The sequence below is a fragment of the Halomonas sp. DP1Y21-3 genome, assembly GCF_019801245.1.
Classification (GTDB): domain Bacteria; phylum Pseudomonadota; class Gammaproteobacteria; order Pseudomonadales; family Halomonadaceae; genus Halomonas; species Halomonas litopenaei.
The window spans coordinates 57,672-513,426 of sequence record NZ_JAHVJM010000001.1; the positions used below are offsets into that span (position 1 = coordinate 57,672).

The 455,755-nt window shown below is 63.8% G+C and carries 399 protein-coding genes, 8 tRNA genes, 3 pseudogenes and 2 riboswitches (2 of these 412 only partly in view); of the genes and pseudogenes, 163 read left to right on the forward strand and 247 right to left on the reverse strand.

Going from position 1 to position 455,755, the window contains the following annotated elements; all coding sequences use genetic code 11:
- On the reverse strand, positions 1–150 hold the start of the coding sequence (locus tag KUV74_RS00120) for a plastocyanin/azurin family copper-binding protein (protein ID WP_222515333.1). The gene continues 339 nt to the left of window position 1, outside the view; 150 of the gene's 489 nt are visible here — the first part of the coding sequence; its start codon is at positions 148–150; its stop codon lies beyond the left edge, outside the window.
- Between the two features lie 98 nt (positions 151–248).
- Positions 249–1,148, reverse strand: coding sequence for a LysR family transcriptional regulator (locus KUV74_RS00125; protein ID WP_045994126.1), 900 nt, complete (start codon positions 1,146–1,148; stop codon positions 249–251).
- A 150-nt stretch (positions 1,149–1,298) separates the two neighbouring features.
- Between KUV74_RS00125 and KUV74_RS00130 the strand changes: the two genes are divergently transcribed.
- From KUV74_RS00130 to KUV74_RS00150, 5 genes are all read left to right on the forward strand, one after another.
- Entirely contained in the window at positions 1,299–2,432 is a 1,134-nt protein-coding gene (locus tag KUV74_RS00130; RefSeq protein WP_108131724.1) for a 4-oxalomesaconate tautomerase, read from the forward strand.
- Between the two features lie 127 nt (positions 2,433–2,559).
- Positions 2,560–3,687, forward strand: coding sequence for a Bug family tripartite tricarboxylate transporter substrate binding protein (locus KUV74_RS00135; protein WP_222515334.1), 1,128 nt, complete (start codon positions 2,560–2,562; stop codon positions 3,685–3,687).
- Positions 3,688–3,788: 101 nt separating this feature from the next.
- Positions 3,789–5,747 carry a tripartite tricarboxylate transporter permease gene (locus tag KUV74_RS00140; protein ID WP_222515335.1) on the forward strand — a complete coding sequence of 653 codons (1,959 nt, stop codon included), beginning with the start codon at positions 3,789–3,791 and terminating at the stop codon, positions 5,745–5,747.
- 455 nt (positions 5,748–6,202) lie between these two features.
- Positions 6,203–6,469: a DUF4160 domain-containing protein gene (locus tag KUV74_RS00145; protein WP_108449899.1), complete on the forward strand. Its 267-nt coding sequence runs from the start codon at positions 6,203–6,205 to the stop codon at positions 6,467–6,469.
- A gap of 10 nt (positions 6,470–6,479) precedes the next feature.
- On the forward strand, positions 6,480–6,761 hold the full coding sequence (locus tag KUV74_RS00150) for a DUF2442 domain-containing protein (protein ID WP_222515336.1): 282 nt from the start codon (positions 6,480–6,482) through the stop codon (positions 6,759–6,761).
- 158 nt (positions 6,762–6,919) lie between these two features.
- Here KUV74_RS00150 and KUV74_RS00155 read toward each other — a convergent pair whose 3' ends face one another.
- The 4 genes from KUV74_RS00155 to KUV74_RS00170 form a co-directional block, all read right to left on the reverse strand.
- Positions 6,920–7,615: a FadR/GntR family transcriptional regulator gene (locus tag KUV74_RS00155; protein WP_108131721.1), complete on the reverse strand. Its 696-nt coding sequence runs from the start codon at positions 7,613–7,615 to the stop codon at positions 6,920–6,922.
- A 167-nt stretch (positions 7,616–7,782) separates the two neighbouring features.
- Positions 7,783–9,300, reverse strand: coding sequence for a tripartite tricarboxylate transporter permease (locus KUV74_RS00160; protein ID WP_231498536.1), 1,518 nt, complete (start codon positions 9,298–9,300; stop codon positions 7,783–7,785).
- Positions 9,300–9,770, reverse strand: coding sequence for a tripartite tricarboxylate transporter TctB family protein (locus tag KUV74_RS00165; RefSeq protein ID WP_222515337.1), 471 nt, complete (start codon positions 9,768–9,770; stop codon positions 9,300–9,302). Before KUV74_RS00165 ends, KUV74_RS00160 begins: the two co-directional genes overlap by 1 nt.
- A 168-nt stretch (positions 9,771–9,938) precedes the next feature.
- Positions 9,939–10,904: a Bug family tripartite tricarboxylate transporter substrate binding protein gene (locus tag KUV74_RS00170; RefSeq protein WP_222515338.1), complete on the reverse strand. Its 966-nt coding sequence runs from the start codon at positions 10,902–10,904 to the stop codon at positions 9,939–9,941.
- A 454-nt stretch (positions 10,905–11,358) separates the two neighbouring features.
- On the opposite strand from KUV74_RS00170, the gene KUV74_RS00175 reads away from it, so the two are divergent.
- Both KUV74_RS00175 and KUV74_RS00180 read left to right on the forward strand, forming a co-directional pair.
- The gene (locus KUV74_RS00175; protein WP_222515339.1) at positions 11,359–12,135 is read left to right on the forward strand and encodes an SDR family NAD(P)-dependent oxidoreductase; all 777 of its coding nucleotides are present in this window, start codon (positions 11,359–11,361) and stop codon (positions 12,133–12,135) included.
- A gap of 223 nt (positions 12,136–12,358) precedes the next feature.
- The gene (locus KUV74_RS00180) at positions 12,359–13,939 is read left to right on the forward strand and encodes an aldehyde dehydrogenase (NADP(+)) (protein WP_222515340.1); all 1,581 of its coding nucleotides are present in this window, start codon (positions 12,359–12,361) and stop codon (positions 13,937–13,939) included.
- A gap of 411 nt (positions 13,940–14,350) precedes the next feature.
- On the opposite strand, the gene KUV74_RS00185 is transcribed toward KUV74_RS00180, so the two are convergent.
- Positions 14,351–15,121, reverse strand: a complete 771-nt coding sequence (locus KUV74_RS00185; RefSeq protein ID WP_222515341.1) for a hypothetical protein — start codon at positions 15,119–15,121, stop codon at positions 14,351–14,353.
- Between the two features lie 15 nt (positions 15,122–15,136).
- Positions 15,137–15,856, reverse strand: a complete 720-nt coding sequence (locus KUV74_RS00190; protein ID WP_409996580.1) for a HupE/UreJ family protein — start codon at positions 15,854–15,856, stop codon at positions 15,137–15,139.
- Between the two features lie 53 nt (positions 15,857–15,909).
- Between KUV74_RS00190 and KUV74_RS00195 the strand changes: the two genes are divergently transcribed.
- Complete coding sequence (locus KUV74_RS00195; protein ID WP_222515343.1) at positions 15,910–16,401, forward strand: hypothetical protein; 492 nt, start codon at positions 15,910–15,912, stop codon at positions 16,399–16,401.
- 42 nt (positions 16,402–16,443) lie between these two features.
- Complete coding sequence (locus tag KUV74_RS00200; protein ID WP_222515344.1) at positions 16,444–16,719, forward strand: metal-sensing transcriptional repressor; 276 nt, start codon at positions 16,444–16,446, stop codon at positions 16,717–16,719.
- Positions 16,720–16,744: 25 nt separating this feature from the next.
- On the opposite strand, the gene dmeF is transcribed toward KUV74_RS00200, so the two are convergent.
- On the reverse strand, positions 16,745–17,668 hold the full coding sequence (gene dmeF, locus KUV74_RS00205; RefSeq protein WP_222515345.1) for a CDF family Co(II)/Ni(II) efflux transporter DmeF: 924 nt from the start codon (positions 17,666–17,668) through the stop codon (positions 16,745–16,747).
- A 200-nt stretch (positions 17,669–17,868) separates the two neighbouring features.
- On the opposite strand from dmeF, the gene KUV74_RS00210 reads away from it, so the two are divergent.
- Positions 17,869–19,242: an MFS transporter gene (locus KUV74_RS00210; RefSeq protein WP_222515346.1), complete on the forward strand. Its 1,374-nt coding sequence runs from the start codon at positions 17,869–17,871 to the stop codon at positions 19,240–19,242.
- An 81-nt stretch (positions 19,243–19,323) separates the two neighbouring features.
- Here the strand turns inward: KUV74_RS00210 and KUV74_RS00215 are convergent, their stop codons facing one another.
- The 4 genes from KUV74_RS00215 to KUV74_RS00230 all read right to left on the reverse strand — a co-directional run bounded on the left by KUV74_RS00215 (position 19,324) and on the right by KUV74_RS00230 (position 23,493).
- Positions 19,324–20,853, reverse strand: a complete 1,530-nt coding sequence (locus KUV74_RS00215) for a tripartite tricarboxylate transporter permease (RefSeq protein WP_108449895.1) — start codon at positions 20,851–20,853, stop codon at positions 19,324–19,326.
- A gap of 62 nt (positions 20,854–20,915) precedes the next feature.
- Positions 20,916–21,449: a tripartite tricarboxylate transporter TctB family protein gene (locus tag KUV74_RS00220; protein ID WP_222515347.1), complete on the reverse strand. Its 534-nt coding sequence runs from the start codon at positions 21,447–21,449 to the stop codon at positions 20,916–20,918.
- Positions 21,450–21,651: 202 nt separating this feature from the next.
- Complete coding sequence (locus tag KUV74_RS00225) at positions 21,652–22,671, reverse strand: Bug family tripartite tricarboxylate transporter substrate binding protein (protein WP_222515348.1); 1,020 nt, start codon at positions 22,669–22,671, stop codon at positions 21,652–21,654.
- Positions 22,672–22,746: 75 nt separating this feature from the next.
- Positions 22,747–23,493, reverse strand: a complete 747-nt coding sequence (locus tag KUV74_RS00230; RefSeq protein WP_045994114.1) for a ribonuclease activity regulator RraA — start codon at positions 23,491–23,493, stop codon at positions 22,747–22,749.
- Positions 23,494–23,886: 393 nt separating this feature from the next.
- On the opposite strand from KUV74_RS00230, the gene KUV74_RS00235 reads away from it, so the two are divergent.
- A complete protein-coding gene (locus KUV74_RS00235; protein WP_222515349.1) occupies positions 23,887–24,651 on the forward strand; it encodes an SDR family NAD(P)-dependent oxidoreductase in 765 nt (254 codons plus the stop codon).
- Positions 24,652–24,916: 265 nt separating this feature from the next.
- Here the strand turns inward: KUV74_RS00235 and KUV74_RS00240 are convergent, their stop codons facing one another.
- The 5 genes from KUV74_RS00240 to KUV74_RS00260 all read right to left on the reverse strand — a co-directional run bounded on the left by KUV74_RS00240 (position 24,917) and on the right by KUV74_RS00260 (position 30,261).
- Entirely contained in the window at positions 24,917–26,197 is a 1,281-nt protein-coding gene (locus KUV74_RS00240) for a TRAP transporter large permease (protein ID WP_108131714.1), read from the reverse strand.
- The gene (locus KUV74_RS00245; RefSeq protein ID WP_222515350.1) at positions 26,194–26,805 is read right to left on the reverse strand and encodes a TRAP transporter small permease; all 612 of its coding nucleotides are present in this window, start codon (positions 26,803–26,805) and stop codon (positions 26,194–26,196) included. Before KUV74_RS00245 ends, KUV74_RS00240 begins: the two co-directional genes overlap by 4 nt.
- Positions 26,806–26,823: 18 nt before the next feature.
- Positions 26,824–27,798, reverse strand: a complete 975-nt coding sequence (locus tag KUV74_RS00250; protein WP_231498535.1) for a sialic acid TRAP transporter substrate-binding protein SiaP — start codon at positions 27,796–27,798, stop codon at positions 26,824–26,826.
- Positions 27,799–27,871: 73 nt separating this feature from the next.
- Positions 27,872–29,563, reverse strand: a complete 1,692-nt coding sequence (locus tag KUV74_RS00255; RefSeq protein WP_222515351.1) for a GMC family oxidoreductase — start codon at positions 29,561–29,563, stop codon at positions 27,872–27,874.
- On the reverse strand, positions 29,560–30,261 hold the full coding sequence (locus tag KUV74_RS00260) for an FCD domain-containing protein (protein ID WP_108131711.1): 702 nt from the start codon (positions 30,259–30,261) through the stop codon (positions 29,560–29,562). The genes KUV74_RS00255 and KUV74_RS00260 overlap by 4 nt, the downstream gene beginning before the upstream one ends.
- A 291-nt stretch (positions 30,262–30,552) precedes the next feature.
- Between KUV74_RS00260 and KUV74_RS00265 the strand changes: the two genes are divergently transcribed.
- The 9 genes from KUV74_RS00265 (at position 30,553) to KUV74_RS00305 (ending at position 40,700) form a co-directional block, all read left to right on the forward strand.
- Positions 30,553–32,022: an aldehyde dehydrogenase family protein gene (locus KUV74_RS00265; protein ID WP_197037068.1), complete on the forward strand. Its 1,470-nt coding sequence runs from the start codon at positions 30,553–30,555 to the stop codon at positions 32,020–32,022.
- Positions 32,023–32,100: 78 nt separating this feature from the next.
- A complete protein-coding gene (locus KUV74_RS00270; protein ID WP_124802272.1) occupies positions 32,101–33,114 on the forward strand; it encodes an ABC transporter substrate-binding protein in 1,014 nt (337 codons plus the stop codon).
- Positions 33,115–33,161: 47 nt separating this feature from the next.
- A complete protein-coding gene (locus KUV74_RS00275) occupies positions 33,162–34,748 on the forward strand; it encodes a sugar ABC transporter ATP-binding protein (protein WP_222515352.1) in 1,587 nt (528 codons plus the stop codon).
- Positions 34,745–35,758: an ABC transporter permease gene (locus KUV74_RS00280; RefSeq protein ID WP_197037066.1), complete on the forward strand. Its 1,014-nt coding sequence runs from the start codon at positions 34,745–34,747 to the stop codon at positions 35,756–35,758. The genes KUV74_RS00275 and KUV74_RS00280 overlap by 4 nt, the downstream gene beginning before the upstream one ends.
- A gap of 1 nt (position 35,759) precedes the next feature.
- A complete protein-coding gene (locus KUV74_RS00285; protein WP_045995138.1) occupies positions 35,760–36,740 on the forward strand; it encodes an ABC transporter permease in 981 nt (326 codons plus the stop codon).
- 7 nt (positions 36,741–36,747) lie between these two features.
- Positions 36,748–37,890 carry a mandelate racemase/muconate lactonizing enzyme family protein gene (locus tag KUV74_RS00290; RefSeq protein WP_222515353.1) on the forward strand — a complete coding sequence of 381 codons (1,143 nt, stop codon included), beginning with the start codon at positions 36,748–36,750 and terminating at the stop codon, positions 37,888–37,890.
- A gap of 42 nt (positions 37,891–37,932) precedes the next feature.
- On the forward strand, positions 37,933–38,952 hold the full coding sequence (locus KUV74_RS00295) for a zinc-dependent alcohol dehydrogenase (RefSeq protein ID WP_045995140.1): 1,020 nt from the start codon (positions 37,933–37,935) through the stop codon (positions 38,950–38,952).
- Positions 38,949–39,725 carry an SDR family NAD(P)-dependent oxidoreductase gene (locus KUV74_RS00300; RefSeq protein ID WP_222515354.1) on the forward strand — a complete coding sequence of 259 codons (777 nt, stop codon included), beginning with the start codon at positions 38,949–38,951 and terminating at the stop codon, positions 39,723–39,725. The genes KUV74_RS00295 and KUV74_RS00300 overlap by 4 nt, the downstream gene beginning before the upstream one ends.
- 12 nt (positions 39,726–39,737) lie before the next feature.
- Positions 39,738–40,700: a C-terminal binding protein gene (locus tag KUV74_RS00305; protein WP_108449887.1), complete on the forward strand. Its 963-nt coding sequence runs from the start codon at positions 39,738–39,740 to the stop codon at positions 40,698–40,700.
- Positions 40,701–40,948: 248 nt separating this feature from the next.
- Here KUV74_RS00305 and KUV74_RS00310 read toward each other — a convergent pair whose 3' ends face one another.
- The 6 genes from KUV74_RS00310 to KUV74_RS00335 form a co-directional block, all read right to left on the reverse strand.
- Positions 40,949–41,566 carry a helix-turn-helix domain-containing protein gene (locus KUV74_RS00310; protein ID WP_222515355.1) on the reverse strand — a complete coding sequence of 206 codons (618 nt, stop codon included), beginning with the start codon at positions 41,564–41,566 and terminating at the stop codon, positions 40,949–40,951.
- 202 nt (positions 41,567–41,768) lie between these two features.
- On the reverse strand, positions 41,769–42,200 hold the full coding sequence (locus KUV74_RS00315) for a nuclear transport factor 2 family protein (RefSeq protein ID WP_124802286.1): 432 nt from the start codon (positions 42,198–42,200) through the stop codon (positions 41,769–41,771).
- 112 nt (positions 42,201–42,312) lie between these two features.
- Entirely contained in the window at positions 42,313–43,689 is a 1,377-nt protein-coding gene (locus KUV74_RS00320) for an NAD(P)/FAD-dependent oxidoreductase (protein WP_108131703.1), read from the reverse strand.
- Positions 43,690–43,737: 48 nt separating this feature from the next.
- Entirely contained in the window at positions 43,738–45,411 is a 1,674-nt protein-coding gene (locus KUV74_RS00325; RefSeq protein ID WP_052704185.1) for a BCCT family transporter, read from the reverse strand.
- Between the two features lie 410 nt (positions 45,412–45,821).
- On the reverse strand, positions 45,822–48,014 hold the full coding sequence (locus tag KUV74_RS00330) for an OsmC domain/YcaO domain-containing protein (protein WP_222515356.1): 2,193 nt from the start codon (positions 48,012–48,014) through the stop codon (positions 45,822–45,824).
- A 140-nt stretch (positions 48,015–48,154) separates the two neighbouring features.
- Positions 48,155–48,901 carry a hypothetical protein gene (locus tag KUV74_RS00335; protein WP_222515357.1) on the reverse strand — a complete coding sequence of 249 codons (747 nt, stop codon included), beginning with the start codon at positions 48,899–48,901 and terminating at the stop codon, positions 48,155–48,157.
- An 87-nt stretch (positions 48,902–48,988) separates the two neighbouring features.
- Between KUV74_RS00335 and kdgR the strand changes: the two genes are divergently transcribed.
- Positions 48,989–49,774 (forward strand): DNA-binding transcriptional regulator KdgR, encoded by a 786-nt coding sequence (gene kdgR, locus KUV74_RS00340; RefSeq protein WP_108449877.1) that lies wholly within the window; start codon positions 48,989–48,991, stop codon positions 49,772–49,774.
- 124 nt (positions 49,775–49,898) lie between these two features.
- Here kdgR and KUV74_RS00345 read toward each other — a convergent pair whose 3' ends face one another.
- Positions 49,899–50,027, reverse strand: a complete 129-nt coding sequence (locus tag KUV74_RS00345) for a putative transporter small subunit (RefSeq protein ID WP_213228344.1) — start codon at positions 50,025–50,027, stop codon at positions 49,899–49,901.
- A gap of 54 nt (positions 50,028–50,081) precedes the next feature.
- A complete protein-coding gene (locus KUV74_RS00350) occupies positions 50,082–51,731 on the reverse strand; it encodes a sodium:solute symporter family protein (RefSeq protein ID WP_409996581.1) in 1,650 nt (549 codons plus the stop codon).
- A 1,116-nt stretch (positions 51,732–52,847) separates the two neighbouring features.
- Between KUV74_RS00350 and KUV74_RS00355 the strand changes: the two genes are divergently transcribed.
- Positions 52,848–53,504 (forward strand): response regulator transcription factor, encoded by a 657-nt coding sequence (locus tag KUV74_RS00355; RefSeq protein ID WP_222515359.1) that lies wholly within the window; start codon positions 52,848–52,850, stop codon positions 53,502–53,504.
- On the forward strand, positions 53,501–54,859 hold the full coding sequence (locus KUV74_RS00360) for a sensor histidine kinase (protein ID WP_222515360.1): 1,359 nt from the start codon (positions 53,501–53,503) through the stop codon (positions 54,857–54,859). Before KUV74_RS00355 ends, KUV74_RS00360 begins: the two co-directional genes overlap by 4 nt.
- Positions 54,860–54,978: 119 nt before the next feature.
- Here the strand turns inward: KUV74_RS00360 and KUV74_RS00365 are convergent, their stop codons facing one another.
- The 6 genes from KUV74_RS00365 to KUV74_RS00390 form a co-directional block, all read right to left on the reverse strand.
- Complete coding sequence (locus tag KUV74_RS00365) at positions 54,979–57,606, reverse strand: tetratricopeptide repeat protein (RefSeq protein ID WP_222515361.1); 2,628 nt, start codon at positions 57,604–57,606, stop codon at positions 54,979–54,981.
- Positions 57,603–58,880 carry an alginate lyase family protein gene (locus KUV74_RS00370; protein WP_222515362.1) on the reverse strand — a complete coding sequence of 426 codons (1,278 nt, stop codon included), beginning with the start codon at positions 58,878–58,880 and terminating at the stop codon, positions 57,603–57,605. The genes KUV74_RS00365 and KUV74_RS00370 overlap by 4 nt, the downstream gene beginning before the upstream one ends.
- A 26-nt stretch (positions 58,881–58,906) precedes the next feature.
- The gene (locus tag KUV74_RS00375; protein ID WP_261394980.1) at positions 58,907–59,794 is read right to left on the reverse strand and encodes a polysaccharide lyase; all 888 of its coding nucleotides are present in this window, start codon (positions 59,792–59,794) and stop codon (positions 58,907–58,909) included.
- 95 nt (positions 59,795–59,889) lie between these two features.
- Positions 59,890–61,365, reverse strand: coding sequence for an HlyD family efflux transporter periplasmic adaptor subunit (locus tag KUV74_RS00380; RefSeq protein WP_222515363.1), 1,476 nt, complete (start codon positions 61,363–61,365; stop codon positions 59,890–59,892).
- A 138-nt stretch (positions 61,366–61,503) separates the two neighbouring features.
- Positions 61,504–63,411, reverse strand: coding sequence for a glycosyltransferase (locus KUV74_RS00385; RefSeq protein ID WP_222515364.1), 1,908 nt, complete (start codon positions 63,409–63,411; stop codon positions 61,504–61,506).
- Between the two features lie 9 nt (positions 63,412–63,420).
- Positions 63,421–64,758: a UDP-glucose dehydrogenase family protein gene (locus KUV74_RS00390; RefSeq protein WP_124802312.1), complete on the reverse strand. Its 1,338-nt coding sequence runs from the start codon at positions 64,756–64,758 to the stop codon at positions 63,421–63,423.
- Between the two features lie 461 nt (positions 64,759–65,219).
- Here KUV74_RS00390 and KUV74_RS00395 point away from each other — a divergent pair, with 461 nt between their 5' ends.
- The 6 genes from KUV74_RS00395 (at position 65,220) to KUV74_RS00420 (ending at position 73,401) form a co-directional block, all read left to right on the forward strand.
- Positions 65,220–66,566: an MFS transporter gene (locus tag KUV74_RS00395; RefSeq protein WP_315900701.1), complete on the forward strand. Its 1,347-nt coding sequence runs from the start codon at positions 65,220–65,222 to the stop codon at positions 66,564–66,566.
- A gap of 403 nt (positions 66,567–66,969) precedes the next feature.
- Positions 66,970–69,192, forward strand: a complete 2,223-nt coding sequence (locus KUV74_RS00400) for a TonB-dependent siderophore receptor (RefSeq protein ID WP_315900702.1) — start codon at positions 66,970–66,972, stop codon at positions 69,190–69,192.
- Between the two features lie 124 nt (positions 69,193–69,316).
- Complete coding sequence (locus KUV74_RS00405; protein ID WP_045990933.1) at positions 69,317–70,312, forward strand: iron-siderophore ABC transporter substrate-binding protein; 996 nt, start codon at positions 69,317–69,319, stop codon at positions 70,310–70,312.
- Positions 70,313–70,364: 52 nt separating this feature from the next.
- Complete coding sequence (locus KUV74_RS00410; RefSeq protein ID WP_222515366.1) at positions 70,365–71,387, forward strand: FecCD family ABC transporter permease; 1,023 nt, start codon at positions 70,365–70,367, stop codon at positions 71,385–71,387.
- Between the two features lie 74 nt (positions 71,388–71,461).
- Positions 71,462–72,532: a FecCD family ABC transporter permease gene (locus tag KUV74_RS00415; RefSeq protein ID WP_222515367.1), complete on the forward strand. Its 1,071-nt coding sequence runs from the start codon at positions 71,462–71,464 to the stop codon at positions 72,530–72,532.
- Positions 72,532–73,401, forward strand: a complete 870-nt coding sequence (locus KUV74_RS00420; RefSeq protein ID WP_222515368.1) for an ABC transporter ATP-binding protein — start codon at positions 72,532–72,534, stop codon at positions 73,399–73,401. The genes KUV74_RS00415 and KUV74_RS00420 overlap by 1 nt, the downstream gene beginning before the upstream one ends.
- Here KUV74_RS00420 and KUV74_RS00425 read toward each other — a convergent pair.
- A complete protein-coding gene (locus KUV74_RS00425) occupies positions 73,393–73,578 on the reverse strand; it encodes a hypothetical protein (protein ID WP_222515369.1) in 186 nt (61 codons plus the stop codon). The genes KUV74_RS00420 and KUV74_RS00425 overlap by 9 nt on opposite strands.
- A gap of 74 nt (positions 73,579–73,652) precedes the next feature.
- On the opposite strand from KUV74_RS00425, the gene KUV74_RS00430 reads away from it, so the two are divergent.
- Positions 73,653–74,453, forward strand: coding sequence for an SDR family oxidoreductase (locus KUV74_RS00430; RefSeq protein WP_222515370.1), 801 nt, complete (start codon positions 73,653–73,655; stop codon positions 74,451–74,453).
- Positions 74,454–74,545: 92 nt separating this feature from the next.
- Positions 74,546–75,235: a DsbA family protein gene (locus KUV74_RS00435; protein WP_222515371.1), complete on the forward strand. Its 690-nt coding sequence runs from the start codon at positions 74,546–74,548 to the stop codon at positions 75,233–75,235.
- 96 nt (positions 75,236–75,331) lie between these two features.
- Here the strand turns inward: KUV74_RS00435 and KUV74_RS00440 are convergent, their stop codons facing one another.
- Both KUV74_RS00440 and KUV74_RS00445 read right to left on the reverse strand, forming a co-directional pair.
- A complete protein-coding gene (locus KUV74_RS00440) occupies positions 75,332–76,270 on the reverse strand; it encodes an acetamidase/formamidase family protein (RefSeq protein WP_045990938.1) in 939 nt (312 codons plus the stop codon).
- Between the two features lie 118 nt (positions 76,271–76,388).
- Positions 76,389–77,735, reverse strand: a complete 1,347-nt coding sequence (locus KUV74_RS00445; RefSeq protein WP_108449869.1) for an APC family permease — start codon at positions 77,733–77,735, stop codon at positions 76,389–76,391.
- A gap of 290 nt (positions 77,736–78,025) precedes the next feature.
- Between KUV74_RS00445 and KUV74_RS00450 the strand changes: the two genes are divergently transcribed.
- Positions 78,026–78,760 carry a FadR/GntR family transcriptional regulator gene (locus tag KUV74_RS00450; RefSeq protein ID WP_222515372.1) on the forward strand — a complete coding sequence of 245 codons (735 nt, stop codon included), beginning with the start codon at positions 78,026–78,028 and terminating at the stop codon, positions 78,758–78,760.
- A gap of 220 nt (positions 78,761–78,980) precedes the next feature.
- Here the strand turns inward: KUV74_RS00450 and KUV74_RS00455 are convergent, their stop codons facing one another.
- From KUV74_RS00455 to KUV74_RS00475, 5 genes are all read right to left on the reverse strand, one after another.
- Positions 78,981–79,349 (reverse strand): tautomerase family protein, encoded by a 369-nt coding sequence (locus tag KUV74_RS00455; protein ID WP_124802326.1) that lies wholly within the window; start codon positions 79,347–79,349, stop codon positions 78,981–78,983.
- An 81-nt stretch (positions 79,350–79,430) separates the two neighbouring features.
- The gene (locus KUV74_RS00460; protein WP_185696355.1) at positions 79,431–80,270 is read right to left on the reverse strand and encodes an enoyl-CoA hydratase-related protein; all 840 of its coding nucleotides are present in this window, start codon (positions 80,268–80,270) and stop codon (positions 79,431–79,433) included.
- Between the two features lie 174 nt (positions 80,271–80,444).
- Positions 80,445–81,866 (reverse strand): CaiB/BaiF CoA transferase family protein, encoded by a 1,422-nt coding sequence (locus tag KUV74_RS00465; protein WP_261394981.1) that lies wholly within the window; start codon positions 81,864–81,866, stop codon positions 80,445–80,447.
- Positions 81,866–82,012, reverse strand: coding sequence for a hypothetical protein (locus KUV74_RS00470; protein ID WP_156088600.1), 147 nt, complete (start codon positions 82,010–82,012; stop codon positions 81,866–81,868). The genes KUV74_RS00465 and KUV74_RS00470 overlap by 1 nt, the downstream gene beginning before the upstream one ends.
- Positions 82,013–82,527: 515 nt before the next feature.
- Complete coding sequence (locus KUV74_RS00475) at positions 82,528–84,222, reverse strand: hypothetical protein (protein WP_222515373.1); 1,695 nt, start codon at positions 84,220–84,222, stop codon at positions 82,528–82,530.
- Positions 84,223–84,604: 382 nt separating this feature from the next.
- On the opposite strand from KUV74_RS00475, the gene KUV74_RS00480 reads away from it, so the two are divergent.
- The 6 genes from KUV74_RS00480 to KUV74_RS00505 all read left to right on the forward strand — a co-directional run bounded on the left by KUV74_RS00480 (position 84,605) and on the right by KUV74_RS00505 (position 90,664).
- Complete coding sequence (locus tag KUV74_RS00480; RefSeq protein ID WP_222515374.1) at positions 84,605–85,525, forward strand: LysR substrate-binding domain-containing protein; 921 nt, start codon at positions 84,605–84,607, stop codon at positions 85,523–85,525.
- Positions 85,526–85,816: 291 nt separating this feature from the next.
- Complete coding sequence (locus KUV74_RS00485; protein WP_045990950.1) at positions 85,817–86,251, forward strand: hypothetical protein; 435 nt, start codon at positions 85,817–85,819, stop codon at positions 86,249–86,251.
- A gap of 435 nt (positions 86,252–86,686) precedes the next feature.
- Positions 86,687–86,881, forward strand: coding sequence for a hypothetical protein (locus KUV74_RS00490; RefSeq protein ID WP_222515375.1), 195 nt, complete (start codon positions 86,687–86,689; stop codon positions 86,879–86,881).
- Positions 86,882–87,124: 243 nt separating this feature from the next.
- A complete protein-coding gene (locus KUV74_RS00495) occupies positions 87,125–88,267 on the forward strand; it encodes a TauD/TfdA family dioxygenase (protein WP_222515376.1) in 1,143 nt (380 codons plus the stop codon).
- Positions 88,268–88,855 (forward strand): HD domain-containing protein, encoded by a 588-nt coding sequence (locus KUV74_RS00500; RefSeq protein ID WP_213228390.1) that lies wholly within the window; start codon positions 88,268–88,270, stop codon positions 88,853–88,855.
- Between the two features lie 171 nt (positions 88,856–89,026).
- A complete protein-coding gene (locus KUV74_RS00505) occupies positions 89,027–90,664 on the forward strand; it encodes a BCCT family transporter (protein ID WP_181248556.1) in 1,638 nt (545 codons plus the stop codon).
- Between the two features lie 179 nt (positions 90,665–90,843).
- Here the strand turns inward: KUV74_RS00505 and KUV74_RS00510 are convergent, their stop codons facing one another.
- From KUV74_RS00510 to KUV74_RS00525, 4 genes are all read right to left on the reverse strand, one after another.
- A complete protein-coding gene (locus KUV74_RS00510; protein WP_222515377.1) occupies positions 90,844–91,761 on the reverse strand; it encodes a LysR substrate-binding domain-containing protein in 918 nt (305 codons plus the stop codon).
- A 481-nt stretch (positions 91,762–92,242) separates the two neighbouring features.
- Complete coding sequence (locus tag KUV74_RS00515) at positions 92,243–93,730, reverse strand: aldehyde dehydrogenase family protein (RefSeq protein WP_222515378.1); 1,488 nt, start codon at positions 93,728–93,730, stop codon at positions 92,243–92,245.
- Entirely contained in the window at positions 93,727–94,836 is a 1,110-nt protein-coding gene (locus tag KUV74_RS00520; protein ID WP_213228398.1) for a mandelate racemase/muconate lactonizing enzyme family protein, read from the reverse strand. Before KUV74_RS00520 ends, KUV74_RS00515 begins: the two co-directional genes overlap by 4 nt.
- A complete protein-coding gene (locus KUV74_RS00525) occupies positions 94,837–96,495 on the reverse strand; it encodes a GMC family oxidoreductase (RefSeq protein ID WP_185696357.1) in 1,659 nt (552 codons plus the stop codon).
- 328 nt (positions 96,496–96,823) lie between these two features.
- Between KUV74_RS00525 and KUV74_RS00530 the strand changes: the two genes are divergently transcribed.
- From KUV74_RS00530 to KUV74_RS00540, 3 genes and pseudogenes are all read left to right on the forward strand, one after another.
- Complete coding sequence (locus tag KUV74_RS00530) at positions 96,824–98,461, forward strand: BCCT family transporter (protein WP_222515379.1); 1,638 nt, start codon at positions 96,824–96,826, stop codon at positions 98,459–98,461.
- Positions 98,462–98,565: 104 nt separating this feature from the next.
- The gene (locus KUV74_RS00535) at positions 98,566–99,210 is read left to right on the forward strand and encodes a GntR family transcriptional regulator (protein ID WP_213228402.1); all 645 of its coding nucleotides are present in this window, start codon (positions 98,566–98,568) and stop codon (positions 99,208–99,210) included.
- Positions 99,211–99,430: 220 nt separating this feature from the next.
- Positions 99,431–101,020: pseudogene (locus KUV74_RS00540) on the forward strand (ABC-F family ATPase).
- 168 nt (positions 101,021–101,188) lie between these two features.
- Here the strand turns inward: KUV74_RS00540 and KUV74_RS00545 are convergent.
- From KUV74_RS00545 to KUV74_RS00560, 4 genes and pseudogenes are all read right to left on the reverse strand, one after another.
- A pseudogene (locus KUV74_RS00545) lies at positions 101,189–101,368 on the reverse strand (amino acid ABC transporter ATP-binding protein); the annotation flags it as partial.
- A 61-nt stretch (positions 101,369–101,429) separates the two neighbouring features.
- On the reverse strand, positions 101,430–101,771 hold the full coding sequence (locus KUV74_RS00550; protein WP_222515380.1) for an NIPSNAP family protein: 342 nt from the start codon (positions 101,769–101,771) through the stop codon (positions 101,430–101,432).
- Between the two features lies 1 nt (position 101,772).
- Positions 101,773–102,270, reverse strand: coding sequence for a TRAP transporter small permease (locus KUV74_RS00555; protein WP_222515381.1), 498 nt, complete (start codon positions 102,268–102,270; stop codon positions 101,773–101,775).
- Positions 102,267–102,521 (reverse strand): TRAP transporter large permease subunit, encoded by a 255-nt coding sequence (locus KUV74_RS00560; protein WP_222515382.1) that lies wholly within the window; start codon positions 102,519–102,521, stop codon positions 102,267–102,269. Before KUV74_RS00560 ends, KUV74_RS00555 begins: the two co-directional genes overlap by 4 nt.
- 108 nt (positions 102,522–102,629) lie before the next feature.
- On the opposite strand from KUV74_RS00560, the gene KUV74_RS00565 reads away from it, so the two are divergent.
- Together KUV74_RS00565 and KUV74_RS00570 are read left to right on the forward strand one after the other, a co-directional pair.
- Entirely contained in the window at positions 102,630–103,370 is a 741-nt protein-coding gene (locus KUV74_RS00565; RefSeq protein ID WP_222515383.1) for a FadR/GntR family transcriptional regulator, read from the forward strand.
- Positions 103,371–103,388: 18 nt separating this feature from the next.
- The gene (locus KUV74_RS00570; protein ID WP_222515384.1) at positions 103,389–105,041 is read left to right on the forward strand and encodes a thiamine pyrophosphate-binding protein; all 1,653 of its coding nucleotides are present in this window, start codon (positions 103,389–103,391) and stop codon (positions 105,039–105,041) included.
- Between the two features lie 409 nt (positions 105,042–105,450).
- On the opposite strand, the gene KUV74_RS00575 is transcribed toward KUV74_RS00570, so the two are convergent.
- The 13 genes from KUV74_RS00575 to KUV74_RS00635 all read right to left on the reverse strand — a co-directional run bounded on the left by KUV74_RS00575 (position 105,451) and on the right by KUV74_RS00635 (position 111,252).
- The gene (locus KUV74_RS00575) at positions 105,451–105,783 is read right to left on the reverse strand and encodes a gamma-glutamylcyclotransferase (RefSeq protein WP_222515385.1); all 333 of its coding nucleotides are present in this window, start codon (positions 105,781–105,783) and stop codon (positions 105,451–105,453) included.
- Positions 105,784–106,074: 291 nt separating this feature from the next.
- Positions 106,075–106,162 (reverse strand) — tRNA-Ser (locus KUV74_RS00580).
- A gap of 164 nt (positions 106,163–106,326) precedes the next feature.
- Positions 106,327–106,929, reverse strand: coding sequence for a YiiD C-terminal domain-containing protein (locus tag KUV74_RS00585; RefSeq protein WP_222515386.1), 603 nt, complete (start codon positions 106,927–106,929; stop codon positions 106,327–106,329).
- 27 nt (positions 106,930–106,956) lie between these two features.
- Positions 106,957–107,517, reverse strand: a complete 561-nt coding sequence (locus KUV74_RS00590; protein ID WP_222515387.1) for a nitroreductase — start codon at positions 107,515–107,517, stop codon at positions 106,957–106,959.
- Positions 107,518–107,640: 123 nt separating this feature from the next.
- Positions 107,641–108,495 carry an NADPH-dependent 7-cyano-7-deazaguanine reductase QueF gene (gene queF, locus KUV74_RS00595; RefSeq protein ID WP_222515388.1) on the reverse strand — a complete coding sequence of 285 codons (855 nt, stop codon included), beginning with the start codon at positions 108,493–108,495 and terminating at the stop codon, positions 107,641–107,643.
- A 68-nt stretch (positions 108,496–108,563) separates the two neighbouring features.
- Positions 108,564–109,337, reverse strand: coding sequence for an ABC transporter permease (locus KUV74_RS00600; RefSeq protein WP_045993708.1), 774 nt, complete (start codon positions 109,335–109,337; stop codon positions 108,564–108,566).
- Positions 109,334–110,278: an ABC transporter ATP-binding protein gene (locus tag KUV74_RS00605; RefSeq protein ID WP_124802432.1), complete on the reverse strand. Its 945-nt coding sequence runs from the start codon at positions 110,276–110,278 to the stop codon at positions 109,334–109,336. Before KUV74_RS00605 ends, KUV74_RS00600 begins: the two co-directional genes overlap by 4 nt.
- Positions 110,279–110,672: 394 nt before the next feature.
- Positions 110,673–110,747, reverse strand: a tRNA-Gly gene (locus KUV74_RS00610).
- 53 nt (positions 110,748–110,800) lie between these two features.
- A tRNA-Glu gene (locus tag KUV74_RS00615) sits at positions 110,801–110,876 on the reverse strand.
- A gap of 3 nt (positions 110,877–110,879) precedes the next feature.
- Positions 110,880–110,954, reverse strand: a tRNA-Gly gene (locus KUV74_RS00620).
- 27 nt (positions 110,955–110,981) lie between these two features.
- Positions 110,982–111,057 (reverse strand) — tRNA-Glu (locus KUV74_RS00625).
- A gap of 4 nt (positions 111,058–111,061) precedes the next feature.
- A tRNA-Gly gene (locus KUV74_RS00630) sits at positions 111,062–111,136 on the reverse strand.
- Positions 111,137–111,176: 40 nt separating this feature from the next.
- A tRNA-Glu gene (locus KUV74_RS00635) sits at positions 111,177–111,252 on the reverse strand.
- A 305-nt stretch (positions 111,253–111,557) separates the two neighbouring features.
- Between KUV74_RS00635 and msrB the strand changes: the two genes are divergently transcribed.
- The 5 genes from msrB (at position 111,558) to ggt (ending at position 117,644) form a co-directional block, all read left to right on the forward strand.
- A complete protein-coding gene (gene msrB, locus KUV74_RS00640; protein WP_045994885.1) occupies positions 111,558–111,956 on the forward strand; it encodes a peptide-methionine (R)-S-oxide reductase MsrB in 399 nt (132 codons plus the stop codon).
- Positions 111,957–112,227: 271 nt separating this feature from the next.
- Positions 112,228–113,262, forward strand: coding sequence for a ribosome biogenesis GTPase YlqF (gene ylqF, locus KUV74_RS00645; protein WP_222515389.1), 1,035 nt, complete (start codon positions 112,228–112,230; stop codon positions 113,260–113,262).
- A 108-nt stretch (positions 113,263–113,370) separates the two neighbouring features.
- On the forward strand, positions 113,371–114,600 hold the full coding sequence (locus KUV74_RS00650) for a pyridoxal phosphate-dependent aminotransferase (protein WP_045994887.1): 1,230 nt from the start codon (positions 113,371–113,373) through the stop codon (positions 114,598–114,600).
- A 185-nt stretch (positions 114,601–114,785) separates the two neighbouring features.
- On the forward strand, positions 114,786–115,685 hold the full coding sequence (gene htpX / locus KUV74_RS00655) for a protease HtpX (protein WP_045994888.1): 900 nt from the start codon (positions 114,786–114,788) through the stop codon (positions 115,683–115,685).
- A 219-nt stretch (positions 115,686–115,904) separates the two neighbouring features.
- Complete coding sequence (ggt, locus tag KUV74_RS00660; RefSeq protein ID WP_213228448.1) at positions 115,905–117,644, forward strand: gamma-glutamyltransferase; 1,740 nt, start codon at positions 115,905–115,907, stop codon at positions 117,642–117,644.
- A gap of 197 nt (positions 117,645–117,841) precedes the next feature.
- On the opposite strand, the gene pdxB is transcribed toward ggt, so the two are convergent.
- Positions 117,842–119,026, reverse strand: a complete 1,185-nt coding sequence (pdxB, locus tag KUV74_RS00665; protein ID WP_222515390.1) for a 4-phosphoerythronate dehydrogenase PdxB — start codon at positions 119,024–119,026, stop codon at positions 117,842–117,844.
- Positions 119,027–119,212: 186 nt separating this feature from the next.
- On the opposite strand from pdxB, the gene KUV74_RS00670 reads away from it, so the two are divergent.
- Together KUV74_RS00670 and KUV74_RS00675 are read left to right on the forward strand one after the other, a co-directional pair.
- On the forward strand, positions 119,213–119,494 hold the full coding sequence (locus KUV74_RS00670; protein WP_045994908.1) for a hypothetical protein: 282 nt from the start codon (positions 119,213–119,215) through the stop codon (positions 119,492–119,494).
- Between the two features lie 2 nt (positions 119,495–119,496).
- Complete coding sequence (locus tag KUV74_RS00675) at positions 119,497–119,847, forward strand: hypothetical protein (protein ID WP_045994891.1); 351 nt, start codon at positions 119,497–119,499, stop codon at positions 119,845–119,847.
- A gap of 91 nt (positions 119,848–119,938) precedes the next feature.
- Here the strand turns inward: KUV74_RS00675 and KUV74_RS00680 are convergent, their stop codons facing one another.
- A complete protein-coding gene (locus KUV74_RS00680; protein WP_240184286.1) occupies positions 119,939–120,298 on the reverse strand; it encodes a glutaredoxin family protein in 360 nt (119 codons plus the stop codon).
- A complete protein-coding gene (gene rlmKL / locus KUV74_RS00685) occupies positions 120,298–122,604 on the reverse strand; it encodes a bifunctional 23S rRNA (guanine(2069)-N(7))-methyltransferase RlmK/23S rRNA (guanine(2445)-N(2))-methyltransferase RlmL (RefSeq protein WP_222515391.1) in 2,307 nt (768 codons plus the stop codon). Before rlmKL ends, KUV74_RS00680 begins: the two co-directional genes overlap by 1 nt.
- Before the next feature lie 296 nt (positions 122,605–122,900).
- Between rlmKL and rmf the strand changes: the two genes are divergently transcribed.
- Positions 122,901–123,107 (forward strand): ribosome modulation factor, encoded by a 207-nt coding sequence (gene rmf / locus KUV74_RS00690; protein ID WP_045994893.1) that lies wholly within the window; start codon positions 122,901–122,903, stop codon positions 123,105–123,107.
- A gap of 81 nt (positions 123,108–123,188) precedes the next feature.
- Here rmf and KUV74_RS00695 read toward each other — a convergent pair whose 3' ends face one another.
- Together KUV74_RS00695 and KUV74_RS00700 are read right to left on the reverse strand one after the other, a co-directional pair.
- On the reverse strand, positions 123,189–124,205 hold the full coding sequence (locus tag KUV74_RS00695) for a quinone-dependent dihydroorotate dehydrogenase (protein ID WP_045994909.1): 1,017 nt from the start codon (positions 124,203–124,205) through the stop codon (positions 123,189–123,191).
- 128 nt (positions 124,206–124,333) lie between these two features.
- Positions 124,334–124,624, reverse strand: coding sequence for an encapsulin-associated ferritin-like protein (locus KUV74_RS00700; protein ID WP_045994894.1), 291 nt, complete (start codon positions 124,622–124,624; stop codon positions 124,334–124,336).
- Between the two features lie 101 nt (positions 124,625–124,725).
- Between KUV74_RS00700 and mgtE the strand changes: the two genes are divergently transcribed.
- Complete coding sequence (mgtE, locus tag KUV74_RS00705) at positions 124,726–126,078, forward strand: magnesium transporter (protein WP_045994895.1); 1,353 nt, start codon at positions 124,726–124,728, stop codon at positions 126,076–126,078.
- 385 nt (positions 126,079–126,463) lie between these two features.
- A complete protein-coding gene (locus KUV74_RS00710; protein ID WP_222515392.1) occupies positions 126,464–126,835 on the forward strand; it encodes a hypothetical protein in 372 nt (123 codons plus the stop codon).
- Positions 126,836–127,043: 208 nt separating this feature from the next.
- Here the strand turns inward: KUV74_RS00710 and KUV74_RS00715 are convergent, their stop codons facing one another.
- The 4 genes from KUV74_RS00715 to KUV74_RS00730 form a co-directional block, all read right to left on the reverse strand.
- On the reverse strand, positions 127,044–131,885 hold the full coding sequence (locus KUV74_RS00715; protein ID WP_045994897.1) for an NAD-glutamate dehydrogenase: 4,842 nt from the start codon (positions 131,883–131,885) through the stop codon (positions 127,044–127,046).
- A gap of 213 nt (positions 131,886–132,098) precedes the next feature.
- Positions 132,099–133,205: a tRNA (uridine(54)-C5)-methyltransferase TrmA gene (trmA, locus tag KUV74_RS00720; RefSeq protein ID WP_222515393.1), complete on the reverse strand. Its 1,107-nt coding sequence runs from the start codon at positions 133,203–133,205 to the stop codon at positions 132,099–132,101.
- A gap of 93 nt (positions 133,206–133,298) precedes the next feature.
- Positions 133,299–134,111 carry a glutamate racemase gene (murI, locus tag KUV74_RS00725; protein ID WP_045994899.1) on the reverse strand — a complete coding sequence of 271 codons (813 nt, stop codon included), beginning with the start codon at positions 134,109–134,111 and terminating at the stop codon, positions 133,299–133,301.
- A gap of 325 nt (positions 134,112–134,436) precedes the next feature.
- Positions 134,437–134,979, reverse strand: coding sequence for a hemerythrin domain-containing protein (locus KUV74_RS00730; RefSeq protein WP_045994910.1), 543 nt, complete (start codon positions 134,977–134,979; stop codon positions 134,437–134,439).
- A gap of 226 nt (positions 134,980–135,205) precedes the next feature.
- On the opposite strand from KUV74_RS00730, the gene KUV74_RS00735 reads away from it, so the two are divergent.
- Positions 135,206–136,540 carry a replication-associated recombination protein A gene (locus KUV74_RS00735; protein WP_222515394.1) on the forward strand — a complete coding sequence of 445 codons (1,335 nt, stop codon included), beginning with the start codon at positions 135,206–135,208 and terminating at the stop codon, positions 136,538–136,540.
- A 175-nt stretch (positions 136,541–136,715) separates the two neighbouring features.
- Entirely contained in the window at positions 136,716–136,868 is a 153-nt protein-coding gene (locus KUV74_RS00740) for a hypothetical protein (RefSeq protein ID WP_222515395.1), read from the forward strand.
- A gap of 101 nt (positions 136,869–136,969) precedes the next feature.
- On the opposite strand, the gene KUV74_RS00745 is transcribed toward KUV74_RS00740, so the two are convergent.
- Entirely contained in the window at positions 136,970–138,460 is a 1,491-nt protein-coding gene (locus tag KUV74_RS00745; protein WP_222515396.1) for an MFS transporter, read from the reverse strand.
- Between the two features lie 198 nt (positions 138,461–138,658).
- Complete coding sequence (locus KUV74_RS00750) at positions 138,659–139,297, reverse strand: class I SAM-dependent methyltransferase (RefSeq protein WP_108131578.1); 639 nt, start codon at positions 139,295–139,297, stop codon at positions 138,659–138,661.
- Positions 139,298–139,338: 41 nt separating this feature from the next.
- On the opposite strand from KUV74_RS00750, the gene KUV74_RS00755 reads away from it, so the two are divergent.
- From KUV74_RS00755 to mdoH, 6 genes are all read left to right on the forward strand, one after another.
- On the forward strand, positions 139,339–139,725 hold the full coding sequence (locus tag KUV74_RS00755; RefSeq protein WP_108131577.1) for a VOC family protein: 387 nt from the start codon (positions 139,339–139,341) through the stop codon (positions 139,723–139,725).
- Positions 139,726–139,823: 98 nt separating this feature from the next.
- Positions 139,824–140,216, forward strand: coding sequence for a DUF4870 family protein (locus tag KUV74_RS00760; protein WP_045994904.1), 393 nt, complete (start codon positions 139,824–139,826; stop codon positions 140,214–140,216).
- A 1-nt stretch (position 140,217) separates the two neighbouring features.
- Positions 140,218–141,159: a lysophospholipid acyltransferase family protein gene (locus tag KUV74_RS00765; RefSeq protein ID WP_045994905.1), complete on the forward strand. Its 942-nt coding sequence runs from the start codon at positions 140,218–140,220 to the stop codon at positions 141,157–141,159.
- Positions 141,156–141,512: a DUF4870 family protein gene (locus tag KUV74_RS00770; RefSeq protein WP_231498501.1), complete on the forward strand. Its 357-nt coding sequence runs from the start codon at positions 141,156–141,158 to the stop codon at positions 141,510–141,512. Before KUV74_RS00765 ends, KUV74_RS00770 begins: the two co-directional genes overlap by 4 nt.
- A gap of 351 nt (positions 141,513–141,863) precedes the next feature.
- The gene (locus KUV74_RS00775; RefSeq protein WP_261394993.1) at positions 141,864–143,450 is read left to right on the forward strand and encodes a glucan biosynthesis protein; all 1,587 of its coding nucleotides are present in this window, start codon (positions 141,864–141,866) and stop codon (positions 143,448–143,450) included.
- Complete coding sequence (mdoH, locus tag KUV74_RS00780; protein ID WP_222515397.1) at positions 143,450–145,351, forward strand: glucans biosynthesis glucosyltransferase MdoH; 1,902 nt, start codon at positions 143,450–143,452, stop codon at positions 145,349–145,351. Before KUV74_RS00775 ends, mdoH begins: the two co-directional genes overlap by 1 nt.
- A 199-nt stretch (positions 145,352–145,550) precedes the next feature.
- On the opposite strand, the gene KUV74_RS00785 is transcribed toward mdoH, so the two are convergent.
- Positions 145,551–146,255: a hypothetical protein gene (locus KUV74_RS00785; protein WP_213228474.1), complete on the reverse strand. Its 705-nt coding sequence runs from the start codon at positions 146,253–146,255 to the stop codon at positions 145,551–145,553.
- On the reverse strand, positions 146,252–147,310 hold the full coding sequence (locus tag KUV74_RS00790; RefSeq protein ID WP_222515398.1) for a GSCFA domain-containing protein: 1,059 nt from the start codon (positions 147,308–147,310) through the stop codon (positions 146,252–146,254). Before KUV74_RS00790 ends, KUV74_RS00785 begins: the two co-directional genes overlap by 4 nt.
- A 763-nt stretch (positions 147,311–148,073) precedes the next feature.
- Positions 148,074–148,227, forward strand: a riboswitch (TPP riboswitch).
- A gap of 81 nt (positions 148,228–148,308) precedes the next feature.
- On the opposite strand from KUV74_RS00790, the gene tenA reads away from it, so the two are divergent.
- The 4 genes from tenA (at position 148,309) to pta (KUV74_RS00810) (ending at position 154,797) form a co-directional block, all read left to right on the forward strand.
- On the forward strand, positions 148,309–148,977 hold the full coding sequence (gene tenA / locus KUV74_RS00795) for a thiaminase II (RefSeq protein ID WP_222515399.1): 669 nt from the start codon (positions 148,309–148,311) through the stop codon (positions 148,975–148,977).
- Positions 148,978–148,988: 11 nt separating this feature from the next.
- Positions 148,989–149,123: riboswitch (TPP riboswitch) on the forward strand.
- A 77-nt stretch (positions 149,124–149,200) separates the two neighbouring features.
- Positions 149,201–151,153 carry a phosphomethylpyrimidine synthase ThiC gene (gene thiC, locus KUV74_RS00800; RefSeq protein ID WP_261394996.1) on the forward strand — a complete coding sequence of 651 codons (1,953 nt, stop codon included), beginning with the start codon at positions 149,201–149,203 and terminating at the stop codon, positions 151,151–151,153.
- 270 nt (positions 151,154–151,423) lie between these two features.
- Positions 151,424–152,638: an acetate/propionate family kinase gene (locus KUV74_RS00805; protein ID WP_222515400.1), complete on the forward strand. Its 1,215-nt coding sequence runs from the start codon at positions 151,424–151,426 to the stop codon at positions 152,636–152,638.
- On the forward strand, positions 152,635–154,797 hold the full coding sequence (pta, locus tag KUV74_RS00810) for a phosphate acetyltransferase (protein ID WP_222515401.1): 2,163 nt from the start codon (positions 152,635–152,637) through the stop codon (positions 154,795–154,797). Before KUV74_RS00805 ends, pta (KUV74_RS00810) begins: the two co-directional genes overlap by 4 nt.
- A 94-nt stretch (positions 154,798–154,891) precedes the next feature.
- On the opposite strand, the gene KUV74_RS00815 is transcribed toward pta (KUV74_RS00810), so the two are convergent.
- Both KUV74_RS00815 and KUV74_RS00820 read right to left on the reverse strand, forming a co-directional pair.
- The gene (locus KUV74_RS00815; RefSeq protein WP_253029110.1) at positions 154,892–155,941 is read right to left on the reverse strand and encodes a YeiH family protein; all 1,050 of its coding nucleotides are present in this window, start codon (positions 155,939–155,941) and stop codon (positions 154,892–154,894) included.
- Positions 155,942–156,124: 183 nt separating this feature from the next.
- Positions 156,125–157,756 (reverse strand): GMC family oxidoreductase, encoded by a 1,632-nt coding sequence (locus KUV74_RS00820; protein WP_222515402.1) that lies wholly within the window; start codon positions 157,754–157,756, stop codon positions 156,125–156,127.
- A 225-nt stretch (positions 157,757–157,981) separates the two neighbouring features.
- On the opposite strand from KUV74_RS00820, the gene KUV74_RS00825 reads away from it, so the two are divergent.
- From KUV74_RS00825 to KUV74_RS00840, 4 genes are all read left to right on the forward strand, one after another.
- A complete protein-coding gene (locus tag KUV74_RS00825) occupies positions 157,982–159,214 on the forward strand; it encodes a TRAP transporter substrate-binding protein (RefSeq protein ID WP_197037057.1) in 1,233 nt (410 codons plus the stop codon).
- Complete coding sequence (locus KUV74_RS00830) at positions 159,214–159,801, forward strand: TRAP transporter small permease (RefSeq protein ID WP_083970277.1); 588 nt, start codon at positions 159,214–159,216, stop codon at positions 159,799–159,801. Before KUV74_RS00825 ends, KUV74_RS00830 begins: the two co-directional genes overlap by 1 nt.
- A gap of 10 nt (positions 159,802–159,811) precedes the next feature.
- Entirely contained in the window at positions 159,812–161,089 is a 1,278-nt protein-coding gene (locus KUV74_RS00835) for a TRAP transporter large permease (RefSeq protein ID WP_045991950.1), read from the forward strand.
- Between the two features lie 95 nt (positions 161,090–161,184).
- Complete coding sequence (locus tag KUV74_RS00840; protein ID WP_045991949.1) at positions 161,185–161,958, forward strand: IclR family transcriptional regulator; 774 nt, start codon at positions 161,185–161,187, stop codon at positions 161,956–161,958.
- A 99-nt stretch (positions 161,959–162,057) separates the two neighbouring features.
- Here KUV74_RS00840 and KUV74_RS00845 read toward each other — a convergent pair whose 3' ends face one another.
- From KUV74_RS00845 to KUV74_RS00860, 4 genes are all read right to left on the reverse strand, one after another.
- Entirely contained in the window at positions 162,058–162,540 is a 483-nt protein-coding gene (locus tag KUV74_RS00845) for a universal stress protein (RefSeq protein WP_045991948.1), read from the reverse strand.
- Positions 162,541–162,623: 83 nt separating this feature from the next.
- A complete protein-coding gene (locus KUV74_RS00850; RefSeq protein ID WP_108131566.1) occupies positions 162,624–163,964 on the reverse strand; it encodes a TRAP transporter large permease in 1,341 nt (446 codons plus the stop codon).
- Between the two features lie 3 nt (positions 163,965–163,967).
- Positions 163,968–164,519, reverse strand: a complete 552-nt coding sequence (locus tag KUV74_RS00855) for a TRAP transporter small permease (protein WP_222515403.1) — start codon at positions 164,517–164,519, stop codon at positions 163,968–163,970.
- A 122-nt stretch (positions 164,520–164,641) separates the two neighbouring features.
- Positions 164,642–165,730 (reverse strand): TRAP transporter substrate-binding protein, encoded by a 1,089-nt coding sequence (locus tag KUV74_RS00860; RefSeq protein WP_253555674.1) that lies wholly within the window; start codon positions 165,728–165,730, stop codon positions 164,642–164,644.
- Positions 165,731–166,018: 288 nt separating this feature from the next.
- Between KUV74_RS00860 and KUV74_RS00865 the strand changes: the two genes are divergently transcribed.
- Positions 166,019–167,512, forward strand: coding sequence for a PLP-dependent aminotransferase family protein (locus tag KUV74_RS00865; RefSeq protein ID WP_124802460.1), 1,494 nt, complete (start codon positions 166,019–166,021; stop codon positions 167,510–167,512).
- A gap of 17 nt (positions 167,513–167,529) precedes the next feature.
- Here KUV74_RS00865 and KUV74_RS00870 read toward each other — a convergent pair whose 3' ends face one another.
- The 3 genes from KUV74_RS00870 to KUV74_RS00880 are packed head-to-tail and all read right to left on the reverse strand — an operon-like array spanning position 167,530 to position 171,633.
- On the reverse strand, positions 167,530–168,510 hold the full coding sequence (locus KUV74_RS00870; RefSeq protein WP_052704285.1) for a CobW family GTP-binding protein: 981 nt from the start codon (positions 168,508–168,510) through the stop codon (positions 167,530–167,532).
- Positions 168,500–170,119, reverse strand: a complete 1,620-nt coding sequence (locus tag KUV74_RS00875; RefSeq protein WP_222515404.1) for an amidohydrolase — start codon at positions 170,117–170,119, stop codon at positions 168,500–168,502. Before KUV74_RS00875 ends, KUV74_RS00870 begins: the two co-directional genes overlap by 11 nt.
- A complete protein-coding gene (locus KUV74_RS00880; RefSeq protein ID WP_222515405.1) occupies positions 170,119–171,633 on the reverse strand; it encodes a sodium/glutamate symporter in 1,515 nt (504 codons plus the stop codon). The genes KUV74_RS00875 and KUV74_RS00880 overlap by 1 nt, the downstream gene beginning before the upstream one ends.
- 117 nt (positions 171,634–171,750) lie before the next feature.
- On the opposite strand from KUV74_RS00880, the gene KUV74_RS00885 reads away from it, so the two are divergent.
- Positions 171,751–172,653: a LysR family transcriptional regulator gene (locus tag KUV74_RS00885; RefSeq protein WP_222515406.1), complete on the forward strand. Its 903-nt coding sequence runs from the start codon at positions 171,751–171,753 to the stop codon at positions 172,651–172,653.
- Positions 172,654–172,755: 102 nt separating this feature from the next.
- On the opposite strand, the gene KUV74_RS00890 is transcribed toward KUV74_RS00885, so the two are convergent.
- From KUV74_RS00890 to thiO, 3 genes are all read right to left on the reverse strand, one after another.
- Entirely contained in the window at positions 172,756–174,204 is a 1,449-nt protein-coding gene (locus KUV74_RS00890) for an NAD(P)/FAD-dependent oxidoreductase (protein WP_222515407.1), read from the reverse strand.
- 33 nt (positions 174,205–174,237) lie between these two features.
- Positions 174,238–174,630 carry a nuclear transport factor 2 family protein gene (locus KUV74_RS00895; RefSeq protein WP_045991941.1) on the reverse strand — a complete coding sequence of 131 codons (393 nt, stop codon included), beginning with the start codon at positions 174,628–174,630 and terminating at the stop codon, positions 174,238–174,240.
- 121 nt (positions 174,631–174,751) lie between these two features.
- On the reverse strand, positions 174,752–175,942 hold the full coding sequence (thiO, locus tag KUV74_RS00900) for a glycine oxidase ThiO (protein ID WP_222515408.1): 1,191 nt from the start codon (positions 175,940–175,942) through the stop codon (positions 174,752–174,754).
- A 213-nt stretch (positions 175,943–176,155) separates the two neighbouring features.
- Here thiO and KUV74_RS00905 point away from each other — a divergent pair, with 213 nt between their 5' ends.
- Together KUV74_RS00905 and KUV74_RS00910 are read left to right on the forward strand one after the other, a co-directional pair.
- A complete protein-coding gene (locus tag KUV74_RS00905; RefSeq protein WP_124802468.1) occupies positions 176,156–177,205 on the forward strand; it encodes an AAA family ATPase in 1,050 nt (349 codons plus the stop codon).
- A complete protein-coding gene (locus tag KUV74_RS00910; protein WP_222515409.1) occupies positions 177,202–178,947 on the forward strand; it encodes a cobaltochelatase CobT-related protein in 1,746 nt (581 codons plus the stop codon). The genes KUV74_RS00905 and KUV74_RS00910 overlap by 4 nt, the downstream gene beginning before the upstream one ends.
- 193 nt (positions 178,948–179,140) lie before the next feature.
- Here KUV74_RS00910 and KUV74_RS00915 read toward each other — a convergent pair whose 3' ends face one another.
- Positions 179,141–180,394 carry an NAD(P)/FAD-dependent oxidoreductase gene (locus tag KUV74_RS00915; RefSeq protein WP_222515410.1) on the reverse strand — a complete coding sequence of 418 codons (1,254 nt, stop codon included), beginning with the start codon at positions 180,392–180,394 and terminating at the stop codon, positions 179,141–179,143.
- 189 nt (positions 180,395–180,583) lie between these two features.
- Positions 180,584–181,996 carry a sodium:solute symporter gene (locus KUV74_RS00920; RefSeq protein ID WP_197037056.1) on the reverse strand — a complete coding sequence of 471 codons (1,413 nt, stop codon included), beginning with the start codon at positions 181,994–181,996 and terminating at the stop codon, positions 180,584–180,586.
- A gap of 142 nt (positions 181,997–182,138) precedes the next feature.
- Between KUV74_RS00920 and KUV74_RS00925 the strand changes: the two genes are divergently transcribed.
- Positions 182,139–183,071: a LysR family transcriptional regulator gene (locus tag KUV74_RS00925; RefSeq protein ID WP_222515411.1), complete on the forward strand. Its 933-nt coding sequence runs from the start codon at positions 182,139–182,141 to the stop codon at positions 183,069–183,071.
- A 44-nt stretch (positions 183,072–183,115) separates the two neighbouring features.
- Here KUV74_RS00925 and KUV74_RS00930 read toward each other — a convergent pair whose 3' ends face one another.
- The 3 genes from KUV74_RS00930 to xsc all read right to left on the reverse strand — a co-directional run bounded on the left by KUV74_RS00930 (position 183,116) and on the right by xsc (position 186,943).
- Positions 183,116–183,904 (reverse strand): TSUP family transporter, encoded by a 789-nt coding sequence (locus KUV74_RS00930; protein ID WP_205254722.1) that lies wholly within the window; start codon positions 183,902–183,904, stop codon positions 183,116–183,118.
- Positions 183,905–183,931: 27 nt separating this feature from the next.
- Positions 183,932–184,939 (reverse strand): phosphate acetyltransferase, encoded by a 1,008-nt coding sequence (gene pta, locus KUV74_RS00935; protein ID WP_222515412.1) that lies wholly within the window; start codon positions 184,937–184,939, stop codon positions 183,932–183,934.
- Positions 184,940–185,122: 183 nt separating this feature from the next.
- Entirely contained in the window at positions 185,123–186,943 is a 1,821-nt protein-coding gene (gene xsc / locus KUV74_RS00940; protein ID WP_261394997.1) for a sulfoacetaldehyde acetyltransferase, read from the reverse strand.
- 244 nt (positions 186,944–187,187) lie between these two features.
- Between xsc and KUV74_RS00945 the strand changes: the two genes are divergently transcribed.
- A complete protein-coding gene (locus tag KUV74_RS00945; protein ID WP_108131551.1) occupies positions 187,188–188,009 on the forward strand; it encodes an IclR family transcriptional regulator in 822 nt (273 codons plus the stop codon).
- A gap of 155 nt (positions 188,010–188,164) precedes the next feature.
- Here the strand turns inward: KUV74_RS00945 and KUV74_RS00950 are convergent, their stop codons facing one another.
- Positions 188,165–189,115, reverse strand: coding sequence for a hypothetical protein (locus tag KUV74_RS00950; RefSeq protein WP_222515413.1), 951 nt, complete (start codon positions 189,113–189,115; stop codon positions 188,165–188,167).
- 463 nt (positions 189,116–189,578) lie between these two features.
- Here KUV74_RS00950 and KUV74_RS00955 point away from each other — a divergent pair, with 463 nt between their 5' ends.
- Positions 189,579–190,706 (forward strand): aminotransferase class V-fold PLP-dependent enzyme, encoded by a 1,128-nt coding sequence (locus KUV74_RS00955; RefSeq protein WP_045991926.1) that lies wholly within the window; start codon positions 189,579–189,581, stop codon positions 190,704–190,706.
- Between the two features lie 195 nt (positions 190,707–190,901).
- On the opposite strand, the gene KUV74_RS00960 is transcribed toward KUV74_RS00955, so the two are convergent.
- The 7 genes from KUV74_RS00960 to KUV74_RS00990 form a co-directional block, all read right to left on the reverse strand.
- Entirely contained in the window at positions 190,902–191,507 is a 606-nt protein-coding gene (locus tag KUV74_RS00960; protein WP_083970270.1) for a Yip1 family protein, read from the reverse strand.
- Positions 191,508–191,749: 242 nt separating this feature from the next.
- Positions 191,750–192,649, reverse strand: coding sequence for a heme o synthase (gene cyoE / locus KUV74_RS00965; RefSeq protein WP_261394999.1), 900 nt, complete (start codon positions 192,647–192,649; stop codon positions 191,750–191,752).
- 14 nt (positions 192,650–192,663) lie between these two features.
- A complete protein-coding gene (cyoD, locus tag KUV74_RS00970) occupies positions 192,664–192,990 on the reverse strand; it encodes a cytochrome o ubiquinol oxidase subunit IV (RefSeq protein WP_222515415.1) in 327 nt (108 codons plus the stop codon).
- A gap of 1 nt (position 192,991) precedes the next feature.
- Entirely contained in the window at positions 192,992–193,621 is a 630-nt protein-coding gene (locus KUV74_RS00975) for a cytochrome o ubiquinol oxidase subunit III (RefSeq protein WP_222515416.1), read from the reverse strand.
- Between the two features lie 2 nt (positions 193,622–193,623).
- Complete coding sequence (cyoB, locus tag KUV74_RS00980; RefSeq protein ID WP_222515417.1) at positions 193,624–195,606, reverse strand: cytochrome o ubiquinol oxidase subunit I; 1,983 nt, start codon at positions 195,604–195,606, stop codon at positions 193,624–193,626.
- A gap of 3 nt (positions 195,607–195,609) precedes the next feature.
- Positions 195,610–196,587 carry a ubiquinol oxidase subunit II gene (gene cyoA / locus KUV74_RS00985; RefSeq protein WP_222515418.1) on the reverse strand — a complete coding sequence of 326 codons (978 nt, stop codon included), beginning with the start codon at positions 196,585–196,587 and terminating at the stop codon, positions 195,610–195,612.
- Positions 196,588–197,470: 883 nt separating this feature from the next.
- The gene (locus KUV74_RS00990; RefSeq protein ID WP_045991921.1) at positions 197,471–198,235 is read right to left on the reverse strand and encodes a DeoR/GlpR family DNA-binding transcription regulator; all 765 of its coding nucleotides are present in this window, start codon (positions 198,233–198,235) and stop codon (positions 197,471–197,473) included.
- Positions 198,236–198,627: 392 nt separating this feature from the next.
- Here KUV74_RS00990 and KUV74_RS00995 point away from each other — a divergent pair, with 392 nt between their 5' ends.
- From KUV74_RS00995 to cdd, 6 genes are all read left to right on the forward strand, one after another.
- Positions 198,628–199,893, forward strand: coding sequence for a NupC/NupG family nucleoside CNT transporter (locus tag KUV74_RS00995; protein WP_045991920.1), 1,266 nt, complete (start codon positions 198,628–198,630; stop codon positions 199,891–199,893).
- An 80-nt stretch (positions 199,894–199,973) separates the two neighbouring features.
- The gene (gene deoC, locus KUV74_RS01000; protein WP_222515419.1) at positions 199,974–200,762 is read left to right on the forward strand and encodes a deoxyribose-phosphate aldolase; all 789 of its coding nucleotides are present in this window, start codon (positions 199,974–199,976) and stop codon (positions 200,760–200,762) included.
- Positions 200,762–202,102, forward strand: a complete 1,341-nt coding sequence (gene deoA, locus KUV74_RS01005; RefSeq protein WP_222515420.1) for a thymidine phosphorylase — start codon at positions 200,762–200,764, stop codon at positions 202,100–202,102. The genes deoC and deoA overlap by 1 nt, the downstream gene beginning before the upstream one ends.
- Entirely contained in the window at positions 202,099–203,355 is a 1,257-nt protein-coding gene (locus KUV74_RS01010) for a phosphopentomutase (RefSeq protein WP_222515421.1), read from the forward strand. Before deoA ends, KUV74_RS01010 begins: the two co-directional genes overlap by 4 nt.
- The gene (gene deoD / locus KUV74_RS01015) at positions 203,356–204,102 is read left to right on the forward strand and encodes a purine-nucleoside phosphorylase (RefSeq protein WP_045991916.1); all 747 of its coding nucleotides are present in this window, start codon (positions 203,356–203,358) and stop codon (positions 204,100–204,102) included.
- Positions 204,099–204,539: a cytidine deaminase gene (cdd, locus tag KUV74_RS01020; protein ID WP_222515422.1), complete on the forward strand. Its 441-nt coding sequence runs from the start codon at positions 204,099–204,101 to the stop codon at positions 204,537–204,539. The genes deoD and cdd overlap by 4 nt, the downstream gene beginning before the upstream one ends.
- 110 nt (positions 204,540–204,649) lie before the next feature.
- Here cdd and KUV74_RS01025 read toward each other — a convergent pair whose 3' ends face one another.
- Together KUV74_RS01025 and KUV74_RS01030 are read right to left on the reverse strand one after the other, a co-directional pair.
- Positions 204,650–205,123 (reverse strand): RES family NAD+ phosphorylase, encoded by a 474-nt coding sequence (locus tag KUV74_RS01025; RefSeq protein ID WP_222515423.1) that lies wholly within the window; start codon positions 205,121–205,123, stop codon positions 204,650–204,652.
- Positions 205,123–205,569 (reverse strand): antitoxin Xre/MbcA/ParS toxin-binding domain-containing protein, encoded by a 447-nt coding sequence (locus KUV74_RS01030; protein ID WP_045991913.1) that lies wholly within the window; start codon positions 205,567–205,569, stop codon positions 205,123–205,125. Before KUV74_RS01030 ends, KUV74_RS01025 begins: the two co-directional genes overlap by 1 nt.
- A gap of 392 nt (positions 205,570–205,961) precedes the next feature.
- On the opposite strand from KUV74_RS01030, the gene KUV74_RS01035 reads away from it, so the two are divergent.
- Complete coding sequence (locus KUV74_RS01035; RefSeq protein ID WP_222515424.1) at positions 205,962–206,357, forward strand: VOC family protein; 396 nt, start codon at positions 205,962–205,964, stop codon at positions 206,355–206,357.
- A gap of 236 nt (positions 206,358–206,593) precedes the next feature.
- Here KUV74_RS01035 and KUV74_RS01040 read toward each other — a convergent pair whose 3' ends face one another.
- Together KUV74_RS01040 and KUV74_RS01045 are read right to left on the reverse strand one after the other, a co-directional pair.
- Positions 206,594–206,869, reverse strand: a complete 276-nt coding sequence (locus KUV74_RS01040; protein WP_052704282.1) for a glutaredoxin family protein — start codon at positions 206,867–206,869, stop codon at positions 206,594–206,596.
- Between the two features lie 259 nt (positions 206,870–207,128).
- Positions 207,129–209,474, reverse strand: coding sequence for a mechanosensitive ion channel family protein (locus KUV74_RS01045; protein ID WP_222515425.1), 2,346 nt, complete (start codon positions 209,472–209,474; stop codon positions 207,129–207,131).
- Between the two features lie 105 nt (positions 209,475–209,579).
- Between KUV74_RS01045 and KUV74_RS01050 the strand changes: the two genes are divergently transcribed.
- Positions 209,580–210,575 (forward strand): amidoligase family protein, encoded by a 996-nt coding sequence (locus KUV74_RS01050; RefSeq protein ID WP_222515426.1) that lies wholly within the window; start codon positions 209,580–209,582, stop codon positions 210,573–210,575.
- Entirely contained in the window at positions 210,568–211,296 is a 729-nt protein-coding gene (locus tag KUV74_RS01055) for a gamma-glutamyl-gamma-aminobutyrate hydrolase family protein (RefSeq protein WP_045991909.1), read from the forward strand. The genes KUV74_RS01050 and KUV74_RS01055 overlap by 8 nt, the downstream gene beginning before the upstream one ends.
- 112 nt (positions 211,297–211,408) lie before the next feature.
- Here the strand turns inward: KUV74_RS01055 and KUV74_RS01060 are convergent, their stop codons facing one another.
- Positions 211,409–211,837 (reverse strand): OsmC family protein, encoded by a 429-nt coding sequence (locus KUV74_RS01060; RefSeq protein WP_045991908.1) that lies wholly within the window; start codon positions 211,835–211,837, stop codon positions 211,409–211,411.
- Between the two features lie 249 nt (positions 211,838–212,086).
- Here KUV74_RS01060 and KUV74_RS01065 point away from each other — a divergent pair, with 249 nt between their 5' ends.
- Entirely contained in the window at positions 212,087–212,962 is an 876-nt protein-coding gene (locus KUV74_RS01065) for an aldo/keto reductase (protein WP_222515427.1), read from the forward strand.
- 40 nt (positions 212,963–213,002) lie between these two features.
- On the opposite strand, the gene KUV74_RS01070 is transcribed toward KUV74_RS01065, so the two are convergent.
- Entirely contained in the window at positions 213,003–213,563 is a 561-nt protein-coding gene (locus tag KUV74_RS01070) for a DUF1415 domain-containing protein (protein ID WP_222515428.1), read from the reverse strand.
- 33 nt (positions 213,564–213,596) lie between these two features.
- Positions 213,597–214,277 carry a deoxyribonuclease V gene (nfi, locus tag KUV74_RS01075; protein ID WP_045991905.1) on the reverse strand — a complete coding sequence of 227 codons (681 nt, stop codon included), beginning with the start codon at positions 214,275–214,277 and terminating at the stop codon, positions 213,597–213,599.
- A gap of 124 nt (positions 214,278–214,401) precedes the next feature.
- Here nfi and KUV74_RS01080 point away from each other — a divergent pair, with 124 nt between their 5' ends.
- The 4 genes from KUV74_RS01080 (at position 214,402) to KUV74_RS01095 (ending at position 221,175) form a co-directional block, all read left to right on the forward strand.
- Entirely contained in the window at positions 214,402–215,727 is a 1,326-nt protein-coding gene (locus KUV74_RS01080; RefSeq protein ID WP_222515429.1) for an exonuclease SbcCD subunit D C-terminal domain-containing protein, read from the forward strand.
- On the forward strand, positions 215,724–219,038 hold the full coding sequence (locus KUV74_RS01085; protein WP_222515430.1) for an AAA family ATPase: 3,315 nt from the start codon (positions 215,724–215,726) through the stop codon (positions 219,036–219,038). The genes KUV74_RS01080 and KUV74_RS01085 overlap by 4 nt, the downstream gene beginning before the upstream one ends.
- Before the next feature lie 155 nt (positions 219,039–219,193).
- Positions 219,194–220,360, forward strand: coding sequence for an acetylornithine deacetylase (gene argE, locus KUV74_RS01090; RefSeq protein WP_222515431.1), 1,167 nt, complete (start codon positions 219,194–219,196; stop codon positions 220,358–220,360).
- 47 nt (positions 220,361–220,407) lie between these two features.
- The gene (locus KUV74_RS01095; protein WP_222515432.1) at positions 220,408–221,175 is read left to right on the forward strand and encodes a glutamine amidotransferase; all 768 of its coding nucleotides are present in this window, start codon (positions 220,408–220,410) and stop codon (positions 221,173–221,175) included.
- Here the strand turns inward: KUV74_RS01095 and KUV74_RS01100 are convergent.
- The 4 genes from KUV74_RS01100 to KUV74_RS01115 all read right to left on the reverse strand — a co-directional run bounded on the left by KUV74_RS01100 (position 221,172) and on the right by KUV74_RS01115 (position 227,187).
- Complete coding sequence (locus KUV74_RS01100; RefSeq protein WP_222515433.1) at positions 221,172–223,670, reverse strand: fimbria/pilus outer membrane usher protein; 2,499 nt, start codon at positions 223,668–223,670, stop codon at positions 221,172–221,174. The genes KUV74_RS01095 and KUV74_RS01100 overlap by 4 nt on opposite strands.
- Positions 223,671–223,732: 62 nt before the next feature.
- Positions 223,733–224,458 (reverse strand): molecular chaperone, encoded by a 726-nt coding sequence (locus tag KUV74_RS01105; RefSeq protein ID WP_045991900.1) that lies wholly within the window; start codon positions 224,456–224,458, stop codon positions 223,733–223,735.
- Between the two features lie 77 nt (positions 224,459–224,535).
- Positions 224,536–225,072 (reverse strand): fimbrial protein, encoded by a 537-nt coding sequence (locus tag KUV74_RS01110; RefSeq protein ID WP_222515434.1) that lies wholly within the window; start codon positions 225,070–225,072, stop codon positions 224,536–224,538.
- 378 nt (positions 225,073–225,450) lie between these two features.
- Positions 225,451–227,187, reverse strand: coding sequence for a DEAD/DEAH box helicase (locus KUV74_RS01115; RefSeq protein ID WP_108449702.1), 1,737 nt, complete (start codon positions 227,185–227,187; stop codon positions 225,451–225,453).
- A gap of 433 nt (positions 227,188–227,620) precedes the next feature.
- On the opposite strand from KUV74_RS01115, the gene KUV74_RS01120 reads away from it, so the two are divergent.
- The gene (locus KUV74_RS01120) at positions 227,621–228,073 is read left to right on the forward strand and encodes a YaiI/YqxD family protein (protein ID WP_045991898.1); all 453 of its coding nucleotides are present in this window, start codon (positions 227,621–227,623) and stop codon (positions 228,071–228,073) included.
- Between the two features lie 82 nt (positions 228,074–228,155).
- On the opposite strand, the gene KUV74_RS01125 is transcribed toward KUV74_RS01120, so the two are convergent.
- Both KUV74_RS01125 and KUV74_RS01130 read right to left on the reverse strand, forming a co-directional pair.
- Positions 228,156–229,157 (reverse strand): glutathione S-transferase family protein, encoded by a 1,002-nt coding sequence (locus tag KUV74_RS01125; protein ID WP_222515435.1) that lies wholly within the window; start codon positions 229,155–229,157, stop codon positions 228,156–228,158.
- A gap of 124 nt (positions 229,158–229,281) precedes the next feature.
- Positions 229,282–230,172, reverse strand: coding sequence for a LysR family transcriptional regulator (locus KUV74_RS01130; protein ID WP_045991896.1), 891 nt, complete (start codon positions 230,170–230,172; stop codon positions 229,282–229,284).
- A gap of 440 nt (positions 230,173–230,612) precedes the next feature.
- Between KUV74_RS01130 and KUV74_RS01135 the strand changes: the two genes are divergently transcribed.
- Positions 230,613–232,382, forward strand: coding sequence for a peptidoglycan DD-metalloendopeptidase family protein (locus KUV74_RS01135; protein ID WP_045991895.1), 1,770 nt, complete (start codon positions 230,613–230,615; stop codon positions 232,380–232,382).
- 179 nt (positions 232,383–232,561) lie between these two features.
- Here the strand turns inward: KUV74_RS01135 and KUV74_RS01140 are convergent, their stop codons facing one another.
- From KUV74_RS01140 to KUV74_RS01150, 3 genes are all read right to left on the reverse strand, one after another.
- Positions 232,562–233,224: an MOSC domain-containing protein gene (locus tag KUV74_RS01140; protein ID WP_222515436.1), complete on the reverse strand. Its 663-nt coding sequence runs from the start codon at positions 233,222–233,224 to the stop codon at positions 232,562–232,564.
- Between the two features lie 139 nt (positions 233,225–233,363).
- Positions 233,364–233,810, reverse strand: coding sequence for a VOC family protein (locus KUV74_RS01145; protein ID WP_222515437.1), 447 nt, complete (start codon positions 233,808–233,810; stop codon positions 233,364–233,366).
- A 71-nt stretch (positions 233,811–233,881) separates the two neighbouring features.
- Positions 233,882–234,604, reverse strand: a complete 723-nt coding sequence (locus KUV74_RS01150) for a GntR family transcriptional regulator (RefSeq protein WP_108131526.1) — start codon at positions 234,602–234,604, stop codon at positions 233,882–233,884.
- A gap of 454 nt (positions 234,605–235,058) precedes the next feature.
- On the opposite strand from KUV74_RS01150, the gene KUV74_RS01155 reads away from it, so the two are divergent.
- The 6 genes from KUV74_RS01155 (at position 235,059) to KUV74_RS01180 (ending at position 243,630) form a co-directional block, all read left to right on the forward strand.
- Entirely contained in the window at positions 235,059–236,351 is a 1,293-nt protein-coding gene (locus tag KUV74_RS01155) for an NAD(P)/FAD-dependent oxidoreductase (protein ID WP_222515438.1), read from the forward strand.
- A gap of 172 nt (positions 236,352–236,523) precedes the next feature.
- Positions 236,524–237,900, forward strand: coding sequence for a Na+/H+ antiporter NhaC family protein (locus tag KUV74_RS01160; RefSeq protein WP_045991891.1), 1,377 nt, complete (start codon positions 236,524–236,526; stop codon positions 237,898–237,900).
- Positions 237,900–239,339 carry an NAD(P)/FAD-dependent oxidoreductase gene (locus KUV74_RS01165; RefSeq protein ID WP_222515439.1) on the forward strand — a complete coding sequence of 480 codons (1,440 nt, stop codon included), beginning with the start codon at positions 237,900–237,902 and terminating at the stop codon, positions 239,337–239,339. The genes KUV74_RS01160 and KUV74_RS01165 overlap by 1 nt, the downstream gene beginning before the upstream one ends.
- A gap of 69 nt (positions 239,340–239,408) precedes the next feature.
- Entirely contained in the window at positions 239,409–240,440 is a 1,032-nt protein-coding gene (locus tag KUV74_RS01170; protein WP_222515440.1) for a histone deacetylase family protein, read from the forward strand.
- Positions 240,441–240,713: 273 nt separating this feature from the next.
- Positions 240,714–242,078, forward strand: a complete 1,365-nt coding sequence (locus KUV74_RS01175) for an APC family permease (RefSeq protein ID WP_222515441.1) — start codon at positions 240,714–240,716, stop codon at positions 242,076–242,078.
- Between the two features lie 289 nt (positions 242,079–242,367).
- Complete coding sequence (locus tag KUV74_RS01180) at positions 242,368–243,630, forward strand: hypothetical protein (RefSeq protein WP_213230347.1); 1,263 nt, start codon at positions 242,368–242,370, stop codon at positions 243,628–243,630.
- A 131-nt stretch (positions 243,631–243,761) separates the two neighbouring features.
- Here the strand turns inward: KUV74_RS01180 and rpiB are convergent, their stop codons facing one another.
- The 5 genes from rpiB to KUV74_RS01205 all read right to left on the reverse strand — a co-directional run bounded on the left by rpiB (position 243,762) and on the right by KUV74_RS01205 (position 247,943).
- Positions 243,762–244,223 (reverse strand): ribose 5-phosphate isomerase B, encoded by a 462-nt coding sequence (gene rpiB, locus KUV74_RS01185; protein ID WP_124802502.1) that lies wholly within the window; start codon positions 244,221–244,223, stop codon positions 243,762–243,764.
- Positions 244,224–244,250: 27 nt separating this feature from the next.
- Positions 244,251–245,525, reverse strand: a complete 1,275-nt coding sequence (locus KUV74_RS01190; RefSeq protein ID WP_222515442.1) for a TRAP transporter large permease — start codon at positions 245,523–245,525, stop codon at positions 244,251–244,253.
- Positions 245,525–246,004, reverse strand: coding sequence for a TRAP transporter small permease (locus KUV74_RS01195; RefSeq protein ID WP_222515443.1), 480 nt, complete (start codon positions 246,002–246,004; stop codon positions 245,525–245,527). Before KUV74_RS01195 ends, KUV74_RS01190 begins: the two co-directional genes overlap by 1 nt.
- 68 nt (positions 246,005–246,072) lie before the next feature.
- Positions 246,073–247,074 carry a TRAP transporter substrate-binding protein gene (locus KUV74_RS01200; protein WP_124802508.1) on the reverse strand — a complete coding sequence of 334 codons (1,002 nt, stop codon included), beginning with the start codon at positions 247,072–247,074 and terminating at the stop codon, positions 246,073–246,075.
- A 110-nt stretch (positions 247,075–247,184) separates the two neighbouring features.
- Positions 247,185–247,943 (reverse strand): FadR/GntR family transcriptional regulator, encoded by a 759-nt coding sequence (locus KUV74_RS01205; RefSeq protein WP_222515444.1) that lies wholly within the window; start codon positions 247,941–247,943, stop codon positions 247,185–247,187.
- Between the two features lie 106 nt (positions 247,944–248,049).
- On the opposite strand from KUV74_RS01205, the gene KUV74_RS01210 reads away from it, so the two are divergent.
- Positions 248,050–248,283, forward strand: coding sequence for a hypothetical protein (locus tag KUV74_RS01210; protein ID WP_222515445.1), 234 nt, complete (start codon positions 248,050–248,052; stop codon positions 248,281–248,283).
- Between the two features lie 292 nt (positions 248,284–248,575).
- On the opposite strand, the gene KUV74_RS01215 is transcribed toward KUV74_RS01210, so the two are convergent.
- The 7 genes from KUV74_RS01215 to KUV74_RS01245 all read right to left on the reverse strand — a co-directional run bounded on the left by KUV74_RS01215 (position 248,576) and on the right by KUV74_RS01245 (position 255,871).
- Positions 248,576–249,193: a hypothetical protein gene (locus KUV74_RS01215; protein ID WP_222515446.1), complete on the reverse strand. Its 618-nt coding sequence runs from the start codon at positions 249,191–249,193 to the stop codon at positions 248,576–248,578.
- A gap of 233 nt (positions 249,194–249,426) precedes the next feature.
- On the reverse strand, positions 249,427–251,778 hold the full coding sequence (locus KUV74_RS01220; protein ID WP_222515447.1) for a glucose/quinate/shikimate family membrane-bound PQQ-dependent dehydrogenase: 2,352 nt from the start codon (positions 251,776–251,778) through the stop codon (positions 249,427–249,429).
- 181 nt (positions 251,779–251,959) lie between these two features.
- Positions 251,960–252,313: a metalloregulator ArsR/SmtB family transcription factor gene (locus KUV74_RS01225; protein WP_222515448.1), complete on the reverse strand. Its 354-nt coding sequence runs from the start codon at positions 252,311–252,313 to the stop codon at positions 251,960–251,962.
- Between the two features lie 96 nt (positions 252,314–252,409).
- Entirely contained in the window at positions 252,410–253,657 is a 1,248-nt protein-coding gene (gene arsJ, locus KUV74_RS01230; RefSeq protein WP_222515795.1) for an organoarsenical effux MFS transporter ArsJ, read from the reverse strand.
- Positions 253,658–253,664: 7 nt separating this feature from the next.
- Entirely contained in the window at positions 253,665–254,681 is a 1,017-nt protein-coding gene (locus KUV74_RS01235) for an ArsJ-associated glyceraldehyde-3-phosphate dehydrogenase (protein WP_222515449.1), read from the reverse strand.
- A 72-nt stretch (positions 254,682–254,753) separates the two neighbouring features.
- Positions 254,754–255,209 carry an arsenate reductase ArsC gene (locus tag KUV74_RS01240; RefSeq protein ID WP_308812402.1) on the reverse strand — a complete coding sequence of 152 codons (456 nt, stop codon included), beginning with the start codon at positions 255,207–255,209 and terminating at the stop codon, positions 254,754–254,756.
- 104 nt (positions 255,210–255,313) lie between these two features.
- The gene (locus KUV74_RS01245; RefSeq protein ID WP_231498492.1) at positions 255,314–255,871 is read right to left on the reverse strand and encodes a YgjV family protein; all 558 of its coding nucleotides are present in this window, start codon (positions 255,869–255,871) and stop codon (positions 255,314–255,316) included.
- A gap of 221 nt (positions 255,872–256,092) precedes the next feature.
- Here KUV74_RS01245 and KUV74_RS01250 point away from each other — a divergent pair, with 221 nt between their 5' ends.
- The 4 genes from KUV74_RS01250 to KUV74_RS01265 all read left to right on the forward strand — a co-directional run bounded on the left by KUV74_RS01250 (position 256,093) and on the right by KUV74_RS01265 (position 260,824).
- Entirely contained in the window at positions 256,093–256,806 is a 714-nt protein-coding gene (locus KUV74_RS01250; protein ID WP_261395003.1) for an arylamine N-acetyltransferase family protein, read from the forward strand.
- Between the two features lie 235 nt (positions 256,807–257,041).
- Complete coding sequence (locus KUV74_RS01255) at positions 257,042–257,566, forward strand: invasion associated locus B family protein (protein ID WP_045992593.1); 525 nt, start codon at positions 257,042–257,044, stop codon at positions 257,564–257,566.
- 457 nt (positions 257,567–258,023) lie between these two features.
- Positions 258,024–258,488 carry a (2Fe-2S)-binding protein gene (locus tag KUV74_RS01260; RefSeq protein ID WP_222515451.1) on the forward strand — a complete coding sequence of 155 codons (465 nt, stop codon included), beginning with the start codon at positions 258,024–258,026 and terminating at the stop codon, positions 258,486–258,488.
- Positions 258,485–260,824, forward strand: a complete 2,340-nt coding sequence (locus KUV74_RS01265; RefSeq protein ID WP_222515452.1) for a xanthine dehydrogenase family protein molybdopterin-binding subunit — start codon at positions 258,485–258,487, stop codon at positions 260,822–260,824. Before KUV74_RS01260 ends, KUV74_RS01265 begins: the two co-directional genes overlap by 4 nt.
- Before the next feature lie 118 nt (positions 260,825–260,942).
- Here KUV74_RS01265 and KUV74_RS01270 read toward each other — a convergent pair whose 3' ends face one another.
- Together KUV74_RS01270 and KUV74_RS01275 are read right to left on the reverse strand one after the other, a co-directional pair.
- A complete protein-coding gene (locus KUV74_RS01270; RefSeq protein ID WP_222515453.1) occupies positions 260,943–262,001 on the reverse strand; it encodes a spermidine/putrescine ABC transporter substrate-binding protein in 1,059 nt (352 codons plus the stop codon).
- Positions 262,002–262,178: 177 nt separating this feature from the next.
- Positions 262,179–263,885, reverse strand: a complete 1,707-nt coding sequence (locus tag KUV74_RS01275) for a murein L,D-transpeptidase (protein WP_261395005.1) — start codon at positions 263,883–263,885, stop codon at positions 262,179–262,181.
- 215 nt (positions 263,886–264,100) lie between these two features.
- Between KUV74_RS01275 and KUV74_RS01280 the strand changes: the two genes are divergently transcribed.
- From KUV74_RS01280 to KUV74_RS01300, 5 genes are all read left to right on the forward strand, one after another.
- Positions 264,101–264,856, forward strand: coding sequence for a murein L,D-transpeptidase catalytic domain family protein (locus tag KUV74_RS01280; protein WP_083970384.1), 756 nt, complete (start codon positions 264,101–264,103; stop codon positions 264,854–264,856).
- 504 nt (positions 264,857–265,360) lie between these two features.
- Positions 265,361–266,710 (forward strand): MFS transporter, encoded by a 1,350-nt coding sequence (locus KUV74_RS01285; RefSeq protein ID WP_045992599.1) that lies wholly within the window; start codon positions 265,361–265,363, stop codon positions 266,708–266,710.
- A 278-nt stretch (positions 266,711–266,988) separates the two neighbouring features.
- Positions 266,989–267,678 carry an SDR family oxidoreductase gene (locus KUV74_RS01290; protein WP_045992600.1) on the forward strand — a complete coding sequence of 230 codons (690 nt, stop codon included), beginning with the start codon at positions 266,989–266,991 and terminating at the stop codon, positions 267,676–267,678.
- A 64-nt stretch (positions 267,679–267,742) separates the two neighbouring features.
- Positions 267,743–268,222, forward strand: a complete 480-nt coding sequence (locus tag KUV74_RS01295) for a peroxiredoxin (RefSeq protein ID WP_108131510.1) — start codon at positions 267,743–267,745, stop codon at positions 268,220–268,222.
- A gap of 283 nt (positions 268,223–268,505) precedes the next feature.
- Complete coding sequence (locus tag KUV74_RS01300) at positions 268,506–268,943, forward strand: GFA family protein (protein WP_045994383.1); 438 nt, start codon at positions 268,506–268,508, stop codon at positions 268,941–268,943.
- Positions 268,944–269,122: 179 nt separating this feature from the next.
- Here the strand turns inward: KUV74_RS01300 and KUV74_RS01305 are convergent, their stop codons facing one another.
- Positions 269,123–270,679, reverse strand: a complete 1,557-nt coding sequence (locus KUV74_RS01305) for a phospholipase D family protein (protein WP_261395006.1) — start codon at positions 270,677–270,679, stop codon at positions 269,123–269,125.
- Between the two features lie 327 nt (positions 270,680–271,006).
- Here KUV74_RS01305 and KUV74_RS01310 point away from each other — a divergent pair, with 327 nt between their 5' ends.
- From KUV74_RS01310 to KUV74_RS01325, 4 genes are read left to right on the forward strand one after another with little or no spacing between them, the layout of a single operon-like run.
- Positions 271,007–271,549: a fimbrial protein gene (locus KUV74_RS01310; RefSeq protein WP_124802530.1), complete on the forward strand. Its 543-nt coding sequence runs from the start codon at positions 271,007–271,009 to the stop codon at positions 271,547–271,549.
- A complete protein-coding gene (locus tag KUV74_RS01315; protein WP_222515454.1) occupies positions 271,546–272,337 on the forward strand; it encodes a molecular chaperone in 792 nt (263 codons plus the stop codon). The genes KUV74_RS01310 and KUV74_RS01315 overlap by 4 nt, the downstream gene beginning before the upstream one ends.
- Before the next feature lie 9 nt (positions 272,338–272,346).
- Positions 272,347–274,956 (forward strand): fimbria/pilus outer membrane usher protein, encoded by a 2,610-nt coding sequence (locus KUV74_RS01320; RefSeq protein WP_222515455.1) that lies wholly within the window; start codon positions 272,347–272,349, stop codon positions 274,954–274,956.
- Entirely contained in the window at positions 274,957–276,273 is a 1,317-nt protein-coding gene (locus KUV74_RS01325) for a fimbrial protein (protein WP_222515456.1), read from the forward strand.
- Between the two features lie 37 nt (positions 276,274–276,310).
- Here KUV74_RS01325 and KUV74_RS01330 read toward each other — a convergent pair whose 3' ends face one another.
- Genes KUV74_RS01330 through KUV74_RS01345 form a run of 4 tightly spaced genes read right to left on the reverse strand, consistent with a single transcriptional unit; the run spans position 276,311 to position 280,917 of the window.
- The gene (locus tag KUV74_RS01330) at positions 276,311–276,658 is read right to left on the reverse strand and encodes a hypothetical protein (protein ID WP_124802538.1); all 348 of its coding nucleotides are present in this window, start codon (positions 276,656–276,658) and stop codon (positions 276,311–276,313) included.
- Positions 276,655–278,031 (reverse strand): acyclic terpene utilization AtuA family protein, encoded by a 1,377-nt coding sequence (locus tag KUV74_RS01335; RefSeq protein WP_124802540.1) that lies wholly within the window; start codon positions 278,029–278,031, stop codon positions 276,655–276,657. The genes KUV74_RS01330 and KUV74_RS01335 overlap by 4 nt, the downstream gene beginning before the upstream one ends.
- The gene (locus KUV74_RS01340; protein WP_222515457.1) at positions 278,028–279,938 is read right to left on the reverse strand and encodes a TRAP transporter permease; all 1,911 of its coding nucleotides are present in this window, start codon (positions 279,936–279,938) and stop codon (positions 278,028–278,030) included. Before KUV74_RS01340 ends, KUV74_RS01335 begins: the two co-directional genes overlap by 4 nt.
- Positions 279,939–279,951: 13 nt before the next feature.
- Positions 279,952–280,917: a TAXI family TRAP transporter solute-binding subunit gene (locus KUV74_RS01345; RefSeq protein ID WP_124802544.1), complete on the reverse strand. Its 966-nt coding sequence runs from the start codon at positions 280,915–280,917 to the stop codon at positions 279,952–279,954.
- Positions 280,918–281,116: 199 nt separating this feature from the next.
- On the opposite strand from KUV74_RS01345, the gene KUV74_RS01350 reads away from it, so the two are divergent.
- Positions 281,117–282,043: a LysR family transcriptional regulator gene (locus KUV74_RS01350; protein WP_124802546.1), complete on the forward strand. Its 927-nt coding sequence runs from the start codon at positions 281,117–281,119 to the stop codon at positions 282,041–282,043.
- 22 nt (positions 282,044–282,065) lie between these two features.
- Here KUV74_RS01350 and cobA read toward each other — a convergent pair whose 3' ends face one another.
- The gene (cobA, locus tag KUV74_RS01355; RefSeq protein ID WP_222515458.1) at positions 282,066–282,941 is read right to left on the reverse strand and encodes a uroporphyrinogen-III C-methyltransferase; all 876 of its coding nucleotides are present in this window, start codon (positions 282,939–282,941) and stop codon (positions 282,066–282,068) included.
- A 70-nt stretch (positions 282,942–283,011) separates the two neighbouring features.
- A complete protein-coding gene (locus KUV74_RS01360; protein ID WP_222515459.1) occupies positions 283,012–285,828 on the reverse strand; it encodes a nitrate reductase in 2,817 nt (938 codons plus the stop codon).
- A 750-nt stretch (positions 285,829–286,578) separates the two neighbouring features.
- Between KUV74_RS01360 and KUV74_RS01365 the strand changes: the two genes are divergently transcribed.
- From KUV74_RS01365 to KUV74_RS01390, 6 genes are all read left to right on the forward strand, one after another.
- The gene (locus tag KUV74_RS01365) at positions 286,579–287,178 is read left to right on the forward strand and encodes an ANTAR domain-containing response regulator (protein WP_045994380.1); all 600 of its coding nucleotides are present in this window, start codon (positions 286,579–286,581) and stop codon (positions 287,176–287,178) included.
- Positions 287,175–288,269 (forward strand): CmpA/NrtA family ABC transporter substrate-binding protein, encoded by a 1,095-nt coding sequence (locus KUV74_RS01370; protein ID WP_052704484.1) that lies wholly within the window; start codon positions 287,175–287,177, stop codon positions 288,267–288,269. Before KUV74_RS01365 ends, KUV74_RS01370 begins: the two co-directional genes overlap by 4 nt.
- A 300-nt stretch (positions 288,270–288,569) precedes the next feature.
- Positions 288,570–289,883: an NAD(P)/FAD-dependent oxidoreductase gene (locus KUV74_RS01375; protein ID WP_222515460.1), complete on the forward strand. Its 1,314-nt coding sequence runs from the start codon at positions 288,570–288,572 to the stop codon at positions 289,881–289,883.
- Positions 289,883–292,450 (forward strand): nitrite reductase large subunit NirB, encoded by a 2,568-nt coding sequence (gene nirB / locus KUV74_RS01380; protein ID WP_222515461.1) that lies wholly within the window; start codon positions 289,883–289,885, stop codon positions 292,448–292,450. Before KUV74_RS01375 ends, nirB begins: the two co-directional genes overlap by 1 nt.
- A gap of 77 nt (positions 292,451–292,527) precedes the next feature.
- The gene (nirD, locus tag KUV74_RS01385; RefSeq protein WP_108450113.1) at positions 292,528–292,893 is read left to right on the forward strand and encodes a nitrite reductase small subunit NirD; all 366 of its coding nucleotides are present in this window, start codon (positions 292,528–292,530) and stop codon (positions 292,891–292,893) included.
- A 496-nt stretch (positions 292,894–293,389) separates the two neighbouring features.
- The gene (locus KUV74_RS01390) at positions 293,390–294,793 is read left to right on the forward strand and encodes a PhoH family protein (RefSeq protein ID WP_124802560.1); all 1,404 of its coding nucleotides are present in this window, start codon (positions 293,390–293,392) and stop codon (positions 294,791–294,793) included.
- Between the two features lie 325 nt (positions 294,794–295,118).
- On the opposite strand, the gene KUV74_RS01395 is transcribed toward KUV74_RS01390, so the two are convergent.
- From KUV74_RS01395 to KUV74_RS01410, 4 genes are all read right to left on the reverse strand, one after another.
- Entirely contained in the window at positions 295,119–296,684 is a 1,566-nt protein-coding gene (locus tag KUV74_RS01395) for a sensor domain-containing diguanylate cyclase (RefSeq protein WP_222515462.1), read from the reverse strand.
- 186 nt (positions 296,685–296,870) lie between these two features.
- The gene (locus tag KUV74_RS01400; protein ID WP_108131499.1) at positions 296,871–297,533 is read right to left on the reverse strand and encodes an alpha/beta hydrolase; all 663 of its coding nucleotides are present in this window, start codon (positions 297,531–297,533) and stop codon (positions 296,871–296,873) included.
- 114 nt (positions 297,534–297,647) lie between these two features.
- Positions 297,648–299,417 (reverse strand): SLC13 family permease, encoded by a 1,770-nt coding sequence (locus tag KUV74_RS01405; RefSeq protein ID WP_222515463.1) that lies wholly within the window; start codon positions 299,415–299,417, stop codon positions 297,648–297,650.
- 282 nt (positions 299,418–299,699) lie between these two features.
- Positions 299,700–299,906: a cold-shock protein gene (locus KUV74_RS01410; protein WP_045994373.1), complete on the reverse strand. Its 207-nt coding sequence runs from the start codon at positions 299,904–299,906 to the stop codon at positions 299,700–299,702.
- A 401-nt stretch (positions 299,907–300,307) separates the two neighbouring features.
- Between KUV74_RS01410 and KUV74_RS01415 the strand changes: the two genes are divergently transcribed.
- Positions 300,308–301,957 (forward strand): FMN-binding glutamate synthase family protein, encoded by a 1,650-nt coding sequence (locus KUV74_RS01415; RefSeq protein ID WP_045994372.1) that lies wholly within the window; start codon positions 300,308–300,310, stop codon positions 301,955–301,957.
- Positions 301,958–302,057: 100 nt separating this feature from the next.
- Here KUV74_RS01415 and KUV74_RS01420 read toward each other — a convergent pair whose 3' ends face one another.
- Positions 302,058–303,053 (reverse strand): cation diffusion facilitator family transporter, encoded by a 996-nt coding sequence (locus tag KUV74_RS01420; RefSeq protein WP_222515464.1) that lies wholly within the window; start codon positions 303,051–303,053, stop codon positions 302,058–302,060.
- Between the two features lie 259 nt (positions 303,054–303,312).
- Here KUV74_RS01420 and KUV74_RS01425 point away from each other — a divergent pair, with 259 nt between their 5' ends.
- Positions 303,313–305,247: an alkaline phosphatase D family protein gene (locus KUV74_RS01425; RefSeq protein ID WP_222515465.1), complete on the forward strand. Its 1,935-nt coding sequence runs from the start codon at positions 303,313–303,315 to the stop codon at positions 305,245–305,247.
- 248 nt (positions 305,248–305,495) lie between these two features.
- Here KUV74_RS01425 and KUV74_RS01430 read toward each other — a convergent pair whose 3' ends face one another.
- Positions 305,496–306,629 (reverse strand): AI-2E family transporter, encoded by a 1,134-nt coding sequence (locus tag KUV74_RS01430; protein ID WP_045994370.1) that lies wholly within the window; start codon positions 306,627–306,629, stop codon positions 305,496–305,498.
- Between the two features lie 333 nt (positions 306,630–306,962).
- On the opposite strand from KUV74_RS01430, the gene KUV74_RS01435 reads away from it, so the two are divergent.
- Positions 306,963–307,835 carry an SIMPL domain-containing protein gene (locus KUV74_RS01435; RefSeq protein WP_261395008.1) on the forward strand — a complete coding sequence of 291 codons (873 nt, stop codon included), beginning with the start codon at positions 306,963–306,965 and terminating at the stop codon, positions 307,833–307,835.
- A gap of 202 nt (positions 307,836–308,037) precedes the next feature.
- Here KUV74_RS01435 and serS read toward each other — a convergent pair whose 3' ends face one another.
- Positions 308,038–309,315, reverse strand: coding sequence for a serine--tRNA ligase (gene serS / locus KUV74_RS01440; protein WP_222515466.1), 1,278 nt, complete (start codon positions 309,313–309,315; stop codon positions 308,038–308,040).
- Positions 309,316–309,656: 341 nt separating this feature from the next.
- On the opposite strand from serS, the gene KUV74_RS01445 reads away from it, so the two are divergent.
- Both KUV74_RS01445 and KUV74_RS01450 read left to right on the forward strand, forming a co-directional pair.
- Entirely contained in the window at positions 309,657–312,803 is a 3,147-nt protein-coding gene (locus KUV74_RS01445; protein WP_222515467.1) for an FAD-binding and (Fe-S)-binding domain-containing protein, read from the forward strand.
- A 97-nt stretch (positions 312,804–312,900) separates the two neighbouring features.
- Positions 312,901–314,844, forward strand: coding sequence for a cation:proton antiporter (locus KUV74_RS01450; protein ID WP_222515468.1), 1,944 nt, complete (start codon positions 312,901–312,903; stop codon positions 314,842–314,844).
- A gap of 56 nt (positions 314,845–314,900) precedes the next feature.
- Here KUV74_RS01450 and trpC read toward each other — a convergent pair whose 3' ends face one another.
- The 6 genes from trpC to KUV74_RS01480 form a co-directional block, all read right to left on the reverse strand.
- The gene (gene trpC / locus KUV74_RS01455; protein WP_222515469.1) at positions 314,901–315,701 is read right to left on the reverse strand and encodes an indole-3-glycerol phosphate synthase TrpC; all 801 of its coding nucleotides are present in this window, start codon (positions 315,699–315,701) and stop codon (positions 314,901–314,903) included.
- 45 nt (positions 315,702–315,746) lie between these two features.
- On the reverse strand, positions 315,747–316,766 hold the full coding sequence (gene trpD / locus KUV74_RS01460) for an anthranilate phosphoribosyltransferase (RefSeq protein ID WP_045994365.1): 1,020 nt from the start codon (positions 316,764–316,766) through the stop codon (positions 315,747–315,749).
- Positions 316,767–316,785: 19 nt separating this feature from the next.
- Positions 316,786–317,376 (reverse strand): anthranilate synthase component II, encoded by a 591-nt coding sequence (locus KUV74_RS01465; protein WP_239452602.1) that lies wholly within the window; start codon positions 317,374–317,376, stop codon positions 316,786–316,788.
- A 411-nt stretch (positions 317,377–317,787) separates the two neighbouring features.
- Positions 317,788–318,333, reverse strand: a complete 546-nt coding sequence (locus KUV74_RS01470; protein ID WP_157033112.1) for a hypothetical protein — start codon at positions 318,331–318,333, stop codon at positions 317,788–317,790.
- Positions 318,326–318,661: an STAS-like domain-containing protein gene (locus KUV74_RS01475; RefSeq protein WP_083970588.1), complete on the reverse strand. Its 336-nt coding sequence runs from the start codon at positions 318,659–318,661 to the stop codon at positions 318,326–318,328. The genes KUV74_RS01470 and KUV74_RS01475 overlap by 8 nt, the downstream gene beginning before the upstream one ends.
- Positions 318,658–319,752: a hypothetical protein gene (locus KUV74_RS01480; RefSeq protein ID WP_222515470.1), complete on the reverse strand. Its 1,095-nt coding sequence runs from the start codon at positions 319,750–319,752 to the stop codon at positions 318,658–318,660. Before KUV74_RS01480 ends, KUV74_RS01475 begins: the two co-directional genes overlap by 4 nt.
- A gap of 401 nt (positions 319,753–320,153) precedes the next feature.
- Here KUV74_RS01480 and KUV74_RS01485 point away from each other — a divergent pair, with 401 nt between their 5' ends.
- Positions 320,154–320,381 (forward strand): hypothetical protein, encoded by a 228-nt coding sequence (locus tag KUV74_RS01485; RefSeq protein WP_045994363.1) that lies wholly within the window; start codon positions 320,154–320,156, stop codon positions 320,379–320,381.
- Here KUV74_RS01485 and KUV74_RS01490 read toward each other — a convergent pair whose 3' ends face one another.
- The 21 genes from KUV74_RS01490 to KUV74_RS01590 all read right to left on the reverse strand — a co-directional run bounded on the left by KUV74_RS01490 (position 320,382) and on the right by KUV74_RS01590 (position 343,284).
- Positions 320,382–327,452: an LPD38 domain-containing protein gene (locus tag KUV74_RS01490; RefSeq protein WP_222515471.1), complete on the reverse strand. Its 7,071-nt coding sequence runs from the start codon at positions 327,450–327,452 to the stop codon at positions 320,382–320,384.
- A gap of 82 nt (positions 327,453–327,534) precedes the next feature.
- On the reverse strand, positions 327,535–328,614 hold the full coding sequence (locus tag KUV74_RS01495) for a hypothetical protein (RefSeq protein ID WP_222515472.1): 1,080 nt from the start codon (positions 328,612–328,614) through the stop codon (positions 327,535–327,537).
- Positions 328,611–329,234, reverse strand: coding sequence for a hypothetical protein (locus KUV74_RS01500; RefSeq protein WP_222515473.1), 624 nt, complete (start codon positions 329,232–329,234; stop codon positions 328,611–328,613). Before KUV74_RS01500 ends, KUV74_RS01495 begins: the two co-directional genes overlap by 4 nt.
- A gap of 21 nt (positions 329,235–329,255) precedes the next feature.
- Positions 329,256–329,897, reverse strand: coding sequence for a hypothetical protein (locus tag KUV74_RS01505; RefSeq protein ID WP_045994360.1), 642 nt, complete (start codon positions 329,895–329,897; stop codon positions 329,256–329,258).
- A 394-nt stretch (positions 329,898–330,291) separates the two neighbouring features.
- Positions 330,292–330,645, reverse strand: a complete 354-nt coding sequence (locus KUV74_RS01510) for a hypothetical protein (protein ID WP_045994359.1) — start codon at positions 330,643–330,645, stop codon at positions 330,292–330,294.
- A gap of 13 nt (positions 330,646–330,658) precedes the next feature.
- A complete protein-coding gene (locus KUV74_RS01515; RefSeq protein WP_222515474.1) occupies positions 330,659–331,117 on the reverse strand; it encodes a hypothetical protein in 459 nt (152 codons plus the stop codon).
- 32 nt (positions 331,118–331,149) lie between these two features.
- On the reverse strand, positions 331,150–331,593 hold the full coding sequence (locus KUV74_RS01520) for a DUF4376 domain-containing protein (protein ID WP_222515475.1): 444 nt from the start codon (positions 331,591–331,593) through the stop codon (positions 331,150–331,152).
- Positions 331,593–331,865 (reverse strand): hypothetical protein, encoded by a 273-nt coding sequence (locus tag KUV74_RS01525; protein ID WP_222515476.1) that lies wholly within the window; start codon positions 331,863–331,865, stop codon positions 331,593–331,595. Before KUV74_RS01525 ends, KUV74_RS01520 begins: the two co-directional genes overlap by 1 nt.
- 13 nt (positions 331,866–331,878) lie before the next feature.
- Complete coding sequence (locus KUV74_RS01530; RefSeq protein WP_222515477.1) at positions 331,879–333,048, reverse strand: hypothetical protein; 1,170 nt, start codon at positions 333,046–333,048, stop codon at positions 331,879–331,881.
- Positions 333,048–333,944, reverse strand: a complete 897-nt coding sequence (locus KUV74_RS01535) for a hypothetical protein (protein ID WP_222515478.1) — start codon at positions 333,942–333,944, stop codon at positions 333,048–333,050. The genes KUV74_RS01530 and KUV74_RS01535 overlap by 1 nt, the downstream gene beginning before the upstream one ends.
- Positions 333,937–335,412 (reverse strand): hypothetical protein, encoded by a 1,476-nt coding sequence (locus tag KUV74_RS01540; protein WP_222515479.1) that lies wholly within the window; start codon positions 335,410–335,412, stop codon positions 333,937–333,939. The genes KUV74_RS01535 and KUV74_RS01540 overlap by 8 nt, the downstream gene beginning before the upstream one ends.
- Complete coding sequence (locus tag KUV74_RS01545) at positions 335,409–336,041, reverse strand: hypothetical protein (protein ID WP_045994352.1); 633 nt, start codon at positions 336,039–336,041, stop codon at positions 335,409–335,411. Before KUV74_RS01545 ends, KUV74_RS01540 begins: the two co-directional genes overlap by 4 nt.
- Before the next feature lie 2 nt (positions 336,042–336,043).
- Entirely contained in the window at positions 336,044–336,469 is a 426-nt protein-coding gene (locus tag KUV74_RS01550) for a hypothetical protein (protein ID WP_045994351.1), read from the reverse strand.
- 77 nt (positions 336,470–336,546) lie between these two features.
- Positions 336,547–337,551 (reverse strand): N4-gp56 family major capsid protein, encoded by a 1,005-nt coding sequence (locus KUV74_RS01555; RefSeq protein ID WP_222515480.1) that lies wholly within the window; start codon positions 337,549–337,551, stop codon positions 336,547–336,549.
- Positions 337,552–337,570: 19 nt separating this feature from the next.
- Entirely contained in the window at positions 337,571–338,584 is a 1,014-nt protein-coding gene (locus KUV74_RS01560; protein ID WP_222515481.1) for a hypothetical protein, read from the reverse strand.
- 57 nt (positions 338,585–338,641) lie between these two features.
- Positions 338,642–338,842, reverse strand: coding sequence for a hypothetical protein (locus KUV74_RS01565; RefSeq protein WP_045994348.1), 201 nt, complete (start codon positions 338,840–338,842; stop codon positions 338,642–338,644).
- Positions 338,835–341,042 (reverse strand): DUF4670 domain-containing protein, encoded by a 2,208-nt coding sequence (locus KUV74_RS01570; protein WP_222515482.1) that lies wholly within the window; start codon positions 341,040–341,042, stop codon positions 338,835–338,837. Before KUV74_RS01570 ends, KUV74_RS01565 begins: the two co-directional genes overlap by 8 nt.
- A 1-nt stretch (position 341,043) precedes the next feature.
- The gene (locus KUV74_RS01575; RefSeq protein WP_222515483.1) at positions 341,044–341,766 is read right to left on the reverse strand and encodes a hypothetical protein; all 723 of its coding nucleotides are present in this window, start codon (positions 341,764–341,766) and stop codon (positions 341,044–341,046) included.
- The gene (locus KUV74_RS01580) at positions 341,763–341,996 is read right to left on the reverse strand and encodes a hypothetical protein (protein ID WP_222515484.1); all 234 of its coding nucleotides are present in this window, start codon (positions 341,994–341,996) and stop codon (positions 341,763–341,765) included. The genes KUV74_RS01575 and KUV74_RS01580 overlap by 4 nt, the downstream gene beginning before the upstream one ends.
- Positions 341,993–342,700, reverse strand: a complete 708-nt coding sequence (locus KUV74_RS01585) for a terminase large subunit domain-containing protein (protein WP_222515485.1) — start codon at positions 342,698–342,700, stop codon at positions 341,993–341,995. The genes KUV74_RS01580 and KUV74_RS01585 overlap by 4 nt, the downstream gene beginning before the upstream one ends.
- Positions 342,697–343,284 carry a hypothetical protein gene (locus tag KUV74_RS01590; RefSeq protein WP_222515486.1) on the reverse strand — a complete coding sequence of 196 codons (588 nt, stop codon included), beginning with the start codon at positions 343,282–343,284 and terminating at the stop codon, positions 342,697–342,699. The genes KUV74_RS01585 and KUV74_RS01590 overlap by 4 nt, the downstream gene beginning before the upstream one ends.
- Before the next feature lie 243 nt (positions 343,285–343,527).
- On the opposite strand from KUV74_RS01590, the gene KUV74_RS01595 reads away from it, so the two are divergent.
- Positions 343,528–344,439 (forward strand): hypothetical protein, encoded by a 912-nt coding sequence (locus KUV74_RS01595; protein WP_222515487.1) that lies wholly within the window; start codon positions 343,528–343,530, stop codon positions 344,437–344,439.
- A 19-nt stretch (positions 344,440–344,458) separates the two neighbouring features.
- Here the strand turns inward: KUV74_RS01595 and KUV74_RS01600 are convergent, their stop codons facing one another.
- From KUV74_RS01600 to KUV74_RS01680, 17 genes are all read right to left on the reverse strand, one after another.
- A complete protein-coding gene (locus KUV74_RS01600) occupies positions 344,459–345,040 on the reverse strand; it encodes a 3TM-type holin (protein WP_222515488.1) in 582 nt (193 codons plus the stop codon).
- Positions 345,037–345,444 carry a hypothetical protein gene (locus KUV74_RS01605; RefSeq protein ID WP_222515489.1) on the reverse strand — a complete coding sequence of 136 codons (408 nt, stop codon included), beginning with the start codon at positions 345,442–345,444 and terminating at the stop codon, positions 345,037–345,039. The genes KUV74_RS01600 and KUV74_RS01605 overlap by 4 nt, the downstream gene beginning before the upstream one ends.
- The gene (locus KUV74_RS01610) at positions 345,441–345,755 is read right to left on the reverse strand and encodes a phage holin family protein (RefSeq protein ID WP_045993594.1); all 315 of its coding nucleotides are present in this window, start codon (positions 345,753–345,755) and stop codon (positions 345,441–345,443) included. The genes KUV74_RS01605 and KUV74_RS01610 overlap by 4 nt, the downstream gene beginning before the upstream one ends.
- A gap of 8 nt (positions 345,756–345,763) precedes the next feature.
- The gene (locus tag KUV74_RS01615) at positions 345,764–346,060 is read right to left on the reverse strand and encodes a hypothetical protein (RefSeq protein ID WP_045993593.1); all 297 of its coding nucleotides are present in this window, start codon (positions 346,058–346,060) and stop codon (positions 345,764–345,766) included.
- Positions 346,057–346,608, reverse strand: coding sequence for a glycoside hydrolase family 104 protein (locus KUV74_RS01620; protein WP_222515490.1), 552 nt, complete (start codon positions 346,606–346,608; stop codon positions 346,057–346,059). Before KUV74_RS01620 ends, KUV74_RS01615 begins: the two co-directional genes overlap by 4 nt.
- 140 nt (positions 346,609–346,748) lie before the next feature.
- Positions 346,749–346,824 (reverse strand) — tRNA-Met (locus KUV74_RS01625).
- A gap of 484 nt (positions 346,825–347,308) precedes the next feature.
- The gene (locus tag KUV74_RS01630; RefSeq protein WP_222515491.1) at positions 347,309–347,932 is read right to left on the reverse strand and encodes a hypothetical protein; all 624 of its coding nucleotides are present in this window, start codon (positions 347,930–347,932) and stop codon (positions 347,309–347,311) included.
- 261 nt (positions 347,933–348,193) lie between these two features.
- A complete protein-coding gene (locus tag KUV74_RS01635) occupies positions 348,194–348,613 on the reverse strand; it encodes a hypothetical protein (RefSeq protein ID WP_222515492.1) in 420 nt (139 codons plus the stop codon).
- Positions 348,613–348,810, reverse strand: coding sequence for a hypothetical protein (locus KUV74_RS01640; RefSeq protein WP_222515493.1), 198 nt, complete (start codon positions 348,808–348,810; stop codon positions 348,613–348,615). The genes KUV74_RS01635 and KUV74_RS01640 overlap by 1 nt, the downstream gene beginning before the upstream one ends.
- Positions 348,807–349,103 (reverse strand): hypothetical protein, encoded by a 297-nt coding sequence (locus KUV74_RS01645; protein WP_222515494.1) that lies wholly within the window; start codon positions 349,101–349,103, stop codon positions 348,807–348,809. Before KUV74_RS01645 ends, KUV74_RS01640 begins: the two co-directional genes overlap by 4 nt.
- 145 nt (positions 349,104–349,248) lie before the next feature.
- A complete protein-coding gene (locus tag KUV74_RS01650) occupies positions 349,249–349,755 on the reverse strand; it encodes a hypothetical protein (protein ID WP_052704415.1) in 507 nt (168 codons plus the stop codon).
- A complete protein-coding gene (locus KUV74_RS01655; RefSeq protein WP_045993586.1) occupies positions 349,752–350,057 on the reverse strand; it encodes a hypothetical protein in 306 nt (101 codons plus the stop codon). The genes KUV74_RS01650 and KUV74_RS01655 overlap by 4 nt, the downstream gene beginning before the upstream one ends.
- A gap of 2 nt (positions 350,058–350,059) precedes the next feature.
- The gene (locus tag KUV74_RS01660) at positions 350,060–350,743 is read right to left on the reverse strand and encodes a DUF6475 domain-containing protein (protein ID WP_222515495.1); all 684 of its coding nucleotides are present in this window, start codon (positions 350,741–350,743) and stop codon (positions 350,060–350,062) included.
- Positions 350,743–351,744 (reverse strand): replication protein, encoded by a 1,002-nt coding sequence (locus tag KUV74_RS01665; RefSeq protein ID WP_222515496.1) that lies wholly within the window; start codon positions 351,742–351,744, stop codon positions 350,743–350,745. The genes KUV74_RS01660 and KUV74_RS01665 overlap by 1 nt, the downstream gene beginning before the upstream one ends.
- Positions 351,745–352,297: 553 nt before the next feature.
- A complete protein-coding gene (locus KUV74_RS01670; protein WP_222515497.1) occupies positions 352,298–352,501 on the reverse strand; it encodes a hypothetical protein in 204 nt (67 codons plus the stop codon).
- Between the two features lie 19 nt (positions 352,502–352,520).
- The gene (locus KUV74_RS01675) at positions 352,521–352,847 is read right to left on the reverse strand and encodes a hypothetical protein (RefSeq protein ID WP_222515498.1); all 327 of its coding nucleotides are present in this window, start codon (positions 352,845–352,847) and stop codon (positions 352,521–352,523) included.
- 66 nt (positions 352,848–352,913) lie between these two features.
- Entirely contained in the window at positions 352,914–353,123 is a 210-nt protein-coding gene (locus tag KUV74_RS01680) for a helix-turn-helix transcriptional regulator (RefSeq protein WP_222515499.1), read from the reverse strand.
- 172 nt (positions 353,124–353,295) lie between these two features.
- Here KUV74_RS01680 and KUV74_RS21025 point away from each other — a divergent pair.
- The 11 genes and pseudogenes from KUV74_RS21025 to KUV74_RS01730 all read left to right on the forward strand — a co-directional run.
- Positions 353,296–353,478 (forward strand): annotated as a pseudogene (locus KUV74_RS21025) (helix-turn-helix domain-containing protein); the annotation flags it as partial.
- A 90-nt stretch (positions 353,479–353,568) separates the two neighbouring features.
- On the forward strand, positions 353,569–354,033 hold the full coding sequence (locus tag KUV74_RS01685) for a helix-turn-helix transcriptional regulator (protein WP_261395010.1): 465 nt from the start codon (positions 353,569–353,571) through the stop codon (positions 354,031–354,033).
- A 99-nt stretch (positions 354,034–354,132) separates the two neighbouring features.
- Positions 354,133–354,426: a DUF5334 family protein gene (locus KUV74_RS01690; protein ID WP_222515501.1), complete on the forward strand. Its 294-nt coding sequence runs from the start codon at positions 354,133–354,135 to the stop codon at positions 354,424–354,426.
- A gap of 1,053 nt (positions 354,427–355,479) precedes the next feature.
- Positions 355,480–355,617, forward strand: a complete 138-nt coding sequence (locus KUV74_RS01695) for a hypothetical protein (RefSeq protein ID WP_157033077.1) — start codon at positions 355,480–355,482, stop codon at positions 355,615–355,617.
- A gap of 368 nt (positions 355,618–355,985) precedes the next feature.
- Entirely contained in the window at positions 355,986–356,204 is a 219-nt protein-coding gene (locus tag KUV74_RS01700; RefSeq protein ID WP_157033076.1) for a hypothetical protein, read from the forward strand.
- Positions 356,185–356,445 carry a hypothetical protein gene (locus tag KUV74_RS01705; RefSeq protein ID WP_222515502.1) on the forward strand — a complete coding sequence of 87 codons (261 nt, stop codon included), beginning with the start codon at positions 356,185–356,187 and terminating at the stop codon, positions 356,443–356,445. The genes KUV74_RS01700 and KUV74_RS01705 overlap by 20 nt, the downstream gene beginning before the upstream one ends.
- Positions 356,442–356,690 (forward strand): hypothetical protein, encoded by a 249-nt coding sequence (locus tag KUV74_RS01710; protein ID WP_222515503.1) that lies wholly within the window; start codon positions 356,442–356,444, stop codon positions 356,688–356,690. Before KUV74_RS01705 ends, KUV74_RS01710 begins: the two co-directional genes overlap by 4 nt.
- Positions 356,691–356,766: 76 nt before the next feature.
- Complete coding sequence (locus tag KUV74_RS01715; protein ID WP_222515504.1) at positions 356,767–357,540, forward strand: RecT family recombinase; 774 nt, start codon at positions 356,767–356,769, stop codon at positions 357,538–357,540.
- Entirely contained in the window at positions 357,537–359,174 is a 1,638-nt protein-coding gene (locus KUV74_RS01720; protein WP_222515505.1) for a YqaJ viral recombinase family protein, read from the forward strand. The genes KUV74_RS01715 and KUV74_RS01720 overlap by 4 nt, the downstream gene beginning before the upstream one ends.
- A gap of 55 nt (positions 359,175–359,229) precedes the next feature.
- Positions 359,230–359,598: a hypothetical protein gene (locus KUV74_RS01725; RefSeq protein ID WP_045993572.1), complete on the forward strand. Its 369-nt coding sequence runs from the start codon at positions 359,230–359,232 to the stop codon at positions 359,596–359,598.
- A complete protein-coding gene (locus KUV74_RS01730; RefSeq protein ID WP_222515506.1) occupies positions 359,595–360,392 on the forward strand; it encodes a DUF2303 family protein in 798 nt (265 codons plus the stop codon). The genes KUV74_RS01725 and KUV74_RS01730 overlap by 4 nt, the downstream gene beginning before the upstream one ends.
- Before the next feature lie 589 nt (positions 360,393–360,981).
- On the opposite strand, the gene KUV74_RS01735 is transcribed toward KUV74_RS01730, so the two are convergent.
- Both KUV74_RS01735 and KUV74_RS01740 read right to left on the reverse strand, forming a co-directional pair.
- The gene (locus KUV74_RS01735) at positions 360,982–361,680 is read right to left on the reverse strand and encodes a HEPN domain-containing protein (protein WP_222515507.1); all 699 of its coding nucleotides are present in this window, start codon (positions 361,678–361,680) and stop codon (positions 360,982–360,984) included.
- Positions 361,681–361,685: 5 nt separating this feature from the next.
- Positions 361,686–362,786 carry a DUF262 domain-containing protein gene (locus KUV74_RS01740; protein ID WP_222515508.1) on the reverse strand — a complete coding sequence of 367 codons (1,101 nt, stop codon included), beginning with the start codon at positions 362,784–362,786 and terminating at the stop codon, positions 361,686–361,688.
- A 774-nt stretch (positions 362,787–363,560) separates the two neighbouring features.
- Between KUV74_RS01740 and KUV74_RS01745 the strand changes: the two genes are divergently transcribed.
- Positions 363,561–363,746 (forward strand): helix-turn-helix transcriptional regulator, encoded by a 186-nt coding sequence (locus tag KUV74_RS01745; RefSeq protein ID WP_222515509.1) that lies wholly within the window; start codon positions 363,561–363,563, stop codon positions 363,744–363,746.
- On the opposite strand, the gene KUV74_RS01750 is transcribed toward KUV74_RS01745, so the two are convergent.
- From KUV74_RS01750 to KUV74_RS01760, 3 genes are all read right to left on the reverse strand, one after another.
- Positions 363,743–364,945, reverse strand: a complete 1,203-nt coding sequence (locus KUV74_RS01750) for a tyrosine-type recombinase/integrase (RefSeq protein ID WP_222515510.1) — start codon at positions 364,943–364,945, stop codon at positions 363,743–363,745. The two genes, KUV74_RS01745 and KUV74_RS01750, sit on opposite strands and share 4 nt — an antisense overlap.
- A 446-nt stretch (positions 364,946–365,391) precedes the next feature.
- Positions 365,392–366,873 carry an anthranilate synthase component I gene (trpE, locus tag KUV74_RS01755; RefSeq protein ID WP_222515799.1) on the reverse strand — a complete coding sequence of 494 codons (1,482 nt, stop codon included), beginning with the start codon at positions 366,871–366,873 and terminating at the stop codon, positions 365,392–365,394.
- A 323-nt stretch (positions 366,874–367,196) separates the two neighbouring features.
- Entirely contained in the window at positions 367,197–367,862 is a 666-nt protein-coding gene (locus KUV74_RS01760) for a phosphoglycolate phosphatase (protein ID WP_108131492.1), read from the reverse strand.
- A 127-nt stretch (positions 367,863–367,989) separates the two neighbouring features.
- On the opposite strand from KUV74_RS01760, the gene KUV74_RS01765 reads away from it, so the two are divergent.
- The gene (locus KUV74_RS01765) at positions 367,990–369,288 is read left to right on the forward strand and encodes an NAD(P)/FAD-dependent oxidoreductase (RefSeq protein ID WP_108131491.1); all 1,299 of its coding nucleotides are present in this window, start codon (positions 367,990–367,992) and stop codon (positions 369,286–369,288) included.
- A gap of 157 nt (positions 369,289–369,445) precedes the next feature.
- Here the strand turns inward: KUV74_RS01765 and KUV74_RS01770 are convergent, their stop codons facing one another.
- From KUV74_RS01770 to rpe, 3 genes are read right to left on the reverse strand one after another with little or no spacing between them, the layout of a single operon-like run.
- Positions 369,446–370,303, reverse strand: coding sequence for a mechanosensitive ion channel family protein (locus KUV74_RS01770; protein WP_249743072.1), 858 nt, complete (start codon positions 370,301–370,303; stop codon positions 369,446–369,448).
- Complete coding sequence (locus KUV74_RS01775) at positions 370,304–370,708, reverse strand: GIY-YIG nuclease family protein (protein ID WP_231498480.1); 405 nt, start codon at positions 370,706–370,708, stop codon at positions 370,304–370,306.
- A gap of 53 nt (positions 370,709–370,761) precedes the next feature.
- On the reverse strand, positions 370,762–371,451 hold the full coding sequence (gene rpe / locus KUV74_RS01780) for a ribulose-phosphate 3-epimerase (RefSeq protein ID WP_083970258.1): 690 nt from the start codon (positions 371,449–371,451) through the stop codon (positions 370,762–370,764).
- 337 nt (positions 371,452–371,788) lie between these two features.
- On the opposite strand from rpe, the gene cysP reads away from it, so the two are divergent.
- The 5 genes from cysP (at position 371,789) to KUV74_RS01805 (ending at position 376,421) form a co-directional block, all read left to right on the forward strand.
- Complete coding sequence (gene cysP, locus KUV74_RS01785) at positions 371,789–372,742, forward strand: thiosulfate ABC transporter substrate-binding protein CysP (RefSeq protein ID WP_261395109.1); 954 nt, start codon at positions 371,789–371,791, stop codon at positions 372,740–372,742.
- 24 nt (positions 372,743–372,766) lie between these two features.
- Positions 372,767–373,630 (forward strand): sulfate ABC transporter permease subunit CysT, encoded by an 864-nt coding sequence (gene cysT, locus KUV74_RS01790; protein WP_108131489.1) that lies wholly within the window; start codon positions 372,767–372,769, stop codon positions 373,628–373,630.
- Positions 373,630–374,457 (forward strand): sulfate ABC transporter permease subunit CysW, encoded by an 828-nt coding sequence (gene cysW, locus KUV74_RS01795; RefSeq protein ID WP_222515512.1) that lies wholly within the window; start codon positions 373,630–373,632, stop codon positions 374,455–374,457. The genes cysT and cysW overlap by 1 nt, the downstream gene beginning before the upstream one ends.
- A complete protein-coding gene (locus KUV74_RS01800) occupies positions 374,454–375,596 on the forward strand; it encodes a sulfate/molybdate ABC transporter ATP-binding protein (protein WP_213231530.1) in 1,143 nt (380 codons plus the stop codon). The genes cysW and KUV74_RS01800 overlap by 4 nt, the downstream gene beginning before the upstream one ends.
- 237 nt (positions 375,597–375,833) lie before the next feature.
- The gene (locus tag KUV74_RS01805; RefSeq protein ID WP_045991784.1) at positions 375,834–376,421 is read left to right on the forward strand and encodes a YajG family lipoprotein; all 588 of its coding nucleotides are present in this window, start codon (positions 375,834–375,836) and stop codon (positions 376,419–376,421) included.
- An 88-nt stretch (positions 376,422–376,509) separates the two neighbouring features.
- Here KUV74_RS01805 and KUV74_RS01810 read toward each other — a convergent pair whose 3' ends face one another.
- Both KUV74_RS01810 and KUV74_RS01815 read right to left on the reverse strand, forming a co-directional pair.
- A complete protein-coding gene (locus tag KUV74_RS01810; RefSeq protein ID WP_045991785.1) occupies positions 376,510–377,145 on the reverse strand; it encodes a thiopurine S-methyltransferase in 636 nt (211 codons plus the stop codon).
- 20 nt (positions 377,146–377,165) lie between these two features.
- On the reverse strand, positions 377,166–377,792 hold the full coding sequence (locus tag KUV74_RS01815) for a TIGR04211 family SH3 domain-containing protein (RefSeq protein ID WP_108131485.1): 627 nt from the start codon (positions 377,790–377,792) through the stop codon (positions 377,166–377,168).
- 468 nt (positions 377,793–378,260) lie between these two features.
- Between KUV74_RS01815 and miaB the strand changes: the two genes are divergently transcribed.
- The 5 genes from miaB to lnt all read left to right on the forward strand — a co-directional run bounded on the left by miaB (position 378,261) and on the right by lnt (position 383,754).
- Complete coding sequence (gene miaB / locus KUV74_RS01820; protein WP_045991787.1) at positions 378,261–379,604, forward strand: tRNA (N6-isopentenyl adenosine(37)-C2)-methylthiotransferase MiaB; 1,344 nt, start codon at positions 378,261–378,263, stop codon at positions 379,602–379,604.
- 141 nt (positions 379,605–379,745) lie between these two features.
- Positions 379,746–380,837: a PhoH family protein gene (locus tag KUV74_RS01825; protein ID WP_045991788.1), complete on the forward strand. Its 1,092-nt coding sequence runs from the start codon at positions 379,746–379,748 to the stop codon at positions 380,835–380,837.
- Positions 380,834–381,340, forward strand: a complete 507-nt coding sequence (gene ybeY, locus KUV74_RS01830) for an rRNA maturation RNase YbeY (protein WP_222515513.1) — start codon at positions 380,834–380,836, stop codon at positions 381,338–381,340. Before KUV74_RS01825 ends, ybeY begins: the two co-directional genes overlap by 4 nt.
- Positions 381,337–382,203, forward strand: coding sequence for an HlyC/CorC family transporter (locus KUV74_RS01835; RefSeq protein WP_045991790.1), 867 nt, complete (start codon positions 381,337–381,339; stop codon positions 382,201–382,203). Before ybeY ends, KUV74_RS01835 begins: the two co-directional genes overlap by 4 nt.
- A 60-nt stretch (positions 382,204–382,263) precedes the next feature.
- Positions 382,264–383,754, forward strand: a complete 1,491-nt coding sequence (gene lnt / locus KUV74_RS01840) for an apolipoprotein N-acyltransferase (protein ID WP_222515514.1) — start codon at positions 382,264–382,266, stop codon at positions 383,752–383,754.
- A gap of 224 nt (positions 383,755–383,978) precedes the next feature.
- On the opposite strand, the gene phaC is transcribed toward lnt, so the two are convergent.
- The 5 genes from phaC to prmB all read right to left on the reverse strand — a co-directional run bounded on the left by phaC (position 383,979) and on the right by prmB (position 389,460).
- The gene (gene phaC, locus KUV74_RS01845) at positions 383,979–385,817 is read right to left on the reverse strand and encodes a class I poly(R)-hydroxyalkanoic acid synthase (protein WP_222515515.1); all 1,839 of its coding nucleotides are present in this window, start codon (positions 385,815–385,817) and stop codon (positions 383,979–383,981) included.
- A gap of 236 nt (positions 385,818–386,053) precedes the next feature.
- Positions 386,054–386,596: a phasin family protein gene (locus tag KUV74_RS01850; RefSeq protein WP_045991793.1), complete on the reverse strand. Its 543-nt coding sequence runs from the start codon at positions 386,594–386,596 to the stop codon at positions 386,054–386,056.
- A gap of 284 nt (positions 386,597–386,880) precedes the next feature.
- Positions 386,881–387,261 carry a hypothetical protein gene (locus KUV74_RS01855; protein WP_222515516.1) on the reverse strand — a complete coding sequence of 127 codons (381 nt, stop codon included), beginning with the start codon at positions 387,259–387,261 and terminating at the stop codon, positions 386,881–386,883.
- A gap of 131 nt (positions 387,262–387,392) precedes the next feature.
- On the reverse strand, positions 387,393–388,478 hold the full coding sequence (gene aroC / locus KUV74_RS01860; protein WP_108131481.1) for a chorismate synthase: 1,086 nt from the start codon (positions 388,476–388,478) through the stop codon (positions 387,393–387,395).
- Between the two features lie 10 nt (positions 388,479–388,488).
- Entirely contained in the window at positions 388,489–389,460 is a 972-nt protein-coding gene (gene prmB / locus KUV74_RS01865) for a 50S ribosomal protein L3 N(5)-glutamine methyltransferase (protein WP_231498478.1), read from the reverse strand.
- Positions 389,461–389,724: 264 nt separating this feature from the next.
- Here prmB and KUV74_RS01870 point away from each other — a divergent pair, with 264 nt between their 5' ends.
- The gene (locus tag KUV74_RS01870; protein ID WP_045991797.1) at positions 389,725–390,312 is read left to right on the forward strand and encodes a Smr/MutS family protein; all 588 of its coding nucleotides are present in this window, start codon (positions 389,725–389,727) and stop codon (positions 390,310–390,312) included.
- A 359-nt stretch (positions 390,313–390,671) separates the two neighbouring features.
- Here KUV74_RS01870 and KUV74_RS01875 read toward each other — a convergent pair whose 3' ends face one another.
- From KUV74_RS01875 to KUV74_RS01885, 3 genes are all read right to left on the reverse strand, one after another.
- Complete coding sequence (locus tag KUV74_RS01875) at positions 390,672–391,700, reverse strand: patatin-like phospholipase family protein (protein ID WP_045991798.1); 1,029 nt, start codon at positions 391,698–391,700, stop codon at positions 390,672–390,674.
- Positions 391,701–391,877: 177 nt separating this feature from the next.
- Entirely contained in the window at positions 391,878–392,750 is an 873-nt protein-coding gene (locus KUV74_RS01880) for an alpha/beta fold hydrolase (protein WP_045991799.1), read from the reverse strand.
- Positions 392,747–393,553, reverse strand: coding sequence for an alpha/beta fold hydrolase (locus tag KUV74_RS01885; protein WP_045991800.1), 807 nt, complete (start codon positions 393,551–393,553; stop codon positions 392,747–392,749). Before KUV74_RS01885 ends, KUV74_RS01880 begins: the two co-directional genes overlap by 4 nt.
- Positions 393,554–394,055: 502 nt before the next feature.
- Here KUV74_RS01885 and KUV74_RS01890 point away from each other — a divergent pair.
- Entirely contained in the window at positions 394,056–395,027 is a 972-nt protein-coding gene (locus KUV74_RS01890) for an AEC family transporter (protein ID WP_315900711.1), read from the forward strand.
- A 66-nt stretch (positions 395,028–395,093) separates the two neighbouring features.
- Here the strand turns inward: KUV74_RS01890 and KUV74_RS01895 are convergent, their stop codons facing one another.
- The 8 genes from KUV74_RS01895 to kdgD all read right to left on the reverse strand — a co-directional run bounded on the left by KUV74_RS01895 (position 395,094) and on the right by kdgD (position 404,554).
- Complete coding sequence (locus tag KUV74_RS01895) at positions 395,094–395,429, reverse strand: type II toxin-antitoxin system HicB family antitoxin (protein WP_222515517.1); 336 nt, start codon at positions 395,427–395,429, stop codon at positions 395,094–395,096.
- A 302-nt stretch (positions 395,430–395,731) separates the two neighbouring features.
- The gene (locus KUV74_RS01900; protein ID WP_222515518.1) at positions 395,732–397,309 is read right to left on the reverse strand and encodes an aldehyde dehydrogenase (NADP(+)); all 1,578 of its coding nucleotides are present in this window, start codon (positions 397,307–397,309) and stop codon (positions 395,732–395,734) included.
- Positions 397,310–397,411: 102 nt separating this feature from the next.
- The gene (locus tag KUV74_RS01905; protein ID WP_222515519.1) at positions 397,412–398,737 is read right to left on the reverse strand and encodes a glucarate dehydratase family protein; all 1,326 of its coding nucleotides are present in this window, start codon (positions 398,735–398,737) and stop codon (positions 397,412–397,414) included.
- Between the two features lie 43 nt (positions 398,738–398,780).
- Complete coding sequence (gene garD, locus KUV74_RS01910) at positions 398,781–400,370, reverse strand: galactarate dehydratase (RefSeq protein WP_222515520.1); 1,590 nt, start codon at positions 400,368–400,370, stop codon at positions 398,781–398,783.
- Complete coding sequence (locus tag KUV74_RS01915; protein WP_045991806.1) at positions 400,360–401,910, reverse strand: tripartite tricarboxylate transporter permease; 1,551 nt, start codon at positions 401,908–401,910, stop codon at positions 400,360–400,362. Before KUV74_RS01915 ends, garD begins: the two co-directional genes overlap by 11 nt.
- 14 nt (positions 401,911–401,924) lie before the next feature.
- Entirely contained in the window at positions 401,925–402,359 is a 435-nt protein-coding gene (locus tag KUV74_RS01920) for a tripartite tricarboxylate transporter TctB family protein (protein ID WP_222515521.1), read from the reverse strand.
- 95 nt (positions 402,360–402,454) lie between these two features.
- Entirely contained in the window at positions 402,455–403,513 is a 1,059-nt protein-coding gene (locus KUV74_RS01925) for an ABC transporter substrate-binding protein (RefSeq protein WP_222515522.1), read from the reverse strand.
- Between the two features lie 123 nt (positions 403,514–403,636).
- Positions 403,637–404,554, reverse strand: a complete 918-nt coding sequence (gene kdgD, locus KUV74_RS01930) for a 5-dehydro-4-deoxyglucarate dehydratase (protein WP_315900712.1) — start codon at positions 404,552–404,554, stop codon at positions 403,637–403,639.
- Positions 404,555–404,759: 205 nt separating this feature from the next.
- Here kdgD and KUV74_RS01935 point away from each other — a divergent pair, with 205 nt between their 5' ends.
- On the forward strand, positions 404,760–405,722 hold the full coding sequence (locus tag KUV74_RS01935) for an AEC family transporter (protein WP_222515523.1): 963 nt from the start codon (positions 404,760–404,762) through the stop codon (positions 405,720–405,722).
- A gap of 1 nt (position 405,723) precedes the next feature.
- Here the strand turns inward: KUV74_RS01935 and KUV74_RS01940 are convergent, their stop codons facing one another.
- The 12 genes from KUV74_RS01940 to KUV74_RS01995 form a co-directional block, all read right to left on the reverse strand.
- A complete protein-coding gene (locus KUV74_RS01940) occupies positions 405,724–406,038 on the reverse strand; it encodes an antibiotic biosynthesis monooxygenase family protein (RefSeq protein ID WP_045991811.1) in 315 nt (104 codons plus the stop codon).
- Between the two features lie 103 nt (positions 406,039–406,141).
- A complete protein-coding gene (gene sixA / locus KUV74_RS01945) occupies positions 406,142–406,630 on the reverse strand; it encodes a phosphohistidine phosphatase SixA (protein WP_222515524.1) in 489 nt (162 codons plus the stop codon).
- Positions 406,620–407,690: an NAD(P)H-dependent glycerol-3-phosphate dehydrogenase gene (locus KUV74_RS01950; protein ID WP_045991813.1), complete on the reverse strand. Its 1,071-nt coding sequence runs from the start codon at positions 407,688–407,690 to the stop codon at positions 406,620–406,622. Before KUV74_RS01950 ends, sixA begins: the two co-directional genes overlap by 11 nt.
- A 271-nt stretch (positions 407,691–407,961) precedes the next feature.
- Entirely contained in the window at positions 407,962–409,404 is a 1,443-nt protein-coding gene (locus tag KUV74_RS01955; protein ID WP_045991814.1) for an NAD(P)(+) transhydrogenase (Re/Si-specific) subunit beta, read from the reverse strand.
- A gap of 16 nt (positions 409,405–409,420) precedes the next feature.
- Positions 409,421–410,992, reverse strand: coding sequence for a Re/Si-specific NAD(P)(+) transhydrogenase subunit alpha (locus tag KUV74_RS01960; RefSeq protein ID WP_108131474.1), 1,572 nt, complete (start codon positions 410,990–410,992; stop codon positions 409,421–409,423).
- A 507-nt stretch (positions 410,993–411,499) separates the two neighbouring features.
- Positions 411,500–412,486, reverse strand: a complete 987-nt coding sequence (locus tag KUV74_RS01965; protein WP_222515525.1) for an alcohol dehydrogenase catalytic domain-containing protein — start codon at positions 412,484–412,486, stop codon at positions 411,500–411,502.
- Positions 412,487–412,501: 15 nt separating this feature from the next.
- On the reverse strand, positions 412,502–413,263 hold the full coding sequence (locus KUV74_RS01970; RefSeq protein WP_261395015.1) for an SDR family NAD(P)-dependent oxidoreductase: 762 nt from the start codon (positions 413,261–413,263) through the stop codon (positions 412,502–412,504).
- A gap of 2 nt (positions 413,264–413,265) precedes the next feature.
- Positions 413,266–414,579 (reverse strand): histidinol dehydrogenase, encoded by a 1,314-nt coding sequence (gene hisD, locus KUV74_RS01975; RefSeq protein ID WP_222515527.1) that lies wholly within the window; start codon positions 414,577–414,579, stop codon positions 413,266–413,268.
- Between the two features lie 384 nt (positions 414,580–414,963).
- Entirely contained in the window at positions 414,964–416,265 is a 1,302-nt protein-coding gene (locus tag KUV74_RS01980) for a TRAP transporter large permease (RefSeq protein WP_231498473.1), read from the reverse strand.
- Between the two features lie 20 nt (positions 416,266–416,285).
- Positions 416,286–416,849, reverse strand: a complete 564-nt coding sequence (locus KUV74_RS01985) for a TRAP transporter small permease (protein ID WP_083970439.1) — start codon at positions 416,847–416,849, stop codon at positions 416,286–416,288.
- A complete protein-coding gene (locus KUV74_RS01990; protein WP_045993115.1) occupies positions 416,821–417,987 on the reverse strand; it encodes a TRAP transporter substrate-binding protein in 1,167 nt (388 codons plus the stop codon). The genes KUV74_RS01985 and KUV74_RS01990 overlap by 29 nt, the downstream gene beginning before the upstream one ends.
- A gap of 2 nt (positions 417,988–417,989) precedes the next feature.
- Entirely contained in the window at positions 417,990–418,235 is a 246-nt protein-coding gene (locus KUV74_RS01995; protein ID WP_222515528.1) for a hypothetical protein, read from the reverse strand.
- A gap of 293 nt (positions 418,236–418,528) precedes the next feature.
- Here KUV74_RS01995 and KUV74_RS02000 point away from each other — a divergent pair, with 293 nt between their 5' ends.
- Entirely contained in the window at positions 418,529–419,557 is a 1,029-nt protein-coding gene (locus KUV74_RS02000; RefSeq protein ID WP_222515529.1) for a LacI family DNA-binding transcriptional regulator, read from the forward strand.
- 107 nt (positions 419,558–419,664) lie between these two features.
- Here the strand turns inward: KUV74_RS02000 and KUV74_RS02005 are convergent, their stop codons facing one another.
- From KUV74_RS02005 to KUV74_RS02035, 7 genes are all read right to left on the reverse strand, one after another.
- Positions 419,665–420,666: an Ldh family oxidoreductase gene (locus KUV74_RS02005; protein ID WP_222515530.1), complete on the reverse strand. Its 1,002-nt coding sequence runs from the start codon at positions 420,664–420,666 to the stop codon at positions 419,665–419,667.
- Positions 420,663–421,598: a hydroxyacid dehydrogenase gene (locus KUV74_RS02010; protein ID WP_222515531.1), complete on the reverse strand. Its 936-nt coding sequence runs from the start codon at positions 421,596–421,598 to the stop codon at positions 420,663–420,665. The genes KUV74_RS02005 and KUV74_RS02010 overlap by 4 nt, the downstream gene beginning before the upstream one ends.
- A gap of 35 nt (positions 421,599–421,633) precedes the next feature.
- Complete coding sequence (locus KUV74_RS02015; protein ID WP_222515532.1) at positions 421,634–422,218, reverse strand: tripartite tricarboxylate transporter TctB family protein; 585 nt, start codon at positions 422,216–422,218, stop codon at positions 421,634–421,636.
- Positions 422,215–423,738: a tripartite tricarboxylate transporter permease gene (locus KUV74_RS02020; protein WP_222515533.1), complete on the reverse strand. Its 1,524-nt coding sequence runs from the start codon at positions 423,736–423,738 to the stop codon at positions 422,215–422,217. Before KUV74_RS02020 ends, KUV74_RS02015 begins: the two co-directional genes overlap by 4 nt.
- 10 nt (positions 423,739–423,748) lie before the next feature.
- Positions 423,749–424,714, reverse strand: coding sequence for a tripartite tricarboxylate transporter substrate binding protein (locus tag KUV74_RS02025; RefSeq protein ID WP_222515534.1), 966 nt, complete (start codon positions 424,712–424,714; stop codon positions 423,749–423,751).
- Positions 424,715–424,885: 171 nt separating this feature from the next.
- Positions 424,886–426,055, reverse strand: a complete 1,170-nt coding sequence (locus tag KUV74_RS02030) for a UxaA family hydrolase (RefSeq protein WP_045993108.1) — start codon at positions 426,053–426,055, stop codon at positions 424,886–424,888.
- A 2-nt stretch (positions 426,056–426,057) separates the two neighbouring features.
- On the reverse strand, positions 426,058–426,342 hold the full coding sequence (locus KUV74_RS02035) for a UxaA family hydrolase (protein WP_045993107.1): 285 nt from the start codon (positions 426,340–426,342) through the stop codon (positions 426,058–426,060).
- Between the two features lie 192 nt (positions 426,343–426,534).
- Here KUV74_RS02035 and KUV74_RS02040 point away from each other — a divergent pair, with 192 nt between their 5' ends.
- Positions 426,535–427,257, forward strand: coding sequence for a GntR family transcriptional regulator (locus tag KUV74_RS02040; RefSeq protein ID WP_124802592.1), 723 nt, complete (start codon positions 426,535–426,537; stop codon positions 427,255–427,257).
- Between the two features lie 131 nt (positions 427,258–427,388).
- Here the strand turns inward: KUV74_RS02040 and KUV74_RS02045 are convergent, their stop codons facing one another.
- The 11 genes from KUV74_RS02045 to KUV74_RS02095 all read right to left on the reverse strand — a co-directional run bounded on the left by KUV74_RS02045 (position 427,389) and on the right by KUV74_RS02095 (position 440,934).
- Complete coding sequence (locus KUV74_RS02045) at positions 427,389–428,684, reverse strand: adenylosuccinate synthase (RefSeq protein WP_045993100.1); 1,296 nt, start codon at positions 428,682–428,684, stop codon at positions 427,389–427,391.
- A gap of 110 nt (positions 428,685–428,794) precedes the next feature.
- Complete coding sequence (locus KUV74_RS02050; protein WP_045993099.1) at positions 428,795–429,976, reverse strand: ATP phosphoribosyltransferase regulatory subunit; 1,182 nt, start codon at positions 429,974–429,976, stop codon at positions 428,795–428,797.
- Between the two features lie 273 nt (positions 429,977–430,249).
- Entirely contained in the window at positions 430,250–431,152 is a 903-nt protein-coding gene (gene hflC / locus KUV74_RS02055; RefSeq protein WP_045993098.1) for a protease modulator HflC, read from the reverse strand.
- The gene (gene hflK, locus KUV74_RS02060; protein ID WP_045993097.1) at positions 431,153–432,397 is read right to left on the reverse strand and encodes an FtsH protease activity modulator HflK; all 1,245 of its coding nucleotides are present in this window, start codon (positions 432,395–432,397) and stop codon (positions 431,153–431,155) included.
- Between the two features lie 253 nt (positions 432,398–432,650).
- Positions 432,651–433,967: a ribosome rescue GTPase HflX gene (hflX, locus tag KUV74_RS02065; RefSeq protein ID WP_045993096.1), complete on the reverse strand. Its 1,317-nt coding sequence runs from the start codon at positions 433,965–433,967 to the stop codon at positions 432,651–432,653.
- An 18-nt stretch (positions 433,968–433,985) separates the two neighbouring features.
- Positions 433,986–434,231, reverse strand: a complete 246-nt coding sequence (hfq, locus tag KUV74_RS02070) for an RNA chaperone Hfq (protein ID WP_045993095.1) — start codon at positions 434,229–434,231, stop codon at positions 433,986–433,988.
- 132 nt (positions 434,232–434,363) lie between these two features.
- Positions 434,364–435,341 (reverse strand): tRNA (adenosine(37)-N6)-dimethylallyltransferase MiaA, encoded by a 978-nt coding sequence (gene miaA / locus KUV74_RS02075; RefSeq protein WP_222515535.1) that lies wholly within the window; start codon positions 435,339–435,341, stop codon positions 434,364–434,366.
- A complete protein-coding gene (gene mutL, locus KUV74_RS02080) occupies positions 435,341–437,443 on the reverse strand; it encodes a DNA mismatch repair endonuclease MutL (RefSeq protein ID WP_222515536.1) in 2,103 nt (700 codons plus the stop codon). The genes miaA and mutL overlap by 1 nt, the downstream gene beginning before the upstream one ends.
- Positions 437,440–438,876, reverse strand: a complete 1,437-nt coding sequence (locus KUV74_RS02085) for an N-acetylmuramoyl-L-alanine amidase (RefSeq protein WP_108131638.1) — start codon at positions 438,874–438,876, stop codon at positions 437,440–437,442. Before KUV74_RS02085 ends, mutL begins: the two co-directional genes overlap by 4 nt.
- A gap of 20 nt (positions 438,877–438,896) precedes the next feature.
- Positions 438,897–439,403, reverse strand: a complete 507-nt coding sequence (gene tsaE, locus KUV74_RS02090) for a tRNA (adenosine(37)-N6)-threonylcarbamoyltransferase complex ATPase subunit type 1 TsaE (RefSeq protein WP_222515538.1) — start codon at positions 439,401–439,403, stop codon at positions 438,897–438,899.
- A complete protein-coding gene (locus KUV74_RS02095; RefSeq protein ID WP_222515539.1) occupies positions 439,384–440,934 on the reverse strand; it encodes an NAD(P)H-hydrate dehydratase in 1,551 nt (516 codons plus the stop codon). Before KUV74_RS02095 ends, tsaE begins: the two co-directional genes overlap by 20 nt.
- Positions 440,935–441,064: 130 nt before the next feature.
- Between KUV74_RS02095 and queG the strand changes: the two genes are divergently transcribed.
- Positions 441,065–442,165, forward strand: coding sequence for a tRNA epoxyqueuosine(34) reductase QueG (gene queG / locus KUV74_RS02100; RefSeq protein ID WP_222515540.1), 1,101 nt, complete (start codon positions 441,065–441,067; stop codon positions 442,163–442,165).
- Positions 442,166–442,272: 107 nt separating this feature from the next.
- On the opposite strand, the gene orn is transcribed toward queG, so the two are convergent.
- Entirely contained in the window at positions 442,273–442,884 is a 612-nt protein-coding gene (gene orn, locus KUV74_RS02105; protein WP_222515541.1) for an oligoribonuclease, read from the reverse strand.
- A gap of 92 nt (positions 442,885–442,976) precedes the next feature.
- Here orn and rsgA point away from each other — a divergent pair, with 92 nt between their 5' ends.
- The 3 genes from rsgA (at position 442,977) to asd (ending at position 445,977) form a co-directional block, all read left to right on the forward strand.
- A complete protein-coding gene (rsgA, locus tag KUV74_RS02110) occupies positions 442,977–444,008 on the forward strand; it encodes a small ribosomal subunit biogenesis GTPase RsgA (protein ID WP_045993090.1) in 1,032 nt (343 codons plus the stop codon).
- A gap of 90 nt (positions 444,009–444,098) precedes the next feature.
- Complete coding sequence (locus tag KUV74_RS02115) at positions 444,099–444,929, forward strand: sulfurtransferase (protein WP_045993089.1); 831 nt, start codon at positions 444,099–444,101, stop codon at positions 444,927–444,929.
- A 148-nt stretch (positions 444,930–445,077) separates the two neighbouring features.
- Positions 445,078–445,977 carry an archaetidylserine decarboxylase gene (gene asd, locus KUV74_RS02120; RefSeq protein WP_222515542.1) on the forward strand — a complete coding sequence of 300 codons (900 nt, stop codon included), beginning with the start codon at positions 445,078–445,080 and terminating at the stop codon, positions 445,975–445,977.
- Between the two features lie 134 nt (positions 445,978–446,111).
- Here the strand turns inward: asd and epmA are convergent, their stop codons facing one another.
- Together epmA and efp are read right to left on the reverse strand one after the other, a co-directional pair.
- Positions 446,112–447,083 carry an EF-P lysine aminoacylase EpmA gene (gene epmA, locus KUV74_RS02125; protein WP_222515543.1) on the reverse strand — a complete coding sequence of 324 codons (972 nt, stop codon included), beginning with the start codon at positions 447,081–447,083 and terminating at the stop codon, positions 446,112–446,114.
- A gap of 98 nt (positions 447,084–447,181) precedes the next feature.
- Positions 447,182–447,748 carry an elongation factor P gene (gene efp, locus KUV74_RS02130; protein WP_045994506.1) on the reverse strand — a complete coding sequence of 189 codons (567 nt, stop codon included), beginning with the start codon at positions 447,746–447,748 and terminating at the stop codon, positions 447,182–447,184.
- A 105-nt stretch (positions 447,749–447,853) separates the two neighbouring features.
- On the opposite strand from efp, the gene epmB reads away from it, so the two are divergent.
- The 4 genes from epmB to KUV74_RS02150 all read left to right on the forward strand — a co-directional run bounded on the left by epmB (position 447,854) and on the right by KUV74_RS02150 (position 452,545).
- A complete protein-coding gene (epmB, locus tag KUV74_RS02135; protein WP_222515544.1) occupies positions 447,854–448,891 on the forward strand; it encodes an EF-P beta-lysylation protein EpmB in 1,038 nt (345 codons plus the stop codon).
- Positions 448,892–449,487: 596 nt separating this feature from the next.
- Positions 449,488–450,846, forward strand: a complete 1,359-nt coding sequence (locus KUV74_RS02140) for a CHASE2 domain-containing protein (RefSeq protein ID WP_222515545.1) — start codon at positions 449,488–449,490, stop codon at positions 450,844–450,846.
- On the forward strand, positions 450,843–451,208 hold the full coding sequence (locus tag KUV74_RS02145) for a hypothetical protein (protein ID WP_222515546.1): 366 nt from the start codon (positions 450,843–450,845) through the stop codon (positions 451,206–451,208). Before KUV74_RS02140 ends, KUV74_RS02145 begins: the two co-directional genes overlap by 4 nt.
- Complete coding sequence (locus KUV74_RS02150; protein WP_222515547.1) at positions 451,199–452,545, forward strand: M48 family metalloprotease; 1,347 nt, start codon at positions 451,199–451,201, stop codon at positions 452,543–452,545. The genes KUV74_RS02145 and KUV74_RS02150 overlap by 10 nt, the downstream gene beginning before the upstream one ends.
- Before the next feature lie 91 nt (positions 452,546–452,636).
- Here KUV74_RS02150 and leuA read toward each other — a convergent pair whose 3' ends face one another.
- On the reverse strand, positions 452,637–454,343 hold the full coding sequence (leuA, locus tag KUV74_RS02155; RefSeq protein WP_045994508.1) for a 2-isopropylmalate synthase: 1,707 nt from the start codon (positions 454,341–454,343) through the stop codon (positions 452,637–452,639).
- 607 nt (positions 454,344–454,950) lie between these two features.
- Between leuA and KUV74_RS02160 the strand changes: the two genes are divergently transcribed.
- Positions 454,951–455,755 carry the 5' portion of a glycerophosphodiester phosphodiesterase family protein gene (locus KUV74_RS02160; protein ID WP_261395023.1) on the forward strand. The gene runs 527 nt beyond the window's last position, so only the first 805 of its 1,332 coding nucleotides appear in the window; the start codon lies at positions 454,951–454,953; its stop codon lies off the right edge, out of view.

The window sequence follows — 455,755 nt, forward strand, 5'->3', positions numbered from 1 at the left end:
CTCCGGGTCGAACCAGATATCGCCGGCCTCGACGGCGATGGTGCGATCCGCCTGATCGGGGTCCATGGCCTCCGATTGAGTGTGGCCGGGACCTGCCAATGCCTGGGTCGACAACAGGCCAAGAGCGACCACCATCAGTGTGCTGCGCATGACGTCATCCTTCCGTTTTGGGTGTCTCCCTCTGTTTGTAGCGCAAGAACCTGAATCCATACTGAATCGGCGATAGATGGCCATGCGGTTCGCTGCGCCTACGAATGCTTCCACTGTTCCAGCAGCAGATCGATAAACAGCTGGGCGGTGCCCGAGATACTGTGCACGTTGCTGCGTACCAGGCCGATGGTGCGCTGGATGCGTGGCTCCGGCAGCTCCCGCGAACACAGGATCTCGTGATCCGGGCCCGGCATGGTCATGCGCGGCAGAATCGCCACCCCCAGGCCCGACTCCACCAGCCCCAGCGAGGTCGACAGATGCTGTACTTCGTAGAAGCTGTTGAGGTGGATGCCCTCGGCGGACAGCGCATTGTCCAGCAGGGTGCGATTGCCGCTGTCGCGACTGACGGTGATCAGCCGCACCTGCTCGAGGTCTGACCACTCGATTTGCTCCCTGGCCGCCAGAGGGTGATCGGAGCGCAGCGCCAAGACGAAGGGGTCTCTCATCAACTGGGTGAAAGACACCTCAGGCCGCTGGGCGCTGAACATGTTGATGCCGAAGTCGGCCTCGCCGCTGATGACCTTCTCGAGACCCTCGTTGGCGCTGACATCCAGAATACGAATACGGATGCCCGGCCAGGCCTCGCTGAACCCCCTGATCACGCTTGGCAGAAAGTAGAAGGCAGCGGTCGGCAGGCAGGCGATGGTCACGGTGCCGGTCTGGTGGGTGGCCAGCTCGCGGATACCGAGGATCGAGGACTCGTACTCTTCGATCATCCGTCGCGCCCGAGGCAGAAAGTCGGCGCCTATCGGCGTCAGCCGCGTACGCCGGGTGGTGCGCTCGAGCAGGCCCACCTCCAGCAACTCTTCGAGCTTCTGGATTCGCCGTGACAGCGCAGGCTGCGACAGGTGCAGGCGCTGAGCCGCCTCATGGAAGGAGCCCAGCTCCGCGACCTGGATGAAGGCCTGCAGATCGAGAAATTCAAGACGGTGCTGCATCGGGTCACTCTTGCATGAAGGCTTTTGGACTAATAACCATAGCGCATTAATCCTCATTTCGCATTGATAGACGCCAAACTTTGCATTTGAAGCATCAATAGACGCCTGACAAGCTGATACCACGACCTCCAACAACGGCGTGGCATCACGATGATGAACAGCATCCCCTGCATGATCATGCGCGGCGGCACCTCCCGCGGGCCCTTCCTGCGCATGAGCGACCTACCCGACGACGAGCCCGCCAGGGCGGAAATCCTGATCAGCCTGATGGGCTCCGGCCACGCCCTGCAGATCGACGGAATCGGCGGCGGCGACCCGCTGACCAGCAAGGTGGCCATCGTCGAGCGCTCCAGCCACCCGGACGCCGACGTGGACTACCTGTTCGCCCAGGTGGACGTGCTCAACCGCCGTGTCGACTTCAACCCCAACTGCGGCAACATGCTGTCTGCCGTCGGCCCCTACGCCATCGAGTCCGGCCTGGTGGAGCCGCAACCGGACTACACCCTGGTGCGGGTACGCAACCTCAACACCCAGCGACTGATCGAGTGCCACGTACCCACCGACGCCGGCCAGGTCCGCTACGACGGCGACACTCGCATCAGCGGTGTTCCCGGCAGTTCCGCCGCCATTCAACTGAGCTTTCTCGACATCGTCGGAACCAAGACGTCGGGACTGCTCCCGACCGGCCAGGCCGCCGACACCATCGACGGTGTCACCGTATCCTGCCTGGATGCGGCCACCCCGATCATCATGATCGACGCGCGAGAGCTTGGACTGAGTGGCCGCGAGACGCCGCTCGAGCTGGACGCCGACAGCGACCTGCTCAAGCGTCTGGAGAGGATCCGTCGTCATGCAGGAGAGCTGATGGGGCTTGGTGACGTCAGCGACAGCGTGCTACCGAAGCCAGTGCTGGCCTCGCCCGCCGAGGATGCCGAGCGCACCCTGTGCACCCGCTACTTTGTCCCCCATCGCTGTCACAAGGCGATCGCTGTCACCGGTGCCATCGCTGTGGCGAGCGCCGTCAGCGTCCCTGGCACCGTCGCCAATCGCATCGCCATCGATGCAGGGCAACTCAAGGCCGGTGACCTCAAGGCGGCCGTCAGCCTGGAGCACCCGTCAGGGTTCATCGACCTCCAGGTAGAGCACCGCGACGGCGACCCCGGCGATATCGCCCGAGCCTCATTGATCCGCACCGCCAGAAAGATCATGAGCGGCACCCTGTTCTACGCCCTGCCCGACCCTACTCTGCCCGGCACGTCTTCCAGCCGCCCCGGCCCGGACTGATCTGCACCGACAAGGACGCTGCCGGCTGCGCCGAGCGCCGCCGCGCCCGACAACCACAACCGCCATAACAATCACCACCTCCCCAACCGACATAACAATCGTCACAACGACCGTCAGGAGACACGCCATGAAGACCCGTAAACCTTACTCGTTCACCGCATCACGCCTCGCCTTGTCCCGCGTTACCAGGGCCGCGGCACTCGGCATCGCCATCGCAGGCACCAGCCTCGCCGGCAATGCCCAGGCCGCAGAGGTCGAGGTACCCGCCAATATCAAGTGGACCGTGCCGTTCGGCGTCGGCGGCGGCACCGATGTGTGGGCGCGCTTCTTTTCGCCCTGGCTCAGCGACTATATCCCCGGCGAGCCGACCATCATGATCGACAACGTCCCGGGAGGCGGCTCGATCAATGGCGCCAATCTGTTCGCCATGCGCGCCAAGGCCGACGGTTCAAACTGGCTCGGCACCTCGGCCTCCACCCAGTACCCGGCGATGCTGGACGATCGTCGCGTGCGCTATGACTACAGCGAATGGACGCCGATCCTGGCGACCCCCACCGGCGGGGTGGTCTATGGCCAGCCGAGCCTTGGCGACACCGCCGACACGGCGATCGATGCCCTGCTCAGCCAGCCGGTCAAGCTGGCCGCCCAGAACCCGACCGGTCTCGAGCTGCCCGTGCTGATCGCCCTCGACCTGCTCGGCGCCGACGTCCAGGCGGTGTTCGGTATGCGTAGCCGCGGCGAGGGACGACTGGCCTTCGAACGCGGCGAAGCGGACATCGATTTCCAGACCAGCTCGGCCTACCTGAGCAACGTCACCCCGCTGGTCGAGTCCGGCAAGGCAGTGCCGCTGTTCTCGCTGGGCCTGCTCGACGACGACGGCGAGATTGTTCGCGACCCGGCCTTCCCCGACCTGCCGACCTTCAACGAGGTCTACCAGGCGCGTCACGGCGAGGCGCCCTCCGGGCCTGCCTATGAGGCATTTCGCAAGTTCTTCGCCTCTGGCTTCGCCCTGCAGAAGCTGATCATGGTGCCCAGGGACACCCCTCAGGAGCTGGTCGACGCCTACCGTGACGCTGCCCGCGAGTTCGTCGCCACCGATGAGTTCAAGCAGGACGCAGAAGCCCAGCTCGGCCCCTATACCCCGGTCATCGGTGACGTCATCCAGCGCCACCTGGAAGACGCCATGTCGATCGATGAGGCGACCCGTGAGTGGCTGGCCAAGTGGCTCGAGGAGAAGCACAACGCCAGGATCTGACACCGTTCGGGAAGCGCCGGCCGCGACGGCCGGCGCCTCCTGGCTCAACGACTTCAACAAGACGCCCTCGGGCGTCACCAACAACTCGAGAGCCACACGCCATGCTTGATATCCTTCTTTCCAGCCTGGGACAGCTGTTTACCCTGTCCCATCTGCTGTTCATGACGCTGGGGGTGCTGGTTGGCCTGGTCGTCGGCATCATTCCAGGCCTCGGCGGCATCGCCGGCATGTCGCTGCTGCTGCCCTTTCTCTACGGCATGGAGCCCACGGTCGCACTCGGCATGCTGATGGGCCTGGTGGCGGTCATCCCCACCGGCGACACCTTCGCCTCCGTGCTGCTGGGCATTCCCGGCTCCAGCGCGTCACAGGCCACCGTCATCGACGGTTTCTCCCTGGCCAAGAAAGGCCAGGCCGCACGGGCCCTGTCCAGCGCCTTTCTGTCATCGATGATCGGCGGCCTGATCGGTGCCGTGGTACTGACCGGCTTTATCCTGATCGCAAGACCGCTGGTGCTGTCGTTCTCGTCATCGGAACTGTTCATGCTGACCCTGCTCGGGCTTTCCATGGTGGCGGTGCTGTCGGGAGCCGACCTGTTCAAGGGTCTGGCCGCCTGTGGCCTGGGTCTGCTGGTGGGGGGTATCGGCATGGCACCGGCCACCGGAGAATTTCGTCTGAACCTCGACATCGACTACCTGTTCGATGGCCTGCCGCTGGTGGTCGTCGGCCTCGGCATCTTCGCCCTGCCGGAGATCTTCGATCTGCTGGTCAAGCGAGGCGCCATCGCCGAGAAGCCATGTCGCCTCGGTGAAGGCTGGCGTCGCGGTATCCAGGACGTCGGTGAGCAGCGCGGGCTGGTCGCGCGCTGCGCCGCCATCGGCAGCCTGGTCGGCACCATTCCGGGGCTCGCTGGCTCGGTGGTGGACTGGCTGACCTACGGCCATGCGGTGCAATCGGCCAAGGACAGCTCCGAGTTCGGCAAGGGGGATATTCGCGGCGTCATCGCCCCGGAGTCGGCCAACAACGCCTGCGCCTGTGGCGCGATGGTGCCGACCTTGCTGTTCGGGGTGCCCGGTTCAGGCACTGCGGCGGTGTTCTTGGGCGGCCTGCTGCTGCTCGGCCTGCAGCCGGGGGTCGGCATGATCGAGACCCATCTGGACCTAACCTACACCATCATCTGGTCGCTGGCCCTCGCCAATATCCTCGGTGCCGCGCTATGCCTGATCCTGGCCCGTCCCGTGGCCAACCTGACCCGGGTGCCCTTTGCCACCCTGGCGCCACTGATCACGGTGCTGATCATGTTCGCCGCCTTCCAGGCCACCCGCGCCACCGGCGATCTGCTCGCACTGGGCGCCATCGGCGTGCTGGGCGTGCTGTTCAAGCAGGCCAACTGGTCACGTCCGGCCTTCCTGATCGGTTTTGTGCTGGCACCGGGCGCCGAGGCCTACTTCTACCAGGCGGTCCAGTTCCAGGGCACCGACGCTTTCCTGCGCCCCGGCGTGCTGATCATCGGCGCCATGATTCTTGCCGCCATGTTCATTCCGGTGATCGGCAAGCAGATCAAGAAGCGGCGTCAGCCGATGTCGGTGGGCGCCGCGGCCACCGAGCCTAAGCCCGACGCTGAATCCCATCGTCTGGGGATCATCGATATCGTGCTGCTGGGAGCCCTGCTGGCGCTGGCGGCCAGCGCCTGGGTCAACGTCTCGGAGCTGTCACTGATCGGCGGCATCATGCCACGGCTCGCGATTGCCATCATGGCCCTCGCCTGCCTGGCCGAGATCGTCCGCAGCGTGGTACGTCGCCCCCGCTGGGAGCGTCAGACCTTCGCCCGAGAAGCCATCTGGCTGGTCGGCTTCTTTGCCCTCGTCGCCGCCATGCTGACGCTGGGCTTCATCACCACGGCCACACTGTTCACCCTGGTGTTCCTGCTGGCCATCGCCAAGCTCAAGCCCTGGGTCGCGGTGCTGATGGCGCTGGGGGTACTGGCATTCCTGCTGGCCATGGCAGAGTTTCTGACCCTGACCTATCCCCAGGGCATCCTCGACCCGCTGTTGTTCTACTGACCCCCGAAGCGACCCGCAGCAGCCCTGCGAGTACGAAAGCCACCGCTGTACACCGTTGTAAAGAGATAAGCCCCGCCTCGGCGGGGCTTATCCTGTAAAGACGTGCGTGAGGGGAACACCATCGAGGTCGACGAGCATCGTCGACGGGGCTCGCTCGCTGGCCGGGCTATCGAGCATAGCGAGGGCCACGAACTTGGCCTGAGCCACCTCGAGATTCACCAGCGTCGGCAAGATCCCCTCTGGCGGCAACGAGCCTTAGGAAAACGACTGACTGTCAGCCGCCTGGTGGATACGATTGGAGTCGGGCGTGCCATCTGGACATGACCACCGCGCCCCGGCTAGCTTCACAATAGGTCGCCTGAGCTCGGAACTGCTATTCACACTACTTCCTGTCAGGCCTCTTGCACGCCATTGCCACGAGAGCAGCACCAGCATGCTCGGGCAGGAGAGGTTGAATGCCTACAATTTCAATGTTTTATGGCATCATCATTCGGATGTACTATGCTCCAAAAGAGCACCCGCCGCCGCACTTTCATGTCTACTACGGCGAACACAAGGGAACGATCAATATCCGTACATGTGAGATTATTCAAGGAGATCTGCCAAGGAAGCAAACCAAGCTTGTCCTGGCATGGGCCGAGCTTCATCAGGACGAATTGATGGCAGACTGGCGACTGGTCATGAACGGCGAAGAACCCTTCAAGATCCAGCCATTACAGTGAGGGGGAAATCATGTACCCATCTGTGAAAAAGGTTACACCGATTGACGACTATCGCCTCTCGATCCATTTTGACAACGGAGAGAATGGCGTCCTGGATATGAAACCCTACCTGGATTTTGGAGTGTTTCAGAAGCTAAAGGATCGCAAGGCATTTGATCGCGTTCGGGTATCATTTGACACCATCGAATGGGAATCAGGAATCGATCTTGACCCAGAGTTTGTCTATGCCAAAAGCCAGTGTACTGACGTGCAACATGGAGAGACAAGCGAAGAACAGGGCACACACAGCTAAGCACGTCACCAGGCCAGACAGCTGGGCTGTCCATGCGCAGATAAAGAACACTCGCTCCGGAATACCTTCCTTTCTTCCGAGTCCCGAGCCACTCAGCGACCCACTTCAAAATTATCCTGGAGGGCCGCGTTCAGGCACGCCAGCAGGCCCCCGCGCCCTTATTGGCTCCCCTCGAACATGCGATGCCGGGCGTTGTCGATATGGGCGCGCATGGCGGCTTCGGCGCGCTCGCCATCCTTGTCGCTGATCGCCTCGACGATAGCCAGGTGCTCATCCTGGACCAGCTTCAAGCGCTCCTGAGAGGCCATCAATGACAGCCCCCGGGTCAGGTTCATGCCTTCCTTGATGCTCTCGTTGAGCGACTTCAGCACGGTGATGTAGTAGTGGTTGCTGGCCGCCTCGGTGATCGCCAGGTGAAAGCGATAGTCCTCGTCGGTGGCCAGATCGTGGCGGGCGTTGGCCTCATCGATGATGTCGTAGCAGCGCCGGATCTGGTCGAGCTGGTCCTGGGTGCGTCGCAACGCCGCCAGGTGCGCCGCCCGCGCCTCGACATTGGTACGAAACTCGAAGCAGCGCTGGATATCGGCGATGCTCGAGATCGGTGCGAACTTGAGCACCGCACTGTCGGGCTGACGGATCACGAAACTGCCGGAGCCCCGCCGGGACACCACCAGTTCGTCTTCCTTGAGGCGCGCCAGGGCATCACGCAGCACCGGCCGGGACACTTCGTAGCGCTGGCACAGTTGCGCTTCGGTCGGCAGCTTCTTGTTGACCGGATACTGGCCCTCGATGATCGCTTCCAGAATCTTCTCGTAGACCGCCGAAGCCAGTGAAAATTTTTCGTCTTGTGCCATCTTGCCCTGCTCCGGTTCTCTGTTCCCTGGAAGCCGCCTGGCTTGTACCATCAGGCGCCACCTCCCTTTTACCACTGCAAAAGGCGCCCCGCATTGGGCCTTTAGGCCACACAGGGCGCCTCTCGCCTCTTCCTGCCCTGTCCGGGCGGATCACCACCGCCTGCGGATCAGGATGCCTCGGTGGTTACTCCGCCGCCCTTGCCGGCCTTGCGGCCCTTCCACACGCCGTTGGCGATGATCAGGGTCCAGGTCAGGATCGCCAGCCCCGCCAGCACCATGGCGATGGGTCGGTCGACGAAGGCCATCAGGTCACCGTCTGACTTGAGGATCGAGCGCATGAAATTGCTCTCGATGATCGGGCCGAGAATAAAGGCCAGAATCAGCGGGCCCAGCGGGAAATCATTCTCCATCAGGAATACGCCGACCAGTCCCAGACCGAGCATCACCCAGACATCGAACATGCTGTTATTGGCGGAGAAGGCCCCCACGATACAAAACATCAGGATCAATGGGTAGAGAACGCCAGTGGGCACGGCCAGCAGCCTGCCGGCGCCCTTGATCGCCATCAGCCCCAGCGGCAGCAGCAACAGGTTGGCCAGCACGAACACCATGAAGATGGCGTTGACCAGAGCCCCCTGCTCGGTGAAGACGTCGGGGCCCGGGGTGATGCCCTTGGTGGTCAGCACGCCGATGATGATGGCGGTGACGGTATCCCCCGGAATGCCGAACACCAGGGCCGGGATATAGGCGCCGGACAGGGCCGCGTTGTTGGCGGCACTCGCCGAGACCAGCCCTTCCGGATGGCCGGTGCCGTACTTCTGCGGCTCCCGCGACAGTTTGCGACTGATGGCATAGCTGATCCAGGAGGCGATGTCGGCGCCGGCGCCCGGCAGTGCACCGATCATGGTGCCGAGCAGCCCGCCGCGGGCGACGCCGCCCTTGTAGCGCCAGGTGGTACGGGCCACGCCGTCGAGCAGCTTGCCCTTGGGCGTTTCCACCCTTGAGGCGCGCTGCCCGGCGTTGGGCAGGCTGCGCAGCAGCTCGGTGATGGCGAACAGGCCGATCAGCACCGGCAGCAACGAGATACCCGCGAGCAGGTCATAGCTGCCCATGGTGAAGCGCATCTGGCCGGATACACTGTCCATGCCGATCATCGCCAGCGACAGGCCGATCAGCATCGAGATGGCGCCCTTGAGCGGATCACCGCCGGCGACCAGGATCGCACAGGACAACCCCAGCAGCGCCAGCCAGAAGTACTCGTCGCTGGTGAACTGCAGGGCAAATTCGGCGATCCGCGGGGCAAACAGCGCCAGCACCGCGACCCCGATGATGCCACCGAGCATCGAGCAGGTGACGTTGATACCAAGCGCCAGGCCGAGCTTGCCCTTCTTGCCCATCAGGTAGGCTTCGTCGGCGTAGACCGCCGACGCTGGCGTCCCCGGCATGCGCAGCAAGGCACCGGGAATGTCACCGGCGACGATCGCCATGGCGGTGGCGGAGACGATGGCGGCGATGGCCGGCAGCGGCTCCATGAAAAAGGTCACCGGCACCAGCAAGGCGGTTGCCATGGTGGCGGTGAGACCAGGGATGGCCCCCATGAAGAGTCCGAACAACGAGGCGGCGACAATCACCAAAAGCACCTCGCCGTCGAGCACCATGGCAGCGGCTTGCATCAATTCATTCATCAGTAGAGCACCCGTTCAAGCAGTCCTGCCTCCAGCGGCACGTGCAGAAGCTGTGCGAACAGCATCCAGATCACGGTCGTGGCAATCACCGCGATCAACAGCGCACGCCCCCAACCACGACGGTGATAGGCGCGAAACAACAGCGTCAGAAGCGCCACCGCAACGATCGGAAAACCCAGCAGCGGCGTGAGCACCACGTAGGCGATGACACTGGCGACCACCGCCGCCAGCGCCAGCACAAACGCTCGGCCGGACACCTTGGAGGTCCAGCGCGCCCAGGGCTGGCGTTGGCGCAGGCCCTTGAGCACCAATAACCCTCCCATCAACAACAGCAGGGCCCCCACCACCTTGGGGAAGGTGCCAGCGCCATAGACCTGGCGCGGCAGCGGACTCAAGTCCGCGGAAGCGACGATGAGGGCGGCCCCGAGGGCCGCCGCCATGGTTCCCGATACCGCGTCACTGGTACGCATGATGACGATCTCCCGGGCGTTACCGCACCTTTGTCAGTGCGCCGCCGATGCGGCGCTCAATCGGGTGTATTGCAGACTGTGCCAGTCGACCGCTCGGTGAGCTTTCTGTCACCGAGCGATCTGTCACTGGGCCTTCGTTTACTGGGCCTTCAGCTACTGGGCTCTCGGTTACTGGGCCAGGCCAAGCTTGTCGATGATGGAGGCGTTGTTGGCATCCTGTTCGGCCATGAAGGCCTCGAAGCCTTCCGGTCCTTCCCACACGGCGCCGAAGCCGCGGCCTTCCATGAACGACTGGAAGTCCTCGGAGTTCCACACCTTCTCGGCGGCGCTCAACAGACGTTCGGAGACGTCTTCAGGCAGACCCTCAGGGCCGACCAGCCCACGCCAGGAACCGTGGGACCAGTCATCACCGGTCACCTCGCCGGCCGCCGGGATATCCGGGAAGGCTTCTTCGCGTTCACTGGACAGCACCGCCAGAGTGCGGACGCGGTCGGATTCACGCATGGACTCGGTTTCCGGCAGCGACGAGAAGACAATGTCGACACCGCCCGCCGCCAGCTCCTGCAAGCCCGGCGCGGCGCCTTCGCTGGGTACCAGATTGACGGTATTCGGATCGATGCCCTGCTGGTCGAGGAAGCCGGCGAACGACAGGTGGTAGGCAGCACCTGGCGCAGAACCCGATACGGTGTACTCGTTGGGTGACTCGGCCAGGTCGGACAGGGCGTCTTCCAGGTTCTGCCAGGGCGACTCGGCGTTGACAGTGAAGGCCGCATAATCGAGGTTGAGCAGCGCGATCGGGGTAAAGTCCTCGTAGGACAGGTCGGCGGTGCCGATATGGCGATAGGTCGCGATCTCGGCGGTGCCCAGGCCCAGGGTATAGCCATCGGGACGCGCCATCTTCATCGCCATGTGGCCGACCACACCGGAGCCACCGGTACGGTTGACCACGTTGACCGGCTGCCCCAGCTCTTCCTGCAGACCGGCGGCAAACTGACGACCGACGGCGTCGGTGCCGCCACCGGCGGACCAGGGCACGATCAGGGTGATCGGCTTGGAGGGATAGTCGTCACCGACGGCAACCGTGGAGGTGGCCACCAGCAGGGAAGCGCAAAGCAGGCGTGGGAGCGTTCGCATGAGTTATCTCTCTTGTCGTCGAGCGTCTGGGGATCCGGTCAAGGTCGTGGCGACCCGCCACCGGAAAGAACGCTTGCAAGAGTGCCGCCACGGCGCCAACTAGACAAGTTATTACAACTTATACTTTATGCTAACGGGCCCCGGAGACGAGCCGTCACCGCCACCTGTCGAGAGGAAAAATTGATCGCCGACGCCCCACTAAAACCTTTTATTTTCAATGCTTTAACACACATGTCAATCGTAAGCACTGCGCTTTCCAAAGTTCTCTTTGACAGCAGCTCCCTGCCCACAAGACCAAAGTACCATGCCCACTTGTTAGTATTTGTTTGAAGTCCATCAGGCGCTAGGCTAAGGTTTATCCCACAATCCCAGGCTGGTCGCGCTGCGCCCTCCTTTCTCCTATCAACATCCATGATGCGGCCTGTTGCAGGCCCGATTCGTTCAGGAGCACTTCATGTTCGCCGATCTCAACGACAAGACCGTCCTTATCACTGGCTCCACCAAGGGCATCGGTCGTGCCGCCGCGGTGGCCTTCGCCCGCCAGGGTGCCATCGTCGGCATCAACAGCAGCCAGAAGGACAGCGCCGCCGAGGAGCTGATCGCCCAGCTGGAGTCCGAGGGTGCGCGCTTCGCCTACTATGAGCGCGACCTGACCAAGAGCGGCGAGTGCGAGACCCTGGTCAACGAATTTGTCGAGCAGTTCGGCAGCCTTGACGTGCTGGTGAACAACGCCGGCGGCCTCGGCGTGCGCAAGGGCCTCGAGTCCCTCGAGGACGACGACTTCAACCTGGTGATGGACCTGAACCTGCGCTCGGTGATCATGACCACCCGCTTCGCCATGCCGCACCTGAAGGCCTCCGCCGAGAAGCGCGGCGAGACCGCCAGCGTCATCAGCACCGGTTCCATCGCCGGTCGCGAAGGCGGTGGCCTCGGCGCCTCCCTGTACGGCGGCTCCAAGGCCATGCTGCACAACCTGCATCGCAACTGGGTGAAGGAATTCACCAAGGACAACGTGCGCTTCAACATCGTCGCACCGGGCACCATCGACACCGCCTTCCACGCAGACAAGAGCGCTGAGGTGAAAGAGAAGATCGCCTCCACTATCGCCATGGGCCGCCTTGGCACCTCCGAGGAGGTTGCACCGTCCTTCCTGTTCCTGGCCTCCCACGCTGCCAGCGGCTACATCACCGGCCAGGTGATCGACGTCAACGGCGGCCAGATGTGCCCCTGAGGCATATCGCAGCATCCCGGGCCACCGGCGTGACGGCGCTATCGACGTCTACCCCTTGAGCCCCGAGCGGCCGGACATGCTTCCGGCCGCTTCGCTATCCACTCCCCTGCTCGGCGTTCGCTGCGCACTGCGATTGCAGGTTTCGTGCGCGTCGACCCCGGTTTGGCAGCGGCCGCCCCTTGCCACCTTTCATCATCTTCACTGCGCAATAACAGGAGTCCCCATGACACTCGAAGGTCATCATCTGATCGGCTTCGCCTCGGTGGCCGGTGCCACCGACGGACGCACCATCTCGGCGGTCAACCCCGCCTCCGGCGAGACCCTTGCCCCGGCCTACCCCCTGGCGGGCCAGGCCGAGGTCGAGCGCGCCTGCCAGCTGGCCGAGGACGCCTTCCTGGCCTACCGCCGCCTGCCGCTTGCAGACCGCGCGGCCTTTCTCGAGGCGGCAGCCGACAATATCGATGCCCTCGGCGATACCCTGACCGAGCGCGCCATGGCCGAGACCGGCCTGCCCAGGGCACGTCTTGAAGGCGAGCGTGGCCGCACCTGCGGACAGCTCAGACTGTTCGCCGAGGTCCTGCGCAGCGGTGACTATCTCGACGTGCGCATCGAGGACGCCCTGCCCGAGCGCGCGCCCATGCCACGCCCCTCCCTCGCCCAGCAGCAGGTGCCGCTGGGTCCGGTGGCGGTGTTTGGCGCCAGCAACTTCCCGCTGGCGTTCTCGGTGGCCGGCGGCGATACCGCCGCCGCGCTGGCCGCGGGCTGCCCGGTGATCGTCAAGGCCCACTCCGCCCACCCCGGCACCTCGGAGCTGGTCGGGCGCGCCCTGCAGCAGGCCGCCAAGAGCAGCAACATGCCCGAGGGCGTGTTCTCGCTGCTCTACGGCAGCGGCAGCGAGCTCGGCCAGGCCCTGATCAAGGACCCGCGCATCCAGGCGGTGGGCTTCACCGGCTCGCGCAACGGCGGCACCGCCCTGCTGCGCACCGCCCAGGCACGCCCCCAGCCGATCCCGGTCTACGCCGAGATGAGCAGCATCAATCCGGTGCTGCTGCTGCCGCAGCACCTGGAAGCCAACGCCGAGGCCCTGGGCGACGCCTTCGTCGCGTCGCTGACCATGGGCGCCGGTCAGTTCTGCACCAACCCGGGGCTGATTTTGGCACTGTCCGGCGCCGCGCTTGAGCGCTTCGTCGAGCAGGCCGGTGCCGCGGTACGCGAAGCCGCCCCCCAGCTGATGCTGACCCCCGGCATCCACGCCGCCTACGAGCAGGGAGTCGCCCAACTCACCGACCAGCCGGGCGTCAGCCTGGTCGCCAAGGGCAAGGCCACCGGCCATCTTGCCTGCCCCTGCCAGCCGCACCTGCTGCGCACCAGCGCCAGCACCTTCATCGGCAACGCCGCTCTGCATGACGAGGTCTTTGGAGCCTGCGCGCTGATCGTCGAGTGCGACTCGGTAGCACAGATGCAGCAGGTGCTGACCGCGCTGGAAGGCCAGTTGACCGCCACGGTCCACCTCGAGGAAGCCGACTACGCGCTGGCCGACCAGTTGCTGCCGCTACTTGAGCGTCGCGCCGGTCGCATCCTGTTCAACGGCTGGCCCACCGGCGTCGAGGTGTGCCACTCCATGGTCCACGGCGGCCCCTGGCCTTCGACCTCCGATTCGCGCACCACCTCGGTGGGCAGCGCCGCGATCCAGCGCTTCCTGCGCCCGGTGTGCTACCAGGCGATGCCCGAGGCCCTGGCCCCGGACAGCCTCAAGGCCGACAACCCTCTGGGGCTGACCCGCCAGGTGAACGGCAAGCGCTAACTCAGCGTTCTTTCTTTTTCTCCTTCTCTCCTTCTCTACACCAGGTGACGCCGCTCCTGGAGCACCATCAACGAGGCCCTCGCCACCGGCGAGGGCCTTTTTTTGATGACGTCGATCTGCGCTATGTAAGCGCTAGCCACCTCTTGTGTGCCCACAGTGGGAGATCCCACTTCGGGCACATCTGAGCATCCCGAATATCTGGCTAGCCTTAAGGTCCCACAGGAAGCCCCCTACTCACTACCTAAAGGGTTATCCTGATTGATGGGGTCGATTTACGGAACGTGTAGTTAAATTGATGGTAAACAGGCTGATCGGTTTTCGTCAGGTAGAGCTATATTGCGATAGACAACACAGGTGCCAGAGGCCCTGACCCTTGCGAGAGGGCCAGGGCGATACAGTCCACTTCAACGATTACATCATGCGTTTAAGCTCACCGTAGTTGCCGTCGATTCGCAGTTCCACGGTCACGTCGTTGTCGTTTCGGTTGCGAAAGAACCAGCCATGATTGCCAGTGAAGGCTGCCTCCAGCTCACCCTCGTCCTCAGGCACACCGCGTCCCTTCTCATAGCTGATGGAGTTGCCATTTCCGTCACCGTGAGTATCGAAATTGATCGGTCCTCCGCTGGACGACCAGGCGAACGTCGCGACGGCTCCCTCCTCCATGGTCAACTTGTACTCGGTGCCCTCCCCTGGCGTCAGGGTGAAGCTCACCACATCGCGCCAGGAGGCCGTTTCCTCGGCCGACTTCGACGGTTGTTCTTGGGTCGACGAGGCGTTGGCCAGCTCTTGGCTTGGCTCTGGCTGAGTCGCCTTCTGGGATGGTGCAACATTAGTCACTTGGCCGGCCTCGCCGTCCGAGGTCGGTGACTGTAGATCAGCAGCCACGGCAGCGGACTGATTGCCCTCGGCATTCTGTGCCACAGTGGATTGCGCCTCCTTTGCTGTGGCGTCCAGTGTCGTCGCCCGATCGAGCTCGGCCTCCTCGGCTAACTGCCTTTTGATTTCCCCCATCTCGGTTAGCCCCAACAGGCGTCCCGCGCCGGTAGGATCGATGGCGTATTCCGCCGGCAGTACCACAGTGATCAACAGAGCACTGGCGACAACTGCAGCCAGCACAGTGGAGCGAAGTAATTTACCCGTAGAAGGCAACTCGGCACGGGTGGGAAGGTCGGTATTGTACATCTCGGGACTCCTGTATCAGGCGGTGAATAGGCCGGTGAGCTGATAGCCGATCAACATGAAACCCGCGCACATCATGGCGACGTTGGCGGTATAGGCGTGGCGCAGGAAGCCGGCGGTACGCCGCCAGAAACTCATGATGATGAGGATGGCACTCAAGGCCAGCAACTGGCCCAGTTCCACCCCGACGTTGAACGCCAACAGGTTGGGCAGCAGGCCATCGGGCGAGATTTCGTATTCAATTATCTTGGTCGACAGGCCGAAACCGTGAAAGAAGCCAAAGATCAGCGTCGCCGCCCGGGTGTTGGGCTGAAAACCGAACCAGCGCTGGTAGGCGCCGAGATTGTCCAGCGCCTTGTAGACGACGGACAAGCCAATGATGGCATCGATGAGATAGCTGTTGATGCCAATATCGAAGTACACCCCCAGCAGCATGGTCGTCGAGTGACCAATGGCGAAGAGGCTGACGTAAATGGCGATGTGCTGCATTCGGTAGAGGAAAAAGATCACCCCCAGCAGAAACAGGATATGGTCGTACCCGGTCACCATGTGCTTGGCGCCGAGATAGACGAATGAGATCAAGTGAACGCCATAGATCTCCTGTATATATCCCTTGTCGCCTTCGGCAACAGCGTGAGCAAGGGCGTCACCGCTAGCTCCCAGGAGCATTATCAGCAACGTTAGAAGGGCCAGGGCGTGCCGGCGGGCCATATCTGGCAGGCCAAACGCACTCCCCATTCGAGATGGAAACATGAAACCTCCACGGGCAAGTCTTGAGAGTCAGCCGTCCAATGGACGGCACCGATCATTCAGCAATGACCCAGTCGTGGAGGGCGCTCCAGGCGATAAACGCGGCGCAGCGGGACACCGTTCCGATCGCCGATTCGCAGGGCGTCATTGAAGCCTGGTGCCAGGCTCACGCCTGTCGCGAGACGATCCGCCGTTTCGTGAAAGTGGCTACCACTATCATGATGAAGGTGGTGACCGTCCCCTTGGCCCCTGTCGTCCAGTTGGACTTGGTCATGGTCATGGTCATGACCGCCCCCATGATGCCCCAGCTCAGCCTCCTGCACTTCCTCCGAGCTCAGCGGCCCATGGGCACGCGCCTCGCCGACACTGTTCAGCGCCAGGCCGGGCAGGAACAGCAGCAGCAGGATCAGATAGCCGAGGCGATGGCGCAGCCGGTGGAGCATGGAAAACCAACCAGATTGAAAGGGGAGTCCGAAGACACGTGCAGCACCCTTGTTGAATCGGGCATTGGCACGACGTCGGAGAGAGCTTAACATCCCCCCCCGGAGGATAGGAATAGACCAAAGGAACAGAAGATGACAGAGCACACCCACCGTACCCACCCGGACATCATCAAACGCCTGAACCGCGCCCGGGGCCACCTGCAGAGCGTGTCCCTGATGCTCGAGGAGGGACGCCCATGCCTGGACATCGCCCAGCAGCTGCACGCCGTGGAGAAGGCCATTCAGCAAGCCAAGCGCGTGTTGATCCACGATCACATTGAACACTGCCTGGACGACGCGATTGGCCCCTTGGATCCCGCTAAGCAGCAGCATGTCGATGATTTCAAGGCCATCGCCCGCTACCTGTGAGCGAGCACCGAACTACTTCACAACATCAATCACACTGTAACGGCTCGACCGTGACATGCACCAACGAGTGACAGTTGGCCTGAATGCGCTGCTTGTAGGCAGTTGGCGCTTCCGGTTGATGAGACACAATCGACACAATCGCTGCATGGATGTTGGGGCCAATGGACCAAATATGCAGGTCGCTGACCCGTGCATCGTGGTTCTCCACTGCCCCTTTGACGGCGTCCTCCAGGTTACGGTGCTGTTGGTCCAATAGCACCGTAGACGTGTCTTTGAGCAGGTGCCATGACCAGCGCGTCACCAACACGGCGCCGATGATACCCATTACCGGATCCATCCAGTACCATCCCGCGTACTTACCGGCCAAGAGGGCAACAATCGCCAGCACCGAGGTCAGCGCATCGGCCAGGACGTGGAGGTACGCTGCTCGGCGGTTATGGTCGTGCTGGTGATGGCTATATCCGTGATGGTGATCGTGGCCATGTTCATGCTCATCACCCCCCAATATCCAGGCTGAAACCCCGTTGACCACCAAGCCAATCACGGCGACGAAAATCGCGCCATCGAAGGAAATCTCGATGGGGCTAGCAAAGCGTTCGACGCTCTCCACCACCATATAAAGGGCAAAAACAGCTAGAAGAATCGCGCCAGCAAAGCCTCCCAGCGCGTTGACCTTGCCAGTGCCAAAGGAAAAGCGCGCGTCGCTTGCATGCTTGCGTGCATAGGCATAAGCGAAAACTGCAATGCCAAACGCGACTGCATGGGAGCCCATGTGCAACCCATCTGCCAGCAGTGCTATCGAGCCGTAGACCACGCCCGCCAATATTTCCCAGATCATCATCGCCAGGGTCAGGCCGACCACGATGAGTGTTCGCGTCTCTCCCGTTCGCTTTTTGTCCTGGCCGAAGCGGTGCTCATGTTGCCAGTGATCAAGTCGATGGTGATGCATTATCAGCGTTCCTGGCTCAAGAAGTGGTTATTTGCGCGGCTGACCGGTCCAGCTCTGCATTTTGACCTATCCCCCCCGGGGGGATAGCATGAAATGCTAACGGAGATCGCCTCCAGCAACAACGTTCGTGCCCGTAGGCGCTTTGTTGTGCAGCAAATCGCTGAAGCAACACTATCGAATCGTCTCATCATGAGAGCCCTATGCTTGCCCCCCTTGAACACCGAACCTATCGCCACCTGTTCCTGGCCCAAGTCATCGCGCTGATCGGCACGGGTCTGACTACGATCGCCCTGGTGCTGCTGGCGCATGACCTGGCAGCCGGGGAGGCGGGAGTCGTTCTGGGCACGGCTTTGGCGATCAAGATGATGGCCTACGTGGGCATCGCCCCGCTGGTAGGAGCCTATGCGGCGCGTCTGCCCCGGCGCTGGCTGCTGGTCGGCCTGGACCTCCTGCGTGGAGCCGTGGTCTGCACGCTGCCCTTCGTCACAGAGGTGTGGCAAATCTATGTTTTGATTTTTCTGCTCAACGCATGCTCGGCGGGTTTCACTCCGGTCTTCCAGGCAACGATCCCCGACATCCTCGAAGACGAGGGGCAGTACACGCGGGCCTTATCCCTGTCGCGTCTCGCCTACGACCTGGAGAACCTGCTGAGTCCCTTGGCCGCGACAGCGCTACTGTTGCTGATGGGCTTCGATGCGCTGTTCCTGCTCAACGGCCTGGCCTTTCTTGTCTCGGCTGGCTTGGTCGGCTCGGTGGCCCTGCCCTCTCCCCAGGCTGCCAATGATGAAGCGCCAGGAATCTGGCGCCAGGTGTCCCACGGCATGCAAATCTACTTGAAAACGCCCCGGCTAAGAGGACTGTTGGCCATGAGTATGGTTACTTCAGCCGCCGGAGCTATGCAGATCGTCAATACCGTGGTCTATATCCGTTCTGCCCTGGGCCTGGGTGAGCAAGCGGTCGCCATGGCCTTCGCGGCGGCAGGGAGCGGGTCGATGCTGGTGGCCCTGCTTCTTCCGAAGGTACTGGAGCGCTTGAGCGAGCGCCCGATCTTGCTTGCGGGCGGCAGCTTGATGACAGTGAGCCTGTTCCTTGGCCTGCTTGCCCCTGGGTTTGTCGGCCTGATGGGGCTTTGGTTTCTGATGGGCATCGGCGCCTCGCTGGTCATGACGCCCACCGGCCGCCTCATCAAGCAGTCGTGTCACGTAGAGGACCGGCCGGCGCTATTCTCCGCGCAGTTCTCGCTGTCGCACGGCTGCTGGCTGGTGACCTATCCGTTGGCCGGTTGGGTCGGGGCCAAGGTGGGCCTGCTCGAGACCTTTGCTCTACTGGGGACTATTGCTCTGTTGTCGACGCTACTCGCGGCCCGTGTCTGGCCGTCACGAGAGCCGATCGTGCTTGAGCATGAGCATGCTCCTTTGACGCACGCCCACCTGCACTACCATGACGACCACCACCAGCATGAGCACGAGGGTTGGGAGGGACCGGAACCACACCGCCATCCGCACCAACATGAAAGAGGACGGCACCAGCACGCCTTCATGATCGATGGACACCACACCAGATGGCCATCGTGAAATGCCAAAAAAAGCGCCTGCCCCGGGCGATATGCCGTCGGACAGGCGCTGAAGTTTCCTGCTCTGGAATCTGTACGGGCCTCAGGTCGTGTTCTGGCTACCCTTCAACTGAACCGGCTTGCGGATCGCCAGGAAGTAGACAAAGACCCCGGTCAGCACGATGAAGAACAGGCTGTCTGGCTGGGTCACGAAGACCGTCAGGTCGCCGTTGGACAAGGTCAGGGAACGGCGCAGGTATTCCTCAAGGCCCGGGCCGAGGATAAAGCCGAGCAGCAGCGTCACCACCGGATAGCCGTGCTTTCTCAGGTAGAAGGCCAGTACCCCCATGACCAGCGTCATCATCATCTGGAAGGTCGAGTAGGTCGCCACGTAGCTGCCCACCACCGCCAGCATGGCGATCGAGCCAAACAGCACATCACGGCGAATGCGCACGATGCGGATAAAGTAAGGCCCGAGCAGGTACATGGTCAGCGGAATCAGGATCAGCGCGCTGAAAATCAGTGCCGCCAGCATGGGCGCGATCAGCCCAGCCTGGGATTCCATCAGCTGCGGCCCCGGCTGGATGCCGTTGATGACCAGCACACCGAGCACGATGGCGGTGATCGGGTCGCCCGGGATACCAAAGGTCAACATGGGCACCAGGGCGCCGCCGCAGACCGCGTTGTTGGCGCTTTCCGCCGCCGCGATCCCCTGGGGATTGCCCTTGCCGAAGCTGTCCGGCTCGCGCGAGGTACGCACCGCTTCCACGTAGGCCAGAAAGCCACCCATGGAGCCCCCTGCCCCGGGCAGCGTGCCTACCAGATAGCCGATGGTGGAAGACTTCAGATAGCAGGCCGCGCCGATACGACGGATCGCCGAGCGCGACGGGATAAAGTCGCGGCGACGAATCTTCGCCACTCCCTTGAGCTTATCGCGAATGGCCTGGGCCTTGTCGTTCTCGGCAAGCTGGGTCAACAGCTCACTGATGGCGAAGGTACCGATGATCACCGGCATCAGGTCGATTCCCGCCGCCAGGTCACCCATGCCGAAGCTGAATCGGGCCACCGGCACCATGGCGTCTAGCCCCACGGTGGCGAGCATCAGCCCCAGACAGGCGGCGATAGCCGCACGGCGGACATTGCCCCGCTGGGCGATGACGATGACGATCAGCGCAAACAGGATCAGCGCGCACTTGCCGGTGGTCTGCACCAGCAGCGACAGGTCGGCGATCAAGGGCGCCAGCAGCACCAGCAGTACCGCCCCGAACACGCCGCCGATCATCGAGGCGAAGGAGGCATGGCCCAGCGCCAGAGGCCCTTCGCCGCGCTGCTGCATCGGGTAGCCCTCCAGCGCCGTCATCATCGACGAGGGAGCACCGGGAATATTGATGGTGGTAGCGGTGATGCTGCCACCACACATGCCGGCCATATAGATGCTGGCACAGGCCATCAGCGCCGTGGTCACGTCCAGGCTGTAGGTCAGCGGCAGCAGCAGCGCCAGCGCCAGGGTCGCGGTCAGGCCAGGAATCGCCGAGAACACGGTGCCGATCAGAAAGCCAGCCACCACATAGAACAGCACCGTGGGATTGAGCAGCAAACCGAAGCTCGCCAGCACCTGGGTCAGGAAGTCCATGGGTCACCCCCGGCGTGTCGCCCGGCAGCGAGCGCCGAGCGGGTTGCATCAGTCGTCATGGCTCACCCCCAGAGTGTCGGTAGACGGACGTTGAAGACCTGGTTGAACAGCACGAAGCCCACCGCGGTAATGGCCAGCGCGATCAGGGCCTTGCTCAACCACTTGTCGAGCCCCGAGAACAACAGCATCACGCCCAGTACATAGACCAGGGTGGACAGCACATAGCCGAGTGACTGAAACACCAGGACATAGACCAGAGTCGCCAGCATCAGGGTCAGCTCCGGCGAAAGACGACGGCCCCTCGGCCTATCGCCTTCATCGGCCGCATCGTCCCGATCCAGAGCACCGGCGCTGCGCACCGAGGACCACCACTGCAGCACGCACAGCACGGTGGCCAGCACACCGATCAGCAACGGAAAGAAGGATGGCGTCAGCTTGCCGGCCTCCAGCGGAGGCCCCATCGCCAGGCCACCGATCAGGTAGCCCAGGGCCAGCAGCGCCAGCACGCCGTGGAAACGGATCGCGCCAGCACTGGAGCCAAGGCCAGGGCCAAGGCCAAGCGCACGCGCCAGCAGAGATGAAGATGAACGAGACATGCGAAACCTCTCTCGGCCCCCAATGACGGGAGACCGACAACACAGTGTTCGTTGGAAGGGAAGTGAAGCGGGCCGGCAGAGGCAGGTGCTCTACCCGCCCGCTCCAGATGGAGGCAGGAAGCGAAAGGTCGCTGCGTGAAGCTCAGACATGTTTCACCGGACTTTTCACCGGACTTTCCGCCCCAGACCTTGCACCCCGGACTTACAGGTCCAGCTCATCCATGGCGGCGAAGGTCCGCTCCTGGTAGCTGCCGATCCAGTCGTTGACTTCCTCGCTGCCGAGCCAGCCCGGGGTGACACCGATACTGGTGACCCACTCTTGGAACTCGTCGCTCTGGTAAGCCTCGTGGTAGGTCGACTCCAGGGTCTCGATGGCGTCTTCCGGGGTATTGGCCGGCGCCGCCAGCACGATGAAGCTGCCGGTCTCGAGATCCACGTCGAATTCGGAGATCGGCGGCACCTCGGGATAGGCCGGGTTCTGCGAACCGGACAGCTCGACCACACCAAGCGCATCCCCCGAGGACAGGATCCCGGAGAAGTCTCCCAGGCTCGAGATGGCGGCGTCGATCTCGCCGGACAGCAGCGCCTCGGCCTCGGCGGTGGACGACCCCGGATAGGAGATCACGTTGAAGGTTACCCCGGTGGCCGCCTCCAGGCGACGTACCGCCAGGTAGGGACCAGAGCCCTGGGGCGCCACACCGATGCGCACCGTGCCGGGATTTTCCCTGGCTGCCTCGATCAACTCCTCGTAGGAGGTGAAGCCCGACTGCTTGGATACCACGATGGCGTCGGCTTCCTGGGTCACGCGGGCGAACGGCTCGAGCTTGTCCAGCGAGTAGCCGGGCACCATGTTGCCCCGCGGCAGGGTGACGATGCTGTCGTAGGTCAGCACACCGATGGTGTGGCCGTCGGGACGCGCCTTGGCCAACTGCATCAGGCCGGTGGCGGTCACCGCCCCGCCGATGTTCTCGACGTAGATCGAAGTCGGCAGCGACTGCTCGGCCAGGTTGCTGATCTTGCGCGAGATGGCATCCGCGCCGCCGCCGGCGGGCCAGGGCACGATCATGCGGATGTCACGCTGGGGGAAGTCGGCCTGGGCCGTCGGCACGGCGACGACCGCGGCCAGCGCCACACCGGCCAGGGTAGCGCCGGTCGCGCCCTTGATCAGGCGCTTGCGCAGGGTCGTGCTGAGGGTGGCGTTGAGGGGAGTGAGAGCAAACATGGCGACTCCTGGAATTATTTTGTGATTGTGTGGGGATAGATGAGGCGGCGCTTGTCTGGCCGCGCGACTCCTGCTTCAGCCGCGAGATTTCTGCTCGCGCAGGTAGGCCTGGTATTCCTCCTGGGCCTGTTCGTTCGGCGGATAAAGACCGATGACCGCCGCGCCGTTGTTGACCTTGTCCAGCACGTAGGCTTCGAAGGCCTCCATGCCACTGGCTTCTTCGGCGATCTCGTCGGCCAGCTCGAGCGGCACCACCATGACGCCGTCGCCGTCGCCGACCAGCACGTCGCCGGGATAGACCGGCACGCCGCCACAGCCGATGGGCTGCTGGATGTCCACCGCGTGGTGCTTGGTCAGGTTGGTCGGGGCGCTGGGCTTGGTGCAGAACACCGGCATCGACATGCTCTCGGCGTACTCCGAGTCACGCACACCGGCGTCCGACACAAAGCCCGCGCACTCGCGCACCTGCAGGCGGGTCAGCAGGATGCTGCCGGCACTCGCGGCGCTGGCGTCCTGACGGCAGTCGGATACCAGTACGCGGCCAGGCGGCACACTTTCCACCGCCAGACGCTGGGGGTGCTCCGGATCACGGAAGGCGGCCACCACGTCCAGGTCCTCGCGGGCCGGGATATAGCGCAGGGTGTAGGCCTGCCCCACCATCTTGACCTGGCTCTTGTTCATGCGACCGACGTTCTGGATATAGGTGTTCTTCAGACCCCGCTTGTGCAGCAGGGTGTGCAGCGACGCCGTCGAAGCCCGCATCAGTCGCTCGCGGGTCAGGTTGGACAGCTCTGCGTGGGGGTAATCGTTGATGATGCTCATGGGCTCCGCCTATCGCTGGCAAACTGGGTTGTTCGTTGACGGAGTCACTATAGGAAGCGCCGGAAGGCTTTTCAAACAACTTTTTACAACTTGGCTTTCATCTTGACCTCCACACGACACCCGAGACCATATCGAGAACCCAAAACAGTCCATTTAATCGTTTATTTTCAATTGTTTGACAAACCCCTTTCACTCAGGACCGATCAATATTCCTGCCCCTTAGACATAGGTCTAATAAGAAAGAATTTGTCTTTAAAAGGTACAAGATGTGGTCGAGACGGAGCACTGCCATCCGCACGATGTCCCTCCCCGGCCTTTCCCGCGCCCGGGATGCCCACTAGGCTGGTAGCCCCTTTGCCATACATGCCCGTTCGATCACTCAGGAGATTCTCGATGGCTGTACTGACGACCTTTGCACTCGACGGCAAGACCGCCCTGGTAACAGGCGCGAGACGCGGCATCGGCGCGGCCATGGCGCTGGGCCTGGCCGAAGCCGGTGCCAACATCATCGCCGTCAGCACCAGCATGGCCGCCGACGGCGGCGACCTGGGCGAGCGAGTTCGCGCCCTGGGGCGAGACTGCACAGGGATCGCCTGCGACCTGTCGGACCGCAGCGCGCTGATGGCGATGGTCGAGCAGCTTGCCGACCGGCGTATCGATATCCTGGTCAACAACGCCGGCACCATCGAACGCGCCCCCGCCACCGAACACACCGATGCGCTGTGGGACAGGGTCATCGACGTCAACCTGAGCGCCCCCTTCGTGCTGACCCGGGAGATCGGCAGGCAGATGGTCGCGCGAGGCAGTGGCAAGGTGATCTTCACCGCCTCGCTGCTGTCGTTTCAGGGCGGCATCACCGTGCCCGGCTACGCCGCGAGCAAGGGCGGCATCGCCCAGTTGACCAAGGCCTTCGCCAACGAATGGGCCGCCCACGGGGTCAACGTCAACGCCGTCGCTCCTGGTTACATCGCCACCGACAACACCCAGGCACTGCGCGACGATCCCGAGCGTTCCCGCGACATCCTCGCGCGCATCCCCGCCGGTCGCTGGGGGGACGCCGATGACTTCAAGGGACCGGTCGTGTTTCTGGCCTCCAGCGCCTCGGACTATATGCACGGCAGCGTGATGACCGTGGACGGCGGCTGGATGGGGCGATAGGCAGACGAGGGCGCACCATCGGGGCCCCCTACGCAAACGCCCCCGACGATGTCCGTCGGGGGCGTTGGTTGTCAGGGGCGCAACGTGTCCCCTTGCCTGCTCGATGCTAGGGCTTGTCTGAAAAGTGCCTGCGCTCGGTAATACGGCGTTAAAAATCGGCTGGTGCGCCAGCCCGGTCAAAATGCTCATTTACACCCCGTAAACTGCGCTTTCTCACCGATTTTTGCCTTGTCTAACCTTCGCTCGTCGACTTTTCGGACAGCGCCTAGCGATAGATCAAGGTCGGCAGCCACAGCGAGATGGAGGGCACGAAGGTGACCAGCATCAACACGATCAACAGCGGGATCAGGAACGGCAGGGTCGCCGAGGCGCAGCGTTCGAAGGGCACCTTGGACACCTGCGAGAGCACGTAGAGCACCAGTCCCACCGGTGGCGTCAGCAGGCCAATCATCAGGTTCAGCACCATGACGATACCGAACTGCACCGGGTCGACGCCGAGGTTGACCGCGATCGGCAGCAGGATCGGCACCAGGATGGTGATCGCCGCGATGGTCTCCATGAAGCAGCCCACCACGAACAGGATCAGCGTCATCAACAGCAGGATGATGGTGGGGTTGGAGGTAACCGCCAGCATCCAGTTGGCGAAGTTCTCGGCCACATGATGACTGGTCAGCAGCCAGGAGAAGATCGACGAGGCGGCGATGATCATCATGATGATCCCGGTGGTCTCGATGGTCTCCATGGTGACCGCCAGCAGTCTCTTGAAGGTCAGGGTGCGATAGACCACCGCCCCCAGCAGCATGGCGTAGATCACCGCGGCGATGGCGGCCTCGGTCGCGGTGAAGATGCCAAGCACGATGCCGCCGACGATGATCACCGGGGTCAGCAGCGATAGAAAGGCACGACGGAAGGTCAAGGCGATCCAGCCCAGGGCGAAGCCGACGTCACGCGGATACTGATAACGCACCGCGTACCAGGCCACCATCAGCATCAGCGAAAGCGCCATCAACAGTCCCGGGACCAGGCCGGCGGCGAACAGCTGACCGATCGAGGCCGAGGCCATCACGCCGTAGATGACCAGCGGCAGGCTAGGCGGAATGATCGGCCCGATGGTGGACGAGGCAGCGGTGATGCCCACCGAAAAGCCCGGATCATAGCCCGCCCGGCGCATCGCCTTGATCTCGATCGCGCCGAGCCCACCGGCGTCGGCCACCGCGGCACCGGACATGCCGGCAAAGATGACCGAGGCGCCGACGTTGACGTGGCCGAGCCCCCCGGGCATCCAGCCCACCAGGGCCCTGGCGAAGTCGAAGATACGACTGGTGATGCCGGCGGAGTTCATCAGCGCACCGGCCAGGACAAAGAAGGGAATCGACAGCAGCGGGAAGCTGTCCATGCCGCCGACCATACGGTGCAGCACGATAAAGTCGGGGACGCTGCCATCCACCAGGATCGCCGCCAGCGACGAGGCGCCAAGCGCCACCATCACCGGGAAGCCCATCACCAGCATCAGCAGCAGGCCGCCGAACAGGACCAGTAGCGTCATGATGCCTCCTCGCCGGTGGTCTCAGCTCGCTGCGCCGCCAACCACTGTTTCGGACCGCTCGCCCGCACCAGCTGCCAGGCCTGACGCAGCGCCATGATGGCGATGCTCAACAGCACCACGCTGTAGAGTGTGTCCATGCCGACCGCCATCGAGGTCATCTTCTGTGCACTCATCAGCGGCAGGATCTTCCAGGTGACCCACCCCAGCAGCACGAAATAGACGAGCTGGCCCAGGTCGACCAGCCAGATCATCGCCGCCGAGGCACGCAGGGGAAGGTAGCGATACAGCAGTTCGAGGCGGATGTGGCTGCGCTTGCGCACCCCCACGGTCGCCGCCAGAAAGCCGACGCAGATCAGTAGATAGCGGGCGACCTCCTCGGTCCAGCCCAGCGGCGAGCCAAGCACGTAGCGGCTGAAGAACTGGGCGAACACCACCGCTGCCATGGTCCAGAAGACCACCAGGGTGAGCGCGTCCTCAAGCCCGATGTCGCGCCAGGCGAAGGTCGGGCCGTCGTCGTCAAAGTCGATATCCGGGCCTTGCGGCCCCTCACGGGCATCCTCCTCGGATGCCCGTGCGGGGCCCAGGGCCTCGCTGTCAGTGTGGTTCATAATGTTGTTCCCGAGGCGTTACAGCGCCTGCAAGCGATCGAATTGTTCCTGGGTCCAGGTCGCCTCGTCACCGTTGAGCACCGGCAACGTCTTCTCGCGGAAGGCCTCACGCTCGACTTCCAGCACCTCCACGCCCTGCTCCTTGAACCAGTCGATGGAAGCCAGCTCCTGCTCGCGCACATCGTCGGAGACCTTCCTGGCCACCTCGCCGAGCACCTCGCGGAAGATCTGCTGGTCCTCCTCGGACAGGCCGTTGAAGAAGGGACCGCCGGCAACGATCAGGTTGGAGCCGGTCACGTGGCCGGTCAGGTTGATGTAGTCCTGGACCTCGTAGAACTTCTTGGCGCGGATGGTCGGCAAGGGGTTCTCCTGGGCGTCCACCACCCCCTGCTGCAGGGCCAGATAGACCTCGGAGAAGGCCACCGGTGTCGGCTGGGCGCCGACCGCACGGGGGAACAGGCTGTAGATGGGCGCATTGGGCACCCGAATCTTGAGGCCTTCCATGTCGGCGGGCTCGACGATCGGCGTATTGGAGGTCACGTGGCGCTGGCCGTAGTAGCAGTCACCCAGGATCACGTTGCCGCCGGAGGCATCACGGTAGCCGTCGGCGAATTCCGCGAACAGCTCGCTGTCGGCGTAGGCCTTCCAGTGCTCGTAGTCACGGAACACGAAGGGGGCGTCGGACAGCGCCAGCGGCCCGTAGGTCTGGGCGGCGAAGCTCTGGCCGGTGTAGATGATGTCGACGGTGCCGAGCACCAGCCCCTGGTTGATCTCGACCTCCTTGCCCAGGGTCGAGGCGGGGAAGACCTCCACTTCGTAGCGACCGTCGGTGCGCTCGGCGATCTGCTCGGCGCCCCACTCGGCCCAGTGATGGTAGGCCTCGGAGGGTTCGTACACATGGGCCCACTGGACGGTGTCGGCAGCCTGGGCAGCACTGGCTGCGGCGGCAAGACCTACGCTCAGGGTCAGCGGCAGAAGAGTCAGGCGTGTCATCGGATGCTCCTTTTTCATTGTTGCTATTGGTTGCTGTCGGTTGCTGTCGGTGCTTGAAAATCCGTTCAGTAGGTCAATGCATCGCCGCCCCGGAGACCTTCGTCTCGGGCGCTGCAGCGCCGCGCCGGGCGTCCTGCCCCAGGCCCGCATCCTCGCCGATAAAGTCGGCGCAGCGGCTGCCCAGCATCATCGCCGGGGCGGTAGTGTTGCCGGCGGGTATATCGGGCACCGCGGACATGTCGCAGACCCTCAGCCCGCGCACCCCACGAACCCGCAGTCGTGCGTCGAGCACCGCCATGGGGTCGTCATCGGCACCCATGGCCGCAGTACCGGCCGGGTGGTAGTTGGTCTTGACGAAGCGTCGGCAGTGTTCGAGCAGCTCATCGTCATTGGCGCCGCTTCCGGCGAAGGGCAAGGCCACACCGTGCAGGTTTTCCTTGAGCGGTGACTGCTCGAAGGCCCGCAGAAAGAACTTCTGCCCGTCCACCATCGCCTGAATGTCGTCGGGATGGCCAAGCAGGTTGGGCGACACCCGCGGCATGTCGCCGGGGTCGGCCGAGCGCAGGCAAACGCTGCCTCTGGCCTTGGGCTTGACCACCACGGTGGTCACCGTCAGGCCGTAGTCGTCCTTGAGCGCGTCCCGGGTATCCCGGTCCAGATAGACGATGGGTACGCAGAAGGCCTGGATGGTCGGTGCCGCCTGAGGGTCGACGGGATTGACGAAGGCGCCCGCCTCGACCCCGGCCGAGGTCACCGGGCCACTGCCGAACAGCTTGAACTGGAGCCCGTTGGCCAGCATCCGCCAGCCGACGCCCTGGCGATAGTAGCCACACGGGGTCCTGGCGTAGGCGGTGATCGGCACCTCGGGATGGTCGATCAGGTTCTGCCCCACCCCCGGCAGGTCCGCCTTCACCGCAATGTCGTGCTGCGCCAATTGCTCGGCCGGCCCGATACCGGAGAGCATCAGAAGCTTCGGGGTCACCAGCGCACCCGCCGCCAGGATCACCTCGCCCTGCGCGCGCACCCGGTGCACCTTGCCCTTGCGGTCGCGGTACTCGACGCCCACGGCGCATCCGTCTTCGACCAGCACCTGCTGGACCTCGCAGTCGAGCGCGACCTCGAGCCCCGGGTGCTCGCGCAGCGGCTCCACGTAGGCGTAGGCGGCAGAGCAGCGCTTGCCCGCCCGATTCATGAACTGATAGAAGCCGACCCCGGTCTGACGCTCGCCATTGAAGTCGCCGTTGTAGGGCAGCCCCGCCGCCTGGGCGGCCTGGATAAACCAGCGCGAGGCCACATCCACATGACCGGGATCAGAGACCTTGAGTGGCCCGCCGCGCCCATGGTGTTCATTGACCAGACGGTCGTTGTCCTCCATCCGGCGAAAGTGCTCGAGCACCCCTTGCCAGGACCAGTCGGTCCTCGCCGCGTTGCCGGCGAGTCGCCGATCCCAGTCGTCGTAGTCCTCGGGCCGCCCGCGCATGTAGACCTGGGCATTGACCGAGGTACCGCCGCCGAGCACGTGGCCCTGGGGAATATCGTGGACCCGCCCCCCCAGATGAGCCTGCGGCTCGGTCTGGTGATAGCGCATGAACTTCGAGCCATTGATCATCTTGAAGATGCCCGGGGGCATGTCGAGCAGCGGGTGGTGGTGGGACGAGCCCGCCTCCAAAAGCAGCACCCTGGCACCCTGCTCGCGCACCAGGCGGGCGGCTACCACGCACCCGGCGGCCCCGCCCCCGACAACAATATGATCGACGTCGCTCACTCGTTCTCTCCTGCAAAGAAGGTGCTTCGCACAAACTCCCATGAGGCCTCGAGGTGATCGACCAGGGCGCGCTCCGCCGCGTCGGGATCACGCATCAGGATGGCCTCGTAGATCGCCTGGTGGGCCAGGAAGTTGTCGTGATTGCGCTGCTCGCTGCGTGGCATCCGGCTCCACTGGGGCGCCAGCCACTCGACAAAGCCGGCGTGAATGGCCGGATAGGCCGGGTTGCCCGAGATGGTGTAAAGCACCCGGTGAAAGGCCACATCGGTGGCGTAGAAGCGCTCGGAATCGCAGATCGCCGCCTGGTTGTCGTCCAGTGCATCCTTCAGCCGCTTGAGGTCGTCCTTGCCCGCCCCGGTGGCGGCGTCCCGCACCAGCACCCGCTCGAACAACACCCGTACCTGGTAGAGGTCGTGTACGCCTCGGGAGTTATCGAGCAGGTGCTTGATAACGCCTCCCGCCGCCTGCATCGCCGAACTCGCATCCGGGCGACAGACGATCGGGCGATAGCGCGGACGACTCTTCAAGAATCCCTTGGCGGTGAGCGCGGTGATCGCCTCACGAATCACCGTGCGACTGGCGCCGTACTGCTCCATCAGCGCCCGCTCAGCGGGCAACGGACGGCCTTCCTCCAGCTCGCCGGCAACGATGGAGCGCTCAATATCCAGAGTGATCGAGTCCGCACTGCGTCCGCTCATACAACACCTCGTTTATCGTCGTACCAAACTAATCATTAAATTCTCGACCAACAACTACAACCAATGACTAATACCGCCACAACAACCCATAAAATCGCTATGTTTCATGAGCTTGAAGAAAATATAGACAATGGTCGTAGCACCTTACGCTTGCCAGCCACCTCGACCACCAACAGTATATGGTCGTACCAAACGTCATTTCAGCGTTATCCAACAGACGTTCTGACCACCCCAACGTTGTTCTGGCGTTATCCAATCATCGTTCTGGCCTTACCCAACAGAGGACGCCCCATGGATTTCCAACAGTTCGGTGCCACCCCCCTGGAAGGCCGCATGTGGGTCGATGGTAGCTGGTTTGAGCATGCCGGCTCCCACGCCATCGAGGTGGACAACCCGGCCAGCGAGGCGCTGCTTGGCCAGGTCCCCGCCGGTGACGCCGCCGCCGTGGACGCCGCCGTCGCCGCAGCCACCAGGGCTCAGTCCGACTGGGCCAGGCGACCGGCCAACGAGCGTGGCAAGCTGCTGACCCGCTGGGCCGAGGAGATCGATCGCCATCTCGAACCCTTCGCCCGGCTGATTGCCCTGGAGCAGGGCAAACCCCTGTCCCAGGCTCGCGGCGAGGTCGGCGCCTGCAGCGAATTTCTGCGCTACAGCGCCCAGTGGGCCAGACGCATCGAAGGCGACATTCTGCCCTCGGACAATCGCCACGAGGAAATTCAGATTCGCTCGCTGCCGCTCGGGGTGGTCGCCGGACTGACCGCCTGGAACTATCCGGCGGCCCTGGCCACGCGCAAGGCCGGCCCCGCCCTGGTGGCGGGCAACACCTTTATCCTGCTCGGTCACGAGATCACCCCCTTCGCCGGACTTTATCTGGCGGCGCTGTCCGAGCGCGCCGGGTTTCCGCCCGGCGTCTTCAACGTGGTGACCGGCCAGGGCCCGGTGGTGGGCCAGGCGCTGGTGGAGCATCCCGACACCGATCTGATCACCATGACCGGCAGCACCCGGGCGGGGCGCCAGATCTTTCGCAGCGCCGCAGAGGAACTCAAGATCGTGCGGCTGGAGCTCGGCGGCAAGGCGCCCTTCATCGTGATGGAAGACGCCGACGTCGACGCCGCGGTGAAGGCCGCCGTCACCGCGCGCTATACCAACTGCGGCCAGATCTGCACCTGCAGCGAGCGTATCTACCTGCATCGCCAGATCGCCGACGAGTTCATCGACAAGTTCATCGCCGCCTCGCGCGCACTGAGCATCGGCAATCCGCTGGATGACCCCGACATGGGCCCCAAGGTCAGCCGTGGCGAACGCGACAAGGTCGCCGCCATGGTCCAGCGCGGTATCGCCCAGGGCGACCGCGTGCTGCTCGAAGGCGGCCCGCTCGACTCAGGCGACTACGCCAAGGGCTACTGGATCGCCCCGACCATCGTCGAGACCCGGGACAATCGCTCGCCGCTGATCGACGACGAGGTGTTCGGACCGGTGGTGCCGATCCAGCGAGTCGACGACTTCGAGCAGGCCCTGGCCTTCGCCAACGACACCTCCTACGGCCTTTCGGCCTATGTCTTCACCCGCGACCTCAAGCGGCTGATGCGGCTGCCCTCGGAGCTGCGCTTCGGCGAGATCTACTTCAATCGCGCCAACGGCGAGCAGGTCCACGCCTATCACTCGGGCTGGGGCCACTCCGGCGTCGGCGGCGAGGACGGCAAATACGGTTTTTCCGCCTACTTCAAGAAGCAGACGATGTACGTCAACTGGGGCGATTGAACGCCCCCTCCCTGCAGCACGGAGCACTGCCGACGCGGTGCTCTTTTGACAACAAGCACAATAGCCCAGGAGAACACGATGCCTTCGACCCACCACTCCCCGACTGCCCGTCACCCCCGCGCCCGCCGCCTGGCGGGGCTTGCCACCGCCGCCCTGCTGGGACTTTCCGCCATGCCCGGCTGGGCCCAGCAGTTGCCGCCGCTGGAACAGAAGGACAGCTACCGGGTGGGCTTCGCCCAGATGGAAAGCAACAACCCCTGGCGCATCGCCGAGACCCAGTCGTTTCGTGATATCGCCCCCGAGTGCAACTGGCAGCTGACGGTGACTGACGCGGCCGGTTCCGCCGCCAAGCAGGTCGCCGACGTGGACAGCATGATCGCCCAGGGCGTCGATGCGATCTTCCTGCCCCCGCGCGAGGAAAAGGCGCTGATCCCGGCGGTGATGAAGGCCCGTGCGGCAGGCATCCCGGTGTTCCTGGTCGACCGTATCGTCGATGACGAGGTCGCCAAGGCCGGTGAGCACTACGTCAGCTTCCTCGGCTCCGACTTCATCGAGCAGGGGCGCATCGCCGCCCAGTGGCTGGTCGATAACTTCGAAGGCGATCAGGCCCACATCATCGAGCTCGAGGGCACCACCGGCGCCTCCTCGGCCAATGACCGCAAGGAAGGCTTCGATGCGGTCATCGCCGAACAGGACAACATGGAGATCATCGCCTCCCAGTCCGGCGACTTCGCCCGCGATACCGGTCGTCAGGTGATGGAGACGCTGCTCCAGGCCCATCCTGAGGTCAACGTGGTCTACGCCCACAACGACGAGATGATCATCGGTGCCATCCAGGCGCTGGAACTGGCCGGACGCACCCCAGGCGAGGACGTGCTGCTGGTCTCCATCGACGGCACTCGCGACGCCCTGCAGGCGATCCTCGACGGCAAGCTCGGGGTCAGCGTCGAGTCGTCGCCGCGCTTTGGTCCGATGGCCTGCGACGTGCTCAACCGCTACGCCGCCGGCGAGACCATCGAGCCCTGGGTGCGCGTCGAGGACCGTGTCTTCACCCAAGACAACGCCGCCGAGCATATCGACGACGCCTATTGAGCCACGCCGGTTGATCCCGACCTGACATTCCAACCAGGTACCACGTCATGACAGCGCTTATCGACATGCGCGACATCCACAAGCGGTTTGGAGGCACCGTCGCCCTCGACGGCGCCTCACTCACGATCGCGCCGGGTGAGGTGCACGCCCTGATCGGCCAGAACGGGGCGGGCAAGTCCACCCTGATCAAGGTACTGACCGGGGTCTACACACCGACCAGCGGCCAGATCCTGCTCGACGGCAAGCCTGTGGCCTTCTCCGGCCCGCGCCGGGCGCAGCAGGCAGGCGTTGCCACCATCTACCAGGAGCTCAACCTGGTGCCGCTGCGCTCGGTCACCGAGAACATGATGATGGGCTTCGAGCCCCTTCACTGGTGGGGCGGGATCGACTGGCCCCAGGCCCATCGACGGGCCCGCACGGTGCTCGAGGAGCTGGGGCTGGACATCGACGTCCGCCGTCCGCTCAGCGAGTACTCCACCGCCATCCAGCAGCTGGTGGCCATCGGCCGAGCGGTGTCCCAGCAGGTCAGGCTGGTGATCATGGACGAGCCGACCAGTTCGCTGGACGAACGCGAGGTCCAGCGGCTGTTCGAGGTCATCCGACTGCTCAAGTCCCAGGGCACCTCGGTGCTGTTCGTCTCGCACTTCCTCGAGGAGCTCTACGCGGTGTGCGACTGCGCCACCATCATGCGCAACGGCGCCACGGTGGAGCAGCGCACCCTCAGCGAGACACCGCGCCTGGAGCTGGTGGCCTCCATGCTTGGCCGCAAGGCCTCGGACATCCAGGCAAGCGGCACCACCAGCTTTCGTGAGATGGAACTCGACACCGACGAGACGCTGCTCGAGGTCGAATCCCTGGCCACCGACAAGGGCCTTCGAGGCGCCTCGCTGGAGGTGCATCAGGGCGAGATGGTCGGCCTCGGGGGTCTGCTCGGGGCCGGTCGCAGCGAGCTTGCCCGCGCCCTGTTCGGGCTCGATCGCGCCACCCGGGGCAGCATGCGGCTGGCCGGCCAGCGCTACGCCCCCCGCCACAGCCGCGACGCCATCGCCGCGGGGGTGGCGCTGCTCAGCGAAGACCGCAAGGTCGAGGGCATCATCCCCGAGATGAGCGTGCGCGAGAACATGACCCTGCCCCTGCTCGGCACGCTGAGCCGTCGCGGCGTCATTCAAAGGCGGCGCGAGCGCGAACTCGCCGCACACTTTATCGAGGCGCTCAAGATCAAGACCGCCTCCATGGAACAACCCATCGGCCAGCTGTCCGGCGGCAACCAGCAGAAGGTACTGCTGGCGCGTTGGCTGGCGACCCAGCCGCGACTGCTGATCCTCGACGAGCCGACCCGTGGCGTCGATATCGGCGCCAAGCGCGAGATCCAGCGCATCGTCCAGGACTATCAGGCCCAGGGCGGCGCGGTGCTGATGATCAGCTCGGAATTCGAGGAACTCGCCGAGGGCGCCCAGCGGGTGGTGATCATGCACGAAGGCCACTCGACCCGGGTGCTCGACAACCCCGGGCTCAGCGAAGACACCCTGGTCACCGCCATCGCCACCGCCCAGCACGACCGAGCCGACGGCGCGGCGCGTGACGACGCTGCACCGTCTGCTACCGCCACCGACCACCAGGAGACCGCACCATGACGTCGCTCCACTCCTCCCGTCAGGCGACGCCCCGGTCGGCCAGCCCGCGATGGCGCCAGGCCATGCCGGTGAATCCCCGCAGCCTGGCGCTGCTCGTCGCCCTGCTGGCACTGATCCTGTTCAATGTCGCGATCACCCCCAACTTTCTCGAGTGGCAGACGCTGTCGGTCAACGTCTCCCAGGTGTCGACCATCGCCATCGTCGCCATCGGCATGACCCTGGTCATCGCCACCGGTGGCATCGACCTGTCGGTGGGCGCGGTGATGGCCCTGGCCGGTGCCCTGGCGCCGCTGATCTTTCTGTCGGAGTTCGGCCAGCAGGCGCCGCTGGCGATGACCCTGGTGGCCATCGTCGTGGCCCTGGCGGTCGCCGTGGCCTGTGGGCTGTTCAACGGCGTGCTGGTCAGTCGCTTCGGCGTGCAGCCGATCATCGCCACCCTGGTGCTGTTCATTTCCGGCCGCGGTCTGGCCCAGGTGCTGACCAACGGCAACCTGCAGACCTTCGACAATCCCGCCTTCGAGTTCCTCGGCGCCGGTCGGCTACTCGGCCTGCCCTTCCAGGGCTGGCTGGTGGTGGTCATCGCCCTGGTGGTGGCCTGGGTCATCGCCCGCACCCGCTACGGCCGCTACCTGCTGGCCACCGGCGGCAACCCCCAGGCGGCACGCATGGCCGGGGTCCCGGTGACCCGCGTCAAGCTCGCGGCCTACACCAGCTGTGCCCTGCTCGCCGGCCTCGCCGGGCTGATCACCGTGGCCATCAATTCCGCCTCGGACGCGGCCAAGAACGGCAACCTGATGGAGCTCGACGCCATCGCCGCGGCGGTGGTCGGCGGCGCCCTGCTAAAGGGCGGCAAGGCCCCCATCGCCGGGGTCATCCTCGGTGCCGCGATCATTCAGCTGGTGCGCTATACCCTGCTCGCCAATGGCGTCGCCGACGAGGTGGCGCTGGTGGTGAAGGCCGCCATCATCGTGCTGGCGGTGTATCTTCAGACGCCCAGAGGAGCCCACTGACATGACCACCGTCTCCTGGCGCCAGCGCCTTGCCGACAATGGCCAGGCCACCGGGGTCTGCGTGATCCTGCTGGCACTGGTCTGCCTCGGCCTGATCCGCTACGACAATTTCGGCAGCGCCTACAATCTTTCATCCTTTCTCAACTACAACGCCATGTTCGTGCTGATCAGCCTGGGCATGTGCCTGGTGATCATCACCGGCGGCATCGACCTGTCGGTGGGCACGGTGGCGGCGCTGTCCTCGGTCACCGCCGCCTACGTCAGCCCCTACGGCCTGGTCCCGGCGCTCCTGGCGGGGCTCGCCACCGGACTGGCGGCGGGTCTGGTCAATGCCGTGATGATCACGCGTCTGCATATCCCTCCCTTTATCGCCACCCTGGCGAGCCTGCTGGCGGCCAAGGGCACCGCCCTGATCATCAGCGGCAACCAGACGGTGCCGGTGGACTGGGCCAGCGGCTTTACCCGACTGGGGATGGAGTCGATCGGCGGCCTGCTGCCCTGGAGCTTCGCCATCACCCTAGTGGTCGGCGCCGGTCTCTGGTGGCTGCTGGAACAACGCCCCATCGGCCGCACCATGCTCGCGGTGGGCGACAACGAGGAAGCCGCCCACCTGATGGGCCTGCCCGCACGCAAGGCCAAGACCCTGGCCTACCTGATCAGCGGTGGTTGTGCGGGGCTCGCCGGGGTCTTTCTGGCCTCGGGCTTTGGCGCCGGCCAGCCGCTGGAGGGACTAGGCTGGGAGTTGACCGCCATCGCCGCCGTCGTCGTCGGCGGCACCCTGCTGACCGGCGGCAAGGGGTCGCTGGTGGCGACGCTGATCGGCGCCTTGATGCTCGGTCTGATCTTCAACCTTTTGAACTTCGAAAACGGACTCGGCACCTTCAACCTCAGCGCCTACTGGCAAATGGTCATCCGCGGCGCCTTTCTCTTCGTCGTGATCGCGATCCAGGTGCAGATCACGCGCACACGCAACACAGGATAATCCTCCCATGTCGACGATCACCTCCATCGAGCTCGACCTCTACCGACTGCCGCTGAGCGAGCCCATGGGCGATGCCAAGCATGGCGTGCACACCGACTTCGAGGTCGTGACCGCCACCGTCACCACCGCGGATGGCCACAGCGGTACCGGCTACACCTATACCGGCGGGCGCGGCGGACACGCCATCCTGGCACTGCTCGAGCACGACCTGGCGCCGATGCTGCTGGGGCGTGACGCCGGTGACATCGCCGGCTGCTACGACGACATGCTATGGCATATCCACTACGTGGGCCGCGGCGGCATCGCCGCCTTCGCCATCTCGGCGCTGGATATCGCGCTGTGGGACCTCAAGGGCCGCCGCCTCGGCCAGCCGCTATGGCAGATGGCCGGCGGCCAGGGCCGCCAGTGCCAGGCCTACTTCGGCGGCATCGACCTCAACTTCTCCCTCGAGCGGCTGCTTGCCAATGTTCAGGGCTACCTCGACCAGGGCGCCGAGGCCATCAAGATCAAGGTCGGCCGCCCGACCCTTGCCGAGGATGTCGAGCGGGTGGCCCGGGTGCGTGAGCTGATCGGCCCCGAGCGTCCCTTCATGGTGGACGCCAACTACGCGCTGAGCGTCGATGGCGCCATCGAGGCCGCCAGGGCCTTCGCGCCCTACGACATCACCTGGTTCGAGGAACCCACCCTACCCGACGACTACCAGGGCTATGCCCGCATCGCAGAGGCAACCGGCATGCCCCTGGCCATGGGTGAGAACCTGCACACCACTCACGAATTCGGCTACGCCTTCGAACAGGCGCGGCTATCCTTCATCCAGCCCGACGCCTCCAACTGCGGCGGTATCAGCGGCTGGCTCGATGTCGCCCGCCAGAGCCGCCACTACGGCCTGCCCATCTGCAGCCACGGCATGCAGGAATTGCACGTAAGCCTGGTGTCGGCCCAGCCCAACGCCGGCTGGATGGAGATCCACTCCTTCCCCATCGACCACTACACCCGACGTCCGCTGGTCCTCGACCAGGGTCGCGCGGTGGCCCCGGACAGCCCCGGCATCGGGGTCGAGTTCGACCGCGACCGGATGGCCCCCCATCGCACCGGCGGTGCACGGCTCGGCAGCGACAGCGGTGCCGAGCGCCAGCAACACAGCGCCTGAATTCTCCCTCTTCACAACGCCCCGACGACACGAGGAACCCCCATGGAAGCACTGGTCTATACCGGCCCCCGACAGGTCGAGGTCACCGAGGTACCGGAGCCCGCCGAGCGGGCCGGCGCCGTCAAGGTTCGCATGCTCTACTGCGGTGTCTGCGGCACCGACATCGGTATCTACTCGGGCAAGCACCCGCGCGCCCAGGCGCCCCTGGTGCTGGGCCACGAATTCGTTGGCCGCGTGGAGCAGACGCCGCCGGACTCGCGCTTCGCGGTGGGCGACCGAGTGGTGGCCTACCCATTGATCTCCTGCGGCGACTGCCACCCCTGTCGCAACGGCACCCCGCATGTCTGCGCCAACCTGCGCCTGATCGGCATCGATCGTGACGGAGGCATGACCGACCATCAGTGGATCGACGAAAGCGTGCTGTTCAAGGTGCCGGACAGCCTGTCCGATGAGGTGGCGGCGCTGGTGGAGCCCCTGGCGGTGGTGGTCAGGACCCTGCACCAGGCACGCTTTGCGCTGCTCGACAGCGCAGTGGTGATGGGCGCTGGCCCCATCGGCCTGTTGACCGCCATCGTGCTGCGCCACTCAGGCGCCTCCCGGGTGATCGTCTCCGACGTCGACGAAGGCCGCCTGGGACTTTGTCGCCAGCTCGGCTTCGATACCGTGGACGTGCGCAGCGAGAGCCTGGTCGAGCGGGTGGCCAGCGCCACCGGCGGCGACGGCGCCGACGCCGTGTTCGAGTGCTCCGGCGTCGAGAGTGCGGCGCTGGAGATGACCAAGGTAGTACGCGTCGGTGGCACCATCTGCCTGACCGCCACCCACAAGGCGGCCCACGCGGTCAATCTGATCGACGTGAACTTCAAGGAGCTGACCCTGATCGGCTCCCGGGTCTATACCCACAAGCAATTCGGCGACGCTCTGGCTCTGGCCGACACCCTGGCCGATGAACTGCGCCAGACCATCACCCAGGTGGTGCCGCTGTCCGACGCGGCCGGTGTCTTCGAGATGATCGCCACGCCCTCCCTCAACACCGTCAAGGTTCTGGTGGACTGCCAATCATGAAGCTGTTCGATCTACACGGCCGCAAGGCCATCGTCACCGGCGGAACCCGGGGCCTCGGCCTCGGCATGGCCGAAGCCCTGCTCGAGGCAGGCGCCGAGGTCGTCATCCTGGGCTCGTCGGACAAGGTCCATGAAGTCGCCTCGGGCCTGTCCACGTCGACCAGCGCCTGTCATGGCGTGGTCGTCGATCTGGCTAGCCGCCAGCAGCGCAGCGAGGGCTTCGACGCTGCCCTTGCCAAGCTCGGCGGTCGCCTCGACATCCTGGTCAACGCCGCCGGCGTCCAGCGCCGCCACCCTTCCGAGCACTTCCCCGCCGATGACTGGGAGGCGGTGCTCGAGGTCAACCTGACGGCGGTGTTCGAGCTGTGTCAGCTCGCCGCCCGGCATATGCTTAAGCGCGACGTCGAAGGGCCCGACGGCCAGGGCAAGATCATCAATATCGCCTCGCTGCTGTCGTTCTTCGGTGGCATGACGGTGCCGGCCTACGCCGCCAGCAAGGGCGGCGTGATGCAGCTGACCAAGGCCCTGGCCAACGAATGGGCGGCCAGGGGCATCAACGTCAACGCCATCGCCCCGGGCTACATGGCCACCGACATGAATAGCGCTCTGCTGGCCGACGAGGGTCGCAACGCCGAGATCACCGCACGCATTCCCGCCGGGCGCTGGGGCAATGGCGACGACATGAAAGGACCGCTGCTGTTTCTGGCCTCCCCTGCCTCGGACTATGTCCACGGTGTCACCCTGCCCGTCGATGGCGGCTACCTCGGCCGCTGACAGGAGACTTGCATGAAGATCGTCTTTACCGACCTCGACCACGCCAACCACGACGTGGAAACCGAGATCTTCAAGCGCGCGGGCTTCGATGTCCCGCTGCTTGAATGCCAAAGCGAAGATGCGCTGATCGAACAGCTCCAGGGCGTCGATATCGCCCTGAACCAGTACGCCCCCTTCACCCGCCGGGTATTCGAGGCCCTGCCCGATCTCAAGCAGATCGTGCGCTACGGGGTCGGCGTCAATAACGTCGACCTCGAGGCCGCCAGCGCCGCCGGGGTCCAGGTCTGCAACGTCCCGGACTACGGCATGCACGAGGTCTCCGATCACGCCCTGGCGCTGAGCCTGGCGCTGATTCGCAAGCTGGTGCCGATGAACGCCGGCTGCCAGGCCGGACGCTGGGAGTACGCCGATGCCATGCCGATCCGGCGCCAGACCCGGATGACCGCCGGGGTGGTCGGCCTGGGTCGCATCGGTCGGCTCTACGCCCGCAAGATGGCGGCGCTGGGCTTCAATGTCATCGCCCACGACCGCTACCATCAGCCCAACGCCGAAGACGGCACCGACCAGCTTCGTTGCCTGGAACTCGATGAGTTGTTCCGGGAGGCCGACGTGATCGGACTGTTCTGCCCCTTGACCGAGGAAACCCGCCATCTGGTGGACGCCGCGGCGCTGGAACGGATGAAGGACTCGGCCTATCTGATCAACACCTCTCGTGGCGGCATCATCGACGAGACGGCCCTGGCCCAGGCCCTGAAGGAAGGCAGGCTTGCCGGCGCCGCCCTGGACACCACCGAGCAGGAACCCTTGCCCGCTGACAGCCCGCTCAGGGGCATCGACAACTGCCTGATCACCCCGCACATGGCCTGGTATTCAGAAGACGCCGCGCAAGAGCTCAAGCGCAAGGTGGCCGAAGAAGCGGTGCGCTTCGCCAGCGGCGAGAAGGTGCTGTGGCCAGTGAACCGACTGCCAGCCTGAAGGCCTCGCCGGCCACCGAAAAGCCTGCCTGGAGAGAACGCGTGGAGAGAACACGTGGAGTGAACGCCCGGAGACCGCTCCGGGCGCCTTCGGCGTCGTCCGAAAAGTCGACGAGCGAAGGTTAGACAAGGCAAAAATCGGTGCGACAGCGCAGTTTACGGGGTGTAAACGAGCATGTTGACCGGACTGACGCACCAGCCGATTTTTAACGCCGTGTTACCGAGCGCAGGCACTTTCTCAGACAAGCCCTAGTAGTCGACCCCGGTCATCACCCATACCACCCGGGTCTCGATATCGCCGGGGTTGCGGATAAGGTGGGGCTGGTCGCCGGTGATGGAGAAGCTGTCGCCCGCCTCCAGCAGATGGCATTGATCACCGATGGTGAGTTCGAGCTGCCCGGCTTCGACGTAGCCGGCCTCTTCGCCCTTACGCTGCCTGGGCACCTCACCGCCACTGCCGCCTGGTTCCAGCCGCGTCATGATCAGAATCAACTGGCCGCTGAGACGCGGCGACAGCAGCTCTTCACGGACGCCGATGCCTGAAAATTCCATGGAGCGGCGGCCGGAGGCGCGCACGATCACGTCCCGCTCGTGCTCGGGCACGTCATTGTCGGCCTCGAAGAACCAGCTCACCCGCACCCCCAGCGCCTCGCTGATCGCCTGCAGCACGCCGATGGGCAGCGACGACGCGCCCCGCTCGACCTGGCTCAGATAGCCCACCGAGCGGTTGACCCGTTCGGCAAGCTCGGCCAGCGTCATCTGACGCGCCTTGCGCAGATCGCGGATCTGCTGACCGAGCCGCAGGGCGTCTTGACCCTCGCGGGTATCCCGGGTGGCCTCCTTGCTGGCGTCCTTCGTCCTGGCCATCGCTTTTCCCATCGTTATTGGCGTGGACCTAGACTACCAGAGGCTCGACCGGGATCGGATGCCGAGGCGATAAACGCCGGCGTTCCTTGGCCTGCTGCACTCACGCGTCGCTTGGGCTCTAACGCATCGCCCGGGGGCTAAGGCATCGCACGGGGGCTAGGGCAGCGCACAGGGACTAAGGCATCGCACGGCGACTAAGGCGTCAACTGGGGTCAAAGGCGGGACGCTGCTTGCGAAACGCCTGCTTGCGGGTGATCTTGCCATCTCGCACGCTGAACAGATCGACCCCGTCCGCCTCGACTCGCTTGCCGTCGGGCTGGGTGGCGACGAAGGTCGACTCGGAGACGATACGCTCGCCGCCAGCGCCTGGCCCATCGCTGCCACCGTCGGCGACGCCGCCCGTGACGAAATAGTGCCTGCCGTTGATCCACTGCACGTCAGGCATGGTCCCCCAGGTGTTCTCGAAGGCGGCCTTGACGGCCTCCCTGCCCACGATGCGGGTGCCATGGGCCTGGTCCCCGGCGACGGTGTCGAAGACGATATCGTCGGCAAAATAGCTCATCACCGCGTCGATATCGTGGGCGTTGAAGGCTGCGAAGAGGCGATTGAGCGTCTCGTTTGTCATTGTCGTCATGGGGTGTGTCTCCTGTCGGGACATGTTGGCCGCTGTGTGTAGCGGTCGCTGTGTGTAGCGGTCGTCGTGAATCCTGGTGGTGAAGAGGACGCCAGGCCCTCCATTGCCATGGCTATCGCAGGCTGTCGAGCACTTGGAAATACCGGTAAAGGGCACGCTGGCCCAGACGACGCACCGGCCTCAGCGGGTGCCCGGGCAAGGGCGAATTGAAGATCGGCAGGTCGGCCTCCTTGAGCGATTCGCCGGCGATCAGCGCCGCCATCTTTTTTGAGGCGTAGGCAGAAAATGCCACGCCATTGCCGCTGTATCCCTGGGCGTAGAAGATGCTGCTGCCGGGGTCCGGCTGCACGATCCTCGGCATCATGTCGTGGGAGATATCCATCCAGCCGTGGGAAAACCAGGGCGTCTCGATACCGGCGATGGCCGGGAACTTTCGTGCGATGGCATCGTGGACCACCTTGAGGTGTCGCGGGTTCTGGGCGTCGGCACCGCTGATCGCGCTACGGGTGCCGATCTGCAGGCGCCTTTCCGGCAGAAAGCGATAGTAGTAGCGCAGCTTGCGGGTATCGGTGGTCAGCACAGTGGAACGAAAGCCGCAGGCCTCGACCTCGTCGTCGGTCAAGGTCCGGGTCCACACCGAGTTGGCCATGATCGGCATATTGCGGTAGGCCGTGACTCGGTGCAGCTGGGGGCTGGTATAACCCGCGGTGGCGATGCCCACGGCACGCGCCCGCACCACACCCCCCGGGGTCCTGAGGTGATGCACCCCACCCTCGGTGGTCCAGCCCTGGACGGGGCTTGCGGTGTGAATCCTGGCTCCGAGCCGCCGTGCCACCCGGGCGTAGCCGTAGGCCAGCTTGAGCGGCTGAACGGCGATTCCCACCGGCTCCAGCATGGCGCCCTGGGCCTCCTGGTCGCCGATGTAACCCTCGAGCACATCATCGCGGCCGAGCACTCGAGTCGGGTAGCCCAGCAGCCGATTGCACAGCCGTGACTCCTCCTTGAGTCCATCGAGTGCCTTGGCGCTGTGAGCGATCAACAGGTTGCCGTGGTTCTGCGGCTCGCAGTCGATCTCGGGGTCCTCGGCCATCGACTGGAACACCTCGAAGCCCTCGAGGCTATTGGCGTGAAGACGCCGGGCGACGTCCTGGCCCCAGCGCTTCACCCACTGGCTGCGACTCAGGCGGCCCCAGGCGAGATGCCCCTGGCCGCCATTGCGGCTGGTGCAACCCCAGCCGATCTGGTTGGCCTCCAGCACGGTCGCCTTGATGCCGTACTCACGCGCCAGAAAGAGCGCAGTGGCAAGGCCTGTAAAACCAGCGCCGATCAGCACCACGTCGACGTCCATGTCGCGATCCACCGGGCCGTCGTCCTGCGGTGGAGGCCCGGCGTGATGGCGCCAGTAGCTCGGCGCGTAGTCCCGCCCGACACCGGGAGTGGCGTCTTTCAACGGGTCATAGCTGGGGTCGAACGGCGTGAGTACTGACATCAGACACTCCTCCTCGATGGTTGGCGGCAAAGGACGACGACACGGGGTTCAAGCTCGATCATCACTATGCCTCTCGCCATTGGCTCCCTGGCGGCCGATCTTGTAAGGCACCATGCCTCGGTAGAAGACGCCGATCCTGTCGTTGTGCACACCGCCTTTCTTGGCGGACTTGAGCATCCGGTAGACCGACACCATGTAGGCGATACCCACCACGAAGAAGGGAGCGCCGACCACGATGGCGAGGCTTCTGATCGCGTCGAAGCCACCGGTCAACTGGAACATGATGCCGGTAAACCCGATCACCACGCCCCACAGCAGGCGCATCGACACCTTGGGGTTTTCATCGCCGTTGGAGACCTGCATGGCGGCAAAGAAGGACGCCGAATCGGAGGTCGTCACCGCGAAGATGACGATATTGAAAAGCACCCCCAGACTCAGCCACCAGCCACCCGGCATGCTCTCGAGCAGGGCATAGATCCCCGACTCGGGCTTTTGCTGCACGCCTTCCCATAGAGGCGCGATACCGGTGACCTCGACGTAGCCGGCGGAGCCTCCCCAGATGCTGAACCAGCCGATTGCCAGCAGCATGGGCACCAGGATCACGCCGACGATGAACTCGCGCAGGGTCCGGCCGCGGGAAATCCGCGCGATGAAGCCGCCGCAGAAAGGGATGTAGGAGATGTACCAGAGCCAGTAGAACACGACCCACCAACCGAGCCATTCACGCTGCTCGAAGTTGCCGGCATCGCTCCAGAACTGCAGCGCAAAGACCTCGCCGAAATAGTCGCCGACCTGCTGGGTGGCAAGGTTCAGCAGATATTGAGTGGGCGCATGGCCGAAGAACAGCAGCGCCAGCAGAATCGCCCCAGCCATCACCATATTGGCCTGGCTCAGCACCTTGATGCCGCGCTCCACACCGGTGGCGGCGGAAATCACGTAGGCCACGATCACCACGATCATCACCAGGGCCTGGCCGACGGGACCAAGGTCCCATCCGAACAAGGTCGCCAGACCGTAGTTGATGGAGGCCACCCCGAGCCCGATCATGGTGGCATTGCCGCCGATCGTGCCGATGATCCCCAGGGCATTGGCCAGGCGCCCCCAGACACTGGTGTTGCAGCGCTCTCCCAGGATGCCATAGAGACCGGTGGCCACCGTCAGCGGCAGGCCCAGGCGGTAGGCCGGAAAGGCGATCGCCCAGGCGGCGATGGCAAATACCGCCCAGCCATGCATGCCCCAGTCCAGCAAGGTCAGCTGGACCGCCTTGGCGACCCCGGCGGCTTCTCCCGTCGCCCCCATGTCGATGACGTGGGAGGACTGATAGAGGTGGGTCAACGGCTCGGCCACGCTGAAGAACACGAAGCCGATGCCAAAGCCGCAGCTGAACAGCATCGAGATCCAGGCGCCGTAGGAGAACTCCGGCACCTCATCGTCGGCGCCAAGCTTCAGATCACCATAGGGGCTGATCACCAGGTAGAGACAGAACAGCAGCGCGCCCCCCATCCCCAGCAGAAAGCCCCAGCCGAAGTTGAAGATCAGAAAGTCGCGGGTCGAGGACAACACCTGACCGGTCAGGGTCGGAAAGAACAGCGCGCAAGCCATGATCAAGCCGTAGATCAGCAGCACAGGCCAGAACAGCGAGCGATCATACTGGCCGAAGATGCGGCTGACCGGTCCCGCTGGCGGATGGCTTTCGACATTCGTTATCGATTGTTGGGTCATCGAAAACTCCTTGGTGGATGACACCCGAAGGCGGTGACACGCCGCCAAGCCGCAACCCCGGCCCCCGCGACAACACCGCCGACTTCGAGCAATAGCTGGCGTAAAACGCTTTGACTTCACAAAAATGAAAAATAGCAGCTATTTTTTCACCAACAAGAAACGACGCGGATTTATTTCAAGATTCTAGACCAAAGTTCTAGCCTGGTATCCATCGCTCAGATGCCGTCCAGCGCGCCAGGAAAGCGGCCCATATGCCGGAACATCAGCACCTTGGCGAGACAGGGGCGTCTGTCCCCGAGCGTTGTACGAAGCGCAGACGAAAACGCCCCCGACGAAGTCCGTCGGGGGCGTTGGTACTGCAGGCCATCACAGCGCCTGACCGTTACACCGGCGCCGGTGGCTGGGCATGATCAGCTCTGGGCTTTGGCCAGCTGAGCCCTGCGCGCGTGCAGTTTCTTGTAGCTCTCGATCAGGCGCTGGTGCTTTTCCAGCCCTTCGAGCGCCATGCTGGTCGGGGTAAGGCCGGGGAAGCGCAACTCGCCGCTGACCACACCGACCACGCTGTCCATGGTCTCGTCCCCGAACATGCGGCGCAGGTTGTAGAGGAAGTCGTCGAGCTCTAGCTCGTCGTCCAGCGTGATTTCCAGCACCGCCCGCACCGCCTGGTAGTAGAGGCCACGCTCGACGGTATTGTCGTTGTACTGCAGGAACATCTCGACCCGATCCAGCGCCTCCTCGTGCTGACCGAGCGCCAGGTGGAGCATCAGCTTGAGCTCGAGGATCGTCAGCTGGCCCCACACGGTGTTCTCGTCGAACTCGATACCGATCAGGGTGATGATGTCCATGTGCTCGTCGATCTGGCTCTCTTCCAGCCGCTCGAGCAGATCCGCGAGCTGGTCGTCGTCGAGACGATGCAGATTGAGGATGTCCTCGCGGTAGTCCAGCGCCATGTTGGTGTTGTCCCACACCAGGTCCTCGACCGGATAGACCTCGGAATAGCCCGGCACCAGGATGCGGCAGACCGGCGCGCCCAGGTCCTCGTGGACCATCATGTAGGCTTCCTTGCCCATCTCCTCGAGGATGCCGAACAGGGTCGCCGCCTCCTCGTCGTTGCTGCCGGAGAAGTCCCACTCGACAAACTCGACGTCGGACCTGGCGCTGAAGAAGCGCCAGGACACCAGCCCGGAGGAGTCGATGAAGTGCTCGACAAAATTGTTGGGCTCGGTCACCGCCAGCGAGTTGAAGGTGGGCGGCATGAAGTCATTGAGGCCCTCGAAGCTGCGCCCCTGCATCAGCTCGGTCAGGCTGCGCTCGATGGCGACCTCGAAGCTCGGGTGGGCACCGAAGGAGGCGAACACGCCGCCGGTCTTGGGGTTCATCAGGGTCACGCAGGCCACCGGGAACTGGCCGCCGAGCGAGGCATCCTTGACCAGCACCGGGAAGCCCTGGGCCTCCAGCGCCTTCACCCCTTCGACGATGTCCGGATACTTCGCCAGCACCTCCTCGGGCACGTCTGGCAGGGCCAGCTCCTGCTCGAGAATCTGGCGCTTCACACCGCGCTCGAAGATCTCCGACAGGCACTGCACCTGGGCCTCGGCCAGGGTGTTGCCGGCGCTCATGCCGTTGGACAGGTAGAGGTTCTCGATCAGGTTGGAGGGGAAGTAGATCACCTCGCCATCGGACTGGCGCACGAAGGGCAGCGCGACGATGCCGCGCTCGACATTGCCGGAGTTGGTGTCGACCAGGTGCGAGCCCTGAAGCTCGCCGTCGGGATCGAAGATCTCCAGGCAGTAATCGTCGAGGATGCCCTTGGGCAGCTCGTCATTGGGCCCGGGCTTGAACCACTTTTCGCAGGGGTAGTGGACGAACTCGCTCGAGGCGATCTCCTGGCCGAAGAACTGGTCGTTGTAGAAGAAGTTGCAGCTCAGCCGCTCGATGAACTCGCCCAGCGCCGAGCACAGTGCGCTCTCCTTGGTCGAGCCCTTGCCGTTGGTGAAGCACATGGGCGAGGCGGCGTCGCGGATGTGCAGTGACCAGACGTGGGGCACGATGTTGCGCCAGGAGGCGATCTCGACCTTCATGCCGAGCTCGGCAAGCATCCCGGTCATGTTGGCAATGGTCTGCTCCAGCGGCAGGTCCTTGCCCTCGATCCAGGTGCTCTGGCCCTCTTCCGGCTCCGCCATCAGCAGCGCCTGGGCGTCCTCGTCGAGGTTCTCCACCGTCTCGATCTGGAACTCGGGGCCTGTCTGCACCACCTTCTTCACGGTGCAGCGCTCGATAGAGCGCAGGATGCCCTGGCGGTCCTTGTCGGACAGGTCTTCGGGCAGCTCTACCTGGATCTTGAAGATCTGGTTGTAGCGGTTTTCCGGGTCGACGATGTTGTTCTGCGACAGCCGGATATTTTCGGTGGGGATATCCCGGGCGACGCAGTAGACCTTGACGAAGTAGGCGGCACACAGGGCAGACGACGCCAGGAAATAGTCGAAGGGGCTCGGCGCCGAGCCGTCACCCTTGTAGCGGATGGGCTGGTCGGTAATGACGGTAAAGTCGTCGAACTTGGCCTCGAGCCTCAGGTTGTCGAGAAAATTGACCTTGATTTCCATGGAGTCAGCACCGGAGTAATGGGTTTGGGTCGCCGGACACTCGCCACCGACAACGCCTTTGGGGCGCATTATCCAGTTTTCCCCCGGCGACGTCTTGGCCAGCCGGATGAAATTTGCTCGTGATGGCCTGGCGATAACCTCTATTGCTTCAGCAGTCGCGAGACAACCAACTGACACAAGGCCACGATCACGAAGAAGCCGGCGCCGAGCCAGGTATCGGCGAGTACCGCCAACAGCAGCGATACCAGCGCGACGTACCGCACCAGTCGCGGCGCCAGCTTGCGCGACGGCCCACCGCTGTCCGGCGTGGTGTCCGCGGCCACCGGGCGCTCCAGCCGGGCAAACAACTCGTCGACCTCTGCCTGGCGGGCGGCGCTTCTTGGCGGGGCGTGAACGAAACGCGCCAGATAGACGAAACCCACCACGCTGACGACCTGCAGCGTCAGCGAGACCGCCAGCTTGATATCGACCAGTTGGGAGGGATGGATCGACGGCAGGCCGAGCCATTGGCCGAACGCCTCGACGTCGAGCCACAGATAGCTCGTGGTGGTCACCAGGATACCCACCAGCACCCCGCCCCAACCGGCCCAGTCAGGGGCGCCGGTCCTGGCGATGGACAGCATGGCCGGCAGCGCCAGCGGCATCTGGAAGATCACCCCGAACATCACCATGATGTCGAACAGGCTGAGGTGGTGGACCTGGCCCAGGGCGTTGGCCAGCGTCACGATGATGACGGCACCGATCACCAGGGTGACGAAGGCCACCCGAACATCGAACACCGCGCCGAGAAACAGTGACACGCCATAGAGCGCGATGGAGGCGGTCATCAGGGTGAGAAGGATCTGGCTCACCACATAGAAGAGTTGGGTGACCCTGCCGTAGCTCATTCGAATATTGCAGACATACGACAAAAGACGTATAACTCGAAACCAAGAGATAAAACCCTATTTCACAGTTTCTGGAATCTTGGCCCTATGGCTACTGAAGCGAAGGTCGACAACGTCACGGCGGTACTCAAGGTCATGGCGATCCTGGAGGCTCTGGATGAGGGCGGAGAATCCAGCCTGGCGGTGCTGTCACAACGCGCCGTGATGTCAAAGAGCACCGCCTATCGCTTTGTGCAGACGCTCAAGAACCTGGGCTACGTCGCCCAGAATCCGGAAAGCGAGAAATACCGGCTGACGATGAAGGTCTTTGCGCTTGGCAGTTCAGCGCTCGGCAAGGCCGACCTGATCAAGATGGCCGATCCCGACATGGCGGCACTGTCTGAGCTGACCCGCGAAGCCGTGCACCTGGGCACCCTGGACACCTCCACCGCCGAAGTGATCTACGTGCACAAGTACAACTCTCACTTCAACCTGTGCATGCACACCCGCATCGGCGACCGTAGCCCCGCCTACACCAATTCCATCGGCAAGGCCCTGCTGGCCCACCTGCCCCCGGCGCAGCTCGACGCCCTGCTCGCGAACGTCAAGTTCGAACCACGCACCCAGAATACCGTGACCACCGAAGCGGCACTGCGCGAAGAGCTGGCCGAGATCGCCGAGAGCGAGCTGTCCGAGGATCTCGAAGAGATGGATGAAGGCGTCTGCTGCTTCGCCACCCCGATCTTCGATCACACCGGGCGCGCCATCGCCGCCCTGAGCATGTCGATCCCGAGCATCCGCTACCACCAGGACAAGACCTCGGAGTACAAGCGCATTCTGGTCGAGGCCGGTCGCAACATTTCGGGCAACCTGGGCTACCTGGCGCGGCGCTGACGCGACCTCCCTGCCCTGCCGGCTGCCGTAACCAAAGAAGCCGCCCCAAGGGGCGGCTTCTTTGGTTACGGCCTGTCCCTCGCATCGAGGGCAGGTATCGCAACGGGTCAGTGCGAGTTGCGTCTCACACCAGGGTGCGGTGGCCCTTTTTCGCCTCACGACGATCGCGGGCAACGGCGCGGCAGATCAGCAGCAGCACGCCCAGGGTGAGCGCAGGCCAGATCAATACGTAAAAGCCAAAAAGCAGGGTCATGGGGAATCTCCGTCGGTGGGCGCCGCCAGCCTGCGGCGCCCGTCAAACAAGGGTTCAGCGCTGGGTCGCAAGTCCTGCCGGAGCGGACTTGGACGAGCGCTCGTCGGCTACCGTCACGGCCTCGGCGGCATCATAGTTGCCGACCCGCTCGGCGATGGTGTCGAAGTCGAACCGCTCGCGGCTGGCGAGGCTCATCACCACGCACACCAGGGTGCTGGTGCCGTAGGCGGTCAGCGACGCCAAAAGCACCGTGTACTCCCTGAGGAAACCGGTGGCGAACACCAGCATGGCGACAAAGGCAGCGAGCCCGGCGACGGCGCCGGCCACACGGCCGAGGAAGCCGAACACCATCAGCGCGATGATGATGCCACCACCGATGCTGGCCAGGAACTCGAAGCCAAGGCCGGCCACACCGGTCATCGGCAGCCATTCGAAACGCGCCACGCAGAAGGTCACCATGGCCACCAGCACCGAGGTGGTGAAGGCCGCGTTGGTGACCCGGCTCCAGAAGCAACTGGCGATCACCGGGAAGACGATGGCCCCCCACAGTGCCCCGACGAAGACCAGCATCACCAGGATATCCAGCGAGAAGCTGGCGAAGACGATACCGATGGCGGTGGCCACGATCATGGTGATGCGCCCTACCAGCAGCATGCGGCGGGGGTCGGCCTTGCCTCGAGCGATGTTCTTGCCGTAGACGTCGGCCATCATGATCGCCGACAGCGCCGACAGGTCGGAATCGGCGGTCGAGGACAGCGAACCGATCACCAGAATAAAGAAGGCAGCGATGAACACCGGCGGCAGGTAGCTCGACACCATCTGCGGGATCAGGTTGTTCATGTCACCGTTGAGCGGCTCGACCCCCAGGGTCAACGCCATCAGGCCGATCATGCCAAGGCCGATGACGATGGCACCGTAGCCCACGGTGGCGGTGAGGAAAGTCGGCTTGATGTGGTCCTCGTTCACCGCGAACAGACGCTGGGAGATGGTCTGGTTACCGATGGCATAGGCCAGCACCGCAACGAAGAAGGGTGCGCCCTGATTGAGGATGGCGTCCATCGAGAAGAAGTTGGCCTGCTCGGCGGTGAGGTTGTCGAGCCCGGCAACCAGTTCAGTGGGCCCGCCCATGGCGAAGAACACCGCCGGGATGATCACCACGGCGATCGCCATCAGCGCCACCAGTTGGGCGAAGTCCGTCAGCACCGAGGCGCGAAAGCCCGACCATAGCGTGTACAGCAACACCCCGACACCGGCGATGATGACGCCGGCCTGGAACGACAGCGGCGAAAGCACCGATACCAGCGCCCCGGCGGCGGTGAAGTTGACCATCAGGCTGATGATGCTGCCCAGCAGGTTCGATAGCGCCAGGATCAGCTGGCTTGAGGAGCCGTGGCGCGCGTGGATCAGCTCGCCCAGGGTGTGGGCGTTGGGCGCCAGCCGCCGGAAGCGGCGGCCGAACGGATAGATGAACAGGATCATCAGCGCGCCCCACAGCCCGTAGTGGATCGGGCCGGACACACCATAGGTATAGCCGGAGGTGGCAGCGGCGTAGAAAGAAGCGGCCCAGATCCAGGTGGCCGTCATGCTGGCGGCACCGATGCCGAAGCCGACCCGGTGGTTCGAGACCATAAAGGCGTCGGCGTCTTCCTTCTTCTTGCGGATGCTCAGGGTCAGCAGGTAGGTGCCGCCATAAAAAGCGATCATCAACAGGATGACCGTCAGGGTCGAAAACTGGTGGAGGGAGGCGCTATTCAAGGGCAATTCTCTTGTTGGTGGAACACAGGCGAGCGACGGTTCATGCGAACGCATGCCGGCACTTCACCGCGAAAAACTCACTAGACGAGCACGACAACGCCAAAGGAATACCGCCCACGAAAAGGACGAAACTTCCTCGGGATCATTGAAGTCTCAAGGGCCAAAATAAAACGGATTACTGCCGCTTTTTCGGTACAGAAAGGCGTCGGGACGCGCCGCAGCACATGGCCAGCCATTGCAGCAGGGGCAGGCGGGCCGACATTGCGACAACCGGCGGGGCGTATCGAAGACGCCAGCAGACCTCAGATGGGTCAGGGAGGCGGGCGGCGCGGCATGCAGCGGCCCTGGTCGGTGTAGTGGGGCGACATCTCGGTCCTCTCCAGCGACAACGCAGGAACAGCATTAGACAAGACAAACAGGTCCCCGCCGGGCCATTGGCCCCGGGGCAATCCAGTCGGGAAGGTGCCACATCCATCCAGCGATGGCACTTCTCCTGGCGGTATAACGCCAGCTAGGCATCGGATCGCGAGCCAGGATAAGGGCTCGGCGTCCAGAGCGACGTGAGGCCTGTAAAAGGCGGGATAAAACCATCGCTGCGGCGCACATACCCTACTGTGCTGTGCAGAAAATGTCCAACCTGACGGACGAAAGATAATTTACCCATTTTCGACCGGACGTCAAGATAGCGGAATTCTCTCGGATGGTGGCGTAAAACCTTCGGCAATCTCGCTCTTCCCTTCCACACGCATCGCCTCCGGTAGCCGATCGAAAATCCAGACAACAAGAAGCAGGTACTGCCTGGCCATTTTCATCAGCGACACGCTTTGCGTTGGTCCCTATTACTGAAGGCTATCCTGCCCATCTACGCGTCAGTTTCCCCATGTGAGGTCAACGAGGAGAAGCGGCAAATGATAATCCTTACCAATTATTCACTCACCAACTTCCAATGTGCGAAGCAACAAAGTCTGCTTTGATCGGGAAAGGGGCGGGACAAGGCGCCGGGAAAAACCCAACGATCGGTGGTAGGCTTTTGTCGATATCAGACGCCAGTTTCGGAATATCGACGTGAGAATCCTGTTTATTGAAGATGACGATATCCTCGGAGATGGACTCTCCGAGGGGCTATCGCTGCTCGGCCATCAGGTGGACTGGCTGACCCGTGGCGACACCGCGGCCCACGCCCTTGCCGACAACGCCTTTGACGCGGTCATCCTCGACCTGTCCCTGCCGGGCTTTACCGGCATGGAGCTGCTTAGGCGCTGGCGGGACGAGGGGTTTCGTGAACCGATTCTGGTACTGACCGCCGACGAGGATACCCGTCGCTGCGTCGAGGCCCTCAACGAGGGGGCAGACGATTACATCACCAAGCCCATCGACCTGGACGAGCTGGACGCTCGCCTCAAGGCGCTGCTGCGCCGAGCCCGTGGACATGCGGACAATTTGCTGGAATGCGGCGACATCCGTCTCGACCGAAGCGACAGGCTGGCATGGCTCGGTGGCGAACCGCTGGACCTCTCGGCCTACGAATACGTGGTACTCGAAAGCCTGCTGGAGCGACCTGGCCGCGTGGTCGCCCGTAGTCAGCTCGAAGCGCGTCTGTACGGCTGGGGCGATGGTCCCGACAGCAACAGCCTGAGCGTGCTGATCCACAAGCTGCGCAGCAAGCTCGGTGACAACAGGATCGAGACGTTGCGCGGGCTAGGGTATCGGGTGTCGCCATGAGCGCCTTCTATACCGGGTTGCGCAAGCGCGTGGTGCTGCTGTCGAGTCTACTGATCGTGCTGACCTGGATCGCCAGCTCGCTGGCCACCCGCACCGGTATCGAGCAGGCCTCCGACGAGCAGCTGGCCCAGCGGGCCCAGGCCGTAGCCTGGCTGATGTTGCGTGCCGCCAGCCAGACCGACGAGCCGGTCACCGGAGACGCCCTGATCCGCCAGCTGGAACAGATCGGCGACAGCCTAGGCGAAACGATGGCCTACGAGTTTGGACGCGCCTCCGACGACCAGGCGATGCGCTCTTCCTCCTTTCCCGAGCTCTCGAACGAAGCCGCCAACGGCTTTTCGCGTCACTCGGACGACGGCGGTGACTGGCGTGTCTTCACGGCGATGAGCGAGGACCAGTCATCCTGGTCCCGGGTTGCCTTTACACCGACCGAGCCCAAGCCGCTGACCGAGATGTTGCTGCTGACGCTGCAGCAGCCGCTGGTATGGGCCATCACGCTTCTCGGTCTACTGGCGATCGCTATTCAGAATCGGTGCTTTACCCCGCTCAAGAAGGTCGAGGACGCACTCGCAAATCAAGACCTGCTCAACCCTCGCCCCCTGGCGTTGGATCCGGCGCGACTGCCCCGCGACGTGCGCCCACTGGTGACCCAGCTCGACCGGATTCTTGACCAGACCAAGAACCTGCTGGAAGAGCAACGCACCTTCGCCTACGGCGTCGGACATGAGCTGCGCACCCCCCTGGCCGGCTGTCTCAGCCAGGTCCAGGTGGCCCAGCGCATCGAAGACCCTTCCCGCCTCAAGCAGTCGCTTGCCAAGGCCGAGCGCGCCCTGTTGCAAATGACCCAGCTGGTGGATCAATTGCTGCTGCTGGCCCGCACCGACCCGTCTGCACCGCTGGAGAATCCTTCCCGCATCACCCTCAGCGCTCTGGTGCAAGAGAGCATCGAACGGCGCACCGTCACCGCCCAGCGCGAAGGAGTGGTGCTCAAGTGGCGTGTCGACGGCCCCCACGACTCCGAGATCGAGGCCAAGCCTGAGCTGGTGCGCACTCTGCTGACCAACCTGATCGACAACGCCATCCGCTACTCGCCTCGCGGCGGCGAGATCCTCACTCGGGTGGACTGCAGTGACGACAGGTGGCTGGTACTCAGCGTGTCCGACCAGGGCTCGGGCATCGATGCCAAAGAAAGCAACCAGATCTTTTCGCCCTTCTACCAGAGCGAGACCGGCAAGAGCAGCGGGCTGGGCCTGGCCATCGTGCGCGCCATCGTCAAGGCCCACGGCGGTGACGTCTCCGCCCACCGCAGGCCGATGCTGGGCACCGAGATCCGCGTGGTCCTGCCCCGGGCCTGAATCTGATCTTCGGCACCAGCCCTGGGCACGACACTGTGGATGTTCGCCGCGAAACGTGCGTCTTGCGACCCACACCTTGATGGCGGTACGCCTCGCTAGAGGCGCAACGTGGCGGTTGTTCAGCTTTCCAGGTTTGGCGCGTCCATCAGCAACTGGTGCAGGGTCTCGATGGCCAGATCCCCCTCGCCTTCCAGCACGCCGTCGAGCCATAACAACGCCGCCTGCTGGTTGGCGGTTTCAAGCCCCCTGGACGCCAGGTAGGCCTTGGCCAGCGCCAGTCGCGCCGAGCCGTGCCCCTCGAGCGCCGCGTCGACCAGATACTCGGCACCACGCTCACGATCCTGCTCGAGCGCCTGGCCTCGTAGCAGCTCGCGCCCCAGGGTCGCCTTGGCCCCGGCATGGCCAGACTCGGCGGCGGTGGTCAGCCAGCGACGGCCTCGCTCGGCGTCCACCGACAGCGGTCCCTCGCCACGTACCAGGGCGGTGCCCAGGATCTTCTGGGCCGAATCGCTACCCGACTCGGCAGCCTGGGTCAGCCAACGGTCGGCCCGCTCGCCATCGGCGCTCACGCCCTGGCCGTCGAGAAAGGCCCGGCCGATCAACTGGGCGGCGTAGGCGTTGCCGGCAGCGGCTGCATCGCGCAGCAGCGACAAGCCTCGCTGGCTATCGGCCGCCACGGATTCCCCTTCCAGATAGGCCTTGCCCAGCGCCAGCTGGGCCCCAAGGCGGCCATGTCCGGCGGCGCGTTCGAGCCAGGCGACACCCTGTTGCGGATTGGCCGCGACGCCGTCTCCTTCGAGCAGGGCGCGCCCAAGGTCGACCATGGCGTGGCTGTCGCCCGCCTCGGCCGCCTGGCGCCACAGGTCCATGGCCCTGCCGGCGTCCCGGGCCACCCCGATGCCCTCCATGTAGATGCGGCCCAGCGGCGCCGCGGCGCTGGTATCGCCACTACTCAGTCCACGGGCAAGCCAGGTACGCGCCTGTACAGGATTGCGAGCGATCCCATTGCCCGCCAGGTAGGCCTGGCCAAGCTGGGTCATGGCACCGGCGTGGCCGGCCTCGGCGGCACGACGGAGCTGGCGGATATTGCCGGCGTCACCCTGGGCCAGACGGGTCCTCATCAAGGCCTCGCCAGCGGAGGTGTGGCCGGCCTGCTCGGCACGTTTAAGCCATTCGGCCGAGCGCGCCAGGTCGACGCCGACGCCGGTACCCTTGCGATAGGCGCGCCCGAGCACCAGCATGGCGTAGGCGTCGCCTTGCTCGGCGGCCTGCTCAAGCAGCGAGACGCCCTGGCCTCGGCCACCACCCCCCGCCAGCTGGCCGGTGAGTCGAGCCTGACCGAGCAGCGTCATGGCACGCACGTCGCCCTGCTCGACCGCCTGCGTCAACAATTCCTCGGCTCGCGCCGGGTCTGCGTCCAGCACCTCACCTTCGAGCAACGCCGCGCCCAGGGTGCGTCGCGCCGCCGCGTGGTCCTTGTCGATGGCGTCCTGCAGCAGTGTCATCGCGCGCAGCGGGTCCTGGCCGACATGATCGCCTTCCAGGTAGGCCTTGCCGAGCTGGTAGCTCGCCCAGGGGTGGCCAAGCTGCTGTCCCTGGCGCAGATGCTCGAGCGCCAGTTGCGGTTGGGCAGGCACCTTGTCCCCGTCCAGATAGAGGCTTCCGAGCACGGCGTGGGCCAACGGGTCGCCCTGTTCGGCGGCCCGGTTCAACAGCGCCGTGCCCTCGTCCAGATCTCGCTCAAGGCCGTTGCCTTCCACCAGGGCTCGCCCCAGTACCACCATGGCGTTGACGTCCCCGGCGGCCACAGCGCGATCGAGCCAGCGACGGGCGAGGCGCGCATTGCCGTCGCTGGCCCTGAGGTGGTCACGTCCCAGCGCGGTCATCGCCGACACCTCACCGGCGTTTGCCGCCCGCGACAGCCATTGCCGACGCCGTTCACTGTTGCCTGGATGCCAGCCACCCTCGGCATAAAGCTCGGCCAGGTCGACCATGGCCGCGGGTTCGCCGGCCTCGGCCTCGCGCTCAAGGGCCCTGAGCTGACGCCGGCGATAGTCTTCCACCAGCTCCGGCGCCTCGGCCAGCCAGCCGCCCGGCGCATGGGCCTCGGCCAGCGCCGCCATGGCCTCGCTATCACCTTCATCGGCCAGTTCCTGGTACAGCGTTCGAGCCTTCGCCGGATCGGCACGCACGCCGTCCCCTCCGCGGCTGAGCAGCGCTGCCAGCCGGGCCTTGGCGTCGCGCCCGACGTCCTCCTCGATGGCCTGCTGGAGCAGGTAGTAGCCCAGCAGATCATCACGCTGCACACCGTCGCCTTCCAGGGTCAGTCGCGCCAGGTTCAGCGACGCATGGCCGCGAATCCAGGAAGGCGTTGCCACCGCCTTGCGATAAAGCTCGGCGGCTCGCTCGGCATCGCGCGGCACGCCAAGCCCCTGGTCGTAGATCTTGGCCAGCTCGTAGTAGCCCTGGGGCAGCCCCTGATGGGTCAACCGCTCCAGCGCCCTGATGGCCTGCTGCGTGTCGCCGGCGGCCAGGGCTCGATCGGCCTCCTCGACGCGGTTCTTGTGCATCCACAGAAGGTTATTGGCCTGGCCGCCGTCAAACAGCGCCTGGTCCTCGGCGGCAAGCTCGCGTGTCCCGTGGGGCCCCAGGTCGCTTGCGGTGGTGACACAGCCGGATAACAGCAGTGCCACGCCGGCGGCGCTGCCCCAGTGCCTGACATTTGTGATCAATCTGGGTGTTGTCATTGTGGGCCTCCGTTATCGGGTATCAGCGAGACGCCATCGGCCTCGTTGAGTGCCTCCAGGGTCTGCTGCTTGCGCGACTGATCCTCGAGCTCCAGGTGTTGCTGGGCTCCTGGCGCCATGAAATAGAGCGTCACGTAGCCCCCGGCGCTGCGGTTGTAGATCGGCCGACGCTGCTCGAGAAAATCGGCGATGCGTGGGTCGTCGAAGCGCGACTGGTAGACCTCCATCCACGAGAAGTACTGGGGGTCTGTCAGAAAGCCGCGGTACTGCTCGCTGGGGGCCATATCCCCCAACACGCCAGGGTCATCGATGGCGCTCATGGTGAAGTCCACTGCGTCATGGATCGTCTTGCCGTCCACCTTCAGCGAGAAGATGTCGTAGCCCTGACGGGCGATCACCTGCATGTTGGTAATCAAGTACAAGAGTGCGTAGTTCTGGTAGTGGGTGGCGCGACGCCCCCGCTCCATCTCGAGCGGAAAGGCGCCTTGCTCGGTCATGTCATTGAGCGCCGAGTGGATGGCGCTGACGCCGAAGCGAAACAGCTCGTCGTTTTCCACCAGCACCCCCACCGTGCTGGCGTACAGCGCCCGCCGGTAGAAGTGGTTGTTGCAGCAACTGTTGCCGGCGTCGCCGGGGATCGCCGAATGCTCAAGCGCCAGATCCTCGAGCCAGCGCTCGACCCTCTGCCTCGGCTCTTCCAGACCGTCCACCTCGGGGCGCACCACCGAGTAGGCCAGCGCCGCGGCGAAGATCATCGACTCGGTGGCAAACCAGGCCTGGGGCTCCTCGGGCTCGTAATGGAAGCGAGTCAGGGCGTCCTGGCTGGCCCAGTGATCGAGATAGCGCACCAGACAATTGGCGTAGTAGTCATCGCCGGTGGCGACGAAGGTTCCCGCCAGCAGCGACACGCTGTCCTCGAACTCGAACAGCGGCGCCGAGGCTTCACGCCACTCCTCGGGGCTCGGGTAGAAGCCGGGAATGCGCATCTGCGAGGTGATGGGCGGCGGCTGCAACAATTGACGACAGCTGACACCCTCACCCAGGGAATCCTGTATCTGCGTCAGGATGCTGTTGTCCTGCTCTTCCAGCAGCGCCATGCGCGCCTCGACATCGAAGTAGGAGGCCTGTGGGTCCGAAACCCGGTAGTCCTCGAGGTCAAGCGCCTGGCGCTGCTCCAGGGTCAGGGCGCTGGCCACGGGCAGCCAGCCACCCAGCAGCAACGCAAGGCCGCCTGCTCGCGCCAGGCGCGGCAGTGTTATCGCTACATTCAGCATCGTGTCTCCTAGCCGGCAGCAGGTCGCTACCGGCGATAAAATTCGAAGTCGGCAAAGTCCAGGTGCTGGTCTCGCGGGGTGCGCCAGGACTCGCCGGTGCCACCGAAGAAGGTGGAAAACATCAGGCCGTCGATGTAGCCGTCCTCGACGTCGCGAAACTCCACGCCGGATACCTCGAGTCGAGGCTCGCCGTCGATCCACACCCGCATCAGGCCATCCTGACGGCTCGGCTCATTGAGCCGGATTTCCTGCTCGACGGTGACCCAATCGCCACTGGCGAAGTGCCAGCTCCCGCGCCCCAGCGAGGCGCCGTAGGCCGTATCCTGATTGACCACGTAGGCGTAGAGCTCACCCTGACCGTCGCGCCGCCACATGAAGCGGGCGCTGAAGCCGTTGTCACCGGTCGCCTGGGTGCCGCCACTGGGCGCCTCGCCCCCATAGAGCCCGGGCAGCTTGCCGCCCTTGACAAAATCGAAGCCGTCGGGAAAACGCAGCCGATAGCGCAGGCAGGCATGCTCGGCCCCGGCCAGGGCCTGGGGCGCGGCGTAGAAGCCCGCACCGCCACGTTTACCATCGCTGGGTGAAGAGGTGCCCGCGGGATAGAAGGCCCGCAACACGGCTCCCGCCTCGGGGTCCTCGACCAGGCCCAGGTTCTCCAGGCCCCAGTCGCGATGGCTACCGAAGCGCTGCTCGATGATGTCGTCGATCTCCCCCTCGACGTCGTCGAGATCCGGCGCGAATACGGGTCGCAGCCGCTGCGAACAGGGTGCCGCCGAGACGTCGCGGGTGACCTCCATGGCGTCGGCCCCTGCCCCGGGGGCCAGGGTGGCAAGCGAGAGCCCCAGGGCGAGCCCGACATACAGCGTCGGCCCGGTCTGTGACTGCGTTGTGTCGATGGTCTTGTCGTGGTGCATCGGTCGCTCCCGTCGGCCCGTTCGGGCCCTCGGTGGCGGTCATCACCGTGACGGGGTCTGGTCGGCCCCGCCACAGGGGCGTCTCGAGTGCTGCGCTAGACGTTCTCGCGCACGCTCTCTTCTACCTGCTCATAGAGGTCCTGAGCCTCGTTGAACACGGTACGGCCGCCCTGCCAGACCCGCTCGACGGTCTCGCCGATGATCGGGGTCTCGTTGAAGCGAACGTCCACCGGGGTACCGACGCTGCTGGCAGGTAGCGGTTTCTCGGGAATCAACAGCACACTGGCCACGTTCTTCTGCTGGCGAACCCAGCCAGGAAAGCCGGCGCGCGGCTCGCGCTCGACATCCAGCGCCACGCTGCGCACCCGAGCGTCGATCATGCCGGACTCGTGGGGCAACGAGATAAAGGCCTTCTGGTTGGGCTCGATTCGCTCGATATCGCTCATGTGAACCAGTGCCTCGACCATGATCTCGTCGTCACCGGTGCGCACCAGCGTCATGATCCGCTCGCCCTGGTCGATATAGGTGCCGTCGGCGCTGGACAGCGCCCAGGCCACCAGGCAGTTGCAGGGACTGAAGATCTCGTTCTGGGCCTGCTCGGCCTCGAGCGCGGCCAGGCGCGAGCTCTGATACTCGCGGGCGGTCTCGAACTGGTCGATGCGGGCCCGCGCCACCGCCGGTGACACCGTGTCGTAGCTCACCGAACTGCGCCCGGCCGGCTTCGACGAGTTGGCCACACTGACCGGGCCGGAGCCCGCGGCCTCGAGGCTCTGCTCCAGGTTGTCGATCAGCTGGTCGTTATACTCCTGGGCGGCCTGGGTCAGGATCAGCCCGGACTGCAGCTCGTGGTTCCTGACACTGGTGAGCTTTTCATCGCGCTCGACGCGATCCCCGGCGCGCAGCCCGTGCTCCATCAAGACGCCGGGCCCGGGGGCGCGCACCTCGATACGCGGTGCGCTGACCGCGGCAAAGCTTGGTTCGATCAGCATGAAGTTGCGATACAGCGCCGCCGTCAACACCAGACCGAGCGCCGCAATACCGGCGACCAGCAGCAGATAGCGGCCCCAGCGCCGACCACCGCCACCCTTGTGGCTGGCGCCGGCACCTGCGCCACCCTTGCGCTTGCGCGGTGTCTGGGCGTTCTCGCTGCCGACCATCGACTGGGGATCGAGGTGGCGGCCGCTCAGGCGTGCCCGGACGATGTCCTTGACCAGCGCCAGGTGCTGCGGCTCGATCGAGGTGAATTCCCAGCCGGTCAGCGGCGCTTCACCATGGTGGGCTTCGGTCTTGTGGCGGCACACCGCCGAGAAGGGCACGATGAACTCGCGCCCGGCTTCCTGGATACGCAGCTCCGCCTGGATCCAGTCGCCGGGGGCGTGGCGCTGGTCGCCTCGCATGGCCATGCCGCCCAGGGAAAGATCGATGCCCCGGGCGTGCTCGCCCTGCGGCATCACCACCTCGAAGTCGGGTGAGACGCGAATATGGTGACGCTCGCTGCGAGCTTCATGGCTGACCTGATCCATCCGGCTCGCGGTGTCGTCACGCCTGTTGCCGTCGTTGTCTGTGGTCATGGTTGATCCGTTGTGCTTGGTGTCCGAAGGGCGCGCCCGCCTCTCGGGCCGGGACGCGCTTGCTTGCTGTGGTGTCGTTAAGTTGGCGAGTGGCAGGCACTCTGCGCACGTGGTGTCGCGCGGGCGGTGTGACGGTGGCTAGAGCACCTGCACCTCGAGGCGTTCCAGGGCGATCTCCTGCCCGCCCAGGGACAGTGCACAGCCGGCATCGACCGGGCAGCTCACCCTGGCCTCGCGGCTCGCGGTCAGCCCCGGCAGCCTGAGTGCCTGGGCGGCGAATTCGGGGCTCAGCGACAGCACGGTGGCGTCGCCGTCATCGGCGCCGAGCAGGCGCTCGACACGCACCTCGTCCTCGCTGCCCAGTTCGCTGGCCAGCTGATGGTCCAGCGCCACCACGCCGGGGGGCAGGCGCAGCGCCGCGCCTTCCGGTGCCCGCACTGCCGCCTGGGACAGCCAGCGGTTGTCGCTGCCGGCGTCGGCCTGGTCGGCGGCAAGCTGCTCGCTCAGCAGGTTGGCGCTGGGCAGATCAGGGGCCTTGAGTGCCCCGGTGACCAGCACCAGCACCAGCACCAGTGCACCCATATGGAAGCCATGCAGCAGGTGGCCCATGCGCCGCTGGCGACGTGCCGCCCGGGGGTCGTCGGGCTCGCCGGCGGCGATGCCCTGGCGCGACCATGCCTGACGGTTGAAGCGAAAGCTGACGTAGGTCTTCAGCAGCGCACCGAAGATCTGGTTGTAGTAGAGCAGCGGCAGCCACAGCACGCTGAAGCGGCGACGCTGCAGGGCCAGCACCAGAGTCGCGATACCGCGGGTGAACAGGATCCACAGCAGGTAGGCGAAGATGAACGAAGGCCGCACGAAGAGCGTGACCAGGATCGCCACCGTGGGACCGATCAGGGTGGTCCACATCGATAGCCGCTGATCGACCAGACACCACCAGGTGAACCAGCCCATGGGCCTGGGGCCGAGCTGAATAGCCCTGCCACTGGTGCGCAGCATGTTGCCGTACCAGCGACGCATCAGATCCGTGGTGGAATGAAAGAAGCGATGACGATCGGGCAGCTCCTCGAAACCACTGACGTACACGTCCGGCACGTACAGCATCTTCCAGCCGCGCTTGAGCAGGCAGAACCAGGTGGACTTGTCGTCCCCGGACAGAAACTTGAAGGTGCCGAAGCGCCAGTGGTCGATATGGTCGCTTTCGACCGTCTGGATAAACTCCCGCTCCACCGCCACATCGGCGCGAAACACGCTGTAGCGACCGGTCAGCACCAGTTGGCGCTCGGAGATCGACATCGAGCTCATCATCAGGTGACGCTGGGCGTAGCGCAGGTCGTACCACTCGCGGGTAGCGTCGCCACCGGTCACCCTGGCGCGGTTGTTGGTGGTGATGGCGCCCAGGTCCGAGCGCATCAGCAGAAATGGCAGCGAGCGCTCGAGGGTGCCCGGCTCCAGCAGGATGTCCCCGTCCATCGACACCAGCAGCGACGAGGGCCCGGGCATCTGGCGCGATATGGCACGCAGCACCTCGGCCATGGCCGAGCGCTTGCCGTCTCCGCGCTGAAACATGTAACGCACGGACACGTTGGCCGGCTGGCCGCATACGTCCATCACGTGCTGGATCACGTCGACGTCGGTGCGGTCGGACACCGAGGCAAAGATGGTGGTCGGCACGCCGTAGTTGGCGCACTCTTGCACCAGCGCCTCATAGACCGGGAAGCTCACCTCCGGCTCGATGCGAAAGGAGGTGCACAGTACGAAGAGTTCGTCCGGCCGTATGGCCTGGGCCGTGGCGTCGGCGTCACGGCGCAGCTGCGGAAAACGCACTCGGTTGTACCACAGCGAGCGCGCCGCATGGATGAACCACCAGCTGTAGCGCCAGGCACCGATGGCCCCGATGGCAAAGAAGAAGCTCTGCGACTCGGGGGAAAAGACGTCGTCGGGCAGCTCCAGTACCAGGATCGTCAGCAGCGCCAGCAACAGAAGCAGGGTTGCAAGCTCGGTGACGCGGCTGGCCCTGGAGGAGGCGAAGGTCGCCTTGCTCATGCCTCCTCCTCAGCCGTTGGCCACGTGACGGCGGCCGATGGCGTGGTACTGAAGCCCCGCCTCACGCACACGGCTTGGCTCGAACAGGTTGCGTCCATCGATGATCACCGGACGCTTCAAGCGCTCGCGGATGGTGGCAAACTCGAAGCCACGAAAGCTCTTCCACTCGGTGCAGATCACCAGGGCATCGGCACCCTCGAGCGCCTGTTCGGCGGAGTCGGCCAGCGCCAGGTCGTCACGCTCTCCATACAGACGCTGGCATTCCGCCTGGGCCTCGGGGTCGTAGGCGCGAACGCTGGCGCCGACCTCCCACAGCGACTCCATCAGCACTCGGCTCGGCGCCTCGCGCATGTCGTCGGTGTTGGGCTTGAAGGCGAGCCCCCACAGGGCGATGGTGCGCCCGGCGACATCGCCGTCCAGGGCCTCGTCGAGCATCCGAAACAGACGATGCTTCTGGCCCTTGTTGACCTGCTCGACGGCCTTGAGCAGCGCCACCGGCTGCTGGACTTCGTTGGCGGTCTGAGCCAGCGCCTTGACGTCCTTGGGGAAGCAGGAGCCACCGTAGCCGCAGCCCGGATAGATAAAGTGGTAGCCGATGCGCGGGTCGCTGCCGATGCCGTGGCGGACCTGTTCGATGTCGGCGTCCAGCTCCTCGGCCAGATTGGCCATCTCGTTGATGAAGCTGATCTTGGTGGCAAGCATGGCGTTGGCGGCGTACTTGGTCAGCTCGGCGCTGCGCACGTCCATGAAGATCATCTTGTCCTGCTGACGGCTGAACGGGCTGTAGCACTCCCGCATCAGGCGGCGGACCTCGTCGGAGTCGGTGCCGACCACGATGCGCGCACCACGACTGAAGTCATCGATGGCCGCCCCTTCCTTGAGGAATTCGGGGTTGGAGCAGACATCGAAGGCCTGCTCGGCGCCACGTTCGGCCAGGGTCTGCTCGACGGTCTGGCGAACCCGGTCGGCGGTGCCCACCGGCACGGTGGACTTGTCGATGATGACCTTGTAACCCTCCATGTGTTGACCGATGGTGCGCGCCACGCTCAACACATAGTGCAGGTCGGCACTGCCATCCTCATCCGAGGGCGTGCCGACAGCGATGAACTGCAGGGTAGCAAAGGCCACGGCCAGGGCCGGGTCGGTGGTGAAGTTCAGACGGCCGGCCTCGACGTTGCTGGCGATCAGCGTTTCCAGGCCAGGCTCGTAGATCGGGATGTCGCCTTGTTCAAGACGCGCGACCTTGTCCTTGTCGACGTCCATGCAGATCACATTGTGTCCCGCGTCGGCCAGACAGGCGCCTGTCACCAGGCCGACGTAGCCCGATCCAAAGATGGTGATATTCATGCGGTTCTATGCTCCAGCGACGAGCCGCCTCGATGCCTGGCAACGCAGGTCGACGCGTCGGTCGTTGTCGTCGAATGATCTTCCACTGCAGACCGGCGCAAGCCGCGGGCTCGCTTGAACACTGCGCGGTGGGCTCGTCGCCGGGTGCGAAAACGGGTGGTCGGGATGCCTTGCCAGTCCCTTCATCGGGCGTCCCTGGCTTGGGACGCCGAGGGCATCCCGACGCAAGGAGTGGTTCCGTCCAACTCCGAGGGGCACGTTAGGCGGCGAAGATTAATCCAGTATTAGCGGAAGGAAATTCTTTGCCGACAACCACTTGCTGACCCGATCGAGGCGCCCCTTGCCGATCAGCGGTACGCCGGACACACTGACGATTAGCGGCGGCGGCGATGGACCGGCGCCGCGGTACCCCAGCCGACAACAGACTTCCGTCGCCCCCTCCCCGGACAAGCGAGGCCGCCGTGACCACATCGACTCCCACTTCCACCCTGTCGGCGGCCTGGAGCCTCTGGGCGCTGCTACTCGGCGTCGGCCTGCTGATGCTCGGCAATGGACTGCAGGGCAGCCTGCTCGGGGTGCGCGCCGCCGAGGAATCCTTCGGCAACACGGTCACCGGGCTGGTGATGTCTGCCTACTTCGTCGGCTTTCTGGCCGGCTCCACCCTGACCCCACGCAAGCTTCGCGACGTCGGCCATATCCGGGTGTTCGCCGCCCTGGCCTCGATCACCTCCATCGCCATCCTGGTCCACGTCATGTTCATCGACCCCTGGGTGTGGGCGGCGATGCGGTTGATGACCGGCTTCGCCTACGCAGGGCTCTACGTGGTGACCGAAAGCTGGCTCAACGGCCACGCCAGCAACCACCTGCGCGGGCGTCTGCTGGCGTTCTACATGGTCATCAGCTATCTCGGCATGGGCGGCGGCCAGTTGCTGCTGAACGTGGCGGACCCCAGCGGCATCCTGCTGTTCTTGATCGTCTCGATACTGATGTCGCTGGCGCTGGTGCCGATCCTGTTGAGCTACACCCCGCAGCCGGACACCAGCCAGCCCGAGGCGATGAACCTGCTGCGCCTGTATCGACTGTCACCGCTGGGCACCCTCGGCTGCCTGCTGACCGGGATCGCCAACGGTACTGTGTTCGGCATGGGCGCGGTGTTTGCCGCCAACCATGGCCTGGAAACCCACCAGATCGCCGCCTTCATGGGGGCGTTCATCCTCGGCGGGGCGCTGTTTCAATGGCCCCTGGGCAAGCTCTCCGACAAGACCGACCGCCAATGGGTGATCCTCATCGTCGCCGCCCTGGCCACCGCCTTCTCGCTGGCCGGGCTGCTGTTCGACCAGGGCGCAAGCCATGCGCTGACGCTGCTCGGCGTGCTGCTGGGCGGCACCACCCTGACGCTCTATTCGCTGTTTCTCGCCTGCGCCAATGACGTCCTGACACCGCAGCAGACGGTGTCCGCCAGCAGCAGTCTGGTGCTGGCGCTCGGCATCGGCGCCATCCTCGGCCCGCTAAGCACGGGGCTGTTGATGGACCTGCTGGGCTCTGCCGGCTTTCTGTGGGACCTGGCGCTGATCCACGCGCTTATCGTGGTCTTCGGCGGCTACTGCCTGTGGCGCTATCCGAACCAGCCGTCGGACACCCACGGCCACTATGTCGCGGTCCCCGCCGGCACCGCCTCCCTGGGGGCAACCTGGGTCGAGGAAGCGGCCGACGATCCGGTGCAGCTCGACCTGGAACTCATGGAAGCAGACGAGGAGTCCTCCCTGGAGGAAGGTCAGGTGAGCGCCGCCGAACCCGGGCGCAGCTGACAGGCCCCTGCCGAACGCGCCCGCCAGAACACGCCTACCGTCGTTTTTCCCCGCCAGTGCCTTGCGCTGGCGGGGCCCCGCATCACCGCCAATGTCCCTTCCCACCTCCAGCGGCGTCTTCTACCGCCGGCCGCCTTCTGCCAGATCGTCTTGCCCCTGGTCGTTCGCGTCAGGGCTGCTCTTCTTGCCTGGTTTCCTTTTCTTGCCTGACCTTCTCTTGGTTCCTGACCTTCTCCGCTTGCCCGGCCCCTGCACCAGGCCAATGGTGCCACTTCGCCAAAAAGTTCTGCCGTTTTGTGCATTTGTGGCATCTCGCATAGACAACTTGGCAGCGCTCATAAACACCCACCAATGGAAACGTGAATAATTTGCATTCTTAAAACATAAACAGGGAACCCCTTTCGTGCCGTACCATTCCGCTCCCCTCACCTGCCTTGTTCCAAGCCGTCTCGTTCCTGGCCACCTCGTTCCTGGCCGCCTGGCTATCGCCATTGCCCTTGCCTCCGGTGCCGTCCTGTCGACCCCGGTGCTGGCCCAGGACGCCGAGCAACTCGCCAGCATGACCGTGGTCGGTGACGACCTGCGTGCCACCACCGAATCGACCAAGAGCTACCAGGTGGCCTCCAGCACCAGCGCCAACGGCCTGACGCTGACGCCGCGCCAGACGCCACAGTCGATCAGCTTCCTGACCCGCCAGCAGATGGACGACGAGGCCATCACCAGCACCACCGAGGCGGTGGAACGGCTGCCCGGCGTCTCGTCGATCCGTCTGGACGGTACTCGCACCAGCTTCCAGTCCCGCGGCTACACCATTCGCAACTTCCAGTTCGATGGCCTGCAGAGCAATACCAGCGCGTTCTGGCCGTTCGGCGACGCCGAGTGGGACACCGCCATCTACGACCGGGTCGAGGTCGTGCGCGGCGCCACCGGCCTGATGACCGGGGTCGGCGATCCTTCCGCCACCGTCAACTTTGTGCGCAAGAAGCCGCTAGACGAGGCGGCGGGTAGCGTGACTGCCGCGGTGGGCCGATGGGACCGGGGGCGCGGGGTGGTCGATGTCAGTACCCCGCTGGACAGCGAGGGGCGTGTCGGCGTGCGCTTCGTGGCGGCCAAGGACAGCTCGGACAGCTTCATGGACGGCGTCGAGAACGACCGCGAGACCCTTTACGGGGTGATCGCCGCCGAGCTGACCGACAACACCGAGCTCAGCGTGGGCATCGAGTACCAGCACTACGACCAGGACGGCGCCTACATCGGCGTACCGCAGTACTACCTGGACGGTGGCCGTACCGACTTCGACCGCTCCACCGCCAACAACACCGACTGGGCCAACTTCTTCACCGAGAACACCCGCGCCTTCGTCGACCTGACCCACCACTTCGACAATGGCTGGTCTGCCCGCGCCGCCTACAGCTACGGCGACGCCAACTATGGCCTGACCTACAACTACCGCGGCGGCTATCCGGATCGCGAGACCGGTGTGCTCTACGACACGCCCAGCTACGCCACCGAATCCTACCTGGTCGACTATCGCGGCGATCGCACCCAGAAGAATCTGCATGTCAGCGCCGAAGGTCCCTTCACCCTGTTTGGTCGCGAGCATCAGCTCGGCTTCGGCTACATGGACCTGCACGAGGACTACCAGATCAACAGTCGCGGCCCGGCCGGCGACGTGCCGGCGCTGGGAAGCTTCAGCGACCGCAACGACCCGGCCCTGGCAGAACCGGTCTGGGGCGAGTGGGGCCTGACCGACGACACCGTGACCGAACAGCAGGGCTACTACGCGGTATCCCGCTTCTCGCTGGCAGACCCGGTGCACTTTATCGTCGGCGCGCGCATGACCGACTGGAAGATCGACCAGGACTATCGCGGCGAGCGTGAGTACGAGTACGACAACGAGTTCACCCCCTACGCGGGTCTGATCGTCGACATCACCGACGACCTCAGCGCCTACGCCAGCTACACCGAGATCTTCAACACCCAGAGCGAGCGCTCGCCCAGCGGCGCCCTGCTGGATCCGCTGGAAGGCATCAACTACGAGGCCGGTCTCAAGGCCGAGCTGTTCGACGATCGTGCCGACGTGTCCTTCGCGGTGTTCCACAGCCAGCAGGACAATCTGGCGGTGGAAATCCCCGGGGTCTTCGTCGCGGGCACCACCGACCAGGCCTACACCACCACCGACGGCGCCGAGGTCGAAGGCTTTGAGCTCGAGATCGCAGGCGAGGTGGCCGACGGCGTCAACCTGTCCGCCAGCTACGCCCTGGTGGACGCCGAGGACGCCGACGGTCAGCAGCTCAACACCAGCTATGCCCGCCAGCAGGCCAAGCTGTTCGCCAGCTGGCAGCTGCCTGGCCGCTGGTCGAACCTGACCCTCGGCGGCGGTGCGCGCTGGCAGGGTGACACCTACCGCGACAACGACACCCCCAACGGCACCGAGAAGATCGGTCAGGGTGACGTCTTTGTCGCCGATGCCATGGCCCGCTATCGCATCAACGACAGCATGAGCGCCCAGCTCAACGTCACCAACCTGTTCGACGAGGAGTACTACTCGCAGCTCGGCTTCTATAGCCAGGGTATCTATGGCGAGCCGCGCAGCGCGCTGCTGAGCCTGACCTACGACTTCTAGTGCCCTGGAACGCCGAAACCTCGACATCCGCGTCGGGCGCTGCGTGCCCGACCGGCACTCGCGACACCACTGTCAAACCGGCTCTCCTGCGAGAGCCGGTCATCGCCTCTACAAGGAAGACCCCATGCCCCTGATCCACCCACGCTGGCCGCTCGGCCTTGTGTTACTCGCCGCCGTCCAGCCTGTCCTCGCCGCTGGCGACGATGGCTATCCGATCGAAATCGAGCACGCCCTCGGCGTCACCGTGATCGAGGAAAAGCCCGAACGGGTCGCCACGGTGGCCTGGGCCAACCACGAGGTGCCGCTGGCGCTGGGGGTGGTGCCGGTGGGCTTTCCCGCCACTACCTTCGGCGATGACGATGGCGATGGCCTCTGGCCCTGGGTGGAGCAGCGCCTTGACGAGCTCGACGCCGGCCCCCCCAACCTGTTCGACGAAGGCGATGGCATCGACTTCGAGGCGGTGGCCGCGAGCCAGCCCGACGTTATCCTGGCGGCCTATTCCGCCCTCAGCCGCTCCGACTACGACACCCTCAGCAAGATCGCCCCGGTGGTGGCCTACCCCGAAGCCCCCTGGTCGTCGGGCTGGCGCGACATGATCCGGCTCAACAGCGCAGGCATGGGCATGGCCGAGGAAGGCGAGGCCTTGATCGCACGCCTGGAGGCCCAGGTGGAGCAGCAGATCACCGAGCACCCGGAACTCGCCGGCAAGAGCGCCATGCTGATCAGCCATATCAAGCCCACCGACCTCAGTCAGATCAACTTCTACAACGACAACGACGCCCGGGTGCGCTTCTTGCACGAGATCGGCCTGACCTCACCCCAGTTCGTCACCGACAGCTCCGTTGACGGCCGTTTCGCCGGCTCCATCAGCGCCGAGCGTATCGACGAGATCGCCGATGTCGACATCATCATCACCTACGGTGGCGAGCCGCTGGTGGAGCGACTCAACGAGCATATGCTGACCTCGCGCCTGCCCGCGGTGGAACAGGGCTCGCTGGTGCTGCTCGGCAACAATCCCACCGGAACCGCGGCCAACCCGACGCCGCTGTCGATCCCCTGGGTGCTCGACGACTACGTCGAACGACTGGCCGAAGCCGCTCGCAAGCGTCAGCAACCCTGAATGGAGCGTCTGGACGGGATGGATACGCACAAATGAGCAGGAAGGGAAGGATATGAAGGCAAGGCCGCTGGCGCCTGGCAGGCCACGCCATTCGCGCCCGACCGGCGTCTATCTGCTGCTGGCGGCGCTGGCCGCCAGCGTCATGATGTCGGTGGTCATCGGCGCCAGGCCGACGGATCTGACCGCGCTCATGGGTCTGCTGGATGGGCGTATCGACTCCATCGACGAAGCGGCAATCGCCAGCCGTCTGCCCCGCACCCTGCTGGCGTTGCTGGCGGGGGCCGCGCTGGCCGTGGCCGGGGCGACCATGCAAGGCCTGACCCGCAATCCTCTGGCCGATCCAGGCCTGCTCGGGGTCAACGCCGGCGCCGCGCTGGCAGTCGTCATCGGCATCGCCTGGTTCGATATGCAGCAGGCCTCTGGTTACATCTGGGTGGCCATCGCCGGCGCCGGCGCCAGTGCACTGCTGGTCTACCTGGTGGCCAACCTCGGACGAGGCGGCGCCACCCCTCTCAGGCTGGCGCTGAGCGGCGCGGTGGTGACCGCCGCCCTGACCTCGCTGACCTCCGCTGTGATTCTGCCCCGCACCGACATCGCCGGGCTGATCCATTCCTGGCTGATCGGCGGCGTCGGCGGCGCTACCCTCGATCGCATCACCCCGGTGCTGCCCTTCCTGGCCCTGGGCATTGCCGCGTCGCTGCTGGCGGCGCGCAAGCTCAACCTGATGGCGCTGGGCGATGAGGCGGCGACCGGCCTAGGCGAGCGCGTGGCCATGGCCCGAGCGCTGGCCGCGGTGGGGGCCATCCTGCTGTGCGGGGCGACCACCGCGGCCTGTGGTCCCATCGGATTCGTCGGCCTGGTCGTGCCCCACGCGCTGCGCCTGCTGGTCGGTGCCGACTACCGCCGCCTGCTGCCGCTGTGTGCCCTCGGCGGCGCCCTGCTGGTCATACTGGCCGACACTCTGGGCCGGGTGCTGGTCCGTCCGGCAGAACTCGACGTCGGTATCGTCACCGCCCTGCTCGGCGGTCCGGTCTTCATCTGGATCGTCCGCCGCCATACGCTGAGGTCACTGTGACGACGACACCGACCACCTCCCAGCGAGCGACGGCCACTCAAGCCATGTCCTGCCGAGCGACGTCCTCTCAAGCCATGTCCCCCCGAGCGACGTCCTCTCAAGCAAGGTCCACCCAAGCAAGGTCCACGCCGTCGACCGTCAGGCAACTGCGACGGCAACGCCAACGCCAGCGCCGGCGGATCATTGCGCTGCTGCTGTGTGCGCTGCTTGCCGGGGTCTGCCTCACCCTGATGCTGGGCCAGTCGTGGATCGACCCTGCCACGGTGATCGCGGTGCTGTCCGGCGAGCAGGTACCCGGCGCCTCCTTCACCCTGATGGAGTTGAGGCTACCCCGGGCGCTGATTGCTGTGCTGGCCGGGGCCTGCTTCGGCCTCGGCGGCGCCGCCTTGCAGACCATGCTGCGCAATCCGCTGGCCAGCCCCGACGTGATCGGTATCAGCGCCGGCGCCAGCGCAGCGGCGGTCTTCGCCATCGTCATGCTGTCGCTGCGTGGCGCTCCGGTGGCACTGGTGGCCATCGTCGGCGGTCTTGGCGTCGCCGTGCTGATCTATGCCCTGTCGTGGCGCCGCGGCGTCGCCGATACCCGCCTGATTCTGACCGGCATCGGCCTCGCCGCCATGCTCCAGAGCGCCATCGCCTACCTGCTGACCCAGGCCCCGGCCTGGCCACTGCAGGAGGCCATGCGCTGGATGACCGGCAGCCTCAACAGCGTGCACCTGGATCAGAGCCTGCCCCTGCTGCTGGCGCTGATCGTGCTTGGCCTGCCGCTACTTCACTTCGCCAGGGACCTGGAGGCGATGCGCCTGGGCGATGACATGGCCCGGGGGCTCGGTGTCAGGCTGTCGCTCACCCGCCTGGGCATCGTGGTCGCGGCGGTGGGGCTGGTCGCCTTTGCCACTGCGGTGACCGGGCCGATCGCCTTCGTCGCCTTCCTCAGCGGCCCGGTCGCCGCCTGGTTGATCCGTCACAATGGCTCGGTGCTGATCCCCGCTGCCCTGGTCGGCGCCCTGTTCGTGCTGATGGGTGACTTTATCGGCCAGCATCTCCTGCCGGCCCGCTATCCCGTGGGGGTGGTCACCGGCGTGATCGGCGCCCCCTACCTGATTACCCTCGTCATGCGCGACAACGCCCGAGGATCCACCTGATGACGCCTACCCGACTCAGTGCCCGAGGCCTGACCGCCGGCTACCGTGACCGTGCGGTCCTCGACAACATCGATCTGGAGGTCAAGCCAGCGGGTATCACCGCCATCGTCGGCGCCAACGCCTGCGGCAAGTCGACCCTGCTGCGTTCGCTGTCACGCCTGCTGGCGCCGCAGCGCGGCCAGGTATTGCTCGACGGCCACGACCTGCACCGGCTGCCCGCCAGGCGCCTGGCCCAGCGCCTGGGACTGCTGCCTCAGGCGCCACTCGCCCCTGAAGGCATCACCGTGTTGGAGCTGGTCAGCCGTGGCCGCCACCCCCACCAGGGCATGTTTCAGCGCTGGAGCCGCGAAGACGATGACGCCGTCAGCGAGGCGCTGGAAGCCACCGACACCACCGGCCTCGCCGAGCGTGTGCTGGAGGAACTGTCAGGCGGCCAGCGCCAGCGGGTATGGATCGCCATGGCCCTGGCCCAGCGCACCGACGTGCTGCTGCTCGACGAACCCACCACCTATCTCGATATCCACCACCAGGTCGAGGTGCTCGATCTGCTCGAGGACCTCAACCGCCAGCGCGGCACCGCCATCGTCATGGTGCTGCATGAGCTCAACCTTGCCGCGCGCTATGCCGATGAGTTGATCGCCATGGCCGCCGGCAAGGTCTACTCAAGCGGCCCGGCCAGTGAGGTGATGACCACCACCATGGTCAGGGAGGTATTCGGACTGGACAGCCACGTCTTCGCAGACCCCGTCAGCGGCCGTCCAATGATGGTCCCGCTGGGTCGACGGGACCGCAGGCCACACTCGCAGGCAAGGGCAGTGCACAAGGATCGTCGATCGACGGTCCCCGACACCGAAGCGTCATCATCGTGACATGACCTCGGCAGCACGCTGGGACTCGCGGTGGCGACGGTCGGCCGCCCTGATCACGATGCTGGCCATGATGTTGGCCAGGATACGGGCCAGGGTGCCGACGCGATGCTGGCGCGATGGTTGAGCAGCGCCGCCGCGGCACGTTAGGGTCTCGGGCTGACAAATGCCCAGAGGCAAGCGCCCAATGGCCTTGCCAGGCGCTACGCCCAGGCGTGCCGCGACCGTTCCTTTCCCCAGACAGGAGCACGATGATGAAGACCATTCTGATCACCGGCGCCGGCAGCGGACTCGGCGAAGGTACGGCACTGGCCCTGGCCAGGGCGGGACACAAGGTCATCGCTACCACGGAGATCTGGCCCCAGGTCACCTCGCTCAAGGAAAAGGCCCAGCAGCAGGAACTGACGCTCACCGTCGAAAAGCTCGATATCACCGACAAGCGCGACCGCGACGCGGTGTTTTCCAGCTACGGGCACCAGGTCGATATCGTGGTGGCCAACGCCGCCATCGGCGAGACCGGTCCGCTGGCCGAGATCCCGGTGGACCGGGTACGCCGAGTGTTCGAGACCAACGTCTTCTCGACCCTGGAATTCGTGCAGCCCTACGCCCGCGAGTTCGTCGAGCGAGGCAAGGGCAAGATCGTACTGACCTCCTCCATCGCTGGTTTCACCACCTTCCCCTACCTCGGTCCCTACGTCGCCTCGAAGCACGCCCTCGAAGGCATGGCGCAACTGCTCTACGAAGAGCTCGCCCCGCTGGGTGTCAAGGTGGCCACCATCAACCCCGGCCCCTTCCGCACCGGCTTCAACGACCGCATGTACAACACCCTGGACCAGTGGTACGACCCCGACGCCTGCTTCACCCCTGAAAAACCGATTCGCTCGGTGCAGCAGCAGTTTGCCGGCGACGACCTGCAGCAGGACCCGGCGGCGATGATCGACGAGATGGCACGACTGATCCCGCTGGACGAGCACCGCTTCCGCAATGTCTACCCGGACAGCTTCGAGGCCAGTGCCAGGGAGTATCAGGATGGGCTGTGGGATCGACTCATCTGAGGCTTGTCTGTTGATCGTGTCCCGGGGCCTGTAAGGTTGTTGCCCTGCTAACGACCAACCCGGGACACCTTTCTTCAGGAGTAGAGGCCGACATGCCCACATCCCCAGATAGCCGCGACAGCGACACCACCATCACCGTCGACATCGTCTCCGACGTCGTCTGTCCCTGGTGCATCATCGGCTACCGCCAGCTCGCCGAGGCGGCGCGCCAGAGCGGGATCGACATCGAGGTGCACTGGCACCCCTTCGAGCTCAATCCGCAGATGGGCGAGGAAGGCGAAAACCTGCGCGAGCATATCGCCGCCAAGTACGGCACCAGCGATGAGGACTCGCGCAGCGCACGGGAACGGCTCACCCAGATGGGCGCCGACCTCGGCTTCACCTTCAACTACGCCGATGACATGCGCATGGTGAACACCTTCCGCGCCCACCAGTTGATCGACTGGGCGGAGCAGCGCTCTCCAGACGAAGGCCACCGCATGAAGCAGGCCCTGTTCAGCGCCTTCTTCACCGAGCGCCGCGACCTCCACCGGGTCGACGTGCTGGCCGATGTGGCGGCGAGTCTCGGCCATGACCGCGACGAGGTTGTGGCGATGCTCGAGTCGGGCGAGCGTGGCGAATCGGTACGACAGCGCCAGGCCTTCTGGCAACAGCAGGGCATCAGCGGGGTACCCGCCATGGTGTTCAACCGCCGCTACCTGGTCACCGGCGCCCAGGGCGTCGAGAACTACCAGGAAGTCCTTGCGCAGGTGGCCGCCGAGCGAGCCGAAGTGACGTCATGACGACAACGCCGGGTGCCACAACACCCGGCGTTATTGGTCAGGCCCGCGGGCCTGACCCTACGTTCTGACGAACGGAAAGGTCAGTTCAGCTCAACCCTAGATGGCTCTAAGACTCTTCGAGCGGAAGATCGACCGAGGCATGTAGAAGGACACCACCCAGTTGGGCTGATCGACGATCTCGCTGACCCGTAGCCGCCCTGCCACGCTGCAAAGCGCGTAGGCCAGCTGCTCATCCATGCCGGCCTGACGGTGCAACCGATCGATCATGAAGCGCACCGCGTCACGGGCGCCCTGCATCAAGTCCGGCCCCACCCCGGTGGTGACCAGAAAGCCCGCATCTTCCTCGCTCGACGCTCCCGGCGGCACGTCGAACATCGGCGCAGGAATATTGCCCGCCTTGTGCAGACGCAATGTGGCCGTGGCGGCCATGCGGGTCTCTACCGCGGTTCCGCAGACCTCACCGTCGCCCTGGCAGGCGTGGGTGTCGCCGATGCTCAGAAGCCCTCCCTTGACCTGCACCGGCAGGTACAGCCGAGCTCCCTTTACCAGGTCACGGATGTCGAGATTGCCGCCGCAGATGCGCGGCGGCACGATGGAGTGCTGCCCCGGCTCAGCAGGCGCGAGCCCGATGGTACCGGCGAAGGGCCGAAACGGAATCACGATGTCCTCGTCGAAGTACACCGACTCGCTGTCGTACTCCGACACCTTGAGCCAGGGCGAGGTGAAATCGTCGGCCAGCAGCCCGAAACCCGGGATCAGCCCCGTCCAGCCCCACTGCCCCGGCTCGAAGTCGACCAGCTCCACCTCGATCACATCGCCGGGTTCGGCATCCTCCATATAAAGGGGGCCACACACCGGATTGAGCTCCCCTGCCGGCAGTCGGGTCAGCGCGTCGGCCTGGCTGTGTCGGGTAATCAAGCCGCCGCTGGCATCGAGAATATCGAAGCGCCGAGTATCACCGGAACTGATCGTTTCCTGCGGCTCGAGGGCGTGGTCAAAACAGTGATGAACGTCGTGTATCGTCTTGATCTTCATTCTTGCGTCTCCACCTCGAGGCGCCGATCGTCTCCGCCGACCGGCGCCTCGAGTGTTTTCAATTGGCCCAGGGCGCTGTTCTCAACATCGACGAGCGCAGGCACTTTACAGACAAGCCTTAGATTTCCATCTGCACGGCACGGCCACCGCGCTTGGCAAAGGCATAGACGCCGACACCGACAACCGCCCAGGCCAGCCCGATCAGCACGGTATAGGACTCGAACCCGCTCCAGATGTAGCCGACCACGGCGAGGCCGAGCAGCGGACACAGGATATGCAGGAAGGGATTGGCGGCCTTCTTCTTGAACACGAAGTAGTAGAGCGTGGTGATGTTCAGAATGATGAAGGCGGTCAAGGCGCCGATGGTCACGATGGAGGTCAACAACGCCAGCTGCTGCATGAAGGCGATCCCCGCGACGATGGACACGGCACCGACCAGCAGCGCACTGACGTAGGGCGTCTTGAAGCGCGGGTGAACGCGAGCCAGCGGCGCCGGCAGCAGCCGATCACGGCCCATGCTGTAGAGGATTCGCGCGGTCGCGATCTGGGCCACCAGGGAGTCAGCGACGCCCCAGGCGATAGCGGTGGTCGCGGCGGTCAGCACCGCCAGCCAGCCGCCCCCGGCGATACGCGCGGTTTCATAGAAGGCGGTGTCGAGATTGTTGAACGAGGCGGGATCGGGCTGGATCAGCGCCGCCACCCAGGTCTGGGCGATGAACAGGCCACCGATGATCAACAGCACCAGGAAGATCGCCTTGCTGACCGCCTTGCCACCGCCCTTGGCCTCTTCCGCCAGGGTGGAGATGCCATCGAAACCCAGAAAACTGAGCACCGCGATCGGCACCGCAGAGATGATCAGCCCCAGCGAGAAGTCATCGGCATCGTAGACCGGGGCCATCGAGAAGACCGCACCGTTGACGTTATTGCTGATGGCCACGACCCCCACCACCAGAAACACCGCCAGCACCAGCAGTTCGGCCACCAGCATCCAGCGGTTGAAGGCGGCGGTAAAGCTGATGCCGCGAATATTGATGTAGGTGTTGAACACGACGAAGGCCACCACCAGCAGGATCGGGGACAGCGACGGGAAGATGTCGTGAATCGCCAGCGCCCCAACCACGTACAACAGCGCCGGAATCAGGATGTAGTCCAGCAGCATGATCCAGCCCGCGACGAAGCCGGCAAAGCTGCCCGCCCCGCGGGACACGTAGGAGTACACCGAGCCTGCTACCGGGAATTCCTTGGCCATCTGGGAGTAGCAGATGGCGGTAAACAGCATCCCCACCAGTCCGATGACATAGGCGGTGACGATCATGCCACCGCTGGCGCTCATGACGTGGCCGAAGATTCCGAAGGGAGCAATCGGCACGATGAAGATCAGGCCGTAGATCACCAGATCCCTCAGCTTGAGCGTTCGTGAGAGTTCCTGGGTGTAGCCCAGACTCTCCAGGGTATTGTCACTCATCGGTGACCTCCTCTTGTTGTAGTTGGCAAGGCGGGGATCTCCCGCCATCGAGCGGTCGAAGACGTCCACCGGGGGCGAGGCTGCTTGCGTGGCGACACTGGGCGGCCTCTTGCTGTGCATTCCCTTGGCCGGTCAAGAATCTGACGGCGCCGTGTATACTCGAACCCGCCAGCAGACCCGGACGCGGCTCGCGACCTGCGACAGTGCGCCGGACACAGCGACGTTGGCCGCTTCATTTTTAGAAAATCACACTTAAAGGTATTGTGACAATACCTTTTGGAGAGAACCCTATGCTTGAACCGTCTCGAACCGACCTGCCAGGCGCCGGCGGCGCCCGCTCTGCCACCCAGGAGCTGGCGGACCGGATCGTGACGGCGATCGCCATTGGCGCCTACTCCCCCGGGGATCGCCTGCCGCCGGAGCGCGACCTGGCGGAGCGCCAGGGGGTCAGTCGCGTCACCGTCCGCGGCGCCTTGAAGATCGTGGGCGAGCTTGGCCTGATCGAATCCCGTCGAGGCCGCGATGGCGGCACCTTTGTCACCTTCAAACGGGTCGACGAGGCCTCGCCCAACACCGCCCAGCGTATCCTCGGACAGGAGCTGCCCCAGCTCAGGGACTTCTTCGACTATCGCTGTCTGGTGGAGGGGCTGGTGGCCAGAACCGCCGCCGAGCGTCACGACGAGGCCCAGGCCAGGACGTTGCAGGGACTGCTGGACCGCTTCTGTGACACCGACGACGCCTCCGTCGCCCGCCAACTCGATGAGCGCCTTCACGACTGCATCATGGAGATGGCCGACAATCACCATCTGGTCGCCCAGTCACGCCAGCTGACGGCGCGCGCTACTCTGGGATTCGGCTCCGAGCCCTACCCCGCCGAATCATTGCCAAGGGCAAGACGGGAACATCGTGAACTGGTCCAGGCCATTCTCGAGCGACGCGCAGACGACGCCTTCAGCGTCGCCCAGCATCACTTCACACTGACGCTTGCGATCATGGAACATTCACTGGATGGGCGACCGCTCTAGCCCGACTCCCGGGAAAGCGGCTTTGGTGAGGGGTTTGATGAAGGGCTTTGCAAGCGGCTTTGGCGAGGGGTTTGATGAGGGGGTTTGCTGAAGTGCCTTGGCAAAGAGTTCAGAAATCAAGGAAGAGAACCGGTGGACGAACGAGCCGGGCAGGCCCTCTGATTCGCCTAAAAAAATGGCCCGCTATTCGCGGGCCATGGTCGTCTCGGCGCGTCCGTCTTCAGGCTTCACAGAACTGCGCCACACCGTCCCTGAATGACCAGTCGATGTCCTGGTTCTCGGTGATGGTGATCATGACGTTATGCGGGGGGATGCCGGGGTTTTCGGCAAGTGACTCGACGACCCTGGCGTAGAACGCCTTCTTGTCGGCGTCAGGGCGACCACTTCGCATCACAAGGTGCATCATGACGCGATCCGAATCACGCCTTTGCAACTGCAGGTTCTCCGGCTCGCACTCATTGATCACCTGATAGCGATCGTCGTCGGGGAAGCCCATGGTATCGATGACGGCGGCGTTAACCTGATCCGCCACGGCCCTGACGTAGTCTCTCGACTTCCCTTTCACTAGATTGATCGTCACAAACGGCATCCACCCCTCCTGTCCCGGTCAATGACTGACGCTAAGTATTCGACGCTGTTGGTTGTCTTTCGTCGCTAGCTCGGCCGACGTCTAGCGATGGCGGAAGACCGGCGCACGCTTCTTGACGAAGGCATTCATGCCTTCCTTCTGCCCCTCGGTGGCAAAGGCCGCCTGGAACAGTAGACGCTCCTGGCGCAGGCCTTCCGCCAGCGGGGTCTCGAAGGCCGCGTTGACCGCTCGCTTGGCCATCTTGACGGCTGGCGCGTTGTAGCCTGCGATGGTGTGCGCCGCCTCGAGGGCGTTCTGCATCAGCTCATCCTTCGCCACGACTCGCGCCACCAGGCCGATCTCCTTGGCCTCCTGGGCACCGATGTTGCGACCGGTCAGCACCAGGTCCATCGCCATCGCCTTGCCGACCGAACGTGCCAGTCGCTGGGAGCCACCGATACCGGGCAGGATCCCCAGCTTGATCTCGGGTTGCCCGAACTGGGCATCGTCTGAGGCGATGATCATGTCGCACAGCAGGGCCAGCTCGCAGCCTCCGCCCAGCGCAAAGCCGGCCACCGCAGCGATGATGGGCTTGGAAATCTGGCGCACCTCGTCCCAGGGGGCCAGGAAGTCATCCATGTAGAAATCGGTGAACGACTTCTCGGCCATCTCCTCGATATCGGCGCCGGCCGCGAAGGCTCTCGGGTTGCCGGTAATCACGATGGCACCGATGCCGGGGTCGGCATCCAGCTCGCGCAGTACCGCGAGCGTTTCTTCCGCCAGTTGGCGATTGAGTGCGTTCAAGCTTTTCGGGCGATTCAGGATGATCAGCCCGACCCGTTCACGGCGTTCCACCACGATCATCTCTGGCTCACCGTTACCTGCCTCAAGCGAAGCCTCCGAGGCGACATTCTGTGTTTGTTCTTCGACCTTCTTGTTCATCTCTTGTCTCCTGACGTTACCCGTAAACCAGCTACGTATCGGTTCGATACGCTCCCACCTGCGGCCGCCACCTCGCCTGGTCGTGATGCGACCTGACTGCGCCGCGCCACACCGGATATTCACGACCCGATATCGCCAAGCGGCGTACATCTGATGAAAAAACGCGTCTGACGACTATGGTTTTCCGACCCGTTTGCCCAGATCTCGAGCGGATTCTTGACCCTGTTTGTCGGAGGCCGACTGGCCACCCTTTATCCGGGTGGCGGCGCTGCCACTCGCCTTGCGCGAGTCTTGCCTGGCCCTCGCTGCTTGATCACTCTGGGCTCCTTGACGTTGCCCCGAAGATGTCGAGCCGGCCTTGGCCGACCGCGCCTTGTCGGCTTGCCCTGGCGTGGAAGGCAGGCAATAGGAGCCGTGACGCGCCATCAACTCATCGAGAATGGCCTGTCGATGTTGACCCAGGCCTGGCGCCACCAGCGGTGTGTCGCTGCCAAGGTCCACCCTGCCGGTCATCTTTATCGGGTTGCCCGCCGTCCTGAAGGGCTTCCCGGCGCTTCCCTGGACCTGGACGATCATGTTTCTCGCCTTCAACTGGGGATGATCGAGCAGTTTGTCGATGGTGTTGATCGGTGAGCAGGGAACGCCTTCCTCGTTGAGCAGGTCGACCCAGTGCTGCACGGGCCTGGTCGTCAGGATGCGCTCCATCTCCTCCACCAGTGCCGGGCGATTCTGGCAGCGAAGATCATTGGTGATGAACCGGGGATCGAAGGCCAGTCGCGAGGCGCCGATGGCATCGGCCATCAGCAGAAACAGGGTGTCGTTGCCGGCGGCGATGACCAGCTTGCCATCCTCGGCCTTGAAGCTTTCGAAAGGCGCCAGCGACGGGTGGCAATCACCGGTTCTATTCGGTACGACGCCTTCGATGTCGTAGCGTGCCAGCGCCGTTTCCATCATCGCCGCCTGGCAGTCCAGCATGCCGATATCGACACGGGTCCCCTGGGCGTCCTTGGTTCGGCTATACAGCGAAGAAATGATGCCCACCGCCGCAAACAGGGCCGCGCTCAGGTCGCCAAAGCTGGTACCGACTCGGGCCGGTTCACCGTCCGGCCAACCGGTCAGACTCATCACGCCGCCCATGGCCTGCACCACCATGTCGTAGCCTGGCAACTCACTGAACGGGCCGGTGTGACCGAAGCCTGAAATCGAGGAATAGATCAGGTGAGGATGGGTCTGGGCGAGGCGCTCCGGACCATAGCCAAGACGCTCCATGACCCCGGGTCTGAAGTTCTCCACCAGCACATCGGCCTCGTCCAGCAGGCGCTCCAGCAACTCGCGATCACGCGGCGACTTGATGTCCAGTACGATGCTTTCCTTGTTTCTATTGAAGCAACTGAAGTAGGCGCTTTCGTTTTCGACAAAGGGGCCGAACTCTCGTGTGTCGTCACCGGTGCCGATCTTCTCGACCTTGATGACGCGGGCGCCAAGGTCCGCCAGGACCATGGTGCAGTAGGGCCCTGCAAGCACCCGCGAGAAGTCCAGTACCGTCACGCCGTCCAGAGGCCCTTTCTTTGGTTCGTCCAGTGGTGTGTTGGCCATCAACTTGTCTCCTGTGTTGTTGTATCGAGCGCCAGCGTCAGCTGGCGACTGGCCACACCGGAGGCACGGTGGCAGGCGTGCTGATGGCCCGGAGAGGCACGTTCACCGATCTGGCCAGCGACGAGATGGGAAGCGATAGCGGTCATGGGGATCGGCCCTTTATAAAATTTGTTTAATCTGCACCGAGGAGAATCGACCCTTGGTGGGGCTCCTTCTTGGTTATACCCCAGAATATGGGGACTACAGACCAGTACAATTCAGTTATTCGCAATCCAGATATAAGTTTTGAAAATATCAAAACCCACTAAGTGAGAACCCGATACGGTACTCACCGCCCGAAGCGCGCCAGCATCACGATGGTGTGCCCAGCCGATCGACATCACGGCGCCATCCTCAGCAGCCGATCACGTCCTGGCGTTGCATCTAAAGTTGAAGCCACAAACAACGACGCCCGGGGGACCGGACGGTATTGGGCGTGCACGGGTTGGGGATGGTGTTCGAGCGCCGTTGCCTGGCCATCGGCGTGCAGGGGGCGGGCAACTACCGCAAGGGGCTTGCCGTGGGGGCTGTCGAGCAGGCCGATGTGTTTTCATGGCCTGAAAACGGGCGCGGACGGCCTGAAGAATCGCTTTCAGGCCCCAGCCGCGCCCTGTTGCAGATCTTAAATCGCCTGCCATGCCTCCGGCAGTTCCACATGCCCACTCAGTGCCGATCCGACAAAGGAGGCGGCAGCCTCGAGTCCGGCCAGCGCCATGGCGCCACCTTGCCAGCCGAAGATGCCGTCGCCGGTGTCCCGAGAAGATTCAGCGCTGAAGGAAGCCTCGTCATCGAACAGGTCACCAAGGTGAAGGGCGTCATCACGGGCCGCTGCCGAGAAGACCCTATCGCCGGCATCGGCAAGCGCGACCTCTTCCCTCGACCACTCGCCGCCTTGGCCGTCCTGGGGTGCATCGACGAAGGCAATATCGCGATCGAACCAATCGAATCGAAACTCGTCTTCCAGACGATCGTCTTCGATAACGTAGCGCAGGCCGGGACCGGCACCGCGAAAGCCGCCGCCGTACTCGAACTCGATGCGCTCGATGCCGCCCGCCAGGGTCAGGGAATCATGGCCGGACACGCCAATCCGCCCATCATCCAGCCGGTAGACCTCGTAGTCATCCGCCTCTCCCTCGAATAACAGGGTGTCGGTGCCCTGCCCCCCTTCGACCTGGTTGGTGCCGGTCGAGACCCGGATCTCGTCGTCTCCGGCAAAGCCTTCGATGTAATCATCGGACGCGCCGTCACGCAGCAGGTCGTCAAAGACACTGCCGACAATAAAGGCCGGCTCGCCCGCGTGATTGGATGTCGGCGAGTCGATATCGCCCACCCAGTGCATCGCGCGCCCACCGGCACCAAGTGAGGACACCACCACTACGCTGTCCTGACTCATCAGCTCATAAAACGATGAGGAGACAATGCGCGCGACCGCGTCCGACGTGATGCCACCAAGATGCGCGCCCCAGGCGAAGGGATTCAGGCCGCTGTCGCTGGCCAACAGCCAGGGCGACTTGCTGTAGACAGCATCGAACAGCACCAGATTGTCCACGGAGCTTGAGTAGTTCTCATCGCTGTTCTCCAGAAAGCCATCGAAGCCCTCGAGCGCCGACTTCAGATCCTCGTGGTCACCGACGAAACGATGGATGACGTCGTTCTCGAAACCGATATTGAGCACATTGTCGGCTTCGAAGATCAGCGGTGACGCATGGCCAAGATAGTGACTGTCAGCGAAGAACCCGCCCGCCAACTGATCCGAGAAGCGCGCCTGGATATTGGCCAGCGCCCCACCCAGGCTATAGCCGGTAATGATGGCGTCATCACCCTCAAGCCCATGCTGGTCCATGAACGACGCCACCCCGGACAGCACGGGCGCCATGGTCTTCGCGATCTCCTTGCCGGAATTCAGAAAGGAGTAGTCGACGATATCTACCGGGGCATTGGTACCGGCATAGGCCACGCTGACGCGGCTGATGTTGCCCAGGGCGTCCTGCTCGGCCAGGACCTTGAGCTGGGGGCCACGGGAGACATTGCCGAGCAAGGGGCTCTGAAGCGTGATGTAGCCATCGACGTCCACCAGAGAGGATGGCAACCCCAGTTCGCTGGCCGAGACTTCTCGCCAGCCACCCGGCAGGCCACTGGTGACCTGATTGGCTGAAAAGGTCCCCGGTCCTGCGATGTTGTCCAGGGTCACCAGCATCTGTCCAAGGGGTAGCCCGAGCGCACGGTCTGTCTGCGAGTAGGTCGCCAGCGCATGCGAGGTGACGGCGAGCTCGGCAGAGGCCGACGAGTCAAGCCCGGAGATCGTAAAAAGTGGCATAGAACATCCTCACCTGTGAACTTCAGCACAAGAAAAGACAACAGCCTAGCCCAGTTTCTACGCTTTCCGACCCCATCATTGCTTCACCGACTTTTCAGGCAAAGCAGCTGCGATAAAGCGTCGAAAAAAAGAAGCGATATGGAAAGAAGATTCCTCCCATCTATCTTGTATTTTACGAGCTATCAAGACGGTGAGTTTTACCGGACCACCATGCCCGAACCAGTGTCGATCGCTGCGTAGATGTGCCCGAACGGTGTCCTGGCAATGGCCTGAAAAACATCTGACCGGCCATTGCTGGCGTATATCTGCAGACGGTATCGACCTCAACGGTAGTCCCTCGACTGCGGTAGAATGGCGTTTTTTACGCTGGAGTCAGCGTTCGATGAAGGCCCGTCATCTCCCCTCGACCACCACGCTTCAGTGTTTCGAAGCCGCCGCCCGGCACCTGAGTTTCACCCGGGCGGCGGATGAGCTGAGCATCACCCAGAGCGCCATCAGCAAGCAGGTGGCCCAGCTCGAGGACTACCTTCAGCACAAGCTCTTCCGTCGACTCAGGCGCACCCTGGTGCTGACGCCGGAGGGCTCGCTGTACCTGACCGAGGTGCGCAAGATCCTGGCCCACCTCGAGATGTCGGCCAACGCCATCATGACCTACAGCGGCCACGGTGACGTGCTCAAGGTGGCCACGCTTCCCACCTTCGGCACGCGCTGGCTGTCGTTGCAGCTACCGGCCTTCTTCGAGGCTCACCCCGGTATCACCCTGCACCTGTCCGACCGCGTGGAGACCTTCGATCTGGAAAACGAAGGCATCGACGTAGCGATCTTCCACGGCCACGGCAGCTGGCCCAACCTCGAATGTCACAAGCTGTTCGAGGAAGAGGTAATGGCAGTCGGCGCACCCGGCTACCTGGCGCGCCAGCGCATCGACAGCCCCGCCGATCTGGCCAACTGCCGGCTGCTGCACCTGTCGACCCGCCCCGACGCCTGGCACCGCTGGTTCGACGAACAGGGTATTCGCACCGATCGCAGCTACCACGGCATCCGCTTCGAGACCTTTCAGACGCTGATTCGCACGGTCATGGCCGGCGGCGGCCTTGCCCTGATTCCACGCTTCATGATCGACCATGAACTAGAAGCCGGCGCCCTGGTCCCCGCCTGGCCCACCCTGTTGCGCGGTCCCGACGCCTACTACCTGGTCTATCCCGAGCACCTGGGAGAGCTCGCAAAGGTGCGCCAGTTCGTCGACCACCTCAAAGGCTGCGCCGCGCCACAGGCCCCGTCCGAGCAGGCCCGGTCAAAGTAGTCCCCGCCCGGCTAGGCCCGGTCAAAGTAGTCCCCGCGCGAGTAATCCCCGTCCGAGCTAGCTCCGCCCGAGTAAGCCCCATCCGAGTAAGCCCCGCCCGAGTAGCTCCCAGGGGGGCAGCCGGCTGAGCCCCTCCGTTTTCGGTGGCTCGGCAAATGGCCTGGCCCCTTCGCTGCTCCTGCACGAAAAGTTTTCTTCTGGTTGTAAGGTCCCGCTTTCAGATGCGACACAGCCCCCCACGGCGCTCGCCCATCGAGCGCCATCCCCTAGAAGACGACCAAGGAAGCTCAGATGCACACTGAAGGAAACGAGATGGCGGGCCTCAAGGGCGGGCTGCTGGCGATGCGTATCGGCATCTTTCTGGTACTGCTGGTCTGGACCCTGAGCAAGTTCATCAATCCAAGCCAGGGCAGCGGGATCATGGACAAGTACTTCGGCATCGCCGGCGTCGGCACCGCCGTCGTGGTGGCGCTAGGTGTGCTCGAACTGGTGCTGATCCTGGCCTTCGTCAGCGGCAGCTTCAAGCGCATAAGCTATGGTGGCGTGCTGCTGGTACACGGCGTCTCGACACTGGTGACTATCCCGGCGATGGTGACCGATCCCTTCGGCCATATGCTGTTCTTCGCCGCCCTGCCGATGCTGGCCGCCTGCTACACCCTCTATCGACTGCGCGACCACGACACCCTGCTGACCCTGGAACGCCCGGCGCCCCTCGCCACCGCCTGAGGCGACGTCGCCAGAACAGACGCGCCCCCGATGAGCAACCACTTGCTCACCGGGGGGCATCTAGGCCATCAGCATACCCAAGCCCCCTTTTCGCTAGCGACGTCAGCAGGGCTACACCAGCCCGACGAGAGAAAGACCGCCCATCCTCCCCCCTCATTGACAGCCGGTCACCTGCGGGATAGGTTGTAACCAGCGCCGATTTGAATCTCAGCTTGCGGGCGCTTTAAAAAATGCAGCTAAAGCGACGCCAGAGGCCCGCTTTAGCTATTGCTGAGCGGGTTTTTTGTTGCCCGAACACTTTTTATTACCGAACAACGTAACGCCGCCGATTTAAGCACCAACTTGCGGGCGGAATACAAGTGCAGCTAAAGCGGCGTGCGACTCCTAACCCCTGGGTCGGCGCTTGCCGACTCACAAGGGGACCAGGATACAGACATGACCACTTCCACCCGCCCTGCTCGCAGCCTCACCACCTCTTCCAAGCCGTCCGCCCAACTCAAGACACTGTGTCTGACACAGGACGATCTGGTGCGCGCGGAATTTCGCAACGACGTGATTCTTGCGGGTCTCGACAGCCGCTTACGCCCCCCCCTCGCGCCACCATTCACGCCAAGGCTCGACACCGGATAACACTCGCGACAACTGGCGGCCGTAGAGAGCTGTCGCCTGGAGCCAAATCCAGGTTAGCTTGACGGCCATGAACCCCTCTGCGCGTATTACAGCGTCTACCTCAGGCGTCCGGTACTGCCGGGCGCTTTGCCATCACGGGTATAAAGAAAATGCATGGTGGAGGATAAGCCAGCGCCTCTACTCCTTCGCCGGGAGATGGCTCAGCATGCGCGCCGAACGCTTGCCAGACACCGGAGACCCGCGATGCGAAAGCCAACCTCCCGCCCTGAGTTCGTCATCCAAGAACAGCCCCCGGCCATCGTTGTCATCGACGGCCAGCAGTCCCGCGAAATCAGCCCGCTGTGGCTGCGCGAACGCACCCAGGCGCCGGATCAACTGGAGCCGATGACCCAGCAACGGCTGTTCGACTCCCATGCCATCGACGCGAATCTGGCGCTGACCCAGGCGACCCAGGTCGATGAGCAGCATGTGGCGCTGGCCTTCAGCGACGGCCATCGCGAGACCTACGATCTGCGCGTCCTGGCCGAGGAACTCGGTGAAAGCGAGCTGTTTCCGGCCGCCGAACCCTGGGACGCCTCGCTCGATCAGAACAAGGTGCGCTTTGACTGGACCCAGGTGCTTGACGACCCCGACGTCTTTCGCGAGTCACTGGATGCCTATCTACGCTACGGCTATCTGGTGCTTTACAAGGTACCCACCGACCCGGAACGCATCCTTCAGGTCGGCAGCCACTATGGCTACGTCAAGGAAACCAACTTCGGTCGCTATTTCGAGGTCTATTCACGCCCCAGCGGCAATGACCTGGCCTATCGCAGCGTGGCGCTTGGTCCCCACACCGACAACCCCTACCGCAACCCGGTGCCGGGTATCCAGCTGCTGCACTGTCTGGTCAACGAGACCAGCGGCGGCCTGTCCACCCTGGTCGACAGCCTCAAGGTTCTCGAGCGGCTACGCCAGGAGACCCCCGAGGGCTACGAGCTACTGAAACATACCCCGGTACGCTTTCGCTTCGTCGACGCCGGCACCCAGCTGGTGACCCAGCGCACCATGATCCAGACCGATGACGACGGTCGCCCCACCGGCGTTCACTACAGCCCGCGCCTGGATGGCCTGCCGCTGCTCTCCGACGCTGAGACACGGCTGTTCCACCGCGCCCGCCAGCGCCTTGGCGAGCTGTTTGCCGACCCGACCTACGAGGTACGCTTCGCGCTCGGCGCCGGCGAACTGATGCTGTTCGACAACAGTCGCGTACTGCACGGCCGCACCAGCTATGACAGCAACGAAGGACAGCGCCACCTGCAGGGTTGCTACCTGGATACCGACGGCCCGCGGGAGCGTTTCGCCAGTCTCTTGAAGCAACATGCGTCCATCGAGGAGGTCGCCTGAATGGAAAAGGTCACGTTTCGCCAGATGAAGGACGGGACTCGGGAGGAATACGTCTTTCTCGAGCAACTCGAAGATAACTTCAACCAGGGGTTGGTCGACCGCCTGCTGGACGCGCTGCGCCGACTCGAGAACAGCCTGAGCGGCTACCAGGTGACGCGCCTGGAACACTCGCTGCAGTCGGCGGCACGGGCCGAAGCCGACGGTGCCGACGAGGACATGATCGTGGCCGCGCTGCTGCACGATCTCGGTGACGACCTGGCACCCTACAACCACTCCCAGCTGGCCGCCGCCATCATCCGGCCCTATGTGCGCGCCGAAGTGACCTGGGTGATCCATCACCACGGGCTGTTTCAAAAAGTGTACTATGCGCACCACTTCGGAGAGGATCCGCACGAACGCGATCGCTACCGGGACCATCCCTGGTACCAGAGTTGCGTGGACTTCTGTGAACGCTACGATCAGGCGGCGTTCGATCCGGACTATCCGACGCCACCACTGGAACACTTCGAGCCCATGCTGCGGCGCATCTTCGCTCGCCAGCCCTTCGATCCGGAGGTGATCGGCGAGGAGCATCCGCTGGAGCCATGAGCCACAGGTCTGACGCGGCGGCTCGCCCCGAGCCGCCGCGCCGACAAGGCCGCTCACGGTAGCGGCAGCGGGATCGCCGGCCCGAAGGTCCGGCTCAAGAGGACATAGACTATCGCTACTCCAGAATCATCTTCCCCGGGGTCTCCCCCCGACGACAATCCCCACGCGGTAATGGGCACCGACTACAAGGTGACCGAACTCGAACAACGCGGCCCCTTCCAGGGCATGCACCGCGGCATGACGATCACGTCAGGGGCACTGATCCTGCTCTTCGTACTGTTCACCGGTCTCAGTTCCGACACCGCCGCCGTGGTCTTCGGCACCGCACGCGCCTGGATCGAGGGCACCTTCAGCGGCTACTACCTGGTGACCGTGGTCGCCCTGCTGGTGGTCTGCGCCTTTATCGTCTGCAGTCGCTACGGCAGCATCCGCCTGGGCACCGACGACAGCCGACCGGAGTTCAGCAACTTCGCCTGGTTCTCGATGCTGTTCTCCGCCGGCATCGGTATCGGCATCCTGTTCTTCGGTGTCGCCGAGCCGATCTTCTATCTCGATAACACCGACTCCTTCGGCTACCCCAACAACCCCCACGCCGACATGGCCGGGGCCACCGCCATCGGGCATGAGCGCGCCATCGACGCGCTGCGGGTGACGGTCTTCCATTGGGGGCTGCACGGCTGGGCGATCTACGTCATCGTCGGCATGTCGCTGGCCTACTTCGCCTACCGCAAGGGCCTGCCGCTGGCGTTAAGATCGGCGCTTTACCCCTTTATCGGCGATCGCATCTTCGGGCCCGCCGGGCATCTGTTCGACATCTTCGGCGTGCTGGGCTGCGTGTTTGGTGTGGCCACCTCGCTGGGACTCGGCGTCAGCCAGATGGGCGTGGGACTGGAAAAGCTGTTCGGCATCGACGATGGCCTGCCGACCCAACTGGTGCTGATCGCGGTGATCTCGACGCTGTCGATCATCTCGGTGGTCAGCGGCGTGCAGAAGGGCATCCGCATCATCTCGGTGCTCAACATCTGGGTATCCGCGGTGGTGATCGGCATCTTCCTGTTCGGCGGGCCGACCCTGTGGCTGATCCAGACCTTCGGCGAAACACTGGCGGACTACGCCACCGAGGTCATTCCCATGGGCCTGTGGTACGCCGAGCAATCCGGTACCAGCGAATGGCAGCAGGCCTGGACCATCTTCTACTGGGGCTGGTGGCTCGCCTGGGCTCCCTTCGTCGGGCTGTTCATCGCTCGCATCTCCAAGGGCCGCACCCTGCGCGAATTCGTCCTCGGTGTGCTGCTGGTACCGACGCTGCTGGCCTTTGTCTGGCTGGTCATCTTCGGCGGCAACGCCATCCACCAGGAGCTGAACGCCGCCGGTGGCGCTGGCACTGCCGGCATCATGGAGATGGTGCGCGCCTGGGATCTGCCGTCTGCGCTGTTCGCCACCGCGGACGGGATCGTCGGCTCTGGCGTCTTCGGCTGGGTGCTGTCGGCCATGATGGTGTTCCTGCTGATGAGCTGGTTCATCACCTCATCCGACTCCGGCACCCTGGTGCTGACCACCATCCTGTCGCTGGGCGATGATGATCCGCCCAAGCTGTTCCGCGTCTTCTGGGGTGTGGTGATCGGCCTGGTGGCCGCCGTGCTGCTGGTGGTCGGTGGGCTTTCCGCCTTGCAGACCGCCCTGATCGCTGCCGCCCTGCCGGTCAGCGTGGTCATCCTGGTCATGACCCTCGGCGTGCTGCTCTCGCTGTTCCGCGAACCCGGCGATCCCTATCGCCAAGGGTTCCGACTGCGCCCGCGCCGGCGCTGACAGGTCGCCCCGTGCCCACATCGGGCACGGGGTCTTGGGCCCCGCCTCTCTCTATCCTCGTCACCTCTCTTCCTCTCTTCCTCTCTGCACCTTTGCCATCACCATGGCGAACGCATCCACGCCCAACGCACGCCCTGCGTTACCTCAGTGCGTCTTATCTGCCCCGATCTGGCGCCCCCTCAGCGCAACCGCCCCGGGTCTCCCGAGGTGGCTCCCTCACCACGATGCACCGCGTCCAGCAGCCAGTCCCTGACCGGATCCGTGACCGCGCTGCGCTGGTGTTTGACGCTCAGCCAGTAGCCATAGTCTTCCCGCGTGACCTGCGGTCCCAAGGCAGTGAGCTGGCCGGTGACCAGATACTCCTCGACCAGGTTCGACCAGCCCAGCGCCACGCCCTGATGCGCCAGCGCCGCGTTCAGCAACAGCGCGTAGTTGTGGTAGGCGAAGATATCCTCCGCCGGGGGTGGAGTTAGCCCCGCATGGCGGCACCACTGGGCCCAGTCCAGCCAGCGCGGATTCCTGATGTCCTGGTGCAACAGCGAGAGCCGTGACAGGTCCTGTGCCGACAGGGGGCCGGATAGCCCATGTGCCTGCGCGTAGTCTGGGCTGCACACCGGGAAGACCGCCTCCCGGGCCACCAGCCGCCCTTCTTCCTGGGGCAAATAAGGCCCGAAACGAATCGCGATGTCGGCGGCCAGCAGCTGCGGATCGTCCGAGCGGTCGATCGGCATCAGGTGAAAGCTGAAGTCGGGAAAGGCCCGCTTGAGCGCCGGTAGCCGGGGCAACAGCCACAGGTGGGTAAAACCCGCGTCGGCTGCGATGACGACCGTTGGCGCTGGCCCCTGGCCGTGGCGCACGAAGCGATCACAGGTGTCTCTGAGGGTGGTGAGACTCGGCGCCATCTCGCGGTAGAAGCGCTCGCCCTCGACGGTCAAGCTCAGCCGGCCACCGTGCCGGTCGAACAGTACCAACCCCAGGTATTCCTCCAGCCCCCGGATTCGCTGGGAGATGGTCGGCTGGGTGGTTCGCTCGGCCTCCGCAGCGGCGGTCATGGAGCCGAGCCGGGCCGTGGTCTCGAAGGCGATCAGCGACTTCATGGAAGCGGGGTTGGGGTTCATAGGCAGAAGATGTGATGGGCCGGGTAGTTTGCAGGGACGCCCCTGGGGTGACAGGCAGCGGCAGACAACGGCAGATAGCACCAGCCATCCAGTCCGAGGCAGGCTGATGGCGAGCGCGCCGCGAAGGGTGCGGTGATCTGAAGGGGATATGGTGAGGGAATCGGCAGGCAGATGCCAGGCAAGAGGGGCGCTCGGCCAAGTACCACCTGGCCGAGCGTTTTGCATGGGGAAGACGGGTGAACAGCGCTCGATACCGCACCACCACACGGGTGGCGCGGTATCATTCAGCCGTCCAGGGACGCTAGGCGCTGTCCGAAAAGTCGACGAGCGAAGGTTAGACAAGGCAAAAATCGGTGAGAAAGCGCAGTTTACGGGGTGTAAATGAGCATTTTGACCGGGCTGGCGCACCAGCCGATTTTTAACGCCGTATTACCGAGCGCAGGCACTTTTCAGACAAGCCCTAGAGCTTGACCGTCACGTTCTTGTTCCTCAGGTAATTGTCGAGTGCCAAAAGGCCCTTTTCTCGGCCAAACCCTGAGTGCTTGGTGCCACCGACCGGTGCGTATATTCCGCCGGCAAAGTACTGGTTGATGGTGACCTGACCTGCATCGATCTCGGCGGCAAGTCTAAGCGCCCTGGCGACATCGCGGCTGTAGACACAGGCGGCAAGGCCATAGTCGGTGCCATTGGCAATCGAGAGGGCTTCCTCATCGCTGGCGACCACCTGCACCGCCAGGACCGGACCAAAGATCTCTTCCTGCACCAGTCGGTCATCACGCTCTAGTCGATCAATCACGGTGGGCTCAAAGAAGAGCCCCTTGCCGCTCTCAGGGTCACGGGTAACATTTCCGCCACAGCGGATGGTCAAGCCGCGCGCCTTGGCGTCGTCGACGAAGGAGGCAATCTTGGCCAGGTGGCCGGCGGAGTTGATGGCGCCGATGTCTCGTCCCTTGAGGCCATGTCCCAATGTCAGCTCCGCTACTCGCGGCAGAAAGGCCTGCATGAAGGCTTCGTGCTGGGACTCGTGGATCACCAGGCGTGAACCGGCGGTGCATACCTGGCCGGCGTTGTAGTAGATCGCCCAGACCATGTCCTCGGCGACCTTGTCGATATCGGCGTCGGCCAGCACCACGGCAGGGGACTTGCCGCCCAGCTCCAGCAGCACGCTGGAAACATTGTCGGCAGCCGACTTCATTACCTGCTTCCCGGTCGCAACCGAACCGGTAAAGGTCACGTGCTGAACCAGACGATGGGACGTCAGGGCATCGCCAATATCGTGACCATAGCCGGTCACGACATTGACCACACCGTCGGGCAGGCCGGCTTCGCTGAACAAGGCCGCCATGACCAGCGTGGACAGCGACGTCAGCTCGGACGGTTTGACGACCGCGGTACAGCCGGCCGCCAGTGCCGGGGCGATCCCGCGTACGGCGGTCAACAGCGGAAAGTTCCACGGAGCGACGTGGGCGGTCACCCCCACCGGCTCGCGACGATTGATCGAGACAAACCCGTCGCCCAGGGGGGTGGTGCTTCCCTCGATCTTGTCGGCTAGCCCTGCATAGTAGGCTAGCTGTGACGCTGCCCCCTGAATATCGGCTTCGGCCTCGGCGTAGGGTTTGCCCGAATCCAGACACTCGATGACCGAGAGCAGTTCGCTATTGCGGCGCACCGTGTCGGCAAGACGAAAGAGGTGCTCGGCCCGGTCGGCAGGCGCAAGGCGGCGCCAGTGTTCGAAGGCACGCTGGCTGCCGGTTACTGCAGCCTCGACGTCTTCCGGGGTGCCCCTGGCGATGTGCGCAATCGTGCTCTCGCTGCCGGGATCGGTAACCTCGATAGTCTCGCCCGAGGTAGACGTATGCCACCGCCCGTCAATGAAGTGCTGCGGCGTAAGGTGCGGCGTCGGATCGATCACGCCGGCTTTCTCGCAAAGAGTCTTGAGTGCTGTCATGTCAATTCGCTCGCTCGGTAGTGGGCGGATTCCAGCCAGTCCTGGCGCACGCGGATGCCCCAGCCTGGCTCGTCGGGGATGGCAACCTTGCCATCCTTGGCCACCGGGAAGTTGTCATAGATGCCGTACTGCCAGGGATAGTAGTCGTCTTCCTCGATGGAAAACTCGAGATAAGGGCCAGCATTGTCGATGGCCCCTTGAAGGTGCAGGGTGAAGATGGTCACCAGGCTGAGATTCGCGGTGTGAGGGGTCACGACACGCCCAGCCTTGCGGGCCATTTCCACCACCTGAAGGGTGCGTGTGATGCCGCCCATGTAGCAGATGTCTGGCTGCAGCACGTCGACCACGCGGTCATCGATCATCTTCTGCCAGGCCGGCAGATAGTGATCCTGCTCGCCCCCTGTGACGTCCAGCGACAGCGCGGCCGTGACCTGGCGGGTCCACTCCATTTCCCAATAGGGGCAGGGTTCTTCGAAATGCTGGATGCCATTGTCCTGCAGAAGACGCCCTACCTCGATGGCGCGCTCTGGGCGAAAGCAGCTGTTGGCGTCGGCCAGCAGGTCGACGTCAGGCCCCATGGCTCGACGAATGGTCGGGATGATCGCCTCCGTGCGCCCCGGCCATTCATCCTGGTTACGACCGCACTCGGCGCCCACACGAAACTTGAAAGCGTCATAGCCGTGGCGATCACGCAAGCGTAGAAAGCGTTCAGCTTCCTGCTCGGGGGTAATGTCGCGCTTCATGCTGGAGGCATAGACCCTGAGCGGTCGAACCGTACCACCGAGTAGCTCGCAGACCGTCTTGTCATGAGCCTTGCCGAGCCAGTCCCACAGCGCCGTCTCGACACCGCACAGCGCGCGATAGAGATAGGAGCCCAGAAACTTGTGCTGGCGTTCCAGCACCAGGGCCACGCTGTCAGCGATATCATCAATCCCGTTGATGTCGCGCCCCTCGAACAAGGGAACCACCTGACGATGCATGATCTCGACACTGATGTCGGCGTTGTAGGTGGACACCTGGCCCACGCCCTGGCTGCCGTCGGCCATGGTGACGCGGACGATACCAACGTCCTCGCTGTAGAAAGATTCGACCTTCTTGATTTTCATCTAAGTGTTCCAGGACTGGCGAATGATGTCGGCGGCCACCTCGGCCACCATCAGGGTGGGGGCCTGGGTATTGCCGGAGGTAATGTTGGGAAAGATGGACGCGTCGACGACCCTCAGGCCCTCGGCTCCGTGAACCTTGAGTGACGGGTCGACGACTGAATTCTCGAGCCGGGTCCCCATGGCGCAGCTTCCGCAGAGGTGGTAGATCGACCCGCACGACGCCCTGAAGTCGTCGAGAATGGCCTCGTCACTGTGCATATCGGCGTAACCGCGGTGATCGACCAGGATGTCCTTGAGCGGCCCCGCGCTGGCCAGACTGCGAACCTGACGAAAGGCCGCGAGCAGTTCTGCCTTGTCACGAGCATCGGACAGGTAACGATTGTGAATCGCCGGCGCATCGTCGGGGTCAGCGCTCTTCAGCGTCACGGAGCCGCGACTGTAGGGTCGGCAGACATTGTAGAAAAGCGACACCTCGGCGTGCCGATGCAACACCAGGCGCCCCCCGGCCTCTTCCGGCAGGGCGTAGGAGATGGGATTGAAGAACACCTGCGCCTTGGCGTGACCATCGCCACTCTCTTGCACCGGGTGCTCCCCGTGACCCGACAGCCCCGTCCCCTCGAGGGGGACAAAGGCGCCAGCGTGCTTGACGCCAAAGGCCAAGGGGCCCTGGCGGCGACTCACGTAGTCCCAGCCAGCCCGCAACTTGCCCGCCAGCCGGCCAAGCGTCACGTTGAGTGTCGGCTCGCGACTCTCGAAGAACAGACTGCCGCACAAATGATCCTGCAGATTCTGCCCAACCCTGGGGTTGTCGATGACACTGTCGATGCCCAGTTGCGCCAACGCCTTGGCGTCACCAACGCCAGAAAGCTGCAACAACTTCGGGGAATCCACCGCTCCGGCACACAGGATTACCTCCTGACGGGCCTTGATCGTGCGTCGTTCGCCACCGCACGCGACCTCGACACCGACGGCACGTCGCCCCTCGAATACCAGTCGCCTCGCCTGAGTCTGCGTCATCAGCGACAGATTCGAGCGCTTCAGCGCCGGGGTCAGGTATTCCCGAGCGCTCGATGAACGCAGACCGGCCCGAACATTCATGTCGTAGAAGCCATAGCCATCCAGGCGCTCGCCGTTGAAGTCATGATTATTCGGCAGTCCAGACGCGTCACAGGCAGCGAAGAAGGCATGGCAAAGCTCGGGGGCACTATCCCGGGTGGAAAGGACCCCAATGCTGCCATCACGACCGTGATACCGTGTGTCCTCGCTATGGTGTCGCTCCAGGCGCCGAAAATAGGGCAGGACAGCGTCATAGGACCAACGTGGAGAGCTGACCGCAGCCCAGTCATCGAAGTCCCGCCGATCACCACGCACGTAGATCATGGCGTTGATCGCACCGGAGCCACCAACCCCCTTCCCCCGGGGCTGGTAGACCCGCTGCTGCCCAAGCTCGGGCTCAGGTTCGGAGCGATAGCAGTAGTTGTAGCGGGGACTGTTGAAGTGATGGACGAACCCTGCCGGCACCGAGATTGTCGGCGTCTTGCCGCGTGCTCCTGCCTCGATCACCAGCACCTGTCGATCGCAATCCTGTGACAGCCTTTCCGCCAGTACACAGCCGGCGGAGCCTGCTCCAATGATGATGATGTCGACCTCTGAAACCATGCGGGCTGCTCCAGCCAGGAAAGGTGATGACTGGCCATAATCTAACATTCTAGATTTGGTGTTGTGAAGACATGGAATAGCCATAGTCATCACAAAATCATAGACTTTTGTCGTAGCGAAAAAGCTTTAACCAAAACAAACAAAACATTTATATATTTGTTTTTTATGCGAATTTTATGGATCGATCAGTCACATCCCTCACTCTAACACGACATCACCCTCGCACAGCAGTTGAAAGACAACCCCTAAACTAGCATTTTAGATAGCCACAACACGCCTGCCCCCTGCTTCGACAGGGTTTTTGTTTTCACCTGCAAAGGCTTCGCCCATGCGCTATCAGAAAATAAGAAAGGAAATCGCCGGCATCGATCCAGCGGTGTTCATGCCTGCACTCCTCCTCACCCTGCTACTGGCTCTGGTCTTTTCCCTCTGGCCCGAGCAGAGCGGGAACCTCCTCCATCAGATTCACGCCTTCACCACCAACGAACTTGGCTGGTTCTTCCTGCTGGCCACCATCGGCGCGATCAGCTTCTGCCTGTATCTGGCGATGTCGCGTTACGGCAAGGTGGTTCTGGGAGACCGCGACACTCGTCCAGAATTCTCGACCCTCACCTGGCTGGGCATGATCTTCACCTCGGGCACCGGCGGTAGCCTGCTGTACCTCAGCGCCGCCGAATGGATCTGGATCATGCAGTCGCCTCCCTTCGGCGCCGAGCCCGGTAGTGCAGAGGCGGCACGCTGGGCCAGCGCGTTCGGCATGTTTCACTGGGGCCCCTCGGCATGGGCCTGGTATATCGCCTGCGCGGTACCGATCGGCTATGCCATGTATGTCCGCAAGCAACGCAACCTGAAACTCAGTGAACTGACTCGCCCGGTGCTAGGGCGCTGGGCCGATGGCCTGGTCGGTCACGCCATCAACTTTCTGTATATGTTCGGCATCATCGGCGGCGTCATGACGTCGATCGCCCTTGGCACGCCGCTTATTTCGAGTACCTTCGCCTACGCATTTGGCATGCAGGCAGGCAACCCGGTACTCGACGTCTTCGTGATATTTCTGTGGACCGCCATTCCCATGATGGCGCTGATCCTCGGCCTGCAGAAAGGCGTCGCTCGTCTGTCCAATTTCAACGTCCGCCTGGATATTGCCTTGCTGATGGGCGTCCTGGCGTGTGGCCCGCTGTCTTTCACGCTCAACCAATCGGTAGACGGGCTGGGCCTGATGCTCCAGAACTTCGTCTACATGAGCTTCGCCACAGACGTTATTCGCAATACCGGCTTTCCCCAAGCCTGGACGATCTTCTACTTCTCCTGGTGGGTCGTCTACGCCCTGCCTTACGGACTTTTCATCGCCAAGATATCGCGTGGCAGGACCATTCGGGGAATCGTCTTCGCCGGCCTGGTGGCCGGGTCGCTGGGCTGCATGGTGTTCTACATGGTCTTTCCGGCATTCGGCATCCACCTCCAGACCAGCGGCCAACTGGACCTCATCGCGGTGATGAACGAGGCGGGTCGCGGCGAGGTGGTGAAGGCCATGCTCGAGCAACTGCCTGCCGCAGGACTGTTCATCGTGGTGTTCGGCCTGGTAGCCCTGCTGTCCTATGTCAGCGGTCAATGTGCGGTCGGCTATTCACTAGCCTCGGCGACGCAAAAGACCCTGCTTCCCGAGCAGGAGGCGTCACGCTATAACGCGTCTTTCTGGCTGGTGCTGGTCGGGCTGGTCTCCACAGCGCTCTACTTCCTCAATCCAGAAAGCTTGACGCCACTACAGACGATATCGATCCTGACGGGGTTCCCGCTGTGCTTCGTCATCGCCATCGTTGGACGTAGCTTCATGCTGATGCTGAATCGGGATCTGTTCAACGAAACGGCGGTGCGAGATATCGATGGCAAGAAGTATCTAACGCCGACCACCACTGGCATCGATGCACCAGTCAATACCGGCGCAGTATCGCCAGAACTGGACTAAGTCCACGATCGACAGTAAAACACACGGGCTTGGTGTCATTGGCACCTCGCCCGTTGTCACGGCGGAACGGATACGGTCTGAAGAGCAAGAACAGGAGAAGAAGGATGGCCGACGGTGCCGAGTCGATGTCGCAGCAGGCATATACCATCATCAAGGATCGCGTCCTGAAAGGCACCTATGCCCTGGACCAGAAGATCTCGATCAAGGAATTGACCGAGGGCCTCGGGATTGGACGCAGCCCGGTAGGCGAGGCGTTGAAACGCCTGCAGCATGAAGGGCTGATCACCATTTCACCCAAGAGCGGCAACAGGATCTGGAACCCCACGCTGACCGAGCTTGAACAGCTCATGGCGTACCGAAAGATGATGGAGATTGGCGCCCTGCACATGTCTCGAGATGTGTTATCCCTCTCAGACAGTCTGTTGACCCTGTGCCATCAGATGGATGAAGCCATCTCGAAAGAAGACTGGCTGAGCTATGAAGCATTCGATTACCAATACCACATGACCTTGATCGAATCTTCCGGCAATCAATATCTCATCGACTCCTATCGCCTGGTGGCAGACAAGATCCGTCTCGCTCGCAACAACATGACCCGCACCTTCGATCTATCCAACGCTGGGCACTACGATATCGCCAACGCACTGAAGCGCAACACCTTCCTGGCCGAGCGGGAGCTGGACAAGCACTTGACGGTATCACGGGACCGCTTCACCCGTTTACACACGCCCACCAACACACGAGGCTAAACCGAGACTGCCAACCCCTCCCCTCTCACGACGTACCGCCAAGATTCACTCCACGTTTGGCCTTCCCTGCCCCGCCGGCCGGCAGCTGCCGGTGCCGCCCGGTTCTCGAGTAGCTAGCCACCGGGTCAGACGCGTACAATGCGCCCTCCACTTTGGTCGAAGCCCCTTGCCGTGCCGGCCCAAGTCTCTCATTCATGTTCATCCCGCGAGATACTCCGCCGTGCTCTCTACCGCCAACATCACCATGCAGTTTGGCCCCAAGCCGCTGTTTGAAAACGTTTCTGTCAAATTCGGCCAGGGCCACCGCTACGGTCTGATCGGGGCCAACGGCTGTGGCAAGTCGACCCTGATGAAGATCCTCGGGGGCGACCTCGAGCCGACCAGCGGCCAGGTGATGAAGGACGCCACCACTCGCCTGGGCAAGTTGCGCCAGGACCAGTTCGCCTTCGAGGACGAACGTGTCATCGACACCGTCATCATGGGCAACGAAGAACTCTGGAGCGTGACCGCTGAGCGCGAGCGCATCTACTCCCAGGCCGAGATGAGCGAAGAAGACGGCATGGCGGTGGCAGACCTCGAAGTCCGCTACGCCGAGCTCGACGGCTACACCGCCGAGGCTCGTGCCGGTGAGCTGCTGCTGGGTCTGGGGATTCCGCTTGAGCAGCACGACCAGCCGATGAGTGTGGTGGCACCGGGCTGAAAACTGCGCGTACTGCTGGCCCAGGCGCTGTTCAGCGACCCCGATGTGCTGCTGCTCGATGAGCCGACCAACCACCTGGACATCAACACGATTCGCTGGCTCGAGGACATTCTTCGGGCGCGCTCGTCGACCATGATCATCATCTCCCACGATCGCCACTTCCTGAACAGTGTGTGCACGCACATGGCGGATCTGGACTACGGCGAGCTGCAGCTGTTCCCCGGCAACTATGACGAGTACATGACCGCCGCCACCCAGGCGCGCGAACGTCTGCAATCCGAAAACGCCAAGAAAAAGGCAGAAATTGCCGAACTCAAGCAGTTCGTCAGCCGCTTCTCGGCCAATGCCTCCAAGGCCAAGCAGGCGACCTCACGCCAGCGCAGGATCGACAAGATCCAGCTCGACGAGATCAAGCCGTCATCACGGATCAGTCCGTTCATTCGCTTCGAGCAGAACAAGAAGATCCACCGCCAGGCGCTGGAAGTGGAAGCGCTTTCCAAGGCCTGGGACGACAATGTCCTGTTCGAGCGCTTTGGGCTGCGTATTGAAGCCGGAGAGCGGGTCGCCATCATCGGCCCCAACGGCATCGGCAAGACCACCCTGCTCAACTGCCTGGTCGGCGCGATGGAGCCCGATGCCGGTGAGGTCAAATGGACCGACGCCGCCGAAGTGGGCTATTTCGCCCAGGACCACGCGGCGGACTTCGAGGGGGGCGAAACCCTGTTCGAATGGATGCAGCAGTGGACCACCGCCGGTGAGCAGATCGTGCGCGGCGCCCTCGGGCGGATGCTGTTCTCCAATGATGATATCGGCAAGTCGGTGAAGGTGATTTCAGGCGGCGAACAGGGACGCATGCTGTTCGGCAAGCTCTCGCTGCAGAACCCCAACGTGCTGGTGATGGACGAGCCCACCAACCACCTCGACATGGAGTCCATCGAGGCGCTCAACCTGGCGCTCGAACACTATCCCGGCACCCTGATCTTCGTCAGCCATGACCGCGAGTTCGTCGGCTCACTGGCCTCCCGCGTCATCGAGATGAAGGACGATGGCATCGTCGACTTCAGCGGCAGCTACGACGACTACCTGCGTAGCCAGGGCGTGCTCGGATAAGTTACCACTCACACACACAGGGCAGCGCGTGCTGCCCTGTGTCGATAGTAAGTGGAGACTCGGCTGAGAAGCCGCAAGCAGTTTGAAAACCTCGATACGACTATCACATCGAAAAAGCCCCCCCCCCTGCCGGCGCGCACCGGCAGGGAGGCCTGGCCCTTTGTCAGCTCAGGTGATCTGACCCAGGAAGTTCTGTAGCCGTTCGTTCTGCGGGTTGGTGAAGAACCCGGTCGGTTCGTTGATCTCGACGATCTTGCCCGCGTCCATGAAGACGATACGATCGGCCACGGCCTTGGCAAATTCCATTTCATGGGTCACGCACATCATCGTCATACCCTCCCCAACTAGACAAAACAGTCTGAGCCAATCGGCCAGCATAAACTTGCATCAAAACCGCACGTTTGTTGCACTACCCTTCCCCCTTCTTCTCGTGAATGGGATCAAAAAAAGGCGCGGCGACGAGTATCTTGTTCTCCTGGCTGACCAGGTACCCCGCCTCGGCGCTTTTCGCGAGATATTCTTTCCACTCCGGGTCTGCCTGTAGCTTCTGGCGCTTGGCTGCGCGGTCGGCCGCATCCTCGTACATCCACACATGAACATAGGAGTTGACATCACCCGTTTCAACCGCCCCATAAACGACGGGATAACCCAGGTGTTTACTCTGCACCTTCCACCCGTGGTCTTCATAGAGCTTCATGTGTTTCTTGATGGCACCCGGGCGGCAGGTGTATGTTCTTAGATCGTAGATCATCTTACTTCTCCTTCATCATGGTAGAAAATGGCGCTTTAACGTCCGCGATCGATTCAAACAGATCACGCAATGAGTAAATCATCATCAATGTTCCCGAGATGGGGATAGCGGCATAGAAAAGCCCCGTCGGAAGGTTCAGTACAGGCGTTACTGCACTGCTCCGTGCCGTCAGCTCCCATCCGTACCACGTCATGGCGAGCATGAACCCAAGGGATAGAAATGCCAGAAAGGCCCCGAGCAAAGGTGCCGCACGCTTTTGCCCTATCACCTGCTCGAGCCAATCCACTCTGAAATGTGCCCGCTCTCGCCATAAGGCAGCGGAGCCCATAAATACCATCCAGGAAAACAAGCCCCTTACCACCTCATCCAGCCATGCGAAGCTCGCAAGTTGAAAGCTGCGCGCAATGACGCTTGAAAACAGCAGGATGAATAACGCTGCCAAACAGAACGAGGCAATCGCGCGCAGGAGTTGGCCCACCACTCGATCAAGTTTATTCATGAGTTCATCACCAGATCAGGGAGCCATGTCGATATCGCTGGAATCATGACGACGGCCATCAACACCACGAAAAGACCAATCAAGTAAGGCGTCAAGGCACGCGACAAGCGGCCGACGCTGATTTTGGCAATCGACGATGTTGCAAAGAGAACCATACCCACGGGAGGCGTCAGCAAACCGACCATCGAACACATGCTCATGATCACGCCGGCTTTTAGTCTCAAACTACTTAATGTCAGTTTGTCTGACAACTGTTTTTAGTGCTACCTTTGTCGCACTAGCTCCTTGCAGGTCGCATGGCCTACGCTTCAACGACGCGTCGCGGCTTGAGCTGTTCAGACGATCAGGAAGACATCCCAATGCAGGATTTTGAAATCTATGGGCGTATTGATCGCCCTCGCCGGCTACCTGATGAGGTCGCGGCAGCCCTGACCAAGGCGATCGAAGGAGGCCAGCTTCAGCCTGGCGACCGCCTTCCCACCGAGGCGGTACTTTCCAAGAAATTTGGCGTTGCGCGCACGGTGATCCGCGAGGCGATTTCGCTTCTCAAGTACGATGGCGTCGTCGACTCACGACGTGGCGTCGGCACTTTTATTACGGAAACCACCAATCGGTCAGCGTTTCGCATCAGCCCGGGATGTTTCGAAAAACGCAAGCAGATCATAAAGTTGCTTCAGCTTAGAGCAGAGGTGCAGGCAGGAGCCTCGGCGCTTGCCGCTGGAACACGCACGGCTGAGCAAATGCAGGCTTTAGAAGAACTCTTTGCAGAAATCGAGCGACTCGACGCACTCGGTCCAGATGGAGCGCTTGAGCAAAGAGTCGACACCGAGCTCGAATTCTATCGCCGCATTACCGAAGCTTCTGACAATGAATATTATGTCGAGGTTATCGGCATGATTGAGGGGAATATACAGAGCAACCTGCGCTCGGCCTTTCTGAAGAATGCAGCGGCTTCTGAATTCGGCCCTTCCATTCTGGATGAACATCGCGCGGTGAGAGATGCACTGGCAATACAGGATGCGTCGCTCGCCCGCAGCGCGACACGCCTACGCTTCGAACGCGCGGCTGAGCGCCTGGCAGCACGCGAAGACTTTCTATAAGAACAAGGGTCTAGATTTATGAGTGAACAACCGTCACGTCATGGTGGGAAAGTTCTCGTCGAAGCCCTCGAGGCACAAGGGGTGGAGCGGGTATTTTGTGTGCCTGGAGAAAGCTACCTGGCCGCTCTTGATGGGCTTTTCGATTCCGGCGTGGACACCGTCGTGACGCGACACGAAGGCGGGGCCTCGCTGATGGCCGAAGCCGATGGGAAACTTACCGGCCGTCCCGGCATCGCTTTCGTCACTCGGGGCCCCGGCGCCACCAACGCTTCCTGTGGCGTACATGTCGCCTACCAGGACTCGACGCCCATGATCCTCTTCATTGGGCAGGTGGCGAGCGATCAGCGCGACAGAGAAGCCTTCCAGGAAGTCGACTACCGGGCCATGTTCCATCCATTGGCAAAATGGGTCGCGGAAATTGATCGCGTCGACCGGATTCCTGAGTACGTAAGCCACGCCTTCCATGTCGCTCAAAGCGGCCGTCCGGGTCCTGTTGTGCTCGCACTTCCCGAGGACATCCTTTCATCAGACTACACTGGCGCCCCGGCTGTACCGGCTGCCACGCTTCCTTCGGGCAAGGCGGCTGAGAGCGATGTCGGCGCCATAGTCGACATGCTGGCGAAGGCCGAACGCCCGTTGGTTATCGTCGGCGGTGGGCCCTGGTCACAGAAAGCCGCCAATGCGCTCGGACGATTTGCCGACAAGGCCGCGCTACCGGTGGGAGCCTCTTTTCGCTGCCAGGACTATCTCGACAACCGACATTCACACTATGTTGGCGACGTTGGTATCGGCATCAACCCCAAGCTCGCGGAACGCGTCAAGAATGCCGATGTCATTCTCTCACTCGGTGCTCGACTGGGCGAAATGACGACCAGCGGTTACACCTTGCTGACGCCTCCCCTGCCGCGACAGACCCTCGTACACGTCCACGCAGACGCTGCGGAAATTGGTCGCGTCTATCGACCGGCCCTCGGCGTCGTCGCGAACGCTGCTGAGCTCGTCTGTCAGCTGGCCGATGCAGCAAGGTCGCCGGAGTCACCGCGTGAGCAATGGATCACCGGCGCGCGCTCGGACTACGAGGAGTGGCAGCAACCACAGCAGAGCCCCGGTGACCTGAAGATGGAGCAAGTCATCTCTCACCTCAACGAGGCGCTGGGCGAGGATGCCATCCTGACAAATGGTGCCGGGAACTACTCCGCGTGGCTTCATCGCTACTATCGCTATCGCAACTGGCCCACCCAGCTTGCCCCCACCAGTGGTTCAATGGGCTACGGCTTGCCAGCAGCGATCGCCGCCAAATTGCGCCACCCCGAGCGAGACGTGGTCTGCCTGGCAGGGGATGGCTGCTTTCAGATGGTGATGCAAGAGTTTGGTGTTGCCTGTCAGTACGGCGCAAATGTCATCGTTCTGGTGTCCAACAACGGCATGTACGGCACCATTCGCATGCATCAGGAACGAAAGTATCCGGACCGCCCCTCGGGAACACGAATGCACAATCCCGACTTCGCTGCACTCGCCAGAAGTTACGGGGGCTTTGGCGCAACCGTGAGCAGCGATAGCGAATTTCCAGCCGCGCTGCAGGCAGCCAGAGAGGCAGGGGTTCCCGCGATCCTGGACTTGAAGGTAGACCCACACGCCCTGTCGCCCAAGCTGACCCTGGCCCATCCATGAAGGCAGTAGCCAAGAGATACCCGCGCGGACCTGAAGCAGCCCTGCCATCGCCAGGGTAGGCCTGACTCACCGCGACGACCCTGCCGGGCCGCAGCAGCATCTCAGTCTCAAGCTGCACTTAGTAGGAAGCAGCGCTCGCGTAGAAAGCTGCACTCGCGCAGAAAGCCGCACTCGCGGCCCGGGATCGGCTAGCTTGATGGCATCTGATGTACAGCTTGGACTATGGCATCGGCGGCGAGCGAGGATGGTATTTCACAGACCTTTCACTGGTAAGTGATCCACCGCCAATGCGAAAAGCTCGCCACACGTATTTCGATAGCCGGTGATCTTGCGGTACGGGAAATGATCACCACCAGGCCGGTTTGACGCGCCTTTCCACACCACCGCGGGGTGAGATCAGCCCCCCTCGTCAGGCCTCTCTGCGCAGGGCGTAGACGTAGGCCTCGACCCTACCGCCATCATCGAGGCTGACGGTGACTGGGGTACGTTGGTACTCGGGCCCCTCAAACTCGTCCAGGGCCGCCCAGTGTTCCGGTAGTGCGTCGGACACGAAGACGTGGCCTTGGATATCGTCGCCGGCGTCATCCAGCACCAGGCCAGGGAAGCCCATCTCGGCGCCCCAACCCGCCTGGTGCAGCCGTCCCTTGATGCTGCCCGGTTGCCAATGGCCGCCGATGGCCTGCATGACGTGTTCGTTGGGTCCGCCCGGCCCCAAGGTCCCGTAGATAAACAGGTGTGCCAAAACGCACCTCCCTCTCAATAGGTAAACGACTAATTTTCTCCGCTAGCCCCTGGGCTGGGCAAGCCCGGCCTGCTGCCAGCGTGCTGTGCCACGCGGTGGAGATCTGCCGTTTGAGAGTGGGAGGTATCGTCAATTCCGGTGCTGTGAAGCGAGGCTTTACCGCTGCCAGATGGATCAGGCTGGCGAACCTGAGGAAGGACAGACACCCTGCATGGATTGGGGTGGGGTCAACGCGGATAGAATTCACATAGAAAAAAGCCGCTGATTTCTCAGCGGCTTTCTCAAATTCTGTGGCGGAGGGGGAGGGATTCGAACCCTCGAAGCCTTTCGACTTACACACTTTCCAGGCGTGCTCCTTCGACCACTCGGACACCCCTCCGCATTGTCATCTCGAGAAACATGATGCCCGCGTTGCGCGGTGCTTATCCCTCAAGACGGCGCATACTTTATCGCCTTAAGCTCTCGATTGCAAGCCGTTTTTCGGCTTACATCAGATTCGTCGTGTAGCCGTTCCGGGTCTGATGGCGAAGCGGCGCGATGGCGTCAGCGTGCTGCGATGGGAGGTTCGCTGGCCAGCACGGCGTAGTCACCCCTCGCTTCCAGGCAAAGGGTGTCGCCGCACCACAGCTGCTGGACCAGGGCTATGCGGCCCTTGCCGCGTTCCGCCAGGCGCTGCTCCAGCGCCGCTTCGGCGCCTGTTTCCCTGCCGACCTGCCCGGCACTACCCTGCCCTGCCGCACCACTGGCATCAACGTCTGCGGAGCCGCTTGCCTCGGGTCGGCAGATCAGGCGGTAGTCGCCGGTGACCGGTGCGAGAAAGCGTTGGCTGGCCTCGGCCACCACCACGTCGCGGTTGTAGCCTCGACGACGCAGCCACAGGGTGGTCCAGCACCAGCCGAGCAAGGTGGTCTGGGCGGCCAGCGAGCCGCCGAAGCCGGTGCCCTTGTCGTTGAGGTTCGGGGTCAGGGCAAGCTCCCAACACAGCGACTCCTTGTCGCGCGCCATGCAGGTGATGCCAAGCGATCCGACCAGGGGGATCGCCTCACCCAGCCAGTCGAGAAAGGCCCCGGGGTCGTCCTCGCCTCCCTCGGGCGGCAAGGCGGGCCGCGGGTGGGCCGTGCCAACGCGTCTGATCAAATCATCCATGGTTCAGTCCCAACGCTCGGCTCTCTACTAGTCCCAACGCTCGACAAAATCCTCACTATCGTGACAGGCGATGGGCTTGTGGCGGCCACCGAGCTGGCCGATGTAGATAAAGGCGACCAGTTCGTCGTCGTCGCCGAGCCTGAGGCCCTTGCGCACGGTGTCGTCGAAGGCGTACTTGCCGCTGCGCCACATGGCGCCGAGCCCCAGGGCGTGGGCGGCCAGCAGGATGCCGTGGGCAGCGCAGCCGGCGGAGATGACCTGCTCGATCTTCGGCACCTTGGGTACGTCCGGGTCCACCTTGGCGACGACGCCGATGATCATGGGTGCGCGCTTGGGCTTCAATCGGGCGCTATTGAGGCACTCGTCTGTCGCCTTGGGGTCTTCGCGAAATTCGGCCTCGGCGAACAATTCACCCAGGCGGTCGAGCCCCTCGCCGGAGAACTCGATAAACCGCCAGGGTCTGAGTTCCTTGTGATCCGGTGCGCGCAGGGCGGCGCAGTAGATCGCCTCGAGTTGTTCGCGGCTGGGGGCCGGTCCCATCAGCTTGCCCATGGAGCTGCGCTCGTGCAGCAGTGTCATTGCATCCATCGTGTCACTCCAGAGGGTCCGAGCCCTGTCACTGTTCAGCGATCGAGAATTCTTCGCATTACCCTACCAGATCACTCGGGTATTGTCTGTGGCGCTATCGCTATCGCCCTGAGCCATTGCCGACTACTGGCGCGCCAGGCGCAGCGGCGTAGGCGGCGCCTCGCCGGGGGTACCACGCCAGGGGCTGATGTCGAGACCACCGCGGCGCACGTAGCGTGCCAGCACCAAGAGCCGTTCTGGGCGGGCCTTGTCCATCAGGTCCATGAAAATATGCTCGACGCAGTGCTCATGGAAGTCCTGATGCTGGCGATAGCCGACGATGTAGCGCAGAAGGCCTTCGCGATCGAGCCGGGGACCGCGGTAGCGGATCATCACGCTGCCCCAGTCGGGCTGACCGGTCACCGGGCAGTTGGACTTGAGCAGATGGGACGTCAGCGTTTCCTCGACGATCTCATCACTGACCGAAAGGTGCTCCGGGCTCGGCGTATAGTCGCTGATCTCGATGTCCTGATCGTCGATGCACTCCCCCGGCAACGGGCGCGGGTTGAGCTCGGCGTCGTCCACCGCCAGGATCTCCACGCTGAGCTCAGCACCGGCGGCCTCGCTCAGGTCGCGCTTCAGCGTTTCGATCAGTTCGTCGTGGCCAGCAAAGCGGGTCTGATTCAGGCTATTGAGGTAAAGCTTCCAGGACTTGGACTCGATCAGCCGGGGTGAGCTAGCCGGCAGGCGAAAGCGTGCCACGGCGACACAGGGCTTGCCCCTGGGCGTCAGCCAGGAGAGCTCGAAGGCGTGCCATTCATCCTCGCCGACGAAGGGCAACGCGCCCTCCTCGATCCCCAGCGGTTTGCGGTTGGCGGCGCGTTCGATGGGAAACAGAAGCTGCGCATCGTAGCGCTCGGGATAGTCCGATTCCCGCCCCAGGGGCGCATCGGTCAGGGTATCGGGGCGGTGGTGGGGATCCCGAGGGATAGTGGACATGGCAATACCTGAACAAGAGAGAGTCCGAGAGACAAACGGCTACCGGCCGCCCGTGGCGGCCGCTGCGATCAACTACGAATGCCCTTGCCGTTTTCCAGCATCCACAGGGCAATGGCGAACAGCACCACGATAAAGCCGAAGATAGCGGCGAGCGCCCAGCCGACCGGGATGTCGGAGACGCCAAGGAAACCGTAGCGGAAGACGTTGACCATGTAGAGGATGGGGTTGAGCATCGAGGCGCCCTGCCAGAAGGCCGGCAGCAGCGAGATCGAGTAGAAGACCCCACCCAGGTAGGTCAGCGGCGTCAGCACGAAGGTCGGCACGATGGAGATATCGTCGAACTTCTTGCCGAGCAGCGCATTGATGAAGCCGCCGGTGGCGAATAGTGCCGCGGTCAGGATCACCACCCCGATGGTCAACAGCGGGTGGGCCACCTCGATGCGGGTAAAGAACAGCGACACCCCGGTGACGATGATGCCGACACCGAGCCCGCGCGCCATGCCGCCGAGGATAAAGCCCGCCAGTATCACCCAGTTGGGCATCGGCGAGACCATCATCTCCTCGACGCTGCGCTGGAACTTGTTGGAGAAGAACGACGAGGCCACGTTGGAGTAGCTGTTGGTGATCACCGACATCATGATCAGCCCCGGGACGATGAAGTCCATATAGCTGTAGCCGTCCATCTCACCGATGCGCGAGCCGATCAGGTTGCCGAAGATGATGAAGTACATCGTCATGGTGATCGACGGCGGCAACAGGGTCTGCGGCCAGATCCGGGTAAAGCGCCGGACTTCCTTGGCTACCAGGGTCCACAGGGCGATCGCGATCTGACTCGGGTTCATCCTCTCAGCTCCTTGTCGGCGTTGCCGCTTTCCACCATGGACACGAACATTTCCTCCAGCCGGTTGGCCCGGTTGCGCATCGACAGCACCCGCACGCCGTCTGCCTTGAGGGCATCGAAGACGTCGTTGAGGCACTGCCCTCGATGCACCATCACCGATAGCTGGGCGCTGTCCACCTGCTTGACCTCGAAGCCTTCGATGGCGGGGGCATGATCGATGGGTTCGGCCAGATCCAGCAGGAAGGTCTCGGTGTCGAGCTCACTCAGTAGCTCGCGCACGCTGGTGTTCCTGACGATCTCGCCGTGGTTGATGATGCCCACGTTGCGGCACAGGCTCTCCGCCTCTTCCAGATAGTGGGTGGTCAGGATGATGGTGGTGCCTTCCTCGCGGTTGATACGCCGCATGTACTCCCACATGCTGCGGCGCAACTCGATATCCACCCCGGCGGTGGGCTCATCGAGGATCAACAGCTTGGGACGGTGCATCAGCGCGCGGGCGATCATCAGGCGGCGCTTCATACCGCCGGACAGCATGCGTGCGCTGCCGTTGCGCTTGTCCCACAGGCTGAGGTCCCTGAGCAGACTTTCCGCCCGAGGCAGGGCTTCACGGCGAGGCATGCCGTAGTAGCCGGCCTGGGCCAGCACGATATCGATGACCCGCTCGAACTGGTTGAAGTTGAACTCCTGCGGCACCACCCCGAGATGGTACTTGGCCCGGGCAAAGTCCTCGTCGATATCGATGCCGAAGATCTTTACCTGGCCGGCGGTCTTCTGCACCAGCGAACAGACCACGCCCAGGGTGGTGGACTTGCCCGCCCCATTAGGGCCAAGCAAGGCGTAGAAGTCGCCCTGCTGGACGTCGAGGTCGATGCCCTTTAGGGCCTTGAAGCCATTGCCGTAGACCTTGGTCAGGCCTCGAATGGACAGAGCCGGTTCGGCCATGAGGGATCCTTGGTGTCAGGGTTGAAAGCTTGGGCTTTGAAGCATGAGATCGGACGCCAAGCGCTGCACGCCTTCGCTAGCTTGCCTGTCGCGGGTGACTCGACGTTGACGGTTGGCATCGGCTTGCCCAACCCGTCGCGATCGCGCCGTGCCGAGCGACGGGATTCGCTATTCGATAGAAGGCTTAGCATATGGGGTCGGTCGGGAGCATCTTCAACCGGACAAAGCGGCAAATGCGGCGTCGACGCAAGGGGCACTCGATGGTCTTACGCCGGACTCGCTTCGCGCAAGCACAAAAAAATCGCCGATCAACGCGATGATTCGCGTCGCTCAGGCGACTGTTGCTGCTTCTGGCGATGTGCTTTCCACAGGTATTTGAGACGCTTCTCGATACTGGAGCGGGAAACGAGATTCGAACTCGCGACCCCAACCTTGGCAAGGTTGTGCTCTACCACTGAGCTATTCCCGCTTGATCGATGCAGTCCAACGATGTCTTCATCGTGTCCTGCCTGCGCTGCGAAGTGGCGTCCCATAGGGGGTTCGAACCCCTGTTCCCGCCGTGAAAGGGCGGTGTCCTGGACCACTAGACGAATGGGACGCATGGAGCGGGAAACGAGATTCGAACTCGCGACCCCAACCTTGGCAAGGTTGTGCTCTACCACTGAGCTATTCCCGCAAACGCATCGCAAATTGTACCGGAAAGTGGCGTCCCATAGGGGGTTCGAACCCCTGTTCCCGCCGTGAAAGGGCGGTGTCCTGGACCACTAGACGAATGGGACGCATTGGAGCGGGAAACGAGATTCGAACTCGCGACCCCAACCTTGGCAAGGTTGTGCTCTACCACTGAGCTATTCCCGCGCTGCGCACTACTGCCGCATTCCGGCCTCGAGATTCGAGTTGGCGTCCCATAGGGGGTTCGAACCCCTGTTCCCGCCGTGAAAGGGCGGTGTCCTGGACCACTAGACGAATGGGACGCATCCGCCTCGTCTCATCTCGAGGTGGCGCGTATGTTACTGAACACCCTCAAAAGTGTCAACCCCGGCTGAAGGATTTCCTGCTCGATTCAGCGCCCTTCTCTATATAGGCTCTTTCTATACGCATTCACTCTCCATCGACGCTTTAGCCACCCTCCCCTGCATCGTGGAACGCAGGAGTTGGTCAAACTGCAGCAAACGTCTTAGCTTGAATACCGAGGCTGCGACTTTGATGCAGTCGTGGGTGCCGCATCGACGCGAACCACGATGCGCAAGCCTCGACCGAACGTCACGGGAGACCGTCCATGCGCAAGAAGATCGAGAAGTCCGACGCCGAATGGCGAGAGCAGCTTACCCCGGAGCAGTACCACGTCACCCGCGAAAAAGGCACGGAACGTCCCTTTACCGGTGACTACCAGATCACCGAGGTGCACGGCATCTATCACTGCGTGTGCTGCAACGCCCCCTTGTTTGAAAACGAGCACAAGTTCGACGCTGGCTGCGGCTGGCCCAGCTTCGACCGCCCGCTGTCCTGCGAAAGCGTGCAGCGCCATGAGGACACCAGCCACGGCATGCACCGCATCGAGGTCACCTGCCATCGCTGCGATGCCCACCTGGGCCACGTGTTCCCCGACGGTCCGACCAGCACCGGAGAGCGCTTCTGCATCAATTCGCTGGCCATCGACTTTCATGAGGGGGAGTAGGCGTTGCGCCCTCCCCCGGCCTACGCCTCAGACGTCTCTCTCCCCTTGCCCCTTCCCTCCTCGTTGCAAGCCCCTGTGCCCGCCGCCAGGTGTTTCTCGGCGGGCCTGGCGCTCTCGTCGCCCGGACCTTGCGACCTCGCCTCCCGCCGTGTGCGACCCTGCCCTCCATCATCTGCGACCTTGTCATCCACCGCTCGCGACATTTGCCTCGCATTTCCATAAGATGGGGAGCCATTTGCGCAACACCCTTTAGAAAAGGCAGGAGAACGAGATGCTGGGCTGGTTTCCGGGACATATGAACAAGGCGCGACGCCAGATTCTCGAGGCGCTGCCGGAAATCGACGTGGTCATCGAGGTGCTGGACGCGCGCCTGCCCTATTCCAGTGCCAATCCGATGCTGGCGAGCCTGACCCGCCACAAGCCGGTACTCAAGATCCTGTCCCGAGCCGATCTGGCCGATCCTGAGGGTACCCGCGCCTGGACCGCCCACTTCGACGCCCAGCCAGACACCCGCGCCCTGGCGGTGACCACCACCAATACCCGCGAGCTCAAGCGCATTCCCAAGCTGTGCCATGAACTGGCTGGCCAGGTGCGTGCCGACCGCGACGTGCGGGTGATGGTGATGGGCATCCCCAACGTCGGCAAATCGACGCTGATCAATGGTCTGGCGGGACGCACCATCGCCAAGACCGGTAACGAACCGGCGGTGACCAAGCGCCAGCAGAAGGTACGCATCCAGGGTCGCGTGGCGCTGACCGACACCCCGGGCGTGCTGTGGCCAAAGATCGAGGATCAGGCCAGTGCCTATCGTCTGGCGGCCAGCGGCGCCATCCGCGATACCGCCATCGACTATGTCGATGTGGCCCTGATCACCGCCGCCGAGCTGGCCAAACGCTATCCAGAGGCGCTCAAGGCACGCTATAAACTCAAGGCGCTGCCGGCCTACGAGGCCAATCCCGACGCCGACAAGGTCGAGGCCGATGGAGACGCTCGCCCGGACCTGATGGCGCTGGCCGGCTTCGACGGCCACGCCATCCTCGCCGAGATCGCCGCCAAGCGCGGTGGCCTGCGCGCCGGTGGCGAGATCGACCTGCACCGCGGCAGCGAGGTGCTGTTGCACGAACTGCGTGATGGCAAGCTCGGGCGCCTGACCCTGGAGACCCCGGAGGACATCCCGGCGCCTGAGGAAGCCGCTGTCGAGGCCGAGGAAGATGCCTCGGAAGACGGCTCGCAGGATGTCGCAGAAGGCGCCTCGAAGGCAGCACCTCACCAGGGTGCCCAGGGCGAAGCGGCGAGCGACGACTAGGCCGCACGCCCGGCCACCGCCGCCCCGGCAACGCATCGACAGGACTCACCAACAACGACACTCCCGCCCCGGCGGGCACGGACACACGGACCCAGCGAGACCCGCGCCATGGACACGCCCACCCTTTCCAAGTCTCACAAGCTCGACAACGTCTGCTACGACATCCGCGGGCCCGTGCTCGAGCACGCCAAGCGGCTGGAGGACGAAGGACAGCGCATCCTCAAGCTCAATATCGGCAACCCTGCGCCGTTCGGCTTCGAGGCGCCGGAAGAGATCCTGCAGGACGTGATGCGCAATCTGCCCACCGCCCAGGGCTACTGCGACTCCAAGGGGCTCTACTCGGCGCGCAAGGCGATCATGCAGGAGTGCCAGCGCAAGGAGATCCCTGGCGTCGGCATCGAGGACATCTACATCGGCAACGGCGTCTCCGAGCTGATCGTGATGGCCATGCAGGCGCTGCTCAACGACGGCGACGAGGTGCTGATCCCGGCCCCCGACTACCCGCTGTGGACCGCTGCGGTGAACCTGTCCGGCGGGCGTGGCGTACACTATCTGTGCGACGAACAGGCCGACTGGGCGCCAGCGATGGACGATATCCGCGCCAAGGTAACCAGCCACACCCGCGCCATCGTCATCATCAACCCCAACAACCCCACCGGTGCGGTCTACCCCCCCGAGGTGCTGCGCGAGCTGCTCGACATCGCCCGTGAGCACAACCTGGTGGTGTTCTCCGACGAGATCTACGACAAGATCCTCTACGACGACACCGTGCACGTGGCCACCGGGGCACTGGCCAGCGAAGACCAGCTGGTGGTGACCATGAACGGTCTGTCCAAGAGCTACCGCTGCGCCGGCTTTCGCAGCGGCTGGATGACCCTGTCCGGGGCGGTGGCACGCCAGCGCGCCAACGACTTCATCCAGGGCCTGACCATGCTGGCCTCGATGCGCCTATGCGCCAATGTGCCCGCCCAGCACGCCATCCAGACCGCACTGGGGGGCTACCAGTCGATCAACGACCTGATCCTGCCCGGCGGGCGCCTGCTGGCCCAGCGCGACATCACGGTGGAAAAGCTCAACGCCATCCCAGGGGTCAGCTGCACCACGCCCAAGGGGGCGCTCTACGCCTTTCCGCGCCTGGACCCCAAGGTCTTCAATATCCAGGACGACCAGCAACTGGTGCTGGACCTGCTGCTGCAGGAGAAGATCCTGCTGGTCCAGGGTACCGCCTTCAACTGGCCCGACCCGGACCACGTGCGCATCGTCACGTTGCCCTGGGCCGATCAGCTCGGCGACGCCCTGGATCGCTTCGCCCGCTTCCTCTCGCGCTATCGCCAGTAGGCGGTCACGCCGACGTCATCGCCGGGTGCCAGCATCGAATCCGCTATCTCGACGCTGGCACGGCGATAGCGTCATCCGCGCCCGGGCGCTTGAAACTTGTCGCTCCAGGGCTTATCTAAGCATCTGATTCCTCCCGTCGAGCCGATTGGCTCGGCAGGTTTCCTTCCTTACGGAGAATGTCGGCAATGATGAGAATCCTGCTCTTCCTGGGCACCAACCTGGCGGTGATCCTGGTGGCGAGTATCACCCTGCGCCTGCTCGGCGTGGAGCCCTACCTCAACGCCCAGGGCATCAACTTCAACAGCCTGCTGATCTTCTGCTTCGTGTTCGGCATGGCGGGTTCCATGGTGTCGCTGTTCATCTCCAAGTGGATGGCCAAGCGCTCCACTGGCACGGTGATCATCGAAAACCCCTCCAACGCCACCGAGCAGTGGCTGGTCGACACCGTCGCCGAGCTGGCCCGCGAGGCCAACATCAAGACCCCGGAGGTCGGCATCTTCCCGGCCCAGCAGTCCAATGCCTTTGCCACCGGCTGGAACAAGAACGATGCCCTGGTCGCGGTGTCCGCCGGCCTGCTCAATCGCATGCAGCCCGAAGAAATCAAGGCGGTGCTGGCCCATGAGATCGGCCACGTCGCCAACGGCGACATGGTCACGCTTGCCCTGATTCAGGGCGTGCTCAACACCTTCGTGATGTTCTTCGCCCGGGTGGTCGCGCAAGTGGTCGACAGCTTCCTGCGGCGTGACGACAACGAGGGCCTCGGCTTCTTCGGCTACATTGCCGTGGTCATGGTCGCCGAGATCGTTTTCGGCATCCTGGCCTCGATGATCGCCGCCTGGTTCTCGCGCTTCCGCGAGTACCGCGCCGACGCCGCCGGGGCCAAGCTCGCCGGTTCCGGCGCCATGATCAATGCCCTGGCTCGACTCAAGGCCGAGACCCAGATGCCCGACCAGATGCCGGACACCCTGACCGCCTTCGCCATCACCACCGGCCAGACCCGCAAGCTGATGGAAAAGCTGTTTGCGAGCCACCCGCCGCTGGATGATCGCATCCGCGCGCTCAAGGAAGCCGCCTACCGCCAGTAAGCGCACACTTGATACGCTCTCAACGCCCCCGCCCGGCCCTGCCTGGCGGGGGCGTTATCGTTGGAGCCGGCTTTCACTTACTCCTCTCGGCACACCCAGGATCGCTTCGCCATTTGCGCGTACGCCTCGTCACGACAATAGTTAAGCAGCGTACAACGAGGCGTTCTGGCCGCACGGCCAGCGGCCTGCAACGATCTATTGAAAACACGAGGGTATGCCATGTCAGTCTCCTACTCCCTGCGCGGGGCAATCGCAGGCTCGGCGCTAGGGCTCGCTCTGGGTCTCGTCTCGACCTCGGCGCTGGCCGACAGTCAGGCGATCCTGGAAGGCGAACGCTTCCATCCTGAGGTCAGCACCCGCGGCATGGTCGCCACCAGCCACTTCCTGGCCTCCGAGGTGGCCCGCGAGGTGCTGGCCAACGGCGGCAATGCCGTGGACGCCGCCGTCACCGCAGGCTTTGCGCTGGCGGTCACCCAGCCGCGTTCGGGCAATATCGGCGGCGGTGGCTTCATGCTGATCTCCGACGAGAACAGCGATGAAGTCATCGCCATCGACTACCGCGAGAAGGCGCCCAAGGCGGCCTACGAGACCATGTTCCAGGACGACAACGGCGACGCTGTGGCCGAGCTGTCCCGCTACACCCACAACGCCGCCGGCGTACCCGGCACCGTGGCAGGGCTGGCACTGGCGCTGGAGCGCTACGGCACCATGAGCCTGGCCGAGACCCTGGCCCCAGCCATCAAGCTTGCCGAAGAGGGCTTCGCCGTGCCCCAGCGCTTCGTCGACGGCATCGACAGCGCCAGCGAACGCTTCGAGCCCTGGGAGGCCAGCCGCGCCAAGTTCTTCAAGGAGGATGGCTCGCGCTACCAGGTCGGCGACATCTACCGCCAGCCGGACCTGGCCGCCACCTTGAAGCGCATCGCCGAACAGGGCCCCCGTGAGTTCTACGAGGGTGAGACCGCCGAGCTGATCGCCGCCGAGATGGGGCGTCACGACGGCCTGATGACACTGGAGGATTTGGCCAGCTACGAGGCCACCGTGCGCGAGCCGGTGCATGGCAGCTACCGTGGCCACGACGTCTACGCGATGAGTCCGCCGTCCTCCGGTGGCGCCCATATCGTGCAGATCCTCAACATCCTCGAGGACGACGATATCGGCGAGCTGGGCTTCAACTCGGCCCGCACCATCCATCTGATGGCCGAGGCAATGAAGCGGGCCTACGCCGATCGCTCCCAGTATCTGGGTGACACCGACTTCGTCGAGGTGCCCCTGGCCGGACTGACCTCCGAGGAGTACGCCGCCGAGCTACGCAGCGATATCGCCGCCGACCAGGCCACCCCAAGTGCCGATATCGCGCCAGGCAACCCACTGCCCTACGAGTCCAACGAAACCACTCACTTCTCGATCGCCGACGGCAACGGCCTGGCGGTGTCCAACACCTACACCATCAACTTCAGCTATGGTTCGGGCATCGTGGTCGACGGCGCCGGCTTCCTGCTCAACAACGAGATGGACGACTTCTCGGCCAAGCCGGGGGTACCCAACGCCTACGGCCTGATCGGCGGCGAAGCCAACAAGATCGAGCCGGAGAAGCGCATGCTGTCATCGATGACGCCGACCATCGTCAAGCGCGACGGCAAGAACTACCTGATCACCGGCAGCCCCGGTGGCTCGCGCATTATCACCACCACCCTGCAGGTGCTGATGAACGTGATCGACCACGACATGAACATCCAGGCAGCGGTCAGCATGCCGCGCATCCACCATCAGTGGCTGCCCGACGAAATCCGCATCGAACAGGGCGTCAGCCCCGACACCCTGGACCTGCTGGAGAGCATGGGCCACACCGTCAGCCAGCAGGAGGCCATGGGTGCCGCCCAGTCGATCCTGATCGAGGACGGCGTCTTCTACGGCGGCGCCGATCCGCGCCGTTCCACCTCCTCGGCCATGGGGCTGTAGCCTGCTGACACTCAGGCAACGCCAAGACTTGGCCGCGACGCCAAGACTCAGCCGCGCGATGGAAGTCGCAGTAGAGGATGTCCGCCACAACAGACAAGGGCCCGGCGCATGGCGTCGGGCCCTTGGGGTGTCCATGCAGCTGGTCGGGAAAGACCACTTGGGCGGCGGTGCCGTCTGTGTCAGCGGTGCCGTCTGTGTCAACGGCAGTCCACTTGAAAGCCGGCCCCGGACAGCAGGGGCGCCAGCTCCTGCGCCTGGCCGACAAGCTCCAGCGTCAGGGTCGAAAACTCACGACGCAGCGGATAGCTCGCCCGACACTGATCAAAGCCCTTGCCCGGGTCATCGACGGCCATGGCTCGCAGCAGTCGATCATGGTCGCGCCGCGGGTCATACACCGCCCGCATGCACAGCGCCAGCACCTCTTCCGGCGACAGGCCGCCATCGAGCACCAGGCGTGACAGCGCGGGAGCGGGCAGCAGCTCAGCGAGGGAAACCCTTTCCCCCAGCCCCAGGTGGGCCACCAGCGCCTGATGGATCTGATGGGTACCGCGCAGCTTGCCGTCCAGGCTATGCCCCGCGATATGGGGCGTGGCCAGGGCGACCTGGTGCGCCAGTACCTGGTCGATGGAGGGCTCTTCCTCCCACACGTCGAGCAGTGCGGTGAGGTCATCACCGCGAGCCAGGCGTCGGCTCAGCGCCTGACCGTCGACGCAGTCGCCACGTCCGGCATTGAGCAGCAGCGTACCGGGTGCCAGCGCCTCGATGCGCCGGGCGTCGAGCAGGTGGCGAGTGGCGTGGCGTCCCTCGCGCACCAGCGGGGTATGCAGGCACAGCACGTCGCAGCTGTCGATCAGGGCGTCCAGCTCGACAAAGTCCTGGCCGTTCTCGTCACCGGCTCTGCTGCTGGCTTCCCTCTCGGCCCGGGGCGGGTCGCACAGCCGGTGCTCGATGCCCATGGCGGCCAGACGGGCCGCCAGCCGGCCGCCTACATTGCCGACGCCGACGATACCCACGCGACGCTCGAGCAGCGACTGGCCACGACGCTCGCAGGCCAGCATCAACGCCGACAGCACGTAGTCCACCACCGGCTCGGCATTGCAGCCCGGGGCGCTTGCGAAGGTGATGGCATGGCGCGCCAGGGCGGCCTGGTCGACATGGTCGGTGCCAATGGTGCAACTGCCGACAAAAGACAGCGGCGAGCCCTTGGCCTTGGTGGCCTCGATCAAATCGGCGTCGAGACGCGTGATCGAGCGAATCACCAGGGCATCCACATCGGCCAGGCTGTCGGCGTCGATCTCGCGCCCCGGCCGGCGGCTGACCTGGCCAAGCGGCGCAAAGCAGGCATCGGCGGCGGGCACGTTGGCATCGACAAGAATCTTCATGGGGTTCCCCGGGTCGCAGGTATCGGGCTCCCGGTCATGCAACCGGGCTATTTGTGGATTAGCCTCAAGGGCTTACAATGCCCATGATAACCATAATGGAAACACTGCAAAGGCTTTATCAGCGTTTCCAGAAACGGAGCCGGCGCCCGCCCTCCGTAGCCACCAAGTGATATGACGGGAGTCGCCGTGATCGTCCGCTGGGAAACCGACCATGACTATGTCCTCGTGCACGTGCACCAGGACATGTTCGGCGACTGGATCTTCAGCCGTGCCTGGGGCCAGATCGGAACCCAGTTCGGCGGGCTCAAGCATCAGCTGGCCGATGACTACGGTCAGGCAATGATGTGGCTGGAAGACGAGAAGACCATCCTCGGATCGCGAGGTTTCACCAAGGTCCTGGAAGCCGACGACCATAGCCCGGAAGGCCGTGAAGCCATGGGGCAATTGTCACTGCTGGACGAGCACTGAGCATGGCGGACACCTCCCCTGCCAGCCTGGCTCCCCGACTGCGTGCCCTGCTGGAGAGCCTGCCCGACAGCGCCCTGCCGATCACCTACCAGCAGGCCGCCGAGGCTCTAGGGCTCACCCCGCCACGCACCATCCGCCGGGTGGCCGAAGCCCTGGAAATCACCATGCGCGAGGATGTCGCGGCCGAACGACCGCTGATCGCCGCCCTGGTGGTCAGCCGCCAGGCACCCCAACTGCCGGGCCCTGGCTTCTTCGAACTGGCGGTGGCACTTGGGCGTCTTGACGAGGAGCCGACCTCACATCTCGAGGCCTACCAGCGAGAGCTGGCCGCTGCCCTGGCGACCCGCCGCTAACGCGGTGGCCGCCATGGCGACGAGGCCACCACTACGGGCGCTCTCGCCATAGCCCTTGTTACAGTCATCCTACAGCCATCCCGGCACCCGCTCAGAGCTTGCCGAAGACGCGGCGTCCCTTCACCCGGGACGCTGTTACTGCGGGAGCCTCCCTCCCCTGGCTCGCCGAGTCCGCTTCGGCTTGCACAGCGACCACTTGCTCGCTCAACCACCCGCGTGTCGCCAGCCAGCGCATGACGGCATCCGGCTCCACCCGCCCCTCCAGGACGTCATCGGGACGTTCAGCGTCGATCAGCACCGGGATCCTTTCGCCGTAACGGCGAAGCAGGGTGTCGTCTTCGCTGATCTCGATACGCTCGATGGTGAACTCCACCCGGGCAAGGGCACGCACCAGGGCTTCCATCTGCTCGCACAGATGGCAGCCCAGGGTGGTGTAGAGCGTCAGTACCATCACGACGCCTGCCGATGGCGGATGAGGAAGCAGTGGTGCAGGTCCGGCCGGCGGCTGAAGTCAGGGTCGAAGGTCTGACGCGAGATGTCCTTGACCTCGAAGTCGACGGCAAGCTCGTCATCCATCTGAAAGCGCCGCTGGTTGTTGGAGAACACCAGGGTACCGCCCGGCGCCAGCCGAGCCATGGCCAGGCGCACCAGGCGCGGGTGGTCCCGCTGGACATCCAGGGTGTCTTCCATCTTCTTGGAGTTGGAGAAGGTCGGCGGGTCCATGAAGATCAGGTCGAACTCGCCGCCTGCGGTCTCCAGCCAGCGCAGGCAGTCGTCGCGCACCACCCGGTGGCGCGACGGGTCGAGCCGGTTGAGCGCGAAATTGTCCCGCGCCCACTCCAGGTAGGTGTTGGACATGTCGACGCTGACACTGTCACTGGCGCCGCCCTCGGCCTCGCTGCCGAGCGCTGCCTGCACCGTGGCCGTGGCGGTGTAGCAGAACAGGTTGAGAAAGCGCTTGCCGGCAGCCATCTCGCCGAGCATACGGCGCACCGGGCGATGATCGAGAAACAGCCCGGTGTCCAGATAGTCACGCAGGTTGACCCACAGCGTCGCGCGACCTTCGGTGACCTGGAAGCGCTGGCCGCTTCGCCCCTGCTTCTCGTACTGGGACTTGCCCTGCTGACGCTTGCGCCGCTTGATCACCACCTTGCCGGGGTCCACTTCCAGCACCTCGGGAATCACCCCAAGGGCATCGAACAGACGCCGCTGGGCCTGGGACGGGTCGATGGACTTGGGCGCGGCGTACTCCTGGACGTGGACGTGATCGCCGTAGACATCGATGGCCAGGGCATACTCGGGCATGTCGGCGTCGTACAGCCGATAGCAGCTCTCGCCGCTGCGCTTGAGCCACTTGCGCAGCTTCTTCTGGTTCTTTTCCAGACGGTTGGCAAACATCTGGGCGCCCTCGCTACGAGGTGCCGTGGATGTTGCCTGGGTATCGGAGGATGCCGACCCTTCACCTGCCCCGGTGGCCGGGCTAGCCTGGCCGTCGACCGCCGACGTTGCCTCAGCGTCATGGCGGCGACCCTGGCTCCGATCCGGGTTCTGACCCTGGCCCTGGTTCTGGCTCTGGCCATCGCGGCGTGCGATATCGATCAGCAACAGCTTGGCCTCGAGCGGGCCGTTTCTCAGCGCGTACTGCTTGTGGGCGCGCATGCCGAGACGGTGGCCAAGGTCCGGATTGCCGGTGAACAGCGCCAGGCGCCAGCCACCGAAGTCGGCCTTGAGCCGCTCGCCCAGGTCCGAATAGAGCCGCACCAGCTCCGGCAGCTCGCCGATACGCTCGCCGTAAGGCGGGTTGCTGATCACCAGCCCCGCAAGCTCGGGGTCGAGCACCCGCGGCCGCGCCAGGCGATGCACGCTGGCGCCATCGAGGTGGATCAGCGCCGGGATGCCGGCGCGCATGGCGTTGGTCTTGGCCGCCGACAGCGCCGGCGGGCTCTGGTCGAAGCCAAAGATCACCGAGCGCGCGCGTTTTCGTCCGATGCTCGCCCGGGCCTCGGCCTCGCGCAGGACCTCGCGCCACAGCGCCGGGTCGTGGCCGGCCCAGCGGGCAAAGCCGAAGCGCTCCCGATTCAGGTTGGGCGCCATGTCGGCGGCCATCAGCGCAGCTTCGATCAACAGCGTGCCCGAGCCACACATGGGGTCAACCAGCGGCGCGCCCTGCTTGGCCAACTCCGGCCAGCCGGCGCGCACCAGCAGCGCCGCCGCCAGGTTTTCCTTGAGCGGGGCGTGGCCGGTATCGCGACGATAGCCGCGCCGGTGCAGGCTGTCGCCGGACAGGTCGATGCCCAGCGTCAAGCGGCCACGGTGCAGGTGGGCATAGAGGCGAACGTCGGGATTACGGACGTCGACATCGGGACGCGCCTGGCCGGCCGCACCAAGACGGTCGACCACGCCATCCTTGACCGTCTGGGCGCCGAAGCGGGTGTGTCGAATCTCGTCACTGCGACCATGAAAGTCCACCGCAATGCTGGCACCGGCAGGCAGATGGCGCTGCCAGTCGACGGCGGCGGCGGCATCGTGCAAGGCATCCGGCGTTTCGACGCCTTCCGTCCGCGACAGACACAGGATGACCCTGTTGGCCAGGCGCGACCACAGACAGGCCCGGTAGGCACCCTCGAGATCGCCCTCGGCGTTCACGCCTGCCACGGTGGTCTTGCCCGGTGTCAAGCCGAATGTGACTAGCTCGTCGGCTAACAGTTGTTCGATGCCCCGCGGACAGGTTGCCAGAAGGTCAAGCTTCTCAGGCACTTGCTTCTCCTACATTAATGATGACTGCGAAAGCCATTATTCGGTTAACCATTTCATGACGACAAGGTGAACAGGTTGTTACAAAACAACAGTCGACAATGCCGAGCGGCTTACGCTATCAATGGAATGGTAGCTACGAGATACGACACATGTGTCCCTGTCAACAAGCCTTCATTTCGTGCGACTCGGGAGAGCCTGCACATCGCAGGGCTTGGGCATCACGGGCCTGCCGCTTGCATCCCCCGAATTTCCCGCAGGGGCAGGTCAGATTGGTACCTTTGTCACGAGGTAGACCCATGAAACGACAGAAACGTGATCGCTTCCAGCGTGCCTATGTACATGGCTACAAGGCCGGTCTCTCGGGTAGATCCCGCGATGACTGCCCCAGCCAGGACATCAATCTACGGGAATACTGGATGAGCGGTTGGCGTGAAGGTCGTGGGGACCAGTGGTCGGGCATGACGGGAGTGTCCGGCATTCACAAGAACCCCATGGTGCTCTGATAACGCAGTACTGTCGAGGTAAAGGAAAGACCCGCCAAGCCCATGGCAAAAGACGCCATGGGCTTTTTGCTGCCCGCCCTTTCAGCGCGCCGACGCCAGCGCCCTGGCGCACTCCCGGACCAGCCCCGGTCCGCGGTAGATAAAGCCCGAATACACCTGCACCAGATCCGCCCCTGCCTGACGCTTGGCCACCGCCGCCTGGCCACTGTCGACGCCGCCGACGCCGATGATCGGCATGTCGGGCAACGCCTGGCGCAGCCGCTCGATCACAAGGTTGGAGGCATCGAACACCGGGCAACCCGACAGTCCGCCCTGCTCATCGGCGTGCGCAAGCCCTTGCACCGCTTCACGGGATACCGTGGTGTTGGTGGCGATCACCGCGTCGATGCCATTGTCCGCCAGCGCCCGCGCCACCAGAACGACCTCTTCCTCGTCCATGTCCGGGGCGATCTTTACCGCCAGCGGCACACGACGCCCACTCTGTTCATCGAGGCGAGTGCCTGTCGAGCGCAGGCGTCCGAGCAACTCATCGAGGTGGTCGCCGAACTGCAGGTTGCGTAGCCCCGGAGTATTCGGTGACGAGATATTGACCGCCACGTAGTCGGCGTGAGCGTGAACCCGCTCCAGGCAGTAAAGGTAGTCGTCACCGGCGTCCTCCACCGAGGTGGTCAGGTTCTTGCCGATATTGATGCCGATCACCCCGCGGTAGCGGCTGGCCTTTACCTGCTCCACCAGGTGATCCACGCCGAGGTTGTTGAACCCCATGCGATTGATGATGGCGCCACGCTCGGGCAGGCGGAACAGCCGGGGCTTGGGGTTGCCGGACTGGGCCCTGGGGGTCACGGTGCCGACCTCGACGAAGCCGAAGCCCAGCGCCCCCAGGGCGTCGAGGTGATCGGCGTTCTTGTCGAGCCCCGCCGCCAGGCCGATACGGTTGGGGAAGCTCAAGCCCATCACGTTGACCGGATCGTCCACGCGGGCACCTGCCAGCAACCGCGTCGCCTTCACGCGCGCCGCCCAGTCCAGCGACGTCAAGGACAGGCCGTGGGCCCGTTCGGGATCCAGGCGAAACAACAGGGAGCGGGCGAGATCGTACATGGCGTCTCCGAGGCGAAAAAGGACGAGGGCGCGCGGCCGGGCGCGAGTATAGCGCAGCCGCGACGCCACGACGACTTCCTGAATCAGACCTCAGCCGTTTTGCCCAAACGGGCTTTCATCCCAGGTCGTCAGTGTCCAATGTCCCCTTCGGTAAACAGAAACTCGCGTAGATACTTGTCCATGGCGGGATCCTTGCGGCGCAGCCACTCCAGGGTCATGGCCGCGTGCTCCTTTTCCTCATCACGGTTATGTTCGAGGATCTTGCGTAGATCTTCGTCCTGACAGGCGTCAACTCGCTGGTTGTACCAGTCGACTGCCTCCAGTTCCTCCATCAACGACACGATGGCGCGATGGTAATCCCGGGTCTGCGCCGTCAACTCTTCCACCGGTTCGTGGTAGCCCTCGCTCGATCCAGCCATTCGCCACTCCTTTTCTTTGTAAATAGTTGTGTTCTACTAACTCCATCAACGTAGGACACGATCGTTGTCTTGTCAGTCAGCGACATATGCCGGGAGGGCCCATGACAGAAGTGACCGAGACGTTTGAAAGCCAGCTGTCGCGCATCCACCTGGCCCTGGAAGACGAGAACCCCCAGGAGGTCTCCGAGGCCCTGGAGGATCTCGAACCCGCCGAGGTCGCCCTGCTGCTCGAATCGCTGCCGCTGAGCGAGCGCATCAGGCTATGGGAACAGGTACCGGCGGAGGACGACGGCGAGGTCCTGCTGCACGTCCATGACGAGGTGCGCAGCACCCTGCTCGAGGACATGGACCCCGAGGAGATCGTCGCCGCCACGGCAAGCCTGGACACCGCCGACCTGGCAGAGCTGTTCGAGGACCTGCCCAAGCAGGTGGCCGAGGACATGCTGCGCACCATGGACGAGATGCAGCGCACTCGTCTGCAGGAGACCCTGTCGTTCGAGGAAGACAGCGCCGGGCGCCTGATGCGCACCGACGCCATCGGGGTGCGCTCCGACGTCACCCTCGAGACAGTGCAACGCTTCCTGCGCTGGAAGGAGTCGATCCCGGACAACACCGACAACCTGATGGTGGTGGACCGCATCGGCCACTTCGTCGGCGTGCTGCCGCTGGCCCGGCTGGTTTCCCATGATCAGGAGACCTCGGTGGCGGAGCTGATGGACGCCGACGTCGACGTCATCCAGGGCGACATGAAGTCCCGCGACGTGGCCACCCTGTTCCAGACCCACGACCTGACGTCGGCCCCGGTGGTGGACAACGACGGCATGTTGATCGGCCGTATCGTCATCGACGATATCGTCGACGTCATCCAGGAGAACTCCGAACAGGCGCTAATGAACATGGCCGGCCTCGACGAGGAGGAAGACCTGTTCGCGCCGGTTTTGCCCAGCGCCAAGCGTCGTGCGGTATGGCTCGGCATCAACCTGCTGACCGCCTTTCTCGCCGCCTGGGTCATCGGTCAGTTCGAGGATGCCCTGGAGAAGGTGGTGGCGCTGGCGGTACTGATGCCGATCGTCGCCAGCATGGGCGGCATCGCCGGCAGCCAGACCCTGACCCTGGCCATTCGCGGCCTCGCCCTTGGCCAGATCAGCAAGACCAACAGCAACTGGCTGCTGCGCAAGGAGGTCGGCATTGCCCTGCTCAACGGTATCGTCTGGGCACTGGTGGTGGCGGTGCTGGCGGTGCTCTGGTTCAAGAGCGTGGCGATCGGCGTGATCATCGCCGCCGCCCTGGTCATCAACATGCTGGCCGCCGGGGTCTGCGGCATCGTGATTCCCCTCGTGCTCAAGCGCATGAACATCGATCCAGCGCTGTCCGGCTCGGTCATTCTGACCACCGTCACCGACGTGATCGGCTTCATGTCCTTCCTCGGCCTGGCGACGATCTTCCTGCTGTAGCGCTTCGCTGAGCGGATTCATCGACCGGCCATCACTGCCCCACGGGCACTGATGGCCGATCGGTGGTCCCGCCACCTCGTCGCCTATCTACCGATTCCTGCCTCCCGCTTGGTACGCCCCTCGTCTGCTGTCGCCTATCTACCGGCTCTTGTCTACCGACTGCTTCGTGCGCCCCTCATCTGCTGTCACTTATCTACCGGCTCTTGTTTGCCGACTCTTGTTTGCCATCCCTTGCCTGCCGTCTCCTGTCTGCGACACCCCCCGTCGCCGGCACGCTACTCTTGTGCTGCTGTGCTGATTCGTTAGCATGGTCAGCAAGGCGCGGGTGACAAGCGCCCATCCCTGCTGGAAACAGGGATCCCCGAGACGGAAAAGGAGAGACCGCATGATGATCAAGACTCGCCCCATGATGCTTGCCCTCGGCGCCATTGCCGCCCTCGGCCTTGCCGGCTGCGCCAGCGACAGCGCCTCGATGGAGAAAGAGAGCACCGACTACATCGTCACCGGGCTCGGCGACGATCGCCAGGAAGCCCTGGAAGAGGCCAAGGAGCGCGCACTGGAGCAGTGCGAGGCCCAGGATCGCGACGAATTCATCATCGAAGAGCAACAGGTGCTTGGCCCCAACACCAGCCCGGAAAAGCGTGAGCGCGCCGAGGCCATGGTCGAAGGCGGCACCGTCAACGAAGACACCAACCTGGCGGCGCTGAACGACGATAGCGAAGGCTTCAAGGCGATCTGGAGCATCAGCTGCCGCTAAGCCTCGGTCCGTTGGTTGCCGACAAGGCCTACGAAGGCCAGACGCAAGAAGGGCGCCCCCAGGGGCGCCCTTCTTGCATTGTGTGAACCGCCACCTGGTGTGAACCGCCACCTTGTGTGAACCAACGTCACGGATTCACTCGATCGGTGTTGGCTACGACGAGGACGCCCGTGGGCGTCCTCTAGTGGTCGACTCACTGACCCGGGGTCTAGACCTCGCTGTTGCTCTCGGCCAGATCCACCAGCTCACGCACCGCCACGGCAAACAGCGGGAAGCCGCCCTGGGCGCCACTGTCGACCTCGTTGATCAGGCGGCACCAGCGCTTGTGCATGGACTCGTGGTGCTTGAGCCACTGATCGACACGTCCGGCGGTATCGCGGGCGCCGCTCTCCATCTTCATCACGCTGGCGGTCAACGCCATCTGCTGACGCTCGATGTCGTCGCGGAAGGTCTCCCGCGCCTGGGCCTGCCAGCTATCCTTCACCGGCAAGGCGGTAACCTGCTGGATCATCCACGGCAGCTCCAGACGGGCGCCGATCTCGTAGCAGACCTCGGCCACCTTCTGCGGCTTCTCGTTGACCTGGCGGGCGGTCTGGATGATGCCCAGCGCCGCGTACAGGCTATCGGCCGCGGCCACGGTGGAGGCCAGCGCCTCGGGCACCCCGGCGTCGACGAGTTCGTCACGGCGGGCCTGCCAGGCCTCGAGTTCCTCGCCACGCAGACGCTTGCCGATATTCTCCTGCAGCTGGGCAATACGCGGCTGGTAGTACTCGATGCAGTCACCGGCAGCCTGGCCCGAACGATGGCGCAGGAACCAGCGTGAAGCGCGGCGAATCATGCGCATCAGGTCGAGCATCATTCCGTACTGGATATCGGTCGAGACCTGATTGTCGAGCGCTTCGATCTGCTCCCACAGCTTGGGCAGCTGGAAGCTGTCACGGGCGATGACGTAGGCCCGCGCGATGTCCGCACGCCCCATGCCGGTGGAGTCGATCAGCCGGCGGGTGAACACGATGCCCATGTGGTCGACCAGATCGTTGGCCAGCTGGGTCGCCACGATTTCGCGCTTCAGGCGGTGGCTCAGGACCTGGTCGCGGTAGCGCTCCACCAGGCTCTGGGGGAAGGCCCGGGTGGCGTGCTGGGCGATGATCTCGTCGTCGGGCACGTCGGAGGCGATCAGGTCGCCCTTGAGCGTGCTCTTGGCGTAGGAGATCAGCACCGACAGCTCCGGCAACACCATGCCCTGGTCATTGGCGGAACGCTCCTGGAGCTCCTCGTCGGAGGGCAGGAACTCGAGTTCGCGATCGATCTGACCGGCCGCTTCCAGTTCGCTGATAAAGCGGCGATAGGGCCCGATCCCCTGGTGGGACAGCCGCTCGGACAGATCCAGCGCCAGGGTCTGACGATAGTTGTCGGTCAGCACCAGCTCGCTGACTTCCTCGGTCATGTCCGCCAGCAGCTGATTGCGCTGCTTGTCGGTCATGTCACCGTTGGCCACCACCTCATCGATCAGGATCTTGATGTTGACCTCATGGTCGGAGCAGTTGACCCCGCCAGCGTTGTCGATGAAGTCGGTGTTGACGCGCACACCACGCGCCGCCGCCTCCATGCGCCCGCGCTGGGTCAGGCCAAGGTTGCCGCCCTCGCCTACCACTCGGCAGTTCAGTTCCTTGCCGTCGATGCGCAGCACGTCGTTGGCCTTGTCGCCGACCTCGGCGTCGGTCTCGGTGCTGGCCTTGACGTAGGTGCCGATGCCGCCGTTCCAGATCAGGTCGACCTTCGAGCGCAGCATCGCCTGGATCAGCTCATTGGGCGGCAGCTTGTCTTCGCTGATGCCGAAGACCTCCTTCATCTGCGGCGTGATCTTGATCGACTTGGCCGCACGGGAGAAGACACCGCCGCCTTCGGAGATCAACGAGGTGTCATAGTCTTCCCAGCTGGAGCGCGGCATCTCGAACAGGCGCTTGCGCTCCTTGAAGGTGCTGGCCGCATCCGGCGTCGGATCGACGAAGATGTGCATATGGTTGAAGGCACCGACCAGGCGAATGGTCTCGGACAGCAGCATGCCGTTGCCGAAGACGTCACCGGCCATGTCACCGATACCGACCACGCTGAACTCGTCGGACTGGGTATTGATGCCGAGGCCACGGAAGTGACGTTTGACCGACTCCCAGGCGCCCTTGGCGGTGATGCCCATCTTCTTGTGGTCGTAGCCGTTGGCGCCGCCGGAAGCAAAGGCGTCACCCAGCCAGTGGCCATACTCGATGGAAATCTCGTTGGCGATGTCGGAGAAGGTGGCGGTGCCCTTGTCGGCCGCCACCACCAGGTAGGGGTCCGCCTCGTCGTGGCGTACCACGTTCTTCGGCTCGACGACCTCGCCACCGACCAGATTGTCGGTCACGTCCAGCAGCGCGCGGATGAAGGTCTGGTAGCAGGCGATGCCTTCCTTCTGGGTGGTCTCGCGATCGGCACCTTCCGGCATGCGCTTGCACACGAAGCCGCCCTTGGCCCCCACCGGCACGATCACCGAGTTCTTGACCTGCTGCGCCTTGACCAGCCCGAGCACCTCGGTACGGAAGTCCTCGTGGCGATCCGACCAGCGCAGGCCGCCACGGGCGACCTTGCCACCGCGCAGGTGAACACCCTCGACCCGCGGCGAGCAGACGAAGATCTCGAACATCGGGCGCGGCTTGGGCATGCCGGTGACCTTGGACGGTTCCAGCTTGAACGACAGGTAGTCCTTGAAGCCGCCGTCTTCGGTCTTCTGATAGTAGTTGGTGCGCAGGGTCGCCTGGATCAGCTCCACGTAACGACGCAGCAGCCGGTCGTCGTTGAGGCTGGCGACGTCGTCGAGCAGGCCATTGATGCGCTCGACGCAGGCCTCGATCTCACCCTCGGCGGGACGATCCTCGGGATCGAAGCGCAGCTCGAACAGGGTCACCAGCTCGCGGGTGATCTGCGGGTGGGCCACCAGTGCATTGGCGATGAAGTTCTGGGAGATGCCGAAGCGGATCTGCTTCAGATAACGCGCGTAGGAGCGCAGCATCGCCACTTCACGCCAGTCGAGGTTGGCGCCGATGATCAGACGGTTGAAGCGGTCGTTGTCCGCCTCGCCGGCCCAGATGCGCTGGAAGGCCTCGATGAACGGCTTGCGCATCTCCTGCAGGTTGACCTCGGTGTCGGTGTGATGCTCCAGATCGAAGTCGTGGATCCAGTAGCTCTCGTCCACCGCCTCGACCTCGTAGGGGCGTTCACCGATGACCCTGAGCCCCAGGTTTTCCATCATCGGCAGCACGTCGGACAGCGGAATCGGCTTGCGCTTGTGGAACAGCTTGAGGTTGACGCCGCTGCCCTCTTCCTCGATCAGTCGGTACAGCGACAGCGCCAGCGGCTTGCCGTTGTCCAGCTCGCCGATGTGCTGCAGGTCGTAGACCGCGGTGCGGGCACTGAAGTCTTCCTGGTAGCTGGCCTGGAAGGCGTCGCGGAAGCGATCCAGCAGCTGGTTGGCGTGTTCCTCGCCGAAGCCTTCGATGGCGGCATTAAGCAGATCATCGCGCCAGTTGCGGGCGAGCCGCGCCAGCTTCTCTTCCAGCGCCTTGATGTCGTAGTCGGTCGGCGTGTCGCCGTTGAAGCGCAGGATGAACTGGATCCGCGCCAGCACCGATTCGGACAGGTAGGTGTTGAAGTCGCCGAAGGTGGCGTCGAGTTCCTCGCACAGCAGGTTCTGCAGACGCAGACGAAGCTCGGTCGAGAACACGTCGCGCGGCACGAATACCAGGCACGAATAGAAGCGACCGAAGCGATCCTCGCGGATGAACAGCCGCACCCGGCGACGTTCACGGATATCGAGGATACCCAGCGCCGTCTGGGCCAGCTCGTCTGTGTCGATCTGGAACAGGTCGTCGCGGGGATAGACCTCGAGGATCTGGGTCAGCTGCTTGCCGTTGTGGCCCTTGGGGTTGAAGCCGGCGATATCCATCACCGTCTTGAGCTTGCGCCTCAGGATCGGAATATGACGCGGCGAGTCGTTGTAGACCCCAGCGGTGAACAGCCCCAGGAAGCGACGCTCGCCGATGACGTTGCCCTTGTCGTCATAGCGATCGATAGTCACGTAATCCGGATAGGTGGGACGGTGGACGCGGGCGTGGAAGGCACTCTTGGCGAATGACAGAAGCTGCGGCACCAGCACGTAGCGATCGCCCTCGACCCCCTGGTCGGTGCGGATACGCTGGCGATACTGGGCATCGGACAGACGGAACAGACCGAGCTCGCTGCCGTCGACCTGATTGAGGCTCTGGCCACCGTTGTCCTTGTCGACGGTGAACTCGTCATAACCGAGGAAGGTGAAGTTGTCTTCCAGCATCCATTCGAGGAAGGCCACCGCCTCGTCGTGATCGGCCTTGTCGATCGGGCCCGGGCAGCAATTCTTGAGCTCGTCGATGGTCTCGCGGATGCGCGCGCGCATCGGATCGAAGTCCGCCACCGCCGTGCGCACTTCCTTCAGCACCTCGTGGATGCTCTGCTCGATGGCCGACAGCTCCTCGGGGTCGGAGTGACGATCCACCTCGATGGCGATCAGCGACTCACGATGCTCGGGGGCGTCCTTTTCACCCGGAGACGACACACGCTCGACCCGGTGCTGCTTGTCACGAGCGACCGACAGGACCGAATTGTGGATGGCGTGGACGGTCATGCCACGACGGTTGAGCTCGATGCGCACCGAGTCGACCAGAAACGGCATGTCTTCGTGCAGCACCGCGACAAAGGTGTGGGTCGACTGCCAGCCGTGCTCCTCGAAGTCAGGGTTCATGACCTTGACCTTGGGTGAGGCCGGATCGAACTGCTGCAGGAAGTGCCACACCGACAGGGTGGCGCCGTACAGATCATCCAGGCGCCGCTCGCTGAGATCCTCCAGCGGCACCGTGGAGTAGAAATGGCGAGCGAAGTCACCCACCAGACCGGCCTTTTCCTGATCGAGGCGTCCTTCCAGCTTTTCCTCGAGTTGCTTGAGCAGATCCTCGCGACTGTCATCCTGTGCGACGTGTAACATCCTCACCTCGGTTGGCGGCGGCCACTTCACTGTGGCCTGTGTAAAGGTAGTGACGAGCGTGCTGCGCGGCGCTACGCATCCGGCGCTCCCGGCGCATTCGGCAAGCTTACGCCAATCCCCACCCCACCCCCATCCAGATGCCCGCCTTCTCATGGAGCATGACGGTTACGCATCCCCCCTTGACAGCACGCTTGCGTTAGGCTCGTTGGCGCCTCAGAAGCGCCGTTCCAGCAAGACCCCGCACTCACAGTGATGGGTGAAGGGGAACTGGTCAAACAGAGCGAAACGAACGATGCGGTGCGTCCTGGTGAGCTGTTCGAGATTGACGGCCAGGGTGTCCGGATTGCATGAAATATAGACGATACGCGGGTATTCACTCAGTTGATCACAGCTGTCGGCGTCCAGACCGGCCCGCGGTGGGTCTACCAGCACTGTGGAGAAGTCATAGTCACCCAGGCACATCTCGTCCACTCGCCGGCCTGTTTTCTCCCCTTTGAGCGCAGAAGAGAAGTCTTCGGCAGACATCCGCGCGACAAAGGCATTGGTCACCGCGTTGGCCTCGAGATTGACCCTGGCGCTGGCCACCGAGGTGCGCGAGATCTCGGTGGCCAGAACCCGGCGAAAATTCTCTGCCAGGGCGATGGTGAAGTTGCCGTTGCCGCAGTAGAGCTCGACCAGGTCCTGCTGCTGGCTGCCCGCGGTCACCTCCCGTGCCCAGGACAGCATGGAGGCGCAGATGCGCGCATTGGGCTGGGTAAAGCTGTTTTCCACCTGCTGGTAGTGCAGTACCTGTCCGTCCACCTCGAGACGTTCCCACACGTGATCACGGGTCAGCACCAGCCGCTGCTTGCGTGAGCGGCCGATGATCATCACCCCAAGCTCGCGCTCGAGTTCCCGGGCATCCCGCTCCCAGTCTTCTTCCAGCGGGCGGTGGTAGATCAGGCTGATCAACGTCTCACCCGCCAGGGTGGTCAGAAACTCCACCTGAAACAGCTTGCGCCGCATCACCGGGTTGTCACGGATGGCGTCGAGCAGCGCCGGCATCAAGGCATTGATGCGTTCGCTGGCCACCGCGAACTGGTCCATGCGTACCAGTCGCTTGTCGTCGGGGTCCTCGGGATTGACCTCGAACATCACATAGTAGAGATCGTCGCCCTCGTGCCAGACGCGAAACTCGCAGCGTTGCCGGTAGTGGCTCGGCGGTGACGGATACACCTCGAGTTCGGGCGGAGAAAACCGCGCAAACTGCTCGACCAGGCGATCACGCTTGGCGGCGAGCTGTTCGGCATAGCGTTCGGGTTCAACGACGGGTATGGCCACGGAAACTCCTGGAAAAACGATGAACAATAAACAAATGACGTGGGCGATGACGGCGTGGTCAGCGCCGGTGCCGAACGGTGTACAAGAGATGGGTCAAGCGCTGGGCACGTCCAGCAGACAAGGGGCCGCAAAGCCGAAGGACGCAAGCCCTCGCGTCAGCCTTTCCGAGGCGTCCGTCGCACCTGACGAATCCCGCAATAGACTCGTGACCCAGGCCGCATCGAGGCCCTGTCGGGCGTCCGGGCCCACCGCCACCTGGGCCGTCCGTCGGGCAATGGCGTCGCCGGAGTCTACCCAGGTGACGGCCCGCGGCATGGCCTCGTCGAGCCAGCGACGCAGCAAGGGAAAGTGGGTACAGCCCAGCACCACCGTATCGATACGGGCATCCTCCACAAGCGCTGCCAGCGCCTGGCGAACCACCGCAGGATCGATAGCGTGCCCCTGGATGGCGCGCTCCGCCTCGGCCACCAGCGCGTCGGCGGCCACCTTCTCGACCTGGCAGTGCGGCGCATAGCTGTCGATCAGCCGCTGGGTGTAGGGCCGGGCGACCGTTGCGCTGGTGGCCAGCAGTGCCAGATGCCCACTGCGACTGGCCTGGGCGGCCGGCTTGATCGCCGGCACCGTGCCCACCACCGGCACGTCCAGGCGCTCGCGCAAGGCCTCCAGTGCCAGGGTGCTGGCGGTATTGCAGGCCACCACCAGGGTATCGGCACCGGTACGATTCACCGCCGCCTCGCACACCGCGACGATCCGCTCGACCAACCAAGGGTCCGGCCGCGTACCGTAGGGCAGCATGGCGTTGTCGCAGCAGTAGGCAAGCGCCGTATCGGGCAGATGGCGTCTGAGCGCCGCCACCACGGAAAGCCCGCCCACGCCGGAGTCGAACACCAGCACAGGCCCGGCCATCAAGCCTCCTCCCTGACGGGCAAAGCCCATGCCCACCGCCACTGCCGGACGGCGGGGAGATATCCCCCACGATCGGATCGGGCCGCCATCGAGACCGACCGGATACGGGGAAGGAGGAGGGGCAAGAGGCTGAGCAAGGGAAACGGCGCCTGAATCAACATGGGCGCCATTCTACCCGACATTGGCGGACCTGCATAAGCGCAGCAAGGGCGCTCACGGATACGCCAGCGCGCCGAGGTGAGCGCAGACGTCATGCGGCCCGAACCGGAGTTCGGGCCGACGACGTGGCGCTCGAGAAGCAAGGGGAAAACAAGGGAAAAACCGATCAGGCGGGTACCGGCTCCTCGCGTAGCTCGGCATAGAGTTCAGGGTAGGCCGCCTGGAGTCGCTCAAGTTCGGCGGTGGCGTTCTCCGGCAGGGCGTGGGCCAGGCGATCGAGATCTTCGTCCGAGAAGTGCTCGCTGATCAGCGGAAACAGTTCCTCACGCTCTTGGCGAAGGTAAGCACGGTGGCTGTCCAGGTACTGCTTGAGGTCATCGGCAAACTGGTCCATGGGGATGGCGACATCCATCAGGATCATGTCGATGTCACGGGACAGGCGCGTCAGCCGGGCCTTGAGCTTGCGGTAGTCGCCGGACAGCTGCTCGGCCACTGCCTCGCTTTCGGGGGCCAGCTCCTTGAGACGGTCGGTACAGATCTGCTCCAGGGGCAGGGTGAAACCCGCCATGTAGTCGAGAATATAGTCAACCACCTCCCTGACGAGCTGGAAGTTGGGCCGCTCTCCCTGCGCGAGGGTCTTTTGCTTGAGTTGCAGGACGTGCAGTATGCGCGCCATGTTGGCATGATCCCGTCGCAGTTGCTTTAGCATGGGCATGACGGAAACCTCCTGTGGTCAGCATGAGCTGAAGGCACCCTAGCTTAGACTGGCCTTCTCGGGTCAGGTTCCGGATCGTGCGGGAACCGGAATGTATCACCCTAGACGCATAATCGAGTTTTTGCCCGACGAAAATTGCCACATTAAGAAGGGTTGATTTCCTACACACCGCCTGAGCGTTGACGTCTGGCGCTCAATTCATTCTTCTCAGGAGTCGTCGATGGACATGTTCGAACAGGCCCACCAGGAAGACGCCGCGCCCCTGGCCTGGCGCATGCGCCCGAGGTCCCTGGACGACTACGTGGGCCAGCCGTCGCTGGTGGGGCCAGGCAAACCATTGCGGCGCATGGTAGAAGCCGGCCAGGTACGCTCGATGATCCTGTGGGGGCCACCCGGCGTCGGCAAGACCACCCTGGCCGACATCCTTGCCAGCGCCTCCAGCGCACGGCTGGAGCGCTTGTCGGCGGTCATGGCCGGGGTCAAGGACATTCGCGAGGTGGTGGAGCGCGCCCGGGTGGCCCAGGGCCAGGGGCAGACCACGGTACTGTTTCTCGACGAGATCCACCGCCTCAACAAGAGTCAGCAGGACGCCCTTCTGCCCCACGTCGAGTCGGGGCTCTTGACGCTGATCGGCGCCACCACCGAGAACCCCTCCTTCGAGGTCAATTCGGCGCTGTTGTCCCGGGCCCGTGTCCATGTGCTCAAGGCGCTGGACGAGGCCGCGCTGATCGAGGTCATGCGCCGCGCCCTGGCCGACCCCGAGCGCGGCCTTGGTCACCGCGACATCCGCGTCGACGACGAGGTGCTGGCGATACTGGCGCGCGCCTCGGCCGGCGACGCCCGGCGCGCCCTGGGCCTTCTGGAGACCGCCTGCGACTTCACCCAGGCGGAAGGCGGTGCAGAGCGTCTGCCCCGCGAGGCGCTCGAGGACGTCATCGGCCACACCGCCAGCGCCTTCGACAAGCAGGGCGATCACTACTACGACCTGCTGTCGGCGCTGCACAAGTCGGTACGCTCATCGCGCCCCGACGCCGCCCTTCTGTACATGGCCCGCTTTATCCAGGGCGGTGGCGATCCGCTGGACGTCATCCGTCGCCTGGCGGCCATCGCCTCGGAGGACGTCGGCAACGCCGACCCGCGTTGCCTGCCACTGGTCATGTCGGCCTGGGATGCCTACCTGCGTCTGGGCGACTACGAAGGCCAGCGCGCCATCGCCCACGCCGCCATCCACCTGGCGGTGGCGCCCAAGAGCAACGCCATCGACCAGGCCTGGAAGAAGGCCCAGACCTTTGTCGCGGCCCAGCCGAGCCTGGAGGTACCGACCTACCTGCGCAACGCACCAACCAAGCTGATGGCTTCCCTGGGCCACGGCGACGGCTACCGCTACGCCCACGCCGAGCCCAACGGCTACCCGGCGGGGTCGGCCCACGATTGCTGGCCCGAGGCAGTGCCGACCGAGCGCTTCTACCGCCCCACCGATCATGGCCAGGAAGAGCGTTTCGCTCGCATCATGGCCTGGCGGGCGCAGCTCGATGAGGCCGCAGATAGCGGATGAGATAGCAGCGGAGGTGGCAGCTCAGATACCACTTGAGAAAAACCATCTGTCTTCGACGTGGGAAGGAAATAGGCCGCTGCAGCACAACCAGGCATCGTAAGGAGCGAGCCAGGACCGCGACTACTGTGGGACTCAAGTGCCCATGGTGGGCACCCGATGCTCCGGAGGGACTGTCATGTCGGCCACCCAGCTACAGCAAGCTCGTCAGATCCTGGTACAGAACGCCCGTCGCCCCAACCATCACGACGTGCTGCTGGCCTACGCCCGCCAGCAGGCGACACCCGCGGTACGTCGTGCGCTGTTCAAGCTGCTGTTCGGACCGAACTGAGGCCCACTGTCTGCCACATGTTGACCGCTCAGGCCGGCGCCTCTTGCCAGGTCTGGGCCGCCCACGGCGACCCAAAGGGACAAGTTCGCCGGCCACGTTGATCAGCCCTTGGGTGCCTCGCCCGGCTCAGCCGCCGACGGCGACTCCTGCTCCCAGCCGGGTTCGACGGGCGTTGGCTCGATAGCGGCGACGTCTTCATCAGACTCGTGGTGGTTCACCTCGAGCACGCCATCGTGGTAGCCGTCTTCATCGAAATAAGGCACGTACTGACCTTCCTCCGCTGGCGGCCCCACCATGGGCTCGGCCACGTCCACGTCCGGCACCACGTCGGACAGGTCTTCCATATGCTCGTGCTCCTTGGCGCCCGCCACCCACTCGTCGGTGACCACGAATTCCGCACCCACCGACGACAACGGCGTCGCCGGGGAGAACGGCACCACCGGCACCGGCGCCGGACGCACCAGGCGACGCCAGGCGAAGAACAGCACCAGGGCGCCACCGAGGGCGCCGAAGGCCATGAACAGGGCGGTATCGCCAAGCGCCGCCATTACCGGGCTGACCAGAGGCGGACTGACCGAGGAGCCAAGCGCGCTGATCAGCAAAAGCCCCTGACTCATGGGCACCAGGGCGCCGGCGGGGGCACGGTCCGCCGAGTGGCTGACCGATACCGGATACAACGAGAAGACGCCACCGCCCAGCAGGAACAGCAGCGCGGCCAGCCCCCAGCTCGGCAACGGCAGCAGCAGCACCGCCAGCGAGATGGCCAGGCAGAACAGACCGATCAGGATCAGCACCAGCTGACGGTCGTGACGATCCGACCAGCGGCCCACCGGATACTGCAGCAGCATGGCGCCGAGTACCGTTATCGCCATCAGCTGGCCGACCTCGGCCAGATCAAAGCCGGTACGCTGCAGATACAGCGGCATCAGGGCGTACACCGCAGCCGCCAGCATGCCGGAACCGAAGGCCCCCACCACCCCGGTGGGGGTGAGGATCATCAGGCGCAGCGGCGACAGCGGCTCGACCTTGTCGAGCAGTGGCGTGACCCGCGGAATCATCGCCATCGGCAGCACCGACAGCGAGGCCAGGGCACCGATGACCATGAAGGGGGCCGTTTCGCCCATATTCTGGGTGATGCCCAAAAGCAGCTGACCGAGCACACCTGAGCCGTACAGGGCGATCATGTACAGCGCCAGCAGACGCCCGCGCACCTTGGAGTCTCCGGAGGCCAGCAGCCAGCTCTCGATCACCAGGAAGACCCCGACCGTGGCCCAGCCACCGATCAGACGCAGGCCGAACCAGGCCACCGGATCCAGGATCAGCCCCTGCAGCAACACCGTCACCGCCACCAGCGAGGCGAAGCTGCCGTAGGCACGAATATGGCCGATGGCGAGCAGCAGCCGGTCGTTGAACAGGGCACCCAGGCCAAGACCGATGAAGTAGGCGCCGGAGACCCAGCCGATGACCACCGGCGATTCACCGGCGGCGTCCAGGCGCAGGGTGATAAGCGAAGACAGAAAACCGTTGCCGATGCCCAGAATGAATAGCCCCAGAACGGGGGGCAGGGCCATGGCCAGGAGTTGGGGAGACATGAGGAGTCGGGCTCCAGCGATGCGGACGACGCGGACGGCGGCGGCGGGTGGGTGTTGATGTTTCGAGTCCGTCCGTCGCGGTGCGTATCGACGACTCTTGGGCGGCGAATATACCCCCCTTTTCGCGCCTGTCAATGTCTTTCGAAGGGCGTCACCCATGCATCTGTAACGCATTGTTGGTCAAGCATAAATCCGGCCTCAGTGACTCGTGTCACGGCGCATCAGAACCACATCGGCCGCGGGGAAGTCGACACTCATGCCAAGTGCCTCGGCCAACCAGCGAAAGCTCGTCTCGCTGAAGAACACCACATGGGTGGGATCACGAATATAGTGCCAGCGGGCAAAGTCCTCCGGCGTGCGCTTGGTCATCAGCCCCAGCCAGCCACCGGGTCGCAGTTGTCGCGCCAGCGCAAACAGCACCGGGCCGGGCGCGAACAGGTGCTCGACCACCTCGGTGGCGGTGATGAAATCGTAATACCGCTTCAGGTTCTCCGGCGCGGGATGGTAGTAGGGATCATGGATCCGAGTGGCAAACCCCGCCTCCTCGAACATCAGCGACAGCGTCGGACCGGGCCCCGCACCGAAATCGAGCCCCTCGGCACCCGGCGACAGACGCTCGCTCAGGGGATCAAACAGGCGACCCAGAAAACGACGGTAGCCGGGATCATCCGGGCGGTTGTCGTGCTGATCGTAGACCGCCTTCTCGGCCTGCGGTCCCAGTCGCTGCTCGGGAGGCACCGCCACCAGGTCACATACCGAACAGCGAAAATAGTCGCGGCGCCCGTCCGCATGAAAGTGGTGCGTCGTCGGGTTTGCGCATAGCGGACAGCTTGGCATCGTCGTATTCTCTGGGACTTGGATCATTTGTGGAGAGAGGCATGCTGTCAGGTCTAGATCACCTGGTCATCACCGTGACCGATATTTCCCGCGCCGTGGACTTCTACACCCGCGTTCTGGGCCTGGACGTCCGCTATCGCGATACCGAGCGGGTCGACCTGATGCTCGGCGAGCTGGCCCTGCGCCTGCACTGGACCGCCACCGACGTGACCCCCAGGGCCGCCACCCCTACCCCAGGCAGCCTCGACGTCTGTTTCAAGAGCCATCTGCCGCTGGCTGAGGTGAAGGCTCACCTCGATGCCCTGTCGGTCGAGGTGGAACTGGGCCCCGTGGAACGTCAGGGTGCCACCGGCAAGATCGAGTCGCTGTATCTTCGCGACCCGGACGGCAACCTGCTGGAGATCAGCCGTCCGCTCAAACAGGAGTAACGTCGGTCGTCCCTGCGGGTCGCTTCGCCTGTCATGGCAATGCGGCACAGGCTGGGTATGATAACGGGGCCGTATGACATGCACCCAAGGGACCATGGATGAGCCAACACGACCTTACGCCTCAACGACCCACTGTCGAGCCTCCCTCACCTGGCGACACGCCCCCCGCCGACACCACCATGTCGCTGGTGGGCTACGCGCTGCTGCTGGCCAACCTGGTCACCGGCTTCACCGCGGTGATCGGGGTGATCATCGCCTACGTCTACCGTGGCAAGGGCCCCGAGTGGCTAGACGAGCACTATCGCTACCAGATCCGTACCTTCTGGATAGGCCTGCTCTACGGCATCGTGGCCTCGATCCTGACCTTGATCGTGATCGGCCTGCCGCTGCTGCTGGCCCTGGCGGTGTGGTTGATCGTGCGCTGCGTCAAAGGCTTCAAGGCACTGCAGGAAAAGCGCGCTCCGGACAATGTGGAAAGTTGGTTGATCTGATATGAACGTCCCCTGGCAACAGCGACTCCAGGCTACCGCGATATCACGCCTGTGGCGGATACTGTCACGACTGTCACCGACGACCCTGTGGCGACTCAGCGTCGCCCTGGTCAATGTGGCCTACCCCCTGCTCAAGCGCGAACGCGCGGTGACCAGGCTCAACCTGGAAGTGGTCTATCCCGACCTTACCGAGGCCCGTCGCGCCACCCTGGGGCGCGAAAGCCTCAAGCATTCCACCGCCACCATGCTGGAACTCGGCTTTGCCTGGCAGGGCGACCCCGACCGAGTGGCCGACAGCATCGTCGAGGTACATGGCCGCGAACTGCTGGATGATGCCCGCGCCGAGGGCAAGGGCGTGATCATCCTGGCGCCTCACTTCGGCAACTGGGAGGTGCTGAACTTCTGGCTGTCGAGCCACTTCCCCTTCACCGCCATGTACGAGCCGCCCAAGCTGGCACCGCTGGACCCGATCATCCGCGCCGGGCGCGAGCGCTGCGGCGCCAGCCTGGTGCCGACCAACCCCCGAGGCGTGGCGGCGCTGCTCAAGGCGCTCAAGCGATCCGAGGCCGTCGGCATCCTGCCCGATCAGGAACCCAGCTGGGGCAGCGGCGTTTTCGCGCCCTTCTTCGAGCGCCCCGCCTACACTGCCACCCTGTTGCCCAAGCTGGTGTCGCGCACCAATGCAAGGGTCGTGACCGGCGTCGCTCTGCGCCGTCCCGGGCGGGGCTTCGCGCTGTACTTCCTGGCCGCCGACGAGCGCGTCTACGATGAAGACGAGACCATCTCCTGCAGCGGGGTCAATGCCAGCATCGAGGCGGTGATCGCACTCGACCCGGCCCAGTACCAGTGGGAATACAAGCGCTACACCAAGACCCTGGAAGAACAACGTGGCGATCCCGACTTCCGCCGTTACCGCCTCTACAGCTCGAGGAACATGAAGTGACGACAGCGTCGGTGTCACCGCCGCCGGAGACTCGCGTCGGCCACGTCCTCTATCTGCTCTACCTGGCAGGGCTGGTGAGCGGATTCGTGACACTGTTGATCGCGCTGGTCGTCGCCTACGTCTATCGCACCGACGCCGCCCCCTGGCTGCGTGCCCACTACCAGTTTCTGATCAGCACCTTCTGGATCGGCCTGCTCTACATGGTCGCCGCGGTGGTACTGTCGGTGCTGATCATCGGCCTGGCACTGCCCCCACTGCTGGTCACCGCCTGGTTCGTGATCCGCTGCATCGTCGGCTGGCGTGCCCTGCACCAGCGCCTGCCGCCGCCCAGGCCATCCAGCTGGCTATGGTAGGCGCGGCAAGACTCTTCCCCCAAACATGCAACCTCCCTTCCTGGACTCCCAGTCGTTCGCTCTTGGCCACCTGAACGTTACCGCTCAGTAACCTGCCCACCCCGACACCGTCGCTAATCGGCGACACGGAACCCGAATTAGCACAAACCCTCAAATGCACTCCGATGACATCTATTGCAACTTTTGTCTCGGCCAATAGGCTAGATTAAAGGCTGGCTCGATCTGGCATAGAAAGTGGCATAGAAGGTCGCATAGAAGATGCCATCGATGTGAACGGCAGAAGGATCCCCTACACCCCCAGCGGGCGACCCCGAGCCACCGGGCGTTCGTCCGCTCGCAAGGAGAGCGCACTTGGACACGGCAATATCTCGAGCACGACACACCCTTGCACGGCGGCGACCTGGCTCGCGCAACCTGGCGCTCGCCTTCGTCGGCGTCATCACCAGCGCCGCATTGACGACGCCGGCCATGGCCGTCGAGACCGGCGCGCTGTTCGAACAGGTCACGAACCGGGCCAAGGAACTGGCCGCGTCCCCCTATGAAGAGGCCTCGGCCGAGCTGCCCGAGGCCCTCACCGAGATGGACTACGATCGCTACCGACAGATTCGCTACCGCGATGAGCGGGCACTGTGGAAGGATGATGGCGATTTCGAGGTGGAGCTCTTCCACCCAGGCTTTCTGTATGACCAGCCGGTGGATATCCACCTGCTGGAGGATGGCGAGGTACACTCGCTGCCCTTCGAGCCTGAGCGCTTTCGCTACGACGACGATGCCGCCGACCTCGCCGAGCTCGACCTGAGTGGGCTCGGCTATGCCGGCTTTCGCCTGCACTACCCGCTCAACCGCGCCGACTACAAGGATGAGTTCGCGGTATTTCTGGGCGCGTCCTACTTCCGCCTGGTCGGCCGCGACCAGGGCTACGGCCTGTCGGCCCGTGGCCTGGCCATCGACACCGCCCTGCCCCAGGGCGAGGAGTTTCCCGCCTTTCGCGAATACTGGCTGGTCAAGCCGCAGCCCGGCGATACCCACATGACCGTGCTGGCGCTGCTGGACAGCCCGTCTCTGGCCGGCGCCTACCGCTTCGACATCGCCCCGGGCAAGCGCACCCAGGTCGACACCGAGGCACGCTTGTTTGCCCGGGAAGACGTCGAGAAGCTCGGCGTCGCACCGCTGACCAGCATGTTCCTGCATGGCGAGATGGATCGCCGCCAGGAGGACGACTACCGCATCCGGGTACATGACTCCAGCGGCCTGCTGATGGCCACCAGCACCGGCGAGTGGACCTGGCGCGTGCTGGAAAACCCCGAAAGCCTCCAGATCTCCGGGCTGCAGGACACCTCGCCCAAGGGCTATGGCCTGGTCCAGCGGCCCCAGCACTTCAACGCCTATCTGGACATGGAGGCCCGCTACGAGCGTCGCCCCAGTCAGTGGGTCGAACCCCAGGGCGAGTGGGGTGAAGGCCACGTCGAGCTGGTGGAGATCCCCACCGACAGCGAGGCCCACGACAACATCACCGCCTACTGGGTGCCCGCCACCCCGCTGATGGCCGGCGACTCCCGCACCTATCGCTATCGTACCTGGACCTTCGGCGACACCCCCACGGCCGAGCCGCTGGCTCGTGTGGTGCGTTCGCGCCAGGGCTGGGGCGGTGTGCCGGGACAGAGCGATCCCCCCGACGAGCGCCTGCGCCAGTTCATCATCGACTTCCGCGGCGGTGAGCTCGAGGGACTCGATGCCAGCCAACCGGTCGAGATGACCCTGACCACCTCCAGCGGCGAGACCGCCGAGGCCAAGGTCACACCGCTGCCCGACAACGACACCTGGCGCGCCAGCTTCACGCTGCTGCCCGACGGCGACCAGCCCGCTGATATCCGCCTGACTCTCATGCTTCGTGGCGAGCGCCTGAGCGAAACCTGGAACAGCATCTGGAGCCCCTGATGAACGCTCATACTCCCGAGGTACCCTGGCCACGCCTGCGACGTCTTGGCGTCGGCCTGGCCATTGCCGCCACCACGGCGCTGGGGGTCTGGACCATGTTCAGGATCCTCTACGTGGAGGGCATCAGTCCGCTCGAGATGGCGATCATCGGCCTGTTCGCGATCACCTTCGGCTGGATCACCATGGCCTTCTGGAGCGCGCTGATCGGCTTCGTGCTCAACCTGACCGGGCGTGACCCGCTGAGCCTGAAGCCGCGCCATTCCTATCCCATGCGGCCCGAAGGCTCCCACTCCCGCACCGCCCTGGTGATGCCGATCCACAACGAGGACGTGCTGCGAGTCGCCGCCGGACTCGAGGCCACCTGCAAGGATCTGGATGACCTGCCGCAAGGCATCGAGGTGGAAGCCTTCGTGCTCAGCGACAGCACCGACGACGAGGTGGTGGCCGAGGAAAAGGCCGCCATGGCCGAGCTCCAGAAGCGCCTGGAAGGCCACTGCCAACTGCACTACCGCCACCGTGACAGTAACGTCGGGCGCAAGGCAGGCAACCTGGGCGACTTCTGCACCCGCTGGGGCAGCCACTACGACTACATGCTGGTGATCGACGCCGACAGCCTGATGAGCGGCACCACCGTCATCGAGCTGATCGACGAGATGATGGCCAACCCGCGCCTTGGCCTGTTGCAGACGGTGCCGATTCCAGTGCGCCAGGACAGCCTGTTTGGCCGCGCCAACCAGTTCGCTGCTGCACTCTACTCGCCGATGCTGGCCAGCGGTCTGAGCTTCTGGCACGCCACCGCGGCCAACTACTTCGGCCACAACGCCATCATTCGCGTGGACGCCTTCACCGATGCCTGTGGCCTGCCGGAGCTGCCCGGCAAGCCACCGCTGGGTGGCGATATCCTGAGCCACGACTTCGTCGAGGCGGCGCTGCTGCGCCGTGCCGGCTGGCAGGTGCGCATGCGCACCGACCTGGGCGGCAGCTTCGAAGAGATGCCGAGTCATATCCTCGACTACGCCAAACGCGACCGGCGCTGGGTCCAGGGCAACCTGCAGCATATGCGCCTGCTCGGCGGGCGCGGACTGCACGTGCTCAGCCGTCTGCACTTCTTCTTCGGTGCCCTCGCCTACCTGTCGTCGCTGGTGTGGCTGGCGATCCTGGTGATCAGCACCATCGACGCCCTGATCCGGGCGCTGGTGCCGACCAACTTCTTCACCTCGAGTTCGCAGCTGTTTCCCGACTGGCCGATCGCCCCACCCAACCTGATCATGCCGCTGCTGATCGGTACCCTGGGCATGCTGCTGATGCCCAAGGTACTGGGGCTGGTGCTGGGGCTGATCCAGAACCCGCAGGCCTATGGCGGACGGGCCCGGCTCGTCGCCAGCATGCTGCTCGAGACGCTGTTTGCCATGCTCATCGCGCCGCTGATGATGGTGTTCCACAGTCGTTTCGTGATTCAGGTACTGAGCGGCCGCACCGTGGCCTGGGATCCACAGTCCCGCGAGGGCCGCGCCCTGCCCTGGAAGGAAGCCTTTCGCCACACCTGGCTATGGTCACTGATCGGCGCCTTGTGGGCGCTGGTGACCTGGGCCTTCACCCCGAGCTTCTTCATCTGGCTGACGCCGGTGTGGCTCGGCCTGGTGATGGCCGCTCCGCTGGTCCGCTGGAGCTCCAGCCTGAGCATCGGCCGGGCCCTGAGGCGCGCCGGCCTGTTGCTGGTCCCGAGCGAGACCCGCCCCCCGGCGGTGGTAGGCGAGCTTCGCGTCGCCGAGGCACCACCGCCGCCGGCGACCCCGGCCGAGCCGCCACGGGAAATCCCCCGCGAGATGCCGGTGCAGTCCTTTCGTGAGCACGGCACGGAATCGGCGCCGGAAGTCTCCGGCGAGAAGCCCGTCGACTGAGCCGGTGCCGTGGCACAGCGTTGTGTCCTCCCCCTCCTTTTGCATCATCCGGAGGGGGAATCCCAGCGGACTACAACACGTCAAGCATAGTGGCGTGATCCATGATTCATCTGTTTGCCGCTGTCTGGTGGTAACGCTTTGCTCTACAAAGAGCGTTCTCCAGCTCCGAATAACACACATCCGCCAGGACAACCCTTTGTCAATCTCTACTTAAAAAGCAGGATAGCCACTTTTTCCCGAACTCTTCGTTCATATGCCTGATATCATGGTCTGGATGCGCTTCCTCATCCATGGCATCCCCTACAGGCAATCTTTTACTTCCCTTCGAGAGCTCCCGCTCCGTAAAACATCCGTTGACGATGGTATCAGCAGGCTGAGCGATCAACTCGGCATTGCATTTATCATACACTTCATCGTTCATCAAATTTATTCCGGACAGGTAGCTTTCCGGAGGATAACTTCTATCATCACCTTTCTTCTGAATAGGCAGGGGATTATGTCCAACATATATCTTTTTGTTGGTCACGCTCCTGATCATTTCCATGATCTTCCAGGACGTCGTACCCTTGACACTATCCAGCACGGTTTGCTTTATTACTGCTGATGAAAAAAATTTGCCAGGTTCGACAAAAAAAACTTCCATCTGAAGTCCGTAAATCAAGAATAGATCATATTCAACGATATCAATCTCACTCTTGCCACCCGATGTATAGGTGATGGTCCTCTTTAATCTATCTGTTTTTGGAACCAGTTTGTTATCGATGAGAATCAGTCCACCCAAGCCATTACTTCTAGCGGTAAAGAAGACAAGATTATATTCTTGATGCCACTCTGGCATCAGGTCCCAGGCTCTTTTCAAAGCACCAACGTGGCTATTGCCCAGCACACAAATATTCTTCTTCATTCCTTACCTCCAAAGGCGTCGAAGATCTCTTCTTCGCAAACCAGATCATTCATTTTCTTTACGCTACCTACCCTCTTGTTTTGTTTTCCGAAAATCTCAGCGCCAAACTTTGTCCTCAGAGAAGAAAAAAAATGATTCATCACAAAATCGACACCGTGGGGGTTAACACTTCGTTGATTGGGTTCGAAAAACACCCCCTTGAAAACCGGGCTGTTGATTATTTCATACGAAGGAAAATAATCCACATAATTACAACCTCTAGAAATCTGCCCAGCCACGGCACGCAACACTGACTTGGATTCCATTGTAGCGACGATCACGTTGTTCCTGGAGTTTGTCGCTACCAAAGGAACAGGGGAAACTGTCAATATAAAGCGTAACTCAGGATTCTCATGACGCATTATTTCTATGGCATCTCGCAGATCATTCATCACAGAGGGATACATCTGATTCTTGAACGCATGGATACCTTTCAGGTAGGTCCCTGCTGAAGTCCCGGGACACATCGGATACTCGTAGCCGTATTCCGAATTGAACCAGCTTTCAGTCAACCCTAAGGTGAAGACAAAGAAGTCTGATGAGAAGATGCATTCCCTAAACGCTTTTATTGTCTCCTCTCGAGAGAGCATTAACTCTTCTTTACTACAGAAACCCTCTGGTTCCACCACGGGGCGAAAGGGATCATAGAACCGTCCGTTCTTTTCCCAAATCTCCTCAGGCGGCTCTTTTATCCCTGTTGCCCACTCTACCCACTGCTTCAACAATGAGGTGGTGTATATATTCCCGGTTCTGGCCGAAAAAATATTGTAATTGTATTTTTTTGCATTTTCCTGCGAGAGCCCCTTGGGTGGAGTTTCTGTCGAGACCCAGTTAAACCCTCGGCTATCAAGAGCATTTCCAATATGTTGCGCAAAGCAGGAACCGAAGGTAACCACCCTACTATCCTTTGTGATCTTGAACTTTGGAGACCACAAATTGGATATGTCAAAAATCGACTTTTCGGATACAGCTTTTTTCCAGAAGGCACGGTCTGGAAGTGTCGAATATGGATTCATATTAATCACCTCAAACATAAGATATAACATCGGTCGTGAACGAACAAAATTGATAACGTCTATCTTAAATCACCCATTGCCACGACGAATAGGAATGTTTACGCCAACACCGGCATCTCGTCTTCCTTTCTAAAATATTTGCATAAAAAAAGATAGGCGAAATATTTGTCTATTGTGTTGAGAAACGAGCACTGACAACGGCCCCGGAGCCCTTCATAAAAACCTTCCCCATGCACCATTTACCTGACCCACGGGTGGTTCAAAAGAGAACAAAGCAAGCATTTTTAGCTTCCATGAAAACTCGGCGAACCAATGCTGCCAATAAAACGGGACCAACACACCTGTCACTTTCTGCCCTTCTTCACAAAGGAGTCATCAAGCGCACAACGACTGTCAGAATATCGATAAAACAAACGTACTTTTTTCACTCTAGATTCTCTCACATATTCTCTATCAGGCAGCCGCAAAACACGCAAATACAATCCAGAGAACATCCAAGAAAAACCACGCAAACATCCCTTTAAATAACAACAAAATCGTCGAAACTTTGTCGAATTGATCAATCAGGACTCTACTTCGCCACTTTTCCTCAATCGGATAAAATGCATTCTCAACCATGCGGAAACTTCTCCAGATATCTGGGCAGTTGCACTCTCGCGATATCGTGGAAACCTCCTCCCCCCAGCGGCGTATCTACTGATCGGGATCGGTTCTTGCCAAGCCGAGGTGGACTCCCTTCGACGTCATGCTAGACTCGATCCAGACTCGCTTGACGGGGTGCCGGTGAATCCGGCTGAGATGGCGCAGGGCCAGGGTGACGAATCACCGGCCGCCAGCGCCGATCCCGTGGAACCTGATCCGGGTGCGGTGTGGCTTCACACCTTGAACCGGCGTAGGGAATCAGGCGGTGGTGCCAGCCCCTGCGCGCGCACCTCCCTCCTTTCTCGTCGCCGTGTCCTTTGCCGCCGCCCTCCGGATCCGCACCAACCGGAGGCAACATGGGCTACCGCTTTACCGATCTTGTCGACGCCTGCCGCGATGACTGGCACGCCTACATCGCACACGACTTCGTGCTCGCCCTTGGCCGTGGTGAACTGGCCGACGCGAGCTTCCGTCACTACCTCAAGCAGGACTATCTGTTTCTGCTGCAGTTCTCCCGGGCCTACGCCCTGGCGGCCTACAAGAGCCACAGCCTCGACGAGCTGCGCGGCGCCTTCGACGGCATGAAGACCATCCTCGACGTGGAACTCGGCCTGCATCTCGCCTTCTGCCGCGACTGGGGCATCGGCGAGGCCGAACTCAGTGAGCTGCCCGAAGCCCGCGCTACCCTGGCCTATACCCGCTACGTGCTGGACGCCGGCAGCCGCGGCGACCTCCTGGACCTGCACGTGGCGCTGGCCCCCTGCATGGTCGGCTACGCCGATATCGCACGAAACCTCAACGCCCGCCCGGACACCCTGCGCGGTGCCGACAACCCCTTCGACGCCTGGATCGCCATGTACGAAAGCGACGACTTCCAGGCCGCAGCGCGCCAGGAGCAAGCCTGGCTCGACGATCAGCTTGCCCAGGTATCCGGCGAGCGCTTCGCGCGACTGTCACGGATCTTCGCCGACGCGACACGACTCGAGATCGACTTCTGGCAGATGGGGCTCGATCTAAGCGACTAACACAATCAGCACCACGCTTGACGGGGGGCCGCCAGAGGCGGCTGAGATCATGCAGCGCATGGGACCCGTTGAACCTGATCTGGGGGTAACCCCGATGCCATGGCATCGCGGTGAGGACCAGCGTAGGGATCAAGCGCTCACGGCCCAGGCCACGACGCCCCCTCCTTCCTCACGCGATGCACACAACAACGCCAGCACCCAGTGCCGTGAGAAGGACAAGCCAATGCCACTCGATCAACCCGTTTCCGCAAACAAACCCCGCCATAGTGCGCACTTCCTGGCCGAGACCGCCCAGGTCGACCAGGCCGCGGTTACGCCCCTGCCGGGTTCGCGCAAGGTCTATGTAAAGGGCTCCCGCGACGACCTGCGGGTGCCGTTTCGCGAGATTTCGCTGTCGGCGACCCGCACTTCCGGGGCCGACGAGGCCAATCCGCCGCTCTTGGTCTACGACACCTCTGGCCCCTACACCGATCCCCAGGTCGAGGTCGACCTGCGTCGCGGGCTTGCCGAATTGCGCCGGCCCTGGATCGAGGAGCGCGACGACACCGAATGGCTCGATGGCCCGACCTCGGACTACGGTCGCCGACGTGCCAACGACCCGACACTCGCCCCGCTGCGCTTCGAACTGACCCGCACGCCGCGTCGGGCACGTCGTGGCGCCGACGGCAGCGCCGGCAATGTCACCCAGCTGCACTATGCCCGGCGCGGCATCATCACCCCGGAGATGGAGTTCATCGCCATCCGCGAGAATCAGCGCCGTCAGGCCCTGGCCGATGGCTATCGAGGCAGCGACGAGGTCGAGCGCATCCTTGGCCACCAGCATCCCGGGCAGGGCTTCGGCGCCCGTCTGCCAGAGGAGATCACCCCCGAGTTCGTGCGCCAGGAAGTCGCCGCCGGGCGCGCCATCATCCCCGCCAACATCAACCACCCGGAAGCCGAGCCGATGATCATCGGGCGCAACTTCCTGGTGAAGATCAATGGCAATCTGGGCAACTCGGCGGTGACCTCCTCCATCGAGCAAGAGGTCGAGAAGATGACCTGGGGCATCCGCTGGGGCGCCGATACCATCATGGATCTGTCCACTGGCCAGAACATCCACGAAACCCGTGAGTGGATCATCCGCAACTCGCCGGTACCGATCGGCACGGTGCCGCTCTATCAGGCGCTGGAGAAGGTCAAGGGCGTGGCCGAGGACCTCACCTGGGAGGTGTTCCGCGACACCCTGATCGAGCAGGCCGAACAGGGCGTGGACTACTTCACCATCCACGCAGGCGTGCTGCTGCGCTACGTACCGCTGACCGCCAACCGGGTCACCGGCATCGTCTCCCGCGGTGGCTCGATCATGGCCAAGTGGTGCCTTTACCATCACCAGGAAAGCTTCCTCTACACCCACTTCGAGGAAATCTGCGAGATCTGCAAGCAGTACGACGTGGCCTTCTCGCTGGGCGATGGCCTGCGCCCGGGCTCGGTGGCCGACGCCAACGACGAGGCCCAGATGGCGGAGCTCAAGACCCTGGGTGAGCTGACCCATATCGCCTGGAAGCACGACGTCCAGGTGATGATCGAAGGCCCCGGCCACGTGCCCATGCACCTGGTCAAGGAGAACATGGACAAGCAGCTCGAGTACTGCGACGAGGCGCCCTTCTATACCCTTGGGCCACTGGTGACCGATATCGCCCCGGGCTACGACCACATCACCTCGGGCATCGGAGCGGCGATGATCGGCTGGTATGGCTGCGCCATGCTGTGCTACGTCACCCCCAAGGAGCACCTGGGCCTGCCCGACAAGGACGACGTCAAGACCGGCATCATCACCTACAAGATTGCCGCCCACGCCGCCGACCTGGCCAAGGGGCATCCCGGCGCCCAGCGCCGCGACAACGCCCTGTCCAAGGCGCGTTTCGAGTTCCGCTGGGAGGACCAGTTCAACCTGGGCCTCGACCCTGACACCGCCCGCGCCTATCACGACGAGACGCTGCCCAAGGACTCCGCCAAGGTGGCCCACTTCTGCTCCATGTGCGGCCCCAAGTTCTGTTCCATGAAGATCAGCCAGGAGGTCCGCGACTACGCCCGCGACAACGGCCTGGAGGGTGACGGCGACGCCGTCATGGCCGGCATGGAGGAGCGCGCCCGGGCCTTCCGTGAACAAGGCGCGGAGCTCTACAAGGAAGTCTGAGACAAGCCACTCCCCGGCGCATCCCCGGGCAGCGTTCGACTGCCCGGGGATGCACGTCTTGTACGCCTGGTCCCAGTTCTGCCGCACAAAGTTAGACAAAAGTCTAACTCGAAGATTCATGCACTTGACGCTCATCACGGCTTCGTCGGATCCACCAGCAAAGCCGTTCGACTACCTCCCCAGGCCAGTTATTCGCGCCCCGGGGCGGTGCTAGATTCGCCGCCATCCCACGCATTCTCGCCTCACCAAGGCGTCTTTTCTGGAGATGGCATGAAAGCCCCGATTCTGGTGATCAACTGCGGCTCCTCTTCGATCAAGTTCGCGCTGGTCGATCAGGCCCCCGACGCTCCCCGACTGTCCGGTATCGCCGAGCGCCTGGGTAGCCACGAGGCTCGCCTCAAGCTTGTAGACGAACACGGCAGCGCCCGCGAGGTCTCGCTTCCCCGAGCGACCCACGCCCTGGCGCTCAAGACCATCCTCGAGCACCTTGACGTCCACCGGCCCATCGGTATCGGCCACCGGGTGGTACACGGCGGCGAGCGCTTCACCGCCGCTACCCTGCTCGACGACGCCGTGGTGCGCACCATTCGCCAGACCATCAGCCTGGCTCCCTTGCACAATCCGGCCAACCTCGACGGTATCGTCGCCACGCGCCGGCTGTTCGAGGATCTGCCTCAGGTGGCGGTGTTCGATACCGCCTTCCACCAGACCCTGCCGCCCCACGCCTACCGCTACGCCATCCCCGAAGAGCTCTACAGCCGACACGGCATCCGTCGCTACGGCTTCCACGGCTCGAGCCATGCCTACGTGACCGGACGCCTGACAGAAGTCAGCGCCCGTGGTGAAGGCGGCTGGCTGATCGCCCACCTGGGCAATGGCTGCTCCGCCACTGCGGTATGGGCCGGCAGGAGCCTGGACACCAGCATGGGCATGACCCCGCTGGAAGGCCTGGTGATGGGCACCCGCAGCGGTGACGTCGACCCCGGCCTGCACCTGCACCTGGCGCGCCAGCTAGGCATGTCGCTGGAGGGCGTCGATCAGTTGCTCAACCAGAAGAGCGGACTGCTGGGGCTGTCCGAGCTGACCAACGACATGCGTGAGCTCGAACAGGCCGCCAGTGAAGGTCACGCCGGCGCGAGCCTGGCCATCGAAGTGTTCTGCTACCGCCTGGCCAAGTCCTTGGCGGGCCTGGCCTGTGCCCTGCCCCGGATCGACGGCATCGCCTTCACCGGCGGCATCGGCGAAAACTCTGCCCTGGTGCGCGCCCGGACCCTGGGCCACCTGGAGGCCCTCGGTGTGCGCCTGGACGCTGACGCCAACGAGAGCCTCCCGCGTGGCGAGGAAGGCCAGATCCACGACCGAGGCGCCAGCTCGGCGCCGGAGATCCGCGTCATCCCCACCGACGAAGAAGGCTATATCGCCAGCCAGACCCGGGAATTGATCGCGAGCCTGACGTCCACGCCAAAGCTCGAGGAGGTTCTGTGAGCACCCAGTCCCGCACGCTGCTGCTGATCCCCATCGACGACGGCGTCGCCCTCACCTCCGCCGGCCTCGGCCTGCTTCGTGCGCTGGATACGCTAGGGCTGGACGCGGGTTTTCTGCAGCCCTTCAGCCAGTCCGAAGGTGGCGAGCAGGCAAGTGACAACGACGAACGCGCCCGCTCGCTGGTGGCCAGTACCCTGGGCATAGGTTCGCCGCGTCCGATCTCGCGCCAGACACTGGAGCAGTATCTCGGCCGCGACGATCGCGATGGTCTGCTGGAACTCGCCGTGGAGCGTCACGCCCGCGTCGCCCGCCCTGCCACCGGCAAGGCACCGGCGCTGATCGTGGTGGAGGGCGTTCGTCCACTGCCGCGAAACGCCTACGCCTTCGACCTCAACGTGCGCCTGGCCAGTGCCCTCGACGCCCAGGTGGTACTGGTCGCCGATGGCCAGATCGCCGATCCCCAGGAGCTGGCCAAGCAGTTGCAGTTCCATCGCCAGAGCATCGACGCGGTGGGTTCGGTGCGCACCCTGGGCGCCATGCTGATGCGACTGCCGGGGGACGGCGACGGCTCGGCCATCGACCAGACCCTGGCCTCGGTCAGCGAGGTCGAGGCCCGCGCCCACCGCCAGCACTGGCAGCAGCAGCTCGCCAGCGGCGCCGATCTGACCCTGCCGGTGGTCGCGGCGGTGCCCTACCGGGCCTCCCTTACCGCACCGCGAGTGGTAGACGTGGCCCGTGCCCTCGATGCCAGGATCCTGCACCACGGCGAGGCCGATCGCCGCCGCGTCGCCCACTCGACGCTGGGGGCCCGCAGCGCCGAGCACCTGCTCTACGCCCTGCGTCCCGGCGAGCTGATCGTGTCCCCCGGGGACCGCGACGACACCCTGCTGGCGGCGGCCCTGGCCACCATGAATGGCGTGCCCCTGGCGGGCCTCCTGCTGACCCACGGCGAGTCACCCAGCCAGCAGCTGATCGACGTCTGTCGCCCGGCGCTGGCCTCGGGGCTGCCGGTACTCTCGGTGGACACCGACAGCTACGCCACCGTGGCCCGGCTTACCGAGATGTCCGGCGGCATTCCGGTGGATGATCACGAGCGCGCCGAGGCCATCTGCGCCTTCGTCGCCGATCACCTGGATCGTGACTGGCTGCTGGCACTGATTCACGACGACGCCCAGCGCCGCCTGTCACCGGCGGCCTTCCGCCATCAACTGGTCAGCATGGCCCAGCACAAGCGTCGGCGAATCGTGCTGCCCGAAGGCGACGAGCCACGCACCCTGGAAGCGGCCATCCTGTGCCAGCGTCGTGGCATCGCCAACTGCGTGCTACTGGGCAAGCGTCGCGCCATCCTCGAGGTGGCCAAGGCGCGTGGCCTTGAACTGCCCGACGACCTGCAGATCCTCGACCCGGACGCCGAGCGTGGTCGCTTTGTCGCACCCATGGTCGAGCGCCGGCGTGGCAAGCTGACCCCGCTGACCGCCGAGGCCCAGCTTCATGACAGCGTGGTGCTGGGTACCATGATGCTCGCCGAAGGCGAGGTCGATGGCCTGGTCTCCGGCGCCGTGCATACCACCGCCAACACCGTGCGCCCGGCCTTTCAGCTGATCAAGACCGCCCCAGGCTACGGCCAGGTGTCGTCGGTGTTCTTCATGCTGCTGCCCGACCAGGTGGTGGTCTACGGTGACTGCGCGGTCAACCCCGACCCCGACGCCGAGGCGCTGGCCGAGATCGCCCTGCAGAGCGCCACCAGCGCCGAGGCCTTCGGCATCGAGCCGCGGGTCGCCATGATCAGCTACTCCACCGGCGAGTCCGGCAGCGGCGCCGACGTAGACAAGGTCCGCGAGGCCACCCGCATCGCCAGGCAACGGGCGCCGCACCTGGCCATCGACGGCCCGCTGCAGTACGACGCTGCGGCCATCGCCAGCGTGGCCCGGCAGAAGGCACCGGAGTCCCCGGTGGCCGGCCGCGCCACGGTGTTCGTGTTCCCCGACCTGAACACCGGCAACACCACCTACAAGGCGGTCCAGCGCAGCGCCCGGGTGGTCAGCATCGGCCCCATGCTTCAAGGCCTCAACAAGCCGGTCAACGACCTGTCCAGGGGCGCCCTGGTGGAGGATATCGTCTATACGATTGCGCTGACCGCGATCCAGGCCGGTCAGTAACGACCAGCACAGCGCCACAGACCGTCAGAAACGCCGAGGCCCCGGGAGTACCGGGGCCTTGGCATTTGTGTGGGCTTTGGCCCGGGACCGCTCGCTACCACTCGGCGATGCCGGTATACAGGCACACCAGCACCAGCCCAAGCAGGAAGACGGTCTCGGCGACCATCAGGATGACGGGCTTCCAGCCGACCACGGCGAGCTTCTGGAAGGAGGTCTTGATACCGAGTGCGGCGATGGCGGTGACCAGGCACCAGCGCGACAGGTCGGTCATGCCCTCGACCATCACCTGGGGGATCACACCAAGGCTGTTGATCAGCACCAGCACCACGAAGGCCACCAGGAAGCTCGGGAACATCGGCACCTTGCCGCCTTCACCGCCACGGGCGCGGCGAAACAGCAGCATGAACACCATCACCGCCGGCACCAGCATGGCGACCCGCAACAGCTTGACGAAGGTTGAGATGTCGCCGGTCTCGTCGGAGATCATATAGCCGGCACCGACCACCTGGGCGACGTCATGGATGGTGCCACCAAGAAAGATGCCGGCCTGGGTGTCGGTCAGTTCCAGCGCGCCGACCAGCAGCGGGTAGAGCACCATGGCGGCGGTGGACAGCGTCGTCACGCCAACCACGGTCAGGATGGTATTGCGCTCGGCGATCTCGTTGCGCGGCATCGCCGCAGACAGTGCCAGCGCCGCCGAGGCGCCGCAGATCGCCACCGACCCGCCGGTCAGCAGCCCCAGGTCATTTTTCAGCCCCAGCAGTCGCGCCAGCACGCTTCCCGCCAGAATGGTCAGCACCACCCCGGCGACCACCGTCACCACCGGGCCGATCCCGAGTTCCGCCACCTGCTCCAGGGTGATGCGTACACCCAGCAGGGCAACACCCAGCCTGAGGATGGTGCGGGCGGCAAACTCCACCCCCACCAGGCAAGGGCCCTGCTCGCTGAGAAAGTGCAGGGTCATGCCGAACAGCAGTGCGTAGAGCAGGGTCGGGCCACCGTAGTGATCGGCGATAAAGGTGGTGGCCAGGGCAATGGTGATGCAGATCAGCACCCCCGGCATGCGCTCCCGGGCGGGCTCCAGATGGCGACGCCATCCGGTCACGGGCGTCTCGGGCTTGGCGTGTGTCGTTGGCTGGGACATGGGCGTCCTCTCGTTTATTCGTTGTTCGCGTAGCAGGGGTCGCGCTCAGCGGGTCAGCCGATGACGCGCTATTGATTTGATCCTGGCCCAGCCCGCTGTCGCGACGTTAGGGCCAGAGCGCGGCCTCGAGTAAGGCCAGGCCCCGATGGCATCGATCCGCCGTCGAGATTCCAGCGCTGCACGTCAGGCGACGCGCGCCTGGGCACGGCGATCGGCCTTGATCATGTCCGCCGCGCGTTCGGCGATCATGATGGTCGGGGCGTTGGTGTTGCCCGAGACGATGATCGGCATGATCGAGGCGTCCACCACCCTCAGGCCCTCGAGACCGTGCACCCGCAGTCGGTCATCGACCACCGCCAGGTCGTCGTGGCCCATCTTGCAGGTGCCCGCCGGGTGGTAGATGGTCTGACTGTAGCGCCGGGCGGCCTCGAGCAATTGCTCGTCGCTCTGATACTCCCGCCCCGGCACGTATTCATCGGTGATCACCTCGGCAAGCGGTGCCTGCTCGGCGATGCGTCGCGCCACCTTGATGGCGTCCACCGCCACGCGGCAGTCTTCTTCGGTGCTCAGATAGTTGGGCTGGATCGAGGGGTAGACGGCGGGGTCGGCGCTGGTGATGCGAATACGCCCCCGGCTGGTCGGACGCAACTGGCACACCGAGGAGGTGAAGGCCGAGAACGGATGCACCCCTTCGGCCGGCTTGTCCGCCGACAGCGGCTGCATATGGAACTGGATATCCGGGCGATCCAGGCCCTCCCGCGACTGGGTGAAGATGCACACCTGGCTGGCCGCCAGGGTCAGCGGTCCGGTGCGGGTCAGGGCGTACTGGGTGCCTACCGCCAGCTTTCTCAGCGGATGACGCACCTCGTCGTTGAGGGTGCGACAGGAGGTCTTGAACACCAGCCGGATCTGCAGATGGTCCTGCAGGTTCTCGCCGACGCCCGGTAGTGCGTGGTGGCAGTCGACGCCGACCTCGGCCAGGTGGTCGGGGTCCCCGATGCCGGAGCACTGCAGGATCTGCGGCGAGCCGATGGCGCCGCTGGACAGCAGCACCTCGAGCCTGGCGCTTGCCCGATGGGTGCTCTGCCCCTGGCGGTACTCGACCCCGACCACGCGCTTGCCCTCCAGCAGCAGCCGCTGACAGTGGGCTCGCTTGACCAGGGTGAGATTGGACCGCTTGAGCGCCGGACGCAGAAACGCCTTGGCGGTCGAGCAGCGAAAGCCCTTGTAGGAGGTCTGCTGGAAGTAGCCCACGCCTTCCTGGCTGGCCCCGTTGACGTCGCGGTTCTCGGGAATTCCCGAGGCCTTGGCCGCCTCGATAAAGCGTTCGGCGATCTCGCGGCGCAGGCGCAGATCCGAGACCTTCAAGGGCCCGTCGGCGCCGTGGTAGTCATCGGCGCCTCGCTCCTGGCACTCCGACTTCTTGAAGTAGGGCAGCACCGAGTCATAGTCCCAGCCGTCATTGCCAAGCTGCGCCCAATCGTCGTAGTCCTCGCGCTGACCGCGGATGTACAGAAGCCCATTGAGCGAGCTTGACCCTCCCAGCACCTTGCCCCTGGGCCACTGCAGCCGGCGACCGTCGATGCCCTCGTCGGGATCGGTGAGGTAGCACCAGTCGGTGGCCGGATTGTGCATGGTCTTGAAGTAGCCCACGGGCACGTGGATCCACGGATTCCAGTCGGACCCGCCGGCCTCGAGCAGCAGTACCGACACCTCGGGGTCCTCGCTCAGGCGGTTGGCCAGCACGCAGCCGGCGGAGCCCGCCCCCACGATGATGTAGTCGAAAGCCTCTGGCGGTGGTGTTGTGGTTGTCATGTCGCTCACTCAATCGAGACGTTTTGTCTCAATTGATGCTAGACAATTTTCTCAAAATATCAATATCGAGACAAAAAAACTCATTTTTATTGATCTATTCCCGAGAGACTTCTAAGGTGTGGTCAAGGCCCTTTGTCGGGCCCGGTGCCAGGCGACGATCGCCAAGCGCGAACGCCCCGGCACTCCCCTGCATCCCTACACCAAACACAAGACTGGGAGCCTTCCATGAGTTCACGCCTCTTCTCATCAGACGTGTCGCGCCGCGACTTCCTGAATATCTCGGGTCGCTTCGGCATGACCTCCACGCTGCTGGCCGCCAGTGGTCTGGGTGCTGGCCTCACCGCCTCGAGCCTGGCCCGAGCCGCCGACGCCGAGCAGCAACGCCGCTATCAGACCGAACCCAAGTTCCAGCTGCGCTTTGGCGCCTCGGGCTTCAACGAGCGCAATCTCGATATCCAGAAGTCCGGGCAGCTGTTCTTCGCCCGTGACGTCGAGGAGCGCACCAACGGCGCCATCCGCGTCGAGTTCATGGGCTCCAACGAGGTCTGCAACCAGCTCGATTGCGTCAGCAAGGCCCAGCAGGGCATCGTCGACATCTTCTCGGCCTCGACCCAGAATTCCGCCGGCGGCGCGCCCTACCTGAACGTGCTGGACTTCGCCTACATGTTCCCGAGCGTCGCCTCGATGTTTCACTTCTTCTACGACCCTCGCAGCGAGGCCCTGCTGCGCGAGCCGATGCGCCAGCGCCACAACCTGCAGTTCCTGTTCACCCACTGCGACCTGCGCGGGCTGATGATGGGCCAGAGCTGGGCCGACAAGCCGCTGGTGGACAGCCTCGAGGTGCTGCAGGGCACCAAGAACCGCGTCACCGGCACCCAGCTTGGCCGCATCGCCATGGAACAGCTTGGCCTCAACCCGGTCCCGGTGGCCTGGGAAGAGACCCTGGACGGCCTGCGCCAGGGCCTGCTGGACGGCGCCGAGACCTGGATGAGCGCGGTGGCTTACGCCGGCATGGCGCCGGTGGTGTCCCAGGCGGTCGACCTGCGCTTCTTCGCCGGTACCGAGCACACCGCCATGAACCTGTCGAAGTTCGAGGCGCTGGATGCCGAGCTGCAGGATCAGGTGATGGAGTCGGCCTACGCCGCCCAGATCTTCACCCAGGGCATGAACGAGGCCGGCCGCTACCAGATCGTCGGCGCCACCGAACACCCCGCCGCCGGCACCGTGTTCGCCGAGAACAACGTGCGGGTGGCCCCGCTATCCGACGAGATCCGTGCCCAGGCCGAGCAGCTATGCGCCCCGGAGTTCAACCCAGAGCCCTGGGAGCAGTGGCGCGAGCGGCTCAATGCCTGGGCCGGCGACGTCGACATCTACAAGGAAATCCACACCATCGCCCGGGAGATCCCGCGTGAGATGGCGGCGGTCAACGTGGCGCCGAAGCGCTGGTGGAGGGCGTAATGACCGATCACAAGGCCACCGCGGCCCAGGCGACGTCGAACGACGTCGCCGATCGGCCGACCCCCGCCTGGCTGGCGCCGATCAAGTGGCTCGACGCCAATCTGGAAAAGGTGATCATCCTGATCTCCTACAGCGGCATGGCGGGCATCATCTTCGTCGAGGTCATCCGCCGCTTCTTCTTCAGCCTGCAGGCGCCCTGGAGCACCAGCATTCCGGTGCTGCTGTTTCTGTGGCTGACCTGGTTCGGCGCCTCGCTCAACGTCAAGCAGCGCACCCACCTGTCGCTCAACGAGATTCGCATGCGCCTGCCCTACGCCGGTCAGTTCGCCTGCCAGGTACTCGACGCCGTGCTGTGGATCGGCTTCGGCGCCCTGGTCATCCACTTCACCATCGCCCAGGTGGAACTGGCGCACATGAACTTCGCCATCGTGCCGGGCACCGACAACGTGATGCAGTGGTGGTTCTACCTCGCCACACCGCTGGCCTGGGCCCTGATCATCTTCCGGGTACTGCAGAACCTGGCCAGCGACATCGCGCGCTTCCGGCGCCGTGAGCCGTTCAACCTGCAACCGTCCATCATGGACTAGGAGAGACGTCATGACCGACGGCATGCTTATCGGCCTGGTCACCGCGGGCTGCACCACCATCTTTCTGCTGGGGGTACCGATCTTCCTGGTGATCGGCCTGTGGGTGGTCGGCACCAGCCTGATCATCGACTTCACCCTGGCCAATATCGGGGTCACCCTGTTCCAGGGCCTGAGCTTCTTCGGCCTGCTGGCCCTGCCGCTGTTCATCCTGACCGGCGACTTGATCAACGCCGCCGGCATCGCCAAGCGACTGTCCGACTTCGCCTATTCGGTACTGGGCTGGCTGCGTGGCGGCATGGGCATGGCCACCCTCGGCGCCTGCGGCCTGTTCGCGGCGATCTCCGGATCCAACGCCGGCACCACCGCCACCATCGGCTCGATCATGCAGCCGGAGATGGTCAAGAACGGCTACGACGAGCGCTTTTCCGCCGCCACCGCCGCCTCCGGCGGAACGGTCGGCATCATCATCCCGCCGTCGATCATCTTTATCGTCTACGGCTTCATGATGAACCTGTCGATCAGCGACCTGTTCATCGCCGGCATGATCCCCGGGGCGATGATGGTGTTCGGCATGATGGCGGCCTGCCACCTGGTGGCGCGACGTCACGGCTGGGGCACCCTGATTCCGTTCAAGGCGGGTGAAAGCGCACGTTTTGCCAGGCGCGCCTATCTCGGCTTCGCCACCATCGGGGTGGTGATCTACGGCATCTATTCGGGCAAGTTCTCGCCCACCGAGGCCGCCGCCATCACCGTGGGCTTCACCCTGATCGCGGGGCTACTGATCACCCGCGAGATTCGCTTCACCGCGCTGCCCTCGATCATGCTGCGCTCGGGCCAGATCGCCGGCATGCTGGCGCCGTTGATCGCGATCTCGGTGGTGATGCAGCAACTGCTGTCGGTGCTGGGCGCGGGCCAGGCGCTGCAGGACCTGCTCAGTGGCCTGGGAAACTACTATGTGATCCTGGGGGCCTGCATGCTGATGATCCTGCTGGCCGGGATGATCCTCGAGAGCCTGCCGGTGACCATCATCCTGGCACCGATCCTGGCGCCCATCGCCCAGAACGCCGGGGTCGACCCGATCCACTTCGCGGTGATCTTCCTGGTCGGTGCCGCCATCGGCTTCGTCACCCCGCCCTTCGGCCTCAACCTCTACGTGGCCTCGAGCATCACTGGGATCCCCTACCTGCGCCTGGTGAAGTTCGTCATCCCCTACTTCATCGCGCTGATCAGTTGCTGGATCGCGATCTCGATGTGGCCGGCGCTGTCACTGATGCTGGTGAACCTGTAACACCGACAGGCAAGCAGGAGCACGCGGCAAGCCTCACCGGGCTTGCCGCGTTATCATGAGTGCCTGCCACCATTTTCCGTCGTCAAGGATCGCGTATGTCTACAGCAAGCACTCGGACCACGACCAATTCGACGCTGCAACGAGGCCTGGTACTGCTGGAAACCATCGCCACCTCGATCCACGGCGTCAGCGCCTCGGACCTGGAGCGTCAGCTCGACATTCCCAAGCCCACCCTGCATCGCCTGCTCAAGCAACTCGAGGAACAGGACCTGATCGTGCGCGACGTGGAAGGACGGCATCTGCTTCCCGGCGAACGACTGCACCGTATGGCCATGGGCGTGCTCGCCAACGAAAGCCTCAAGGCGCCGCGCCGTATGCTGCTCAAGCGCCTGGCCGAAGAGGTCAACGAAACCTGCAACCTGACCCTGCTCGAAGGTCACGAGGTGCTCTACTACGAACGGGTGGAGACCAACTGGCCGGTACGCATACAGCTGCCGCCGGGCTCACGTCTTCCGCTGCACTGCACCGCCAGCGGCAAGATGTTTCTGGCGCTGATGGGGCCGGCCCAGCGCCGCCAGCTGCTCAAGCACCTGCCGCTGGAGGCCTATACCCCCTACACCGCCACCGAAGCAGACGAGCTGGAGCGACGCCTGGCGGACATCGCCGAAAAGGAGCTGAGCACCGACAACGAGGAGTTCATCCAGGGCATGGTGGCCATCGCCGTGCCGGTGTACGACCAGACCGGGCGCATCCAGGCGACGCTGGCGATCCACGCGCCCCGGCTGCGCCACAGCATCGACTCGCTGATGGAGTGGGCGCCCTTGATGCGGCGTATCGCCGGGCAGCTGCAGGATACCTTCGACCACTGAGCATACGAACGCATGAACGCATGAACGCATTGCCAAGGTACGCTGACTGACCGATCGGGTCAGGACACGCTCGGCCAGCCAGACTGACGTTCTTCGTGGCTACATCGGTGGCACCACCACCACCGGCACACTGGCACGCTTGATCACGCCCTTGGTCACCCGGCCTGCATAGGACGAGGCGAAGCCGCGCTTGTTGGTGGCCATGATGATCATGTCGCAGTCATGGCGCACGGCGTAGCGGGTAATCTCCGATGCCGGGTAACCCTCCAGCACCGACTTGGCGGCCACCACCTCGCGCCCAGGCAGGTTCGCTTCGTGCTCTTGCCAGAAGGCCTCGACAAATTCGTCCAGACGCTCTCGCGCCAGACGCAGGCGCTGCTCCATCAAGCCATCCAGGGTGGCGCGTTCACCGATGTTGGCCTTGAGGGTATGCATGACGTCATCGGACAACGACTTGACCGCATGCAGCACGTGAACCTCGGCCCCGGTGGCCTTGGCCAGCGTCAGGGTGTGGGCAAGCACCTGGCGGCAATCGTCCTTCAGCCCCAGGCAACAGAGAAGACGCGAGATCGAAACAGGCATGGCGTGACTCCTTGGCGAGAGGCCGGGTCGCCGCGACATGCGAAGACACCCGGCCTTTTTTGCGGTGCGCTGACGGTGCGCAATCAATACCCCAGCATACGGGGTAGCCACAGCGATATTTCCGGGAAGTAGGCGATCACGAACAGCGCGAACACCGAGCTTGCGGCAAACGGCAGCGCCTTGATCGATATCTCCTCGATGGAGGCGCCGCCAATGCCCGAGGCCACGAACAGGTTCTCCCCCAGGGGCGGCGTCTGGAAGCCGATGGCCAGGGCACAGACGACGACGATACCGACGTGCACCGGGTCCATGCCCAGCATGTACATGATCGGCAGCAATACCGGCGTCAGGATCATGATAGCCGCCAGGGTTTCCATGAACATGCCGACAAAAAGCAGAAATGCGATAACCATGGCCCAGATCAAGTACAGGTTATCGGTCAGTCCCAGCATGCCCTCGGCGATCACCGCCGGCACCCGCTGTTCGACCAGCAAGCGGCCGAATACCGTGGCGGTGAACAGGATCAACAGCACCCGTCCGGTGATCCAGGTGGTGGTCTCCAGAGTCTTGAGCGTAGGCTTCCACTTGAGCTCGCGGTGCAGGAAGATGCCGACGATCAGGGTGTAGGCGATGGCCACGATGGCCGACTCGGTGGGCGTAAACAGGCCGCTGTAGATACCGCCGAGGATGATCAGCGGCGCCAGGATCGACCACACGCCACGCTTCAGACTCCTGGCGATGGTGTCCCAGGACCAGCTGTCGCTCAGCCCGCTGTAACCGCGCCGGCGCGAGATGATGTAGTTGACGGTCAACAGGCAGCCAGCGATCACCATGCCGGGCAGAATGCCGGCGATGAACAGCTTCGGAATCGACAGCGTCTGGAAGGCGCCGTGCGCGGCCACGGCCTCCGCCGGTGGCTGCAGACCCATCCCCGAGATACCAAAGATGACCATGGGAATGGACGGTGGAATCACCACGCCGAGGCCACCGGAGGACGCCGTGATGGCAGAGCCATAGCCGCGATCATAGCCGCGGTTGGCCATGGCCGGGATCATCAGCATGCCCACCGCCGCGGTGGTGGCGGGCCCTGAGCCTGAAATCGCGCCGAAGAACATGCAGGCGAACACCGTCGCGGCGGCGAGACCGCCGGTGACCGGCCCGGCGAAGGCCTCGGCGATATCCACCAGGCGTCGCGAGATGCCGGCGGCTTCCATCAAGGCCCCGGCGAGAATAAAAGCCGGCAGCGCCATCAGCGGAAAGGACCCCACCGAGGTGAAGGCGATCTGCACGAAGGCCATGGGGTTCTCCCCCAGCGACAGATAGGTGGCAAGCGCGGCCACCCCCAGCGACACCGTGATCGGCGCGCCCAGCACCAGCAGCAGAAAGAACACGCCGAACAGCACGTAGATGATGGTCGTCTCCATGGATCAGTCTCCCTTCTCGTTGGATGACGACAGCGTCGAGGACTTGGCCTCGGCGATGGCCTCGGCCTCGGGATCGACGGGCTCGCGATGCTTGACGAAGCGCAGGTAGTTGTTCTGCAGGATGCGCAGGGTCATCAGCACGAAGGCCAGCGGCAGGATCAGGTAGAACACCTTCATCGGGATGCCCAGAGTCTGGGACTTCCAGAAGGTGTTCATCTTGTTGAACACGAAGTCGTAACTGAGCCAGATGAAGACCAGGTTGAAGGCGATCCAGATCAGGTCGGTCAGCGCACCGCAGGCCACCTCCACCCAGCGCGGGAAGAAACGGAACTGGAAGGTGACACGGTTATGGGCCGACTTCTTGGCGGCGTAGACCGCCCCCAGGTAGGCGAACCAGACGAAGGCGTAGGTAGCCAGCTCATCGGCCCAGGGCAGCGAATAGCTGAACAGGTTGCGCAGCATGATCTGGGCAAACAGCAGCGCCACGAAGGTCACCAGCAACAGCTGGCACAGCCAGTTCTCGAGGTTGTCCACGAGCTTCCATAGACGATTCATCACGACGACCTCTGAGCAGGCACCACCTGGCGTCCAATGGCAGACGTCCGGCGGTGCCATGATTCTTGGCGCCTGGAGTCAGGCGCCGGGAGGATTCAAGACGATAGCGACGTCGTGACTGATCAGGGGGCTGGCTCACGTCCCAGCGCGGCGAGCGCCTCGTCGAGCTTGGCCTTGCCGCCGATGCTGTCGTAGAAGTCGGGCCAGATGGCGGTGGCCTGTTCGATCCACGCCTGCTCGCCGTCGGCGGGCTCGGTGATCTCCATGCCGTGCTCTTCCACCAGCCGGGTCTTGATCGCGTCTTCCTGGGCCAGCAGATACTCGTAGCTGTGATCGGTGGCCTCCTGAGCGGCCTCCAGTACCCACTGCTGCTGCTCCTCGGACAGGCTCTGGAACATGCCTTCACCCATGATCAACGGCTCCATGGAGAACACATAACAGCTGTCGGTGACGTGATCCTGGACCTCGTAGAACTTCATCGCGTCGATGGTGATGTAGGGGTTGTCCTGGCCGTCGACGACGCCCTGCTGCAGGGCGGTAAAGGTCTCCGACCAGGCCAGCGGGTTGGGATTGACGCCCCAGGACTGGTAGGCGGAGATCATGATCTCGTTCTTGGGCACCCGGATGACCAGGCCATCCAGATCCTCGGGGCTCGCCACCGGCCTCGCCGAGTTGGTCAGACGGCGACAGCCGGAGTAGGCCCAGCCCAGTATCCGCACGCCGGCGTCACGGATGGTGTTGTCGACCATCTCCTGGCCGATCTCGCCCTGGGTCAGGGTGCGGGCGTCCTCGGGACTCTGAATCACGTAGGGCAGCGTCATCACCCCGACCGTGGGCGAGAACGGCGTGATGTTGTTGATCGCCAGTACCGACAGGTCGAGCAGGCCCATGCTGGCGTTGTTGACGGTGTCCTGCTCACTGCCCAGCTGGCCGTTGGGAAACAGGTCCACGCTGACGTCGCCGCCGGACTTTTCCTCGATCAGCTTGGCGAAGGTCTGTCCCATCTCATGCTGGGTGCCACCGGCGGCGTCGCCCAGCGCCATCTTCCAGGTCGCCGCCTGGGCCGAGCCAGCGGCGCCCAGCAGCGCCAGGGCGACCGCCGCCACCAGCGGGCGTGGGCCCAGGCGCCGGGTCGAGGCGGCAGCGCCGATGGCCGCAGGAGTCATGTTGCGCGGGGGCGTGGTGCGGAGGAAAGGGGACTTGGTGTGCATGCGGAACTCCCATCATTGTTGTGCCGCTTAAAGCGGAATCTTGTTGCGGGTGTCACATCTTGATCGTCATTGGCTGGCGAGCGCCGTCAGGTCCGACCCGCCATGTGACTCACTCTCCCCCGTCGAGCATCGACGCCATAGGACCAGTGGCCCCACATCGATTGGGCCAGGCACCCGCGAGCCCTCGACAAGACGTCGACGCTGTAAGATCGTAGGCAAGCGTGGCCGCCAGGCCTGGGCCACGCCGGAACTCGTCCAACAACCACCATCCGGGAACCCGTCGTCGGTATGAGCGCCCCCCTGTTTCGACTCGACGCAAAGCGTCAGGAAAGCCTTCAGTGCCAGCTTCGCGAGCAGATCGCCCACGCCATCCTCGAGGGGCATCTGCCCACCGGTGAGGCCCTGCCTTCGAGCCGCAAGCTCGCCAAGGAGCTGGGCGTGGCCCGCAACACGGTGATGATCGCCTACGAGCAACTCTTGGACGACGGCTACCTGGTCGCCCGGGAGCGCAGCGGCTACTTCGTCAATCCGGATATCCTCGCCGGACGCGTCACGCCCCCAGCCGACATCGCCCCCCCAGCCGCCAGCGCCACCTCCCACTCCGGCACAGCGACGCCCTGGGACGAGCTGTTGACGATGCGACCCTCGCGCCAGCCGACCATCGTCAAGCCGGCCAACTGGCTCGACTATGACTACCCCTTCCTCTACGGCCAGATCGATCCCAACCTGTTTCCCACCCAGCACTGGCGGGAGTGCAGCCGCGACTCGGTCAGCGTACCCGCCATCCGCCGCTGGTCGGCAGACCACCTGAGCGAAGACGACCCGCTGCTGATCGAACAGATCCACCAGCGACTGCTGCCCCGCCGTGGCGTCTGGGCCCGACCGGAGGAGATCCTGATCACCGTGGGCGCCCAGCAGGCGCTATGGATCACCGCCATGCTGATCCTGGGGGCGGGTCGACGCTTCGCCATGGAGAACCCTGGCTACGTCGACATGGTCAATATCGCCCGCACCTTCACCGACGAAATCGTCGCGGTGGACGTGGACGACCAGGGCCTGGTGATCGACCAGCGCCTGGCCGATTGCCACCTGGCCTACGTCACCCCGAGCCACCAGTCGCCCACCGGCGTGACCCTGCCGATGCAGCGCCGCCGCGACTTGCTCGACAGCGCCAGCGCCAACAACTATCTGGTCATCGAGGACGACTACGAGAGCGAGACCAACTTCGTCGACAACCCGACGCCGGCACTCAAGAGCCTCGATAGCGATGGCCGGGTGATCTACGTGGGCAGCCTGTCCAAGACCCTGGCGCCGGGCCTTCGGCTCGGCTACATGGTGGCGCCCCCCGCCTTTATCGCCGAGGCGCGCGCCCTGCGCCGGCTGATGCTGCGCCACCCCGCCACCAACAACCAGCGCAGCGTGGCGCTGTTTCTCGACCGCGGCTACCACGACGCGCTGCTGCGCCAGATTCGCCAGACCTACCAGCGCCGCTGGCTGTTGATGCGTGACGCCCTCGCATCCCACCTGCCCGAGCTGCGTATCCGCTCCACCTTCGGCGGCTCCTGCTTCTGGCTGGAGGCCCCCGCCGACACTGACGTGGCACTGCTGAAGCGGCTGGCCGAGGAGCACAGCATCCTGATCGAGAACGGCGAGGTGCACTTCCTGACCCCGGCGCCTCGCCCCACCCTGAGGCTCGGCTTCTCGGCCATCGACGAGACCCGCATCGAGCGCGGCATCGAACGCCTGGCGGCCTTGCTGCCCCAGGCACGTCGCACCGGCTGAATCCGGGAGGCACTGGGCTAGCGCCCGATCGGTGCCATCGGCGCCGTATCAGTCTCGCTGTCGAGCTGCGCAAGCTCCTCCATCAACCGGGTAAAGCGTTCGCCCCGACGCCCGATGCACACCAGCACGGCGCCGGTGGCGGGCGGCCCGTGGCTCTGCCAGGCGAGGCGCTGCCCGCTCAACTGCAGACTTCGCCATTCTTCCCCGTCCGCCAGCCGACAGCGGACAAAACCCTTGGCGCGAAACAGGCAGTCGCGGTAGCGCTCGAGCAGCACTTGCAGCTCCTCGGCCACCAGGGAGTGGCGAAGGTGCAGGGTGGCATCGGTCAGCCCCGAGTGTCGGGCACGCACGGCGAACGGCTCCGCCGATGCCTTGGCGCCATTTCCCTGCCAAAAGGCCGGGCCAGAGGACGTCGTCCTGGACGACGCGGGAGCGACTTGTACCGGCTCTGTCGCCACCGCCGCACCAGGGGCGAGCTGGCCCAGCCACCCGAGCAGCTGGTCGCGCGCGCTGTCCTCTTGGGGCAGACGATTGACCAGCAGACGATGGGCGGCGTGCACCTGGGCGCGCCATAACTCCCCCACCTGGGCGTCCAGCGCCAGACGGCCAGCCTGGCTCGCATCCACCAGTACCACGATATCGGCAAGCTCAAGCCCCGGCGCCAGCCTGGCGATATCGGCGATCCGTTGAGGATTGGCCACGCCGCTGGCCTCGATCAGAATTTCCGTTGGCCTGGCCTTGAGTCGCAGCGCCTGGGACAGCTGCTCGGCCAGCGTGCCCCCCAGGGTGCAGCAGACGCAGCCGTTGGACAGCGACAGCACTCGATCATCGCGGTAGTCGATCGCCGCTACATCGACGTTCACCTCGCCGACGTCGTTGACCAGAATCAGAGCATCCTCGATATCCCCCGACGCCAGCCGACGGTTGAGATAACTGGTCTTGCCCGCCCCCAGGAAACCTGCGATCACCGTCACCGGCACCCGATCATCACACCTCATGCACCTGTCCTCCCGACACCGTGGCGTGTACCCGGATGTGTCGCAGATCCTGTGCTGAAACTTGCAATGGGTCGTCGTCCAGTACCGCCATATCGGCAAACTTGCCGACGTCCAGGCTACCCACACGGTCGTCCATACCCAGCGTGATGGCAGCGCCCAGGGTGATCATTTCCAGTGCATCTTCCACGCTCACCGCCTCATGGTGACCCAGCGTCTGGCCACTGGCGCTCTGCCGGTTGACCGCACACCAGGCGGTGAACAGCGGCCCCAGCGGGGTCACCGGCGCATCGCTGTGGATGGCGGTGACGATGCCCAGTCGGCGGGCCGAGGCCAGCGGCTCCAGGCGCTGGCAGCGCGTCGGTCCCAGGGTGCGTTCCAGGTGCACATCGCCCCAGTAGTAGAGATGATTGGCGAACATGTTCAGGCACAGTCCAAGACGGGCGGCGCGACGTAACTGGGCATGGTCGATGATCTGGCAGTGCTGCAGGGTATGGCGGTGATCGAAGCGCGGCCATAGGGTCAGCGCCTCCTCCAGGGCGTCCAGCATCAACTCCACGGCCTCGTCACCGTTGGTGTGAATGTGCAGTTGAAGCCCCGCCTGGTGGTAGGCGTGCACCAGCGCCACCAGTCCCTCTGGCTCGGCGTTCCACAGCCCGTTGGGATGACCGTCATGGTAGTGGGGCCACTTCAGCCGCGCGGTATAGCCCTGGATCGAGCCGTCGGTCATCAGCTTGGCCGGGCCAAACACCAGCCGCTCATGGCTGTGGCCCATCGCCGCCTGGAGCCGCGCGATGCCCTCCTCGGCCGACCACGCCAGCACCCCCATGGCCGGCACCAGGCGCACCGGAAAATCGGCCTCCCGGGTCACCTCGACCATCAAGGCGATGGCGTCATCGCTCAAGGGGTTGTACAGATCGGTGATGGTGGTGACGCCCTTGGCCGCCGCGATGGCGCCGTAGCGCCTGAGCACCTCGGGTGACGCCACCGCCTCGAACAGATTCCTGCCAAGGGCATCGAACACCACGAACATGGCGGCCATTTCCTGGAGCTCGCCATTGGGCTGGCCGTCCTCGTCGAGCATGATGCCCTCGACCCGCGGCCCCTCGCTGATGCCGGACAGTGCCAGCATGGCCGAATTGACGGTCATCACGTGCAGGCTTGCGTGCAGCACCACCAGCGGTCGATCTCCCACCGCCTCATCGAGCTGGTGGCGACTTAAGCGCTGGCCGGGAAAGTAGACCGGATCAAAGCCCCAGGCGACCAGCGGCTCGCCCGGCGGCAGGCTCTCGGCATGCTGGCGCAGCCGGGCCTGCATCTCGGCGACGCTCTTCAGCCCCGGCCACTCCTTGCCCTCGGCATCGACCCGGCTGAAATAGCCGAGATAGAGGTAGTCCCACATGGCGCCTTCCAGAGCGTGGCTGTGGCCTTCGACGAAGCCCGGCAGGATCACCTTGTCGGCAAAGCGATCATCGATGCGGGCGTCGGTTGGCATGGCTTGCGCATCCCCCACCGCCAGGATGCGATCTCCCTGCACCGCGACATGGGTCGCCTCGGGCTGGGACGGATTCATGGTCAGGATGCGTCGAGCGGGATAGACGGTGATGCTCATCAGGAGGCAGCTCCCTTGCTGATGGTGGGCGAAGACGCGGAGGCTGAGTCTGACTGGGCGGCGGCATGGCCTTGTGTGGGAACACCCTCGGCCCAGCCCGACGAGGGCGATGAGGCTCTGCCGTGCCGCCCCCACATCAGCATCAGCGGGATGCAGGCGATCAGGGCGATGGCGGTGCCGCCGAACACCAGCAGATAGATCGCCGGCGTCAGCGACGGCACGATGGGGGCGAAGATCATCAGGATGTGCAGGTTGACCACCACGATGGCCAGATTGAAGAAGGCCAGTTCCTTGGGCACCGAGGTGGAAAAGTCGGCGTCCATCATGCGCAACAGCAAGAGCCCGGTACCGGTGGAGCCGCAGCAGCAGCCAAACGAGGTCACGGTACGCTCTGGTCCCAGATTGCCGCTCAACCGCCCGAGCAACAGACAGCCCACCAGGGTGGCGATCGTCACCGTCACGGTCACCAGCAGGATCGGCGCCAGCAGCGCGTAGAGCACCGCGAACTGGATGCTCATGAGGGTTCCCACCACCATGAAGTCCACCGCGCTGCCGGTGATCCGCTTGAGCGTCTCGTCATCGACACGGTGGGAAAGCCCGAGCCGATCGATCACCATGCGCATCAGCACGCAGACACCCAGCCCGTGCAGAAAGAACAGGTTGTGGCTGAACAGCACCCCGACGTTGATGCCGAACGGCGAGGCATTGCCGATGATGCCCTGCACGAAGGTCAGCCACAGGTGGGTGATCACGTAGGCGATGGCAAGCAGGCCCAGATGGTAGGCCAGCGAATCCAGATTGCCCGGGTGCGACACCATGCGCCCCATCCCGGGAGCCTGCTGGTTGCCCTCGTCGTCGCCCGCCCGGGTAAAGAAGCCCAGGCGAAAGTTGTCATCCAGGCGCGAGGCGCGATTGGCGTTCAACCCCTTGGTCAGGTAGCGCCGGGCAAGCGGCACGCCCAGGGCAAACGCCATCAAGAATCCCAGAGAGGCATAGATCAGCCCCACTTGGGCGGCATTGGCGATGCCGTACTCGGTCTCCCAGATGGTGCCGTAGGTCAGCGCCTGGCCCGGCCCCTGGGTAAAGCCGTGGGTCACGATGGCTCCCAGAAATCCGCTGACGTCGCTGCCGGTCACGGCGTCATAGCCGGTCACCACCAGAAAGCCGATGGCACCTTGCATGCCCAGGCTGATACTCCAGGCAAGCGTCAGCCAGAGTCCGCCGCGCACGATACTGCCGCCACCACCGGGCGCGTCCTGGCGACCACCCCCGGTAAGGCATAGCGACATGAAGCTCAGGGTGAAGAAATGAAAGGTCAGAGCGGTGAAGTCGGCGGGTGAGTAGCCCGGCAGCAGATCCAGCGAAAGCGCCAGGAAACCGATCAGGCCGCCGACGATGCTGGCCGGAACCAGCGAGGCCCGAAGCCAGCTCAGCCGGCTTCTCAGCTGGCTGCCGACCCACAGCATGAGGGCAAGCAGCGCGAAGGCGATCACCCCGTGAAAGGAGTCTTGCATGATGGAGTCACCTCGACGTTGTCGTTGTTGGAAGTGAAGCGAACACTTCCAGCCTAGGCACGCCATCGTTGCGCGTATAATATCATTTAACGTTCACTTGATACCTGTGAGGCATCAATGCGCATTGAGCTTCGCCACCTTTACGCCTTTGTCGCCGTGGCCGACAGCCTGCACTTTCGCCGCGCCGCCGAGCGTCTCAACGTCGCCCAGCCGGCGCTGAGTCGCACCATCGCTCAGCTCGAGGACGCCATCGGTGAAGCGCTGTTCGTGCGCAACAATCGCCAGGTCCGCCTCACCGATCCGGGACGCATCATGGTCGAGGAGAGCCGCCAGATACTGCGCCAGGTCGATGATGCGGTGCTCAAGACCCAGCGAGCGGGCCGTGGAGAACTGGGCCGGCTGGCCATCGGCTACACCGACTTCGCCATCACCGGTGAGTTGCCGGCACTATTGGACGACTTTCGCCGCCAGAATCCGGACATCCACTTCGACCTGAGCTTCGGCTCCACCGCCCAGCAGCTCGACGAATTGACCGAGGGACGCCTGGACTTCGGCTTCGTTACCGGCCCGGTGCTGACCCCGGGGCTGCGTTCCCGTCCCATCCAGCGAGATCACTTTATCGCCGCGGTCGGTGACAACCACCCGTTGGCCGGGCGCAAGAGCATCCGGCTGGAGGAGTTGGCCCGGGAGCCGTTCATTCTTGGCGCCCGCAGCATGTGGCTGCACTTTCGCCAGATGCTCGAGCAGATCTGTCGGCAGGCGGGCTTCGAACCCCATGTCGCCCAGGAGACCTTCAACAGCGAGACCATGTTTGCCTTTGTCGCCTGCGACTTCGGCGTCACCGTGCACCTGGAGTGCGCCACCAACTATGTGCGCAAGGGCGTCACCCTGCTGCCGCTGGAGGGGGTAAAGGAGTGCCTGGTCACCGAGGTGGCCTGGCGGGAAGACGGCGTGACAGCGGTTCAGCAGGCCTTTCTCGACCGCCTCGACAAGATGCTGCCACCGGAGGAAGTGAAGTAGCCGCAGCACCCACCGCAGCACTGCAGACATTGAAAAGCCGCGACCCCAGGGTCGCGGCATCGTCGTGAGGGTTACCCATATCCAGAACGGGACCGATCGAGTTCAGAGCACCTCATCCTTGAAGTAGTAGTAGCGATAGAGGAAGCGCTGGCCGAATCGGCGGAAGGGGGCGAAGGCCTCCGACTCGATACGTTCGCGCAGGTTGGGAAAGGGCAGCTTCGAGGTGAAGATCGGCAGATCCAACGACCTGCCCTCCCCGGTGATCCACTGGGCCAGGCGCTTGCCGGCCTGGGCCGAGTACATCACCCCGTTGCCGCCATAGCCCAGGGCGTAGTAGACGCTCTCCTTCGGGTCCGGCTGATGGATGCGCGGCATCATGTCGTGGCTGACGTCGACCCAGCCCCACCAGGAGTAGTCGATCTCGATGCCGGCAAGCGCCGGGAACTTGCGCTCCAGGTCGGCCCTGAGTACCGCCGCGTAGCGCTCCCTGGGGGCATCGCGGCCGCTGATGGCGCTGCGACTGCCGATCTGCACGCGGTTGTCCGGCAGCAGCCGATAGTAGTGGCGCAGGATTCGGGTGTCGGTCAGCACCTGTCGGGTGCGGAAACCGGTGGCCTCGATCTCGGCCTCGGTCAGCGGCCGAGTGACCATGGAGTTCGACAGAATCGGCAGCAGCCGGTTCTTGAGGTGGGGGCTCAGCTGGCCGGTGACGTAGCCGCCGGTGGCCATGCCCACCGCCCGCGCCTTGACCACGCCGCCTGGCGTGCGCAGATGGTGCACGTCGCCATGGGTCTCCCAGCCCAGCACCGGGCTCGCCGGGTGGATCTTCACCCCCAGGGCGCGCGCCTTGCGATGGTAGCCGAAGGCCAGCTTGGCGGCGTGGATACCGATGCCCTCGGGCTCGTGCATGGCGCCGGCCGCCTCGCTGTCGCCCACCCACTCGCGCTTGACGGTGTCGCCGTCGATGATGCGAGCGTCGTAGTCGAAGGTCTCGCGCAGAAGCCGCGCCTCCTTCTCCAGGCTCGGCATCACCCTATCCTTGTGGGCGATATACAGGTGCCCGCCGGGCTGCGGGTCGCAGTCGATATCGGCGATCAGCGACTTGAAGGTCTGCATGCCCTCGACACACTCGCGGTGCAACTTGAGCGCGGTATCGAGGCCATAGCGCTGGATCCACTGAGACCGCTTGAGCCGCCCCGAGGCGCACTGGGCCTGGCCGCCATTGCGGGTGCTGCATCCCCAGCTGACGCGGTTGGCCTCGAGCACCGTGGCCTTGATGCCGTAGCGCTCGGCCAGAAAGATCGCCGCCGTAAGACCGGTGAACCCGGAGCCGATGATCACCACATCGGTGTCGGTGTCCGCCACGATCGGGCCATCGTCGGCCGGGGGCTCGCCGGCGGTGGCGATCCAGTAGGTCGGCGCATAGTCACAGCCGGTACCGACCTGCCTGGCGGTCAACGGATCATAGGCGGGATCATAGGGGGCCTGGGCCGGAGTGGCCCGGGCGGCATCGTCCGACGAAGCGGCCAGCGGGGTCTGTAGATCCAGCATGTCGAAGCTCCCGAGTCAGGTATCCGAGGTCGCTCAGCCGTTGTTGACCGGCGTGGCGGGGCGCTGCTTGCGGTAGGCGTTCTTCACCGCGATCTTGCCGTCACGGAAGGTGAAGGCGTCGATCATCCGCGCCTCGGAGCGCATGCCATCGGCGGTGGTGCCGCTATAGGTGCTTTCGCTGTAGCCGCGATCTCCCACGACCTGATGCACGCCGTCTAGCCATTGGGCGTCCGGCGCGTTTTCCCAGGCGGCACGCAGCCCGGCGCGAACCTCCTGCTGACCACGAAAGGTCTTGCCGAGCAGGTCGGGACCTGCGACTGCATGAAATTCGCAGTCGTCGGTCATCATCGACATCACCGCATCGATATCGTGACGGTTGAGGGCGTCGGCGAAGTCGGCGAGAAACTGGGCGTCGGGCTGGCTCATGGTGAGACTCCTTGTTATTGGCAGCGCGGGTGGGTGTCGCTCACGCTGTGTCAGCAAAGTGGTGGCGAGGCGCAGCGCGCCTCGACTCACCTTGAGCCTATAGGGGCCGGTCGTCTGCCACTTAGCACCAGTTGCCCGCCGTCGATTGGGCCAGCCCCGACACGGACGTCGAGCCAGGGGTAGAGACAGGGCCCGCCGGCTCTTCGCGCTGGATGCGATAGGGGGCCGGATCCACGCAAGGGGTGCGCCCCAGCATCAGCTCGACGCCCAGCCGCGCCGCCGCCGGCGCCAGCACCAGGCCGTTGCGAAAGTGACCGGCATTGACGTGGAGGCCACGACATCCCGGCACCTCACCGATAAAGGGTATCCCCCCGGGGGAGCCGGGACGCAGGCCCGCCCAGTGGTGCTCGATCGACGCCCGGGCGAGCGCCGGCAGCAGGCGCACGGCACTGCGATACAGCGACACCCGGGCCTCACTGGTGGTGCGCTTGTCGAAGCCTTGATGCTCAAGGGTGGACCCCACCAGGATGCGGCCATCACGCCGTGGAATCAGGTAGCGCCCATCGGCCAGCACCACCCGCGACAGCGGCCGCGGCGTGCCGGGAGCCGGTCGCAGCACCATCATCTGGCCCTTGACCGGTGCCACCGCCATGCCGACCCCGAGGTGCTTGAGCAGGGCACCGCTCCAGGCGCCGCCGCATACCAGCACCCTGGACGCGGTGAGCACGCCGGTGGCGGTGTCGACGCCCTGGATCTGCCCGGCCACGACCTTGAAGCCGGTCACCTCACAGCCCTCGCGCAGCTCGACCCCTGGATGCCGCTCGAGCCGCACACGCAGGGCACGGCCCAGGCGCGGATTGCGCAGACTACCCAGGGTCGGCATCCACAGTCCGCCCAGGCCCTGGCGGACCCAATGGGTGTCGGCCAACGCCGGCTCCATCCGGCGGATGGCATCGGCGTCGATGTCCTCGAGCGGCTTGGCCTGACACCTGGCCCAGCGACGCGCCGCGTCGGCATCTTCCACCGCCAGGTACAGAAGCCCGTGTCGGCTGAACTGAGGGTCTACGCCGGTGGTCTCCCTGAGTTCATCGCAGAGTCCCGGATAGACCTCTTCCGATAGTGCCGACAACGCCGACACCGGGGCGCTGTAGCGCCAGGGGTAGAGTGGCGAGACGATACCGCCACCGGCCCAGGAGGCTTCCCGGGCACAGCGCCCGCGCTCCACCAGGGTCACCGAAAGCCCCGCCTCGGCCAACTGCCAGGCGCTCATCAGGCCGATGACCCCGCCGCCTACCACCACTACATCGCTCATGCTCGCCTCCTCGCTCGTCTGCCCATGTCAATTCAGCGCCGCTATCGCGACCGCTGCCACCACCGTTATCACCGCTGTTATCACCGCCAAAGGCCAATCGTCGCAGCGACACAAGATCCACCAAATCTCATTTTTCGATACAATTTGCGTTATTTTTTAAAACAGGTCTATAGTGACGACACACCTTTCCACCGCGTTTCAGGATTGACGACCATGGCCGACGCCTCACCCCTGCTCGACGACGCCCTCCCCGCCCAGCGTTGGCACAGCGCCCGGGAAATCTTCGGCATCGAATCCGACCTCCAAGTCCCGGTGTTCGAGACGCGCGACGACCATGTGCCGGCCATCGATGACGCCTATCGCTTCAATCCCGACGTGACCCTGGCGATCCTGGCCGGCTTCACCCGCAACCGCCGGGTGATGGTTCAGGGCCTGCACGGCACCGGCAAGTCGACCCATATCGAGCAGGTGGCCGCCCGCCTCAACTGGCCCTGCGTCAGGGTCAACCTGGACGGCCATATCAGCCGTCTCGATCTGGTCGGCAAGGACGCCATCGTCATTCGCGACGGGGTCCAGGTCACCGAGTTTCAGGAAGGCATCGTGCCCTGGTCGCTGCAGCGCCCGGTGGCGCTGATCTTCGACGAGTACGATGCCGGGCGTCCCGACGTGATGTTCGTGATCCAGCGCATTCTGGAGCGCGACGGCCAGTTCACCCTGGTCGATCAGAACCGGGTCATCAGCCCGCATCCGATGTTTCGTCTGTTCGCCACCGCCAATACCGTGGGGCTAGGCAACCAGGACGGCCTCTACCAGGGCACCCAACTGCTCAACCACGCTCAGGTGGACCGCTGGAACATCGTCGCCAAGCTCGACTACCTGCGCCGCGACGAGGAAGTGAAGATCGTGCTCGCCCGGGTGCCGAGCAAGGACAACGAACGTGGCCGACGCCACATCGACGCCATGGTGGCGGTGGCCGAACTGACCCGTAAGGGCTTCGCCAACGGCGACCTGTCGACGCTGATGTCGCCGCGTACCGTCATCACCTGGGCCGAGAACTGCGAGATCTTCCGCGACCCGGCGCTGGCCTTCCGGCTATCGTTTCTCAACAAGTGCGACGAGCACGAACGGCCCCTGGTCGCCGAGTTCTACCAGCGCTGCTTCGATGCCGAACTCAGCGAATCCGTGGCCAGTGTGTCGTCAGACGACGATTCACAGGCCAGCGATTCACTGGACAAGAAAGCAGACGCCGGGGAGGCGCCATGAGCGCAGCGGGCGAGGCGGCGCTGGCGCTCGCCCGCCAGCGCCGCCAGCAGTACCTGGAGGAGCTGGAAGCCGCCGTGCTGCGCGCCCATACCGGTGAGCACGACTGGTTCTACGCCGGTCGCAGGCTCTACCGAGGGGCGTCCCGGGTGGCCCTGCGCGCGCCTCACCTCAAGCTCGCCGAGGACTGCCTGTCGCTCGCCGACTATCGCGCCGTCAGCGACGCCCTGGCATTGCGCCAGCGCTTCAGCGACGACCGGCTGCACCAGCGCCTGCGCCCCGAGGAACCCGAGCCGCGACTGATCTACGACTGGCTCGAGCAGTGTCGGGTCGAGGCCCTGCTGGACGGGCCAGCCCCAGGCATGGCGCGCAACCTGAAAGCACGCTTCGAGCGCTGGTCGCTGGACTATCACCACGCCCAGCTCACCGAGAGCGCGCTGGGCCTGTTGCTGTTCTGCGTGATCCAGATCAGCCGGTCACGGCTGATGGCGGCGCCCATGCTCGAGGAATTCGAGGACTTGCTGGAAGCGACCCGCGCCAATATCGTACCGGCGCTGGGCCACGCCCTGGCAGGACTGCGGCGCGAGCGCCACGACCAGCAAGGATTCCAGCGTCACGCCCGCGACATCGCCGACTGGATCGCTGCCCAGCTCGAAGGTTACGAGCCCCAGGGCGAGCGCGAGGACGAAGCCAAGGACCCACGCCGGGCGCTGGCACTGCTGCTCGACAGCGAGGACGAACTCGACGACGAGGTGCCCCTGGCCGCCACCGGCCAGAGCCGCACCCTAGCCGACGGCGCCCATCGTTATCGCGCCTTCACCACCGCCTACGACAGCGAGCGCGAGGCCGACAGCCTGGTGCGTCAGGCCCAGTTGGAAGAGTACCGGGCGCGCCTGGACGAGCGCCTGCACGCCCAGAAGGTCAATGTGCGTCGTCTGGCCCGCCAGTTTCGTCGCCACCTGTCGGTGGCCGATCGCGATGGCTGGCAGGACGGCGAGGAAAGCGGCGTCATCGACGGCCGCCGACTGTCCCAGATCGTCTCCTCCCCTCAGGAGCGGCGCGTCTTTCGGCGCGAGCGCTACCGTCCGGTCAGTGACGCCCAGGTCACCCTGCTGATCGATTGCTCCGGCTCGATGAAGGCCCACGGCGAGTCCATCGCCATGCTGGTCGAGCTGTTGACCCGGGCGCTGGACATGGCCGGTGTCGACAGCGAGGTGCTGGGCTTCACCACCGCCGCCTGGAACGGCGGCCGGGCCCAGCGCGACTGGCTCAGGGCCGGGCGCCCCGCCACGCCGGGACGGCTTAACGAGGCGCGCCATCTGATCTTCAAGGACGCCCAGCAGCCGTGGCGACGCGCGCGAAAGCGCTTTGCCGCCCTGCTCAAGGCCGACCTGTACAAGGAAGGGATAGACGGTGAAGCGGTCGAGTGGGCCTGCCAGCGCCTGATGGCGGCAGACGTCAATCGCCGCCTGCTGGTGGTGATCTCCGACGGCAGCCCCTCGGACAGCGCCACCAACCTGGCCAACGACCGCCACTACCTCGACAACCACCTGCGCTCGGTGGTCGCAACCTTCGGCGGCGGCAACGGCCGTCGCCCCGGCCCCATCGATATCATCGGCCTCGGCGTCGGCCTGGACCTGAGTCCCTACTACGCCCGCCACCGGGTCATCGCCCTGGACCAGACCCTCGACAACGCCCTGCTCGACGAAGTGGTGGAGCTGATGTTGTCGAGGCGTCGTTACTAGGGCTTGTCTGAAAAGTGTCTACGCTCGGTAATACGGCGTTAAAAATCGGATCAACATGCTCATTTACACCCCGTAAACTGCGCTGTCTCACCGATTTTTGCCTTGTCTAACCTTCGCTCGCCGACTTTTCGGACTAAGCCTAGCGCTCGTCTATCAGTGCTGATCTCAAAGTGCTCGTCTAGAATCGCCCTTCCTAAAACCGTGCAGGGGACAAGCTGGCGACGTAGTCAGGCAGGGCTTCGCCGTGGATCATGGCCGCGATCAATTCGCCGGTGTGGGCGGACTGGGTCAGCCCCAGGTGGCCGTGGCCGTAGGCCACGAAGAGCCCTTTTCTGCCCGTTACCTGCCCTACCACCGGCAGGCCGTCCGGTGTCGAGTGGCGCACGCCCATCCAGCGCTCCGCCAGGCTCAGGGGCCGTCCGAACAGCGCTTCCCCCCAGCCCTTGAGCCTTTCCCAGCGGCGCTCGTCGGCGGCGCGGTCAGGAGCGGTAAACTCGGTGGTGCCCGCCAGGCGAACGCCGCCATGCATGGGGGTGGCATAGAAGTGGCGGGCCAGCCAGCCCACCGGGCGCGACAGCGAAAGCGGCGTTTCAAGCCGCACGTGGTAGCCGCGCTCGCTCACCACCGGCAGCGACACGCCGAGCGACTTGAGCAGGGCATCATTGGCGATGCCCGCGCACAGCACGACCTGGTCGGCCTGGTACTCACGGGACTCGCCGTTCTCGCCCTTCTCACCGATCAGGCGCCAGCCCCCCGCGGCCAGCGGCACCAACCCCCTGATGCGGGCACCATGCTGCACCACGCCCTCGCCTGCCAGGCGCTGCCACAGGGCTCGGCTCACCGCCAGGGAATCCTTGAGGTGGCGCGTCTCGGGGAAGTACAGGCCGCCGACGAGATCCGCGGGATGGATCGCGGGTTCCAGATCGCGCACCTCCTGCGCCGTAAGCACCTCACAGGCCACCCCATCGGCCCGCTTGGCACGGGCCGACGCCTCCAGGGTCGCGGCCAGCGGGTCGCCTTGGCGGGCGAGTTGCAGACAGCCGGTGTCGGCGTACAGATCCGGCGCCTCGAGCGACTCAAGCAACGCGTGCTGAGCCTTGACCGCATCCTGAATCAGCGCCACCAGATCCGACTTGTGGTGGGCAAAACGCGACGGTGTAGCCGCCTTGAGAAAGCGCGGACCAAAGCCCGCCAGGCGGGCCAGATAGCGAGGGTCAACAGACAGCGAGGCGTCACGCCGACACAGCTCTCCAGGCAGTTGCCTCAAGGTATCGATACTGGCCATGGGCGAGGTGGCGTAGTTGGCGATCAGGCCGGCGTTGCCGAAGGAGGTGCCCTCCCCCGGCGGGCCCGGGTCAAAAAGCTGTACCCGGTGGCCACGTCCCGCCAGCGAACGCGCCACGGCCAGCCCGACGATGCCGGCACCCACGACGGCGATGGTATTCATGCACTGTCTCCTGTTGGACGAGGGCGGCCGGCCCGTGCTTGGGGCCAGCCGCGTCTTGTGGGCGATATCGTGGGGTTCAGTTGTCGCGATAGAAGCGCCAGGAGGCGATACCCACCCCCACCGCGGTGAGGATGCTGACAGCACTGACGGTATACAGAGCAAGAGCGTACAGAGTCATGGGAATCTCCTTCACTGAGCCTTGGCGGCGACAGGGGCGTCGGGGACCGAGCGGAACAGTCGGTAGACCAGTACAAACACCAGCACATTGGCGATGACGCCGGCGATCAGCGCGGTCAGACCAGTCGCCGCCTGCAGGTCGAAGGGCCCCCACTTCCACAGGATGGTCACCAGGGCGCCGGCGAGCATGGCGGCGACCGCCGAGCGGGTGCAGCGCAGATCGAACAGCACCGCGAACACGAAGGGCAGCAGAATGGTCGGCGCCCACAGCGCGTAGCTGAGCAGCAGCGCATCGATGATCGAGGTGGCGTAAAGGGCAAAGACCACCGCGCCGAGGCCAATCAGCAGGTTGACCAGTCGCTCGATCCACAGCCGCTTCTTCTCGCTGACGTCAGGCTCGATAAAGGGTTTGTAGATGTCACCGACGAAGATCACCGCCGCCGAGTTGAGGTAGGAGTCGGCGGTGGACATCACCACGGCCAGGAGCGAGGCCAGCACCAGTCCGGTGATGCCCACCGGCAGGGCGTCGCGGATCAGGGTCGGCATCGCCTGGTCGGGCGAGATGGTCGGATAGAGCACCAGCGCGACCAGCCCGATGGTGGCGCTGACCAGATAGAACAGGAAGCCGAAGCCGCCGGCCACCGAATAGCCGATACGAGCGTGGCGCGAGTCAGGGGCCGACAGGGCGCGCTGGGTGTAGGGCGGCACCAGGGTCTCGCCGAGCAGAAAGGCGATGAAGATAGACAGGAACATGCCCACCGAATAGTCGCCCATCAGGCTGAAGTGGCCCTCGGGCAACCGCTCCACCAGCGCCTGGGGGCCGCCCAGATCATGGATGCCGATCAGCATGGTCACCGGCAGGAACACCGCCAGCATCAGAAACTGCACCACGTCGGTCTGGATCACCGCCCACATGCCACCCACGGTGGAATACAACAGCACCACCGCCATGCCGATCAGGATGCCGGTGGAGACCTCGATACCGAGGATGGCGTGGAACACGGTGCCCACCGCCAGGGCCTGGGCGCCGAGGATGCCGATGCAGAACACCAGCGAAAAGATGCCGGTGAACAGTCGCGCGCTGGCACCGAAGTGCTGCGCCATGATGTCGCCTACGGTCTGGGCGTTGACGTAGCGCTTGAGCCGGGGGGCGATGAACAGACCCGCCAGTACCGTGGCCAGGGGGAAGGCCGAGGCGGCGACCATGAAGGCGTAGCCTTCGTCGAAGGACTTGCCGGCACGCCCCATGGAGGCGCCGCCGCCGAGGAAGGAAGCCGCCAGGGTGGCGAACAGCACCGGCCAGATGATCTTGTTGCCGGCCACCGCAAAGTCCGCGCTGCCGGAGACCTTCTTGGCGCTGCGATAGCCGATGTAGATCAGTATCGCGAAATACAGAAGCAGACCGCCGAGGTCGATGGGATTCATGGAACTACCCTCGTTATGGTTGTTGGGGGTGGTTTCAGCATCGACCGCCATTGCCATAAAGACAACTTTGAGATAACTATGAAACCATAAATACAATTTAGAGGCGCTCACTCACTTCCCGAGGGCGCCCGGAGGGACGCCCATGAAGGTTCGTCACCAGCTTCGCCAGCTCCAGATATTTCGTGAGGTTGTGCACACCGGCAGCCTGTCGAAGGCCGCCCGTCGTCTGGAACTCAGCCAGCCGGCGGTCAGTTCGGCCATCGCCAATCTCGAGCAGGAGGTGGGGTTCTTGCTGTTTCGCCGCAACAACTACGGCACCGAGCTGACCCCCGAGGCCCGCTATCTGATGGAGGGGGTCGACAAGGTACTGGCGTCGGTGTCACATCTGGACGAACTCGCCGATGGCCTGCGCCAGGGCCGCGCGGGCAAGCTGATCCTGGGCTGCATGCCGGGGCTCTCGCCCACCGCCATGCCCGGGATCATGGCCGAGTACCTGGCCGACTATCCCGATACCCGGCTGTCGTTGCAGACCTTCAGCTCGCGCAAGATCCGGGACTGGGTGGCCGAGGGCCAGTTCGATGTCGGCGTGATCGAACGCCAGGATGACCTTAACGACCTCGATGCCCGCCACCTGTCCCTGCGCATGCACCTGGCGGTACCGCGCCACAGCCCGCTGGCGGGCCTTGCTCAGGTAGAGGCGGCGGATCTTGACGGCAAGGCCCTGGTGACCCTGGACGAGCACCACCAGAGCACACTCAAGTTGAAGCAGGCGCTCAGACAGGCCGGCGCCGACTGGCAGATCGCCGCCGAAACCCACCTGTTCCCTTCCGCCATCAGCCTGGTCAATGCCGGCATCGGCCATGCCCTGGTGGACCCGGTCTCGGCCTGGAGCTTTCTGATGCGTCGCGACTGCGCCGTGGCGATCCTGCCCTTCGTTCCCGCCATCGACCTCGATATCGCCGTGATCACCTCGCGCTTTCACGCTCTCTCCAGGCAAGGTCAGCACTTTCTGCCCTATCTCGAGGCCGGTCTCGAACGCTGGCGCGAACGGGCGCTGTCACCGATCACGCTGTGAATCGTACAAGGGTAAACGGCCGACCTTCGCTCCCTGCTTCGGCCTCACGCCCTGGTCCACAGCGCCAGGCTGCCGTCGAGCATCAGCCCCACGCCGATCACCATCAGCGTCAGCATGGCCACTCGTCTCAACAGCACGGCGCTGCAGGGCGGCGGATAGCGGCGTCCGGCCCAGGTGGCCAGCGCCACCGCCGGCAGGGTCCACAACGCCAACAGCCAGACCTGGGCGTCGAGCCCGCCGGCGGCGCCGACATACAGGGTGCGCACCCCCGAGGTCATGGCGAAGCAGGCGATCAGCAACAGCCGGATGGTCTCGGTGGGCAGCGGCTGGCGATAGCAGTGGTAGATGACCGGCGGCCCCGGCATGCCGAACATCCCGGCCAGAAGGCCGGTCATGACGCCATTCGCGGCGAAGCCTGCCGAGGACGATACGGCCGCGCGTGGGCGCGGCCGCAGGCCCACGCTGAGCCCGCCATAGAACACCAACGCCCCCAGCATCAGCATCAACAGCGCCTCGGCGCTGACGCTCAGCCAGTTCAGCGCCCACACCCCGAGGCCGATGGACGGCACGATGCCGAGCCCCAGCGCCAGCAGATGACGCCGGTCCAGATGATGCAGCTTGCCCGGCAGGGCCACGGCGCTGTTGACCAGGGTCACCAGACTGACCACCGCCACCAGGGTGGCGACGCTGACCAGCTCGAAGCCACTGGCCACGCCGATGATGATCATGCCGATACCGAACCCGGACACCGTGTGCAGGTAGCCTGCCAGAACGGTGATCAGTATCACCGCCAAAAGGCCAGACAGCTCCATTCCCTCGGGTACCAGTGTCATCTTCCCTCCCGGCCGGCCAGATGAGTGTTACGCCACCGACAGGCGCTGGGCCTGGACCGTGGTGACGGCGATCACGTTGACGATATCCTCTTCGCTGCACCCCCGCGAGAGGTCATTGGCGGGCCGCGCCAGGCCCTGCAGCAGCGGCCCGATGGCCTCGGCGCCGCCGATCCGCTCGGCCAGCTTGTAGCCGATATTGCCGGCCTCAAGGTCCGGGAAGATCAGCACATTGGCGTTGCCCTTGACCCTGGAGTCCGGCAGCTTGCGCTCGGCGATCTCGGCGACGATGGCGGCGTCGAGCTGCACGTCCTCATCGATGGCCAGGCCCGGGCGCGCGTTCTTGACCTTGCGCGCCGCCTCCACGACCTTGTCCACCGAGGCGTGGTGGGCGCTGCCGCTGGTGGAGAACGACAGCATCGCCACCCGTGCCGGTTCGTCGAGCAGCGCCTCGGCGCTGTCGGCGGCGGCCATGGCGATCTGCGACAGCGCCTCGGCGTCGGGGTCCACCACCAGCCCGCAGTCAGAGAAGATCATGCCTCCCTTCAGGCTATGGAACTCCTTGCACAACATCATCAGAAAGAAGCTCGACACCAGGCTCGCCCCTGGCGCCTTGCCGATCAACTGGATCGCGGCGCGGACGACGTCGGCGGTGGTGTGCACCGCCCCGGCCACACAGCCGTCGGCCAGGCCGTCGCGGACCATCAGGTTGGCAAAGATCAGCGGCTCACGTACCCGCTGGGCGGCATCCTCGGCCGTCATGCCCTTGGGCCCGCGCAGTTCAAGCAGGAGCGTTGCCAGGCGATCGGTGTGCTCGGAGTCGGCGGGATCGATCAGCTCGATCGCCCCGAGCTCGAGCCCTTCGGCCTCGGCGCGGGCGTCGATCGCCTGACGCTCCCCCACCAGCAAGATGCGGGCATAGCCGGCCTGGCTTGCCGCCAGTCCTGCCTTGAGCACCCGCGCATCGTCGCCCTCGCACAGCACGATACGTCTGGGGTCCTGGCGGGCCATGTCGCGTATATGATTGAGCGCTTTCATCGGAACAGCTCTCCCGGGGTCATTGTTATCGGAGACTCCGCCCATCCCTTCACTCGGCCGGGGCTCTTTACCACCCTCTGGCGAATGTAAAAAAGCCCTGGCACCAGGCCAGGGCAATGTCGTCATACCGGACGAGAGAGTCTTGCGTGGCGAGTCAGACAGGGGAGTCCTTCGCCGCCGGTATCAGACGTAGTCCTGGTACTTCTCCAAGAGACGCACCGGCTTCTTCAGGGCGTCACGGCGGAAGGGGTCGCCCAGTTCGCGGGTACACATGATCTCGATGATGCAGGTCTTGCCCTCGTTCATCTGCATGTCCACCGCCTTCTTCAGCGCCGGGCCCACCTCTTCCAGACGGTCCACGGTGATGCCCTCGGCACCCATGGCGCGGCCGATCTCGGCGAAGCTCTCGTTGTCGAGCTCGCCGGCCACGAAGCGACGATTGTAGAAGTCGACCTGGTTCTTCTTCTCGGCGCCCCACTGGCGGTTGTGGAACACCACCGCGGTGACCGGGATACCGTGACGCACGGCGGTCATGGTCTCCATCAGGCTCATGCCCCAGGCACCGTCACCGGCGTAGGCGATGGCTGGACGATGCGGCGCGGCGGTCTTGGCACCGATGATGGTCGGCAGGGCGTAACCGCAGTTGCCGAAGCTCATCGGGGCGAAGAAGCTGCGCGGCTTCTCGAAGCGCAGGTAGCTGTGGGCCACCGAGTTGATGTTGCCGATATCGGTGGAGACCATCACGTCTTCCGGCATGGCCTTCTCGAGCTCACGCAGCACCTGACGCGGGTGCAGGTACTCGCCGCCGGAGAACGGCTTTTCGTCCTTGGCTTCCTCGATGGCGTCGAGGCTGAACGGATCACGCTCGTGGGTCCACTCGTCGAGTTCCTTCTCCCAGGCGTCCTTCTCGGCCTTGATCTTGGCAAGACGCTCGTCCTTGGAGGCGTCGCAGGCCAGGTCACGGCCCTCGAGGCGCTGGCTCAGCTCGACCGCGGCGGCCTTGGCGTCGCCGCAGATACCGACGGAAATCTTCTTCACCAGGCCGAGCATCTTGTGGTCGGCGTCCACCTGGATGATCTTGGCGTCCTTCGGCCAGTAGTCCATGCCGTGCTGCGGCAGGGTACCGAAGGGCCCGAGACGGGTGCCGAGTGCCAGCACCACGTCGGCCTGGGAGATCAGCTTCATGCCGGCCTTGGAGCCCTGGTAGCCCAGCGGACCACACCACTGCGGATGGCTGGCGGGGAAGGAGTCATTGTGCTGGTAGCTGTTGACCACCGGCGCGCCGAGGCGCTCGGCCAGGGCCTTGCACTCTTCCACCGCGTCGGCCATGACCACGCCACCACCGGAAACGATCACCGGGAACTTGGCCTCGGCCAGCAGGGCCGCCGCCTCGTCCAGTGACTGAGCGCCACCGGGGCCGCGGTCGATGCGACGCGGCTCGGGAATCTCGGCCTCGATCTCGCCGTAGAAGTAGTCACGCGGAATGTTCAACTGGGTCGGACCGATCTCCGACATGGCCCGCTCGAAGCAGCGACCGGTGTACTCGGCCATGCGCGCCGGGTGTGTCACGTGGCCCTGATACTTGGTGAACTCTTGGAACATCGGCAGCTGGTTGCACTCCTGGAAGCCGCCCAGGCCGATACCGGTGGTGCCGGTTTCCGGTGTGATCATGACCACCGGGCTGTGGGCCCAGTAGGCCGCCGCGATGCCGGTCACGCAGTTGGAGATGCCGGGGCCGTTCTGGCCGATGACCACACCATGGCGGCCGGAAACACGGGCATAGCCGTCGGCCATGTGCGCCGCGCCCTGCTCGTGCACCACCGGAATCAGACGAATGCCGGCGGGGGCAAAGATGTCCATGGCGTCCATGAAGGCCGAACCCATGATGCCGAACATGTCGGTGACGTCATTGGCGACGAGGGTTTCGACGAAGGCCTCGGAGGGCGTCATCTTCTGCTTACCCTTCACGACCTGGCGCTTGTTGGTGTTGTCGTTGTGACTCATGGGGCTCCTCCAGGGAACAAAAGCGGATGCTGGCGGCGTCGGCCATCAGGGCCTCGGGCCTTGTCTTGGCTTGAGCCGCTCCGGATCGGTCGCCTCAAGCTTTTCGATACCATAAGTTCCGTTTTTCGGAACTTGAGCCAAAGGTAGCTTTCCCATCGGAGGGAGTCAACATGGATTTCAAAAAACGATACGAATTGCGTTCTTTTCAGAAACGAATAGACTGAAGGTCACAGGGAGAAACACCATGAGCACAGCAAGCTTTGACACCCGGATCATCGAGGGCGACACCCCGGCCCAGCGCCTGCTGGCGCTGCTCGAGGTGATCGCGGAGAAGGACCAGTACTTCACCCTGCAGAGCCTGGTGGACGAGACCGGCCTGCCCAAGCCGACGCTGCACCGGATGCTGCAGCAGCTCGAGAACTCCGGCATGCTGCAGCGCGAAGCGGACAACCGCCACTACAGCAAGGGCAGCCGCCTGCGCCGGCTGGCCGAGACCCTGCTGCTCAACGACACCGTTCAGGGCGCACGTCACGGCGTGTTGGCTGAGCTGGTCCGCGAGGTCGGGGAAAGCTGCAACATCACTGCCCTGTCCGGCAGCGAGGTGCTCTATCTGGACCGCGTCGAGACGTCGGCTCCGCTGCGCTTCTATCTACACCCCGGCTCCCGGGTGCCTGCCCATTGCTCCGCCAGCGGCAAGCTCTTTCTGGCGCAGATGAGCGCCTCCCAGCGCCGTCGGCTGCTCGCCGATGCCACCCTGGAGGCCTTCACCCGAAACACGCTTACCGACATCGACGCTCTGGAAGCGGAGATCGAGCAGGTCAAGCGCGACGGCTACGCCTTCGACGACGAGGAATTCCTGCCGGGGCTTCTGTGCATCGCGGTGCTGGCCCCCAACCCCACCGGGGTCTCTAACGTCGGCCTGGCGATCCAGGCACCGGTGATGCGCATGGATAAGCAGCGCGCCCTGGATTGCCTGCCCGCGCTGGAGCGCGCCGCCGCCGCCATCGCGCGGATCAACCAGGGTGCCCTGCCCGAGCCCATCGCAGAACCCGAAACCTCTGCCTGACGCCCTAGCCGCAGCAACCCCGCATGGCCGGAACCCTCACCAAACCAGACGCCAAACAGCAAGGCGCCACCACCGCGACAACGGTGATGGCGCCAAGGCGCAGGCGAGTCGCTCCTGCAACGAAAGCTGCGAGCGCTGCCGAGGTGACACAGGCCTCAGTTGTAGAAGAAGCTGACGCAGCGCACGAAGCTGCTGCCTCCCGCGGTCACACAGCGATGTCGTATCCAGCGGTCTCGCTTGGATAGCCCCTCATACCGGGTCCACTGCCAGTAGCCTGAAGGCAGGTGAAAGGTATGTAGATGCTTCCAGTTGCCAAAGACATTCTTGTAGTAGTGCAGGGTGGCCGCCGGCCCATGGCAGGCAGTGGTGACACCAAGAGAGTTGCGACGCTTGCGGTCAGAGGTCCAGCGATCCCGGAAGGAATAGTGGGCCTCCGGGTCGCACCACCACCAGGTGTTGCTCGGGAAGGAGACGGTCTCGCAGTTGTGGTTGCGAAACAGATGATAACCATCGCCCGGGACACAGTATTGCTGGCCTGGTCCGCCTCCTGCCGAGGACCCTGCCCTGGCAGTGTCCGGCGTTATGCCCAACTCGTCCAGATCCACCTCGATGGGTTCTTCCAACCGCTCCACGGTGCGATTCTTGAACGCCTTGCGGTCGATGTCGGGATTCAGCTCGAGCAGCATCTTCGGGATGGGCACCTCCTGCGGGGCGAGCATGAGGTAGTGATCCAGCGCGGACTTGCCAACTTCGCTTGCAAAGGTTCGCGGGGTCGCACGATCGCTCACGCCCAACTCCCGCATGCCTACCTGGGCCTCCTTGTTGTCGCCTCTAAGCCCGACGAATTCGATGCGGTTGCCGTTGCTGAGATCGAAACGGGCCAGCGGCATGGGCTCCGCAGGACCGCTGACCAGCGGCGCCCCATCGGGCCCCAGTCCCACCGCGGCCAGGTCATCTGGCCTGTCCAGCTCTGCCGGCTCAGCCAGTATTTGCTGATATCGTGCCGCCAGTTCCTGTGCCAATTGCGGGTTTCGCGCCAGCAGCGCGTCGAGCTGCTCAGGCGTCAGTCCAGCGGCCTGACACGTACATGATGATGGTTCGTTCATGATCGACGTCCTCCACCTGGGAAGATCGTGCTCCGCCGGCCGGACCGCCCGGCGTCACCGACGGCGTTAGACGAAACACGCTGCGACGCCTTATTGGCAGCGGTCTTCTCAGCATGGTCAAAGTTTGCTTTGCCAGCCATCGGTCATGCCAAGCTGCTTCAGCTACTGAGATGACCTCTACGCGAAATGGCTGATAAGTCTCATGAAAATCCCTATTGGTGGGTTAGTCCGTTTTTTACTCGAATCAGTACAAAAACACATATCACGACGGACTCGGATGTAACGACAGTCACACAAGGAAAATGACCGCGCCACGCGCGAGCCGCCGTCCTCTGGCCGCCACCGCCCTTTGACCTTATGCTGTAGAGAATAATGAGCGCCGAGCCCTAGCCGCTCGGCGCCGTCGTCGCTGACGCAGTCCGCGTCTTCGGCTTGTTCAACGCCCACTGTAAGGATGCGCCTCATGCCTGGCTTGCTCCCGGACGTCGATCCCGATGGCCTGCTGGAATACTCCGTGGTCTATACCGACCGCGCCCTGAACCATATGTCGCAGAGCTTTCAAGGCGTAATGCGCGACATCTCCACCACCTTGAAGCAGGTGTACAACGCCCACAGCGCGGTCATCGTGCCCGGGAGCGGCACCTTCGGCATGGAGGCGGTAGCCCGCCAGTTCGCCCAGAACCGCAGCGCCCTGGTCATCCGCAATGGCTGGTTCAGCTACCGCTGGCACCAGATCCTCGAGATGGGCAAGATCCCGGCCGAACTGTGCGTGGAGAAGGCCCGACGTCAGCAGGACAGCGATCCGACCTCAGCGTTCGCCCCGCCCCCCATCGAGGAGGTCGAGCAGGCCATCGAGCGACTGCAGCCGGACATCGTCTTCGCCCCCCACGTGGAAACCTCGTCCGGGATGATTCTGCCGGACGACTACATCCGTCGCGTATCCGATGCGGTGCACGCCCACGGCGGCCTGATGGTGCTGGACTGCATCGCCTCGGGCACCGTCTGGGTGGACATGCAGGATACTGGCGTCGACCTGCTGATCAGCGCCCCCCAGAAGGGCTGGAGCGGCTCCCCCTGCTGCGCCATGGTGATGCTCTCGGCCCAGGCGCGAGAGATCATCAAGGAAACCACCAGCACCAGCTTCGCCGCCGATCTCAAGAAGTGGCTCGAGATCATGGAGGCCTACGAGAATGGCGGCCACGCTTACCACGCGACCATGCCCACCGACAGCCTGCGCGAGCTACGCGAGATCATGCGCGAGACCGACGCCTACGGCTTCGACAAGGTGAAACAGGAACAGTGGGCCCTGGGTCAGGGAGTGCGTAGCCTGCTGGCCGAGTACGGCTTCAAGAGCGTCGCCGCCGAGGGTTACGAGGCGCCCGGTGTGGTGGTCTGCTACCACAACGACCCGGGGCTGGTCGGCAAGTTCGCCGCGGCCGGCGTCCAGGTCGCCGCCGGGGTCCCGCTGATGTGCGATGAAGGCGACGATTTCCAGACCTTCCGCATTGGCCTGTTCGGCCTGGACAAGCTGCATCAGCCCGAGCGCAGCATCGACCACCTGCGCAAGGCGCTGGACAGTATCAAGGGATAGACGGGCCGATACCCACCAGATCGGGCCGCACAGAAAAGCCCAGATAGAAAGAGGGGCGACGCATCAGCGTCGCCCCTTTTGTCTTACCCGTATTGTCGGTCTGAACGGTCCGGTCTTTCACGTCTCGAGTTTCACTGCTCTCGGGTCATCCCCGTCGACTTGTCACTCTTTAGCCGACCTCTAGTCACCCTCTAATCACCCCAGCAGCGACAGAATGATGCGCTCGCCGTAGCCCCACAGCAGGACGGTCATGCCGAGCAGTCCTTCGAGCACCAGTACCCCCACCGCAAGGGTGGTGCTGGAGACGACGAAGCCTTCCTTTTCGCTGATATCGAGGAAGGAGGGAATGCCCAGATACAGCAGGTAGGCGGTGTAACAGAGGCCGATAACGCCGGCCAGCAGGCACAGCCAGATGATCGGGTAGATCGCCACGATGCCGCTCAGGAACATCGGGGTCGCCACATAGCCGGCAAAGATGATGCACTGGCTCTGGCTGGGTGTCTTGGGAAAGCGTTTGGCCGAGTAGCGGATGGTCTTGCCGACGATGTAGACCGCCGCCAGGATCACCAGATAGAAGGCGATCCCCGCCCCCAGGGCGTCTAGATAACTGAGCTTGATGGTCGTGCCGCCGCCGAGACTCCAGCCGACCTGGGTGGTACCGATGTACGAACAGATCACCGGTATGGCGGCCAGCAACAACACGTGATGCGCGTACAGGTGCGTTATCGTCTCCCTTTCCTGCTTGATCTGCTTCCATTCGCGATTCGGGTGGGCCATCAATCCCCAGACGTGTGTCAGCATACTGACTCCCTCCTGCTACCGCTGAAGTAAGTCCCGAGACCGGCACTCGGCGCCCGCGACTCCGTTGTCCTTAACTTGCAGTATAGAAGCGATTTTTCGCTTCGCTACCAACGTTACCGTACATACTATACAAGTCCTGTACAACACTTGACCTCTAGTCACGCTTCACCCATACGACTGATAAACACAAAAAAAACCCCGCATCGGTGAAGATGCGGGGTTTCGGTTTCAGCGCCACCCGATCAGGACATGGAGGTCCACATCGGCGTGCTTGGCATCAGCGTCGCGTCCAGTGACATCATCAGGCTCAGCGCCGTGATGGTGAGGATCGAGATGCCGAATACCTGTCGCGCCCAACGCACGTTGTCGTCCGTACGGTAGCCCTTGGCCGCGATATACAGCCAGTAGACGCCCAGCACCAGGGCAACGATGAAGTAACCGGGTCCAGCGTAACCGGCCAGACTCAGCGACAGCGTCGCACCGATAAAGGCCAGGATATAGCCCAGGATATGGTGCTTGGCCGTACCGATACCGCGAACCACCGGCAGCACCGGAATGTTGGCGGCGCGGTAATCTTCCATGCGAAAGATCGCGATCGCGTAGGAGTGCGGCATCTGCCACAGGCTGAAGATCACCAGCAGGGTCAAGGCGCCGGTATCGAAGCTGCCGGTCACCGCGCAATAGCCCACCACCGGCGGCACTGCCCCGGAGAGGCTGCCGACCAGAGTGCCGAACTCGGAATTGCGCTTCATGTAGAGGCTGTAGGCCCCCACATAGATGACGAAGCCGAAGGCCGCCAGACCCACCGTCAACGCATTGGTCCCCAGCGCCAGCAGACCGAAGCCGGCGATGCCCAGCAGGGTGGCAAACCGAAGTGTCGCCGCTTCGCTGACCCGCCCCTGCACCAGCGGGCGGTTGCGGGTGCGCTCCATCAAGGCATCGATGTCCTTGTCGATGACGTTGTTGTAGGCGCAGCCCGAGGCGATTACCAGGGCCAGACCCAACAGCGCCGACAGGAACACCATGGCATCGAACTGGCCCTGGGCGGCCAGGAAGTAGCCGCCCAGAACAGAGATCACGTTGCCGCCGATGATGCCCGGCTTGGTGATGGTGAGGTAGTCCCTGAGAGTGTCCCTGAACATCATGCGAGTCGGCGTCAGCCGATCATCATGTTGTGATGCAGGTGGTACATGATCCATAGGGAACCTCCGATGACCAGAACCAGGATCGCCACGGTGAAGACGAAGGACATGAAGTTCCAGCCTTCATCGGCCTTGGTGTTCATGTGCATGAACAGCACGAGCTGCACCAGCACCTGAGCCACCGCGGTACCGACGATCACGATCACCGTCGCGAAAGTGTCGAAGGCGCCGGTCATCACCGCCCCGAAGGGAATGACGGTCAGCACGATGGACAGGATCAGGCCGATCACATAGGACTTGACGCTGCCATGGCTGTGATGGTCGTTGGCGTGTCCGCTCATATCACAGGGCTCCCATCAGGTAGACGAAGGAGAAGACGCAGATCCAGACGATGTCCAGGAAGTGCCAGAACAGGCTCAGACACATGATGCGCGGACGCACCACATCGTCGAGACCACGCTGCTTCACCTGGATCATCATCACCAGGATCCAGATCAGACCGGCGGTCACGTGCAGACCGTGGGTACCGACCAGCAGGAAGAAGGCCGACAGGAAGCCTGAACGATCCGGACCAAAGCCCTCATGGATCAGGTGATGGAACTCATAGAGTTCCAGCGCCACGAAGGCCGCGCCCAGCAGGAAGGTGATCCCGAGCCACTTCATCACCTTGGATGCCTGATTGGCGTTCATGGCGAGCACCGCCATGCCGTAGGTGAAACTCGAGAACAGCAGCAGGAAGGTCTCGACCAGGATGAACGGGAGCTGGAAGATCTCGCCCGGGGTCGGACCATCGGCCGTGCCCCGAAGGAGCACGGCGTAGGTGGCGAACAGTGACCCGAAGATCACCAGGTCGCTCATCAGATAGACCCAGAAACCGAAGACCTTGGTGCCCGCGGCATCATGATGGTCGTGGTCGTGATCATGGTCATGCCCGTGGGCATGACCTTGCTGGTTGAGGGTGTCGGTTGCCATGGTTATGCCTGCATCTCCACACGGTTCTGGTGTTCGCGCTCGATACGCTCGACTTCCGCGGCCGGCACGTAGTAGTCGACGTCATCGTTGAAGATACGCGCGATGAAGGTGGCAAACATGCCCAGTGCGGTCACGATGGCAAGCCACCAGATATGCCACACCAGGGCGAAGCCGAAGACCGCGGAGATCAGACCGATCACCGGACCTTCCCAGGTGTACTTGGGCATGTGAATGTCCTTGTACGGTCCCTTGGACACGCCGGCCTTGCCGCCGTTGGCCTGCTTCTGGTTCCAGAAGTCGTCGATGTCCTTGATCTCGGGCAGATGCGCGAAGTTGTAGAACGGTGCGGGAGACGAGGTCGCCCACTCTAGGGTACGCGCATCCCAGGGATCGCCGGTGACGTCCTGGTTCTTCTTACGATCACGGATACTGACGTAGAACTGGATCACGGTGCAGGCGATACCACACAGAATCAGCACGGCACCGATCCAGGCGATGATCATCCACGGCTGCCAGGCGCCGTTGTCATAGGACTGCATGCGACGCACCGCACCGAAGAAGCTGAGCACGTACAGCGGCATGAAGGCCACGTAGAAGCCGGTCAGCCAGAACCAGAAGGAGCGCTTGCCCCACTTCTCGTCGAGGGTGAAGCCGAAGGCCTTCGGGAACCAGTAGGTCAGACCCGCCAGCATGCCGAACACCACGCCGCCGATGATGACGTTGTGGAAGTGGGCGATGACGAATAGGCTGTTGTGCAGCACGAAGTTGGCCGCCGGTACCGCCAGCATCACACCGGTCATGCCACCCAGGGTAAAGGTGATGATGAAGCCGATGGTCCACAGCACCGGAGAGGTGAACTCCAGACGACCGCGGTACATGGTGAACAGCCAGTTGAATACCTTCACCCCGGTGGGGATGGCGATGATCATCGTCATGATGCCGAAGAAGGCATTGACGTTGGCCCCGGCCCCCATGGTGAAGAAGTGGTGCAGCCAGACGATGAACGACAGGAAGGTGATGGCGATGGTCGCCCACACCATGGTGCCGTAGCCGAACAGCCGCTTGCGAGCGAAGGTCGCGATGACCTCGGAGAACACCCCGAATGCCGGCAGGATAAGGATGTACACCTCAGGATGGCCCCAGGCCCAGATGAGGTTGACGTACATCATCATGTTGCCGCCAAAATCGTTGGTGAAGAAGTGAGTCCCCAGGTAACGATCCAGCGTCAGCATCGCGATGGTCGCGGTCAGAATCGGGAAGGACGCGATGATCAGCACGTTGGCGCACAGCGACGTCCAGGTGAAGATGGGCATACGGAACAGGGTCATGCCCTTGGTGCGCATCTTCAGGATGGTGACGAAGAAGTTGATACCGGTCAGGGTCGTACCGATCCCCGATATCTGCAACGCCCATATCCAGTAATCCACCCCGACGCTGGGACTGTACTCTATCCCCGATAGTGGCGCGTAGGCCAGCCAGCCGGTCGCGGCGAACTCACCGACCACCAGCGAGACGTTGACCAGGATGACACCGGCAACGAACAGCCAGAAGCTCAAGTTGTTAAGGAAGGGGAAAGCCACGTCGCGCGCGCCGATCTGCAGCGGCACCACCAGGTTCATCAGACCGATGACCATGGGCATGGCGACGAAGAAGATCATGATCACACCGTGGGCGGTGAAGATCTGATCATAGTGGTGAGGCGGTAGATAGCCCTCGGCCCCGGCCGAGGCCATGGCCAGCTGGGTACGCATCATGATGGCGTCGGCGAAGCCACGGATCAGCATCACCAGCGCGACCAGGAAGTACATGATACCGAGCTTCTTGTGGTCGACGGAGGTGATCCACTCGCGCCACAGATAGCCCCACTTCTTGAAGTAGGTCAGGCCGCCGACCACGGCGATCCCGCCCAGGGCGATACCGATCGCCACCACCATGATGATGGGCTCCTGGATCGGAATCGAGTCTAACGTCAGTTTTCCAAACATGATTTACTCCGCTGCCTCTGCGCTCATGGACTCGCCGTGAGACTCGCTCTCGTCGCCATGGCCGCCTGCGCCGTGCCCGTGGACCACGCCGCCGTAGGTCTCGACGAACTCGGCATGCTTGCCGCCGGCCAGGAAGCTCTTGATGATGCGCTCATAGAGCGCCGGGGTGATCTCGGAGAAGTACTGGACCTCGTTGTCCTCGCTCGGCGTGGCGAGATCGTAGTACTCCTCGGGGAAGGTCAGCGTATCGGACGAGGAACGCACCTTCTCCACCCACTCTTCGAAGTCCTCGACGGAACCCACGTGGGCGTCGAAGGTCATCTCGGAGAAGCCTGCACCGCTGTAGTTGGTGGAGCGGCCCGGATAGACGCCCTGCTCTTCGGCGATCAGGTGAACGTCGTTATCCATGCCGGCCATGGCGTAGATCTGGCTACCCAGGCGCGGAATGAAGAAGGCGTTCATCACCGAGCCGGAGCTCACCCGGAAGCGCACCGGAGTGTCCTCGGGGAAGGCCAGTTCGTTGACCGTGGCGATGCCCTGCTCCGGGTAGATGAACAGCCACTTCCAGTCCAGCGATACGGCCTGGATCTCCATGGGCTCGTTCTGCCCTTCCTTGGCCTCGAGACTGCGGTGCGGGTCGAGACTGTGGGAGGTGTACCAGGTCAACAGCGCCAGGAAGACGATGATGACGCAGGGAATGAACCAGACGATGGCCTCGATCTTGGTCGAATGGGCCCAGTCGGGTGAATAGGTGGCATCGGTGTTGCCACGGCGATAGCGCCAGGCAAACCACAGGGTGAGCACGATGACCGGCACCACCACGATCTGCATCAGACCGAAGGCGGTGAGGATCAAGGTACGCTGCTCACGGCCGATCTCCCCCTTGGGGTCGAGCAGCGCCGATTCGCAGCCCGCCAGCAACAGGGGCAGCGCCAGCATCAGCACAACGCTGAGCACGCGCAGGTACGACTTTCTTCTCATGTAGCAACCTCGTCAGGGCTTGGAGGCGGAATACCAGAGATTACGAGCTCAGGCTCGCGCGATGTGCAGGGGCCGCTGAGGTGGAACATTGCATGCACCTTTGGCAAAAGTTGCATGAAATGTGCCGAACCACGGACTAGACCCGCAAAATTTCGCATCCCCTACCCTGCCTCGGTACCACGACAAGACGTCGTCACCTGAACAAAAGAAGTAGATGGAATGCGACCGGGGCGTATTGTCGACAGAGCGACCAGACTTGAGAAGCGACGATTTGCCGCAGGGGTGTCGCACCTTTCCTTGATCTGTCGCACCAAGACGTCGCAACAGTGCACAAATGGCCAATTGCCTGGGCTAGCAGAACCTGCCCTGCGACCCGACACCACACCCAGGAAGCACCACCAGGAACCGTATCAGCGAGGCCGGACCCCATCCCATGGGAAAGGCGATCTGATGGAAAAGAACGATAAGCCGCGCCGCGCTATCGTCTGACGTTATTGCCTGACGCTACTGCCCGAAGTTATCGCCTGACGTTATCTCCCCCAACGCCATCACCCCAACGCCAGGACGAAAACGATGACGATGTCGAGAAGGCCAGACCGTGAAGAGGGCTATAAGGAAGGTGCAGATAGAAAAGGATCAGATAAGGAAGGATCAGATAAAGAAGGACCGGCTCACCAAGGGCCTGGTCATGAAAGAGCGAATCGGCGACGAGGGCCAGATCAGCAAGGAGGCCAAGGGAAGGCTCGAGCAGAAGGGACAGACCACAACGAGAGGCGCAACCGTGCGCCCAGGGGACCACTATCGAGAAAGGCCGTCAGAGACTGAAAAGCCAAGGATCCACAAGTCAAGGATCCACGCTGGGCAAGAAACCGAAACCGGGGAATCAGGGATGAACCAGCCGAGACGCCACTTCCGGCGTACGTGACAGGCCTGCGGCACCCTCGCCGTGGGTGATGATGACATCGGCGTCGATCAGGGCGCCAAAGAAGGCGGGACGCAGCACGCCCCACTTGCTGTCGTCGAATACCAGGATCCGCTGGGCGGCGGTTTCGATGGCGGCCTGCTTGGGCGCCACTTCATGAAAGTGAAAGCAGCTCAGGCCCCGTGCGGCATGCACCCCGGCGGCGGAGAGAAAGGCGCGATTGATGCCGAGTCCCCGGACCTGGCGGGCGATGTCATCGCCGTCGAAGGACTGGGAGACGCCCTGATAGACGCCGCCCAGCAGGATCAGTCGGATGCCATCGAAATGGCTGACCGCATTGGCCACGTTAAGGGCGTAGGTCACCACCGTCAGGTCTCGTCGGCTGGCCAGTTCTGCGATCATCGGCACCAGGGTGGTGCCGCAATCGATAAACAGGGTATCGCCGTCTTCCACGTAGCCACTGGCGCGGCGACACAGACGCGCCTTGATATCGGCGCCGCGATCCTGTTGAGTTTCCAGGTCGTAGACTGGCGTGAAGTGGGGGTCGTCGCGGCGAACCAGATGCCCGCCCATCAGCATCAGAGGGCTGTCCTTGGTGGACACGTCGCGCCTCAGGGTCATCTCTGACACACCGCAGAGGATGGCGGCGTCCGCCAGCCTCAGGCTGCCGCCTCCGGCGAGCGCCTGCAAAAGGCGCTCCTGTCGCTGAATACTGCGCTGATTCATGGATTCTCCCCCGCGCCTCGACGGTCATGGCTTGCTGCCGTCGTTTTTCAATAAGCATGCCCTGAACTACCGGGTTCAGCCAGTGCCCGGGCAGGTAAGAAAACGCCACTGCACAAATGTTATTTTTCTCACATCAAGTGTTACTATACACTCATTGACGGATGGGCCCAGCCCGTGCCGGCCAATTCCGCTCGACAACAATCACTCGACACGAGCCGCCGCCATGCCCCATCACCTCTATAATTCCTGTTCTGATACCCCATTCGGCACAAGAGATTTCCGCCCCGTTCGAGGCAATTGCCCGCTATCAACGCGATGCGGGACGCCAGACCAGGCCCGAAGTGCGATGATCTATTCTTCAACGTTCATATTTTGATGAGGCGAAGGAACCTATGACACTCCTGATGAGCCTGGTCGGCATGGCCACCCTGATCGCCATCGCCGTCGCGTTCTCCTACAACCGCCGTGCCATTCGCCTGAGAACCGTGGGGGGCGCCTTCCTGATCCAGGCTGGTCTCGGGGCCTTCGTCCTTTACGTGCCCTTTGGCCAGAAGGTCCTGAAGACCGTATCGGACGCCGTCAGCCAGGTGGTGCTCTACGCCAACGACGGCATCGATTTCCTGTTCGGCGGCCTGGCCAACGCCGACAGCGTCGGCTTCGTGTTCGCGGTCAAGGTGCTGCCGGTCATCATCTTCTTCTCGTCGCTGACGGCGGTGCTCTACTACCTGGGCATCATGCAATGGGTCGTGCGGCTGCTCGGCGGCGCGCTGCAGAAGCTGCTCGGCACCTCACGCACCGAGTCGCTGTCCGCCACCGCCAATATCTTCGTCGGCCAGACCGAGGCGCCGCTGGTCGTGCGGCCCTTTATCGCCCGCATGACCGCCTCCCAGCTATTTGCGGTGATGTGCGGTGGCCTTGCCTCGGTGGCGGGCTCGGTGCTTGCCGGCTACGCCGCACTCGGCATCCCCATGGAATACCTGGTGGCCGCCTCCTTCATGGCGGCCCCCGGCGGCCTGCTGTTCGCCAAGCTGATCATGCCGGAGACCGATCCCGAGGCGGACAAGGCCGACCGCGTCTCCGAGGTCATCGAGGACGAGGACAAGCCGGCCAACGTGCTTGACGCTGCCGCCGGTGGCGCCTCGTCCGGCCTCAAACTGGCGGCCAACGTGGGCGCCATGCTGCTGGCCTTCATCGGCTTGATCGCCCTGCTCAACGGTATCCTCGGTGGCGTCGGTGGTTGGGTCGGATTCGAGGATCTCAGCCTCGAGCTGATCCTGGGCTGGGTGTTCTCGCCGCTGGCCTTCCTGCTCGGCATTCCCTGGGAAGAGGCGACCCTGGCCGGGTCCTTCATCGGCCAGAAGCTGGTGGTCAACGAGTTCGTCGCCTTCATCAACCTGGCCCCCTATATCGACGGCGAGCAGCTCGTGGCCGCCACCGGCGAGGTGATGAGCGACCACACCGCCGCGGTGCTGTCCTTCGCGCTGTGCGGCTTTGCCAACCTGTCCTCCATCGCCATCCTGCTCGGCGGGCTCGGCAGCATTGCCCCGAGCCGTCGCCACGACATCGCCCGCTATGGCCTCAAGGCGGTACTGGCCGGCACCCTGTCCAACCTGATGTCGGCCTGCATCGCCGGCTTCTTCATGACCCTGGGCGCCTGATCCCACGTCGCGGATCCAGCGCCCGCCCTCACATCTTCGGCCGCCCGAGGCGGCGGCCTGTCCCACTCCAGGAGCCTCCCATGTCCCCCAAGTCGACCAACCCCTCCGTGATCGCTCGCCAGGCACTGTCCTTGATGGATCTGACCAGCCTCAACGATGACGATACCGACCATGTCGTCGAGGCCCTGTGCCAGCGGGCCAAGACGCCGCTGGGCCACACCGCGGCGGTGTGCATCTATCCGCAGTTCGTGGTGCCGGCGCGGCGCGCCCTCACCGCCCACAACCTCAGCGGCCAGGTCAAGATCGCCACCGTGACCAACTTCCCCCACGGCGAAGACGATGTCATGGCAGCCGCCCGCGCTACCCGCGAAGCGGTGGCCTCCGGTGCCGACGAAGTGGACGTGGTCTTCCCCTACCGCGCCTTCATGAATGGCGATGATCAGATCGGCCAGGAGCTGGTCGAGATGTGCAAGGCCGCCGCCAGCGGCCGCACCCTCAAGGTGATCCTGGAAACCGGCGAGTTGAAGGACGCCGAGTTGATCCGCCGGGCCAGCGAGCAGGCCATCGCCGGTGGTGCCGACTTCCTCAAGACCTCCACCGGCAAGGTCGCCGTCAACGCGACGCCCGAGGCCGCCCGAGTGATGCTGGAAGTCATCCGTGACGCGGACCGCCCGGTCGGCTTCAAGGCCGCCGGGGGCGTTCGCAGCGTCGAGGACGCCGCCGTCTATCTGGAGCTTGCCGCCGAGATCATGGGTGCCAACTGGGCCCGTCCCGAGACCTTCCGTTTCGGCGCCTCGGGCCTGCTCGACAACCTGCTGATGACCGCCGGTGTCGGTGTCGACGGCGGGGGCCGGTCCGGAGGCTACTGATGCTGTTGCAGGATATTCTTGCCGCCAAGCGTGACGGCCAGGCGCTGTCCAGTGAGGCCATCCGCCAATTCGTGATGGCCATCGCCGATGACAGCGCCGGTCAGGAGCAGATCGGCGCCTTCGCCATGGCCACCTATCTCAACGGCATGACGCTGGATGAGACGGTGGCGCTGACCGAGGCGACCCGGGACTCCGGCAGCGTGCTGGACTACCGACAGCTGGACCTGCCGGGGCCTATCCTCGACAAGCATTCCACCGGCGGCGTGGGCGACCCGGTATCGCTGATCCTCGGACCCTGGCTCGCCGCCTGCGGAGCCCACGTGCCGATGATCTCCGGTCGTGGTCTGGGCCACACCGGCGGCACCCTGGACAAGCTCGAGGCCATCGCCGGCTATGACGTCACTCCTCGGCGCACCACCTTCGAGCGCCTGCTCAAGGACGTCGGTGTGGCCATCGTCGGACAGAGCGGCGATCTGGCGCCGGCGGACAAGCGCCTCTACGCGGTGCGCGACGTCACCGCCACCGTTGCCTCGTTGCCGCTGATCGTTGCCTCGATCCTCGGCAAGAAGCTCGCCGAAAACCTCGATGCTCTGGTCATGGACGTCAAGATCGGCAACGGCGCCTTCATGGCGAACGACGACGAGACCCGGACCCTGGCTGCCACCATCGCCGACGTCGCCCGACGTGCCGGCACCCCGACCACGGCGGTGCTCAGCGACATGAACCAGACCCTGGCCGAAAGCGCCGGCAACGCCATCGAGGTACGCGAGTGCCTGGCGATCATGCGCGGTGAGCGGCGCGATTCGCGGCTGCTGACGCTGACCCGTCGGCTGGCGGTGGAAGCACTGCTGGCCGGCCGACTGGCGGCGACCAGGGAAGACGCCGAACGCCTGCTCGAGGCACGCCTGGCCAGCGGCGACGTGGCCGAGCGCTTTGAGCGCATGGTGGCAGGCCTCGGCGGACCGACCAACCTGCTGGAAAACGCAGGCGCCCTGCCCGCCCCGGCCCCGGTGATCCAGGACGTCCTGGCCGAGCATCCGGGACGGGTGGCACGTCAGGACGTCAAGGCGCTGGGCATGGCGGTGGTCGAGCTGGGCGGCGGGCGCCGCCGTGCCGGCGACGCCATCGACCATCGTGTCGGCCTGGACGCCATCGCCGCCATCGGCCAGACGGTCGACCGTCACACCCCGCTGGCGCGCATTCACGCCGCCAGCCAGGCGGACGCCGACAGACTCGCGGCGCGGGTACGTGAGGCCTTCACCCTCGGCGACGAGGGCACGCCCCCGCCACTGGTGCACGAGACCTTGTGCGATCCTTCGATAACGGGAGAGACACCATGAGCCGCGCGATCGTGCTGGTAATGGATTCCTTCGGCATCGGTGCTGCCCCCGACGCCGAGCGCTTCGGCGACGCCGGCGCCGATACCCTGGGCCATATCGCCGAGGCCTGTGCCCGCGGGCAGGCCGATGACCGTGGCCGCCGCGGCCCGCTGCAACTTCCCAACCTGGCCCGCCTGGGGCTCTATCACGCCCACCGCGAGGCCACCGGCGCCAGCGCCGCAGGCATCCAGCTGGGCGAGGTCGACGGCGCCTACGCACACGCCATGGAGGTGTCCTCGGGCAAGGACACCCCGTCCGGGCACTGGGAAATCGCCGGGGTCCCGGTGCGCTTCGACTGGGGGTACTTCGAGGACAGGGAGCAGAGCTTTCCGCCGCAACTGCTCAAGGCATTGATCGAGGAGGCGGCACTACCCGGTGTGCTGGGCAACTGCCACGCCTCAGGCACCGAGATCATCGCCCGTCTGGGTGAAGAACACTGCGCCAGCGGCAAGCCCATCGTCTACACCTCCGCCGACAGCGTCTTCCAGATCGCCGCCCATGAGGACAGCTTCGGCCTTGAGCGCCTGCTGTCATTGTGCGAGACCGCCCGGCGGCTGCTCGAGCCCTACAATATCGGTCGGGTGATCGCGCGCCCCTTCGTCGGTGACGACGCCGCGAGCTTCCAGCGCACCGGCAATCGTCGCGACTATAGCGTCGAGCCGCCCTCGCCCACGGTGCTGTCGAAGCTTCACGACGCCGGCGGCGAGGTCGTGGCGATCGGCAAGATCGCCGACATCTATGCCCACTGCGGCATCAGTCGTCTGATCAAGGCGTCGGGCCATGACGCTTTGATGGAAACGACCCTGGCGGCCATGGATGAACCGGTGGCGAGCGACACCCAGCGCCTGATCATGACCAACTTCGTCGACTTCGACATGGTCTACGGCCATCGCCGCGACGTGTCCGGCTATGCGGCGGCGCTGGAAGCCTTCGACCAACAGCTGCCGGCGCTGCTCGAACGGCTGACCGACGACGATCTGCTGGTGATCACCGCCGACCACGGCTGCGACCCCACCTGGCAAGGCAGCGACCACACCCGCGAGTTCATCCCGGTACTGGCCAGTGGCGCCGGGCTTACGGCCGGATCGCTGGGGCGTCGGCAGAGCTTCGCCGACATCGGCCAGAGCCTGGCGAGCTATTTCGGTCTTGCCCCCATGGCCGACGGTGAAAGCTTTATCGAGCGCAAACGAGCATTGGATAGACGAGGAGCTTAGATGGCTACCCCCCACATCAAGGCCGAACGTGGTGATTTCGCCGACACCGTGCTGATGCCCGGCGATCCCCTGCGCGCCAGATACATCGCCGAGACCTTTCTCGAGGATGCGCGACTGGTCAACGAGGTGCGCAACATGTACGGCTACACCGGTCGCTACAAGGGACGCGAGATCTCGGTCATGGGCCACGGCATGGGCATCCCCTCGGTATCGATCTACGCCAAGGAACTGATCACCGAATTCGGCGCCAGACGGCTGATCCGCGTCGGTTCCTGCGGCGCCGTGCGCGACGACGTCAAGGTGCGTGACCTGATCATCGGCCTCGGCGGCAGCACCGACTCCGGCGTCAACCGCTCGCGCTTTCGCGGCCTCGACTTCGCCGCCATCGCCGATTTCGACCTGACCCGCGCCGCCGTGGACGCCGCCGGCGCCCAGGGCACCCCGGTCAAGGTCGGCAACATCTTCTCCGCCGACCTGTTCTATCACCCGGACCCGGCGCTGATCGACTGCCTGCGCAAGTTCGACATCGTCGGCGTCGAGATGGAGGCCGCCGGGCTCTACGGCGTCGCCGCCGAATTCGGCGCCCGCGCACTGACCATCTGCACGGTATCGGACCATATCGTCAACGGCGACAGCCTCTCCAGCGACGAGCGCGCCACCAGCTTCGACGAGATGATGACCATCGCCCTCGAGGCCGTGCTCGAGGACGACCGCCAGCAAACCAGCCGCCAGGAGACCACCCGATGAGCGATCCAAGGACGCCAGAGACCGTCGACGCCGATATCGTCAAGGCGCTGATCGAGGTACGCGGCCGCGCCTACGTGCCCTACTCCAGCCACCCGGTGGGCGCCCTGCTGATCAGTGACTCGGGAGCCCGCTATGTCGGCGCCAACGTCGAGGTCGCCCACTACAAGGGGCTGTGCGCCGAGGCCTCGGCCATCGCCGCCATGGTCACCAGCGGCGAGACCCGGCTGAAGGAGGTCTACGTCATCGGTCCCGGCGAGCACCTGTGCACGCCCTGCGGTGACTGCCGTCAGCGCCTGCGCGAGTTCTCCTCCCCCGACACCCTGATCCGGGTGGTGGACGCGGACGGCCAACTGCTCAAGCGCTACACCATGGACGAGTTGCTGCCGGACTCCTTCGGGCCAGAAAACCTGGGCAAGGACTCCGCTTTCGTCAGCTAGGCGAGCGAATTCACTTCCTCGGAGTTGTCCGCTCTGGCGCTGCCGAATCGGCTCGATTTGCCTGGCAGATCTGCCTGAGCGCCAAACGAACTGACTCGGCAACCGGAGCGCTACTGGATGCCCTGAAACAATCTCGGATTGTAGATCCGTGCCCGGATGTCGATGAGCGAGACTTTGTCCATGTCCGGGTGCAGCGGATTCACCACCGCCACCTGATCAATACCTGCAGCAGCGGTACTTGGCACCAGCAGTATCAAGTTGCGGGCCGCCGACAGGAACGCGGTACCGAGTCGCCGCGTGTGTTCAGGAGGGGGAAACAGGTCCCAGCCATCAGGCAATTCATCGACTCCGACCTTCTCGACGGCGCTGCTCTGGACATCATAGATGCCCAGGCGAAAATCCTTCGGGACCAATCGCGGGTCTGGAATATAGTTACCCATTTCCAGCATGGCGACGGAGGCACTGGTACCGAAATACAGCACCGGATGGCCGGGGTCATTCCAGCGCGCCCCATCGTGATAGCTGGCACCGCGCCCGGACAGGTTGGTCAGAAAACGCTCAGGGGCGATACGGTACAGCCTCATCAACTGAAGTCGCCGTGACTGATCTTGCGCAGCACCTGTCGTACCAGTTCACGGCCAGCAAAGGTATCCAGGAGTTCGATCGGGCGCGAGCCGGCGAGTGCGGGTACCTCGGCGTGCAGCCATTGATGACCGACCGCTTCGTCAGCGAACACCTCACCTACCTCGACAAACAACTTCAGCGTGTCGAGCACTTCTTCGCTTTGCGCACGCCCCAGCGCCTTGCGCTTGTAGAAGCGATGCAGATTGCCGGAGTCCGTCTCCAGCAGTCGTACAAAGAGATCGCGGTCGGCCGACAGTGCATCGATCGCCTGTTTGAGCACGCTTCCCGGCAGCCCTTGCCTGACGGTTCTGATAAAAGCGGCTGAATCGGTGTACACCTCGCGGGGCAGGTCGATCTGCGCCATCACTCCGCCACCCGCTGCACGGTCCTTTTCGAGAAGCTCCATCGCGGTCTCCCGGCGCTCACTCGCTGGCACGGCGCCAGCAACATTCCCACCTGTACGCTTCAGCATACATCAGATCGAAGTTTTACCAACATCAATATGACCCAAACTCGGCAAGGGTGCACTTTCGCCGACTCGCCACCACACAGCGGAACGCGTCACCGCCAGCGGGCAGCACCGGCCCGAGCCAATTCGGCCTATGCTCAATACTGTTCAGCGCGACCCCGCCCGGCTCACCACAATCGCTCGAGACGTGACGTTCGCTTTGGCCGCGAGGCAGGACGAGGGGCACTCGCGCTGCATCACCTTGTGCACGTCCTCGGGGTGGCGGCCATCAAGGCGCAAGCTCCTGCGTCCAAGTACCCGCCTCAATTCAAACAACAAGGTAACGGTCCATGACCACAGACTTCTCTCCCGGCGACAATATCGCCATGAAGATTCCGGCCCACGAGTACGAGGCGACCGTTGCCTTCTACCGCGAGATCCTGAAGCTCGAGGAATTGACGCCACCCGGTGACCGGGAGACGCCGCGCTTTGCCTTCGGCGACAAGGTGCTGTGGCTGGATCGCGAACCGCACTTGAGCCAGGCAGAAATCTGGCTCCAGATCCTGGCCAGCGACATCCAGGCCGCCTCGAGCTACCTCGAACAGCGTGGCTGTCAGCGCTGCGACGAGATCGAGCGCCTGCCGGAAGCATTCAACTCGTTCTGGATCACCAGCCCCTGCAATATCATCCACCTGGTGTCACCCGCCGATGACTCGCCCCCCGACGATGTGACAAAGGAAAACTGAGCCAGTTGACTGCAGGTGCCGCAGCCAGCCGGACGCAAAAAAGGCCACCACTGGTGGCCCACAAGGCTTGCTGGACTTGCCTGAGGTCGGTTCCATCAGACGTGCTGTAGTGTCTTTCGCGTGGCGAGACTGGCGGTGACGCCACGCGATGCGAAGGCTCGTTTGTCCCAAGTGGTGGCCGCGCTTGCTTCAGGCCGCTTTGGGTTCATGAGTCCCACGACGTCAGACACTTTGCTTCAGGCTACCTTTCCCTTGCTGAAGCGCTTCTTCAGGTAGGCGACGATGTCCATGGATTCGTACATCCAGGTCTCGCTGCCGTCTTCATTGGTGATCAGCAGACACGGCACCTGAATCTTGCCGCCGCCTTCCTTCAGTGCCTTGCGGTGCGCCGGGTTGGCGCCCGCGTCGCGGATATCCACCTCGACGCCGAGCTTGTCGAGTTCACGGCGCACAAAGGCGCAGAACGGGCAGTGGGCGAAATGGTAAAGCGCGAGATCCTTGGCAACGGTCATGGTGACGACTCCCTCGTGGGTGATACCGCTCGTTGACGATATGGTCGGTGACGTCACTCCCTTCAAGAGTCGACGACACCCGAAACAGTTGGTGCAGGCGACGGCGCGTTCCGGAGGTTCAACCTTGGCGCTGAGCCTTGGTACCAGACCTTGCCGCCGCCCGACTTGCTGACTTGGTGTCGCCACTCGCGAGTTCCTGACAGCCTTTCCCGACTTTTCTCACCTCAGTGCAATGTATGCGGGGTACAGCACAACGCCATCAGGTTCCCGGGTCGGGCGAGGCGCCGGTAGCACTGGTTTGATGATGGGGGTCTGCCACCCCGGCCTGGCCCCGGGCGCGCCCGCTGGCATCGCGCCCCTGGTGGTCGGCCTCGCCCTCGCTGGTGGTACCATCGAGACGCCCGCCGCCACGGCCTTCCATGCTGACGCTGAGGCGCGGCGCGCCCAGTTCGACGCCCATCTCCTCCATGCGCTGCTTGAGCAGCATGTTGAAGGCACGGGCCACGTCCCACTGCATTTCCGGCGAGGTGCGAAAGCGCATCCGCAGGATTGCGCAGCCATCCTCGAAACGATCGATACCCTGCATTTCCAGCGGTGACCAGATGTGGTGGCGCATGATCGGATCCTGGCGCAGATCCCGGGCGGTCTCCTGCATCAGGGTGGTGGCGTCGTCGATCTTCATGTCGAAGGGAATGCGGATCTTCATCAGCGCCACGCCGAACTGCCGCGACATGTTATGGATGGAGTCGATACGCGAGAAGGTCAGGATATGCACGATGCCGTCCAGGTCACGCAGGCGTACGGTCCTGAGCGTCAACCCTTCCACCGTGCCCATGTGGCCGTTGATCTCGACGAAGTCGTCCACCGCCAGGGAGTCCTCGATCAGGATGAAGATGCCGGTGATCAGGTCCTGCACCAGGGTCTGGGCGCCGAAGCCGATGGCCAGACCGATCACCCCGGCACCGGCCAGCAGCGGCGTCACGTTGACCCCCAGATTGGCCAGGCCGACGATGGAGGCGATGATCACGATGGCTGCGAAGATCACGTTGCGAATCATCGGGGTGATGGTCTGGGCCCGTGCCTGGTTGACCCGGCGCCCCCGCGAGCGCGCCGAAGAGGTCAGCGCCCGCTGGATGGCGGTATCGGCGAAGATCCACACCAGCCAGGCCAGCAATACGGTAAAGGCGATCGCCAGGATCGCCTGGCCGATGCGCACGCTGGCCACCCCTTCGCGGCCGATGCCCACCAGCGAGCCGCCCCACACCTGCAGCGACAGCTCGGCGAACACCAGCCAGGCAAGCACATGCCCCAGGGTATAGGCGAAACGTTCGAGCCTGCGGCGATACTCGCTGTGGTGGCGGTGGCGACCCCGGCTGTGGTCATGACGTTCGTTCTGGCGGCGCAGCAGCGCGGTGACCACCAGCGTCAGCACCAGCAGGGCGGCATTGATGATCGAACGGGCCAGTGCGGTACCGACATCGCCTCCGGTGACGAAGATCGCCACCAGCGAGGCCCCCACCAGCAGCAGAGCGGGAATATGCCACAGCCGACCGATCACCCGGGTGACCTCGGTAGGACTCGAGCAATCGCTGCGGATGGCATAGGTGCGGTTGCGAATCAGATGCTTGATCGGCCGCTTGAAGCGAACGATGAAGCGGAAGGTCAGCACCGCGGCCAGGATATTGGCCAGCACCGAGGCTAGCGAGGACAGGTCGACCCCCAGCAGGTCCACCAGACGTTCGGTCTTGAAGGCGTCGCCGAGGGCGATCAGTGCGCCGATGACGAACAGCGGACGCAGAGCCCGCTGCTGCAGCAGCTTGACCGCGGTATAGCGATGCCCGCGGGTGAACACCGAGATGACGATCTCGACCACCACCGACAGGATGCGCCCGCACAGTGCGGCGTAGGCGATCACCGATACGACAGTGCGCCCGGCGCTGCCGGGCACCAGCTGTGACACCCCCAGCACCGCCAGAAAGGCCAGCGCCCAGGGCAGCATGCGGCGCAGAAAGTGAGCCGCCAGCAGCCACGCCTTGGGCTCTCTCGGCAGGTCCATCGGCCAGCCCCGGCGGGACCCGATCAGACGCCCCAGCGCCACCAGGATGATCACCATGCCACCCCAGATCGTCAGCAGGATGCTGAACTCCACGGCGAACTGGGCCAGCTCGCTATGGCTGGTGTCGGCGATCAGGCCATTGATATCGCGCCAGCCCTCCGCCAGCTTGGCGCGCCACTGGGCCATGGGCGACCCGGCCCCTTCGGCCTGCTCGCCAAGCTCGGTGAAGGTGTCGGCAAGCGCCCCCAGCAGTCCCTGGGAACCGGTGCCGGTTTCCGCTGCGGCCTGGCCCGCGTCGCGCAGTGACCTGAGGCTATCGAGCAACTCCTGACGGCTCTGGTCGCTTTCCAGCGTCTGGATCAGGGTATCCAGGGATCGCTGCAGCTCTTCGGAGGAAGCTTCCTGGGGGGCCTGTTCACCGCCCCCGGCCAGGGCCTCCAGCGCCAGGCCCTGGGCCGACGCCTGAACGGGCAAAATACATGACCCAATTAGAAAGAGAAGCACAAACCATTGAAATATGTGAACTATTTTACTTCTATGCAGCAACATTCGTGCTCCCTGCCGGTGAGGACTCGGCGCCGCCGCCGATGAAAAGTGACCGCCTATGGTAGTCTGCGAAGTAACGTCCCACTAATGCCTTATCAGGATGCCGCCATGAAAGCTCAAGCGCCACCCGAGCCCACCACCGCCGACGGAGACATCCGCAAGGTGGGAGTGGAAATCGAGTTCGCCGGCCTGGACCCCATGGCCACCGCAGAGATGGTCCAGTCCCTGTTCGACGGTCGTATCGAGGTCCAGAGCGCCCACCGGATGAAGGTCAGCGACACCCAGTGGGGCGACTTCAAGATCGAACTGGACTCTCAGTACGTCCACCCCGAATCACCCGAGGACGCGGCCAAGACACCCGGCGACGACTGGGATCGCATGCGCCGCGACCTCGACCGTCGCTCTCGCGAGCTGCTTGGTGACATGGTCACCGGACTGGTGCCGACGGAGATCGTCTGCCCCCCGGTCCCCTGGGATGAGCTCGACAAGCTCGACGCGCTGTTCGACGGACTGCGCGAGCACGGCGCCAAGGGCACCGAGGCCAGCCTGATGTACGGTTTCGGTCTGCATCTGAATCCGGAGCTCCCGAGTCTCGAGGCCGAGGACATCCTGCGCTATCTGCGCGCCTACCTGCTGACCGCCGACTGGCTGCGCGAACAGATCCGGGTCGATATCACCCGGGAGGTGCTGCCCCACGCCAATCCCTTCCACAAACGCTACTGCCTCAAGCTGTTCGACGAGGACTATGCTCCCGATATCGACCAGTTGATCGATGACTATCTGGCCGACAACGACACTCGCAACCGCGATCTGGACATGCTGCCGTTGTTCGCCCACCTGAGGCCCGACCATCCCCACGAGCTGTTTCGCAAGGAACTTGTCCAGCCGCGACCCACCTTTCACTACCGTCTGCCCAACGCTCAGCTTTCCGAAGCCGACTGGGGCGCGGTGACCGAATGGAACCGCTGGCTCGAGGTAGAACGCCTGGCCTGCGCGCCCGAGACCTTGCATGAGCGTATGGCGGAGTATCGAGCCCGTCACCTCGACAGCTCGCTGTGGCAAAAGATAAAGCACAAGCTCAAGGGAGACTCCAAGGATGGCTGAACGCCCGGTGATCGGTATTTCCACCTCCGACCACAAGAGCCTGCTGGCCTGGTGCTTCGACTGGTTCGCGGTGTGGCGCCATGGAGGCAAACCGCTCAGGCTATCGCCGTCGCGGCCACGACCGGACCGGCTCGATGGCCTGATCGTCGGCGGAGGTGATGACATCCAGGCGCATCTGTACGGCGGCGAGATGCAGCTCGACGTGCGCGTCGATCCAGAACGTGACGAACTGGAACTCGAGCTGCTGGCCCGCGAGATCCCGCGCAATACACCGGTACTCGGTATCTGCCGCGGCTCGCAACTGATCAACGTCCACCTGGGTGGCACCCTGGACAGCGACATCTACACCACCCACGAAGGGCTCAAGCGCCGGCGCACCGTGCTGCCACGCAAGACCGTGGACATCGTCGAGGGTAGCCGACTACATCAGCTGCTGCGGGTCAGCTGGTGTCGCATCAACAGCCTTCATCACCAGGCGGTGGAACACACCGGTCGCGGTGTCGATATCGTGGCACGTGACCGGGACGGCCTGGTTCAGGGGATCGAGTCCCGTGAGCACGACTTCCTGCTGGGGGTTCAGTGGCACCCGGAATTCCTGATCTTCAATCGCCCCCAGCAACGACTCATCCGCGCTCTGGTCGACGCGGCGAGAAAGCCCCACGCCGAGCGCCAGGTGCCACCGGAACCCCGCGCCGAACGTCCCACGCAAAGCGCCTCCTGAGCACGAGCCTTCGAGGGTCAATGCAGCTGCGCGAAAAAGCCCGCCAATCGGCGGGCTTTTCCATGTGGCAACAACATCGTGGCAACGACGTCGCTGACGCGACCCGGCCGGATCAGGCCAGCTTGGCGTCCAGGCTGATCTCGGCGTTCAACAGCTTGGAGATCGGGCAGCCGGCCTTGGCCTTTTCGGCGGCCTCCTGGAACACCGACTCGTCGGCGCCGGGGATGCTGGCGCGAGTGGTCAGATGCACCTTGGTCACGGCGAAGCCACCGTCGACCTCATCGAGGGTCACCTCGGCGCTGGTGTCGATGCTGTCGGCTTCAAGGTCGGACTCGCCCAGAATCATCGACAGTGCCATGGAATAGCAGCTGGCGTGGGCCGCACCGATCAGCTCTTCCGGATTGGTCCCGGCCTGGCCTTCGAAGCGCTGCTTGAAGTCATAGGGAACATCGCTGAGCGCGTCGCTGTTGGTGGACACAACGCCCTTGCCCTGCTTGAGACTGCCCTTCCACTGCGCGGATGCGGTGTTGGTGATACTCATGACGACTCCTTCCAGTTGAGATACACGGGCTGGTAAACACACTACGGTGGCGCCTCTTCCTGAGGCGCTCGCCCCGCCACCTCCCATCGATGGGCGGTACCTGCGGGGCCAATCATCCCTGGCGGGACAACTGATGACTTCACCATGCATCTTGTACCGAGGTCTGTCCAGCCTCGTCTTGCGCGTCGACGGTCATGGCTGCGATAGTCGATCACATCTCTGGAAAACTATTCCGCAAAGGTGTGCGACATGACGACTGCCAAGGTTCTGCTGGAAACCGGAAGCACCGCCGAGGCCCTGCCTGCCCTGGGCCAAGGCACCTGGTACATGGGTGAAGGGCGTGCGCCCCGGCGCCAGGAAATCGCCGCCCTGCAACGTGGGCTGGAGCGAGGTCTGCGGCTGATCGACAGCGCCGAAATGTACGGCGACGGTGCCGCCGAACGCCTGGTCGGCGAGGCCATCCAGGGTCGCCGCGACCAGGCGTTTGTGGTCTCCAAGGTCTACCCCTGGAACGCCGGTCGCGACAGCGCCATCGCCGCCTGCGAAGCGAGCCTTGAGCGCCTGGGCACCGATTACCTGGATCTGTACCTGCTGCACTGGCCGGGAAGCATCCCGCTGGACGAAACGCTGGAGGCCTTCGATCGCCTGGTCGCTGCCGGCAAGATTCGTCGCTTCGGTGTGTCGAACTTCGACGTGGACGATATGCAGACGCTGGCTCGCCTGCCCGGTGGCGGCGACTGCGCGGTCAACCAGGTCCTCTACCATCTGGCGTCCCGAGGCATCGAGGTCGCCCTGAGGCCATGGCAACGCCGGCAGCGGATGCCGCTGATGGCCTACTGCCCACTGGCCCAGGCCGGCGCCGTCGGCGCAGATCCCCTGGCCGACCCGCAACTTGGCGAACTCGCAGCGGACCTCGGCCTCACCCCGGCGCAGCTACTGCTGGCCTGGGCCATCCGACCGGTCGAGGGCCTGCACGAGGTCATCGCGATTCCCAAGGCCGCCTCCCCCGAGCACGTCGACGACAACGCCAGGGCGCTGGAGGTAACCCTGGACGCGGCAACACTTGCGCGACTCGACGCCCTGTATCCGGCGCCCCAGCGCAAGGTGCCGCTGGATATCGTCTAGCCGGGCCGGGCTCGACGAGACACGGGAGTTCGCCTTCGACTCAGCGAAAGCGTGCTTTCAACTCGGCCAGTTGCTCGGCCAGACTGTCGCTGCCGATCTCCCTCAACCTTTCGATATTACGCTCGGGGATAGCCTCGGGGTCGGGATAGTGGGCCAGCGCCCTTTCCAGACCCTCTTCACGCAGCAGATGCCAGACCGGCCAGGGAGAACGATTGGTGAAGTTGGCCGGATCATCATCCTCCACGCCGTCGAAGACATAGTCAGGGTGGAAGCTCGCCAGCTGGAAGACGCCCTCGTAGCCACGGTCGGCGAGCAATGCCTCGGCCATGGCCAGGGCGTCGAGATAGTCGTCGAAGTCGGCAAGCCCTCGGGTGAACACCAGCAGACTGGTCTCCACCTCGGGTGTCGTCTCGAGGTGGTGGCAGGCCTCCATCAGCGCCACCAGGGCGTCCTCGAGCCTGCGCCCGTCGACCTCGATATAGCGAATCGATCCGCGTGTGACCTCACGCCCGGCGAAGGGGCAGACGTTGAGGCCAACCACGAATTCCTCGACCCAGGCTGCGGTGGCCGCAACGCCGGGTGATACCTCTGTGTCGGACATGGCGAGTTCTCGGATGCTTGAGTGAAGGCCGGCTCAGCGCCGTGACGCCAGCCTGTCGGCCAGCCTTGTGGGTTCGGGCAACTTGTAGCGGCCGAGGCAGGCCACCGCCCAGGCCCTGGCCGAATCCACCGACAGCCGGTGGCCCGGCGACACGAACACCGGCTTGACGCCGGCGCGCGAGCGTAGCACGACCCCGATGCGCTCGTCGCCGTCCATCAGGTCGGTACTTTCCGCACGCCCCTCGGGGACCTCGCCATGGCGCCCGGTCAGGCGTTTCTTGGCCACGCCCAGGGTGGGCAGATCCAGCCACAGTCCAAGGTGCGCCGCCACCCCGAGGCGCCGGGGATGGGCGATGCCGTGGCCATCCACCATGACCAGATCCACGCGGCTGTCGAGTCGTTCGAAGGCCGCCAGGGCCGCCGGTATCTCACGAAAGGACAGGAGCCCCGGCACGTAGGGCATGCGCGTCGGCTGACGCGCCACCACCTGCTCGATCGGCGCAAGCCCCGGCCAGGACAGCACCACCACCGCGGCGCGGGTGGTGTCGCCTCCATCTTCGAAGCCGATATCCACTCCGGCAATGTGTTCCACTTCACCGAGGGCGTCCTCGCGTATCAGGCGTCCTGCCAGGGTACGCTGCAAGGCGATGGCCTCCTTCGGTGCCAGGTCCCAGTCGTGCAGCGCAGTCTCTCGTGTCCTGGGGTGCTGGGTCATGTCACCTCCCTGTTGATGACCTGCGGTGGCTGAAGACACCACCCGCTCGCGGTAGACTACGCGCCAGTCACGGGGATCAACAAGCTGCCGGCCGCAGGGCCTGGCGCTCCATCAGGGAGGACGGATGAGGATCATCCACACCGCAGACTGGCATCTGGGCCAGAGCTTTCACGGCCAGGAACGTCACGAGGAACATCGCGCCTTCCTCGACTGGCTGGTCGACATCCTCGCCGAACGCCAGGTGGACGCGCTGCTGGTCGCCGGCGACGTCTTCGATGTGGTCAATCCGTCGCTGCGCGCCCAGGAGCTGCTCTATGACTTTATCGTCAGGGTCCACCAGCGCTGCCCTGACCTGACCATTGCGCTGATCGCCGGCAATCACGACAGCGGCAGCCGCATCGAGCTGCCCGCCCCGCTGATGCAGCACCTGCGCACCCATGCCCTTGGCCGGGTGCGCTTCGTCGATGACGGCGCGCTGGACAGCGATCGCCTGCTGGTGCCCTTGCGCGATGCCCAGGGTGAGGTCCGCGCCTGGTGCCTGGCGCTGCCCTTCCTGCGTCCGGCGGAGATCACCGGTCGTGGCCGGCAGAGCAGACAAGCGGCGGACGCAGCAGAAGAAGAGACGAACGCCGGCGACGACTATGTGGCCAGCGTCGAGCGGGTCCATCGCGAACTGATCGCGGCGGCCCGGGAAAAGCGCGAGCCTGGCCAGGCGCTGATCGCCATGAGCCACGCCCACCTGCGTGGCGCCACCGTCTCCGAGGCCAGCGAACGCCCTATCGTCATCGGCGGCGAGGAATCGCTGTCGGCCTCGCTGTTTCCCGAGGACATCGACTACGTCGCCCTGGGGCACCTGCACCGCGCCCAGCGGGTCGGCGACGAACGCATACGCTACAGCGGCAGCCCGCTGCCGCTGGACTTCAGCGAGGTCGACTACCCCCATCAGGTGCTGATGGCGGAATTCGCCGATGGCGCCCTTGCCCATGTCGAGCCCATCAGCGTGCCGCGGGCGGTGGCCATGCGTCGCCTCGGCCCTGCCCCGCTGGAAGAGATCCTGGGCGCGATCGAGGCGCTGCCGGCCCGCGACGGGGCCGGCCCGGTCGAGCGCTGGGACTGGCTCGAGATCAACGTGCGCCTGGACGCCCCGATGCCGGAGTTGCGCTCGCGCATCGAGCAGGCGCTGGGCGACCGGGCGGTACGCCTGCTGCGACTGAAGCGCGAGCTGCCGGTCACTGAGTCACAGGCACCCGGACGTGGCGAGCGCCTCGAGGACATCGGACCCCGTGAGCTGTTTTCGCGCACCTGGAAAGAGCGCTGGGGCGAGGCGCCGGACGACAGCGTGATCGCCGACTTCGACTGGTTGTGCCAGCGCGTCCAGGACGCGGATGCCGAAGACCAGAGCGCGGATGGACAAGACCAGGGCGCCGCCGAAGGGAGCACGCAGCCATGAAGATTCTCGCCCTGCGCCTGTCCCAACTGGCCTCCCTGCCCGGTCCAGTCGAGCTGGACTTTACCGCGGCGCCACTGGCCGATGCCGGCCTGTTCGCCATCACCGGCCCCACCGGCGCCGGCAAGAGCACCCTGCTCGACGCCCTGTGTCTGGCGCTGTTCGGCAATACGCCCAGGCTTCGCCACGCCCCGGGGCGCGACTCCCATCTGGAGGACCTGGACGGCTCGCGGATCGCCACCGCCGACCCCCGCAGCCTGCTGAGGCGCGGCGCCGCCAGCGGCTACGCCGAGGTCGACTTCATCGGCCGCGACGCTCGCCGTTACCGCGCGCGATGGGCCGTGCGGCGCGCCCGGGACAAAGCCGACGGCAAGCTGCAGGCGGTGGAGCAATCGTTGACCGACCTGGACGACGAACGCCTGTTGACCGCCCAGAAGCGCGAATTCGCCGAGCTGATCCCCGAGCGCCTGGGGCTATCGTTCGAGCAGTTCACCCGCGCCGTGCTGCTGGCCCAGAGCGAGTTCGCGGCCTTTCTCAAGGCCGACGACAACGCCCGCTCGGACCTGCTCGAGAAGCTCACCAATACCCAGGAATACTCGCGCATCTCGGTCGAAAGCTACGCCCGGGCCAAGGAGGCCCGCGACGCGGTGGCCCGCCAGCAGGCGCTGCTCGCCGAGGACGCGCCCAGCGACGACAGCGCACGCCAGGCCATGGAGCAGGAACTCGCCGAGGCCGGAGGCGAGCTGGACACCTGCCAGCGACAGATGAAGGCGCTGGACGAAGAGGCCCAGTGGCTCGCCCAGGACGCCCAGTGGCGCCAGCGCTGCGAACAAGCCGACGCCAGCCTGGTCGAGGCAGAGGCCCGATGGGAGGCACTGAGCGAGCAGCGCCGTGAGTGCGAGATGCTCGAGCGCGTCGCACCCTGGCGCCCCCAGTTGCTGCGCCAGCGTAGCCTTTCTCGACAGTTGCCGGACCAGCGCCAGCAGCTCGATGAAGCCAAGTCAGCCCTGGCCCAGGCACGCACCGCCCTGGAACAACAGCACCAGCAAACCAGCCGTCGCCGCCAGACCCTGGAGGACAGCGAGCAGGCGCTCGAGCAGGCCCGGCCCGCCATCGCCCAGGCCCGTGAAATTGCCAGCGAACTCAAGGGCCGCGAGCAACAGCATCGACAGCTGGAGGACGAACACCAGAAGCGCAAGCGCCAGCGCGAGGATCTCGACGGGCAGCAGCGAGCGCTGGCAGAGCGCCATCGCCGCCATCTGGAGCAGCGCGACGCCGCCACCCGCACCCTGTCACGCCATCTTGGCCAGCATCAGCAGGTTGCAACGGCCAGGGCCGAGGCCCAGCAACACCTCGAGGACGCCGGCCATCGTCTGCTGGCGCTGTCCGAACTGGAGCAGCGCTGGCGTCTGCTGCGCCAGCTCGATGAGCAACAGCGCCGGCTCGACGCCGAGCGCCGCCGCGACAGCGCACAGCGCGACGAACTGCTGGACCAAGGCAAGCAGGCGCGGGCGCGCCTGGACCACGCCACGGCGGAGCACGAGCAGCTCACGCGCTTTATACAGCGCGCCCGCGCCACCCGAAGCGACAGCGTCGCCGACATGCGCGCCACCCTGGAACCGGACACCGCCTGTCCGGTGTGTGGCAGTCACGAGCACCCCTGGCGCGACTCGCCCCCCGCCACCCCGGAGGCCACCCAGCTCGCCGCCCAGATCGCACTGGAGGATGATCAGCTCGCCGAGTCCGAAAGCCGACTCGGCGAGCTGCGCGAGCAGCGTGACGCCCTGTTCGGGCGCTTTCAGGCGCTGAAGGCCAGCGTCGAACAGGCCGAGACCAGCCTCCTCGCGCTTGAACCTCGACGCGACGAGGCCCAGGCCGGTCTCGAAGAAGCCCAGGCCAGGCTCGACGACCCGGCGCTCGCCGAGCAGTGGCGCGCCCTCGACGCTGAGGCCCGCCAAGCCTGGCTCACCGAGCACAGCGAAAAGGCCCGCCAGCGCCAGCAACAGGCTCGCGAGCGCCTCCAGGCACTGGACGACGCCGAACGCCAGCTTGCCCCGCTGGCAGAGGCCATCGAGGAAGACGAGCGAGAGCGTCAGGCGCTTGCCTTGCGCGCCACCACCTTCGACGAGGAACTCAAGCGTCTCGACGACCAGCGTCCCGAGCTGACCCGCAGCATCGACGAGCACAGACGACGCCTGGCCGAGGCGCTCGGCGATGACCGCTCGGCGGATGCCTGGCTCGAGCGCCTCGAAGCCCAGGTCCGCCAGGCACGTCAGGACCACGAGCAGGCCCGCCAGGCCCATGACCAGGCCCAGCGTCAGGTGCTGAGCCTGACCCAGAGGATCGAGCACGAGGGCAAGGCGCTGGCGGTGCTGGAGGACGAAAAGACCCGCCTGGACGCCGAGCTGGAACGCTGGCGCAGCGAGCACCAGGACATCACCGATGGCGACCTGGAGCGGCTGCTCGACCAGGCCGATGATGCGCTCAAGGCCCTGCACGCCCGACTGGACGGCGCCCGCGAGGCCTGCCAGACCGCCCGCACCAGTCGCGACGAGCGTCGTCAGGGCTGGCGCGCCTGGCGCGCCCGCCATCTGCCGGAGCAGGACCCGCAGACACTGCTCGACGAGGCCACCCAACGCCAGCTGGATGCACGCCAGGCCGACCTCGACGCCAGACGTGAGGCCAACCGGCCGCGGCTGGAGGCCGCCCAGCAACGCCGCGATGGCGCCCTGCACGCCGTGCGCGACGATGATCGACGCCGGCAGCGCCAACGCGATGGCCTCGAGGCCCTGGAAAGGGCCAGGGCCGAGCATCATCGCTGGGGCCGCATCGCCGAGCTGATCGGCGCCGCCGACGGCAAGACCTTCCGGCGCATCGCCCAGGCCTGGAACCTGGAGCGCCTGATCGACGAGGCCAATGTCCACCTGGCGGGCCTCAGCCGGCGCTACCGTCTGGTGAGAGGGGGCAGCCCACTGGGGCTCCTGGTGATCGATCAGGACGTCGCCGACGAGCGTCGCTCGGTGCACTCGCTATCCGGCGGCGAGACCTTTCTGGTGTCACTGGCCATGGCGCTCGGGCTCGCTTCGCTGGCCTCGGGGGAGCTGGCCATCGAGTCGCTGTTCATCGACGAAGGCTTCGGCAGCCTCGATCCCCAGTCGCTGGCGCTGGCGATGGACGCCCTCGACGGCCTCCAGGCCCAGGGCCGACGGGTCGGGGTCATCTCCCACGTCCAGGAGATGCATGAGCGCATTCCGGTGCAGATCCAGGTGCATCCCGCCGGCAATGGCGAGAGTCGGGTCGCGCTGTCCGACTGAACCCCGTCCGCCCCGCACGTCGCTGTTGGGCGGACCAGTCTTGGGCGATCCGGGAGAGCGGCGTGCTCGGGCGGTAACCCGGGGCGATACGCTGGGGCGCGTCGCCTGGCCATGGTACATTGACGCTCCTTGTGACCTCAGTCGACGGAGCCTTCATGACCGCACACGACCTGCTCAAGACCCTGGTGGGCTTTGCCACCGTGTCTCGGGATTCCAACCTGGAATTGATCGCCTTCGTCGAAGAGTGGCTCGACCGCTACGGCGTCGATCACTGGCGGGTCGAGAGCGACGACGGTTCCAGAGCCAACCTGCTGGCGCGCATCGGCCCGGCGGTAGAGGGCGGTGTGGTGCTCTCGGGCCATACCGACGTGGTGCCGGTGGTGGGCCAGCCATGGACCAGCGATCCCTTCATCCTGACCGCCGGCGAGGGCGACAATGCCGGGCGCCTGTACGGTCGCGGCACCTGTGACATGAAAGGCTTCATCGCCTGCGCCCTGGCCGAGGTTCCGCGCTGGAGCGAAATGGAACTTGAGGTGCCGATCTGGCTGGCGCTGTCCTACGACGAGGAAATCGGCTGCGTCGGTGCCCCGCGCATGATCGAGATGCTGATGGCCGAACACCCCCGCCCCGCCGCCGTGGTGGTCGGCGAGCCGACCCTGATGGAGCCGGTGGTGGCCCACAAGGGGGCCAGCAACTTCCGTACCACGGTGATCGGACGCGAAGCCCACTCGAGCCAGGTGTATCAAGGGGTCTCGGCGATCCACGTCGCCGCTCGCCTGGTCACCCGCATCGAGGACGTGATGGCGGAGCTCAAGGAAGAGGGTCGGGTCGACGAGGCCTTCAGCGTGATCCACTCGAGCCTGCACGTGGGCAAGATCGAGGGTGGCACTGCCATCAACATCATGGCCAGGCGCTGCAGCTTCGAATGGGAAATTCGCCACCTGCCCACCGATGACGCCAAGGAGCTGCTGGCCCGGGTCGAGGCCACCGCCCGCGAACTCGAAGCCCGCATGCGCCAGCGCGCCCCCGAGGCCTCGATCACCACCGAGGCGCTCAACACCACCGTGCCGGCCCTGGCCGATCGTGACAACAGCGAGGCGCTGGGCCTGTGCCGCGAACTGCTCGGCGACAGCCCCGACGGCGCCGCCGTGGCCTACGCCACCGAGGCCGGTCAGTTCCAGCTCGCCGGCCTGCCCACGGTGATCTGCGGCCCCGGCAGCATCAGCCAGGCCCACCAGCCCGACGAATACATCGAGCGCGAACAGCTCGACGCCGGCAGCCGCTTCATGGTCGCCCTCGGTGATCGCCTCAAGCGCGGCTGAATCTACACCTGCAAGCGCCCCTGGATTCCCCTTTTCGAGCCAAGACCGTGACCCACACTGCTTCAAGCCCGGCGAGGCCTGTTGAGCCGCCTCGCCTTGCCATCTTCAAGACCGGCGACAGCTTCGCCGATGTCGTCGCCGAGCACGGCGACTTCGAGGACTTGTTCAGCGCACGCCTCGACGGCTTTCGTCGTCGTGGCGGCGTCATCGAGGTGATCGACGTTCGCCGCCAACCGCTGCCGGCAATCTCTGATCAGGACGGGGTGGTGGTGACCGGGTCCCACGCCATGGTGTCCGACCGGGAAGCCTGGAGCGAAGCGCTGAAACCCTGGCTGAGGGAGGCGCTCGACCAAGGCCTGCCGATGTTTGGCGTGTGCTATGGCCACCAGCTGATGGCCGAAGCCTTCGGCGGCAGCGCCGGCTACCATCCCCGAGGGCGGGAATGCGGCACGCGTACCCTCACGCTGACCGAGGCAGGTCGCGGGGACCCGCTGTTCGGTGCGCTGCCCGATGCTTTCGCCGCCCAGCTGACCCACGCCCAGAGCGCCCTGTCACGCCCCGAGACCGCCACCGTCCTGGCGGCCAACGACCATGACCCCAACCAGGCCCTGCGCTATGGCCCAGCCCAGTACAGCGTGCAGTTCCACCCGGAATTCACCGTCCAGGTGACCGCGGCCTACCTGGCGCACCAGCGCGATATTCTTGTCGCTCAGGACGAGGACGTCGAGGCACTCGAGCGGTCTGTGGTCGAGACCCCCGAGGCCAGCAGCCTGCTAGACGCCTTCGCCCTGACCCTGTTCGATCGGCGAAGCTAGCCAGACGAGACATCTCCAGGCAAGCAGGTCGCCTGGCGCTGGGCGATACGCGGCGCTGCACCCTGGTGCGGCGTCGCCTCGCGTTGCGGCTCCAGTGTCAGGCGGCAGCGCTCCCGCGGGCTCGGCCCCCAGCGAAGCTGATAGCCGCGGTGTGCATCGATTCCCCTGACCACTGCCATGCGCCCCTGACCCAGCACCGCCAGCACGTCGCCATCGGCGTCGATCAACTGCGCGCCGAAAGGCGCCGGCGTGGTCACCCGCACCAGGGTCGGCGCCCCCACCAGGGTGTCGTAGGTCAGCCTGACGATAGCGCCTCGGCGAGGCGCTATCCGCCTGGCATTGCCCTTGAGCTCGACGCCATCGGTCATGCCGGAGGGATCCAGCGCCACCCGGTTGTAGCGGTAAGGCGTCAGTCCGCTGATCGCCCCCTTGCCCCGCCCGTCCAGCAACACCTGGTCATGTTGAGAAATCGCCGCGCCCTTGGCGCCCGGCGCCTCGATGACCGCCATGGTCTCGCCTTGATCCCGCGTCAGCACCAGGCCACCCGCATAGGCAATGGCGGTGCCATCGGCGCTGGCGCTGTAGCTGCGGTAGTCATCTCCGGCGCTGAGGTTGAGGCCAAGACGTACCCTGGAGGTGTCCATCCCCAGGTTGCCGCCATAGCTTGAATCGTGCGACCGGTCATCACGGCTGTGGTTGACGTAGACACCATAGTTCAGCGCGCCGCTGTCGCCGCTGAGGTTCAACTGGCCCGAGCGATGATTGCCCCGATGGGCCAGATTGGAGGTCAGTTGCAGGTGGCCTCCCAGCGGAACGCTGAGATTGAGGTAGAACTCGTTGGTGTAGTCGCCTTCGGTCTCGCTACGGCCTGCGGTGGCGCTCAGGGTGCCCCAGGAGAAGCCACGACTGACACCGACCTGATAGGTGGTCGCGTCCTCGCGATCCCAGTAGTCGGCGCTGATGCCAGAGGCAAACAGCCTGGTGCCGCCGGCCAGGGTCTGGGTCAGATTGACCTCGAGACGCTGGCGCTCGCGGTCCCGTGGTGAGGATGTCATGCCGTCATCGCGCAGCAGCGCAACGTCCGAAAGGCTCAGATAGTGCTGACTGGAAAAACGGTAGTTGACCACCGACAGCTCGGTGTCGGTGGGATCAAAACGGGTGTTGTAGCTCACACGAAAGCTCTCGCCACGCGGGCTCTCCGGCTCATCGCTCAGCGCCTCCAGGTGATTCGCCCGGGTCATGGTGGCATCCAGCGCGAAGGCGCCCAACAGGGTCGACACGGCGCCACCGGCAAGCCCCGCCATATAGTCCTCGGCCAGGATGGCGCCGGAGTATAGCGTCAGCCGATTGCTGACCCCGCGTCGGTATTCGGCCTGAACGAACCGGGGCAGGTCGACGAGGCCGTCATCCCGATACTCCCCCAGGGTCAGGTGGAAGCGGTGGGCGCCGGGTCGCAGCAACTGTGCCACCGAGGTATAGGGCAGCACGAAGGCGCGCTCGCTGCCGTCGGCCTCGGTAATGGTGACCTCAAGGTCGTCAGCCACATTGGTGGCGTAAAGGTCGTCGATGGCAAAGGGGCCGGGCGTCACGCTGGTCTCGTAGATGACGTCCTCCCCCTGACGGACCGTCACCCTGGCGTTGGTGCGAGCGGTGCCTCGCACTACCGGGGCGTAGCCCCGCCGGGAAGGAGGCAGCATGGCATCGTCGCTGGCGAGCTGGACGCCGGTGAAGGGTATCGACTCGAATCCCATCCCGGAGGTCTGATACTCGCCGATGACCAGGTCGGCCTGCCAGGGCGTCACGTCGTGGCGCAGGTAGGTGTTGGTGACATGATAGTGGGCGGTCTCGCCACTGGCGTCATCGAGACTGGCATTGTGACGAAGCTGCCAACCGCCAAGGTTCACCCCGGCGTTGATCCCGAGTCGATAGTCCTCACGGGACTCCTGCCCGTCGCGCTCGCCACGGAAGGCATTGCTGTTGTAGCGAACAAAGGCGCCATTGATGCCGTCCTGCCACGCCTCGGCCGGCACCTTTCCCCTGACGCGATGCCGCAGATAGGCCTGGGGCACGCTCAGTTCAAGTCGCATGTTCGCCGAGTCGATCGAGCTATCGACGTAGGGATAGCGAGCGGCCAGATCGACGCACTCGCGGCCTGAGTCGCCTCCCCCTGCCGCGGGCTTCAGCGGCAGGCGCTTTATCGCATCAAGCGACAGACACAGACGCGTCCCTTCCGGGTCCTCACCGATCGTCACCGTCTCGCGACCGAACGCCTGGCCATTGACCAGAACGTCGAGTTCATAGCGACCAGGGGGGACCGTCATACCCTGCTCGAAGCGGGTCAGGTCCATGCCCTGGAGTGATCCTTTCAGCAGCTTGGCGTTGAAGGCGTACTCGACCCGGCGCTCGGACGCACCGCCGGTCACCCTGCTACCGTCGTCGGCCCGGGCGGACAGACCGGCGTCGGTGACGAGGGACAGCCCCAGCGCAATGAGCACAGACAGGCCTCCGTGCCGCCGCAAGCCTCGAACCTTGCCGGCTGCTGTGCCAGACAGACGTTTCACAGCTCGAATCGGCGCCGCTGCGTCACCCCGTAGTCATTGATCCAATCGAAGAAACCCTGGGAGGTTGCCAGCGGTTCGATGCCGAAACGGCGGGAGCTCTGGGCCGGGATCAGGCTGCCACGAGCCGTGACCTGGTGCTCTTCGTTGCCTAGCCCGACCCGACGAAGCGACACACTGTAGGGGCTCTCATTACGGGCCACCAGCGTCCAACGGCCTGGCCCCCGCTCAAGCTCCCAGTGAAGCTGCTCGGCGGCCTGCTCGGGGGAAGCGGCAAGCCCGACGGGTCGATAGAACAGCTTGATGCGGGTGCGGTATGCCAGCTGCAGCACGTTTCGGTCCGGCGCCGCCTGGGTGGCGGGCACCTCCAGCACGTTCAACCAGTAGACAGACTCGCGATCGACAGGCGCCACCTCGCCCAGATAGGCGATCCGAATCGCCTGTCCTCCATGGGCATTGATGCGTGTCACCGGCGGTGTCGTCAGAAACGGCACCTCGACACTCTCCGGCGTGGAGTCCGGGTCGCCACGATCGATCCACACCTGCACCAGCGAGGGCGTATCGCCCGCATTGGTCAGCGCGACGCTCACATCCCTGGCATCGGCGGGGTAGATCACCCGGGTGCCCGAAACCACCACACTGGCATCGACACGACTGACAAGGCTGCAAAGCGCCACCAGCGCCAACAGCGCCACTCCCCTTCCCCACGACTCCCGTACACGCATGATCCCTATGCCTTTCTGTAGCCTTGCCAGACGCCCTACCTCCGCGCACTTCTGCCAGTGCGGGCGGACTGCGAGATCTATTGGTAGTTCAGGGTATACACCGCTGAGGTGCTGACGGTCCCCGCGACGGCGTCCGCGCCACTGGCGTAATAGCGCGCGGTGTAGCGAAGTTGAGTCGCCGTGGTGTCGTCGGCCAGATCCATCGCGGTGGCATCATTGGCGATCAGATTGATCACCTTGTTGGTATGGTCGAGCAGTTGTATCTCGACGTTCTTGGCGCCGCCGGTACCTGCGGTATTCACCAGATAGCCGGTGGCGGCATCGACATTGGTAGGCTCGAAGTACGGCTTCACATTGTCCACGGCAGCGGAGCAGTTCATGTCGATGGTGAAGGAGGTGTCACCCGCCGTCTCACCGCTCTTCAAATCGCTGACACTGACCGAGGGAAGCACCACAGTGCCATCCCCGGTTCCCGCATTGTTGACCTTTACCGTACAGGTCGTGGCAAGCACCTTCCCGGATATCGTGATGGTGCCGGTGGCGGCGTATCCATTGCCTGCCAGGGTAAAAAGCATGACGCCAAGCAGCCATCCCTTGCCTGTTTTCCGTTCCATGTCCCGTCGCTCTCCATTGCAATCATGCCTTCAGCCCGGCCGGGACAAGAGAGACCCTGTCACCGCACCCGGATGTTACACTTTGCAACATTATGTCGTGCTTCGGCCATCAGGAGCGGCAGCATCGGGTCAGAGGTTGACGTAGGTCAGGCGGGGAGAAAGTCGACATGCAAGGGAATGGGATGAACATCGGGCCCGATGCCAGGGAGCCAACGCCCAGGGAGCCAACGCCCAGGAAGCCAGCGAAACATGCACACGCAAACGGGCCGGTGGATATCCACCGGCCCGTTCACGAAACTTGCCTTGTCGTGATCCGAAGCGTCATCGGATCAACAGGGGCCTTGTACCAGCTGTCGGCTCAGGCCCCTGGCACCTCGATCAGGCGCGCGACTGGCGACGCACAGGCGCCTCGTCATCGCGACGACGACGGGGAGCACGCTCGCCGCTGCGCTCGCCACCACGCTCAGCGCGATCACCGCCACGGTCTTCGCTGATTTCCAGCGGACGACCGGCCACACGGGCACGTGCCATCTTGGCCAGGATGCTGGCCGGCAGACCATTGGGCAGCTCCACGGTGGAGAAGCCGTTACGGATGTCGATGCGGCCGATACGGGCGCCTTCAATACCACCTTCGTTGGCCAGGGCTCCGACCAGTTGGCCAGGCTTGACGCCATCCTTGTGGCCGACGGAGACGCGGTAGCGGGTCATGCCTTCGCTGGGTCCACGGCTCTCGCGGCGACGCTGCGGCTTGCCGTCACGCGGGGCGCGGTCATTGCGCTCCTTGCGCGGCGCCTGCAGGCGACCGATGGGTGCCTCGTCGGCGCGCGCCATGGCGGAGAAGGCACAGGCCAGCTCGATGGGATCGTAACCTTCCTCGACCAGACGCTCGACCAGAGCACGCTGCTCTTCGGCACCCTTGGTGACGGCGGCGATCACGCGCTGATGGAAGACGTTGTCGCGGTGGGCACGAATGGCGGCCTCGTCAGGCAGCTCCATGACCGCCATCTTCTGGCCGGTGGCCTGCTCGAGCCAACCTACCTTGCGGCCTTCACGGAAGCCGGCGAAGGTGATCGCCACACCGTTGCGGCCGGCACGGCCGGTACGGCCGATGCGGTGGGTGTAAGCCTCGGCATCCTGGGGCAGGTCATAGTTGATGACGTGGGTGATGCGCGGCACGTCGAGACCACGAGCGGCCACGTCGGTAGCGATCAGCACATCGACCTTGGCGCGCTTGAGGCGAGTGATGGTGCGCTCGCGCAGGCTCTGGTCCAGATCACCGGACAGGCTGGCGACGTTGACGCCACGCGCAGACAGCTGCTCCATCAGCGTGGTACAGGCGGCACGGGTGCGCACGAACACGATGGCGGCGTCCACCGGCTCGACTTCAAGGATGCGCGACAGCGCTTCCAGCTTGGCGCCACCATCGACGCGCACCAGGCGCTGTTCGATGCTCTCGGCGGTGGTGGTACGCGCCTCGATGGCGACCTTGACCGGATCCACCAGGTAGCGATTGACGATGCGCTCGATCTCGGTGGGCAGGGTCGCCGAGAAGAACACACGCTGGGCGTTCTCGGGGGTATCGGCGACAACACGCTTGACGTCGTCGATGAAGCCCATGCGCAGCATCTCGTCGGCTTCGTCCAGCACCAGAGCGTTGAGGCCGGAAAGCTTGAGGCTGCCACGATCCAGGTGATCGATGACGCGGCCGGGCGTACCGACCACTACCTGGGCGCCACGACGCAGCGCGCTGAGCTGCTCACGGTATTCCTGGCCGCCGCACAGGGTGGCGACTTCCAGACCCTTGAGGTTCTGGCCGTACTTGCTGAAGGAGACGGCTACCTGCTGAGCCAGCTCGCGGGTCGGCGCCAGTACCAGCACCTGGGGCTCACGCCGATCGAGTTCAATACGAGACAAGATGGGGAGCGCGAAGGCAGCGGTCTTGCCGGTGCCGGTCTGGGCCTGGCCCAGCATGTCGCGGCCTTCCAGCAGGGCTGGAATGGTCTGCGCCTGAATGGGCGAGGGAGTCTCGTAGCCCAGGGTCTCGATGGCGGAGAGAACGGCAGGCAGCAGGGCCAGATCACCAAAAGACGGTGAAGCGACAGTCGTCGAGGTCATGAATCACACCTTGGTAGGCCGGGGTTACCGGCAAAATAACGTGGTTGGCGTCCCTGACGCGCCCGTATTCGGGGCGAACAGAAATACGTCGCTCTACTCGTGGTAGAGCAAGGTCAACAAGTCTGTTGTCAACATTCGGAGTCGGGGACGCCGGTCGCACCTGGCATCGGCTCACGCAACTGCGTGGAGCCATCGTGGCGACCGTTTGCACCGCGGGCGTCGGGATCGACGTCGGGTGCTCCATCTTCACAATTCGAACGCGTCTTGCGCGTTGCAGCATCTGTTTAAACTCTCGAGGCCGCTTGGGCGTCGGAGGTCGCTGCGTCATGATGGTGGGGTCAACACATGCGAGGAGGGCGCATGCTACCATCGACTCATGGCTCTGACCAGCCCTTTTATGATCGAGCCCCCTTTTTCTGCCCCGGAGACACCAATGCCCCAACTATGGGTCGACGCCGACGCCTGCCCCAGAGTCGCTCGCGACATCATCGTCCGCGCCGCCGAACGCACCACCACCCAGACCTGGTTCGTCGCCAACCACCAGATCCCGTTGCCCAGTTCGAAGTGGGTCAAGGCCATGGCGGTGAGCCATGGCTTCGACGCCGCCGACAACGAGATCGTCAGCCGCATCGCACCCGGTGACCTGCTGGTCACCGCCGATCTACCGCTGGCACTGGAGGCGCTGGACAAGGGGGCCATGGTAATGACCAACAGAGGCGAGACCCTGGATCGCAACAACATCAAGGCACGCGTACAGATGCGCGACTTCATGGAGACCCTGCGTGCCAGCGGCGAGCACACCGGCGGCCCCAAGGGCTACTCGGACAGTGATCGACGGGAGTTTGCCAACGCCCTCGATCGCTGGCTGGCCAGACACGCACGCTGATCGAGCCGCCCGGACCGGCTCACGAGCCGGTCCCCTCCCCCACCCACGGCTCACCAGCGGATCCTCTCCGCCAGCGTCTGACTCAGCCCTGGTAGATGCCTTCTGAGGCCAGACGCTCTCTGTCGTGGTCCCGATCCAGTCTCAGCACAGGCCCCAACGGCACGATGGCGTTGGGATTGATGGTGTCGTGGCTCATATAGTAGTGGCGCTGGATATGATCCAGGTCCACGGTCTCGGCGACACCCGGCCACTGGTAGAGCTCGCGCAGGTAGTGCGACAGATTGGGATAGTCCTCGATGCGATAGAGATTGCACTTGAAGTGGCCATGGTAGACGGCATCGAAACGCACCAGGGTGGTGAACAGACGAATGTCGGCCTCGGTCAGCCAGGCTCCGGCCAGATAGCGATGATTGGCAAGCCTCGCCTCGAGCCTGTCGAGACAGGCGAACAGCGCCGAGACGTGACGTTCGTAAACCGCCTGATCGGAGGCAAATCCCGCCTTGTAGACACCATTGTTGATGTTGTCGTAGACGTCGGCGTTGATCTCGTCGATGGTCTGGCGCAGGAACTCGGGATAGAAGTCGAGGCGATTGCCGGTCAGCTCGTCGAAGGCCGAGTTGAACATTCTGACCAGTTCGGCCGACTCGTTGTTGACGATGCGCTTGCGCTGCTTGTCCCACAGCGCCGGGACGGTCACCCGACCGGTGTAGTGAGGGTCGGTCAGGGTGTAGAGCTCATGATGAAAGCTCACGCCGTTGATCGAGTCACCACTGGAGCCTTCGGCCTCGTTGTAGCTCCAGCCCTTGTCGCCCATCAGCGGACTGGTGTGGGAGACGTCGATCAGCGCGTCAAGCCCCTTGAGTCGGCGCATGATCAAGGTGCGATGGGCCCAGGGACAGGCCAGACACACGTACAGGTGAAAACGTCCCGCCTCGGCCTTGATGCCTGGCTGGCCATCGGGGCCCGGCGCGCCATCGGCGCTGACCCAGTCTCGCAACTGGGCGGACTCTCGCACGAACTCGCCGCCGGTACTCTCGGTGTCGTACCACTGGTCGTGCCAGACCCCATCGATTAACAGTCCCATACGGTCTCTCCCGTGAAGCGCCTTGGAGAGCCCAGCATACGGTGGAAAGAATCGACTACAAGCGCACATTTTGCCGCCAACCTTTCGATTCTTTCGAACCCATTGCCTCCGATGTGCCCAGACCTCAGCAACTGCAGTCCCGGACAGCCTGGCGCAGATGCTCCGCCATGGCCCTGGTGGCGGGTCCCGCCCGGTCGGCGTCGCGATGATACAGCTGGATGGGCACCTCACGCGTACCGCCGGCCTGCAGCGGCAATGGCTTGAGCCGGCCACTGGCCAGTTGGTCGCGAATGCGGGTCTTGGGCAACCAGGCAAACCCCAGCCCGTGCTCGAGCATCTCCACCGAGGTGGCGATATGGCTGACGGTCCAGCGCTGCTCGGCCTTGAGCCAGCCCGAATCGCGCGACGCCCTTTGCGACGAGTCCCTCACCACGACCTGGCGATGGTGCTCCAGATCCCTGAGGTCCAGCGGCCTGCTCATAGCATGTAGAGGGTGGTCCGGGTGAGCGACCGCGATAAAAGGCACGCTGACCAGGGGTTCGCCCAGGTAGCCTGACGTGGTCACCCCTGACACCACCAGGTCGGCTCGGCCATCCTCGAGCATTTCCACACCACCATTGAGTACCGACTCGTGCAATTGCAGCCTGACTTGCGGAAGAGCGCTGGAGAAAGCTTCCATCGCCTTGGCCAGTACGTTCGAGGGAAAGATCTGGTCGATGCTCAGCACCACCTCGGCCTCCAGGCCTTCTCGCAGTCGAGCGGCGATATCCACGAGCGCGTCGGAGCTCTCCAGCAGCTGGCGGGCACGGCGCAGCAGCAAGGCCCCTTCCTCGGTAAGCCGAACCTGGCGCCCCACCGGTTCCAGCACCTTGACCCCCAACTGCTCCTCCAGCTTGTGCACTGCATGGTTGAGGGTCGAAGGGCTCTTGTGAACGGCTTCGGCGGCCCTGGCAAAGCCACCGTGATCGACCACGGCGGCCAGCATCTGCCACTGTGCGAGCGTGACACGCGACATGCTTGAATCCTTTTGACGGTATCCATTGAGCATGCCAGCCGACAGCGCCAATGGCACGACTTGCCATCGATGAAAGTCGCATCGATGAAAGTCACGATACGCCCCTCCCGCGCGAGGCCTTGTACGGCGCCTGGCCAGTCATTGGACTTATATCAACAAAATGAGACTTATCGTCCTTCAGGGGGAGTAGAAAGCACTACGACTTACCGGGGGGTTGCATTTGTTCAACGCTAAGGGTCCAATGAAGAACAGTTAATAAACAGCGTTCGAACAAGGTTTTGTCACAGCTTCATCCATTCCTGGCGCCCCCGGTCACATAAACCACCGGGCGATGCGCCATCCGCTGTATGGCCATACAGTCTAGGCATACCATACTTCATGGGGTATGGTGCAATAGCCTATATATTTACCTTCATCAATTTTTCTATGGCCCTTTTACCATGATGCGAATCCTCCATTCGCTGCCCCGCACGCACAAGCTGCTGCTGTTACCCGTTGCCACCATGGTCACCGTGCTGGGCGCCCACAAGATTGTCACCACCTACGAAGACGTTCAGCGAGGCAATGAATCGCTGGAGTCAGTTCTGGTTCCGCTAGGAGAGTCTGCCTCGCCGGAACTGCCATCGCTGAACTTCGAGCGAACCCAGGTCGCCGAAGCCATCGACCTGGCGCTGGATGCCACCAGCCAGCACATCCCGATTTCTCAGCTCAAGGCCAGCGAAATCGTCGACATCGACTTCGTCGACGAGGCCCACGCCGACGTCAAGTTCGAGAACGCCATGCGTTCATCGTCGGGACTACCTCCTCTTACCTTACAATCCTCTCGCACGCTTCCTGGCGCCGCTGATTCATCTACCGCGGCGCCAGTTGCGTTGGACGGCAATCCGCAGCCGCCCGCCTTCAAGCTCGACGAAGGCTCCCTGCATATCGCCGTGGTGCTCGGTACCGTGGCCAGTGGGCTGCTGGAGCAGCAGTCACTGGACGTCGCCAGCGACGCCACTTCCTATGAGGATGTCAGCGAAGACGAGCTCGAACTGTTCGATGAAGGCCCGATCGTGCTCGAGGAAGAGATTGCGGCCAACGAGCCGTTCGTCCCGACCTGGCAGACCTATCGCGTCCAGCAGGGCGACACCTTCGCCGAAATGGCCGAAAAGACCCTTGGGCTGGGCTACAGCGAGGTCATGGCGCTGCTCGAGGACCTGCCCGACCAGAACGTGCTGACCCGCTGGCGCGTCGGTAACACCTTCGAGTATCAGCTTGGCGAGGACGGTCGACTGCTGGCGCTGCGCATCATGAAGAACGTGCGCGACGGCTACCTGATCGAACGCCAGGATTCAGGCTTTGACGTGGCGACCATCGAGCGTGCCGGCGAAGCCTCACAACGCCTTTACGCCGGCACCGTGAGCGGCAGCTTCGCTCGCTCCGCCGAGGCCGCAGGCCTGAGCCGTGCCGAAGTCTCGGAGATGGCCCGGGTGCTCGAGAAGAAGCTCGACTTTCGCCGCGACACCCGTCGCGGAGACAGCTTCCGGGTACTGGTCGAGTCCGACATCATCGACGGCCAGCGCCTGGACCCCCGCGTGCTGGCGGTGTCCTACGACGGCGAGCGCATGGACCTGACGCTGGTGCGCAATCCCGAGGACAACAACTTCTACACCCCCGAAGGCCAGAGCCTCGACCCGGCCTTCAACCGCTACCCGTTCTCCGGCAGCTACCGCATCAGCTCCAACTTCAACCTCAACCGCCGCCATCCGATCACCGGCCGCGTCAGCCCGCACAAGGGCACGGACTTCGCCATGCCGATCGGTACCGGCATCGAGACCCCGGCCAATGGTCGCGTGGAAAAGGTCGGCAACCACCCGGCGGCGGGTCGCTATATCGTGATTCGTCACGACAATGGCTACAAGACACGCTACCTGCACCTGTCGCGCCCGCTGGTCAGCACCGGACAGCGCGTGACCATGGGCGAACGGATCGCCCTGTCGGGCAATACCGGTCGCAGCACCGGACCTCACCTGCACTACGAGGTCATGGTCAACAACAATCAGGTCAATGCGATGCGCGTGGCCCTTCCGGAAAACCAGAGCCTGTCCGGTCAGGCGCTGGCCTCCTTCCAGCAGGAAACCGGCCCCACCCTGGCCGCGCTTCAGACCGCCAAGCCCGGCTCCGAAGTGGCGCTGGCCAACGACCTGGCCGCCGACAGCGACATCTGATGCTCCGCTGCGGTTGATCACGACAAGGCCCTGCGACAAGCCCCTGCGACAAGCCCCTGCAAACAAGGCCCTGCTGCGACACAGCAGGGCCTTGTCGTTTCAGCCCAGGAGACTGGGGCAGAGGGGACAGCGGCACACGAGAGACAGGTGCAGAGAAGACAGGCTCGGTCGGTTCGGCGTCAGGCGCGCCCGCGCCAATAGTCCATGCGCCGGACCAGCTGGTCCTTCCAGTGTTGCGCCAGGGCTTCGACGCCGTGCAATTCGGCCATGGTATCCAGGGGCGCCCTGCGGTCTTCCAGCACCCGCCAGCAGGCCTCCACGCTCCACCTTTCATCACCGCGCTCGACCACCTCGATGACAGGCCCCGGAGCAATCCATCCTTCCTCCAGCACGCGGTAGAGCCAGCCCATCCGGGCCTCCTGCATAAAGGCCCGCGCCAGTCCCGGCTGGCCGGTACGGGCATCGACCTTGGCACAGGGTTGCCTGGGCTGGGTCACCTGCACCAGCGCTTCGCCGATGCGATAGACGTCACCGATACGCACCTCACGCTCATCGGCCCCTTGGCTCGCAATATTCTCACCCAGCACGCCGGCCTCCAGCGCCACACCGGCGTCGGGATAGCGCTCGCTCCAGCGGGGATAGTGATCGGCGCAGTAGTGACACAGGGCGCGGTCCACCCCGCCGTGGTCGACCTGATTGGCCTGGCTGTCGTTGGAAAGCCCCAGTCGGGATAGCCATTGAGGCTCAGCGGCAGCGACCTTGTAGATACCACTCTTCTCACCGAAGCCCGGCAGCATCTGGGGCTCGCTGATAAAGGGCCCCCTGACATCTGAAAATTCCATCCTTGCCCCCATCCTCCTTCTCTTGTCGCTATTCGCCGCCTATGCTTGAGCGCTTGTCGTGCTCCTTGCCCCCGCTTGCGAACGCCGCCTGGGAATCCTCCGGCTCCGCTGGACGCCCTGCATCAAGACGCACCGGTATTCAGCCGCCACGTGCGCCTTCATACATGACCATCCAGGCGACGCCGAAGCGATCCTTCACCAGGGCAAAGCGCTCGGCCCAGAAGGTTTCCGACAGGGGCAACATGATCTCTCCACCTTCAGCAAGCCCGGAACAAAGCCGTTCGGCTTCTTCGCGTGAGTCCACTGAAAGCGCCAGAGAAAAGCCCTGAGGCGCCTCCCCAGAGGCGTCCGACCCCATCAGCACATGACCCGCCACCTCGATCTGCATATGCATGATGTGCTCTGGCGACGGTGTGCCCGCTTCCCCGCATCCAGCATCAGGTGTATCGGCGGGCATGTCCCTGTAGCGATGAAGCTCGCTCACTCGGCCGTTCATCAGCTCGGCATAGAACGCCAGGGCCTCTTCACACTGGCCGTCGAAAAACAGGTAAGGGTAGATTTGCATGAGCTTTTCCTGATGACTCAACGACGTTCTTTCGATGCTCGGGTCGGCGGTCCGAAGGACTGGCGCCGGACGTCATCAAGATAGCCCAGAAATCACTTCGACGAGGCGTAGTAGTCGTCCAGCAGCCGCATTCCCTGCTCGATGTCGGCGGTCACCGCGCGACAGAAGGCGTCCCTGTCCCCCCGGCGCAGCGCCTGGGTAATCTCACGATGGTGATCGTCGGCGATGGCGGAGCCGCCCCAACGCGTGCAGATAAAGCCCATGCTGGGACCGTATTGCTGCCATAGCTGCTCGACCAGCGGCAGCAATACCGTCGAGCCGCTCAGCCGGTAGATCAGAAAGTGAAAGGCGTGATTGCCACGCATATAGCTCTTGAGATCAGCAGCTTCGATGGCTCGATTGATGCCATCGTCCAGCGCCTCCAGGGCGTCGATGTGCTGGTGCTCGATCGCGGTAAAGGCTTGCCGGGCCAGCTCGGTTTCCAGCCGCCTGCGGGCGAACAGCACCTCGGTGAAGCGCTCCCGGCTCAAGTGCGGCACGATGATCTTGCGGCTGTCGACAAACTGCAGAGCCCCCTCGCTCACCAGCCAGCGCAGCGCCTCCCGAGCAGGCATGGCGCTGGTGTCATAGCAGGCGGCGATGCCGCGGATCGAAAGCACCTCGCCCGGACTGAAGGCCCCTTCGCACAGACGACGCCTCAGGTCCTGGTGAATTCGGGTCGAGGCGGTATCCGGCAGGTAGGGCGGAGGCGATGGTTCCGTGCCGATCGGCGCGACCATGGCGTCATCGCTATTGTCAGTATGAACGTCGGTCATTGCGCTTCCTTGTCACTCCTCTGTCCATTCCTCTCAGCCATTCCGCTCTTTATTCCCTTCTCCATTCCGCTCTCCATTCCTTTCTGCCATTCCGCTCTCTATTCCCCTCGCCATTCCCCTCGCCATTCCTTTCTCCACTTCACTCCTCACGCCAACCCACTATAACTTTTCTATCACTCCCCTTTTGCTTCTTTTGCCGGCCGCCCGTCGACCGCTCGTCTGTCACCATCGGCGGAAAACCCGACAGGCCGCTGGCCTGCCACCATCACGGCGATATCTACCTGCGTCTGGCGTCAAGACTAGCCCATCGCGATGACGATAGCCCACGCCGAGACGCCGCAGCCTGGGCCGCCCAGGGTCGAATTCGCATCTTGTGCGCATCTGCAAGCCCTGCTAGTGTGATCACAACATGTGATCACACCAATAACAAGCTGCCATCGTTTCGGGAGTCGTCATGAGCGAACCGCGCTGCGCGTCCTACTACGCCGCGACCATCCACGAAGAAGCCGAATACCCCAGGCTCGAGGGCGAGCATCGGGTCGACGTTGCGGTGATCGGAGGCGGCTTCACCGGCGTCAACACTGCGCTGGAACTCGCCGAGCGTGGCTACCGGGTAGCGCTGGTCGAGGCCAACCGGATCGGCTGGGGGGCCAGCGGTCGCAATGGCGGTCAGGTCACCGGCAGCCTGTCGGGGCAGGATGCCATGCTCAAGCAGCTCTCCGGCCCGCTAGGGCGAGAGGCAGCCGAGAACTTCGTCTGGGATCTTCGCTGGCGAGGCCACCGCATTCTGCGTCAGCGTGTCGACAAGTACGCCATCGCCTGTGACCTGAAGTTCGGCCACCTGCACGCCGCCTACCGACCGAGCCACATGGCCGAGCTTAAGCGCGACGTCGAGGCGGCCCAGGGCCACGAGATCGCCCGGCACCTGAGTCTGCTGGACGCCGATCAGACACGCGAACTGGTGGGCACCGAGCTCTACCATGGCGCGGTGCGCAACGACTACAACATGCACCTGCACCCGCTGAACCTGTGTCTTGGCGAGGCCCGCGCCCTTGAGGACCTGGGCGGCTTGCTGTTCGAGGACACCCGGGTCACCGAGATTCGCCACGGCGCTACCCCCTGTGTCGTCACCGAGCGTGGCCAGATCCACGCCGACAGCGTGGTGCTGGCCGGCAACGCCTATCACCGGCTGGAGCGCAAGGCGCTCAAGGGCAAGCTGTTCCCCGCCTCTCTCGGCATCGTCACCACCGCCCCGCTGAGCCGGGAGCAGCAGGCCGCGATCAATCCCCATGACCTGGCGGTCTACGACACCCGCTTCGTGCTCGACTACTACCGCCTGACCGCCGACGGTCGCCTGCTGTTCGGTGGCGGCGCCAACTATTCCGGCCAGGACTCAGCGGATATCGGCGCCGAACTGCGCCCCCGGCTCGAACACACCTTCCCGCAGCTCAAGGGCATCGCGCTCGACTACCAGTGGCAGGGCAAGGCGGGCATCGTGATCAACCGCATCCCTCAGCTCGGCAAGCTGTCACCCAACGTCTTCTACGCCCAGGGCTACTCGGGCCACGGCATCGCCACCTCGCATATCGTCGGCAACATCATGGCCAGGGCGGTCAGCGGACAGCTGGAGGAGTTCGACCTGTTCGCTGACATGCGCCACTGGCGCATCCCGGTCAGCGAGCGCCTCGGCAACGGCCTGTTGGCCGCGGGCATGTGGTACTACCAGTTGCGCGAAAAACTGCGCTGAGCGTCCGCCGCCGACTCGCCGTCGGCAGCTCGATATCGACCGGACCTTTCACCATCAACGACGCCAACATCAACGACAACCAATAGCTGTCACGCCACGCTCCTGATCGACGCGACCCACGGCCATCGCCAGGTCGCTTCACCAACAACAATGATCGTCCAGGAGGACATCCATGGAAGCGTTTTTCCCCGCAGGCGGCTGGCTGGTGCTGCTGCCCACCGCCGTTGTACTGCTGCTGGCACTGTGGAGCCGTCGCGCGCTCGAGCCGCTGGTGGCCGGCGCCTTCGTCGGCACCCTGTTGATCGAGCCGACCAGCGCCCTGTCCACCCTCTCGGAGAGCCTGCTCAACGTCCTGACCGACGAGGACGTGGCCTGGGTGATCGCGGTATGTGGGCTGATGGGTTCGATCATTGCACTGCTGCTGAAATCCGGCGCCTCGCGTTCCTTCGCCGAAAGCCTGTTGCGCTACATCACCAGCAAGCCCCGGGCGCTGCTCGGCTGCTGGTTCATGGGCATCGTGCTGTTCGTCGACGACTACCTCAACTCCCTGGCGGTCGGCACCTCGATGCGTCAGGTGACGGACCGCTTCAAGACGTCGCGAGAGATGCTGGCCTACGTCATCGACTCCACCGCCGCACCGATCAGCGTACTGATCCCGATCTCGACCTGGGCGGTGTTCTTCGGCGCGCTGATCGAAAAGAACGGCCTGGCCGCCGACGGCCAGGGCGTCTGGACCTATATCCAGGCCATCCCCTTCATGTTCTATCCGTGGATCGCGGTGGCCATGGTGCCGCTGGTCGCCTACGGCAAGATTCCGCTGTTCGGCCCGATGAAGCGCGCCGAGCAGCGCGCCCAGCTCGAGGGGCGCTGCGTGCCACCCGGCGCCGAGCACATCGATGAAGAGATCGCCCACCTGGCGGCCAAGGACCAGACGCGCAGCAGCGTCTGGATGTTCCTGCTGCCGATGATGTCGCTGGCCTTCTTCACCTGGTACTTCGATCTCGATTTCCTGATGGGTATCTTCGTGACCCTGGCCGGCATGATCGTGGCCTTCATCGGCCTGAAGAAGCTAACCCCCGGCGAGACCTTCGACAACATTCTGGAAGGCTTCAAGTCGATGCTGGATGCCCTGGCGGTGCTGGTGGCGGCCTTCATGTTCAATGACGTCAACACCACCCTGGGACTCAACGAGTACATCATCACCACGGTCGAACCGCTGATCAACGCCCAGATCCTGCCCTTCATCATCTTTGCGCTGATGGGCTTCGTCTCCTTCGCCACCGGTTCCAACTGGGGCGTGTTCGTGATCATCCTCCCCATCGTCACCACCCTGGGCCACAATCTGGGCGCCGACATGACGCTGGTAATCGGTGCCACCCTCTCGGCCAGCACCTTCGGCAGCCACGCCTGCTTCTATTCGGACGCCACGGTGCTGACGGCCCAGGCCAGCGGCTGCACGCCCTTCCAGCACGCCTTTACCCAACTGCCCTACGCGGCCCTGGCCGGCTTGCTGGCCGCCGCCCTCTATCTGGTACTGGGATTCATGTGATGACGAAAGCACCGTCCAACGACGCCATCTTCTGGTCACACCGAGACAACGGGCGAGTCCCACTCGCCCCCCTCTCCATTGCTGAACAGGCCATCGATGAACAGACCGGGGATGAACAGGCAGACGTGGTCATTGTCGGCGGTGGCTTCACCGGCCTGTGGACCGCCTATCACCTCAAGCGTCTGGCACCGGGGAAGGACATCCGGGTACTCGAGGCCAGGCGCTTCGGCCACGGAGCCTCCGGGCGAAACGGGGGCTGGGTGGTAGGCAACCTGGCGGGCCTAGAGCGGCACCTGAAGGGCCTGACCCTGGCCCGGCGCCAGGCGCTGTGCGAGCTTTTGTCCGCCAATGTCGACGAGATCGGCGCGACCCTCTCGCAGGAAGCCATCGACGCCGACTTCCACAAGGGCGGGGCGCTCTACGCGGCGGCGCGCTACCCGGCTCAGGAGGCGCTCCAGCGGGACTACCTCGCACACCTGCTGGAACTCGGCCATCGCCAGCATGACTGCCGCTGGCTGTCCGCCGACGAACTCAGCGACCGGGCCCGCTTCCGCCGCCCCTTCGGTGGCATCTTTCATCGTCAGGTCGCCACGCTGCACCCCGGCAAGCTGATCGATGGGCTGGTCGAGCGACTCGCGGCCATGCAGGTCAGGCTCCACCAACAAAGCCCGGCGACGAGCATCGATGACGGCAAAGTGACCACGCCCCAGGGCAGCATCCGCGCGCCGATGATCGTGATGGCCACCGAAGGCTACAACACCCTGCCCCAGCTACGTCCCCACCTGGTCCCGGTCTCCAGCCTGGTGATCGCCACCGAGCCCTTGAGTCAGAGCCAGTGGGACGCCATCGGCCTGGCACAGCGACCGACCTTCGCCGACGCCAGCCGGTTGATCAACTACGGCCATCGCAGCCGCGATGGTCGCCTGATCTTCGGCGCCAGGGGTCGCTACCGCTTCAACGCCCGTCCGCGTCACCAGGCCTCCATCACCCAGGGCGACATCCAGATGCGCAAGGCGCTGCTCCAGGATCTGTTTCCCGACCTCGGCGAGGTCGATATCAGCCACGGCTGGGGCGGCACCCTTGGCCTCTCGCGCAGCTTTCGCCCCCACGCCCTCGTCGATCGGCGAGCCGGCATCGCCACCGCCGGCGGCTATGCCGGCGAAGGCGTCGCCGCCAGCCACCTGATGGCGCGCACCCTGGCCGAGATGCTCTGTGGACAGGACACACCGCTGACACGGGCCCCTTGGGCCTTCGATGGCTGTGCACTGGACCAGGTGGTTCGTCGCTGGGAGCCCGACCCCCTGCGCTGGCTGGGCGCCCAGACCATCACCCTGAGCTACGCCACCGAGGAGGCCCTGGCGTCGCGTGAGCGCCACCTGCCGCTGATCGGCCCGGCGCTGAGCCGACTCAACGACCGTTTTGCCGCCGTGATCGAGTAGACAGCGACAGCCGCGATGCAGGCCGCACACTCGTCACCTTGCCCCGGAACTGCCAAAGGAGACACCGCCATGTTGATCGTTCATAGCGACGCCACCCGCGACCGTCGCACTCTCACCGAGCTGTTTGCCGGCCAACTGGTCGCGCCCTTCGAGTGTCCCGAGCGGGTGGACTACATCATCGAACGCGCCAGGACCGAGTCCATCGGCGAGATCCGCGGCCCCGACGAGCATGGACTGGAGCCGGTGCTGGCCATCCATGACGCGGACTACATCGACTTTCTGCGGGTTGCCTGGCGCGACTGGCAGGCGGCCGGTTACCAAGGCGAAGCGATTCCCAATATCTGGCCGACACGGCGGATGCCCGGCGGCCCCATACCCCGCCATATCGAGGGCCGCCTTGGCTACTACGCCCTGGCCGGAGAAACCTCGCTGAACGCCGACACCTTTGAGGCGGCCCTGCTCAGCAAGGACATCGCCCTGACCGCCCTGGACCAGGTGCTCGACAGCGGCGCGCCGGCCTTCGCCCTGTGCCGACCGCCCGGCCATCACGCCGCGCGGGACCAGTACGGCGGTTACTGCTTCATCAACAATGTGGCGGTATCCGCCCAGCGGGCACTGGACCGGGGCCACCAGCGGGTCGCCATCCTCGACATCGACTTCCACCACGGCAACGGCACCCAGGACATCTTCTACGAGCGCAGCGACGTGCTCACTCTCTCGCTGCACGGCGACCCCATGGACGAGTTTCCCTACTTTCTCGGCTTCGCCAACGAGACCGGACGAGGTGACGGCGAGGGCTACAACGTCAACTACCCCCTGCCCAGCGGCACCGACTACGCCCGTTGGGCGCAGGCGCTGGATGACGCCATCGCGCGCGTCAAGGACTTCGCCCCGGACATGCTGATCATCGCCCTCGGGGTCGACACCTTCGAGAACGATCCGATCAGCTCCTTCACCCTGCAAAGCGACGACTATCTGGACATCGGCGCCCGCCTCAAGCGCATCGGACTGCCCACACTATTCGTGATGGAAGGCGGCTACGCGGTGGAAGAGATCGGGGTCAATGCGATCAACGTGCTCAAGGGCTTCGACAACGCCTGAGCCCCGGCACACGGCACAAGGCACGACCGATTCGACGAAAACGCTCGACGCCCCGTACGACATCAGTAGGTCGCTTGTCCCGGACGGGCGTCGGCGCCACGCGAGCACCGCCGGTTTTCCATACTGGTTTGCCACGGGGACCGTGCACGGTTCGGCGAAACGTCTCCCCCGACGCAGCCGCCAGACCGCATCGACGACGGCAACCTGGAACGGGCGGTAGACCACGCCCTGAGCAGCGCTCAGAACAACAACAGCAACAACAGGAACCGACCCATGACACAACAACGACGTTCCAGCCTCCCCGAGGCCCCCGAAGGCCAGGACAGCGGCCTCAAGCGCATCCTTGGCCTGCCTGCCCTGGTGTTCTTCGGCCTCGCCTACATGGTGCCCCTGACCGTATTCACCACCTACGGCGTGGTCACCGAAACCACCGGCGGCCATGTGCCCATGGCCTACGTCATCACCCTGGCGGCGATGTTCTTCACCGCCTACAGCTACGGCAAGATGGTCGAGCACTACCCTACCGCCGGCTCCGCCTACACCTACACCCGCCGCGCCTTCGGTGGCCGTGTGGGCTTCATGGTGGGCTGGGCGCTGCTGCTCGACTACATCTTCCTGCCGATGATCAACTACCTGGTGATCGGGATCTACATGAAGGAGGTCTTCCCCGCCATCGATCAGGGCGTCTGGGTGGTCGCTGCCATCGTCGCCGTGACCGCGCTGAACATCCTGGGCATCAAGCTGGTGGCCAAGATGAATCTGATCATCATCGGCTTTCAGTTCGTCTTTCTGGCCACCTTCATCGCCATCTCGCTGAAGGTCATCGCCGGTGGCGAAGCCCCCTCGCTGCTGGCGCCCTTCCACAGCGAAGGGCTCCAGTGGACCACCATCGTCGGTGGTGCCGCCATCCTGTGCCTGTCGTTTCTTGGCTTTGACGCCGTCTCTACCCTGTGCGAGGAAACCCGCGAGCCCAAGCGCGACATCCCCCGCGCCATCATGCTGTGCACCCTGATCGGCGGCGGCCTGTTCATTCTGGCCTCCTGGGTCGGGCATCTGGTGTTCCCCGACTATCACAACTTCGGCAGCGCCGACTCGGCGGCGGTGGACGTGATGCGCCGCGCCGGCGGGGGCTTTTTGGTCGCCTTCTTCACCGCTGCATATGTAGCAGGCTGCTTCGCCTCGGCCATGGCCGCCCAGGCCAGCGTCTCCCGGATCCTGTTCGCCATGGGCCGCGACCAGGTCCTGCCCAAGGTCTTCGGCAAGCTCAGCCAGCGCTACGGCACCCCGCTGGGGTCGACGTTGATCGTCGGCGCCATCTCGCTGATGGCGCTGGTCATCAGCCTGGAGCTGGCCGCCACCATGATCAGCTTCGGTGCCCTGGTCGCCTTCTCCTTCGTCAACCTTTCTGTGATCAAGCACTACCTGGTGGATGAGCACCTGATGCAACCCAAGAACCTGCTGCGCTACGGCGTCATGCCAAGCGTCGGCTTCCTGTTGACCATCTGGCTGTGGTCGAGTCTGTCGCTCAACACCTTCCAGGTGGGTCTCACCTGGGTCGCCGTCGGCTTTGCCTACCTGCTCTATCTGACTCGTCTGTTCAAGGTCGAAGTACCGGACCTGGAGCTCAAGGAAAACTGAGCGCTGACCGCGGCGCCTCCGATCAGAGCGTCGCGGTTTACAGCCTCTGCCTACAGCCCCTGCCCACAGTCCCCTGCTCTACAGACCCTACCCACAGCGCCGACATCCCGGGATGTCGGCGCTCTTCTTTGGCGCACCACAAACCTTGCAAAATCGCGCATCGAGGCATCGTATCGACCTTTTTTCCGGCCGTGTTGTGGCAAGGCACAGCCATGAAGAGCACCGCTGCAGGACTGCCCTAAGGTAAGAGACAGCTATCGAGAGTCCCTTCCCATGGAGAGCCCCGCCCATGACGCTACGCCTGCCCACCCTGATGCTGTTGACACTTGCCCCGCTGTCCACCTGCCTGGCGGCAGAAACGATCTACGTGGTCACCAACAAGACCGAAGGCAACTCGGTCGCCGCCTTCCATGCCGACGATGACGGCACGCTTTCCCTTGCCTCCGAGTATCCCACCGGGGGCCTTGGTACCGGTGATCTGGAGATACCGGCTCTGGAGAAGAACCCTGACCACCCGCTGGCCAACGGCGACGACCCCCTGATCTCCGCCAACGCCATCGCGGCCTCCGCGGACGGCGGCTGGATGGTGGCGGTCAACCCGGGCGACGGTACCCTCAGCCTGATGAACCGCGCCCCCGACGGCAGCCTTCAGGCCGTCAACAGCGTGACGGCCTCGGACCGTTTCCCGATTTCTGTCGCCATCCACGGCCACCTGGTCGCCTCCGCCAGCGTGGGTGACAGCAACCAGGCCGGCTCCATCGCGCTGTATCGCCACACCCCCGAAGGACTGATCGCGATCCAGGGCAGCCGGCGCGACCTGGGCGCCCGCCCCTCGACCATCGCCTTCTCGCGTTCCGGAGCCTTCGTCATCGTCAACGAGCTGGTGACGGGCAAGATTCACAGCTTTGCGGTCAGTGACGATGGTCTGTCCGCCGATCCGATCGCCAGCGTGGACAGCCCGCGTGCGCCGGCCGAACGCTTCCACGCCATACCGGTGGGCTTCGCCATCGGCCAGGGGGACCAGGGCGAGACCCTGCTGATGTCGGAGGCACGCTTCCTGACGCCGGAGTTCGGCCTGCGTGAGGAGGCCGACAAGGTACCCCAGAGCCCGCTCTACAGCTGGCAGACCAGCTCGGTCTCGAGCTATGTGCTGGATGATCAGGGCGGACTCACCCTGAAGACCGCCGACGCCCTGACCGGCGCCGCCATGGAAGGAGGCGAGATCGCCAACTGCTGGGTCGCGCTGAACGCCGACGGCGATACCCTCTACACCGCCAACGCCCTGTCGAGTTCCATCAGCCGCTACAGCGTCAAACCGGACGGCAGCATCGCCCTCGAGGATGCCACCGCCTACAAGGACGACGGCGAATTGCTGTTCTTCTCGGACATGGCGCTGAGCCCCGACGGCGACACCCTCTATCAGCTGGTCGGCAACACCGGCCAGGTGATGGCCTTCGATGTCGCCGAGGATGGTGGTCTATCCCTGCGCACCAGTGCAGGCGGACTGCCGGAGCTCGGCAGCTACGGCCTGGTGGTGCTGGAAGACGGCTGATGTAGCCGCCGGCATCGGTGCACCCGTGGTCATATTTTCGAGGATCGTATTTTGGCTGTCTCCATGAGGGCGGTTGCTGGTATTCCGGTTCGGCCATCACATCACCCTGAATCGGCCACGCCGCTCTCGGTCTAGCCCTCGACCGGCCCCTGTCCACCTTCCATGGCGTGGAGTTTCTCCACCCGCCGGCGGTACTCTTCATCACTGGAGAACTCCGCCTCCAGAAAAGCCTTGATCAGATCATTGGCAAGCCAGGGGCCCACGATCTGTGCGCCGATACACAGCACATTGACGTCGTCATGCTCGACACACTGGTGCGCCGAGTGCACGTCATGGCCCACGGCGGCACGAATTCCCCTGACCTTGTTGGCGGCGATGGCCGCGCCCACTCCGGTTCCACAGACCATCAGTCCACGCTCGACCTCGCCGGAGGTGACACGAGAGGTCACCTCTCTGGCGATATCGGGGAAGTCGACCGGCTGGTCATCGTAGGAGCCCACATCCTGCACCTCGTGACCGAGGGATTCGACAAAGGCCACGACGGAGGCCTTCAGCGGAAAGCCCGCATGATCTGAACCAATGACGAGTTTCATGACAACTCCATTGCTGGCAAGGGAAAGTTAGCGCATCAGACCCGGCAGCCACAGCACCAGATCGGAGGCAAAGGTGATGATCGCAAGGGTCAAGAACAGCGGGACGTAGAACGGAATCAACGCCTTCAACAACTGCCGCAAGCTGACCTGAGCAATCGATGAGATCAAGTAAAGCGACAGCCCCATGGGTGGCGTCAGCAGCCCGATCATCAGGTTGAAGATGGCGACAATCCCCAGATGTACGGGATCGACGCCCGCCAGCACCATCGGCGGGGCAATCACCGGCACCACCAGCAGTGTCGCGGTAGTGGAATCCAGAAACATGCCCACCACGAAGAAGATCAGGTTGGCAATCAACAGCAGTACCAACGGATCTGTGGATATCTGCAAAATAAAGGCCGCAAAGCTCTGGGGTATCTGCTCCACCGCCAGGATCCAGCCAAACAGCGAAGCCGCAGCAACGATGATCAGGATCGCGCTGGTACTGCGCAGCGTCGCCTGCAGCGCGGACCACAGATGGGCCCAGGTAAGTTCCTTGTAGATCAGGCCACTGATCAGCACCACATAGGCTGCGGTCACCGCCGCCGCCTCGGTGGGGGTAAACAGTCCCAGCATCATGCCGGCGATCATCAACACCGGTGCCAGCAGCGCCGGCAGTGCAGGCAGCAGCGACGCGACGACCTCCCTTGCCGTCGGCCAGCGAGCAGAGCGCGGCATGTCGGAGCGCAGTGCCAGCACAGCGGCGGTGATCATCAGCAGTGCGACACAGATCAGTGCCGGCACGATACCGGCAATCAGCAACTGAATGATCGAGACGCTGGTCACCGAGCCGTAGACGATCAGCGGAATGCTCGGCGGAAAGATCGGCCCGACAACCGCAGAGGATGCGGTCACCGCCGCTGCAAAGGGTGCCTTGAAGCCGCGCTTGCGCATGGCTTCGATCTCGATCTTGCCAAGCCCACCCACGTCGGCCAGCGCCGCCCCGGACATTCCCGAGAAGATCAGGCTGGAAAAGATGTTGACCTGGGCCAAGCCTCCCGGGGCTCGCCCCACCAGGGTGTCGGCGAAGCGAAAGATGCGGTCGGTGACACCGGAGAGGTTCATCAGGTTGCCGACAAAGATGAAGATTGGCACCGCCACCAGCGGAAAACTGTCCAGCGCGTAGGTGACACGCTGCCCCAGCAGCCCCAGCGGAAAGCCCTCCACCACCACATAGGCGATAGCCGGCAACAGGATGGCGTAGACCACCGGAAAGCCCAGCAGAAACAGCACCAGAAAGGCAACGATCAAGGCCAGTCCCATCAGGAAACCTCCGGCGGATCGTCATGAGATGCAGTCGCGGACTGGCCACGCAGCCGTATCACATGCTGCAGTGCCGCCACCGCGAAGCCGATAGCGGTAGATCCCAGGAAGATCCAGAACGGAATCTTGAGGGTCGGGGTGGCATTGTTGAGGTTATCGGCGATGGTCGTGATGGTAGCGAACGCCACCACACCGCTGGCCACTGCCGACGCCACGAAAATGGTGGTATCGAGCAGGCGACGAGGCCGGCCGGTCAGCATATCGCGAAGTTCACTCATGCCGATGTTCTCACCATGGCCTACTACCAGCGGATAGCTGGCGAAGACCAGACACACCAGCAGAAAGCGCGTCAGCTCCTCGGCCCCGACCAGCGGCGACAGGAAGATATCACGCATTACCACCTGCGACAGTGGCACTACCACGATGCCGACCAGCAGCAGCGCACAAAGCCCCTGCCAGAAACGCTTCAAGCCGGACACGGCGTTCTCCTTGTTTCCTCTCGATGGACGGGGCGTCGCCCCGCCCATCGCTGACGATGCTTGCCGGTTCAATCGACCTTGGCGATCTGCTCGACATAGCTGTCAAAGGAGGGAAAGTCGGCACTGATCTGCGCGCTGACCTGCTCACGGAAGGCGTCGAGATCGAGGCCGTCGTCGGCGGTGATCACCGTCATGCCACGGCCTCTGAGCTCTTCCACCAGGGCATCTTCGGACGATTGAGCCCACTCGAGCGACTCATCGGCCTTGTCGTCGAGGACCTCGGTAATTGCAGAACGCTGGTCATCGGACAGTCCCTGCCAGACATCTTCATTGATGAAGACGGCCAGCACCGAGTGCATATGTCCGGTCAGGGCCACATGGGACTGCACTTCATCGAGCTTGTTGGCGGCGATCATGGTCAGCGGGTTTTCCTGCCCAACCACCAGACCGGTCATCAGCGCGGTCGGCAATTCCGACACCGCCACCGGCGTCGGGTTGGCGCCAAACCCCTTGACCATGGAGATCCACAGATCCAGCGGAACCGCCCGGAAGGGCTTGTCCTTGAGGTCGGCCGGCGACTTGACTTCGAAGTTGGACGACACATGCCGTGCACCGCGATAGATGCGCCCGACGATGCGCACCCCACCGTCCTCGATCAACCGTTCGTTGATCTCCTTGACCGCGGGTGTCTCGGGATCGGTGGCGGCCAGGGCGTGGGCCGCATCACGATAGATATAGGGGGCGTTGAACACCGCCGCCTCGGGAACGATACGCGCAAGGGACGCGAAGTCATGATGTCCCATACCGATGGAGCCCATGCGCACACCATCCACCATTTCGGCAACGCCACCTAACTGACTGGCCGGATAAACCTGGATCTCCAACTCGCCATTGGAGGCCTCGGCGATGGCCTCTGCCGCCTCGCTGGCATAACGTGTCTGCAGATCGCCTTCAGCCCCGACATGGGCATAGCGAATCGTTTCGGCAGAAGCGCTTGCAGCCGAAAGGCTGATCGCGAGGCTCAGGGCCACTCCCTGAGTGGCAAGGGTCGCAGCGGTCTTGAAATTCATCAGGCTCACCTCTCGTAGCGTTGTATTGTCGTTGTCGTACTTCGGTATCGATGGTGCGTCGTCACCTTCCTGGCAACAGGCTGACGCGGCGCCATGACGATGACTGGCGCTCAACGTCGGCCAAGGCTTGCTTCGGCTTCCTGGGTATAGGCGGCGATGATGCTCTTGCGGCGCAGTTCGTCGCCGATGGAAAAGTGCTCGCGCAGGCGCTGGTTGGCCTTGTCACCGTCGCCTTCGACGATGGCCAGGAACACCTGTCGGTGAGAATCGATATGCGCCTCGATCACCTCGTCCGAACCAAGGGTGATCTGTCGACGCTGGACGTGGCTCTTGAGCAACAGCGCGGAAATCGCGTGGTACAAGGTCATCAGCGACTGACAATGGCTGGCCTCGACGATGGCAAGATGAAACTGGTAGTCGGCGCGCCCGCCCTGCTCGGGATCCTCAAGCGTGGCCATCAACTGCTTGAAGCAGGTCTCTATGCGGGCGATGTCGTTATCGGTAGCGCGATCACAGGCCAGTCGCACCGCCTGACACTCGATGGCTATCCGGGCCTGCATGACGTCGTCGAGGGCGTTTTTCTCCTGAGCCAGGTAAAAGGCGAAGAAATCCGACAACACCTTGAAGTCGGCCTTGGCCACATAGGCGCCCTTGCCGTGACGGATGTCGAGGACCCCGAGCATATCCAGCGAGCGCATCACCTCACGCAACAGCGGTCTGCCGACCTTGAGCTCCAGAGCCAATTCACGCTCGCTGGGCAAACGATCGCCAGGCCGCCACTCGCCATTGAGGACTCGTTCACGAAAGACCTCGAACACTCTTTGATAGCCGTTGACCGACTCGCCCTCACGGATCGCGCTGTCCAACATTGGTCATCCTCCCACCCAACTGGTCTTACCTCTTAAGAGCCCTCAAGACCACTTCTCGACCATTTCACCTGAACCACATCAACAGCGACTCTCGCCGGTCACGACAATGCTGATCGCCGCCCTTCTTATTGCCAGTTTCCGCGAAATCCGACGCTTTCTCGTCAATGCCTTGAACCATAGTCGTCAGGTCTGGGCTGCAAAAGGCGACTTTGGTGCCAGCCATGTGGTCTTACCACTTTCAACCTCCAGCGCATTCCTGAAGCGGCAACGCGCCCTCCGCCAACGATTCAGGGGCGCACAAGCCAGACGCAGGCACATTGCACAAAAAGGCCCCGCCTAAGCGGGGCCTCAATATCTGGCGCTTGGTCGACGCACCCAGGCAAGGCAACTATCTAGCCAATACAGACGACCGACACGCCCATCTGCGAACCAGCGACTGAAGCCTGGACGTGCCGCTGCAGTACCGTCACCACCTAGGCGCTGTCCGAAAAGTCGACGAGCGAAGGTTAGACAAGGCAAAAATCGGTGAGAAAGCGCAGTTTACGGGGTGTAAATGAGCATTTTGACCGGGCTGGCGCACCAGCCGATTTTTAACGCCGTATTACCGAGCGCAGGCACTTTTCAGACAAGCCCTAGCGAAAGTGCGGATTCAGCCTACCGATTTCGTAGAGATCGTGAAGGTAGACGTCCAGCTTGTAGACCAGGTGGGTGGCGACGATCAGCAGCGCGATCAACGAAAGCAGGACGGCGGGATCGTTGGCCCAGGCGAACGCCGGTGAGCCCAGTTCATAGCCGATGGTATAGACGCTGAGCCCACCCAGCCCCAGCACCGACAGGCACAGCGCGATGATCACGATGATCAAGGTGCCACGCAGGTCCCGGCTCGGCGGGCGGGTCGTCCAGCTCGCCAGATGGCGGACCATGATGCGCCCATTGGTGACGATCTGGCGACGGCGGCGTAGCAGCATGGCGGCATTGACCGGCTCGTCGTCCCGGGAAAAGGCCGCCAGCGCTACCCTGGGGTCAACGCGGCCATCAAAGCGCTCGTTCACCGCCCGGGCAAAGGCCTCGCGATCACCGGTATTCCTGGCCTGCTCGGCCAGCCGAGACAGCTCCTCAAGCGCCTCGGCGTCCATTCCGGGACGCTTTTCGAAGTCGGCAAAGTGCTGCTCGTAGTAGATGTAGTAGACCTGATAGATCGACAACAGCACGGCCGCGTAGATCATCACGTAGAGGGCGATATCTGACATGCGTTTCTCCCTGTCCCTGGCGGTAGGCCGTCGGGACACTCGATCCCGAAGCGGCACAAAGATCCCCATTATCTGAATCTTTTATTATGGCCGGTAGCGGGTGTTTTGCCGCACCCTTGTCGGCCACCTTGTGACACAAGCAAGAGCCCCCGACGGGCATCCGACGGGGGCTCTGGCTGCAACGGCGTGGTTTCAGGGCAGGAGCCGAATGTTCGGCTCCCCTCCCTGCTCGCCTATTGTGACGCCTGATCCGGCAGTTTGTAGGCCATCACGTAGTCACCGATGGTGGTACCGATCGAACCATGCCCCCCGGCCACCAGCACGACCATCTGCTCGCCCTGGCTGTTGAGGTAGGTCATCGGCGTGGCCTGGCCGCCGGCTGGCAGCCGCGACTCCCACAGCTGCTCGCCGGTGGTCAGGTCGTAGGCACGGAAGTAGTCGTCCACGGACGCCGCCAGGAAGGCCACTCCTCCGTCGGTGATGATCGGACCGCCGATACCCGGCACCCCCATCTCGAAGGGCAGCGGCAGCGCTGTCATGTCTTCGATGGTGCCGTTCTTGTGCTGCCAGGCGACCTCACCGGTACGCAGGTCGGTGCCGGCCACGTAGCCCCAGGGCGGCTGCTGGCAGGGAATGCCCAGCGGCGACAGGAACGGCTTCATCTCCACCGCGTAGTCGGCACCGGCGTTCTCGTTGAGCCCCTGCTCACCCTGGTTGGTCTCGCCGAGTTCGGCGCCATCCTTGGGCACCAGGGTGCTGGTGAAGGCCAGATACAGCGGCATGCCGAACATCACCTGGCGCTTGGGGTCCACCGCCAGGCTACCCCAGTTGAAGACGCCGAAGTTGCCGGGGAAGACGATGGTGCCCTGCTCGGACGGCGGGGTGTACTGACCCTCGTAGCGCAGCGAGCGGAACTGGATACGGCAGACCATCTGGTCGATCAGGCTGCCTCCCCACATGTCGGCCTCGCGCAGCTTCGGCGGACGGAAGCTCAGGGCAGACCTGGGCTGGGTCGGTGCCGCGTAGTCGCCTTCGATGGTGCCCTGCGGTGCCGGCTCCTCGGTGATCGGGAAGATTGGCTCGCCGGTGGCGCGGTTGAGGACGTAGACGTCCCCCTGCTTGGTCGGCACCACCAGCGCGGGCTGCATGCCCTCGTCGGTCTCCAGGTCGACCAGGCTCGGCTGCGCCGGGGTGTCCATGTCCCACAGGTCGTGGTGGACGAACTGCTGGACCCACTCCACCTGGCCGCTGTCCAGACGCAGCGCCACCACCGAGGTGGCGAACTTCTCTTCGGCCTCACTGCGGAAGTGGCCGAGCTGGTCCGGGGTCCGGTTGCCCATCGGGAAGTAGATCAGCCCCAGCTCTTCGTCGGCGCTGGCCACCGCCCAGCTGTTGGGGGAGCTGGTGGCGTAGGTATCGTCCTCACCGATCGGCGCGGTCTCGTCCGGGTTGCCGGAATCCCAGTTCCAGCGCAGCTCGCCGGTCCTGGCGTCGTAGGCGCGGATCACGCCGGAGGGTGAATCGACGGCGTAGTTGTCATTGACCGCCCCGGCCACCACCACCAGGCCATTGGCCACCACGGGGGGCGAGGTCGAGTAGTAGAAGCCGGACTGGGTGAACGGCATGTTGTGCATCAGGTCCAGCTCGCCGTTGTCGGCGAAGTTGGCGCAGCGGGCACCGGTGGCCGGATCGACGGCCAGCAGGCGCGCATCGGAGGTCGGCATGAACAGCTGGGCGTCGCACTGGATCGGCTCCAGCGCCTCGGCCGGCTGGCTCGCCGCCGCGACGTCGAGGCTATCGCCATCGCCGGATGCCGGCGGCAGGTAGGAGACGCCACGACAGGTCTGGTGCTGGCGTGAGCTTTCCGCAGGCACCTTGGCGTCATACTGCCAAAGCTTCTCGCCGCTATCGGCGTCCAGCGTCACCAGCCAGTTGTGCGGCGTGCACAGAAACAGCGCATTACCCACCTTCAGCGGCGTGGCCTCGTAGGTGGTCTCCCCGACGTCGTCAGGGCCCTTCCTGTCACCGGTCTGATACTGCCAGGCCAGTTCCAGTTCGCCGACGTTATCCGGGGTGATCTGGTCCAGCGGCGAGTAGCGCTGACCCAGGTTGCTGCGGCCGTAGGCGTGCCAGCTCGCCTCCGGCGAATCGCCAAGCTCGGGTGACTGGACGATCTCGTCCTCGTTGAGTCGCCCCTCGATGCGATGGGCGTCCACCGCCAGACTACCCAGCAGGCCTGCACCCAGCACCGCCCAGACCGGCAGCAGCACCGCCGTACCCAGACGCTTGCCGGCACGCGGCGGCCACAGCAGCGGAATGGCAAGCAGCATCAACAGGCCCATGCGGGTGGCCAGCGGCCACCAGTCATAGCCGGATTCCCAGAGGGCCCAGGCGGCCGTGGCGACAAGCAGCCCGGCGTAAAGCAACTGCGCCGGCACGCGACGGGAGCGCGCCATGGCGCCCACCGCGATCAGCACCAGACCGGCCAGGGCGTAGTACCAGCTTCCACCCAGGGTGACCAGCCAGGCGCCGCCCCCCAATAGCGAAAGCCCCACCAACAACAGGATGAGGGAGTAGACAATCATGATCCAAGGTCCTTGCGCTGAATCGTTTAAGTGGTCGGCATGTTAATTGATTAGCATGAGAATTAACATGCCGGTGCACAGCTTCAGTGTAGGCCCTCTTCTTGTAATACAGGCAAGTTGCCTGAGTCTTTTCAAAGGCCGGGCAAGGCGACCCGGAGTCACCCTAGAAGGCGACAGCGCCTCAGCAGAGGCTTTCGCAGCGCTGCGGACGATCCCCCATCCTGGCCAGCCCTTCGTGCAATGCCTCAAGCTCGGCCCGTCGTCCCCGGGCGCCGGCTTCGAGACAGTCGAGCGCCCAGCCGGGCAGTTCGGCGCTCAGCCGGTAGTGGACCCACTGGCCATCGCGACGATCCTGGAGCAACCCACAGCGACGCAGCTCTGCCAGGTGGCGTGACACCTTGGGTTGCGACACCTCGAGCACCGCGGTCATTTCGCAGACGCAGAGCTCTCCTTCCTGCAGCAGCAACAGCATGATCGACAGGCGCGTCTCTTCCGACAGGCACTTGTAGAGGCGTAACGGGTCCAGCGACATCATCGGCGTTTCCTGTTCATCTTTGCCTGTTCATCTTTTTTCCCTGGGCAGCGGCTTTCTTCGTTCAGCGTCACGGGGTTCCTCCGCGGGCCGACTATCCTAGGCGGGCCTTGCCTCGTCACCTGTGGCTGCGGGCTCAGGGTGACCATCGCCGGGCAAGGCCAGTGCCATCAGGGCGCTGGCCAGCACCAGCGCCGCCGACACCCACAGGCAGGCTGACAGCCCCTGGCTTTGATACAGCCAGCCCGACAGCAAGGTGCCGAGCAGGCGCCCCATGGCGTTGGCCATGTAATAGAAGCCCACGTCCATGGAGGCACCCTCGGCGCGGGCGTAGTGCACGATCAGGTAGCTGTGCCAGCTAGAATTGATGGCGAACAGCACCCCGAACAGCAACAGACCCACCACCAGCCAGCCCACCTGAGCCAGCGGCAGCACCGCCAGCAGGGCTGGCAGCCCCGCCAGGGCCAGCGCCCAGAATACCGTCGTGCGTCGCTGGCTTCCTGCCATCAGCGAAGTCAACCGGGGCGCCTGGGTCTGGACACCCCCGTAGCCGATCACCCAGATCGCCAGCAGCCCGCCCACCGTCCAGTGGCTCCAGCCATGCTGGTCATAGAGAAACACCGGCAAGGCCACCACGAACCAGACGTCCCGGGAGGCAAACAGACACAGGCGCGCGGCCGACAGGACATTGATCGCGCGGGACTTGGAAAATATCTCGGAGAACTTGGGCTTGCGCTTCGCGCGCCCCAGATCGGCCTTGAGGCGAACCAGCGAGAGGACCAGCACCGCCAGCAGCATCACCGCCATGACGATGACCGCACCACGAAAGCCGATCAGCGTCAGCAGCAGGCCGCCGAGGAAGAAACCGGCCCCCTTCAGCGCGTTCTTGGAGCCGGTCAGGATCGCCACCCAGCGATACAGGGTAGAGCTTGCCGAGGCACTCTCGGCGGGCACCAGTACCTTGACCGCGCTCTTGGCGCTCATCTTGTTGAGGTCCTTGGCGATGCCCGACAAAGCCTGGGCCGCCATGACCCAGGCCACGCTCAGCGCCGAGGACGGCACCATCAGCATGGCCAGCGCCACGATCTGCAGAGCGAGTCCCAGATTCATGGTGCGATTGAGGCCCAGCCGTGCTCCGAGCCAGCCCCCCACCAGGTTGGTGATCACCCCGAAGGCTTCGTAGAACAAGAACAGCATCGCCACTTCGAGGGGCGAATAGCCCAACTGGTGGAAGTGCAGCACCACCAGCATGCGCAGGGCGCCGTCGGTAACGGTAAAGGCCCAGTAGTTGCCGGTGATCAGCAGGTACTGGCGGATTTCGAAGGGCAGCGCCTTCACCCGCGCCATCAACGATTCAGCCACGACCCACCTTCAGCGCCAGCTCTGCGGTGCGGTTGGCGTAGCCCCACTCGTTGTCGTACCAGGCGTAGAGCTTGAGCTGGGTGGCGTTGACCACCATGGTCGACAGCGCATCGATGATCGAGCTGCGCGGGTCGGTGCGGTAATCGATGGACACCAGCGGGCGCTCCTCGTAGCCGAGAATGCCGGCAAGCTCCCCTTCGGCGGCCTCGAGCAGGGCGGCGTTGACCTCATCCACCGTCACCTCGCGCTCAAGTTCGAAGACCATGTCGGTGAGCGAGGCATTGGCCAGCGGCACGCGGATGGCGTGGCCATTGAGCTTGCCCTCGAGCTCGGGAAAGATCGCGGTGATCGCCTTGGCCGACCCGGTCGTGGTAGGGATCAGGCTCATGCCACAGGCCCGCGCCCGACGCAGGTCCTTGTGGGGCGCGTCGAGGATGGTCTGGGTGTTGGTGATGTCATGCACCGTGGTCATGGAGCCATGACGGATTCCGAAACGCTGCTGAATCACCTTGACCACCGGGGCCAGACAGTTGGTGGTGCAACTGGCGGCGGTGACGATGCGGTGACGCTCGGGCTCGTAGAGATCGTCGTTGACCCCCATGACCACGTTGAGCACGCCCTCCTCCTTGACCGGCGCGCTGACCACGACGCGCCGCACGCCCTGGTCGAGATAGGCCTGAAGCCTGTCCAGAGTCTTGTGCTTGCCGGAGCATTCGATCACCACGTCGCAGCCGGACCAGTCCGCGTCGGCCGGAACGCTTGCTCCGCTGAAGGCCACCGCGCGACCGTCGAGGTTCAGCTGCTCGCCCTCGCCATTGATCCCGCCCTCAGGCGAAAAGTGGCCGTGCACCGAATCGAACTCCAGCAGGTGGGCGAAGGTGGCGGCGTCACCACCGGGATCGTTGACGCGAACCAGGTCGACCTCCCCGGCGGCGATACGCGGCCACAGACTGCGAACCACCAGGCGGCCGATCCGTCCGAAACCATTGATACCGATACGTAGTGTCATGAAAGTCTCGCTTTAGAAAGTGAGTATCGCGCCCCGGCACCCGCCAGGCTCTGCCGACAGAGGGTTACGCCATCAATCGTCGGCCAGGTGGCGGGCGCGATCACGATCCTTGATCTGCAGCCACAGCATCAGGCGCACGCGGATTTCCTGAAGCGCCTGGGCATAGGCGTTGTCACGCTCGATGCCACGGGGATCGCGGATATCCCAATAGAGATGCTCGTCGCGACTGCCCTCCCAGTCGCGACAGGTTTCCTGGGCCTTGTCGCAAAGCACGATGACGGCATCGAAGTGCTGTCCCTCGAAGCTGTCGAGGGACTGACTGGCGAGCCCCTCGGTGCTGATGGACTGCTCCTTGAGCGCGGCCAGCGTCTTCTGATGCGGCTCGTCCGGCTCGGTACCGGCGCTGAAGGCATCGAAGCGATCACCGGCCAGGTGGCGCAGTAGCGCCTCGCCCATCAGCGAGCGAGCGGAATTGGCGTGACACAGAAACAGCACGCGTTGCTTGCGGGACTCTTGTGACATCGTCATCGGGGGCGCCTCAGAATATATGGAATTTCATATATACGAGACAAGGATGTCAATTCCGTGACCGTTTCGCGTCCACCACAAGGAATCGACGACAGCCGCCAGGATCAGTGGGCGGCGGCCGAGGCCTGGCGCCTCAGGCGCACGATGGTGATGATATTGGTGGCGAAGATCAGCGTCTCGGCCAGGGTGCCACCCAGCGAACCTGCCAGCAGATTGCTGATGATCCAGCAGAAGGCGGCGCCGGCCAGTACCAGACGCATCGCCACCCCTCTGAGCATGAACATGGCAAAGGTGCCAAGCAGCCCTGCCGCCAGGGCAGGAAGATCACGCGCATCGCTCCAGGTCAGCGCCGCTACCAGCAAGGTGGCGAGCAACATGCCGAGCATGATCGCCAGATTGCCGGGAAAGCGTCGCGCCAGAGCGATGCGCAGGATGATCAGGGCCGAGATCGACGCGGCTACCCAGCTCCCCAGCAGGGCAAACTGGGTCGCGAAGGCCAGGTTGGCTCCCAGCAGCAATACCAACAGCTTGTCGTCATGCCGGCTGGCGAAGCCGATCACGCAGAGCGTGAGCGCCACCAGGCTGACGGCCTGCCCGGCGAGCCATCGCAGCCCCATCTCCTCCATGCCAAGCCCCCAAGCGATCGAAAAAGGATCGGTCATCCTACCACGGCTGTTGCGCTGTGCCGGGCAGGCAGGCAAGCGACCGAGCCTGTCCGCATGCGTGGTGACGACGCGCGAAGGCTGGCAAGGCCGCTGCCCTCGCACTAGGCTAAACCGAACTTTGCTACGCGTAACCGCCCATGCCCCTCTCGGACTTTCCCTGCGACCAATACCTTGAGCGTATCGGCCTTGTGCAACCCGTCGAGGTGTCTGCCGAGTGCTTGCGCGCGCTGCATCGCGCCCAGCTCACCTCGCTGCCCTTCGAGAACTTCGATATCTGCCTGGGCCGCGGCGTGGATGTCAGTGCTAAGGGCATTCTGGCCAAGCTCATCGGTCAACGCCGGGGCGGCTACTGCTTCGAGCTCAACGGCCTGTTGCTGATGGCACTTGAGGCCTTCGGATTCGAGGCCAGGGCCCTGTTGGGACGTGTGCATCTGTCGGGAACCCCCACCGGGCGCAGTCATCAGGTATCGCTGGTGACGCTGGACAAACGCCAATGGCTGGTCGACGCCGGCTTCGGCACCAATACGCCCCGTGCACCGATCCCGCTGACCCCGGACACCCCGCTCCACATCGGAGACCAGACACTACGACTGGTGGAGAACGCTCGCTACGGGATCATGCTGCAATCATTGATGGGAGCCCAATGGGTCGACCTCTATAGCGTCGATTTCACCACGGTGTGCGAAGGTGATATTCAGATGGCCAATCACTTCACCTCCACCTGGCCAGGCCTGCACTTCACCACCTCGCGCATGGCCGCGCTGACCACCCCCGAGGGCCAGATCAGCCTTTCCGACTTCACCCTGAAGATCCGACGCGGGGACACGACAAGCGAACAGCTCCTGCCCCCGGGCGCGGCCTATCTGGCGGCGCTTGAAGAGCACTTCGGGATCGTGCTGGAGGCGAGCTACGAGGATCTCGCCCCACTCTAGTCGATCCCGCAGTCGATCTCTCGATCGATCCCGCAGTCGCTCCTGCTTCCACGCTATCCGAGGTCGACCGCGTCTTGTGTAGGGCTGGGCTGGGCTGGGAAAAAGAGAAAATCCGACATGGCGCCGTGGTCAGTGCCCTTAACCCCTCGCGACAGTCGCCAACAGGCCCCATTCCGTGTTGAACTATGCCCCGAGCCTTTGTCTGCCAATGGATTTGGAAAGGAGCCTGCCGTTTATGTTCAATCGCCTTGCGTCCGGCCTGCGTGCCGCCGGTGTGCTGAGCCTGCTGGCGCTGTCGCCGCTGACCTTCGCCCAGAGCACCGGTAATGCCGGACCCGCCGTCAACACCGAAACCTTCCAGTCCTGGGAGGTCAACTGCCCGGTCAACCCGTCCGACGGCTCCTGCTCCATGACCCAGCTGGTCAATGGTGCCGATGGCGAGCCGGTCCTTCGGGTCGTGGTCGGCAACCCTGCTCAGCTGGACGGTTCTGCCATGACCTTCCTGGTTCCGCTGGGCGTACGTCTGGCCCCAGGCCTGCAGCTCAAGGTCGATACCAACGAGCCGGTGGGCATGCCCTACCAGGTGTGTGTGCCCCAGGGCTGCCGTGCCGACATCCCGCTGCAGCCGCAACTGCTCAACCAGTTGAAGGCCGGCAGCACCGCCACCGTCAGCATCGTCAACCCGCGCGGCCAGCGTCAGGACCTCAACGTGTCGCTGATGGGCTTCAGCGCCGCCAAGGATCGCGTCGACCAGAACTGATCGATCCTTCACGCCACCCGCCTTCGGGTGGCGTGTCCCTTGTCTTTTCTCCTCTCCTGTCTCTTCTCCCCACCTGTCGATTTTCTGCCAGTCGCATTGTTACCGATCTTGCGCTCGCGCATTTCTTTGGCCCCTTCTCCCCGCTGGCGTTTTCGGTCGGCAGAGCCGAGGCCGTGCTACGGCACTCGCACACCTAAGTACGCTTAGCCAAGGGCGCCGACTTCGGCCCAAAGTGGAACAATAAGTTGCAGGTAAATTGCCTATGATCAGCTGCAGGGGCAAAGCCTCGACCGTGACACGCCAAGGCAACGGCAAGCATGGCGACAACGACCAGTGCAGTGCCAGTGAAGAGCGCAGCGATATCGCAAGCGCATCGACATTAAAGAGCACAGCGCCAACAAAGAGCACAGCGCCAACAAAGAGCGCATCGACAACAACAAGCACCAGGAGGTGAACGGTGATAACCCTGACGATCAACGACCAGCAGCATGAACTGGACGTGCCCGAGCAGATGCCGCTGCTGTGGGCGCTGCGCGATGTGGTGAATCTGACCGGCACCAAGTTTGGCTGCGGCATGGGGCTGTGTGGCGCCTGCACCGTTCACCTGGACGGCGCCGCCGTGCGCTCCTGCGTCACGCCGGTAGCGGCGGCGGCGGGCAAGCGCGTGACCACCATCGAGGCCATGGCCACCGACGCTGTCGGCAGCAAGGTGCAGGAGGCATGGCTGGATATCGGCGTGGCCCAGTGCGGCTACTGCCAGGCCGGCCAGATCATGAGCGCGACCGCCTTCCTCAAGGACAACGCCAACCCCAGCGACGATGACATCGCCAGCGCCATGGGGGGCAACATCTGCCGCTGCGGCACCTACAACCGGATCCGTACCGCGATCCATCGTGCAGCCGGACAGGAGGAGCAGGCATGAACCGTACCGTCGATACGCTGCTGCTGGCCAACGTCAGCCGCAGACGCTTTCTCCAGGGACTGGCCGCCGGCAGCGCGCTGGTAGTGGCCGCCCGCTGGGACCTGGCCGCCGCCGCCGAGGACAAGCAGTACGGCGCCGCCGGCATGGCCTACGGCTGGGTCGACAATCCAAACGTGTTCATCCAGATCGACGAGGACGGCAGCGTCACCGTGACCAACCATCGCGCCGAGATGGGCCAGGGCATCCGTACCAGCCTGGTGATGGTGGCCGCCGATGAGCTGGGTGCCGACTGGAGCAAGGTCAAGGCTACCCAGGCACCGGGGGATTCCGACACCTACGGCAACCAGGACACCGACGGCTCGCGCAGCATGCGCCACTGGTTCGATCCCATGCGGCGGGCCGCCGCGTCGGCCCGTCGGATGCTGGAACAGGCCGCCGCCCAGCGCTGGGACGTACCTGTGGACGAATGCCAGGCCGGCGTCCACGTCATCGTCCACACGCCTAGCGGGCGCGAACTCGGCTTCGGCGAGCTGGCGGCGGCGGCCAGGGAGCTCGATATCCCCTCCCGAGACACCCTCTCGCTCAAGCCAGAAAGCGAATGGCGACTGATCGGCAAGTCCCTCGGCCCCAGCCACGACAGTGATACCGGCAACCTCGAGCGCGCCCCGGCGGTGGACGGTGAGGATATTGTCAGCGGCAAGGCCATCTACGGCGGCGACATGCGCCTGCCGGACATGGCCTACGCGGTGATCGCGCGCCCCGATGTGCTGGGTGCAAGCGTCGCCAGCGTCGATGACAGCGAGACGCTCAAGATTCCCGGGGTGATCAAGACCGTCAGGCTCGAGGGCACCTCCCAGCCGTCGTCGTTCCACCCGCTCGGCGGCGTGGGGGTGATCGCCGACAACACCTGGGCGGCCATCGAAGGACGCAAGGCGCTCAAGATCCAGTGGAATACCGAAGGGCTCGACGCCAACGCCGGCTACGACACCAAAAGCTACCGCGAGATGCTCGAGCAGCGCGCCGATTCCCCCGGCAAGGTGCTCAGAGCCAGCGGCGATATCGAGGCGGCGCTGGCCGACGCCGAGTCCCGCCACAGCGCCACCTACTACATGCCTCACCTGGCCCATGCCACCATGGAACCACCGGTGGCCATCGCCCGGGTGAGCGCAGACGGTGCCGAGACCTGGGCGCCGGTGCAGGACCCGCAGAGCGCCCGCGACCAGGTCGCCGAGCAGCTCGGCATCGACGGCGCCAGCGTCAAGGTCAACCAGACGCTGCTGGGCGGCGGCTTCGGGCGCAAGGCCAAGCCTGACTTCGTGGTGGAGGCGGCGCACCTGAGTCGTGCCCTCGACGGCCGCCCGGTGCAGCTTCAATGGACCCGCGAGGACGACCTTCACCACACCTACTTCCACGCGCTGTCGGTGGACCGCCTGGAAGCCGGTCTTGGCAGCGACGGCAAGGTCCAGGGCTGGCGTCATCGCACCCTGGCGCCGACCATCATGTCGATCTTCCAGGACGACCCCAAATACAAGGCGACCTATGAACTCGGCATGGGCCTGACGCCCCTGCCCTTCGACATTCCCGCGCTATCGCTGGAAAACGGCGAGGCCCCGGCGCACAAGCGCATCGGCTGGTTCCGCTCGGTGGTCAACCTGCCCCACGCCTTTGCCATCCAGAGCTTCGTTGCCGAGCTCGCCGCAGCCGCCGGACGCGATCATCGCGACTACCTGCTGGAACTTCTGGGGCCGGCGCGCGAGATCGACCCGCTGGCCGTCGGCGCCACCTGGAACTACGGCGAGGACCCGGAGCGCTATACCATCGATGTCGGACGCCTGCGTGGCGTCGTCGAGCGGGCGACCGAGGAAGCCGACTGGGGCAAGTCGTTGCCCGAAGGCCGCGGCCAGGGCCTGGCGGTGCATCACAGCTTCTGCTCCTACACCGCCATCGTGCTGGACGTGGAGGTCAACGATCAGGGCAGTGTGATCGTCCACCAGGCGGACGTGGCCTTCGACTGCGGCCCCAGGGTCAACCCCGAGCGCATCCGTGCCCAGATGGAGGGCTCGGTGGTGATGGGCATCGGCATCGGCCTGCTGAACGAGATCAGCGCAAGCGGCGGTCGCATCGAACAGGACAACTTCCACCAGTACCTGCTGCCACGCCAGGCCAACGCCCCGCGTGAGGTGCGTGTCCATCTGGTAGACAATCCCGATGCGCCGATGGGCGGCGTGGGTGAGCCAGGGCTTCCCCCGGTGGCGCCGGCCCTGACCAACGCCATCTTCGCCGCCACCGGCAAGCGCATCCGGGAGCTGCCGGTGGGCAACCAGCTGAAGGGCTGACATCCACCGAGGTGAGCCCCCTTGCGCGGTGACGTCCGCGCAAAAGCGAGCGGCCAGGCTACCCTGAAAGGGTCGCCTGGCCGCTTTTTTACCGCCATTCCTTGACCGGACGGCTACCTCAACGTGAGCGCACCTCGGTCCATAGCTGCTGCAGCATGGTCAGCGAGTCCCCCTCGATCAGCGGCGTGGTCACCAGGTGACCGCTGGTCTCGGGATCGAGCCTGGAGGCCTCTCGCAGCGCCTCGTCGACCATCGGCAGGGCAGCCTCGTTGGGGGTTCTGTAGTAGGCATAGTTCGCCGCTTTGGCGGCATTTTCCGGACGCATCATGAAGCTGATGAAGTCCTGGGCCAGCTGCGGATGGGGGGCTCTCGCCGGCACCACGAAGGTATCCATGCCGAGCTGGGCGCCTTCCTCGGGGGCGAAGAAGGCCAGATCACCATAGATCTCGGGGGAATCGGCCTTGCGGTAGTCCACGTCGCCGCTGTAGGTCACCGCCACTGCACTGACGCCTCGTGCCACCTGCTCCACCGCCGCGGTACTGTCGACGAAACCGGTGAAGTTGCCCCGTTCCAGGGTCTGGCTGACCAGCTTGGCGGCGTTGATCCAGGCCTCCTGACCGACGCAGTCGAACCCAGCTCCCTGGTAGGCACAGGCCATGCCGAGTGATACCTGGGGATCGCCACCCAGCAGCGCGAAGGGCTGGTCGGGATTGATCTCGGGGTCGAACAGCACGCTCCAGGAGTGCGGCAGCTCGGCGAAGGTGTTGGTGTCGTAGACGATACCGGTAACGCCCCACAGGTAGGGCACGCTGTAGCGCTCTTCGGGGTCATAGGGCGGCTGGCGGAAGGCTTCCATCAGATCCTCTCGCCCCTGCTGGATGCGCGGGTCGTCGAGCTCCCTCACCAGGCCGGCGTCGATCAGCCGGGTGACGTAGTAGTCGGTGGGCACCACCACGTCGTATTGAGCGTCACCACCGGCGGCCAGCTTGGAGAACATCTCGGCGTTTGAGGTGAAGTAGTTCTGCACCACCTCCACCCCGAACTCCTGCTCGAAGGCCTCGACCAGCGCCGGGTCCATGTACTCGGTCCAGTTGAACAGAAACAGCTTGTCGTCATCCTGCGCCCAGACACCGGTACTGACCATGCCCAGTGCTGCCACCGCCATCCATCGTTGCATGACTTCGCCTCATTCCATGTCGTTGTTGTTTGATCTTGTCCGAAAAGCGCTTGGTTCGCAGGCAAATAATGCGCCAGCCAGACAGCGTTGTACAACGCGAAACTGACAGGTCCGCCCCTCCCCCTCACAAGGCACGACGCCGCTTGCAAGAGCGGCGTCGTGGATACTCCAGGCCTGTTACAGGATGACGGGGGCATCCAGCGCCGTTACCACCGCCTGGTCGCGGTCGTAGATATCGGGACGGAAGGCCAGGTGGCCGTCGGTCTCGGGTTGCACCGTCCAGTAGTTGAGCACCACCGGAATGCGCCGATCCAGACGCACGTTGCGGGTCTTGCCGTCGTTGATCAGGCGGCCAACGTTGGCAGAGGTGTCCGAGTCGTCGAACAACAGCTGGGCCAGCTCCGCCACCCCTTCCACGCGGATACAGCCTGAGCTCAGCGCACGCTGAGTACGGTTGAACAGCCCTCGCGACGGGGTGTCGTGCAGGTAGACCAGGTGGTCATTGGGAAAACGGATCACGACCCTCCCCAAGGGGTTGCGAGGCCCGGCCCCCTGGCGCAGCATCACCCCGCCGGGGCTCGACCAGTTGACCGAATAGGGATCAACGCGCTTGCCGGAGGGTGATAACGCCACCATGTCACGGCTGGCCAGATACCCCGGATCGCGCTTCACTCGAGGCAGAATGTCCTCACGATAGATCGTGGGTGGCACCGTCCAGGTGGGGTTGAGGGTCAGGTGGGTAATCTCCGAACGCAATGTCGGCGTGCGCCGGTAGGGTTGGCCGACGACGATACGTGAGCGCCAGACGTCGCCGTCGGGGCGGAAGTAGCTGAGCCGATAACCGGCGATATCGACCAGCACGAAAGACTCCGGCAGGCCATGCAGCAGCCAGCGGGCACGCTCCAGGTTGGCGCGGATCTGATCGATGCGAAAGCCCACCGGAAGATTGAGCGCGCTCTGGGTATTGGGTCCGACCACCCCATCGTCGGCGAGCAGGTGGCGGCGCTGAAAACGGCGTACCGCCTCGGCCAGGGTGCTGTCGTACACCTCGGCTTCGGGGGCCTCGAGTTCCACGTGCGGGTAGTGGCCGGTGTCGGCGGACATCACTTCCAGTTCACCGATCATCGCCAGGCGCTGTCGCAACAGCGCGACGTCGGTGTCCTGATCGCCGGGACGCAGCGGCGTCTCGCGACTCGGCAGCAGTGGCCAGCCCCCCAGACGTTCGATGTTGCGATAGCGTGCCAGGGCGGCCCTCAGCTGACGATACGGCTCGAAAGGAGGCCGTGCCAGCGCCAGCGCAGCCTCGACATCGCCGTCGTCCAGGGCACGCGACAACGCCACCAGGTCGAACGTCGGTGGCGCAATATCAACCTCCCAGTCACTGTCGATGCGGTGCGGATCCACCTTGCCACGTTGCAGATGGGCCATGGCGGTCAGCAGCGTTTCGGTGGCCTCGAGCTCGAAGCCTCCGGGGGTCTCGAGATTGGCCCCTCTGGCCCGGCCAAGCAGCGCGTCGGGCGCGTAGTCCGAGGGTGAGAGCCCATCCTCCTCGAGCGTCCTGAGTCCGTCGGCCAGGGCCTCCACGCGGCCCATGTCGGTCCACACCGGACGCTGGCCACGCAGACTGTAGAATCGCTGCGCCATCTCGGAGGCGCCGACCAACTCGTTGGCCAGGGGACCCGGCACGACCCCGTCGAGATCCTGAAGGTTCTGCTCGACGCTGGCATCGCTGGCAAGCCCCTGGCCGTTGGCGCCCTCGCCACTGACGTCGCTTCCATCGCTTGCCGTTGCCCCCCAGACCGGGGTAACCAGCAGACCATAACAAAGCGCTACAGCGACACCCCTCCTTGGCATGAGTCGCAATAGAACATTTGGGCTAAACATGGCATCTACTCCCTGCAACATGACGTCAATACTGGCCATCCTGGGCGGTATTGTCATAATAGAGTCGTCGGTATCGGGTTCCGCCGAGCCGACCTGATTTTTCTAGCGTGCGCGAAGATCATGTTTCTCCGCTCTTTGTATTAGCGTATCGCGTTATTTGATCTTGCGTAACGCCTGTTCGCGTATCCGCGACATCACCGACAGGAAGCCTAGAGATGTCACGAAGCTCCTCTCATGACAATGCATCACCTCGTCTCTCGATTTTTCGTTACCTCTTATTATTGACCCTAAGTGCCTTTTTTGCGGCGCCTGTTCTCGCTCAGGACTTTCTCAGGACATCCGTCAGGGCGAATGCGCCGTCAGCCACATCGCTCGAACAGACCCTGGCCCGCCTCGCCCCCAAGGCCAACCCGGGGGTACTGCGCCTGGCCGCACGGGCGCTCAACTGCGCCGACCCCGGCGCCGAGCGCCTGGCGGTCATCGACTTTTCCCTGCCTTCAACCGAACGCCGCTTGTGGGTCTTCGACCTGCGCCAGCCCAGGCTGATGTTTCGCGAATGGGTGAGCCACGGCAAGAACTCCGGCGACGCCATGGCCACGCTGTTCTCCAACGTGCCCGAGAGCTACCAGTCGAGCATCGGACTGTTTCGCACCAAGAACAGCTATGTAGGCAGCAACGGCTATTCCCTGCGACTCGAGGGTCTGGAGCCGGGGGTCAACGACAACGCCTTCGATCGCGCCATCGTGATGCACGGTGCGGACTACGTCAGCCAGGAGTTCATCGACCGTACCGGACGCATCGGCCGCAGCCACGGCTGTCCGGCGGTACGTACCGAGGTGGCGGTACCCTTGATCAACAGCATTCGCGACAATCAGTACCTGTTCACCTACTACCCGGACCAGCGTTGGCTCAACAATTCGGCCTTTCTGCGCTGTCCGAACAGCAGTGAGCGCCTGGCCCTCAACGACTGAGTCCGTCGCTTGAGGTTCCAGCGTCGGCGTCACCCGCCAGCGGCGGGTGACGCCTCCTCCTTGTTCTCTTTTTGTTCGCAGCTCTGTTCGCACATCTTCTTGAGTCGTTCTCCTTTCTCTTTCTCTCCCTTCTCTCTCCCTCTGCCTTCTCTCTTCCTGCTCCTTCTCTCTCTTCCTGCTCCTTCTCTCTCTTCCTGCTCCTTCTCTCTTCGCTACTCTCCTCTACCTTCTCCCTTTGGCACCAAGTCGGCGCACAGGGGCGGTGTCGAGTGCACAATGATGCAGCGCAATGATGCGATCCTACTGAAGTGCTATTCCGCATAAAAACCACAAGGCGTTGATATAACAAGGTTTCAATAAAAACAGGCATCCCGCTTGCTTGGTAGTGGTTAGCGAGAGCCAGACGTAGACCAGGCCCCAGCGGTACGAGTGCGTCGGACCCGACCTTCAATGGCGAAGGCCACACAAGTTCGAGTGTTCGTCCACCCAGCGAGGGCTGTGTTCATGAATCTGCGCAACAAGGCCAACAGGATTCGCCTGTTTTCCTTCTCGACTCCCCAGATGCGAGCCTTTCACTTCTCCTGGTTCGCCTTCCACCTGTGCTTCTTCGGCTGGTTCGGCATCGCGCCATTGATGGCCGTGGTCAGAGATGACCTCGGACTGACCAAGACCCAGATCGGCAACACCATCATCGCCTCGGTGGCCATCACGGTAATCGTGCGTCTGGCCATCGGCGTCCTGTGTGACCGTATCGGGCCGCGCCTGGCCTACACCTGGCTGCTGTGCCTGGGCGCCATCCCGGTGATGAGCATCGGTTTCGCCGACAGCTTCGAGTCCTTTCTGATGGCCCGCCTGGCCATCGGCGCGATCGGCGCCTCCTTCGTCATCACCCAGTACCACACCTCGGTGATGTTCGCGCCCAATGTGGTGGGTACGGCCAACGCCACCTCCGCCGGCTGGGGCAACCTGGGCGGTGGCACTACCCAGATCCTGATGCCGTTGATCTTTTCTGGCCTGTTGATGCTGGGCGTCAGCGAGACCCTGGGCTGGCGCCTGGCCATGGTGGTCCCAGGTGTGGTGATGTTCATTGCTGGTCTGTGCTACTACCGCTTCACCCAGGACGCGCCCGACGGCAACTTCAAGGACCTGCGTGCACGCGGCGAGCTGCCGGAAGCCTCCGGCGAAGGCTCCATGTCCAGCACCTTCGGCGCCGCCGCCCGGGATATCCGCGTGTGGGCGCTGTTCGTGGTCTATGCCGCCTGTTTCGGCGTCGAACTCACCATCAACAACATCGCCGCCATCTACTTCTTCGACAACTTCGACCTGACCCTGGCCACCGCCGGCATGATCGCCGGACTGTTCGGCCTGATGAACCTGTTCGCTCGCACCATGGGCGGGGTCTTCTCTGACCTGTTCGCCCGCAACGCCGGGCTCAAGGGTCGCGTACGCTGGCTGTTCATCGCCATGCTGTGTGAGGGCGTGGCACTGATGTTCTTCTCCCAGATGCACGTACTGGCGCTGGCCATCGGCCTGATGCTGGTGTTCAGTCTGTTCGTGCAAATGGCCGAAGGCGCCACCTTCGGCGTGGTGCCCTTCATCAACCGTCGCGCCCTCGGCGCGGTGGCCGGTATCGTCGGCGCCGGCGGCAACGCCGGTGCGGTGGCGGCGGGATTCCTGTTCCGTTCCGAATCGATCAGCTACCAGCAGGGGCTGTTCTACCTGGGCGCGGCGGTGATCCTGGCCTCGCTGTGCGCGCTGCTGGTGCGCTTCAGCCCCGAGGTCGAAGCCGAAGAAGCCGCCGCCTACGAACAGGCTGCCTCAGGCGAGACAAGGGGCGCGCTGTCGCTGCGCTGAGTCCGCTGTTGCGACCCCTGGCAAGACGACCTGGGCCCGGCATCCTGCCGGGCCTTCTCGTATCGGGCCCAGCCTGACGAGCCCCTCCCGTGCAGGTCCGTCCGCCAATATCCGACAGGACTCATCCTTTTCTGCTACCCGATATCCGGGAAAAGATGCCCCTTGAAAGTCGCAGACGCCGCCCGAAGGATTGCAACAAAGGCAATGGACGAGCATGCTGAATCAATCATACAGAGATAGCCCGTCAAGCCCCGTCACCGAGAGACCAGGAGGAAGCGATGCGAGAACGAGTGTTGCTGATCACCGGAGCGTCAAGCGGCATCGGGGCCGCCACGGCCAGGGCGGCCGCTCGAGAGGGCTATCACCTCGTCCTGGCGGCCCGTTCGAAGGACGGACTCGAGGCCCTGGCTCAGGAGCTGGGACCGGAGAACGTGCTGACGGTCGGCGTCGACGTGACCGACATCGAGGCCCAGAAGACCATGGTGGACGAGACCCTCGAGCGCTTTGGTCGTCTCGACGCGGTGTTCGCCAACGCCGGACGTGGTGGCTCTCCCGGCGGCTTCAGCGAGGCCGACCCGGAAAGCTGGAAGTCGATGCTGATGACCAATGTGTACGGGTTGGGGCTGACCATCCAGGCCTGCCTGCCAGAGCTCAGGCGTAGCCACGGACACATCCTGCTGACCGGCTCGGCAGCGGGGCGCACCACCATCCCCGGCTCCATGTACGGTGCCACCAAGTGGGCGGTCTCCGGCATCGGCTACAACCTGCGCGAGGAACTGCGCGGCAGCGGGATCCGAGTCACGCTCATCGAGCCCGGCATGGTCAACACCCCCTTCTTCGATGAACCACCGGAACATGCTCTGGAAGATCGCGACGTCGCCAACGCCGTGATGTACGCCATCTCCCAGCCTCACCATGTCGACGTCAACGAGATTCTGGTGCGTCCCACGCCACCGCTGGAAGAGTGAGCGTCTTCACTCTTCGGACACCACCATCACCGACGCGATTTCACCACACCCTGATGGAGACCTCATGACCATTGCTACCGGCGAACGCCTGCCCGACGTGACCCTCTTTACCAACGGCGACAAGGGTCCAGAGTCACTGACCACCGACGCCTTCTTTTCGGGACGCAAGGTGGTGCTGTTCGCTGTCCCCGGCGCCTTCACTCCAGGCTGTTCCAACACCCATATGCCCGGCTTCGTGGTCAACGCCGACAAGCTGCTGGAAAAGGCTGACGCGGTCGCCTGTCTGGCGGTCAACGACGCCTTCGTCATGGGCGCCTGGCAGAAGGACCAGAACGCCGAAGCGATCACCATGCTGGCCGACGGTAACGCCGATTTCACCCGAGCCATCGGCATGGACAAGGATGCCAGTACCGCAGGCATGGGCGTGCGCAGCCTGCGCTACGCGATGATCGTCAACGACGGCGTGGTCGAGTATCTGGGCGTCGACACCGAACGCGGCGTGATCGAGGCGTCCAGTGCCGAGACGGTACTGGCCAGGCTCTAAGGCTTGTACGAAAAGTGCCTGCGCTCGGTAATACGGCGTTAAAAACCGGCTGGTGCGCCAGCCCGGTCAACATGCTCATTTACACCCGGTAAACTGCGCTTTCTCACCGATTTTTGCCTTGTCTAACCATCGCTCGCTGGCTCTTCGTATAAAGCCTGGCGCTGCAAGCGGGGGCTGACGCCCCCGCCTTCAAGCCCCCGCCTTCACCCCCTTCTTCAAGGCGGTCATCCAGCACAGTTCTGCTAGTCTTGGGGAGTAGCCCCCACTGACGAGAGCACGGTCCATGAACGCGACAGCAGACCAGGCCATGCGCCTGAGCGGTACCTGCCTGTGCGGTGCGGTGACACTCAAGGTAGCACTTGAACAGCAGAGCGTCGGCGCCTGCCACTGCCAGATGTGTCGAACCTGGGGCGGCGGCCCGCTGTTGGCACTGGAGTCGGTCAGTCAGCTGACGCTCGAAGGCGAAGAGGCTGTCACCTTCTATTCATCGTCCGACTGGGCCGAGCGTGCCTTCTGTCGCCACTGCGGCACCCACCTGTTCTACCGATTGAAGAACGGCGAGCACACTTCGGTGCCCGTTGGCCTGATCGACAGCGGAGAAGCCTGGCGGTTCGACCTCCAGATCTTCATCGACGAGAAGCCCCACTGGTACCACTTCGGCAACGACACCCGCAATCTGACAGGCCAGGAACTGTTCGAGGCGTTTTCCAAGGACACCTGAGACTGGCTCCTGCCAGGCCCTTGGCCAGCGTTGGTGACTTTCGCCACTTGCGTCAGAGCCCGTCCTGTTCCCCCAGATAACACCAGGACGGCCAGCGCAATGCTGGCCGTCCTGTCTTTGTATCGAGCCGTGTCGAGCCGAGTCTTGTCCTGGCATCTCGGCACTTGCCGCTCGGGACGCTAAAGCATCCACTCCACCGGCAGCACCGAGATCAAGGTTACCGCCGCCCGGCGGAAGATGCCCACGTTGGGCTCGCCGTCGTACTGCACTACCCCTTGCGGCGTGCGCTCCAGCCAGATCATGCTGCCGTCTTCGTCCAGCTTGACCTCGTAGGCGTTGTCGAGCACGTCGGTATTGAACACCCGCTGCATTTCCTGAGCGAGCTCCGGACTCTCGATGATAAAGCCGAGTTCGGTATTCAGTCGCGCCGAGCGTGGGTCGAAATTGAACGAGCCGACGAACAGCCGATCGCCGTCCACGGCGAAGGTCTTGGCGTGCAGGCTGGCACCCGAGCTGCCGAAGGGGCCGGCAGATTCGCTGCGCCCCGGCGCATCTGGCGCCCGCTTGAGCTCGAACAACCGGACGCCAGCCTCCAACAGCTCGCGTCGCCGCTTGGCGTAGCCGGCGTGCACCGCGGCCACATCGGTCGCCTCCAGTGCGTTGGTCAGAATGGTCACCTCCACGCCGCGCGCCTCTAGATCGGCGAACATGCGAGTGCCCTTCTCTACCGGCACAAAATACGGCGACACCAGATGCACGCTGTCCCGGGGCGGCCCCAGCAGGCCACGTATGCGTCCGGTCAGCAGGTCTTCATCGGCGGCCAGCCCCAGGCCCTTGGCCGGATCGTCGCTGACCATTCTGGTGTTGGCCCAGACCAGCTCAAGGCTACCGTCCTCGATCGACTCGATGAACTGGCTTTCGTCCAGCGCCTGCCGGTACTCCAGCGAATCAGGGGTACGGACGATTTCCGCCGAGGCCTGCTCGAAGCGTGCCAGCCCCTGGCGCCCCGCCGAGTCGAGCACCCGACTGGCCGGGTAGGAGGACTGGCTGGCCCAGTACAGATCGAAGTCTTCAGAGACCTGCTCGACCACCGGCCCCACGGCGACGACATCGAGATCGGCGAACATCACGTTGTCGCCGGCGCCGAAATACTCGTCGCCGATATTGCGCCCGCCGATGATGGTGGCCTGGTTGTCCACCGTCAGTGACTTGTTGTGCATGCGCCGATTGGCCCGGGAAAAGTCGGTCAGGTAGCCGATAAACCGCGGTGAGCGCACCACGAAGGGATTGAACAGGCGTATCTCGATATTGGGGTGAGCATCCAGCGCTGCCAGCTTATCATCGAGCCCTGCAGTGTTGGTGTCATCGAGCAGCATGCGGACGCGCACGCCACGATTGGCGGCGTCCAGCATGGCCTGATACAGCATCGAGCCGGTGATGTCGTCGTGCCAGATGTAATACTGGACATCGAGGGTCCGCTCTGCCGCTTCCGCCAGCAACAGTCGTGCGGCAAAGGCGTCGTGGGGATTGCGCAGAGTATGGATACCACTCTTGCCGGGATGGGCACCCACATAGGGTGCCAGCATCTCGCCGAGCGCCGTGTCGCGGGCCTGCTCCAGCGTCAGATGCTGTGTCTGGCTACGCCCTTCCAGGGAGGGCAGGCCGCTGCATCCAGTTAACAACACGGCCACCGATAGCCACAGGGCAAGCATCAGCGGTTTTCCGATAACGGGCATTCGAGAGTTCCATTCGTCGCTGGGTTGGCCGTTACAGCATAGCGAAGTTGCAGAAGAACCACCGCAAGGCTTTTTCTCATCGCCGGCCTCCTCGGCCGCCCCCTCGATCAACCTCTCGAATGCCCTCTCGATGCCACCCCCACGCGGCCACCGTTGCCACCCGAACGCCATATTGACCACAACGAGCGCTTGCAGCCTTCGTTCGTCGCTGCACTGATTTACGTCAAATCTAATTTTACTTTTTCTAATAGCCTTTCCCCGATCCCCTCACGCAGGCCTTCTCCACCGCCGTGAAAAGCCGACTGCCCCGAACAAGAGGAAACCACGATGCCCGTCCGTCACTTCTCCATCGCCCGGCTGAGCCTTGTCGCTCTGTTGCTTGCCGGCACCTCGACCCAGGCCGCCGACGGTACCATCAGTTTCACCGGCGAAATCGTCGCGGCCAACTGCACCATACCGACGGCGGCCACTACCGTGACGCTACCCAAGGTGTCCACCAGCGCCTTCGGTGCCTCCGGCACCCGAGCTGGCCAGAAGGCCTTCCAGCTCGTGCTGAAATGCGCCGCCGGCACCACTGGCCGCAACAAGGTCTCGGTGCGCTTTACCGGAGATGACACCCAGGTGGATCCGGTCACCGGGCTGTTCCTGCTCACCAGCGACAGCACCGCCAAGGACGTGGGGATCGCCGTCTACGATGCCAACGACGATTGGGTCAAGGCGGCCGACAACGACAGCACCCCGCCGGTGGACATCGTGGCAGGCGATGACACGACGGTCATTTCCCTGAGCGCCTGGTACCAGTCCACCGCCGCCACGGTAACCGCCGGCACCGTCAAGGCCAGCGGCAATATCGAGATTGTCTACCAATGACCGCGATAGAAGGCCCCGGCGCCTCGCCCTTTGCCATGCGGGCGTGGCAGCGACTGGTGATACACGCCCTCGGCCTGGGTCTGAGTCTGTGTCTTGCGCTCATGATCGCGGCGTTGCCAGGCCACAAGGCCGAGGCCAGCATCACCATCAATGGCACCCGCGTCATCTATCAGGAGGCCCAGCGGGAGCAGACGCTCCGGCTGGAAAACCAGGATAGTGTCCCGGTGCTGGTCCAGGCCTGGGCCGACCGCCACGCCGGAGGGCGCCCGGCGCGGGACGCCGAGTCGCCATTTCTGGTGACGCCATCGGTATTCCGTCTCGACCCCGGTGAGAGTCAGACCCTGCGTATCCTGCGCATTCGCGACGTGCAAAGGTCCGACCAGGAGTCGCTCTACTGGCTCAACATCAAGGAGGTGCCACCGCTACCCCAGGGGACCACCAACCGACTGCAGCTAGGCATCCTGACACGCCTGAAACTGTTCTATCGTCCGACGGGCCTCGCCGGTGAACCCGGCGACGCCATCGCCAATCTTCAGTGGCATCTGGCGCCTGGCCCCGACCTGCGCCTGGTGTGCGACAACCCCTCGAACTACCACGTGTCGTTGATCGGCGGTGCCTGGCGGCAGTTCAGCGACCACGATGATCTTTCCCTCGACATGCTGGCTCCGCACAGCGAGGCAAGCTGGTCACTGCAGACGAGGCCTGCGCTAGGGTCGTCACTGTGGTACCGGGCGATCAACGACTACGGCGCCGTCGTGGTGCGCGAGGCCATCCCGGACACCGAATGAACCGACGACATGGCACTACCGTCTACCGAGTCGACGCCGCTGGCCGCTGCCAGACATCCTCCCCCCTGCCGGTGGTGCTTCACCGCCGGGCGCTACCGGTGGCGAGCGGCATTGGTGGTCGCGGCTGCTGTGGTGGCGACGGTAACTGGGCCACGGCCGGTCCAGGCCGACGAGGTGACCTTCGACCCAGCCTTCCTCGAAGACGCCAGTCTCGACATGCGTCGCTTCTCCCGACCGGACTACGTGCTACCAGGCGACTATCTGGTCGATCTGACCCTCAACCAGACGCCGCTGGGACGCTATCCGCTACGTGTCGAGGACATCCCGGACGGAACACAGCAACTTACCCTGCCCTTGGACGCCTGGTTGGCCGCACGCCTTGAGCCGGCCCTCGAACAGGAAGTGCGACATAGCTGCCGGCTGGACGCCAACTGCTTTCTGGGGGTGGACGCCGCCCTGCCCGGCGCCAGCCTGGATCTCGACATCGGTGACCTGCGTGCCCACCTCAGCGTGCCCCAGGCGTTGCTTCATCGGCTGCCTCGTGGCCAGGTCGACAGCGCGCGCTGGGAGCCCGGCACCACCGCCCTGCTGGCCAACTATCAAGTGAACGGTTATCGCTCGAGCACCGACGAAGGGCACTATCAAAGTGCCTTTCTCGGCACGACGCTCGGCGCCAACCTTGGCCTGTGGCAGTTTCGCAGCAGCCTCAACGTTTCCCGCAGCGATGACGGCGACGTCGACTGGGACAGCCTTCATCACTACGTTCAGCGGCCCCTGCCGGACCAGGGCTTGCTGCTGCGGGCCGGCGAGATCAACACCCGAGGGGACTTCTTCGATTCGCTGGCGCTGCGCGGGGTTACGCTACGCACAGAGACCCGCATGCTGCCCGACAGTCGACGTGGCTACGCTCCCGTGGTCCGCGGCAGCGCCAGAACCCAGGCGCATGTCACCATCTCCCAGCAGGGACGGCGTCTGCTCGAGACCAGCGTGCCTCCCGGCCCCTTCGAGATCGACGACCTCTATCCCACCGGCTACGGGGGCGATCTTGAGGTGAAAGTCACCGAGGCCGATGGACGCGTCGAGCGTTACAGCGTGCCCTACGCTGCCGTCCCGGGCCTGCTGAGACCGGGGCAATCGCGCCTCACGCTGGCCGCCGGTCAGTACCATGCCAAAGGCCTCGATGACCCTCCCTCACTGCTGGAGGCCGGCTATCGACGGGGGCTCGGCAACGCCATCACCGCCTACGGCGGCGCCCAGCTCAGTGAACACTATTGGTCTCCACTGATCGGCGCCGCCTTCAATACCCCCGCGGGGGCCATTGCTGTCGATGCCCAGTACGCCCATGCCGACCTTCCCCAGGGAGGGCGCAACGGCTGGAGTCTCGAGGCCTCCTACAGCCGCCACCTGCAATCCACCGATACCGACATCAATCTGGCGGCATATCGCTACTCGACCACGGGGTTCGTGTCGCTGGCCGACGCCGCCTGGATTGCCGACGCTGACGACGACGGCACTCAGGCAGACGAAGGATACGTAGACAACAGCACGACCATCGATCAACGCAGTCGTCTGCAGCTCAATCTGAGCCAGCCCCTCGGGCCACGTACACGCATCTCCGCAACCGGCAGCCTGGCGGACTACTGGCATCGCGGCGGCACCGAGTCGTCCTACCAGCTGAGTCTGAGTCACCGCATCGGGCGCGTCAGCCTGGCCCTCAACCTGTCGCGCACCGACAACCGCGAAGGAGAGGCCGAGCACCGGGCGCTGGTATCGCTGACGCTGCCACTGTCCAACGCGTCCTTCGCCCCACGTCTGGGTGTCTCCGCCAGTCGTGACAGCCGCCATCATGACGATGCCCACCTCGACCTCACCGGCACCCTGGACGACGAACGCGAGCTGTCCTACGGGCTATTCGCCAATCAGACCCGCGGCCCGAAGGAGCGCTACCGCTCCTATGGGCTCAACCTGTCGAGCGGAACCTCCGTCGGCCGCTTCACCGCGGCAGGCTCGAAAAGCGACGACTACCGGCAACTTTCCATCGGCGCCAGCGGCGCCGTGCTGGTACACCGCCACGGCGTGACCTTCGGCCAGAGCACCAGCGATACCGTAGGCCTGGTCAGCGCCCCGGGGGGCGCCGGCGCTCGCGTCACCAACGCCGCCAACCTGACCCTCGACGATGACGGCGAGGCATTGGTCCCCTATTTGACGGCCTACCACGACAACGCGGTCCAGCTGGACCCGCGCGGCGCCGCCACCTCGGTGGAATTTCAGCGGACTTCGATCGATGTCGCGCCCTATGCCGGCGCGGTGGTGCCACTGCGCTTCGCCACTCGAACCGGGCTGCCGGTGGTGATCGTGCTGGAGCAGAACGGCCGGGGCGTACCGCTGGGCGCCGAAGTCAGCGCCACCGACGGAGGCAAGCTGGGGGTGGTCGGCGCCGGCGGCATGCTGCTACTGCGCGATCTGACGCCCGGTACCTCGCTCCAGGTGACGCTGGGGGGCGAACGACGTTGCTGGGCACGTCCTGTCTGGACGCCTCCGACGGACAGCGACGAGATACCGATCGTCACCAGCCCCTGCCAGCCGACACCACCGAAAGACCTGCTGGAGACAACGTGAATGCGCACCATCGGCTTGAAGACCCGCAGCGCGAGCGCTCCGCTGCGTTTCGCCGTCAGACTTCTCGGCTTGCTGCTGTCGATCGCCGCACTGCTGTCGGTGACCTCGGTGGAGGCCAACTGCGGACGTATCAACCCACCATGGAGTGACAAGCCTCTGACGGTAAATTTTGGCGCCGAGATCGTGCTCGACGAAAACGTGGCCGTCGGCACGCCCATCGCCACGGCGGTCATCCCCGGCAGCCAGCTCTATGCGATCAAAGGAGGCTGGGTCGCTACCTGCAACAATCAGGACGACGCGATCAAGTACTGGTGGCTCGAGCAGCACTACTCCCAGTCCAGCGGCTACTTCCCGGTCCCCGGCATCAGCGTGGACAGCGCCGACGGGCGCGTCTACATCATGCAGGACAGCGGTAGCCGCAATCCCTACGGCGGCGGGGGCAGCGGCAGCGTCGGCTATACCACCGAATTGCTGGTCAACGGCAACGCCCATGCGTTCTCCTGGGTCTCCGCTTCCCCCAACAAGAACCTTCCGCCGATCGGCGAGGAGATCCACGGCATCCCCTGCCGCGACGCCCTGCTGGGGACGGGTGCCGCCGAGGGTTACCCCCCCTTGATAGAAATCAACTGCCCCATCGGCGACTACGCCGTCAACTGGCGCCAGCTTCCTCCCTTCCAGATCAAGGTCACGCTCTACCGCATGGCCGGTTCCCCCGGCACCAGCGGTGTACAGCTTCAGAACAACAACAACGCCGGCTTCAGCCTGTTCTCGTTGCTGAACAGCCAGGGCACGCCCTCCGGGGCCAACCACGAACTATTCAATCTGGTCAGGCTGCAGCTGGCCCAGAGTACACGGGTTAGAATCAATCCCTGCCATGGCATCAACAATGTCTCGGTGTCACTGGGAGAGGTGGGCAGCCATCGCTTCACCACCCTGGGCCAGCCCGCCACGGGCGTCGCCGACACCCCGGTGCACGTCACCGCCTGGTGTCACACCGACGGCGACATCAAGTGGGCCGTGCTGGGCAAGGCGGCGGCCTACGATCCCGGCGGGAATCAGGGCATTCTGGCCTTGGACAACGAAGAGCAAAGCGCCAGCGGCGTGGGTATCCAGCTGATCCACACAGGTAGCCTGGCGCCACTGCCGATCACCCCCGAAGGCAGCGCCTTCGATGCCTACCGCTGGATCGACACCAACCTTCATGCGCAGGGCGGCAACATCTTGATGCTCGACTTTCTGGCCCGCTACGTGAAGACCGGCACCGTCACGCCAGGTACCGCCAACGGCCATGCCACTCTGGTGCTGTCGCCTAAATGACAGCACCAGCCTCGAGCCCCATGCCTGACACCTTGTTCTAGACACTATCCAGTGACATCGACAGCAACAGAAAGGACAGCGTCTTGCCGTGACCATCCAGGTTCAGCGCGCCATTGACGCCACCCTGGAGCACGTCATCAAGGACCAGGTTCATCCCGCCCAGCGCAGGCATCAGATAACGTTGCACGCGTGTTACCCCTCGATGGGCGAACATGGCCTTGACCCTGTCCTCGGTCACCAATGACACCAACCGCTCATAGTCGTCGTGCCGATAGGCAAACAGTGCAATGTTCAGACGATCACCCTTGTCACCGGCCCGGGCGTGGGCAATATCGTGCAGCCGCTCTGGTGCAGCACGCCTCGCAGCATTGCTCTCCTGACTCATGCCGGTTCTCCTCGGGTTGCAGACTTGAGCCTCGCGCCGGCCACGATATCCTCGCGCCGCACCAGATAGGATGAGCTGAGCAAGCGACGCTGGAACTGCCGCCGTACCCCTCCGCCACCCGCAGGTCCTGCGCAGTAGAGTGCCAGCAGCTCCTGGGTGGCACGCTCGACCCAACGCTTCTTCGGGTGCTCTACCGCCAAACGCAGGCGGTAGTCGCCATCACGGTTTCCCGACCCCGTCAGTTGGCCGGCGTCATCATTGAAGACGCTGAGGTGCCCGATGATGTCGAAACGCGCCTTGAGATCCGGTGGAGCACGGAAGCTCAGACGCTCACGCAGCACATCGGCGGCCAACCTGGCTCGTTCCAGCGCATTGGGGCCGGCGTAGGAAATTTCCGCCTCTCCCTGCCAGCCGGCATCGTGGCATACGGTGGTCTTCAATCGGTCGGGGGCAGGCTTGCCTCGGATACCGGTCACCGCCACCCTGTCGATACCGACCTGCTCAAGACGCACGCTTGTCAGGTCCACCACCACATCGGGCGTCAGATAGGCGCTGGGGTCATGGACCTCGTAGAGCAACTGTTCCTTGACCGTCTCGATCGTGACCAGGCCACCGGTCCCCGGCGGCTTGGTCACCACCAGGGTGCCATCCGCCTCGACTTCGATGATCGGATAGCCAAGCCGCGCCATGTCCGGGACGTCCTTGAACCCGGGATCGGCGAAATACCCACCACTGACCTGCGAACCGCACTCGCCGAGGTGCCCCGCCATGGTACCTGCCGCCAGCAGGTCCCAGTCGTCCCACGACCAACCGAAATGCTTGATCAGAGGGGCCAGAAACAGCGCCGGATCGGCCACCCGGCCGGCGACCACGACCTCGGCGCCGAGCTCGAGCGCCTCCACCAGCGGCGCCGCACCAAGATAGACGTTGGCCGACACCAGGGCTCCTGCTTCGGGCAGGTCTCTGGATTCGGCCTCCCAGCGTGTCAGGTCGAGCGCCTCCAGCCGGTCACGGACGTCATCGCCAAATACCTCCGCCACCTCCAGCGCCCCCAGCTCCAGCCGTCGCGCCAGAGTGTGCACACGACAGCAGGCGCTGGCCGGGTCGGCGGCGCCGAAGTTGCCGAGAATCGCGATGCCATTGTCCTGGCAGGTGGCGAGAACCGGCTCGAGCAATTCTTCGATCAACGGCTCGTAGCCTCCTTCGGGATCGTCACGCAGACGCCGGTGAGCCCCCGCCAAGGTGCGTTCCCCCAGGGTCTCGAAGACCAGTGCGCAGGGTTCTCCGCGCCGGGCCAGTTCCGCCACCACGGCGATCGCGGCATCGGTACGATCACCGGAAAAGCCCGCACCGCTACCAAGTAGAAAGCTCATCGGGTGATCTCCTCCGAGTGGGTTTTGGCGCCGACAACCGATTCATGGGCGCTATCGAGCCTGCCCAGTTGGCGACGCCTGGAGACGAACATCGCGAACACGCCCACCAGCGCCGCCAGGGTGGATAGCCAGCCAGGGGTCAGCGCCAGGGCAATGAGGGCCACCAGCGCCAGGATATCCAGCCACGGCCGGCCGGTGAAGGCGGCGCGAGACATCAAGGAAGCGAAGGCCAGCACGAAGACCACTCCCTGGCTCGCCGCCAACAGGATGTCGATGCCATCGCCAAAGCCGGCCAGGGCCGGATATACCAGCAGCAGGAAGGGAATCACGTAGATCGCCGCCGCCAGGCGAACGGCTTCCACCGCGGACTTCAGCCAAGGTGTATTGGCGATGCCGGAGGCGACGAAGACGGCGACACAGACCGGCGGTGTGATCACCGACAGGGTGGCGTAGTAGAACACGAACAGATGGGCGATCAGCGGGTCCACGTCGATACTGGTCAGGGCCGGTGCCAGCACCGAGGCCACCAGCACGTAGGCGGCGGTGGTCGGGATCCCCATGCCGAGGATCAGACACACCAGCGCCACGATCAAGGCCACGATCATGGTGGACTGGCCTACGTCGACGATCAGGCTGGTCAGGGTCACGCCGATGCCGGTCATGCCGATCATCGCCACCAGAATCTGGGCACCTGCCAATAGCACGCCAATGATCACCATGCCGCGACCGGCGTCTTCGAGACCGGCGAACAGGGTGTTGACGATGTCTCGCGGCGAGCGCCGTGCCAGCACGGCGAACAGCACGAAGGTGATCACCGTCATGGCGATACCGTAGAAGGCCGCAGTCTGGATCGACTTGCCACTCAGCACGCCGGCGAACAGACCGCCGAGAGCAGCGAGGATCGGGATCAGACGTGACGCTCGCAGCACCTCAGACCAGGCCGGCAGGTCTTCGGCAGGCACCACCCTTAGCCCGCGACGTCGCGCGACCAGATGGATGGTCATGAACACGCCCAGGTAGAACAGTACCGCCGGCAACAGCGCCGCCAGAGCGATGCGCAGGTAACTTTCGCCCAGTATCTCGGCCATGATAAAGGCCGCAGCGCCGAGAATCGGCGGGGCCACCTGGCCTCCGGTGGAGGCCACCGCCTCGACCCCAGCCGCGAAGGGGCGCGGATAGTCCAGGCGCTTCATCATCGGGATGGTGAAATTGCCGGTGGTGGCGACGTTGGCCACCGCACTGCCGCTGACCATGCCGAACAACCCCGAGGCCACGGTGGCCACCTTGGCCGCCCCACCCGGAGAGCGCCCGCTGATACGCAGGGCGATATCCATGAAGGTGTTGCCACCCCCGGTATGCAGCAGTAGCCCCCCAAACATGACGAAGGCCGCGATGGTGGTGGCTGCCACTCCTACCAGCATGCCCCAGACCCCGAGATCCCCCAGATAGAGCGTCTCGGTGATGTAGAAGACATCGAAGCCTCGATGGCCCAGCGGCCCGGGAATGGCAGCACCGAGCCAGGCGTAGGCCAGGCCGCCGAGCACCAGCAACGGGAAGATCGCGCCGATCGCCCGACGCGACAGCTCCAGTACGGTCACCACCAGCACAGCGCACAGCGCCATGTCGCGTGGTGTGGCCCAGGGCAGTTCGGTCAGAATCCGCTGCTGGTTCAGCGCCACGTAGACGCACGCCACCACCACCCCCAGGGCCAGCAGAACGTCGACCACGCCACCGATGCGCCGCCAGGACGTGCCCCGACCCAGGGGATAAAGCGTCAAGCCGAGCAGCAGCACCAGTGTCAGGAAGAGACTGCGCTGGACCAGGCTTTCGAAGGCGCCGAACGCCGAGGTATAGAGGATCAGGGCGCCCAGCGACAACGCCAGGCCCCGGGAAAGCAGTGTCAGCATGGGACGGCCTCGATCAGTCGGCGGGGGTCAGCGCTTCGGGAATCGCGTGCCCTTGCTCTTCGTAGTAGCGAGCGGCACCGGCGTGCAACGGCACGCTACCGACCGTCAGGGTCATCTGCGCCATATCGGCACCTTCCAGAGCGCCAAAGGCGTTGACCTGAGGCTCGGGGTTCTCCATCACCGCCTTGACGATCTCATAGGCGGTCTGCTCGTCCAGTGACGGAGAGGCATGGACCGCGACGCCAAACGCCCAGGTGGTGTAACCAGGAATGTCTTCAGCAGCACCCGCCGGGATATCCACCACCGCCAGTTCCGGCATCTGTTCGCGCAGTGTGTCGGCCTGGGCTTGATCAAGCGACAGCACGGCGACGTCGGTGAAGGTCGCGATATCCAGGCTGGAACCGTCCAGGCGTTCGCCGACGCCAGACTTTACGTAGCCGGCGATGCGCCCATCCTTGATCGAGTCCACCACGTCGCTGGTGGACCCACGAACATAGTCTGGCTCGATGCCGAGGGTGGCGAATACCGCCTCGGAGGTCGCCTCGGTGGACGATCCGGTAATCCCCGGGTTCAAGCGAACGCCGTCCAGACCGGCGAGATCCTCGACGCCGGCGTCCTGGCGCATCACCACGTTCTGGGGCGCCACGGTGTAGACCCACAACAGACGGGTATCGACCGGCCGAGAGGCGTACTCGCCGGTGCCGGAATAGGCCTGATAGCCGGTGTTGGTCGTGACCAGCCCCATGTCGACCTGATCGCGGCTCAGGCGACGCAAGTTGTCGACCGTGGCGCCGGTCTCGGCCACCGAGGAACTGACGCCCTCCAGGTGCTCGTTGATGATCTGGTTGACGGCAACAAAGTAGCCGTAATGGCTTGAGGAACTGGACGTGGAGCCGATCAGCAATCGGTCCTGGGCGTAGACGGAGGATGTGGCGATCATCGCGGCGGCGGCCGCGCACAGGGTCACTCGGCGGTTCATGGCGTTCTCCAGCCCTTCAAAGGGCATGTTGTTGTTGACCGTGTTGCAGGGCTCGCGGAACCGAACAGTGGACCGGCGCTGTGGACCAACGCCGCCACGAGCCATTCGCCTGTCTCTGTGGGAAGGCGACACCCTGAGCATGGTCCCGACACCACCTTTTGACTATTGAATAGTTTTTTGGAAACGTTTTAATAAATTTATGAAACCCAGCATCCAGCAGTTGCAGGCCTTCGTCGCCGTGGCCCAGTCTCACTCGCTGTCCCAGGCCAGCGAACGACTGCATCGCTCACAGCCGGCGATCTCCATTGCCCTGCGCAATCTGGAATCCCAGGTAGGTGGTCTGCTGTTCAGCCGCGACGCTCGTCAGCTGGTGCTGACGCCTGAAGGCAGAGACTTTCTTCCGGTGGCGTTGCGCCTGCTGGGTGACTGGAAAGATGCGCTCGATGACCTGGAAGCCACGTTCTCCAAGCGCCGCGGCAAGATCACCGTCGCGGCACTACCGACCCTGGCCGGCGGGCTCTTGCCCGGTGTCATCGCCGACTTTCGCCGCCGCTATCCTCAGATCAAGCTGAGCCTGCATGACGTTCTCGCCGATGAGGTCGCCGCTCTGGTTCGGGAAGAACGTGCTGACTTCGGCCTGTCGGTCGAGCCCCAGGGCGCCGATGACCTGGACTTTCAACCGATCGTCTCTGACCACAATGTGGTGATCTGCCCCCTGGGGCATCCCCTGCTGGCGCTGGACAGGGTCCCCTGGCGGGCCTTGATGGATCATCCGTTCATCGGCATTCACCGCCAATCCAGCTCTCGCCAGGAGATCGATCGAGTGATGGCTGACATCGGAGGATCGCTGGACCTGCAGTGCGAAGCGGGGCAACTCGCCACGGTGGGTCGCATGGTGGCGGCGGGACTGGGGATCAGTGTGCTGCCCTCCCTGAGCCTGCGCCTGATCTCCCCGGTGGGCCTGGACCACCGTGTCCTCGTATCGCCATGCCTGCCACGTCGGCTCGGCATTCTCTACCGCCGCCGTGCGCCGCTGTCCGCCGCCGCATCAGCGCTGAGAGACATGCTTCAAGAGGCTGCCCGGTCAGAGGCTCCGTCGACGTTGAAGGCAGAGCCTGAACCCTGAGCGGCGATCAGGTCGCCAGCGACTAGCGACTGGCGCCGCTGGCCCCTTGTGAAGTCTGCAACGCAGCCGTTGCCGCCGCGCCTGCCGCTACCCGCGACACCACGCCGCCGACGATGATCAGGCAGGGGGATGGCAGGGGGCTCTCCGCCAGGCGCTGATCGATATCGCCAAGGGTGCCCACCAACGAGGCCATCTCAGGAAGACTGGCGTTGGCCACCAGCATCACCGGCCAGTCCTGTGGCAGGCCTGCGACACGCAGGCCACGGGTAATCGCTCCAAGCTTGTTGAGCCCCATGTAGAACACCAGGGTCTCGTCGCGTCGGGCCAGCGATGCCCAGTCCGGCTCGCCCCCCTCGCGACACTGCTGGGCGGTGATCAGGCGAAGACTCTGGGCGTGGCCGCGATCGGTCAGCGGAATCCCCATGGCGGCGCAGGCGCTGGCCGCCGCCGAGATGCCGGGCACGATCTCACGCGCTATGCCGGCCTCGTCGAGGGCGTCGAGTTCTTCCCCCAGGCGTCCAAAGATGCCCGGATCGCCGCCCTTGAGGCGCACCACCGCCTTGCCCTGGCGCGCCAGCGCCACCAGCAGGGTGCCGATCTGCGCCTGATCGACGCTGTGGTGGCCCCTGGCCTTGCCGACATAGTGGCGCTCGACACCGGCCGGAATCATCGCCAGTACCTCGGGCCCCACCAGGCGGTCGTAGACCACCGCGTCGGCGTGTTCGATCCGATCCAGCGCCTTGAGCGTCAGCAGTTCACCCGCGCCGCTGCCAGCCCCCACCAGCGCGACCCGGCCAACAGCGCCGCCTGACCGATGGCCAGCGCCGCTGGCAGCGGACAGGGAAGCCAGCCGGTCGGCCCAATGCTGGCTTTGCCCTGCCAGTCGCCCCAGCAGCATCGACAGCCCGTCCAGACGACGTGCCAGCCAAGGCTTCGTCCCCGCTTCAGCAAGGTGACCCTGCCGGTCTCTAGGCCGACTGGGGTTGTGCGCGCTCGATGCGACCACGGCTCTTCTCCTCTTCCACCAGACTCTTCAATTCGGGAATACAACTGCCGCACTGGGTGCCGCAGGCCAATCGCGCACCGAGCGCCTCGACGCTGTCGTCGCCGGCACGAATCGCCCGCTGGATCGGGGTGCGCCCCACCTGATGGCAACTGCACACGATCGGCCCCTGGTCGGCGGCGCCGTCATGACAGGCCGCCAGCACTCGCCGCCGATGCTGCTGACCCATGGCCTCGCCACGCGCGGCCTCGTCGAAGCGCTCGCACAGCCAGCCAAGCCCCGGCAGTTCGCTGACCGGGCCAACCATCAGCCACCAGCACAGGCGTCCTTGCTCGAACCCCGCCAGGCGCCAGCGACCACTGGCCGGGTCCTGGGCCACCGGGCCCAGCTCCCCCGGCAACTGGCGTGCGGCCCAGTCGAGCCAGTCGCGTTCGACGCCCGCTTTCTCAACACCCCCTGGCTCGATCGGCTCACCGGCCAGTTGCCATCGCTCCGCCGAGGCCAGCGGGACCCGCGTCCAGTAGTTCGTCCCCTCGACCACCCGCGCGGCCAGGCCCGAACCCTCGGGTGGTCCCTGCTGGGCCAGTGCCCGGGAAACCACCAGGGTCGCCTCCCAGGCGTGCTGCAGCGGCGTGACCGCCACCGCGCCATGCTTGGTCTCCGGCTGGCCAGAAAGCGGATCGACGTCCGGGGCGAACAGGCTCCCCGCCAGTGGCGAGTGACTGAAGCGCGGTGTCCAGTGGATGGGCACGAACACTTCCCCACGGCGCTGGGCGGCAGAGACCCTGACGCGGGCGCGCATCTCGCCGCTGCGCGAGCGGATCCTGGCGAGCCCCTGGTCACACAACCCCAGGGCCTCGGCGTCATCCCGATGGACCTCGACGAAAGGCTCGGAGCGGTGATTCATCAGTCGGCTGGCCCTGGCGGTACGGGTCATGGTGTGCCACTGATCGCGCACCCGCCCCGAATTCAGCCGCAGCGGATAGTCGGCGTCAGGCGCCTGGCGCGGCGCCCGCGCGTTCACCGGCCACAACCGTGCCCGGCCGCTCTCGGTGTAGAAGCGGCCGTTTTCGAACAGCCGCGCGGTGCCTCGTGGTGCGCTTGCCGTCACCGGCCACTGGATCGGTGCGAGATCGTCGTACTCGACCCGGGACAGCCCCGCCAGGCCGGAAATATCGAAGGCCCGCCGTCCCTGGTTGTCGAGGCCCGACAGGCGCGCATGCTCGTCGAAGATCTCGCAGGGGTGGCGGTAGGCGAAGGCCTCACCGAAGCCCAGGCGCTCGGCCACCTGGCACAGGATCCACCAGTCGTGGCGGGCCTCGCCAGGCGGCGGCAGGAGCCCGCGCTGGCGCGAGATACGCCGTTCGGAGTTGGTGACAGTACCGTCCTTTTCCGACCAGCCGCTGGCCGGCAGCACGATATCGGCGAGCTCCACCAGGTCGGTGTCGGCCATGCACTCCGACACGATCACCAGCGGACAGCGCTCGATGGCGCGGCGCACCCGGTCGGCATCCGGCAGGCTCACCAGGGGATTGGTGGCCATGATCCACAGCGCCTGGATGTCGCCACGCTCGACGGCCTGAAACAGCTCGACCGCCTTGTGGCCAGGCTCCCGGGGCAGTGTCGGCACCAGCGCCTCGGTCGACCAGAAGCGGGTCAGCCGTTCGATGGCGCCCGGGGTGTGATAGTCCATATGGGCGGCCAGCTGGTTGGCCAGCCCACCGACCTCGCGCCCGCCCATGGCGTTGGGCTGGCCGGTGATGGAAAAGGGGCCGGCGCCGGGCAGGCCAATCTTGCCGCCGGCCAGGTGGCAGTTGAGGATGGCCTGGCACTTGTCGGTGCCGCTGGTCGACTGGTTGACCCCCTGGGAGTAAAGCGTGACAACGTGCAGCTGGGTGGCAAACCAGTAGTAGAAGGTCTCGAGGCGCTCGGCGTCGAGATCGCAGGCCGCCGCCACCGCCTCGATGTCCGAGGCCTCGTCCAGGGCGGCGGCAATTGTCTCTTCGGCGCCGTCCACATGGCGCTTCAGATAGACCTCATCGAGCCGTTGGCGACGGGCCATCCAGGCCAGCAGGCCATTGAACAGCAAAGCGTTGCTGCCGGGACGCAGCCCCAGGTACAGATCGGCGATCTCGCAGCTATCGGTGACCCGAGGATCGATGACCACGACCCGCATCAGCGGATTGCGGGTCTTGGCCAGACGCAGCCGCTGATACAGCACCGGATGATTCCAGGCCAGATTGGACCCCACCAGCACCACCAGTTCGGCCTCTTCCAGGTCCTCGTAGTTGCAGGGGACGGCGTCGGCGCCCAGGGTGCGCTTGTAGGCCGCCACCGCCGACGCCATGCACAGCCGCGAGTTGGTATCCAGGTGCGGTGTCCCGAGAAACCCCTTGAACAGCTTGTTGGCGACGTAGTAGTCCTCGGTCAATAGCTGCCCGGACAGGTAGCCGGCAATGGCCTCTGGACCGCTGCCCTCGGCGATCGCTCCCATACGCTCGGCGACGGCGTCCAGCGCGCTGTCCCAGTCGGTCTCGCGACCGTCCACCCTGGGCCGCGTCAAGCGCCCCTGGCCGCCCAGAGTCTCCGCCAGGGCCGAACCCTTGACGCACAGGCGCCCGAAGTTGGCCGGGTGATCCCGATCGCCCTTGAGGGTAACCGCCTCGCCATCGCGACGTAGCTCGACGCCGCAGCCGACCCCGCAGTAGGGACAGGTGGTGCCTGTGGCCTCGCCGCCCACACCGCTGTCGATCTCCGTGCTGTCGCTATCCGTCCGGGTCATCGCGCTCTCCTGTCGGCCATCTTGCTGCCTTGGCATATCGTCGGCATCTCATCGGCAGATCATCGCTCCGCTAGCGGCCGGGCCTTGATCGGTCGGGTCTTGCTGCGGCCCAAAAACGCACGACGCCCATCCCGTCGAGCGAGGCTCGAGGAGATGGGCGTCGTTGCCGGATGAAATCCCGCGCTGGATTTCGTGTGTGCTAGCGCCCGTTGCGGACGACTTGTCGAACCGGCCCACGCCGCCACCAGCGTCGGGACCCTTCCTGGCTCGGCCTAGTGATCTGGCTCGGCCTAGCGATCTGGCTCGGCTTAGTCATCTGGCTCGGCTGAGTGATGCCCATGGCACCAACAACGGCACTAGCTTTGCCAGTAACCAAAGCAAACCCTGTGCCAGAACACCGCAATCGCCCCTTGCAGTGTGGAATGCCTGTGCCAGCCAATTGAAGCCACGACGTTTTTTTCTGCCGTTTACCCAGGCGATGGTGGCGAGAAGACGTCTGACAGCCCCCAGGCTCGCACCACAACGAACGATAAAGGCCACCGTTTACGCACCCTTTCGGTGCGCGAGTGCCTGCCCGGTATATCTGCGGGGGCTCGGCGGCGGCTTTGCAGGGGGTTATCTCCCTGACAGAAAACGACAAGATCGAAAATGGAACGCCTTTTGCGCTGACAGGTGCAGAGGCACCCAAGGTGCACCCCTCATCACGTCGACTCGAGCTCTATCGAGCGACAGCATCATCGAGCCACGCCCATGCCCGAACACGACACCTTGAAGGTCCTGCTGGTCGACGACGAGATAGTGCGCGCCGCCATGGTCGAAGAGGCGCTTGCGCTGGACGGACACCAGGTGGTCTGCCGACTGTCAAGCCCGGCCAGCCTCAACGACATGGTGCAGCAGCATCAACCCGACGTGGTCATCATCGACATGGAATCGCCTGACCGGGACACCCTGGAGAGCATGGCGCTGCTGCAGCGGGAAAACCCTCGACCGGTGGTGTTCTTCGCCGACCAGCACGACCCCGAATCGCTCAAGGCGGCGGTGAAGGCCGGCGTCAGCGCCTATGTGGTGGACGGTCTGGCGGCCAACCGCGTCAAGGCGGTCATCGATGTCGCCATCGCCCGCTTCGAAGCCTTTCAGGGAATGCGCCGCGACCTCGACAAGGCACGCAATCAGCTCGCCGACCGCAAGCGCATCGAACAGGCCAAGGGCCTGTTGATGAAGCATCAGAGCTGCGATGAGGAACAGGCCTACCGCATGCTGCGCAAGCTGGCCATGGACCGCGGCCAGCGCATCGCACAGGTCGCCCAGAACGTCATCGACATCCTCAAGCCACTGGAGAAGGGATCATGAGTCCATCGCTGTCTTCTGACGCGGCCAGCACGTCCAGAACTGGCGCGCCGCATCCACCCGAGCTCGCCAGCCTGACCCTGGGATTCGTGCCGCTGCTGGATGCTGCGCTGTTGATCATCGCCCGGGAAGGAGGCTTCTTCGCCGCCCAGGGGGTCGAGGTCAGCCTGTCACGCGAGAACGCCTGGTCCACCCTGCGCGACAAGGTCGCCGCCGGCCTGCTTGACGGCGCCCAGATGCTGGCGCCGATGCCGCTGGCCATGAGCCTGGGGCTGTCCCGCGCGCCTTGTGACACCCTGGCCGCCGCGGTGCTGAGCCGCCAGGGCAATACGCTGGTGCTGTCTCGCCGCCTGGCCGAGGCGGTCGGCGCTTCGGTCCACAGCGGGGAGCCCGGCGCCTTCGGCGCGGCCAGCGAACTGGCCCGACGCTTCAAGGCCTCGCTGAAAAAAGGCACCCGGCCACGCCTGGCCATGGTCTACCCCTACTCCTGCCAGCACCTGTTGCTGCGTGACTGGCTGGCTCGCGGCGACATCAACGTCGACAGCGAGGTCGAACTGGTCGCGCTGCCGCCCCCGCGCATGGTGGACGCCCTGCGCGAAGGCGAGATCGATGGCTTCTGCGTCGGCGAGCCCTGGGGCAGCCTGGCCCAGCATCGTCAGGTGGGTCGAGTGGTGGCCAGCGGTGCGGAACTGATGCCGGCGCATCCCGAGAAGGTGCTGGGGGTGACGGCCTCCTGGGCTCGGCGCTACCCGAATACCCTGTCCGCGCTGCTGCGCGCCCTCCAGGCCGCCGCCCTGTGGCTGGACAAGGCGCCTGAGGCCAGACGCCAGACCCTGGCCTGGCTGGCACTGCCCCCCTACCTCGATGAAGCCGTAGGCCATCTCGACGAACTGCCGCTGGAAGCCGCCCCGGGCTACCCCTGCATCGGTGAGCGACTGCGTCCACTGACAGCCGATTTCGAGGGGTTGATCCAGCGGTTGTCGCCGCTGCTCGAGGCTCGCGGGCGACAGCTCGACACCGCCACCCTGGAGGAGTGCTACAGCGCTGTGCATTACGACGCCGCCACGCACCAGTACGGTGCCGACACGCCCTGAACCCTGCCTGATCGGTGCTGCAGCCCGCCGCCAGGGCCTGCACCAACAGGCTGTTTTACCTGCACAAAACGTAAAACAGGCATGAAACTTGGATAGCCTGTAGCAAGTGCCGGCGAATGCCGGCGGCGGTCAACGGCGATCGCACCGACACTAGACAAAGACGTCTCTTCACCCTCCGACGCCGGAGGTGTGAGAGACGTCTTTGGCGTTTTTGGAGCCCATGCGATGCCTTATTCCACTGGTCCTTCTGACTCCAGGCCCCGTTCCTCTGGCCTGCCTGACTCAAGGTCCCGTTCCGAAATGACCCAGGCCGGCTCGTCTTCGCCGGCGAGGTCTGATGACGCACGTCTTCCCCACCTGGTGATCGTCGGCAACGGCATGGCCGCGCATCGATTGATCGAGACCCTGGCGGCCCAGAGTGGTGCCCCACGACACATCACCGTGATCGGCGCCGAACCGCACGCGGCCTACAACCGCATTCTGCTGTCGAGCTGGCTGGCCGGCGATGTCGAGCAGGATGGGTTGACGCTGACACCGCCGCATGACCCTGACGTCACGGTCGATCAGCGCCTGGGCGCGCGGGTGGAACGGATCGATCGTACCCGGCGCCTGGTCGAGTGCGACGACGGCGAGGTGATCCCCTACGACCATCTGGTGCTGGCGCTGGGTTCGCGCAGCGCCATGCCACAGATCCCCGGCATCACGCTGACGGGCGTATCAGGCTTCCGCGACCTGGACGATGCGGCGCGCCTGGCCGAAGCAGCAAAGGCTGGCGGCGCGGCGGTGGTGGTCGGTGGAGGCCTGCTGGGCCTGGAGGCCGCCGCCGGCCTCGCCGCCAGAGGCATGCAGGTATGCGTGCTGCAACGCTCACCGCGCCTGATGAACCGGCAGCTGGACGCCACCGCCAGCACCATGCTGGCAAGCGAAATCGAAGGCCGCGGCATCCGTCTGAAGACCGGGGCGCGGCTGGCCGAGATCGTCGGCGATGAGCACGGCCAGGTAGTCGGCGTACGCCTGGAAGACGACGAGCGCCTGCTGCCGGCGAACTGCGTGGTGATCGCCGCCGGCATCACCCCCAACGCCGAGCTGGGCAGGGATGCGGGGCTCGATTGCGATCGCGCCATCGTCGTCGACGACACCCTGGCCACCTCGGACCCCGACATTTCTGCCCTCGGCGAATGCTGCCAGTTCGAGGACACCACCTACGGTCTGGTGGAGCCGATCTGGCATCAGGTCGAGGTACTGGCCAGTCGCCTGTGCGGCGAGCCCTCGGCGCCTTACCACGAACGCGCCTGCGCCACCAAGCTCAAGGTTTCCGGCGTCTCGCTGTACGCCTTCGGCCCCACCGAGGCCGAGGACGGACATGAGGTCCTCAGCTACCGCGACCAGGGGGAATACCGCCGACTGCTGCTGCGCGACGGCCGACTCGAGGGCGCCGTGCTCTACGGCGATACCCGCATGGGCCCCTGGTTATTCCGGCTCGCCGAGCAAGGCCAGCGACTGGACCGAGTGCGCCACTCGCTGCTGCTGGGCCAGGCCGATACCGAGGCCCTGCTGGCGGACGACGCCACCACCGACACCGACTCATCGACCACCGAACAGGATGCCGCCTGATGTCCAGCACAAAGCACAATCTCGCCGCACACAATGCTCTCGACAGCAACGCCGCGGATACCCGCCCCACCCTGGTCGTGGTAGGCAACGGCATGGTCGGTCACCACCTGGTCGAGCAGCTGGTCGAACGTGATCAGCACCGCCGCTACCGCATCGTGGTGTTCGGCGAGGAACGTCATCTGGCCTACGACCGAGTGCACCTGTCGGAGTACTTCAGCGGCCGCGACGCCCAGTCCCTGGCGCTCTCCACCGCCGACTACTACGCCGAGCACGGCATCGAGCTCAAGTTGCACCAGGCGGTCACCGCCATCGATCGCGATGCACGGCGCGTTCACACCGACGCTGGCTACCTCGACTTCGACCGTCTGGTGCTGGCCACCGGCTCCTTCCCCTTCGTCCCGCCGATTCCCGGCAATGATCGCGAGGGCTGCCTGGTCTACCGCACCCTGGACGATCTCGACGCCATTCGCGCCGCCGCCACCACCGCCAATACCGGCGTGGTGGTGGGGGGCGGACTGCTCGGACTGGAGGCCGCCAACGCCCTGCGCGGCCTCGACCTGGACACCGCGGTGGTCGAATTTGCCCCGCGTCTGATGCCGATGCAGGTGGACGAGCAAGGCGGTGAACTGCTCAAGGAAAAGATCGAGGGCCTGGGCGTCCAGGTGCTGACCGAAAGAGCGACCCGCGAGATCGTCCCCGGTGAAGCCAGCCGCCTGCGCATGGTATTTCAGGACGACAAGGTGCTGGAGACCGATCTGATCGTGTTCTCCGCCGGTATCCGCCCCCGGGACGAGCTGGCCCGCGAGTGCGGGCTCGAGATCGGCGAACGTGGCGGCGTGGTGATCGATGACCGCTGCCTGACCAGCGATCCCGCCATCCTCGCGGTGGGCGAGGTCGCGCTGTACAACAACAGCATCTTCGGCCTGGTCGCCCCCGGTTATCAGATGGCCAAGGCCGCGGCCGACACGCTGTGCGGTGGCGATTCGACCTTCACTGGGGCCGACATGAGCACCAAGCTCAAGCTGATGGGGGTCGACGTGGGGGCCATCGGCGACGCCCACGCCAACCGCCATCCAGGCGCCAAGCAGTACCGATACTTCGACCAGATCCAGCAGGTCTATCGCAAGCTGGTGGTCTCCGGTGACGGCAAACGGCTGCTCGGCGCCATGCTGGTGGGCGACAACTCCGCCTACGACAGCCTGATGCAGTACTACGCCAATGGCCTGGATCTGCCGGCGGACCCCGCCTCGTTGATCGTGCCCTCCAGCGAACCGGCGCCGGCGCTGGGCCCGGACGCCCTGCCGGACAGTGCCATCATCTGCTCGTGCCACAACGTCACCAAGGGCGCCATCAGCGCCGCCATCGACGCCGGCTGCGAGGACCTCGGCGCGGTCAAGGGGACGACCAAGGCCAGTACCGGCTGCGGCGGCTGTGCGGCGCTGCTCAAGAACGTCTTCGACCATGAACTGGCGGCCCGCGGCATGGAGGTCGACACCTCCCTGTGCGAGCACTTTGCCCACACCCGCCAGCAGCTCTTCGATATCGTCCGGGTCGAAGGCATCAAGACCTTCAGCGAGTTGATGACCCGACACGGCACCATCCTGGACGATGGGGCCCCGAGTCTCGGCTGTGACATCTGCAAGCCGGCGGTGGCCTCGATCCTGGCCTCCTGCTTCAACGAGCCGATCACCGACGCGGCGCATATCCCGCTGCAGGATACCAATGACACCTTCATGGCCAACATGCAGAAGAACGGCACCTTTTCCGTGGTGCCGCGTATCGCCGGCGGTGAGATCACCCCGGACAAGCTGATCGTGCTGGGCCAGGTGGGCAAGAAGTACGGCCTCTACACCAAGATCACCGGTGGCCAGCGCATCGACCTGTTTGGCGCGCGCCTGGAAGACCTGCCGGCCATCTGGGAGGAACTGATCGACGCTGGCTTCGAAACCGGACACGCCTACGGCAAGTCGCTGCGCACGGTGAAATCCTGTGTCGGCAGCAGCTGGTGCCGCTACGGCGTCCAGGACAGCGTCGGCATGGCGCTGCGACTCGAGCATCGCTACAAGGGACTGCGCTCGCCGCACAAGCTCAAGTTTGCGGTGTCCGGCTGCACCCGCGAGTGCGCCGAGGCCCAGAGCAAGGACATCGGCGTCATCGCCACCGAGCATGGCTGGAACCTGTACGTCTGCGGCAACGGCGGCATGCGTCCGCGTCATGCGGAGCTGTTCGCCACCGACCTGGATGACCAGGCCCTGATCCAGGCCATCGACCGTCTGTTGATGTTCTACGTACGCACCGCCGATCGACTGCAGCGGACTTCTGTGTGGCGCGAAAACCTCGAGGGAGGCCTCGACTACCTCAAGGCGGTGGTGCTCGACGACAGTCTAGGCATCGGCGAGGAGCTCGAACGCCAGATGCAGCACGTCATCGATACCTACGAGTGCGAGTGGGCGGGCGCCCTGGCCGATCCGGACAAGCTCAAGCGCTTTCGCAGCTACGTCAACGACAGCCGCCCCGACCCGGACATCATCGTCACCGAGGAGCGCGGTCAGCTCCGCCCAGCCTGAGCCAACCACCGTTTCCGCCCTCGTGACCGACACCACGTCACGAGACGGGCTGCCAACAACGCCACAAGGAGTTTTCCATGACCGCTTCTTCCATCAGCCGTTCGCTGGATTGGATACCGCTGTGCCAGCGCAGCGACCTGGTGCCCTTCTCCGGTGTCGCCGCCTGGATCGACAGCGCCGAGGGCCCCGCCCAGGTGGCGCTGTTCTACTTGCCCGGGCATAGCCCGGAACTGTTCGCCATCGACCACCACGACCCCATCGCCAAGGCCAATGTGCTGGCCAGAGGCATCGTCGGCGACATCCAGGGAGAGCCGGTGGTGGCCTCTCCCCTGTACAAGCAGCACTTTCGCCTCAAGGACGGCAGTTGCGTGGAAGACGACAGCGTCTCGCTGCGCACCTGGGCGGTGGCCTTCGACCAGGACAGGGTAATGATCGCACCCTGAGCGCCGCAGCATTTCGGCCCGGGCCTGTGCGGCACGAAAGCTGGCGGGCTCGGTCCTGACCGTCATCTCGGGGGATAAGTCCGTCGCGGCCGAATCGCAGAGGACCGGCCTGGCGTGAGCGGGAAGGTTGACCGAAGAATTGACCTGATAGCGCAGCGTTGACACTTCGCCCTTGCAGCATTTTTGTCATCGTCCATGCTTGACTCAAGGGCACCGCTGGACCGAATCAGGGTCCAATGTAAAGAAGCGCCGTTGGCAGCACGTCTTGCGCCACAGCGGGACAAGCTGCAAGGAACGGCCAACCCGCCCAAGGGTTCGAGAATCGATTGAGAACCAGTTGAGAATCGGTTGAGAACCGTTTCATGGCCACAGGAGGAGCCTATCGTGTGCAATCCGACACCTTGGCGGCTGTCACATTCCTGACATCGCGCGCTGAGAGTGTCGACATCAAGGCGTCATGTTGACGCCCAAGGTGACAATCAGGAGAGCTGTGCCGATGGTACGCATCGACAAGAAGGCCACCCGACTGTACGTGCTGGACACCAACGTACTGATCCATGATCCCAGCGCCCTCTACCAGTTCGAAGAGCACGAAGTGGTTATCCCCATGACCGTGCTCGAGGAGCTCGACAAGCACAAGAATGGCATCCGCGAAATCGCCCGCACCGCCCGGCAAGTCAGCCGGACCCTCTCTGACCTGACCGCCAACGTCGACATCGACCAGATACGCCAAGGTATTCCCATCACCCGCGTCAGCGGACCAGATGGCCGACTGAGACTGCTCTGCTACTCCGACCTCACCCTGCCCGACAACCTGGAAGACAGCCCCGACAATCGTCTGCTCGGCGAGACCTGCCGACTGCGTCAGGAGCGCCCCGACGCCTCGGTGATCCTGGTCACCAAGGACATCAACCTGCGGGTCAAGGCCGCCGCCCTCGGCGTGCCGGTCGAGGACTACCTGACCGATCGCGCCTTCGATGACTCCGACGCCATGACCGACGGTGTCGCTGTGTATGAGGACGCCGGCCGTGGCTTGTGGGACGCCATGGCGCTGGACGTCAAGGTCGAGCGCGACCATGACCGTGTCATCTATCGCCTGAGCGGCGAGATTCCCCAGCACTGGCACCTGGGCATGCTGGTGTCCGACGCCGACAGCGAGGCCAGCTTCGAAGCCATCGTGCGCGAACTCGCCCCCCACCAGGCCACCCTGGAGCTTCTGACCAACTATCGCCACGGCGCCAGCGTCTGGGGGGTACACGCCCACGACAGCCGGCAGAACTTCACCTTGAACCTGCTGATGGACGACGCCGTGGACCTGGTCACGGTGGCCGGTAGTGCCGGTACCGGCAAGACCTTCATGACCCTGGCCGCGGCCTTCCAGCAGACCCTCGATACCAAGCGCTTCGAACGGGTGGTGTTCACCCGAGCGCCGATCTCCATGAGCGAGGACATCGGCTTTCTGCCCGGCACCGAAGAGGAAAAGATGTCGCCCTGGATGGGCGCCTTCCACGACAACATGGACAACCTGCTGCGCGACGAGCATGACGGAAGCTCAACCTGGAACCAGGACGCCACGCGCCAACTGCTGGGCTCACGCGTACAGATCCGGGCGCCGGGCTTCATGCGTGGACGCACCCTCAACGACACCTTCCTGATCATCGACGAGGCCCAGAACTTTACGCCAAAGCAGTTGAAGAGCCTGATCACCCGAGCGGGACGCAACACCAAGATCGTCTGTCTGGGCAACGTCGGCCAGATCGACACCCCTTACCTCACCGCCAATACCTGCGGCATGGCCGCAGTGGTTCAGAACTTCAAGAACTGGCCCCATGCCGGCCATGTGACCTTGAAGAGCGTCGAGCGCTCGCGCCTGGCCCTGGCCGGCGAAGAGCTGTTGTAAGCGCCCCCAGCGGAACGAAAGCGCCCCCCAACGAAACCAAAGCGCCCCCGCCCGAAAAGGCGGGGGCGCTGGCGTCTAGAGAGCCGACATGGCATGGCGGCGGTGGTACGCTCCCTACAACACCGTCACTACAGTACCGTCAAGAGCTGGCCCCATGCCGGCCAGCTCTTCATAAGACACCTTGAAGAGCGTCGAGCGCTCGCGCCTGGCCCTGGCCGGCGAAGAGCTGTTGTAGCACCTCCCCCCAAACGAAACCAAAGCGCCCCCGCCTGCAAGGCGGGGGCGCTGGCGTTCGGCCCGGAGCTGACACGTTCACTTGTGCCGCTCACTTGTCCCGGTTCATGGCCTTCTCGATCAGTTCCTCGGACTCGCTCTTGGGTGTCTTCTCGATCATCTCCTCCGCTTCGGCGTAAAGGCAGACGTAGGTCTGGCAGGAAGCGCAGTGCACCTTTTCATCGGGATTCTTGGTGCTGGGGACTCGCATGTTGTAGCTGCCGCAGTTCGGGCAGGGCTTAGGGATCCGCAGATCTTCGCTCAACGCCATCTCGATCTCCTTGTAGATGGTGGATGATGCCAGGGCCTTGCCCAACGCGAGGTTATCGCGTTCATACTCAGGAAGGAGGCCCTTCAATTGGTTGCGACCGGCACGCTTGGCATCGTAGAGCGCTCCGTCCACACGCCGCATGGCCATGTCGAGACTTTCGTCCTGCCCGACACAGATGGCTCCCATGCTCACCGTTACCTTGAGGGCACGACGGTCGACCTTCAAGGTCGATGCTTCCACGTTGCTTCGAAGACGCTCCAGTATGTCCCAGGCGTCTTCGGCATGAACGTCACCGAGCAGTACCAGAAATTCTTCGCCCCCGATACGCGCCAGCAGGTCATAGGGGCGCAGGCTTAGACGACAGGTATCGGCGAAAGCCTTCAGCACCATATCCCCGGCGGCGTGGCCGTAGGCATCGTTCAGTGACTTGAAATGGTCAAGATCCAGCATCGCCAGCACCGCTGGCTCGCCACGGCGCCGCAATCGGGCGAGTACCCGCGCTCCTGCCTCGAGGAAGGCACGGCGATTCATCACGCCGGTGAGGACATCGGTGCTGACCAGCTTGGCGACACGCGACTCCGCCTGCTTGCGCTGGGTCACATCCAGCAGCAGGCCATCCCAGACCACGGTGCCGTCATCGAATCGCTGGGGCGTCCCCCTGGCCTCGAACCAGCGCTGTCCTTCCGCGACGGTCTCCTGAGCATCACCCAGGGTGATGTCCAGGTGCCAGGGTGTGAGGCTGACCAGCGACTGGGCGAGCGCCAGCGTCAACTGCTCACGCGCGTCCTCGTCCAGCCTGGAAAGCACGACCTCGACGTCTTCAAGGGCTCTTTGACGAGACAGCCCCGTCTGGGATTCGAAGCCAGGTCCCAGGTAGTCAAACGACAAGCCTCCCCCGGGCGACTGGCGCAGCCGGAACACCACTCCCGGGAGCCTCGCCATGCGGCTTTCAATGGTGCGGCTCAGTCGCTGAGCTGACGCCGCCTGCAGTTGCAGTCGGCTGACGTCGTGCTTCATCAGCATCCAGCGGGCAGCGCACCACGACACCGGGTGGATGCTGGTACCAAGGTGACGTAGACGACCAACCCCGTCACAGGCCACCACGCCTTCCCAGCTCCCGCCTCCCTCGCGACAACGCGCAAGGGCCAGCTCCAGTGTCTCGGCTGCCGTACTGCAATGAACATCGGTCAGGCGCAGCCCCCTGATGTCTGCCAGAGACTTGCCCAGTTCATTGCACTGACGAGCGTTCGCCCAGACGATGGTTCCTTCATGGTCAAGCAACAAGGCGGACCCCGGCGCGGCGCCCAGCAGGGCCTCGGCCCCCGACTCCCCGTCACTGACCGTCATGGTCTGTGGGGGTGCGCCACTCTCAGCCTTTGTCTTGTCGCGACGGAAAAACCTCCATACAGACATCACCCTGCATCCCGTAAGCTTTTTCTTAATTTTTTGTACGAAAAAAGCTTAGAAGAACCAGACTTCCTTCGCAGGATGAAAAGTCTCATGTTCGCAGGCTGAGCAAAGCAGCCTCAGGACTCACTGTCCCAGCAGCTCACTCATCCACTCACCGATATCCCCGATCTGCTGCGGGCAGACCGCGTGAGCCATGGGATACTGACGATAGACGGTGTGATAGCCAAGCTCCTCCAGACGAGCGAAGGCGGCTCGGCCCAGGGATTCGGGTACCACCGGGTCCATGCTGCCGTGATGGATTTCCACCCTCAGGTCGCGATTGGCCTCGTTTAGCTCGATCGAGTTCGCGGTGGCGAAGTAGGTGGACATCGCCAGCAGACCGCCTAGCGGCTTGTCAAAGCTGAAGGCGGCCTCATAGGCAACGGCCCCACCCTGGGAAAACCCGGCGAGCAGGATACGTCGGCTGTCGATGCCGGCATCGATCTGGGACTGTATGACGCCCTTGATCCGCTCGGCCGACAGCCGCAGCTGCATCTCGTCCACCCGACGGTCCAGACTCATCTCGAGAATGTCGTACCAGGCGGGCATGACCATGCCACCATTGATGGTGACCGGCAGGCGCGGTGCATGGGGCAGGATAAATCGGATCTGAGCGTAACCGGGCCTTGGCAGCATGGGCACCACCGGCTCGAAGTCACGTCCATCCGCTCCCAGGCCGTGAAGAATGATCATGCAGGCGTCCGCTTCGCCTCGGGGCTCGATGACCAGCTGGTCGTTGTCGCTCATGGGCAGATCTCAGTCTATGTTGCAAAGCACAACCTCCTAGCCTACCGCAATGCGCCAGAGGGGACGAGCCAAACAGGTGAAGTCACCCGGCTACCGAGAAGCACACAGGGCTTTTTAGAACGGCCAGAAAAAGGGTGTCAGCGTCAGCACCACGACGGCAGTCAGTAGATTCAGGGGGCCGCCGAGCTTGAGGTAATCCTGAACCCGGTAGCCACCGGGGCCCATGACCATCAGATTGGTCTGATAACCAATCGGGGTGAGAAAACTGGCCGATGCGGCAAACATCACCACCACCACGTAGGGCAAGGGATTGACGCCGAGACTCTCGGCCCCTGCCATGGCGATGGGGAAGGTAATGACCGCTGCGGCGTTGTTGGTCACCAGCGAGGTCAGCAGCGCCACCACACAGTAGGTGCCCACCAGCAGCGCCCAGGGACTGTCGCCGACGACACTCAGCAGCCCACGGGCCACCACATCTGCTGCCCCGGACGTCTGCAGTGCGGCGCCCAGGCCAAAGGATGCGGCGATGGTCAGTAACACCTGGGTGTCCATGCCGCGACGGGCACTGCGGACGCTGACACAGCCGCTCAACAGGGCTGCCGTGGCGCCCAGCATGGCGGCGTTCATCATGCTCATCAGCCCGGTGGAGGCCAGCACCACTACCGTCGCCAGGATCGCCCAGGCGCGCAGCGCTCGGTCGAAGGCGGGCCTGGCCTGACCATTGACCTGGCTGATCAACAGGAAGTCCTGAGACTGTCGATGACGTTCGATAAAGGCCGGGCGCGCCTCGAGCAACAGCACATCGGAGGGTTGCAGACGAATCTGTCCGAGGCTACCCGCTACCCTGCGCCCGCCACGACAGACCGCCAGCACAGCGGCGCCATAGAGCGTGCGAAAATGGCCGTCGCGAATCTTCTGCCCGATGAACTGGCACTGGTCGGAGACTACCGCTTCCACCAGGCGGCGCTCGCGAAACTCCTTCTCAAGATGCGACTCCCCCAGACGGGATGGCCTCAGACCGCGCATCTGCTGCAATTCCACTGCCCCCTCAGTGGTGCCGGCAAAGACCAGGTGATCCCCGCCCTTGAGACGTTCACCCGGCCCCACCACGCTGACCACATTGCCACCGCGTTCGATTTCCACCAGGAAGAGCCCGGAAAGATGCCGCAGCCCGGCCTCTTCGACGGTGCGGTCGACCAGCGGCCCCTGCGGATCCACTTCCATTTCGATGGTGAACTCGCGCAGGTTGGCGAAGGCCTCCTCGCTGCCGGGGCGCCTGGACAGCAGACGAGGCGTTACAACCAGCAGGTAGACGACCCCAACCAGCGCCATGGGCACGCCCACCCAGGCGATTTCGAACAGCCCCAGGTGAAGGTCCGGGAAGCGCTCCTGCATCAGCGAATGCACCACCAGATTGGTACTGGTACCCATCAGGGTGACGGTGCCGCCGAGGATCGAAGCGAAGCTCAGCGGCATCAGCAACAACTGCGGGGCAATCGAGAAGCGACGCCCCCAGCTGATCACCGCAGGGATGAAGGTGGCCACCACCGGCGTGTTGTTGAGCAGCCCGCTGACGGCGGTGACTGGCCACACCAGGCGTGACAAGGCGTGACGTTCGCCAGAGGGGCGTCCCAGCACGTGGCGAATGATCAGATCGATACCACCGGTATCACGCAGGCTGGCGACCAGGATGTAGAGGAAGGCAACCGTGAACAGACCACTGTTGGAAAAACCGCCCAACGCCTGCTCGGCGTCGATGACCCCAAGGCTCAGAAGCACCACAAGAGCCCCCATCAGCACCATGTCGGGGCCGAGACGGGTCAGCGCCATCAACGGGAAGACGGCACAGGCAACGGAAAGGGCGATCCAGGCATCCAGCGACATGAGGTGGCCTTGCTGAAGAGAATCAGCCTATTGTGCCTCCCCCACCTTATTCTAAATAGTTACAATGTATTATTTTTTTATCTCTTTCAGGCATATGGACCCTTCACCCTATGCCACAGCGCCTTTGCGAGAGATTCACCTCGTTTACGGGTGTCCTTCACCGGCACCCACCCGGGGCGCAGAATGACACATCAGAAACGCAAAAAGGCCCGCCGTAGCGAGCCTTTTCCATGCATCAAGTGCGATGCATCATGCCGCCTGAGCGGCCATCAAGCGATCGACTTAGTCGATGACCTTGATGTTGGAAGCCTGGAGGCCTTTCTTGCCCTGAGTCACCTCGAAGGAGACCTTCTGGCCATCCTGCAGGGACTTGAAGCCGTCGGCTTGAATCTCGGAGAAGTGAGCGAACAGGTCGTCACCGTTGTCGTCCGGAGAGATGAAGCCGTAGCCCTTAGTGTCGTTGAACCACTTGACGGTACCAGTTGCCATGATCGAATCCTCGACTAGCGTATATACATTACCGGGAGATACCCGAGTTGCAGTGGGTAAAACAAGAAACCTTCCCCCGGAACATCGTCGCCAGGATGCTTCGATGACCTCTGAGACGTTCAACTTGCTAACCAACTGCGAGCAGCATGCGCCGTCTTGGCGCTCAGGTCAAACACTATTTGCACTTGGTTACGAGACGATGACGCTTTGCAGTCACCTGCAGCAGCACCTCACGACTTGCCGGCTGCTGCCTTTAGCGCGGCCTCCCTCCCGAGCCATGTCTCCGCCTTTTGCTCCACTGTGCCTGGTCGTCACCCGGTGCCGCGTGCTCTATGCCGGTGACAGGTAATGTGCTTGCATGAGTAAAGAACACAAGAAAACCGTGACTCAGGGAGAACGACATGGCCTCGTACCTTTCACGCCACGCCTCGACCCGCTTCGGCGCCTACTACATCGCCGTCGCCGGCCTGATCGTCAGCCTGCTCGGGCTACTGGCGTCACTATGGTGGCTGACGGGGGTGCTGGCGTTTGGCGCGCTGACCGCGCTGGGCACCTATGACATCGTCCAGCGGCGGCGCACGGTCAGTCGCAACTACCCGATCCTGGCGCATATTCGCTACTTCCTGGAATCCATCGGGCCCGAGTTCCGCCAATACTTCATCGAGGCGGACACCTTCGAGTCGCCCTTCTCCCGCGAGCAGCGCTCGCTGGTCTATCGACGGGCCAAGAGCACCATCGACAAGAAGCCCTTCGGCTCGCTCCGGGACATGAACGCCCCCGGCTACGAGTGGATGGGGCCATCGCTGTCACCGGTGGAGATCACCGATCATGACTTCCGCGTGGTCGTCGGCGAGCATCGCGCCAAGCCCTACAAGGCCAGCGTGCTCAATATTTCCGCCATGAGCTTCGGTGCCCTGTCGCCCAATGCCATCAGCGCCCTCAACGAAGGTGCCAAGCTCGGGGGCTTCTACCACACCACCGGGGAAGGGGCGATATCGCCCTACCACCTGCGCGGCGGCGACCTGGTGTGGCAGATCGGTTCCGGCTACTTCGGCTGTCGTCGCGACGACGGTGGATTCGATCGCGACAAGTTCAAGGAGAATGCCCGTCGTGACGAAGTGAAGATGATCGAGATCAAGCTGTCCCAGGGCGCCAAGCCTGGCCATGGCGGCATCCTGCCGGGGGCCAAGGTGACCGCCGAGATAGCCTCGACTCGCGGCGTGCCCGAAGGCCAGGACGTACTTTCGCCGTCCAAGCACTCCGCCTTCTCCACCCCCTGCGAGATGATCCACTTCATCCAGGAGCTGCGCACCCTCTCCGGCGACAAGCCGGTGGGCATCAAGCTGGCCCTGGGCCATCCCTGGGAATGGTTCGCCATGGTCAAGGCCATGCTTGAATGCGGCGACCGCCCCGACTATATCGTGGTCGACGGTGGCCAGGGCGGCACCGGCGCCGCACCGCTGGAATTCATCAACCGCCTCGGCATGCCGCTCAACGACGCCCTGATCCTGGTCCACAACACCCTGGTCGGCGCCGGACTGCGCGACGAGATTCGCATCGGCGCCAGCGGCAAGATCATCAGCGCCTTCGACATCGCCCGTACGCTGGCGCTGGGCGCCGACTGGGTCAACATGGCCCGTGGCTTCATGTTCTCGCTGGGCTGCATCCAGGCCCAGAGCTGCCACAACGACCAGTGTCCCAGCGGGGTCGCCACCCAGGACAAGGCCCGCGGCAACCGCCTGGACGTCGAGGACAAGTCGGTGCGGGTGAAGAACTTCCACGCCAATACCAAGTTCGCCCTGTGCGAGATGCTGGAGGCTGCTGGGCTGCATCACCCCAGCGAACTTGGCCCCGAACACATCATCAGGCGCCTCTCCAATGGCAAGGCGCTGCCCTACATCAGCCTGATCGACAGCCTGGCACCCAAGGAGTTGCTGGAGGGCGGTGCCAAGAACCATCCGCTGTATCGTGAGTTCTGGGATCTGGCGGATGCGAACAGCTTCGATGCCCCCTGCGCCCTGCACAGTCTGCGACAGACCAAGCTTCTCTAGTCGCCGGCCATCCTCGCCCTCCCTGCCTCCAGGGGGGCGGCCACCCGCTCTTCCCTTTCGGCTTGCCTTGCGCCTGCCTGACTTCATGCAGTGGTGTTGCTCAGCGATGATCGACGCAGTCCCCCACCTCTTCCAGTTGCATCGTGACATGCTCGATATCGAACTCCTGGGTCAGCACCTCCCGCACTGCCACCAGAGTTGTCTGGTGGTCTTCTCCCGAGCGCACGCCGACGTGCATCGACACCAGATGCCGTCCGGGTGTCAGCGACCAGGCGTGAACATGATGAACGTCGCATACCGCCGGTACCGTCTCGACGACGGCCCGCTTCATGGCATCGATGTCCAGGGATTCCGGAACGCCTTCCAGCAGGATGTGCCCGCTCTGGCGCGTCAGTGTCCAGGCATTCCTGAGGATCAGCAGCGCCACCAGCACCGACAGCAGCGGGTCGATCGGCGTCCATCCGGTCGCCATGATCACCAGCGAGGCAACGATCGCCGCAACGGAACCGAGCAGATCACCCAGCACGTGCAGCGCAGCACCGCGAATATTCAGATTGTCGCGATCGCCGCCGTGAAGAATCACGAAGACCACGATATTGACCAGCAGTCCCGCCACCGCCACCGTCAGCATGACAGGCCCCAGCACCTCGACCGGACTCAGCAGGCGGCGGAACGCTTCGATCGAGATCCAGACCACGATGGCGATCAGGGTCAAGCCGTTGACGAAGGCGGCGAGGATCTGCACCCGGTCATAGCCAAAACTGCGGGCGTCGTCGGCAGGTCGCTTGCTGAGGCGTGCGGCAAACCAGGCCAGCATCAGGGCAGCGCTGTCGGTGAGCATATGGCCGGCGTCGGCCAGCAGCGCCAGCGATCCGGAGACAACACCTCCGACCACCTCGGCCACCATGAAGGACGCGGTCAGCAGGATGCCCCAGGCCAGCCGACGCTGGCTGTCGGTGTGTACATGGCCGATGCCATGGCCATGGCGGTGCGCGTCATGGCCGTGGGGATCGTGCCGATGCTGGTCACGCTCAGCGTGCTGGTGAGCAGGGCCGTCCGCTCTGGCGCTTTCGGTCGTTCGATGTTCATGAGCCATGGGAGTCTCCCGGGAAGACGCGTTCCTCATCCTTGATGCTAGCATTTGCCAGGTGCTGACCCGGATCGGTCGCGCAGCCAGGTCAAGACAAGCGCTACCAGACCAGTCAGCGCAACGGCCACCTCGGGAACAGTCTGCAAGGCATACGCCGGCGCTCTGGCCTCCTTGCCGCTTACCGTTGATACTCTTGATGTATTCGCCATGCGCGAGGTCTCCCCCGGAACGGGGCTTACCGACAGCGAACCGACACAGGACCGCCATGACCGACACCGGAACGTCTCCCGACGACCTTCCCGCCATCCTCGCCGGCCCCATCCTGCGACGCTTGAGTCCCGAACGTCTGCGCATCTGGCTGGTGGCGAGCCGTCCTCTCAGCTTGACCCTCGAGCTGTCACCCAGCGGCGAGTCACCGCGCCGACAGCCGCTTGGTGAGGACGATTACCGGCTGGTGCCACTGGGCCGCCATGCCCTGCTCTACCTGATCGATGCACCGCTGGATGAGCCTCTGCCCCAGGACACCCGGATCGACTACGACCTCAAGGTGACGGGCGAGCGCGAAACCTCACTCGGCGAGCTGGCGCCCCATCTGTGCCATGAAGGGCACGAGACGCCGGCATTCGTGCTGGCATCGAGCCACCGACGCCTGCTGCATGGCTCCTGCCGTCGTCCTCACTACGATGGCCCGGACGGCCTGGCCCATCTGGACAACTGGCTCGCCCAGCGTCTCGACTGTCCCGAACAGTGGCCGGCCTGGCTGTTGATGACCGGCGACCAGATCTACGCCGATGACGTCGCCGGCCCCTTGCTGGTGGCGATACACGCGCTGATCGAGCGCCTGGGGCTGTTCGACGAGACCCTCGAGGGCTCAACCATCGACGACAGCCAATCGCTCTACGCAAGCCCCTTCAGCTACTATCGACGCGAAGAGTTGCTGCCCGACGTCAAGAGCTCGGCTGCCCTCAAGGATCGCTTCTTCGGGGGCGTACGCAAGCCGGTGTTCACGTCGGCCAGCGCCGCCAATCACCTGATGACCTTCGCCGAGATGGTGGCCATGTACCTGCTGGTCTGGTCGCCGACGCCGTGGCGCCTCATCGAGTGCCAGCCTCCTGCGCTTGAAGAAGAGCGACGAGAGACCTACGACGACCAGGCCCGGATCATCGACGACTTCGTCGCTACCCTGCCTGCCGCCGCCCGCGTCATGGCCCAGTTGCCGAGCCTGATGATCTTCGATGACCACGACGTCACCGACGACTGGAACCTTACCGCGCAGTGGGAAAGCACGGCTTACGGCCACCCCTTCTCCAAGCGCATCATCGGCAATGCCCTGCTGGCCTATCTGCTGTGTCAGGGCTGGGGCAACGCCCCCGAGCGGTTGAAGACACCGCTGGACGAAGCCCAGGCGCTGTTGAGCAACGCCAACGATAACCAAGGCTGGCTCGACAAGGATCAGCAGGATGCCTGTCTCGAGCGCCTCTTTCGCTTCGAGGGCTGGGAATTTCAGGTGGAGGGCAGTCCACGTCTGGTGGTGCTGGATACCCGCACCCGACGCTGGCGCAACGGGCGCAAGCCCGAACGGCCATCCGGCCTGATGGACTGGGAGGCGTTATCGGAATTTCAGCAGGAGTTGATCGACGCGCCGTCGGCGGTCATCGTCTCTCCGGCGCCGATGTTCGGGGTCAAGCTGATCGAGACCATCCAGAAATTGTTCACCCTGGCGGGCAAGCCGCTGCTGGTGGATGCCGAAAACTGGATGGCCCATCGTGGCGCCGCCAGCGTGATGCTCAACATCTTCCGCCACTCGCGGACCCCGGGGCACTACGTCATCCTGTCCGGCGACGTACACTACTCCTTCGTCTACGACGTGCGTATCCGTCACCGACACCAGGGCCCGATGATCTGGCAGATCACCTCCAGCGGTCTCAAGAACTGCTTTCCCGACACCCTGCTGGATACCTTTGATCGTCTCAATCGCTGGCTTTACTCGCCACGCTCGCCGCTCAACTGGTTCACCCAGCGCCGGCCCATGGCGGTGGAGCCCAGGGACCCGGACCGCGCCAAGGCCGGAGAACGCCTGTGGAACGGGCCCGGCATCGGTCTGGTCACCCTGGCCGAGGACGGTAGCCCCGAGGACATCCGTCAGCTCGACGCCCGTGGCATGGAGGTGGTGTTCCCACCGCCCGAGAAGGCGCCATAACCCCGTCCTTGGCTCACTTGCACTACAGCAGCCGACCCTGGCCGGGTCGGCTCAACCTTTTGTTGGGTTTGCCCAGCTTACTAGCGCTGGCTTATGCGCCCGGTCGGTTTACTTGCGCTGGACCGATTCGACCTTGCGTTCAGGTGGTCCATATCGCTGGCTCATGCGCCCGGTCGGTTTACTTGCGCTGGACCGATTCGACCTTGCGTTCAGGTGGTCCATATCGCTGGCTCATGCGCCCGGTCGGTTTACTTGCGCTGGACCGATTCGACCTTGCGTTTCAGCTTGCTCATGCGAGCACGCTCGGCCAGTGGCCGGCTGGCGTCCTCCACCGGGCCACCCTTGGCCGGTCCCAGCAGGTGGGCCATCCAGCGGGTCTGGGGGTGGCTGTCGAGGGCGATCTTCAACGTCATCGTCAGCACCACCGACAGCAACATGCCGGTGACCCCGAAGATCCAGCCCCACACCACCAGCGACAGAAAGGCGACGAAGGTGGACAACCCCAGCGCCCGCCCCATGACCCGCGGTTCGACCAGATTGCCCATGACGAAGTTGATCGACAGATAGGCAAGGCTCAGCAGCAGCGCATCGCCCATGCCCCCGTCCGGAGACACCAGCACCAGCAGCACCGCCGGCACCGCGGCGATGGCCGAACCGATGTTGGGGATATAGTTGAGCGCAAAGGCCAGCACCGCCCACAGCAGCGGGAAGTCGACCCCCACCAGCAGACAGGCCACCCACACCAGGGCCCCGGTGACCAGGCTGATCACGGTCTTGACCGCCAGGTAACGCTTGAGGGTGTGGCTGAACTCGTTGAAGCGCTCGAGGCTCGGGGCGGGGTTGGCCAGCGCCCGGGATATCTTGTCGCGGAAGTTCAGCGTCTCGAACAACATGAACATCACCAGCAGCGCCACCACGACACTCTGCATCATCAGATTGCCGAGCTGGCTGAGCAGTGCCGGAAGCCATTCGCCAAGCTTCTGGGTGTCGAGAAACCCGGCCAGCCGCTGGGTGTCGATGGCAAGCCCCATGCTGGCCAGTCCATCGAGCAGGCGCAGGTAGTATTCGTATAGCTTTTCCTCGATCCCGGGCAAGGCCTCGGCAAAGGTACCGACACTATTGGCCAGCAACAGCGCCAGCAGGATCAGCATGCCGCCGATCACCACCAGCGTGACCCATACCGACAGTCTCAAGCCCAGCCCCCGCTCGTGCAGCCACTGCACCGGGGCGGTACACACCACCGCGATGAACAGCGACAGCAGCACCGGCACCAGCAGGTCTGCCCCCGCGCGCATGCCGGCGACGATGACCACCAGTGCAGCCAGGGCCAGCGTCAGGTTCAAGGGGAGCCTGCGCTCCTGCGCCTCGACTTCATCTTCCATGGACGGTAGCTCCTCTCGTTAACCAGCCGTCGGCTCGACGGCGTTATCGGCGCCATCATGCCCCGCCAATCGTTTCAGCACAAAGAATCATGGCACATGGCGCAACATTGCCAATGTTCCGTGTATCACTCCGGCGACATTGGCCGGCCCAGGCTCAACCATGCAAGGATCGTGGAGACGCTTGAGATCCGGGAACGTCTCGCCAGGGACACCGTCCCAGTCAGTAGGCCCTGGCCGGTGCTGGACCCTGTCAGACTTGTCTGCGACGCGCCCCCTGTTGTTCGCCCTGTTGTTTGCCCTGTCGTTCATCCCCCACGTTACAAGGAGAATCCGATGTCACTCGCCACTCCCTCCGCCCGGTCACGGGCGATGCCGAGCCTTCGCCTGCGCCACCTCCACCGGCTGGCGACGGTGGGGCTCGGCCTGGCGCTGGCTTCTATGGCCGCCACGCCCTCCCTGGCCGCCGAGTCACCCACGCCACGCTATCTGGATATCCAGGCCCAGTCCGAGCTCAAGGTCGCTCCGGACGAGGCGACCTTGAACGCCCGACTGTGGGAGCTGACACCGGCCATCGCCCAGGAAAAGGACAGTGGTGACCACGGCCAGGCCCTGGCTGAGGCCCGCCAACGCCTGGAGGATCGCGCCGCCGAGCTGATCTCGGCGCTGGAAGACGCGGGTCTTTCCCGCGAGGCGATCAACGCTGGATCGCTGCGGGTACAGCAGGAGATGCTGCATCAAACGCGCCAGGGCAACGACAACCCCATCCCCATGGTACGTACTCGCCTGGAGCGTCCGGTGACCCTGGCGATCAGCGATCTCGATAGCCTTCCGACCCTGCTCGACGCCCTGACCGAAGCCGGCGTCAATGCACTGGACGGCGTCAGCTACGATCTTGCCGACCGCGACGCGGCCAGCGACCGCGCACTGACCCAGGCTCTCGAGCGCGCCAGGGCCAAGGCCGAACTGATGGCGGACGCCCTGGGAGTGGAGCTCGGTGAGGTGATCCATGTCAGCGAGACCAACGCCCCGGTGTTTCAGCCACGCATGATGGCGATGCGCGCCGACATGGCCGAAAGCGGCGGCAACGCCGACTACAGCCCCGGCAGCATCACCATCGACGCCGGTGTCCAGGTCCGCTGGGGGCTGGCCGAGGCAACCACGGATATCGATCAGGATCGCCAGCAGGTCCCGGCTGCGCCGCAATGACGATAGCGGCGACGTCAGCCCGACGGCCATGGCATCGGTGGCCAACGAGTCGCACCCGCCCAACGGAAAGCGGCCGGGGTCCGGTGCCATATCGCCTAAGCCCGTGACGTAAAAAGCCCGTGACGCAAAAGCCCCGGTGGTCTCGACCACCGGGGCTTTTGCTTAATCAAGGGCAAGCGCGCCTGTCCCTCTCGAGGGCGGATCAGACGTTGATGCGCTCGACCCCGCCCATATAGGGACGCAGCACCTCGGGAACGGTGATGGAGCCGTCCTCGTTCTGGTGGTTTTCCATCACCGCGATCAGGCAGCGGCCCACCGCCAGGCCGGAGCCGTTTAGGGTGTGCAGAAGCTGCGGCTTCTTTTCACCCTTGGCGCGGAAGCGCGCCTGCAGGCGGCGTGCCTGGAAGTCCTCGCAGTTGGACACCGAGGAGATCTCACGGTAGGTGTCCTGGCTCGGCAGCCAGACCTCGAGATCGTAGGTCTTGGCGGCGGAGAAGCCCATGTCGCCAGTGCACAGGTTCACCACCCGGTAAGGCAGCTCGAGCGCCTGAAGGATCGCCTCGGCGTGGCCGCGCATTTCCTCCAGCGCCTCGTAGCTCTTGGCCGGATCGACCAGCTGGACCATCTCGACCTTGTCGAACTGGTGCTGGCGGATCATGCCGCGGGTGTCGCGACCGTGGGAACCTGCCTCGCTGCGAAAGCAGGGAGTATGGGCGGTCAGCTTCAGCGGCAAGGCGCCAGCGTCGACGATCTCGCCACGCAGCAGGTTGGTCAGCGGCACCTCGGCAGTCGGGATCAGGTGGAATTCGCGCTCGTCATCGAGCTTGAACAGGTCCTCGCCGAACTTGGGCAACTGGCCGGTGCCGTAGAGCGAGTCACGGTTGACCATGTAGGGCACATAGCACTCTTCGTAGCCGTGCTCCAGGGTCTGCTTGTCGAGCATGAACTGGGTCAGGGCGCGGTGCAGACGGGCGATCGGCCCGCGCATCACGGCGAAGCGGGCGCCGGTCAGCTTGGCGGCAACCTCGAAGTCCAGATCGCCCTTCTTGGCTCCCAGATCAACGTGATCCTTGACCTCGAAGGCGTACTCGCCGGGGTTGCCCCAGCGCGACACCTCGACGTTGTCGTCTTCGCTTGCGCCTTCGGGCACGCTGGCGTGGGGCAGGTTGGGGATCCCCGCAGCGATGTCTTCCCACTGGCCCTGCACCTCGGCCAGCGCCACCTTGGCGGCGTCCAGGCGCTCGCCCAGGTCACTGACCTCGTCGAGCAGCGGCTGGATATCCTCGCCGGCGGCCTTGGCCTTGCCGATCGCCTTGGAGCGAGTGTTGCGCTCGTTCTGCAAACGCTCGGTCTCGGTCTGCAGCTCGCGACGGCGGGATTCCAGCGAGCCAAGCGCCTCGCTGTCGAGAGAGTAACCGCGGGTGGCCAGTCGTTGGGCGAGCGTATCGAGGTCGCCGCGCAGCAGTTTCGGATCGAGCATGGAGTCTGGTCCGTCGCCTGAGTGAAAAGAACATGTCGGATGCGGAAGGCGTCACCTGGGGGCGTGCGTCACCATCGCCAGCGTCGGACGCTGCTCTCGGGCCCCACCGTGAGGACAGCCGAAAAGCGCCCCGCTGGTGTGCCCTGGGACCACCCTCCGCGCAGGCGACACATTGTAGGCAAAAGCGAGAGGCGGCGCCATCGACCGGGGGCGAGCGCCCGCTTCTCTCGCGATCGGGATGCACCTACCCCCCGAGACGCGGTAAAGTGGACGCCCTCCCATTCTCCTGCCCTGTCGATAGCGCCAGCCGCGCCGCCGCGGGGCCTGTATCGACCGAGACCATGATCGCACCACTGCCCCTAGCTGATGCCGCGACCCCACTGGACCAGCACTACGTCGACTTTCTCAAGGCCCTGAAGGCGGAAGGTTTCGAGGGCGAAATCGCCCCGGACTACGCCAGCCGCACGGTGCTGGCCACCGACAACTCGCTCTACCAGCGTCTGCCCCAGGCGGCGGTGTTTCCGCGTCATGCAGCTGACCTCGAGCTGCTCGGCCGGCTCGCCGGGCGGGAAACCTTCCGCAAGGTGGCCCTGACACCGCGTGGTGGCGGCACCGGCACCAACGGCCAGTCGCTGAGCGACGGCCTGGTGGTGGACGTCTCCCGGCACATGAATCAGATCCTCGAGATCGACGTCGACAACCGCCGGGTACGGGTCCAGGCCGGGGTGGTCAAGGACCAGCTCAACGCCGCCTTGAGGCCCCATGGGCTGTTCTTCGCACCGGAATTGTCCACCTCCAACCGGGCGACCATCGGCGGCATGATCGCCACCGACGCCAGCGGCCAGGGCAGCTGCGAATACGGCAAGACCCGCCACCATGTGCTCGAGCTCGACAGCGTACTGATCGGCGGCGAGCGCCTGATCAGCGCCGCGGTCGACGAGGACGAACTCGAGACCCTGTGCGCCGAGGACTCGGCCCGGGGCCGCGCCTATCGCGCCGCCCGCAAGATCATCGAGCAGGAGCGCGAGCGCATCGAGGCGATCTTCCCGCCGCTCAACCGCTGCCTGACCGGCTACGATCTGGCCCACCTTCGCGACGACGACGGCCGCTTCAACCTCAACAGCGTGCTGTGCGGCGCCGAGGGCTCGCTGGCGCTGACCAACGAGGCGGTGCTCAACGTGCTGCCGATCCCGCGCCACTCGATCCTGGTCAATGTGCGCTACCCGAGCTTCATGGCGGCCCTCGCCGACGCCAAGGCGCTGATGGCCGGCGGCTCGTCACCAGAAAAGCCGCAGGCGCTTCGCCCCACCTCCATCGAGACCGTGGACGACAAGGTGTTGAAGCTCGCCATGGAGGACTTCGTGTGGGACTCGGTGGCCGAGTTCTTCCCGGTGGACGACGGCCCGGCCATCGAGGGCATCAACCTGGTGGAGTTCAACGACGACGACCCCGAGCGCCTCGAGGCCCGGGTCGACGCCTTCTGCCGGGGACTCGAAAGCGACACCAGCGTCACCCGCCTGGGCTTCACCCAGGCCATCGGCCGTGACGCCATCGGTCGGGTCTACGCCATGCGCAAGCGCTCGGTGGGCCTGCTCGGCAACGTCAAGGGCGAGAAGCGCCCGCTGCCCTTCGTCGAGGATACCGCGGTACCCCCAGAGCACCTGGCCGACTACATCGCCGAGTTCCGCGCCCTGCTCGATGCCCGCGGGCTCGAGTACGGCATGTTCGGCCACGTCGACGCCGGGGTGTTGCATGTGCGCCCGGCGCTGGACATGAAGGACCCGCGCCAGCAGGCGATGATCCGCGAAATCTCCGATGAAGTGGCGGCGCTGACCCAGCGCTACCACGGCCTGCTGTGGGGGGAGCACGGCAAGGGCGTGCGCTCGGAGTACGCCCCAGCCTTCTTCGGTGAGCTCTACCCCAGCCTGCGACGCCTCAAGGGTGCCTTCGACCCGCACAACCAGCTCAATCCCGGCAAGATCGCCACGCCGCTGGTGGAGACCGACGAAGCGGCCAACAGCCAGCCCGAGCCCGGCGCCAGCCTCAGCGACCCCGGCCTGCTGGCCATCGACGCGGTGCCCATGCGCGGCGACTTCGATCGTCAGATCGACGAGCGGGTGTGGCAGGCCCACGCCGACGCCGTCTACTGCAACGGCAACGGCGCCTGCTACAACTATGATCCCGACGACGCCATGTGCCCGTCGTGGAAGGCCACCCGGGATCGTGTGCACTCGCCCAAGGGCCGCGCCAGCCTGATGCGCGAATGGCTGCGCCTGCAGGGGAAGGCCGGCATCGACGTGGTCGAGGAGTCACAGCGCAAGAAGGATGAGACCGCGCTCGGCTGGCTCGCCCACCTGCCCCGCCGCGCGCTCAACAGCCTGCGCGGCAAGGACGACTTTTCCCACGAGGTCTACGACGCCATGGCCGGCTGCCTGGCGTGCAAGTCCTGCGCCGGCCAGTGCCCGATCAAGGTCAATGTCCCGGCCTTCCGCTCCCAGTTCCTCGAGGTCTACCACGGACGCTACCTGCGCCCGCTGCGCGACTACCTGATCGGCGGGCTCGAATTCCTGCTGCCGGCGCTGGCGCCACTGGCCCCGGCCTACAACGCGGCACTCGATAACCGCCTGGTGGACCGGCTGATGGCCCGCGGCCTCGGCATGGTCGACAGCCCCAGGCTGTCACGCGCCCGGCTCAAGAAGCAGCTCAAGGCCTGGGGCGTGGCCGAGGCCACTCCGCTGACGCTGGGACGCCTCAGCGAGCGCCAGAAGGCGCGCAGCGTGATCCTGGTGCAGGACGCCTTCACCAGCCACTTCGAAGCCAGACTGGTCGCCGACGTGGTGGAGCTGCTGTCGCGCCTCGATATCCGCGTCTTCGTCGCGCCCTACAAGCCCAACGGCAAGCCGCTCAACGTCCAGGGCTTCCTCGGGGCCTTCGAGCGCACCGCCCGCAAGCGTGCCCGAGAGCTCTCCGCCCTGGCCGCCAGCGGCGTGCCGCTGGTGGGCATCGACCCGGCGATGACCCTGACCTATCGCCAGGAGTACGTGAAGGCACTGGGTGAGCAGGCGGTGCCTGAGGTGCTGATGCTGCAGGAGTGGCTTTCGAGTCTGGGCGCCTCGCTGGTGCCCTCGGGACTCGACCTGAGCGAGGAAGCCCCCTTCCAGCTGCTGTCCCACTGCACCGAGAAGACCCAGGCGCCGGGCAGCCCCAAGGCCTGGCAGCAATTGTTCGAACGTTTCGGGCTGCGCCTGGCGCCCCTGCCCTCGGGCTGCTGCGGCATGTCCGGCACCTACGGCCACGAGGCACGCAACCTTACGACCTCGCGCACCATCTACGCCCAGTCCTGGGAACCGGTGGTGCAGGAGCACGGCGACAGCGGTCGCCTGCTGGCCACCGGCTACTCCTGTCGCAGCCAGGCCCGACGCTTCTCCGACAGCCAGCTGCCGCATCCGCTGCAGGCGCTGCTCGGCGCACTTCGTCGGGCGAGCTGAGTCAGACCATCGTTGACGCCTATGATGGCGATGGTTTGCATGATCGACGCCGCGTCAGTACGCTGCGCGGCTTTTCCCGTTTCGGAGTCGACCGACCATGGAGCATGCCGGACTCACCCTGGCGGCCGTTGGCCTGCTGGCGCTGGGCTCACAGTGGCTAGCCTGGCGCCTCAAGGTCCCCGCCATCCTGACGCTGTTGATCGCCGGCATTGCCGCAGGCCCGGTGACTGGCCTGCTCGACCCCGACGCCCTGTTCGGCGAGCTGCTGTTCCCGCTGGTGTCGCTGGCGGTGGCGGTGATCCTGTTCGAGGGTAGCCTCACCCTGAACTTTCGCGAGCTGGGAGGGCATGGCCGCACGGTGCGTCGCCTGGTCACCTGGGGAGCCCTGATCACCGCCCTGTGCGGAGCGCTGGCCGCCCGCTGGCTGCTGGGCCTTAGCTGGGAGATGGCGAGCCTGCTGGGGGCCCTGCTGGTGGTCACCGGCCCGACGGTGATCCTGCCGCTGTTGCAGACCCTGCGGGCCCGCGAGCACCTGACCCAGATCCTGCGCTGGGAGGGCATCCTGATCGACCCGGTGGGCGCCATCGGCGCGGTACTGGTCTATGAATTCGTCGCCCTGGGCTCCGGCACCCAGGCACTGCCGCATACCCTGATGCTGTTCGCCCAGACCGCGTTGATCGGCTTCGGCTTTGGCGTCGCCGGCGGCTATCTATGGGGCCAGGTACTGCGCCAGCACCTGCTGCCGCAACGGCTGCACAGCTTCGGCACCCTGATGACCATGCTCGGTCTGTTCACCCTGTCCAACACCCTGTTTCACGAGTCCGGCCTGTTGACGGTGACGGTAATGGGCGCCTGGCTCGCCAATATGCGTGGCGTGCCCACCCGACCGATCATCGAGTTCAAGGAGACCCTGTCGATCCTTCTGATCTCGGGTCTGTTCATCCTGCTGGCGGCACGTCTGACGGTCGAGCAACTGGCACTGCTGGGCTGGCCGGCCTGGGCCTTTCTGGCGGTGCTGTTGCTGCTGGTGCGTCCGCTGGCGGTGTGGCTGTGCACCCTGGGCAGCGGCCTGGACTGGCGCGAGAAGAGTCTGCTGGCGTTCATCTCGCCCCGCGGCATCGTCGCCGCCGCGGTGGCCTCGCTGTTCGCGCTGCGGCTGGAAGAGATCGGAGTGCCCGGCGCCGACCGGCTGGTGCCGGTGACCTTTCTGGTGATCATCGCCACGGTCGTATCCCAGAGTCTGCTGGCCCGCCCGCTGGGCGACTGGCTGAAGGTGCGCCGTCCCTCGGCCCACGGCGTGCTGATCATCGGCGCCAACCCGGTGGCCCGGCAGATGGCCCACTGTCTGCGCCAGGCCCGACTCGGCGTGCTGCTGACCGACTCGAGCTGGGACGCGGTGCAGGCCGCCCGCGCCGAGGGGCTCTCGGCCTACTACGGTGACCCGCTGTCCGAACACGCCGCCCAGCATATGGAGCTGAGCGGTATTGGCTACCTGATGCCGCTGTCGCCCTACCGAGAGCTCAATGATCTGGCCGCGCTGCACTTCGAGCATCTGCTGGGCCAGGGCCAGGTGTTCCGCCTGGCGGTCAACCTGGGGCGCCAGGCCCGGCGCCAGCACGCCACCGCCATCGAGCATGTTCCCTACCTGTTCGGCCGCGAGATGACCTTTGCCCAGCTCTCGAGCCTGGTCGAGCGTGGGGCTCGCTTCGAGGTCGAAAGGCTCGACGAAGCCCCCCGTTCACGGGCGCTGCTGCGCGCGAGCGGCGATAAGCGTGCAAGTGGAGAAAGGGGAGAAAGGGGAGAAAGACGTCCAGGTCACGTCCACAGCACAGACACCCGGCAAGCGCCTCTCCAGGCCAGGGACGTCGCCAGCGCGAGACGTCAGGGGGCTTTCCCCGGCGATACCGACTCGGCGCCGCTGATCTGTGTCGGCACTTCCGGGCGGCCGCGCATCGCCACCGCCGACGCGCCGCTGACACCACGCAAGGGCGATCATGTGATCCGCCTGGTCATGCCGGACCGGCAAAGTAGTCGGAAATAAAAACACCTCGGGCCGGTCGATGACCGGCCCGAGGTGTCATCAGGCGAGTACAGGACTTAGAAGAACAGTCGCCGCAGGGCCTCGCCCGGATCTTCTTCGCGCATGAAGGCCTCGCCCACCAGGAAGCCGTGGACGTCGTTCTCGCGCATGCGCAGCACATCGTCTCGGCTGTGGATGCCGGACTCGGTGATCACCGTGACCTCGGGCGGAATCCGCGGCAGCAGTTCCAGGGTGGTCTCGAGTCGGGTATTGAAGGTATGCAGGTCGCGGTTGTTGATCCCGACCAGATCCAGATCGAGCGCCAGCGCCCGCTCCAGTTCCTGGGCGTCGTGGACCTCCACCAGCACGTCCATGCCAAGCTCGCCGGCCTGCTGGTGCAGGTCGCGCATCTGGGCGTCCTCCAGGGCGGCGACGATCAGCAGGATGCAGTCGGCGCCGATGGCCCGCGCCTCGCTGACCTGGTAGCCGTGGACGATGAAGTCCTTGCGGATCACCGGCAGACTGCACGCCTCGCGGGCGGCAATCAGGTAGTCCTCATGGCCCTGGAAGAAGTCAGCGTCGGTCAGCACCGAGAGGCAGGCCGCCCCACCCCGGGCGTACTGAGCGGCGATCTCGGCCGGGCGAAAATCCTCACGGATCAGCCCCTTCGAGGGTGACGCCTTCTTGACCTCGGCGATCACCGCGGCGTCGCCGTCGCGGATCCGCTCGGCCAGCGAGATGACGAAACCGCGCGGTGCATCCTGCTCTCGCGCACGCGCGAGCAGCGCCTGCTCGCTGACCTGGCAGCGTCGGCTGGCGACCTCCTCGTCCTTGCGCTCGAGGATTCGCTCGAGGATCGTCGGGGTGGCATTGGCCATGTTGTGATTCTCCTTGCGGCCCGTCGGGCTCTTTTCAGAAAGGTCCTACTGAGCGAACACCCGGGTAAAGTGGGCCAGTTCCTTCATCTTTTCCAGCGCCAGCCTGGTTCCCTGGGCGTCCTGGGCCATCAGCACGCCTTCCTTGAGGGAATCGGCCACGTCGGCGGCGTAGAGGGCAGCGCCGGCGTTGAGGGCGACAATATCCGCCGCAGGCCCCTCGCCGGAAAGCGCCTTCTCGACCAGGCGCAGGCTGTCTTCGGCGGTCTTGACCTTGAGCGGAGCGAGCGACTGACGCTCGATACCGACATCCTCGGGGGTCAGGGTATAGCGGTGGATCTCGCCATCCTTGAGTTCGGCGATGCGGGTCGGCGCCGCCAGCGAGATTTCGTCCAGGCCGTCTTCGGCGTGGGCCACCAGCACATGCCGACTGCCGAGCTGACGCAGCACCTCCACCATCAACTCCAGCAGGTCGGCGTGGTAGACGCCGAGCAGCTGATTGGGCGCACTGGCAGGGTTGGTCAACGGCCCCAGAATATTGAACAGGGTGCGCACACCCATCTCGCGGCGCGGACCGATGGCGTGACGCATGGCCGGGTGGTGATTGGGCGCGAACATGAAGCCGACGCCGACCTCCTCGATGCAGCGGCCTACCTGTTCGGCGTCCAGATCCAGGCCGATGCCGGCCACCTGGAACAGATCGGCGCTGCCCGAGGACGACGACACCCCTCGGTTGCCGTGCTTGGCCACATGGGCGCCGGCGGCGGCGGCGACAAAGCTCGAGGCGGTGGATACGTTAAACAGGTTGGCGCCGTCCCCACCGGTGCCGACGATATCCACGACGTTGTCGCAGGACAGCGTTACCGGCGTCATCAGGTCGCGCATCACCTGGGCGCAGCCACTGATTTCCTCGGCGGTCTCGCCCTTCATCGCCATCCCCATCAGAAAGGCGGCGACCTGGGCGTCACTGGCCTCGCCGGTCATGATGGTGCGCATCACCGCATAGGCCTGCTCTCGGCCCAGGTTCTCCCGGCGCATCACCGCCGCGATGGCATTGGTCATCTGCATGCAAGTCTCCTGATGGTAGTCAGTGGCGCTCGAGGAAATTGGCCAGCATCTCGTGTCCCTGTCGCGACAGGATCGATTCCGGGTGGAACTGCACCCCTTCGATGGGCAGCTCCTTGTGGCGCAGGCCCATGATCAGGCCGGGGGTGACGTCGTCGTCATCGGTCCAGGCGGTGATCTCGAGACACTCCGGCAGACTCTCGCGCTCCACCACCAGCGAATGGTAGCGGGTCACCGAGAGCGGATCATCGAGGCCCTTGAACACGCCCTGTCCGGCATGGCGAATGTCGGAGGTCTTGCCGTGCATGACCTGGGGCGCGCGGACCACCTTGCCGCCGAACACCTGGCCGATGGCCTGGTGGCCGAGGCACACACCGAGCAGCGGCAGCTTGCCGGCGAAGTGGCGAATCAGCTCCAGCGAGATGCCGGCCTCGTTGGGCGTGCAGGGCCCCGGCGACACCACGATGTGGCTGGGCGCCATGGCCTCGATCTCGTCGAGGCTGATGGTGTCGTTGCGTCGGGTTACCACCTCGGCGCCCAGTTCGCCTAGGTACTGGACGATGTTGTAGGTGAAGCTGTCGTAGTTATCGAGCATCAAGATCATTTCGGGCATAACCTCCTGATTTCATTTCACCAGCATCTCCACCGACGACCATCGTACTCACAATCTTACTCACATTGCCCGAATCAACCCCCTCGCGAGTCGGCAGACACAAAAATGCCGCCTCGACAGGCGGCACTGATGCTCAGACACACGAAAGCCGCCTCGTCAGATGTCGAGGCGCCACTGCTCTGCGATGGTCAGGGAGATAGTAGTCATGCACGACATAGTGTGGTGGGCGCATGGATCTGTCAAGCCAAGGTTGAAGCTTCAGCGCAGCCAGTCTCCATGCTATTTGCCTTCGCCAAGCCCCAAATTGGCTACAGCTCTAGAATTCTCGAATACATGACTCGCCCACTCGGCTGAGAAAACGCTTCCCATTTCAGAAGGACGCCATCAAGTAGCTCGCTGAACTCTTAATAGTTAAAAACCAAACCAATCGAGAAAAATAGAAAATAAAAGAAACAACGTAATTGCTGCAGAAGCTGCTCCTAAAAGGGTGTCTTTATACTTTCTAAAAACATACACCTTGGATACCCACGTCCTTTTTTTGCAATAATCTTCATAACAGGACTCAATTTTTTCGAAAACCTCATCACAGGCTATGTGCATTTTAGCTTGAAAATTATTCCTAGTCTCTTCTGTATCTGTATCAACTATATCAAAATCACGTATCTTAGCCATTGATTCCTTCAACTCATTGTTCCAGCCAAAGTCATCAATAAAAAGGCTTTTAGATCTTCGCTCGATCAGTGTTATTTTAGAAGAAAAAATTGTCTCCTTAACCTCAGCACATAGCTGCCTATGGTTTTCGGAGCTACACCCCCAATCTAGGAGTTTCTCAACATCAGCGACAAGCTTGTCCTTTTTCCTCGCCACCTCCGAGCGATGTAGGCTGGAGATATGAAACAAAAGCAAAACAAACCAGCCAGTAATTGACATTATGACTGTAACATTCATATTAGTCACATGAATCTCTATGAGCTTTTTTAATGCGTTCCTCTATCAACATCCCGAATGATTCGACTAAATCATGCGAATATGTGAGATGTTGCTTTAAGAACTCATAACTAAAACCTTCTTCACGGATAAGCCCCCCAAAAGACTCATCGATAAAAGATCTCCCATACTTATTGTAGCCATCTAATATAACGTCTACTCGATCATAAGATCTTAGCGCAGGAGCAAGAACATTCTCTCTAAAAGCTTGTCCTGACCGTTCGCCGAACTGTTTCTTGTAGCGTCCGAAAGGACTGCGATGAAAGTCTTTCACTACTACAATTGTCTTCGTTTTCATGATAGGTTTATATTCCATTGAACCAAAGTTCCAGGGATCTTGTGAGAAAGTCGCTTTAACTCAGGGTGCTCCTCATCTCTTTCGAATTTGTACATCCCTCTGCCGCTGAACACCCACAGTTTTCCGCCTTCGCTTTCATTTACCAAAGCCTTTATGCTTTTACTTCCTTGCCCGTGCTTCTTCTCTTTCGTTTCAGTAAAATCATCAAGCATCGATATGTATATCAAGTCAGCGTCATTAACTTTGTTAAAAACAATCTTGCTAACACTATTGCTTGACACAGCAATATTTCTTTCTGCTTCTTCAAAGACCTCAGGCCGCTCTCTTTCCAATATATCCAAAAACCATTTATGACTTTGAACCGTACTCGGAATACCCACGCCGTTATCGTAGATAGCCAAGTATAGTGTATCACCAAAAACGTCGCAGCATAACCACCAGCGTTTCGGCTCATCAGAGTCCCTTGGATACGCATGAAAGCACACGTTATCCACTGTCTCAAAAACTGCCGAGCTCAACCGTGCCTCTCGAACAGCGTACTCCTTCTCATCAAGACCTTCACCATCGTATTCTTTCAACATATGATCGCAAACTTCTTCGAGAAGATCTGTATCTTGACTAGAAATAATTGGAAGATCTTCAATTGTCTCTATATCAAAATTTAAACTAGAACCAAAAATAAGTTTACTTATGCCGGTCTTTTTAATCATTTTGTTTACACGGGAAGACTTCGACCACACAATCTTACCCTTAAAACGCTCGCTTCCTCTTGCCAATTCCAGCTCGCAATAAATAATTGCCATTGCTGCTGCCGTCATAGTCTCTGTCAAGCTGAAGTCAACAACCTTCTTCTTGGGACCAAACTCATTTCTTATTTCCTCTATAAAATTGACCGTATCTTCAAAAGCTCCCGTTCCAGGTGCATAAATGGAGAGCTTTTCTGGTGCATTTATTTTAGCGCCAAAATAACCTCCTTTAGCTATCTTGCTTTTTATTGGCCCCTTGAGGTTTTTCCTTGAATGTTCTTCCTCAAACCTTTTTCTCGCGACTCTAGACCTTATGTCTTTTTTCTTTTTGTCAACTCTTTTCATCCCTGCTCCTAAAACTTAAATCTCTTATCGCAGACTACACTTTGAGAGTCGTTTCTTTTACAAACAACAATCTTCACTATCCCGTTTCACATCTCTATTAAAGTAATGTGACCGCAGCTATCTCAAGCGCTAGCGCTGATTCTACTCGCACAGCCATCACGCGTCATCAGAGGGCGCGCGCGCATTTCGTAGGACACCGGTTGGCATCAAGGCAACGGTTGATCAGGATAGCAAGACGAAAGGTAGGACACAGGTTCCCCATCATTTTGATTTCCTGGCTGGTCCGAGAGCGTCACTCAAGCTGAAGCCCCTTGGTGCAGACCAAGAGCAAACCAGCGCTCCCACAAAAAATTCAGTGGGCATCTATCGTACACAACATCCAAACCAGCTAGTCTCAGTGTATGGGAATAGATACCGAAACCATCCTTGGCCTTGCTTTCTCCCTGCCCCTTCTCGGTCTGCTGGCGATGATCGGCGTGCCCCGGGACTGGCAGAACGTGCAGGGCTGGCTGATCGTCAGCTACCTAGGCATCCCCGGGTTTCTGATCATCATCGCCCTGCTCGTGAACATGCCGGCCCTCCTCTTCGGCGCGCTCTTCCTGCTCGGTGTCTTTGCGGCAGGAAAGTGATTAACCCGAGCGCGCCTCCAGCACGCGCTCACCTAAAGCACGCTGGATCTGGTTTTTCACTGCCGACAGACGGTCGATACGCTGCCGCTTGAGCTCGCCATCGATACGCGATCGGCGAATCAGGTCGATGCGCTTGTTGATGTCGCTCAGGCGACGTTGAGCACGGTTGAGCGGCTTTCGCAGAGCAAGCAGATCTCGCCGGGATTCCGCTACTTCAGCCGCCTCTGCAAGGCGCCCCATCTCACGTAGTTCTTTCACATCGGCATAAGCCCTGCCGGCTTCGCGTAGGCCTTCATAGAACACCGTGCCATATCGGGTGTACCGGTCCTCCTCACCCAGGTCCCGGTAGAAGCGACGGACGGGCTGGTACTCGTGCCAACGGCTGGCCGGGGCTTCGACACCTGAGGCGGCGCGCCAAGCGACATCACCGCTGGAAGCCACCCAGGTACCGACCTGGCCGAAGTACCCGCCAATGAGGTGATCGACCTGCACTGGCGACAGTGCGAGAGGGTTCTTGTCAGGATCGCCGATGGCGCCAACGGTATTGTTGAGCCCCGTGGAAATCCACTCGCCAAGCTTCGATGTTCCCGCACGCTTGCGAAGCTCCGGACTCAGCCTGTCCATGCCCATGCCCTCGATGGGCCGGCCGGTGAAGGCGTCGTAGTTCGCATAGACGTCCAGCGCCGGCTGCACCATCTGCGGCACCGGGCTGAACGAGAAGGTGTCGGTCAGCATGTGCATCAGCCGCTGGCGGAAGACTTTGCCCGTGGCTTCGTCATCCACAAATTGCTGGGTAATCCGCTCCGCCATGGTGGCAATGGCCCCGACCTCGAACGGCTTGGGAATAAAGAAGGCATGATCACCGAAGCGCACGAACCAGTAGGTGTCCTTCTGCCAGTCCTCTAGCTTCCTGTACTCCTCGTCGTCCTGGTTGTGCAGATATAGGGCCACGGTGGCCAGGGTCAGGGCCCCGGCCACCGTCCAGAAGCGGGCTGCAGCCTGTTTGTCAGTGGTGCTGGCCTTGCCCTTGCCGAACACCTCGGCGAGCACATTCGCGCCCGGCTTGAAGCCTGACCGATAGATCTTGTCGAGACCCTGAATACGAGCATTCAGGAAAGGCACGATATCGATCAGTATGCGCACCGCGGGCCAGGCACCATGAGCGCTGAAGTCGATCAGATCGCGCGCTTCGAACGCTGCGCGAAGTTCGCCGCCCTCACGGTTCTGACTGTAGATCGCCGCACGGTTGAGGTTCTCTGCCGTGTTGTTGACGTCGTTCCACCATGCCCAGCCCTTCCGCATCACATCCGGGATGAGATACGGCCCGCTGATGATTTTGGCATTGCGCATGTCTCGGGTCAGCTGGGCACGAAGTTCGTCCGGATTCGAGTTGTAGAGGTGGCCGAAGTTGAAGGAAGCCCCGCTGGCCATCATCTGCGCACGAGTGCGCTCGTCCTTCCACGCGAGCCCACCATCGACGACGTTCTTGAAGGCATTCTTCGATACATCATTGGTGGCAGTCGCCTGCAAGCTGTCGCGAATCAGGTTAGCCACCATGAATTGTGGCGTGGTGGTGGTCAGATTGGTGAAGGTCCGCTTGAAGGCTCGCATGACCTTCATCATCGCCGAGTTCATGCCGGGATGGGCCAGTGACGTCAGGGCCTGAAACACCAGCGGGTCGTCGATCTGATAGAAGGCCTTCTTGCCGTCTTCCATGACGAAGGTACTTTTGGTGCTGTCGCGGTTGCTCTCAGGTACCTGCTCCGCGATGCCCAGGCGCTTGGCATTATCGACCGCCTGCACCGCCGCCTGGTTCTTCAGAGAAGCGTCCAGGAGGTGGTGAAAGTTCATCATGGTGTTCTGCAGCAAGTCGTTGATGTTCTGCGTGCCACCCTTCAGACGCTTGTAGGCCTGCTGGCGGGACAGCCCGCTGGTGGCCATCTGCCCGGTGGGCGCGCCCTTCTCCTCGCTGAGGCGGTAGAACGGCACATAGAACTCGTCGCGCCACATGGCCCGCTGATCGGCGCTGATGATTCCCGACTGTTCGGCCACTGCGAGCACGTCGTCGCGGTACTGCTGGAAGTCACGGAACACCTCCTGGTAGCGATCGGCCCGGGCAGCGCCATCCTCGAGGCGCCCCTGGTCGAGCTTCTTGCCGGCGGCGATCTCCTCCTCGCTGAACAGGAACTCGCGGCCCTCGCCCTTGAGCTTGTCCGAGCGGTTGGCAGCGATCCACATCATGAAGCGCTCGATCTCTGCGGCCGAGCCCAGGCGACCCAGCACGGAGCCGAGGCCGGTCGAGCCGTCGTCCTTCAACTGGATAACCTTCTCCTCGGGATCAAGCCGGATGCGGCCATTGTGGAGCATCGCATGAAGCGCGCCGTTGGCGGCGTTGCTCATGCGAGCGAGTACCCAACTCGATCGCTGGATATTCTCGCCCAAGGCGGACTCGCCATAGAGCTGTTCATCCAAGTCCTTCAAAGCAGCGACGCGGTCCACCATGCCCTGGCGAATCTTCAGGCCAGCCCTATCCCACTTCTCACGCACCCAGTCCATAGCCTTGCGACGGGGCGTGCGCGGCCCGAACTTAGCCATGAAGTCGCGCTGAGCCTGGCTGAGGTCATCGAACTGCTCTGCTACTGGCGAGCGTTGCTTGCCGCCAAGGCTGTAGAGCTGAACATCTTCCCCTTCACGCTCTGCCTGCTGCCGGCGCAGGTAGTCCCGGGACTTCTCGCCCAACGCCAGTACGTCGGTGTAGGTCCAAGCGATGGAGGGGAACAGGCGACGCAACAACTCTCGAATCTTGGCTACGGCGCGCTGCCACGCCTTGGGCCGATGCCCCTTTTCCAGCAGATGGGCCACCATCTCTTCGCCGATGGTGACGCGATCCTCGCGCGTGTCAGGATCAAGGAAGGAGTAGTCGCGGCGCACCTCGGCCAGCGCTTCCCTCCCCTGTTTGCTGTTTGGCAAGGACCGATACAGCGACAGCATCACCGCCTCAAGTTCCTGCCCAAGTACTGCCCGCATACCCTTGTGGCCAACCGCTTCATGCACGGCCACCTCCAGACCTTCTTGAACAGAAGCCAGGTTGTCGGCAATGACGTACAGCTCTCCACCGATGTACATCCCTCGCACGTCCTGCGGGTTAACTCCACGTAGCGCCATTCCGATCAAGGCGGCAGGAGGGAGTTCTTGCGCCGACTGGATGACACGAGCGTCAGCAACTTCCTCATGGCCTTTCAGAACCGCTGTTACGTCGGCGACGGTTGGCGTCACATTGGAAGCATCTGATCGCCCTGCACCGGACAGGGAATAGACCTCGCTGTTCTCTTCCGAGCTAGGCGTCTCGGGTTCTTGATCCCCACGAGCGTCACCCAGATCTAGCTGCCCTCGCGCCATGGCCTCATCGGCTGAGCGATCGCTGCCCATCAAAACGAAGTCTTCAGCATCACGATCAGCCTCTGCGCGCTGCGCATCTTGGCGACGATCGTCGGCTTCTACTTGCGCAGCCTGCTGGCGGGCCTGTTCGCGACTGGCCAGCTCCTGCTCATCGTATGAGGCAAGCAGAGGGGCGCTTTCATCCACCTCGCTACTCGGAAAGTCGTGCGCTGCTTCCAGCACCTGGTCGATGGGAGCATCCAGACGGATGGCTCGCACCTCACCACCCTGATCAGCCTGAGCCAGCCACTGGTGATGGCCATCCACGACGTGACCATCAGAGGAGACGAGGATCGCCCGGTCGCCACCGGCCCGCTCCTTGGCGGCCTGTACTCGCTCCTCGGAGAACTCTCGCTGCGTTGGTTTCAACGTCCGAGCTGGCACGACAACTTCGTCGCTTCGGATGCCGCGTGCTGTCAGGAAGTTGGCGAAGGCGCCGCGGTGCTCAGCCTTGATCTGGGGCATCTCGGCACGGGGGATACCGCGCGTACCGGAGGCTTCTGAGAACGCCGTCCACTCTGCATCGATCGACGGCCCTCTCAGGGCGTCGGCTTGCCCCCCCTCTGCCAGCCCTTGGGCATCTTCAGTTTCTCGCCCGCTGGCAGCGTCTCGTTGGCGTCGTGCAGCGCCTGATTGAACATCGGCTTGAAGCGTTCGTTGTTCGGTGCTCTCAGCTGGATCTTCGGTCTGGAAAGCGACATTGAACACGTCCTCATTGGTAGTGGTGTCCTCGAACAGAGCGCCGTTACGCTCGTTCTCAGCGCGCATTCGCACGGCCTGGCCAATGTAGCGCATCGCCTCGGCAAGAGCCCGGCGGCTGCGAAGGTTAGCCTGCATGGTTACTGCCAGAAGCGCGGTGACATCGGGAACCTGATCGCTGAATGCGTCACCCTGACGTGTCAGCTCTCGCACGCCGATACCATCTTGGCGAGCCTGACGCACGATGCGGACGGCATCGACGATAGTGCCGATAGCATCCCCCGCGTCCTGACTGCCGGTCTCCCGAGCGATGGCCAGATCCGGGGCGGCAGTCTGGAGTGCGGCGGTCAGGTTGCGCATCTGATCACCCTGCTCGGTGGCCATCTCCACCATGTCCGCGTCCTGAAAAGCCTTGGCGAAGACGGCTCGCTGCATCCGGCTTCCCAACTCCGGGCTGGCCTGGCCATCCCGGGTGGTGTAGCGGGCCGCCTCGTTGTTCCCAAGACGCTGCACGAACATTCGCTGGAAGTCGCGATTGGTTGCCGCCAGAGGGTCACCTGACTGATCCGGCGCCCAGGCTTGAAGCTCATCCCCACTGAGACTGTCGGCATCGGCCAGCGCCTGCTCGTAGGCGGTCATGCCGGCCACCTGACTTTCGTTGGCACGGCGTGCGAAATCGGCCCGATCAATACTGGTCAGTCGCTCACGAACCAGAACAGGGTTCGTCATCTCGTCCACTGCAGCCGGGTCGATGCCGAGCGCTTCAGCCTGGCGCCTGACGAACGCTCGGTAGGCGCCTGCGCGCTTACCGCCCTGCCGGTAGGCCTGAGCGATCGCCATGGTTCGACCATTGCCGGATTCCACGACGCCATCAGGGCCAATGATCGGCGACCCGGTGCTGGCATCACGACTTGATCCCAGCCGCTCAGGGTTGAGACGCGAAGCTATGTTGCGTACTTGGACCTGACTGTTGGCATTGGTCCGATCGCGAGGCTGAAGCTCAGCCGGATAATTCGGGTTCACACGGCCATCCGGAGTGTTCGACGGGCGAAGGTCGGCGGCCTCCGCCACGCGAAAGCGAGTGCGGATGGGGGTGTTGTCGGGGAGGTAAGCGGTTTCGCCGCGTCCTCGGGTGCGGGCCAATCGGGCGACGTCGTCTGCGTTCTGCTGCTGGCGAGCCCGTGCCACCTCAGCATCGATGCCAGCCCCGGTGTCGGTGAATGCGGCTTGCTCGAATGGCTGGTCGAGGCCAGTGTTGGCGTTGCCAGCCACCGGGCCATCTCCGTAGACGATCCCCTGATCGCTGATCAATGGGCGGGCACTGGCCTGCTGTTCCCGCATACGCTCGGCGCCCTGACGCTGGGCGTATAGAGCCTCGTCGCGGCGAACGTTACGCGCCTGGGGCTCATACTGGGTCGTATCGGCAGTGGGGCCACCGGCGAAGATGGTGTCGGGGTTTCCAGACGGCAGGCGCCGACCATCCTGACGAATCAGCCCCGCTACACTGTCCTGGGCCTGATCCCCGTCGCCATTCACCAACTCACCCTCACGGCGGGCCGGACGCTCGTCAGTACCTTCACGACGCAGGGCGCTGCGCAGGTTAGTGCTGATCTGCTCGGCTCGATTCACCAAGCGCTCGGCCTGAGCGATGTTGCCCTGCTCGAGGGCCTTCTCAGCACGGTCAATCATGCTCGAGATGGTGCGCATCCGGGTCTGGCCCTGGTAGCTTGCACCTCGGGCCAGGTGCTGCAGATCGTCAAGGTCAGCCATGGCGCTCTGGACGCGATAACTCGCCCGCGAAGCACGCTGGGGATCTTCCACCGGCGCCGCGTCATCCACACTGCTCTGCTCAGCCTGCTGCCCGGCCATGGCCTGGGCGAGAGCGTCACCGCCTTGGGCGGCGGTCTGCTCACGTGCGGCCTCAATCCGCTCCACCTGGGAGCGAGCCTGGCTGCGCTCTCCCAAGCCGGCGGGAGCACCAGCCAGGCCGCCCATCAGCCCCCCTGCCGCTGCCTCATCGATGATCGCCTTCAGATCTACTTCGTTCAGGTTGGCCAGCAGCGACTCACCGTTGTTCTCCACCCAGTAGTTGGCATGCTGACTAATCAGACCCTGCAGCCCCTCGGTTGAAGCCTCCCCGATCAAGTTGGTCAAAGATCCCGAACGTAACGCCTGCCCAGTCGTTCTGCCCGCTTGGCGGCGCAGATCTGACAGGACGCGATCAATGATTTCATCAGCAGCACGGTCTGCAAGAGCTCCCTTCCCAGCACCACGCAACAAGCGAATTGGCGTGATGGCATCCAGTGAGCCAGCCAACACGCCATGAGCAAGTGAGACATCGAGGTCTTCGGTCTCCCCCATCAGAGAGCCCGTTTCCATGCCCGTAGAGGCGGCCAAAGCACCAAGTGCCTGACCTGCGCGCTTTGCCCCCTCCTTCGCTGCGGCACCGGCCAGCATGCGTGCACCCGCGCCGGCGGCAACGCCGCCGACGCCCCCGCTGACGACCGACGTCGCCATCATCGGCAGCAGGTTACCAGCAGTGTACCGGGCCCAGTTCCAGGCATCGCCAGCACCACGGATATCGGTAAAGCCGTAGCCCAGATCATTCTCGGCGGCCTCTTCCATGTTGCGCTGATAAACGCCGCGGCCAGCGTTTAAGAGCGCTTCCGATTCCATGGCTTCACCAGCGGCCATGACCAGGCCGCCACCCATGGCCTGCATCTGATCAATACCCGCGGCGATGCCACCAGTGAAGCCAGGTGTCTCGTTCGACGGGCTACCGCCACCGGATGGCGTACCACCCACGTAGGCGTCGAACTCGTCATCACTGAAGTACTTGAACTCTGGGGATTGGCGGATCAGTGACTTGATGTCGTCGTCACTGCGACTGGACAGAGAGGGGTTTTTGCGACGGATTTCGTCAATCAGGGCCATCTGGCGTTGTCTCCCGACAAGGCATGGTAGGCATCGAGCCAAGCTGGCGAGGTTCAACCAGCATGGCGAGATGGGCATTTCTCTATTGCAGGTTCAATTCAATACCTGCGTCCTGCAGGCGCAGCAGTCGCTCCGCGATCCACCGGCGCCGGTCGCTGGACAGATTGGGATCCTTGTCCAGGGAGAGCAGCTCTTCGGCTACCCGTTGTGCTTCGTCTAAGGTTTCATCACTCACGCTACCACCTCGGCCTGCCGCACGGTTGATATCGGCCACGAGACCATCGGGGTCGGCCCCTCCTGAAAGCTCTCGCTCGATTCTCTTGAGTACGGCATCAGCGCGGTCACTGGCAGCGGTTGCGGCACGGCGCGACTCACGCGCCTTATCATTTGCCTCTTGCTCGGCGATTTGCTGATTGAGCAGTCCGCGAACCGATGGACCGTCACCGCCACTGGAGGTAACGTCGGGCGAGCCAGCCACCTCATCAGCTCCAGCTCCTCCGGAGACCTCCTCGCCGGCGAGCAGTCGTTCGAGTGTTGTTCCACCAGTCTCTCCACCACCGAGGAACGCTGTCATCTGCGCCTCAATTTGTCCCAGCCGCGACTTCTCGCCGGGGCTCAGTGGTTCAAGGCCATCTGCCTGCTTCTTCCTCAGCGTTTCCGCCTCATCGGCAAGCATGTCTAGGCGGTACTTGTCACGGTCGGAGAGCTGGGAATCCATGCCGCCCATGACCGCACCTTCTGGCAGGTTGGCGTCACGATAGGAATTGCGACTGGGGCTGTACTGCACCAGGCTGCCACCCTCGGTCCGGACCATCTGCCAGTCATTAGCCCCTTCGCGCTCTTGGGCGCTCAAACTGCTGTAGTGGCGAGCGTTCTGCTGGCCTTGGCGATAGCGCTCCTGTTCCATGCTGAGGCCATGGCTCAGACGCGTGTTGTCTTGCTGATAGCCGTGCAGCGTCTCGTCTCGGCGAGTCTGGAATTCCTCGCCGGCGACTCTCTCCTCTCGGCTAAACGATTGCTGATCGTCCTGCCTGGTCATCGCCTGCTCGTGCTCGAGCTGAGACAGAGCGGTTCGCCTGCGATGCTCAAGCTCCTCCAGGGCGTTGGTCTGGACAGCCTTGCCGCCGCCCGCCAAACCGCCGGCCAACAGTCCACCAATCATTGCATGCCTCCCTGAGTCTGCTGCCCCTGGTTCGGCCCAGCGTCTGCTGGTGTTGGCGTTCGTTGGCCCCCATGGCTTCGCTGCTTGGCGTCGCGCAAGCCCCTGATCAGCTCTGCGTAGCGAGCACGCTGCTGCGGGGCCATGTCCTGCGCCGTTTGCTGGCCGAATTGGGCCATCGCTACCATGAAGCCACCCTCGATGGTCTCACCATCGTCAGGAGAGAGAAGCCTCATGGTGATCGCCATCTCACCGACGGCTTGAGCGGCGATCATGGCTGCCTGGACCATTACGCCCGGCGGCACCGTCGAACCCTGGTCGGCGATCGCCTGACGAACCATCAGCATCAACTGCGCGACGATACGACCGATGGCCTGCTCCGGCTGGTCCCGGAGCTCGTCAAGCATGTCACGAGCCTGTTCCAGCATCGGTCCGTAGAGCGACTCGAGCATCGCCTTAACGATCTGGTCACGCTGCTGAGCGCCCTGCTCTGGATCCATATCCACGCGAGGGTCACCGCTGCGGCCTGGTGCTGATCGAGGGGGCTGGCCCTGCTGGGCTTGAGGAGAAGGTGTGGGGACACCCTGAACGGGTGCGGTCCCTTGTTGCAGAAGTCCTGCCATGTGTCGTCGCCTCCCGGCGAGTTATGAGAAGAACTGTTCGGCGTAGCTGGCGTAACCGTCAAAGTCCACGGGGCCATAGCTGGGCGCGGGCGTCTCTGCCTGGGACGGTGACGGCGCTGTGCTGCTTGCCATCATAGCACCACCAGAGGGCCCAAGCTGACCGTCGCCCATGCCTTCCCCCGGGGGTGCCGAACCGGAGGGACTCAGCCCTATCCCTCTTCCGGTATTGCCACCGATAACGCCGCCGAGCAGTCCGCCAACCACGCCGCCATAGGGGCCTGCCAGCGCCATGCCCAGATCACCGCCAACACGACTACCAGCCATGCCTCCCAGGGTCCCAGTCACCGTGCCAAGCGCTTGACGGCCTACCGCCCTGCCAAAGCTGTCATCGATGTCGAGACCAAACTCGGCGTTGTGATCCTGGATCGTATTCTGAGCCTGGCTGGCGGCAAGGCCCGTACTACCCACCTTGCCTGCCACCATTCCCAGCGGCCCCGTCAGCGACAAGGCGCCCTGTACCGCGGTACCCAGTAGCCCAGGCTTCGACTGCTCGTGGATCGCAGTCTCTGCCCGCGCCCGATTCTCGGCGGTGGTGGATGAGGCGGCATCCAGACGATCCATAAAGCCTCTGGCTGTCTGGCGATCGGCAGCGGCCTCGTCCATGAAACTTCGCTCGGCTCTTTCATCAAGGCTTGCCACTGCGCCGGTTGTCACGCCGCCAAGCGGTCCCCGTGCGCTGTCCTCATTGAGCCCGGTGCGCCGGGAGTCTGTTCGCGTCTGGGTGGCAATATCGGCACGAGAGCTGGGCGTGCTCGTCGTACTGCTGGAGGGTGCGGCCTTCTGGCTCGGGGCGGGCTGGCTTACTGATGGCTTGCTGACCGTCACTGTTCGATTGTCGTTTCCACGACCAGTACTGGTGTGACCACTGCCGTAACCGTGCCCCTTGCCCACTGTCCCGAGTTCAGAGCCCAACCGCCCACCACGACCAGAGGAACCTCCTCCCGTCGCCCCGCCACCATAGCCGCCGCGCCCTCCGGTGGCACCATCAGCGGCAGAATCAGCCCAACCCATTGCGAAGTCCTCCCGCCACCTGGCCATTGGTCACAAGACCATCGGTCAGAGAATTGACGTGGGAATCGTAGTCAACCACCTCGCCGGGACGAGCGAAGCGATCTTCACGTTCACGCTCGTACATGTCCTGCCGGAACGCCCACTCATCGCGCTGCAGCTCTTGCTCCCGATCCGCCTGCTTTTCGGCCAAGTAAGCCTGACCCACCCCAGTGGCAATACCGCCGATCAAGTTGGCCGCTTCAGGATTATCCCCCAGCCAGTCAAAGGCGTTGGTTGCGTACTGGGAAGCCGTATCGAAGCCCGCGCTAAGGGCGCTGGACACACCATCAAACCAGCTCATCGCTCACCTCCAATCACAAGTTGGGAAATAATCCGGTGTTACGCAGATACCCTTGCAGGTTCTGATACAGGCCTTTTTGGAAGTTGATATCGGAATCACGCATTTTGGTGATCTGATTGATCATCTTGGTTTTGTCAGAAGAAGAGATATCTGGATTGGCCTGGATATTGGCAATACCCTCCATACCTTGGGCCACAATATCGGTGATATTGTTCGCCATCATGCCCCAGGCATTGGCGGTACTGGATGCTTGTAACTGGTTCAGCTCCTGCTGTGCACCGGCGTCCTGTTGGGCAATGGGCAGTGCAGCATCGATCATCGCGCCCTGGGAAGCACTCGCTGCCATAGAACTGTTGAGAAGACCACGCTTGTTGGCCTGTTGTTTGCCGAAGGTCTCGGCGCGCTTCATAAGGGGGGAATTACTGCTCAGGATGCCATCAAGCTGGCCCTGAACGGTGTCTTTCTCTGCCATATGTCACCTCCCGGTGAGTGTAGAGTGGCGGGCTACCAGGTGATGGCGTCCACCTCGGCAATGGCGTCGCCGAGGGATGCATAATCCTCGAGCTCCACGGCATTGATCACATCTTTGCGATCCCAGCTTCGCGCCATGAGCGTCTTGTAGTGCACCAGGGCGGCGTCGGTGAGGGCGATCATCTCGCCGGGCGTCAGCTGATAGCGGGCATTCGACTGGGCGCGGAACTCCTGCACTGCACCTGTCTCGCCCACGGCCTGCAAGTCCCGGGCCTCGATGGCCAGCCCCATCAGGTTCTGGCGGTCGTCGGCTCGCGTCTGGATGATGTCGTCAGTGCCATCGGGCATGGTGTAGGGCTGGCCCTCGGCAAGAGCCGCGGCCAACGCACCGCTGATCCTCTGCACAGCGCTAGCCTTGGCCGCCTCAAGCTGCTCGGCCGCCGTCGGCGCCGGGGTGAATACTTTGATAGAGCCCATCAGAGCGTCGCCTCCCCTTCCAGTCGATTCTCGTAGTTCGCCGCGCCCCAATACCAGGCGATCAGATGCACGGTGAGCACGCCGTCCACGCGCTCGGCTCGCTGTATCGGGCAGCGCGACAGCGTGGTGTCGAGCTCAGTCGCCACGCCATCGGGCATGTCGGTGAAATCAAAAGTGTCGGTTTTATCATCGACGGTGGCAGTCAGAACGTCCCCATCGGCGGTATAGTCATAGACGACGAAATCGTCTTGCGGTGTGTAATTAACGTTCACAGTAATCCTCCCGCTAGTACCAAGGGCCAGAAGCAAATGCTTTGGCTGAGATTTGATCTCCGGGAGAAAAGCTATTTTGCGCCCCCAAAAAGATCAGCTTGACCGACGTGGAAGTTGCTCCATCACAAACCACAGCCCCCTTTGCGCGGATATCATCGGGGAATCCCACCGCGCTGTCGTCTCTGCCGCTCCAATCAACAAAGTCAGGTTCATTATTAAACGCGGCGGGAAAAGTCCACACGAATATGACCACATACTCGGACGCATATGTAAGCACCGCGTCTTTTACTACTGCGCTCTGCGACCCATCCGCCCACCGTGTGTACTCCCCGTTCGCGTTACTGCCACGCTCCATCTCCCGATCCGCGACGAACCGATCATTCGTCTCGTCGTAGGTGATCGTGGTGTCGACATCGGTGCGGATATACCCGGCCGGCAGCGCCACGCCGGTCACGGTCACGAGCGTCTTAGCATCTAGGTCGTTGATGTTGACGGTACTCGTGCCGGTGTTGGACGCTGCCGCGCGGAAGCGGTACTGGTCGCCGTCGCTATAGGATGTCGGTGCTGCCTTGGTGTAGTTAACGCTAAGTGCGTAGGCATTGGCTGTTCCAATATCGGTGCAGTATGGCGAGCTAGCGAGATGCTCGGCACGGGCTGTGGCAGCTGTACCAAGGCCGTTGATCGCTTGCTGATTGGACAGCGTCTGTCCCGCCCACTCGGCAGCAGATCGAGTATCGGCGGTGCCATTGGCGGTGACGTTGTGCTGGTTGGGGTCCCCGTAGCTGGCGGCTTCCGCCGCCCAGGTCTTCGCCGATTTGCTCCCAGGTTCGGGAGCAGTATCGCTCTCCGCCCACGCTTGAGACTTGTCTCGCGCCGACTGCGCATCATCTCGGTCACTGGCCGCTGCGTTTGCCGACTGGCTCGCAGCAGTTGCGCTATTGCCCGCATTACTGGCGGCTTGAACAGCTTGGTCACGCGCCACGTTGTAATCGGCACCCCGCAGCAGCATGCCTTCCCAGTAGGTGGCGCCGCCCGCATCGTTGGGCCCAGTGCCGGTGACGTCAGCGATACAGGCGTAGGACTGGCCGTCGTCAGTGACGACGTCGTGCTTGAGGTAGTCGGTGTCTGGGTCATAGGGACCGCGCAGGTTAAAGCGCACTCGGCCAAGGTTGAGGGTTGGCATTACAGGATCACCTCCAGTTCGCCGGCGTCATTGATGGTGAAGTTGCTGGCGTCCGAGTAGCCCGCAAAGTGGGCAACGAGATCAGGTCCGGACAGTTCGAAGTTCAGGAAGTCCATCGTGGTGGTGTCATTGATTCGCTGGCTGACCAGTGCGGCATCACCGGCGGCGGCGCTCGCCGCCTGGGCATCAGCCTCCACCTGCTGCGCAGTGGCGGTCACCACGTCTCGCGCGGCCACCGCAACACCCGAGCTCTGTGATGCTGCCGTGGCCGCTCCCGAGGCGCTCGAGGCATGCTGCTGAGCCTGCACTGCCAACTGCTCGGCACTTTCGTGCAACGACTCAATGTGCGATCCAGCCGCCTGCACCTCGATCAGATAGGCTCTGGTAGCTTGCTCATCGCCCTGGGCGCTGCGTGCGTAATCCTGGGCATCATCTCGCGCCTGCTCGGCGGCGATTCTCGCCAGGCGCACGGTGTCGGCATCGACAGCGAGGTACCACTTCGCCGGGTTGCTAAGGTCCGACGTGGCCCCGGACGTCTGCCGAACGATCGAGACATGAAGGTTGGTGGTGACCGGATCACGCACGATGTCGTTGAGGAAGTAGTCGGTGTTGGGCTGCCAGTCGCCGCGGAAGTAGAAACCGGACACCAGTGCCAGGTTACCGGTCTGATCGAAGCCCAGGACACGATTGCGGCGTTGCAGCGCTGTGGCCACAAACTCCTGGCTCGGCATGCCCTCTTCATAGGGAAACTTGAGTGCTCGGGTGGTGTCCTTGAAGGTTTCATCCAGCCCGGTGGCGATCGCATCGAACTTCTCATCCACCGCCTCACCCTCGGCGGTCGTTCCCGGCTGGAAGCGTTTCCCAGGATCGCTATTGTCGAAGTAGGGGTTACCCACGGCGTTGCCTCCTCATGTCGAAGTGAAGGTCATACCCAAGCAGCTCATGCGGCGAACTCTGCGATTCGGAGAAGAGCGAGAAGTTGATGGAGGTGCCAGTGCCTGTGACGTCCATGGCTTCCTGGCCCATGCCGGGAACCGACCAGCGAAACTCGTTCCAGTTATCGACGCCCCACAGTCCGCCACCCAGCATGAAGTCGATGTACTCACGGCGCGGGCGCCCCGTCTGGGTATCGCCATAGTCAAAATCCGGCTGCATCCACAGCCTGGCGTCACTGCCGGAACGGATGTTCCAAAACACGCGACGAAACCGCTTTCGTGCGCTGGGTGACTGGAGATCGGTGTAAGCCAGGGTCAAATAGGCACGGATCGGCGTGCCATCGAAGTCCTGGCCATCGTCCAGGCAGTAGACGTTTCCCTTGTCGTCGCCCACCAGGATCTGCTCCTGGCCGCTTTCCAGCTCACCCGAGTGGGCCACCACCATCTGGTGCGGAAACTCGACGGCGGTGATACCGTTGCCACTCAGGTAGAGCCCGCTGCGATCATCGAAGAACACTCGGTACTGTCCCTTGGTGCGCGCGATGCAGCTGGCGATGACGCGATTGGCCTTGCCTCCCTGGGAGAACATCGGTTCGACCACGCGTCCGGGGTAGAGGGCCGAGAAATCACCGTAGCGCTGCGTAGCCTCAAGAGAGCTGATACCGCGCTCGCCAATGAAGTACGGCTGCTGCATCGATTGGCTGGAGTAGGCTCGTGCGCCGCTGGTGGGCACGGTGACCTCGAGTACGAAGTCCGCAGCGCTGGTGCCGCGTAGCGTCTTGATGGAGTCTCGACAGAGCACGTGCAGCACCCCGCCAACGCCGGACAGAATGCCGGTCAGGCGATCACTGGTTCCGATCTCGCCGGCCCCACCGGTCGCGGCGTCCCAGTTGGAGGGATCACCGATACCGGAATGCTGAAGACTCCCCATAGGAAAACCGAGGAACAGGTGGTTCTGATGGAGCGCTATCATCGTCGCGCCGCTGGGGGCATTGGCCAGCGTGGTCAAGGTGCCATCAAGTGCCAGCTCGAAGGGCTTTCCCCCGCCAACGCCGTAAAGCGACCTGCCGGAGTCAGTGGCATAGACGTTGCCTTCGATGAACTCGTGCCGGCCGGCGGCCAGAGCCCCGGCACTGCCGACAACCTCCCAGGTGTCGCCAGCGCTGTTCAGCCGGTAAAGCGTCGCCGTGGCAGCCCCCTGATCCTTTCGAACGCCGTAGATCGTATCGGCGAAGGTCACCACGCCCAGTGTCGGTCCCTCGCCTGGAAGCGCGGGACCGCGCTGGGTGTATCCGTCGATTCGCCGGTAGCCTCCGGTCACCGGGCACTCGTAGTTGATGCAGGAAAGCGCAGCACCAGGGCGAAGCTGCTCGGGCGGGGTCACCAGGTCGATGCCACCGCCCAGGCGGATATAAGCGGAGCGACTCATGCCAACGGCCCTCCGACGTCAACGGCGGGAAGCTCCCGGCGCATCATCTCGGCCATGATCTTGGTCTCTCCTTCACGGGCGGCAGTGGCCACTTCCGGTGCGTTCTCGTAAAGCGCATATGCGAGCATCGCCCGGTAGACGATCACCATGTGATACTGCTCTGGCAGTCGCGGCTCATCGATGTTGGCCTTGAGTTCTTGAGGGGTACGCCAGTATTCGAACGTCAGCCAGCTCAGTTGGGCGGGACTGGTATCCAGTCGCAGATTGCCGTTGGGTATTCGGGTGATCGTAGAGGGCCACTCTCGATCGCTGTCCTCTCGGAATCGCTCCCTGAAGATCGTCCACGGCGTTTCGCACAACCGGCGGTCATGCACGCGCAGCGTCGCGGCGTCCCACCGATCCAGATCCGCCGGCGGAGAGTATTCGCGAAAGCCGGCATCCAGCTCGATGCTCGCCTCAGCCCAGTTGAAGCGCCACTCGTGCTGCTCCTGCTGGATCTCAAGCCAGGCCTGACGCACCCAGTCGATCAAGCGCTGGTACTCACCATGCTGGCCAGTCACCGCCGCCGGCCCATCACCGGCGGCACCTACCTCCTGGCGCAGCCGCTTGCACAGCTGCAGGAAGTTCATGATCAGACCTCGCCCATGACCTGGAACGGGTACGCCAGCACCTTTGATTCCTTCATCGTCTTGGGGTCGTAAATGTGCTGAACGGCATCACGCAGGACGTTCACGACACTGGCCGGCACAACCACTTCCTCGCCGCGCTTGATGGCGTACATCCGTCCATTCACGCCTACTTGCACGGGCTGCTTGTCGCTGTCACTGGTGGCGATGATGATGCGGAAGCGCTTTGCCTTGTTCTCCTCGCCTGGCGCGGCGGGATGCTCTACGGGATGCGAACCGATCGGTGCATCACTTGAGGGCGTGCCCAGGGCATCGTCGATCTTCTTGCGCAGCGTGTCGTCTTTGGTATTGCCTTGGAAGGAAATACCCAGATCAGTGGCGGCGGCTTCCAGCTCTTCGCGGTCCATGGTGGCGGTATTGAGTTCGCTCACAGGAGATACCTCTCGGCATGTCGGGAATCAGAAGGCCCGCCGGATAGCGGGCCATGGGTGATGGTCAGGTGTGGCGCTTACGCCAGGTCGGACGCGGCCACTTCGAGCCGGGCGCCCCAACCTTCGTTGAGAATCTTGGCCACGAAGTAGGTCTTCCAGCCGACGTAGCCACGCTGCCCCAGAGGGTCGTCCTTGGAGATGGTGCTGGGGTTGATCACCGAGGGCTTGATGGCGTTGGCGCCTTTCAGCGGGATCAGTCCGTAGAACTCCTTACCCACATAGACGATCGGGTAGACGTCGGCACTGGTACCGCCACTGGAGATTTTGCCCGACGCGGCGCCAGACACTGCGGCACCGGCATCGGCCCACTTGGTGAGCACCGGACTGAGGATGTAGCGAACGTCCTCGACCTTGCCGATCTCATGGGGCAGGGCCTTCATGGAGCCGTACTTCTCGGTCGGCGTGAAGCCAACCATGTCGCGGATATCCGCCTCCAGGTCGGTGTGGGCGAAGGCGATGAAGGCCGCATCCACCGGCTCGGTGGAGTAGTTCGGCGACGCACCCACCATACTGGTCACTTTCTTGGCGCGGTTGCCCTTCAGGCTGCGTGTCACCGCACGCTGCTTGGCCAGCGACACCACAGACGCCACCTCTGCGCGCGACGTACCGTCGGCGTAGAAGACGTTGGTGCCGGCGCGAATCGCACCCCAGGTCTGAAGCTCGACAGTCTCGGCCGCCTGCTCGCCACACAGCTCGTTGGCATCCGCCAGCACCGGATCCTCGGCCAGGTCTTCCACCACATCGGTAATCTCGACCACCGCGCCCCACTGTTTGATCTGAACAGTGACATCTTCGTAGGCCATTTGCTGGGCGGTGGGGGTCACACCCTCGGCCAGCGGCGTGTTGAGTGCGTCGAAGGGAACCGGGCGGCGGAACTTCACCGTGTCGGCCTTGTTCTTCGGAAGCGGCTTGGATTGGCCGAACTTGGAGAGCACGAGGATGGGCTCGGCATGGTTCAGCTGATCGGTGGCGGCCCAGGCGGCGGTGCGCTGGGAGATGTCGCCATAGGTAGTATTCGGCATTGCTCAGTACCTCTCGGTCTTAGCGTTTCTGTTTCGCAAAGTGGTTGAACTGCCCTTCCCAGTCTTCGGGAACGGCATCTCGCTTGGCCGCACCACGGCGCTGTGGTGTCACGGCTCCGGCCAGGCGCTGCTGGCGTTTCGCACGCTCGGCATCGGCGGCAGCCGTATTGCCTTGCGCGCTGTCACTGCCTGCCGACTGGCTCTTGTAGAAGTCGAGCAACGCGGACGCGTCGTCGGCGTTCTCTGACTCCATCTGCTGCTGGAGCCAACTCGGCTGTTGCTGCAGCCACTGCTGAAACGCGGGCGCATTCACCACCTCACGCCAGTCGGAGTGGCGGGCCTCGAGGGCGCGCATCTGACTGTCGAGGTACTGATCATGGGCCTGCTGCTGAATGGGCTGCACGGACTGCTCGACACCGGCAATCCGCTGGTTGAGACGCTCTTCCAGCCGGCTGACTTCCGCCAAGCGGGCATTGATCGCGCCTGCCATCTCCGGAAAGTCCTCCTCGAACGCCTTCCAGTCCTCGCTGCCATGATGCTCAGCGATGGCTTGCTTCTGGTCGGCCTCCGCAGATGACTCCCCGGATGTGCTCTGTGCGGGCGGCTGCCCGCGCTGTTCGTGCTGTTGCGGTTCCTGGCTGCCTTGCTGCTGGGCCAGCTGCCGCTTGAGTTCGTTGATCTGCCGCTGGTAGGCGCCGACGCGCCCGCGCTGGCTGGCCTCGCTCTGCCTCAGCCGGTCGAGGTTCTGTTGGAGCTCAAGCTCTCGCGCGGTGGGTTCCGGTGCTGAGTTCTCCGCTTGTTCACCGTCGGAGCCCTGGCCCTCTCCATTGTCTGAGCCGGTGTCTTCATCGTCCTGGCGCTTCGAAGGTTGGTCCGACTCCTGATCAGCAGCAGATTCATCCTCCGTACTGGTGGCGCCGGCGGAGAATGCGTTGAAGTGCGACTCGAAGTCATCGGCTTGGCTATCGCCATGGTCCTGGGGCTCGTGGTTCAGCGCCTGTTCGTCAGGGGCTGTCGGCTGCTGGTGTGGCATCTAGCGGATCTCCCGATCGGCTGGTGGTGAATAGGCCCGTATTAAGCAGGCCTGAGGTTACTCGTATGTCGGCTGCGGAATGCCCGGACTTGTTGCTTGACCCAGGGCCAGCAGTTCATCCATGGCCTCGATCTGGCCACGCAGGCGGTCATCACGACTACTGCCCGCGATCAACTTCTCTACGGCATCCTGACGCTGCTGCGTTGCCCACTCGATCACAGCGTTCCAGGTGTCACTGTTGCGATTGATCTCAGCCATAACTGTCGAACCCTTGTTCCATGTTGGCCTGCCGGGCTCGACGTTCATTCTGGCGATCAGTCAGCTCCGCCGCCGTGGTATCACGCTGGGTCTGGAGCTTGGCGGAGGTTTCACGCATCTTGAGCTCCAGTTTCTGCGACTCCAGGCCCAGCTTGGCCTCCAGTTCGGCCAGGGTAAGGTTCTGCTTGAGAGCCAGCTCTGCGCGGTCCCGCTCTTGCTTGCTCTGCAGTTCAGCAGCCCGGTACTGCTGTTCAAACTGCTGCTCCTGGACGCGCAACTGGTAGTCCGCTTGCTCGCGCTGAGCCCTCATCTGCATCTCTTGGCTTTTGAGCTGTTGCTCCTGCTGCTTCAGCTGAAGCTCCATCTGCTTGAGCTGCATATCGGGGGGCATCTGCTGTCCGGCCTGCTGCTTCTCCTGCTCGACCGTCTCTTCGTCCTTGAGCACGCTGTCCGCCGACACCGACATGGAACGCACGATCTCTCGGTACAGGCCTTGCCATTCGGTGGACTGAGCGAACTCGGGGTTCGAGGCGGCGATCTGTGCCAACGCCAACAGCTTCTCCTGCTGCTCCTGCCTGGCGATCAGAACGCTGGAGCCGCGGGCCACAATGCTGAAGTCACCCTTGATCTCCTCACGCTCATCGTAGGCCATGTGCCAGTCATAGAAGCGGCGTACCACCGGCTCGGTGATGCCGTCGTCGTAGTTCTTCACGGCGGAGCGCAGCACGATGTTGCTGTTGTTCATCAGCATCTGCATGCCCGTGGCGGTGCGGGCGCCTGGACCGCCACTGACGCCCTCGCCTTGCAGCAGGATTGGGAGATTGGTTTCAGTGTCGGCCAGCTGCTGAGCCGCCTGGAAGATGCTGTACAGGTCGCCCTGGTTGGACGGGATGTTATAGGCGTAGAAGGCTTGATTAAGCGGCACCTTGCCGGTGCTGATCCACACCTTGCGTGGGCGAAGCTTCCAGTCCCCGTCCTGAGGGGTGACAGCACTCTTGTCCACGGCCAGTTGAGGACCCGCCGATAGCCCGGCGTTATCCATGATCATCCGCCAGGCGGTGGCTGCGACTCTCTGAGGATTGCGCATCAGAAAGGGGACGCCGAAGCCGAAGATACTGGCTGGATCTTCTTCCCAGTTGTGAACGCTCCAGGGCAGTTCACCGCTGTCGAGCGGGTTGATGGCAGCTTTAATGACGTGCTCACCCACGAACAGGACGCAACCGTTGTACTCGGTCAACGGATCTTCATCGACCTCGACACCAGCGGCGATCAGCTCTTCCTTGTCCAGCGGCCCCCAGTATTCCCAGAGCTCCCATCGCTTGTTGTTGACGACCGTATCCACACCGGTGATGTGGCGAAGCTCATCGCGACGATCACGGCTGATGTGCGTGCCATCGGGATCGGTCTCGAGAACCTTGCGCAGCTGGGCATCGATAACGCCTGGCAGGTTGCTCAGCTCACGCATCTGCTTCTTGTTCAGCAGCTTGCGCTCAAAGCCGAACTCCGCCTCTTCCATGGTCGCGGCGCTCATGTCTGGAAAAAAGTCCCAGACATCGACGCGCTCCAGGCCTGCCCGGAACTCTTCCTGAATCTCCATCACCTGCAGGCCGCTTTGCTCATCGCGGCGCCAGGCTCGGCGCTGACGATTGACCACCACCGGCCCTTTGAGGACACCGGTACCCAGCAGGCAGCTGTCACCGATGACGTCTCGGGCCTTGCCGTTGTAGCGGGCTTCCGTGAAGTCGTCGTCAATCGCCGTCTGCATCAGCCGTGCTGTTTGCTCGGCGATCTCACGGCGTTGACGAGCCTCGGCCTTCGCCGCCTGGTCAGGGCTGTTCGAGAGTGCAGATAGCTGCGGCTCCGGGGTGGGCTTGATGCCCCAGTTCCGGTCATCGTTGGGCAGCAGCATGTCCGACAGCCGCGCAATGGCGGCACGGGTCTTGTTGCGCGTCAGGTTGACGTAGATGCTCGAGGTGCCGCTTTCCTTCATCCTGGCCAGTTCGTCGGCGGTGTACTCGCCATGGTACTGACGCAGGTCGTTGAGCCATCGGGTTTCCAGCTGCTGCCGGGCCGACACTTGCTCCCCTGCCAGCTGACTCAGCTTCGAGCCCAGGGTGGAAAGCAGAAGCTCAAGGCGTTGCGTCTCAGCCTCGAGGGCCTCGGTTTCGTCTGTCATCTCGACAGTCGCATGCTCAGGCATCTCAGTATCCTGTGGTGGTGTCGCCGGGGCTGACAGGCATGGTGGTGCGATCGATGGGCCGAGTGGTCGCTTGGTGAAGCCCCATGACCAGGTAGCGAGTCGCATCCATCAGGTGGTCGTTCTCTTTGACGATGCGCCCCTTGTCGTTGCGGCGGTACAAGCGGTACTCGCCGAGCCAATGCTGCAACGTCGAGAAGACCTTGAGACGGCCGGTGGAAAGCCGATCAAGCATGGCCAAGAGTCCTGCCTCCACCGCCTTGTCTGCGTTGTGCAGAATCAGTCCCTCATCCTGATACAGGTCCATCAGCTTGCGCCCATCGTGCTGGCTTGACCCATGCGCGGCGGTATCAATGACGCCGGGAATCCAGGCGCCCCGCATGCGAATGGACTTGGCGTGAACGCTGGGCTCTGCCATGCCGCGATAGTGTTCGCTGTTCAGATAGATGGTGTCGGTGTCGCGGTCCCATGCCCCCCAGATGGCAGCGGTTTTCTTCCAACCGACGTCGAGGCCGTAGATCCGTGCCCACCAGTCAGGGATCTTGAACGGGTTAACAACAATATCTTCTTCGGGAATCGGGTAGATGGCCCCGGCACCAAGGGTCGGCACACCGTTCATACGGGCTTCCAGTTGGTGAGCGGAAATTGACCCGGTGAGGTCATCGATATCTTGCTTACTCAGGTGCGGCGCGTGCTTCCAGCCGGCCTGGACCACGTAGCGGCTCAAGGCACTACCGTGAAGTCGGCGCCGGCAATGCCGAGGATCTGGCCCAGCTGTACCCGGGGATCAACAAGGCGTGCGACGCGCATGCTCAAGGTGCCCCGCTCAATGCCTCGCTCTCGTACCATGTCGCCCAGCCGCTTTGTCATGCTGGTGGTACGCCCCTGGTATCGAGCTGAGGCAGGTGGCATGTCGAGGTTGGCAATGTCGCTCGCCGTCAATATTGGCTGTGTCATAGGGGCTCCTGTTCGTGCATGGATTCGAGAAAGGAAACGACCAGCTCGGTAAGGCCCGACAGGGGCGTGAAGGTCATCATGACGATGCCTCGTGTCGTCATCGTCCGAACGAGCGCTTCGTCGTAAACGTCCTTCGGCACCTCTTCATCCAGCCACACCACATCCTGCTCGGTGCCCTGAAAGATCCGGCGCCCCTGGTCATAGCTTCGAAGCATCAAACGCGACCAGAAGCCACTGGTGTGCTTGACCATGATTTCCTCGTAGAGATTGGCCACGCCTCGCGCAGGTGTCGGCTTTCCAAGGAGGTGCAGGGGTACCAGGCCGGTGCCGAATTCAGGTGTTCCGTAAAGGCCGCCCAGCAGCTTGCTCTGGATGATGTCCCTCGTGGTCTGGCTGGTGTCGCCAGCGGCCAAAGCGTTGATGGCGCGATCGAACCGACGCCCTTCCCACCAGTCCGGGTATAGGCCAGTCAGGTGATAGGTCATTTCCCCCCCGCCAGCGACCGTCTTCCCCACCCGGTTGCCCGCCATAAAGAGCCGTTCCTTGTGGAAGGCTCCAGCACGAAAGAACTCCATGTGTTTCGGATAAGCGCTGCGTGAGAGCTTGCCCCCTTCGGGGAACAGCTGATCGATCAGGTTGTAGCGGCGGCGGCGGTCGCGCTCCTCCAGCAACCGTAGATATTCAAGACGTTCGGCCCTGGTCACGATGCATCATCCATCCCCTGGGCCTCGTATGCCTTGATCTTGGCCTCAAGCTCTTCATCAGTGAGCGCTTGTTCAGTAGGAGCATCGTCGGTGACAGGCTGATCCATGCCGTAGGACTGGCGCTCCAGCTTGATCACTCGCTCCAAAGCCTGGGTGCCGTAGCCAATGCACTTGCCGGCATATTCCAGATCAACATCCACCTCGATGACTTCGCCATCTCTCGTCTCGACATCGCGCTTTCCTGTTGAAAGCTGGGTATCGAGCTGGCCAGCGAAGTTGTCTTGGATGCGCCGCCACCGCTGAAGCATCTGCCGGTGGCCGTTGATGATCGACGCGTTCTCGCTGGCCGCCTGCTCGATCAGCTCGGCATCCGGCACATCTGGGGCCGCCGACTCGGGCCGACTCAGCTTTTCACGTGTCCGCTGCTGTACTGCACCGGTTAAGTCCTTGCTCCAGCCCTCGGCCGTTGCTCGCTTACTGATCGCGCCCTTGCTTGGGCCATGGCGGTCCGAGAGCTTCTGCAGGCTGAATCGCCCAGTACGGTAGTCGGCCTCAATGGCCTCCCAGTCATAGCGTCGTGCCATAGGTGTCCGCGCGGCCCTCTCGGGCGGCGCCTCCATGAATAGGGTGATGCGGCAGCCGGGCTTTCACCGACTCGCGGTCAGGCAGTGGCCACATGGCGTACCCGTCGCAGGCTCCTCTGCGCAGTGCCGCATCAAGGTGCCGGGCGTCTCACGACGTGCCGGCTGGGACGCCTCGCGGCGTGCCGAAACTTTTAAACTTGGTTACTCTGAACTCTTCTCGAGAAATCTAGAAAGGTGGAAGCCGTGATACCAGAAGACTTGTTCCCAGCACTAAAGGCTCTAGAACGACTCAACAAAAGTGTCACCGACAGTCTCCCCAACTTCAGACTTTCTCCTGAAATATTGGAAACAGCCAATAGATTCAACGAAATAGCCAAACCGCTTGCCGATCAGATGAAGGTTATCGAGGAAGTCACCAATTCGATTCCCGCCATCGTGCCGGAATTTTTCAGAAACATTCCTCCCCTACCGGATAGCTTCATAGACATACTGAAGCGACTGGAAGAGCTCGAAAATACAGAAAGCACTGACTTCCATCTGCTTTCGCAGAACGGTTGGTTCCCTGACTTTTCATCCATCAGCATTGGCGCCACATTCCAACAAGTGCAGAACTACCGCCTTTCATACGACAATGAGGGCCACGAAAAAGCCGACTTGGAGATTGCCGAGCACTTCGAAAGCGTTATGGATCGCTTCCTCGATGAGGGCGAAGCCGCCCTACACGAAGGGCGAGGGAAGCTCATCAAAGATGCGATTCACGCACACAAAAATGGCCTCTACAGCCTCTCAGCCCCCATGTTTCTTATTCAGGCGGATGGACATGCAGCACACGCCTATGACGCTCCTGTTTGGGGCCCATCAAAAAAGAAGATGCTGAAAATCGCTCAATCCGAGTATGAGAGCGATAAGTTCTTGGGTGAGGCGCTGCTGCCTTTCTTCCGACATGACCAGCCAATGATGGCGAGCGAAAAACAGCGCAGAGAGACGCCTCCCCCCGAACACATCATCAACCGGCACATGGTCCTCCACGGCGAATCCTTGGACTACGACACCAGGGAAAACTCGGCTCGGGCATTTTCGTTTTTGTGGTACTGCATGTTCTTCATGGACTGCTTCTTCGAGGAGCAGAGCGAGGCGCAGGACTGTGAGGATTGACGTACTCCTTTTCCATTTCTCACCTCGTCGTGATTGCGTCCATGAACGTGCGGGGCTGCTGGCCTCGCTCGAGCGCTTTGTCTACCGTGCGTTGGCGAACGTTGATGCCTAGGGCGGCCCCCATGGTCACGAACAGCCAGATCAGCATGCCGGTGAACTCGGGATCACCCACGACCGTGGGGTCGATCGCAATGGTGTAGGCCATTACGGCGGACAGGGTGCCCAGGGAGAAGGCGAACACCCAGCCCAGGGCAGGCCGCCATCCGCTCTTGAACCAGCCCTCGTGCTCCAGTTCGGCGCGCATGGTGCGCTGTGTCTCGGTTAGTCGAGCCGTCTGCTCGGCGGCAGCGGCTTTCTCAGCCTCGAGGCGCATTGCCTCCAATGCCTGGCGATGCTCGTTGTTGAGGCGGACCAGCTCAGCACGCTTGGCAGGATCCTGTGTCGCTGCCACCAGTGCAGCAGGATCGTTTTCGATGCCCAGCGCAGAAGTGACCATAAGGGCGGCACCAGTTGCAGCACCACCCACAGCAGGACCGCCAAGTGCAGTGGCCACGGCAGGCGCGTACTTGGCGACTTCTTCAACGGCTGATCTCCAGTTCATCGACTGTCCTCCGGGATGATCGAGGTGCTGCCCGTCCAGCCAGGGCTAGTGATCATCGTCTGTGTTGCCTGGCACTGCTGTAGCTCGTGCTCAAGGCGCTTGATCTCTTGGCGAAGGTTCCAGGCATAGCCACGCTCATTGTCGAGCTTCTGCTCATGGTCGTTGGCTTCAGCCTCGAACCCGCCAGCCTTGGCCTGCTCCTCGCTCAGCGCGTAGGTCAGCCCGTAAACAGCGGCACGGTAGGCGGCCACGGTGTCGGCGTAGTCCTCGCGGATCGCCGCCTTGTCGAATGTCTGGGCAACGGCGAATCCCGATGCCAAGACAAAGGACCAGAGGAAACCTCGGTAGAGCCGTCGATAGCGCCGAGCCTCCGTGGTGAGCGCCTTATATTCGGTTGAAGTCATTTCTTGTCACCCTTGACGCCCAGCCAGCGGTCCAGCCGATTCTCGAGCTTTACCATCCCGACGTACCCTATCCCGGCACCGATTCCGGCAGCCCACGATGGATCTGCCCCCAGGGTGATCGAGATAGGCACCATGCCGTAGGAGGCAAGGCCAACCATTGGGACTTCCAGCCACTTGCGTGGCGGTCTTGGAGGTAGTGAGCCCAACAACTTCAGCGCCGCCATGATCATTGCGGCGATTGCGGCGCTCACCGGCGGCTCTGCGATGAACCCCCGGACGGCCAGCCAGGCCATCAGCATCGGGTCTGGCATGGCTCACCTCAGTCGTCTTGTCGCCGATCTGACCTCGCCAGGGCGTTGATGAGAGGCAGAAAGGACAGCATTGCGAGCGACACCAGGGCGCGCCAGGTGACGTATCGTGCTTCTCCCTCAAGCGGAATGGTGTAGTCGGTAAGGCGCAGAGCAATCACTGCGGCGGCGATGCCCAGGACGCACTCAATCGCAAAGCGTGACTGGCCGTCATGGGTCACTCTCAGCGCAACGATACAGCGGTAGACGATGTACATACCGATGGGCACATGGGCGGCAGCCAAGAGGTCTGAAACCAGCTGACTCATGAAGCGCGCTCCCTGACTACTTCGTCGTACCAGTGCAGGGAATCACCGGCCATCCGCCCACCAGCAGCGACGTAGGCCGCTGCGAGCTTCTCCAGTGAGTTCTCGTGCTGGCCGTACCCCGCACCAGGCAGTGACGCCCATATGTTGCGACAGCGGTCTACGGCCTGAACAAACTCTCCGCCTTGGATGAGAGGTAGTGCCCGCTGCTCCTTGACCTGCTGGATAGCGTAGCGATCCTGACTCTCTGGTCCGAAATCGGGCAGACTGAGCTGATCCCTGTAATGTGGCCAATACCGAGACAGAATCTGATAGCGTCCAGCAGCGGTGGACCACAGGCCAGGCCGGTACTCAATGGCATGTCCTCGAGGCAGCGGATGATCGCTGTAATCGCTGAACAGCCGCATCGATCCGGGCAGCGAGCCCACGAGAACGTCATAGCCGTCATTGGACGTTGCCAGCATGGCCTCGCCAATCTCGGACACGGCAAGCATGTCCAAAAAGGCGCAGACATTGAGCCCGCCAGCGGCTTCGCGTGTGATCCGTGGCATAAAAGGTCTCCGGCGCCTCACGGCGTGAGAGAAAAAAGAACTCCGGCGCCTCACGGCGTGAGAGAAGAAAGAACTCCGGCGCCTCACGGCGGGGGAGAAACAGAAAGGCCCCGCCAGTCACCTGGCAGGGCCTTGCAATGTGGAAGCAGCCGCTGGAGTCGAACCTGTTATCTCCGAGTTATGAGCCCGGCGACTTAACCATCTGTCCCGACTGCTGAAACGAAAACGCCCCGGCTCGGAAGCCAGGGCGCAAGTGTCGATGCTGGGGAAAGAGTAGGCGATTCGTGCCCACAAGGCAAGACTGATATAAAGCTGAATTTGGTCGAAGGAGGCATAAATCATGGCGGAGATAGACCGAGCGGTAGTCACTGGTACCTTGCATGGCTCTATGTACCATTGCGAGAGCATTCACGACCCCGAACTACGAGACGAACTTAACCGGCTGCGCAAGTGGTGGAACCGAGCGTGCCACAGCGTGACTACAGGCAGGAAGGACCCCATCCTTCTTGATGAAGCTGAATACGCCAGCGAATGGTGCATAAGACTTGCGGAGCAAATCATCTTGGCTGACCGGGCTCTACGAAGCGGCGACCAGCCAGATTTCGCTCTTCAGCACACGCGAGAATGGGTATGGAATCGATTCGACTGTCTGGAAAGCGGGCTCCAAAGCAATGGAGTTCCAAGACGGGAGCTCTGAGAGCTAGGCGGCGCAGGATGGTGCCGTTAAAGAAGCGATAGGTCCTAGAGCAGCAGCTTCCCATGCATCGATGCGCTCCAACGACGACCTCCAAATATCGCCCCAACAGGATCTCCCTAATCTCGACCAGCGGTGTACATCCATCCTGGTACCACGTTCTTCAATGAGCCAACGCTGAACCGCCTGCGGCGTTGGCAACCCTGAATGCCGATATGGCCAGGTCGTCTCGCTGTGATGATAGAGGGCCGCCGCACACAGATACCGGAGTGTCTTGAGCTGCTGCGCGGTGGGCTTGCCCTTCCCCTGCCCAGGCAATCGGACGCCATCGGCCAGGAGTTGTCGGTACAAGGCCAGTTCAACCGTCTCCCGGTCCTCATCCAGCTCTTCACGAGTGAACGGGCCGAAGCAGTACCGAGCCAGCGCCGCCAGGTGAGATGGAAGCGATTCGACCCGGCTCATCACGGCGCCGGCCTCAAGGCCGTGGACGATGCGCCAGTCGTTGTTGCTCTTCTGTGTCGTCTGAACTCGAGCCCCAAGCTGGGCTATTTCCGTCGCCCCAGCCATCACACTGCCCTGCTGCGCCTGATAGGCGTCAAAGATCATCTGGCGTGCACTCAGGTATCGCATTGGATCTCTCCGTTTCCTACCGTTTCCCAAATCGTTTCCCGTTTCCCCGATTCGTTTCCTTCGGCATCGGGACGCCGTCTTTCCATATCCCTCTCACGCGCTGCTCTGTCACGGCTGGCAAGGCATTTGACCAACGCTGGAAGATGGCCAGCCGCTCACTCTTGGTGTTTCCTTTCTGCATTTCACGGGCGACGTGTCGGCACTGACACTCGACGGTCCATTGATTGGCCTGCATGCCTTCCGGCTTTTGCCCGTACTCCATCAGGCTGCGGTCCTGAACCGGATGCGCTGCTGCCCCGTATCGGGGCCCCCTTTGGGCTCAACAGGGATAATCTCCACCCATGTGCCGGTCTCAGCCCTCCGGTCGATCACCGGTGGCTCCAGGATCACTCTGCGAACGAACTCCCCGCGGTCGTCTGGAATGATCCCGGCGGCAACCAGCCCATCCTCCAGGTGTTTCATGCTCAGGCTGTAGTTGCTGGTATCCCGGCGCCGGATACCCTTCCCAAGCCTGGGCGTGAACGTCAGATCTACCTGACACGCAACAGGGGTGAGGCCGGCCCGATTCACAGCGTTGCGGACGATCAGGTGACAGGCATCCACCTCACGCTTGCGCTTACTCCAGTGCTGGCGAGTACCAACGTTGGTGCTGGATGCCAGGTACGGAATGAAGATCTGCATCAGTCCTCCCCATCCATTTCGTGAAAGCGGTGAGCGATCAGCTCATTGGCTACTGCATCCGCTGCTGCTTCGTACTCTTCAACCGCCTGTTCGCACTCCTTTACGTGGACTCCATTGAGGACAGTGGACTCGATACGGTCGATCTCTGCCTTGGCCCTGGCCAGGCGGCGCCCGGCGGGACTGCTGATCATCATCATTTCACGGCCTCCAAGAGCCCCCGGCGGGCAAGCTGGTCAATCGTCAGCACAATGGCGCGGTCCATACGCGCGCGGCGCTCGTTCTTGTTCAGGTCCTTACCGTTGTCGATTTCATGGTGGCAACGCGGGCAAAGTGCGGCTGTTAGGCAATCACTCGATTTCTGCCCCATCCCCCTACCCTCGTTGCGGTGTGCTGCCTGAATGCCCCAGGCGCCGCAGAGGACGCACTGGTCGAGCTGGTGGACGTTGGCCAGCCACTGGCGGGAGCGGTAGGGCTCCAGCTTCGGGATCATTGTTGCCTCTCCTGTGTGGCTCTTCGCAGCAGGTCTCGGACAGCTTCTCGCCCCTGTCTACGGTCGATGCGGCGAGCCTGACAGGCCATTACGCCAACCGCTGTCGTTGCCAGTACCGCGGCACAGACCAAAATGGCAAAGCTATTCATGCGGCCTCCCGGTATTGGTCAGCACCAATGCCCTGCAAACCAGGATCAGTAAGCTGGAAGCCGAGTGAGGTGAAGTGCTGCCACACCTGGTCCAAGTGCTCGGTAAGCTGCTTCTTGGTCATCGCCCGTGTCACCGGCCACTCGAAGGGCGCCTTCATCAGCTCGAGCTTCTGTTCGTAGGGCAGTGGTTTGATGATCCGATCGTAGGCCTCTCGGTATTGCTCGCTATCCCGGCGCAAAATGGGGATCCCGAAGTGGAGCTTGCAGAAGGCCTGGTAGTCCTCTGCTGATTGATCTCCCTGCTTTTCCGCATCTGCACACCACCGCCATTGCAAAGCGTTCTGCGGAATACTCCGCTGATCAGGTTGCTCTTCCACCACGAAGCGAACTTTCGGCCAGCGCTGGTGAGCCTCTGTCAGGATGCGGGGCAACCGCGCCAGAGCGGCGAGGCTTTCCTCGATAGTGGAAAAGCTGACAACGTAGCGCTTGGGCAGCCGCTTCACGCAGCACCGTCCTCGCCGCCCCAGGCGGACAACAGGCGGTACTCATGCGGTCTCGCGGTCCCCGGGCCTTTCACCTCACGGCTGACAACCGTCTGGCCCAAGGAGCGCAGCTCACGGATGCGTGCAGATATTCCGGCGTGACTATCCATCTGGCCGAAACGAGCCAGAATGGCGTCACCGATCTCGTGCAGCTGCATCCAGTAGGTGGCGTCACTCATCACCAGGTACACGCGCCCGATCTGAGTGGCGGGATTATCGATACAACGCCCGCGACGCGGGGTCAGTTTGGTCACAGTTCCCATGGCTACGCCGCTCCCTGTTGCTTGATCTTCATGTGCTCGATCACCCCAGCCAGGCTGTCGTCGGTAATGCGCTGCACCTGGGTGCCGTTCGCCAATCCTTGGCGCCCTCCTTCCATCACTCGCAAAGCGCGCTGCTGGTTGCCGATCACGGCAATGTCCTTGCCGGGCAGAACGCCGCGGGTGTGCTGCCCGATCTGGACGTTCTGCTGGGTGGCGGCGCCCGCCAGGAACGCCGGCCAGCCCTCGGGGCGGTGCACGGCATAGGCCCGGTACTGCGCCTCGAAGCGTTGGCGGAGCCACACCATGTCCTTCTCGCTGTCCACCATGGCCACCTTGGGCCAGCCGCCGATGCGCTCGATGGCGGCATGGATCAGCGGGTCGTCGAACGCGACATCCCGGTAGTGCCCCACGCTGCGGATCGCTCGCTCGACCTTGGCCCAGGCCTGCAGGGTTCGGCTCTGGCTGTCGCCCCGGGCGAACTTGATCACGTCGCCGGGCTTCGGCGGGAACTGGCCGGTGTCCGGGCTCTGGATGTGCAGGGTCAGTGCGCGCTGGATCTCGTCGAGCTCGAGCTGCTCGAGGGCGCGAAACACCAGCTCGATGGTTCCCGGCGTGACGCTGCGGTTGTAGATCTCCTGCGCCTGGCTCCACACCTCGGCGAACTTCTCGAAGTCGTGCTCAGTCATCACCAGTGCCCTCCCTCGGCGTCGAGCAGGTCGCCCACGTCATCCGGGCGGTTCTGGCGGCGAGCCACGGCCTCGCGGATGGCCTGCTGGTTGGCGGCGTGCAGCCGCTCGGCTTGATTCATCCCACTGCCGGGGCGTTGCTGCTGGCTGCCCAGCCGACGAGCCAGCCAGTCGGCCTTCACGCCCTGCCAACCAGCGAGCACAGCCTCGTCCAGCGCCTGGTCAGGCGTTAGGCCGGGAATACTCTTGGCGGCGCGGAGCGCCTCGTTGACGTTCAGGTTCAGCGCCCTCTGGGTCAGGGGCTTCTTGAGCGCCTTGCGGTGTTCGATGAAGCCCTGGACGGCCTCGGCTGACACCTCGGCAGGCAGGTTGCTCAGGTCGAGCCTGTTCGGCTGAGTCTTGGGCTTCTGGGGAGCCGTCTCCGGCTTCGACCCTACCGGGTCGGAATTCAGGTTGGTTTCGGCCGAAACTCCTTCCCCCTCGACCGAAGGGAGAGGGGGTATGTCTTTACTGTCTTTCGGTGTTTCCCCATTTTGGGGTGACTTAGTTACCCCATTTTGGGGAATCTTTCCCCAAGTTGGAGTGGCCTTCCGTTTTGGGGTAACTCTCGCCTTCTGAGCAGAGAAGTCCCACTCCTCGATGGCCTTGTTGATGCGTACCGGGCTTTGTCCGCCACCACTGCGGATCAGCACGCGCTTGCGGAGAAGGCCATTAAGCGTCTCGGAACACTTACCCTCGGACAGGCCGGTCATCTCGCTGAACACGGATGCGGCGATCCAGTCTTCAGACTTGTTCCAGCCATAGGTCATGCGCTCGATGACACGAATCACACGAGCCTCACGGCTTGTCAGCGGTGAACGTGCAAATGCCTCCACGAGAGCGTTGGCTGTTCGGGTGTATCCGTCTTCCACCTGAATGCTCCTGCCGGTCCTCTCAGGGCCTGGCGATTGGCCGTCGTCACGACGGTCGGGGAACTGGATAATCTCGGCTGTATCGGTCATACTGGAATCCTCTCTGAGCCCCGGCACATGGCCCCTACAGCCCGCCGGGGCTTTCTTTTTGCTGCCTTAGTTGTGTTTCCCCTCTCCCCGACTCCCGCTACTCTGGCTCGGCTAGGGCTGCGACCCCTAGCTGTCACCGATCGCAAGGTGGCGAAAGGGCTCTGCAATCCGGAGCGTTTCGGCTCTCGCCATCCCATGGCGTTGGCCAAGGGCCACCCCCAATGCGGTGGCGTGAACCCCGGAATCAACCGCTGCTTGCCCGCCTGCTGATCCCTCGTTGCTAGCGCGATATCAGCGAGCGCTTGGCAAAGCGCTATACAAATGCAGGTCTTCAAAAGACCTGAGGCCTCAGGTCGCTGACACGGAGTATTTCCCGTGGAAATGCACCTGAACCTGGCGGTCACTATCGACGTCGCACAGACGATCTCCGCGATAGCAGCACTGGTGATCGTTGTTCGTCGCTCGAAGTGACTCCAAAAGTCCTGGTCGGGGTAGCCACCCCCGGCCAGGCACCCACTTGCCCTTATAGGTCCTCGTATCTGAACGACCGAGCTCACGCCCGGCCCCCCTCCACCACCCTGAGCGCAGGAACTCGGCGACGCAGGGCGTACAACTGCCCCTGTACGTCGTTGAGACATGCTTCAAGCACCACGTCTTCCACGCTAATTCGCCGTGCTTGTGCCGCGGCCTTGGCAGCTTCCTGAGACTCGGGCGACATGCGCTCGAAGACTCGCGTCAATGAATCGCGACTGATCATCGCGGACTCCTTGGCCCTGTCAGGCCGACTGAGATTGATTGATGCTGTTGGCAGAGAGCTGGCGTTCGGCCATCTCAGCCAGCAGGCACTCGAGCTCCTGAAGTTCGTCCGCCGGCGGTGTTTCACCGTTGGCCAGCCTGGCCAGGAGGGCTTCGCGGCGCTTACGCATAACGTCTAGACCGAGCATCGTGGCCTCGTGCACCAGGGGTGCTAGCCGACCACCGTGGCGCATGGCCGCTTCTGCCTGGATCCGCTCGAACTCGTCATCGGTGAAGCGAGGTTTGACGAGGTGCTGCAAGTGTTCGCCTTCTGGTTTACAACGGCGGTCACTGAGGTGTGAAAGCATGTGGGCAGTTCCTTTGGTTGCTTCAGGGATGCCGCGGCCTTCACAGGCAGGCGGAAAACAGGAGGGTTATGCGGCATCAGCCGTCGTGAAGAGGTCTTGAATGGACACATCGACGCCTCGGGACTGGATTACCTCGATAATCTTCTGGGCAACCTCGAGACTCGGTGCACGAATGCCCGCTTCGTAGTTGCCAATGGTTGATTGCCCAAGGCCGCAGGCTTCACCCAGCTCTCTCTGAGTCATGCCTGCCCTGGTGCGGAGGGAACGAATGTCCATGCCATCGCCTCACTGTGTTTTCAATCACAATATCACGTTTTGTGGTTTTAACAACCACAAAACGTCGAGTGCGGCTAACACATAGCGTGTTGATAATACGGATGACAAGACACGAAACATGTCACGAGCCCCTCACTCCTGAGGCAGTGCATACATCAGCGAAGAGGTTCAGGTGCCAGGATCGACGATCGGCAGCCGCATCAAGCAGGCTAGACAACGGGCAGGCATGACCCAGCCCGAGCTAGCGAGGGCCTGCAGGTGGGCTTCACAGGGACGCGTCTCCAATTACGAGCGAGGTCTTCGCGAGCCTAAGAGCGGGGATGTGGCGCTGCTAGCCAAGGCTCTAGGAGTCAGTGAAAGCTGGCTATGGACCGGTAATGATGGTGGTGGAGGCAACGTTGCTGAGTTTAAGCCCCGCACCCCTAGCCATCATGAGGAGCTTGAGATGCTCAATACAGAGATCATCGAAGGCAACGAACCACTTCGTCCTGACGAGGTGATGCTGCCCGTCTTTCGCGAAGTAGAATTTTCCGCTGGCGACGGCTGTACCCAGGTCATTGAGAACCACGGAGCCCAGGAGCGCTTCAGTCTGCCCCGGCTCATGCGCGCAGGCGTGCATCCTGAGAACGCTGCTCTGGCAGTAGCCAAGGGCGACTCGATGATGCCGGTGATCAATGACGGCGCCACCCTAGGTATCGACAAGGGCAGTCGCGGCATTCAGGACGGGAAGATTTTTGCGCTGGATCATGGCGGCATGCTCCGCGTAAAGCGCCTGTACCGCATGCCGCTTGGACGCATGCGAGTAGTCAGCGACAACGCTGACGAGTATCCCGAGGAGGTCTATGCCGTGGCCGATCCCGACGCACCCAAGGTCATCGGCCGGGTGTTCTGGGTAGAAAACTTTCTATAACTCACATCCATCAATGAGCCTGAACACTCTTTGCCTGATCCAGCCGCCAGCATTGACCTTGCTATAATCATGCTTCCATTCATCGAGCAGGGATGAAGCATGCGGAAACTGATAACCACACTCGCCGCCACCACTGTCTTGGCCATTGGCAGTAGCGCAATCATCGGGCAGGCCGTCGCCTGGGACGGCTTCGACTGGGAGACCAGCAGCGATATCACTATCGAGTCGGGCAACCTTGTGCGACCAGGCGAAGAGATCGAGTACTACGACTGGGAAGCAAGTGAATACCGCTACGGCGAAGTGGACCGAATCAACAGCCGGGGCAACTCGGTCGAGGTAGAGATCTACGACTACGATACAGGCGAGTACCGAACCTTCGACATGGATAGGTAGCCCCGCCAAGCCCTCCTGAACCCGCCCACAGTGGCGGGTTTTTTATTGTTTGATTTTCAGTGCTTTGCGGTTACTTTGCGAAAATTATCACGATTCGTGGTTGACGAATAAAACACATTGCGTGATATTTAATCACATCGAACGGCACGCCGCCCATTCTACCCGGCGCAGCCGGTTCAGGCCCTCCAAGGGCCAAGCTCTTTAACAACGCGAGATCCCCCGGTGCTTGGGCCAATGCATCCACGTCCGCGAGGCGTGCCTTCGAGAGTCCCAAGCGGGGCGTCAGGCGCACACCGAGAGGTTAGAACCTGACGCGGGTGGCACCGGCTGTAGCGCAGCCGCTCGATTGAAGACCACGCCGGGGTCAGTACCGGCAGGATTCCGGGCTCTGCCACGGCAGGATTCCGGGCTCTGCCACGGCAGGATTCCGGGCTCTGCCACGGCAGAGCCCATCCGATAATGACTGGTTGCCAGTCATATACGACGGCGCCTGAGGACGACTCGCTTGAAGTGATCATTCAGGCGCCAACTTACTATCCGTTGCAGGCACACCCCGGGGGTTGGTGGCATGTGTAGCTACGGCTAATACAGCTGTTACCGCATGCTTTACCTTGCCGACAAACTCTGCAGCAACCCTGGGCCAACATTACCTCGGATGGACTCAGCGAAGTGAACTCTTCAACTTCGGGACATTCACCTTCGAATTGCACCTCTTGGGTAAATGTCATCCCTAGCTCATCAGTGGATGAAGGTTGGTCAGCATGAGCAAGTGACAGCGAGACAACAACACTCGCCAGAAAGGCTATTAGCATCCTCTTCATTGGTTTTTCCCTTGCGTATATCAAGTTTTTTTGTCAAAGCCGCTATGGGCAAATCTAAAACTCGCATTAGCAACGACATAAGCCAATTACCATTTAGTCGTTTAATGCACATGTACTAGACGTCTCACCCAAAAAGGCTTTCAGGTTCCCTGCGTATTGCCCGCCACCGCGCGGGCTTTTTTCTTCCTGCGGGCTCGCCTTGGGCGAGCTGCGCTTCACGCTGGAGATTGTCATGCAGCCGATCACCAAGAACGAACGACGCATTCAGAACGATCAGCGCGGCGCTGACCGCTACGCGCGCCGCCGACACATTGATCAGAAGTTGCGAGACATGCAGCTGGCCCGCCAACTCCGCGAGGCCTGGGAATGAGCGCTCGATATCTGGTCCAGCAGGTTCGCCAAGGCCGCATGGTCCCGAGATGCGACCTACCTGGATCACCCTACCCCAGTCGAAAAGCAGCGAAACTCGCCGCCGCCCAGGAGGGTATCGCCGCACCGCGCATCGTCACTATTAAGAGGCCCACATGAACCGCAATCCAGTGCTCATGGAAATGCGCGCTCAGCAGCGTGCCCGAGGCATCACCATCACCAAGCCTTCTCCCCCGGTGATTGGTAGCCGCCCTTTCGATCCACGAACCGCCAGCAGCCCAGAGGAAAGGGAAAACGCCAGACGCCTTGCCGACTACCACAGTCGCCGCGCCGGCTTGTCAGAGCCTCGTCTTCAACTTCGGAGGTGACATGACGGCTATCTCCCCTCCCCCAATGACTCGGCCTGAAGCTCAGTACGGCGTGGTCCACCACATGCTCATAGAACACGGCCGTAACAAGGCTTCAGAGCTGTTCCTCATCAACGGCAAGGCCTACCGGCTGACCGTCGAGAAAGTGGCTCACGACGACATGCCGGCAGCGACACGCCAAATGATTCAGGAGATGACCGATGAAACAGTTGATCACTGAAATCGAGGAGCTGGCAGCGGAGGTTCCACGCCAGTGCGGACTGACCGCTAGTACCACAAGGTCGTTCGGCGAAAACGGCTATCAGTCACTACAGGTACAGGTTCGACTGGTCCCCCTTGGCGTCGAGCCAACGCATGAGGACTGGCTTTTCCTTCACGCCAGCGAAGAGCATCACTTCCCCGGACTGCGAGATCGTTTGGCCCAGTTCATCGCCGAGCATCGCAGTAAGGAGGCCGCATGAGTTTCCTGACGCATGTCGCCGGCATCCCTTGTCGATGCGAGGTGACGCATTACAGCAAGCCGACACCGATGCGCATCACTGGCTGGGGGTTTGGCGACGCCGAGCCGCCGGAAACGGGTGAGTTCGAGTATCGGATCCTCGACCGCCGAAGGCGCCATGCACCGTGGCTCGAGGCCAAGCTTGTTGAAGCGGACGACGATCGTCTGCTCGAGGAGTACCTCGCCCTGCAAAACAGAGCCGCATGAAAAAGCCCGTCACCAGGTGGAGCTGGTGGCGGGCTGGATGATCCACACGACATGAATCAGCGAGGAGTATCCCCCGATGAACCAACCCGCACAAGTCCACCAGCATCCGGGGCAGCAGACGCCGTTCCGGATGATGGCGACACGCCTAAGCGTCGATCCCGATACCGTTCATAACCTCATGACGCAGACACTCATGAAGGCCAAGGGCGGCCAGCAGCAGGTCACCCACGAGGAGCTGATGGTCTTCATGTCCATCGCCAACGAGTACCGGCTCAACCCACTGGCCAAGGAAATCTACGCCTTTAACAACCGCGGGGCTATCCAGCCGATCGTCAGCATCGACGGCTGGCTGAAGATCATCAACACGCATCCGCAATTCGACGGCATGGAATTCGACGATCGTCTCGACAACCAGGGCAATCTGCTGGCAATCACCTGCCGGATCTTCCGCAAGGATCGCAGCCGGGCCACCGAGGTCACCGAGTACCTCAATGAGTGTCGCGACCAATCCGGGAAGTCGGAGCCGTGGAAGAAGTGGCCGGTTCGCATGTTGCGTCACAAGGCCACCATCCAATGCGCTCGCTATGCCTTTGGCCTGTCGGGGATCATCGATGAGGACGAGGCAGACCGATACCGCAGCACCAATCTGGAGCGCGACGTCACGCCGCAGAAGGAGGAGCCGGAGACCCTGCCCTTCTATCCGGCCGAGCAATTCGAAGACAACTTTCCGACCTGGCAAGCCGCCATTGAGGCGGGTAAGCGAACGCCGGAACAGGTCATCGGCTTCCTCACTAGCAAAGCCCAACTCACTAATGAGCAGAAACAGCAGATCTTGGAGGTAGCAGCATGAAGATCATCGAATTGGTTCAGTGTAGCGACGAGTGGTGCGCCTACCGTTCCCGGTATTTCACTGCCAGCGAAGCCTCGATCATGATGGCCTGCTCGAAGAACGTGAAGCGCAACGAGCTGCTGCACATGAAGGCTACCGGCTCAGAGCAGGAGTTCAGTGCGTGGTTCCAGAAGAACGTGCTCGACAAGGGCCACCGCATCGAGGCCTCGGCTCGCCCCATCGCGGAGCGCATCGTTGGCGAGGAGCTGTACCCGGTCACTGCGGTGTCTGATGACGGCGCTCTGCTGGCCTCGTTCGATGGCATCACGATGCTTGAGGACGTCGGCTGGGAGTGTAAACAGTGGAACGCTGCGAAGGCTGAGGTTGTGAGTTCGGGGGAGGTGCCGCAAGAGGACTACTGGCAGGTGGTTCAGCAGCTGGTGGTGAGCGGTGCAGAAAAGTGGCTCTACATGGTCACGGACGGCACCGAGGAAAACACTGTCAGCACCTGGGTCACTCTCGATGATTTCCATGCCAGTCAGCTTGTTGCTGGTTGGGAGCAGTTCAGAGCAGACCTCGAGGCCTATCAGCCTACCGAGCAGGTTGTCGCGCCCCAGGGCGAGGCGCCCGAGGCCCTGCCGGTGCTCAAGATCGACCTGACCGGCATGGTCAAGGCCAGCAACCTGCCGCAGTTCAAGGCGCGGGCCATGGCCATGATCAAAGGCATCAAGACCACGCTGACCACCGATCAGGACTTCGCCGACGCCAGCGAAACGGTCAAGTTTCTGCAGAAGGGCGAGAAGCAGCTGGAGGCCAGCAAGCAGGCCGCCCTGGAACAGACCGCTAGCATCGCCGAGCTGTTCAGCACCATTGATGAGTTACGCGAGACCATGCGCCAGAAGCGGCTGCATCTCGACAAGCTGGTGAAGGCGGAGAAAGAGAACCGCCGACTAGAGATCCAGCAGAAAGCGCACCAGGCCTTTGACGATTTCTTGGCAAAACTGGATTGCCCGGTGGAGCCGCAGCACAGCCTCAACGTCGCCGGCGCCATGAAGGGTAAGAAGACCATCGCCACCCTACAGTCTGCGGCCGATGACGAGGTAGCCCGGGCCAAGGTCGAGTGCCAGCAACTGGCCCAGCAGCTCAGCAGCAACCGGGAGCTGCTCGAGCAGGAGCAGGGCGAGTACGGCTTCCTGTTCAGCGACTGGAAGCAAATCATTCAGAGGCAGCCTGACGACATCCGAAACCTCATGAAGGCGCGCATCGCCGACCGCAAGGCCGAAGAGCAGAAGCAGCTCGACGCCGAGCGCGAGCGTATCCACCAGGAGGAGGAAGCCAAGGCGAAGGCCGAAGCCGAGCGGAAGGCGCGTGACGAATCGCCAGCGCCGGCCGTGGACGAACCGGCCATCCAGACCCACAGCCCGAGCAAGGGCGAGCCCGGCTACCGGGAGCCGATCGACACCAGCCGCATCGCCCAGGCTGCCGATAATTTCCAGCGCGGCAGCCGGCTGGCTAAGCCGGAGACGGTCGAGATCACGAAGAAGGAATACGAGGTGCTGCTCGCCGACCAATCTCGTCTCTACGCCCTGCTGGATGCCGGCGTGGACAACTGGAGCGGCTACAGCGACGCAATGGCCTCACTCAAGGCTGCCTGACCACCCACCAGGGGCCGCTCGGCTCCTTCCTACCGACCCGACGAGGGCTACCTCAATGTCACACCCCACCGATGTAACCAGGTTCTTCGAGGACCTGGATGGCGGCGTCTTGGCTGAACGCCTTGGCGTCATTCTCAGCCACGCCGCGGCAGCGGCCACCGACAACCCGAAGAAGAAGGCCAAGGTGACCTTGGACCTGAGCATCGAGAACATCGGCTCTGGCAGCCAAGTGGGCGTGATCCACAAGCTGTCTTTCAAGGTGCCCACGGCGCATGGCGCCACCGCCGAAGACCACACCACCGAGACGGTGATGTACGTCAACCAAGGTGGCGAGATGTCCCTTGAGCCGAAAAACCAGCTCGACATGATCGGCCACCATCACCGCAAGTCTTCCCAGCAGCAGCACAAGGAGAGCGACCAGTGAGCCTGACCAAAGACGCCTTGCAGCATCTTGAGCAGTCACACAAGACCGGCACTGAAGTGGCCAACGGCAACGCGCTGGTGCTCGGCAGTGACTTCCAGATGGCGGATCTGGAGAAGTACCAAGATCATCGCCGGCGATTTCGCGGAAAGTTCTCGACCAAGGGGCTTGGCGACTTCACCCGCTATCTCGGCGAGCGCGCCGCAACAAAGACTCCAGTCTTCATCGACCGCGACGACATGGCGGCACGCTGCTACCTCGACATCGGCAGCAGTGATGCTCCGGGGCACTGTGACCACACGGCCACGCTGTCGCTACCCAAGACGCCAGAGTTCATCGCTTTCCACCGCGCCAACGGCAGCACCTTCGACCAGGAGGGCATGGTTGAGCTGCTCGAGGACTGGGGTCACCTGATGACCTTCACCAATAGCAAGGGTGAAGTCCTTGAGCGTGGCAAGGTGGTCAACGCCTTTCGCAAGGTATCCATCGACGACCTGACCAGCATCGACAGCGAGAAGCAGGAGCACAGCTCCCAGGTCGGAGTGATGAGCAAGGTCACGGTGAAAAATGCCGAGCGATTGCCGGCGGTAATCACCTGGCGCATTGCGCCCTACGAGGAGCTGACTGAGCGCAACCTTGAGATGCGCGTCGCCAGTCTGACCAAGGGCGGACCTGGTTTCCGGCTGCGCGCAATGGCCCTCGATGCCAACGAGCAGGAGATCGCTGGTGAGTTCGCCAGCCGCATCGAGGAGGCGCTGCCCGAGCTCGAGTGCTTGCTGGGCAGCTTCACACCCTGACGATAACGGGTCCTACGGGGCCCCTACCGTGGAGGCCGTTATGCCCAGGACATGGAAGGAGTGGACAACCCACGCACTGGCAACCCTTGATCGAGATTACCCCGCTGGCGTGCCCGTGACGGAGATTGCTCGTCGCGTCGGACACTCACGCGATGCAGTGAAGACCCGAGCCCAAGAGCGCGGTCTTGAACAGCCCGCGCACAGTAGCGCACAAGCCATACGGAACTTCGAAGCCAGACATGATCGCTCCCTGGCGACCATCGCTCGGGAATACCGAGATCGCCGCCTGTCTCGGACCACACTAGCCCATGACATTGGCATTGAGATCAAGGCGCTCCGATGCGCTCTTGGTGACCCTCTCTGGCTCTCTTGGCCACGCATGACCATTGGCCGTATCGACGCCGCGAAGCGACGCCGCGAAGCGACGCCGCAAGGCAGCGTAAATCTACAAGCACGCCGGTCGTTACAGTATCTGATAGCCCATAAAAGCCGGGAGAGCCCAATGCCTAGCTGCGGCAAGAAGGACCCGAGATTTTGCCTGTCCTTCTTGCGCCAATAGTGCCATGCCAAACACCAGACACGCACAAAATCAGCCAGGCCAAGTCATAGCTCCAGTATGTTTGCACACATGTGAATAAAGTACTCTATCTACCCCTCTTATTAACTTTTCCACACTCTCTATATGATCACGAGTATCAAGCATAGTTAGGCTTGGGGGAGTCTCATGTGCAATTGCTGTTCTGACATCGTTAAATGACTGCATTATATTTTTCGAAGATCCTTTTATAATTGGATCAACCTTGGATTCAAAGCCATCTAAACCGAACCTGTAAAACAAAGACCTCCAGTTTTCGACAGTTGGGTATTTTTTCCCATACACAAGCCTCTTCAAATTCACACTTGCTTTGTACGGCATATCTCCATGAATTGCATCAAAACACTCTCCCTCCACATCAATTTTATTTATCGCACCTTTTTCGTTCTTTTCATAAACATACATGCCAACAGCTTGGCTTGTAGAATTCAGAAGCAAGAAAGAACGAGTATTCTGCGACAACTTCTTGATGGCCACATTGCAATTGATAAGTCTATATTCATAATCTTCTATAAAACTTTTTACATATTCCTCTAAGGCCGCAGACGTTTCGAATATAGCCGCATGCATCACCAAATCTTTAACATCTGATGGGGTGTTTGACTTTTTTACATCAGCTATTCGACAGGTTTTTTTTAGGTTACGAAGGCGGTCATCAAATGTTTTTCTTGAATCACTCTTTGAATAAGGCATAGTGCTCAGCCTAGCTGTTCATTCAAAAAAACCGAAAATTTTTCGATCCTTCCTAAAACTGACGATCTAGAGCTAGTGCCCGCACCAATGGTCATAGAAAAGTCACGCTCATCAAACAAATCGGCAGTAGCTTTCCATAGCTTTTCACGTTCTCTCTGACTAAAGCTATGAAGTGGCCTTTCGAGACGGTGCACTGCAATCATCTGAGCATCTAACAGCGCTGTATTTATTGCATTCTGCGCCTTAAACTCATGGTTAAAAGGCCTAAACGAAAGATCACCATAAAGCGTATGAATCTTTTCAACAGCTTGTGTAAAGTCATCCTCAAACTTTTCTAAGGTTTCACTTGATGCAAACTGATATTTCTCTGCAAACTGGTTCAAAAAACCTGTCAGTGGTTTAAAATAACTCTCCAAGTCATTCGCCATTGCTAAGTATCTAAGCACCAATTCTGAGCGACGCATTCTTTTGTCTGCTTTTATTCTGGTAACTTCTTTCCATTTCGCGGACTTAGCTAATTTTTCCACTTTATCAATCAAAGGCCCGTGGTATATACCATGCCTAAGTTCTTGAGAATTAAGCTTAACCGACCCTGTATTCAATCTCTCAAAAACGTCAAACTTAATTTGAGGGTGCGTATCAGGAAGTATTGCGATACAACGCAAAGTTCTATTTTTTATATGGCGCTGTATACGAGGATCCAAATCTGACCAAAATAAACCGTCCAGCTCTGGATAAGCTGTCAAGCCCTTTAGGGAAAACTCATCATTAAGAAAAAGTTTAATACTTGTTAGGCGCTGATTTCCATCTATAACTGAAAACCTCGAATCATAAGATTGCTCTAGATATAAAATAGGAATTGGGCACTGTATAACAAGAGACTCAATCAGCTTGGAGGCCTGACTTCTATCCCAAACATAAGACCTTTGATAGCGCGGTATATAGATGTGTTCACTTTTCAGATATTCATATATTGTAGATATTGAGTAGTCGTAAGACTCGGTATGCAATTTCCTCTGGTTCGGAGGAATATCCAAAACTTCTTCCGAGTCATATAGGTCTGGCTCTGGAAAAAGCTCGTCTGCCAGATTCTTGGATTTGCTCATAACCCCCTCCTGTAACAATCAACAACCTTTCAGTAACTTTATTTAAAAAAACGAACAAGCTACGATGTACGCTATCCTAACCGACCAACAATTTACATTACCTCCCATCCAGTGATCGACCAAAAAATCATACGATGCTGCCATCACGTCTACTGTCGCCTCAGTGCTGCAATAGGGCATGGTCTATCGGTATGCATGCGTGGATGTTGTAGGGGTGGGTCAAGCGATCCCCGCAGACTCCCGGGCACGATTCAGCGCGACTGCGCAAAGTTTAGGCCTTTCAAACTTTCCGCAATACCAGGCTATCCATGACGCTTAGCCCTCTCGAGAGTACGCCATCACAACCCCGCCACAAAGGATACGAGCAAGCCTCGTCAGGCCAACGCCGAGCCAAGCACCCAATTTTTCCGAGGGATTGCTGGATAAATTGACGCCTTTTTACCCGCGTAGAGACGGCAACCACACGAAACCCTAGGAGCTGACGTCAAGAAAGTACGTACCGATATGCTCGACTTCCCCGCGACCAGGCAGATACTGCGAGAGTGCCAGTTACAGCATCATGAGCATTGCTCATCCGTGCCTGGGTGGAGTCCGCTATCTGGGCCGGGACTGCCCTGCGACTGCGGGGCCGTCGAGCAAAAGTGGAAGCGGCTTTGTCGGGATAGCGACAGAGGTAGCGATTCAGAAGCCGCGGATACATAGGCATCACCAACACCACTGAACACACGATAACTACCGCACATACCTTAGGCACTGACTTGGAAGGAGGACAACATGCCTCAAGACCGACTGCTTCCTCTCCCCGAGCTTGAGCGCAAGATCGGGTTCAAGAAGAGCAAAATCTACGATTGGATCGCCAACGGCGGATTCCCTCCCGGGAAGCTGGTCCTCGGCAAGCGGCTCTGGCTCGAGTCCGAGATTGACGAGTGGATCACTGCTGAATGGGAGAAGGCATCCTAGCCTGCTCCGTTTGCCTCCCTGCTGTCCCTCAGCCGATCCAGATAGTCCGCCCACCACTGCATCATTTCCTTCCTCTCGTCCATGTGCTGAGCGTGGTTGTAGCTTGCGCGCGTCCGGTTCGATGGCGCGTGGGCCAACTGTCGCTCGATCGCGTCCGGGTTCCAGCCTTGCTCGTTGAGTACGGTTGAGGCTGTCGCCCGGAAGCCATGGGCCGCAAACTTCCCTTCCCCAAAGCCCATTCGGAACAGCGCTTGGTTGATCGTCGTATGATGGATCGGTGCGCGCGGGTTCTTCATACCGGGCAGCAACAACTCCCCTCCCCCTGTGTACTCTTTCAGCTCCTTCAGCTTTTCCACAGCCTGACGGGATAACGGCACCAGATGAGGCCGACGCATCTTCATGTCAGCTTCAGGAATGCGCCAAATCGCAGCGTCCAAATCGATGTCCGCCCAGCGCCCACGGCGAAGCTCAACGGTGCGCACCATCGTCAGCAGCAAAAGCTCGATGGCAAGGCGCGTAGTGCGGTATCCGCCGAACACCTCAAGCTGGCCCAGGAGAAAGCGTAGCTCTCGTTCCGGTAGTGCCCTGGCATGCTTGACCTTGGGCCGAGTCACTGCGCCCTTGATGAACGAGGCAGGGTCCGTGTCGGCCTGAAGGTTGATGATGCCGTAGCGAAAGATAGCGCTGGTCCACTGACGTAACAGCAGAGCGACAGAGGGTGCCCCACGCTTCTCAACCTCTCGCATAAGCTCGAGCACATCAGCTGCCTGTACCTCGCGGATCGGCTTATCACCGAACGCCGGATAGATGTCATCATCTAGGCCTTTCCGGACCTGCCCCGCGTAGTACAGCGACCAGTCACCAGAACGCTTCGCGATCCACTCCTCAGCAACGCTGCGGAACGTCAGAGCCTGAACGTCTTTTCGGGACTGCTTGTCGCGCTCAACCTGGTGGCGAGGATGAACGCCCTGGGCGATCAGTTCCCGTCCCCAGTCGCGCTGTTCACGGGCTGGGCCGAGCTTGACCTGAGGATAGTCTCCGATGGTCCACATGTTGGCCTTGCCGTCCAGGCGATACCTGAGACGCCAGACCTTACGGCCCGATGGTCGTACCTCGAGGCACAGGCCATGCCCATCGGCGATACGGTAGAGCTTCTCGCGCGGCTTGGCGTTCCGCGCCTTGGTGTCGGATATCGGCATAATGTTGTGAGTAAGGAATGGCGTTACTCACGATCTTACTCACATATTGCTCGGATGCATACGGATGGGGTTGGAGCGTACTGGAGAGAAAGGGGTTTAACAGCAAGGGATTGCAGGGAGCGTACGGAAAGAAGCGGATACTGATGGAAGGCGCTATCAGTTATCGAGCATCAAGATCATGGTGGCTCCAGGATTCAATATTGGGCTTCACCCAGCGAGACGACCCACACACAAAAATGCCGCCTCGCGGGCGGCACTTTCGCTGTCCTGACCGTCGTTGTCCAGACCGTGGTCCGCGACACCCCGGCGCTCAGGGTTCCTCCGCCCGCTTCAGTCGAAGGGGCGCCACCACTGCTGGCGATCACGGGACGGTGCGGAGGTCATATTCATCATGGGCTTATAGTGTGTGTCGTGGTCATGGCTGTCAAGCGGATGTCAGGCCGAACTCAGCGCAGTCCCTGCTCGGCCATGGCCACGGCACGAAACAGCGCACGCCCCTTGTTCAGGGTCTCGTCCCACTCGGACTGGGGCACCGAGTCCGCCACCACGCCGGCGCCACACTGGACGTGCAGCTGACCGTCCTTGATCACCGCGGTGCGGATGGCGATGGCGGTGTCCATGTTGCCATGCCAGGACAGGTAGCCGACGGCCCCGGAGTAGACGCCGCGCTTGACCGGTTCGACCTCGTCGATGATCTCCATCGCGCGGATCTTGGGCGCTCCGGACAGGGTGCCCGCCGGGAAGGTGGCGCGCAGCACGTCCATGGCGCTGTAGCCCGGCTTCAGCTTGCCGGTGACGTTGGAGACGATGTGCATGACGTGGGAGTAGCGCTCGATGGCCATCTGATCGGTCACCTCGACGCTGCCGGTCTCGGAGATGCGGCCGACGTCATTGCGGCCCAGATCGATCAGCATCAGGTGCTCGGCGACTTCCTTGGGGTCGGCAAGCAGGTCCTCCTCCAGCGCCTTGTCCTCCGCCTCGGTCTTGCCGCGCACCCGGGTGCCGGCGATCGGACGCACCGTCACCATGCCATCCTCCAGGCGGGTCAGGATCTCCGGCGAGGCACCCACCACATGGTGGTCGTCAAGGTTGAAGAAGAACATGTAGGGCGACGGATTGAGGCTGCGAAGAGCCCGATACAGGTCCAGCGGCTCGGCCTGGAACTCGATCGACATGCGCTGGGACGGCACGCACTGCATCACGTCGCCCGCCAGCACGTACTCCTTGATCCTTTCCACTGCCGACTTGAAGCCCTCTTCGGTGAAGCCGGAGGTGAAGTGCCCCTCCTCCACCGCCGGGCGCGCGTCACCGGGCACTCGCGAGGCCACCGACAGCGGGCTGCGCAGGGCGTCTTCCAGGGCGCTCAGCCGGGCCTGGGCGGCGCTGTAGGCCGAGGGCGTGGAAGGATCGGCGTGGGTCCACAGGGTCAGACGCCCATAAAGGTTGTCGAACACCACCAGCTCATCGCACACCATCAACAGGATGTCCGGCACCCCGATGGGGTCGTCCTTCTCCACACCGGCCAGGCGCGGCTCGATATAGCGGATCGTGTCGTAGCCGAAGTAGCCCACCAGTCCGCCGTCGAAGATCGGCTGGTTGTCGAGCACCGGCACCTTGAAGCGACACTGAAACTCCTCGATCCAGGCCAGCGGATCTTCCACTTCGGTGGCGCCGGTCACGTCACCATCGACAATATGCTGAACCTGATAGCCCCGCACCTCGATGCGTTCGCGACAGGGCAGACCGATGATCGAGTAACGCCCCCACTTCTCGCCGCCGGTCACCGACTCGAGCAGAAAGGTCCAGGGTTGATCGGCCAGTTTCAGATAGGTGGACAGCGGCGTGTCCAGGTCGGCCATCATCTCGCGGGTGATGGGAATACGGTTGTAGCCGGCCTGGGCCAGCTCGTCGAAACGCTCGGGGGTCATCATGCCCAGATCCTCAATTCAAGAGACGAAAGTGACAACGACAAGAACGGAGTAACGGTCACCATCGCCAACCGCAGGACGTCGTAGGCAGCGACGCAGACAGATGCGGACAGGACATCGAGGAGAAGCAAGGCTGGGCCATGGGCAGTCCACCAGCGAAACGAATGAATGAAGCCAACGAGTGACAGACCGCTACCGCGAGACCCGGGCGCCGCGCTCGAGGATTCCACACGACGGGATTCCCTGTGACGGGCGCCTGGCAAGGCCTGCAATAGCGAGGATTTATCGGCATGACGCTAACGATAGTGTCATGCCAAAAAACCCTAAACGAGTTGTTCCAGCGATTCAACCACCAGATCCGGCTCGCTCAGGCTGATCGGCTCGCCGTGATTGTAGCCGTAAGGCACCGCCACGGTACGGAAACCGGCGGCCTTGCCCGCCGCGACATCGTGACGGGAGTCGCCCACCATAAGACAGTACGAGGGACAGACGTCGAACTGCTGGGACAGGTGCCGCAGCGGCATGGGATCAGGCTTGCGACGAGGCAGGGTGTCGCCACCGAGGCAGGCGGAAAAGAAGCCATCGATACCCAGGTGCTCGAGGATCGGGTGGATGAAGGCCTCGGGCTTGTTGGTGACCAGACACAGGATCAGACCCCGCCCGAACAGCCGCTTCAAGGTCTCCGTCACCCCCGGATAGAGCCTCGTCCTGTCGCAGGGCCGACGATGGTAGTGCTCGAGGAAGCGCTCGTGGGCGGTCTTCAACAGCACCTCGCTGGGGGCCTCGCCCAGTGCATCGGTCAGGGCACGTTCCAGCAGCACCCAGGCACCATTGCCGACCCAGTCGCGCACCCTGGCTTCGCCTGCCGGCGCCAGTTCGACGTCGATCAAGGCGGCATCCACCGCCGCTGCCAGGTCCGGGACCGAATCGATCAGGGTGCCATCCAGATCGAAGGCCACCAACAGCACCCCCTCCAGGGCGTCACCCATAGGCCGTCTCCTCGACTATGCCGAAATTGGAATATCTATGCGCGGCGCACATTCTGGCGCAAGCGCCGTGGTCAGCCAAGCACTTATCTGTCTATGATGGCGCTCCACCTTTTTTCTGGAGCTCATCATGAGCAAACCCACCATCGTGGTTGTCGGCGGCGGCGCCGGCGGCCTTGAGCTGGTCACGCGCCTGGGACGACGGCTCGGCAAGAAGGACAAGGCCGACATCGTGCTGGTCGATCGCAATTCGACCCACATCTGGAAACCGCTGTTGCATGAGGTCGCCACCGGCGTCCTCGACTCGGGCCTCGACGAGATTTCCTATCAGGCCCACTCGGCGGCCAATGGCTACCGCTTCCAGCGCGGCACCCTGTGCGATCTGGATCGCGAGTCCCGCCAACTGACCCTGGCCCCCATCGTCGATGACGAGGGCAACGAGATCCTGCCGGCGCGGCGTCTCGACTACGATCACCTGGTACTGGCGGTCGGCAGCGTCAGCAACGACTTCGGCACGAAAGGCGTGGCGGACCACTGCCACTTCCTCGACAGCCCCGCCCAGGCCGAAGGCTTTCGCCAGGCACTGCTCAATACCTTCATGCGCTACAGCACCCGGCTCGAGGATCAGGATCCCTGCATTACCGTGGGCATCATCGGGGCCGGGGCCACCGGCGTCGAACTGGCCGCCGAGTTGCACGACGCCTCGCGCATGCTCAAGAGCTACGGCTTTACCGCGCTGGGCCGCGAGCACCTGCGGGTCCACCTGATCGAGGCCGCACCCAAGGTGCTGCCGGCGCTGCCGGACCGCATCAGCGGCGCGGTGCACAAGGAACTCGAGAACCTGGGGGTCAAGGTCCATGTGGACACCCGGGTGACCATGGTCGACGAGCGCGCCATCCACACCACCGACGATGACGCCATCGAGATCGACCTGGGGGTGTGGGCCGCCGGCATCAAGGCTCCGGCCTTCCTGGCAGAACTGGGGCTGGAGGTGGAGCGCAACAACAGGGTCAAGGTGGCCGCCACCATGCAGAGCATCGATGACCCGCGCATCTTCGCCTTCGGCGACTGCGCAAGCTGCCCCCAGGAAGACGGCACGGTGGTGCCACCCAGGGCCCAGGCCGCCCACCAACAGGCCGGCGTGCTCTACCGCAACCTATGTGCCGTGGTCGACGGCAAGCCGCTCAAGGAATTTGTCTTCCGCGACCGAGGCTCGCTGATTTCGCTGGCCCACTTCGACGCCATCGGCAGCCTGATGCGCGCCGCCTCGGCCCGTAGTCTGTTCATCGAGGGTAACCTGGCGCGCTTCTTCTACGCCTCGCTCTACCGCATGCACCAGCGCGCCATCCACGGCACGGTCAAGACCGCGATGATGGTGGTGGTCGATGGGCTTAACCGCTTCCTCAAGCCCAGGCTAAAGCTGCACTAGGGCTCGTCTGAAAAGTGCCTGCACTCGTCGACTTTTCGGACAGAGCCTAGTCCCTGCCCGCACTCCCCTGGCAGACATCGCACGCACGTTCACAGCAAGAGAGGCTGCCCCAGGGCAGCTTCTCTTGCTTGTCGTCATCGACAGCACCACATCCTGCTCAGGCGTTGGCCTGGGACTCGTCCTTGGCGTGGTGATAGAGGTGCACGTCACGCTGGGGAAAGGGAATGCTGATGCCTTCGCGATCGAAGCGACGCTTGATCTCCTCGGTCATCTCCCAGTAGACGTCCCAGTAGTCGGATGCCTGCACCCAGGGCCGCACGATCCAGGTGATGGAGGAGTCGCCCATGGCATTCATGCGGATATTCGGCGCCGGTTCGCTGAGCACGCGAGGGTCGTCGGCGACCACGCTCTCCAGCACCCGACGCACGGTATCGATGTCGTCGTCATAGCCGACCCCCACCGTCAGATCGACCCGACGAGTGGCGTGGGCAGAATAGTTGACCACGGCACCGCTCATCATCTGGCCGTTGGGCACGATGATCTTGCGATTGTCCGGTGTGCTCAGCTCGGTGCTGATGATCTGCACATCCTCGACGGTGCCGCTGACCCCACCGGCCTCCACGTAGTCGCCGATCCGGTAGGGGCGGAAGATGATGACCATGACCCCGGCGGCGAAGTTGGCCAGCGACCCCTGCAGGGCCAGACCCACCGCCAGACCGGCGGCACCGATCACCGCGATCAACGAGGCGGTCTGGATACCGATCCGGCTGATGGCGGCCAGGATCACGAAGGTCAGCAGCAAGGCATACAGGATGTTGCCGAGGAACTTGACCAGCAGGGGTTCGACGTCGGCACGCTGCATGCCCTTGACCACCACCCGGTGTACCGCCTTGGCCACCCAGCGCCCGATGATGAAGATCGCCGCCGCGGCGACCAGATTGATCAGAAACTGCAGCCCGGTGGTCGAGGCAAACTCGATCAGGGCCTCCACGTCCAGCTTTTGCAGGAACTCCATCTACCTCTCCTTGTATGTCGTTTTCGTTATCGAAGTACGATCCTGCTCAACCACCGCCCTCGCTTCGTCAGTGCTGATGCGCGCCGCCAGCCACTGGCGCTTGCGACGCACCGACATGCGCTTGACGGCGATTTCCAGCCGGCTGGCGTCACCTCGCGTGCCGACCGGCTCCTGATGGCGAAGCGTCAGCGGGCCCTTGCCACGCAGCGCCTTGGCGCCCTTGCCGCTGCGGTGTTGTTCGACACGCCTGGCGACATCGGTGGTTATGCCGGTATAAAGCGCCCCGGCCGCCGTCTCGACGATATACAGGTACCACGTCGTCGTTGCCGCCGCCGGCAGCTCGGGTACTGGCTCGCCTGAGACAGGCTCATCTGAGACAGGCTCGACTAAGCCCGGCTCATCCAAGCCCGGCTCGCCTAAGCCCGGCTTGCCTGAGCCAGCATAGTCCGAATCGCCAATCACCGCGTAGAGGCCAGGCGCGAGCGAAAGTCGGCGATGATGCTGTCGTAGCCGTGGGGGTCCTCGTCGCGACGCGCGCCGAACACCGCGGAGCCCGCGACGAAGGTGTCCGCCCCGGCGCGCGCGATCTCGGCGATATTGTCTACCTTCACGCCACCATCCACCTGCAGACGAATATCCCGTCCGCTGGCGTCGATGCGCGCACGCGCCTGGCGCAGCTTGTCGAGCGTCGCCGGGATGAACGACTGCCCGCCGAAGCCCGGATTGACGCTCATCAGCAGCACCATGTCGACCTTGTCCATCACGTAGTCCAGGTAGGACAGTGGCGTCGCCGGGTTGAACACCAGTCCCGCCTTGCAGCCGCCGTCACGAATCAGCTGCAGCGAGCGATCGATATGTTCGGAGGCCTCGGGGTGGAAGGTGATGTAGCTGGCACCGGCATCGATGAAGTCACCGATCAGTCGATCCACGGGCTTGACCATCAGGTGGGCGTCGATGGGCGCGGTGACGCCATGCTTGCGCAGCGCCTCACAGACCATCGGCCCGATGGTCAGGTTAGGCACGTAGTGATTGTCCATTACGTCGAAGTGGACGATATCGGCACCCGATGCCAGCACGTTGTCGACCTCTTCTCCCAGGCGGGCGAAGTCAGCGGACAGGATCGAAGGCGCGATCAGGAAGTCGTTCATGGAGTCATCCGAGGAGAGAGTCATGGTGGAGGCCACAAGGGCTCGACGAAAAGCGGCATTCTAGCAGTTGGTCCCGCCCGCATCAGCGATCTTCCTCCACGTCTTCTGCCGATTCGTCCGGTTGCAGTCGTCTATAGTATGCGCGTTGCGACATCTTATATTCCAAACAGTTTTAACAAACAGGATTGTAATTCCTTAAAATTAGCCTTAGCCTTCGTTGCGATCCGCCGATTTCCCCGGCCCACCCCCGACGTCAAGGAACCCCGACATGAAGCTTCCCCCGATCCTGCGCCGTACCGCCCTGTCCCTGTCCCTGGCCGCCGGCCTCGGCGGTGCCATGGCCTCGCCGGTAATGGCCGAGGACAAGGAGCTGCTCAACTCGTCCTATGACATCGCCCGCGAGCTGTTCGCCGCCATCAACCCGGCGTTTCAGCAGCACTGGCAGGCAGAGAATGACGGTGAGCTGACCATCAAGCAGTCCCACGGCGGCTCTTCCGCCCAGGCCCGCGCCATCCTGCAGGGCCTGAAGGCCGACGTGGTGACCTACAACCAGGTCACCGACGTCCAGGTACTGGCCGATGCCGGCCTGGTCGCGGAAGACTGGCAGAGCCAGTTGCCCAACAATGCCTCGCCTTACTACTCCACCACCGCCTTCCTGGTGCGCAAGGGCAACCCCCAGGGTATCGAGAGCTGGGAAGACCTGGCCGCCGAGGGTGTCGAACTGGTGTTCCCCAACCCCAAGACGTCCGGTAACGGCCGCTATACCTACCTGGCCGCCTGGGGTGCCGCCGAGCGCAACTTCGACGGCGACGAGGACCAGGTGCGCGAGTTCATGAGCGACTTCCTCGGCAATGTGAAGGTGTTTGACACCGGCGGTCGCGGCGCCACCACCAGCTTCATCGAACGTGGCATCGGCGACGTGCTGATCAGCTTCGAGTCCGAGGTCAACAATATCCGTGACGAGTACGGCAGCGACGAATACGACGTCATCGTGCCGCCGGTCAGCATCCTCGCCGAGTTCCCGGTGGCGGTGGTCGAGGAGAACGCCGAGCGCAACGGCAACCTCGAGCTCGCCCGTGCCTACCTCGACTACCTCTACAGCGAGGAGGCCCAGCGCCAGCTGGCAGGCTTCAACTACCGCGTCCACAACGAAGCGGTGAAGGAAGAGTTCGCCGATAGCTTCCCCGAGACCGAGCTGTTCGAGGTCCAGGACGTGTTCGGTGGCTGGGACAGCGCCATGGACACCCACTTCAAGAGCGGCGGCGAGCTGGACCAGCTGCAGCGTCGCTGATCGTCAAGGCAAGCGACCTATCCCATGCACAAGGCCATCTCCCTGCCCTTTGCCCGATCCGCCCGGCGCCGCGTGCTGCCGGGCTTCGGCCTGTCTCTGGGCATCAGCCTCACCTTCGTCTCGCTGGTACTGCTGCTGCCGCTGACCGGCCTGGTCGGCCAGCTCAAGGGGCTGTCGCTGTCCGAGTACTGGTTCATCATCAGTGAACCCCGCGTGGTGGCAAGCTACGTCACCACCATCGGTGGCGCCCTGGTGGCGGCGCTGGTCAACGCCGTGTTCGGGCTGTTGATGGCCTGGGTGCTGGTGCGCTACGACTTCCCCGGCAAGCGCCTGCTCGATGCCCTGATGGACCTGCCCTTCGCGCTGCCCACGGCGGTCGCCGGCATCACCCTGGCAACGCTCTACTCGTCCAAGGGCTGGATGGGACAGTTGCTGGAGCCGCTGGGCTGGCAGGTGTCCTACACCTGGGTCGGCATCGCCCTGGCCATGGCCTTCACCAGCATCCCCTTCGTCGTGCGCACGGTGCAGCCGGTGCTCGAGGACCTGCCCGCGGAAATCGACGAAGCCGCCATGAGTCTGGGCGCCCGCGACGGCGTGGCCTTTCGTCGGGTCATCCTGCCCCACCTGTGGCCGGCCCTGGTCACCGGCACCGGGCTCGCCTTCGTGCGCTCCCTGGGCGAATTCGGTGCGGTGATCTTCATCGCCGGCAACATGCCCTACGAGACCGAGATCACCTCGCTGATGATCTTCGTCAAGCTGCAGGAGTACGACTACGTGGGGGCCTCGGCCATCGCGTCGGTGGTGCTGGCGACCTCGCTGGCGCTGCTGCTGGCGATCAACCTGTGGCAGGGACGCTTTATCCGCCGACTGCACGGAGGACGCGGCTGATGCAACGAATCGGTGACGCCCCCTGGCTCAGGCGCAGCCTGATCGCGCTGGCGGTAACGCTCTCGGCACTGTTTCTGCTGCTACCGCTGCTGGCCATCTTCGCCCAGGCCCTGGCCGAGGGTGTCGGGCCCTTCATCGCCAATGTCACGGATCACTTCACCCTGGCGGCGATCGGCCTGACCCTGTTCATCACCCTGCTGACGATCCCGGTCAACCTGGTCTTCGGAGTCATGCTGGCCTGGCTGGTGACCCGCTTCGCCTTCCCCGGACGGCGCCTTCTGCAGACACTGATCGACATCCCCTTCGCCATCTCGCCGGTGGTGGCGGGCCTGGTCTACCTGCTGCTCTACGGCCGCAACGGCTGGATCGGCGGCTGGCTGGATGCCCACGACATCCAGTTGATGTTCGCCTGGCCCGGCATCCTGTTGGTGACCATCTTCGTCACCTGCCCCTTCGTCGCCAGGGAGCTGATCCCGCTGATGCAGGCCCAGGGCTCCCGCGAGGAAGAAGCGGCGGTAACCCTCGGCGCACGCGGCTTTACGCTGTTTCGCCGGGTGACCCTGCCCAATATCCGCTGGGCCCTGCTCTACGGCGTGATCCTGACCAACGCCCGGGCGGTGGGTGAATTCGGCGCGGTCTCGGTGGTCTCCGGGGCCATCCGCGGCGAGACCAACACCCTGCCGCTGCACGTGGAGCTTCTGTATCAGGACTACAACACCGTCGGCGCCTTCGCCAGCGCCGCCCTGCTGGCGCTGATCGCCCTGCTTACCCTGGCCGCCAAGGCCACGCTCGAATGGCGCGCGACGCGCCGGGAGGCCCTGACATGAGCATTCGTCTCGACCATATCCAGAAGCACTTCGGACGCTCCCAGGCGCTGTCTCCCATCGACCTGGACATCAACAGCGGCGAGCTGATCGGCCTGCTGGGTCCGTCCGGTTCCGGCAAGACCACCCTGTTGCGGATCATCGCCGGGCTCGAGACACCGGACGACCACCCCGACTGCCGCATTCTGTTCGGCGAACGCGACGTGACTCATGTCCACGTACGTGACCGGCGTATCGGCTTCGTGTTCCAGCACTACGCGCTGTTCCGCCATATGAGCGTGTTCGACAATGTCGCCTTCGGCCTGACCGTGCTGCCCCGCCGCGAGCGTCCGTCCAGCGGCGAGATCCGCTCCCGGGTCATGCAGCTGCTGGAGATGGTGCAGCTGTCTCACCTGGCCGAACGCTTCCCGGCGCAGCTCTCCGGCGGGCAGCAGCAGCGTGTCTCGCTGGCACGCGCCCTGGCCCTCAAGCCAGAGGTGCTGCTGCTCGATGAACCCTTCGGGGCACTCGATGCCAAGGTCCGCCAGGAGCTGCGACGCTGGCTCAGGCACCTGCACGACGAGCTGGGCTTCACCAGCGTGTTCGTGACCCACGACCAGGAGGAAGCGCTGGAGCTGTCTGACCGTGTGGTGGTGATGAGCAACGGCCGCATCGAGCAGATCGACACCCCGGAGACGCTGTACCGTCAACCGCGCAATCGCTTCGTGTTCGAATTCCTCGGCGACGTCAATCATCTGGAAGGCGAGGTTCGCGGCGGCGTGCTGACCTGCGGTGAGGCGCGCCTGACACTGGACCTGGACGACGGCCCTCAGGAGATCCTGCTGCGCCCCCACGAGGTACAGGTGGCCGCCGCCCCCAGTGCCGACGCTCACCTGCCCGCGGTGGTCACCGCGGTGGTCCCGGTGGGCGCCGAAGTGCGCATCGAGCTGAACGCCGACTGGATGGACGAGCCCTGGATGGCGACCCTGAGCCATGGCGACGCCGAACGCCTGGCACTTGGCCGTGGCTCCCGGGTCTACGCCCTGCCCCGCCACTGGCACCACTATCCAGACAGTCGGCCCGATAGCCAGCAACCGGACGTGTCGGGTGATAGATCCGCCAAGAGTGGTGCCAAGCGCCGAGAATCCGGCGCAACTGTCTAAGCGCCGAGAATCCGGCGCCACCGTCTAAGCGCCGCCAAGGGTGGCGCCACTGTCCAAGCGCCGCGAATCCGGCGCAGACGCCCGCCTGGCGGGCCTTGTCCGCTTCGATCAGCCCAGGAACTTTTGCTGCACGCCCCCCTCTGATAGACGTACTATCGCCCGTCCAGGCAAAGCCTCGTCCGACGAGTGCGCACTACGGTGCGATTTCTACCGATAATACGACAAGGAGTTCCCCCTATGCTTCGTCGCCTTCTGTTGGGCGCCGCTGGTGTGACCGCGCTGCTCGCGCTCAGCGCCTGCTCGAGCCCCCACCATCTGCAGCCCGACCCCAAGCGCAGCGTGGCCGTGCCGGCCTCCGGCTCTGGCCAGGCGGTCACCGTCATCGCCGCCGATGACCGCCCCTCGGACGTGCTCGGTACCCGCAGCGGCAGCGCAAGCTCCACCGCCACCATCAGCGTCAGCCCCCACGAGATCGTGCCGAGGCTTCAGGCCGAGGTGGAGCGGGCGGTGCGCGAGATGGGCTTCAGCCCCACCGCCGAACCGGCTCCGGGCCGCCCCAGCCTGACGCTGACGCTGAAGAAGCTGAGCTATGAACGCGGCCAGAGTCAGCCGCTGGTGGACGAGGCCAGACTGGAAAGCGTCATCGAGGCCGAAGCCAGCAATGACGGCCAGACCTACACCGGCACCTACACTTCGCGCCGCGTGCAGAGTTATGCGGTGAAGCCGGACAAGGCAACCAATCAGCGCATGGTCACCGACCTGCTCACCGACGGTCTGAACCGGGCCTTCGCCGACCCGGAGCTGGGCCAATTGCTGGCCCGCTGACGCTCGCCCGCCCCGCGGGGCGGGCCAGGCAGGCACACGACAGCGCGCCGCCCCTTGTGGGTGGCGCGCTTTGGTTTGATGCACTCAATCACTCGTCGGTGGTGGGACCACGCCGTACCAGCGCCCAGACCGACTCACGAAAGCCATTGGCTTCGGGCTCGCCGTCTTCCAGGTGGGTGACGATGAAGTTGGGGTCGAACAACCGCCTCACTTCGGCGCCGTCCACATGGAACGGCGGACCGTCGTCGCCGCTCCGACTCAGACTGACCAGCAGCCCCCGCGCGCCAGGCGGTATCAGCTGGGCCAGGTGAAAGGCGTAGCGCTGGCGGGTGGCCTCGGGCAAGGCGATCAGGGCGGCGCGATCATAGAAGGCGCCGATCTCCGAGGCCTGGGCGATATGGAAGTGAAAGAAGTCACCGCACCATAGCTCGATACTGCCCTGACGCAGAATCGCGAAACCGTCCTGCTGGTAGCGCGACACCTCCCCTCGGCCATCTTCCACAAACTGTTCGAGCGCGCGCTCCGACAGCTCGATGCCGAGCACCGGATGTTGATGCTCGGCCAGCCAGCGCATGTCCAGACTCTTGCCGCACAGCGGCACCAGTACCTTGGTCCCGGGAACCGCCCCGAGCATCGGCCAGTGGCGGATCAGTGCAGGATGAACGCTATCGCGATGAAAGCCGATGCGCCCCTCTTCCCAGCGTTTCAACCAGTGTTCGTGCATCGAATTCTCTGTCCCGGGTGCTAGAACCAGCGGTCGCGCTTGCGCCGACGCCGCGGCAGGTGCGGCACGATCAGGCCGACGATCAGGCCCGCCCCGGCGACGCCCCCGCCGTACATGAAGTAGCGCATCAGCAGGTCTTCCTTGCGGGTCTCCAGGCGAGCCTCGAGGTCCTTGTTGGTCTCGCTGATATCGCTGAAGGCGCTCTCCAGCTCATGATTGCGTGCTTCCAGTTCGGCGATGCGGCTCTCGCGCACCTCGAGGGTCTCGGTCATGGTCCGAGTGCGCTCTTCCCAGCTTTCGTTGATGCCGTCGAGCTCCTCGGTGAGTTCTTCCACCCTTGCCTCGAGCTTGGGCAGCTGGTCGCTGGCGCTGGGGGTCTGTTGCAGTTCGCTGCTGGGGACCCAGACCACGTCTCCGCTGTCGCTTCGGACCTGGGAATAGTCGCCGGAGGTGTCCAGCAGGGTCACCGGCTGGCCGGCGGTCAAGGTGCCGACGATGCGGTAGCCGTCGGTGGGACCACTACGCACATAGGTGGTGAGTTCGTCCGACACCCACCGTGAGGTGCCGTCGTCCTGAGCCATCGCCGGCAGGGCGGCGCCGGTCAGGGCGAGGCCCAGGGTCACTGTCTTGAGAAATTGCGTTTTCATGCCGTCTTTCCTGGCTAATCTGGGCTCGGTTGCGACTCGAGTGACGCTGCGCCGGCTTCCTGCCAAGCCGCAACGTGCGATGAGACCAAGGAGGGTGACAAACGTTCCACAGCTCCTGTGGACAAGTGTCGGGAAAACCGCTGGACATCGCTGTCCTGCGGGCGAGACACCTGGGGTTGGCACAAAATGGTCATAAAATAGCCAGCCCGCGTTCCCATCCGCCCGCAAGACTATCACATTGGCTCACCGGGATACCCCGGCCGGTGGACCAAGATCCACCGGGATCTCCGCGCGCCCTGCCCTGGTCCCTGGCCGGTACGTCGGCAAACTGGCCCCACCCGGGCCGGGTGCGTATAATGCGCCACCATGCGCCACGGTCGTTCGACCGCCAGTCTCGCGCCCATTCACCACCACTCACGTGACCAGGCACCCCTGGTGCCCATCGGGCCGGGAGCCCGACATATTGCTATGACGAAGAAACTCTTCATCAAGACCCACGGCTGCCAGATGAACGAGTACGACTCTGCCCGCATGGCGGATCTGCTCGGCGACTCCCATCAGATGGAACTGACCGACAACGAACAGGACGCGGACGTGATCCTGCTCAACACCTGTTCGATTCGGGAAAAGGCCCAGGAGAAGGTTTTCCACCAGCTCGGTCGCTGGAAGAAGCTCAAGCAGTCCAACCCCGATCTGGTGATCGGCGTCGGTGGCTGCGTGGCCAGTCAGGAAGGCGAGGCCATTCGCAAGCGCGCCCCCCACGTCGACATGGTGTTCGGTCCCCAGACCCTGCACCGGGTGCCGAGCATGCTCGACGCCAGCCGTGACAACCAGATCTCGGTGGTGGACGTCACCTTCCCCGAGATCGAGAAGTTCGATCACCTGCCCAAGCCCAGCTCCGACGGCGCCAGCGCCTTCGTCTCGGTGATGGAAGGCTGCTCCAAGTACTGCACCTTCTGCGTGGTGCCCTACACCCGTGGCGAGGAAGTCTCGCGGCCGTTCGAGGCGGTCATGGACGAGGTTTTCCACCTGGCCGACCAGGGCGTTCGCGAGATCAATCTGCTGGGCCAGAACGTCAACGCCTACCGCGGGCTCAACGACGACGGCGACGAAATCGATCTGGCCGAACTGATCGCCTGCGTGGCGGCGGTCGACGGCATCGACCGTATCCGCTTCACCACCTCGCACCCGGTGGAATTCAGTGACAGCCTGATCGAGGCCTACGCCGAGATTCCGGAGCTGGTCAGCCACCTTCACCTGCCGGTGCAGGCCGGTTCCGACCGCATCCTGGCGGCGATGAAGCGCGGTCACACGGTCGAAGAGTACGTCGACAAGATGGAGCGCATCCGCGCCCTGCGCCCGGACATCAGCTTCTCCTCGGACTTCATCATCGGCTTCCCGGGCGAGACCGAGGAGGACTTCGAGGCGACCATGGACCTGATCCATCGCATCGGCTTCGACGTGTCCTTCAGTTTCGTCTACTCCGCTCGCCCGGGCACGCCGGCGGCGGCGCTTGACGACGAGACCCCGGAGGAGATCAAGAAGCAGCGCCTGGCGATCCTGCAGGAGCGCATCAACCAGCAGGCGATGCAGATCAGTCGGCGCATGGTGGGCACTACCCAGCGTGTGCTGGTCAGCGGCTTCTCGCCCCGCGACCCGGGCCAGCTGTCCGGACGCACCGAGAACAACCGGGTGGTCAACTTCCGCGCGGCCAACCCCACCGAGCTGATCGGCTACTTCGTCGACGTCGAGATCACCGAGGCCCTGCCCAACTCGCTGCGTGGCGAACTGGCTTCCGGCGAGCGCTACTGAGGCTCGCCCTGCTCCGGGACGGGCGGCTTGGCCGTTTCACCATGACGATCGCCAACGCACAGGACCCGGAGCATTGCCCTGGCCCACGCCGGGGCAGTAAGCTGAACCTTCAAAGCCACCCAAACACGGATTCTTCACGCCTTGAGCCAGCCATCGACCCAGGCCAACCGCATCATCACGCTCAACCTCGAACCCAACGAGCCCCGCCGTCTTGCCAACCTGTGTGGCCAGCGCGACGAGCATCTGAAACTGATCGAAAGCCGGCTCGGCGTCACCCTGCGCAACCGCGGCAACATGTTCCAGCTGGCCGGCCCCGGCGCTCGCGTCAAGGCGGCCGCGAACCTGGTGGAACACCTCTATCGTGAGGCCGAGGCCACCGAGCTGACCCCGGACACCGTGCACCTGTTCCTGCAGGAAGCCGGCATCGAGGCCCTCGACGAGGACGCCGAAGAAGACGCCGGCGAGGGCGAGGTGCTGATTCGTACTCCGCGCACCCTGATCAAGCCGCGCGGCCTCAATCAGCAGGGCTACGTCACCAGCATCCGCAACCACGACATCAACTTCGGCATCGGCCCCGCCGGCACCGGCAAGACCTACCTGGCGGTGGCGGCTGCGGTGGAAGCGCTCAACCAGCAGCAGGTGCGACGCATCCTGCTGGTGCGCCCGGCGGTGGAAGCCGGCGAGAAGCTCGGTTTTCTGCCCGGTGACCTTGCCCAGAAGATCGATCCCTACCTGCGCCCACTGTATGACGCCCTGTACGAGATGATCGGCTTCGAGCAAGTCGCCAAGCTGATCGAGCGCCAGGTGATCGAGATCGCGCCGCTGGCCTACATGCGCGGGCGCACCCTGAACAATGCCTTCATCATTCTCGACGAGAGCCAGAACACCACTCGCGAGCAGATGAAGATGTTCCTGACCCGCATCGGCTTCGGCTCCACCGCGGTGATCACCGGCGACGTGACCCAGGTCGACCTGCCCAAGGGCCAGAGCTCCGGCCTGATCCAGGTGCTCGATGTGCTCAAGGACACCGCCGGTATCGGGGTGACCCACTTCGCCGCCAAGGACGTGGTTCGCCACCCGCTGGTGCAGCGTATCATCGAGGCCTACGACCTGTTCGAGGCCAACCAGGAAGCCGAGGAGCGCGCTCGCCGCGAGGCGCGTGCCGAAGAGCGTCGGCTGGAGCGTGCCGAGCGTCTACAGTCCATGAACGGTGACGGAGACGCCCACCGATGAGCGCCTGCGTGGACCGTCAGGTGGCCAGCGAGGCCAGCGACCTGCCAGAGGTCGATGACCTCGAGCGCTGGGTCGACGCCGTGCTGGCCCACTTCCCCGAACGGGCGGAGTCGGAACTCACGATTCGCCTGGTCGACGCCGACGAGAGCCAGACCCTCAACCGTGACTACCGTGGCAAGGATGCCCCGACCAATGTCCTGTCATTCCCCTTCGAGGCCCCGCCAGGCCTCGAGCTTCCGCTGCTTGGCGATCTGGTGATCTGCCATCCGGTGGTCGTGCGCGAAGCACGCGAGCAGGACAAGTCGCTGATCGATCACTACGCTCATATGGTCGTGCACGGCACCTTGCATTTGCTGGGCCATGACCATATCGAGGATGAGGAGGCCGACCTCATGGAAGGCCTCGAGCGCAGTATCCTTGCCGGCCTGGGCATTGACGACCCTTACGCCCCGCCGGCCCCATCTCCGGATCCCGGTAGCGAGGACGAGAGAGCCGACGCATGAGCGAAGACCGATCGAGTAGCCAGGCCCCCAACAAATCCTGGTTCGACAAACTCTTCAGTGCCCTGTCCAGCGACAGTGACGAACCCAGTTCGCGAGAAGAGTTGCGCGAATTCCTGCGCCAGGCGGGCAGCCGCCTGAAGCTTGAGCAGGATGCCATGACCATCATCGAAGGCGCCCTGAACATCAGCGACCAGCAGGTCAGGGAGGTGCTTATCCCGCGCTCCCAGGTCACCGCCCTGGAGCTCGATCAGCCGCTGGAGGACTACCTGCCGATCATTCTCGAGACCGGTCACTCACGCTACCCGGTGATCGGCGAGAACCTCGACGAGGTTAAGGGCATCCTGCTGGTAAAGGACCTGCTGCCGTTGCTGCAGGGGTCCAGCGACGACCGCCCCTTCCAGCTTGAAGAAGTCCTGCGCCCTGCCATGTTCGTACCCGAGTCGAAGCGCCTCAACAGCCTGTTGAAGGAGTTCCGCGACACCCACAGCCATATGGCGGTGGTGGTGGACGAGTACGGCGGCACCGCCGGGATCGTCACCATCGAGGACATCCTCGAGGAGATCGTCGGCGACATCGAAGACGAGCACGATACCGACGAGGAAGAGGACATCCGCCAGCTGGGCGATGACCGCTACGCGGTGCGTGCCCTGACCCCCATCGAGGACTTCAACGAGCGCTTCGGCACGCGCTTCTCCGACGACGAGTTCGATACCCTGGGAGGACTGGTGATGCAGCGTTTCGGCCACCTGCCGGCGCGCGGCGAACATACTCTGATCGGGGGCTGGCGCTTCACCGTGCTCAACGCCGACAATCGGCGTATCCGGCTGCTCGAGGTCGAACCCGAAAGCCGTACCGACGACTGAACCCGTGCGTCCCCGCCCGGGGACGCCTTGCCTTTCTCGCCCACACCAAGGATGGACCCCATGCTCGAGCGAGTGCTCGGCGGCAGGGCCGGCTACCTTGCCGCCCTGATCGCCGGAGGGCTGACGACCCTCGCCGCCGCCCCCTTTTCCTGGTGGTGGCTGGCCCCGCTGGCCGCCGCCCTGGTCTACGCCGGTCTCTATCGGCGGGGCGCACGCCAGGCGCTGCTGCGCGGCTGGTGTTACGGCCTCGGACTGTTCGGAAGCGGCGCCTCCTGGGTCTACGTATCGATCCACGACTATGGCTACACCAGCGCACCGCTGGCGTTCTTCCTGACCGCCCTGTTCGTGGCCAGCATGGCGCTATTCGTCGCCTTGCCGATGGGGCTGTTCCGTCGCCTGATGCCGGCCCGCCCCACCGCGCTGGCGGGCGGGCTCGGCTTCGTCGGCTTCTGGGTACTGATGGAGTGGATCAGGACCTGGCTGTTCACCGGCTTTCCCTGGCTGCTGCTCGGCAGCACCCAGGTCGACTCACCGCTGTCGGCGCTGGCGCCCCTGGGCGGCGTCTACCTGCTGTCGCTGGTGGTGGCGGCCAGCGGTGTGCTGCTGACGGAGCTCGCGCGGCCACGACCGCTGGCCGCCCTGCCGCTGGTGGCGCTGTGGGGCCTGCCCTGGCTGCTGCCGAACCAGTGGACCTCGCCCACCGGTGATCCGCTGAACGTGGCTCTGTTGCAGGGCAACCTGCCCCAGGAGATCAAGTGGCTGCCAGAAGGCCAGCGCCAGGCGGTCAATACCTATCTGGGCATGACCGGTGACCTGGAGGCGACCGTCCCGGTGGAGCCGGACATCGTTATCTGGCCCGAGGCCGCCCTGCCGATGTTCGAGGACCAGGCCCAGCCGATCATGGCCCGCGCCCAGGCGGCGCTGGCCCCCGAGACGGCGCTGCTGACCGGCATCCTTCAGCGCGACGCCGACGGGCGTTTCTTCAACGCCGTGAGCGCCTACGGCAACGCCAGTGGCGCCTATCGCAAGGCCCACCTGGTGCCCTTCGGCGAGTACCTGCCACTGGAAAGCCTGCTCAGGGGCGCCATCGCCTTCTTCGACCTGCCGATGCCGGCCATGACGCCGGGACCGGATACGCAGCCGCCGATGACCGCCGCCGGTCACACCCTCGGCAACGCCATCTGCTACGAGATCATCTACGCCGACCTGGTGGCCGAGCGTGCCCGTGATTCGGAACTGCTGCTCACCGTCTCCAACGACAGCTGGTTTGGCGATTCGATCGGCCCCCACCAGCACCTGGAAATGGCCCGGCTGCGCGCCCTGGAAAACGGCCGCTACGTGATGCGAGCCACCAGCAATGGCATCACCGCCATCATCGACGATCAGGGCCGCCTGCTCGACCAGCTGCCCCAGTTCGAGACGGCGCGCCTGGACGGTCAGGTACAGCCGATGCAGGGGCTGACGCCCTTCACCCGCACCGGTAGCTGGCCCACCTGGCTCGTCGCCGGGCTGATGCTGCTGGCGGGCGCACTGTGGCGCCGGCGGGACTGAGCCAACGCAAGCCGACGCAAGCCGACGCAAGCCAATGACCGTCGACGGCGCTCTGGCCGCGAACGACATTCACCACAAACGACAACGCCGCGAGGGCTCGCCCTCGCGGCGTTGTTGTGTTGCAACCGTGTTACAACAGTGGGGATCAGTGTACGAGCGTCAGGCGGGTATCAAGGGCCAGATGCGTTCCTCGGATACCCTCCTGCCTGTCACGCTGACGAACGTTACTCGGCGGCCTCGTCGTCCTCCGCCTCGCCCAGCACTTCAGGGATGCTGGTCTTGACGAAACGCCCCGGCGCGGGCTCCAGCAGCGGCAGCTCACCGCCACCAGGCTCGCGGGCATCGACCATCTTGTCGGCGTCCACGTAGCCACCCTTGACCATCCACTCCTGCCAGTGGGGCCACCAGGAGCCTTCATTGGCCTTGGCCCCGGCCAGCCACTCTTCGTGGTTGTCGGGTAGCTCGTCGTTGGTCCAGTAGCCGTACTTGTTCTTGTGCGGCGGGTTGACCACGCCAGCGATATGGCCGGAGCCCCCCAGCACGAAGGTCACCGGGCCCTTGGGCAACAGCGCGCCGTAGTAGCTGCTGTTCCACTTGGCGATATGGTCTTCCTTGGTGGCGATGAAGTAACTCGGCGTCGACACCTTGCGCAGGTCGATCTTGACGCCGTCGAGCTCGACACCGCCTGGCTCGACCAGCTGATTCTCCTGATACAGGTGACGCAGGTACCAGCCGTGGGTGCCCGCCGGCAGGTTGGTGCCGTCGGTATTCCAGTACAGCAGGTCGAAGGCCGCAGGATCCTCACCCTTCAGGTAGTTGTTGACGTAGAACGACCAGAACAGATCGTTCTCCCGCAGCAGGTTGAACGAGTAGGCCATGACGCGACCGTCGAGATAACCGTCCTGCTCGAGCTTGGCTTCGATGCCCTGGAGCACCGGTTCGCTCAGGAAGACGCCGATCTCGCCGGGGTCACGGAAGTCCTGCAAGGTCGCCATGTAGGTCACCGACTTGGCCTTGCGCCCGCGCCGGGTGCTGGTCAGGTAGGCCATGGTCGAGGCCGTCAGGGTGCCGCCGATGCAGTAGGACAGGAAGTTGGCCGACTTCTCGCCGGTGGCCTGCTCGATACCGTCCAGCGCCGCGATCGGGCCAAGCTGCATGTAGTCCGCCCAGGTCAGATCGCGCTGCTCCGGGCCGGGGTTGCGCCAGGAGATCAGGAACACGGTGTGGCCCTGATCCACCAGCCACTTCACCAGCGAGTTTTCCGGGCGCAGGTCGAGCACGTAAAACTTGTTGATCCAGGGTGGCACGATCAACAGCGGCGTCTTGAACACCTTCTCGGTGGTGGGCGCGTACTGGATCAGCTGGATCAGCTCGTTTTCCATCACCACCGCGCCTTGTGACACCGCGATGTTTTCACCGACCTCGAAGGCGCTGCGATCGGTCATGGTGACGTTAAGACCCTCGGCCGAGTTGGCCAGGTCTTGGCGCAGACGCGACAGACCGTCGACCAGGTTCTGGCCCCGGGTCTCGAGGGTCTTGCGCATGACTTCGGGATTGGTGGAGACGAAGTTGGTCGGCGACATGGCGTTGACCATCTGACGCGCGTAGAAGGACAGATTACGCTTCTCGCCGGGGCTCAGATCGTCGAGCTTGTCCACCAGAGTCTCGACGGTGTTCGAGAACAGCAGATACTGCTGCATGATGGCGTTGTAGCCAGGATCGCTGGTCCAGGCCTCGTCCTTGAAGCGGCGATCGCCGCGGGACGGCGTCACCAAGGGCTCGAAGGCACCGCCGCTGGCCGCCGCCATGGCCTGTTGCCACAGCGCCATCTGGTCCTGCATCAGCTTGGCCTGGGTCTCCCATAGCAGAGTGGGATTGCGCATCAGCGATTCGGCACCGGCCTGGAAGCTGTTGCGAATGTCCTCCATCACCGAATCCGCTGCGTCATTGGGCACCATGCGCGAAAGGAAATCTTCCATCAACGCCTGGTACTCGGCACCCAGCACCGATAGCTGGTTGCCCCATTCCTCCGGGTTGTCCGCCGCCTGATCACCTGCCGCCATTGCGTTCTCCTCTGGCCTGCCCTGCAAAAAAGGGTGGACCACCGTCGGCCTCGCGGCGTCGCAGCTATCCACCCTCGTTTCGTCATCGTTGTTGGGGGGCGAGTCGGCCGCCGCTGTCTATACCGTCGTGCGGCAGGCGCTTCACGCCAATGCCTGCACTCGCCTGCGGCCGCTCACTCGTTGGCACGTCCAACAGTACTCTTGTCTCAGGTGCGCCTGCCTCAGACCCGCTTGGCTCAGGTGCGCTTGCGGCTGGAGGTCGCCTTGGCGGTTCCGCCGGTCGACTTGCTGGCGCTGCTGGTCTGAGACGAGGCCTGGGAGGCAGCCTGTGAAGTCGCCTGGCTGGCCTGCTGGGTGGCCTTTTCGGCTGCCTCGGTGACCTGCTGGGTGGCCTTCTCGACCGCCTCGGTCGCCTGGTCGCGGGCCTGGGTCGCCTGATCGGCAAGCTGCTGGCCGGACTCGGCAAACAGCGACTCCAGTTCGCTCTTGAACTCGAGGCTCATTTCGCTCATGGCGCGGGCATCTTCGAGCATCTGCGCCGACAGTTCGTTGAGCATCTCGGCCTGACGGGTAGAGAAGTCGCGCAGCCCCTCGGCGTCGTTGATCGCGGTGGCTTCACGCATGCGCTCGGTACCCATCTGGCTGTAGCGCTTCATCGACTCCATCTGGTACTGGGACATCTTCTGCATGTTGTCCAGCATCAGGGAGTTGAGTTTGCGCATCGGCTCGAAGAACTGACGAGTCTGCTCGTTGAAGTTGTCGAACATCTTGTCTTGCATGACCGAACCTCCTGGAATCGTGTCGATGGTGTCTGTCCACTCGGCAATCCGCTGCCACTGTCCGCAGGGCGCCTCCGTCCAGGAAGCATGCTGAGGACAGCGTTGTTGCAGCGCAACAAACTCAGTCTGGCACACCCTCGGTGACAACGCCATGACAGGCGTCGCCTCCTGCGCGATTGTGCATCAAGACGCCCCGCACCCTCGCCATCGGCGAATCTGCCCTCCCCGTCATACCCGTGGCCGCTTTCCTGCGGGCCCCTGGCGGGCAATCAACGAGCACCTGGCTAACTCTTGCCGCCCTTGGCGCTGCGCGAGCTGGCCTTGGCCGCCCCACTGGACCGCGACGCCGTGGAGCTTGACGCCTCCTCGGCCTTGTCATCCTTGGCAGAAGAACCCTTGGCGCTCTGGGCGGCCTGGGTCAGCATATCCATCATCATCTTCTGATAGTTGCCGAAACTGGCAAGCCCCTGGGACAGTCCCTGCTGCAGCGCCGGCTGTTGCAGGAACGGCTGCATCAGGCTCATCGGATCGTAGCCTTCGACACCGGACTCCATCTGCCGATGAATGCGATCGAGCAGGTCCTGCTGGAAGGCCTCGATATTGGGAAGCCCCAATGCCTGGCGTAACTCTTCCGGGGTCAGATCGAATTCGACGTTGATCTTCATGCTGGCCTCGTGATCCTTGTATGGCGGTGTGTGGCGCCGGTAGCCCGCGCTATCGGGCGCAAAGATGCCTGCATCCTGCACCTTCCCTGCCACAGTTACTTGAGTGTAGCAGTCCTGTCATGCTCTGCGATTCAGCGTAGCCGTGGTGTGCTGACTCGCACATCACTGTTCTGTGCGCGATGACGCAGCAGGTGGTCCATCAGGGTCAGCGCCATCATCGCTTCGGCGATGGGCGTGGCACGAATCCCCACGCAGGGATCGTGGCGTCCCTTGGTCACCACCTCCACCGGGTTGCCATCCACGTCGATGGAGCGCCCAGGAATGGTGATGCTGGAGGTCGGCTTGAGCGCCAGGTGAGCGATCAGCGTCTGGCCGCTGGAGATGCCTCCCAGAACGCCACCGGCATGATTCGACAGAAAACCCTCCGGGGTCATCTCGTCACGGTGCTGGCTGCCACGCTGGGCCACGCTGGCAAAGCCGTCACCGATCTCGACGCCCTTGACCGCGTTGATGCTCATCAGGCCGTGGGCCAGCTCGGCATCGAGGCGGTCGAACACCGGCTCGCCAAGCCCGGGCGGCAGCCCTTCGGCGGTGACGGTGATCTTCGCCCCCACCGAGTCCTGGTCACGGCGAAGCTGGTCCATGTAGGCCTCGAGTTCCGGCACCCGTTCGGGGTCGGGACAGAAGAAGGGGTTGTCGTTGACCGCTTCCCAGTCACGAAACTCGATGGCCAGCTCGCCCAGCTGACTCATGTAGCCACGCACCACGATGCCCTGGCTCGCCAGGTACTTCTTGGCGATGGCCCCGGCGGCCACCCGCATGGCGGTCTCGCGGGCACTGGAACGTCCGCCACCGCGATAGTCGCGCTCGCCGTACTTGTGGTGATAGGTGTAGTCGGCGTGGGCCGGCCGGAACTGGTCCTTGATCTTCGAATAGTCCTTGGAGCGCTGGTCGGTGTTCTCTATCAACAGGCCAATCGAGGTACCGGTGGTGCGCCCCTCGAACACGCCCGACAGGATCTTCACCTGATCAGGCTCACGACGCTGGGTGGTATGGCGCGACGTGCCTGGACGGCGACGATCCAGGTCGGCCTGCAGATCGGCCTCGCTGAGCTCGATGCCAGGCGGGCAGCCATCGACGATGGCGCCGAGCGCAAGCCCGTGACTCTCGCCAAAGGTGGTGACGGTAAACAGCTTGCCGAAGGTATTGCCGGACATGGGCGCTCCTCTATTGTTGTGCAAAGGACGCCGCATGGGCGTCGAGTTCTTCGGCGGTGAGGGCAAACACGCCCTGGCCGCCGCGCTCGAATTCGAGCCACAGGAAGGGAACCTCGGGGAAGGCCGCTTCCAGATGATGATCGGAGTTGCCGACCTCGACGATCAGCACGCCGTGGTCGCTGAGGTGCGCTCTTGCCTCGCGCAGGATACGTCTGACGATATCCAGGCCATCGCTGCCCGCCCCCAGCGCCAGAGCCGGCTCATGACGGAACTCCTCCGGCATGGTGGTCAGGTCGCGGATATCGACGTAGGGCGGGTTGGACACGATCAAGTCGTAGCGCTGACCTTCCAGGCCATCGAAGACGTCGCTGTGCACCGCGCGCACGCGCCGGCCTACGTCGTGGCGATTGATGTTCTCACGGGCCACCGCCAGGGCGTCCTGGCTGATATCGGACAGGTCCACCTCGACGGTAGGCAGATACTCGGCGCAGGCGATGCCGATACAGCCCGAGCCGGTGCACAGGTCGAGGATGCGCCGAGGCGGCTCCTCGGGGAACCAGGCCTGAAAGCCCGACTCGATCAACTCGGCAATCGGCGAGCGCGGAATCAACACCCGCTCGTCCACACTGAACACAAGCCCGGCGAAGAAGGCCTCGCCGAGCAGGTAGGGCAAGGGCCGCCTGTCGCTGATCCTGGCGCGCACCAGGCCGACGATGCGCTCGCGTTCCATCGGCAGCAGCCGCGCATCCAGCACGCCGGGGTCCACGTTCCAGGGCAGATGCAAGGCGCCAAGCACCAGGGCCACCGCCTCGTCCCAGGCGCTGTCTGTGCCGTGGCTATAGGTCAGCCCCGCCAGGTGAAACTCGCTGGTTGCCCAACGCAGACAGTCGCGCAGGGTGAAAAGGCCGTCGGCCAATTCAGCGTCGGGGAGCGCCAGCGTCGAAGACCTGGAAGTGGACGGAGAGGAGGAAGAGTCGGCCAAGAGGGCATCCTGTCGATCGGGTTCAAGAAGAGGCGTGCGCCAGGATCGCATGGACCATCACCGCCTTCGACGACCTTCACGCGAAGGTCCCTTCCGTTCCAGGGGCGAAGGCAGATGCAGGATCCTGGATAGCGATACAGATAGAGATCGAGATAGCGATATAGATGGCTATCTGACTCGCAAGGCATTGTATCCGTGCCGGCGGTTCACTGCCACGGCCACCACGGTATACTGGGCCTCCCTTTTACCGGACCCGAGGACCCCATGAGCCAGCGCCAGCCACCGCCCGACGACGAGATCAGCGCGTTTCGCCAGGCCCTGGAGCAGGCAGGTGTCCGTCGTATCCGCCACAACCGCGCCGACACCGGCAAGCCGCGTCCGACCACCCGTGCCCAGCGAGATCAGGCCGCCGCCGCGCGCCGCGCTGCCGCCGTCAGCGCGGGTGATGACGTGGCCACCGGGCGCACCTCGGATGGCCGAGTCGAGCCGGTACGCCCATCGGAGTATCTGGACTTTGCCCTTCCCGACCTGCCCTATCGCACCCGTAGCCAGTTGAAGCGCGGGATGATCGGCTGGGAAGGCGGTCTGGACTTGCACGGCTACAGCCTCGAGGAGGCTCGCTCGGAACTCGAGAGCTTTCTGCGTGACTCGGTGGCCAGTGGTCATCGCTGCGTGATCGTGGTCCACGGTAAGGCCTGGGGCGCCACCGCCGACTATCCGGTGATCAAGAGTCACGTCAATGCGTGGTTGAGAGAATGGCCGAGCGTGCTGGCCTTCTGTTCGGCCACCGACGCCGAAGGCGGCACCGGTGCGGTTTACGTGCTGCTGAGACGGCGCGGACAGACGCCTTGAGTCCCCCGCGGCAACGGCTGGCTCTCTAGAAATTCAGGAGAATGGCCAAGCGTACTGGCCTTCGCTTTCTCAACCCCTGCCACCGACGCCGAAGGCGGCACCGGTGCGGTTTACGTGTTGCTGAGACGGCGCGGACAGACGCCTTGAGTCCCCCGCGGCAACGGCTGGCTCTCTAGAAATTCAGGAGAATGGCCAAGCGTTCTGGCCTTCGCTTTCTCAACCCCTGCCACCGATGCCGAAGGCGGCACCGGTGCGGTTTACGTGTTGCTGAGACGGCGCGGACAGACGCCCTGAAGCCCGATCACAAGGTGTATTGAGCCACCGAGGTATTGTTGAGATGGCGCGGCCGATGCCCTGGGTCAGCCTGCTGGCTTTTCGGTCTGCTCGACGATACCGCAGGTCTCGATGCGATCCAGCGCCTGGCAGGTCAGGTGACGCCCCAGACGGATCAGATCCCTGGCACGGTGGAATTCGAAGGAACCGCAGACGGTCTTGGGTATCTCCACCAGGATGTCCGGCGGATAGCCCGCCTCCTTGTAGCGCGCCAACGCGGCCTGGGTGATGTCGAAGGAGGTCAGGATGGTGGCCAGCCGCCCCCAGTCCTTGCGCCCCAGCGCGGCATTACCGCGCTCGGCACGGTCGGCTTCGGCCTCCGATTCGGCGCTTTCCTGAAAACGCCGCGCCATCAGCGCACCGCGTCGATCGCCCCTGCGGCGCTCTCCGTTGGTACCTTTACCGCCCCGGGCCTCATCGCAGCTCGGGCACTCCACCGGCAGCAACTCCTCGAGAGAGACAAGGTTGGGGCTGTTGGCGGTGACGTTGACCGCCATCACCAGGTCCGCGTGGACCGACACGTTGGAGATGATCGGCAGCGGATTGAGCAGACCGCCATCGACCAGCAGCCGAGGCCCATCCTCGACCGGCGTGAAGACCCCGGGTATGGCGATGGAGGCACGGATAGCCTTGAGCAGGGACCCCCGCTGAAACCACACTTCTCGCTGGCGCATCAGGTCGGTCGCCACCGCGGTGAAGGGAATGGGCAGGTCCTCGATGGCGACGTCACCGATAAACGACTCGATCTTGCTCATCACCTTCCTGCCCTGCATGGCACCCATGGAGGTGAACGACATGTCGAGCAGGCGAAGTACGCCGAAGGAGCCCAGCTCCTCGACCCACTGACGGTAGGGCTCGAGCTTCCCCGCAGCAAAGATGCCCCCGACCAGGGCGCCCATGGAGCACCCCGAGATAGCCACCACTTCATAGTCGCGGGCGACCAATTCCTGCAGCACACCGATGTGGGCATAGCCTCGGGCACCACCACTACCCAATGTCAGCGCAATGCGCTTGCCGCTCGATCCCGGGGGACAATCGTGGCGATAGACGGTCATGGCAATGCCCTCCTGCTGCGGATTGGCCGCGCGGGCAGCGCTTGAACAGCGCATGCCTCGCACTCGCAGGCCTGTCTATAAGCTTAGACTAACCCACCGTGGAAAAGCTTACGCGGCCTGTCACGGCGCAGCGGCCAAGACTCATCCACCGACTGGCTGCCAAGATCGTCTTTTCGATCAAGGTGTTGCGGACAACGCCTCGACGATGGCATCGGCCACCGCGGGGGCGTGCTGCGGCGAGGCATGAAGATGGTGTCCGCCCTCCAGCACGCGACGGGTCAGGCGGCGAACGCGTGCTCGCGAAGCCACCCCTCGTGGACGTTCCCCGAGAATACCGTCACGCCCTTCGACCAGCAGTACCTCGCAGGCAATAGCCTCGAGCAGATTCGCGACCTGGTCATCGGTCAGCCGCACGGGGGAGGGGCGCAGCAGGCGCGGGTCGGTGCGCAGCCGCAGGCCGCCCTCGTCGCAGGGGGTCAGGTTCCTGGCCACGATGTCGCGCACCGTCTCGGCATCCACCGGGGTGGCGCCACCGGCGACCCGCGCCGCCACCGCGGTATCCAGATCGGCATAATGAGGAATCCGCGAGCGACGGCGACGCTGGGCCCGCAACGAACGCCCCAACTGGCCAGCGGTATCTTCAGGTGGGGTGGTCAAGGCCCCCAGACCGTCGATCAGCACCAGGCGCTCGATGCGTTCGGGCCAGGCCGCGGCGACCAGGCAGGCCACCCCGGCGCCGAGGGAGTGAGCCAGCACCGGGGCACTATCCAGTCCGAGATCATCCAGTGCATCGAGCAGGTCGTGGCAGTAGTCCCAGATGGCGTAGTCGTAGTCACCGGGCAGCCGCTCGGAGTGTCCATGGCCGGCCATGTCGATGGCCACCAGGCGTATATCGAGCCGTTCGGCCAGCACCGGCGCTAAACGCGCAAAGCTTGCGGCGTTGTCGAGCCAGCCGTGCAGCGCCAGCCACACCGGCGCCTCCGTGCGTCCCCAGGCCAGTGCGGCCAGGCGCCCCTGTGCCAGGCGAAGCGCTTCTCCCGCTGGCTTCATTGCGTTGCCCCTTCGCCCAGCAGACGGTCGATCATGGCAAGCAAGGCGCGTCGCGTTGCCTCGGGCTGCTCCATCGGAAACATATGACTGCCGGGCACCCTGTCCAGGGCGATACCGCGCCGGCTGAGACGTCGGCAACGTGCCTCGGTCAGCAAGTCAGACGTCTCCCCTGCCAGCACACCCAGAGGTACTCGTACCTCCGTGGGCAGACGATCCAGATGGTGGGGCAGATGACGGAAGATCTCGACCTCGATATCCGGGTCATAGCTCAACACCACCGCGCCGTCCTCCAGGGTCGTGGTGCCGGCATCGATGTAGTCGTCCAGCGCCTCCTCGGTGAAGCTGCGAAACAGACCCTTGCGCCGGAGTTGAGCGCGCATCGCATCACGGCTTTCCCAACGGGTACGGCGCCCCTTGCTCTTGCCTGCCGGCGTCACTCGATCCACCATGCCGAGCCACTTGCTGACGCGCATGGCCAAGGCGTCGATGCCCAGCATCAGCGGCGGGTCGAGCATCACCACGGCCTGGAACCGCTCCGGCTCCTGGCGCGCCGCCATGGCGGTGATCACCCCGCCCATGGAGTGGCCGACACCGATAAAGGGTCCGGCCAGGTGGCGGGTGCTCTCGAGGTATTCATCACGCAATGCCAACCAGTTGTGGCCCACGGGAAAATCGGGATGGTGGCCCAGGCGATCGAGCGGCTGGACGTCGAAGCGCTCTGCGAGTGGTGCCAGCAGGCTTCTGTAACTGCCGCCGGGAAAGCCATTGGCGTGGGCGAACAGCAAGGTTGGGGTATCTGGCATGATTCTGTCTCATCCGATGAGAGGCGGCGACCCGCCGCTGTAGCCTTGGCAGGCTAACGGCATTACCCTAGGCCGCCAAGTGAACCAAAGCCTAGATTCCCCGGAATTCCCCCTGACTCCCCGCTACCAAGGAGCAACGCGTGTCCCGTAAACCCGCCCGCGATACCCGCCTGCGCAACCGTCTGTTCTTCACCACCGTGGCCGTGGCGGTGGTCATCGGACTCTGGCTGGCGCGCTGAACTCTCTTGACAAGGGCGCACCAGAAGCCCCGACGTGCGCCCTCTTCAGTCGTTCTCTTCACCTCATCTTCACGTCCTCTTCACCACCTCTTCTTCGACCGGCCCTCTCCCTGGTCGAACCGCACCGTGATTGGCCCTCAGATTCCTGAATCCAGCCACCATCCAAGTCCCGCGCTCCCGGTCATACCAGGAACCTCACCCGACGCCGTCCACCCAAAGGCTTCCCAACTATAAATCATACATAGTATATTAAGTCCTTTAGCGTGCTATCCGAGCAGGAGGGTCTCCCCATCGATATCAGCATCCTTGCCAGCACCCTCGGCGTCAGCCTGCCCGTTTTCGCCATGGTCTTCATCGGCGCCGTTCTGAAGCGTCTGGGCTGGATCGATCAAGCCTTCGTCGACACCGCCTCGAGCCTGGTGTTTCGCCTGACCATGCCAACGCTGTTGTTCCTGAGCCTGCTGCGCGCCGATCCCGGCCAGGACCTGAAGCTCGGACTGGTCGGTTTCTATCTGGTCGTCTCGGTGGCCATCTTTCTTGTCATCTGGGGCTGGGCCCTGTGGCGCTGCCCGCGAGTGGATCGCGGCGTCTTTGTGCAAGGTGCCTTTCGCGGCAACTGCGGTATCGTCGGACTGGCCCTGTCGGCCAACATGTACGGCGACTTTGGTCTGTCGCTCGGCAGTGTCATGGCCGGCGGCATCATCATCGTCAACCTGGTAATGTCGGCCATTGTACTGTCGGTCTACAGTCCGGTGGTCAGCTCACGTCCCCTGGCGATCCTCAAGGACGTCGCCACCAACCCATTGATCATCGGTATCGTCGCCGCCCTGCCGCTGACCTACCTTCACCTCGACTTGCCGCCCTGGCTGATGACATCCGGCGACTACCTGGCCTCGCTGTCGCTACCGCTGGCGCTGATCTGCATCGGTGGCAGCCTGAGCCTGCAGGCCGCCCGTGAGAGCGGAACCCTGGCGCTGTCGGCCAGCCTGTGGAAGGTTGCCGTCATGCCGGCCATCGGTGTTGCACTGGCACTGGCGGTGGGCTTTCGGGGCGCCGAACTCGGCATGCTGTTCCTGTTTCTCGGTAGCCCCACCGCCGCCGTAGCCTACGTCATGGCCAGGGGGGCCGGCGCCAATCAACGCCTCGCCGCCAGCATCATCATGCTCAGCACCTTGCTTAGCCTGGTCTCCATCAGTGTGGGGATCATGGTGTTGACGGCTGCCGACCTGGTGTAAGAAAAGGGTCCAGCACACCCCATGAGTCCAGCAATCTCGGTACGTTTTGACCTCAATTCATCGACGTCACGTCGATAGCTCGTTCTCTAGCGCAGTCGTCAACAACTGATTCAGGCTGATGCCGCGGGCCTTGGCTGCATCAACCGCCTGCTTGTGCATCGATTCGGGGACGCGGACCTGGAACTTTCCAGAGTACGCCCTGACAGGATCGATCCCCATCTCGCGGCAAGTAACCAAGAAGACACGCAGCGATATCTCCCCTTCCTTGCGCAAGGCACAGACACTATCGGCATAGAAATCGGCGCCCCCATTGAGTCCCGTGAATTCTCCGCGAAACATCTCGAATTCGGGGTCATACTGAATAATGGCGCGATAACCATTGATCATCATGACATTGTTCATGGCATCAATCCGTTTGCTTCCAGCCATTTACGAAGGCTTGCGACGGCCCCCTTATCCGTATCCGGTGTCGGGTGTGGACGATGCAACACGCGCACTTCTCAAAACTTGCATGTTTTCGTTTCACGCACCGACAGTACCAAAGCTTAGTACCACCTCGAGTCAAATGAACGCTCCTGCGCAACCTGAAAAGTGCGAGCGTCAATGCAATACCAGCAAGGCCCGGTGATCGACTCACCGGGCCTTGCTGTTTTCACGTCAGCGGTGTCACCACCGAGCGCGTCTGGCGCTGTCCATCAGTCCCTTCACCTGTCCCGTTTGCCGTCCACCAGGCGGCTGACGTTCAGCGGGTTGCCATCCTTGAGCGCCTGCGGCAGCAAGGCGTCCGGCAGGTTCTGATAGCACACCGGGCGCAGGAAGCGGTGGATGGCGGCGCTGCCGACCGAGGTGGTGCGCGAGTCAGAGGTGGCCGGATAGGCGCCACCGTGGACCATGGCGTGGCACACCTCGACCCCGGTGGGCCAGCCGTTGGCCATGACCCGACCGGCACGCCGCTCGAGGATCGGCAGCAGGCCACGGGCCGCGTCGATGTCGCCGTCGTCCATCTGCAGGGTCGCGGTCAGCTGGCCCTCGAGCCCCTCGGCCAGTGCCTTGACCTCGTCCAGGTCGGCACACTCGACCACCAGCGAGGTCGAACCGAATACCTCGGCCTTGAGCGCCTCATCATTGAGGAAGTCGCTGGCCTTGGCCACGAACAGGCCGGCCTGGCACTGGTTGGGTCCGTCGCCCTGTGGGCCACGCGCCACTTCACGGGCCTTGTCGCTGCCGCCAAGGGTGTTGACGCCCTGGGTGTAGGCGTCGTGGATGCCCGGCGTCAGCATGGTCTGGGCGCCTGCGCCCTTGACCGCTTCGGCGGCAGCCTCGACGAAGCCGTCGAGCGCCTCGCCCTTGACCGCGATCACCAGCCCCGGGTTGGTGCAGAACTGGCCGGCCCCCATGGTCAGCGAGCCGACGAAGGCCTCGCCCAGCTCCTTGCCACGGGCCTTGAGCGCCTCGGGCAGCAGGAACACCGGATTGATCGAGCTCATCTCGGCGTACACCGGGATCGGCTCGGGACGCGCCTGGGTGGTCTTCATCAGGGCGGTGCCACCGCTGCGCGAGCCGGTGAAGCCCACCGCCTTGATCCGCGCGTCGCTGACCAGGCCCTGGCCGACCTCGCGACCGGAACCGAACAGCAGCGAGAACACGCCTTCCGGCAGTTCACAGCGGGCCACCGCCTTCTGCAGCGCGCGGCCGACCAGCTCGGAGGTGCCGGGGTGGGCCGAGTGGGCCTTGACCACCACCGGACAGCCGGCGGCCAGGGCGGAGGCGGTGTCGCCACCGGCCACCGAGAACGCCAGCGGGAAGTTGGAGGCGCCGAACACCGCCACCGGACCCAGCGCGATATGGCGCTGGCGCAGGTCGACCCGCGGCATCGGTTCGCGGTCCGGCAGGGCCGGATCGTGCCGCACGTCGAGCCATTCGCCGGCGCGTACCACCGAAGCGAACAGGCGCAGCTGGCCGCAGGTACGGCCACGCTCACCCTCAAGACGTGCCTGGGGCAGGCCGGACTCCTGCATGGCGCGCTCGATCAGGGTGTCACCGAGCGCCTCGATCTCCTCGGCGATGGTCTCGAGAAAGGTCGCGCGGGCCTCGAGGCCGGTCTCGCGGTAGCTATCGAAGGCCGCCCAGGCCAGTTCGCAGGCGCGCTCGACCTCGGCCTTGGAACCTGCCTTGTAGCCAGGCTCGAGGGTCTCCCCGGTGGCCGGATTGACGGCATGGATGGGCTCGCCCTTGGCCTCGACGGCCTGGCTGCCGATCAGCTGCTTTCCTTCCAATTTCATGAATCTTCTCCTGTCGTGTGACGTTCGACGGGGTGAGCGTCGGTAAAGGCCGTCGGCTTTCGTCCTCACCGGGGCTTTCGCACCTGAGCCATCGAGTCGAGGCTAACGCACCAGGGCAGGACGCTTGGGATCGAACTCCCAGCCGTCGATCAGGTACTGCATGGCCATGGCGTCGTTGCGGCTGGTGACATCGAGGCCCTGGTACTTCCGATGGGCCTCCATCAGCTTGTCGTCGTCGAGCTCGACGCCAAGGCCTGGCGTGGTCGGCACCTTCAGCTTGCCACCTTCGATCTTGAACGGTTCCTTGGTGATGCGCTGACCGTCCTGCCAGATCCAGTGGGTATCGATGGCGGTGATTTCGCCAGGGCAGGCAGCGGCGACGTGGGTCATCATCGCCAGAGAGATGTCGAAGTGGTTGTTGCTGTGCGAGCCCCAGGTCATGCCCCATTCGTTGCACAGCTCGCCCACCGCCACGGCCCCCTGCATGGTCCAGAAGTGGCAGTCCGCCAAGGGGATGTCCACGGAGTTAAGCTGGACCGCAAGTTTCAGCTGACGATAGTCGGTGGCGATCATGTTGGTGGCGGTGGCAAGTCCGGTACGACGCTTGAATTCGGCCATGGTCTCGCGACCGGAGTAGCCGCCTTCCTGGCCGCAGGGATCCTCGGCATAGCTCAACAGGTCCTTGATCGGCTCGAGCACTCGCACCGCCTCATCCAGCGACCAGGCGCCGTTGGGATCCAGCGTCAGACGTGCCTCGGGGAAGGCCTCGTGCAGGGCGCGGATGCAGTCGGCCTCCTCTTCGCCGCGGAGCACGCCTCCCTTGAGCTTGAAGTCCTTGAAGCCGTAGCGCGCGTAGGCGGCCTTGGCCAGGTTGGCCACCGCCTCCGGAGTCATCGCTTTCTGATAACGCACCTCGTCCCAGGCGTCTATCGGGTCGCTGACCTTGGGATAGGGAAGGTCGGTCTTGTCCGGATCGCCGAGCAAGAACAGGTAGCCCAGTGCCTCTACCTCGTCACGCTGACGTCCGTACTGGCCGAGCAGGTCGGCCACTGGCATGCCCAGCGCCTGGCCGAACAGGTCATAAAGTGCCGACTCGATGGCGGTGACCACGTGTACCGCCACGCGCAGATCAAAGGTCTGCCGACCGCGCTCCTCCGGGCCGTTTCGCGACAGCGCCTGGCGAGCCTGGCTCAGCACCTGCTTGACCTCGTTGACCCGTGCGCCCTCGACCAGCGAACGACACTGCTCAAGTCCCTTGAGGATGCCGTCACTGGAGGGAATCTCGCCGACGCCGCGATTGCCGGACTCGTCTTCCAGCACCAGCACACAGCGGATGAACCAGGGGGCATGGCCACCGCTCAGGTTGAGCAGAAAACCGTCTTCGCCGGCCACCGGCACGATGTTCATCTTGGTGATCTTGGGGAACATGGAATCTTGCCTCTTGGTAGTTCGGTTAAAGATGATGAAGCGCTCAGGTGACCGGCGCCGGGTTGAACAGCACCAGGTCGTTGTAGAGACCCAGGCGGTCGGCGGCGACCTGGTGACGGCCGCTTGCCACCTCGAGAATCAGCTCGAACAGCTCCCAGCCGATGTCCTCGATGCTGGCCTCGCCGGTGGCGATGCGCCCCGCGTCCAGGTCGATCAGATCGTGCCAGCGACGTCCCAGGGTCGAGTTGGTGGAAACCTTGATCACCGGCGTCATCGCCAGGTTGTAGGGGGTACCGCGCCCGGTGGTGAAGACCTGCAGGTTCATGCCCGCCGCCGCCTGCAGGGTGCCGCAGATAAAGTCGCTGGCCGGGGTGGCGGCAAAGGTCAGCCCGCGCTTGCGCAGGCGCTCGCCGGGTCCTATGACGTCGACGATCGGTGAATTGCCGGACTTGATCACCGAACCGAGCGCCTTCTCGACGATATTGCTGAGCCCGCCCTTCTTGTTGCCCGGCGACGGATTGGCGCTGCGATCGGCCTGGCCCTGGGCCAGATAGTCGTCGTACCAGGCCATCTGCTCGATCAGCGCCCGGGCGACCTCCTCGTCTACCGCTCGAGGCGTCAGCAGATGGATGGCGTCGCGCACCTCGGTGACTTCGGAAAACATCACGCTGCCGCCGGCACGCACGATCAGGTCGGTGGCAAATCCCACCGCCGGATTGGCGGTTACCCCAGAAAAGGCGTCGCTGCCGCCGCACTGCATGCCCACCGTCAGCTCCGACACCGGACAGGTCTCCCGGCGGCGACGATTCAGCCGCTCAAGGTGGCGCTCGGCCATGGCCATGATGCCGTCGACCATCTCGCCGAAACCTTCGAAGGACTCGTGCTGCAGGCTCAATACGTTGGCGTCGTCGTTGGCGGAACCTGTGGCGGCATCCTCGCTGCGCTCAAAAATCTTGACCGGGCGGTCCTCGATAAGAGTCGAGGGCTGCAGTTTCTCGCAGCCAAGGCCGATGACCATGACCTCGCCACCGAAGTTGGGGTTCAGCGCCAGGTTCCTGAGCGTGCGGATGGGCACGATCGCCGCCGGCGCGCCGATCGCCACCCCGCAGCCGTAGCTGTGGTTGAGCCCGACCACGTCATCGACGTTGGGGAAGCGCGGCAATAGCTCTCGCTTGATCTTCGCCACCACGTGATCGACGGTACCGGCCACGCACTGCACGCTGGTGGTGATGCCGAGCACATTCCTGGTGCCGACGCTGCCGTCAGGGTTGCGAAAGCCCTCGAAGGTGTAGCCCTCGAGTGGCTCGACCACCGGCGCCTTGCGGGTCGCCAGAGGCAGCTCGTCGAGCTTCGGTGGTATCGGCAGCCTGACGTTGTTCTCGTTGACGTGGCCACCGCGCGGGATGGCCGACAGCGCCGTGCCGATCACCTCGTTGTAGCGCAGGATGCGCTCACCTTCGGCGATATCCGCCAGGGCCACCTTGTGGCCCTGGGGAATGTCGCTCACCAGCGCCACACCATCTTCCAGGCGCGTGCCCCGTGGCAGTCCACCCTGGCCCACCACGATGGCGACATTGTCGCCGGGATGGACGCGGATCACGCGGCTCTCGTTGGTCCTGGGTTCAGCCGTCATGACGTTCTCCCGATCCAGAAGTGGTGCCAGACACCTGACTCAATTCCATCTTCTGACGCGCACGGGTCTTGATGCCCAGCACGATGGAGAAGGCGATGGACGCGGCGATCAGCCCCCACAGCACAAGCGCGATGGGGCTCTTGGTAAAGAAGATCGAGAAGGTGCCGAAGGATTCCAGGCTCTTGACGAAGTACACCTCGGCGGAACTTCCCAGAATGAAGCCGATGATCAAAGGCGCGACCTCGAGCCCGATCTTCTCGATCAGGTAACCGAAGATGCCGAAAATCAGCAGTGTCCAGACGTCGAACATGATGCCGTAGTTGATGGCATAGGCGCCGACCACGCACATCATCACGATGATCGGATAGAGCACGTACTTGGGCACCAGCACCACCCGGGCGATGTACTTGATGGCGTAGAACATCAGGAAGAACATCACGATGTTGGCGAACACCAGAGCGATCATCATCACCGTCCAGGTGTCCTGGTTTTCCGGGATGAACAACGGCCCCACCTGGATGCCCTGAAGGGTGAAGGCACCGATCAACACCGCCGTGGTGGAGTCCCCGGGGATCCCCAGCGACAACAGCGGGATCAGGGCGCCACCGGTCAAGGCGTTGTTGGCCGACTCGGAAGCAATCAGCCCCTGGGGCGCACCCTTGCCCATCTGGCTGGAATCCCGCGACAGGTTCTTTTCCTGGGTGTAGGCAAGCACCGAGGCGGCGCTGCCGCCGACCCCCGGCAGCATCCCGACGAAGGTGCCGATGAAAGACGAGCGCATCAGGTTGGTCAGGCGGCCCTTGAACAGGCCGAAGGTGAAACCACCGCCCTTGCCCATCTCGATCTTGGCGCCGGACAGGCCGCTCTTCACTCCCTTCTCTGCCTCCAGCAGGATGGTCGAGATGCCGAAGATCCCGATCAATACCGGCAGCAGTGCAAAGCCGTCCACCAGATAGGGCTGCATGAAGTCGAACATCAGGCGCGTCTTGCCGTTACCGCCGTCGGACAGGCTGTAGGTGCCGATCAGACTCAGCCAGATGCCCAGTACACCGCTGAAGATACCGATCAACATGTTGCTGGACATGGAGGCGATGACCGTCAGCGCCAGCAAGATGATCAGAAACTTCTCCACATAGGAGAACTTGATCGAAAACTCAGCCAGCAAGGGAGCGAAGAAGAACAGCACCAGGGCGCTGACAAGTCCACCCACCAGCGACGCCACGACGCATACGCGCAGGGCCTTTTCGCCCTGGCCCTTCTGTGCCATGGGGTAGCCGTCGAAGGTGGTGGTGATCGACGAGGGCGTGCCGGGAATATTGAGCAGCACCGCCGGCACCATACCGCCGGAGATGCCACCGACGTAGAGGCCAAGCAGCAGTGCCAGGCCATGCTCGAGGCCGAGGGCGTAGGTCAGCGGCAGACACACGGCCACCGCCATGGTGGCGGTCATGCCGGGAATAGCGCCGAAGATGATGCCGATCAGGGCACCGATCGCGGCCAGCAGGAAGAAGGTGATATCGAGGTAGGACAGAAGTTCCATGGGTCAACTCTCCCCTACGGCAAGGTGATGTAAAAAAGCTTGGCGAAGATCAGCCAGGCCAGTGAGGGTGCCACCACGGCATTGATCGCGGCGGTGATCACCTTGCGGCGGGTGCGGGTGTGCATGTACATCATCGACATCAAGAACAGAAAGACGATGGACACGAACAGAAAGCCGTAGCCGGTATAGGGGAACAGGTTCCCCACCACCGACATGAGCACGAAATAGGCGGTGATCAGCACCAGGGTGCCGAAGAAACGAAATCCGTCCATGGACTCGCCGATGATCGGCAACGTTCTCTCGCCGCGTTTGACCGCAGCAAAGAAAGGAACAAGGCGAAACACCACGATCAGGGCGAACAGCAACGCCAGTACCCAGTGAATGATCGTGGGGAAGAACAGGTGAGAGCTGTCGAAGTCGATCGACACACTCAACGGTGAGGTTTCCATAGCGGCTCCGGGGCAGGCCTGACGGGAGAGCCTTGCGAGTTGTGTGGACGGACAAGTACAAGGATGCCGGCGGGCAAGCCGCCGGCAGCGGTCCCTTACTTGATGCTGTCGATGATGTCGGCGTAGCGGTCGGCCTTCTCGCGCAGGTGGGCCTGGGCTTCTTCGGAGGGCATGAAGTCAGGAATAAAGAACGACGTCTTCTGGGTCTCCTGGATCTCGCCTTCGGCGTAGATCTCTTCCAGGGTGGCGTCGATCTGCTCGACGATCTCTGGATTCATGTCCTTGTTGTAGAGGAAGAAGAATTCCTTATCGAAGGCGAAGTTCTCGCCCTCTCCCATGGTCACCTCGACGTTGGGCTCGACGAACTGCAGCAGCGTCTCGCGGTCGGTCTGACCCAGACCTTCCTCGTTGGCCTGCTGCAGGGTGTCATGGCGTGCGGTCAGCCAGACGAAGCGCATGGCCTTCTGGTCATCCTCAGGCAGACGGGTGTACTGCTCGTTGGCCTGCACCGAGCCGTTGATCAAGTCCGCCTGGTCATCGAACAGCAGCTGGTTCTTGTCGGCCTGGGAGCCGGTATTGACCGCCACCAGGTTGTCTTCCATTCCGGGGTGCTCGATGCGGATGGCGTTCTTGAGTGCGGTGTAGCCAATCTCGGAGACGCCACCAGGCTGGATCGCCACGCGCACGGTCTCACCACTGCCGACCGCTTCGATGATGTCGTCCAGGGTCTGGTAGGGCGAGTCCTTGGGCACCAGGTAGGCATTGCCCGGATTGATCGCGATGGTCGGACCGATGATGTAATTCTCGAACGGGTCCTTGTAGCCCTCGACCCCGTACTGATTCCCCAGGTAGGCCTGGTCATGAAAGATCATCAGAGTGTTGCCGCGAGGATCACGATCCAGGGCGCGATAGGCAGCGCTGACGCCCACCGCGTCGACCTTCATGTTCAGGTCCAGCGCCTCGGACAGCTGGTCCACCACGATGGCGGAGTTCTGGTAGGTGTCGCCACCGGTGGAACTGGAGCCGATGACCACACGGATGTTACCGCGCAGGGGCCCGTCGGCGGCCAGCGCCGCAGCGCTACCCAAGGCCAGCGAGGTCGCCAGGGCGGTAGCGGTCAGGGTCAGGGGCAAAGAGAGTCTTGGCATGCTCATGAAGTCACCTCATTGAAATGGTTGTTGGTGGCTGGACGAGTGGTGCCCTTCGATACGGGAGGATCGTGACGAAGGGCCAGATCGAGGGGCGGTCTACACCGTAGCGCTAGCGACCGTCCTCGGTCAGAAGGATCGGGCGCGCTCGATCAGCTGCTCGAGCTGCTTGCGCTCTTCATCGCTTGGCATTTCCAGCGGGGCACGCACCGCGCCGGACGGACGGCCGATCAGGTCGGTGCCGGCCTTGATCAGGCTGACGGCGTAGCCTGCCTTGTGGTCGCGCAGGGCGACAAAGGGCAGGAAGAACTCGCGGGAGATCTTGCGCACGGTGTCGCTGTCGCCGGCACGCAGGGCCTTGTAGAAGGTCACCGCCATGTCCGGCACGAAGTTGAACACCGCGCTGGAGTAGGTGTTTACGCCCACCGCCAGGTAGGCCTCGGCGATGATCTCGGCGGTGGGCACGCCACCGACGTAAGCCAGTCGATCGCCGACGGTCTTGATCACGCGGTTGAGCGCCTGCATGTCGCCCTTGCCGTCCTTGAGCCCCACCAGGTTGGGGTTGGCGTCGGCCAGCCGCTTGGCGGACTGAGCGTTGAGCACGCCGTTGCCACGGTTGTAATAGATCACGCTGACGCTGGTGGACTGACATATCTGGCTGGCGTATTCCACCAGGCCGTCCTGGGGACACTCGGTCAGGTAGGGCGGCATCAGCAGGATACCGTCGGCGCCCTCTTCCTCGGCGATGCGGGCGAACTCGGAACCGGTGGCCACGCTCAGACCGGCGCTGGCGATCACCGGCAGCTTGCCATCGACGACTTCCACGGCCAGACGGACGATCGCGCGGAATTCTTCCAGCGACAGGCTGAAGAACTCGCCGGTGCCACCGGCGACGAACACCGCCGAAATCTCGTGACTGATGAACCACTCGAGACGCGCGCGATAGCTCTCGGCGTCGAAACGTCCTTCGGCGTCGAAGTCCGTGACCGGAAACGACAGCAGACCATCGCTGATCGCCTGCTTGACCTGTGCATGGGAAAATTTCACCGAAACGTCCTCCTGTCTTCGTCGTGAACGGACATGAGGGTTTCGACTCCCCATCATGTCATACATCATACAAAGTACAAGTTAGCGACTTGTTTCAGGACTGACAAGGGACGCTATGGTAAATTGAGACCAAAGTTCAAGGCGCACCTCTCTGATCCCTTGTGGACGACCCGGCGCCACCATCAAGAGGCTTCACAGCGCGCCCATGTCATTGATCGATGTCTTCCTGTCGACGCTCAACATCAGCCTGCCGGTGTTTGCCATGGTGTTTATCGGCATTGCGCTCAAGCGACTCGGCTGGATCGATCAGGCCTTCGTCAATACGGCGTCGCGACTGGTGTTTCGCGCCACCCTGCCGGCCATGCTCTTTCTCAGCCTGATCCGCGCCGATCTGGAACGCACCCTGAACCCCTGGATGCTGGCCTTCTTCGCACTGGCCACCATTGCAAGCTTCGTTCTCGCCTGGGGCTACGCTGCGCTTAGGGTCAAGCGTCACCAGCGCGGGGTCTATGTACAGGGCGCCTTTCGCGGCAACTGCGGAGTGGTTGGCCTGGCACTCGCCCACGGCATGTACGGCGAGGTGGGGCTATCGCTGGGGAGTCTGCTGCTGGGGGTAGTAATCCTCTGCTACAACGTGCTGTCGGTGGTGGTGCTGGCGGCGTACCAACTGGACGAGGACGGCCGGCGCAAGGCCATCGACTGGAACAGCATATTCCGCCATATTCTGACCAATCCGCTGATCCTGGCGGTGGTGGTCGCCACGCCCCTGGCGGCGCTGCAGGTCAGCCTGCCCGAGTGGATCGAGACCACCGGTGACTACTTTGCCTCCTTGACCCTGCCGCTGGCGCTGATCTGCATCGGCGCCACCATCTCCACCCGGGCGCTCAAGACCAGCTATCGCACCGCCGTCAGCGCAAGCCTCGCCAAGATGGTGGTGATCCCGCTGGTGGCCACCCTGGCGGCGCTGGGGCTTGGCTTTCGTGGTGCCGAGCTGGGCGTGCTGTTTCTGTTCTTCGCAAGCCCCACCGCGGCGGCGGCCTTTGTGATGGCCAAGGCCATGGGCGGCGATGAAATTCTGACGGCCAATATCATCGCCCTCACCACCCTGGTAGCCAGCATCAGCGTGACGGTGGGTGTCTTCGCCCTGCGGCTCAACGGGCTCATCTAGTTCAGCCCTTGGCTTCAGTCCCCTCGACCACCTCGAACTGCTCGATACCGCCGCCCTCGCGGGTGGCCTCCGCCGGCAGGGGGTTGGCGTGGGCACGCTTGAAGTCGTCGCTGCCGACCCAGGCACGAAACGCCGCCTGGCTCTCCCACTGGGTCTCCACCACGTAGGGCGCCTGGTTGCCCAGCGGCCTCAGCACACGCATGGCGACAAAGCCCGGCTGCTTGTCGATCTCTCCGGCGCGACGGCGAAAGCGCTCTTCGAACTCGTCCTCAAAGCCCGGATTGACGAAGATGCGGTTGTTGACGAAAAAACTCATGGGCGTCCCTTCAGGTGAAAGCCCGCCAGTGACGGGCCCGTTCTATCGAGTGCGAAATATGGCAGACACGTCGCTCGCACCACGCCAACCACTGCGGTCAGGGTCAGCGAAGTGACGATGGCGTGGTCATGCCCACCAGCCGCGCGCAACCAGCGGCTCTGACATCGGCCTCCAGTTCGGCGATTGCCGCGGTGACAAAGCCCACCCCGCCCCCTGCCCTGCCCTCCGCCAGCAGCCCAGTCAGGGCCGCGACCAGCGGCATATGACTGACCAGCAGCAGCGCCCCCTCGTCGCTTTCCAGCGTCAGCCAGTCCACCACGGCCTCGGGGGAATCGTCGGGGGTGATGATGTCCAGGGTATCGAGACTCACCTCGTCCGGCAGTGCTTCCAGCACCAGGGCGGCGGTCTGCTGGGCACGCACGTAGGGACTGGCCAGCACCTTGAGCCGGCCCAAGTCGATGTCGTCACGACTCGCCAGCCAGCGGCCCATGGCGCGAGCTTCGTCCTCGCCGCGGGTGGTCAGCCTGCGCGCCTCGTCGGGAAAGCCCGGAGTGGCCTCGCCGTGACGCATGATCCAGAGTCTATCCGCCATTCTTGGCCTCCGTCTGTCGCCGGTCCTGCTTGACGTCCTCGCGGGGGAGCACGAACTCGACGTCGCTGCTCTGCTCGCCGCGCATCAGCAGCTTGGCCATGTCACGGGCCGGCACGCCGCGAAACAACACCTGATAGAGCCCTTCCGCCAACGGCATGTAGACGCCTTCGGCATCGGCCTTGTCGCGCACCAGCTTGACGGTATTGACCCCTTCGGCCACCTGGCCGAGAGACGCCACCGCCTCGTCCAGGCTCTGACCCTTGCCCATCGCGAAGCCGACGCGATAGTTGCGCGACAGTTCCGACGAGCAGGTCACGATCAGGTCGCCGACGCCGGCCAGCCCCAGGAAGGTCATCGGATTGGCGCCCTGGGATACGGCAAAGCGGCTCATCTCGGCCAGCGCACGGGTCATCAGCATGCTGCGGGTATTCTCGCCCATGCCCAGCGCCGCCGCCATGCCGGCGGCGATGGCGTAGATGTTCTTGAGCGCTCCGCCAAGCTCGACCCCGTAGCGGTCATTGCTGGCGTAGACGCGGAAATAGTCACAGCCCAGCGCCGCCTGCACGCGGGATCTCGTCTCGGCGTCGTGGCTGGCGATCACCGTGGCGGTGAGCTGCTTCTGGGCCACCTCGGAGGCCAGGTTGGGCCCGGACAGCACGCCCACGTGGGCAAACCCCGTCTCGTCCTCGAGGATCTGGCTCATCAGCTTGAAGCCATCCTCCTGGATACCCTTGGTGGTGCTGACCAGAATCTGCTCGGGCTTGAGCCAGGGACGTGCCTGACGCACCACCTCGGCGAAGGCCTTGGAGGGAATCGCCACCAGCACCAGGATGGCCTCCTCGAGCACCCACTCAAGTTCGGTGGACGCCTCGACCCTGGGGTTGATGGCGTAGTCGGGCAAGTAGCGCGGATTGCGATGATCACGATTGATGCTTTCCACCAGCGCGCCGTCCCTGAGCCATTGGCGCACGTGGAAGCCGTTATCGGCGGCGATGCTGGCCAGAGCGGTGCCGAAGCTCCCGCCCCCCAGCACCGCCACCCTGGTGTCCATGTCGGTCATGCTTGCTCCGCAGTCGATGAGTCTTGGTGGATTGTACCGAATCTGACGTCACGACGAGGGATCTCGTCGCCACTTTGACTGACCTGGTGCCACAACGAGCAACGCCCCTCGAAAGGGGCGTCGTCGAGCCCCTACAAGGAGGGGCGTCTATTCGCCCCCTTGAAGAGGGGCGTCTTCGGGCCCCTACAAGGAGGGGCGTCTTCGGGCCCCTTTAAACAGGGGCGTTGTCGGGCCCCTCTAAAGAGGAGCCCTGTACTACACGCGGCTCAGTTCAGTCGATCAGCGGAATCAGCGAATCGATACTGGCCCGGGCATCGCCGTAGAACATCCGGGTGTTCTCCTTGAAGAACAGCGGGTTCTCGATGCCCGAGTAGCCGGTTCCCTGACCACGCTTGCACACGAACACCTGCTTGGACTCCCACACCTTGAGCACCGGCATGCCGGCGATGGGGCTGTTGGGGTCTTCCTGGGCGGCCGGGTTCACGATGTCGTTGGAGCCGATGATGATGACCACGTCGGTGGAAGCGAAGTCATCATTGATCTCGTCCATCTCAAGCACGATATCGTAGGGTACCTTGGCCTCGGCCAATAGCACGTTCATGTGACCCGGCAGACGACCTGCCACCGGGTGGATGCCGAAGCGCACCTCCTTGCCGGCGGAGCGCAGCTTGCGCACCAGTTCGCTGACCGCGTTCTGGGCCTGGGCCACCGCCATGCCGTACCCCGGCACGATAATCACGCTGTCGGCGTCGTTGAGGGCGCTGCTGACGCCACCGGCGTCGATCGACACCTGCTCGCCCTCGATCTCCTGGGCCGGCCCCTGGGTACCGCCGAAGCCACCGAGGATGACGCTGACGAAGTTGCGGTTCATCGCCTTGCACATGATGTACGACAGGATGGCACCGGAGGAGCCCACCAGCGCACCGGTGACGATCAGCAGGTCATTGGACAGGGTGAAGCCGATAGCGGCCGCGGCCCAGCCCGAGTAGCTGTTGAGCATCGACACCACCACCGGCATGTCGGCGCCGCCGATGCCGAGGATCAGGTGCCAGCCGATGAAGAAGGCGAGCAGAGCGATCAGCAACAGTGTCCAGAAGCCGGCACCGTTGAGGTAGGCGATGGCCAGCACCAGCGAGAGAATCGCCGCACCGGCGTTCAGGGCATGACCGCCGGGGTACTTCTTCGGCTTGCCGTCGATCTTGCCGGCCAGCTTGCCGAAGGCGATCACCGAGCCGGTGAAGGTCACCGCACCGATGAACACGCCCAGCACCACCTCGACCTGCAGGAAGGTCAGCTCGGCAGGTGTCTTGTAGGCCAGAGTAGCGGCGAACGCCGACAGGCCGTCGAGGGACTCACCGGCCGCCTTCAGCGCCAGCACCCGGGCACGTTCCATCTCGGCGTTCCAGCCGACGAACACCGCCGCCAGACCGACGAAGGAGTGCAGCGCCGCCACCAGCTGCGGCATCTGGGTCATCTCGACCCGCTTGGCCACCATGGTGCCGACCACGGCACCGACGATCATCAAGGGGATCATCAGCCAGTAGTTGCCGATGTTCGGGCCGAGCATGACGGAGAACACCGCCAGGCCCATACCGACGATGCCGTACCACACCGCGCGCTTGGCCTTTTCCTGATTGCTCAGTCCCCCCAGCGAGAGGATGAACAGCACACTCGCCGCGATCGCCGCGGCGGTTACGAATTGTTGTCCTAGCATTTCGTCTCTCCGCGGTTCAGGACTTCTGGAACATGGCCAGCATCCGGCGTGTCACCAGGAAGCCACCCACGACGTTGATGGAAGCGATCAGCACCGAGATGCCCGCCAGCAAGGCGACCAACCAGCTACCCGAGCCCACCTGGAGCACGGCACCGAGGATGATGATCCCGGAAATCGCATTGGTCACCGCCATCAGCGGCGTGTGCAGAGAGTGACTGACGTTCCAGATGACCTGAAAACCGACGAAGCAGGCCAGCGCGAAGACGATAAGGTGCTGCATGAAGGACGCCGGCGCCACCAGACCGAGCAGCCCCATGACGATGCCGCCGACCGCCAGCATGGTGACCTGGCTCTTGGTCTGCTTCATGAAGGCAGCGTGTTCGGCAGCCTTGCGCTCCTCCGGTGTCGGCTCCTTCTCCTTGGGCTTCGGCTTGGCCGCGGCGATGGCCTTGACCTTGGGCGGAGGCGGCGGAAAGGTGACCTCACCCTGGTGGGTGACGGTAGCGCCACGGATCACATCGTCTTCCATGTCGTGAACGATCTTGCCGTCCTTCTCCGGCGTCAGATCGGTCAGCATGTGACGGATATTGGTCGAGTACAGCAGCGACGACTGGGTAGCCATGCGCGACGGGAAGTCGGTATAGCCGACCACGATGACGCCGTTGTCGGTGACCACGCGCTCATCAGGCTTGGTCAGGTCGCAGTTGCCGCCCTTCTCGGCGGCCAGGTCGACCACCACAGAGCCAGGCTTCATCGCCTTGACCATGTCCTCGAGCCACAGCTTGGGAGCCGGGCGTCCGGGGATCAGGGCGGTGGTGATGACGATATCCACCTCGGGGGCCTGCTGACGGAACAGCTCGAGCTGCTTTTCGCGGAACTCGGGGCTGGAGGGCGCCGCATAGCCACCGCTTTCGGAGCCGTCCTGGGAGTCCTCGAAATCGAGGAACAGGAACTCGGCGCCCATGGACTCGATCTGCTCGGAAACCTCGGGGCGCACGTCGAAGGCACGCACCACCGCACCAAGGCTGGTGGCGGTACCGATGGCGGCAAGACCGGCAACGCCGGCACCGATGATCAGCACCTTGGCCGGCGGCACCTTGCCCGCGGCGGTGACCTGACCGGTGAAGAAGCGCCCGAACTGGTTGCCTGCCTCGATCACCGCGCGATAGCCGGCGATGTTGGCGGTGGAGGACAGCGCATCCATCTTCTGGGCGCGGGAAATCCGCGGCACCATGTCCATGGCGACGACGCTGGCACCCTTGTCCTTGCAGGTCTCGAGCATCTCCTCGTTCTGGGCCGGCCAGAAGAAGCTGATCAGGGTCTGGCCCTGGCGCAGCAGGTCGGACTCTTCCTTCTGTGGCTCGCGCACCTTGACGACCACGTCGGCCTGCTCGAATACCGCCTCCATGCTGTCGACGATAGTGACACCGGCCTCTTCATAGGCGGCGTCGGTAAAGCCGGCAAGCTCACCTGCGCCCGTCTCGATCAGGCACTCGTGACCCAGCTTCTGAATGTGTCCGGCGCTCTCGGGCGTCAGCGCGACACGCGCCTCGCCCTTATGCCGCTCCCTTGGTGCTCCTATCTTCACGATGGATCTCCCATGTGGCCAACGTTATTACGATTGCTTGTTATGGTTTCTTGTTGTCATTCCTACCAGTGTTACCTCTTGTGGCTAGTCTGCACAAGAGGGGATCGCCAGTAATTTGTGCACTGCAATGTGAAAGCAACCACCTGAATCCATTAAGAGAACCGACACGAAGCGGGGTGTAACCTTATGCCCTTCCGAGCCTCCCAGGCCCGGCGTGCCCGGCCTGGCGGCGTGATCACACCCTGAAGGCAACCTCCGACGAGAAACAACGCAGATTAGTGACTGCCACCAACCTCTCTTTCGAGCTTGAACAAGCGCTCACCCAGCGACATATTCGCTCAGAAAAAACGCCGACCATCTGCGCCGCATTGCCGACAGGATGGACGAAAAGATAGCTGAAAGGATGACGGATAGCGCTGGCAAAAGCGCTGGTGAAGCAACAGGCGACGCACAGCGCGTCCACTCGACATCGCCTGTTCAGAGCGCTGCTCCGTGCCAACGCGGCCCTTACGGATACAGAATGACCTTGGCGGCGGCGCTGCGCCCGCTTGCCAGCTCCTCGAAGGCGGCCGGCCCCTCGGCCAGAGGCCGCTTCTCGACCCAGGACAGCTCCCCCAGCGCACCGGCGTCGAGCAGTGCGACGGCAGCGCGAAGATCACCGAAGCTGTAGGTGTAGGCACCAAGAAAACTCAGCTCCTTCAAGGTGATGGCGCGGGTATCGGTGCCCCCATCGTTGTCCTGCAGACCAAGGTGCATGATCGCGCCACCAGGACGAGCCGAGGCCACCGCCATCTTGCGCGTGGGGCCAGCCCCCACACAGTCGAACACCGCTTCCACCGAGTCGGCCCGGGGCGGCGCTTCGCGCGGGTCGAAGGCCTCGAGCCCTACCCTGAGCGCCTCCTCCCGGCGCAGCGGGTTGAGATCGGCGATACGCAGCGAGCGCACCCCGCGCTGGCGCAGGATCAAGGCGGTCATCAGGCCGATGGCGCCGGCACCGATCACCAGCACCCGGGACTCCGCCAGCGGGCGATCGAGCACCCGCTCCAGGCGGTGAATACCATGCACTGCGGTCGCCACCGGCTCGGTCATGGCGGCGATCTCGGCGCTGAGCGTCTGTGGCAGCTCGATCAGGCTGTGATCGGCGATGTTGACCGTCTCGGCGAAGCTGCCGGGGCGATTCATGCCGATCATGCTGCGGTTCTCGCATAGATTCTGGCGCCCGGCCTGGCAGTACTCGCAGTGGCCGCAGACGATCAGCGGGTTCATGGTGACCCGCTTGCCCTTCCAGGCACCCTCGACCACCCGTCCCGCGACCTCGTGGCCCAGGATCATCGGCGGCACCCGCCGGGGATCATGGCCATGGTAGGCATGCAGGTCGGAACCGCAGATGCCGGTGGCCTCCACCTGCACCCGCGACTCCCCCGGCTTGAGCGGCTCGGGCTCGGTGCCACGCATCTCCATCTGCTCGCGACCGACGTAGAACAAGGCTTGCATGGTGAGTCTCCTGAATCACTTGGCGGTAAAGCCGCCATCGACGTGAAGGATCTGGCCGGTGACGTAGGCCGAGGCCGGGGACGCCAGGAATACCGCCGGTCCCGCGATATCCTCAAGCCGCCCGTTACGGCCGATGGCGGTCTGGCGCGCCAGCGCCTCGGACCTGGCCGCATCATCGAACACCGGTGAGGTCAGCTCGGTAGGAAAGAATCCCGGCGCCAGCGCATTGGCGTTGATACCGTGGCGCGACCAGGCCTCGGCCATGGCGCGGGTCAGCTGGGCGATGCCACCCTTGCCGGCCCCGTAGGGGGCGCTGTCGGGAAAGGCACGACTGGACTGCAGCGAGGCCAGGTTGATGATGCGACCGTAGCCCGCCGCGCGCATCCCCGGCACCAGCGCCCGTGACAGAAAGAACGGTGTGCCCAGGTGGAGCTGCAGGGTCAGCTCCCACGAGGCCAGATCGACCTCTTCTGCCGGCTGGCGCAGGTTCACCCCGGCGGCGTTGACCACAATCTGAGGATCGCCAAAGGCCTCGGTGGCGCGACGTGCCACCTCTTCGAGGCCCCTGGCGTCGGCCAGGTCGGCGCTGAGGGCGGCCGCCTGGCCGCCCATGCTCCGAATCCGCTCCACTCCCGCATCCAGCGCGTCCTGACGCCTGGCGGCCAGCACCACCCGGGCGCCGCTCGCCGCCAGTGCCTCGCCGATGGCAAGACCCAGCCCGCTGCTGCCCCCGGTGACCAGCGCCACCCGTCCGTCGAGGTCAAAATCGGGGCGCATGGTCATACGTCCTCTTCCACCGCCAGCACAAAGCGCTCATCCGGATAGTACTTGGCCAGACGGATATCGCCGGTTCGGGCATGGCCTTCCATGCCCTCGCAGCGCGACAGCCTGGCGGCGGTGGCGGCTACGGTACGGGTGGCCTCGCGGCTCTGGCGCTGGTAGGTCACGATCTTGAGGAACTTCTGGGCGCACAGCCCGCCGGTGTAACGCGCCGCCCCCTTGGTCGGGAGGATATGATTGGTGCCCGAACACTTGTCGCCGAACGCCACCGAAGCCTCCTCGCCGACGAACAGCGAGCCGTAGCTGTTGAGGCGCTCCATCCACCAGTCCAGATCCTCCACCTGCAGTTCCAGATGTTCGGAGGCATAACGATCGCTGACCTCGACGGTTTCCTCCCGGGTATCGCAGACGATGATCTCGCCGTAGTCGCGCCAGGCGGCGTCGGCGGCCTTGCGCTGGGTTTCCGGCAGGTTATCGATGCGCGCCTGGATGCGCTGATCCACCGCTTCAGCCAGTTCGCGCGAGGTGGTGAACAGCCAGGCCGGCGAATCCGGGCCGTGCTCGGCCTGGCCGACCAGGTCCTCGACCACGATATCGGGATCGGCGCTGTGATCGGCGATGATGCCGATCTCGGTGGGCCCGGCGAACATGTCGATGCCGCAGCGTCCGAACAACTGACGCTTGGACTCGGCGACGAAGCGGTTGCCGGGGCCGACCAGAATATCGGCGGGCTTGCCGGTGAACAGTCCAAAGGCCATGGAGGCGATGCCCTGAACCCCGCCCATCTGCAGGATGACATCGGCACCGGCGAGATCCATCGCATAGAGGATGGCCGGGTGGATGCCGTTCTCGTCCCGCGGCACCGAACAGGCCACCACGTTCTTGACCCCGGCCACCTTGGCGGTGGCCACACTCATGATCGCCGAGGCAATATGCGCGTAGCGGCCACCGGGCACGTAGCAACCGGCGGTCTCCATCGGGATCAGCTTCTGCCCGGCGAACAGGCCCGGAGACAGCTCGGTCTCGAAGCCCTGGATGCTGTCGCGCTGGGCAGCGGCAAACCGGCTGACGCGCTCATAGGCGAAGTGGATATCCTGCTTGAGCTGCTCGGGGACCTTCTCCCTGGCCGCCTCGATCTGGTCACGGCTGACGATGACGTCGCCTTCCCAGCCGTCGAGTTCGCGACAGTACTCCCGCGCCTTGGCCTCTCCCCCGGCCTCGATCTCGGCGAGCATACGCGAGACGACTTCATGGGTCTGGGTGTCGTTGCTGGAGGCATTCTTGTCGGCTTGCTTGTAGTAGTGAATCGCCATGTTGAGTCTCCTTGAGGTCATCGGCCGGTATCGGTCGCCACACATGCTTGAGTCTTGAGCATGCGCAGTGCCTAGGGTGTGCCGTCGACTCGGCCGTGATGCGCCGACGGCGTCGTTGTTTTGGTGAGCGTTGCTCTGGCGAGGCGTGGACCAGCCAGTCGCCAAGCGTCGCCCTCGCCCTCGCTTCGTACCTTTACGCCTTCACTTTTGTAAGCGCTTACAAATCCGTTGAAAAAAAGGGGGAAGACAGCTCTCCCCCAACCTCTCCTTACCCTATCGCCCAAATCGACAACCAAGGGGTGTAAACGAGCATTTTTACCGGGCTGGCGCACCAGCCAATCTTTAACGCCGTATTACCGAGCGCAGGCACTTTTCAGACGAGCCCTACCCTATCGCCCAGGTCGACAACCAAGGCAGATAAGCGATCATCAACACCACGATCAGCATCCCCAGCACGAACGGCAGCGCGTAGCGAGCGATCGACAGCACCGAACAGCGGGTCAAGCCGGACACCACGAACAGGTTGAGTCCCAGCGGTGGCGTGATGAAGCCCAGGCCCAGGGTGGTGACCATCAGGATCGCGAAGTGGAACTCGTTCATCCCCGCCTCCAGCGCCAGTGGCAGCAGCAGCGGCGCCAGGATGACGATGTTGGGGGTGGTTTCCATCACGCAGCCAGCCAGCACCAGAATGCCGATCATCATCAGGATCATCAGCCAGGGGGCGTCGGTGACACCGCTGATTCCGCTGACCAGGGTCTGGGGGATATCGAGGCTGGCCAGGCTCTGCGCCAGCGGCAGGGACACCGCGATGATCGGCACGATGACGCCGCACACCCGCGCCGAGCTCTCCAGCATGCGCGGAATGTCACCCAGCGTCAGGCGGCCCTGGCGCAGGCCGATGATGACCACCACCACCACGGCCACCGATGCCGCCTCGGTAGGAGTGAAGATGCCGGTGTAGATGCCGCCCAGGATCACCACCGGTACGAACAGCGCCCAGCGGGCGTCCCATACGGTGTCGATCCAGCGTCGCCAGGAGAAACGCTCGCGATCGCCTTCGAAGCCGTAGATGCGATTGAGCACCATATTGGTGGCCATGACCGAGATCATCACCATCACCCCGGGGATCGCCGCCGCCAGAAACAGCGTCGAGGCGGACATGCCGAGCACCAGGCCCATCACGATATAGGCGATCGATGGCGGGATCAGGATGCCGGTGCAGGCACCGGAGGCCACCAGCGCACAGGCCGCCGGCAACGGATAGCCGCGCTCCACCAGCCGGGGAATGGTCATGCGCCCCACCGCCGCGGCACCCGCCGCGTCCGAGCCGGAGATGCAGGCAAAGAAGCCGCAGCCCAGCGTCGTCGAGCTGCCAAGGCCGGTCTTGAGCCCGCCGACGCTGGCCTCGGCCACATCCAGCAACTTGCCGGAAAGCCCCGAGCGCACCAGGGCATCGCCGGTCAGGATAAACAGCGGCACCGCGATCAGCGCAAAGGCGTTGATGCCCTCGAACAGCGACTCGCCGAACACCGACAGCGGCAAGGTCTCGGTAAAGGTCAGCATGCCCAGGGTGCCGAGACCGATGGCGACCCACACCGGCACCCCGACCAGGATCATCACGATCAGCGCCGCCAGCGGCGCATAGAAGGTCCAGTCCAGGGAGGCCGCGGCCTGTTGAAGTTCCATGAATTCCATGACGGTCCCCCTCAGTCGAAGAGCTTCTGGCCATCGAAGACCGGATCACCACGCTGCATGCGCCGGATATCCGCCAGCATGCTCTGCACCACTCGCCAGGCGATCAGCAGAAAGCCCACCGGGATGGCGGCCAGAAAGAACGCCTGGGAAACCCGCAGTCCCGCGGTGACCGAACCGAAGTTGATCGATGTCAGCACCGGTGCGATTGACAGGTACAGTGCCCACACCGCCAGCACCAGGGTGGCGATATCCGAGATCCACCAGCCCAGGCGCTTCATGCGAGGCCCGCCCAGGTTGATCAGCACATCGATGCGGATATGGGCGCGGTCCCTGACCGCCGCGGCAGCGGCGAGCCAGGCCAGGTAGATAAAGGCATAGCGCGCCAGCTCCTCGCCCCAGACAGAGGAGTAGTTGAGGGCAAAGCGGCGGATGACTTCCACCGCCACCGTCAGGATGATCAGCGCGTAGAAGGTCAGCAGCAGCCAGCGCTCGGTGCGGCGATCGACGTCGTCACAGCGCAGGCGCAGGGCGCGCCAGCGCGTGTCCTTAGGCGTTGCTGTCGACGAAATAGCCATTTTGCACCTCCGTGGCGGCCAGCAGTTTGTCGAATGCCTCCAGCGACCCCGCCAGTTCACGCTTGGTCTCGTCCCAGGCGGGCAGCTGATGGCCGCAACGCTCGACCCACTGGGCCTTTTCCTCGTCGCTCAGGGAGTAGACCTCGACGCCGGCCAGGCGCATCTGGTCATGGGCGTAGGCTCGCGCCGCCGGGACCTTGGCGAGGTTTTCGCGGAAGGTGACATCAGACGCCTGCATGACAGCGTCCTGAAGCGCGCCATCCAGGCTGTCGAACCAGGCCTTGTTGCAGGTGTAGACCTGGGCATCCGGCACCGACTGGATGGTGGAGATGCTCGACAGCACGTCGGTGAAGCCGAACACCAGCAGGGCCTGGACACTGGGGTCGAGGGCATCGGCCACGCCCTGCTTGATCGCCGACGAGGTCTCGCCCCAGGCCACCGGCGTCGGGTTGGCACCGGCCAGTCGATAGACCTGCTGCAGGATCTGCGAGGACGGCACCCGGAACTTGATGCCGGAGATGTCATCGGGGACCCGCACCGGGCCATCGAGCAGCCCCTCGCGCACGGCGACGGTCCTCGGGTCGATGCAGATATAGGACAGCACCTTGAAGCCGCGCTCCTCGACCTTGTGGTGAACGGTGTCGCGCCAGGCGTCCGAGGTCACCAGATTGATCAGACGCTGGTTCTCGCCACACCAGTAGGGAATGTTCACCAGGTCGGCTTCCGGGGCGAAGGACGACAGGTTGGACAGCGAATGCTGGGCGATGGCGATGGAACCGTTCTGGACCATCGAGATCAGCGCCCCGCCGGTGGCGAGCTGACCACCGGGCGCCAGCTTCACGTAGAGCCGACCGCCGGAGAAGTTCTGCAGGTTCTCCTTGAAGTTGAGCTGCATGATCGGATAGGCCCGCGAGGCGCCCAGGGTATAGCCGGTGGCGAGCACGATGGTGCTCTCGGCCGCGTTCTCTCGCTCGGACTCTTCCTTGGCGGTGGCCGCCATGGCGCTTTCCGAGAACAACGCACCGCCGACCGCACCGACCACCGCGGCGGTAAAACCGAACTTCGCCACGGTGCCCATGAACAGCCGTCTTTCCGGCTGGCTGGGAGCACCGCTGTCATTGGTGATGAAATCTCGCATGGTCATTGTCCTTGTTGTGTGGTTGGCGTGCCCGGCTCGGCGCCAGACGGCGCCTTGCCCTCGAACTTGAGGCAGGCAGAGACGAAGAAGGCGGTAGCGAGCGTCAACAGCACCGCCTCGTAGGCGGCTTCCAGCGCCCCCATTCCCGGTACATAGCGCTGGATGGCGACGTTGACGAAAAAGGCGGCGAACAGACATATCGACAGCCATAACATCAACTTGGCTGAGGACGAAGACGACCTGGACATGGGTGGCGACTCCCGACTCTCGTTGTATTTGGTGGTACGCGTCGTTGTCGATCTTGCTGAGCCTGGACCGGCTCTGCTCGAAGCCGTGGTCAGGCTAACGAGGCAAAAATGCAGCAGTGAACTACGATCAACGCTGTCTGCTGCTATAATTGTAAGCGCTTACATGGCGCACCATTCAAGGTAGATTCCTCTATAGGACTTGTCCAGCCAGAATCCTGTAAAGGACCTTCGACTTTAGCCGCAACCGTGGCGCCGATCGGATCACACCGGTGGCGCCACCCAGGAGAGGCCAGATGAACGATCGTCCCACCAGAGCGTTGCTGGAAGATGTGGCCCGGGAGGCCGGGGTCTCGACGGCGTCTGTCTCGCGGGTGCTCAACGGCGCACCCCACGTCAGCGACCGTCTGCGAAAGAAAGTGGAGGCTGCCGTCGGCCGCCTCGGCTACGTGCCGGATGGTTCGGCCCGTGCACTGGCCTCACGCCGCATCGGCGCCATCGGTCTGCTGGTACCGACCCTCGACAACCCGATCTTCGGCACCATGGCCAACAGCCTGGAGCGGCGCCTCAAGGAGCATGACTGTCGTCTGCTGCTGGCCACCTACCGCTACGACCTCGAGGACGAACTGCAGGCGTTGCGGACGCTGGTCCAGCATGGCGTGGACGGCGTCGTGTTGATCGGCCATGAACACCTTGCCGACGCCTACCGTCTGCTTCACCAGCGTCAACTGCCCTTCCTCACCAGCTGGCAGACCCATGACAAGGCCGAAGCCCCCTGTATCGGCTTCGACAATCGCGGCGCCGCCAGACAGCTGGCGAGCCACCTGATCGACCTGGGCCACCGCCGCCTCGCCATCGTCACCGCACCCTATGAACACAATGACCGTGCCCGGGCCCGCTTCGAGGGGTTCAGCGATGCGATTACCGCTGCCGGTTGCCCGGCGCCGGACGTCGAGGTGGTGGAGTACGGTGTCGCCGAGGGCGCCGACGCCTGCGCCAGACTGCTGGAGATGTCCTCCCCGCCCACGGCGCTGCTCTGCGGCAATGACACCCTGGCCTTCGGCGCCCTGCTCGAGGCCCAGCGACGCGGGCTCGACCTGCCTCGGGAACTGTCGATCACAGGCTTCGACGACCTGCCCCAGGCGGCCTACATGTCGCCATCGCTGACCACCGTCTCGGTGCCCGCCAGTGACATCGGAGTGCATGCCGCCGACGCCCTGATGACGTGGATTCGCCATCGCGAGCGGCCCAGCGACCTGCACCTGGATGCCAGCGTCCAGCTACGGGGATCGACGGCGCCGCCACTTGCCGGACGCGGCCAGTAGGCCGGCTGAGCTGGCTGATAAAGCCATTCAGCAAAGCTATTCGGGAAAGTCGTTCTAGGCGCTGTCCGCGAACTGTATCCGCGAACGCTATCCAGGAAGCCGCACGTCTAGGAAGCCGCAATGGCCGTCAGGTCATCCACCACCGCCGTCGGCAGCGTCAACCGATCATGGCTCTGGCGTCGCAGCTGGTGGCGCCGGTCGCCGGGCAGGCGTACGCCCGGCTGCTCGAGCATCGCGGCGAACAGCACTTCACAGCGCGCGAGCACATCAGGTGCGAAGCGATCGACGTCGAACAGCAGCATCAAATGACCGACCCCGGGAGGCTCTCCCTGCGCCTCGAAGAAAGACCCCGCCTCGAAACCGAAGCGACTACCGGAAAGCCCCGCGCACAACAGCTCCACCATCATCGCCAGCGCCGCCCCCTTGGCGTCTCCTGCCGGCACCATGCTGCCCTGGATGGCGGTCTCCGGATCGGTGGTAGGCGCCCCATCCGGCCCCACCGCCCAGCCCTCGGGGATCGGCTTGCCGGCCTTGCGCGCCAGCATCACCTTGCCCCTGGCCACCTTGGACAATGACAGGTCCAGCAGCATGGGTTCGGCCTCGGGTCGCGGACAGGCGAAGGCGATGGGGTTGGTGCCGTAGAGCGGCTTGTGACCACCCCAGGGCGCCATGGCCGACGGCGCATTGCTGAATGCCAGCGCCATGAAGCCCTCCCTAGCCGCTCGCTCCACCGGTGCACCGGCCACCCCAAAGTGGTGAGAGCGTCCGATGGAAATCGCGCATAGCCCCTGCTGCCGCGCCACCTCGAAGCCGGCGTCCAGCCCGCTGGCGATGGCCGGAAAGGCTAGTCCATGGTCGGCGTCGACCCGCACCACCGCGCCATCGGCTTCGGCCCTGGGTATGGCGCCGGCGTTGACCTTGCCGCTGGCGGCCTGGTCCAGATAGAACGGTAGGCGCGAGAGCCCATGGGACGGCAGACCGTCGCGCTCGGCGTCGAGCAGCGCCTCCACCGTGATGGCGGCCTCGCGCTCGGGGAAGCCCCTGGCACGCATCGCCTCCATGGCGAGTTCCCGCGCCTGTTCGCGGGCAAGTGTTGTCGTCTGGCTCATGCCACCCCCTCCGGCGTCAGTACCGCAACCACGTTCTCGGCGGTCATCTGGCTGATACGCGCGTTGGACTCCTCGGTCACCCCGGCGATATGCGGGGTCAATACCAGATGGGGCACCCCTTCGAGCACCGAGCCTGCGCCAAGTGGCTCCTGTTCGAACACATCGAGCATGGCCCCCGCCAGGCGTCCACTGGTGAGCGCCTCGGCCAGTGCCGGCTCGTCCACCACCCCACCGCGGGCGGCGTTGATGACCACTGCGCCGGGCTTCATGACGGCCAGGCGATCGGCATCCAGCAGGTGTCGGGTCTGGTCATTGAGCGGCACATGCAGACTGACCACATCGGCCTCGGCCAGCAGCGCTTCCAGCGTCTCGCAGCGCTGGGTCTGGCCCCAGGCCGCAGACTTGGCCGGCAGGTGGGGATCAAACGCCAGCACCTCCATACCGAGGGCCCGGGCGAGCCCGGCGGTGACCTGGGCGATGGCACCAAAGCCCACCAGACCCAACCTCGCGCCGCTGACCTCACGCCCCATCAGCGCCTGGCGGGGCCACTCCCCTGCCAGCATGGCCGGGGTCGAGGCGTAAGCACCTCGGCGCAGCATCAGCGCCCCGGCGATCACGTACTCGGCCACCGAGCCGGCGTTGCCACCCTGGGCCGGCTTGACCTCGACGTCGCGCTCGGCGCAGGCCCCGAGGTCGATATTGTCGAGTCCGACACCAAGACGTCCCACCACCTTGAGGCGCGGCGCCCTTGTCAGCAGTTCACTATCGACCTGGGTCCGATTGCGCACGATCAGCGCATCGGCGTCGGCCACCGCGTCCAGAAGGCGTCCTCGATCCTCGACCAGACGGGTGTCACACAGCACCTCGTGGTGCTCACCGAGCCAGGCCACCGCCTGCTCGTCCATGAATTCCGAGATAACTATCCTGGCCATCGTTGTACTCCCTCGATAATGGCGTCGAATCGGCCTCACAGCGTGAACCAGCGACCCGCGGGCAGCGGAACATTGAGTACCAGCGCAAACAGGGCATAGAAGAAGGCCACCAGCACGGCGCCGGTCAGCAGGTGTCCGGCCAGGCGACGTGGATGCCAGCGCCGGTACTGCGCCACCACCATCAGCCCGACGAAGCTTGCAAGGCCGGTCAACAGGAAGCCGAGCCAGGGCAGCGCCAGGGCCCAGGCCAGCATGATTCCGACCAGCGCCAGGCGCCGTGGGGTCGAACCCGAGCCCGGACTCGAGCTCGCATCAGAACTTGGATCAGAACCCCGCTCATGGTTGGCCACCACCCCGCGCAGCCCAAGCTGCCCCAGGCGCAGCAGTCCCGCGACGATCACCACCAGCGAGATCACCGCAGGAAATACCGCCCCGAGCTGACTCATCTCACGGGTCTCCCACAGGCATAGAGCGGCGCCGGCGACGAATAGCGTCGGCAGCAGATACTCGCTTGCGCGGGAACAGGAGGCCTGGATAGCGTGCTTCTTCTTGCCGGCAGCGCTGGTGTTGTGGCCAGTGCTCGTGTCGTGACCAGTGCTCCTGTTGTGAACAGCGCTCATGGCGACACCTCCCCGTTGATCTTCTTGTTCTGGCGCCTTGCCTCTCGCCGCGCCTTGACCATCGGGTAGAAGACGCTCAGCAACGACAACGCAATGATCGTCAGGCTGATCGGCCCGCCGAAGAAGGTAGCGAACAGCGATCCGCTGGCCCGCCCCATCAGGAAGCCTTGGACGAAGCCCTGCTCGGCGATGGGTCCGAGGATCAGCCCCAGCACGATGGGCGAGGGCCGAAAGCCGTAGCGATTGAGCACCCAGCCCAGCCCCCCCAGGCAAAGCATGATCACCACGTCGCTGGCGCTGTTGCGGATGGCGTAGGTGCCGATCACCGTCATGAAGGCGATGGTCGGTACCAGCAGCGCCTTGGGAATGGAGATGATCGACTTGAAGGCGTAGCGCCCGATCAACAGCCCCAGCGGCAGCAGCAGGCAGGTGGCCAGAAACAGCCCGGCGACGAAGGTGTAGGTGATGCCGGCGTTGGTGGTGAAGAGCTCCGGCCCGGTACGAAAGCCCTGCACCAGCAAGGCCCCGAGGATCACTGCATCCGGCGGCGTGCCGGGGATGCCCAGCACCAGGGTCGGAATGAAGCCGCCGCCCACGGTGGCATTGTTGGCGGCCTCGGTCGCCAGCACCCCCTGAGGATTGCCCTTGCCGAAGCTCGCCGGCTCGTCGGCCACCCGGCGTGCCTCCGAATAGGACACCAGGCTTGCAATCGAGCCGCCCGCCCCCGGCAGGATGGCGACACCGGTGCCGATGGTCGCCGAGCGCAGCAGGTTCAGCTTGCCCTTGATGGCGATCGCCATGCCCTCGCGAAAGCGCACCCCGCGCGACACGCCATCCACCTTGAGGTGGGCGGCGGGTGTTGCCACCAGATCGATCAACACCGGAATGCAGTACAGGCCGATCAGCGCCGAGACCGTCTCGATGCCACCAAGCAGCACCGGCGAGCCGTAGGTGTAGCGGATATCGCCGCCGATCACCGCGACGCCCACGGTGGACAGCAACAGGCCGAAGCCCGCCCCCATGAACCCTTTGAGGGTCGAATCCTCGGACAGCGCCGAGATCAGCGTCAGCCCGAAGATCGCCAGCCAGAAGTACTCCACCGGCCCGAAGCTGAGCGCGACCTGGGCCAGCAGCGGCGCCAGCAGCAGCAGCGCCAGCACCCCGACCAGCCCACCGACCACCGAGGCGATGGTCGACAGGGTGACGGCCAGATCACCGTCACCGCGGCGGGCCATGGGATAGCCGTCGAAGGTGGTGGCGATGGCCGAGGGCGTACCTGGCGTATTGACCAGTATCGCCGAGTAGGAGCCGCCGTAGATGGCCCCGGTATAGATGGCGCCGAGCATGATCAGGGCCGACTCCGGCGCCATGCCGAAGGTCACCGGGACCAGCACCGCCACCGCCATGGTGGCGGAAAGCCCTGGCAGGGCACCGATGACGATGCCCGCCGTTACCCCGAGCAGGGCCAGCGCAAGATTGAGCGGCGACAAAGCGCCGAGCGCATGAACGATAAGATCCATGGCGATGACCTCAGTCGATCAGGCCGAGTTCTCGCGCGCTGGTCTCATACTGCTGGCTCTGTTCGGCCAGGAAATCGGCAACATCGTCATTGCCGACGTCCATCAACACGAAACCCAGATCCTCCATCTCCTGGCGGAACTGGGGATTCTGATTGATCTGATCGAAGATCTCGGACAACCGCGCCTGAACGTCTGCCGGCGTCTCGCTGGGCACCGCCATGCCACGATAGGCGCCGCCCACCATGTCATAGCCGAGTTCCTGGAAGGTCGGCACGTCGGGGAACAGCGGATGGCGCTCCTCGGCGGCCACCGCCAGCATGCGCACCTTGTCCTGATGGTTGGCAGCCACGGTGGTATAGCCCCACTCGGCTTGGACCTGGCCACCCAGCAGAGCGGCGACCGCCGCGCCGGTGCCCTTGAAAGGGATGTAGGTGGTGGTGACGTCGGCCAACTGCTGGAAGCGCGTATTGGCCACATCATTGGCACTGTAGGTGCCGCTACCGGAGAAGGTCACCACACCGGGCGCCTGGCGCGCCGCCTCGACCAGATCTTCCAGGGTCTGGTAGGGGCTGTCCTCGCGGACCAGGATGGCGTCCGGCGAGTAGTGGAAGAAGTAGAAGTTGTTGACGTCCTCGGTGGCAAAACCGGCGTCCTTGCCCATCGGCTTGAGCACGATATGGGGCAGATTGGAGCCCATGATGGTATGGCCATCGGCGGTCATGTCGTTGAGCTGGGACCAGCCCACCGCACCGCCGCCACCGGGCATGTACTGGATGATCAGCTGCTGGCCGGTGATCTCCTCGAAGTACTTCTGCTGCAGTCGGGCACTGATGTCGGACTCGCCGCCCGGGCCGAAGGGGATCACGTACTGCACGTCCTTGGCGGGAAAGTCCTCGGCGTCGGCGAGGGCCAGCGGGGCCACGAGGGTTGACGCCGCCAGCATCGCGGTCAGGGTCAGGGTGTGGGAAAGGCGCATGACGTTACTCCTGATGTTGTCGTTATGGGGTGGTCAGGATCTTCGCTACGAGCAACTCGCTTTCATTGCTCGCCGTTCTTGCACAACCTTCTTTGCTACAACGGCCTGCCCCTCCCGACGAACGGCGGGAGGAGCCGGTTTTTTTGCCAGATCGCCGCCTCGGGCGTTGGCTTAGGCGCTTTCGTACAGACGGGTCAGCACAAACTCCCGATGCCCCAGCGCCTCGGCGGCGGTATTGCGGCCATTGGCGGTGCGCAGCATCATTTCAAGCAGCTGATCACCGGCCTCTTCCATGTTGATCTCGCGCTTGAGGATCGAGGACACATCGACATCGATGTGCTCGCTCATGGTGCGCACGGTGCGCGGGTTGGCGCAGATCTTCACCACCGGCAGGATCGGGTTGCCGATGACGTTGCCCTGCCCCGTCGGGAAGAAGTGCACCACGTAGCCGGCGGCGGCGCACAGGGTCACCATCTCGGCGGCGGCGGAAGACGAGTCCATGAACCACAGGCCCGGCTTGTCCGGCGTTTCGGCCTTGTCCAGTACGCCATCCACCTTGCAGCGACGGCCGATCTTCTGGATGTTGCCCAGCGCCTTCTCCTCGATGGTGGTCAGGCCACCTTCGATGTTACCCTTGGTCGGCTGAGACTCGGACAGGTCGCTGGTCTTGTGGCGGTCGATCATGTCGCTGTAGCGATCGAACATCGCCTGGAACTGTTCGCGCACCTCGGGGGTGGCGCAGCGCTCGGCCACCAGGTGTTCCCCGCCGGTCAGCTCTGAGGTCTCGCCGAATACCAGGGTACAGCCGGCGTCGTATAGCTTGTCGAAGGCGTCGCCCACGGTGGGGTTGGCGCCGCAGCCGGAGGTGGTGTCCGACTCGCCGCACTTGGTGGACACCCACAGTTCGCTGACGTCGCACTCCTCGCGCTGGATCTCGCTGGCGTACTGGACGAATTCCTTGGCCTTCTTGGAGGCGGCACAGATGGTGTTGTGATCACCGTTCTGCTCGATCCAGAAGCCTTCGACCGGCTTGCCGGTGGCCTTGATGCCGTCCACCACCTTGTTGGTCCAGCCTGGCTCGATACCGATCACCACCACCGCCGCCACGTTGGGATTGCAGCCGGTGCCGATCAGCGTGCGGAAGTGCAGGTCCAGATCGGCGCCGAACTGCAGGCGGCCGTAGGGATGCGGCAGCGCCAGTGCGCCCTTGATGTTGTTGGCAACCGCTTCGGCGGCAGCATTGGAAATGTCGTCCACCGGCAGCACGATCACGTGATTACGGACCCCTACACGGCCGTTTTCACGCCGATACCCCTGGAACTTGCGACCCTTGATTTCCATGCTTACCACCTCTTTGTCTTGACGTTGTGTACGTGCAGGTGCTCGCCCTGCTTGATCGGCTGGACGACGCGACCGATATCGACGCCGTACTTCATCACGGTGTCGCCCTCATCGAGGTCACGAATGGCCAGCTTGTGACCGATGGGAATGGCGTCGCTCACCTCGAAGGTGACCGTCTGGTCCTGATGCATGACCCAGCCTGTCAGGGTCTGCCCCGCCTCGACGCCTTCGACCACCACGACCCCGACACTGTCGTCGGCATCGTGCACTACGAAATCGATGCTCATGCTGCCCCTCTCCTGAACGAATGTTGTTGACGTTGTGATATCGCCGGTTGGCCCTGGGCAGGTGTCGCTTGCTGCCCTCACAACTCATGTATAGGACATAGGATATAGGTTAGTCAAGTATCAACTAGATTTCCCTCGAGCTATACTGCCGACGAAGAAACGGGCCTCGCCCAACGCAAAGAAGGAACCCGCATGGATCAGCCAAGCCTCAGCTACCGACCGCTCTACCAGCAGATCAAGGAGGTGCTGCTTCAGCGCATCGTCTCGGGAGAGTGGGCACCCGGCACCTTTATCCCCAGCGAGTCGGCGTTGGCCAAGGAGTATCAGGTCAGTGTCGGCACCCTGAGAAAGGCGCTGGACTCCCTGGCCAGCGACAACGTGGTGATCCGCTACCAGGGCAAGGGCACCGTGGTCGCCACCCACGATCAGGACAGCTCGCTGTTTCGCTTCTTCCACCTGACCCGACTCGATGGCAGCCGCTCGCTGCCGACATCGCGCATCCTGGTGCGCGAAAGGCGCCCGGCCAACGAAGAGGAAATGGAGGTGCTGGGATTGGAGGACGCAGACGACGTCATCCACATTCGCCGCGTCAGGGAGCTCGACGAACGCCCCGCCCTGCTCGAGGACGTGGTGGTCGCGGCGACACGCTTTCCGACGCTGGAAAGCCTGCCGGAGACCCTGCCGAACACCCTCTATCAACTGTATCAGCAGCGTTTCGGCTGCAACGTCAGCCACGCCGAGGAACGCCTGTTCGCGGTGGCGGCGGGCAAGGACGAAGCCCACCACCTGGAAATCGCCGAAGGCAGTCCGATCCTCGAGATCCGGCGGGTGGCAAGAGATATTCAGGAGCAGGCGCTGGAGTACCGAGTGTCCCGTTGCGAGACCCGGCATCACTGTTACTTCAATGAGTTGTAGGGCGAACTGTAGCGTGTAGATACGCGAAAGGCCGGCATCACTGCCGGCCTTTCGCTACTTGCCTTTTGCCAACGCCCGCTTAAAGCCCCCTTCGCTTCTGCGTCAGGGCCCCGCTCGGGACAAGGCGACGATCAGTCACCGAAGGGATTGCGCAGGACGATGGTCTCGTTGCGGTCCGGGCCGGTGGAGATGATGTCGATGGAGGTGCCGACCTGCTCCTCGAGGAAGCTGATGTAGGCGCGGGCGGCGTTGGGCAGGTCCTCGACGCGCTTGACGCCCAGAGTCGACTCGCTCCAGCCCGGCAGGTCCTGGTAGACCGGCTCGATGGCCTCGTAGCCTTCGGAGTCCACCGGGTTGTCGAGCACTTCACCGTCCTTGCTGCGATAGCCCACGCAGACACGGATGTTCTCGAGGCCGTCCAGTACGTCGAGCTTGGTCAGGCAGATGCCGGATACCGAGTTGATCTGCACCGCGTGACGCAGCGCCACGGCATCGAACCAGCCGCAACGACGGGCGCGACCGGTGGTGGCACCGAACTCGTGGCCCTTCTCTGCCAGGTGACGGCCGTGCTCGTCGAACAGCTCGGTGGGGAACGGACCAGAGCCGACACGGGTGGTGTAGGCCTTGGTGATACCCAGCACGTAGTCCAGATACAGCGGGCCGACGCCTGAACCGGTGGCGGTGCCGCCGGCGGTGGTGTTGGAGCTGGTGACGTAGGGGTAGGTACCGTGGTCGATGTCCAGCAGCGAACCCTGGGCGCCTTCGAACAGGATGTTTTCGCCACCCTTGCGCAGGTCGTGGACCAGGCTCACGGTGTCGGTGACCATCGGACGCAGCTCTTCGGCCATCTCCATGGCGCTTTCCAGGGTCGCCTGGAAGTCCACCGGCTCTTCGCCGTGGTACTTGGTCAGCACGAAGTTGTGGTAGTCCAGCACCTCGCCCAGCTTCGACGCAAAGCGCTCGCGGTGAAGCATATCGCCCAGGCGCAGGCCGCGGCGGGCGACCTTGTCTTCGTAGGCCGGACCGATGCCGCGACCGGTGGTGCCGATCTTGGCGATGCCACGGGCCTTCTCGCGAGCCTGGTCCAGGCGCACGTGGTAGTCGAGGATCAGCGGACAGGCCGGCGACAGGCGCAGGCGCTGGCGCACCGGCACGCCCTTGCTCTCGAGCTCGCGGATTTCCTTGATCAGCGCCTCCGGCGACAGCACCACGCCGTTGCCGATGACGCAGGTCTTGTCCTCGCGCAGCACGCCGGACGGAATCAGGTGCAGGACGGTCTTTTCACCGTCGATGACCAGGGTGTGGCCGGCATTGTGACCGCCCTGAAAACGCACCACGGCGGAGGCGGACTCGGTCAGCAGGTCGACGACCTTGCCCTTGCCTTCATCGCCCCATTGGGTACCCAGTACGACTACGTTCTTGCCCATTGCAGTTCTCGTCTCTTCTTGGTTGCGCCTTGGCGCCACAGTCGATTAAAGCGCCACGCCCCGGCGCCCCGGTATTGCTTGCCAGACAGTGCCAGGCACTGCCGATCGGATCATGTCGCCAGCGGTTCGAGCACCCAGCGCTGGTCTCGGGCCACCAGCTGCTCGCTGCAGCCGTGTCCTGCCGCGCGCTGTCCGGGCAGCCCCTGGATCACCCGGCGCCCCTGACGCCTCAAGGCCTGAACCGCCTCGTCGAGGCCCTCGGCGTCACCTTCCGCCGGCGCCCAGACGCTGTCGCTGGCGGCCTCGCTGGAGGCCAGCGTCGCCAACAGCTTCAGATCCATCGAGAAGCCGGTAGCAGGCCTGGCGCGACCGAAGGCACGGCCGGTGTCGTCGTAGCGCCCGCCCTTGGCCAGGGCTTGACCGTACCCCGGCACGTAGGCGGCGAACATCATGCCGGTGTGGTACTGATAGCCGCGCAGCTCGGCCAGGTCAAAGTAGCAGGCCACTTCGGGGTGTTCGCGATGCACGCCCTGATACAGCTCGCACAGCTTGTCGAGGGCGTCGTTGACCGCCTGGGGCGCCTCGGCAAAGGCTTCGCGGGCCTGGTCGAGCACCTCGGGGCCGCCGTGCAGCTCGCCCAGGGTGCGGAACATGGCCGCCAGAGCGGGATCGCTTACCGCCCTGGACACCTCTGCCTCTAGCTGCCCCGGCGACTTCAGTGCCAGCGCCGCGGAGATGGCGTATTCGGCCTCGGCGTCGAGCTCGGCGACCTCGACCAGGTTGCGGTAGATGCCGACGTGGCCAAGCGCCAGGTGCACCTCGCCGGCGCCGGAGGCCGAGAGGCTCTCCAGCGCCAGGCGCAGGATCTCGAGATCCGCCGCCAGGCTGGCGCTGCCGAACAGCTCGACACCGACCTGGACCGGGCTGCGCCCGCCCTGATGCTTGTCGGCCTTGGCTCGCAGCACATTGGTGCAGTAGCACAGACGCACCGGCCCTTCGCGCTTGAGCGAGTGGGCATCGATGCGCGCCACCTGCGGCGTGACGTCGGCGGTCACCCCCATCATGCGCCCGGTGAGCTGGTCGGTGAGCTTGAAGGTCTGAAGGTCGAGATCGGTGCCGGTGCCGGTCAGCAGGGAGTCGAGAAACTCCACCGGGGGCGGCATCACCTGGTCGTAACCCCAGAGATGGAAGAGGTCGAGCAGCGCCCGGCGCAGCTCCTCCATACGACTGGCCTGAGGCGGCAGCACCTCGTCCATGCCGTCGGGCAGGAGCCAGCGGTCAGCGATGGTCATGTCGATATCCTGCTTGGTCGATATCTTGCTTAGACGGTGGGCCTGGTCCGCGCGCACGCAAAACCTCGCGCACTGGTGAAATCCGGGAACTCATCTCGGAGCGGTCTCGGAACTTCTGGCGTGCTGGCGAATGCGTCGGACGGAACGATGTCGGGAATGACGGCCACAAAAAAACCGGGCCACGCCCGGTTTACCGATTCTATCACGTTTGGCCGCCAGTTGAACCCCGCAAGGGCGGCATTCGCCCTTGCGGTCGGCGGCCAGGGGCCACCGCTAGCCCTGGGGCTGGCTGCCAGCTCCCTGGGGATCGGCGCTCTTGAGGTAACGGAAGAAGTCGCTGGAGGGATCCAGCACCATCATGTTGCCCTCGCCGGCACCGAAGGAGTCGCGATAGGCGTTGAGGCTACGCCAGAAGCGATAGAACTCGGTATCGCCCTCGTAGGCGTCGGAGTAGATACCGGCGGCCTCGGCGTCACCCTCACCACGCAGGGTCTCGGCACGCTCGTTGGCCTGGGCCAGCAGCACCTGACGGCGGCGATCGGCGTTGGCACGAATCCGCTCGGACTCCTCCTGGCCCTGGGCACGCCACTCGCGGGCCTCACGCTCACGCTCGGAGCGCATGCGATCGTACACCGCCGAGGACACGTCCTCGGGCAGGTCGATACGCTTGACCCGCACGTCGAGGATGGCCACCCCGATCTCTTCGCGCATCAGCTTGTCGAGCTCCTCGGTGGGGCCGGACATCAGCTCGTCACGCTTCTCGGAGATGATCTGCTGCAGGTTCAGCTGGCCGAACTCGTTACGCAGGCTCTCGTCGACCCGCGGCTGGATCAGGCGCACCGCCATCAGCTCGTCGCCGGCCGTGGCCTCGTAGTAGCGAGTGGGGTTGACCACCTGCCACTTGACGTAGGAGTCCACGATCACCGCCTTCTGCTCCTGGGTCAGGTAGCGGCTGGCGTCGGTGTCCAGGGTCAGCACCCGGGTGTCGAATTTGCGAATGGTCTGGGTGATCGGCACCTTGACGTGCAGGCCCGGCTGGATATTTTCCTCGATGATCTCACCGAAGCGCAGCTTGACCGCACGCTCGGTCTCGTCGACCACGTAGAGGCTGTTGCTGGCCAGCCAGGCGGCGGCGGCCAGGCCGCCGACGATGAGCAGGGATCGATTATTGATCATTTAGCGACCCTCCCGCTGAATACCGGTGTCACGACCGTTGCGGTTCGAGCTTGAATTGGAGGCCGCGTTGGCGGACTCGGCACGGATGCGCTCCAGCACCTGCGGATCGAGCTGATTCTCGGCGTCGGCAGCGGTGGATGTGCCCAGACCACGGCCGATACGGTCCATCGGCAGCACCATCAAGGGGCCATCCTGATCGACGTCCACCAGTACCTTGTTGGTCTGGCCGAGCACCTCGGAGATGGCGTCGAGGTAGAGACGCTCGCGCATCACCTCGGGGGCATTGCGATACTGGGTCAGCAGTGCGGTGAAGCGGTTGGCCTGACCACGCGCCTCGGCGACCACTGATTCGCGGTAACCCTGGCCCTGCTCGACGATACGCTGCGCCTGACCCTGAGCCGCCGGGATGATGGCGTTGGCATAGGCCATGGCCTGGTTGATCGTGCGCTGACGATCCTCGCGGGCACGGATGACGTCATCGAAGGCGTCCTGCACCGCATCGGGCGGCGAGGTGGACTCGACGTTCAGGGTCACCAGGCGGATACCGGTACCGTAGTTGTCCAGGTAGGTCTGCAGACGGCTGGTCACGGCACTGCCGAGAATCTCACGACCCGAGGTCAGGATGTCGATCATGTCGGTGCCACCGACCACGTGACGCAGCGCCGAGTCGAGGGCGTTTTCCAGCGACAGCTCGGGATCACGCACATTGAGCACGTAGTCACGCGGCGCTGCCACCTGGTACTGGGCCGAGATCTCGACCGAGACGATGTTCTCGTCCTGGGTCAGCATCGACTGGGTCTGGCTGACCGAACGCACGCGGGTGACGTTGACCATGCGCACGTCGTCGATCAGCGGCGGATTCCACTGCAGACCCGGGGTGACGACTTCCTGGAACTTGCCAAAGCGCAGCACGACGCCACGCTCCGACTGGTCGACCAGATAGAAGCCGCTGGCCGCCCATACGGCGAGACCGATGATGATCAACAGTCCCGGCAAGGCGAAGGTATTGCGCGGGCGATTGCCGCCGCCCTTGCCGCCATCCTTGCCACCGCCGCGCTTGCCGCCGCGGCCGCCGAGCATGCCATTGAGCTTGTCCTGAAACTTCTTCAGGGCCTCATCGAGGTCGGGGGGACCCTGATTGTCGCCACCGCGGTTGCCACCGCCCCCATTACCGCCACGGCGCCCCCCGCCACTCCAGGGGTCGTGCTGGTTGCCGTTGCCGCCACCAGGCTCATTCCAGGCCATACGTCGTCTCCACTCTGTGCCCCCGCCTAGACGAGGCGCATCGATTGCGATCCTTGGAAAACACTGCATACATTGCTGCGCTCGGCATCTCGGCCGCCGGCGGTGCTCAAGGTTCTCATTTAACCCTGTGTCAACTCCGACCTTTGCGCTCCGGCGGCGACCGAACTGTCGTCGCTCGCGACATTTCTTCAGTGCTTTCCTTGTGGCGTCGCCATCCGGGCGACGCTCTTGCCGACCCGTCAGGCGGGTCGGTTCAGGCTTCCCAGACGTCGCGTTCCTGCAGCGCGACGGGAAGGTAATCGGCGGCACGCTCGCCAAGGCGTGCCATCAACTGATTGAAGTCACGACGCGGCAGACGCACATCCAGCTGCGTCTGGCCGTCCTCATCGAAGGACTCGTCGCGCACGGCATTCAGCTCATGCAGCGCCGCGCGCAGCTTGCCCTGCTCCGGCGTCAGGGTCAGCGAGAAGTCGATGATGTCTTCTGCCAGCCGCTCGGTCAGGGCCTGGGTCAGCAGGTCCAGTCCCAGCCCCTTCTGCGCCGACAGCCACACCGTCTGCGGTACCCCGTGCTCGTCGCGCTCGATGCGTGGCGAACTGTCGAACAGGTCGATCTTGTTCATCACCTTGAGCGTCGGCACGTCCAGCGCGCCGATCTCGTCGAGCACCGCCTCCACCTGGGTGACGTTGAGCTCGCGATCAGGATCCGCTGAGTCGATCACATGCACCAGCAGGCTGGCCTCGGCGGCCTCCTGCAGGGTGGCACGGAACGCCTCCACCAGCTTGTGCGGCAGGTGGCGGATAAAGCCCACCGTGTCCGCCAGCACCACCGGCCCCACGTCCTCGACCTCAAGACGCCGCAGCGTAGGGTCGAGAGTAGCGAAGAGCTGGTCCGCCGCATAGACCTCAGACGCCGTCAAGCTGTTGAAAAGCGTTGACTTGCCGGCGTTGGTGTAGCCCACCAGCGAGACGCTGGGGATCTCGGCACGCGAGCGGGCGCGGCGATTCTGACTGCGCTGGCTACGCACCTTGTCCAGGCGCTTGTGGATCGACTTGATGCGCGCACGCAGCAGGCGACGGTCGGTCTCGAGCTGGGTTTCACCCGGACCGCGCAGGCCGATACCGCCCTTCTGGCGTTCCAGGTGGGTCCAGCCTCGCACCAGCCGCGTGGACATGTACTCGAGCTGGGCCAGCTCCACCTGCAGCTTGCCCTCGTGAGTCCGCGCCCGCTGGGCGAAGATATCCAGAATCAGGCCCGTACGATCGAGCACACGACACTTCAGCGTCTGCTCGACGTTGCGTTCCTGGGAAGGACTGAGCGCGTGGTTGAAGATCACCAGTTCGGCCTTGTGTACCGCCAGGGCCTCGCCGATTTCCTCGAGCTTGCCCGACCCCACGAAACTCCTGGGGTCGGGTCGTTGCCGCGAGCCGGTCACGAGGGTTGCGGGTTCGGCACCCGCCGACCTCACCAGCTCGTGGAACTCACCGGGATCTTCGCGCTCCTTCTCGTCCTGAAAGTCGATATGGACGAGTACCGCCGTTTCACCGGCGTCGGGACGTTCAAAAAACAATCAATACCTCACGAAATATCAGCTCTCCGGCTGCGCAGCGGGATCCTGGGCCGGCAGACGCACATTGCGTGACGGCACCACCGTGGAGATGGCGTGCTTATAGACCATCTGGCTGACGGTGTTGCGCAGCAGGATGACAAATTGGTCAAAGGATTCGATCTGGCCCTGCAGCTTGATGCCGTTGACCAGGAAAATCGATACCGGAATGCGCTCCTTGCGCAGAATGTTCAGGTACGGGTCTTGAAGGGACTGCCCTTTGGACATGTTGCTCTCCCTGAAGTGTCTTAGGGTTTTAGGTTATGGTGCCGCCCGCCGAGGTCTTCAAGACGGCGGGCGACAGGTATTCGGTTGTTCGGCGGGACCCTGCAAGTGGTCGCACGAACTCGTTATCTTACGCTAAGTCCCCGCTTCGCGCACGAGTTTCACGAGGCGCTCGGCGGGGTCGGCCGCCAACGGGTCCACCCAGGTCAGCGCAGGCCAGCAACGCATCCAGGTCAGCTGCCGCTTGGCCAACTGACGCGTTGCCACCACGCCACGATGAATGAACGTCTCACGATCAAACTCGCCATCCAGGTACTGCCATGCCTGACGATAGCCCACGCTCTTCATCGATGGCAGCGACAGCGTCAAATCGCCACGCGCCTTGAGCGCCGCCACTTCATCGAGAAATCCGCCGTCCAGCATGGCGTTGAAGCGCCTGGCGATTCTCTCGTGCAGCACGGAGCGCTCGGCGGGAGCGAGCCCTATGGACAGCAGACGAAAGGGAAAGGTTTCACGACGCTGTTCATTCCATAACTCGCTCATCGGGCGACCGGACAACTCGAACACTTCCAGCGCCCGCATCAGGCGCTGAGGATCATTGGGGTGAATGCGCGCGGCCGACTCGGGATCGACTTCGCCCAGGCGCCGATGCAGCGCCTCGAGCCCTTCCTGCTCGGCCTGGCGGGACAGGCGTTCACGCACGGCGCTGTCCGCCGAGGGCAGGTTGGCGACCCCCTCGACCAGGCGCTTGTAGTACATCATGGTGCCACCGACCAGCAGCGGCAGCCGGCCACTGGCGGCGATATCGTGCATCTCGGCCAGGGCATCGTCGCGAAACTCTGCCGCCGAGTAGGCCTGGGCCGGATCACGGATATCGATCAGTCGATGGGGCGCCCGGGCGAGTTCCTCGGCCGAGGGCTTGGCCGAGCCGATGTCCATGCCGCGATAGATCATCGCCGAATCGACGCTGATGATCTCGCCCCCCAGGCGCTCGCGGATCTCGATGGCAAGATCGGTCTTGCCCGCCGCCGTGGGGCCCATCAGCAGCAGCGCCAGCGGTCGGTCGTCCTGCGCGGGCGGCGTGGCCGCGGCCGGAGCGTCTGTCGGCGCCATCATTGCCCTCGCAGAAACAGCCGGTCCAGATCCTTGAGGCTCATCTGGGTCCAGGTGGGGCGGCCATGGTTGCACTGACCGCTGCGCTCGGTGCGCTCCATGTCACGCAGCAGCGCGTTCATCTCGGCAATGGTCAACTGGCGATTGGCGCGTACGCTGCCGTGGCAGGCCATGGTCGACAGCAGCTCGTTAATGTGGGCCTCGATGCGATCGGAGCGACCGTAGCGCTCCAGGTCCGAGAGCATCTCGCGCACCAACGGTTCCACGTCGGCATCGGCCAGCAGCGCCGGCACCTGGCGCACCAGCAGGGTCTCCGGACCGGCGGCATCGAGTTCGACACCAAGCCGGGTGAAGGCTTCGCGCTCGCGCTCGGCGGTCTCGACCTCGGCGGCACTGACCGCCAGCGACACCGGTACCAGCAGCGGCTGGGCGTCCAGCGCGCCACCGTGGACCTGGGTCTTCATGCGCTCGTAGACGATCCGTTCGTGGGCCGCGTGCATGTCCACCAGCACCAGCCCCTGGGCGCTCTGGGCCAGAATGTAGATGCCGTGCAACTGGGCGATGGCGTAGCCCAGCGGCGGCGCCTGGGTGGCGTCGTCTTCCGGCATTACCTCAGGCGTCGACGAGGTGAGCGATGCGCCGCCGACCCCAGCAGGGGACTCGCTAGCCGCGCCAGCGGCGCCGGGCCAGGTTCTCGGCGTGGGGCTATGGCGCTCGGCCTGGGCCGTGCCGGCGGCCAGACCGCCGGCGCCAGGGCCTCCTGGCTGCGGCGTCAGCAGGCTGTCTTCGTGGTCCGGATGCAGCTTTCGGTAGCCGTCCATGAAGGCGCGCACCCGGTCCGGGGTGACACCGCCCTCGCCCTCGTCGCGGCGCGGGTACAGCGCCATCGGCTGCTGCTGCCAGGAAGGCTGTTGCTGGGACGGGTGTTGGCCGGGATTCCCGCCCTGGGGGGTCGGCTCGCGGATCTCGCCGGTCTCGGGGTCGACGTCGAGGCTATCACTCTGGATGCTCGCCTGCTGCTGCGAAGACTGACCATCCTGATGCCCTGCGCGGGCCTCGCCCAACGCCCGGTGCAGGCTCGAGAACAGAAAGTCGTGGACCATGCGCCCGTCGCGAAAGCGCACCTCGTGCTTGGTCGGGTGGACATTGACGTCCACCACCGTGGGGTCCACGTCCAGATAGAGCACGAATACCGGGTGGCGACCATTGAACAGCACATCGCGATAGGCCTGGCGGATGGCGTGGGCCACCAGCCGGTCGCGCACCACCCTGCCATTGACGAAGAAGTACTGCTGGTCGGCCTGGGCGCGAGAGTGGGTCGGTAGCCCCACCCAGCCCCACAGGCGCAGGCTGCCGGTGGCGATGTCCAGGGTCAGGGCATTGTCCAGGAAGTTCTTGCCCAGCAGCGAAGCGAGACGTCGCTCCACCGCGTGGTCATCCCGTGCCACCGGCAACTGGTGGATGGTCTTCTGGTTGTGGCGAAGGGTCCAGCCGATGTCGAAGCGCGACAGCGCCTGGCGCCGAAAGGCCTCCTCGACATGGTTGAACTCGGTTTTTTCGGTACGCAGGAACTTGCGCCGTGCCGGAGTGTTGAAAAACAGATCACGCACCGCCACCGAAGTACCTCGCGGATGGGGAGCCGGCGTGACGCGGGGCTCCATGCGACGCCCTTCGGCCACCACCCGCCAGCCGCCCTGAGGGTCCTGCTCGACGTTGGAGGTCAGTTCCAGTCGCGACACCGAGCTGATCGAGGCCAGCGCCTCGCCGCGAAAGCCCAGGCTGGCGACGCCCTCGAGCTCCTCCAGCGACAGGATCTTGCTGGTGGCGTGTCGTGACAGCGCCAGCGGCAGGTCCTCCTCGCCGATGCCGGAGCCATCGTCACGGATCCGGATCAACCGGGCACCGCCGGACTCGATGTCCACCTCGATGCGGGTGCTGCCGGCGTCGATGGCGTTCTCGATCAGCTCCTTGACCACCGAGGCCGGGCGTTCCACCACCTCGCCGGCGGCGATCTGGTTGGCCAGCCGGGGGTCGAGAATCTTGATCGAGCGGCGCTGTGACACCTGGACGCCAGGCTCGCTCTCACACGGGATATCACTCATGAACTGGGAATCCTCAACACCTGGCCGACGCGAATGACGTCCCCGGACAGCTCGTTGACCTGCTTGAGCGCGCTGAGCGCCACGCCGTGACGCGAGGCGATGGCGGACAGGGTGTCGCCTGGCTGGATGCGATACTCGTTGGTAGCGGTGGACCGCCCCTGATCGCGCTGCCAGGCCAGCAGGCTTGCCGGTGGCGGGTTGCGCTCGAAGTGCGAGCGGATGCCGCCGAACACGGCGCTCATCATCCGCTGCTGGTAACCACCGTCCTTGAGTCGTCGCTCTTCCTCGGGGTTGGAGATAAAGCCCGTCTCCACCAGCAGGGAAGGAATGTCCGGGGACTTCAGCACCACGAAGCCGGCCTGCTCGACCCTGGGCTTGTGCAGATCATTGATGCGCCCGATGCGACTGAGCACCTCATCGCCGATGGTCAGGGAGTCATTGAGGGTCGCGGTCATTGTCAGGTCCAGCAGCACGCCTCTGAGCACCTGGTCCTTGTCATCCAGCGACAGGTTGCCGTCGACCCCGCCGATCAGATCAGAGCGGTTCTCGCTGGCCGCCAGCCACTTGGCGGTCTCCGAGGTGGCTCCGCTCTGGGACAGCGCGAACACCGAGCTGCCGTGGGGACGCGGACTGTTGAAGGCGTCGGCGTGAATGGAGACGAAGAAGTCGGCCTTCTGCTCGCGGGCGATCAGGGTGCGCTGACGCAGCCCGACGTAGTAGTCGCCGTCGCGGATCAGCACCGCCTTGAAGCCGGGGGAGTCGTTGATCATGCGCGCCAGGCGATCGGCCATCTGCAGCACCACGTCCTTCTCGCGGGTACCACTCGGGCCTAGCGCGCCGGGGTCCTCGCCACCGTGCCCGGCGTCCACGGCGATGATGATGTCGCGCTTGGGATGGGGCTGAGCGGTGTCGATCACCGGTGCTGCCTCCACCGGGTCACGGCCCTCGGCCACCGCCACGGTCTTGGCCCGCTCGGCGGCGATCTCCTGCTCACGGATCATCGACTCGATCGGATCGATGGGGTCTTCCACCGCGCTCTCGCCGGGGTACTCCAGATCCACCACCAGACGATCGCCGTACTGGTTGTTGGGCGCCAACGAGAAGTGACGCGGCTCGATGGCACGGCTGAGCTCGAGCACCACGCGCAGATCGCCGCCATCGCGCACGCCTGTGCGCACCGAGCTGATGGCGCTGTTGGACAGGTCCATGCTGGCAGGATCGGCGGCCAGACTGGTGCCACTGAGATCGATGACCAGCCGGCGCGGGTTGTCGAGCTCGAACACGTTGGCGGTGGCCGGCGCCGACAGGTCGAACACCAGCCGCGAGTGATCCGGCGCGGCCCACAGGCGCATGTTGTCCACGCTGGCGGCCTGGGCAAGGCTCGAAAGCGTAAGGCCCAGTGTGGCCACCAACGTCAATAGACCAGCACCCATACGGGCCGAAAGGCGACGCCTCATGCCTTGCCTCCCGCCAGTCGTTGATCGCGGGAGACTTCGTCTTCCAGGCGTGTCAGCAGCGCTTCGCCCAGGGTCGTGGCGGCGCTGATGCGCGCCTCGCGCCCTTCTGTCTCGGCGTGGCTTAGCGCTACCTCGAGATCCGGCGGCGTCAGCCAGCCCTCGCCGCGCTCGGCCCACTCCACCAGGCACAGATGCCCCTCGGCGAGCAGATCGCGCCCACCGATGAACTCAAGCTCCTCGGGATCGCCCAGGCGGTAGAGGTCAAAGTGGTGCAGCGTGACCGGCTCCCCGTCCAGCGAAAGCTCGTAGGGCTCCACCAGGGTATAGGTAGGACTCTTCACCGCACCTTGATGGCCGTAGGCGCGCAACACACCGCGAGCCAGGGTGGTCTTGCCGGCCCCAAGCTCTCCCGACAGGTGGACGCGTCCTCGTCCTTGCAAGGCCCGTCCCAGGCACTCCCCCAGTGCGACCTGGCGGTCTTCATCATCGAGTCGCAGCTGCATCTTCCTCGCCCATCGTCGGATTGACCAATTTTCGTGCACAGGATGCCAGATCGCTGGCCAACAGACCACGCTCACCGCCCTCTCTTGCCGCCATGTCACCGGCCAGGGCATGCACCAGCACGCCCAGCCGCGCGGTGCGTTCCAGTGACCAGCCCGGGGCCTGGCCCTGGGCCATCAAGCCCGCCAGCACACCGGTCAGGGTATCGCCCATGCCGCCGCTGGCCATGCCCGGGTTGCCGAAAGGACACAGCGCCAGGCCGTCGGGACCGGCGATCAACGTTCCGGCCCCCTTGAGCACGATCACCCCGCCCCAGCGTTGCTGCAGGGCGCGCGCGGCACCGGGGCGGTCCGCCTCGACCTCGGCCACGCTGGTCTCGAGCAGGCGTGCCGCTTCTCCCGGATGGGGGGTCAGGATCCAGTCGTCACGCCGCTGATCGGCAAAGCGGCTGACCAGCAGATTGAGGGCATCGGCGTCCAGCACCAGCGGAATTGAACGCTTCAGCGCGGTCTGCAATACCGATTGGCCCCAGCTCCCCTGACCAAGCCCTGGCCCCACGGCGAGCACACTCAGGCGATCCAGCAGCTCATCGAGTTCGCTGGCATGGGTCACCCCACGCGCCATGACCTCGGGGCAGCGCACCAGACTGGCACCGACGTGTTCCGGCGCGGTGGCCAGCAGCACCCGGCCAGCGCCCACCCTGGCGCAGGCCTCTGCCGCCAGCAGGGCGGCCCCGCCGAACCCGGGTGCGCCACCGAAGATGCCGGCGAATCCGGCGGCGCCCTTGTGCATGTCGCGCTCACGCGGAGGCAACGCCAGGTTCACCAGGCTCGACTGCAGGCGCCAGGCGGTGGGCGCGATATCGTCATGGGCCAGGGCGTCCACCCCCAGTGATTCCACCACCACCTCGCCGGCCAGGGCGGCGCCACGCCCGGTGTGCAGTCCCAGCTTGTCGGCGATAAAGGTCACCGTCATCACCGCCCTGACCGCCATGCTGGGCTCGGCGCCGCCGTCGGCGGTGATGCCCGAGGGAATATCCACCGCCAGCACCGGACACCGGCTTTCATTGATGGCGGCGATGGCCGCGGCGTAGTTCGGACGCAGGTCGCCGGCAAAGCCGGTGCCGAGCATGGCATCGACCACCACGTCCCCTTCCACGCGCAATCCTTCTCGCCATTCGACAAAGCCGACCCCAGCGTCGTCAGCCATCTCGGCCGCGCGCAAGGCGTCGCCCTTGAGGCGTTCACGCGGGGTCAGGGAAATCCGCTGCACCTGGCGCCCTTCGGTCGCGGCCAGCGCTGCCAGTACATGGCCGTCGCCGCCGTTGTTGCCACCACCGCAGAACACCGTCAGCGACTTGGTCGCCGGCCAGCGCGCCTTCAGCCAGCGCCAGGCGACGCCGGAGGCCCGGTGCATCAGGGCGAAGCCGTCGCTCTCGCCGGCGATCGCCCGTCGGTCCAGCTCGCGCACCTGCTCGGCGGTGTACAACGGAGTCTGTCCTGGCTCAATCACGCCGCCGTCCAAGATGTCCATGCGGTTCTCCCTTCGATCGTGATGGTCTACCATGGCGGTCACTTCCTTCCCTATGAAGTCTAAGCCCTTCTCCTCTCGCGCCAAGCGCAGAGCCGGGCTGTCTTGCCATTTGCCGGGTATGTCCTCATTTATGTCTGCATCGTCCCCGTCCACCGACGTCGACTTCAACGACCTGGCGGCGCGCATCCGCACCTGGGGGCGGGAGCTCGGCTTCCAGCAGGTCGGCATCACCGACGTCGACTTGAGCGACGACGAGGCTCACCTCGAGCGCTGGCTGGAGGCAGGTTTCCACGGCGAGATGGGCTTCATGGCCAAGCACGGCACCAAACGCACCCGTCCGGCCGAGCTCGAACCCGGCACCATCAGGGTCATCAGTGTGCGCCTGGATTATCTGCCGCCGGAGGTGGAGACCACCAAGGTGCTGGGGCAGCCCAGCCGCGCCTATGTGTCACGCTATGCCACCGGGCGTGACTACCACAAGCTGATGCGCAAGCGGCTCCAGCGCCTGGCAAAGACCATCGAGGCGGAAGTCGGGGACTTCGGCTACCGCGCCTTCGTCGACTCGGCCCCGGTGATGGAGCGCGGCCTGGCGCGCAAGGCCGGTATCGGCTGGTTCGGCAAGAACGCCATGCTGCTCAATCCCAGAGCCGGCTCGATGTTCTTTCTCGGTGAGCTTTACACCGACCTGCCGCTGCCGGTGGACGAGCCATTCGAGCAGGAACACTGTGGCAGCTGCAGCGCCTGCCGCACCGCCTGCCCTACCGGCGCCATCGTCGAGGACAAGGTGGTCGACGCCCGCGCCTGCATTTCCTACCTGACCATCGAGCTGTTCGGCGCCATTCCCGAGCGCTATCGCGAGGCCATGGGCAATCGGGTGTTCGGCTGTGACGATTGCCAGTTGGTGTGCCCCTTCACCCGCTTCACACGGGCAAGCAGCGAACCTGACTTCGCGCCGCGCCACGATCTCGACCGGATAGAGCTGCTGACCCTGTTCGGCTGGAGCGAGGAGGAGTTTCTCGAGCGCACCGCCGGCAGCCCGATTCGTCGTATCGGCTACGAACGCTGGCTGCGCAACCTGGCGGTGGGGCTCGGTAACGCCCCCTGGAGCGCCGCCATCGAACGCGCCCTGCTCACCCGCCTGGCCTATCCCTCCGAGCTGGTGCGCGAGCACGTACGCTGGGCGCTCGCCCGCCAGCGCCAGCGGCGCGCCGAGCTGATCACCTCTGCTTGAGCGTGTCGAGCTGAGCGCCTCGAGCTGAGCGCCTCGAGCTGAGCGCCTCGAGCTGAACGCCTCGAGCTGAGCGCGCCCCTCGCCTCGAACCCAGCGTCAACTGCTGACTATTCCCCAGCCTTGAGGAACGTCTTGCGATAGTGCGCGAGTTCGGCGATGGATTCCTTGATGTCGTCCATGGCCAGGTGCACGTTGCGCTTGGAAAAGCCCTCCAGCGCCTGGGGATTCCAGCGCTTGGCCAGCTCCTTCAAGGTCGAGACGTCGAGATTGCGGTAGTGGAAAAATGCCCACAGCTCGGGCATCTCGCGCTCCAGAAAGCGCCGGTCCTGGTGGATCGAGTTGCCGCACATCGGCGAGGTTCCCGGGGCCACATGGGCTGAGAGAAACTCGAGCGTCCTGCGCTCGGCCTCGCGGGTATCGATCTGGCTCTTGCGCACCCGCTCGACCAGCCCGGAATTGCCGTGGGTACGGGTATTCCACTCATCCATGCCGGACAACAGTGCGTCGCTCTGGTGAACCGCGATCACCGGCCCCTCGGCGATGACATTGAGCTCGCCGTCGGTGACCAGGGTGGCCACCTCGATGATGCGTTCACGCTCCGGGTCGAGCCCGGTCATCTCCAGGTCGACCCAGATCAGGGCGTCGTTTCTCGGGCCGGTCTTGGCATCGTCAGAACGCGGGTTGAGGGTATCGTCGGGGCTGGCGCTGGCATCGGACATCGTCGCTTCCTTGATCAGGCGGTGGCCCTTGTCGGGACAGGGGCCGTGCGTGTAGGTACAATGCCGACCATTGTACCGACCATCGGGTGCTCATGAGCAAACGCAAGTTGAGCCGCCAGCAGCGCTGGCGCATCGAGAAGATCCAGGCCGAACGCGCCGAGCGCGCCGCCAGAAAGGCCGGCCAGGACGACGAAAAGCTTGCCGCCGGCGAATACGGCGCCGAGCGCGACGGCCGAGTGATCGCTCACTTCGGACGGACCCTGGACGTCGCCAGCCGTGCCGGCGAGACGCCCACCCGCTGCCATCTGCGCGCCAACCTCGAGGGCCTGGTCACCGGAGACCGCGTCATCTGGCGGGCCGGCGAGGACGGCAGCGGCGTGGTGGTGGCCCGAGGCGAGCGCGACAATGTGCTCGAACGCCCGGATATGCGCGGGCTACTCAAGCCCGTGGCGGCCAATATCGACCAGATCCTGATCGTCTTCGCGGTGGAGCCGGAGCCCCACGCCGGCCTGATCGATCGCTACCTGGTGGCGGCCGAGGCCACCGGCATCACCCCGGTGCTGGTGCTCAACAAGACCGACCTGCTGCCCGACGAGGGCGGCGAACTGCGCGGGCTGCTCGATCGCTACCGCGGCATCGGCTACCAGGTGGTGGCCACCTCCACCGAGGTCGACGGCGGACTCGACGCCCTCTACGCCCAGCTCGCCGACCGCACCTCGGTATTCGTCGGCCAGTCCGGGGTCGGCAAGTCCTCACTGATCGACCGTCTGCTGCCCGACGAACAGTTGCGCATCGGCGCGCTGTCGGAGGACTCGCGCAAGGGTCGCCACACCACCACCACCGCCCAGCTCTACCACCTGCCCGCACCGGACGAGAGCCTGGCCTCGGGCGAGCTGATCGACTCCCCCGGCATCCGCGAGTTTGGCCTTACTCACCTGACAGAGCGCGAGGTCACCGAGGGCTTTATCGAATTCGCCCCTTACCTCGGCCTGTGTCGCTTCCGCGACTGCCGCCACCGGCAGGAGCCGGGCTGCGCCATTCGCGACGCCATCGACGAGGGGGCGATTCACCCCGAACGCTTTGCCAGTTATCGTCGTATCGTCGATAGTCTGGATAGCCAATAGGGAAACGCCAGTAGCGTCCCCTCGCGAAGTGCCAGGCGCCAGACACAGCGCCCGCCCCTTTCATCCGTGTGGATCCGCCAGGAGAGAACCATGAGCTCAGAAGACAATCTGTTGCCCTTGATCGCCGAGCCCGAGGAACTCGCCGGCGTGCTGGATCACGAGGACATCCTGGTGATCGACGTGCCGCTGAAGGCGGAAAGCTACGCCGAGGGCCACGTGCCCGGCGCGATCTTTCTTGACCATCGTCGTCTGCTGAAAGGTTCCGGCGACGTCCCCAACGACGTCCCCGATGAAGAGGCCCTGTCACAACTGTTCTCGTCGCTGGGCCTGACCCGGGACACCCACGTTGTCGCCTACGATGATGAGGGCGGCGGCTGGGCCGGGCGCCTGCTGTGGACCCTGGAGCTGATTGGCCACAAGCGCTATTCCTACCTGAATGGCGGCATTCACGCCTGGCGTGACGAGGGGCTGCCCCAGTCCACCGAAGACCATGCGCCGAAGCCGTCGGACTACCAGGCCGAGGTCCTCAATCCCGAGGTCGCGATCGACCGACTCGAGCTTGAAGAGCGCCTGGGCAGCGACAACTTCGCCATCTGGGATGCCCGCTCCGTCGACGAGTTCGATGGCAACAAGGGCCAGAACCGGCACCTCGGCCACCTGCCCGGAGCGGTCAACATGGAGTGGACCGACGCCATGGACCGTGAACGCTCACTTCGCCTGCGCGACTACGCCGAGCTGATCACCGAGCTGGGCGCCATGGGTATCACCCCGGATATGGAAGTGGTCACTCACTGCCAGACCCATCATCGCAGCGGCTTCACCTGGCTGGTAGGCAAGGCACTGGGATTCGAACGCATGCGTGCCTACCCGGGCTCGTGGAAGGAGTGGGGCAATCGCGACGATACCCCCATCGAACACTGACCCCCTTGTTCCCCTGCCCATCTAGGGCTTGTCTGAAAAGTATCTGCGCTCGTCGACTTTTCGGACTGAGCCTAGGGCACTTGATTGCACCAGCGGCGCGGCCGTGAGGCCGCGTGCGCGTCATTGACCACCCGGAGATCGTCCCTTCGTGACCCTCGCCAAGCTGTTTTCCCTGATCCAGTACCCCATCCCCCACCACCTGCTGTCGCGCCTGGTCGGTCTGCTTGCCGACTGCCGTATCGGCTGGCTCAAGAACCTGTTGATCCGCGCCTTCATCAAGCGCTTCAAGGTCGACATGAGCCAGGCGGTGGAATCGGACCCCAGGGTCTACCCGAGCTTCAACGCCTTCTTCACCCGGGCGCTGGCGGCCGGCGCCCGCCCGCTGGAAGACGGCCTGTTGTGCCCCGCCGACGGCACCCTGTCCCAATGGGGCGCCATCGACCATGGTCGGCTGGTCCAGGCCAAGGGCCATCGCTTCAGCATGACCGAGCTGCTCGGCGGCGACCCCAGGGCGGCCACCCGCTACCAGAGCGGCAGCTTTGCCACCGTCTACCTGTCGCCCAAGGACTACCACCGGGTGCATATGCCGCTTTCCGGCACCCTGACCGAGATGGTCTACGTGCCCGGGCGCCTGTTCTCGGTCAACGACGCCACCACCCGCCACGTCCCGGGTCTGTTCGCCCGCAACGAGCGGCTGGTGTGCCACTTCGAGACCGAACACGGCCCCATGGTGCTGGTGCTGGTGGGTGCGATGATCGTCGCCGCCATTGAAACGGTGTGGGCCGGCCAGGTGACACCGCAGTCCGGCCGGGTCGAGCGTGTCCGCTTCGATCGTCCGATTCACCTCGCCAAGGGCGCCGAGATGGGCCGCTTCAAGCTCGGCTCCACCGTGGTCATGGCCTTCGCCGAAAAGGTCGACTTCGATGCCTTGAGCGGCAAGGCCGGCAGCCCCGTCGCGGTGAGCATGGGCCAACGCCTGGGCGGCGAGCCGGGAACCAGCGCAACAGCGGCGACGGCAGACGGCGAAGCGACCGCCAGCGCGGACTGAAGCGCCAAGGCGTATTGGTAGCACCTTTGACAGGAGCGGCTATGGCCGCCCTTCTTGGCGCAGCTGTCAGGTCCCGGGTGATTGCATGATCCGGACGCTGTCTGGATCACCACCCCACGAGGTGCCCAGCCCCCTCAACAGCGCGGTGTGGGAAAGGCGATCACCTCTTCAAGACGCGACTTGCACAGCGCCAGCTGGATCAGCCGGTCGAGTCCCAGGGCGACCCCGCTGCCCTCGGGCATGCCGGCGCCCAGCGCCGCCAGCAGGCGCTCGTCGACGTCGACCTCGGCAAGGCCTTCCTCACGCCTGGCACGATTGTCACCGGCGAAGCGTACGCGCTGTTCGTCCACATCGGTCAGCTCGTCGTAGCCGTTGGCAAGCTCGAGCCCGTTTAGATAGACCTCGAAGCGCGAGGCCACCCAGGCGCCGTCGCGGGGGTCCTGGTGACGCCGGGCCAACGCCGCCTGGCTGGCTGGGTAGTCCAGCACCACGTCGATGCCGTCGCGGCCTAGCTCGGGCTCGATGACGAGGCTCATCAGCAGGTCGAGACACTCATCGCGCGGCGCCTCGGCCATGTCGAGGCCACCGCGTTCACCGGCAATACGGCGAAGTGATGCGATTTCCACCTCAAAAGGATCGATATCCAGCACCTCGCCAAACAGCTCGCGATAGCAACGCTTTCGCGTCGGGCCGGGATTAAACGGCAGCACCTCGCGGATCAGCGCCTGGGTTTCTTCGATCAAAGCATCGAGACTCCACCCCGGGCGATACCACTCCAGCATGCTGAACTCGATATTGTGGCGGCGTCCCACCTCGCCGTCGCGAAAGCTGCGGGCGATCTGGAAGATCGGCCCACTGCCGGCCGCCAGCAGGCGCTTCATGTGAAATTCCGGCGACGTCTGCAACCACAGGGTCTCGCTGCCCGCCGGGGTTACCGCTCGACAGGACAGCGACGCCAGGTGCACGTCGGTGCTGCCGCCGTGACCGAGACAGGGGGTCTCCACCTCGAGCACGCCGCGCTCGACAAAGAAACCGCGCACCCGCTGCATCAGCACGGCGCGGCGGCGCAGGGTGTCCAGCGAGGCCGTGGGTTGCCAGTCTGTCATCGTTCGTTCCTTACCACTTGCCCAATCGACAAAGGCCACGCGATCGCGTGGCCTTTGTCTGTATCTCGATCTGCCGATCCGGGGATATCGCCCTCGCCTCAGGCGCGGGAGACGTAATCACCGCTACGGGTGTCGATCTTGAGCACTTCGCCCTGGTTGATGAACAGGGGAACGCGCACCACCGCGCCGGAGGACAGGGTCGCCGGCTTGGAGCCGCCCTGGGCGGTGTCGCCCTTGAGGCCCGGGTCGGTCTCGACCACTTCCAGCTCGATGAAGTTGGGCGGGGAGACCGAGATGGCGTTGTCGTTCCACAGGGTCACGGTGTACACCACCTGCTCCTTGAGCCACTTGTCGCTGTCGCCCAGGGCCTTCTTCTCGACGGCGTACTGCTCGAAGGAACCGTCGGTCTTCATGAAGTACCACATGTCACCGTCGGTGTAGAGGTACTCCATGTCCAGATCCATGACGTCGGCGCCTTCCAGCGACTCGCCGGACTTGAAGGTACGCTCCCACACGCGGCCGGTCATCAGGTTACGCAGCTTCACGCGGTTGAAGGCCTGGCCCTTGCCGGGCTTGACGAATTCGTTCTCGACGATGGCACAGGGGTCACCGTCGAGCATCACCTTCAGACCGCCCTTGAATTCGTTGGTAGAATAGTTCGCCATGAGATCTCGTTCCTTTCGGTGCCCGGCCCGGCCATCGGCTCAGAGCGGCACTCAACTGACATTTTGCGAGGACAAGCCCCTCGCACGCATCGATGGATGGCCCGCATGATAACCCGAAGCTCGACGCTTTTGCATTGCTCTGCCCCGGATGAGCCGGGACTTCCCGCCCCCGGCGGCTGGCAGCGCCAGCTGGCCGGCGCCATTCGTGACCCGCGCGAGCTGTGCCGACGCCTGGGGCTCGACGCCACCCTGATCCCCGGCGCCGAGGCCGGCCACTCCCTGTTCGAGGTGCGTGTGCCCGAGGCCTTTGCCGCGCGCATGCGCCACGCAGACCCGGACGACCCCTTGCTGCGCCAGGTGCTGCCCCTGGATGCCGAGCAGACAAGCCCTGAGGGCTACGTCACCGATCCGCTCCAGGAGGCCCAGCACACCGCCCGTCGCGGCCTGATCCACAAGTACGCCGGACGGGTACTGCTGATCACCAGCCCCGCCTGCGCGATCAATTGCCGCTACTGCTTCCGTCGCCACTTCCCCTACCAGGAAAACGCGCCCTCACGCAGCCAGTGGGACGACACCCTGGACTACCTGCGCGAGGACGCCACCCTGCGCGAGGCGATCCTGTCCGGTGGCGATCCGCTGGCCGCCAGCGATCGCCAGCTGGCCTGGCTGGTCGAGCGGCTCGACGCCATCCCCCATCTCAAGCGACTACGCCTGCATACCCGGCTGCCGGTGGTGATCCCCGATCGCGTCGACGGCCCCCTGCTCGAGTGGCTCACCGGCAGCCGCCTGCAGAAGGTCATAGTGCTGCATATCAACCACGCCAACGAGATCGACGAGGCCGTGGCCGGCGCCTGCGCGCGGCTCAAGCAGGCCGGCGTGACCCTGCTCAACCAGAGCGTGATCCTCAAGGGAGTGAACGACTCGGTAGATGCGTTGGAAGCGCTCTCGGAGCGGCTGTTCGAGGCCGGCGTACTGCCCTACTACCTGCACGCCTTCGACCCGGTGTCCGGGGCAGCCCACTTCGACGTGGCCGACGCCCGCGCCAACGCCCTGGTCGACGAGTTGCGCACCCGCCTGCCCGGCTTCCTGATGCCGACCCTGGTCCGCGAGGTCCCCGGCGAGGCCAGCAAGACGCCGTTGTAGCAGTGACGCAATCGTCAAAGTACGCTGGTTATCATGCCCGTCACGGGGCGAGGGAAGCTGCAACAGCCTCTCGTCCTCTTTTGTGATATCGACCGATGCCACAAGGAAAGGTGAAGCATGAAGTCTGCCATCAAGGTTTTCCGACCGAAGCAGGCCGACCACAAAAGTGACCTCTGGCACGCCATGTCGGTGACGAAATCGCGGTGCCAAGCGTCGTCGTGCCGAGGGAAACGAACTACCTGATCAACCCGGCACATGTCAGCTTCAAGGCGATGGTCGATAAAGCCCGAGAGATGCCCTTCGCTCCCGATAAACGCCCCTAGCCCCTCCATTGGAACGCTCTCTCAGCAGCACAGCGACCCTGGCTTCCAAAACGCCGCCCGCAACAGACGGCGTTTTTACGACTTGGCGTTACCTGGGCCACGCCGCCACGCCCCCTCCCTGTCAGCTGTCAGCCTGCTACAAAAAGATGAAGGTGAGTGGTTGATCACTATTTTCATTATATGTAATACATATTCTTCTAATTAAAAACTAACTAAAAAAATACCCCAAGGTGCCCGACAGAGGCTCCAGGGGGACGCAGCAGGGACTTCGCAATGCAATCCAAAATTCACCTCGCGCAGCACGTCTGCCGAGCGTGTCGTTCATCGCTGCCGGCGAGGTTGGCGCTCTACCTGGGGATCGGTGCCTGGCTGCTGTATGGCGACCCTTTTGGTCTAGCCAGCAACTCAGACCAGGCATTTTCGGAGGCGTACCAGCGGGTCAGTGCACGCATGACTGGGGTTCCGATTCCCCCGGTGTCAGTCGTCACCATCAATCTTGACGACATAAGAGAGTTGCATAAGGCCCACCGCCTACAAAGCAACGACTGGCCGCTGACATACAACGATCACGCCACCATCCTGGCTCAGGTGCTTGCGCCTGACGCTCCCGGAACCACCGCGCCTGCAGCTGTCTTCTACGATATCCATTTGCAGGACTATCGTAATCTCAGTGGCTCCCTGGATCGGCTGAAACGCCTCACACATCGTATCGCCGAAGACGAGCGACTTCCCACGCTATTGCTTGCGGCTGGTGGGGTTGATACCCCTATGTCGCAGCGAATGCGCGAGACTCTTCCTGTAAGCCAGCTTACCCCAAGCAACTGGCGAGGGCGTAGTACCGACTACGCCTTGGCTACACCCCTGAAAGCTAACGCCTCCCCTAGAGACAGTGGTGCCTTGGGCCTCTACCGCCAGTGGGCTCAGATCGCGGGAATGCCCCCATTGCACACGGCAAGCGATGAACACATGGCGATCCAATGGCGGCTTTCTGACAGGTGCGTGGCCAGGGGCATTTTTGAAAGGACTTCGGAACTACTGCACTACAGTGTCAGCCAACTGTTCAGCAGCGCTTTAGGCCCGTCGCTGAGCAACATGCTGGGCATCGATTTACCTGCGGAGGCTGACGCTTCCTGTCTTCCCTTTCACCAGATAACACTGCGGAACCTTGTCGCAAGCCGAGGTGCCGACCTTCCACCACCTGGTGCAGCTTCCTACGTCGTAATGGTAGGAGTCGATGACTACAACCTTGGCGACTTTCGCGATATCCCCGTCTACAGCCAGCTAGCCGGAATCTTCACCCACGCCATGGCGTTCGAGAATCTCTTTCGCATGCAGCAGGGCTACTTGCGATACGAAGACATGACATGGATGGCCATGCTGGCATGGATTATCACCATTGCCCTGATCATGCGCTCCCCACCCACTTTTGAGCGAAACAACAACGCCTTGTTGCGGAGTTTGGCCTGGTTCACGTTTACGGCCACCAGCGTGGCTCTGACACACCATGTGTTCCATACCCGCCTAAATCTCGTACCAGAGGGGTGGCTTCCCCTGCTGGCAATTGCTCCGTTGGCGCGAGAGATCATTGCGCGCCACGAAGCCCATCTGAAAGCAACTCAGGAGCTTGCATGAAACGCCCCTTTCCACCCATTGCGATCGGTTCAGTACTTCTACTTGCCAGCCTTCCGACTTTCGCCGAGCAGGTAATTATCAACAGTATTATCGGACGACAGTATGCAGAAGTCAGAAAGGTCGAAAATGACAGCTGGGTGCCTTTATCCACAATCGAAGGCCTGCACCTTCCGCTACCGGCCACCAGCGAAAATGGCGAGATCCGTTTCACCGTAGCAGGGACAGACTACGCCATCGCCCGCTCTACGGTGGAACTACAGGACGAGGTGCTGCTTGAGCGAGGCTGCCAGCGTGTCGCGACAGCGATGCGCACAGACAGTCGTTCTGCGGCAATTCGAGGAGCGGGTGAATTATGCAACTAAGCAAAATTCTGGGTGCCGCATCGCTGGTGGTCGGTCTCAGCGGCTGCGCTGCGTTATTGGAGCCCGAGCAGCACTACACTGACGTCGACCTCACGATCCCGACCAGGGACAATCAGGCGATCCATCAGCGTGATCGTACGGTACTCAAGGATCAGTCCGTGCTCACTTATGTAGAGGGAATCCTAAAGCGCCTGGAAGCTACGCACGGCAAGCCTTGCGAATGCCAGGTCGTGGTGGATACTTCGCCCGGCTATGAGGCATACACCGTTTCTGCCAACACTATCGTGCTGTCGTCGGGTGCGATCTCCCAGGCCGAGAGTGAAGACGAAGTCGCAGCCCTGATCGGCCATGAGCTTTACCATGTCTACGAGAATGACGTACTTGACTCGATGCTGCAGGATGGAGCCATCGCCGCCCTGCGAATGGGAGCGGTCGCAGCAGGCGAAGATGTCACAGTAGTATTTGGCGATTCCTTGAAAGAAGCCGCCACTGGATTGATCTATCGACATTTCGAGGCTCAAGATGAAATTGATGCCGACGCCTTCGCGGTGGACCTCCTGGCTCGAGCCGGCTACTCGCAAAACGGCATGAACATGATGATCCGCCGCCTGGGGGAGTACGCCAGCGAAGCCCGGGCTTCCGCACCGGCAGCCGCTGCTTGCCTACGTATGGACGACGAGGGCGAGATATTCATCAACTTCACCCAGTGCACTTCAACACTTACCGGAGCAGACTCCAGCCGGTATCTGGCCAAGGAGGCGCGCACCGAAGCCGCCATGGCACTCGCCATGGAGTTGCCAGATGACCAACGACGACGGAGTACGCAAGGGCAGGTTCCGGAATTTTACACCATCGAGTATCTCGACCAGGTCGCCGATATGGATTTCACCTCGAAAGAAGCCCTGGCGCGTGATCTTCCTCGGATCGAGAGGCTCGATTTGCCTCCAGAGCTTGCCGACGATGCGTCCCTGCACAGCAAGTTCACTGCCGCCTACTTGATGCTCGGCGATCATGAGCGAGCAACCCAGGCGTTGGCCTTGAGTGCACAGAGCACTTATCGAACGCCTACGGTGTTCCGACATTTACTTCAGGTAGCTGATTACAACAGGGATGGTGAACTGGTCGCCCAGTTGCTTCACGACATGGACCGTGAGATTGGCCAGATGCCCAGCATGCTACCCGTAGAGTATTACCTCACTCGACGCTATGACCTTACTGTTCAGGAAGGAATACGTCTGGCGCGTTGCGCCATGACATTGGCTCAGGACCTGGGACTTAGTGAACTCTGCGACGTCTACGGAGATAAAGCTGACAACTACACAGCACTACGCTGGTAATTGTTCAGTTGACTCCTTCCCCTGTGACACGCACCGCCCCCGGGATTTCTTCCGGGGGCGGTGCGTTTACGCCATTTGCCGGCGGCGCGAATCAGGCCACGCTGTCGGCGGTGACGTTGGGCGCCACCTCTTCGGTGGACAGGCAGCGGTTGATCGCGCTCATCACACCCTTGATCGAGGCGCTGGTGATGCTCTCGTCGGTACCGACGCCGAACACCGCCTCGCCCTTGACCCGGACCTCGACGTAGGCGATCGCCTCGGCGTCGGCGCCCTGACCACGGGAGTGCTCGTGGTAGTCAATGATCTCGATATCGTGGCCTTCGCTGCGCAGCGCCTTGACGAAGGCCGCCAGCGGGCCGTTGCCTTCGCCGCTGATGGTGTGGCGCTCACCGTCCTTGGCGATGCAGGCTTCCAGCGTCACCGTCGGGCTGTCCGGCTCGGACGACAGACGGTGGCTGACCAGGCTGTAGGGCTCGGTCTTGGCCAGGTACTCGTCGACGAAGGTCTGGTAGATCATCGCCGAGGTGATCTCCTTGCCGACCCGATCGGCCACCTCCTGCACCACCAGGCTGAACTCCATGGACAGCCGGCGCGGCAGTTCGATGCCGTGCTCCTGCTCCAGCAGGTAGCTGACGCCGCCCTTGCCGGACTGGCTGTTGACGCGAATCACCGCCTCGTAGCTGCGGCCCACGTCGAGCGGGTCGATGGGCAGGTAAGGCACCGCCCAGACGCTGTCGGGGTCTTCCTTGCGCAGCGCCATGCCCTTCTTGATGGCGTCCTGGTGAGAGCCGGAGAAGGCGGTGAACACCAGATCGCCGACGTAGGGATGACGCGGGTGGACCGGCAGCTGGTTGCAGTGCTCGACCTCACGCATGATCGGGGTGATGTTGGAGAAGTCGAGGCCCGGATGGACGCCCTGGGTGTAGAGGTTCATCGCCAGGGTGACGATGTCGACGTTGCCGGTGCGCTCGCCGTTGCCGAACAGGGTGCCCTCGACCCGGTCGGCACCGGCCATCACCGTCAGTTCGGCGGCGGCCACACCGGTACCACGGTCATTGTGGGGGTGAACGCTGACGATCAGGTGATCGCGGTGCTCGACGTTGCGGCAGAACCACTCGATCTGGTCGGCGTAGTTGTTGGGGGTGGCGCACTCCACCGTGGCCGGCAGGTTGACGATCATCTTGTTGTCGGCGCTGGCCCCGAAGGTCTCGCGCACGGCATTGACGATCTCCACCGCAAAGTCCATCTCGGTGGTGGTGAACAGTTCCGGAGAATACTGGAAGGTCCAGTTGGTCTCGGGGGCCGCCTTCATCAGGTCACGGATCTGGGTGGTGGCATCGACCGCGATCTGGATGCACTGGGACTTGTCGACATTGAATACCACGCGACGGAACACCGGATCGGTGGCGTTGTAGACGTGAACGATGGCGTTCTTGGCACCCTTCAGCGATTCAAAGGTGCGCTCGATCAGGTGCGGACGGGCCTGGGTCAGTACCTGGATGGTGACGTCGTCCGGGACCTTGTCTTCCTCGATCAGGCTGCGCACGAAGTCGAAGTCGGTCTGGGAGGCGGAGGGGAAGCCCACCTCGATCTGCTTGAAGCCAATCTTGACCAGCAGATCGAAGAAGCGCTGCTTGCGCTCCTGGTCCATTGGATCGATCAGCGCCTGGTTACCGTCGCGCAGATCAACGCTGCACCACTGGGGCGGGGTCTCGATGCGCTGGCTGGGCCACTGCCGATCAGGCAGGTCCACGGCCACGAAGGGGCGGTACTTGGTCGAAGGGTCCTTGAGCATCATGGCGTTTTCTCCGGAATAGGGTGTGTCGAGCGAAGCGTTATTGGAAGGCCTGTTGGGCGGCCCGGCCAGCGCCTTGTGAGCAAAGGCCAGGTGAAAACGGCGACGCCCCGCTCGCCAGAGGCGAGCGGGGCGTCATAAGTCGTTCCAGGACCGAGACGATAGCGACCACGACAATTCGCGCACCAGCCATCCGTACATCGTCACAACGACGAGAGCGGACACCACAGGTGGCGTGACGGGACGGGTTCATGGTGGGGCACTGGGTACTGACGGACATCTTGCAACCTCGACTCAACCTGACTGGTGGCGATCCTGCCAGCGACGCAAGCACAAAGGGCGTCGCCACGCGCATTCAAACGCGTAGTAGTAGTCGTAGGTCGAGGTGGCGAGATGTCATGTTCATGCGCTCTAGAAAATCAGTCTTCAGCGACGTTGTCAACTGCGGCGCGCCAGCGCGGGCGCCACGAGCGCTCGCTGTCATGTGAATGTCCTCGAGCCGGACTAGGGTAATAGAGCGATTCCGGCGCCCCGGAACCACCGTAATCTCTGACAACACCACCAGACTCGTGCTGATGGTTCAGCATGGCTGACACAAAGGAGACGCTCCATGGATGCCCATCACCACCGCCGCCCCGCGCCCCTCGCCGCGTTACTGTCATGCGCGATCACAGCCATCGCGCTCTGCGGGGTCACCGCCGCGCCCGCCATGGCCGAGGACAACGCCTCCAACGCCAGCGCTTCTTCCTCCCTGCCGGTCAGTCTGGGCCCCCGCCCCTACTTCCTGATCGACGACATGGACGAGGACAATGCCCAGTCCGCGGAGCTCAAGGCGACCCTTGAGCAGTGCGCGGCCAACCTTGAGCAGCCCACCCGGAGCGACTTTTCCATCGGCCACCGCGGCGCCCCCCTGATGTTCCCCGAGCACACCCGGGAATCCTACCTGGCCGCCGCGCGCATGGGCGCTGGCGTGCTCGAGTGCGACGTGGCCTTTACCGAAGACAAGGAACTGGTCTGCCGCCACTCCCAGTGCGACCTGCACGGCACCACCAATATCCTCGAGACCGAGCTTGCCGAGCAGTGCAGCGTGCCACCGACCTTCGATGCCGATGGCAAGTTGACCAACGCTGCCGACGTCCAGTGCTGCACCAGCGACATCACCCTGGCCGAGTTCAAGACCCTGGAAGGCCGCATGGACGGCGTCGACACCAGCGCCGACACCCTGGAGGCCTACCTGGCCGGCAACCCGCGCTGGCGCACCGAGCTCTATGCCGATCGCGGCACCCTGATGAGTCACGCCGAAAGCATCGCGCTGTTTCAGGACCTGGGCGTCAAGATGACCCCGGAGCTGAAGACACCGAGCGTCGAGATGCCCTTCGACGGCATGAGCCAGCAGGACTATGCCCAGAAGCTGA

What these genes read in the sequence shown, in the direction of transcription:
- KUV74_RS00125 (WP_045994126.1), bottom strand. Translation starts at nt 1,148, where the DNA reads ATGCAGCACCGTCTTGAATTTCTCGATCTGCAGGCCTTCATCCAGGTC.
- KUV74_RS00130 (WP_108131724.1), top strand. Translation starts at nt 1,299, where the DNA reads ATGATGAACAGCATCCCCTGCATGATCATGCGCGGCGGCACCTCCCGC.
- KUV74_RS00135 (WP_222515334.1), top strand. Translation starts at nt 2,560, where the DNA reads ATGAAGACCCGTAAACCTTACTCGTTCACCGCATCACGCCTCGCCTTG.
- KUV74_RS00140 (WP_222515335.1), top strand. Translation starts at nt 3,789, where the DNA reads ATGCTTGATATCCTTCTTTCCAGCCTGGGACAGCTGTTTACCCTGTCC.
- KUV74_RS00145 (WP_108449899.1), top strand. Translation starts at nt 6,203, where the DNA reads ATGCCTACAATTTCAATGTTTTATGGCATCATCATTCGGATGTACTAT.
- KUV74_RS00150 (WP_222515336.1), top strand. Translation starts at nt 6,480, where the DNA reads ATGTACCCATCTGTGAAAAAGGTTACACCGATTGACGACTATCGCCTC.
- KUV74_RS00155 (WP_108131721.1), bottom strand. Translation starts at nt 7,615, where the DNA reads ATGGCACAAGACGAAAAATTTTCACTGGCTTCGGCGGTCTACGAGAAG.
- KUV74_RS00160 (WP_231498536.1), bottom strand. Translation starts at nt 9,300, where the DNA reads ATGAATGAATTGATGCAAGCCGCTGCCATGGTGCTCGACGGCGAGGTG.
- KUV74_RS00165 (WP_222515337.1), bottom strand. Translation starts at nt 9,770, where the DNA reads ATGCGTACCAGTGACGCGGTATCGGGAACCATGGCGGCGGCCCTCGGG.
- KUV74_RS00170 (WP_222515338.1), bottom strand. Translation starts at nt 10,904, where the DNA reads ATGCGAACGCTCCCACGCCTGCTTTGCGCTTCCCTGCTGGTGGCCACC.
- KUV74_RS00175 (WP_222515339.1), top strand. Translation starts at nt 11,359, where the DNA reads ATGTTCGCCGATCTCAACGACAAGACCGTCCTTATCACTGGCTCCACC.
- KUV74_RS00180 (WP_222515340.1), top strand. Translation starts at nt 12,359, where the DNA reads ATGACACTCGAAGGTCATCATCTGATCGGCTTCGCCTCGGTGGCCGGT.
- KUV74_RS00185 (WP_222515341.1), bottom strand. Translation starts at nt 15,121, where the DNA reads ATGTACAATACCGACCTTCCCACCCGTGCCGAGTTGCCTTCTACGGGT.
- KUV74_RS00190 (WP_409996580.1), bottom strand. Translation starts at nt 15,856, where the DNA reads ATGGGGAGTGCGTTTGGCCTGCCAGATATGGCCCGCCGGCACGCCCTG.
- KUV74_RS00195 (WP_222515343.1), top strand. Translation starts at nt 15,910, where the DNA reads ATGGACGGCACCGATCATTCAGCAATGACCCAGTCGTGGAGGGCGCTC.
- KUV74_RS00200 (WP_222515344.1), top strand. Translation starts at nt 16,444, where the DNA reads ATGACAGAGCACACCCACCGTACCCACCCGGACATCATCAAACGCCTG.
- dmeF (WP_222515345.1), bottom strand. Translation starts at nt 17,668, where the DNA reads ATGCATCACCATCGACTTGATCACTGGCAACATGAGCACCGCTTCGGC.
- KUV74_RS00210 (WP_222515346.1), top strand. Translation starts at nt 17,869, where the DNA reads ATGCTTGCCCCCCTTGAACACCGAACCTATCGCCACCTGTTCCTGGCC.
- KUV74_RS00215 (WP_108449895.1), bottom strand. Translation starts at nt 20,853, where the DNA reads ATGGACTTCCTGACCCAGGTGCTGGCGAGCTTCGGTTTGCTGCTCAAT.
- KUV74_RS00220 (WP_222515347.1), bottom strand. Translation starts at nt 21,449, where the DNA reads ATGTCTCGTTCATCTTCATCTCTGCTGGCGCGTGCGCTTGGCCTTGGC.
- KUV74_RS00225 (WP_222515348.1), bottom strand. Translation starts at nt 22,671, where the DNA reads ATGTTTGCTCTCACTCCCCTCAACGCCACCCTCAGCACGACCCTGCGC.
- KUV74_RS00230 (WP_045994114.1), bottom strand. Translation starts at nt 23,493, where the DNA reads ATGAGCATCATCAACGATTACCCCCACGCAGAGCTGTCCAACCTGACC.
- KUV74_RS00235 (WP_222515349.1), top strand. Translation starts at nt 23,887, where the DNA reads ATGGCTGTACTGACGACCTTTGCACTCGACGGCAAGACCGCCCTGGTA.
- KUV74_RS00240 (WP_108131714.1), bottom strand. Translation starts at nt 26,197, where the DNA reads ATGACGCTACTGGTCCTGTTCGGCGGCCTGCTGCTGATGCTGGTGATG.
- KUV74_RS00245 (WP_222515350.1), bottom strand. Translation starts at nt 26,805, where the DNA reads ATGAACCACACTGACAGCGAGGCCCTGGGCCCCGCACGGGCATCCGAG.
- KUV74_RS00250 (WP_231498535.1), bottom strand. Translation starts at nt 27,798, where the DNA reads ATGACACGCCTGACTCTTCTGCCGCTGACCCTGAGCGTAGGTCTTGCC.
- KUV74_RS00260 (WP_108131711.1), bottom strand. Translation starts at nt 30,261, where the DNA reads ATGAGCGGACGCAGTGCGGACTCGATCACTCTGGATATTGAGCGCTCC.
- KUV74_RS00265 (WP_197037068.1), top strand. Translation starts at nt 30,553, where the DNA reads ATGGATTTCCAACAGTTCGGTGCCACCCCCCTGGAAGGCCGCATGTGG.
- KUV74_RS00270 (WP_124802272.1), top strand. Translation starts at nt 32,101, where the DNA reads ATGCCTTCGACCCACCACTCCCCGACTGCCCGTCACCCCCGCGCCCGC.
- KUV74_RS00275 (WP_222515352.1), top strand. Translation starts at nt 33,162, where the DNA reads ATGACAGCGCTTATCGACATGCGCGACATCCACAAGCGGTTTGGAGGC.
- KUV74_RS00280 (WP_197037066.1), top strand. Translation starts at nt 34,745, where the DNA reads ATGACGTCGCTCCACTCCTCCCGTCAGGCGACGCCCCGGTCGGCCAGC.
- KUV74_RS00285 (WP_045995138.1), top strand. Translation starts at nt 35,760, where the DNA reads ATGACCACCGTCTCCTGGCGCCAGCGCCTTGCCGACAATGGCCAGGCC.
- KUV74_RS00290 (WP_222515353.1), top strand. Translation starts at nt 36,748, where the DNA reads ATGTCGACGATCACCTCCATCGAGCTCGACCTCTACCGACTGCCGCTG.
- KUV74_RS00295 (WP_045995140.1), top strand. Translation starts at nt 37,933, where the DNA reads ATGGAAGCACTGGTCTATACCGGCCCCCGACAGGTCGAGGTCACCGAG.
- KUV74_RS00300 (WP_222515354.1), top strand. Translation starts at nt 38,949, where the DNA reads ATGAAGCTGTTCGATCTACACGGCCGCAAGGCCATCGTCACCGGCGGA.
- KUV74_RS00305 (WP_108449887.1), top strand. Translation starts at nt 39,738, where the DNA reads ATGAAGATCGTCTTTACCGACCTCGACCACGCCAACCACGACGTGGAA.
- KUV74_RS00310 (WP_222515355.1), bottom strand. Translation starts at nt 41,566, where the DNA reads ATGGCCAGGACGAAGGACGCCAGCAAGGAGGCCACCCGGGATACCCGC.
- KUV74_RS00315 (WP_124802286.1), bottom strand. Translation starts at nt 42,200, where the DNA reads ATGACGACAATGACAAACGAGACGCTCAATCGCCTCTTCGCAGCCTTC.
- KUV74_RS00320 (WP_108131703.1), bottom strand. Translation starts at nt 43,689, where the DNA reads ATGTCAGTACTCACGCCGTTCGACCCCAGCTATGACCCGTTGAAAGAC.
- KUV74_RS00325 (WP_052704185.1), bottom strand. Translation starts at nt 45,411, where the DNA reads ATGACCCAACAATCGATAACGAATGTCGAAAGCCATCCGCCAGCGGGA.
- KUV74_RS00330 (WP_222515356.1), bottom strand. Translation starts at nt 48,014, where the DNA reads ATGGAAATCAAGGTCAATTTTCTCGACAACCTGAGGCTCGAGGCCAAG.
- KUV74_RS00335 (WP_222515357.1), bottom strand. Translation starts at nt 48,901, where the DNA reads ATGAGCTACGGCAGGGTCACCCAACTCTTCTATGTGGTGAGCCAGATC.
- kdgR (WP_108449877.1), top strand. Translation starts at nt 48,989, where the DNA reads ATGGCTACTGAAGCGAAGGTCGACAACGTCACGGCGGTACTCAAGGTC.
- KUV74_RS00345 (WP_213228344.1), bottom strand. Translation starts at nt 50,027, where the DNA reads ATGACCCTGCTTTTTGGCTTTTACGTATTGATCTGGCCTGCGCTCACC.
- KUV74_RS00350 (WP_409996581.1), bottom strand. Translation starts at nt 51,731, where the DNA reads ATGATCGCTTTTTATGGCGGCACCTACCTGCTGACCCTGAGCATCCGC.
- KUV74_RS00360 (WP_222515360.1), top strand. Translation starts at nt 53,501, where the DNA reads ATGAGCGCCTTCTATACCGGGTTGCGCAAGCGCGTGGTGCTGCTGTCG.
- KUV74_RS00365 (WP_222515361.1), bottom strand. Translation starts at nt 57,606, where the DNA reads ATGACAACACCCAGATTGATCACAAATGTCAGGCACTGGGGCAGCGCC.
- KUV74_RS00370 (WP_222515362.1), bottom strand. Translation starts at nt 58,880, where the DNA reads ATGCTGAATGTAGCGATAACACTGCCGCGCCTGGCGCGAGCAGGCGGC.
- KUV74_RS00375 (WP_261394980.1), bottom strand. Translation starts at nt 59,794, where the DNA reads ATGCACCACGACAAGACCATCGACACAACGCAGTCACAGACCGGGCCG.
- KUV74_RS00380 (WP_222515363.1), bottom strand. Translation starts at nt 61,365, where the DNA reads ATGACCACAGACAACGACGGCAACAGGCGTGACGACACCGCGAGCCGG.
- KUV74_RS00385 (WP_222515364.1), bottom strand. Translation starts at nt 63,411, where the DNA reads ATGAGCAAGGCGACCTTCGCCTCCTCCAGGGCCAGCCGCGTCACCGAG.
- KUV74_RS00390 (WP_124802312.1), bottom strand. Translation starts at nt 64,758, where the DNA reads ATGAATATCACCATCTTTGGATCGGGCTACGTCGGCCTGGTGACAGGC.
- KUV74_RS00405 (WP_045990933.1), top strand. Translation starts at nt 69,317, where the DNA reads ATGCCCCTGATCCACCCACGCTGGCCGCTCGGCCTTGTGTTACTCGCC.
- KUV74_RS00410 (WP_222515366.1), top strand. Translation starts at nt 70,365, where the DNA reads ATGAAGGCAAGGCCGCTGGCGCCTGGCAGGCCACGCCATTCGCGCCCG.
- KUV74_RS00415 (WP_222515367.1), top strand. Translation starts at nt 71,462, where the DNA reads ATGTCCCCCCGAGCGACGTCCTCTCAAGCAAGGTCCACCCAAGCAAGG.
- KUV74_RS00420 (WP_222515368.1), top strand. Translation starts at nt 72,532, where the DNA reads ATGACGCCTACCCGACTCAGTGCCCGAGGCCTGACCGCCGGCTACCGT.
- KUV74_RS00430 (WP_222515370.1), top strand. Translation starts at nt 73,653, where the DNA reads ATGAAGACCATTCTGATCACCGGCGCCGGCAGCGGACTCGGCGAAGGT.
- KUV74_RS00435 (WP_222515371.1), top strand. Translation starts at nt 74,546, where the DNA reads ATGCCCACATCCCCAGATAGCCGCGACAGCGACACCACCATCACCGTC.
- KUV74_RS00440 (WP_045990938.1), bottom strand. Translation starts at nt 76,270, where the DNA reads ATGAAGATCAAGACGATACACGACGTTCATCACTGTTTTGACCACGCC.
- KUV74_RS00445 (WP_108449869.1), bottom strand. Translation starts at nt 77,735, where the DNA reads ATGAGTGACAATACCCTGGAGAGTCTGGGCTACACCCAGGAACTCTCA.
- KUV74_RS00450 (WP_222515372.1), top strand. Translation starts at nt 78,026, where the DNA reads ATGCTTGAACCGTCTCGAACCGACCTGCCAGGCGCCGGCGGCGCCCGC.
- KUV74_RS00455 (WP_124802326.1), bottom strand. Translation starts at nt 79,349, where the DNA reads ATGCCGTTTGTGACGATCAATCTAGTGAAAGGGAAGTCGAGAGACTAC.
- KUV74_RS00460 (WP_185696355.1), bottom strand. Translation starts at nt 80,270, where the DNA reads ATGAACAAGAAGGTCGAAGAACAAACACAGAATGTCGCCTCGGAGGCT.
- KUV74_RS00465 (WP_261394981.1), bottom strand. Translation starts at nt 81,866, where the DNA reads ATGGCCAACACACCACTGGACGAACCAAAGAAAGGGCCTCTGGACGGC.
- KUV74_RS00470 (WP_156088600.1), bottom strand. Translation starts at nt 82,012, where the DNA reads ATGACCGCTATCGCTTCCCATCTCGTCGCTGGCCAGATCGGTGAACGT.
- KUV74_RS00475 (WP_222515373.1), bottom strand. Translation starts at nt 84,222, where the DNA reads ATGCCACTTTTTACGATCTCCGGGCTTGACTCGTCGGCCTCTGCCGAG.
- KUV74_RS00480 (WP_222515374.1), top strand. Translation starts at nt 84,605, where the DNA reads ATGAAGGCCCGTCATCTCCCCTCGACCACCACGCTTCAGTGTTTCGAA.
- KUV74_RS00485 (WP_045990950.1), top strand. Translation starts at nt 85,817, where the DNA reads ATGCACACTGAAGGAAACGAGATGGCGGGCCTCAAGGGCGGGCTGCTG.
- KUV74_RS00490 (WP_222515375.1), top strand. Translation starts at nt 86,687, where the DNA reads ATGACCACTTCCACCCGCCCTGCTCGCAGCCTCACCACCTCTTCCAAG.
- KUV74_RS00495 (WP_222515376.1), top strand. Translation starts at nt 87,125, where the DNA reads ATGCGAAAGCCAACCTCCCGCCCTGAGTTCGTCATCCAAGAACAGCCC.
- KUV74_RS00500 (WP_213228390.1), top strand. Translation starts at nt 88,268, where the DNA reads ATGGAAAAGGTCACGTTTCGCCAGATGAAGGACGGGACTCGGGAGGAA.
- KUV74_RS00505 (WP_181248556.1), top strand. Translation starts at nt 89,027, where the DNA reads ATGGGCACCGACTACAAGGTGACCGAACTCGAACAACGCGGCCCCTTC.
- KUV74_RS00510 (WP_222515377.1), bottom strand. Translation starts at nt 91,761, where the DNA reads ATGAAGTCGCTGATCGCCTTCGAGACCACGGCCCGGCTCGGCTCCATG.
- KUV74_RS00515 (WP_222515378.1), bottom strand. Translation starts at nt 93,730, where the DNA reads ATGACAGCACTCAAGACTCTTTGCGAGAAAGCCGGCGTGATCGATCCG.
- KUV74_RS00520 (WP_213228398.1), bottom strand. Translation starts at nt 94,836, where the DNA reads ATGAAAATCAAGAAGGTCGAATCTTTCTACAGCGAGGACGTTGGTATC.
- KUV74_RS00525 (WP_185696357.1), bottom strand. Translation starts at nt 96,495, where the DNA reads ATGGTTTCAGAGGTCGACATCATCATCATTGGAGCAGGCTCCGCCGGC.
- KUV74_RS00530 (WP_222515379.1), top strand. Translation starts at nt 96,824, where the DNA reads ATGCGCTATCAGAAAATAAGAAAGGAAATCGCCGGCATCGATCCAGCG.
- KUV74_RS00535 (WP_213228402.1), top strand. Translation starts at nt 98,566, where the DNA reads ATGGCCGACGGTGCCGAGTCGATGTCGCAGCAGGCATATACCATCATC.
- KUV74_RS00550 (WP_222515380.1), bottom strand. Translation starts at nt 101,771, where the DNA reads ATGATCTACGATCTAAGAACATACACCTGCCGCCCGGGTGCCATCAAG.
- KUV74_RS00555 (WP_222515381.1), bottom strand. Translation starts at nt 102,270, where the DNA reads ATGAATAAACTTGATCGAGTGGTGGGCCAACTCCTGCGCGCGATTGCC.
- KUV74_RS00565 (WP_222515383.1), top strand. Translation starts at nt 102,630, where the DNA reads ATGCAGGATTTTGAAATCTATGGGCGTATTGATCGCCCTCGCCGGCTA.
- KUV74_RS00570 (WP_222515384.1), top strand. Translation starts at nt 103,389, where the DNA reads ATGAGTGAACAACCGTCACGTCATGGTGGGAAAGTTCTCGTCGAAGCC.
- KUV74_RS00585 (WP_222515386.1), bottom strand. Translation starts at nt 106,929, where the DNA reads ATGGATGATTTGATCAGACGCGTTGGCACGGCCCACCCGCGGCCCGCC.
- KUV74_RS00590 (WP_222515387.1), bottom strand. Translation starts at nt 107,517, where the DNA reads ATGGATGCAATGACACTGCTGCACGAGCGCAGCTCCATGGGCAAGCTG.
- queF (WP_222515388.1), bottom strand. Translation starts at nt 108,495, where the DNA reads ATGTCCACTATCCCTCGGGATCCCCACCACCGCCCCGATACCCTGACC.
- KUV74_RS00600 (WP_045993708.1), bottom strand. Translation starts at nt 109,337, where the DNA reads ATGAACCCGAGTCAGATCGCGATCGCCCTGTGGACCCTGGTAGCCAAG.
- KUV74_RS00605 (WP_124802432.1), bottom strand. Translation starts at nt 110,278, where the DNA reads ATGGCCGAACCGGCTCTGTCCATTCGAGGCCTGACCAAGGTCTACGGC.
- msrB (WP_045994885.1), top strand. Translation starts at nt 111,558, where the DNA reads ATGCGCAAGAAGATCGAGAAGTCCGACGCCGAATGGCGAGAGCAGCTT.
- ylqF (WP_222515389.1), top strand. Translation starts at nt 112,228, where the DNA reads ATGCTGGGCTGGTTTCCGGGACATATGAACAAGGCGCGACGCCAGATT.
- KUV74_RS00650 (WP_045994887.1), top strand. Translation starts at nt 113,371, where the DNA reads ATGGACACGCCCACCCTTTCCAAGTCTCACAAGCTCGACAACGTCTGC.
- htpX (WP_045994888.1), top strand. Translation starts at nt 114,786, where the DNA reads ATGATGAGAATCCTGCTCTTCCTGGGCACCAACCTGGCGGTGATCCTG.
- ggt (WP_213228448.1), top strand. Translation starts at nt 115,905, where the DNA reads ATGTCAGTCTCCTACTCCCTGCGCGGGGCAATCGCAGGCTCGGCGCTA.
- pdxB (WP_222515390.1), bottom strand. Translation starts at nt 119,026, where the DNA reads ATGAAGATTCTTGTCGATGCCAACGTGCCCGCCGCCGATGCCTGCTTT.
- KUV74_RS00675 (WP_045994891.1), top strand. Translation starts at nt 119,497, where the DNA reads ATGGCGGACACCTCCCCTGCCAGCCTGGCTCCCCGACTGCGTGCCCTG.
- KUV74_RS00680 (WP_240184286.1), bottom strand. Translation starts at nt 120,298, where the DNA reads ATGGTACTGACGCTCTACACCACCCTGGGCTGCCATCTGTGCGAGCAG.
- rmf (WP_045994893.1), top strand. Translation starts at nt 122,901, where the DNA reads ATGAAACGACAGAAACGTGATCGCTTCCAGCGTGCCTATGTACATGGC.
- KUV74_RS00695 (WP_045994909.1), bottom strand. Translation starts at nt 124,205, where the DNA reads ATGTACGATCTCGCCCGCTCCCTGTTGTTTCGCCTGGATCCCGAACGG.
- KUV74_RS00700 (WP_045994894.1), bottom strand. Translation starts at nt 124,624, where the DNA reads ATGGCTGGATCGAGCGAGGGCTACCACGAACCGGTGGAAGAGTTGACG.
- mgtE (WP_045994895.1), top strand. Translation starts at nt 124,726, where the DNA reads ATGACAGAAGTGACCGAGACGTTTGAAAGCCAGCTGTCGCGCATCCAC.
- KUV74_RS00710 (WP_222515392.1), top strand. Translation starts at nt 126,464, where the DNA reads ATGATGATCAAGACTCGCCCCATGATGCTTGCCCTCGGCGCCATTGCC.
- KUV74_RS00715 (WP_045994897.1), bottom strand. Translation starts at nt 131,885, where the DNA reads ATGTTACACGTCGCACAGGATGACAGTCGCGAGGATCTGCTCAAGCAA.
- murI (WP_045994899.1), bottom strand. Translation starts at nt 134,111, where the DNA reads ATGGCCGGGCCTGTGCTGGTGTTCGACTCCGGCGTGGGCGGGCTTTCC.
- KUV74_RS00730 (WP_045994910.1), bottom strand. Translation starts at nt 134,979, where the DNA reads ATGCTAAAGCAACTGCGACGGGATCATGCCAACATGGCGCGCATACTG.
- KUV74_RS00735 (WP_222515394.1), top strand. Translation starts at nt 135,206, where the DNA reads ATGGACATGTTCGAACAGGCCCACCAGGAAGACGCCGCGCCCCTGGCC.
- KUV74_RS00740 (WP_222515395.1), top strand. Translation starts at nt 136,716, where the DNA reads ATGTCGGCCACCCAGCTACAGCAAGCTCGTCAGATCCTGGTACAGAAC.
- KUV74_RS00745 (WP_222515396.1), bottom strand. Translation starts at nt 138,460, where the DNA reads ATGTCTCCCCAACTCCTGGCCATGGCCCTGCCCCCCGTTCTGGGGCTA.
- KUV74_RS00750 (WP_108131578.1), bottom strand. Translation starts at nt 139,297, where the DNA reads ATGCCAAGCTGTCCGCTATGCGCAAACCCGACGACGCACCACTTTCAT.
- KUV74_RS00755 (WP_108131577.1), top strand. Translation starts at nt 139,339, where the DNA reads ATGCTGTCAGGTCTAGATCACCTGGTCATCACCGTGACCGATATTTCC.
- KUV74_RS00760 (WP_045994904.1), top strand. Translation starts at nt 139,824, where the DNA reads ATGAGCCAACACGACCTTACGCCTCAACGACCCACTGTCGAGCCTCCC.
- KUV74_RS00765 (WP_045994905.1), top strand. Translation starts at nt 140,218, where the DNA reads ATGAACGTCCCCTGGCAACAGCGACTCCAGGCTACCGCGATATCACGC.
- mdoH (WP_222515397.1), top strand. Translation starts at nt 143,450, where the DNA reads ATGAACGCTCATACTCCCGAGGTACCCTGGCCACGCCTGCGACGTCTT.
- KUV74_RS00785 (WP_213228474.1), bottom strand. Translation starts at nt 146,255, where the DNA reads ATGAAGAAGAATATTTGTGTGCTGGGCAATAGCCACGTTGGTGCTTTG.
- KUV74_RS00790 (WP_222515398.1), bottom strand. Translation starts at nt 147,310, where the DNA reads ATGAATCCATATTCGACACTTCCAGACCGTGCCTTCTGGAAAAAAGCT.
- tenA (WP_222515399.1), top strand. Translation starts at nt 148,309, where the DNA reads ATGGGCTACCGCTTTACCGATCTTGTCGACGCCTGCCGCGATGACTGG.
- thiC (WP_261394996.1), top strand. Translation starts at nt 149,201, where the DNA reads ATGCCACTCGATCAACCCGTTTCCGCAAACAAACCCCGCCATAGTGCG.
- KUV74_RS00805 (WP_222515400.1), top strand. Translation starts at nt 151,424, where the DNA reads ATGAAAGCCCCGATTCTGGTGATCAACTGCGGCTCCTCTTCGATCAAG.
- KUV74_RS00815 (WP_253029110.1), bottom strand. Translation starts at nt 155,941, where the DNA reads ATGTCCCAGCCAACGACACACGCCAAGCCCGAGACGCCCGTGACCGGA.
- KUV74_RS00820 (WP_222515402.1), bottom strand. Translation starts at nt 157,756, where the DNA reads ATGACAACCACAACACCACCGCCAGAGGCTTTCGACTACATCATCGTG.
- KUV74_RS00825 (WP_197037057.1), top strand. Translation starts at nt 157,982, where the DNA reads ATGAGTTCACGCCTCTTCTCATCAGACGTGTCGCGCCGCGACTTCCTG.
- KUV74_RS00830 (WP_083970277.1), top strand. Translation starts at nt 159,214, where the DNA reads ATGACCGATCACAAGGCCACCGCGGCCCAGGCGACGTCGAACGACGTC.
- KUV74_RS00835 (WP_045991950.1), top strand. Translation starts at nt 159,812, where the DNA reads ATGACCGACGGCATGCTTATCGGCCTGGTCACCGCGGGCTGCACCACC.
- KUV74_RS00840 (WP_045991949.1), top strand. Translation starts at nt 161,185, where the DNA reads ATGTCTACAGCAAGCACTCGGACCACGACCAATTCGACGCTGCAACGA.
- KUV74_RS00845 (WP_045991948.1), bottom strand. Translation starts at nt 162,540, where the DNA reads ATGCCTGTTTCGATCTCGCGTCTTCTCTGTTGCCTGGGGCTGAAGGAC.
- KUV74_RS00850 (WP_108131566.1), bottom strand. Translation starts at nt 163,964, where the DNA reads ATGGAGACGACCATCATCTACGTGCTGTTCGGCGTGTTCTTTCTGCTG.
- KUV74_RS00855 (WP_222515403.1), bottom strand. Translation starts at nt 164,519, where the DNA reads ATGAATCGTCTATGGAAGCTCGTGGACAACCTCGAGAACTGGCTGTGC.
- KUV74_RS00860 (WP_253555674.1), bottom strand. Translation starts at nt 165,730, where the DNA reads ATGCACACCAAGTCCCCTTTCCTCCGCACCACGCCCCCGCGCAACATG.
- KUV74_RS00865 (WP_124802460.1), top strand. Translation starts at nt 166,019, where the DNA reads ATGAGCGCCCCCCTGTTTCGACTCGACGCAAAGCGTCAGGAAAGCCTT.
- KUV74_RS00870 (WP_052704285.1), bottom strand. Translation starts at nt 168,510, where the DNA reads ATGAGGTGTGATGATCGGGTGCCGGTGACGGTGATCGCAGGTTTCCTG.
- KUV74_RS00875 (WP_222515404.1), bottom strand. Translation starts at nt 170,119, where the DNA reads ATGAGCATCACCGTCTATCCCGCTCGACGCATCCTGACCATGAATCCG.
- KUV74_RS00880 (WP_222515405.1), bottom strand. Translation starts at nt 171,633, where the DNA reads ATGCAAGACTCCTTTCACGGGGTGATCGCCTTCGCGCTGCTTGCCCTC.
- KUV74_RS00885 (WP_222515406.1), top strand. Translation starts at nt 171,751, where the DNA reads ATGCGCATTGAGCTTCGCCACCTTTACGCCTTTGTCGCCGTGGCCGAC.
- KUV74_RS00890 (WP_222515407.1), bottom strand. Translation starts at nt 174,204, where the DNA reads ATGCTGGATCTACAGACCCCGCTGGCCGCTTCGTCGGACGATGCCGCC.
- KUV74_RS00895 (WP_045991941.1), bottom strand. Translation starts at nt 174,630, where the DNA reads ATGAGCCAGCCCGACGCCCAGTTTCTCGCCGACTTCGCCGACGCCCTC.
- thiO (WP_222515408.1), bottom strand. Translation starts at nt 175,942, where the DNA reads ATGAGCGATGTAGTGGTGGTAGGCGGCGGGGTCATCGGCCTGATGAGC.
- KUV74_RS00905 (WP_124802468.1), top strand. Translation starts at nt 176,156, where the DNA reads ATGGCCGACGCCTCACCCCTGCTCGACGACGCCCTCCCCGCCCAGCGT.
- KUV74_RS00910 (WP_222515409.1), top strand. Translation starts at nt 177,202, where the DNA reads ATGAGCGCAGCGGGCGAGGCGGCGCTGGCGCTCGCCCGCCAGCGCCGC.
- KUV74_RS00915 (WP_222515410.1), bottom strand. Translation starts at nt 180,394, where the DNA reads ATGAATACCATCGCCGTCGTGGGTGCCGGCATCGTCGGGCTGGCCGTG.
- KUV74_RS00920 (WP_197037056.1), bottom strand. Translation starts at nt 181,996, where the DNA reads ATGAATCCCATCGACCTCGGCGGTCTGCTTCTGTATTTCGCGATACTG.
- KUV74_RS00925 (WP_222515411.1), top strand. Translation starts at nt 182,139, where the DNA reads ATGAAGGTTCGTCACCAGCTTCGCCAGCTCCAGATATTTCGTGAGGTT.
- KUV74_RS00930 (WP_205254722.1), bottom strand. Translation starts at nt 183,904, where the DNA reads ATGACACTGGTACCCGAGGGAATGGAGCTGTCTGGCCTTTTGGCGGTG.
- pta (WP_222515412.1), bottom strand. Translation starts at nt 184,939, where the DNA reads ATGAAAGCGCTCAATCATATACGCGACATGGCCCGCCAGGACCCCAGA.
- xsc (WP_261394997.1), bottom strand. Translation starts at nt 186,943, where the DNA reads ATGAGTCACAACGACAACACCAACAAGCGCCAGGTCGTGAAGGGTAAG.
- KUV74_RS00945 (WP_108131551.1), top strand. Translation starts at nt 187,188, where the DNA reads ATGAGCACAGCAAGCTTTGACACCCGGATCATCGAGGGCGACACCCCG.
- KUV74_RS00950 (WP_222515413.1), bottom strand. Translation starts at nt 189,115, where the DNA reads ATGAACGAACCATCATCATGTACGTGTCAGGCCGCTGGACTGACGCCT.
- KUV74_RS00955 (WP_045991926.1), top strand. Translation starts at nt 189,579, where the DNA reads ATGCCTGGCTTGCTCCCGGACGTCGATCCCGATGGCCTGCTGGAATAC.
- KUV74_RS00960 (WP_083970270.1), bottom strand. Translation starts at nt 191,507, where the DNA reads ATGCTGACACACGTCTGGGGATTGATGGCCCACCCGAATCGCGAATGG.
- cyoE (WP_261394999.1), bottom strand. Translation starts at nt 192,649, where the DNA reads ATGTTCAGGGACACTCTCAGGGACTACCTCACCATCACCAAGCCGGGC.
- cyoD (WP_222515415.1), bottom strand. Translation starts at nt 192,990, where the DNA reads ATGAGCGGACACGCCAACGACCATCACAGCCATGGCAGCGTCAAGTCC.
- KUV74_RS00975 (WP_222515416.1), bottom strand. Translation starts at nt 193,621, where the DNA reads ATGGCAACCGACACCCTCAACCAGCAAGGTCATGCCCACGGGCATGAC.
- cyoB (WP_222515417.1), bottom strand. Translation starts at nt 195,606, where the DNA reads ATGTTTGGAAAACTGACGTTAGACTCGATTCCGATCCAGGAGCCCATC.
- cyoA (WP_222515418.1), bottom strand. Translation starts at nt 196,587, where the DNA reads ATGAGAAGAAAGTCGTACCTGCGCGTGCTCAGCGTTGTGCTGATGCTG.
- KUV74_RS00990 (WP_045991921.1), bottom strand. Translation starts at nt 198,235, where the DNA reads ATGAATCAGCGCAGTATTCAGCGACAGGAGCGCCTTTTGCAGGCGCTC.
- KUV74_RS00995 (WP_045991920.1), top strand. Translation starts at nt 198,628, where the DNA reads ATGACACTCCTGATGAGCCTGGTCGGCATGGCCACCCTGATCGCCATC.
- deoC (WP_222515419.1), top strand. Translation starts at nt 199,974, where the DNA reads ATGTCCCCCAAGTCGACCAACCCCTCCGTGATCGCTCGCCAGGCACTG.
- deoA (WP_222515420.1), top strand. Translation starts at nt 200,762, where the DNA reads ATGCTGTTGCAGGATATTCTTGCCGCCAAGCGTGACGGCCAGGCGCTG.
- KUV74_RS01010 (WP_222515421.1), top strand. Translation starts at nt 202,099, where the DNA reads ATGAGCCGCGCGATCGTGCTGGTAATGGATTCCTTCGGCATCGGTGCT.
- deoD (WP_045991916.1), top strand. Translation starts at nt 203,356, where the DNA reads ATGGCTACCCCCCACATCAAGGCCGAACGTGGTGATTTCGCCGACACC.
- cdd (WP_222515422.1), top strand. Translation starts at nt 204,099, where the DNA reads ATGAGCGATCCAAGGACGCCAGAGACCGTCGACGCCGATATCGTCAAG.
- KUV74_RS01025 (WP_222515423.1), bottom strand. Translation starts at nt 205,123, where the DNA reads ATGAGGCTGTACCGTATCGCCCCTGAGCGTTTTCTGACCAACCTGTCC.
- KUV74_RS01030 (WP_045991913.1), bottom strand. Translation starts at nt 205,569, where the DNA reads ATGGAGCTTCTCGAAAAGGACCGTGCAGCGGGTGGCGGAGTGATGGCG.
- KUV74_RS01035 (WP_222515424.1), top strand. Translation starts at nt 205,962, where the DNA reads ATGACCACAGACTTCTCTCCCGGCGACAATATCGCCATGAAGATTCCG.
- KUV74_RS01040 (WP_052704282.1), bottom strand. Translation starts at nt 206,869, where the DNA reads ATGACCGTTGCCAAGGATCTCGCGCTTTACCATTTCGCCCACTGCCCG.
- KUV74_RS01045 (WP_222515425.1), bottom strand. Translation starts at nt 209,474, where the DNA reads ATGTTGCTGCATAGAAGTAAAATAGTTCACATATTTCAATGGTTTGTG.
- KUV74_RS01050 (WP_222515426.1), top strand. Translation starts at nt 209,580, where the DNA reads ATGAAAGCTCAAGCGCCACCCGAGCCCACCACCGCCGACGGAGACATC.
- KUV74_RS01055 (WP_045991909.1), top strand. Translation starts at nt 210,568, where the DNA reads ATGGCTGAACGCCCGGTGATCGGTATTTCCACCTCCGACCACAAGAGC.
- KUV74_RS01060 (WP_045991908.1), bottom strand. Translation starts at nt 211,837, where the DNA reads ATGAGTATCACCAACACCGCATCCGCGCAGTGGAAGGGCAGTCTCAAG.
- KUV74_RS01065 (WP_222515427.1), top strand. Translation starts at nt 212,087, where the DNA reads ATGACGACTGCCAAGGTTCTGCTGGAAACCGGAAGCACCGCCGAGGCC.
- KUV74_RS01070 (WP_222515428.1), bottom strand. Translation starts at nt 213,563, where the DNA reads ATGTCCGACACAGAGGTATCACCCGGCGTTGCGGCCACCGCAGCCTGG.
- nfi (WP_045991905.1), bottom strand. Translation starts at nt 214,277, where the DNA reads ATGACCCAGCACCCCAGGACACGAGAGACTGCGCTGCACGACTGGGAC.
- KUV74_RS01080 (WP_222515429.1), top strand. Translation starts at nt 214,402, where the DNA reads ATGAGGATCATCCACACCGCAGACTGGCATCTGGGCCAGAGCTTTCAC.
- KUV74_RS01085 (WP_222515430.1), top strand. Translation starts at nt 215,724, where the DNA reads ATGAAGATTCTCGCCCTGCGCCTGTCCCAACTGGCCTCCCTGCCCGGT.
- argE (WP_222515431.1), top strand. Translation starts at nt 219,194, where the DNA reads ATGACCGCACACGACCTGCTCAAGACCCTGGTGGGCTTTGCCACCGTG.
- KUV74_RS01105 (WP_045991900.1), bottom strand. Translation starts at nt 224,458, where the DNA reads ATGCGTGTACGGGAGTCGTGGGGAAGGGGAGTGGCGCTGTTGGCGCTG.
- KUV74_RS01110 (WP_222515434.1), bottom strand. Translation starts at nt 225,072, where the DNA reads ATGGAACGGAAAACAGGCAAGGGATGGCTGCTTGGCGTCATGCTTTTT.
- KUV74_RS01115 (WP_108449702.1), bottom strand. Translation starts at nt 227,187, where the DNA reads ATGACCTCGACGACTGTCGCTTCACCGTCTTTTGGTGATCTGGCCCTG.
- KUV74_RS01120 (WP_045991898.1), top strand. Translation starts at nt 227,621, where the DNA reads ATGCCCCAACTATGGGTCGACGCCGACGCCTGCCCCAGAGTCGCTCGC.
- KUV74_RS01125 (WP_222515435.1), bottom strand. Translation starts at nt 229,157, where the DNA reads ATGGGACTGTTAATCGATGGGGTCTGGCACGACCAGTGGTACGACACC.
- KUV74_RS01130 (WP_045991896.1), bottom strand. Translation starts at nt 230,172, where the DNA reads ATGTCGCGTGTCACGCTCGCACAGTGGCAGATGCTGGCCGCCGTGGTC.
- KUV74_RS01135 (WP_045991895.1), top strand. Translation starts at nt 230,613, where the DNA reads ATGATGCGAATCCTCCATTCGCTGCCCCGCACGCACAAGCTGCTGCTG.
- KUV74_RS01140 (WP_222515436.1), bottom strand. Translation starts at nt 233,224, where the DNA reads ATGGAATTTTCAGATGTCAGGGGGCCCTTTATCAGCGAGCCCCAGATG.
- KUV74_RS01150 (WP_108131526.1), bottom strand. Translation starts at nt 234,604, where the DNA reads ATGACCGACGTTCATACTGACAATAGCGATGACGCCATGGTCGCGCCG.
- KUV74_RS01155 (WP_222515438.1), top strand. Translation starts at nt 235,059, where the DNA reads ATGAGCGAACCGCGCTGCGCGTCCTACTACGCCGCGACCATCCACGAA.
- KUV74_RS01160 (WP_045991891.1), top strand. Translation starts at nt 236,524, where the DNA reads ATGGAAGCGTTTTTCCCCGCAGGCGGCTGGCTGGTGCTGCTGCCCACC.
- KUV74_RS01165 (WP_222515439.1), top strand. Translation starts at nt 237,900, where the DNA reads ATGACGAAAGCACCGTCCAACGACGCCATCTTCTGGTCACACCGAGAC.
- KUV74_RS01170 (WP_222515440.1), top strand. Translation starts at nt 239,409, where the DNA reads ATGTTGATCGTTCATAGCGACGCCACCCGCGACCGTCGCACTCTCACC.
- KUV74_RS01175 (WP_222515441.1), top strand. Translation starts at nt 240,714, where the DNA reads ATGACACAACAACGACGTTCCAGCCTCCCCGAGGCCCCCGAAGGCCAG.
- KUV74_RS01180 (WP_213230347.1), top strand. Translation starts at nt 242,368, where the DNA reads ATGACGCTACGCCTGCCCACCCTGATGCTGTTGACACTTGCCCCGCTG.
- rpiB (WP_124802502.1), bottom strand. Translation starts at nt 244,223, where the DNA reads ATGAAACTCGTCATTGGTTCAGATCATGCGGGCTTTCCGCTGAAGGCC.
- KUV74_RS01190 (WP_222515442.1), bottom strand. Translation starts at nt 245,525, where the DNA reads ATGGGACTGGCCTTGATCGTTGCCTTTCTGGTGCTGTTTCTGCTGGGC.
- KUV74_RS01200 (WP_124802508.1), bottom strand. Translation starts at nt 247,074, where the DNA reads ATGAATTTCAAGACCGCTGCGACCCTTGCCACTCAGGGAGTGGCCCTG.
- KUV74_RS01205 (WP_222515444.1), bottom strand. Translation starts at nt 247,943, where the DNA reads ATGTTGGACAGCGCGATCCGTGAGGGCGAGTCGGTCAACGGCTATCAA.
- KUV74_RS01210 (WP_222515445.1), top strand. Translation starts at nt 248,050, where the DNA reads ATGCTGATCGCCGCCCTTCTTATTGCCAGTTTCCGCGAAATCCGACGC.
- KUV74_RS01215 (WP_222515446.1), bottom strand. Translation starts at nt 249,193, where the DNA reads ATGTCAGATATCGCCCTCTACGTGATGATCTACGCGGCCGTGCTGTTG.
- KUV74_RS01220 (WP_222515447.1), bottom strand. Translation starts at nt 251,778, where the DNA reads ATGATTGTCTACTCCCTCATCCTGTTGTTGGTGGGGCTTTCGCTATTG.
- KUV74_RS01225 (WP_222515448.1), bottom strand. Translation starts at nt 252,313, where the DNA reads ATGATGTCGCTGGACCCGTTACGCCTCTACAAGTGCCTGTCGGAAGAG.
- arsJ (WP_222515795.1), bottom strand. Translation starts at nt 253,657, where the DNA reads ATGGCGCGGGTGAAGGCGCTGCCCTTCGAAATCCGCCAGTACCTGCTG.
- KUV74_RS01235 (WP_222515449.1), bottom strand. Translation starts at nt 254,681, where the DNA reads ATGACACTACGTATCGGTATCAATGGTTTCGGACGGATCGGCCGCCTG.
- KUV74_RS01240 (WP_308812402.1), bottom strand. Translation starts at nt 255,209, where the DNA reads ATGACGATGTCACAAGAGTCCCGCAAGCAACGCGTGCTGTTTCTGTGT.
- KUV74_RS01245 (WP_231498492.1), bottom strand. Translation starts at nt 255,871, where the DNA reads ATGACCGATCCTTTTTCGATCGCTTGGGGGCTTGGCATGGAGGAGATG.
- KUV74_RS01255 (WP_045992593.1), top strand. Translation starts at nt 257,042, where the DNA reads ATGTTCAATCGCCTTGCGTCCGGCCTGCGTGCCGCCGGTGTGCTGAGC.
- KUV74_RS01265 (WP_222515452.1), top strand. Translation starts at nt 258,485, where the DNA reads ATGAACCGTACCGTCGATACGCTGCTGCTGGCCAACGTCAGCCGCAGA.
- KUV74_RS01270 (WP_222515453.1), bottom strand. Translation starts at nt 262,001, where the DNA reads ATGCAACGATGGATGGCGGTGGCAGCACTGGGCATGGTCAGTACCGGT.
- KUV74_RS01275 (WP_261395005.1), bottom strand. Translation starts at nt 263,885, where the DNA reads ATGTTTAGCCCAAATGTTCTATTGCGACTCATGCCAAGGAGGGGTGTC.
- KUV74_RS01280 (WP_083970384.1), top strand. Translation starts at nt 264,101, where the DNA reads ATGTCACGAAGCTCCTCTCATGACAATGCATCACCTCGTCTCTCGATT.
- KUV74_RS01285 (WP_045992599.1), top strand. Translation starts at nt 265,361, where the DNA reads ATGAATCTGCGCAACAAGGCCAACAGGATTCGCCTGTTTTCCTTCTCG.
- KUV74_RS01290 (WP_045992600.1), top strand. Translation starts at nt 266,989, where the DNA reads ATGCGAGAACGAGTGTTGCTGATCACCGGAGCGTCAAGCGGCATCGGG.
- KUV74_RS01295 (WP_108131510.1), top strand. Translation starts at nt 267,743, where the DNA reads ATGACCATTGCTACCGGCGAACGCCTGCCCGACGTGACCCTCTTTACC.
- KUV74_RS01300 (WP_045994383.1), top strand. Translation starts at nt 268,506, where the DNA reads ATGAACGCGACAGCAGACCAGGCCATGCGCCTGAGCGGTACCTGCCTG.
- KUV74_RS01305 (WP_261395006.1), bottom strand. Translation starts at nt 270,679, where the DNA reads ATGCCCGTTATCGGAAAACCGCTGATGCTTGCCCTGTGGCTATCGGTG.
- KUV74_RS01310 (WP_124802530.1), top strand. Translation starts at nt 271,007, where the DNA reads ATGCCCGTCCGTCACTTCTCCATCGCCCGGCTGAGCCTTGTCGCTCTG.
- KUV74_RS01315 (WP_222515454.1), top strand. Translation starts at nt 271,546, where the DNA reads ATGACCGCGATAGAAGGCCCCGGCGCCTCGCCCTTTGCCATGCGGGCG.
- KUV74_RS01320 (WP_222515455.1), top strand. Translation starts at nt 272,347, where the DNA reads ATGGCACTACCGTCTACCGAGTCGACGCCGCTGGCCGCTGCCAGACAT.
- KUV74_RS01325 (WP_222515456.1), top strand. Translation starts at nt 274,957, where the DNA reads ATGCGCACCATCGGCTTGAAGACCCGCAGCGCGAGCGCTCCGCTGCGT.
- KUV74_RS01330 (WP_124802538.1), bottom strand. Translation starts at nt 276,658, where the DNA reads ATGAGTCAGGAGAGCAATGCTGCGAGGCGTGCTGCACCAGAGCGGCTG.
- KUV74_RS01335 (WP_124802540.1), bottom strand. Translation starts at nt 278,031, where the DNA reads ATGAGCTTTCTACTTGGTAGCGGTGCGGGCTTTTCCGGTGATCGTACC.
- KUV74_RS01340 (WP_222515457.1), bottom strand. Translation starts at nt 279,938, where the DNA reads ATGCTGACACTGCTTTCCCGGGGCCTGGCGTTGTCGCTGGGCGCCCTG.
- KUV74_RS01345 (WP_124802544.1), bottom strand. Translation starts at nt 280,917, where the DNA reads ATGAACCGCCGAGTGACCCTGTGCGCGGCCGCCGCCGCGATGATCGCC.
- KUV74_RS01350 (WP_124802546.1), top strand. Translation starts at nt 281,117, where the DNA reads ATGAAACCCAGCATCCAGCAGTTGCAGGCCTTCGTCGCCGTGGCCCAG.
- cobA (WP_222515458.1), bottom strand. Translation starts at nt 282,941, where the DNA reads ATGCTGCTGGGGCGACTGGCAGGGCAAAGCCAGCATTGGGCCGACCGG.
- KUV74_RS01360 (WP_222515459.1), bottom strand. Translation starts at nt 285,828, where the DNA reads ATGACCCGGACGGATAGCGACAGCACGGAGATCGACAGCGGTGTGGGC.
- KUV74_RS01365 (WP_045994380.1), top strand. Translation starts at nt 286,579, where the DNA reads ATGCCCGAACACGACACCTTGAAGGTCCTGCTGGTCGACGACGAGATA.
- KUV74_RS01370 (WP_052704484.1), top strand. Translation starts at nt 287,175, where the DNA reads ATGAGTCCATCGCTGTCTTCTGACGCGGCCAGCACGTCCAGAACTGGC.
- KUV74_RS01375 (WP_222515460.1), top strand. Translation starts at nt 288,570, where the DNA reads ATGACCCAGGCCGGCTCGTCTTCGCCGGCGAGGTCTGATGACGCACGT.
- nirB (WP_222515461.1), top strand. Translation starts at nt 289,883, where the DNA reads ATGTCCAGCACAAAGCACAATCTCGCCGCACACAATGCTCTCGACAGC.
- nirD (WP_108450113.1), top strand. Translation starts at nt 292,528, where the DNA reads ATGACCGCTTCTTCCATCAGCCGTTCGCTGGATTGGATACCGCTGTGC.
- KUV74_RS01390 (WP_124802560.1), top strand. Translation starts at nt 293,390, where the DNA reads ATGGTACGCATCGACAAGAAGGCCACCCGACTGTACGTGCTGGACACC.
- KUV74_RS01395 (WP_222515462.1), bottom strand. Translation starts at nt 296,684, where the DNA reads ATGACGGTCAGTGACGGGGAGTCGGGGGCCGAGGCCCTGCTGGGCGCC.
- KUV74_RS01400 (WP_108131499.1), bottom strand. Translation starts at nt 297,533, where the DNA reads ATGAGCGACAACGACCAGCTGGTCATCGAGCCCCGAGGCGAAGCGGAC.
- KUV74_RS01405 (WP_222515463.1), bottom strand. Translation starts at nt 299,417, where the DNA reads ATGTCGCTGGATGCCTGGATCGCCCTTTCCGTTGCCTGTGCCGTCTTC.
- KUV74_RS01410 (WP_045994373.1), bottom strand. Translation starts at nt 299,906, where the DNA reads ATGGCAACTGGTACCGTCAAGTGGTTCAACGACACTAAGGGCTACGGC.
- KUV74_RS01415 (WP_045994372.1), top strand. Translation starts at nt 300,308, where the DNA reads ATGGCCTCGTACCTTTCACGCCACGCCTCGACCCGCTTCGGCGCCTAC.
- KUV74_RS01420 (WP_222515464.1), bottom strand. Translation starts at nt 303,053, where the DNA reads ATGGCTCATGAACATCGAACGACCGAAAGCGCCAGAGCGGACGGCCCT.
- KUV74_RS01425 (WP_222515465.1), top strand. Translation starts at nt 303,313, where the DNA reads ATGACCGACACCGGAACGTCTCCCGACGACCTTCCCGCCATCCTCGCC.
- KUV74_RS01430 (WP_045994370.1), bottom strand. Translation starts at nt 306,629, where the DNA reads ATGGAAGATGAAGTCGAGGCGCAGGAGCGCAGGCTCCCCTTGAACCTG.
- KUV74_RS01435 (WP_261395008.1), top strand. Translation starts at nt 306,963, where the DNA reads ATGTCACTCGCCACTCCCTCCGCCCGGTCACGGGCGATGCCGAGCCTT.
- serS (WP_222515466.1), bottom strand. Translation starts at nt 309,315, where the DNA reads ATGCTCGATCCGAAACTGCTGCGCGGCGACCTCGATACGCTCGCCCAA.
- KUV74_RS01445 (WP_222515467.1), top strand. Translation starts at nt 309,657, where the DNA reads ATGATCGCACCACTGCCCCTAGCTGATGCCGCGACCCCACTGGACCAG.
- KUV74_RS01450 (WP_222515468.1), top strand. Translation starts at nt 312,901, where the DNA reads ATGGAGCATGCCGGACTCACCCTGGCGGCCGTTGGCCTGCTGGCGCTG.
- trpC (WP_222515469.1), bottom strand. Translation starts at nt 315,701, where the DNA reads ATGGCCAATGCCACCCCGACGATCCTCGAGCGAATCCTCGAGCGCAAG.
- trpD (WP_045994365.1), bottom strand. Translation starts at nt 316,766, where the DNA reads ATGCAGATGACCAATGCCATCGCGGCGGTGATGCGCCGGGAGAACCTG.
- KUV74_RS01465 (WP_239452602.1), bottom strand. Translation starts at nt 317,376, where the DNA reads ATGCCCGAAATGATCTTGATGCTCGATAACTACGACAGCTTCACCTAC.
- KUV74_RS01475 (WP_083970588.1), bottom strand. Translation starts at nt 318,661, where the DNA reads ATGAAAACGAAGACAATTGTAGTAGTGAAAGACTTTCATCGCAGTCCT.
- KUV74_RS01480 (WP_222515470.1), bottom strand. Translation starts at nt 319,752, where the DNA reads ATGAAAAGAGTTGACAAAAAGAAAAAAGACATAAGGTCTAGAGTCGCG.
- KUV74_RS01485 (WP_045994363.1), top strand. Translation starts at nt 320,154, where the DNA reads ATGGGAATAGATACCGAAACCATCCTTGGCCTTGCTTTCTCCCTGCCC.
- KUV74_RS01490 (WP_222515471.1), bottom strand. Translation starts at nt 327,452, where the DNA reads ATGGCCCTGATTGACGAAATCCGTCGCAAAAACCCCTCTCTGTCCAGT.
- KUV74_RS01495 (WP_222515472.1), bottom strand. Translation starts at nt 328,614, where the DNA reads ATGATTGGTGGACTGTTGGCCGGCGGTTTGGCGGGCGGCGGCAAGGCT.
- KUV74_RS01500 (WP_222515473.1), bottom strand. Translation starts at nt 329,234, where the DNA reads ATGGCAGGACTTCTGCAACAAGGGACCGCACCCGTTCAGGGTGTCCCC.
- KUV74_RS01505 (WP_045994360.1), bottom strand. Translation starts at nt 329,897, where the DNA reads ATGGACGAGGCCGCTGCCGATCGCCAGACAGCCAGAGGCTTTATGGAT.
- KUV74_RS01510 (WP_045994359.1), bottom strand. Translation starts at nt 330,645, where the DNA reads ATGAGCTGGTTTGATGGTGTGTCCAGCGCCCTTAGCGCGGGCTTCGAT.
- KUV74_RS01515 (WP_222515474.1), bottom strand. Translation starts at nt 331,117, where the DNA reads ATGGCAGAGAAAGACACCGTTCAGGGCCAGCTTGATGGCATCCTGAGC.
- KUV74_RS01520 (WP_222515475.1), bottom strand. Translation starts at nt 331,593, where the DNA reads ATGGGCTCTATCAAAGTATTCACCCCGGCGCCGACGGCGGCCGAGCAG.
- KUV74_RS01530 (WP_222515477.1), bottom strand. Translation starts at nt 333,048, where the DNA reads ATGCCAACCCTCAACCTTGGCCGAGTGCGCTTTAACCTGCGCGGTCCC.
- KUV74_RS01540 (WP_222515479.1), bottom strand. Translation starts at nt 335,412, where the DNA reads ATGAGTCGCTCCGCTTATATCCGCCTGGGCGGTGGCATCGACCTGGTG.
- KUV74_RS01545 (WP_045994352.1), bottom strand. Translation starts at nt 336,041, where the DNA reads ATGAACTTCCTGCAGCTGTGCAAGCGGCTGCGCCAGGAGGTAGGTGCC.
- KUV74_RS01555 (WP_222515480.1), bottom strand. Translation starts at nt 337,551, where the DNA reads ATGCCGAATACTACCTATGGCGACATCTCCCAGCGCACCGCCGCCTGG.
- KUV74_RS01560 (WP_222515481.1), bottom strand. Translation starts at nt 338,584, where the DNA reads ATGCCACACCAGCAGCCGACAGCCCCTGACGAACAGGCGCTGAACCAC.
- KUV74_RS01565 (WP_045994348.1), bottom strand. Translation starts at nt 338,842, where the DNA reads ATGGCTGAGATCAATCGCAACAGTGACACCTGGAACGCTGTGATCGAG.
- KUV74_RS01570 (WP_222515482.1), bottom strand. Translation starts at nt 341,042, where the DNA reads ATGCCTGAGCATGCGACTGTCGAGATGACAGACGAAACCGAGGCCCTC.
- KUV74_RS01580 (WP_222515484.1), bottom strand. Translation starts at nt 341,996, where the DNA reads ATGACACAGCCAATATTGACGGCGAGCGACATTGCCAACCTCGACATG.
- KUV74_RS01590 (WP_222515486.1), bottom strand. Translation starts at nt 343,284, where the DNA reads ATGGCACGACGCTATGACTGGGAGGCCATTGAGGCCGACTACCGTACT.
- KUV74_RS01600 (WP_222515488.1), bottom strand. Translation starts at nt 345,040, where the DNA reads ATGAACTGGAGATCAGCCGTTGAAGAAGTCGCCAAGTACGCGCCTGCC.
- KUV74_RS01605 (WP_222515489.1), bottom strand. Translation starts at nt 345,444, where the DNA reads ATGACTTCAACCGAATATAAGGCGCTCACCACGGAGGCTCGGCGCTAT.
- KUV74_RS01610 (WP_045993594.1), bottom strand. Translation starts at nt 345,755, where the DNA reads ATGCCAGACCCGATGCTGATGGCCTGGCTGGCCGTCCGGGGGTTCATC.
- KUV74_RS01615 (WP_045993593.1), bottom strand. Translation starts at nt 346,060, where the DNA reads ATGAGTCAGCTGGTTTCAGACCTCTTGGCTGCCGCCCATGTGCCCATC.
- KUV74_RS01620 (WP_222515490.1), bottom strand. Translation starts at nt 346,608, where the DNA reads ATGCCACGGATCACACGCGAAGCCGCTGGCGGGCTCAATGTCTGCGCC.
- KUV74_RS01630 (WP_222515491.1), bottom strand. Translation starts at nt 347,932, where the DNA reads ATGCGATACCTGAGTGCACGCCAGATGATCTTTGACGCCTATCAGGCG.
- KUV74_RS01635 (WP_222515492.1), bottom strand. Translation starts at nt 348,613, where the DNA reads ATGCAGATCTTCATTCCGTACCTGGCATCCAGCACCAACGTTGGTACT.
- KUV74_RS01640 (WP_222515493.1), bottom strand. Translation starts at nt 348,810, where the DNA reads ATGATGATGATCAGCAGTCCCGCCGGGCGCCGCCTGGCCAGGGCCAAG.
- KUV74_RS01645 (WP_222515494.1), bottom strand. Translation starts at nt 349,103, where the DNA reads ATGATCCCGAAGCTGGAGCCCTACCGCTCCCGCCAGTGGCTGGCCAAC.
- KUV74_RS01655 (WP_045993586.1), bottom strand. Translation starts at nt 350,057, where the DNA reads ATGGGAACTGTGACCAAACTGACCCCGCGTCGCGGGCGTTGTATCGAT.
- KUV74_RS01660 (WP_222515495.1), bottom strand. Translation starts at nt 350,743, where the DNA reads ATGACTGAGCACGACTTCGAGAAGTTCGCCGAGGTGTGGAGCCAGGCG.
- KUV74_RS01665 (WP_222515496.1), bottom strand. Translation starts at nt 351,744, where the DNA reads ATGACCGATACAGCCGAGATTATCCAGTTCCCCGACCGTCGTGACGAC.
- KUV74_RS01670 (WP_222515497.1), bottom strand. Translation starts at nt 352,501, where the DNA reads ATGATCAGTCGCGATTCATTGACGCGAGTCTTCGAGCGCATGTCGCCC.
- KUV74_RS01675 (WP_222515498.1), bottom strand. Translation starts at nt 352,847, where the DNA reads ATGCTTTCACACCTCAGTGACCGCCGTTGTAAACCAGAAGGCGAACAC.
- KUV74_RS01680 (WP_222515499.1), bottom strand. Translation starts at nt 353,123, where the DNA reads ATGGACATTCGTTCCCTCCGCACCAGGGCAGGCATGACTCAGAGAGAG.
- KUV74_RS01685 (WP_261395010.1), top strand. Translation starts at nt 353,569, where the DNA reads ATGCTCAATACAGAGATCATCGAAGGCAACGAACCACTTCGTCCTGAC.
- KUV74_RS01690 (WP_222515501.1), top strand. Translation starts at nt 354,133, where the DNA reads ATGCGGAAACTGATAACCACACTCGCCGCCACCACTGTCTTGGCCATT.
- KUV74_RS01695 (WP_157033077.1), top strand. Translation starts at nt 355,480, where the DNA reads ATGCAGCCGATCACCAAGAACGAACGACGCATTCAGAACGATCAGCGC.
- KUV74_RS01700 (WP_157033076.1), top strand. Translation starts at nt 355,986, where the DNA reads ATGACGGCTATCTCCCCTCCCCCAATGACTCGGCCTGAAGCTCAGTAC.
- KUV74_RS01705 (WP_222515502.1), top strand. Translation starts at nt 356,185, where the DNA reads ATGAAACAGTTGATCACTGAAATCGAGGAGCTGGCAGCGGAGGTTCCA.
- KUV74_RS01710 (WP_222515503.1), top strand. Translation starts at nt 356,442, where the DNA reads ATGAGTTTCCTGACGCATGTCGCCGGCATCCCTTGTCGATGCGAGGTG.
- KUV74_RS01715 (WP_222515504.1), top strand. Translation starts at nt 356,767, where the DNA reads ATGAACCAACCCGCACAAGTCCACCAGCATCCGGGGCAGCAGACGCCG.
- KUV74_RS01720 (WP_222515505.1), top strand. Translation starts at nt 357,537, where the DNA reads ATGAAGATCATCGAATTGGTTCAGTGTAGCGACGAGTGGTGCGCCTAC.
- KUV74_RS01725 (WP_045993572.1), top strand. Translation starts at nt 359,230, where the DNA reads ATGTCACACCCCACCGATGTAACCAGGTTCTTCGAGGACCTGGATGGC.
- KUV74_RS01735 (WP_222515507.1), bottom strand. Translation starts at nt 361,680, where the DNA reads ATGCCTTATTCAAAGAGTGATTCAAGAAAAACATTTGATGACCGCCTT.
- KUV74_RS01740 (WP_222515508.1), bottom strand. Translation starts at nt 362,786, where the DNA reads ATGAGCAAATCCAAGAATCTGGCAGACGAGCTTTTTCCAGAGCCAGAC.
- KUV74_RS01745 (WP_222515509.1), top strand. Translation starts at nt 363,561, where the DNA reads ATGCCTCAAGACCGACTGCTTCCTCTCCCCGAGCTTGAGCGCAAGATC.
- KUV74_RS01750 (WP_222515510.1), bottom strand. Translation starts at nt 364,945, where the DNA reads ATGCCGATATCCGACACCAAGGCGCGGAACGCCAAGCCGCGCGAGAAG.
- trpE (WP_222515799.1), bottom strand. Translation starts at nt 366,873, where the DNA reads ATGACCCCCGAGCGTTTCGACGAGCTGGCCCAGGCCGGCTACAACCGT.
- KUV74_RS01760 (WP_108131492.1), bottom strand. Translation starts at nt 367,862, where the DNA reads ATGGGTGACGCCCTGGAGGGGGTGCTGTTGGTGGCCTTCGATCTGGAT.
- KUV74_RS01765 (WP_108131491.1), top strand. Translation starts at nt 367,990, where the DNA reads ATGAGCAAACCCACCATCGTGGTTGTCGGCGGCGGCGCCGGCGGCCTT.
- KUV74_RS01770 (WP_249743072.1), bottom strand. Translation starts at nt 370,303, where the DNA reads ATGGAGTTCCTGCAAAAGCTGGACGTGGAGGCCCTGATCGAGTTTGCC.
- rpe (WP_083970258.1), bottom strand. Translation starts at nt 371,451, where the DNA reads ATGAACGACTTCCTGATCGCGCCTTCGATCCTGTCCGCTGACTTCGCC.
- cysP (WP_261395109.1), top strand. Translation starts at nt 371,789, where the DNA reads ATGGCCTCGCCGGTAATGGCCGAGGACAAGGAGCTGCTCAACTCGTCC.
- cysT (WP_108131489.1), top strand. Translation starts at nt 372,767, where the DNA reads ATGCACAAGGCCATCTCCCTGCCCTTTGCCCGATCCGCCCGGCGCCGC.
- cysW (WP_222515512.1), top strand. Translation starts at nt 373,630, where the DNA reads ATGCAACGAATCGGTGACGCCCCCTGGCTCAGGCGCAGCCTGATCGCG.
- KUV74_RS01800 (WP_213231530.1), top strand. Translation starts at nt 374,454, where the DNA reads ATGAGCATTCGTCTCGACCATATCCAGAAGCACTTCGGACGCTCCCAG.
- KUV74_RS01805 (WP_045991784.1), top strand. Translation starts at nt 375,834, where the DNA reads ATGCTTCGTCGCCTTCTGTTGGGCGCCGCTGGTGTGACCGCGCTGCTC.
- KUV74_RS01810 (WP_045991785.1), bottom strand. Translation starts at nt 377,145, where the DNA reads ATGCACGAACACTGGTTGAAACGCTGGGAAGAGGGGCGCATCGGCTTT.
- KUV74_RS01815 (WP_108131485.1), bottom strand. Translation starts at nt 377,792, where the DNA reads ATGAAAACGCAATTTCTCAAGACAGTGACCCTGGGCCTCGCCCTGACC.
- miaB (WP_045991787.1), top strand. Translation starts at nt 378,261, where the DNA reads ATGACGAAGAAACTCTTCATCAAGACCCACGGCTGCCAGATGAACGAG.
- ybeY (WP_222515513.1), top strand. Translation starts at nt 380,834, where the DNA reads ATGAGCGCCTGCGTGGACCGTCAGGTGGCCAGCGAGGCCAGCGACCTG.
- KUV74_RS01835 (WP_045991790.1), top strand. Translation starts at nt 381,337, where the DNA reads ATGAGCGAAGACCGATCGAGTAGCCAGGCCCCCAACAAATCCTGGTTC.
- lnt (WP_222515514.1), top strand. Translation starts at nt 382,264, where the DNA reads ATGCTCGAGCGAGTGCTCGGCGGCAGGGCCGGCTACCTTGCCGCCCTG.
- phaC (WP_222515515.1), bottom strand. Translation starts at nt 385,817, where the DNA reads ATGGCGGCAGGTGATCAGGCGGCGGACAACCCGGAGGAATGGGGCAAC.
- KUV74_RS01850 (WP_045991793.1), bottom strand. Translation starts at nt 386,596, where the DNA reads ATGCAAGACAAGATGTTCGACAACTTCAACGAGCAGACTCGTCAGTTC.
- KUV74_RS01855 (WP_222515516.1), bottom strand. Translation starts at nt 387,261, where the DNA reads ATGAAGATCAACGTCGAATTCGATCTGACCCCGGAAGAGTTACGCCAG.
- aroC (WP_108131481.1), bottom strand. Translation starts at nt 388,478, where the DNA reads ATGTCCGGCAATACCTTCGGCAAGCTGTTTACCGTCACCACCTTTGGC.
- KUV74_RS01870 (WP_045991797.1), top strand. Translation starts at nt 389,725, where the DNA reads ATGAGCCAGCGCCAGCCACCGCCCGACGACGAGATCAGCGCGTTTCGC.
- KUV74_RS01875 (WP_045991798.1), bottom strand. Translation starts at nt 391,700, where the DNA reads ATGACCGTCTATCGCCACGATTGTCCCCCGGGATCGAGCGGCAAGCGC.
- KUV74_RS01880 (WP_045991799.1), bottom strand. Translation starts at nt 392,750, where the DNA reads ATGAAGCCAGCGGGAGAAGCGCTTCGCCTGGCACAGGGGCGCCTGGCC.
- KUV74_RS01885 (WP_045991800.1), bottom strand. Translation starts at nt 393,553, where the DNA reads ATGCCAGATACCCCAACCTTGCTGTTCGCCCACGCCAATGGCTTTCCC.
- KUV74_RS01895 (WP_222515517.1), bottom strand. Translation starts at nt 395,429, where the DNA reads ATGAACAATGTCATGATGATCAATGGTTATCGCGCCATTATTCAGTAT.
- KUV74_RS01900 (WP_222515518.1), bottom strand. Translation starts at nt 397,309, where the DNA reads ATGAAATTGGAAGGAAAGCAGCTGATCGGCAGCCAGGCCGTCGAGGCC.
- KUV74_RS01905 (WP_222515519.1), bottom strand. Translation starts at nt 398,737, where the DNA reads ATGTTCCCCAAGATCACCAAGATGAACATCGTGCCGGTGGCCGGCGAA.
- garD (WP_222515520.1), bottom strand. Translation starts at nt 400,370, where the DNA reads ATGACGGCTGAACCCAGGACCAACGAGAGCCGCGTGATCCGCGTCCAT.
- KUV74_RS01915 (WP_045991806.1), bottom strand. Translation starts at nt 401,910, where the DNA reads ATGGAACTTCTGTCCTACCTCGATATCACCTTCTTCCTGCTGGCCGCG.
- KUV74_RS01920 (WP_222515521.1), bottom strand. Translation starts at nt 402,359, where the DNA reads ATGGAAACCTCACCGTTGAGTGTGTCGATCGACTTCGACAGCTCTCAC.
- KUV74_RS01925 (WP_222515522.1), bottom strand. Translation starts at nt 403,513, where the DNA reads ATGAGCATGCCAAGACTCTCTTTGCCCCTGACCCTGACCGCTACCGCC.
- KUV74_RS01935 (WP_222515523.1), top strand. Translation starts at nt 404,760, where the DNA reads ATGTCATTGATCGATGTCTTCCTGTCGACGCTCAACATCAGCCTGCCG.
- KUV74_RS01940 (WP_045991811.1), bottom strand. Translation starts at nt 406,038, where the DNA reads ATGAGTTTTTTCGTCAACAACCGCATCTTCGTCAATCCGGGCTTTGAG.
- sixA (WP_222515524.1), bottom strand. Translation starts at nt 406,630, where the DNA reads ATGGCGGATAGACTCTGGATCATGCGTCACGGCGAGGCCACTCCGGGC.
- KUV74_RS01950 (WP_045991813.1), bottom strand. Translation starts at nt 407,690, where the DNA reads ATGACCGACATGGACACCAGGGTGGCGGTGCTGGGGGGCGGGAGCTTC.
- KUV74_RS01955 (WP_045991814.1), bottom strand. Translation starts at nt 409,404, where the DNA reads ATGCTAGGACAACAATTCGTAACCGCCGCGGCGATCGCGGCGAGTGTG.
- KUV74_RS01965 (WP_222515525.1), bottom strand. Translation starts at nt 412,486, where the DNA reads ATGCAAGCCTTGTTCTACGTCGGTCGCGAGCAGATGGAGATGCGTGGC.
- KUV74_RS01970 (WP_261395015.1), bottom strand. Translation starts at nt 413,263, where the DNA reads ATGCGCCCCGATTTTGACCTCGACGGACGGGTGGCGCTGGTCACCGGG.
- hisD (WP_222515527.1), bottom strand. Translation starts at nt 414,579, where the DNA reads ATGGCGATTCACTACTACAAGCAAGCCGACAAGAATGCCTCCAGCAAC.
- KUV74_RS01980 (WP_231498473.1), bottom strand. Translation starts at nt 416,265, where the DNA reads ATGGAACTTCAACAGGCCGCGGCCTCCCTGGACTGGACCTTCTATGCG.
- KUV74_RS01985 (WP_083970439.1), bottom strand. Translation starts at nt 416,849, where the DNA reads ATGGCTATTTCGTCGACAGCAACGCCTAAGGACACGCGCTGGCGCGCC.
- KUV74_RS01990 (WP_045993115.1), bottom strand. Translation starts at nt 417,987, where the DNA reads ATGCGAGATTTCATCACCAATGACAGCGGTGCTCCCAGCCAGCCGGAA.
- KUV74_RS01995 (WP_222515528.1), bottom strand. Translation starts at nt 418,235, where the DNA reads ATGTCCAGGTCGTCTTCGTCCTCAGCCAAGTTGATGTTATGGCTGTCG.
- KUV74_RS02000 (WP_222515529.1), top strand. Translation starts at nt 418,529, where the DNA reads ATGAACGATCGTCCCACCAGAGCGTTGCTGGAAGATGTGGCCCGGGAG.
- KUV74_RS02005 (WP_222515530.1), bottom strand. Translation starts at nt 420,666, where the DNA reads ATGAGCCAGACGACAACACTTGCCCGCGAACAGGCGCGGGAACTCGCC.
- KUV74_RS02010 (WP_222515531.1), bottom strand. Translation starts at nt 421,598, where the DNA reads ATGGCCAGGATAGTTATCTCGGAATTCATGGACGAGCAGGCGGTGGCC.
- KUV74_RS02015 (WP_222515532.1), bottom strand. Translation starts at nt 422,218, where the DNA reads ATGAGCGCTGTTCACAACAGGAGCACTGGTCACGACACGAGCACTGGC.
- KUV74_RS02020 (WP_222515533.1), bottom strand. Translation starts at nt 423,738, where the DNA reads ATGGATCTTATCGTTCATGCGCTCGGCGCTTTGTCGCCGCTCAATCTT.
- KUV74_RS02025 (WP_222515534.1), bottom strand. Translation starts at nt 424,714, where the DNA reads ATGCGCCTTTCCCACACCCTGACCCTGACCGCGATGCTGGCGGCGTCA.
- KUV74_RS02030 (WP_045993108.1), bottom strand. Translation starts at nt 426,055, where the DNA reads ATGGAAATCAAGGGTCGCAAGTTCCAGGGGTATCGGCGTGAAAACGGC.
- KUV74_RS02035 (WP_045993107.1), bottom strand. Translation starts at nt 426,342, where the DNA reads ATGAGCATCGATTTCGTAGTGCACGATGCCGACGACAGTGTCGGGGTC.
- KUV74_RS02040 (WP_124802592.1), top strand. Translation starts at nt 426,535, where the DNA reads ATGGATCAGCCAAGCCTCAGCTACCGACCGCTCTACCAGCAGATCAAG.
- KUV74_RS02045 (WP_045993100.1), bottom strand. Translation starts at nt 428,684, where the DNA reads ATGGGCAAGAACGTAGTCGTACTGGGTACCCAATGGGGCGATGAAGGC.
- KUV74_RS02050 (WP_045993099.1), bottom strand. Translation starts at nt 429,976, where the DNA reads ATGACCATCGCTGACCGCTGGCTCCTGCCCGACGGCATGGACGAGGTG.
- hflC (WP_045993098.1), bottom strand. Translation starts at nt 431,152, where the DNA reads ATGATCAATAATCGATCCCTGCTCATCGTCGGCGGCCTGGCCGCCGCC.
- hflK (WP_045993097.1), bottom strand. Translation starts at nt 432,397, where the DNA reads ATGGCCTGGAATGAGCCTGGTGGCGGCAACGGCAACCAGCACGACCCC.
- hfq (WP_045993095.1), bottom strand. Translation starts at nt 434,231, where the DNA reads ATGTCCAAAGGGCAGTCCCTTCAAGACCCGTACCTGAACATTCTGCGC.
- miaA (WP_222515535.1), bottom strand. Translation starts at nt 435,341, where the DNA reads ATGGCGCCGACAGACGCTCCGGCCGCGGCCACGCCGCCCGCGCAGGAC.
- mutL (WP_222515536.1), bottom strand. Translation starts at nt 437,443, where the DNA reads ATGAGTGATATCCCGTGTGAGAGCGAGCCTGGCGTCCAGGTGTCACAG.
- KUV74_RS02085 (WP_108131638.1), bottom strand. Translation starts at nt 438,876, where the DNA reads ATGGGTGCTGGTCTATTGACGTTGGTGGCCACACTGGGCCTTACGCTT.
- tsaE (WP_222515538.1), bottom strand. Translation starts at nt 439,403, where the DNA reads ATGCAGCTGCGACTCGATGATGAAGACCGCCAGGTCGCACTGGGGGAG.
- KUV74_RS02095 (WP_222515539.1), bottom strand. Translation starts at nt 440,934, where the DNA reads ATGGACATCTTGGACGGCGGCGTGATTGAGCCAGGACAGACTCCGTTG.
- queG (WP_222515540.1), top strand. Translation starts at nt 441,065, where the DNA reads ATGTCTGCATCGTCCCCGTCCACCGACGTCGACTTCAACGACCTGGCG.
- orn (WP_222515541.1), bottom strand. Translation starts at nt 442,884, where the DNA reads ATGTCCGATGCCAGCGCCAGCCCCGACGATACCCTCAACCCGCGTTCT.
- rsgA (WP_045993090.1), top strand. Translation starts at nt 442,977, where the DNA reads ATGAGCAAACGCAAGTTGAGCCGCCAGCAGCGCTGGCGCATCGAGAAG.
- KUV74_RS02115 (WP_045993089.1), top strand. Translation starts at nt 444,099, where the DNA reads ATGAGCTCAGAAGACAATCTGTTGCCCTTGATCGCCGAGCCCGAGGAA.
- epmA (WP_222515543.1), bottom strand. Translation starts at nt 447,083, where the DNA reads ATGACAGACTGGCAACCCACGGCCTCGCTGGACACCCTGCGCCGCCGC.
- efp (WP_045994506.1), bottom strand. Translation starts at nt 447,748, where the DNA reads ATGGCGAACTATTCTACCAACGAATTCAAGGGCGGTCTGAAGGTGATG.
- epmB (WP_222515544.1), top strand. Translation starts at nt 447,854, where the DNA reads ATGATAACCCGAAGCTCGACGCTTTTGCATTGCTCTGCCCCGGATGAG.
- KUV74_RS02140 (WP_222515545.1), top strand. Translation starts at nt 449,488, where the DNA reads ATGCAATCCAAAATTCACCTCGCGCAGCACGTCTGCCGAGCGTGTCGT.
- KUV74_RS02145 (WP_222515546.1), top strand. Translation starts at nt 450,843, where the DNA reads ATGAAACGCCCCTTTCCACCCATTGCGATCGGTTCAGTACTTCTACTT.
- KUV74_RS02150 (WP_222515547.1), top strand. Translation starts at nt 451,199, where the DNA reads ATGCAACTAAGCAAAATTCTGGGTGCCGCATCGCTGGTGGTCGGTCTC.
- leuA (WP_045994508.1), bottom strand. Translation starts at nt 454,343, where the DNA reads ATGATGCTCAAGGACCCTTCGACCAAGTACCGCCCCTTCGTGGCCGTG.